This is a genomic window from Rhizobium sp. KNZ14-9A, from assembly GCF_056755015.1.
This window is the reverse complement of record NZ_JBPGXB010000002.1, coordinates 2,106,856-2,546,715: the sequence shown is the minus strand read 5'-3', so window position 1 is coordinate 2,546,715 and position 439,860 is coordinate 2,106,856. Positions and strand designations below refer to the sequence as shown.

At 59.7% G+C, this 439,860-nt stretch carries 453 protein-coding genes, 11 tRNA genes, 16 pseudogenes and 1 riboswitch (1 of these 481 only partly in view); of the genes and pseudogenes, 269 read left to right on the top strand and 211 right to left on the bottom strand.

Going from position 1 to position 439,860, the window contains the following annotated elements:
- Positions 1-113: 113 nt before the first annotated feature.
- Positions 114-747, top strand: a pseudogene (locus ACR9ZQ_RS19365) (LysE family translocator).
- Positions 748-750: 3 nt separating this feature from the next.
- Here ACR9ZQ_RS19365 and alr read toward each other — a convergent pair.
- Positions 751-1,917 carry an alanine racemase gene (gene alr, locus ACR9ZQ_RS19360; protein ID WP_310382841.1) on the bottom strand — a complete coding sequence of 389 codons (1,167 nt, stop codon included), beginning with the start codon at positions 1,915-1,917 and terminating at the stop codon, positions 751-753.
- Positions 1,918-2,105: 188 nt separating this feature from the next.
- On the opposite strand from alr, the gene ACR9ZQ_RS19355 reads away from it, so the two are divergent.
- The 3 genes from ACR9ZQ_RS19355 (at position 2,106) to ACR9ZQ_RS19345 (ending at position 3,999) form a co-directional block, all read left to right on the top strand.
- Entirely contained in the window at positions 2,106-2,927 is an 822-nt protein-coding gene (locus ACR9ZQ_RS19355) for an AraC family transcriptional regulator (RefSeq protein ID WP_481429335.1), read from the top strand.
- 68 nt (positions 2,928-2,995) lie between these two features.
- Entirely contained in the window at positions 2,996-3,700 is a 705-nt protein-coding gene (locus ACR9ZQ_RS19350; protein WP_481428572.1) for an AzlC family ABC transporter permease, read from the top strand.
- Positions 3,697-3,999, top strand: a complete 303-nt coding sequence (locus ACR9ZQ_RS19345; protein ID WP_310382843.1) for an AzlD family protein — start codon at positions 3,697-3,699, stop codon at positions 3,997-3,999. The genes ACR9ZQ_RS19350 and ACR9ZQ_RS19345 overlap by 4 nt, the downstream gene beginning before the upstream one ends.
- 25 nt (positions 4,000-4,024) lie before the next feature.
- On the opposite strand, the gene ACR9ZQ_RS19340 is transcribed toward ACR9ZQ_RS19345, so the two are convergent.
- The 7 genes from ACR9ZQ_RS19340 to ACR9ZQ_RS19310 form a co-directional block, all read right to left on the bottom strand.
- On the bottom strand, positions 4,025-5,521 hold the full coding sequence (locus tag ACR9ZQ_RS19340) for a replicative DNA helicase (RefSeq protein WP_007820234.1): 1,497 nt from the start codon (positions 5,519-5,521) through the stop codon (positions 4,025-4,027).
- Between the two features lie 345 nt (positions 5,522-5,866).
- On the bottom strand, positions 5,867-6,445 hold the full coding sequence (rplI, locus tag ACR9ZQ_RS19335) for a 50S ribosomal protein L9 (protein WP_481428571.1): 579 nt from the start codon (positions 6,443-6,445) through the stop codon (positions 5,867-5,869).
- A 21-nt stretch (positions 6,446-6,466) separates the two neighbouring features.
- Positions 6,467-7,465: a DUF2232 domain-containing protein gene (locus ACR9ZQ_RS19330; RefSeq protein ID WP_477820233.1), complete on the bottom strand. Its 999-nt coding sequence runs from the start codon at positions 7,463-7,465 to the stop codon at positions 6,467-6,469.
- A gap of 127 nt (positions 7,466-7,592) precedes the next feature.
- The gene (rpsR, locus tag ACR9ZQ_RS19325) at positions 7,593-7,841 is read right to left on the bottom strand and encodes a 30S ribosomal protein S18 (RefSeq protein WP_007531286.1); all 249 of its coding nucleotides are present in this window, start codon (positions 7,839-7,841) and stop codon (positions 7,593-7,595) included.
- A 12-nt stretch (positions 7,842-7,853) separates the two neighbouring features.
- On the bottom strand, positions 7,854-8,312 hold the full coding sequence (gene rpsF, locus ACR9ZQ_RS19320; RefSeq protein ID WP_007820237.1) for a 30S ribosomal protein S6: 459 nt from the start codon (positions 8,310-8,312) through the stop codon (positions 7,854-7,856).
- 271 nt (positions 8,313-8,583) lie between these two features.
- Positions 8,584-9,804, bottom strand: a complete 1,221-nt coding sequence (locus ACR9ZQ_RS19315) for an autotransporter outer membrane beta-barrel domain-containing protein (RefSeq protein ID WP_481428570.1) — start codon at positions 9,802-9,804, stop codon at positions 8,584-8,586.
- Positions 9,805-10,029: 225 nt separating this feature from the next.
- A complete protein-coding gene (locus ACR9ZQ_RS19310; protein WP_481428569.1) occupies positions 10,030-11,073 on the bottom strand; it encodes an aldo/keto reductase in 1,044 nt (347 codons plus the stop codon).
- A 207-nt stretch (positions 11,074-11,280) separates the two neighbouring features.
- Between ACR9ZQ_RS19310 and fabD the strand changes: the two genes are divergently transcribed.
- The 7 genes from fabD to gmk all read left to right on the top strand — a co-directional run bounded on the left by fabD (position 11,281) and on the right by gmk (position 17,781).
- Positions 11,281-12,225 carry an ACP S-malonyltransferase gene (gene fabD, locus ACR9ZQ_RS19305; protein WP_481428568.1) on the top strand — a complete coding sequence of 315 codons (945 nt, stop codon included), beginning with the start codon at positions 11,281-11,283 and terminating at the stop codon, positions 12,223-12,225.
- A 29-nt stretch (positions 12,226-12,254) separates the two neighbouring features.
- The gene (gene fabG, locus ACR9ZQ_RS19300; RefSeq protein WP_113311640.1) at positions 12,255-12,992 is read left to right on the top strand and encodes a 3-oxoacyl-[acyl-carrier-protein] reductase; all 738 of its coding nucleotides are present in this window, start codon (positions 12,255-12,257) and stop codon (positions 12,990-12,992) included.
- 286 nt (positions 12,993-13,278) lie between these two features.
- Entirely contained in the window at positions 13,279-13,515 is a 237-nt protein-coding gene (locus tag ACR9ZQ_RS19295; protein WP_003547058.1) for an acyl carrier protein, read from the top strand.
- Between the two features lie 93 nt (positions 13,516-13,608).
- Positions 13,609-14,871, top strand: a complete 1,263-nt coding sequence (gene fabF / locus ACR9ZQ_RS19290; protein ID WP_481428567.1) for a beta-ketoacyl-ACP synthase II — start codon at positions 13,609-13,611, stop codon at positions 14,869-14,871.
- Between the two features lie 119 nt (positions 14,872-14,990).
- Positions 14,991-16,211, top strand: a complete 1,221-nt coding sequence (gene mltG, locus ACR9ZQ_RS19285; protein WP_310382859.1) for an endolytic transglycosylase MltG — start codon at positions 14,991-14,993, stop codon at positions 16,209-16,211.
- Positions 16,212-16,227: 16 nt separating this feature from the next.
- A complete protein-coding gene (locus tag ACR9ZQ_RS19280; RefSeq protein ID WP_481428566.1) occupies positions 16,228-17,115 on the top strand; it encodes a YicC/YloC family endoribonuclease in 888 nt (295 codons plus the stop codon).
- Between the two features lie 3 nt (positions 17,116-17,118).
- Positions 17,119-17,781 (top strand): guanylate kinase, encoded by a 663-nt coding sequence (gene gmk, locus ACR9ZQ_RS19275; RefSeq protein ID WP_481428565.1) that lies wholly within the window; start codon positions 17,119-17,121, stop codon positions 17,779-17,781.
- Here gmk and rsmA read toward each other — a convergent pair.
- From rsmA to ACR9ZQ_RS19240, 7 genes and pseudogenes are all read right to left on the bottom strand, one after another.
- The gene (rsmA, locus tag ACR9ZQ_RS19270; protein WP_481428564.1) at positions 17,778-18,605 is read right to left on the bottom strand and encodes a 16S rRNA (adenine(1518)-N(6)/adenine(1519)-N(6))-dimethyltransferase RsmA; all 828 of its coding nucleotides are present in this window, start codon (positions 18,603-18,605) and stop codon (positions 17,778-17,780) included. The genes gmk and rsmA overlap by 4 nt on opposite strands.
- Positions 18,605-19,633, bottom strand: coding sequence for a 4-hydroxythreonine-4-phosphate dehydrogenase PdxA (pdxA, locus tag ACR9ZQ_RS19265; protein WP_481428563.1), 1,029 nt, complete (start codon positions 19,631-19,633; stop codon positions 18,605-18,607). The genes rsmA and pdxA overlap by 1 nt, the downstream gene beginning before the upstream one ends.
- 6 nt (positions 19,634-19,639) lie before the next feature.
- The gene (locus tag ACR9ZQ_RS19260; RefSeq protein ID WP_481428562.1) at positions 19,640-20,581 is read right to left on the bottom strand and encodes a SurA N-terminal domain-containing protein; all 942 of its coding nucleotides are present in this window, start codon (positions 20,579-20,581) and stop codon (positions 19,640-19,642) included.
- Positions 20,582-20,767: 186 nt separating this feature from the next.
- A complete protein-coding gene (locus ACR9ZQ_RS19255; protein ID WP_481428561.1) occupies positions 20,768-23,122 on the bottom strand; it encodes an LPS-assembly protein LptD in 2,355 nt (784 codons plus the stop codon).
- Positions 23,122-24,211: pseudogene (lptG, locus tag ACR9ZQ_RS19250) on the bottom strand (LPS export ABC transporter permease LptG). The gene ACR9ZQ_RS19255 and the pseudogene lptG overlap by 1 nt, the downstream one beginning before the upstream one ends.
- Positions 24,208-25,389, bottom strand: a complete 1,182-nt coding sequence (locus ACR9ZQ_RS19245) for an LptF/LptG family permease (protein WP_481428560.1) — start codon at positions 25,387-25,389, stop codon at positions 24,208-24,210. Before ACR9ZQ_RS19245 ends, lptG begins: the two are co-directional and overlap by 4 nt.
- 99 nt (positions 25,390-25,488) lie before the next feature.
- Entirely contained in the window at positions 25,489-26,262 is a 774-nt protein-coding gene (locus ACR9ZQ_RS19240; protein WP_481428559.1) for a phosphatase PAP2 family protein, read from the bottom strand.
- Between the two features lie 141 nt (positions 26,263-26,403).
- Between ACR9ZQ_RS19240 and ACR9ZQ_RS19235 the strand changes: the two genes are divergently transcribed.
- Positions 26,404-27,897: a leucyl aminopeptidase gene (locus ACR9ZQ_RS19235; RefSeq protein WP_481428558.1), complete on the top strand. Its 1,494-nt coding sequence runs from the start codon at positions 26,404-26,406 to the stop codon at positions 27,895-27,897.
- Entirely contained in the window at positions 27,894-28,343 is a 450-nt protein-coding gene (locus tag ACR9ZQ_RS19230) for a DNA polymerase III subunit chi (protein ID WP_481428557.1), read from the top strand. Before ACR9ZQ_RS19235 ends, ACR9ZQ_RS19230 begins: the two co-directional genes overlap by 4 nt.
- A 9-nt stretch (positions 28,344-28,352) precedes the next feature.
- Here ACR9ZQ_RS19230 and ACR9ZQ_RS19225 read toward each other — a convergent pair whose 3' ends face one another.
- From ACR9ZQ_RS19225 to ACR9ZQ_RS19210, 4 genes and pseudogenes are all read right to left on the bottom strand, one after another.
- Positions 28,353-28,904: a GrpB family protein gene (locus ACR9ZQ_RS19225; RefSeq protein ID WP_481428556.1), complete on the bottom strand. Its 552-nt coding sequence runs from the start codon at positions 28,902-28,904 to the stop codon at positions 28,353-28,355.
- A 74-nt stretch (positions 28,905-28,978) separates the two neighbouring features.
- Complete coding sequence (locus ACR9ZQ_RS19220; RefSeq protein WP_481428555.1) at positions 28,979-29,905, bottom strand: Gfo/Idh/MocA family protein; 927 nt, start codon at positions 29,903-29,905, stop codon at positions 28,979-28,981.
- 196 nt (positions 29,906-30,101) lie between these two features.
- Positions 30,102-31,988 (bottom strand): ABC-F family ATP-binding cassette domain-containing protein, encoded by a 1,887-nt coding sequence (locus ACR9ZQ_RS19215; RefSeq protein ID WP_481428554.1) that lies wholly within the window; start codon positions 31,986-31,988, stop codon positions 30,102-30,104.
- A 93-nt stretch (positions 31,989-32,081) separates the two neighbouring features.
- Positions 32,082-32,459: pseudogene (locus tag ACR9ZQ_RS19210) on the bottom strand (GGDEF domain-containing protein); the annotation flags it as partial.
- A gap of 363 nt (positions 32,460-32,822) precedes the next feature.
- On the opposite strand from ACR9ZQ_RS19210, the gene ACR9ZQ_RS19205 reads away from it, so the two are divergent.
- Positions 32,823-33,512: a glutathione S-transferase family protein gene (locus ACR9ZQ_RS19205; protein ID WP_481428553.1), complete on the top strand. Its 690-nt coding sequence runs from the start codon at positions 32,823-32,825 to the stop codon at positions 33,510-33,512.
- An 80-nt stretch (positions 33,513-33,592) separates the two neighbouring features.
- On the top strand, positions 33,593-34,015 hold the full coding sequence (gene ndk / locus ACR9ZQ_RS19200) for a nucleoside-diphosphate kinase (protein ID WP_007820064.1): 423 nt from the start codon (positions 33,593-33,595) through the stop codon (positions 34,013-34,015).
- 82 nt (positions 34,016-34,097) lie between these two features.
- Here the strand turns inward: ndk and ACR9ZQ_RS19195 are convergent, their stop codons facing one another.
- Together ACR9ZQ_RS19195 and ACR9ZQ_RS19190 are read right to left on the bottom strand one after the other, a co-directional pair.
- A complete protein-coding gene (locus tag ACR9ZQ_RS19195) occupies positions 34,098-34,604 on the bottom strand; it encodes a hypothetical protein (protein ID WP_113323397.1) in 507 nt (168 codons plus the stop codon).
- Positions 34,601-35,149, bottom strand: coding sequence for a CGNR zinc finger domain-containing protein (locus ACR9ZQ_RS19190; protein ID WP_481428552.1), 549 nt, complete (start codon positions 35,147-35,149; stop codon positions 34,601-34,603). Before ACR9ZQ_RS19190 ends, ACR9ZQ_RS19195 begins: the two co-directional genes overlap by 4 nt.
- Positions 35,150-35,215: 66 nt before the next feature.
- On the opposite strand from ACR9ZQ_RS19190, the gene ACR9ZQ_RS19185 reads away from it, so the two are divergent.
- Positions 35,216-36,112 carry a branched-chain amino acid ABC transporter permease gene (locus tag ACR9ZQ_RS19185; RefSeq protein WP_439014537.1) on the top strand — a complete coding sequence of 299 codons (897 nt, stop codon included), beginning with the start codon at positions 35,216-35,218 and terminating at the stop codon, positions 36,110-36,112.
- On the opposite strand, the gene ACR9ZQ_RS19180 is transcribed toward ACR9ZQ_RS19185, so the two are convergent.
- The 5 genes from ACR9ZQ_RS19180 to ACR9ZQ_RS19160 form a co-directional block, all read right to left on the bottom strand.
- Positions 36,113-36,574 carry a molybdenum cofactor biosynthesis protein MoaE gene (locus ACR9ZQ_RS19180; RefSeq protein ID WP_481428551.1) on the bottom strand — a complete coding sequence of 154 codons (462 nt, stop codon included), beginning with the start codon at positions 36,572-36,574 and terminating at the stop codon, positions 36,113-36,115.
- Positions 36,575-36,608: 34 nt separating this feature from the next.
- Positions 36,609-36,863 carry a molybdopterin converting factor subunit 1 gene (moaD, locus tag ACR9ZQ_RS19175; protein ID WP_481428550.1) on the bottom strand — a complete coding sequence of 85 codons (255 nt, stop codon included), beginning with the start codon at positions 36,861-36,863 and terminating at the stop codon, positions 36,609-36,611.
- Positions 36,860-37,450, bottom strand: coding sequence for a CDP-diacylglycerol--glycerol-3-phosphate 3-phosphatidyltransferase (gene pgsA / locus ACR9ZQ_RS19170; RefSeq protein ID WP_481428549.1), 591 nt, complete (start codon positions 37,448-37,450; stop codon positions 36,860-36,862). Before pgsA ends, moaD begins: the two co-directional genes overlap by 4 nt.
- Before the next feature lie 110 nt (positions 37,451-37,560).
- Positions 37,561-39,603 carry an excinuclease ABC subunit UvrC gene (gene uvrC, locus ACR9ZQ_RS19165; RefSeq protein WP_481428548.1) on the bottom strand — a complete coding sequence of 681 codons (2,043 nt, stop codon included), beginning with the start codon at positions 39,601-39,603 and terminating at the stop codon, positions 37,561-37,563.
- On the bottom strand, positions 39,600-40,367 hold the full coding sequence (locus tag ACR9ZQ_RS19160; RefSeq protein ID WP_481428547.1) for an SDR family oxidoreductase: 768 nt from the start codon (positions 40,365-40,367) through the stop codon (positions 39,600-39,602). Before ACR9ZQ_RS19160 ends, uvrC begins: the two co-directional genes overlap by 4 nt.
- A gap of 364 nt (positions 40,368-40,731) precedes the next feature.
- Between ACR9ZQ_RS19160 and ACR9ZQ_RS19155 the strand changes: the two genes are divergently transcribed.
- A complete protein-coding gene (locus tag ACR9ZQ_RS19155) occupies positions 40,732-41,364 on the top strand; it encodes an outer membrane protein (protein WP_481428546.1) in 633 nt (210 codons plus the stop codon).
- 76 nt (positions 41,365-41,440) lie between these two features.
- Here the strand turns inward: ACR9ZQ_RS19155 and ACR9ZQ_RS19150 are convergent, their stop codons facing one another.
- Complete coding sequence (locus tag ACR9ZQ_RS19150; protein ID WP_481428545.1) at positions 41,441-42,037, bottom strand: glutathione S-transferase; 597 nt, start codon at positions 42,035-42,037, stop codon at positions 41,441-41,443.
- Positions 42,038-42,092: 55 nt separating this feature from the next.
- On the bottom strand, positions 42,093-42,962 hold the full coding sequence (locus ACR9ZQ_RS19145; protein WP_481428544.1) for a 23S rRNA (adenine(2030)-N(6))-methyltransferase RlmJ: 870 nt from the start codon (positions 42,960-42,962) through the stop codon (positions 42,093-42,095).
- Positions 42,963-42,979: 17 nt separating this feature from the next.
- Here ACR9ZQ_RS19145 and ACR9ZQ_RS19140 point away from each other — a divergent pair, with 17 nt between their 5' ends.
- Complete coding sequence (locus tag ACR9ZQ_RS19140; protein ID WP_481428543.1) at positions 42,980-45,169, top strand: molybdopterin-containing oxidoreductase family protein; 2,190 nt, start codon at positions 42,980-42,982, stop codon at positions 45,167-45,169.
- The gene (locus ACR9ZQ_RS19135) at positions 45,166-45,756 is read left to right on the top strand and encodes an NUDIX domain-containing protein (RefSeq protein WP_481428542.1); all 591 of its coding nucleotides are present in this window, start codon (positions 45,166-45,168) and stop codon (positions 45,754-45,756) included. Before ACR9ZQ_RS19140 ends, ACR9ZQ_RS19135 begins: the two co-directional genes overlap by 4 nt.
- Positions 45,757-45,825: 69 nt before the next feature.
- On the opposite strand, the gene ACR9ZQ_RS19130 is transcribed toward ACR9ZQ_RS19135, so the two are convergent.
- Positions 45,826-47,124, bottom strand: a complete 1,299-nt coding sequence (locus ACR9ZQ_RS19130) for an FAD-dependent oxidoreductase (protein ID WP_481428541.1) — start codon at positions 47,122-47,124, stop codon at positions 45,826-45,828.
- Positions 47,125-47,128: 4 nt separating this feature from the next.
- The gene (locus ACR9ZQ_RS19125; protein ID WP_481428540.1) at positions 47,129-47,749 is read right to left on the bottom strand and encodes a PadR family transcriptional regulator; all 621 of its coding nucleotides are present in this window, start codon (positions 47,747-47,749) and stop codon (positions 47,129-47,131) included.
- Between the two features lie 52 nt (positions 47,750-47,801).
- On the opposite strand from ACR9ZQ_RS19125, the pseudogene ACR9ZQ_RS19120 reads away from it, so the two are divergent.
- A pseudogene (locus tag ACR9ZQ_RS19120) lies at positions 47,802-48,179 on the top strand (alpha-D-ribose 1-methylphosphonate 5-triphosphate diphosphatase); the annotation flags it as partial.
- A 2-nt stretch (positions 48,180-48,181) separates the two neighbouring features.
- Here ACR9ZQ_RS19120 and purN read toward each other — a convergent pair.
- Positions 48,182-48,847, bottom strand: a complete 666-nt coding sequence (purN, locus tag ACR9ZQ_RS19115) for a phosphoribosylglycinamide formyltransferase (protein WP_481428539.1) — start codon at positions 48,845-48,847, stop codon at positions 48,182-48,184.
- Positions 48,844-49,917, bottom strand: coding sequence for a phosphoribosylformylglycinamidine cyclo-ligase (gene purM, locus ACR9ZQ_RS19110; protein ID WP_481428538.1), 1,074 nt, complete (start codon positions 49,915-49,917; stop codon positions 48,844-48,846). The genes purN and purM overlap by 4 nt, the downstream gene beginning before the upstream one ends.
- Positions 49,918-50,162: 245 nt before the next feature.
- Between purM and ACR9ZQ_RS19105 the strand changes: the two genes are divergently transcribed.
- From ACR9ZQ_RS19105 to ppx, 4 genes are all read left to right on the top strand, one after another.
- Positions 50,163-51,287, top strand: coding sequence for an AI-2E family transporter (locus tag ACR9ZQ_RS19105; RefSeq protein WP_310382886.1), 1,125 nt, complete (start codon positions 50,163-50,165; stop codon positions 51,285-51,287).
- A complete protein-coding gene (gene hdaA, locus ACR9ZQ_RS19100; RefSeq protein WP_481428537.1) occupies positions 51,280-51,993 on the top strand; it encodes a DnaA regulatory inactivator HdaA in 714 nt (237 codons plus the stop codon). Before ACR9ZQ_RS19105 ends, hdaA begins: the two co-directional genes overlap by 8 nt.
- A 65-nt stretch (positions 51,994-52,058) precedes the next feature.
- The gene (locus ACR9ZQ_RS19095; protein ID WP_481428536.1) at positions 52,059-54,263 is read left to right on the top strand and encodes an RNA degradosome polyphosphate kinase; all 2,205 of its coding nucleotides are present in this window, start codon (positions 52,059-52,061) and stop codon (positions 54,261-54,263) included.
- A gap of 10 nt (positions 54,264-54,273) precedes the next feature.
- A complete protein-coding gene (ppx, locus tag ACR9ZQ_RS19090; RefSeq protein ID WP_481428535.1) occupies positions 54,274-55,794 on the top strand; it encodes an exopolyphosphatase in 1,521 nt (506 codons plus the stop codon).
- A gap of 91 nt (positions 55,795-55,885) precedes the next feature.
- On the opposite strand, the gene ACR9ZQ_RS19085 is transcribed toward ppx, so the two are convergent.
- From ACR9ZQ_RS19085 to ACR9ZQ_RS19070, 4 genes are all read right to left on the bottom strand, one after another.
- Entirely contained in the window at positions 55,886-57,241 is a 1,356-nt protein-coding gene (locus ACR9ZQ_RS19085; protein ID WP_481428534.1) for an esterase-like activity of phytase family protein, read from the bottom strand.
- 109 nt (positions 57,242-57,350) lie between these two features.
- The gene (locus tag ACR9ZQ_RS19080) at positions 57,351-58,412 is read right to left on the bottom strand and encodes an adenylate/guanylate cyclase domain-containing protein (protein WP_481428533.1); all 1,062 of its coding nucleotides are present in this window, start codon (positions 58,410-58,412) and stop codon (positions 57,351-57,353) included.
- A gap of 72 nt (positions 58,413-58,484) precedes the next feature.
- Positions 58,485-59,636, bottom strand: a complete 1,152-nt coding sequence (rnd, locus tag ACR9ZQ_RS19075) for a ribonuclease D (protein ID WP_310382892.1) — start codon at positions 59,634-59,636, stop codon at positions 58,485-58,487.
- Between the two features lie 276 nt (positions 59,637-59,912).
- On the bottom strand, positions 59,913-61,304 hold the full coding sequence (locus ACR9ZQ_RS19070; protein WP_481428532.1) for a multicopper oxidase family protein: 1,392 nt from the start codon (positions 61,302-61,304) through the stop codon (positions 59,913-59,915).
- Between the two features lie 251 nt (positions 61,305-61,555).
- Between ACR9ZQ_RS19070 and aspS the strand changes: the two genes are divergently transcribed.
- Positions 61,556-63,346 carry an aspartate--tRNA ligase gene (gene aspS, locus ACR9ZQ_RS19065; RefSeq protein WP_113324290.1) on the top strand — a complete coding sequence of 597 codons (1,791 nt, stop codon included), beginning with the start codon at positions 61,556-61,558 and terminating at the stop codon, positions 63,344-63,346.
- Positions 63,347-63,418: 72 nt separating this feature from the next.
- On the opposite strand, the gene ACR9ZQ_RS19060 is transcribed toward aspS, so the two are convergent.
- Positions 63,419-64,609, bottom strand: a complete 1,191-nt coding sequence (locus ACR9ZQ_RS19060) for a hypothetical protein (protein ID WP_113324289.1) — start codon at positions 64,607-64,609, stop codon at positions 63,419-63,421.
- Positions 64,610-64,838: 229 nt separating this feature from the next.
- Here ACR9ZQ_RS19060 and parC point away from each other — a divergent pair, with 229 nt between their 5' ends.
- Together parC and ACR9ZQ_RS19050 are read left to right on the top strand one after the other, a co-directional pair.
- Positions 64,839-67,094 carry a DNA topoisomerase IV subunit A gene (parC, locus tag ACR9ZQ_RS19055; protein WP_481428531.1) on the top strand — a complete coding sequence of 752 codons (2,256 nt, stop codon included), beginning with the start codon at positions 64,839-64,841 and terminating at the stop codon, positions 67,092-67,094.
- A gap of 179 nt (positions 67,095-67,273) precedes the next feature.
- Positions 67,274-67,768 carry an SRPBCC family protein gene (locus tag ACR9ZQ_RS19050; RefSeq protein ID WP_481428530.1) on the top strand — a complete coding sequence of 165 codons (495 nt, stop codon included), beginning with the start codon at positions 67,274-67,276 and terminating at the stop codon, positions 67,766-67,768.
- Here ACR9ZQ_RS19050 and ACR9ZQ_RS19045 read toward each other — a convergent pair.
- The 6 genes from ACR9ZQ_RS19045 to hemB form a co-directional block, all read right to left on the bottom strand.
- On the bottom strand, positions 67,758-68,147 hold the full coding sequence (locus tag ACR9ZQ_RS19045) for a type II toxin-antitoxin system death-on-curing family toxin (RefSeq protein ID WP_481428529.1): 390 nt from the start codon (positions 68,145-68,147) through the stop codon (positions 67,758-67,760). The two genes, ACR9ZQ_RS19050 and ACR9ZQ_RS19045, sit on opposite strands and share 11 nt — an antisense overlap.
- Positions 68,147-68,368, bottom strand: coding sequence for an AbrB/MazE/SpoVT family DNA-binding domain-containing protein (locus ACR9ZQ_RS19040; RefSeq protein WP_113324285.1), 222 nt, complete (start codon positions 68,366-68,368; stop codon positions 68,147-68,149). Before ACR9ZQ_RS19040 ends, ACR9ZQ_RS19045 begins: the two co-directional genes overlap by 1 nt.
- A gap of 57 nt (positions 68,369-68,425) precedes the next feature.
- A complete protein-coding gene (locus ACR9ZQ_RS19035; RefSeq protein WP_481428528.1) occupies positions 68,426-69,304 on the bottom strand; it encodes a DMT family transporter in 879 nt (292 codons plus the stop codon).
- Positions 69,304-70,080, bottom strand: a complete 777-nt coding sequence (locus tag ACR9ZQ_RS19030) for an arginyltransferase (protein ID WP_113324283.1) — start codon at positions 70,078-70,080, stop codon at positions 69,304-69,306. The genes ACR9ZQ_RS19035 and ACR9ZQ_RS19030 overlap by 1 nt, the downstream gene beginning before the upstream one ends.
- Before the next feature lie 183 nt (positions 70,081-70,263).
- On the bottom strand, positions 70,264-70,722 hold the full coding sequence (locus ACR9ZQ_RS19025) for an RDD family protein (RefSeq protein WP_481428527.1): 459 nt from the start codon (positions 70,720-70,722) through the stop codon (positions 70,264-70,266).
- Positions 70,723-70,795: 73 nt separating this feature from the next.
- Positions 70,796-71,809, bottom strand: coding sequence for a porphobilinogen synthase (gene hemB / locus ACR9ZQ_RS19020; RefSeq protein WP_481428526.1), 1,014 nt, complete (start codon positions 71,807-71,809; stop codon positions 70,796-70,798).
- 134 nt (positions 71,810-71,943) lie between these two features.
- Between hemB and ACR9ZQ_RS19015 the strand changes: the two genes are divergently transcribed.
- The 3 genes from ACR9ZQ_RS19015 to ACR9ZQ_RS19005 all read left to right on the top strand — a co-directional run bounded on the left by ACR9ZQ_RS19015 (position 71,944) and on the right by ACR9ZQ_RS19005 (position 73,962).
- The gene (locus ACR9ZQ_RS19015) at positions 71,944-72,381 is read left to right on the top strand and encodes a DUF6163 family protein (RefSeq protein ID WP_481428525.1); all 438 of its coding nucleotides are present in this window, start codon (positions 71,944-71,946) and stop codon (positions 72,379-72,381) included.
- 129 nt (positions 72,382-72,510) lie between these two features.
- A complete protein-coding gene (gene ldtR, locus ACR9ZQ_RS19010) occupies positions 72,511-73,023 on the top strand; it encodes a transcriptional regulator LdtR (protein ID WP_112544669.1) in 513 nt (170 codons plus the stop codon).
- A gap of 753 nt (positions 73,024-73,776) precedes the next feature.
- Positions 73,777-73,962, top strand: coding sequence for a hypothetical protein (locus ACR9ZQ_RS19005; RefSeq protein ID WP_481428524.1), 186 nt, complete (start codon positions 73,777-73,779; stop codon positions 73,960-73,962).
- 48 nt (positions 73,963-74,010) lie between these two features.
- Here the strand turns inward: ACR9ZQ_RS19005 and ACR9ZQ_RS19000 are convergent, their stop codons facing one another.
- Positions 74,011-74,268 (bottom strand): zincin-like metallopeptidase domain-containing protein, encoded by a 258-nt coding sequence (locus ACR9ZQ_RS19000; protein WP_481429334.1) that lies wholly within the window; start codon positions 74,266-74,268, stop codon positions 74,011-74,013.
- Between the two features lie 502 nt (positions 74,269-74,770).
- Here ACR9ZQ_RS19000 and ACR9ZQ_RS18995 point away from each other — a divergent pair.
- The 5 genes and pseudogenes from ACR9ZQ_RS18995 to ACR9ZQ_RS18975 all read left to right on the top strand — a co-directional run bounded on the left by ACR9ZQ_RS18995 (position 74,771) and on the right by ACR9ZQ_RS18975 (position 80,082).
- A complete protein-coding gene (locus ACR9ZQ_RS18995) occupies positions 74,771-76,072 on the top strand; it encodes a L,D-transpeptidase family protein (protein ID WP_310382902.1) in 1,302 nt (433 codons plus the stop codon).
- Between the two features lie 182 nt (positions 76,073-76,254).
- On the top strand, positions 76,255-77,553 hold the full coding sequence (gene glyA / locus ACR9ZQ_RS18990) for a serine hydroxymethyltransferase (protein ID WP_113324275.1): 1,299 nt from the start codon (positions 76,255-76,257) through the stop codon (positions 77,551-77,553).
- Between the two features lie 111 nt (positions 77,554-77,664).
- Positions 77,665-78,141, top strand: a complete 477-nt coding sequence (nrdR, locus tag ACR9ZQ_RS18985) for a transcriptional regulator NrdR (RefSeq protein WP_113324274.1) — start codon at positions 77,665-77,667, stop codon at positions 78,139-78,141.
- 2 nt (positions 78,142-78,143) lie between these two features.
- Positions 78,144-79,462 (top strand): annotated as a pseudogene (ribD, locus tag ACR9ZQ_RS18980) (bifunctional diaminohydroxyphosphoribosylaminopyrimidine deaminase/5-amino-6-(5-phosphoribosylamino)uracil reductase RibD).
- The gene (locus ACR9ZQ_RS18975; RefSeq protein ID WP_481428523.1) at positions 79,462-80,082 is read left to right on the top strand and encodes a riboflavin synthase; all 621 of its coding nucleotides are present in this window, start codon (positions 79,462-79,464) and stop codon (positions 80,080-80,082) included. Before ribD ends, ACR9ZQ_RS18975 begins: the two are co-directional and overlap by 1 nt.
- Here ACR9ZQ_RS18975 and ACR9ZQ_RS18970 read toward each other — a convergent pair.
- The 3 genes from ACR9ZQ_RS18970 to ACR9ZQ_RS18960 all read right to left on the bottom strand — a co-directional run bounded on the left by ACR9ZQ_RS18970 (position 80,063) and on the right by ACR9ZQ_RS18960 (position 81,599).
- Positions 80,063-80,578 carry a GNAT family N-acetyltransferase gene (locus tag ACR9ZQ_RS18970; RefSeq protein ID WP_481428522.1) on the bottom strand — a complete coding sequence of 172 codons (516 nt, stop codon included), beginning with the start codon at positions 80,576-80,578 and terminating at the stop codon, positions 80,063-80,065. The genes ACR9ZQ_RS18975 and ACR9ZQ_RS18970 overlap by 20 nt on opposite strands.
- Before the next feature lie 43 nt (positions 80,579-80,621).
- The gene (locus ACR9ZQ_RS18965; RefSeq protein WP_481428521.1) at positions 80,622-81,116 is read right to left on the bottom strand and encodes a cupin domain-containing protein; all 495 of its coding nucleotides are present in this window, start codon (positions 81,114-81,116) and stop codon (positions 80,622-80,624) included.
- Positions 81,117-81,239: 123 nt separating this feature from the next.
- Complete coding sequence (locus tag ACR9ZQ_RS18960) at positions 81,240-81,599, bottom strand: hypothetical protein (protein WP_481428520.1); 360 nt, start codon at positions 81,597-81,599, stop codon at positions 81,240-81,242.
- A 343-nt stretch (positions 81,600-81,942) separates the two neighbouring features.
- Between ACR9ZQ_RS18960 and ribH the strand changes: the two genes are divergently transcribed.
- The 3 genes from ribH (at position 81,943) to ACR9ZQ_RS18945 (ending at position 85,218) form a co-directional block, all read left to right on the top strand.
- Positions 81,943-82,398, top strand: coding sequence for a 6,7-dimethyl-8-ribityllumazine synthase (gene ribH / locus ACR9ZQ_RS18955; protein WP_007819979.1), 456 nt, complete (start codon positions 81,943-81,945; stop codon positions 82,396-82,398).
- 3 nt (positions 82,399-82,401) lie between these two features.
- On the top strand, positions 82,402-82,884 hold the full coding sequence (gene nusB / locus ACR9ZQ_RS18950; RefSeq protein ID WP_007819976.1) for a transcription antitermination factor NusB: 483 nt from the start codon (positions 82,402-82,404) through the stop codon (positions 82,882-82,884).
- Between the two features lie 195 nt (positions 82,885-83,079).
- The gene (locus ACR9ZQ_RS18945; protein ID WP_310382906.1) at positions 83,080-85,218 is read left to right on the top strand and encodes a sodium-translocating pyrophosphatase; all 2,139 of its coding nucleotides are present in this window, start codon (positions 83,080-83,082) and stop codon (positions 85,216-85,218) included.
- A 72-nt stretch (positions 85,219-85,290) separates the two neighbouring features.
- Here ACR9ZQ_RS18945 and ACR9ZQ_RS18940 read toward each other — a convergent pair whose 3' ends face one another.
- Positions 85,291-85,824 carry an outer membrane protein assembly factor BamE gene (locus tag ACR9ZQ_RS18940; protein WP_310382907.1) on the bottom strand — a complete coding sequence of 178 codons (534 nt, stop codon included), beginning with the start codon at positions 85,822-85,824 and terminating at the stop codon, positions 85,291-85,293.
- Between the two features lie 188 nt (positions 85,825-86,012).
- Between ACR9ZQ_RS18940 and ACR9ZQ_RS18935 the strand changes: the two are divergent.
- From ACR9ZQ_RS18935 to ACR9ZQ_RS18910, 6 genes and pseudogenes are all read left to right on the top strand, one after another.
- Positions 86,013-86,604, top strand: a pseudogene (locus ACR9ZQ_RS18935) (ubiquinol-cytochrome C chaperone family protein).
- Between the two features lie 11 nt (positions 86,605-86,615).
- Positions 86,616-87,170 (top strand): YceD family protein, encoded by a 555-nt coding sequence (locus ACR9ZQ_RS18930; protein WP_310382908.1) that lies wholly within the window; start codon positions 86,616-86,618, stop codon positions 87,168-87,170.
- A gap of 101 nt (positions 87,171-87,271) precedes the next feature.
- On the top strand, positions 87,272-88,318 hold the full coding sequence (gene plsX, locus ACR9ZQ_RS18925; RefSeq protein ID WP_007819967.1) for a phosphate acyltransferase PlsX: 1,047 nt from the start codon (positions 87,272-87,274) through the stop codon (positions 88,316-88,318).
- A 19-nt stretch (positions 88,319-88,337) separates the two neighbouring features.
- Positions 88,338-89,309 (top strand): beta-ketoacyl-ACP synthase III, encoded by a 972-nt coding sequence (locus ACR9ZQ_RS18920; RefSeq protein ID WP_481428519.1) that lies wholly within the window; start codon positions 88,338-88,340, stop codon positions 89,307-89,309.
- 106 nt (positions 89,310-89,415) lie between these two features.
- Entirely contained in the window at positions 89,416-89,754 is a 339-nt protein-coding gene (locus ACR9ZQ_RS18915; RefSeq protein WP_007819963.1) for an integration host factor subunit alpha, read from the top strand.
- Between the two features lie 150 nt (positions 89,755-89,904).
- Positions 89,905-90,447: a MerR family transcriptional regulator gene (locus ACR9ZQ_RS18910; RefSeq protein WP_113324265.1), complete on the top strand. Its 543-nt coding sequence runs from the start codon at positions 89,905-89,907 to the stop codon at positions 90,445-90,447.
- Between the two features lie 98 nt (positions 90,448-90,545).
- Here ACR9ZQ_RS18910 and ACR9ZQ_RS18905 read toward each other — a convergent pair whose 3' ends face one another.
- Positions 90,546-90,887, bottom strand: a complete 342-nt coding sequence (locus tag ACR9ZQ_RS18905) for a response regulator (protein ID WP_310382910.1) — start codon at positions 90,885-90,887, stop codon at positions 90,546-90,548.
- 190 nt (positions 90,888-91,077) lie between these two features.
- Between ACR9ZQ_RS18905 and ACR9ZQ_RS18900 the strand changes: the two genes are divergently transcribed.
- Entirely contained in the window at positions 91,078-92,715 is a 1,638-nt protein-coding gene (locus ACR9ZQ_RS18900; RefSeq protein ID WP_481428518.1) for a response regulator, read from the top strand.
- A gap of 34 nt (positions 92,716-92,749) precedes the next feature.
- On the opposite strand, the gene ACR9ZQ_RS18895 is transcribed toward ACR9ZQ_RS18900, so the two are convergent.
- Positions 92,750-93,070 (bottom strand): DUF1236 domain-containing protein, encoded by a 321-nt coding sequence (locus ACR9ZQ_RS18895; protein ID WP_481428517.1) that lies wholly within the window; start codon positions 93,068-93,070, stop codon positions 92,750-92,752.
- 44 nt (positions 93,071-93,114) lie between these two features.
- Here ACR9ZQ_RS18895 and ACR9ZQ_RS18890 point away from each other — a divergent pair, with 44 nt between their 5' ends.
- From ACR9ZQ_RS18890 to ACR9ZQ_RS18860, 7 genes and pseudogenes are all read left to right on the top strand, one after another.
- Entirely contained in the window at positions 93,115-93,294 is a 180-nt protein-coding gene (locus ACR9ZQ_RS18890; RefSeq protein ID WP_481428516.1) for a hypothetical protein, read from the top strand.
- 111 nt (positions 93,295-93,405) lie between these two features.
- Positions 93,406-94,388 (top strand): annotated as a pseudogene (bcsN, locus tag ACR9ZQ_RS18885) (cellulose biosynthesis protein BcsN).
- 55 nt (positions 94,389-94,443) lie between these two features.
- On the top strand, positions 94,444-96,642 hold the full coding sequence (gene bcsA / locus ACR9ZQ_RS18880) for a UDP-forming cellulose synthase catalytic subunit (protein WP_113324260.1): 2,199 nt from the start codon (positions 94,444-94,446) through the stop codon (positions 96,640-96,642).
- On the top strand, positions 96,639-99,113 hold the full coding sequence (locus ACR9ZQ_RS18875; RefSeq protein WP_481428515.1) for a cellulose biosynthesis cyclic di-GMP-binding regulatory protein BcsB: 2,475 nt from the start codon (positions 96,639-96,641) through the stop codon (positions 99,111-99,113). The genes bcsA and ACR9ZQ_RS18875 overlap by 4 nt, the downstream gene beginning before the upstream one ends.
- Positions 99,110-100,156 carry a family 8 glycosyl hydrolase gene (locus ACR9ZQ_RS18870; protein WP_481428514.1) on the top strand — a complete coding sequence of 349 codons (1,047 nt, stop codon included), beginning with the start codon at positions 99,110-99,112 and terminating at the stop codon, positions 100,154-100,156. The genes ACR9ZQ_RS18875 and ACR9ZQ_RS18870 overlap by 4 nt, the downstream gene beginning before the upstream one ends.
- Positions 100,153-102,582 (top strand): cellulose synthase, encoded by a 2,430-nt coding sequence (locus ACR9ZQ_RS18865; protein WP_481429333.1) that lies wholly within the window; start codon positions 100,153-100,155, stop codon positions 102,580-102,582. Before ACR9ZQ_RS18870 ends, ACR9ZQ_RS18865 begins: the two co-directional genes overlap by 4 nt.
- Before the next feature lie 174 nt (positions 102,583-102,756).
- A complete protein-coding gene (locus ACR9ZQ_RS18860) occupies positions 102,757-103,425 on the top strand; it encodes an HAD family hydrolase (protein WP_405049716.1) in 669 nt (222 codons plus the stop codon).
- A 137-nt stretch (positions 103,426-103,562) separates the two neighbouring features.
- On the opposite strand, the gene ACR9ZQ_RS18855 is transcribed toward ACR9ZQ_RS18860, so the two are convergent.
- Both ACR9ZQ_RS18855 and ACR9ZQ_RS18850 read right to left on the bottom strand, forming a co-directional pair.
- The gene (locus ACR9ZQ_RS18855; RefSeq protein WP_481428513.1) at positions 103,563-104,195 is read right to left on the bottom strand and encodes an outer membrane protein; all 633 of its coding nucleotides are present in this window, start codon (positions 104,193-104,195) and stop codon (positions 103,563-103,565) included.
- 206 nt (positions 104,196-104,401) lie between these two features.
- The gene (locus tag ACR9ZQ_RS18850) at positions 104,402-104,713 is read right to left on the bottom strand and encodes a hypothetical protein (protein ID WP_477820125.1); all 312 of its coding nucleotides are present in this window, start codon (positions 104,711-104,713) and stop codon (positions 104,402-104,404) included.
- 46 nt (positions 104,714-104,759) lie between these two features.
- Between ACR9ZQ_RS18850 and ACR9ZQ_RS18845 the strand changes: the two genes are divergently transcribed.
- Positions 104,760-105,002 (top strand): hypothetical protein, encoded by a 243-nt coding sequence (locus ACR9ZQ_RS18845; protein ID WP_310382919.1) that lies wholly within the window; start codon positions 104,760-104,762, stop codon positions 105,000-105,002.
- A gap of 62 nt (positions 105,003-105,064) precedes the next feature.
- On the opposite strand, the gene ACR9ZQ_RS18840 is transcribed toward ACR9ZQ_RS18845, so the two are convergent.
- A tRNA-Pro gene (locus ACR9ZQ_RS18840) sits at positions 105,065-105,141 on the bottom strand.
- A gap of 519 nt (positions 105,142-105,660) precedes the next feature.
- Between ACR9ZQ_RS18840 and ACR9ZQ_RS18835 the strand changes: the two genes are divergently transcribed.
- A complete protein-coding gene (locus ACR9ZQ_RS18835; protein ID WP_310382920.1) occupies positions 105,661-105,882 on the top strand; it encodes a hypothetical protein in 222 nt (73 codons plus the stop codon).
- Positions 105,883-105,909: 27 nt separating this feature from the next.
- Here the strand turns inward: ACR9ZQ_RS18835 and ACR9ZQ_RS18830 are convergent, their stop codons facing one another.
- Positions 105,910-106,143, bottom strand: a complete 234-nt coding sequence (locus ACR9ZQ_RS18830) for a DUF982 domain-containing protein (RefSeq protein ID WP_310382921.1) — start codon at positions 106,141-106,143, stop codon at positions 105,910-105,912.
- Between the two features lie 187 nt (positions 106,144-106,330).
- Between ACR9ZQ_RS18830 and ACR9ZQ_RS18825 the strand changes: the two genes are divergently transcribed.
- Positions 106,331-106,543, top strand: coding sequence for a hypothetical protein (locus ACR9ZQ_RS18825; RefSeq protein ID WP_037096147.1), 213 nt, complete (start codon positions 106,331-106,333; stop codon positions 106,541-106,543).
- A gap of 48 nt (positions 106,544-106,591) precedes the next feature.
- On the opposite strand, the gene ACR9ZQ_RS18820 is transcribed toward ACR9ZQ_RS18825, so the two are convergent.
- From ACR9ZQ_RS18820 to ACR9ZQ_RS18795, 6 genes and pseudogenes are all read right to left on the bottom strand, one after another.
- Positions 106,592-106,741, bottom strand: coding sequence for a hypothetical protein (locus tag ACR9ZQ_RS18820; protein WP_481428512.1), 150 nt, complete (start codon positions 106,739-106,741; stop codon positions 106,592-106,594).
- A 62-nt stretch (positions 106,742-106,803) separates the two neighbouring features.
- Positions 106,804-107,097, bottom strand: a complete 294-nt coding sequence (locus ACR9ZQ_RS18815; protein WP_113325260.1) for a helix-turn-helix domain-containing protein — start codon at positions 107,095-107,097, stop codon at positions 106,804-106,806.
- A pseudogene (locus ACR9ZQ_RS18810) lies at positions 107,094-108,367 on the bottom strand (O-antigen ligase family protein). Before ACR9ZQ_RS18810 ends, ACR9ZQ_RS18815 begins: the two are co-directional and overlap by 4 nt.
- Positions 108,364-109,926, bottom strand: coding sequence for an undecaprenyl-phosphate glucose phosphotransferase (locus ACR9ZQ_RS18805; protein ID WP_481428511.1), 1,563 nt, complete (start codon positions 109,924-109,926; stop codon positions 108,364-108,366). The pseudogene ACR9ZQ_RS18810 and the gene ACR9ZQ_RS18805 overlap by 4 nt, the downstream one beginning before the upstream one ends.
- 55 nt (positions 109,927-109,981) lie before the next feature.
- Complete coding sequence (locus tag ACR9ZQ_RS18800; RefSeq protein ID WP_007819912.1) at positions 109,982-111,151, bottom strand: glycosyltransferase family 4 protein; 1,170 nt, start codon at positions 111,149-111,151, stop codon at positions 109,982-109,984.
- Positions 111,152-111,154: 3 nt separating this feature from the next.
- Entirely contained in the window at positions 111,155-111,730 is a 576-nt protein-coding gene (locus ACR9ZQ_RS18795; protein WP_007819909.1) for a polysaccharide biosynthesis/export family protein, read from the bottom strand.
- 187 nt (positions 111,731-111,917) lie between these two features.
- Here ACR9ZQ_RS18795 and ACR9ZQ_RS18790 point away from each other — a divergent pair, with 187 nt between their 5' ends.
- Positions 111,918-114,068, top strand: a complete 2,151-nt coding sequence (locus ACR9ZQ_RS18790; protein WP_481428510.1) for a GumC family protein — start codon at positions 111,918-111,920, stop codon at positions 114,066-114,068.
- 60 nt (positions 114,069-114,128) lie between these two features.
- On the opposite strand, the gene ACR9ZQ_RS18785 is transcribed toward ACR9ZQ_RS18790, so the two are convergent.
- Positions 114,129-115,364, bottom strand: coding sequence for a GNAT family N-acetyltransferase (locus ACR9ZQ_RS18785; RefSeq protein WP_481428509.1), 1,236 nt, complete (start codon positions 115,362-115,364; stop codon positions 114,129-114,131).
- Between the two features lie 125 nt (positions 115,365-115,489).
- Positions 115,490-115,699 carry a DUF2842 domain-containing protein gene (locus ACR9ZQ_RS18780; RefSeq protein WP_037071678.1) on the bottom strand — a complete coding sequence of 70 codons (210 nt, stop codon included), beginning with the start codon at positions 115,697-115,699 and terminating at the stop codon, positions 115,490-115,492.
- Positions 115,700-115,814: 115 nt separating this feature from the next.
- On the opposite strand from ACR9ZQ_RS18780, the gene ACR9ZQ_RS18775 reads away from it, so the two are divergent.
- Positions 115,815-116,918, top strand: a complete 1,104-nt coding sequence (locus ACR9ZQ_RS18775; RefSeq protein WP_481428508.1) for a COX15/CtaA family protein — start codon at positions 115,815-115,817, stop codon at positions 116,916-116,918.
- Between the two features lie 316 nt (positions 116,919-117,234).
- Here ACR9ZQ_RS18775 and ubiA read toward each other — a convergent pair whose 3' ends face one another.
- The 9 genes from ubiA to cml all read right to left on the bottom strand — a co-directional run bounded on the left by ubiA (position 117,235) and on the right by cml (position 126,172).
- Entirely contained in the window at positions 117,235-118,149 is a 915-nt protein-coding gene (gene ubiA / locus ACR9ZQ_RS18770; protein WP_113324476.1) for a 4-hydroxybenzoate octaprenyltransferase, read from the bottom strand.
- 124 nt (positions 118,150-118,273) lie between these two features.
- Complete coding sequence (locus tag ACR9ZQ_RS18765) at positions 118,274-118,627, bottom strand: VOC family protein (protein ID WP_310382929.1); 354 nt, start codon at positions 118,625-118,627, stop codon at positions 118,274-118,276.
- Between the two features lie 204 nt (positions 118,628-118,831).
- A complete protein-coding gene (locus ACR9ZQ_RS18760; protein WP_310382930.1) occupies positions 118,832-120,652 on the bottom strand; it encodes an ABC transporter ATP-binding protein in 1,821 nt (606 codons plus the stop codon).
- Between the two features lie 221 nt (positions 120,653-120,873).
- Positions 120,874-121,638 carry a bestrophin-like domain gene (locus ACR9ZQ_RS18755; RefSeq protein WP_310382931.1) on the bottom strand — a complete coding sequence of 255 codons (765 nt, stop codon included), beginning with the start codon at positions 121,636-121,638 and terminating at the stop codon, positions 120,874-120,876.
- Positions 121,639-121,700: 62 nt separating this feature from the next.
- Positions 121,701-122,492 (bottom strand): sulfite exporter TauE/SafE family protein, encoded by a 792-nt coding sequence (locus tag ACR9ZQ_RS18750; RefSeq protein WP_481428507.1) that lies wholly within the window; start codon positions 122,490-122,492, stop codon positions 121,701-121,703.
- Between the two features lie 85 nt (positions 122,493-122,577).
- Entirely contained in the window at positions 122,578-123,501 is a 924-nt protein-coding gene (gene argC, locus ACR9ZQ_RS18745) for an N-acetyl-gamma-glutamyl-phosphate reductase (protein ID WP_310382933.1), read from the bottom strand.
- Positions 123,502-123,581: 80 nt separating this feature from the next.
- Positions 123,582-124,535: an agmatinase gene (gene speB / locus ACR9ZQ_RS18740; RefSeq protein WP_310382934.1), complete on the bottom strand. Its 954-nt coding sequence runs from the start codon at positions 124,533-124,535 to the stop codon at positions 123,582-123,584.
- Positions 124,525-124,893, bottom strand: coding sequence for an antibiotic biosynthesis monooxygenase family protein (locus ACR9ZQ_RS18735; RefSeq protein ID WP_310382935.1), 369 nt, complete (start codon positions 124,891-124,893; stop codon positions 124,525-124,527). Before ACR9ZQ_RS18735 ends, speB begins: the two co-directional genes overlap by 11 nt.
- A 91-nt stretch (positions 124,894-124,984) precedes the next feature.
- Positions 124,985-126,172: a CmlA/FloR family chloramphenicol efflux MFS transporter gene (gene cml / locus ACR9ZQ_RS18730; RefSeq protein ID WP_310382936.1), complete on the bottom strand. Its 1,188-nt coding sequence runs from the start codon at positions 126,170-126,172 to the stop codon at positions 124,985-124,987.
- 280 nt (positions 126,173-126,452) lie between these two features.
- On the opposite strand from cml, the gene ACR9ZQ_RS18725 reads away from it, so the two are divergent.
- Positions 126,453-126,830: a VOC family protein gene (locus ACR9ZQ_RS18725; RefSeq protein WP_037096185.1), complete on the top strand. Its 378-nt coding sequence runs from the start codon at positions 126,453-126,455 to the stop codon at positions 126,828-126,830.
- 54 nt (positions 126,831-126,884) lie between these two features.
- Here ACR9ZQ_RS18725 and rpsI read toward each other — a convergent pair whose 3' ends face one another.
- Together rpsI and rplM are read right to left on the bottom strand one after the other, a co-directional pair.
- Entirely contained in the window at positions 126,885-127,358 is a 474-nt protein-coding gene (rpsI, locus tag ACR9ZQ_RS18720) for a 30S ribosomal protein S9 (protein WP_007819867.1), read from the bottom strand.
- A 2-nt stretch (positions 127,359-127,360) separates the two neighbouring features.
- On the bottom strand, positions 127,361-127,825 hold the full coding sequence (gene rplM, locus ACR9ZQ_RS18715) for a 50S ribosomal protein L13 (protein WP_007819858.1): 465 nt from the start codon (positions 127,823-127,825) through the stop codon (positions 127,361-127,363).
- Positions 127,826-128,175: 350 nt separating this feature from the next.
- Between rplM and ACR9ZQ_RS18710 the strand changes: the two genes are divergently transcribed.
- A complete protein-coding gene (locus ACR9ZQ_RS18710; protein ID WP_310382937.1) occupies positions 128,176-129,009 on the top strand; it encodes an enoyl-CoA hydratase in 834 nt (277 codons plus the stop codon).
- Here ACR9ZQ_RS18710 and ACR9ZQ_RS18705 read toward each other — a convergent pair whose 3' ends face one another.
- Positions 129,010-129,846, bottom strand: coding sequence for an EamA family transporter (locus ACR9ZQ_RS18705; protein ID WP_310382938.1), 837 nt, complete (start codon positions 129,844-129,846; stop codon positions 129,010-129,012).
- A 481-nt stretch (positions 129,847-130,327) separates the two neighbouring features.
- On the bottom strand, positions 130,328-130,651 hold the full coding sequence (locus tag ACR9ZQ_RS18700) for a hypothetical protein (protein WP_113324465.1): 324 nt from the start codon (positions 130,649-130,651) through the stop codon (positions 130,328-130,330).
- A 119-nt stretch (positions 130,652-130,770) separates the two neighbouring features.
- Here ACR9ZQ_RS18700 and ACR9ZQ_RS18695 point away from each other — a divergent pair, with 119 nt between their 5' ends.
- Positions 130,771-131,199: a CoA-binding protein gene (locus ACR9ZQ_RS18695; protein ID WP_310382939.1), complete on the top strand. Its 429-nt coding sequence runs from the start codon at positions 130,771-130,773 to the stop codon at positions 131,197-131,199.
- 117 nt (positions 131,200-131,316) lie between these two features.
- Positions 131,317-132,600, top strand: coding sequence for an O-acetylhomoserine aminocarboxypropyltransferase (locus ACR9ZQ_RS18690; RefSeq protein WP_310382940.1), 1,284 nt, complete (start codon positions 131,317-131,319; stop codon positions 132,598-132,600).
- Positions 132,601-132,779: 179 nt separating this feature from the next.
- Here ACR9ZQ_RS18690 and ACR9ZQ_RS18685 read toward each other — a convergent pair whose 3' ends face one another.
- Entirely contained in the window at positions 132,780-133,109 is a 330-nt protein-coding gene (locus ACR9ZQ_RS18685; protein WP_310382941.1) for a winged helix-turn-helix transcriptional regulator, read from the bottom strand.
- 152 nt (positions 133,110-133,261) lie between these two features.
- Here ACR9ZQ_RS18685 and ACR9ZQ_RS18680 point away from each other — a divergent pair, with 152 nt between their 5' ends.
- Together ACR9ZQ_RS18680 and ACR9ZQ_RS18675 are read left to right on the top strand one after the other, a co-directional pair.
- The gene (locus ACR9ZQ_RS18680) at positions 133,262-134,206 is read left to right on the top strand and encodes an NADPH:quinone reductase (protein WP_310382942.1); all 945 of its coding nucleotides are present in this window, start codon (positions 133,262-133,264) and stop codon (positions 134,204-134,206) included.
- Positions 134,207-134,221: 15 nt separating this feature from the next.
- Positions 134,222-134,376 (top strand): annotated as a pseudogene (locus tag ACR9ZQ_RS18675) (type 1 glutamine amidotransferase domain-containing protein); the annotation flags it as partial.
- Positions 134,377-134,569: 193 nt separating this feature from the next.
- On the opposite strand, the gene ACR9ZQ_RS18670 reads toward ACR9ZQ_RS18675, so the two are convergent.
- From ACR9ZQ_RS18670 to ACR9ZQ_RS18655, 4 genes and pseudogenes are all read right to left on the bottom strand, one after another.
- Positions 134,570-134,998: an organic hydroperoxide resistance protein gene (locus ACR9ZQ_RS18670; RefSeq protein WP_310382943.1), complete on the bottom strand. Its 429-nt coding sequence runs from the start codon at positions 134,996-134,998 to the stop codon at positions 134,570-134,572.
- 155 nt (positions 134,999-135,153) lie between these two features.
- Positions 135,154-135,801, bottom strand: coding sequence for a cysteine hydrolase family protein (locus tag ACR9ZQ_RS18665; RefSeq protein WP_113324460.1), 648 nt, complete (start codon positions 135,799-135,801; stop codon positions 135,154-135,156).
- Between the two features lie 18 nt (positions 135,802-135,819).
- Positions 135,820-136,366, bottom strand: a pseudogene (locus tag ACR9ZQ_RS18660) (hypothetical protein).
- Positions 136,367-136,436: 70 nt separating this feature from the next.
- Complete coding sequence (locus tag ACR9ZQ_RS18655; RefSeq protein WP_481428506.1) at positions 136,437-137,762, bottom strand: epoxide hydrolase family protein; 1,326 nt, start codon at positions 137,760-137,762, stop codon at positions 136,437-136,439.
- A gap of 251 nt (positions 137,763-138,013) precedes the next feature.
- Between ACR9ZQ_RS18655 and ACR9ZQ_RS18650 the strand changes: the two genes are divergently transcribed.
- The 8 genes from ACR9ZQ_RS18650 (at position 138,014) to pstB (ending at position 148,398) form a co-directional block, all read left to right on the top strand.
- Positions 138,014-140,863, top strand: a complete 2,850-nt coding sequence (locus tag ACR9ZQ_RS18650; RefSeq protein WP_310382946.1) for an ATP-binding protein — start codon at positions 138,014-138,016, stop codon at positions 140,861-140,863.
- A 188-nt stretch (positions 140,864-141,051) separates the two neighbouring features.
- Positions 141,052-141,669 carry a LysE family transporter gene (locus tag ACR9ZQ_RS18645; protein WP_310382947.1) on the top strand — a complete coding sequence of 206 codons (618 nt, stop codon included), beginning with the start codon at positions 141,052-141,054 and terminating at the stop codon, positions 141,667-141,669.
- Between the two features lie 2 nt (positions 141,670-141,671).
- On the top strand, positions 141,672-142,016 hold the full coding sequence (locus ACR9ZQ_RS18640; protein WP_310382948.1) for a cupin domain-containing protein: 345 nt from the start codon (positions 141,672-141,674) through the stop codon (positions 142,014-142,016).
- A 149-nt stretch (positions 142,017-142,165) separates the two neighbouring features.
- On the top strand, positions 142,166-144,292 hold the full coding sequence (locus ACR9ZQ_RS18635) for a bifunctional diguanylate cyclase/phosphodiesterase (protein WP_310382949.1): 2,127 nt from the start codon (positions 142,166-142,168) through the stop codon (positions 144,290-144,292).
- Between the two features lie 348 nt (positions 144,293-144,640).
- Entirely contained in the window at positions 144,641-145,663 is a 1,023-nt protein-coding gene (gene pstS / locus ACR9ZQ_RS18630) for a phosphate ABC transporter substrate-binding protein PstS (RefSeq protein ID WP_310382950.1), read from the top strand.
- Between the two features lie 88 nt (positions 145,664-145,751).
- Positions 145,752-146,729: a phosphate ABC transporter permease subunit PstC gene (gene pstC / locus ACR9ZQ_RS18625; protein WP_310382951.1), complete on the top strand. Its 978-nt coding sequence runs from the start codon at positions 145,752-145,754 to the stop codon at positions 146,727-146,729.
- Positions 146,730-146,731: 2 nt separating this feature from the next.
- On the top strand, positions 146,732-147,589 hold the full coding sequence (gene pstA, locus ACR9ZQ_RS18620) for a phosphate ABC transporter permease PstA (RefSeq protein WP_113324454.1): 858 nt from the start codon (positions 146,732-146,734) through the stop codon (positions 147,587-147,589).
- Between the two features lie 50 nt (positions 147,590-147,639).
- A complete protein-coding gene (gene pstB, locus ACR9ZQ_RS18615) occupies positions 147,640-148,398 on the top strand; it encodes a phosphate ABC transporter ATP-binding protein PstB (RefSeq protein WP_310382952.1) in 759 nt (252 codons plus the stop codon).
- An 85-nt stretch (positions 148,399-148,483) separates the two neighbouring features.
- Here the strand turns inward: pstB and ACR9ZQ_RS18610 are convergent, their stop codons facing one another.
- Together ACR9ZQ_RS18610 and ACR9ZQ_RS18605 are read right to left on the bottom strand one after the other, a co-directional pair.
- Positions 148,484-149,728, bottom strand: coding sequence for a cytochrome P450 (locus tag ACR9ZQ_RS18610; RefSeq protein WP_310382953.1), 1,245 nt, complete (start codon positions 149,726-149,728; stop codon positions 148,484-148,486).
- A 45-nt stretch (positions 149,729-149,773) separates the two neighbouring features.
- The gene (locus ACR9ZQ_RS18605) at positions 149,774-151,027 is read right to left on the bottom strand and encodes a GGDEF domain-containing protein (protein WP_113324452.1); all 1,254 of its coding nucleotides are present in this window, start codon (positions 151,025-151,027) and stop codon (positions 149,774-149,776) included.
- A gap of 382 nt (positions 151,028-151,409) precedes the next feature.
- Between ACR9ZQ_RS18605 and clpP the strand changes: the two genes are divergently transcribed.
- The 6 genes from clpP to ACR9ZQ_RS18575 all read left to right on the top strand — a co-directional run bounded on the left by clpP (position 151,410) and on the right by ACR9ZQ_RS18575 (position 160,494).
- Positions 151,410-152,039, top strand: a complete 630-nt coding sequence (gene clpP, locus ACR9ZQ_RS18600) for an ATP-dependent Clp endopeptidase proteolytic subunit ClpP (RefSeq protein ID WP_007819825.1) — start codon at positions 151,410-151,412, stop codon at positions 152,037-152,039.
- A gap of 305 nt (positions 152,040-152,344) precedes the next feature.
- Positions 152,345-153,622, top strand: coding sequence for an ATP-dependent Clp protease ATP-binding subunit ClpX (gene clpX, locus ACR9ZQ_RS18595; protein WP_007819824.1), 1,278 nt, complete (start codon positions 152,345-152,347; stop codon positions 153,620-153,622).
- A gap of 402 nt (positions 153,623-154,024) precedes the next feature.
- Positions 154,025-156,445, top strand: coding sequence for an endopeptidase La (lon, locus tag ACR9ZQ_RS18590; RefSeq protein WP_310382955.1), 2,421 nt, complete (start codon positions 154,025-154,027; stop codon positions 156,443-156,445).
- 207 nt (positions 156,446-156,652) lie between these two features.
- The gene (gene hupB / locus ACR9ZQ_RS18585) at positions 156,653-156,928 is read left to right on the top strand and encodes a DNA-binding protein HupB (protein WP_003558438.1); all 276 of its coding nucleotides are present in this window, start codon (positions 156,653-156,655) and stop codon (positions 156,926-156,928) included.
- Positions 156,929-157,051: 123 nt separating this feature from the next.
- A riboswitch (FMN riboswitch) is annotated at positions 157,052-157,204 on the top strand.
- Between the two features lie 83 nt (positions 157,205-157,287).
- The gene (locus ACR9ZQ_RS18580) at positions 157,288-158,196 is read left to right on the top strand and encodes a DMT family transporter (protein ID WP_481428505.1); all 909 of its coding nucleotides are present in this window, start codon (positions 157,288-157,290) and stop codon (positions 158,194-158,196) included.
- A 96-nt stretch (positions 158,197-158,292) separates the two neighbouring features.
- Positions 158,293-160,494, top strand: coding sequence for an esterase-like activity of phytase family protein (locus tag ACR9ZQ_RS18575; protein WP_310382957.1), 2,202 nt, complete (start codon positions 158,293-158,295; stop codon positions 160,492-160,494).
- An 81-nt stretch (positions 160,495-160,575) separates the two neighbouring features.
- Here the strand turns inward: ACR9ZQ_RS18575 and ACR9ZQ_RS18570 are convergent, their stop codons facing one another.
- Positions 160,576-161,475, bottom strand: coding sequence for a LysR family transcriptional regulator (locus ACR9ZQ_RS18570; protein WP_310382958.1), 900 nt, complete (start codon positions 161,473-161,475; stop codon positions 160,576-160,578).
- Positions 161,476-161,578: 103 nt separating this feature from the next.
- Here ACR9ZQ_RS18570 and ACR9ZQ_RS18565 point away from each other — a divergent pair, with 103 nt between their 5' ends.
- The gene (locus tag ACR9ZQ_RS18565; RefSeq protein WP_310382959.1) at positions 161,579-162,568 is read left to right on the top strand and encodes a zinc-dependent alcohol dehydrogenase family protein; all 990 of its coding nucleotides are present in this window, start codon (positions 161,579-161,581) and stop codon (positions 162,566-162,568) included.
- 72 nt (positions 162,569-162,640) lie between these two features.
- On the opposite strand, the gene ACR9ZQ_RS18560 is transcribed toward ACR9ZQ_RS18565, so the two are convergent.
- Entirely contained in the window at positions 162,641-163,627 is a 987-nt protein-coding gene (locus ACR9ZQ_RS18560) for an aldo/keto reductase (RefSeq protein WP_310382960.1), read from the bottom strand.
- Between the two features lie 149 nt (positions 163,628-163,776).
- On the opposite strand from ACR9ZQ_RS18560, the gene ACR9ZQ_RS18555 reads away from it, so the two are divergent.
- The 26 genes and pseudogenes from ACR9ZQ_RS18555 to ACR9ZQ_RS18430 all read left to right on the top strand — a co-directional run bounded on the left by ACR9ZQ_RS18555 (position 163,777) and on the right by ACR9ZQ_RS18430 (position 188,400).
- Positions 163,777-164,178, top strand: coding sequence for a (R)-mandelonitrile lyase (locus tag ACR9ZQ_RS18555; protein WP_113324447.1), 402 nt, complete (start codon positions 163,777-163,779; stop codon positions 164,176-164,178).
- A 334-nt stretch (positions 164,179-164,512) separates the two neighbouring features.
- A tRNA-Asp gene (locus ACR9ZQ_RS18550) sits at positions 164,513-164,589 on the top strand.
- Between the two features lie 73 nt (positions 164,590-164,662).
- Positions 164,663-164,739: transfer RNA gene (locus tag ACR9ZQ_RS18545), tRNA-Asp, on the top strand.
- Between the two features lie 248 nt (positions 164,740-164,987).
- Complete coding sequence (locus ACR9ZQ_RS18540; RefSeq protein ID WP_113324478.1) at positions 164,988-165,353, top strand: NADH-quinone oxidoreductase subunit A; 366 nt, start codon at positions 164,988-164,990, stop codon at positions 165,351-165,353.
- Positions 165,344-165,927 (top strand): annotated as a pseudogene (locus tag ACR9ZQ_RS18535) (NuoB/complex I 20 kDa subunit family protein). The gene ACR9ZQ_RS18540 and the pseudogene ACR9ZQ_RS18535 overlap by 10 nt, the downstream one beginning before the upstream one ends.
- An 18-nt stretch (positions 165,928-165,945) precedes the next feature.
- Positions 165,946-166,548: an NADH-quinone oxidoreductase subunit C gene (locus ACR9ZQ_RS18530; protein ID WP_007823880.1), complete on the top strand. Its 603-nt coding sequence runs from the start codon at positions 165,946-165,948 to the stop codon at positions 166,546-166,548.
- A 67-nt stretch (positions 166,549-166,615) separates the two neighbouring features.
- Complete coding sequence (locus tag ACR9ZQ_RS18525; protein ID WP_113324446.1) at positions 166,616-167,806, top strand: NADH-quinone oxidoreductase subunit D; 1,191 nt, start codon at positions 166,616-166,618, stop codon at positions 167,804-167,806.
- Complete coding sequence (locus ACR9ZQ_RS18520; protein WP_113324445.1) at positions 167,806-168,078, top strand: hypothetical protein; 273 nt, start codon at positions 167,806-167,808, stop codon at positions 168,076-168,078. Before ACR9ZQ_RS18525 ends, ACR9ZQ_RS18520 begins: the two co-directional genes overlap by 1 nt.
- A 16-nt stretch (positions 168,079-168,094) precedes the next feature.
- Positions 168,095-169,240: an NADH-quinone oxidoreductase subunit E gene (locus ACR9ZQ_RS18515; RefSeq protein WP_481428504.1), complete on the top strand. Its 1,146-nt coding sequence runs from the start codon at positions 168,095-168,097 to the stop codon at positions 169,238-169,240.
- Positions 169,241-169,252: 12 nt separating this feature from the next.
- On the top strand, positions 169,253-170,557 hold the full coding sequence (gene nuoF / locus ACR9ZQ_RS18510) for an NADH-quinone oxidoreductase subunit NuoF (protein WP_113324443.1): 1,305 nt from the start codon (positions 169,253-169,255) through the stop codon (positions 170,555-170,557).
- Positions 170,558-170,561: 4 nt separating this feature from the next.
- On the top strand, positions 170,562-171,221 hold the full coding sequence (locus ACR9ZQ_RS18505) for a 5' DNA nuclease (protein ID WP_481428503.1): 660 nt from the start codon (positions 170,562-170,564) through the stop codon (positions 171,219-171,221).
- Positions 171,222-171,445: 224 nt separating this feature from the next.
- Positions 171,446-173,527: an NADH-quinone oxidoreductase subunit NuoG gene (gene nuoG, locus ACR9ZQ_RS18500; protein WP_481428502.1), complete on the top strand. Its 2,082-nt coding sequence runs from the start codon at positions 171,446-171,448 to the stop codon at positions 173,525-173,527.
- 12 nt (positions 173,528-173,539) lie between these two features.
- Complete coding sequence (nuoH, locus tag ACR9ZQ_RS18495) at positions 173,540-174,586, top strand: NADH-quinone oxidoreductase subunit NuoH (RefSeq protein WP_037096242.1); 1,047 nt, start codon at positions 173,540-173,542, stop codon at positions 174,584-174,586.
- A gap of 37 nt (positions 174,587-174,623) precedes the next feature.
- On the top strand, positions 174,624-175,115 hold the full coding sequence (gene nuoI / locus ACR9ZQ_RS18490; RefSeq protein ID WP_037096244.1) for an NADH-quinone oxidoreductase subunit NuoI: 492 nt from the start codon (positions 174,624-174,626) through the stop codon (positions 175,113-175,115).
- Between the two features lie 142 nt (positions 175,116-175,257).
- Positions 175,258-175,875 carry an NADH-quinone oxidoreductase subunit J gene (locus ACR9ZQ_RS18485; protein ID WP_113324440.1) on the top strand — a complete coding sequence of 206 codons (618 nt, stop codon included), beginning with the start codon at positions 175,258-175,260 and terminating at the stop codon, positions 175,873-175,875.
- A 25-nt stretch (positions 175,876-175,900) separates the two neighbouring features.
- Positions 175,901-176,209, top strand: coding sequence for an NADH-quinone oxidoreductase subunit NuoK (gene nuoK, locus ACR9ZQ_RS18480; RefSeq protein ID WP_007823900.1), 309 nt, complete (start codon positions 175,901-175,903; stop codon positions 176,207-176,209).
- Between the two features lie 7 nt (positions 176,210-176,216).
- The gene (nuoL, locus tag ACR9ZQ_RS18475) at positions 176,217-178,214 is read left to right on the top strand and encodes an NADH-quinone oxidoreductase subunit L (RefSeq protein WP_481428501.1); all 1,998 of its coding nucleotides are present in this window, start codon (positions 176,217-176,219) and stop codon (positions 178,212-178,214) included.
- Positions 178,214-179,725 (top strand): NADH-quinone oxidoreductase subunit M, encoded by a 1,512-nt coding sequence (locus ACR9ZQ_RS18470; protein WP_007823904.1) that lies wholly within the window; start codon positions 178,214-178,216, stop codon positions 179,723-179,725. Before nuoL ends, ACR9ZQ_RS18470 begins: the two co-directional genes overlap by 1 nt.
- A gap of 14 nt (positions 179,726-179,739) precedes the next feature.
- Positions 179,740-181,185, top strand: coding sequence for an NADH-quinone oxidoreductase subunit NuoN (gene nuoN, locus ACR9ZQ_RS18465; RefSeq protein WP_310382964.1), 1,446 nt, complete (start codon positions 179,740-179,742; stop codon positions 181,183-181,185).
- Positions 181,185-181,949: a biotin--[acetyl-CoA-carboxylase] ligase gene (locus ACR9ZQ_RS18460; protein ID WP_481428500.1), complete on the top strand. Its 765-nt coding sequence runs from the start codon at positions 181,185-181,187 to the stop codon at positions 181,947-181,949. The genes nuoN and ACR9ZQ_RS18460 overlap by 1 nt, the downstream gene beginning before the upstream one ends.
- A gap of 17 nt (positions 181,950-181,966) precedes the next feature.
- A complete protein-coding gene (locus ACR9ZQ_RS18455; RefSeq protein WP_481428499.1) occupies positions 181,967-183,637 on the top strand; it encodes a ribonuclease J in 1,671 nt (556 codons plus the stop codon).
- A gap of 2 nt (positions 183,638-183,639) precedes the next feature.
- Positions 183,640-184,044 (top strand): methylmalonyl-CoA epimerase, encoded by a 405-nt coding sequence (gene mce, locus ACR9ZQ_RS18450; RefSeq protein ID WP_113324477.1) that lies wholly within the window; start codon positions 183,640-183,642, stop codon positions 184,042-184,044.
- A gap of 110 nt (positions 184,045-184,154) precedes the next feature.
- Positions 184,155-184,430, top strand: a complete 276-nt coding sequence (locus tag ACR9ZQ_RS18445) for a DUF1467 family protein (protein WP_310382966.1) — start codon at positions 184,155-184,157, stop codon at positions 184,428-184,430.
- Between the two features lie 591 nt (positions 184,431-185,021).
- Entirely contained in the window at positions 185,022-186,344 is a 1,323-nt protein-coding gene (proS, locus tag ACR9ZQ_RS18440; RefSeq protein WP_477822568.1) for a proline--tRNA ligase, read from the top strand.
- A gap of 16 nt (positions 186,345-186,360) precedes the next feature.
- A complete protein-coding gene (locus ACR9ZQ_RS18435) occupies positions 186,361-187,665 on the top strand; it encodes a lipoprotein-releasing ABC transporter permease subunit (RefSeq protein WP_481428498.1) in 1,305 nt (434 codons plus the stop codon).
- A 51-nt stretch (positions 187,666-187,716) separates the two neighbouring features.
- Complete coding sequence (locus ACR9ZQ_RS18430) at positions 187,717-188,400, top strand: ABC transporter ATP-binding protein (protein ID WP_310382969.1); 684 nt, start codon at positions 187,717-187,719, stop codon at positions 188,398-188,400.
- 3 nt (positions 188,401-188,403) lie between these two features.
- On the opposite strand, the gene ACR9ZQ_RS18425 is transcribed toward ACR9ZQ_RS18430, so the two are convergent.
- The gene (locus ACR9ZQ_RS18425; protein WP_481428497.1) at positions 188,404-188,865 is read right to left on the bottom strand and encodes a DUF5680 domain-containing protein; all 462 of its coding nucleotides are present in this window, start codon (positions 188,863-188,865) and stop codon (positions 188,404-188,406) included.
- Positions 188,866-189,178: 313 nt separating this feature from the next.
- On the opposite strand from ACR9ZQ_RS18425, the gene dnaE reads away from it, so the two are divergent.
- Positions 189,179-192,664, top strand: a complete 3,486-nt coding sequence (gene dnaE, locus ACR9ZQ_RS18420) for a DNA polymerase III subunit alpha (RefSeq protein ID WP_481428496.1) — start codon at positions 189,179-189,181, stop codon at positions 192,662-192,664.
- 41 nt (positions 192,665-192,705) lie between these two features.
- Here dnaE and ACR9ZQ_RS18415 read toward each other — a convergent pair whose 3' ends face one another.
- Positions 192,706-194,103 (bottom strand): MFS transporter, encoded by a 1,398-nt coding sequence (locus tag ACR9ZQ_RS18415; RefSeq protein ID WP_481428495.1) that lies wholly within the window; start codon positions 194,101-194,103, stop codon positions 192,706-192,708.
- A gap of 142 nt (positions 194,104-194,245) precedes the next feature.
- Between ACR9ZQ_RS18415 and ACR9ZQ_RS18410 the strand changes: the two genes are divergently transcribed.
- A complete protein-coding gene (locus ACR9ZQ_RS18410) occupies positions 194,246-194,677 on the top strand; it encodes a winged helix-turn-helix transcriptional regulator (protein ID WP_481428494.1) in 432 nt (143 codons plus the stop codon).
- Between the two features lie 3 nt (positions 194,678-194,680).
- Here ACR9ZQ_RS18410 and ACR9ZQ_RS18405 read toward each other — a convergent pair whose 3' ends face one another.
- A complete protein-coding gene (locus ACR9ZQ_RS18405) occupies positions 194,681-195,931 on the bottom strand; it encodes a L,D-transpeptidase family protein (RefSeq protein WP_481428493.1) in 1,251 nt (416 codons plus the stop codon).
- 153 nt (positions 195,932-196,084) lie between these two features.
- Between ACR9ZQ_RS18405 and ACR9ZQ_RS18400 the strand changes: the two genes are divergently transcribed.
- On the top strand, positions 196,085-197,815 hold the full coding sequence (locus tag ACR9ZQ_RS18400) for a GNAT family N-acetyltransferase (RefSeq protein ID WP_481428492.1): 1,731 nt from the start codon (positions 196,085-196,087) through the stop codon (positions 197,813-197,815).
- Positions 197,816-197,914: 99 nt separating this feature from the next.
- On the opposite strand, the gene ACR9ZQ_RS18395 is transcribed toward ACR9ZQ_RS18400, so the two are convergent.
- Positions 197,915-199,204, bottom strand: a complete 1,290-nt coding sequence (locus tag ACR9ZQ_RS18395; protein ID WP_481428491.1) for a DNA polymerase IV — start codon at positions 199,202-199,204, stop codon at positions 197,915-197,917.
- A gap of 76 nt (positions 199,205-199,280) precedes the next feature.
- On the opposite strand from ACR9ZQ_RS18395, the gene ACR9ZQ_RS18390 reads away from it, so the two are divergent.
- Positions 199,281-199,868: an N-acetyltransferase family protein gene (locus tag ACR9ZQ_RS18390; RefSeq protein ID WP_481428490.1), complete on the top strand. Its 588-nt coding sequence runs from the start codon at positions 199,281-199,283 to the stop codon at positions 199,866-199,868.
- Here the strand turns inward: ACR9ZQ_RS18390 and ACR9ZQ_RS18385 are convergent.
- Together ACR9ZQ_RS18385 and ACR9ZQ_RS18380 are read right to left on the bottom strand one after the other, a co-directional pair.
- Positions 199,843-200,568: a hypothetical protein gene (locus ACR9ZQ_RS18385; RefSeq protein WP_481428489.1), complete on the bottom strand. Its 726-nt coding sequence runs from the start codon at positions 200,566-200,568 to the stop codon at positions 199,843-199,845. The genes ACR9ZQ_RS18390 and ACR9ZQ_RS18385 overlap by 26 nt on opposite strands.
- Positions 200,523-200,837, bottom strand: coding sequence for a DUF3572 domain-containing protein (locus tag ACR9ZQ_RS18380; protein ID WP_481428488.1), 315 nt, complete (start codon positions 200,835-200,837; stop codon positions 200,523-200,525). The genes ACR9ZQ_RS18385 and ACR9ZQ_RS18380 overlap by 46 nt, the downstream gene beginning before the upstream one ends.
- 131 nt (positions 200,838-200,968) lie before the next feature.
- On the opposite strand from ACR9ZQ_RS18380, the gene ACR9ZQ_RS18375 reads away from it, so the two are divergent.
- Both ACR9ZQ_RS18375 and ACR9ZQ_RS18370 read left to right on the top strand, forming a co-directional pair.
- Complete coding sequence (locus ACR9ZQ_RS18375) at positions 200,969-201,340, top strand: response regulator (protein WP_003547430.1); 372 nt, start codon at positions 200,969-200,971, stop codon at positions 201,338-201,340.
- Between the two features lie 18 nt (positions 201,341-201,358).
- On the top strand, positions 201,359-202,732 hold the full coding sequence (locus ACR9ZQ_RS18370) for a PleD family two-component system response regulator (RefSeq protein ID WP_481428487.1): 1,374 nt from the start codon (positions 201,359-201,361) through the stop codon (positions 202,730-202,732).
- Positions 202,733-203,494: 762 nt separating this feature from the next.
- Here ACR9ZQ_RS18370 and rpmG read toward each other — a convergent pair.
- The 5 genes from rpmG to topA form a co-directional block, all read right to left on the bottom strand.
- Positions 203,495-203,662 (bottom strand): 50S ribosomal protein L33, encoded by a 168-nt coding sequence (gene rpmG, locus ACR9ZQ_RS18365; RefSeq protein ID WP_003587245.1) that lies wholly within the window; start codon positions 203,660-203,662, stop codon positions 203,495-203,497.
- A 93-nt stretch (positions 203,663-203,755) separates the two neighbouring features.
- Positions 203,756-204,940, bottom strand: coding sequence for an MFS transporter (locus tag ACR9ZQ_RS18360; RefSeq protein WP_113323302.1), 1,185 nt, complete (start codon positions 204,938-204,940; stop codon positions 203,756-203,758).
- Positions 204,941-205,191: 251 nt separating this feature from the next.
- Positions 205,192-205,644 (bottom strand): DUF983 domain-containing protein, encoded by a 453-nt coding sequence (locus tag ACR9ZQ_RS18355; protein ID WP_477922464.1) that lies wholly within the window; start codon positions 205,642-205,644, stop codon positions 205,192-205,194.
- Between the two features lie 122 nt (positions 205,645-205,766).
- Entirely contained in the window at positions 205,767-208,136 is a 2,370-nt protein-coding gene (gene rnr / locus ACR9ZQ_RS18350; RefSeq protein ID WP_481428486.1) for a ribonuclease R, read from the bottom strand.
- 2 nt (positions 208,137-208,138) lie between these two features.
- Positions 208,139-210,796, bottom strand: coding sequence for a type I DNA topoisomerase (gene topA, locus ACR9ZQ_RS18345; RefSeq protein ID WP_481428485.1), 2,658 nt, complete (start codon positions 210,794-210,796; stop codon positions 208,139-208,141).
- Positions 210,797-211,052: 256 nt separating this feature from the next.
- On the opposite strand from topA, the gene ACR9ZQ_RS18340 reads away from it, so the two are divergent.
- On the top strand, positions 211,053-211,259 hold the full coding sequence (locus ACR9ZQ_RS18340; RefSeq protein WP_113323306.1) for a hypothetical protein: 207 nt from the start codon (positions 211,053-211,055) through the stop codon (positions 211,257-211,259).
- Here the strand turns inward: ACR9ZQ_RS18340 and dprA are convergent.
- Genes dprA through ACR9ZQ_RS18320 form a run of 4 tightly spaced genes read right to left on the bottom strand, consistent with a single transcriptional unit; the run spans position 211,239 to position 215,306 of the window.
- The gene (gene dprA, locus ACR9ZQ_RS18335; RefSeq protein ID WP_481428484.1) at positions 211,239-212,387 is read right to left on the bottom strand and encodes a DNA-processing protein DprA; all 1,149 of its coding nucleotides are present in this window, start codon (positions 212,385-212,387) and stop codon (positions 211,239-211,241) included. The genes ACR9ZQ_RS18340 and dprA overlap by 21 nt on opposite strands.
- On the bottom strand, positions 212,387-213,007 hold the full coding sequence (gene plsY, locus ACR9ZQ_RS18330) for a glycerol-3-phosphate 1-O-acyltransferase PlsY (protein ID WP_481428483.1): 621 nt from the start codon (positions 213,005-213,007) through the stop codon (positions 212,387-212,389). Before plsY ends, dprA begins: the two co-directional genes overlap by 1 nt.
- 53 nt (positions 213,008-213,060) lie before the next feature.
- Positions 213,061-214,353 (bottom strand): dihydroorotase, encoded by a 1,293-nt coding sequence (locus ACR9ZQ_RS18325; protein WP_481428482.1) that lies wholly within the window; start codon positions 214,351-214,353, stop codon positions 213,061-213,063.
- Positions 214,350-215,306, bottom strand: a complete 957-nt coding sequence (locus ACR9ZQ_RS18320) for an aspartate carbamoyltransferase catalytic subunit (protein WP_310382984.1) — start codon at positions 215,304-215,306, stop codon at positions 214,350-214,352. The genes ACR9ZQ_RS18325 and ACR9ZQ_RS18320 overlap by 4 nt, the downstream gene beginning before the upstream one ends.
- A 180-nt stretch (positions 215,307-215,486) precedes the next feature.
- Here ACR9ZQ_RS18320 and ACR9ZQ_RS18315 point away from each other — a divergent pair, with 180 nt between their 5' ends.
- Both ACR9ZQ_RS18315 and ACR9ZQ_RS18310 read left to right on the top strand, forming a co-directional pair.
- Positions 215,487-217,145, top strand: coding sequence for an acyl-CoA dehydrogenase family protein (locus tag ACR9ZQ_RS18315; RefSeq protein ID WP_310382985.1), 1,659 nt, complete (start codon positions 215,487-215,489; stop codon positions 217,143-217,145).
- Positions 217,146-217,295, top strand: coding sequence for a hypothetical protein (locus ACR9ZQ_RS18310; protein WP_481428481.1), 150 nt, complete (start codon positions 217,146-217,148; stop codon positions 217,293-217,295).
- 373 nt (positions 217,296-217,668) lie between these two features.
- Here ACR9ZQ_RS18310 and ACR9ZQ_RS18305 read toward each other — a convergent pair whose 3' ends face one another.
- Complete coding sequence (locus tag ACR9ZQ_RS18305; protein WP_481428480.1) at positions 217,669-220,509, bottom strand: Rne/Rng family ribonuclease; 2,841 nt, start codon at positions 220,507-220,509, stop codon at positions 217,669-217,671.
- Positions 220,510-221,267: 758 nt separating this feature from the next.
- On the opposite strand from ACR9ZQ_RS18305, the gene ACR9ZQ_RS18300 reads away from it, so the two are divergent.
- The 3 genes from ACR9ZQ_RS18300 (at position 221,268) to prfB (ending at position 226,346) form a co-directional block, all read left to right on the top strand.
- Entirely contained in the window at positions 221,268-222,392 is a 1,125-nt protein-coding gene (locus ACR9ZQ_RS18300) for an N-acetylmuramoyl-L-alanine amidase (protein ID WP_405049718.1), read from the top strand.
- 260 nt (positions 222,393-222,652) lie between these two features.
- Positions 222,653-225,112, top strand: a complete 2,460-nt coding sequence (locus ACR9ZQ_RS18295) for a penicillin-binding protein 1A (RefSeq protein WP_481428479.1) — start codon at positions 222,653-222,655, stop codon at positions 225,110-225,112.
- 102 nt (positions 225,113-225,214) lie between these two features.
- Positions 225,215-226,346, top strand: a protein-coding gene (prfB, locus tag ACR9ZQ_RS18290) for a peptide chain release factor 2 (RefSeq protein WP_162710085.1) whose coding sequence is annotated in 2 segments (ribosomal slippage) — positions 225,215-225,283 and positions 225,285-226,346 — 1,131 coding nt in all. Because the reading frame shifts where the segments join, the coding sequence is not laid out codon by codon here.
- 54 nt (positions 226,347-226,400) lie between these two features.
- Here the strand turns inward: prfB and ACR9ZQ_RS18285 are convergent.
- From ACR9ZQ_RS18285 to ACR9ZQ_RS18275, 3 genes are read right to left on the bottom strand one after another with little or no spacing between them, the layout of a single operon-like run.
- On the bottom strand, positions 226,401-227,420 hold the full coding sequence (locus ACR9ZQ_RS18285) for an alpha/beta hydrolase family protein (RefSeq protein WP_481428478.1): 1,020 nt from the start codon (positions 227,418-227,420) through the stop codon (positions 226,401-226,403).
- A gap of 29 nt (positions 227,421-227,449) precedes the next feature.
- The gene (locus tag ACR9ZQ_RS18280) at positions 227,450-227,980 is read right to left on the bottom strand and encodes a hypothetical protein (protein ID WP_481428477.1); all 531 of its coding nucleotides are present in this window, start codon (positions 227,978-227,980) and stop codon (positions 227,450-227,452) included.
- 4 nt (positions 227,981-227,984) lie between these two features.
- Positions 227,985-228,758 (bottom strand): NAD kinase, encoded by a 774-nt coding sequence (locus tag ACR9ZQ_RS18275; RefSeq protein WP_007823974.1) that lies wholly within the window; start codon positions 228,756-228,758, stop codon positions 227,985-227,987.
- A 263-nt stretch (positions 228,759-229,021) separates the two neighbouring features.
- On the opposite strand from ACR9ZQ_RS18275, the gene ACR9ZQ_RS18270 reads away from it, so the two are divergent.
- From ACR9ZQ_RS18270 to ACR9ZQ_RS18255, 4 genes are all read left to right on the top strand, one after another.
- Positions 229,022-229,097, top strand: a tRNA-Thr gene (locus tag ACR9ZQ_RS18270).
- 107 nt (positions 229,098-229,204) lie between these two features.
- On the top strand, positions 229,205-229,567 hold the full coding sequence (locus ACR9ZQ_RS18265; protein WP_481428476.1) for a hypothetical protein: 363 nt from the start codon (positions 229,205-229,207) through the stop codon (positions 229,565-229,567).
- 277 nt (positions 229,568-229,844) lie between these two features.
- Positions 229,845-230,351, top strand: a complete 507-nt coding sequence (locus ACR9ZQ_RS18260; protein WP_481428475.1) for a DinB family protein — start codon at positions 229,845-229,847, stop codon at positions 230,349-230,351.
- 11 nt (positions 230,352-230,362) lie between these two features.
- Complete coding sequence (locus tag ACR9ZQ_RS18255; RefSeq protein WP_481428474.1) at positions 230,363-230,959, top strand: TetR/AcrR family transcriptional regulator; 597 nt, start codon at positions 230,363-230,365, stop codon at positions 230,957-230,959.
- 12 nt (positions 230,960-230,971) lie between these two features.
- Here ACR9ZQ_RS18255 and ACR9ZQ_RS18250 read toward each other — a convergent pair whose 3' ends face one another.
- The 3 genes from ACR9ZQ_RS18250 to rlmB are packed head-to-tail and all read right to left on the bottom strand — an operon-like array spanning position 230,972 to position 232,396.
- Positions 230,972-231,115 carry a hypothetical protein gene (locus ACR9ZQ_RS18250; RefSeq protein ID WP_481429371.1) on the bottom strand — a complete coding sequence of 48 codons (144 nt, stop codon included), beginning with the start codon at positions 231,113-231,115 and terminating at the stop codon, positions 230,972-230,974.
- A 25-nt stretch (positions 231,116-231,140) separates the two neighbouring features.
- On the bottom strand, positions 231,141-231,461 hold the full coding sequence (locus ACR9ZQ_RS18245) for a hypothetical protein (protein ID WP_481429370.1): 321 nt from the start codon (positions 231,459-231,461) through the stop codon (positions 231,141-231,143).
- Positions 231,462-231,505: 44 nt separating this feature from the next.
- The gene (gene rlmB / locus ACR9ZQ_RS18240) at positions 231,506-232,396 is read right to left on the bottom strand and encodes a 23S rRNA (guanosine(2251)-2'-O)-methyltransferase RlmB (RefSeq protein ID WP_481428473.1); all 891 of its coding nucleotides are present in this window, start codon (positions 232,394-232,396) and stop codon (positions 231,506-231,508) included.
- 204 nt (positions 232,397-232,600) lie between these two features.
- Between rlmB and ACR9ZQ_RS18235 the strand changes: the two genes are divergently transcribed.
- Positions 232,601-232,685 (top strand) — tRNA-Tyr (locus ACR9ZQ_RS18235).
- Positions 232,686-232,710: 25 nt separating this feature from the next.
- Positions 232,711-232,784, top strand: a tRNA-Gly gene (locus tag ACR9ZQ_RS18230).
- A 35-nt stretch (positions 232,785-232,819) separates the two neighbouring features.
- Here ACR9ZQ_RS18230 and ACR9ZQ_RS18225 read toward each other — a convergent pair.
- Entirely contained in the window at positions 232,820-233,020 is a 201-nt protein-coding gene (locus tag ACR9ZQ_RS18225) for a hypothetical protein (protein WP_310382993.1), read from the bottom strand.
- A gap of 385 nt (positions 233,021-233,405) precedes the next feature.
- Between ACR9ZQ_RS18225 and tuf (ACR9ZQ_RS18220) the strand changes: the two genes are divergently transcribed.
- The 12 genes from tuf (ACR9ZQ_RS18220) (at position 233,406) to rpoC (ending at position 248,629) form a co-directional block, all read left to right on the top strand.
- A complete protein-coding gene (tuf, locus tag ACR9ZQ_RS18220; protein ID WP_113323818.1) occupies positions 233,406-234,581 on the top strand; it encodes an elongation factor Tu in 1,176 nt (391 codons plus the stop codon).
- A 203-nt stretch (positions 234,582-234,784) separates the two neighbouring features.
- Positions 234,785-234,919, top strand: a complete 135-nt coding sequence (locus ACR9ZQ_RS18215; protein ID WP_007817108.1) for a hypothetical protein — start codon at positions 234,785-234,787, stop codon at positions 234,917-234,919.
- A gap of 173 nt (positions 234,920-235,092) precedes the next feature.
- Complete coding sequence (locus ACR9ZQ_RS18210) at positions 235,093-235,986, top strand: NAD-dependent epimerase/dehydratase family protein (protein WP_481428472.1); 894 nt, start codon at positions 235,093-235,095, stop codon at positions 235,984-235,986.
- Between the two features lie 213 nt (positions 235,987-236,199).
- A tRNA-Trp gene (locus tag ACR9ZQ_RS18205) sits at positions 236,200-236,275 on the top strand.
- Between the two features lie 193 nt (positions 236,276-236,468).
- Positions 236,469-236,669 carry a preprotein translocase subunit SecE gene (gene secE / locus ACR9ZQ_RS18200; protein ID WP_007817110.1) on the top strand — a complete coding sequence of 67 codons (201 nt, stop codon included), beginning with the start codon at positions 236,469-236,471 and terminating at the stop codon, positions 236,667-236,669.
- Positions 236,670-236,686: 17 nt separating this feature from the next.
- Entirely contained in the window at positions 236,687-237,217 is a 531-nt protein-coding gene (gene nusG / locus ACR9ZQ_RS18195; protein ID WP_007817111.1) for a transcription termination/antitermination protein NusG, read from the top strand.
- Positions 237,218-237,396: 179 nt separating this feature from the next.
- Positions 237,397-237,828: a 50S ribosomal protein L11 gene (gene rplK, locus ACR9ZQ_RS18190; protein ID WP_007817112.1), complete on the top strand. Its 432-nt coding sequence runs from the start codon at positions 237,397-237,399 to the stop codon at positions 237,826-237,828.
- A gap of 4 nt (positions 237,829-237,832) precedes the next feature.
- A complete protein-coding gene (gene rplA, locus ACR9ZQ_RS18185) occupies positions 237,833-238,537 on the top strand; it encodes a 50S ribosomal protein L1 (protein ID WP_113325481.1) in 705 nt (234 codons plus the stop codon).
- Between the two features lie 330 nt (positions 238,538-238,867).
- Positions 238,868-239,386 (top strand): 50S ribosomal protein L10, encoded by a 519-nt coding sequence (gene rplJ, locus ACR9ZQ_RS18180; RefSeq protein ID WP_007817115.1) that lies wholly within the window; start codon positions 238,868-238,870, stop codon positions 239,384-239,386.
- A 58-nt stretch (positions 239,387-239,444) separates the two neighbouring features.
- Positions 239,445-239,825 (top strand): 50S ribosomal protein L7/L12, encoded by a 381-nt coding sequence (gene rplL, locus ACR9ZQ_RS18175; protein WP_007817117.1) that lies wholly within the window; start codon positions 239,445-239,447, stop codon positions 239,823-239,825.
- Positions 239,826-240,084: 259 nt separating this feature from the next.
- Positions 240,085-244,227 carry a DNA-directed RNA polymerase subunit beta gene (rpoB, locus tag ACR9ZQ_RS18170; protein WP_481428471.1) on the top strand — a complete coding sequence of 1,381 codons (4,143 nt, stop codon included), beginning with the start codon at positions 240,085-240,087 and terminating at the stop codon, positions 244,225-244,227.
- A 190-nt stretch (positions 244,228-244,417) separates the two neighbouring features.
- Positions 244,418-248,629 (top strand): DNA-directed RNA polymerase subunit beta', encoded by a 4,212-nt coding sequence (gene rpoC / locus ACR9ZQ_RS18165; RefSeq protein ID WP_113325480.1) that lies wholly within the window; start codon positions 244,418-244,420, stop codon positions 248,627-248,629.
- Positions 248,630-249,167: 538 nt separating this feature from the next.
- On the opposite strand, the gene ACR9ZQ_RS18160 is transcribed toward rpoC, so the two are convergent.
- Positions 249,168-249,461: a hypothetical protein gene (locus tag ACR9ZQ_RS18160; RefSeq protein WP_007817126.1), complete on the bottom strand. Its 294-nt coding sequence runs from the start codon at positions 249,459-249,461 to the stop codon at positions 249,168-249,170.
- A gap of 496 nt (positions 249,462-249,957) precedes the next feature.
- Between ACR9ZQ_RS18160 and rpsL the strand changes: the two genes are divergently transcribed.
- The 31 genes from rpsL to rplQ all read left to right on the top strand — a co-directional run bounded on the left by rpsL (position 249,958) and on the right by rplQ (position 269,277).
- The gene (gene rpsL, locus ACR9ZQ_RS18155) at positions 249,958-250,329 is read left to right on the top strand and encodes a 30S ribosomal protein S12 (RefSeq protein WP_003547537.1); all 372 of its coding nucleotides are present in this window, start codon (positions 249,958-249,960) and stop codon (positions 250,327-250,329) included.
- A 106-nt stretch (positions 250,330-250,435) separates the two neighbouring features.
- Complete coding sequence (rpsG, locus tag ACR9ZQ_RS18150) at positions 250,436-250,906, top strand: 30S ribosomal protein S7 (protein WP_007817128.1); 471 nt, start codon at positions 250,436-250,438, stop codon at positions 250,904-250,906.
- A gap of 29 nt (positions 250,907-250,935) precedes the next feature.
- Positions 250,936-253,035 carry an elongation factor G gene (fusA, locus tag ACR9ZQ_RS18145; RefSeq protein WP_481428470.1) on the top strand — a complete coding sequence of 700 codons (2,100 nt, stop codon included), beginning with the start codon at positions 250,936-250,938 and terminating at the stop codon, positions 253,033-253,035.
- Between the two features lie 66 nt (positions 253,036-253,101).
- Entirely contained in the window at positions 253,102-254,277 is a 1,176-nt protein-coding gene (gene tuf, locus ACR9ZQ_RS18140; RefSeq protein ID WP_113323818.1) for an elongation factor Tu, read from the top strand.
- A gap of 307 nt (positions 254,278-254,584) precedes the next feature.
- Positions 254,585-254,893 (top strand): 30S ribosomal protein S10, encoded by a 309-nt coding sequence (gene rpsJ, locus ACR9ZQ_RS18135; RefSeq protein ID WP_003547547.1) that lies wholly within the window; start codon positions 254,585-254,587, stop codon positions 254,891-254,893.
- A gap of 33 nt (positions 254,894-254,926) precedes the next feature.
- Positions 254,927-255,568, top strand: coding sequence for a 50S ribosomal protein L3 (rplC, locus tag ACR9ZQ_RS18130; RefSeq protein ID WP_007812859.1), 642 nt, complete (start codon positions 254,927-254,929; stop codon positions 255,566-255,568).
- Between the two features lie 13 nt (positions 255,569-255,581).
- Positions 255,582-256,202, top strand: coding sequence for a 50S ribosomal protein L4 (gene rplD, locus ACR9ZQ_RS18125; protein ID WP_007812861.1), 621 nt, complete (start codon positions 255,582-255,584; stop codon positions 256,200-256,202).
- Complete coding sequence (locus tag ACR9ZQ_RS18120; RefSeq protein WP_007812862.1) at positions 256,199-256,492, top strand: 50S ribosomal protein L23; 294 nt, start codon at positions 256,199-256,201, stop codon at positions 256,490-256,492. Before rplD ends, ACR9ZQ_RS18120 begins: the two co-directional genes overlap by 4 nt.
- 10 nt (positions 256,493-256,502) lie before the next feature.
- On the top strand, positions 256,503-257,339 hold the full coding sequence (rplB, locus tag ACR9ZQ_RS18115; RefSeq protein ID WP_310382995.1) for a 50S ribosomal protein L2: 837 nt from the start codon (positions 256,503-256,505) through the stop codon (positions 257,337-257,339).
- A gap of 15 nt (positions 257,340-257,354) precedes the next feature.
- Positions 257,355-257,633, top strand: coding sequence for a 30S ribosomal protein S19 (gene rpsS, locus ACR9ZQ_RS18110; RefSeq protein WP_007531666.1), 279 nt, complete (start codon positions 257,355-257,357; stop codon positions 257,631-257,633).
- Between the two features lie 2 nt (positions 257,634-257,635).
- Positions 257,636-258,025: a 50S ribosomal protein L22 gene (rplV, locus tag ACR9ZQ_RS18105; RefSeq protein ID WP_007812866.1), complete on the top strand. Its 390-nt coding sequence runs from the start codon at positions 257,636-257,638 to the stop codon at positions 258,023-258,025.
- Positions 258,025-258,759: a 30S ribosomal protein S3 gene (gene rpsC / locus ACR9ZQ_RS18100; RefSeq protein WP_007812868.1), complete on the top strand. Its 735-nt coding sequence runs from the start codon at positions 258,025-258,027 to the stop codon at positions 258,757-258,759. Before rplV ends, rpsC begins: the two co-directional genes overlap by 1 nt.
- Before the next feature lie 38 nt (positions 258,760-258,797).
- Complete coding sequence (rplP, locus tag ACR9ZQ_RS18095) at positions 258,798-259,211, top strand: 50S ribosomal protein L16 (RefSeq protein ID WP_003573792.1); 414 nt, start codon at positions 258,798-258,800, stop codon at positions 259,209-259,211.
- Positions 259,212-259,223: 12 nt separating this feature from the next.
- Positions 259,224-259,424: a 50S ribosomal protein L29 gene (rpmC, locus tag ACR9ZQ_RS18090; RefSeq protein ID WP_007812871.1), complete on the top strand. Its 201-nt coding sequence runs from the start codon at positions 259,224-259,226 to the stop codon at positions 259,422-259,424.
- Positions 259,425-259,436: 12 nt separating this feature from the next.
- Positions 259,437-259,676 (top strand): 30S ribosomal protein S17, encoded by a 240-nt coding sequence (gene rpsQ, locus ACR9ZQ_RS18085; protein WP_007812872.1) that lies wholly within the window; start codon positions 259,437-259,439, stop codon positions 259,674-259,676.
- Positions 259,677-259,937: 261 nt separating this feature from the next.
- The gene (gene rplN, locus ACR9ZQ_RS18080) at positions 259,938-260,306 is read left to right on the top strand and encodes a 50S ribosomal protein L14 (protein WP_003573790.1); all 369 of its coding nucleotides are present in this window, start codon (positions 259,938-259,940) and stop codon (positions 260,304-260,306) included.
- 12 nt (positions 260,307-260,318) lie between these two features.
- On the top strand, positions 260,319-260,627 hold the full coding sequence (gene rplX, locus ACR9ZQ_RS18075) for a 50S ribosomal protein L24 (protein ID WP_037106636.1): 309 nt from the start codon (positions 260,319-260,321) through the stop codon (positions 260,625-260,627).
- Positions 260,620-261,177: a 50S ribosomal protein L5 gene (gene rplE, locus ACR9ZQ_RS18070; RefSeq protein ID WP_007812878.1), complete on the top strand. Its 558-nt coding sequence runs from the start codon at positions 260,620-260,622 to the stop codon at positions 261,175-261,177. Before rplX ends, rplE begins: the two co-directional genes overlap by 8 nt.
- Before the next feature lie 32 nt (positions 261,178-261,209).
- Positions 261,210-261,515 (top strand): 30S ribosomal protein S14, encoded by a 306-nt coding sequence (gene rpsN, locus ACR9ZQ_RS18065; protein WP_007812880.1) that lies wholly within the window; start codon positions 261,210-261,212, stop codon positions 261,513-261,515.
- Positions 261,516-261,527: 12 nt separating this feature from the next.
- On the top strand, positions 261,528-261,926 hold the full coding sequence (rpsH, locus tag ACR9ZQ_RS18060; RefSeq protein ID WP_004674934.1) for a 30S ribosomal protein S8: 399 nt from the start codon (positions 261,528-261,530) through the stop codon (positions 261,924-261,926).
- 41 nt (positions 261,927-261,967) lie between these two features.
- Positions 261,968-262,501 carry a 50S ribosomal protein L6 gene (gene rplF / locus ACR9ZQ_RS18055; protein WP_007812882.1) on the top strand — a complete coding sequence of 178 codons (534 nt, stop codon included), beginning with the start codon at positions 261,968-261,970 and terminating at the stop codon, positions 262,499-262,501.
- A 12-nt stretch (positions 262,502-262,513) separates the two neighbouring features.
- Complete coding sequence (gene rplR / locus ACR9ZQ_RS18050) at positions 262,514-262,876, top strand: 50S ribosomal protein L18 (protein WP_003573785.1); 363 nt, start codon at positions 262,514-262,516, stop codon at positions 262,874-262,876.
- Positions 262,877-263,006: 130 nt separating this feature from the next.
- Complete coding sequence (rpsE, locus tag ACR9ZQ_RS18045) at positions 263,007-263,576, top strand: 30S ribosomal protein S5 (protein ID WP_007812885.1); 570 nt, start codon at positions 263,007-263,009, stop codon at positions 263,574-263,576.
- A 13-nt stretch (positions 263,577-263,589) separates the two neighbouring features.
- Entirely contained in the window at positions 263,590-263,799 is a 210-nt protein-coding gene (gene rpmD, locus ACR9ZQ_RS18040) for a 50S ribosomal protein L30 (RefSeq protein WP_007812887.1), read from the top strand.
- Positions 263,800-263,815: 16 nt separating this feature from the next.
- Positions 263,816-264,289 carry a 50S ribosomal protein L15 gene (rplO, locus tag ACR9ZQ_RS18035; protein WP_113324621.1) on the top strand — a complete coding sequence of 158 codons (474 nt, stop codon included), beginning with the start codon at positions 263,816-263,818 and terminating at the stop codon, positions 264,287-264,289.
- Between the two features lie 235 nt (positions 264,290-264,524).
- A complete protein-coding gene (gene secY / locus ACR9ZQ_RS18030; RefSeq protein WP_310382996.1) occupies positions 264,525-265,865 on the top strand; it encodes a preprotein translocase subunit SecY in 1,341 nt (446 codons plus the stop codon).
- Positions 265,862-266,512, top strand: a complete 651-nt coding sequence (locus ACR9ZQ_RS18025) for an adenylate kinase (RefSeq protein WP_310382997.1) — start codon at positions 265,862-265,864, stop codon at positions 266,510-266,512. The genes secY and ACR9ZQ_RS18025 overlap by 4 nt, the downstream gene beginning before the upstream one ends.
- Before the next feature lie 218 nt (positions 266,513-266,730).
- A complete protein-coding gene (gene rpsM, locus ACR9ZQ_RS18020; protein ID WP_310382998.1) occupies positions 266,731-267,099 on the top strand; it encodes a 30S ribosomal protein S13 in 369 nt (122 codons plus the stop codon).
- Between the two features lie 133 nt (positions 267,100-267,232).
- Positions 267,233-267,622 carry a 30S ribosomal protein S11 gene (gene rpsK, locus ACR9ZQ_RS18015; protein ID WP_003547577.1) on the top strand — a complete coding sequence of 130 codons (390 nt, stop codon included), beginning with the start codon at positions 267,233-267,235 and terminating at the stop codon, positions 267,620-267,622.
- 97 nt (positions 267,623-267,719) lie between these two features.
- Positions 267,720-268,730, top strand: coding sequence for a DNA-directed RNA polymerase subunit alpha (locus ACR9ZQ_RS18010; RefSeq protein ID WP_007812895.1), 1,011 nt, complete (start codon positions 267,720-267,722; stop codon positions 268,728-268,730).
- 124 nt (positions 268,731-268,854) lie between these two features.
- Complete coding sequence (gene rplQ / locus ACR9ZQ_RS18005; protein WP_007812897.1) at positions 268,855-269,277, top strand: 50S ribosomal protein L17; 423 nt, start codon at positions 268,855-268,857, stop codon at positions 269,275-269,277.
- Positions 269,278-269,345: 68 nt separating this feature from the next.
- Here the strand turns inward: rplQ and ACR9ZQ_RS18000 are convergent, their stop codons facing one another.
- On the bottom strand, positions 269,346-269,729 hold the full coding sequence (locus tag ACR9ZQ_RS18000) for a VOC family protein (RefSeq protein ID WP_310382999.1): 384 nt from the start codon (positions 269,727-269,729) through the stop codon (positions 269,346-269,348).
- Positions 269,730-269,826: 97 nt separating this feature from the next.
- Positions 269,827-270,695 (bottom strand): annotated as a pseudogene (locus ACR9ZQ_RS17995) (DUF817 domain-containing protein).
- A gap of 142 nt (positions 270,696-270,837) precedes the next feature.
- Here ACR9ZQ_RS17995 and ACR9ZQ_RS17990 point away from each other — a divergent pair.
- Positions 270,838-271,263, top strand: coding sequence for a ribosomal maturation YjgA family protein (locus ACR9ZQ_RS17990; protein WP_481428469.1), 426 nt, complete (start codon positions 270,838-270,840; stop codon positions 271,261-271,263).
- Between the two features lie 7 nt (positions 271,264-271,270).
- Here ACR9ZQ_RS17990 and msrQ read toward each other — a convergent pair whose 3' ends face one another.
- Together msrQ and msrP are read right to left on the bottom strand one after the other, a co-directional pair.
- Positions 271,271-271,933 carry a protein-methionine-sulfoxide reductase heme-binding subunit MsrQ gene (msrQ, locus tag ACR9ZQ_RS17985; RefSeq protein ID WP_310383001.1) on the bottom strand — a complete coding sequence of 221 codons (663 nt, stop codon included), beginning with the start codon at positions 271,931-271,933 and terminating at the stop codon, positions 271,271-271,273.
- Positions 271,933-272,880 carry a protein-methionine-sulfoxide reductase catalytic subunit MsrP gene (gene msrP / locus ACR9ZQ_RS17980; protein ID WP_481428468.1) on the bottom strand — a complete coding sequence of 316 codons (948 nt, stop codon included), beginning with the start codon at positions 272,878-272,880 and terminating at the stop codon, positions 271,933-271,935. Before msrP ends, msrQ begins: the two co-directional genes overlap by 1 nt.
- 321 nt (positions 272,881-273,201) lie before the next feature.
- On the opposite strand from msrP, the gene ilvD reads away from it, so the two are divergent.
- Positions 273,202-275,040, top strand: coding sequence for a dihydroxy-acid dehydratase (gene ilvD / locus ACR9ZQ_RS17975; RefSeq protein WP_310383003.1), 1,839 nt, complete (start codon positions 273,202-273,204; stop codon positions 275,038-275,040).
- Positions 275,041-275,098: 58 nt separating this feature from the next.
- Here ilvD and ACR9ZQ_RS17970 read toward each other — a convergent pair whose 3' ends face one another.
- Positions 275,099-275,503 carry a GFA family protein gene (locus tag ACR9ZQ_RS17970; RefSeq protein ID WP_007812912.1) on the bottom strand — a complete coding sequence of 135 codons (405 nt, stop codon included), beginning with the start codon at positions 275,501-275,503 and terminating at the stop codon, positions 275,099-275,101.
- A gap of 75 nt (positions 275,504-275,578) precedes the next feature.
- On the opposite strand from ACR9ZQ_RS17970, the gene ACR9ZQ_RS17965 reads away from it, so the two are divergent.
- Positions 275,579-276,040 carry a MarR family winged helix-turn-helix transcriptional regulator gene (locus ACR9ZQ_RS17965; RefSeq protein ID WP_310383004.1) on the top strand — a complete coding sequence of 154 codons (462 nt, stop codon included), beginning with the start codon at positions 275,579-275,581 and terminating at the stop codon, positions 276,038-276,040.
- A 4-nt stretch (positions 276,041-276,044) separates the two neighbouring features.
- Here ACR9ZQ_RS17965 and ACR9ZQ_RS17960 read toward each other — a convergent pair whose 3' ends face one another.
- Positions 276,045-276,395 (bottom strand): lysozyme inhibitor LprI family protein, encoded by a 351-nt coding sequence (locus ACR9ZQ_RS17960; RefSeq protein ID WP_310383005.1) that lies wholly within the window; start codon positions 276,393-276,395, stop codon positions 276,045-276,047.
- Between the two features lie 279 nt (positions 276,396-276,674).
- Here ACR9ZQ_RS17960 and ACR9ZQ_RS17955 point away from each other — a divergent pair, with 279 nt between their 5' ends.
- Positions 276,675-278,075, top strand: a complete 1,401-nt coding sequence (locus tag ACR9ZQ_RS17955; RefSeq protein ID WP_481428467.1) for a DegQ family serine endoprotease — start codon at positions 276,675-276,677, stop codon at positions 278,073-278,075.
- Positions 278,072-279,388 (top strand): replication-associated recombination protein A, encoded by a 1,317-nt coding sequence (locus tag ACR9ZQ_RS17950; protein WP_310383007.1) that lies wholly within the window; start codon positions 278,072-278,074, stop codon positions 279,386-279,388. Before ACR9ZQ_RS17955 ends, ACR9ZQ_RS17950 begins: the two co-directional genes overlap by 4 nt.
- 18 nt (positions 279,389-279,406) lie before the next feature.
- On the opposite strand, the gene ACR9ZQ_RS17945 is transcribed toward ACR9ZQ_RS17950, so the two are convergent.
- From ACR9ZQ_RS17945 to ACR9ZQ_RS17915, 7 genes are all read right to left on the bottom strand, one after another.
- Complete coding sequence (locus ACR9ZQ_RS17945) at positions 279,407-279,709, bottom strand: DUF1883 domain-containing protein (protein WP_113324635.1); 303 nt, start codon at positions 279,707-279,709, stop codon at positions 279,407-279,409.
- 124 nt (positions 279,710-279,833) lie between these two features.
- Positions 279,834-280,097, bottom strand: coding sequence for a hypothetical protein (locus tag ACR9ZQ_RS17940; RefSeq protein ID WP_037106596.1), 264 nt, complete (start codon positions 280,095-280,097; stop codon positions 279,834-279,836).
- Between the two features lie 23 nt (positions 280,098-280,120).
- On the bottom strand, positions 280,121-280,300 hold the full coding sequence (locus tag ACR9ZQ_RS17935) for a hypothetical protein (protein ID WP_310383008.1): 180 nt from the start codon (positions 280,298-280,300) through the stop codon (positions 280,121-280,123).
- Between the two features lie 122 nt (positions 280,301-280,422).
- Complete coding sequence (gene dapA / locus ACR9ZQ_RS17930) at positions 280,423-281,343, bottom strand: 4-hydroxy-tetrahydrodipicolinate synthase (protein ID WP_310383009.1); 921 nt, start codon at positions 281,341-281,343, stop codon at positions 280,423-280,425.
- Positions 281,344-281,352: 9 nt separating this feature from the next.
- On the bottom strand, positions 281,353-281,499 hold the full coding sequence (locus tag ACR9ZQ_RS17925) for a hypothetical protein (protein ID WP_310383010.1): 147 nt from the start codon (positions 281,497-281,499) through the stop codon (positions 281,353-281,355).
- Between the two features lie 114 nt (positions 281,500-281,613).
- Positions 281,614-282,618 carry a ketopantoate reductase family protein gene (locus tag ACR9ZQ_RS17920; RefSeq protein WP_481428466.1) on the bottom strand — a complete coding sequence of 335 codons (1,005 nt, stop codon included), beginning with the start codon at positions 282,616-282,618 and terminating at the stop codon, positions 281,614-281,616.
- Positions 282,619-282,772: 154 nt separating this feature from the next.
- Complete coding sequence (locus ACR9ZQ_RS17915) at positions 282,773-283,612, bottom strand: SDR family NAD(P)-dependent oxidoreductase (RefSeq protein ID WP_310383012.1); 840 nt, start codon at positions 283,610-283,612, stop codon at positions 282,773-282,775.
- Between the two features lie 125 nt (positions 283,613-283,737).
- Here ACR9ZQ_RS17915 and ACR9ZQ_RS17910 point away from each other — a divergent pair, with 125 nt between their 5' ends.
- On the top strand, positions 283,738-284,625 hold the full coding sequence (locus ACR9ZQ_RS17910) for a LysR family transcriptional regulator (protein ID WP_481428465.1): 888 nt from the start codon (positions 283,738-283,740) through the stop codon (positions 284,623-284,625).
- Between the two features lie 3 nt (positions 284,626-284,628).
- On the opposite strand, the gene ACR9ZQ_RS17905 is transcribed toward ACR9ZQ_RS17910, so the two are convergent.
- Positions 284,629-285,051 (bottom strand): lipocalin-like domain-containing protein, encoded by a 423-nt coding sequence (locus ACR9ZQ_RS17905; RefSeq protein WP_310383014.1) that lies wholly within the window; start codon positions 285,049-285,051, stop codon positions 284,629-284,631.
- Positions 285,052-285,314: 263 nt separating this feature from the next.
- Between ACR9ZQ_RS17905 and ACR9ZQ_RS17900 the strand changes: the two genes are divergently transcribed.
- Positions 285,315-286,244, top strand: coding sequence for an alpha/beta hydrolase (locus ACR9ZQ_RS17900; protein WP_310383314.1), 930 nt, complete (start codon positions 285,315-285,317; stop codon positions 286,242-286,244).
- Positions 286,245-286,274: 30 nt separating this feature from the next.
- Here the strand turns inward: ACR9ZQ_RS17900 and ACR9ZQ_RS17895 are convergent, their stop codons facing one another.
- Positions 286,275-286,880 carry a carboxymuconolactone decarboxylase family protein gene (locus tag ACR9ZQ_RS17895; protein ID WP_113324641.1) on the bottom strand — a complete coding sequence of 202 codons (606 nt, stop codon included), beginning with the start codon at positions 286,878-286,880 and terminating at the stop codon, positions 286,275-286,277.
- 97 nt (positions 286,881-286,977) lie between these two features.
- Positions 286,978-287,397: an NUDIX hydrolase gene (locus ACR9ZQ_RS17890; protein WP_481428464.1), complete on the bottom strand. Its 420-nt coding sequence runs from the start codon at positions 287,395-287,397 to the stop codon at positions 286,978-286,980.
- Between the two features lie 117 nt (positions 287,398-287,514).
- Here ACR9ZQ_RS17890 and ACR9ZQ_RS17885 point away from each other — a divergent pair, with 117 nt between their 5' ends.
- The gene (locus tag ACR9ZQ_RS17885) at positions 287,515-288,003 is read left to right on the top strand and encodes a GAF domain-containing protein (RefSeq protein WP_481428463.1); all 489 of its coding nucleotides are present in this window, start codon (positions 287,515-287,517) and stop codon (positions 288,001-288,003) included.
- Between the two features lie 99 nt (positions 288,004-288,102).
- Here ACR9ZQ_RS17885 and ACR9ZQ_RS17880 read toward each other — a convergent pair whose 3' ends face one another.
- Both ACR9ZQ_RS17880 and ACR9ZQ_RS17875 read right to left on the bottom strand, forming a co-directional pair.
- Entirely contained in the window at positions 288,103-288,483 is a 381-nt protein-coding gene (locus ACR9ZQ_RS17880) for a hypothetical protein (protein WP_481428462.1), read from the bottom strand.
- Positions 288,484-288,589: 106 nt separating this feature from the next.
- Positions 288,590-288,808 carry a hypothetical protein gene (locus ACR9ZQ_RS17875; RefSeq protein WP_481429369.1) on the bottom strand — a complete coding sequence of 73 codons (219 nt, stop codon included), beginning with the start codon at positions 288,806-288,808 and terminating at the stop codon, positions 288,590-288,592.
- Here ACR9ZQ_RS17875 and ACR9ZQ_RS17870 point away from each other — a divergent pair.
- Together ACR9ZQ_RS17870 and ACR9ZQ_RS17865 are read left to right on the top strand one after the other, a co-directional pair.
- Positions 288,753-288,944, top strand: a complete 192-nt coding sequence (locus ACR9ZQ_RS17870; RefSeq protein ID WP_481428461.1) for a hypothetical protein — start codon at positions 288,753-288,755, stop codon at positions 288,942-288,944. The two genes, ACR9ZQ_RS17875 and ACR9ZQ_RS17870, sit on opposite strands and share 56 nt — an antisense overlap.
- A gap of 199 nt (positions 288,945-289,143) precedes the next feature.
- Positions 289,144-290,133 (top strand): potassium channel beta subunit family protein, encoded by a 990-nt coding sequence (locus ACR9ZQ_RS17865; RefSeq protein WP_481428460.1) that lies wholly within the window; start codon positions 289,144-289,146, stop codon positions 290,131-290,133.
- Between the two features lie 140 nt (positions 290,134-290,273).
- Here the strand turns inward: ACR9ZQ_RS17865 and ACR9ZQ_RS17860 are convergent, their stop codons facing one another.
- The 7 genes from ACR9ZQ_RS17860 to ACR9ZQ_RS17830 form a co-directional block, all read right to left on the bottom strand.
- A complete protein-coding gene (locus ACR9ZQ_RS17860; protein ID WP_481428459.1) occupies positions 290,274-291,605 on the bottom strand; it encodes a sensor histidine kinase in 1,332 nt (443 codons plus the stop codon).
- On the bottom strand, positions 291,605-292,276 hold the full coding sequence (locus tag ACR9ZQ_RS17855) for a response regulator transcription factor (protein ID WP_310383020.1): 672 nt from the start codon (positions 292,274-292,276) through the stop codon (positions 291,605-291,607). The genes ACR9ZQ_RS17860 and ACR9ZQ_RS17855 overlap by 1 nt, the downstream gene beginning before the upstream one ends.
- 423 nt (positions 292,277-292,699) lie before the next feature.
- The gene (locus ACR9ZQ_RS17850) at positions 292,700-296,512 is read right to left on the bottom strand and encodes a vitamin B12-dependent ribonucleotide reductase (RefSeq protein WP_481428458.1); all 3,813 of its coding nucleotides are present in this window, start codon (positions 296,510-296,512) and stop codon (positions 292,700-292,702) included.
- Positions 296,513-297,097: 585 nt separating this feature from the next.
- Positions 297,098-297,688, bottom strand: coding sequence for a hypothetical protein (locus ACR9ZQ_RS17845; protein WP_481428457.1), 591 nt, complete (start codon positions 297,686-297,688; stop codon positions 297,098-297,100).
- A gap of 183 nt (positions 297,689-297,871) precedes the next feature.
- Entirely contained in the window at positions 297,872-298,369 is a 498-nt protein-coding gene (gene gpt, locus ACR9ZQ_RS17840) for a xanthine phosphoribosyltransferase (protein WP_007812968.1), read from the bottom strand.
- Positions 298,370-298,537: 168 nt separating this feature from the next.
- Entirely contained in the window at positions 298,538-299,380 is an 843-nt protein-coding gene (locus ACR9ZQ_RS17835) for a universal stress protein (protein WP_481428456.1), read from the bottom strand.
- 99 nt (positions 299,381-299,479) lie between these two features.
- The gene (locus ACR9ZQ_RS17830; RefSeq protein ID WP_481428455.1) at positions 299,480-300,256 is read right to left on the bottom strand and encodes a competence/damage-inducible protein A; all 777 of its coding nucleotides are present in this window, start codon (positions 300,254-300,256) and stop codon (positions 299,480-299,482) included.
- A 220-nt stretch (positions 300,257-300,476) separates the two neighbouring features.
- Here ACR9ZQ_RS17830 and wrbA point away from each other — a divergent pair, with 220 nt between their 5' ends.
- Together wrbA and ACR9ZQ_RS17820 are read left to right on the top strand one after the other, a co-directional pair.
- Entirely contained in the window at positions 300,477-301,073 is a 597-nt protein-coding gene (gene wrbA / locus ACR9ZQ_RS17825; protein ID WP_310383058.1) for an NAD(P)H:quinone oxidoreductase type IV, read from the top strand.
- 151 nt (positions 301,074-301,224) lie between these two features.
- Positions 301,225-301,310 (top strand) — tRNA-Leu (locus tag ACR9ZQ_RS17820).
- Positions 301,311-301,571: 261 nt separating this feature from the next.
- On the opposite strand, the gene ACR9ZQ_RS17815 is transcribed toward ACR9ZQ_RS17820, so the two are convergent.
- The 7 genes from ACR9ZQ_RS17815 to ACR9ZQ_RS17785 all read right to left on the bottom strand — a co-directional run bounded on the left by ACR9ZQ_RS17815 (position 301,572) and on the right by ACR9ZQ_RS17785 (position 306,531).
- On the bottom strand, positions 301,572-302,090 hold the full coding sequence (locus ACR9ZQ_RS17815) for a methylated-DNA--[protein]-cysteine S-methyltransferase (RefSeq protein WP_481428454.1): 519 nt from the start codon (positions 302,088-302,090) through the stop codon (positions 301,572-301,574).
- A 131-nt stretch (positions 302,091-302,221) separates the two neighbouring features.
- Positions 302,222-302,971, bottom strand: a complete 750-nt coding sequence (locus tag ACR9ZQ_RS17810; RefSeq protein WP_481428453.1) for a 2OG-Fe(II) oxygenase — start codon at positions 302,969-302,971, stop codon at positions 302,222-302,224.
- Positions 302,968-303,534 (bottom strand): methylated-DNA--[protein]-cysteine S-methyltransferase, encoded by a 567-nt coding sequence (locus tag ACR9ZQ_RS17805; protein WP_481428452.1) that lies wholly within the window; start codon positions 303,532-303,534, stop codon positions 302,968-302,970. The genes ACR9ZQ_RS17810 and ACR9ZQ_RS17805 overlap by 4 nt, the downstream gene beginning before the upstream one ends.
- A 160-nt stretch (positions 303,535-303,694) precedes the next feature.
- The gene (locus tag ACR9ZQ_RS17800) at positions 303,695-303,946 is read right to left on the bottom strand and encodes a hypothetical protein (RefSeq protein WP_481428451.1); all 252 of its coding nucleotides are present in this window, start codon (positions 303,944-303,946) and stop codon (positions 303,695-303,697) included.
- A 137-nt stretch (positions 303,947-304,083) separates the two neighbouring features.
- Positions 304,084-305,187, bottom strand: coding sequence for a bifunctional DNA-binding transcriptional regulator/O6-methylguanine-DNA methyltransferase Ada (ada, locus tag ACR9ZQ_RS17795; RefSeq protein ID WP_481428450.1), 1,104 nt, complete (start codon positions 305,185-305,187; stop codon positions 304,084-304,086).
- A gap of 267 nt (positions 305,188-305,454) precedes the next feature.
- The gene (locus tag ACR9ZQ_RS17790; RefSeq protein WP_481428449.1) at positions 305,455-305,904 is read right to left on the bottom strand and encodes an ester cyclase; all 450 of its coding nucleotides are present in this window, start codon (positions 305,902-305,904) and stop codon (positions 305,455-305,457) included.
- Between the two features lie 264 nt (positions 305,905-306,168).
- The gene (locus ACR9ZQ_RS17785) at positions 306,169-306,531 is read right to left on the bottom strand and encodes a VanZ family protein (RefSeq protein ID WP_481428448.1); all 363 of its coding nucleotides are present in this window, start codon (positions 306,529-306,531) and stop codon (positions 306,169-306,171) included.
- 196 nt (positions 306,532-306,727) lie between these two features.
- Here ACR9ZQ_RS17785 and ilvA point away from each other — a divergent pair, with 196 nt between their 5' ends.
- The 3 genes from ilvA to ACR9ZQ_RS17770 all read left to right on the top strand — a co-directional run bounded on the left by ilvA (position 306,728) and on the right by ACR9ZQ_RS17770 (position 309,858).
- Complete coding sequence (gene ilvA, locus ACR9ZQ_RS17780) at positions 306,728-307,978, top strand: threonine ammonia-lyase (protein WP_481428447.1); 1,251 nt, start codon at positions 306,728-306,730, stop codon at positions 307,976-307,978.
- 36 nt (positions 307,979-308,014) lie between these two features.
- A complete protein-coding gene (locus tag ACR9ZQ_RS17775) occupies positions 308,015-308,344 on the top strand; it encodes an HlyU family transcriptional regulator (protein WP_007812996.1) in 330 nt (109 codons plus the stop codon).
- A 242-nt stretch (positions 308,345-308,586) separates the two neighbouring features.
- Positions 308,587-309,858, top strand: coding sequence for a GGDEF domain-containing protein (locus ACR9ZQ_RS17770; RefSeq protein WP_310383069.1), 1,272 nt, complete (start codon positions 308,587-308,589; stop codon positions 309,856-309,858).
- 11 nt (positions 309,859-309,869) lie between these two features.
- Here the strand turns inward: ACR9ZQ_RS17770 and ACR9ZQ_RS17765 are convergent, their stop codons facing one another.
- The gene (locus ACR9ZQ_RS17765) at positions 309,870-310,646 is read right to left on the bottom strand and encodes an SDR family oxidoreductase (RefSeq protein WP_310383070.1); all 777 of its coding nucleotides are present in this window, start codon (positions 310,644-310,646) and stop codon (positions 309,870-309,872) included.
- Positions 310,647-310,753: 107 nt separating this feature from the next.
- Here ACR9ZQ_RS17765 and ACR9ZQ_RS17760 point away from each other — a divergent pair, with 107 nt between their 5' ends.
- Positions 310,754-311,332 carry a TetR/AcrR family transcriptional regulator gene (locus tag ACR9ZQ_RS17760; protein WP_310383071.1) on the top strand — a complete coding sequence of 193 codons (579 nt, stop codon included), beginning with the start codon at positions 310,754-310,756 and terminating at the stop codon, positions 311,330-311,332.
- Between the two features lie 50 nt (positions 311,333-311,382).
- Here ACR9ZQ_RS17760 and ACR9ZQ_RS17755 read toward each other — a convergent pair whose 3' ends face one another.
- A complete protein-coding gene (locus ACR9ZQ_RS17755) occupies positions 311,383-311,997 on the bottom strand; it encodes an FMN-dependent NADH-azoreductase (RefSeq protein WP_113325199.1) in 615 nt (204 codons plus the stop codon).
- 141 nt (positions 311,998-312,138) lie between these two features.
- Here ACR9ZQ_RS17755 and ACR9ZQ_RS17750 point away from each other — a divergent pair, with 141 nt between their 5' ends.
- Positions 312,139-313,107: a LysR family transcriptional regulator gene (locus ACR9ZQ_RS17750; protein ID WP_310383073.1), complete on the top strand. Its 969-nt coding sequence runs from the start codon at positions 312,139-312,141 to the stop codon at positions 313,105-313,107.
- A gap of 188 nt (positions 313,108-313,295) precedes the next feature.
- Complete coding sequence (locus ACR9ZQ_RS17745) at positions 313,296-313,853, top strand: DUF2087 domain-containing protein (protein WP_310383074.1); 558 nt, start codon at positions 313,296-313,298, stop codon at positions 313,851-313,853.
- Positions 313,854-313,892: 39 nt separating this feature from the next.
- On the opposite strand, the gene ACR9ZQ_RS17740 is transcribed toward ACR9ZQ_RS17745, so the two are convergent.
- The 4 genes and pseudogenes from ACR9ZQ_RS17740 to ACR9ZQ_RS17725 form a co-directional block, all read right to left on the bottom strand.
- Positions 313,893-315,881: a bifunctional 2',3'-cyclic-nucleotide 2'-phosphodiesterase/3'-nucleotidase gene (locus ACR9ZQ_RS17740; RefSeq protein ID WP_310383075.1), complete on the bottom strand. Its 1,989-nt coding sequence runs from the start codon at positions 315,879-315,881 to the stop codon at positions 313,893-313,895.
- 144 nt (positions 315,882-316,025) lie between these two features.
- Positions 316,026-316,340 (bottom strand): annotated as a pseudogene (locus ACR9ZQ_RS17735) (PilZ domain-containing protein); the annotation flags it as partial.
- Positions 316,341-316,427: 87 nt separating this feature from the next.
- A complete protein-coding gene (locus ACR9ZQ_RS17730; RefSeq protein WP_481428446.1) occupies positions 316,428-317,309 on the bottom strand; it encodes a DMT family transporter in 882 nt (293 codons plus the stop codon).
- Positions 317,310-317,377: 68 nt separating this feature from the next.
- Positions 317,378-317,839 carry an Lrp/AsnC family transcriptional regulator gene (locus tag ACR9ZQ_RS17725; protein WP_007813006.1) on the bottom strand — a complete coding sequence of 154 codons (462 nt, stop codon included), beginning with the start codon at positions 317,837-317,839 and terminating at the stop codon, positions 317,378-317,380.
- A 158-nt stretch (positions 317,840-317,997) separates the two neighbouring features.
- On the opposite strand from ACR9ZQ_RS17725, the gene ald reads away from it, so the two are divergent.
- Positions 317,998-319,116 carry an alanine dehydrogenase gene (gene ald, locus ACR9ZQ_RS17720; protein ID WP_310383078.1) on the top strand — a complete coding sequence of 373 codons (1,119 nt, stop codon included), beginning with the start codon at positions 317,998-318,000 and terminating at the stop codon, positions 319,114-319,116.
- 16 nt (positions 319,117-319,132) lie between these two features.
- Here ald and ACR9ZQ_RS17715 read toward each other — a convergent pair whose 3' ends face one another.
- The 5 genes from ACR9ZQ_RS17715 to ACR9ZQ_RS17695 all read right to left on the bottom strand — a co-directional run bounded on the left by ACR9ZQ_RS17715 (position 319,133) and on the right by ACR9ZQ_RS17695 (position 323,004).
- Positions 319,133-319,642 (bottom strand): DUF1203 domain-containing protein, encoded by a 510-nt coding sequence (locus ACR9ZQ_RS17715; protein WP_310383079.1) that lies wholly within the window; start codon positions 319,640-319,642, stop codon positions 319,133-319,135.
- A gap of 97 nt (positions 319,643-319,739) precedes the next feature.
- Positions 319,740-320,300 (bottom strand): GNAT family N-acetyltransferase, encoded by a 561-nt coding sequence (locus ACR9ZQ_RS17710; RefSeq protein WP_007815685.1) that lies wholly within the window; start codon positions 320,298-320,300, stop codon positions 319,740-319,742.
- Between the two features lie 5 nt (positions 320,301-320,305).
- On the bottom strand, positions 320,306-321,175 hold the full coding sequence (gene sseA, locus ACR9ZQ_RS17705) for a 3-mercaptopyruvate sulfurtransferase (RefSeq protein WP_481428445.1): 870 nt from the start codon (positions 321,173-321,175) through the stop codon (positions 320,306-320,308).
- 44 nt (positions 321,176-321,219) lie between these two features.
- Positions 321,220-321,957 carry an alanyl-tRNA editing protein gene (locus ACR9ZQ_RS17700; protein ID WP_310383081.1) on the bottom strand — a complete coding sequence of 246 codons (738 nt, stop codon included), beginning with the start codon at positions 321,955-321,957 and terminating at the stop codon, positions 321,220-321,222.
- 6 nt (positions 321,958-321,963) lie between these two features.
- On the bottom strand, positions 321,964-323,004 hold the full coding sequence (locus ACR9ZQ_RS17695) for a cysteine synthase A (RefSeq protein ID WP_481428444.1): 1,041 nt from the start codon (positions 323,002-323,004) through the stop codon (positions 321,964-321,966).
- Between the two features lie 210 nt (positions 323,005-323,214).
- On the opposite strand from ACR9ZQ_RS17695, the gene ACR9ZQ_RS17690 reads away from it, so the two are divergent.
- Together ACR9ZQ_RS17690 and ACR9ZQ_RS17685 are read left to right on the top strand one after the other, a co-directional pair.
- The gene (locus ACR9ZQ_RS17690; RefSeq protein ID WP_481428443.1) at positions 323,215-323,874 is read left to right on the top strand and encodes a ChrR family anti-sigma-E factor; all 660 of its coding nucleotides are present in this window, start codon (positions 323,215-323,217) and stop codon (positions 323,872-323,874) included.
- Between the two features lie 98 nt (positions 323,875-323,972).
- Positions 323,973-324,806, top strand: a complete 834-nt coding sequence (locus ACR9ZQ_RS17685; RefSeq protein ID WP_481428442.1) for an SDR family NAD(P)-dependent oxidoreductase — start codon at positions 323,973-323,975, stop codon at positions 324,804-324,806.
- Here the strand turns inward: ACR9ZQ_RS17685 and ACR9ZQ_RS17680 are convergent, their stop codons facing one another.
- The 5 genes from ACR9ZQ_RS17680 to ACR9ZQ_RS17660 form a co-directional block, all read right to left on the bottom strand.
- Positions 324,807-326,066, bottom strand: a complete 1,260-nt coding sequence (locus ACR9ZQ_RS17680) for a class I SAM-dependent methyltransferase (RefSeq protein WP_481428441.1) — start codon at positions 326,064-326,066, stop codon at positions 324,807-324,809.
- 78 nt (positions 326,067-326,144) lie between these two features.
- On the bottom strand, positions 326,145-327,005 hold the full coding sequence (locus tag ACR9ZQ_RS17675; RefSeq protein WP_481428440.1) for a DUF1365 domain-containing protein: 861 nt from the start codon (positions 327,003-327,005) through the stop codon (positions 326,145-326,147).
- On the bottom strand, positions 327,002-328,339 hold the full coding sequence (locus ACR9ZQ_RS17670) for an NAD(P)/FAD-dependent oxidoreductase (protein ID WP_481428439.1): 1,338 nt from the start codon (positions 328,337-328,339) through the stop codon (positions 327,002-327,004). The genes ACR9ZQ_RS17675 and ACR9ZQ_RS17670 overlap by 4 nt, the downstream gene beginning before the upstream one ends.
- A complete protein-coding gene (locus ACR9ZQ_RS17665) occupies positions 328,336-329,790 on the bottom strand; it encodes a cryptochrome/photolyase family protein (RefSeq protein WP_481428438.1) in 1,455 nt (484 codons plus the stop codon). Before ACR9ZQ_RS17665 ends, ACR9ZQ_RS17670 begins: the two co-directional genes overlap by 4 nt.
- Before the next feature lie 129 nt (positions 329,791-329,919).
- On the bottom strand, positions 329,920-330,243 hold the full coding sequence (locus ACR9ZQ_RS17660; RefSeq protein WP_481428437.1) for a hypothetical protein: 324 nt from the start codon (positions 330,241-330,243) through the stop codon (positions 329,920-329,922).
- A gap of 212 nt (positions 330,244-330,455) precedes the next feature.
- On the opposite strand from ACR9ZQ_RS17660, the gene ACR9ZQ_RS17655 reads away from it, so the two are divergent.
- The 4 genes from ACR9ZQ_RS17655 (at position 330,456) to ACR9ZQ_RS17640 (ending at position 332,594) form a co-directional block, all read left to right on the top strand.
- On the top strand, positions 330,456-330,815 hold the full coding sequence (locus tag ACR9ZQ_RS17655; protein ID WP_481428436.1) for a hypothetical protein: 360 nt from the start codon (positions 330,456-330,458) through the stop codon (positions 330,813-330,815).
- Positions 330,816-330,888: 73 nt separating this feature from the next.
- The gene (locus ACR9ZQ_RS17650; RefSeq protein ID WP_477922617.1) at positions 330,889-331,476 is read left to right on the top strand and encodes an RBBP9/YdeN family alpha/beta hydrolase; all 588 of its coding nucleotides are present in this window, start codon (positions 330,889-330,891) and stop codon (positions 331,474-331,476) included.
- Positions 331,477-331,564: 88 nt separating this feature from the next.
- Positions 331,565-332,128 carry a methylated-DNA--[protein]-cysteine S-methyltransferase gene (locus tag ACR9ZQ_RS17645; RefSeq protein WP_113325215.1) on the top strand — a complete coding sequence of 188 codons (564 nt, stop codon included), beginning with the start codon at positions 331,565-331,567 and terminating at the stop codon, positions 332,126-332,128.
- 76 nt (positions 332,129-332,204) lie between these two features.
- On the top strand, positions 332,205-332,594 hold the full coding sequence (locus ACR9ZQ_RS17640) for a RidA family protein (protein ID WP_310383092.1): 390 nt from the start codon (positions 332,205-332,207) through the stop codon (positions 332,592-332,594).
- 171 nt (positions 332,595-332,765) lie between these two features.
- Here the strand turns inward: ACR9ZQ_RS17640 and ACR9ZQ_RS17635 are convergent, their stop codons facing one another.
- From ACR9ZQ_RS17635 to ACR9ZQ_RS17610, 6 genes are all read right to left on the bottom strand, one after another.
- The gene (locus ACR9ZQ_RS17635) at positions 332,766-333,347 is read right to left on the bottom strand and encodes an NAD(P)H-dependent oxidoreductase (RefSeq protein ID WP_310383093.1); all 582 of its coding nucleotides are present in this window, start codon (positions 333,345-333,347) and stop codon (positions 332,766-332,768) included.
- Positions 333,344-334,753 carry an FAD-binding oxidoreductase gene (locus ACR9ZQ_RS17630; protein ID WP_481428435.1) on the bottom strand — a complete coding sequence of 470 codons (1,410 nt, stop codon included), beginning with the start codon at positions 334,751-334,753 and terminating at the stop codon, positions 333,344-333,346. Before ACR9ZQ_RS17630 ends, ACR9ZQ_RS17635 begins: the two co-directional genes overlap by 4 nt.
- A 1-nt stretch (position 334,754) precedes the next feature.
- Complete coding sequence (locus tag ACR9ZQ_RS17625; RefSeq protein WP_481428434.1) at positions 334,755-336,068, bottom strand: cytosine deaminase; 1,314 nt, start codon at positions 336,066-336,068, stop codon at positions 334,755-334,757.
- Positions 336,068-336,913, bottom strand: coding sequence for an ABC transporter permease (locus ACR9ZQ_RS17620; protein WP_113324100.1), 846 nt, complete (start codon positions 336,911-336,913; stop codon positions 336,068-336,070). Before ACR9ZQ_RS17620 ends, ACR9ZQ_RS17625 begins: the two co-directional genes overlap by 1 nt.
- Complete coding sequence (locus ACR9ZQ_RS17615; protein WP_481428433.1) at positions 336,913-337,737, bottom strand: ABC transporter ATP-binding protein; 825 nt, start codon at positions 337,735-337,737, stop codon at positions 336,913-336,915. Before ACR9ZQ_RS17615 ends, ACR9ZQ_RS17620 begins: the two co-directional genes overlap by 1 nt.
- Before the next feature lie 67 nt (positions 337,738-337,804).
- Positions 337,805-338,821, bottom strand: a complete 1,017-nt coding sequence (locus ACR9ZQ_RS17610; protein WP_310383098.1) for an ABC transporter substrate-binding protein — start codon at positions 338,819-338,821, stop codon at positions 337,805-337,807.
- A 183-nt stretch (positions 338,822-339,004) separates the two neighbouring features.
- On the opposite strand from ACR9ZQ_RS17610, the gene ACR9ZQ_RS17605 reads away from it, so the two are divergent.
- On the top strand, positions 339,005-339,955 hold the full coding sequence (locus ACR9ZQ_RS17605; RefSeq protein ID WP_310383100.1) for a LysR family transcriptional regulator: 951 nt from the start codon (positions 339,005-339,007) through the stop codon (positions 339,953-339,955).
- On the opposite strand, the gene ACR9ZQ_RS17600 is transcribed toward ACR9ZQ_RS17605, so the two are convergent.
- Positions 339,956-340,753, bottom strand: a complete 798-nt coding sequence (locus ACR9ZQ_RS17600) for a creatininase family protein (protein WP_481428432.1) — start codon at positions 340,751-340,753, stop codon at positions 339,956-339,958.
- A gap of 278 nt (positions 340,754-341,031) precedes the next feature.
- On the opposite strand from ACR9ZQ_RS17600, the gene ACR9ZQ_RS17595 reads away from it, so the two are divergent.
- Positions 341,032-341,691 carry a peroxiredoxin gene (locus ACR9ZQ_RS17595; protein ID WP_481428431.1) on the top strand — a complete coding sequence of 220 codons (660 nt, stop codon included), beginning with the start codon at positions 341,032-341,034 and terminating at the stop codon, positions 341,689-341,691.
- A gap of 195 nt (positions 341,692-341,886) precedes the next feature.
- Here the strand turns inward: ACR9ZQ_RS17595 and ACR9ZQ_RS17590 are convergent, their stop codons facing one another.
- The 5 genes from ACR9ZQ_RS17590 to ACR9ZQ_RS17570 form a co-directional block, all read right to left on the bottom strand.
- Positions 341,887-342,435, bottom strand: a complete 549-nt coding sequence (locus ACR9ZQ_RS17590; RefSeq protein ID WP_481428430.1) for a nuclear transport factor 2 family protein — start codon at positions 342,433-342,435, stop codon at positions 341,887-341,889.
- 71 nt (positions 342,436-342,506) lie between these two features.
- Entirely contained in the window at positions 342,507-343,310 is an 804-nt protein-coding gene (locus ACR9ZQ_RS17585) for an SDR family oxidoreductase (protein WP_481428429.1), read from the bottom strand.
- A gap of 38 nt (positions 343,311-343,348) precedes the next feature.
- Complete coding sequence (locus tag ACR9ZQ_RS17580) at positions 343,349-343,750, bottom strand: GlcG/HbpS family heme-binding protein (protein ID WP_310383109.1); 402 nt, start codon at positions 343,748-343,750, stop codon at positions 343,349-343,351.
- 162 nt (positions 343,751-343,912) lie between these two features.
- Positions 343,913-344,800, bottom strand: coding sequence for a helix-turn-helix domain-containing protein (locus tag ACR9ZQ_RS17575; RefSeq protein WP_481428428.1), 888 nt, complete (start codon positions 344,798-344,800; stop codon positions 343,913-343,915).
- Between the two features lie 397 nt (positions 344,801-345,197).
- Positions 345,198-345,272, bottom strand: a tRNA-Asn gene (locus ACR9ZQ_RS17570).
- Positions 345,273-345,390: 118 nt separating this feature from the next.
- On the opposite strand from ACR9ZQ_RS17570, the gene ACR9ZQ_RS17565 reads away from it, so the two are divergent.
- Positions 345,391-345,684: a hypothetical protein gene (locus tag ACR9ZQ_RS17565; RefSeq protein WP_481428427.1), complete on the top strand. Its 294-nt coding sequence runs from the start codon at positions 345,391-345,393 to the stop codon at positions 345,682-345,684.
- Positions 345,685-345,783: 99 nt separating this feature from the next.
- Here ACR9ZQ_RS17565 and ACR9ZQ_RS17560 read toward each other — a convergent pair whose 3' ends face one another.
- The 18 genes from ACR9ZQ_RS17560 to ACR9ZQ_RS17475 all read right to left on the bottom strand — a co-directional run bounded on the left by ACR9ZQ_RS17560 (position 345,784) and on the right by ACR9ZQ_RS17475 (position 355,554).
- Positions 345,784-346,173: a KTSC domain-containing protein gene (locus tag ACR9ZQ_RS17560; protein ID WP_113324091.1), complete on the bottom strand. Its 390-nt coding sequence runs from the start codon at positions 346,171-346,173 to the stop codon at positions 345,784-345,786.
- A gap of 549 nt (positions 346,174-346,722) precedes the next feature.
- Positions 346,723-347,988 (bottom strand): hypothetical protein, encoded by a 1,266-nt coding sequence (locus tag ACR9ZQ_RS17555; protein WP_481428426.1) that lies wholly within the window; start codon positions 347,986-347,988, stop codon positions 346,723-346,725.
- The gene (locus tag ACR9ZQ_RS17550) at positions 347,988-348,227 is read right to left on the bottom strand and encodes a hypothetical protein (protein ID WP_481428425.1); all 240 of its coding nucleotides are present in this window, start codon (positions 348,225-348,227) and stop codon (positions 347,988-347,990) included. The genes ACR9ZQ_RS17555 and ACR9ZQ_RS17550 overlap by 1 nt, the downstream gene beginning before the upstream one ends.
- Positions 348,228-349,572: 1,345 nt before the next feature.
- Positions 349,573-349,878: a hypothetical protein gene (locus ACR9ZQ_RS17545; RefSeq protein WP_481428424.1), complete on the bottom strand. Its 306-nt coding sequence runs from the start codon at positions 349,876-349,878 to the stop codon at positions 349,573-349,575.
- Positions 349,868-350,254 carry an HNH endonuclease gene (locus tag ACR9ZQ_RS17540; RefSeq protein WP_481428423.1) on the bottom strand — a complete coding sequence of 129 codons (387 nt, stop codon included), beginning with the start codon at positions 350,252-350,254 and terminating at the stop codon, positions 349,868-349,870. The genes ACR9ZQ_RS17545 and ACR9ZQ_RS17540 overlap by 11 nt, the downstream gene beginning before the upstream one ends.
- Entirely contained in the window at positions 350,251-350,466 is a 216-nt protein-coding gene (locus ACR9ZQ_RS17535) for a hypothetical protein (RefSeq protein ID WP_481428422.1), read from the bottom strand. The genes ACR9ZQ_RS17540 and ACR9ZQ_RS17535 overlap by 4 nt, the downstream gene beginning before the upstream one ends.
- The gene (locus tag ACR9ZQ_RS17530) at positions 350,463-350,693 is read right to left on the bottom strand and encodes a hypothetical protein (RefSeq protein ID WP_113206785.1); all 231 of its coding nucleotides are present in this window, start codon (positions 350,691-350,693) and stop codon (positions 350,463-350,465) included. Before ACR9ZQ_RS17530 ends, ACR9ZQ_RS17535 begins: the two co-directional genes overlap by 4 nt.
- Positions 350,690-350,962 carry a hypothetical protein gene (locus ACR9ZQ_RS17525; protein WP_481428421.1) on the bottom strand — a complete coding sequence of 91 codons (273 nt, stop codon included), beginning with the start codon at positions 350,960-350,962 and terminating at the stop codon, positions 350,690-350,692. Before ACR9ZQ_RS17525 ends, ACR9ZQ_RS17530 begins: the two co-directional genes overlap by 4 nt.
- Positions 350,959-351,318, bottom strand: coding sequence for a hypothetical protein (locus ACR9ZQ_RS17520; protein ID WP_481428420.1), 360 nt, complete (start codon positions 351,316-351,318; stop codon positions 350,959-350,961). The genes ACR9ZQ_RS17525 and ACR9ZQ_RS17520 overlap by 4 nt, the downstream gene beginning before the upstream one ends.
- Entirely contained in the window at positions 351,315-351,770 is a 456-nt protein-coding gene (locus ACR9ZQ_RS17515; protein ID WP_481428419.1) for a hypothetical protein, read from the bottom strand. The genes ACR9ZQ_RS17520 and ACR9ZQ_RS17515 overlap by 4 nt, the downstream gene beginning before the upstream one ends.
- 2 nt (positions 351,771-351,772) lie before the next feature.
- Entirely contained in the window at positions 351,773-352,438 is a 666-nt protein-coding gene (locus tag ACR9ZQ_RS17510) for a lambda exonuclease family protein (protein ID WP_481428418.1), read from the bottom strand.
- The gene (locus tag ACR9ZQ_RS17505) at positions 352,431-353,255 is read right to left on the bottom strand and encodes an ERF family protein (RefSeq protein ID WP_481428417.1); all 825 of its coding nucleotides are present in this window, start codon (positions 353,253-353,255) and stop codon (positions 352,431-352,433) included. Before ACR9ZQ_RS17505 ends, ACR9ZQ_RS17510 begins: the two co-directional genes overlap by 8 nt.
- An 11-nt stretch (positions 353,256-353,266) precedes the next feature.
- Positions 353,267-354,346 carry a hypothetical protein gene (locus tag ACR9ZQ_RS17500; RefSeq protein ID WP_481428416.1) on the bottom strand — a complete coding sequence of 360 codons (1,080 nt, stop codon included), beginning with the start codon at positions 354,344-354,346 and terminating at the stop codon, positions 353,267-353,269.
- The gene (locus ACR9ZQ_RS17495) at positions 354,339-354,560 is read right to left on the bottom strand and encodes a hypothetical protein (protein WP_481428415.1); all 222 of its coding nucleotides are present in this window, start codon (positions 354,558-354,560) and stop codon (positions 354,339-354,341) included. The genes ACR9ZQ_RS17500 and ACR9ZQ_RS17495 overlap by 8 nt, the downstream gene beginning before the upstream one ends.
- A complete protein-coding gene (locus tag ACR9ZQ_RS17490; protein ID WP_481428414.1) occupies positions 354,547-354,750 on the bottom strand; it encodes a hypothetical protein in 204 nt (67 codons plus the stop codon). Before ACR9ZQ_RS17490 ends, ACR9ZQ_RS17495 begins: the two co-directional genes overlap by 14 nt.
- 2 nt (positions 354,751-354,752) lie before the next feature.
- Positions 354,753-354,923: a hypothetical protein gene (locus ACR9ZQ_RS17485; RefSeq protein ID WP_481428413.1), complete on the bottom strand. Its 171-nt coding sequence runs from the start codon at positions 354,921-354,923 to the stop codon at positions 354,753-354,755.
- Between the two features lie 77 nt (positions 354,924-355,000).
- Entirely contained in the window at positions 355,001-355,207 is a 207-nt protein-coding gene (locus tag ACR9ZQ_RS17480) for a hypothetical protein (RefSeq protein WP_442206316.1), read from the bottom strand.
- Between the two features lie 11 nt (positions 355,208-355,218).
- Positions 355,219-355,554 (bottom strand): hypothetical protein, encoded by a 336-nt coding sequence (locus tag ACR9ZQ_RS17475; protein ID WP_481428412.1) that lies wholly within the window; start codon positions 355,552-355,554, stop codon positions 355,219-355,221.
- A gap of 385 nt (positions 355,555-355,939) precedes the next feature.
- Here ACR9ZQ_RS17475 and ACR9ZQ_RS17470 point away from each other — a divergent pair, with 385 nt between their 5' ends.
- The gene (locus tag ACR9ZQ_RS17470) at positions 355,940-356,242 is read left to right on the top strand and encodes a hypothetical protein (RefSeq protein ID WP_481428411.1); all 303 of its coding nucleotides are present in this window, start codon (positions 355,940-355,942) and stop codon (positions 356,240-356,242) included.
- Here ACR9ZQ_RS17470 and ACR9ZQ_RS17465 read toward each other — a convergent pair.
- Positions 356,239-356,949 (bottom strand): LexA family protein, encoded by a 711-nt coding sequence (locus tag ACR9ZQ_RS17465; RefSeq protein ID WP_481428410.1) that lies wholly within the window; start codon positions 356,947-356,949, stop codon positions 356,239-356,241. The genes ACR9ZQ_RS17470 and ACR9ZQ_RS17465 overlap by 4 nt on opposite strands.
- Positions 356,950-357,033: 84 nt before the next feature.
- Between ACR9ZQ_RS17465 and ACR9ZQ_RS17460 the strand changes: the two genes are divergently transcribed.
- From ACR9ZQ_RS17460 to ACR9ZQ_RS17430, 7 genes and pseudogenes are all read left to right on the top strand, one after another.
- Positions 357,034-357,282 (top strand): hypothetical protein, encoded by a 249-nt coding sequence (locus ACR9ZQ_RS17460; RefSeq protein ID WP_481428409.1) that lies wholly within the window; start codon positions 357,034-357,036, stop codon positions 357,280-357,282.
- Positions 357,279-357,401, top strand: a pseudogene (locus tag ACR9ZQ_RS17455) (GapR family DNA-binding domain-containing protein); the annotation flags it as partial. The gene ACR9ZQ_RS17460 and the pseudogene ACR9ZQ_RS17455, both read left to right, overlap by 4 nt.
- Before the next feature lie 30 nt (positions 357,402-357,431).
- Positions 357,432-357,725, top strand: coding sequence for a GIY-YIG nuclease family protein (locus ACR9ZQ_RS17450; RefSeq protein ID WP_481429332.1), 294 nt, complete (start codon positions 357,432-357,434; stop codon positions 357,723-357,725).
- Positions 357,726-357,974: pseudogene (locus tag ACR9ZQ_RS17445) on the top strand (DUF2312 domain-containing protein); the annotation flags it as partial.
- 722 nt (positions 357,975-358,696) lie between these two features.
- A complete protein-coding gene (locus ACR9ZQ_RS17440) occupies positions 358,697-359,029 on the top strand; it encodes a hypothetical protein (protein ID WP_481428408.1) in 333 nt (110 codons plus the stop codon).
- A 103-nt stretch (positions 359,030-359,132) separates the two neighbouring features.
- Positions 359,133-359,381, top strand: coding sequence for an acyl carrier protein (locus tag ACR9ZQ_RS17435; RefSeq protein WP_481428407.1), 249 nt, complete (start codon positions 359,133-359,135; stop codon positions 359,379-359,381).
- Positions 359,378-359,524, top strand: coding sequence for a hypothetical protein (locus ACR9ZQ_RS17430; protein WP_481428406.1), 147 nt, complete (start codon positions 359,378-359,380; stop codon positions 359,522-359,524). The genes ACR9ZQ_RS17435 and ACR9ZQ_RS17430 overlap by 4 nt, the downstream gene beginning before the upstream one ends.
- 21 nt (positions 359,525-359,545) lie before the next feature.
- Here ACR9ZQ_RS17430 and ACR9ZQ_RS17425 read toward each other — a convergent pair whose 3' ends face one another.
- The gene (locus ACR9ZQ_RS17425; protein ID WP_481428405.1) at positions 359,546-359,833 is read right to left on the bottom strand and encodes a hypothetical protein; all 288 of its coding nucleotides are present in this window, start codon (positions 359,831-359,833) and stop codon (positions 359,546-359,548) included.
- A gap of 104 nt (positions 359,834-359,937) precedes the next feature.
- Here ACR9ZQ_RS17425 and ACR9ZQ_RS17420 point away from each other — a divergent pair, with 104 nt between their 5' ends.
- The 4 genes from ACR9ZQ_RS17420 to ACR9ZQ_RS17405 are packed head-to-tail and all read left to right on the top strand — an operon-like array spanning position 359,938 to position 362,647.
- Positions 359,938-360,273 carry a hypothetical protein gene (locus tag ACR9ZQ_RS17420; protein ID WP_481428404.1) on the top strand — a complete coding sequence of 112 codons (336 nt, stop codon included), beginning with the start codon at positions 359,938-359,940 and terminating at the stop codon, positions 360,271-360,273.
- Positions 360,274-360,327: 54 nt separating this feature from the next.
- Complete coding sequence (locus ACR9ZQ_RS17415; RefSeq protein WP_481428403.1) at positions 360,328-361,200, top strand: hypothetical protein; 873 nt, start codon at positions 360,328-360,330, stop codon at positions 361,198-361,200.
- Positions 361,197-361,397 (top strand): hypothetical protein, encoded by a 201-nt coding sequence (locus ACR9ZQ_RS17410; RefSeq protein ID WP_481428402.1) that lies wholly within the window; start codon positions 361,197-361,199, stop codon positions 361,395-361,397. Before ACR9ZQ_RS17415 ends, ACR9ZQ_RS17410 begins: the two co-directional genes overlap by 4 nt.
- Positions 361,394-362,647 carry a DNA-methyltransferase gene (locus ACR9ZQ_RS17405; RefSeq protein ID WP_481428401.1) on the top strand — a complete coding sequence of 418 codons (1,254 nt, stop codon included), beginning with the start codon at positions 361,394-361,396 and terminating at the stop codon, positions 362,645-362,647. The genes ACR9ZQ_RS17410 and ACR9ZQ_RS17405 overlap by 4 nt, the downstream gene beginning before the upstream one ends.
- A 23-nt stretch (positions 362,648-362,670) precedes the next feature.
- Here ACR9ZQ_RS17405 and ACR9ZQ_RS17400 read toward each other — a convergent pair whose 3' ends face one another.
- Positions 362,671-362,916 carry a DUF982 domain-containing protein gene (locus ACR9ZQ_RS17400; RefSeq protein WP_113324066.1) on the bottom strand — a complete coding sequence of 82 codons (246 nt, stop codon included), beginning with the start codon at positions 362,914-362,916 and terminating at the stop codon, positions 362,671-362,673.
- Positions 362,917-363,029: 113 nt separating this feature from the next.
- Between ACR9ZQ_RS17400 and ACR9ZQ_RS17395 the strand changes: the two genes are divergently transcribed.
- The 6 genes from ACR9ZQ_RS17395 to nusG (ACR9ZQ_RS17370) are packed head-to-tail and all read left to right on the top strand — an operon-like array spanning position 363,030 to position 365,856.
- Positions 363,030-363,260, top strand: coding sequence for a hypothetical protein (locus tag ACR9ZQ_RS17395; RefSeq protein ID WP_481428400.1), 231 nt, complete (start codon positions 363,030-363,032; stop codon positions 363,258-363,260).
- Entirely contained in the window at positions 363,257-364,021 is a 765-nt protein-coding gene (locus ACR9ZQ_RS17390; RefSeq protein WP_481428399.1) for a YdaU family protein, read from the top strand. Before ACR9ZQ_RS17395 ends, ACR9ZQ_RS17390 begins: the two co-directional genes overlap by 4 nt.
- Complete coding sequence (locus ACR9ZQ_RS17385) at positions 364,018-364,467, top strand: helix-turn-helix domain-containing protein (RefSeq protein ID WP_481428398.1); 450 nt, start codon at positions 364,018-364,020, stop codon at positions 364,465-364,467. The genes ACR9ZQ_RS17390 and ACR9ZQ_RS17385 overlap by 4 nt, the downstream gene beginning before the upstream one ends.
- Entirely contained in the window at positions 364,464-364,922 is a 459-nt protein-coding gene (locus ACR9ZQ_RS17380; protein ID WP_481428397.1) for a hypothetical protein, read from the top strand. The genes ACR9ZQ_RS17385 and ACR9ZQ_RS17380 overlap by 4 nt, the downstream gene beginning before the upstream one ends.
- The gene (locus ACR9ZQ_RS17375; protein WP_477820957.1) at positions 364,919-365,140 is read left to right on the top strand and encodes a peptide chain release factor family protein; all 222 of its coding nucleotides are present in this window, start codon (positions 364,919-364,921) and stop codon (positions 365,138-365,140) included. Before ACR9ZQ_RS17380 ends, ACR9ZQ_RS17375 begins: the two co-directional genes overlap by 4 nt.
- A gap of 29 nt (positions 365,141-365,169) precedes the next feature.
- Positions 365,170-365,856: a transcription termination/antitermination protein NusG gene (gene nusG, locus ACR9ZQ_RS17370; RefSeq protein ID WP_442206296.1), complete on the top strand. Its 687-nt coding sequence runs from the start codon at positions 365,170-365,172 to the stop codon at positions 365,854-365,856.
- Positions 365,857-366,730: 874 nt separating this feature from the next.
- Here the strand turns inward: nusG (ACR9ZQ_RS17370) and ACR9ZQ_RS17365 are convergent.
- Positions 366,731-367,003: a hypothetical protein gene (locus ACR9ZQ_RS17365; protein WP_481428396.1), complete on the bottom strand. Its 273-nt coding sequence runs from the start codon at positions 367,001-367,003 to the stop codon at positions 366,731-366,733.
- Between the two features lie 11 nt (positions 367,004-367,014).
- Here ACR9ZQ_RS17365 and ACR9ZQ_RS17360 point away from each other — a divergent pair, with 11 nt between their 5' ends.
- The 8 genes from ACR9ZQ_RS17360 to ACR9ZQ_RS17325 all read left to right on the top strand — a co-directional run bounded on the left by ACR9ZQ_RS17360 (position 367,015) and on the right by ACR9ZQ_RS17325 (position 374,763).
- Positions 367,015-367,626: a terminase small subunit gene (locus ACR9ZQ_RS17360; RefSeq protein ID WP_481428395.1), complete on the top strand. Its 612-nt coding sequence runs from the start codon at positions 367,015-367,017 to the stop codon at positions 367,624-367,626.
- Positions 367,593-369,044: a PBSX family phage terminase large subunit gene (locus ACR9ZQ_RS17355; protein WP_481428394.1), complete on the top strand. Its 1,452-nt coding sequence runs from the start codon at positions 367,593-367,595 to the stop codon at positions 369,042-369,044. The genes ACR9ZQ_RS17360 and ACR9ZQ_RS17355 overlap by 34 nt, the downstream gene beginning before the upstream one ends.
- Positions 369,041-370,435 (top strand): anti-CBASS protein Acb1 family protein, encoded by a 1,395-nt coding sequence (locus ACR9ZQ_RS17350; protein WP_481428393.1) that lies wholly within the window; start codon positions 369,041-369,043, stop codon positions 370,433-370,435. The genes ACR9ZQ_RS17355 and ACR9ZQ_RS17350 overlap by 4 nt, the downstream gene beginning before the upstream one ends.
- Before the next feature lie 22 nt (positions 370,436-370,457).
- Complete coding sequence (locus ACR9ZQ_RS17345) at positions 370,458-371,585, top strand: hypothetical protein (RefSeq protein WP_481428392.1); 1,128 nt, start codon at positions 370,458-370,460, stop codon at positions 371,583-371,585.
- Position 371,586: 1 nt separating this feature from the next.
- Positions 371,587-372,033: a hypothetical protein gene (locus tag ACR9ZQ_RS17340; RefSeq protein ID WP_481428391.1), complete on the top strand. Its 447-nt coding sequence runs from the start codon at positions 371,587-371,589 to the stop codon at positions 372,031-372,033.
- Between the two features lie 12 nt (positions 372,034-372,045).
- Positions 372,046-373,080: a major capsid protein gene (locus ACR9ZQ_RS17335; protein ID WP_481428390.1), complete on the top strand. Its 1,035-nt coding sequence runs from the start codon at positions 372,046-372,048 to the stop codon at positions 373,078-373,080.
- A gap of 63 nt (positions 373,081-373,143) precedes the next feature.
- Positions 373,144-373,500 carry a hypothetical protein gene (locus ACR9ZQ_RS17330; protein WP_481428389.1) on the top strand — a complete coding sequence of 119 codons (357 nt, stop codon included), beginning with the start codon at positions 373,144-373,146 and terminating at the stop codon, positions 373,498-373,500.
- Positions 373,501-373,647: 147 nt separating this feature from the next.
- Positions 373,648-374,763: a hypothetical protein gene (locus ACR9ZQ_RS17325; RefSeq protein WP_481428388.1), complete on the top strand. Its 1,116-nt coding sequence runs from the start codon at positions 373,648-373,650 to the stop codon at positions 374,761-374,763.
- A 1,167-nt stretch (positions 374,764-375,930) separates the two neighbouring features.
- Here the strand turns inward: ACR9ZQ_RS17325 and ACR9ZQ_RS17320 are convergent.
- A complete protein-coding gene (locus ACR9ZQ_RS17320; protein ID WP_481428387.1) occupies positions 375,931-376,074 on the bottom strand; it encodes a hypothetical protein in 144 nt (47 codons plus the stop codon).
- Positions 376,075-376,627: 553 nt separating this feature from the next.
- Here ACR9ZQ_RS17320 and ACR9ZQ_RS17315 point away from each other — a divergent pair.
- Together ACR9ZQ_RS17315 and ACR9ZQ_RS17310 are read left to right on the top strand one after the other, a co-directional pair.
- The gene (locus ACR9ZQ_RS17315; protein ID WP_481428386.1) at positions 376,628-377,113 is read left to right on the top strand and encodes a DnaT-like ssDNA-binding protein; all 486 of its coding nucleotides are present in this window, start codon (positions 376,628-376,630) and stop codon (positions 377,111-377,113) included.
- A complete protein-coding gene (locus ACR9ZQ_RS17310; RefSeq protein ID WP_481428385.1) occupies positions 377,107-377,853 on the top strand; it encodes a phage head morphogenesis protein in 747 nt (248 codons plus the stop codon). The genes ACR9ZQ_RS17315 and ACR9ZQ_RS17310 overlap by 7 nt, the downstream gene beginning before the upstream one ends.
- Here ACR9ZQ_RS17310 and ACR9ZQ_RS17305 read toward each other — a convergent pair.
- Positions 377,844-378,056 carry a hypothetical protein gene (locus tag ACR9ZQ_RS17305; RefSeq protein ID WP_481428384.1) on the bottom strand — a complete coding sequence of 71 codons (213 nt, stop codon included), beginning with the start codon at positions 378,054-378,056 and terminating at the stop codon, positions 377,844-377,846. The two genes, ACR9ZQ_RS17310 and ACR9ZQ_RS17305, sit on opposite strands and share 10 nt — an antisense overlap.
- Before the next feature lie 74 nt (positions 378,057-378,130).
- Between ACR9ZQ_RS17305 and ACR9ZQ_RS17300 the strand changes: the two genes are divergently transcribed.
- From ACR9ZQ_RS17300 to ACR9ZQ_RS17270, 7 genes are read left to right on the top strand one after another with little or no spacing between them, the layout of a single operon-like run.
- Entirely contained in the window at positions 378,131-378,418 is a 288-nt protein-coding gene (locus ACR9ZQ_RS17300; RefSeq protein ID WP_481428383.1) for a hypothetical protein, read from the top strand.
- Positions 378,418-378,888 (top strand): hypothetical protein, encoded by a 471-nt coding sequence (locus ACR9ZQ_RS17295; RefSeq protein ID WP_481428382.1) that lies wholly within the window; start codon positions 378,418-378,420, stop codon positions 378,886-378,888. Before ACR9ZQ_RS17300 ends, ACR9ZQ_RS17295 begins: the two co-directional genes overlap by 1 nt.
- The gene (locus tag ACR9ZQ_RS17290; RefSeq protein ID WP_481428381.1) at positions 378,885-379,217 is read left to right on the top strand and encodes a hypothetical protein; all 333 of its coding nucleotides are present in this window, start codon (positions 378,885-378,887) and stop codon (positions 379,215-379,217) included. Before ACR9ZQ_RS17295 ends, ACR9ZQ_RS17290 begins: the two co-directional genes overlap by 4 nt.
- Positions 379,214-379,717 carry a phage neck terminator protein gene (locus tag ACR9ZQ_RS17285; protein WP_481428380.1) on the top strand — a complete coding sequence of 168 codons (504 nt, stop codon included), beginning with the start codon at positions 379,214-379,216 and terminating at the stop codon, positions 379,715-379,717. The genes ACR9ZQ_RS17290 and ACR9ZQ_RS17285 overlap by 4 nt, the downstream gene beginning before the upstream one ends.
- 38 nt (positions 379,718-379,755) lie before the next feature.
- Positions 379,756-380,898, top strand: coding sequence for a DUF3383 family protein (locus ACR9ZQ_RS17280; protein ID WP_481428379.1), 1,143 nt, complete (start codon positions 379,756-379,758; stop codon positions 380,896-380,898).
- A gap of 11 nt (positions 380,899-380,909) precedes the next feature.
- Positions 380,910-381,347 carry a phage structural protein gene (locus tag ACR9ZQ_RS17275; protein WP_481428378.1) on the top strand — a complete coding sequence of 146 codons (438 nt, stop codon included), beginning with the start codon at positions 380,910-380,912 and terminating at the stop codon, positions 381,345-381,347.
- Positions 381,340-381,777, top strand: coding sequence for a phage tail assembly chaperone (locus ACR9ZQ_RS17270; protein ID WP_481428377.1), 438 nt, complete (start codon positions 381,340-381,342; stop codon positions 381,775-381,777). Before ACR9ZQ_RS17275 ends, ACR9ZQ_RS17270 begins: the two co-directional genes overlap by 8 nt.
- Before the next feature lie 174 nt (positions 381,778-381,951).
- On the opposite strand, the gene ACR9ZQ_RS17265 is transcribed toward ACR9ZQ_RS17270, so the two are convergent.
- A complete protein-coding gene (locus tag ACR9ZQ_RS17265; protein ID WP_481428376.1) occupies positions 381,952-382,275 on the bottom strand; it encodes a hypothetical protein in 324 nt (107 codons plus the stop codon).
- 57 nt (positions 382,276-382,332) lie between these two features.
- Here ACR9ZQ_RS17265 and ACR9ZQ_RS17260 point away from each other — a divergent pair, with 57 nt between their 5' ends.
- From ACR9ZQ_RS17260 to ACR9ZQ_RS17225, 8 genes are read left to right on the top strand one after another with little or no spacing between them, the layout of a single operon-like run.
- Positions 382,333-383,976, top strand: a complete 1,644-nt coding sequence (locus tag ACR9ZQ_RS17260) for a tape measure protein (RefSeq protein WP_481428375.1) — start codon at positions 382,333-382,335, stop codon at positions 383,974-383,976.
- Positions 383,976-384,554: a phage baseplate protein gene (locus ACR9ZQ_RS17255; RefSeq protein WP_481428374.1), complete on the top strand. Its 579-nt coding sequence runs from the start codon at positions 383,976-383,978 to the stop codon at positions 384,552-384,554. The genes ACR9ZQ_RS17260 and ACR9ZQ_RS17255 overlap by 1 nt, the downstream gene beginning before the upstream one ends.
- Positions 384,551-384,871: a phage baseplate plug family protein gene (locus ACR9ZQ_RS17250; protein ID WP_481428373.1), complete on the top strand. Its 321-nt coding sequence runs from the start codon at positions 384,551-384,553 to the stop codon at positions 384,869-384,871. The genes ACR9ZQ_RS17255 and ACR9ZQ_RS17250 overlap by 4 nt, the downstream gene beginning before the upstream one ends.
- Entirely contained in the window at positions 384,871-385,755 is an 885-nt protein-coding gene (locus tag ACR9ZQ_RS17245; protein WP_481428372.1) for a phage protein, read from the top strand. The genes ACR9ZQ_RS17250 and ACR9ZQ_RS17245 overlap by 1 nt, the downstream gene beginning before the upstream one ends.
- Entirely contained in the window at positions 385,755-386,417 is a 663-nt protein-coding gene (locus tag ACR9ZQ_RS17240; RefSeq protein WP_481428371.1) for a Gp138 family membrane-puncturing spike protein, read from the top strand. Before ACR9ZQ_RS17245 ends, ACR9ZQ_RS17240 begins: the two co-directional genes overlap by 1 nt.
- On the top strand, positions 386,414-386,779 hold the full coding sequence (locus tag ACR9ZQ_RS17235; protein WP_481428370.1) for a contractile injection system sheath initiator: 366 nt from the start codon (positions 386,414-386,416) through the stop codon (positions 386,777-386,779). Before ACR9ZQ_RS17240 ends, ACR9ZQ_RS17235 begins: the two co-directional genes overlap by 4 nt.
- Positions 386,779-387,678, top strand: coding sequence for a hypothetical protein (locus ACR9ZQ_RS17230; protein ID WP_481428369.1), 900 nt, complete (start codon positions 386,779-386,781; stop codon positions 387,676-387,678). Before ACR9ZQ_RS17235 ends, ACR9ZQ_RS17230 begins: the two co-directional genes overlap by 1 nt.
- Positions 387,679-387,680: 2 nt before the next feature.
- A complete protein-coding gene (locus ACR9ZQ_RS17225) occupies positions 387,681-388,388 on the top strand; it encodes a baseplate wedge 1 family protein (RefSeq protein WP_481428368.1) in 708 nt (235 codons plus the stop codon).
- Between the two features lie 1,188 nt (positions 388,389-389,576).
- Here the strand turns inward: ACR9ZQ_RS17225 and ACR9ZQ_RS17220 are convergent.
- Positions 389,577-390,974 carry an acyltransferase family protein gene (locus tag ACR9ZQ_RS17220; RefSeq protein WP_481428367.1) on the bottom strand — a complete coding sequence of 466 codons (1,398 nt, stop codon included), beginning with the start codon at positions 390,972-390,974 and terminating at the stop codon, positions 389,577-389,579.
- On the opposite strand from ACR9ZQ_RS17220, the gene ACR9ZQ_RS17215 reads away from it, so the two are divergent.
- The 3 genes from ACR9ZQ_RS17215 (at position 390,937) to ACR9ZQ_RS17205 (ending at position 393,345) form a co-directional block, all read left to right on the top strand.
- Positions 390,937-392,100 (top strand): SGNH/GDSL hydrolase family protein, encoded by a 1,164-nt coding sequence (locus ACR9ZQ_RS17215; RefSeq protein WP_481428366.1) that lies wholly within the window; start codon positions 390,937-390,939, stop codon positions 392,098-392,100. The genes ACR9ZQ_RS17220 and ACR9ZQ_RS17215 overlap by 38 nt on opposite strands.
- A gap of 130 nt (positions 392,101-392,230) precedes the next feature.
- On the top strand, positions 392,231-393,103 hold the full coding sequence (locus ACR9ZQ_RS17210; RefSeq protein WP_481428365.1) for a glycoside hydrolase family 108 protein: 873 nt from the start codon (positions 392,231-392,233) through the stop codon (positions 393,101-393,103).
- Positions 393,100-393,345 (top strand): hypothetical protein, encoded by a 246-nt coding sequence (locus ACR9ZQ_RS17205; protein ID WP_481428364.1) that lies wholly within the window; start codon positions 393,100-393,102, stop codon positions 393,343-393,345. The genes ACR9ZQ_RS17210 and ACR9ZQ_RS17205 overlap by 4 nt, the downstream gene beginning before the upstream one ends.
- Before the next feature lie 53 nt (positions 393,346-393,398).
- Here ACR9ZQ_RS17205 and ACR9ZQ_RS17200 read toward each other — a convergent pair whose 3' ends face one another.
- Positions 393,399-393,752 (bottom strand): DUF982 domain-containing protein, encoded by a 354-nt coding sequence (locus tag ACR9ZQ_RS17200; protein WP_113324032.1) that lies wholly within the window; start codon positions 393,750-393,752, stop codon positions 393,399-393,401.
- Positions 393,753-393,934: 182 nt separating this feature from the next.
- On the opposite strand from ACR9ZQ_RS17200, the gene ACR9ZQ_RS17195 reads away from it, so the two are divergent.
- A complete protein-coding gene (locus ACR9ZQ_RS17195; RefSeq protein WP_477821000.1) occupies positions 393,935-394,558 on the top strand; it encodes a hypothetical protein in 624 nt (207 codons plus the stop codon).
- Positions 394,559-394,711: 153 nt separating this feature from the next.
- Here ACR9ZQ_RS17195 and ACR9ZQ_RS17190 read toward each other — a convergent pair whose 3' ends face one another.
- The 6 genes from ACR9ZQ_RS17190 to ACR9ZQ_RS17165 all read right to left on the bottom strand — a co-directional run bounded on the left by ACR9ZQ_RS17190 (position 394,712) and on the right by ACR9ZQ_RS17165 (position 398,330).
- A complete protein-coding gene (locus ACR9ZQ_RS17190; protein WP_025669283.1) occupies positions 394,712-394,990 on the bottom strand; it encodes a hypothetical protein in 279 nt (92 codons plus the stop codon).
- A 1,282-nt stretch (positions 394,991-396,272) separates the two neighbouring features.
- Positions 396,273-396,539, bottom strand: a complete 267-nt coding sequence (locus tag ACR9ZQ_RS17185; RefSeq protein ID WP_481428363.1) for a hypothetical protein — start codon at positions 396,537-396,539, stop codon at positions 396,273-396,275.
- Between the two features lie 150 nt (positions 396,540-396,689).
- Positions 396,690-396,836 carry a hypothetical protein gene (locus tag ACR9ZQ_RS17180; protein ID WP_481428362.1) on the bottom strand — a complete coding sequence of 49 codons (147 nt, stop codon included), beginning with the start codon at positions 396,834-396,836 and terminating at the stop codon, positions 396,690-396,692.
- 46 nt (positions 396,837-396,882) lie between these two features.
- Positions 396,883-397,050, bottom strand: coding sequence for a hypothetical protein (locus ACR9ZQ_RS17175; RefSeq protein WP_481428361.1), 168 nt, complete (start codon positions 397,048-397,050; stop codon positions 396,883-396,885).
- 388 nt (positions 397,051-397,438) lie between these two features.
- The gene (locus ACR9ZQ_RS17170) at positions 397,439-397,975 is read right to left on the bottom strand and encodes an ImmA/IrrE family metallo-endopeptidase (protein WP_481428360.1); all 537 of its coding nucleotides are present in this window, start codon (positions 397,973-397,975) and stop codon (positions 397,439-397,441) included.
- Positions 397,968-398,330 (bottom strand): helix-turn-helix domain-containing protein, encoded by a 363-nt coding sequence (locus ACR9ZQ_RS17165; RefSeq protein WP_481428359.1) that lies wholly within the window; start codon positions 398,328-398,330, stop codon positions 397,968-397,970. The genes ACR9ZQ_RS17170 and ACR9ZQ_RS17165 overlap by 8 nt, the downstream gene beginning before the upstream one ends.
- A gap of 375 nt (positions 398,331-398,705) precedes the next feature.
- Between ACR9ZQ_RS17165 and ACR9ZQ_RS17160 the strand changes: the two genes are divergently transcribed.
- Positions 398,706-398,779, top strand: a tRNA-Cys gene (locus ACR9ZQ_RS17160).
- Positions 398,780-398,849: 70 nt separating this feature from the next.
- On the opposite strand, the gene ACR9ZQ_RS17155 is transcribed toward ACR9ZQ_RS17160, so the two are convergent.
- Complete coding sequence (locus tag ACR9ZQ_RS17155; protein ID WP_113324027.1) at positions 398,850-399,140, bottom strand: hypothetical protein; 291 nt, start codon at positions 399,138-399,140, stop codon at positions 398,850-398,852.
- Positions 399,141-399,612: 472 nt separating this feature from the next.
- Between ACR9ZQ_RS17155 and ACR9ZQ_RS17150 the strand changes: the two genes are divergently transcribed.
- The 6 genes and pseudogenes from ACR9ZQ_RS17150 (at position 399,613) to exoR (ending at position 407,546) form a co-directional block, all read left to right on the top strand.
- The gene (locus ACR9ZQ_RS17150) at positions 399,613-400,278 is read left to right on the top strand and encodes a protein-L-isoaspartate O-methyltransferase family protein (RefSeq protein ID WP_310383119.1); all 666 of its coding nucleotides are present in this window, start codon (positions 399,613-399,615) and stop codon (positions 400,276-400,278) included.
- A 231-nt stretch (positions 400,279-400,509) separates the two neighbouring features.
- Positions 400,510-401,406 carry a PopZ family protein gene (locus ACR9ZQ_RS17145; protein ID WP_481428358.1) on the top strand — a complete coding sequence of 299 codons (897 nt, stop codon included), beginning with the start codon at positions 400,510-400,512 and terminating at the stop codon, positions 401,404-401,406.
- A 119-nt stretch (positions 401,407-401,525) separates the two neighbouring features.
- Positions 401,526-404,370: pseudogene (locus ACR9ZQ_RS17140) on the top strand (valine--tRNA ligase).
- A 390-nt stretch (positions 404,371-404,760) separates the two neighbouring features.
- Positions 404,761-406,029, top strand: a complete 1,269-nt coding sequence (locus tag ACR9ZQ_RS17135; protein WP_481428357.1) for an OmpP1/FadL family transporter — start codon at positions 404,761-404,763, stop codon at positions 406,027-406,029.
- 229 nt (positions 406,030-406,258) lie between these two features.
- The gene (locus ACR9ZQ_RS17130) at positions 406,259-406,720 is read left to right on the top strand and encodes a hypothetical protein (RefSeq protein ID WP_481428356.1); all 462 of its coding nucleotides are present in this window, start codon (positions 406,259-406,261) and stop codon (positions 406,718-406,720) included.
- Between the two features lie 22 nt (positions 406,721-406,742).
- Positions 406,743-407,546 (top strand): exopolysaccharide production regulator ExoR, encoded by an 804-nt coding sequence (exoR, locus tag ACR9ZQ_RS17125; protein WP_481428355.1) that lies wholly within the window; start codon positions 406,743-406,745, stop codon positions 407,544-407,546.
- A 76-nt stretch (positions 407,547-407,622) separates the two neighbouring features.
- Here exoR and xth read toward each other — a convergent pair whose 3' ends face one another.
- A complete protein-coding gene (gene xth / locus ACR9ZQ_RS17120; protein WP_481428354.1) occupies positions 407,623-408,414 on the bottom strand; it encodes an exodeoxyribonuclease III in 792 nt (263 codons plus the stop codon).
- Between the two features lie 130 nt (positions 408,415-408,544).
- The gene (gene erpA, locus ACR9ZQ_RS17115) at positions 408,545-408,877 is read right to left on the bottom strand and encodes an iron-sulfur cluster insertion protein ErpA (RefSeq protein WP_112968516.1); all 333 of its coding nucleotides are present in this window, start codon (positions 408,875-408,877) and stop codon (positions 408,545-408,547) included.
- Between the two features lie 220 nt (positions 408,878-409,097).
- Between erpA and ACR9ZQ_RS17110 the strand changes: the two genes are divergently transcribed.
- From ACR9ZQ_RS17110 to ACR9ZQ_RS17050, 13 genes are all read left to right on the top strand, one after another.
- Positions 409,098-410,315, top strand: coding sequence for a deoxyguanosinetriphosphate triphosphohydrolase (locus ACR9ZQ_RS17110; RefSeq protein ID WP_481428353.1), 1,218 nt, complete (start codon positions 409,098-409,100; stop codon positions 410,313-410,315).
- Positions 410,316-410,377: 62 nt separating this feature from the next.
- Entirely contained in the window at positions 410,378-412,135 is a 1,758-nt protein-coding gene (argS, locus tag ACR9ZQ_RS17105) for an arginine--tRNA ligase (RefSeq protein ID WP_481428352.1), read from the top strand.
- 62 nt (positions 412,136-412,197) lie between these two features.
- Positions 412,198-415,554: an SPOR domain-containing protein gene (locus ACR9ZQ_RS17100; protein WP_481428351.1), complete on the top strand. Its 3,357-nt coding sequence runs from the start codon at positions 412,198-412,200 to the stop codon at positions 415,552-415,554.
- Between the two features lie 108 nt (positions 415,555-415,662).
- Positions 415,663-416,676, top strand: a complete 1,014-nt coding sequence (gene nagZ, locus ACR9ZQ_RS17095) for a beta-N-acetylhexosaminidase (RefSeq protein WP_481428350.1) — start codon at positions 415,663-415,665, stop codon at positions 416,674-416,676.
- 25 nt (positions 416,677-416,701) lie between these two features.
- Complete coding sequence (locus ACR9ZQ_RS17090; protein ID WP_310383138.1) at positions 416,702-417,562, top strand: segregation and condensation protein A; 861 nt, start codon at positions 416,702-416,704, stop codon at positions 417,560-417,562.
- Positions 417,559-418,281, top strand: a complete 723-nt coding sequence (gene scpB / locus ACR9ZQ_RS17085; protein ID WP_481428349.1) for an SMC-Scp complex subunit ScpB — start codon at positions 417,559-417,561, stop codon at positions 418,279-418,281. The genes ACR9ZQ_RS17090 and scpB overlap by 4 nt, the downstream gene beginning before the upstream one ends.
- Before the next feature lie 183 nt (positions 418,282-418,464).
- On the top strand, positions 418,465-418,656 hold the full coding sequence (locus ACR9ZQ_RS17080; protein WP_007813596.1) for a twin-arginine translocase TatA/TatE family subunit: 192 nt from the start codon (positions 418,465-418,467) through the stop codon (positions 418,654-418,656).
- A 51-nt stretch (positions 418,657-418,707) separates the two neighbouring features.
- Complete coding sequence (gene tatB / locus ACR9ZQ_RS17075) at positions 418,708-419,352, top strand: Sec-independent protein translocase protein TatB (protein WP_481428348.1); 645 nt, start codon at positions 418,708-418,710, stop codon at positions 419,350-419,352.
- The gene (tatC, locus tag ACR9ZQ_RS17070; RefSeq protein ID WP_481428347.1) at positions 419,349-420,176 is read left to right on the top strand and encodes a twin-arginine translocase subunit TatC; all 828 of its coding nucleotides are present in this window, start codon (positions 419,349-419,351) and stop codon (positions 420,174-420,176) included. Before tatB ends, tatC begins: the two co-directional genes overlap by 4 nt.
- 94 nt (positions 420,177-420,270) lie before the next feature.
- The gene (gene serS / locus ACR9ZQ_RS17065) at positions 420,271-421,554 is read left to right on the top strand and encodes a serine--tRNA ligase (RefSeq protein WP_310383147.1); all 1,284 of its coding nucleotides are present in this window, start codon (positions 420,271-420,273) and stop codon (positions 421,552-421,554) included.
- Between the two features lie 4 nt (positions 421,555-421,558).
- On the top strand, positions 421,559-422,332 hold the full coding sequence (gene surE, locus ACR9ZQ_RS17060) for a 5'/3'-nucleotidase SurE (RefSeq protein ID WP_481428346.1): 774 nt from the start codon (positions 421,559-421,561) through the stop codon (positions 422,330-422,332).
- On the top strand, positions 422,329-422,982 hold the full coding sequence (locus ACR9ZQ_RS17055; protein ID WP_113322428.1) for a protein-L-isoaspartate(D-aspartate) O-methyltransferase: 654 nt from the start codon (positions 422,329-422,331) through the stop codon (positions 422,980-422,982). Before surE ends, ACR9ZQ_RS17055 begins: the two co-directional genes overlap by 4 nt.
- Positions 422,983-423,144: 162 nt before the next feature.
- Positions 423,145-424,758, top strand: coding sequence for a peptidoglycan DD-metalloendopeptidase family protein (locus ACR9ZQ_RS17050; RefSeq protein ID WP_481428345.1), 1,614 nt, complete (start codon positions 423,145-423,147; stop codon positions 424,756-424,758).
- A gap of 132 nt (positions 424,759-424,890) precedes the next feature.
- Here ACR9ZQ_RS17050 and ACR9ZQ_RS17045 read toward each other — a convergent pair whose 3' ends face one another.
- On the bottom strand, positions 424,891-425,763 hold the full coding sequence (locus tag ACR9ZQ_RS17045) for an ATP-binding protein (protein WP_113322426.1): 873 nt from the start codon (positions 425,761-425,763) through the stop codon (positions 424,891-424,893).
- 209 nt (positions 425,764-425,972) lie between these two features.
- Between ACR9ZQ_RS17045 and yajC the strand changes: the two genes are divergently transcribed.
- The 5 genes from yajC to ACR9ZQ_RS17020 all read left to right on the top strand — a co-directional run bounded on the left by yajC (position 425,973) and on the right by ACR9ZQ_RS17020 (position 430,662).
- The gene (gene yajC / locus ACR9ZQ_RS17040; RefSeq protein ID WP_112545768.1) at positions 425,973-426,320 is read left to right on the top strand and encodes a preprotein translocase subunit YajC; all 348 of its coding nucleotides are present in this window, start codon (positions 425,973-425,975) and stop codon (positions 426,318-426,320) included.
- A gap of 43 nt (positions 426,321-426,363) precedes the next feature.
- Entirely contained in the window at positions 426,364-428,883 is a 2,520-nt protein-coding gene (gene secDF, locus ACR9ZQ_RS17035; RefSeq protein WP_481428344.1) for a protein translocase subunit SecDF, read from the top strand.
- A 4-nt stretch (positions 428,884-428,887) separates the two neighbouring features.
- Complete coding sequence (locus tag ACR9ZQ_RS17030; protein ID WP_310383157.1) at positions 428,888-429,274, top strand: Mth938-like domain-containing protein; 387 nt, start codon at positions 428,888-428,890, stop codon at positions 429,272-429,274.
- Positions 429,271-430,125, top strand: a complete 855-nt coding sequence (locus tag ACR9ZQ_RS17025; protein ID WP_405049724.1) for a phytoene/squalene synthase family protein — start codon at positions 429,271-429,273, stop codon at positions 430,123-430,125. The genes ACR9ZQ_RS17030 and ACR9ZQ_RS17025 overlap by 4 nt, the downstream gene beginning before the upstream one ends.
- Positions 430,126-430,194: 69 nt before the next feature.
- Complete coding sequence (locus ACR9ZQ_RS17020) at positions 430,195-430,662, top strand: hypothetical protein (protein ID WP_481428343.1); 468 nt, start codon at positions 430,195-430,197, stop codon at positions 430,660-430,662.
- Between the two features lie 56 nt (positions 430,663-430,718).
- On the opposite strand, the gene trmFO is transcribed toward ACR9ZQ_RS17020, so the two are convergent.
- The 5 genes from trmFO to ACR9ZQ_RS16995 form a co-directional block, all read right to left on the bottom strand.
- A complete protein-coding gene (trmFO, locus tag ACR9ZQ_RS17015) occupies positions 430,719-432,152 on the bottom strand; it encodes a methylenetetrahydrofolate--tRNA-(uracil(54)-C(5))-methyltransferase (FADH(2)-oxidizing) TrmFO (RefSeq protein ID WP_481428342.1) in 1,434 nt (477 codons plus the stop codon).
- Positions 432,153-432,227: 75 nt separating this feature from the next.
- The gene (locus ACR9ZQ_RS17010; protein ID WP_481429331.1) at positions 432,228-432,566 is read right to left on the bottom strand and encodes a hypothetical protein; all 339 of its coding nucleotides are present in this window, start codon (positions 432,564-432,566) and stop codon (positions 432,228-432,230) included.
- Positions 432,457-432,696, bottom strand: a complete 240-nt coding sequence (locus tag ACR9ZQ_RS17005) for a hypothetical protein (protein WP_007813566.1) — start codon at positions 432,694-432,696, stop codon at positions 432,457-432,459. The genes ACR9ZQ_RS17010 and ACR9ZQ_RS17005 overlap by 110 nt, the downstream gene beginning before the upstream one ends.
- Before the next feature lie 122 nt (positions 432,697-432,818).
- Positions 432,819-432,962 carry a DUF1127 domain-containing protein gene (locus ACR9ZQ_RS17000; RefSeq protein WP_007813564.1) on the bottom strand — a complete coding sequence of 48 codons (144 nt, stop codon included), beginning with the start codon at positions 432,960-432,962 and terminating at the stop codon, positions 432,819-432,821.
- Between the two features lie 293 nt (positions 432,963-433,255).
- Positions 433,256-433,402 carry a DUF1127 domain-containing protein gene (locus tag ACR9ZQ_RS16995; RefSeq protein ID WP_003558908.1) on the bottom strand — a complete coding sequence of 49 codons (147 nt, stop codon included), beginning with the start codon at positions 433,400-433,402 and terminating at the stop codon, positions 433,256-433,258.
- A gap of 854 nt (positions 433,403-434,256) precedes the next feature.
- Between ACR9ZQ_RS16995 and ACR9ZQ_RS16990 the strand changes: the two genes are divergently transcribed.
- From ACR9ZQ_RS16990 to tig, 4 genes are all read left to right on the top strand, one after another.
- A complete protein-coding gene (locus ACR9ZQ_RS16990; RefSeq protein ID WP_310383185.1) occupies positions 434,257-435,375 on the top strand; it encodes a DUF2157 domain-containing protein in 1,119 nt (372 codons plus the stop codon).
- A complete protein-coding gene (locus ACR9ZQ_RS16985; RefSeq protein ID WP_310383188.1) occupies positions 435,372-435,962 on the top strand; it encodes a GDYXXLXY domain-containing protein in 591 nt (196 codons plus the stop codon). The genes ACR9ZQ_RS16990 and ACR9ZQ_RS16985 overlap by 4 nt, the downstream gene beginning before the upstream one ends.
- Before the next feature lie 154 nt (positions 435,963-436,116).
- Positions 436,117-436,201 (top strand) — tRNA-Leu (locus ACR9ZQ_RS16980).
- A gap of 187 nt (positions 436,202-436,388) precedes the next feature.
- A complete protein-coding gene (gene tig, locus ACR9ZQ_RS16975) occupies positions 436,389-437,882 on the top strand; it encodes a trigger factor (protein ID WP_310383190.1) in 1,494 nt (497 codons plus the stop codon).
- Between the two features lie 500 nt (positions 437,883-438,382).
- Here tig and ACR9ZQ_RS16970 read toward each other — a convergent pair whose 3' ends face one another.
- Positions 438,383-439,860: the 3' portion of a radical SAM protein gene (locus tag ACR9ZQ_RS16970; protein WP_310383193.1), read on the bottom strand. The gene runs 304 nt beyond the window's last position; 1,478 of the gene's 1,782 nt are visible here — the last part of the coding sequence; the start codon falls outside the window, past its right edge — the gene reads right to left on this strand; its stop codon occupies positions 438,383-438,385.

Sequence of the window (439,860 nt, the reverse complement as noted above, 5' to 3'; positions counted from 1 at the left end):
GCGCCCGAATCGGAGTTTTGCCCTAGATAATGGCTTCCGGCATCGATCAAAACTAATGATTTTCCTATCAGCGACCGGGCTGGCAGCATTGCCAGTCTGTCACGGAGTGCATCATGCTCGATTATTCGCTCGCTCACTGGATCGGTTTCTTCCGCGGCGGTTCTTTTGAACATCTCGCCCGGTCCTGACATGGCCTTCATCCTCGGCCACACGATGAAGAGCGGCACACGGGCCGGCTTCTCGGCCGTCTTCGGCATCTGGACGGGTGCCTGCATCCATGTGCTTCTCGCCGCCTTCGGCCTGTCGGCGATCCTTGCCGCCTCGGCAGTCGCCTTCTCCACCGTCAAATGGGTGGGCGCGATCTATCTCGTCTGGCTCGGCATCCAGGCGCTGCGCTCGAAAGGCGAGGGCGGCTTCGTGCGGGCGGCGGGCGAAACGCTCGGCTGGCGGCGCATCTACCGGCAGGGCGTGCTCGTCTCGCTTCTCAATCCGAAGGTAGCGATCTTCTTCCTCGCCTTCCTGCCGCAATTCGTCGTCGAGGGCGCAGGTCCTGCATGGCTGCAGCTTGCCGTTCACGGTGGCCTGATCATTGTGGTGGCGTTTTTCATCGAGCCGCCACTGATCCTGGCCGGAGGCCGCCTTGCCGATCTCTTCAAGAACAATACGAAAATCGGCCTGTGGCTCGACCGCGGTCTCGGCGCGCTCTTCGTGGCGCTTGGTGTCCGCCTCGCACTCACGACACGCTAGAGACTATTCCTCGTCCATTTCGTACTTGCGCTCGTGGCGCAGGCCGATGCTGGTCAGCATCTCATAGCCGATCGTACCCGCCGCCTTCGCCGCATCGTCGACGAGGACATTCTTGCCGAAGAGTTCGATATAGTCGCCGGCACGCACTGCGCCCTCCGGCAGGTCGGTCACGTCGAAGATCGTCTGGTCCATGGTGATACGACCGGCGACCGGCACCTTCTGGCCGGCAACGAAACCCTGTCCACCCTGCGGCACGACCTCGCGCAGCGGCACGCCGCCACTCGACTGGCTGCGCATATAGCCATCGGCATAGCCGGCCGAGACGATCGCCAGCCGGCTGTCGCGAGTCAGTTGCAGCGCCCGCCCATAGCTGACGGATTCGCCGGCCTTGACCGCGCGGATCTGTATGATGCGCGCCTCGGCAGTTGCCACCGGCCGCATCGGGTTTGCGATACCATTGACGGCCTGGCCGCCATAGAGCGCGATGCCCGGCCGGGTGAGATCGAAGTGATAATCATCCCCCAGGAAGATGCCGCCGGAGGCAGCAAGGCTTGAATCGATACCTTCATAGGCGGCGCTAACCGTGCGGAATGATTCAAGCTGCTGCTTGTTCATCGCAGAAGACTGATCGTCGCCGCAGGCAAGATGGCTCATGACGAGAACGGGAGCGAAACTCGCCGGCCGTGACACGTCGTTGGCGAGCGCAATCGCCTCATCCACCGTCAGGCCGAGCCTGTTGAATCCGGTATCGACATGCAGCGCGCACGGATAGTCGCCATAATCGGCAAGCACCGCCATCCAGAAGGCAAGCTGCTCTTCCGAGGAGATGATCGGCACAAGATCGTTTTCGAAGAAACGCCGCTCGGTGCCCGGCCAGATGCCGGCAAGCACGAAGATGCGTGCCTCAGGCGCAAACATGCGCAGCGTGACACCTTCATCGACTGTGGCGACGAAGAAATCCCTCGCGCCGGCAAGATAGAGCGCTTCGCCGGCATCCTCGATCCCCATCCCATAGGCATCCGCCTTGACGACAGCGGCCGTGCGCGCCTTTCCGGAACGGCGCGCCATATCCCGCCAGTTCTCGGCCAGCGCCGTCAGATCGACGGTCAGCCGCAGGCCGGCAGAAGCGAAAAGGTCGTCATCTTCGAAGGGGATAGAAAAATCAGTCATGAATCGCCGCGATAAAAGGGAAAGAAAAATGCTGCCAGTACTCTAGAGAGCATTGTGGCAAAGAGAAAGCACGCGCGGTCACATACCAGCCTTTCCCACATGCGATCACTTTTGTTCAAGACGCAGAGCGGCCAGCGCGCTAATCTGGCGGGATGCAGAACGTTTCGCAGAAAGAGGCGGCAGACGCCATGCCGCTCGCCAAGGTGGAATCGGCCCGCTTCTGGCGGGATAGCCGCTTTCACGACATGGAGTGCCTGAGTGCCTGCTTCCTGACACATGAATATGCCCCGCATGCCCACGACACCTTCAGCATTGGCGCGATCGAAAGCGGCAGCCAGATCGCCACCGTGCGCGGCAGGAGGGAAGAGACCGGTCCGGGCGACCTCTATCTGATCGACCCCGGTGTGGTGCACGATGGCACTCCCGGCGGCGAGGGGTATCGCTACCGGATGATCTACCCGGATACGAAGCTCTTCATCGACATACTGGAGGATGTCACCGGCAAGGCCTTCAACGCAACACCGTCCTTTGCGGGAGCGCTGCCGCGCGATCCGCAACTTGCAAAAGCTTTCCACACTGCCCACCGCACGCTTGAAAGTGGAGCGGGCGCGCTGGAATCCGATGAAAGCATGTTCTCGGTGCTGGCTGCGATCTTCGCCCGCTATGGCAGCACGATCGTCCTGCCCGTCGACACCAAGGAGCGCAGCGCTGTCGCCCGCGCCCGCGATTACCTCACCGAGAATTTCGACAGCGATGTCGGCCTTGAGGAACTGGCCAAGGTGGCAGGGCTAAGCCGCGCCCATCTGATCCGCGCCTTCCGCAGGGAATATTATATCACCCCGCATGCCTTCCTGACCGATCGGCGCGTGCTCGTCGCTCGTCGGTTGCTGAGGGAGGGCTGCATGCCGGCCGATGTCGCCGTTGAATGCGGCTTTGCCGATCAGGCGCATTTCACCCGCCACTTCAAATCGCGCACCGGCGTCACCCCCGGCCAGTTCCGCGTCGCCTGATCACTTTCGTTCAATACAGGCTTCCATTGTTCGGCTACTTCTCCGCCATCTTGATGCGGAGATTGCCAATGTTGCAGCAAAGCCGGCCGGCCGGCGAATTTCTTGCCGGAATGCGAGCCATTTTCCCATTGATCGTCGCGGTCCTGCCGATTGGGCTAGTCTTCGGCGCAGTTTCGGCGACCAAGGGTCTCTCGGCCCTGGAAACGACGTTGATGAGCGCGCTCGTCTTTGCCGGCGGCTCGCAATTCGTGGCGATGGATATCTGGACGCATCCGGCAAGCTGGATCGGTGTCGGTTTCGCGGCCCCGCTCGTCAATATCCGCCACGTGCTGATGAGCGCCTCGATCGGCACGAAGATGCAGTCCTTCTCCGGCATCAAGCGTTATATCGCCATGCTCTTCCTCGCCGATGAGCTCTGGGCCATGGCGGAATTCCGCGCCGGCAGCACGCGTCTGACCCCGGCCTGGTATGCAGGCATCGTCATGCCCTTCTACCTCACCTGGGTCGGCTCATCGCTTGCAGGTGCGCTGCTCGGCGCCTTTCTCGGCGATCCCACCGTCATTGGGCTCGACTTCGCCTTTCCGGCCGTCTTCATCGTGCTGGTAATGGGCTTCTGGAAGGGACCGGAAACCGGCGCCGTTCTCGCCGCAAGCGGGATTGCGGCCGTTGCGGTCCATCAGTTTGTGCCAGGTGTCTGGTATATCGCAGCCGGCGCGCTGGCGGGGCTGGCAATGGCTCTCTGGAGAGGCAAGGTAAGGGAGCAGGCGGCATGACGCTCGATCTCAGCACACTGCTCGCCATTCTCGCCATGGCTGCCGCGACGATCTTCACCCGCATCAGTGGCCTCGTGCTGATCCGCTATGTGGAAATTGACGAGAACAGGAGAACGGCAATCGAAGCCATCCCACCGGCCGTGCTGATGGCTGTCATTGCCCCGACCGCTTTTGCGACCGGCTGGGCGGAGACGCTGGCATGTGTGGTCACCGCAATCGCCGCCACCCGCTTGCCGATGCTGGCGAGCGTTGTTGTCGGCGTTGCAACAGTGGCTTTGCTGCGAGCTGCAGGACTTTAGAAGAAGTTGACGCGGAAAGCCCGCGTCAATGTTCCTCATACTGTGTGAAGGACGGATCGGCGAGATCGGCGAAGCGCGTGAATTCCGACTGGAAGGCGAGCTTCACCGTGCCGGTCGGTCCGTGACGCTGCTTGGCGATGATGACGTCTGCCGTTCCCTTCACCTTGTCGAACAGTGCTTCCCATTCCGGATATTTCGGATCGTGGATATCGCGCGGTTCCATGTTCTTCACGTAATATTCCTCGCGGAACACGAAGAGCACGACGTCGGCGTCCTGCTCGATCGAGCCGGATTCGCGAAGGTCGGAAAGCTGCGGGCGCTTGTCTTCGCGGCTTTCGACGGCACGCGAGAGCTGCGACAGCGCGATGATCGGCACGTTCAGTTCCTTGCCGAGCGCCTTGAGACCCGTGGTGATCTGAGTGATTTCCTGAACGCGGTTCTCGTTGGATTTGCCGGAGCCGGTCATCAGCTGCACGTAGTCGACAACGAGCACGTCGAGGCCGCGCTGGCGCTTGAGACGGCGGGCGCGCGCCGAGAGCTGGGCGATCGAAATACCACCGGTCTGGTCAATGAAGAGCGGCACTTTCTGCATCATCATCGAGCAGGCGACGAGCTTTTCGAAATCGGCATCGTTGATGTCGCCGCGGCGGATCTTCGAGGAGGAGACTTCCGTCTGCTCGGAGATGATACGCGTGGCGAGCTGTTCGGACGACATTTCGAGCGAGTAGAAGCCGACGACGCCGCCGTTCTTCGCCTTCATGCTGCCATCGGACTGCACTTCGCCTTCGTAGGCGGCAGCGATGTTATAGGCGATGTTGGTGGCAAGCGAGGTCTTGCCCATGCCGGGACGTCCTGCAAGCACGATCAAGTCCGATCGCTGCAAGCCGCCCATCTTGGAATCGAGCGAATGGATGCCGGTGGAAATGCCGGAGAGGCCACCGTCGCGTTCCTTGGCAACGGCCGCCATGTCGATGGCGAGCGCCACGGCATCGTTGAAAGCCTGGAAGCCGCCATCGTAGCGGCCGTTTTCGGCAAGCTCGAAAAGACGGCGTTCGGTATCCTCGATCTGCGCCTGCGGCGGCATGTCGAGCGGCGCGTCATAGGCGATATTGACGACATCTTCGCCAATGGTGATCAGCGCGCGGCGGATCGCCAGGTCATAGATCGCCCGGCCATAGTCCTCGGCGTTGATGATCGTCACGGCACCGGTGACGAGACTGGCGAGATATTGAGAAACGGTGATGTCGCCGACCTTTTCGTCGGCCGGCAGGAAGGTCTTGACCGTGACCGGATTGGCGATCTTGCCCATGCGAATGATGTCGCCGGCGACTTCGAAGATCTTCCGGTGCAGCGGCTCGTAAAGATGCGTGGGCTTGAGGAAGTCGGACACCCGGTAATAGGCGTCGTTGTTCATCAGGATGGCGCCGAGCAGCGCCTGTTCGGCCTCGATGTTGTTCGGCGCTTCGCGATAGTGCTGCTCTGCAGGAGCAACGGCGGCAATCTTTCGTGCAGCTTCGTTCATCGTCATCCGTACTGTCTTTTTCCAAAACTCGGATTTGCAGGGCGGGCCGCATAAAATCAAGTCTCGCGCAGTAACTGCTTTCAAGCGGTCGTCAAATTAGCAGCGCTGTGCACGTTCTTCGACTTCTCCACAGTCGGCGGGGTCCGCTGAGGAGAAATATCCTGACTGTCACTTGCGGGACACGCAGCCCGCGGCGACTCACTTCGTCATTCCAACATTCCGTTATCTTATCGCCCCTGATTGGAAGGCGCAGCAGAAAAGCCCGACATTCTTCTGAAGACCCACATCTAAGCAACAAAAAAGCCCGGCGCGAGCCGGGCTTTCCGTCCTGTCTGAAAACAGAAATTATGCTTCGTCTTCGTCGATGCCGTCGGCTTCCGGATCGAAGAAGTCTTCCGGACGCAGGGCGTCTTCGTCAACGCCATAGATGGCGTCGACAGAGGTGAGCTCTTCGCCCTTGGACTGACGCTCGGCTTCTTCGGAGGAACGGGCAACGTTCAGCTCGATGTTGATCTCAACTTCAGCATGGAGCTGCAGCTCGACCTTGTGCAGGCCGATTGCCTTGATCGGCGTGTTGAGGTGAACCTGGTTGCGAGCGATGTTGAAGCCTTCGGCGGCCAGAATGTCGACGACGTCACGGGCAGCGACGGAGCCGTAGAGCTGGCCGGTTTCGCCGGCAGAGCGGACGACGATGAAGGACTTGCCGTCGAGAACGTCGGCGACCTTCTGGGCTTCGGACTTGCGCTCGAGGTTACGAGCTTCGAGCGTCGCGCGCTCGGCTTCGAAACGAGCCTTGTTGGCAGCATTGGCGCGCAGTGCCTTGCCGAGCGGCAGGAGGTAGTTGCGTGCGAAGCCGTCGCGAACCTTTACGGTTTCGCCCATCTGGCCAAGCTTGGAGATGCGTTCGAGGAGGATGACGTCCATGGTGTTTTTCCTTTCTTATTCTCAGATTTCGCTATCGGGTTGTTTGGGGGCATCAGCATCCTTGGTCGGGGTCAGGGCGATCGCCTTGCGGGTATCGGCGAGACCAAGCACGAGGATGAAAAGGGCTGGCAGCATCATGGTGGATGCCAGGTAGCAGAGGATGAGGGCCGGCAAGCGCCAGTCCTTGCCGCGCGTGCGGAAATGCAGCGCGGCGAAGCCGGACATCAGGAAGCCGGCACCGAAGGCTCCGACCACCGTGGCGCCGATCATCGCCGGAATGCCGCCCATGAAGGTGGCGGCAAGACCGGCGAGGAAGATGAAGATCGAATTGCGGTTCATGCGCAGCGACGAGGGGATATCCTCGCGCGGGCGCAGGCCTTTACCGGAAGCGGCAACGATGCGCGTCGCGATGTAATAGGCGGCAAACAGCATTACCACCCAGATGGCGCCCTGCAGAGCCGGCAGCATCAGGACGACGAGCGACTTCGTTTGCGCAGTCGCGACGGGATCCGGAACGAATGTCGGCTGCTGCTCCTGCAGCGAGGCCATCAGCACATCGACCATCTGGTCGGTGATCTCAGGCCCGTAGCCGATCATGATGCCGGTCACGATGACGGCAAAGGTGACGAGACCGCAGAGATGCAGCAGGATATCGGAAAGCGGATACCAGGCGAGCAGATTGTCGGGGCCGCCGAGTTCGGAGGCCGGGCGCGCAAGGTTCGCAAGGTGGCTCAGCCAGCCTGCCGGCAGCAGCGTCACCAGCGTCATGACGAGCGCGAAGGAAGGCGAAATGGCAATCGCGCCGAGCACAGCAGCGGTGACGACAGCGGAAATGGCGGCGAGATTGCCCCAGCCGAGGCCGACGAGCAGGATCGGAAGTGCGGAAGCGGCGTAAAGCACAGCACTGAACGACGGCTGCATGCTCGCGCCAAGCACAAGCAAGGCGGCGGTCAATCCGGCGAGTGCGCCGATCGCAAGCGTTTTCGGGTTCAGTTTTGTCACTTCGCTGTCCTGCTTCATCAAGCAGTTAGAGGATTTCCCTGAGAGAGTTCGGGAGATGCCTCAACATGGGTTTTCAGGTTCCGATCCGCGCCCATCGCGGAAGGGAGGAAGCCCCGGATCGGAAATCCGGGGCTCCAATAGTCAGTTATGCTACGACGTACGGCAGCAGGCCGAGGAAGCGGGCGCGCTTGATCGCCTGGGCGAGTTCGCGTTGCTTCTTCTGGGAAACGGCCGTGATGCGGGACGGAACGATCTTGCCGCGCTCGGAAATGTAGCGCTGCAGGAGACGGACGTCCTTGTAGTCGATCCGCGGAGCGTTTGCACCCGAGAACGGGCAGGTCTTGCGACGACGATGGAACGGACGACGGACCGGAGCGGAGGAAGATTCAGACATTCTTATTTCTCCTTATGCACGGTCTTCGCGGGGAGCGCGATCAGGACGCGGGCCACGCTGGAAGTCGCCGTCACGGCGCGGCGGACGATCGCCGAATTCGCGGCGCGGGCCACGGTCGCCGCCTTCACGCGGGCCACGGTCGTCGCGGTCGCGCTTCTGCATCATGGCAGACGGACCGTCTTCGTGCTTTTCAACAGCGATGGTCATGTAGCGAAGAACGTCTTCGCTGATGCGCATCTGGCGTTCCATTTCCTGGATCGCAGCTGCCGGTGCATCAATGTCCATCAGGGCGTAGTGAGCCTTGCGGTTCTTCTTGATGCGGTAGGTGAGGGACTTGAGGCCCCAGTTTTCGATACGCCCGACTTTACCGCCGTTTGCTTCGATCACGCCCTTGTACTGTTCTACGAGGGCATCGACCTGCTGCGACGTGATATCCTGTCGGGCAAGGAATACATGTTCATAAAGAGCCATGACAGCTTTGCCTTTCTTGCGTTGATCAGAACCCGGCATTCGGCGGCTAAGCCTCAACGACTGCTCCTGAGAGGCGATAAGCGCCAAGCAAGAAAAGCGTTTCCGAGACGGTCGAGAGCGGAGACACGGGAGGCTGGAACGCTTCCGTTCCGAACGGTTCGCATGAAGCAAACCGGCCCTCCGTTCAGCCACCAGCCAGAAGACCGGGTTAACGAACAGGCGCGCTTATACGGATTTTTGAGCGAAAGGCAAGGGAACCGGGCAAGAAACCTTATTTCGTCACCTCGGGCCGGACGAAGACGGTCTGTCCCGGTGGATTATCGACGAAGAACTGGTCGTCGGCAATCAGCAGCGATTGTGTTCCGCTCTTATAGGCGAATTGCAAACTCTCTGCCTCCGCCATGCGGCCAGTGAGGTTGATCGTTATCGTATCTGCGCTGTCGGCAAAACTGATCTGCAGTGTATTGCCCTGCCGTTCTATGACAGCATCTGCCATGTCACCCCGGTCGGTTCCATCAGAACTGAAGCGCATGATCTCCAAGGGATTGTTCGTCTCGATGATATCGTGACCATCGCCCTCGGCGAAATGATAGGTCGATTGCACGGTGGATGTGCTGTTGATGACGACATAATCATCGCCCTTGCCGCCGGAAATATTGTACGCAGCAGCCGTCGCATTGACGGAGATGACGTCGTTGCCGTCGCCGCCATCGATACCGCTCGCATTGACGGCCGTCACTTCGATGAGATCATCGCCGCTGCCGCCGTCAACGCTGAATACATTCCGCGAGCTGACGGTTATCGCGTCATCGCCTTTCCCGCCTGCCGTACTAAACGCAAAGGCAGCGGAACTGATGTTGATTGTGTCGTTGCCATCGTCGCCATCGGTGCTCCTCACGCTGGTCGTGCTTTCAAGGACGATCGTATCGTCGCCTTTGCCGCCGCCGGTGGAGCCGATCCCCTTGACCAGATTTTCAATGGTGCCGAGCGGCCCGCTGACATCAGCAGTTGTTTCGATGGAAATTTGATCGTCACCGCCGCCGCCATCAACCCAGGCGACATTCCCGCCGCTGGTAATCGAGATGGAGTCGTCGCCTCTGCCCGAGTTGATGTGCGCCACGGCGGGATTGGAGGTCTGTTCCTGGCCTTGTCCCCCGGCGCGGATGTTGATGACGTCGTCGCCGCGTCCGGTCGATACCTTGTTGACCTCATTGGCGGTGATATCGACAACATCATTCCCGCTGCCTGTCGTCACTGAGGCTGTGCCGCCAGGGGAGTTGATCAGCACGCCGGCATTACCCTTCGCATCCATGATGATCCGCATGATGCTGTCGATTGCGCCACCATTTGCGCCGGCCGCTGTGACACCGACTTGGGCGAAGACACCAGGTTCATGTTTGCCGCCGCCATTGTTGATTGACGCGCTCTGAAGCAGCTGAAGCGCATACTCGCCGCGGAAACGGGCATGAAATGTCTGGGAAATACCGATCACTGCAAAGCTCCTCCCGTCTTCTTTGCCTTCTCATGAAGCCCGAAGATCGATGGCCGCTGTCATGGCGGGAAAATCATTGCTGAAACTGAGCGGGATGGTGCCGGTGATCGATTAAATGCCACTTAACAGCGAAGTGCGAAATGCAGCTACAAACATTGGTAGACGCCGCTGGGAATAAAAGAGGCGCGATTGCTCGCGCCTCCACATATTTGGGACAGAAAGCTCTCAGAGCGGCATCGGATACTGCCGGTGAACCTTCTCGATCTCGGCAAGCGCATCGTTGCTGAGCGCCACGTTCGCCGAGCCGATATCCGTCTTCAGCTGCGCCATCGTTGTCGCGCCGATAATGACCGAGGTCATGAAGCGGCGGGTCAGGCAGAAGGCAAGCGCCATCTGCGAGGGATCGAGGCCATGGCGGGCGGCGATGTCGAGATAGGCCTTCGTCGGCGCTTCCTGCAGCGGCTGCAACCGGCCGCCGAGGTCGCCGTTGATCGATGCGCGCGTGCCCGCCGGCTTCTGGCCGTTGATGTACTTGCCGGTCAGGATGCCGGCGGCAAGCGGCGAATAGGCGAGCAGGCCGACATCTTCGTGGTGGGAGAGTTCCGCCAGGTCGAGATCGAAATGGCGGTAGAGGAGATTGTATTCGTTCTGGACGCTGGCGACGCGCGGCAGGTCCATCTGCTTGGACAGCGTCAAATATTTCTGGATACCCCAGGTCGTTTCGTTGGACAGGCCGAAGGCACGGATCTTACCTTCCTTCACCAACGCGCCCATGGTTTCGACAATGTCTGTCATGTTGGCGACGGCTTTGGCGCGGTCCTGCTTGAAAGGATCATAGTGCCAGTTCTGCCGGAAATGGAAATGGCCGCGGTTCGGCCAGTGGACCTGATAGAGATCGATATAGTCGGTCTTGAGCCGCTTCAGGCTGGAGTCGACCGCGAGCCTTATGTTCTTGGAATCGGCGCCTTCACCGTCGCGCAGATAGGAACGGCCGGTGCCGGCGACCTTGGTGGCGAGCACGATATCCTTGCGCTTGCCGGTCTTTTCGAACCAGCTGCCGATATAGTCTTCCGTGCGGCCCTGCGTTTCTGCCGAAACGGGCGTGGTCGGATAAAGCTCGGCAGTATCGAAGAAATTGATGCCTTCCTGGACAGCGTAGTCCATCTGTTCATGGGCTTCCGCCTCGCTGTTCTGCGTGCCCCAGGTCATAGTGCCAAGGCAAATCTCGGAAACGGAAATATCTGTACGGCCTAATTTATTGTATTTCATCGGAAACCTTGGGCGTGGTCTGAGAAAGAAAGGGCTTGGGAAGAGCCGCGCAAATCTAGGCCGGATTTGCCGAAGCGCAAGAGGAAAAACCAGGTGTTCCCGCTGGGGCGAAAGGCTTTGGAGAGAATCTGCCGCCACTTGACTCTGAAAGAAAGAATGTCAATTGGAGGCGAAATGGCCCAATGGGCACTATCGAGGGACCGAAAAATGACCATTGCTTTCACTTTTCCCGGCCAGGGCAGCCAGGCCGTCGGCATGGGCAAGGATCTCGCCGAGAATTTTGCGGAAGCCCGCACCGTTTTCGAAGAGGTCGATGAAGCGCTCGGTGAAAAGCTTTCCGATGTCATCTTCAACGGTCCCGAGGACAAGCTGACGCTGACGGCAAACGCCCAGCCGGCGCTGATGGCCGTCTCGATGGCCGTCATCCGCGTTCTGGAAGCCAAGGGCCTCGACCTGAAGGCGAAGGTCGCTTACGTCGCCGGCCATTCGCTCGGCGAATATTCCGCCCTCTGTGCCGCCGGCACTTTCTCGATCGCCGACACGGCTCGACTTCTGCGCATCCGCGGCAACGCCATGCAGGCCGCCGTGCCTGTCGGTGTCGGCGCCATGGCCGCCATCATCGGCCTCGAACATGCCGACGTGCAGGCCATCTGCGAAGAAGCCGCAGCGATCGGCTCCTGTCAGATCGCCAATGACAATGGCGGCGGCCAGCTCGTCATATCAGGTGAGAAGTCGGCCGTCGAAAAGGCCGCCGGCCTTGCGACCGACAAGGGCGCTAAACGCGCCATCCTGCTGCCGGTCTCCGCTCCCTTCCATTCGAAGCTGATGGCGCCTGCCGCAGACGCCATGCGTGAGGCACTCGCCGGTGTGAAGAAGACCAATCCGGCCGTGCCTGTCATCGCCAATGTCCGCGCTGCTCCAGTCACTGACGCTGAGGAGATCGCCGCACTTCTCGTCGAGCAGGTCACCGGACAGGTTCGCTGGCGCGAAACGGTGGAATGGTTCGCCGCAAATGGCGTCACAACGCTCTATGAACTCGGTGCCGGCAAGGTGCTGACCGGCCTTGCGCGCCGCATCGACAAGAATATCAATGGCGTCTCTGTAAACGGCCCTGCCGATATCGACGCTGCCATTACCGCTCTCACGGCCTGATTGCCCCACTTCATATAAGGAACGTTCCCATGTTCGATCTTTCCGGCCGCAAGGCTCTCGTCACCGGCGCATCGGGCGGCATTGGCGAAGAAATCGCCCGCCTTCTCCATAAACAGGGCGCCATTGTCGGCCTGCACGGCACCCGTGTCGAAAAGCTCGAGGCCTTGGCAAATGAGCTAGGCGACCGCGTCAAGATCTTCCCGGCGAACCTGTCGGATCGCGATGAGGTGAAGGCTCTCGGCCAGAAGGCGGAAGCCGATCTCGAAGGCGTCGATATCCTGGTCAACAACGCCGGCATCACCAAGGACGGCCTCTTCGTGCGCATGAGCGACGAAGACTGGGATGCCGTTCTCGAAGTGAACCTGACGGCGACCTTCCGCCTGACACGCGAGCTCACCCATCCGATGATGCGCCGCCGGTATGGCCGCATCATCAACATCACCTCGATCGTCGGCGTCACCGGCAACCCGGGCCAAGCCAACTACTGCGCCTCCAAGGCGGGCATGATCGGCTTCTCGAAGTCGCTGGCACAGGAAATCGCCACCCGCAACGTGACGGTCAACTGCGTTGCGCCGGGCTTCATCGAAAGCGCCATGACCGGCAAGCTGAACGACAAGCAGAAGGAAACGATCATGGGTGCGATCCCCATGAAGCGCATGGGAACCGGTGCCGAAGTGGCCTCTGCCGTCGTCTATCTCGCCTCCTCGGAAGCGGCCTATATGACGGGTCAGACGCTGCACGTAAACGGCGGCATGGCCATGATCTGAAACGATTAGCTGCCGCAGCCGCCGATTTCAGCCAATAGCGTGTTGAGCAATCACGAACGGTTGATTTTCTGGCTTTGCGGCAGACTTAAAGCATGTTAAGCGGGCCATGACTGTCAACAGTCGTCCCGAAAAAAGCAGACGGACCGGCGGGCTTTTCGCAAGCCTGGGACTTCTCTAAAGCCGGGTAAACGAGTTTGCCGAGGATGTCTGAAAGCATCGCAGGCTGAAACAGGGTAGGGGTGTCAGAAAGACATTCCGATCAGGACATAAGGTCGAGGAAACCGACATGAGCGATATCGCAGAACGCGTAAAGAAAATTGTTATTGATCATCTTGGCGTCGATGCCGACAAGGTCGTCGAGAGCGCCAGCTTTATCGACGATCTGGGCGCAGACTCGCTCGACACGGTCGAACTGGTCATGGCCTTCGAAGAAGAATTCGGCGTTGAAATCCCCGATGATGCCGCTGACTCGATCCTGACGGTTGGCGATGCCGTGAAGTTTATTGAAAAGGCTCAGGCCTGATTCTGCGCATTCGAGAAAGGGCGGGCCAAGAGTCCGCCCTTTTCTTTTGAGCATGTTTCTCCATAAAACATAACAGACGGGGGAAAGCAGTCGATGAGAAGGGTCGTCATAACAGGTGCCGGCATGGTATCGCCCTTGGGATGCGGAGCAGAAATTACCTGGTCCCGCCTGCGTGCGGGAGCAAACGGCGCCCGCCTCGTGACCGAATTCGAGGTCGATGATCTCCCTGCCAAGATTGCTTGCCGCATTCCCGTTGGCGATGGTTCGGACGGCACCTTCAATGCTGACGACTGGATGGAGCCGAAGGAACAGCGCAAGGTAGACCCCTTCATTATCTACGGCATGGCCGCCGCCGATATGGCGCTCAAGGATGCCGACTGGCATCCCGAAACCGATGAGGACCAGATCGCGACAGGCGTGCTGATCGGCTCCGGCATCGGCGGCATCGAAGGCATTGTCGAAGCCGGCTATACGCTGCGCGACAAGGGCCCGCGCCGCATCTCTCCTTTTTTCATTCCAGGCCGACTAATCAACCTCGTCTCCGGCCAGGTTTCCATTCGCCACAAGCTGCGCGGCCCGAACCATTCGGTCGTCACCGCCTGCTCCACCGGTGCGCATGCCATTGGTGATGCTGCCCGCCTTATCGCGCTCGGCGATGCCGATGTCATGGTAGCCGGCGGCACGGAATCTCCGGTCAGCCGCATTTCGCTTGCCGGCTTTGCCGCCTGCAAGGCACTGTCGACGCAGCACAACGACGACCCGCAGAAGGCGTCGCGCCCCTATGACAAGGACCGTGATGGTTTCGTCATGGGCGAGGGCGCCGGTATCGTGGTACTCGAAGAGCTCGACCATGCGCTGGCACGCGGCGCCAAGATCTATGCCGAAGTGGTCGGTTACGGGCTTTCCGGCGATGCCTTCCACATCACCGCTCCGTCGGAAGACGGCGACGGCGCGTTCCGCTGCATGACCATGGCGCTGAAGCGCGCCGCCCTGACGCCTGCAGATATCGACTACATCAACGCCCACGGCACCTCGACCATGGCCGATACGATCGAGCTCGGTGCCGTCGAGCGCCTCGTCGGCAATGCAGCGTCGAAGATCTCGATGTCGTCGACCAAATCCGCGACCGGCCACCTGCTCGGTGCTGCCGGCGCCATCGAGGCGATCTTCACGACCCTCGCAATTCGGGATAACGTCGCCCCTCCGACGCTCAATCTCGACAATCCTGAGCGGGAGACTGCGATCGATCTTGTTCCGCACAAGGCTCGTGAGCGAGAAATTAACGTGGCGCTATCCAACTCGTTCGGATTCGGCGGCACGAATGCATCGCTCGTGTTGCGCCGCTACGTCGCGTAACAGGCGGTTCACCGAGCACGGGCGAACGTCAAACGGCGTCATGAAGCGCGGCAGAACCTGTTTTTGCCGCATTACTTCGCGAAATAGCGAAGCGGGGGCCAAGTTTTAGAGGATTGCCGGTGAGCGATACGACCAACCAGAGCAGCGACAACGGCCAGCCGGCGCAGAAGGGACCGATCATCCCGAAATCGCCGAGCGAAGCCCTGCGCCCGGAACGTGTTCCCGAGCCGCCGAAGCGCTCCAGGAATGCCCGCAGCCAGGTCGTCCTCTTCCTGAATTTCGTCATGACCATGGCTGTGGTCGTCTGCATCGCCGGTCTCATCGGCTTCTACTACGCCATTACTGCCTATCAGAATCCCGGCCCGCTGCAGACGAACACCAACTTCATCGTCCGCAATGGCGCAGGCCTCGCGGAAATCGCCACGAATCTCGAGCGCAATCTCATCATCTCGGACGCGCGCGTCTTCCGTTATCTGACCGCGACGCATCTGAGCGCCGGCGAAAGCCTCAAGGCGGGTGAATACGAGATCAAGGCGCATGCATCCATGAACGAGATCATGGAGCTTCTGAAATCAGGCAAGTCGATCCTCTATTCCGTCTCCTTCCCCGAAGGTCTGACGGTGCGGCAGATGTTCGACCGCATGCTGGACGATCCGGTGCTCGAAGGCGACCTGCCGGCGGCTCTGCCGGCAGAAGGCAGCCTGCGGCCCGATACCTACAAGTTCTCGCGCGGCACCAAGCGGTCTGAGATCATCGATCAGATGGCTGCCGCCCAGCAGAAGCTGGTCGACCAAATCTGGGAACGGCGTGATCCGTCCCTGCTTTTGAAGAGCAAGGAAGAGTTCGTCACGCTCGCCTCCATCGTCGAGAAGGAGACGGGAGTGCCGGACGAGCGCGCTCATGTCGCCTCCGTCTTCCTGAACCGTCTGGGCAAGGGCATGCGTCTGCAGTCCGATCCGACCATCATCTACGGTCTCTTCGGTGGCGATGGTAAACCTGCAGACCGGCCGATCTATCAGTCGGACCTGAAAAAAGAGACGCCCTTCAATACCTACGTCATCAAGGGCTTGCCGCCGACGCCGATCGCCAATCCCGGCAAAGACGCGCTGGAAGCTGTCGCCAATCCCTGGAAGACGCAGGACCTCTATTTCGTTGCCGATGGCACCGGCGGCCACGTCTTTGCGGCAACGCTCGAAGACCACAACGCCAACGTCAAGCGCTGGCGTAAGCTGGAAGCCGACAAGGGCGCCGATCCCGAAATTGTCGTCGACGGACAGCCGGAGGACCAGCCTGCGGACAATACATCCGCGGTTCCGCCGAAGAAAAAGAAGATCAACTGATATCGGGAGGCCTTTGATGGCACTGCAGTCCATGACTGGTTTTGCGCGGCGCGAGGGAACGACCGGCCGCTGGCGCTGGGCATGGGAACTGCGTTCGGTCAACGGCAAGGGCCTTGATCTCCGCCTCCGCCTCCCGCCCGGTCTGGAGCGCCTCGAAACGGATGTTCGCCGCATTGCCGGCGAGAATTTCAGCCGCGGCAACCTGCAGGCCACGTTGTCCCTGACGACAGGCGAAAGCCAGCTTGAAGCCGTGCTCAATCAGGATGCCTTCGCCGCCGTTCTCTCCATGCGCGACAAGCTGGAAGGTCTCATCGATCCGGCGCCGCTGAGGCTCGATACCCTGCTTTCCATCCGCGGCCTCGTCGATTTCCGCGAGACGCAGGACAGCGAAGAGGCGATTGCCGCGCGCGATGCCGATATCCTGTCTGGACTGATGGCTGCTCTTTCCGATCTCAGGGCTATGCGTGAGCATGAGGGAGCAGCACTCGCGCGTGTGCTTCTCGGCCATGTCACGACGATCGAAGCTCTGACAAGCACGATCGAGGCCGATCCCTCGCGCTCGCCGCAGGAGATCGCGACAAGGCTTTCCGCGCAGGTCGCACTCCTCATGGAGGGAGCGGGCGGGCTCGACCGTGACCGGCTGCACGCCGAAGCAGCATTGCTCGCCACCAAGGCGGATCTGCGCGAAGAGATCGATCGGCTGAAGGCCCATGTCGCCGCCGCCCGCGATCTCGTGACAAAAGGTGGCCCGGTTGGCCGAAAGCTCGATTTCCTTGCACAGGAATTTAACCGAGAATCGAATACAATCTGCTCGAAGTCGAACGCATCGGCCGTCACCGCAGCCGGCATCGAGCTGAAGGTGGTGATCGATCAGTTCCGCGAGCAGGTCCAGAATTTGGAGTAGGATATGAGCCCGGCGAAAATCTCGCCCATCCACATCGCCCGTCGCGGTCTGATGCTGGTCATCTCGTCGCCCTCGGGCGCCGGTAAATCCACCATCGCGCGTACGCTTCTGGAAACGGACAAGCAGATCGGCCTTTCCATCAGCGTTACGACACGCCAGCGCCGGCCGAGCGAAGTGGAAGGCGTTCACTATCATTTCAAGACCGTGCGGGAATTCGAGCGGCTGCGCGATTCCGATTCTCTGCTGGAATGGGCCGAGGTTCACGGCAATTTCTACGGCACGCCCCGCGAGCCGGTTGAGCAGGCCATGTCCGAAGGCCGCGACATGCTGTTCGATATCGACTGGCAGGGCGCTCAGCAATTGCAGCAGAAGATGCAGGCCGATGTGGTCTCGATCTTCGTACTGCCGCCGACCATGACCGAGCTGCAATCCCGCCTGCATCGCCGCGCCGAGGATTCCGAGGAGGTCATCCAGACGCGCCTGGCCAATTCCCGTGCCGAGATCGCCCACTGGCGCGAATATGACTACGTCATCATCAATGATGACCTGAACGCTGCCTTCGATGCGGTGCAATCGATTGTCAAGGCCGAGCGCCTGCGCCGCGACCGTCGCCACGGCATGTTCGATTTCGTCCGCGAATTGCTGGAAGAGACGCCGGTTCTTTAAAGGCTGTTCGCCAGCCGGCAGAATTCCTCCACCGAAAGAGTCTCCGCGCGCCGCGCCGGATCGATGCCGGCTTTGACAAGCAAGCTCTCCCCGCCGATTGGCTTCAGGCTCTGGCGCAGCATCTTGCGGCGCTGGCCGAAGGCTGCCTGCGTCACCTTCTCCAGATTGGCGACAGAGCAGGGGATCGGGTTTTCGTTCGGCGTCAGGTGGACCACCGTCGAGGTGACCTTCGGCGGCGGCGTGAAAGCCTGTGGCGGAATATCGAATGCCATGTGGGAATGTGTGCGCCATCCCGTAAGCACGCCGAGGCGGCCATAGTGATCGTCGTCTTCGGAGGCGACGATCCGCTCGCCGACTTCCTTCTGGAACATCAGCGTCAGAGATTGCCAGAAGGGCGGCCATGCCTTCGGCAGCAGCCAGTTTACCAGAAGCTGGGTACCGACATTATAGGGCAGGTTGGCGATGATCTTGATGGGACCTTCCGGCGCCAGCGCCTCGAAATCGGTCTTCAGCGCATCGCCCTCGAAGACCTCAAGCCGTCCGGGATAATGGTCGGCTATCTCGGCGAGAGCCGGCAAGCAGCGTGCATCGCGCTCGACCGCGATGACCTTCTTCGCACCGAGCGCCAGTATGGCCCGCGTCAAGCCGCCGGGACCGGGACCGACCTCAAAGACCGTCGCGTCATCAAGCGCGCCGGCCGTGCGGGCAACTTTCTGCGTCAGGTTGAGATCGAGCAGGAAATTCTGCCCGAGCGCCTTGCGCGCATCAAGCCCATGACGCTGGATAACCTCGCGAAGCGGTGGCAGACCGTCGAGTGCAGCCATCAAGGATGGCTTTCCGCAGTGCGGCCAAGCTGCGCGCCGAGCTTCAGCGCGGCAACGAGGCTCGTCTCGCGGGCAAGTCCCTTGCCTGCGATGCCGAAGGCGGTGCCATGATCGGGGGAGGTGCGCACGAAAGGAAGGCCGAGCGTCACATTGACGGAATCGTCGAAACCGAGCGCCTTGGCCGGGATCAGCGCCTGATCGTGATACATGCAGACGGCCACGTCATAACGCGCCCGTGCTTCGTCATGAAACATCGTGTCGGCGGGGAGGGGGCCGATCGCATCGATACCCTCGTCACGAAGGATCTGCACCGCCGGAAGGATGATGGTCTCATCCTCCTTACCGATCGCGCCGCCTTCGCCCGCATGTGGATTGAGCCCTGCAATGGCCAGGCGCGGGGAGTCGATCCCGAATCGCTGCGTCAGATCCCTGTCTGCGATCCGGCAGGTTTCGACGATCAGGCCGAGCGTCAACGCCTGCGGCACATCCTTGAGCGGAATGTGGATGGTGACAGGAATGGCGCGCAGTTTTGGTCCGGCAAGCATCATGACGGGCATGACCGACTGACCGGTCACATGCATGGCAAGATCGGCAAGGAATTCCGTATGGCCTGGGAATTTGAATCCTGCCTCATAGAGCACCGACTTGGCGATCGGATTGGTCACGACCGCAAGCGCTTCGCCCCGCATGACGAGTGCTACCGCCGTCTCGATCGAGGCGATCGTACCCTTCGCCGTCGCGACATGCGGCTCTCCCGCCGCAACATCGACGCCTGCGGGTATCGCCAGGACAGGCAGCGCGTCCGCAAATACACCGAGGCTTTCGGCTGAATTGCCGATGCTGCGAAGGGGAACATCAAGGCCGAGCTGTCGTGCCCGTACCGCAAGCACATCGGGATCGCCGATCAGGAAGAATGGCGGCAGCCCAAGCTCGCGTCGGCGAAGCCAGGCCATGAGTGTGATATCAGGGCCTACGCCGGCCGGGTCGCCCTGCGTCAGCGCAAGCGGTCGCGAAAACGGTGTCGCCATGGAAAATCAGCGATAGATGATCTGCGCGTGCTTGCGCAGTTCATCCAGATATTTGGTGCTGTTTTCGTTCTCCGGCGCTGCGGCCTTATCCGACTTGGCCTTGTCGAGGTCTTCCTGGCGGAACACCATTTCCGCGGCCTGGTCGTCCGAAACCTGACGCTGGCTGCAGATTGCCAGATATTCCACGCCCTTATCGGTCACGCGCGTTGCCGTCGTGTTGCCCTTGGCCTGTGCGACGAGGTCCTTCCATTCCGCGGGAATTTCCGGAGCCAGCATACGGCCGAGCTCGCGGATCGAAACGTCCCGCATGGTGGCGGCGAAAGTCTTAGCCTGATCACAGCCCGGATATTTGGAGCGTGATGCCTCTGCCTCGCTCTTGCGCTTGGCCGTAATCGCATTTCGCTTGGCTGGCGGAACCACGAAGATGACCTGCTGCAGCATGTATTCTGTCGTCACCGGCTTCTGCTTGTTATTCTGCATCATGCGGTTGACCAGATCGTAATTCGAGATACGTGCGCTGGAGCCGTAGCGCGCATTGACAATACGCGGCCAACTCATCTGCACGGCAATGAAGTTCTTGAAATGATCGACGCCAACGCCGGCGCGGTCGAGGATCTGCCCCATCTGCTCTACGGAAAGCTTGTTACTGGCGGCGAAACGAGCGAAGGAGGCGTTGACGTCGTCCTGCGAGACGGACATGCGCACGCGAGAGATTTCCTGCCGCTTCAGCGTCTCGTCGACAAGTTGTTCTTCGGCAGCCTTGGCGTCCGGTTTCAAGCGCTGCAGGCGCATGAAGGCCTGTCGCTTTGCAACGTCGCCACTGGTAATCGCGGTACCATTTACTACCGCCTTGACTTCGCTTGCGGCGAAGACGGGGGTACTGAAGGCAGCAAGCATGAAGGCTGCGCCTGCAATAAGCGTGGTTACGGTTTTCTTCGCGTCAATCATCTGTTGACCTCCCGATAGCGCCGCACGATCCAGCGCGCGGCGTTCTTACCATACACTGAGACAAGCGGAAATCGCATCTCTTGCTCGCGACACCCAATGTCTCACATAACGACTGGTCGCAATGTCCTGCACAGGCTTACGGCGAAAGAATGGCCCGGCCGGAGATTTCCGGCCGTCCATATGTCATCAGAGATTATTCGCAGCGTCACCCGTGCCCAGCCTGATATCGCCGAGCGTGCGGAAGGTCAGGCGGGCAGCGATGGTCCAGTCGCTTGCCGTTTGATCCGACGTATCGCGGGCATCCGTATAGGCGATGGTGAAGATCGTGCACTCGTCCTGATAGGAAATGCCGAGCGTGCGTCTGGTGACGACATCGTTGTTCAGATCCCAGGCAATGCCGCCGAAGATCGACCAATAGTCCTTGAACTTGACCCTGGCGTTTGTCTGAATCTCGTCTTGGTCTTCGGCAAAGCCATATGCCGGCTGGGCGCTCACGTGCGTATAGGTGACCTGGCCCGAGAAAGTATCGTTCTGATAGGCCGTGGTCAAATCGCCGCGATTGAAGGAGAAATCCTTCTCGTCCAGTCGATAGGAAGCCGCAACGGAAAGACCGAAAGGCATTTCGATGCCGCCGAGGCCGACATAGTCGGAACGATCGGTCTCTAGGCCGGATTCGGCGCCGACATTCACGAGGTCGTCGGTCGCAAACGAATTCTGACCGGCGAGCTGATAGGACTGTCCAAAGATGCCGTGCAGCTTGTAGCCGCTATCGAAGGTGCCGGTGTATTGGAAGCCGAGGTTTGCGCGGGTTCCGCCTTCGATACGGTCGTAGCCGGAGAACCTGTCGCGATCGAAAAGGTTCGTCGCGTCGAAGACGAAGCTCTGTGCGTCTTCGTTCGGCAACCGGCCTGCGAGCGGCTCGTCAGGCCGCGCATAGATCTGGGCGATCGGCTCCAGAACATGCGTGCTGTTGCTGGTCGTGAACAGGATCGGATAGCGCATTTCCAGCCCGGCAGTGAGCATTCCGCGCGTTGCCGCACTATCGTCGAGATAGTTGCCGGCATACGGAACGCCGTTGGCGTCGACAGGACTGTCCATGTTGAGCGCGAAAGCATCGCCACGTGCTGCGAGCAACGGTGTGATCACCAGGCCGGTCGACGTCACGAAGGTGCGCTTCCACTGCAGTTCCGTGCTCAAGCGGGTCGTCTGACCCTCCAGGCCGCGGAAGCGGTCGAAACCTGCGACATTATAAAAGTCGTCGTGGGTGCGCGAAATGTTGGTGAGATTGACATCTGCGGAAAGCTCACCGCCGGCAAGTGGCTGCGGCGCGACATAGTGATAGTCAAGCGTCGGATAGACGATCGCCTGCTGCTTTTCCGCGGTGCTGTTGCGGTCGGCGTCCTGTACGTCGAAATAGAAGGCGCGCAGGTCGAAGTAGTTCCGCTTGCCGAGACCCGTCAGGTATACGGTGTTGGAGTGCGGCGTGTCATCGTAGCCGTCAATCTTGTAGGTGCGTGAGAAGTTGTTGTCGCTCTGCACCATTACATCCCAGCCGAAGCTCCAGCGGGGATTGATCCTGAAGTGCCCCGCCGATGCGACCATGCCGCGCTGTTCAGCCTCGGCATCGCTTGTACCTTCGCTGAAATTGCTGGGGTTCATCTGATCGATGCCGGCAATGTGCATCGTCATCGTGCCGTTTTCGAAGCGGCGGCGATATTCGCCCTCAAGCATGAAGCCCTGCGAAGTATAGCCGGTGCCCGTAACGGTGAAATCCGAACTCGGGGAGATGACGTAATAATAGGGAACGGAGAGACCGTAGCCGAGATTTTGCGAAATGCTCATCGACGGGAACAGGAAGCCCGACTTGCGCTTCACGGTATTATCGGGGACTTCGATCCACGGCAGGTATGCGAGCGAACGGCCAAGCAGCTGGAATCGCGCCTTTTCAAGGCGGATCGTGTGCTTCTCACTGTTCTGGATAACGCGTTCGGCCTTGACCTGCCAGAAAGGCGCGCGTTCGGGCTTTTCGGCGCAGGGCAAGCAGGCCGTGTAGACGCCTTTATTCAGAATCATCTGCGTACCGCCAACTCGCTGGCCGGTTTCGGCAACGAGGCGGGTATTATCGCTTGTCTCAATTCGCAGCGCATTCATGAAGCCGTCCGCGAAATTGTCGGTCACATCCAGGTGGTCGGCATAGATTCGGTTGCCGTCGGGCGTCACCATTTCGATGTTGCCGGTCGCCATCATGCGGCCGGTCTTCTGGTTGTAGTCGACCTTCTGGGCGACCAGCCTGTAGCCGCCGTAGTTGATCTGCACGCCGCCGATCACAGAGACGAGCTCCTGGTCCTTATTATAGACAAGCTCGTTCGCAGACAGCATCAGCTTCGCATCCGGCGAGATATTCTGGCCGATTGCAGGCATGCCCGTACCGTTCTCCTGGCCGTAGGCCAGCGGAGCATTTTCAAAATAGGAACACAGAGCTGCGCCTAAGAGCAGGGCAACCAACTGTTTACTAAACACCTTGCGGTCGCCTACCGCCACTAGCCATCCTCCTGATGAAGCAGGATCGTCGCGCCTAAAGCGAGCGCCACGATCACTGGTATCCAAGTCGCCACAAACGGCGGCACGACACCGCTGCTTCCGAATGCTTTTACAAGCACGGTGACGACATAAAGCATGAAGCCTGAAAGGATTCCACCGCAGAATCACAGAGCGTGACTGGTTGAACCGGCTAAATTTCAGAGACACTGTTGCAGCAATGAGAGTCATGGCCACCAAGAGCAGCGGCTGCGACAGCAAAGAGTTGAATTGAGTCTCGAGCGCCTTCGTGGATATCCCGAAGGATTTGGCGGCAGCGATACGGTTGGAAAGGTCAAAGAAACCAATTGTTTCCGGCGCTGTCAGCCGCTCCTTGATGAAGTCCTGCTTCAGATTGGTACGAAGCTGCTCCATAGCCTTACGCACCGGGATTTCCCCAGGCTTGCGTTCGACGACGTTGTTAAGCTGCCAGTAACCATCTTCCAATTTGGCGGATGAGGCATCCTGCCTCAGAATGACCTGACCGGCGGAATCGAAGTGGACAAGCACGGCGTCCACGAGCAGCGTGCCGTTCTCCAGCACGGTCTTGGCGCCGATGATGACATCGTCGCGGCCGCTGATCTGGCGCAGCCACGGAACCTGCAGCGCTTTGATCATGGCATTGTCCTGACCGCGCCAGGCCGTTTCGAATTGCGTTGCCTGCCTCTGGCCCCAGGCGGCGAGCGGATTGAGCGCCACCACCGTCAGCACGCCGAGAATCAGTGACCCGGCGATAAAAGGCAGCATGAACTGCCAGACCGAGATGCCGGCCGCACGGGTGACGACGAGTTCATATTTCCGGTTGAGGCCGATCAGCACGGTGATGCCGACGAACAGCGCCACGAAGGGGATGGTCTGTTGCAGGATCAACGGCAGGCGAACGGCGGTGAGCAGCACAGCACCCCCTAGCGTGTAGCCGGGGAAATTGGAGATGCGGCTTGCCGTCTCGCTGAAGTCCAGCAGAAAGGTGATGGCGCTCATGCCGATCAGGAACCACATCGTGGTCACGACATACCGGCGGAAGAAATACCGCGACAACGTCCCGAAAATCATCGCACAGCGCCTCCGCCGGTCCGGTCCGTCGCGGCAAGTACCCGCTTCTGCGCGCGCTTCCAGATCGTCGAGGTGCGATTTCTGACGGCGAGCGGCATGGCGAGCCGCTTATGCATGTTCAGGAAAATAATCGAAACCAGGCTGGTCACGATAGGGATCGCATAGAGGATCGGGATATAGATCGTGCTTTTGTCGATCTGGTTGGCAACGTAAAACGCCGCCCAGCGCAGGACGAACGCGAGGCCCAGTGCGCCGATCATCGGATGCATGCGTGCCTCGCGATGCGATCGCGCATCCCCGGCTATGGCGAGCGAGAACAGCGCGAAAACGAAGGGAAGCATCCAGTCGGTCAGGCGGCGATGCAGCTCGGCGGTATAGCTGCCGGGCTTGGCGATGTAATCAGGATCTTTCGGATCGGGATTGAGCAGGAAGGCGAGATCGCGGTCGCTCGCGCGAAGCGTCGCCTGTCCGTTATTTTCCGTCATATCCGAAAGGTCGAAGGAATAGGAATCGAACTTGATGACCGAGACGTTTCCATCGGGCGTTTTGCGATGGACTTCGCCATCATGCATGATCAGCGACGTGCCGATATCATCCACGGCGCCTTCGCGCGCATAATAGATGAGTTCGTTATTCGGCTCGCGCTCGTCTGCGACGAAGAGACCTTTGAGCGTGCGGCCAGCGAGCCGCTGCGAGATCTGCACATAGAGGCCTTCATCGATCTTGCGGAAGGTCTTTTCCTCGATCACGGACGAAAGAAGATCGGCATAAGTAGCGGCGATCATCTGCCGCACGACCGTCTTCGCGCGTGGCTCGACGACATTGTCGACGAATAACGAGAAGACGCTGATGAGGACCGCAAGCAGCAGGATCGGCCGCGCTAGGATGGTGCGGCGGGCGCCTGCGGCGTCGATCACGGTCAGCTCGGAATCATTGTTCATCGTCGTCAGCGTCTGGGTAATGCCGATGACGAGTGCAAAGGGCAGCACGATGGGAATGATCGACGGCAGGATCAGTGTCGCAAGCGCGGCGAAGGAGCCGATCGACTGGCCGCTGTCGGTCACCAGGTTGATGCGCTGCAGGACCTGGGTGGTCCAGATGATCGCGAGCACCGGGAGCAGGGCCACGAGAAACATCTGGCCGACACGCCGCAATATATATGTTTCGAGTAGTTTCATGCTCGCCCTTGAACGCACCTGCAGGTCGATATGATCAACAGGAGATTCCCTCTACGCTGTTTGTCTCGGTTTTGCGACAAGTCAGTGTCAAAAATTCATTCAAATTTCAGAATTTTTTTGTTGCCGTGGCGACTCAGCAAGTGCCATCAGCGCCGCGAATATGACGACCGAAGAAAGCCATCCCAGCACGACGTCGGATAGATAATGTGCGCCGAAGGAGAGCCGCATCGCGGGTGTCAGGATGGAAACGGCGGCGACGGGTGCCACAAGCGCATAACGTATCGACTTCGGAACGAAGATCAGCAGACAGAACAGCCAGCCCGCGCTTGCCGCCTCGCCGGAAATGAAGGAGCAGTTCGAGACGCACTTGCCGGCCAATGAACCGGCTTCGGCGAAATGCAGCGTACCGCCGAAGAAATCCGTCTGCACTGGCCGCGGCCGACCCCAATGTTCCTTAAGGATCACATTGACGAGAAGAACGGGACCGATCAGCAGCGTGCCGAGCGCAACCTTCAGATCGCGGGCGCGCGGCGCGTTGAATGTCGCGCCATGCTGCTGATAGCACTCGACAAGTTTCCACAGCATGACCGCGGTCACGACATAGGGAACGTAGAAGAAGAGCGTGCGTAAGAGACCGAGGATCGTCTCGCTCCGATAGGGGAAGGAGCCACAGATCGCGGTTGCCGGGGCCGACGCGTCACAGGCAGCCTGCACGAAAAAAAGCTGGGAAAAATAAATGTCGATCCCGGGAAAGGCGCGGAACAGGGCAAGCAGCAGCCACCACACCCAGAAAAGCAGGACAAAGACGCCGAATGCCGTTTGCGGCAGGCGAACTGCCGGACCCCGCCATCGATTTTTCGAAAAAACTGTCAACGCAAACATCTACGAAACTGACGAAAACTTTTTGGCCGGGCGGCCGCGCGGAACATAACAACTGTCGCCGGCCATTGACAGACCCGTCAAACGCGAAATTATCCCCCTGGAACGGATTTCATGAATCCCATCGGAGAAGACATGTCTGCAAAATTCGAAATTTCATTCTCAAAATCGGCAAAGCTCAGCAGCGGCCTCGCGATCCTTCTGAAGACGTCCGAAGCCGACACCGCGGCTGGGGCCGATATTGCCGATCCGGCGGGAGTGATTCCCAAGGCGTCGAAGATTGCGCGCTTCTCGGCAAAGTCGTTGGCTGCCCTCGACCTGGTGGCGCCAGAGGGTGCGCCTGTCGAGCGCATCGTCGTCCTTGGCCTCGGCAAGCCGGCAGACCTGACCGTCCACGATTGGCTGAAGGCCGGCGGCAGCGCTGCCTCGCGGATCAAGAATACTGAGAAAGCGACGATCTTCATCGATGCGCCGGGCGCAGATGTCAGCGCCAAGGCTGCGGCCGATTTCGCTCTCGGCATGCTGATGCGCGCCTACAGCTTCGATACCTATAAGACGAAGAAGAATGACGACGAGGAAAAGCAGGCGAAGTCGGTCAAGGTGACGATCGTCACGGCCGATGCGGCTGCGGCCAAGAAGGCCTTCGCCGATGCCGAAGCGGTTGCCGACGGCGTCAATCTCGCTCGTGACCTGGTCAACGAGCCGCCGAACGTCCTCGGCCCCATCGAATTTGCGGCCAAGGCAAAGGAGCTCGAGAAGCTTGGCGTCGAGGTGGAAATCCTCACCGAGCGCGAAATGCGCCGTCTCGGCATGGGCGCGCTGCTCGGCGTCGCTCAGGGCTCCGTGCGCCCGCCGCGCCTGGCTGTCATGCAATGGAAGGGCGGAAAGGGCAAGGATCGGCCGATCGCCTTCATCGGCAAAGGCGTCGTCTTCGATACCGGCGGCATCTCCATCAAGCCGGCTGCCAATATGGAAGACATGAAGGGCGATATGGGCGGTGCGGCTGCCGTCACCGGCCTTATGCACACGCTTGCCGCCCGCAAGGCGCCGGTCAATGTCGTGGGCATCATCGGCCTTGTGGAAAACATGCCTGATGGCAACGCCCAGCGTCCGGGCGACATCGTCACCTCCATGTCCGGCCAGACGATCGAGATCATCAACACGGATGCGGAAGGCCGCCTGGTACTCTGCGATGCGCTCTGGTACTGCAACGACCGCTTCAAGCCACAGTTTATGATCAATCTCGCGACGCTGACAGGCGCCATCATGGTCGCGCTCGGCAACAGCCATGCCGGTCTCTTCTCGAATGACGATCCACTGTCGGCGCAGCTGACGACCGCTGGTCTCGTCACGAACGAGAAGCTGTGGCGTATGCCGCTCGGCAAGGAATATGACAAGATGATCGACAGCAAGTTCGCCGATATGAAGAATACCGGCGGTCGTCTCGCGGGTTCCATCACCGCGGCGCATTTCCTCAAGCGCTTCGTGCAGGATACGCCCTGGGCGCATCTCGATATAGCCGGCACGGCCATGGGCTCGGTGCAGGACGAGATCAACCAGTCCTGGGGCTCCGGTTTCGGCGTGCGCCTGCTCGATGAACTTGTCCGCTCGAACTACGAAACACGATGACGGAAATCTTCTTCTACCATCTGACGGAATCGAAGCTGGAAGACGCGCTTCCGCCGTTGCTCGACAAGAGCGTCGAGCGCGGCTGGCGGGTCGCCGTCCAGATGAAGGAGGCCGCGCGGCGCGATGCGCTGGATCAGCATCTGTGGACCTATCGGGAGGATAGCTTTCTGCCGCATGGCACGGATGAGGCTGATTTCGCCGGAGATCAGCCGGTTCTCCTGACGGTTTCGCCTGACAATGCGAATGCTGCTACCGTCCGCTTCATCGTCGATGGCGCCGAGCCGCCGGCGGTCGCGGATTATGAGCGGATCGTCTTCATGTTCGACGGGTATGACCAGGAGCAGCTTGAAGGCGCGCGCGCCCAGTGGAAAAAGCTGAAAGGCGAGGGGCATAGCCTCACCTATTGGCAGCAGACGCCGGAAGGGCGGTGGGAGAAGAAGGCCTGACCCCGATCGTCAGGCAAGGCCCGCTTCCGCCAGAACCCTGTCGATGAAATCCTTCTTCGCTCCGGTATAGGCGGCTCGGCTTTCCGCATATTTTTGCGCAAGGCCGATCTTCAGTTCCTCATAGGTCAGCGCGAGTGCCGGATCGTTTCGCAGCCTGTCGCGGAAGAAGATGTCCCGCCTCCAGTTGAAGCCCTGATATTCGACGACATGGGCGAGATGCGTGCGCGTCTCGCCCGTGACACCGCGGCCGAAGAGATGGTCGTCGGGTACGATGTCGGCACCGGCATAGTCATAGCCGATCGCTTCCATAGGCTTGATGCTGGCAAGTCCGTCATCAAGGCGGCGAACGCCGATCAGGATATCGATGATCGGTTTCGCCTTGATGCCTGGAATGGCAGTGCTGCCGAAGTGCTGTATATCGATTGCCAGAGGGCCAAGCGCGTCGCGGATCCTGGCCTCTTCCAGCAGATAGGCCTCCCGCCACTTGGCGTTGGGGTCGGCGAGTCTCACTGCCAGATGTGGGACGCCCAATCCAAACAATTCATCCTGCTCCTGCTGCATGGAAAACGTCCCTCACGTTTCGTTTTCCTATTCTAGCATTCTGCAGGCACAATGGCATCTGCCCGTGAGGCCGATCAGTCGTAGAACGCCTCGACGAATTTGCGCTTGCCGAGCATGAAGGCATCGGCGACATGGCGCAGCGGCGCCAGATCGACATCCGACTTGCCGGCCTTGATGAGCTCGGCGAAACGGCGGTAAAGCGACGGATATTCGGCTTCCGGCGCAGAGAACTTCAGTTCGCCGTCGACCGAGAGCTTCGAACCGCCTTCGGAGAGAACCATCTGTCCGGCTGCCGTCTCCGCGATGATGTCCCAGCTCTGCTTGCCCGTCTGGCGCCAGTCGAATTCTGCGTGAACGGGAACGTAGTCGACATTGCGGAAATGCAAGTCGGCAGCAATCGGCGAGTCGCGGTTTTCAGGGAATTCCAGCGTGCCGGCGCTGAGGAACATCGCCTTCGGCAGGATATGCGTGACGATCGAAAGCGCGTTGATGCCCGGATCGAAAACGCCGAGACCGCCGGCCTGCCAGATCCATTCCTGGTTCGGATGCCAGTGGCGCACGTCTTCCTTCCAGATCACGTGCATGCTCTTAATCTCGGTCGAGGCGAGGAACGATTTTGCTGCTTCGACGGCAGCTGCGTAGCGCGAATGCCAGCTCGCAAACAGCGTCGCACCCTGCTTGTTCGCGAGATCTTCCAGATCCGCCACTTCACTCAGCGTGGCCCCCGGCGGCTTTTCGAGGAAGACGTGCTTGCCGGCAGCCAGTGCCTTATAGGCAGCTTCATAGCGATACTGCGGCGGCATGCAGAGCGAAACGGCATCGATCGATGGTTCGGCGTCGAGCATGTCGTCGATCGACGTATAGGCCGTAACGCCGTCGACCGTGCCGTTGCGGCTTGCCGTCGCGACAAGCTTGAAATCGGCATTGGCGGCGATGGAGGGGAGGTGCTGGTCGCGGACGATCTTGCCGACGCCGACGATGGCGAGATTGATGGCTGACATTGTAAAGCTCGCGTTCGGTGTTTCGCTAAAAGTATGACTTATTGCGCGCCGTTTTATCAGAAAGCGGTCTGCGGGCAAGTCTGGTCTTTAAGAACAGACGACGCGATTTTTGGGTAATTGTCTAGCTCTTGAAGAGCGCGATGGTTCTTGCGCCGCGGCAAAGTATCTAGAGACAGTTACCTGCGCTGGCGGGGCCTCAGCTCGCCATGGCTCCTTCATATTCAGCGGAGAGCTCCAGCCATTGCTCCTCGGCGGCAGCGAGCTTGGCGGCTGCTTCGCCACGCTGCCTAGCTTTGTCGGCGGCCTTGGCGGGCGCCTTTTCATAGAGCGCCGGATCCGCAAGTTCCGCATCAAGTGCCTGAATCAGTTTCTCCAGCTTGCCCGTCAAGGATTCGATTTCGTTGATCTTTTTCTTGAGGGGGGCGAGCGAAGCACGCCTGTCGGCATTCAGCTTGCGCTGGTCGGCCTTCGAGGACTGGTCTTCAGACTGCTTCTGTTTTTCGTCGTCTTTTTTTTTGCCGGAAGCGACGATCAGGTCGCGATATTCTTCCATATCGCCTTCGAAACTCGTCACCGTGCCGTTGTTGACCAGCCAGAGGCGGTCGACGGTCGCTTCGATCAGGTGCCGGTCGTGCGAGATCAGGATGACTGCCCCGTCGTAATCGTTCAGCGCCTCGATCAGAGCGCGGCGGCTGTCGATGTCGAGATGGTTCGTCGGCTCGTCAAGGATCAAAAGGTTCGGCGCATAAAAGGCGGCAAGCCCCATCAGCAGGCGTGCCTTTTCGCCACCCGAAAGATCTTTCGCGGCCGTCGCCATCTTCTCGGTCGCAAGGCCCATCTGCGCCACCCGGGAACGCACCTTCGCTTCGGGCTCCGTCGGCATCAGCCGCCGCACATGTTCGACAGGCGTCTCATTCGGTACGAGATCGTCGAGCTGATGCTGCGCGAAGAAACCAATCTTCAGTCCCGGCGCCAGACGCACTTCACCGCTCTCGGCCGCCAGCCGTCCCGAGATGAATTTCGCAAAGGTCGATTTACCGTTGCCGTTCGAGCCAAGCAGGGCGATGCGGTCGTCATTGTCGATGCGCAGGTTGAGCCCTTTGAGGATCGGCTTGCCGGGTTCGTAACCGACCGCGCCGCCGCTGACCGCGACGATCGGCGAGGCCGGCTGCTTTTCGGGTTCGGGGAAGGTGATCGGCTGAACGTGATCTTCGATCACGGCCGCGACCGTGCCCATGCGCTCCAGCGCCTTGACGCGCGATTGGGCCTGCTTCGCCTTGGAGGCCTTGGCCTTGAAGCGGTCGATGAAGCTCTGCAGGTGCTTGCGCGCCGCATCGTTCTTCGCCTTGGCCTTCATCTGCAACTCGTCGGCTTCCGCCTTCTGCCGCTCGAACTGGTCGTAATTGCCGCGGTAGAAGGTGAGCTTCTTCTGATCGAGATGCACGATGGAATTGACCGCGTTGTTCAGCAGATCGCGATCGTGGCTGATGATGATGACCGTGTGCGGATAGCGGCGGATGTAATCTTCCAGCCACATCGTGCCTTCGAGGTCGAGATAGTTGGTCGGCTCGTCGAGCAGCAGCAGGTCCGGCTCGGTAAAGAGCACGGCGGCGAGCGCCACGCGCATGCGCCAGCCGCCCGAGAAGGAGGATGCGGGCCGGGCCTGCGCTTCCTGATCGAAGCCGAGGCCCGAGAGGATGCTGGCGGCGCGTGCTTCCGCCGAATGGGCGTCGATATCGACGAGGCGCATCTGGATTTCGGCGATACGATGCGGATCGGTTGCGGTTTCCGCCTCGGCCAGCAGCGCGGCGCGCTCCTTGTCAGCAGAAAGCACGATCGTGATCAGCGAATCCTCGGTGCCCGGCGCTTCTTGCTTCACCTGACCCATGCGCGCATTCTTGGGGATCGATATTGTCCCGCTTTCGGCGCCGAGATCACCCGTTATGACGCGGAAGAGGGTGGATTTGCCGGCGCCGTTGCGCCCCACGAGCCCGGCCTTCGTGCCTGTCGGCAGCGAGACGCTGGCATGGTCGAGAAGGAGACGGCCGGCAATGCGGGCGGAAATGTCTGAAATCGTGATCATGCGCGCGGTTTTGGCCGAAAGCTGCCGCCAAGGCAAGATGGATCAGCGGCGTGTTTGCTACTGTTTGTCATCAATAGCGCACAGCGGAACGCTTTACCGGCCGAAGGCTTGCACCGGCAGGCGTGGATTGGACTGGGCGGCAAGCAGCGCCACGCGTGCATTGGCCTGAAGCTGCCCGGGTGTGGCCGCATCGCCGCTCAACGCCACGCCGACCGAAATCGTCAAACCGCTTGCATCCGAAGTGTCCGACGCTGCGAAAACAAGATTGTCCTCGACGGAACTGCGCAGGCGCTCGGCGATCGTCAGCGCATCCTGCATGCCGACATTGGCGAAGAGGAAAGCGAATTCGTCGGCTTCCGTGCGGGCGATGAAATCATTCTTCTTCACCATTTTGCGGAAGAGGCCGGCGAGCTTCTTCAGAAGCTTGTTGCCGGTCTGCGTGCCATAGCGGGCATTCAGCCCCTTGAAATTGAGCCGCATCATGTGCTGAGCGACCTTCTGGATATCGGCAGCTGGCGTCGGCCGGGCAGCCTCGCGCGCATTCAATGCATTTGCAACGGCAGTTGGCATGACGATCCCCTCATTGCCATTGGTTCTCTTGGGCCATCGGCTCTTCTGCTTCCGCTATGCAGGCAAGCTTTTAAGAGACATTGAATTTTCAAAGGTTGTGGGGCGGAAGCCGCAAAACCGGTTAATGCACCCTTGCTGCGTCCCGATCGGGAATTGCCGTATCCGTTTCAGCAACAGACGCGATGGGCGCCATGAAAATTCCTGATTTGATCGCGCCGGCTTTCTGGCGTGGAATGAACCCGTTGCGATTGCGAAAGGATGGCCATGACCAGAGCTCTCTATTCCCTGTGCGGCGCCGACGAGCGTCACCTCTTCTCGCCGCATTGCTGGAAAGCGGTGATGGCGCTCGCCCATAAGGGTCTCGATTTCGAAGAGGTTCCGACGACCTACAGCCGCATTGTTGATATTGGCGGCGGCTTCTCCAAGACCGTCCCGGTCCTGGATGACAATGGCCGGCTGATATCAGACAGTTTCGATATCGCCCTCTATCTGGAGGATGCCTATCCGGACCGTCCGTCGCTTTTCGGTGGCGAGGGCGGCAAGGCCCTGTCGCGCATGGTCGAGGGTTATTCGCAGATGATCATCCATCCAGCGATCATGCGGATCGCGCTTCTCGATATTCATTCCATTCTCGATGAGGACGACAAGGCCTATTTCCGCGCCAGCCGCGAAAGCCGCCTGGGCAAACCGCTGGAGGATTTCGCCGCCGGTCGCGACGCAGAGAGGGAGGCCTTTGCCGCCAAGCTGGAGCCGATGCGCCACATGCTACGCTTCCAGCCCTTCATCGGCGGCGAGAGCCCGCTCTTTGCCGACTACATCGTCTTTGGTGCGCTGCAATGGCTGCGCATCGCCGCAGGCCTCGGCATGCTGGCCCCTGACGACCCCGTCATGGCCTGGTTCGAGCGCTGCCTCGATCTCCATGAAAGCCGGGGCCGGACTGTGACAGCGGCGTGAAATTGCCGGAGCCCCCTTGTTTTCGGGCGGTGAGGCGGGTAAAGACCGCCCACTTTTCCCTGAGTATGAGGACCCGAATTATGGCGATTGAACGCACCTTCTCGATGATCAAGCCGGATGCAACGAAGCGCAACCTGACGGGCGCTATCACCAAGATGCTCGAAGATGCCGGCCTGCGCGTCGTCGCCTCCAAGCGCGTCTGGATGAGCAAGCGCGAAGCAGAAGGCTTCTACGCCGTTCACAAGGAACGTCCGTTCTTCGGCGAACTCGTTGAAGGCATGACCTCCGGCCCGACCATCGTTCAGGTTCTGGAAGGCGAAGGCGCCATCCTGAAGAACCGCGAAATCATGGGCGCGACCAACCCGGCAAACGCTGCCGAAGGCACTATCCGCAAGGTTCACGCTCTGTCGATCGGCGAAAATTCGGTTCACGGTTCCGACGCTCCGGAAACCGCTGCCCAGGAAATCAAGTACTGGTTCTCCGACACCGAAATCGTCGGCTGATTCAGCCCCAGAGCATTCCCTCGGAATGCATTGAATTGACTCATGAAAGCCGGGTTCGTCCCGGCTTTTTTATGTCCCGGGTTCAGGCGGGGCATTTGTCAGTATTGGAAAAATCCGTCGATCCGTCAGATTTGAAAACCTCCGGGTTCTTCTCGTATCCGGCACCGAGAACCAGCGGTTTGCTCGGCAAGACACTCTGGTCGAGATCGGATTTGAACTGCGTCTTCAGCTCCTGCAAGAGCTTGCCGTCCTTGTCGACCAGTCTGACGGTGACGGCATAGGGCCGGTCCTTGCGCACGCAATGCAGGTTCTCGCTCTGGACTGAAATCTTGTCCTCCATCGGAAACACCTTCTGGTTCAGCACCAGCGGCGCTCCGCCCTGCGGGTTTTCAAATTCGGCGACGATGGTCGAGCCATCGGGAATGGGCGCCGTCTTCTTCAGCGTCAGCAGATAGGTGGCGCTTGCGACGCGGTAGTTGAAGACGAAGAGATGGCCCGTCACTTCCAGCATGCTTTCGGCCTCGCGCTGGCAGGCGGAGAGCACGAGCCCCGCTGCCGCTAGGGCCGTGATGATCGAGCGCCGCTTCATGGCGTCTCCTCCTTCTTTTTCCTCCGGTAATGCCTGTTGGCCTTGGCGCGGTTGCCACAGACGGCCATGTCGCACCAGGCCCGGCTTTTGTTCTTGCTGCGGTCGATGAACAGCCAGCCGCAATTGCCGCAAATCTTCATCCGCTCCGGATCGGGCATGGCGATCAGCCGCAGCACCGAATGGGCCGTCGCCGCATCGAGACCCTTTTCCTCAGCACCCCGCAGCGTGCGCGCCAGCGCTTCCAGCAGTTCGGCAAGAAGCCGGTCGTCATTGCCTTCGAGCACGCGTTGGCGGAAGTAGCGGTCCGTCGCTTCGCGCAGTTCGATGAAGTTGGCTCTATTTTGCGCTCCAACCGGCACTATGTCGTCAAAAAGTGCCCGTTCGGCGCAGAATTCCTGCGCCGCCTCGGGGAAACGCTCCATTTGCCCTTCGGCCTCGAAGCGGTCGATGCGGCGCGCAGTATCGTGACGCAGGATGACACTGTTGGCGACATCGAGCGCCAATGCGCCGCCGGAAAAACGGTGAGGGGTCCAGGAGAAGCTCATGGGAGAAATATAACTGGTAAAACACATTTTGCCAGTTATTATTTTAAGCCGATCTGGAGTGACCGAATGGCCTATCTTCTGCAGCAACTGGCGAATGCGGTACCGCTCGCGGCGCTCTACGCCACGCTTGCCTTCGGTTATTCGATCGCCTTCGGTGTCACCAAGCGCCCCGACATTACCTATGGGGCGATTATCGCCTTTGCCGGCCAGATCCTGCTGCTCTTCACGGATATGGCCTATAACCGCCTCTGGCTGGTGCTGCCGGCGGCGATTGCGATCGGCATCTGCGCCTCACTGATCTATTCGGTGGGGGCAGGGGTCTGGATCGGCCGCTTCGTCATGCAGCCGCTCGCCAGCAAATCGCCGAACACGGTCATCGTCGCCGCACTCGGCATGATGATCGTGCTGATGGAGACGGCGCGCCTTGCCGCCAATACCCGCGCCATCTGGTTGCCGCCGCTGTTGAGCGACAACGTGACCTTCTGGAGCGACGGCACCTTCAAGGTCACGCTCACCTATATCCAGCTTCTGGATACCGTCCTGATGTGCGCGATCATTGCGATCGGCGCATGGATCCTGAAGCGTACCTCCTGGGGCCGCCTATGGCGCGCGGTCATCGACGATCCGCTCGCCGCCGAACTCTGTGGCACCAGCGCCAGCCGTGTCTTCCTGGTGTCCTATGGGGCGGCGGCGCTCGTCGCCACCTGCTGTGGCATCCTTGCAACCTTCTATTACGGGTCGATGGATTTCGGCGCTGGGCTGATGTTCGGCCTCAAGGTGCTGCTGATCGCGGCCGTCGGCGGCTATTCCGATCCGCTGCGCTCGGCGGGTGGTGCCGCCGGTCTGGCGCTTGTCGAGACGCTCTGGGGCGCCTACGGGTCCTTCATCTGGCGCGATCTCGCCATCTTCTCGCTGCTGGTGTTCCTGCTGGTGCTGAGCAGGCGCGAGCGCGTCGTGCTCTGACTATTTCCAGCGGTCGCGCGCGGTGTTGTCGGCATCCTTCGCCGCGATCCAGTCGCCGGTGCCACCGTCCTTGCCATGTTCCTTCTTCCAGAAGGGAGCCGAAGTTTTCAGGAAATCCATGACGAAGTTTGCACCGTCGAAGGCCGCCTGCCGGTGCGGAGCTGCGGCGACGACTAGCACGATGTTCTCGCCGGCCGCGATCTTTCCGAAACGATGGATGGCGGTCAGGCCATCGAGCCCGAACCGTTCGATGGCGAGCTCGCCGATGCGGCTCATCTCCGCTTCGGCCATGCCGGGATAATGTTCGAGCTCAAGCGCCGACAGTGTCCCGCCCTCATCGCGGCAGAGACCGGAGAATGTGACGATTGCGCCGATGCCGGGCTTGCCTTTGGAAAGCCGGTCGACTTCCGCCTGCAGATCGAAGTCCTCGCGCTGGACGCGGATGGTAGGGGTAATGGTCACAGCAGGCTCCTCCTCCCGGCGGGATTGGCTGTTCTCAGCCACCCGTCATCGGCGGGAAAATGCCGATTTCCTTCGCGCCTGTTATCGGCTCGTCATGCTCCACATGCTCCTGATCGATCGCGACCCGGATCACATCGGGATATTGAAGAGCCAACTCATATTCTTCGCCCAGGCCCTTTAAATGGTTCAGAAGATCGGCAACGCTGACGACGGAAGCGGGGAGGTCGATTTCCTCTTCTCCCTTGCCGATGCGTTCGCGCACCCAGGCGAAATAGACAAGCCGTGTCATTCTTCCTCGTCCACCACGTGTTTCAGCCCGGCGCGGAAATAATCATAGCCGGTATAGATCGTCAGAAGTGCGGCGATCCAGAGGAGCGCGATCCCCGTCCAGGTCGTATAGGGGAAAATGGCGTCGCCCGCCGGACCGGCAAGCAGGAAGGCAATGGCGACAAGCTGCAGCGTCGTCTTCCATTTGGCAATGCGCGTCACCGGCACGCTGACTTTCAGCCCCGCAAGATATTCGCGCAGCCCCGAAACCAGGATTTCGCGGCACAGGATGATGATCGCCGCCCAGAGCGACCAGCCGGCAATCGTGCCGTCGGCAGCGACCAAAAGCAGGATGGCGGAAACCAGCAGCTTGTCGGCGATCGGGTCCAGCATGCGGCCGATATTCGACGTCTGGTTCCAGATGCGCGCGAGGTAGCCGTCGAGGAAATCGGTGAGCGAGGCGATGACGAAGATCCACAGCGCCACCCAGCGCGCCGTATCGCTGCTGCTCAGCCGTCCTTCGATGAAGAAGCAGACAACGATCAGCGGCACCGCCAGGATGCGGCCGTAGGTCAGGAGATTGGGGATGTTATACGCACGCGATGCCATGATGCGGTTCTCTGTATTGATGCGGCGGTAGATGACGGCTTTGCCCCTCGACCGTCAACATTCTTTCTGTTTTTTCGCTGCCTTTGCGTGGAATTTGCGACCGGCACCGCTTATTTCGCGGCGTCGTCGTGAAAATGATTGTAGACCTGCTTTGCGACGGTCTCGGAAATCCCTTCCACCGCCATGAGATCGGAAAGGGCAGCGCGCGACACCGCCTTCGCCGTTCCGAAGTGCTGCAGCAACGCCCGCTTGCGGGATGGGCCGATGCCGCCGATCTCGTCGAGCGGGTTCTTGACCATCTCTTTCTTGCGCCGCGCCCGATGAGAGCCGATCGCGAAACGATGCGCCTCGTCGCGCATACGCTGGATGAAGTAGAGAACCGGATCGCGCGGCGGCAGTGTGAAGCTTCCCTTGCCGGGAGCGAAGAAACGCTCACGGCCGGCCTCACGGTCCACACCCTTGGCGACGCCGATGGCGATGACGTTGTCGGTAATGCCGAGCTCTTCGAGGATTGCCCGCACCGCCGTCATCTGCCCCTGGCCGCCGTCGATAAGGATCACGTCGGGCCAGGCCGGGAAGGGCATATCGGCCGCATCGGCAGCGGAAACCTGCGTGCTACGATCCGGGATGCCCTCTTCCTTGAGCAGGCGCGAGAAGCGCCGCGTCATCACTTCGCGCATCATGCCGAAGTCGTCGCCGGGCGTGATCTCCGTCGATTTGATGTTGAACTTGCGATACTGGTTCTTCACGAAGCCTTCCGGCCCGGCGACCACCATGCCGCCGACCGCATTCGTGCCCATGATATGCGAGTTGTCGTAGATCTCGACGCGCTGCGGCACATAGGGCAGGCCGAATGTGTCCTTGAAACCTTCCAGCAGCCGCGACTGCGAGGCCGTTTCGGCAAGCTTGCGGCCATGCGCCTCGCGCGCGTTGGCGACGACATGCTCGACAAGGTCGCGCTTTTCACCGCGTTGCGGAATGAGGATGGAAACCTTGTGCCCGGCCTTTTCGCTGAGTGCGGCGGCCAGCAGCTCCAGCTCGTCCACCGTTTCCGACAGCATGATCTGCCGCGGCACCGGCTTGTCGTCGTAGAACTGCGCGAGGAAAGCGTTCAGCACCTCGGCGCCGGAAAGCTGCGGATCGGCCTTCGGGAAGTAGGCGCGGTTGCCCCAGTTCTGGCCAGTGCGGAAGAAGAAGACCTGGATACAGGAAATCCCGCCTTCGTGATGGATGGCGAAGACATCCGCCTCCTCGACGCCGGCAGGATTGATGCCCTGGTGGCTCTGCACATGCGAGAGCGCGGCAAGACGGTCGCGATAGATCGCGGCGCGCTCGAAATCGAGGTCCTCGGCGGCGGCGTTCATCGCCTCCGCGATATGCTCCTTCACCTTCTGGCTCTTGCCGGACAGGAAGTCCTTGGCTTCCTGAACCAGCTCCGCATAGCCCTCGTCGCTGACCTCACGGGTGCAGGGCCCGGAACAGCGCTTGATCTGGTAGAGCAGGCAGGGCCGGGTGCGCGTCTCGAAGACACTATCGGTACAGGTGCGGATCAGGAAGGCGCGCTGCAGCGAATTGATCGTGCGACCGACCGCGCCTGCCGAAGCAAAGGGGCCGAAATAATCGCCCTTGCGGGCACGCGCACCGCGATGCTTGAAGATGGCTGGTGCCCGATGATCGCCGGTAATCAGGATATAGGGAAACGACTTGTCGTCGCGCAGCAGCACGTTAAAGCGCGGCCGTAATCGCTTGATGAGATTCGCTTCCAGCAGCAGCGCCTCGGTCTCCGTCCGCGTCGTGACGAATTCCATATTGGCGGTCTGGCGCACCATCTGGGCGATACGGTTGGAGTGTACGCGACCCATCGCATAGTTACCGACGCGCTTCTTCAGGCTGCGGGCCTTGCCGACATAGAGAACGTCACCCGCCTCGTTGAACATGCGGTAGACGCCGGGACTGTTCGGCAGGCGCTTGACGAATTCGGCGATCAGATCCGCACCGACAAGGCCGGTTTCATTGATGCTGCCGGCATTCCAGTCGACCGACGCAGAAATCGGCGCGGCAGAGGCTTCGCCTTCCACCTCGATGATGTCGTCGTCGTTCTCGTCAGTCTCGTCGTAAAGAACACCGCCATCGGGCAGCTTCTTGGCATTCATTCCTTGATCTCCAGCACGTCCGGCGTCTGCCATGCGAGATGCTGGCCGCCGTCGAGTGCAATCATCTGACCCGTGATCGAAGGGGTCTCGAACAGAAAACGAATCGTTCGGCCAAATTCCTTGAGCTCAGGTCCCCGCTTCAAGATAAGGGCTGAAACCTGCGCTTGGAAGTCTTCCTGCAATTGCCGTTCGCTCGGTACTGTAGGGCCGGGGCCGATCGCGTTGACGCGGATGCGCGGCGCCAGCGCCTGCGCCATGGTCTGCGTCGCCGTCCACAGCGCCGATTTCGACAGGGTATAGGAGTAGAAGCTCGGCCGCAGCGCCCAGACGCGCTGGTCGATAATGTTGACGATCAGCCCCTCGGCCGTTTCAGGCAGCTGTTCGGCGAATTTGGCGGCGAGTATAGAAGGCGCGCGGACATGGACGGCGAAATGCTCGTCCCACACCTGCGCATCGAATTTGCGGAGCGAATCCTCGAGGAAAATCGATGCGTTGTTGACGAGAAGATCAATCGGGCCGAGCGCCTCGCACGCCTTCTCGACAAGTCCTCCGGTCTCATCGATTTTGGCGAGATCGGCCTTGATCGCAACCGCCTGATGGCCCCTTTGCCGCAATTCCGCCACAAAATCCTCAGCCTCGGCGAGCGAGCCGTTGGCATGGATTGCGACCGAAAATCCATCAGCAACAAGGTCTTCGGCGATTGCCCGGCCTATTCTTTTGGCAGCACCCGTCACAAGCGCCGCGCGAAGTCTTTTCTTGGTCAAGATGCTGCCTTCTGGTCCAGCGAGTTCGTTTGCTGACTATATAAGGGCAGGCTCTGATTATATAAATAGGCCGAAAACATTGCCTGTTCGGCCCGGATATTCTATGTATTATTTGCGATCGCGATTTATTAAATTAAGTATTGTAAGTTTAACTGTTTATTATCCTTAATAAACGGTATGTTGCAGCCAAGCAACATCGAATTTCTGCCGCCGCGGAGCCACAATGATATCACAATTTGGCTCTTTCAAATCCGCATTTGCATTCCAATTTCACTCTCGATCCGGAAGGGACATTTAGTAATCCCCCGTGAATGCTTCGCCGAAGTTTGAGTTGACGAGCGCGCGGGACTGAAAGGAGAAAAGTATGCGTATACTCTTTGCTGGCCTCATGGCTTCCGCTCTCGCCGTTGGCGGTTTCTCGGTAGCCCAGGCAGCCGATGCCGTGGACCAGGTCCCGCAGGCACCGGTCGCTGAGGACACCCCGGCTCCGGTCAACAACTGGCAGGGCTTTTACCTCGGTGGCGCTGCGACCTACAACATGGGCAGCTTCGGTCACGATCGTGACACCTATGATTGGGGCGGCCAGCTCTTCACCGGCTACAATTTCCAGCAGGGCCAGATCGTTTACGGCGCTGAAGCCGACCTCGGTTACGGCGATGCTGACGTTACTCAGGACGGCATCAAGAACAAGACCGGCTGGAACGGCTCCGTCCGCGGCCGCGTCGGTTACGATCTGAACCCCTTCCTGCTCTATGGTACGGCAGGTCTGGCGCTCGCCAACACCAAGGTTTCCGACGGTACGTCTTCCGACAGCAAGACCGCCTATGGGTACACGGTCGGCGCCGGTGTTGAAGCTTTCGTGACCAACAACATCACGACGCGTCTCGAATACCGCTACACCGACTATCAGGACAAGGACTACAACCTCGACTCCGGCAGCGTTTCGCGCGGCTTCGACGAAAACAGTGTCAAGGTTGGTATCGGCGTCAAGTTCTGATCCGAATTGCAGCGAACATGAAAAAAGCCGGGCTTCGTGCCCGGCTTTTTTGTTGTCTTCACCAATTTCAAATCGCTCAGACTTGCGGCTTCAACTGCTCATAGCCGTCAAACTTCTTCTCGAATTCCCGCAGCCAGCCGATCAGCTCGGCATGGTCTTCCTCCCACTGGCCCCTGAAGCGCAGATCGAGATAGCCGATCGTGGCGGCCAGCGCGAAATGCCCGCCATGCAGCTTCTTGCCGAGCTTCGGCGTATTGGCGGCCAGATAGTTCAGTGCGGTCTCGACCTTCTTCCACTGCCGGTCGATCCAGGGCTGATGCACCTTTTCCTCATCGCGGAAGCGGCGCTCATAGACGATCGCCAGGAGGCAGTCGCAGACGCCGTCGCATAGCGCTTCCAGCACTTCGGCATCGGTGCGTTTGCCCTTCTTGGAAGGGTAGAGCGCGCCCTTCGTCATCCGGTCGAAATAATGCATGATGGCGATGCTGTCGAAGATGGAAACACCGTCATCCGTCAGCAGCGTCGGGATCTTGCCGAGCGGATTGTTGTCCACGAGGATCGTCGGTCCCGCATTCGTATCGACCCGTATTTCCGTGATCTCCAGGCCGAGATGGCGGGCAGCCAAGCGCACCTTGCTGGAAAAAGGCGAGGTCGGAGAGCAGAGAAGCTTCATGGGGCACCTTTTTGGTATGCGGATGGCGCCGGACTATTCCTAGGCGCCGAGTTGGTCAATCGGCCTTGACAGGCTTCGTCTCTGCGCGCAGCCAGAAGGCCCGTTGCGAGGCGAAACGGTCCTGCGCCAGATGGTCCTTCAGGGCCGGCAGCAACTGGTGCAGCTCGTCCTTCAGCGTGAAGGGCGGATTGACGATGATAAGGCCCGAGCCTGTCAGCCCTGTCGTCTCTCGGTCGCTGCGCACGGCAAGTTCGGCGCAGAGTATCTTCGGAATGTCCGTCGCCTGCAGCGCTTCGTGGAATTCCTTGATCGGCGCACCCTTTTTCAACGGATACCAGAGGCAATAGGTGCCGCCAGGAAAGCGCCGATAGGCCCTGGCGAGGCCATCCACCAGTCGTTCATATTCGCCGTCCTCCTCGAAAGGCGGATCGACGAGCACGATTCCGCGCTTTTCCTTCGGCGGCAGATGCGCGCCAAGCGCCAGCCAGCCGTCGAGCTCGGTAATGCGCGCATGGTGATCGCCTTCGAAGACGCGATGCAGCCGGACAAAATCCTCCGGGTGCAGTTCCATCGCCGAAAGCCGGTCCTGCGGGCGGAAGAGCACGCGGGCAAGCTTCGGCGAGCCGGGATAGAAGCGCAGGCCGCCCTGCGGGTTCAGTTCGCGCACGGCAGAGAGATAGGGCTCCAGAAGCTCGGAGACCTGCGGCCCAAGATCGGTCTCCAGGAGCTTGCCGATACCATCATGCCATTCGCCGGTCTTCTGCGCTTCCTCGGAGGAGAGATCGTAGAGGCCGATACCGGCATGTGTGTCGAGCACGCGGAAGCCCGCGTCCTTCTTCTGCATGTAGCGGACCAGCCGCGCCAGCACCGCATGCTTCAGCACATCGGCAAAATTGCCTGCATGGTAGATGTGGCGATAGTTCATTTTCGCTGATGCCTGTTATGAATTCGGACCATTGGGAGTTTTTGTGCCTTTTGGGCGGTCGAGCCTTGGCATATAGAAATCGCATGAACATTGCGACCCCCATCCACGCCAAATCCCGGATCGGTCACACGGCCTGTCCGCACGACTGTCCCTCCACATGCGCACTGGAGATAGACCTGACGGAAGACGGCCGCATCGGCCGGGTCCGGGGCGCCAATGACCATTCCTACACGTCGGGCGTCATCTGTGCCAAGGTCGCCCGCTATGCCGAGCGTCTCTACCATCCCGATCGTCTCATGCATCCGTTGCGCCGCACCGGCGCTAAGGGGGCGGGCCAGTGGCAGCAGATCTCCTGGGATGACGCGCTGGACGAGATTGCCGAAGCCTTCGTGAAGGCCGAGGCAAAGGATGGCAGCGAAGCCATCTGGCCGTATTTCTACGCCGGCACCATGGGCTGGGTGCAGCGCGACTCGATCGAGCGCCTGCGCCATGCAAAGCGCTATTCCGGCTTCTTCTCCTCGATCTGCACCAACCCCGCCTGGACCGGCTTCACCATGGCGACAGGCATGCTGCGCGGCCCGGATCCACGCGAGATGGCGCGCACCGACTGCGTCGTCATCTGGGGCACCAATGCGGTTGCCACGCAGGTCAATGTGATGACCCACGCGATCAAGTCGCGCAAGGAGCGCGGCGCCAAGATCGTCGTCATCGATATCTACGACAATCCGACGATGAAGCAGGCCGACATGGCGCTCATCGTCAAGCCCGGCACCGATGCGGCACTTGCCTGCGCCACCATGCACATCGCCTTCCGCGACGGTTATGCCGACCGCGACTACATGGCGAAATATGCCGACGATCCCGCCGGCCTCGAAGCGCATCTGGAGAAAAAGACACCGGAATGGGCCGCCGCCATCACCGGCCTTTCGGTCGATGAGATCGAAGCCTTCGCCAAGCTCGTCGGCACGACGAAAAAGACTTTCTTCCGCCTCGGTTACGGCTTCACCCGTCAGCGCAATGGCGCGGTCGCCATGCATGCGGCCGCCTCGATCGCCACCGTGCTCGGCTCCTGGCAATATGAGGGCGGCGGCGCCTTCCATTCCAACAGCGATATCTTCCGCATGAACAATGCGGAGCTGACCGGCAAGTCGATGAAGGATGCCGACATCAGAATGATCGACCAGTCGCAGATCGGCCGTGCGCTGACCGGCGATGCCGTCGCACTCCGCCATCGCGGACCAGTGACGGCCATGCTGATCCAGAACACCAATCCGGTGAATATCGCTCCGGAACAGCGGCTAGTGAAGCGCGGCTTTGCCCGCGACGATCTCTTCGTCGCCGTCCACGAGCAGTTCATGACCGAGACGGCCGACATGGCCGATATCGTCATTCCCGCGACCATGTTCGTCGAACATGATGATATCTATCGTGCCGGCGGCCAGAACCACATTCTTCTCGGTCCGAAGATTGTCGAACCACCGCCGACCGTGCGCACCAATCTCTTCGTCATCGAAGAACTGGCAAAACGTCTCGGCGTCGCCGATCGCCCCGGCTTCGGCTTCACGGCGCGCGAAATGGTCGATCGCGTTCTGGCGGCAAGCGGTCTGCCGGATTACGACCATTTCCTCGAGCATAAATGGTTCGACCGCCAGCCGGCTTTCGAGGAAGCACATTATCTTGATGGTTTCGCCCATCCCGACGGCAAGTTCCATTTCCGGCCGGACTGGGTGAACGATCCCGCACCGAACAAGCCGCCGGCTTCCGTCGGTACACTCGGCCCTTATGCAGAGCTGCCGCCGTTCCCGGATCAGGTCGATGTCATCGAGCTCGCCGATCCCGAACATCCCTTCCGCCTGGCGACGTCGCCGGCGCGAAACTTCCTGAATTCGAGTTTCTCGGAAACCAAGACCTCACGCCAGAAGGAAGGCCGCCCGGAAGTGATGATCAATCCCGCCGATGCCGAGGCCAATGGTGTCGATAACGGCGATCTCGTCCGCATCGGCAATGTGCGCGGTGACCTGCGCCTCCATGCGCGCGTGACGACAGAGGTCAAGCCCGGCGTGCTGATTGCCGAAGGCCTCTGGCCCAACAAGGCGCATGTCGACGGCGAAGGCATCAACGTACTCACCGGCGCCGATCCCGTGGCGCCCTATGGCGGCGCTGCCGTCCATGACAACAAGGTCTGGCTTCGCAAGGACGTCATATGACGCAATCTAAGGCAAGGGTGGAAATCGTCGGCAAGGAGATCCTGTCGGACGGCTGGACGAAGCTGACCGGTTACCGGATCGATTACACCGACCGGAATGGCGTGACCCATCGCTTGCCGCGCGAGGTCTATCACCGCACGCCCGCCGCCTGCATTCTGCTTTACGATCCCAAGCGCGATGTCGTCGTGCTGGTGAAGCAGTTCCGTCTGCCGGCCTATGTAAACGACGACCCCGCCTGGATGATCGAAGTCCCGGCCGGCCTGCTCGACGGCGATGAACCCGAGGCCGCGATCCGTCGCGAGGCGATGGAGGAGACCGGCTATACGGTCCGCGACATCCGCTTCCTTTTCAAGTCCTATCCGGCTCCGGGCTCCATTACCGAAGTCGTACATTTTTTCGCAGCAAGGATCGATACCGCCGACCGCACATCCGACGGCGGCGGCCTTGAGGAAGAGCACGAGGATATCGAGGTGCTGGAAATCCCGCTCCCGGAAGCCCTTGCGATGGTCGAAAAGGGCGAGATCATCGATCTCAAGACGATCACGCTGCTTCAATGGGCGCTGCTGAATAAGGGCAAACTTCGATAGCGGGTGAGACGATCGACGCCTGATTCGTCGAGTTACCTCAGGGGCGGATCGACACTATCCTCGACGGTCTTAGTTTTCCCCGCGAACTCGCATCATCTGCCGAAAGGCGCGCCGCTTTAGTGCAGGTATTGCGTTGATGGTGCGCATGGCGCCACGCGTCGCAGCCAACTGAAGTCTGCCGACAATCGGCCGATGGGCCAGGTCGCTGGCATCCATCTGCTTTTTCGATTCCTGGACTGCTTCGGCACTATAGCGAAGCATCTCGACTTCGTAGGCATGTATGGCTTCGAGGAGCGGCTTTTGTCCTTGGTCCGCTTCGACCAGCATGCGTCCAAGCAGAGCGGCATCGCGAAGCGCTGTATTGGCGCCCGCGCCTCGTCCGGGTGTCATCGTATGGACAGCGTCACCGAGAAGGGTGACATTCGAACTCGTCCAAGGCGTAAGCGGAACGGAGGTCCTCATCTTGACATCGTGGATCGTCGAGGGCTCGGTCATACGGATGAGTGCACGCAGGTGCGGGTGCCAGTCCCGAGTGATCTCCAAGCCCAGTTCTCGCAATTGCTCGCCGCTCAGGCCGGTCGGGTCCCGCGGGAAGTTCTGCCGAGCGCCCCATATGCCCCAGCCGATGCTGTCCTCGTCGAGTGCTTCGACGAAATCCGGCCAACGAGCAGCAAAACCAGAACCGCTTCTGCTGCCGGCGAACTCGAGCGAGTGGACGATTGCCCCGAAGCCCATCGGTGCCATAATCAGCGACATGCCTTTGAACATTTTGTCCGACAGCAGAGCTTTCGCCTCGGCCGTCATAGGAATTTTTCCCCCGAGCGATACGATTCCCGTGTCTTCCAGACGCGCTTCCGGCAGACGTTGTTTGCGTACGGTCGAGCTCGTGCCATCGGCCCCCACAAGGACATCGCCTGTCGCGAGGCTTCCATCCTGAAAGCAAGCGGTGACCGACCCGTCGACGTTACTTGAGTAACCTTCAAGCGCCTTCCCGAAGAAGACGTCGTCTTCAAGCCCCCTGAGCAGAACCCGCCTCAGTGTCTTTCGAATGACGTTCCTTTCACCGTCGAGAGCTTTCGGGCTTTGATCATCGATATCGAAGCTCAGCACTTCGCCCAACTGTTCAGTGAGCATGTTGAAATAGCGCGGCGACCTGGAGCAGGTGGCGACATAGAGATCGTAGAGCTCGCTGGGGATACAGGCTTTCAGCGCTCGGCTTCCAGCCGGGCTGATGCCGACGCGATAACCACCGGTATCGGCGTTCGGCGCGAGGTCGCGCTCATACACCGCAATGCAAACGCCAGCCTGCTTGAGCAGATGAGCAAGCGCCAAGCCGCCGGTCCCGGCGCCGATAATCAAAACCTTCATGGTGCTAGTCCTGATCGAATTTAGGATCGATGGAGAATTTCGCGGCGATCTGCCTCAGCCACTCTTCTGTCCAGGTGATGCGCTGGGCGCGCAGGTCTCCGACAATGCTGTTGACCCAGGACAATTCGGTTGCGTGAAGCGCCCGGAGATACTCCATCTCGAGAAGGAAGAGCCTTGGAACGGCCCGCGCTTCCTGCAGGGCGTCGTCGATCCGGCGAAGCTCCGACTCGATGGCTTTTGCTCTGAACTCAAGCTGGCTCGCCACATCATCAGGCGTAAGCAGAGGAAGAAATGATATGGCTGCCGGGAATTCCGGATATTCCCGCGTTAAGGTCGACAATATCGCCCGCATCCAGTCCAGCGCGACGTCGCGGCCCTTCTCGGTTATCTCATACACCGTCCGCTCGGGACGCTTGTCGTCCCGGACAGTTTTCTGCGGAGTGATCAAACCCTCGCGCTCGAGCCGCTGGATTGTTTGATAAAGGCTCGCCCTCTGCGAGACATTGATCACCTCGTCCTTGCCGCGCTCCTTGATGAGCCGCTGCATTCGGTAAGGATGCAGCGGCTCTTCCATGAGCATTGCAAGGATGGCGAGCGCTATTGGAGAACGTTTGATTGATGTCATAGTCATAATCTTACTAGTTAGTTTATAACTAGTCGATGCGATGGCTCGGGATTGTTGGTTCCTGGTGATGGGCGCGCCGAACCCGCCGCGTGGCCAGTCAATGTCGGGAAATCTGAGCGCGCTCGATACCGCGAGAGCCGGACTGCTCGGCGTCATCGCCGCCGATTATCATCTGGCCGCCTTCGCGCCTGTATCTTCAAGCTTGCTGATATCGTGGAGGGCGCCCCGCCGGCAGCCGTTGCCATGGCGACCGGCAACGCGGGCCGTGCCCGCCGGTCGCCTGAATCGTGGCGAGATCGCCATCGGCCAGCGCGCCGATCTGGTGGCGGTCGAGCCGGGCGACGGCCATCGCATCCGCGCCACCTTCCGTGGCGGCCAGTTCATCTATAGCGACGGGACATTGCATCCGCTTCAGGCTCTTGCGGCCTGAAGCTAGTCGCCGATCAGCGAAATAAGCTGGGATTTCGGCGCGGTGGCGGAAGCGGTCGCTCCAACCGCTTTCCCGCCTTCCATCTTCACCTTGCCTTCAGCAAAGAGCCGCAGCGCCTGTGGATAGAGCTGGTGTTCGATCGTCAGTACGCGTCCCGCCAGCGCATCGGCGGTATCACCCGCAAGCACAGGCACGGCCGCCTGGCCGATAACAGGGCCTTCATCCATGCCTTCGGTAACGAAATGCACGGTGCAGCCGGCAATCCGCATTCCGGCGTCGATTGCCCGCTGATGCGTATGAAGCCCGGGGAAGAGCGGCAACAGGGAAGGGTGGATATTGATGATCCGGCCTTCATGGCGCTGGATGAAGGCGCCCGAGAGCAGCCGCATATAGCCGGCGAGGCAGATGATATCGGGTGAAAGCTCGTCAAGCGCGGCAAGGATCGCCGCCTCGTGCGCGTCCTTGCTGGCATAGTCCTTGCGCACGAAAGCGAAGGTCGCAATGCCCTCCGCCGCTGCCTTGGCCAGCCCGCCTGCATCTGCCTTGTCGGAAATCACGCCGACGATCTCGGCCGGATAATCCCGAGCCTTTGCCGCCTGCAGCAGCGCCATCATGTTGGAGCCGCCGCCGGAAATGAAGACGACGGTGCGTTTGCGCGGCGAGTTCATAGAGCGAGCGTGCCCTTGTAGATAACGCCGGCTTCGCCCTCGGTGCGGGCGACCATGCGGCCGAGCGTCACCACCTTTTCACCTTCCGCTTCAAGCGCCTGGGAGACTGCTGCAACATTCTCTGCGGCGACAACGACAATCATGCCGACGCCGCAGTTGAAGGTGCGCAGCATCTCCTTGGCCTCGACGCCGCCCGTCTTGGCAAGCCACGAGAAGACCGGCGGCACCTTGACGGCAGCAAGGTCGATCTCGGCGGCAAGATGCTTCGGCAGCACGCGCGGAATATTTTCAGGAAAACCGCCGCCGGTGATATGGGCAAGCGCCTTCAGCGCGCTCGTCTCGCGGATCGCCTTCAGAAGCGGCTTCACATAGATGCGGGTCGGCGTCAGCAGCGCTTCGCCGAGCTTCTTGCCCTCGGCAAACGGCGCCGGCGCATCCCAGCCGAGGCCGGAAAGCGAAACGATCTTGCGCACCAGCGAGAAGCCGTTGGAATGAACGCCGGAGGAGGAGAGGCCGAGAATGGCGTCGCCTTCCACAATATCGCCCGACGGCAGCAGCTTCCCGCGTTCGGCCGCACCCACCGCAAAGCCGGCGAGATCATAATCGCCCGAGGAATACATGCCCGGCATTTCCGCCGTTTCGCCGCCGATCAGCGCACAGCCCGCCTCGCGGCAGCCGGCAGCGATGCCGCCGACGATCGCTGCACCCTGATCCGGATCGAGCTTGCCGGTCGCGAAATAGTCGAGGAAGAACAGCGGCTCGGCGCCCTGCACGACGAGATCGTTGACGCACATGGCGACGAGGTCGATACCGACCGTGTCGTGATAGTCGGCATCGATGGCGATCTTCAGCTTGGTGCCGACGCCGTCATTGGCGGCAACCAGCACGGGATCCGCAAAGCCTGCGGCCTTGAGATCGAATAGCCCGCCGAAGCCGCCGATCTCGCCATCGGCGCCCGGACGGCGCGTGGAGCGCACGGCTGGCTTGATCTTCTCCACCATCAGGTTTCCGGCATCGATGTCGACGCCTGCATCGCTATAGGTCAGACCGTTTTTCCCAGACTGGCTCATGCTGATCTCCGGAGGATTTAAAGCTGCGGATAAAGGACCGCGTCACATGCCGGTCGCAATTGCATGAGAGTGCGCTTTATGCAAGCGTTGCAAGGGAAAAGCCCCCATTTTCCAGCTAATCCCTGTGCGCTTTCCGGATTCGGTGCAATAGGGTTGACCATCTTTGCGCCTCCATCCTATGTGCTGGAGCGGCCATGGTCGTTCTAAAGCGGCATGGGCAGGGGCGAGCGATCAGCGGGGAAGCGATGCCACAACAGGTCAGCGGAACGATATTAAAGCGCCAGGTCATCTTCTGGGCGACGGTTCTGCTTGTCTTTGTCGCTTTCCTTTACATCTTCAGCTCGATCCTGCTGCCCTTCATTGCCGGCATGACGATCGCTTATTTTCTCGATCCGGTGGCCGACAGGCTGGAGCGGTTTGGCTTGAGCCGCCTGATGGCAACCATCGTCATTCTGGTGGCCTTCGTCATCGTCTTCGTGCTGGCGCTGATGATCCTCATTCCCGTCCTCATCACGCAGTTCAACGATTTCGCCCAGCGCCTGCCGGGCTATATCACCCTGCTGCAGCAATTCATCGCCGACTACCAGGATTCCGTGCTGCCTGGCTGGATCAAAAGCCAGCTCGGCACCATCAAGAATAATTTCTCCAGCATCCTGTCGGAAGGCATGGGTTTTCTGACGGGGCTCTTTGCCCAGATCTGGAATTCCGGCAAGGCGATCGTCGACGTTATCTCGCTGCTCGTCATCACGCCGGTTGTCGCCTTCTACATCCTGCTCGACTGGGATCGTATGGTCGCCAAGGTCGATCAGTGGGTGCCGCGCGATTACGTGAACGACGTGCGCCAGATTGCCAGGGAGATGGATCAGGCGATTGCCGGCTTTATCAGAGGGCAGGGTTCGCTTTGCCTCATCCTCGGCATTTATTATGCTGTTGGCCTCTCAATCGTAGGCCTGAATTTCGGCCTGCTCATCGGGCTTTTCGCCGGCATGATCAGCTTCATCCCCTATGTTGGCTCGATGGTCGGGCTTGTGCTCGCAATCGGCGTGGCGATCGTCCAGTTCTGGCCGGATTATGTCTGGATCGTCGCTGTTCTCGCCGTCTTCTTCAGCGGCCAGTTTCTGGAAGGTAACATCCTCCAGCCGAAGCTCGTTGGCTCCAGCGTCGGCCTGCATCCCGTCTGGCTGATGTTCGCGCTCTTTGCCTTCGGCGCGCTCTTTGGTTTCGTCGGCCTGCTGATCGCGGTGCCGGCCGCTGCTGCTGTTGGCGTCCTTGTCCGCTTTGCGCTTTCGCGCTACCTTCAAAGCGATCTCTACTATGGCAGGTTGACGAGCGACCGGGCCGGGAAGACGAAATCTGTTTCCGATGAATGACGTGAAGAACGCTGATCCGAAGCGCAAGGCCGGAGAACAGCTTCCCTTGGCCTTTTCGCATGACGCTGCAACCGGCCGCGACGACCTCCTGATGTCGGAACGTCTCGCTGCCGCGGTTTCGATCGTCGATGCCTGGCCGAACTGGCCGTCGCCGGTCGTCATCCTTGCCGGTCCCGTCGGCTCCGGAAAATCGCATCTCGCCGGCATCTGGAAGGAACTGAGCGGGGCGGAAATCATCCATCCCCTGGCCGGTTCCGATGCGGCCGTCGCGGCCGCCAACGGTCCCGTGTTGTTCGAGGACGTCGACCGGACAGGCTTCGATGACGCCTCGCTCTTCCATGTCATCAACAGCGTGCGGGAAAACGGCACCAGCCTCTTGATGACAAGCCGCCTCTGGCCCATGTCCTGGCCGGTCACGCTGCCCGATCTGCGTTCGCGCCTGAAGGCTGCGACGGTCGTCGAGATCGGCGAACCGGACGAGGAATTGCTGTCGCAGGTCATCGTCAAGCTCTTCGCCGACCGGCAGCTTTATATAGATGACAAACTCGTCCTTTATATCGTCAATCGCATGGAGCGGTCGCTCAACGCCGCCCAGACGATTGTCGAAAGGCTCGATCGGCTGGCGCTTTCCAGAGGCACGGGGATTACCCGTTCGCTAGCAGCTGAAGTATTGAATGAATTGGGAAATTCCGGCTCGGGCGATTGACTGTCACAGTTCCGTCGTGAAACTGATATATTCGCCGAAAGCGATTGAAGCAGGGTGAGTGGACCATGGACAGCGCATACCAGGAACATCAGGAACCCACTCCGGACAACAGCGCGGACCAACCGCCGCTGGAGCAGCTTCTCTCCAGCCCTGAGCGCTTCATCAACCGCGAATTCTCCTGGCTGCAGTTCAACCGCCGCGTCCTCGAGGAGACGCTGAACACCGAGCATCCGCTCTTGGAGCGCGTGCGCTTCCTGTCGATCTCGGCCGCCAACCTCGACGAATTCTTCATGGTGCGTGTCGCCGGCCTCGAAGGCCAAGTGCGCCAGAGCATCGTCGTCAAGAGCCCTGATGGCCGCACTCCCGCCGAACAGCTCGATTCGATCCTGAGTGAGATCGATCATCTGCAGATGGAGCAGCAGGCCTCGCTCGCCGTCCTGCAGCAGTATCTCGCCAAGGAAGACATCCTGATCGTGCGTCCAGGTGCGCTCAGCGATGCCGACCGTCAGTGGCTGGCAAACGAGTTCGAGCAATCGATCTTCCCGGTCCTGACGCCGCTATCCATCGATCCTGCCCATCCGTTCCCATTCATTCCGAACCTCGGCTTCTCGATCGGCCTTCAACTCGTCAGCCGCAGCGGCCGCGATCCAATGACAGCGCTGCTGCGCCTGCCGCCGGCGCTCGACCGCTTCGTCCGCCTGCCAGACGATCGCAACACGATCCGCTATATTACGCTGGAAGATGTCGCCAACATCTTCATCCACCGTCTCTATCCGGGTTACGAGGTGCAGGGCTCAGGTACGTTCCGCGTCATCAGAGACAGCGATATCGAAGTCGAGGAAGAGGCCGAGGATCTCGTGCGCTTCTTCGAAACCGCGCTCAAGCGCCGCCGCCGCGGCAAGGTCATCCGCATCGAGACCGATTCCGAAATGCCGGCCTCGCTGCGCCAGTTCGTGGTTCAGGCACTCAGCATTCCGGATAACCGCGTTGCCGTTCTGCCCGGCCTGCTGGCGCTCAACACGCTCTCCGAAATCACCAAGGCACCGCGCGACGACCTGCGTTTTCCGCCCTATAATGCGCGATTTCCAGAACGTGTCCGTGAACACGCCGGTGATTGCTTCGCCGCCATCAGAGAAAAGGACATGGTGGTCCACCATCCCTACGAGTCCTTCGATGTGGTGGTCCAGTTCCTTCTCCAGGCTGCGCACGATCCTGATGTTCTGGCGATAAAGCAGACACTCTACCGCACCTCCAACGACAGCCCGATCGTGCGCGCCCTGGTCGACGCAGCCGAAGCCGGCAAGTCGGTGACGGCGCTGGTCGAGCTCAAGGCCCGCTTCGACGAAGAGGCCAATATCCGCTGGGCGCGCGACCTTGAGCGCGCCGGCGTGCAGGTCGTCTTCGGCTTCATCGAGCTCAAGACCCACGCCAAGATGTCGCTCGTCGTCCGTCGTGAGGAAGGCAAGCTGCGCACCTACTGCCATCTCGGCACCGGCAACTATCATCCGATCACCGCGAAGATCTACACGGATCTGTCCTTCTTCACCTGCAACCCTGTGATCGCCCACGACATGGCGAACATCTTCAACTTCATCACCGGTTACGGTGAGCCGGAAGAAGGGATGCAGCTTGCCGTTTCGCCTTACACGCTGCGCCCGCGCATCCTTCGCCACATCAACGAAGAGATCGAACATGCCCGCGCCGGCCGGCCGGCGGCGATCTGGATGAAGATGAACTCGCTGGTCGACCCCGATATTATCGACGCGCTCTATACGGCGAGCCGTGCCGGTGTCGAGATCGATCTCGTCGTGCGCGGCATCTGCTGCCTGCGTCCCCAGGTGCCGGGCCTCTCCGACAAGATCCGCGTCAAATCGATCGTCGGCCGCTTCCTCGAGCACAGCCGCATCTTCTGCTTCGGCAATGGTCATGGCCTGCCGTCCGACAAGGCTCTCGTCTATATCGGCTCAGCGGACATGATGCCGAGAAACCTCGATCGCCGCGTCGAAACCCTCGTTCCGCTGACGAATCCGACCGTCCACGAGCAGGTTTTGTCACAGATTATGCTCGGCAACGTGATTGACAATCAACAAAGCTACGAGATATTGCCCGACGGTACGTCACGGCGCATGGAAGTGCGCAAGGGCGAAGAACCGTTTAATGCGCAGCAATATTTCATGACCAATCCCAGCCTGTCCGGCCGCGGTGAAGCTCTGAAATCGAGTGCGCCGAAGCTGATCGCCGGTCTGCTTGAAGGCCGAAACAACAAGTAAACTGGACCTAATGGTTGAATCTGAAGCCCAGGGGCGACTTCCGGGTATCGCCCCGGTCTCCGTTGTCGATATCGGATCGAATTCTATCCGTCTGGTCGTCTACGAAGGCCTGTCTCGGTCACCGACCATCCTCTTCAACGAAAAGGTCCTCTGCGGCCTCGGCAAGGGCATAGCCCTGACCGGCAAGATGGATGAAGAAAGCGTCGCACGCGCGCTTCAGGCCCTTCATCGTTTCAAGGCTCTCTCCGATCAGGCGCGTGCCGCCACCATGTATGTGCTGGCGACGGCCGCCGCGCGTGAGGCAAGCAACGGTCCCGATTTCATCCATCAGGCTGAGACGATCCTGCAGCGCCATGTCCGCATACTCTCAGGTGAGGAGGAGGCGCGCTTCGCATCGCTCGGTATCATCAGCGGCTTTTACAATCCTGATGGCATTGCCGGCGATCTTGGCGGCGGTTCTCTGGAGCTAATCGATATCAGGGGCAAGGATGTCAGCGGCGGTATTACCCTGCCACTAGGCGGTCTGCGCCTGTCCGAATATGCCGGCGGGTCGCTCGCTAAAGCGCGCGCTTTTGCCCGCAAGCAGGTCAAGACCGCCAAGCTTCTCTCCAGAGGGGAGGGGCGCACCTTCTATGCCGTCGGCGGCACCTGGCGAAACATTGCCAAGCTGCACATGGAGATCACCCGTTATCCACTGCATATGATGCAGGGCTATGAAGTCTCTCTTGAAGGTATGACGCAGTTCCTGGATCAGGTCGTCACGGCCAAGGATTCCAAGGAACCGGCTCTGCAGGCGGTTTCCAAGCACCGCCGTTCGCTGCTGCCCTTCGGCGCCATCGCCATGAAGGAAGTGCTGAACGCCATGAAGCCTTCAATGATTTCCTTCTCTGCGCAGGGTGTGCGCGAAGGCTATCTCTTTTCGCTGTTGTCCGAATCCGAACGCCGCGCCGATCCGTTGCTTGCCGCGGCCGGTGAGCTTGCCATCCTGCGTGCCCGTTCGCCGGAACATGCCCGCGAACTGGCCGATTGGACCGGCCGCATGATGCCGTTCTTCGGCATTCAGGAAACCGATGAGGAAAGCCGTTATCGTCAGGCAGCCTGCCTGCTGGCCGATATCAGCTGGCGCGCCCATCCCGACTATCGCGGTGCCCAGGCGCTGAACGTTATTGCCCACTCCTCCTTCGTCGGCATCAGCCATCCCGGCCGCGCCTTCATCGCGCTGACCAACTACTACCGCTTCGAAGGCCTGCACGACGACGGCTCTACCGCGCCACTCTCTTTGATCGCCGGTCCGCAATTCGTCGATCGCGCCAAGCTGCTGGGTGGCATACTGCGCGTCGTCTACCTGTTCTCGGCCTCCATGCCTGGCATCGTGCGCGACCTGACCTTCCGCAAAGCTTCGTCACCTGATCTCGATCTCGAATTCGTGGTGCCGCACGAATACCACGACTTCGCCGGCGAGCGGCTGGATGGCCGCCTGCAGCAGTTGTCGAAGCTGACCAACAAGCGGCTGGCATTCCGGTTCGAATAGACCTTCTCCGGCGGAGGTAGCCCGACACAGGTCGGGAAACAAAAAAGGCGGCGCTCTCGCACCGCCCCCTCAATCTCACACCAAACCCGAATTACTTCGCGTTCAGGAACTCGCTGACCTCGAGAATGCTGAATTCGTTGTTGTCAGCCTTGTCGACGGCACGGCCGGCCGAGAACGGCAGGTTGTTGTCGTTGCCGATGATGATGTGCGTGGCGTCGACGCGGTCGACGTTTTCGATCGTCACGAACGGCATGTTGTAGACACCGGGGATATCGCCGGCCTTCTTCTTGTTGTCCGGATCCTGGATGTTCAGGAGGTCGATATAGCCGATCTTGCGAACGGCCTTGCCGGCGTTGGCATCGTTGAACTCGATCTTGTAGACGCGCTTCAGCTCGGCCGGAGCTTCGAAGCAATCGGGCTTCGGCTGCTTGGGATCGGCGCAAGCCTTGTCCTTCGTGCCGGCGCCGTTGTCGCGCTCGATGACGAGGGCGGTGGACTCGTCGAGCATGTTGAAGTCGCCGATCGAAGCACCCTTGTCTTCGAACGGATAGAGCCAGCTGCGGCCGGTCCACTTCTTGGAAGCGACATCGAATTCGATGACGCGGATGGCGGTGTGGCCGTCAACCGTTTCCATCTGGCCGTCGTTGTAGATGGCGCCTTCCAGCAGGCCGTAGAGCTTGGAGCCGTCCTTCGACATGGCGAGGCCCTCGAAGCCACCGGAGCGCTTGAGGTTGAAGGCCGGCATCTTGGCAGCCGGGTTGGCCGGCAGCTGGATCAGCGGATTGTCGGGAGACAGGACCGTCTTGCCATCGAGCGTCGTCGGGATGACGTCGGTTAGGCGGCCTTCGGTGTCGATTTTCAGGAGGTAGGGGCCGAATTCGTCGCCGAGCCAGAAGCCGTCAGCAACCGGCTGTATGGATTCGATGTCGAAGTCGGCGCCAGTCAGATAACGGGTGTCGGAGGCTTCCGTGACGATCGGGAACGGAGCGATCTTGTTCGGGTCGGACAGGAAGACGTTCTTGACGACGTCAACCTTGTTGGCATTCCAGTCGAACTTCAGCTGATGCAGGAACAGCATGGAGTCGGAGGAGGTGAACTTCGAGCCGAAGCCGTTGTCCGAGAGCGTCCAGAAGGTGCCGTCTGGCATGGTCTTGATGCCGGAGAAGCCCTGGATCGGCTGGCCGTCGAGCGGCAGCTTGACGTCGGTGACGCGGGCGCCGTCCTTGCCGTCAACCGTGCCGAGTTTTTCGGTGCGCTTGCGGTCCGGGGTGGTGAATTTGCCGGAGGTCTTGAGAAAAGCCGGCGCATCGGCCGGAGCCGGGCTCAGCGTGTTGGCAGGCAGGATGGCCTGGCCGGTGAGCTTTGCCGGGAAAAGCTGCTGGTCGGCGGAGGCGGAGCCTGCGACGAGCATGAAAAGTGATACGGAAGCGAAAAGAACGTTCTTCATGATGTCCCCATAGAAAGGAGTGCAAAAGCGCCATCCGCTTAGCAGGGCATTCATGTCGGCACATTGACGATTGGGTGAAGCTTTGGTGACGGGTGGATAAAGCCCCGTCTCAACCGCGCCTGAGGGTCGCTGGTTGATTGAGGACGGTCACCGCGCGCGAGGAAAGTGCGATGACATCGAGCCCCTGGCCACGGCCGCGCACGGCGTGATTGCCGAGGTTTTCGCCGATAATTTCCTCAGGCAGCGTCATACGCTGGGCAAGCTCGGCGGATATCAGCACCGGCCGGTTCAGTGTCCGGCAGAGCGACTCCAGCCGCGAGGTGGTGTTCACCGTATCGCCGAAGAAGCTGATCTTGTGATGATCGACGCCGACTTCGGCCGTAATGACGCTGCCGCCATGAAGGGCGGCCCTCAGTTTCGGCACCTGGCCATAACTCTTCTTCCAGCTTGCGGCATTGGCTTCGATATCGGCGAGGATATCGAAAAGGCAGCGCACGCAGCGCGCATCCTTGACGCCGCGCGCTAAGGGCCAGGTGATGATCGCCGCATCGCCGACATAGTCGTTGATCAGGCCCTTGTGACGCCGCACCGGCTCGGCGAAGGCGGCAAACAGCGAACTCAGAAGCTGCTGTGCGCGCAGGTCACCATGCTTTTCCGCAAAGGCGGTGGACTCTGCGAGATCGATGAACAGGAAGACGCGTTCTTCCTTTACCGGTCTGCGATAGCGGCTGATCAGCATGCTGATGAAGACTTCGCGGCCCAGCAATTCGCGCACCCTGAGCAGGAAGATCAGCGTGGCGCAGACGGCAAGTGCGTAGAGGAAAACATCGAACGGCATGATCAGCACGTCGATCATCTTCGGCGGCTTCAGCGCACCGAGCACGGCGAGGAGGAAACCGGCTGCCGCAAAGCCGATGCTCATCAGGATTTCGTAGATCACGAGTTCGGAGATGATGAAGAGAAGGGTCGGTAGCCTCTGAATACGCCGGTAGAGGCCGCGTAGAAACACCTTGCGCTCGAAGGCTAGGATAGGTATGCCGATGAAAAGCGCGAAGATCGCTCCGATGACGGGCGTCTGGCCGGTAAAGAAGTACAGATCATAGACCACGCCGCTGAGCGCCAGGACGAGCGCAATCAGGATCCAGTTCTGCGCCGGGGATATCTCTCTCATGCCGACCTTTCGCCGAAGCACTTCATTCGGCTATTGTTTCCGGCGCGGGGCGGTGGTCAAGAGTTTTCAGATTCACTGCTGCAGAGCGACGGTCTCGACCTTGCGGCCTGCAAAGCGCAGGGCAATTTCGCCGCGGATGAGCTGCAGCGCCGGTTCGCCGAAAAGATCGCGCCGCCAGCCATGCATGGCCGCGACCTCGGCCGTTTCGCCCTCAGCTGCAATTCTGTCCAGATCGTCGCTGTTGGCGATTACCTTCGGCGCCACGCCGTGCTTTTCGGAAATCAGCTTGAGCAGCACCTTGAGAAGCTCGACGGCCGCTGCCGCACCTTCCGGCGGCTGTGCCTGTCGCGGCACATGCGGCATTTCGGAACGTGGCAGCGCCAGCGCAGTGTTGACCGCCTCGAGAACCGCAGCACCTGTGGCCGAGCGCTCCCAGCCCTTCGGAATCGTACGCAGGCGGCCGAGAGCCTCGGCGTCCTTCGGCTGCTGCTGGGCGATCTCATAGATCGCGTCGTCCTTCAGCACGCGCGAGCGCGGCACATTACGCGACCGCGCCTCGCGTTCCCGCCAGGCGGCGACATATTTCAGGATCGCCAACTCCTGCGGCTTGCGCAGGCGCAGCTTCAGCCGCTGCCAAGCATCGTCAGGGTGGATATCGTAGGTCTCGCGCGATTCCAGAATGTCCATTTCCTCGCGCAGCCAGGAGGCGCGGCCTTCGCGCTCCAGTTCCGCCTTGAGGTAGAGATAGGCGTCGCGCAGATGGGTAACGTCCGCCAGCGCATATTCGAGCTGCTTGTCGGAAAGCGGCCGGCGGCTCCAGTCCGTGAAGCGCGAAGACTTGTCGATATGGACGTTCTTGGTGCGGCTGATGAGCTGATCGTAGGAAACGCTGTCGCCGAAACCGCAGACCATGGCGGCGACCTGTGTGTCGAAGATCGGATGAGGGATCAGGTTGCCGCGATTGAAGATGATTTCGATATCCTGCCGCGCGGCATGAAACACCTTCAGCACATCGGGATTGGCCATCAGTTCGAAGAAGGGCGCAAGATCGATGTCTTTTGCCAGCGGATCGACCAGCACCTCCACCGTCGGGCTCGCCATCTGGATCAGGCACAGTTCCGGCCAGAAGGTTGTCTCACGCAGGAATTCAGTATCGATGGTAATGAAATCGGACTTGGCCAGCTCTTTGCAGGCGGCCGCCAGATCGGCGGTGGTTTCGATCATATCAATTCATTCGCAAGGAAGAGGTCAGTTAAACCTTCCTTCCCCTTTCGAAGAGATATGTCAATACGGTGAGCGGGGCCTTCGCCTTCGTGAAGCCTTATTCGCCGGGGTGCAGCCGGTGCTTTCTGCGAGTGCTGCATTCGTTTGCAAGCACGGCAACCCATCCATCGATGGCGACCATCGCCGGCAGGATAATAAAGGCGAAGATTTTAATGCCGCTCATAGGAGCGGGCCTTTACGCTGTATCACCGCACGACGACCGAGAGCCAAGCAATATCAAACCACGCGAAGATAGCTCGTCATGCCCGTCTTCTGGTGCTCGATGATATGGCAATGCAGCATCCAGTCGCCGGGATTGTCGGCGACAAAGGCGAGCTGCACCTTCTCGTCCGGCTGGATGAGATAGGTGTCCGAAACGAGCGGCATCACCTCGCGCGTTGATGACGAGATGACGGTGAAGCTCATGCCGTGCAGATGGATCGGGTGCGCATGCGGCGTGACGTTCTCCAGATTGAAGACGTAGCTCTTGCCGAGTTTCAGTTCAGCGAGCGGTGCGGTCGGATCGGGCGTATCGCCCGGCCACGGCACCTTGTTGATAGCCCAGAAGCTGTAGCCGAGCGTGCCGCAGATGCTGTCGACGGCCGCATTCTCCGCTGTGGCGGAAAGCACGAGCGGGATTGTTTCTGCCGAAGAGAGATCAGCCTTCGGCACCGGGTTTTCTGCGAGCGCGCCGAGATCGCCGATATTGCGCTTCAGTGACTGCCCGGTGGCCCGCAAGCTCGCGATCACCTTCGGCGTCGTGCCGCGAATGTCTTCCAGCGCCGCGACTGCGCCCTCACTGTCAGGCATTCGAACCGCGAGGTCGAGCCTCTGTCCCGGTCCGATCTGCAGGAGATCCAGCGGGAAGCGTTTAGGCACCGGATTACCGTCGACGGCGATCACAGTCGCATCGGCGCCTTCCATCTTCATCTGGAAGACGCGGGTCACATCAGTGACGGCGATGCGCAGGCGGATCAGCCCGCCGGCCGGCGCATCATATTTCGGCTCCTGATGCCAGTTCGCGGTGCGCACGGTGCCATATGTGCCGGCCTTGGCGGCATCGCGCGGGCGGAAGGGAACAATGAACTGACCGTCGCCGCCAAGCCGCCAGTCGCGCAGGTTAAGCACGACCTCCGCGTCGAAGACGGGATCGGACGGGTCTTCGATGACAAGCACGCCCGTCATGCCATGGCCCATCTGGGTCAGCGTGTTGCAATGCGGATGATACCAGAAGGTGCCGGCGTCCGGCGGCGTGAAGAGATAGTCGAAATTGTCGCCCGTATAGACATAGGGCTGCGTCATGAAGGGTACGCCGTCCATCTTGTTGTCGATGCGCAGCCCATGCCAGTGGATCGTCGTCGGTTCGTCGAGGCTATTGGTGAGCCGCGCCGCATAGGGCTTTCCCCGCGGCATGCGCAGCACCGGCGGCAGGCCATCATCGCCCCATGTCATGATGCCCCGGGTCGGCGCGGCATCGACGATTTGCGCCTCGGTCTTGCGTGCCGTCAGCACACGCGGCTCGGGCGCGGCCTCGGCTAACCCGAACCGCCCTGCGATCGCCATGCCCGCGCCATAAGCGCCGGCGACGGCGGAAGCCTTGAGCAGGTTGCGGCGTGTGAGGAGTGGCATCGGTAGGTTCCATCTTGAATGATGCCTCCTTTTAAAGTTGACTGCCGTCTTCAGCAATATGCCGCCTTCGGCCAAACTGCCGCAGCGAGAGCGCGCCAGCTCCTTCGGAAACGAGGGGGCAAACGGCCCGTCGGCTGTGCCAAGCCTTGACAAATCAGAGCGTCCATGCGCTTTTCCGCCCGATTTTCTTGTCGGCGCTGCAGGTCTTCGGCCATGCCGCCGTCTTAAGCCAAATGCCAGGATTTGAGATCATGCACCGCTACCGCAGCCACACATGCGCCGCTCTTCGCAAGTCGGACGTCGGCTCGACCGTCCGTATTTCCGGCTGGGTCCATCGTGTCCGAGATCACGGCGGCGTGCTGTTCATCGACCTTCGCGACCATTACGGCACGACGCAGATCGTTGCCGATCCGGATTCGCCCGCCTTCAAGCAGGCAGAGACCGTTCGTGGCGAATGGGTCATCCGGATCGACGGTCTCGTCAAGGCGCGTACCGAAGACACCGTCAACAAGAACATGCCGACGGGCGAGATCGAGCTTTACGCGCAGGAGATCGAAATTCTCTCTGCCGCCAAGGAACTGCCGCTGCCGGTCTTCGGCGAGCCGGACTATCCGGAAGACGTTCGCCTCAAGTATCGCTTCCTCGACCTGCGTCGCGAAACGCTGCACAAGAACATTGTCAAGCGCACGCAGGTGATCTCCGCCATGCGCCGTGAAATGGGCAATGTCGGCTTTACCGAATATACGACGCCGATCCTGACGGCCTCTTCGCCGGAAGGCGCGCGTGACTTCCTCGTGCCGAGCCGCATTCATCCCGGCACCTTCTACGCCCTGCCGCAGGCTCCGCAGCAGTACAAGCAGCTGCTGATGGTTGCCGGCTTCGACCGCTACTTCCAGATCGCACCCTGCTTCCGCGACGAAGACCCGCGCGCCGACCGCCTGCCGGGCGAATTCTACCAGCTCGACCTCGAAATGAGCTTTGTGACCCAGGAAGACGTCTGGAACACGATGGGTCCGCTGATATCAGGCATTTTCGAAGAATTTGCCGAAGGCAAGCCGGTCACCAAGGAATGGCCGCGCATCCCCTATGACGAAGCAATCCGCAAGTATGGCTCCGACAAGCCGGACCTGCGCAACCCGATCGTCATGGAAGCCGTGACCGACCATTTCGCCGGCTCCGGCTTCAAGGTCTTCGCCAACATGATCGCCTCCAACCCGAAGGTTCAGGTCTGGGCGATCCCGGCCAAGACCGGCGGCTCCAGAGCCTTCTGCGACCGTATGAACGCCTGGGCGCAGTCGACCGGCCAGCCAGGCCTCGGCTACATCTTCTGGCGTAAGGAAGGCGAAAAGCTCGAGGGCGCAGGTCCGCTTGCCAAGAACATTGGCGAGGAGCGCACCGACGCGATCCGCACGCAGCTCGGCCTTGGTGACGGCGACGCCTGCTTCTTCGTTGCCGGCGATCCCGCCAAGTTCTACAAGTTCGCCGGTGAAGCCCGTACCAAGGCGGGTGAGGAACTGAACCTTGTCGATCGCGACCGCTTCGAACTGTGCTGGATCGTCGACTTCCCGTTCTTCGAATGGAACGAAGAAGAAAAGAAGGTCGACTTCGCGCACAACCCGTTCTCGATGCCGCAGGGCGGCCTCGATGCGCTGACCAACCAGGATCCGTTGACGATCAAGGCGTTCCAATACGATGCCGTCTGCAACGGCTTCGAAATCGCCTCGGGTTCGATCCGTAACCAGTCGCCGGAAACCATGGTCGCCGCGTTTGAAAAGGTGGGCTTGAGCCAGCAGGACGTCGAGGATCGTTTCGGCGGCCTCTACCGTGCCTTCCAGTACGGTGCGCCTCCGCACGGTGGTGCTGCCTTCGGTATCGACCGTATCGTCATGCTGCTCGTCGGCGCCAAGAACCTGCGCGAGATTTCGCTCTTCCCGATGAACCAGCAGGCTCAGGACCTCTTGATGGGCGCGCCGACCCCGGCAACGCCCACTCAGCTGCGCGAACTGGCGATCCGCCCGATCCCGCCGCAGAAGAAGGATTGAGGCGCAAGCTCTTCAACAAAAAAAGCCCGGCGAGATCATCGCCGGGCTTTTTTTGTTGGATCCAGAACAGGCTCAATCGTTCGCCGAAACCTTCACGCCGAGCATCTGCGGCACCGTGTTGGGTGCACCCATGGCAGCGCCGACTATCATCGGGAAGGCGACCGGCTTGTCCGGCGTGGCCTTGACGGTCAGGCTCTTCGGATTGTCGAGGAAGGTGCTGACGGCAGCCGAAATCGCATTCTGCAGTTCCGGAATATTGAGCTGTGCCAGCATGATCGGCGTCATGGCCTTCAGCGAATCCGCCATCTGCTGGCCCGAAACATTCTGCTTCGAACCGGCATAATCCAGCGCGCGCTTGGTAATCGAGGCATCCTCGAAGCGAATCTGGGCGGAATCGAATGTCAGCTGCTGGGCAAGGCCAAGCATGGCGAGACCGAGCGCCTGCTGCGCCTCTTCCTTGTTCGGATTGGCTTCAGACTGCTTGATCGCGTCTTGCATCGACTTCATGAAGGCGATCGTGTAGCCGGAGATTTTGAGGCCGAAGTTCAGCTTGCCGACATTGGTGACATCGAAGGAAATCTCGGAGAGATCGATCGTGCCGGGCTCGATATCCCAGGCGCCCTTCATGGTGATGTCACCCTGGAGGTGCTGAAGCGCCAGCTTCTCGATCGCTTCCTTGCTGTCCGGAGTGTCTCCGGCCTGGCTGAGATCGGCCTTCATGCTCTTGAACGCGCCGTCAAAATCGAAGCCGGATTCATCTTCGCGCAACGTTGCGTTCATGTCGCTTTGGAGCACCGAGAACACCTCCGTACCATCCTTGACGACCTTGATCGCACCGGTATGGGCGCTCTCGGCGAAGAACATGGAGTCAATAGTGTCGCCGGGTTGGGCGGGAACGGAGATGCCGCCGAGCGTCAGCTCCTGGGCGCTCACGGTCACGCCGTCCTTGGACGAGTTGATGTCGGGGAAAGCGGCCCCTTCGATATAGTAGCTGCCATCATCCTGCTCTTCCACGCCGGAGAGGGTGACCTCGCCGATGGAGACCGGTTCGCCGCCAGCCGGCTTGATGCTGAGGTTCTTGAGGGTGACGGTCGTGCCGTCGATATCGATGCCATCCGAGGCGACGATCATCCCGCCCTGCTGGCTGTAGGCGGCATTGATCTTCTTCAGGAGGTCCTGGCCGTCCAGCGCGAACGCAGAACCGGCGAACGAAAGAAGGGCTGCGCTCGACAGCATCAGCTGCGTTGTGCGGTAAAAGGTCATGAGAAAGTCCCCTGGTGGTGTGTGCCGTTGAATATTGCAATGAAACGACTGCGGAACGGTCCGGCTTTATATTTTGCAGACCCCTAAATTTCTGTTGAAGGGCTCGGCAAACAAAGTCCAAATTCGGGCGATACTTTTTCCGTCTTTCATGTCAGCTGGAAGACGTCATCCACAGCCGGAATGCCTGGATTCCTTGCCCCACAGGTACTTCTGAGTTAGTCAGGGTTCTATGGGACAAGAGATTTTACCGCCTTCTGGCGGAGACGGCGACAATATTCAACCGGTCGACCTGAAGGCGGCGCTCGAAGAGCGCTACCTTCGCTATGCGCTGTCGACCATCATGCACCGCGCACTGCCGGATGTGCGTGACGGCCTGAAGCCGGTTCATCGCCGCATCGTCTATGCGATGCACGACATGGGCCTGCGGCCGACTGCGGCTTTCAGGAAATGTGCAAAGATCGTCGGCGAAGTGATGGGTAACTATCACCCGCACGGCGACCAGTCGATCTATGACGCGCTGGCGCGTCTGGCGCAGGACTTTTCGCAGCGTTACACGCTGGTGAACGGGCAGGGCAACTTCGGCAATATCGACGGCGACAGTCCCGCCGCCATGCGATACACCGAATCGAAGATGACCGCGGTCTCCGAGCTGCTGCTCGAAGGCATCGATCAGGATGCCGTCGATTTCCGCGACACCTACGACGAATCCAATTCCGAGCCGATCGTTCTTCCCGGCGCCTTCCCGAACCTCCTGGCGAACGGTTCTTCGGGCATCGCAGTCGGCATGGCGACGTCCATTCCCTCGCACAATGTACACGAGGTCTGCGACGCCGCGCTGCATCTGATCAAGCATCCCGATGCCACCATCGAGAAGCTCGTCGAATTCATTCCCGGCCCGGATTTTCCGACGGGCGGCATCATCATCGATAATAAAGAAAGCATCATCGAGAGCTACCGCACCGGCCGCGGCGGTTTTCGCGTGCGTGCAAAGTGGGAAACGGAAGATCTCGGCCGCGGCGGCTACCAGATCATCATCACCGAAATTCCCTTCCAGGTGCAGAAATCGCGGCTGATCGAAAAGATCGCCGAGCTCCTGATCGCCCGCAAGCTGCCGCTGCTGGAAGACATCAGGGACGAATCGGCCGAGGATATCCGCGTCGTCCTGGTGCCGAAGAGCCGCACGGTCGATCCGACCATCCTCATGGAATCCATGTTCAAGCTGACGGAACTGGAAAGCCGCTTCCCGCTGAACATGAACGTCCTGTCGATGGGCGTGATCCCGCGCGTCATGGCGCTGAACGAAGTGCTGAAGGAGTGGCTGGCGCACCGTCGCGACGTTCTTCAGCGCCGCTCGCGCTTCCGTCTTGCCGCCATCGACAGGCGCCTCGAAATCCTCGGCGGCTTGCTGATTGCCTATCTCAACATCGATGAGGTGATCCGCATCATCCGCGAAGAGGATGAGCCGAAGCCCGTCATGATGGCGCGCTGGGACCTGACGGACAATCAGGTCGAGGCGATCCTCAACATGCGGCTGCGCGCCCTGCGCAAGCTCGAAGAATTCGAGATCCGCAAGGAACACGACGAACTCACCCGGGAAAAGGCCGATATCGAAGCGCTGCTCGCGTCCGACGAGAAGCAGTGGCAGACGGTTGCCTGGGAAATCGGCGAGGTGAAGAAGAAATTCGCCAAGGCCACCGAGGTCGGCCGTCGCCGCACGCAATTTGCCGAAGCTCCTGACGCCGACGAGGAAGCCATCCAGCACGCGATGATCGAGAAGGAACCGATCACCGTCGTCGTCTCGGATAAGGGCTGGATCCGCGCTCTGAAGGGCCACATCTCCGATACTTCGGCGCTGACCTTCAAGGAAGGCGACGGCCTGAAGGTGGCCTTCCCTGCGCAGACGACGGACAAGATCCTGATCGTCACAACCGGTGGCAAGGTCTTCACGCTTGGCGGCGACAAGCTGCCCGGCGGCCGCGGCCACGGCGAACCGCTGCGCATCATGATCGACATGGAAAATGATCAGGACGTGCTGACCGCTTTCGTCCACGATGCGGCGCGCAAGATGCTGATCGTCTCCACGGAAGGAAATGCTTTCGTGGTTCCGGAAACGGAAATGGTCGCCAATACCCGCAAGGGCAAGCAGATCATGAACGTCTCCATGCCGCACGAAACAAAGCTTCTCGTGCCCGTGACCGGCGATCATGTCGCCGTCGTCGGCGAGAACCGCAAGATGCTGGTCTTCCCGCTGAGCCAAGTGCCGGAAATGACGCGTGGCAAGGGCGTACGCCTGCAGCGCTACAAGGATGGCGGCATTTCCGACGTTCGCTGCTTTGCCATCGCCGATGGCCTGAGCTGGGAAGACAGCGCCGGCCGCACCTTCACGAAGAACAAGGACGAGCTTGCCGAATGGCTGGCCGACCGCGCCACCGCCGGCCGCACCGTGCCGAAGGGCTTCCCGCGCAGCGGTAAATTCGCCGGCTGATCGGGGAATTTTGAGGCTCCGCCCTTGGCGGGCGGAGCAATTCCTCTATGTCTGTCCTGTCACCCAAAAGAAGGGCCAACAAGAAGGGCAGTGTCGTTCCGCGGGCGGGCGGGATGGCTATAAGCCGTGCGCTTGCGAGCGCGCGCGAACAACGGAGGCCCACCAACGGAGGAACGCCGATGCCCGCCAATACCATCAAACTGCATGTCGCCCACAGCTACAGGGCGCCGCCCGCCACGATTTATGATGCCTGGCTCAATCCCGAAATCGCCCGCCGCTTTTTATTCGCGACCGACGACGGCCATGTCATCCGCGCCGATATCGAGCCGCGCGTCGGCGGCCGTTTCATCATCGTCGACCGCCGCCCGACCGGCGACGCCTTTCATCACGGCGTATTCCTGGAGTTGAAGCGCCCCAGACACATCGTCTTCTGCTTTTCGGTCGAGGAGCACGACCACAATTGCGATCGCGTCGAAATTGATATCGAGCCGCTCGGCAGCGGCAGCCGCCTCACCGTCACGCATGAAATGTGCGCGGAATGGGCGGAATACGAGGAAAAGACTCGCCAGGGCTGGACGCATATCGTCGAAGGGCTGGATCGGGAACTGGAGCTTTCCGCTGGTTCGAAACGATCGAATCCCGAAGCAGGCCAGTCCGCCGGCGCTATGGCATGAGCGGGATCGTGTGATCGCGCAGGAAGCGCGTCGCTCCGTCCTCGTCGATTTCGCCCGTCGCGATCCCCATGGCGAAGGTGTAGAGGAGCGCATCGGAGGTTTCTATCGAATGACCGTGCCGAAGCAGAAAAACACCGCAGCTGACAATGGCGATCCGTTTGTTTCCGTCAAGAAAGGCGTGATCGCGTCCTAGTCCGAAGAGATATGCGGCGGCCAGTTCGATGACGTCATCGCACCCGTAGTTTGCCTTGTTGATCGGGCGTCCGAGTGCGGATTCCAGCGAACCTTCATCCCGAAGGCCGGCGAGGCCGCCGAAGCGTTCGATCTGCATTGCATGCATCTGCTCGACAAGCCGCCGGCTCAGAAACTTAAAAGCCATTATTCCGCGAGCTTCTTGAGAGCGACCTTATATTTTTCCATGAACAGGCGGGCTGCATTAAGCTCTTCTGAAATATCTTCATCAACGGGCGTTAGGTAGAGCGTCCCGCCCTCGGTCTGAAGCTCAAAGGAATCCCCAGCCTTCAAGCCGAAACGGTCCAGAACTTCCTTCGGAATGATGACCCCTTCCGAATTGCCGATTTTGCGGATGGTGACGTTCATAGATGCTTCCTGTGGCAACAAGGTTATAACAGAAAATAGGTCATAATCACTCGCCGATCAAGCGGCCTGAACGCTCTTGCCTTTCGCCATCCAGACGGAATGGGCAGCAATCGCCGCAACGAGTATCGCACCACCAACGAGCGTCATCGTGGCGGGTGTCTCAGCGAAGATCAGCCAGACCCAGATCGGCGCGAGTACCGTTTCCAACAGGTAGAACATGCCGACTTCGGGCGCGGAGAGGTAACGCGGTCCCGTCGCCAGGCACCAGAAGGCGACCGGCATCATGATGGCGCCGTTGAAGACGATCCAGCCGGGATGCGTGATTGAGAGTCCCGAAGGCAGGACCTGCGCCAGGCCGAGTGCGGCTGGCAAGATTGCGGCAAGCAGTGGAACGAAACCCATCTCCCGGCGCGAGGCCCGTCCGACAGTGATGGCGGCTGCGAGTACCAGCGCGCTCAAAAGTGCCATCGCGTCGCCGAAGACGTGGCCGCTCGAAAGTCCCTCGCGCACGATCAGCCCGACGCCGAAAATCATGAACAGCATGGTGATCAAAGTTACCGGTTGCGGCTTCTCCTTGAGAAACAGCCAGGACAGCAACGCCCCGAACATCGGGTTGAAGGCGACGATGAAGACAACATTGGCGGTGGCCGTGTTGAAGACTGCCAATACGAAGGTCACGGAAGAGAGGCCGTATAGGACCCCGGCCAGTAGACCGGGACGACCCGGAACGAGCAGCGGCCATCTGCCGGAGAAAAGGCGCATCGCAATCAGGATGACGAACGTGGCAAGAACCGTCGCCAAGCTCCGCGCGGTGAAGATCGACCAGATCTCGCCATCGGCGAGGCGAACGAGCGGAATGTCCATGGAAAGCGCCAGCCCGCCGACTGCCGTCAGCAGCAGGCCTTTCCGATGATCGGAAAGGTGGGGAAGGGGCATCAGTCCTGCGGATCGTCCTGGAGGGAAGAGGGATCGAAGCGTTCCCAGCCGCGCGGCGTCAGATGTTCCTGCGGCTGGAAGCGTGTCTTGTAGTCCATCTTCCGCGATCCTTGAACCCAGTAGCCGAGATAGACATGCGGCAGGCCGAGCGCTCTCGTGCGGCGCACATGATCGAGGATCATGAAGGTGCCGAGCGAGCGCCGGTCGAGATCGGGATTGAAGTAGGAATAGACCATGGAGAGCCCGTCGCTCATCGTGTCGGTCAGCGCGGCGGCGAGCAACTCGCCCTTCGGCCGCGTTTCCAGCCCGGAGCCTTCCTCGCGCCGGCGGTATTCGATGATCTTGGTGTTCACATGCGTATCTTCCACCATGATCGCATAATCGAGCACGGTCATATCGGACATGCCGCCCTGCTGGTGGCGATAGTCGAGGTAACGGCGGAAGAGGGAATATTGCTCGCTCGACGGCTGGGCCGGAAATTCCGTGGCGATGATATCGGAATTGCTCGCCAGCACCCGCTTCATCGATTTGGTGGGTTCGAACTCCTGCGCCAGGATGCGCACGGACACACAGGCGCGACAGGCCTCGCAGGCGGGGCGGTAGGCAATGTTCTGCGAACGGCGGAAGCCACCCTGGGTCAGGATATCGTTCATCTCCGCCGCTCGGGGGCCGACGAGATGGGTGAAGACCTTACGCTCCATCTCATGCGGCAGATACGGACAGGTAGCCGGAGCCGTCAGATAAAACTGAGGGGATGGCGTGGTCTGCGTATTCATCTCTTGCGGAGATTTCCTTTCGGGGCGCCTGTCATTTCAGACAGCATGACGCAAGAATAAAAAACGTCAACAGCGCGGCATTCAGTGCCGCGCAATCGAATATTCGATTTCTTGGATATGGCGCCCTTTTGTGGCCGGCAAAGGGCGGCCGGAGACTTTATTTCGTCCCCCGCCGGGAAGGAATCAGCTGGTGCGGACCGTAGCCGTGCCGACGAGGAAATCGTGCAGCAGGCGCGAGCGCTCTGTGAACAGGCCAACCAGCAGAATCAGCGGCGTCAACACCGAGTTCAGGATCCAGAACAGCGCCAGATGCGCGATCGCCATGAAGAAGTCCATCTGACGTCCGTCGACGCGCACGATCGCGATACCCATCGCGCGCATGCCGAGCGAGGCCTGTAACGGACCGCCGACACCCAGGCCGAAGTAGATGCCCGCGACGATGACGTACAGGGCCGGGAAAAGAATAAAGCCGAGCCCGAACGTGACGATCCCGAGGAAGAACACCACGACCGCTGCCGGAATGCAGAGCAGGGCGATAATGATGTAGTCGAGAATGAATGCGAAGACGCGACGGCTGAGCACACCACTATAGGCGCGCCAGTCCTCCGGTGCGGCATAAAGCGGATTGGGGTTGTAGCTCATCCATATCTCCCTTCGAAAGACGATGCCGCTGATATGGTATCGTCAGGGGGAAATACAATAATTCGCCAGAAAATCACCTTTTTGCGAGGATTTTCGCCACTTCCGGCGCAAAATAGGTGAGGATGCCGTCGCAGCCGGCGCGCTTGAAGGCAAGCAGCGTCTCCATCATGATCCGCTCGCCATCGATCCAGCCGTTCATCGCCGCAGCCTTGATCTGCGAATATTCGCCCGAGACCTGATAGGCGAAAGTCGGCAGGCCGAAGGCCTCCTTCACGCGCCAGCAGATATCGAGATAGGCAAGCCCCGGCTTGACCATCAGCATGTCTGCTCCTTCCTCGACATCGAGGGCGGCATCGCGGATCGCTTCGGTGCCGTTCGCCGGATTGATATAGTAGCTGTTCTTGTCGCCCTTCAGCAGGCCCTTGGTGTTGATCGCTTCGCGATAGGGACCGTAGAAGCCGGAAGAGAATTTCGTCGCATAGGACATGATGCCGACGCTCTGGTGCCCGGCGGCATCGAGCCCGCGGCGGATCGCGCCGATGCGCCCGTCCATCATCTCGGAGGGGGCGATGATATCGGCGCCGGCATCGGCCTGCAGGATCGCCGCCCGGACGACCTGATCGACCGTTTCGTCATTGACGATCTCGCCGTCGCGCAGGATGCCGTCATGCCCGTGGCTGGTGAAGGGGTCGAGCGCCACATCGGTAATAATGCCGATATTGGGTACCGCCTTTTTGATGGCCGCTGTCGTCTGATTGATGAGGTTATTGGCAACCAGGCTGTTGGAGCCCGTTTCGTCGCGCAATTCCATCTCGATGTCGGGGAAAGTGGCAAGCGCCGGGATGCCGAGATCGGCAGCTTCCTTCGCCGCTTCGACCGCCTTGTCGACGCTCATGCGGTTCACGCCCGGCATCGCCGCGATCGGATCGACAATGCCTGTTCCCGGGACGACGAAGATCGGCCAGATCAGATCGTCAACCGTCAGGCGGTTTTCCTGCACCAGCCGGCGCGTCCAGTCCGCCTTGCGGTTGCGCCGCATACGGCGGTGACCGGTGATTTCATCGACGAGATGCGTCTTGTCCTGCATGATATCTGTCCCTGGGCCATTCCATTTATCGGAGCGCTCATTATCATGCGCCCCGGAAAATCCAAACCGGACGATTGGCCGCGGCGGATGAAAGCCGAACAACTGAAGCTGCAACTCGAGTGTGATCTCTCGCCATGGAAACCGATTCTCCGACGATACCGAAGCGGACGCTGACGGATATCTTCTTTATCTTCTTCCTGCGGCTCGTTGCCGTTTCCTGCTTCTGGTTCGGCCTGCAATATTGGGCGATGCTCGTCGGCTACTCGCTCGTCGGTGCCGGCCGCTTCGATCTGTTGAGCCTGCCGTGGAAGGTCGCAAGCACCTCCCTTGCCGTTCTTTTCCCTGTCGCCTCGCTCGGCCTCTGGCTCACCGTCTCCTGGGGGCCGGTCATCTGGGTGCTGGCCGCCGGCGGCCAGATCCTCATGTACGGCCTGCTTCCGCAGATCTTCGGACCCAATCGGCTGATCATCCTGTTCCACGTGATCGTGGCCGTAATCTACTGGATTTTCAGGCTTTCCCTGTGGCTGGAGCGGCGCCGGCAACGACGCCAGGTAAGCGTTGATTTACCCTGATACATCAAGGGGTTTCCGGTAAGCCTCTGTTAAGCCTGCGGTTTAAGTCGAATTTTATATGTATTCGATAGGGTCTCACTCAAGGCGGGAAGAAAACGACACCGCCAAACAAAACAGTGAGGCAGTCAAATGAACACGAAAATCAAGCCGCAGGCGGCATCGACTTTCCATGCACACGAACAGGGCATCCGTGATCTTTACATGGAATCCCTTCATCTTGTTGAACGTCTTCACCGTCGTCTGCTGGACGTCATCAAGGACGAGTTCGACCGTCAGGGCCGCAGCGATGTCAACGCCATCCAGGCGCTCCTGCTCTTCAATATCGGCAACTCCGAGCTGACCGCCGGCGAGCTGCGTTCGCGCGGCTACTATCTCGGCTCGAACGTTTCCTACAACGTCAAGAAGCTGGTCGACCTCGGCTTCATCAACCACCAGCGCTCCCGCATCGACCGCCGCTCGGTCCGCATCAGCCTGACCGAAACCGGCCAGGACATCGCCGAAACGGTGGCCCGGCTCTACGAACGCCACATCGCCTCGATCGACAAGGTTGGCGGCATCGGCACCGACGAGTTTACGCAGATGAACAAGCTCCTGCAGCGTCTGGATCGCTTCTGGAACGATCAGATTTTGTATCGCCTCTAATCATTTAAAGAGTTGATATTGCTTCAACATTAGAATGCCCTGACTGGCGCGCGAAGGCGTAAAAGGGCACTAGATGGTATGCGGTGGCGCAGGTTTGCGCGCCACTTGCGTGCCAGCGATTTCCGACCTCCAATCGGCACCTTGAGCGCAACGCGGCTTTCCCTCCGCGATGCGCTTTCTACTTTTTGCAGGGCCATGCCTTGTTGAAAGCATCCCAAATGAGTGTCGGCCCGCAGTTCGTCATGGATGGAAACGCGCGAGCCTTTGACGCTGTAGGTGCAAACCTTATGGCGCGGCCCGCGCGCCGGAGTTCATGCCTACGCAGTATTCAAAGGCAGATCATGTCGATCCAGATAGACGAGCAAAGAAACCCAAAGACCGCACCAGTCGTCGTTCTTGCCGTTTTAGGTCTGATTGGCGTCGTTTTCGCAATTAACTAGCGCTGGATCATCTTTATTTTCCTCGCACTAGCAGCGCTTTGTGGATGGTACTTAGCCTGTGAAAAGTGCACCTTTGCGTAAACTTTGGTCGCGCAATCCGTATTTATTGGGATTTGCAGGGATAAGTCGGAACTTCTCATGGAAATCAACCAGATGCGATGGCGGTGGAGCTCTATTTTTATTAATGACACCCCAAAAGCATCGAGCCTCCATACGGCTTTCCTAAGTATTGCTATTGCCCGAATCACTGGTTTCGGCGTAATGCGTAGCAGTAGCAGGCGAATTTTTCTTTACTTTAAGGAGAAATGCGCCCATGCAAGACCCGAAAGACTCTCTCAACATCGAAATCCTTGGCTTTAAAGCTTCTGCTGTCGGACGCTTCACAGTTATCGCCGTCCTGACCTTTCTGCTGGGACTGGTCATCTTCTGCTGGGCTTTTGGTCCGGGCCAAATCGGCCAGTGGTATCCGCGCCAGCAAATCGAGACATCTGCCAAATGATGGCCGCCAAGAGCGGGGATCGTCATCAGGCGGATGGAACGCGCCTCATCACCATCTCCGCAACAAAAATAGCTCGCCACACCACGGCAGGTGCAGCGAGCAATACTCGTTACTAAGCGGCTTCGCGGTTTTCCCCGGGTTCGGGAATGCCTTCTTCGAAAGCCAATCCGAGGCCTGTCCGGCGTAGCTAGCAGCGTTGAAGATCGCCCAATTATCTTCCTTCAGTGCCTTCAGCCAATTGTCGATGTAGCTGGCTGATCGGAAGGAAGCGGGGGTACGGCCTGGCTGAACAGGGAAGGGTGGAATGATGTGATTGCCGGAGAGGCACCTTCCGCCATTTGGCGAACGATCAAATCTTGTGTCGCCTCTGAGACCCGCAACCTCCTTTCAGTTTAAGAAAACCGGACGCGCTCCCTGCCCATCCCGCTTCGCCGCTCACCTCTGCGTGGCATCTTTGCAACGCACGCCAGACAAGCGCTAGGCCCGGTATTCAAGCCGTTTTTTAGTCGTTATTAACCAGCACGGTTTACCCGTCATATGGTTCGTTGCATGCGGTCTCCGGCAACCGGCAGTCTGTCTTGCGGTCCGGCAACACGAATTGGCCATATTGATGTGACAGCGGAATATTCGGTAGCCGGCGCTTCGATGAGCCATCGGGACATCTGAGTTGCTCCTCGCAATCTTGTGATGGGACTGGCGGAATTTCCAGGTGCGCCGGAAGAACGAACGGATAGGGATCTGCGTTAAAGCGCAGAATATCGCAAAGGGCCGCGGGTTCCTCCACCGTGGCATTGAGTGGTTGGGACGAATGTCTAAGAAGAACGGAATTGAAGCTCTCTCGCGCCGCGCCTTCCTGGCGTCGGCGGCAACGGTTGGTGCCGGCGCGCTTGCCGGACCCGCATTCGCGCAATCGGCGCTCGATGGGCTCCTGAATGCCCCGAAACGCGGCAACTGGGACGACCAGTTCGACGCCAAGGCCGCCTCGCGCACGGCGACTGCCGTTCTCTCCAATACGCCGATACTCAGCCCGCAGTCGGTGCCGAGCACCCAGCAGGCGATCATGCAGTATCAGCAGATCGCGTCTGCCGGCGGCTGGCCTGAGGTCAATCCGGGCGATCAGCGCCTGCAGCTCGGTGTTAGCTCCCCCACCGTCCAGGCGCTGCGCCAGCGTCTCGCGATCACCGGCGATCTGCCGCGTGAAGCCGGCCTGTCCAACGCCTTCGATTCCTATGTCGACGGCGCCGTCAAGCGCTTCCAGGCCCGTCACGGCTTGCCGGCCGATGGTGTGCTCGGCGAATTCACGCTGAAAGCGATGAACATTCCCGCCGATGTGCGCCTGCAGCAGTTGAACACAAACCTCATACGCCTGCAGACCTTCCCGGAAGACCTGGGCCGTCGCCACCTGATGGTCAACATTCCGGCTGCCTATGTGGAAGCTGTTGAAGACGGCAGCGTTGCAACGCGTCATACCGCAGTTGTCGGCCGCTTGAGCCGCCCGACGCATCTCGTCAACTCGAAGGTTTACGAAGTCATCCTCAACCCGTACTGGACGGCACCCCGCTCGATCGTCGAGAAGGACATCGTGCCGCTGATGCGCAAGGATCCGACCTATCTCGAAAAGAACGCCATCCGCCTGATCGACGGCAAGGGCAACGAAGTCGCCCCTGAAACAGTCGACTGGAACGGCGAGGCACCGAACCTGATGTTCCGCCAGGACCCGGGCAAGATCAACGCCATGGCGTCCACCAAGATCAACTTCTACAACAAGAACGGCGAGTATATGCACGACACGCCGCAGCAGGGCCTGTTCAACAAGCTCATGCGCTTTGAATCCTCGGGCTGCGTGCGCGTCCAGAACGTGCGCGACCTATCGAACTGGCTGCTGCGTGAAACGCCCGGCTGGAACCGTCAGCAGATGGAGCAGGTGATCGCAAGCGGCACCAATACGCCGATCAAGCTCGCCACCGAAGTTCCTGTCTATTTCGTCTATATCTCGGCCTGGGGCATGCCCGACGGCGTCGTTCAGTTCCGCGACGACATCTACGAGATGGACGGCAATGCCGAACTGGCCCTCGACACCACTTCGGGCATGGAGCAGCCGGTACAGTAAGTCCGGCTTATGGAATTCACGGAAAGCCGCGCCATGTGCGCGGCTTTTTCATTCCGGCGATGCGGCATTCGACGCAAAATGTTCGGCCCGCGCGCTTAGCCCAGCAAATGTCGTTCTTCGTATTGCCCTCGCATCGGCGGGGCGCTAATACCTTGGCCGCATTCCAGTGAAGGAGCCAGCCCATGACCAATGCTTCCACCGAATCCTTCTTCAATCGCTCGCTCGCGGACGTCGATCCGGAAATCTTCGGCGCGATCGAAAAGGAACTCGGTCGTCAACGGCATGAGATCGAACTGATCGCATCCGAGAACATCGTTTCCCGCGCCGTTCTGGAAGCCCAGGGCTCCATCATGACCAACAAATACGCCGAGGGTTATCCGGGCAAGCGCTATTACGGTGGCTGCCAGTTCGTCGATATCGCCGAGGAACTGGCCATCGAGCGCGCCAAGAAGCTCTTCGGCGTCAACTTCGTCAACGTTCAGCCGAACTCCGGCTCGCAGATGAACCAGGCCGTATTCCTGGCGCTGCTGCAGCCGGGCGATACTTTCATGGGTCTCGACCTGAACTCGGGCGGTCACCTGACGCATGGTTCGCCTGTCAACATGTCCGGCAAGTGGTTCAACGTCGTGTCCTACGGCGTGCGCGAAGGCGACAACCTGCTCGACATGGATGATGTCGAGCGCAAGGCCAAGGAACACAAGCCGAAGCTGATCATCGCCGGCGGCACTGCCTATTCCCGCATCTGGGACTGGAAGCGCTTCCGCGAGATCGCCGACAGCGTCGGCGCTTACCTGATGGTCGACATGGCCCACATTGCCGGTCTCGTTGCCGGTGGCGTGCATCCGTCGCCGTTCCCGCACTGCCATGTTGCGACCACCACGACCCACAAGTCGCTCCGCGGCCCGCGCGGCGGCGTCATCCTGACGAATGACGAGGATCTGGCCAAGAAGTTCAACTCGGCTGTCTTCCCTGGTCTCCAAGGCGGCCCTCTGATGCACATCATCGCCGCCAAGGCCGTTGCCTTCGGCGAGGCGCTGCAGCCGGAATTCAAGGAATATGCCGCCCAGGTCGTCAAGAACGCCAAGGCGCTAGCCGAAACGCTTGTCGCCGGTGGACTCGACGTCGTCTCGGGCGGCACCGACAACCACCTGATGCTGGTCGACCTTCGCAAGAAGAATGCCACCGGCAAGCGCGCAGAAGCCGCACTCGGCCGCGCCTACATCACCTGCAACAAGAACGGCATCCCGTTCGACCCTGAAAAGCCCTTCGTCACCTCTGGTGTACGCCTCGGCGCGCCGGCCGGCACGACGCGCGGCTTCAAGGAAGCGGAATTCCGCGAGATCGGTAACCTCATCGTCGAGGTTCTCGATGGCCTGAAGGTTGCCAATTCCGACGAAGGCAATGCCGCCGTCGAAGCTGCCGTCCGCGGCAAGGTGGTGAATCTGACCGATCGCTTCCCCATGTATGATTACATGGGCTAGAGCGCCGTGCGCCCGTTCGGGCGCACTAAGGACGCTCTAACTCTTTAAATCTACGCATCAGGCTTTCCGAAAATCGGTTACGATTTTCGGGCCGATGCTGAAGGAGAAGGCATGCGCTGCCCCTATTGCGGTTCGGAAGATACGCAGGTCAAGGATTCACGCCCGGCGGAGGATAACACCTCCATCCGCCGGCGTCGCATCTGTCCGGATTGCGGCGGACGCTTCACGACCTTCGAGCGCGTGCAACTGCGCGAGCTTATGGTCATCAAGAAGACCGGCCGCAGGGTACCCTTCGATCGCGACAAGCTTGTCCGTTCCTTCGATGTGGCGCTGCGCAAGCGCCCCGTCGATCGTGACCGTATCGAGCGCGCCGTCTCCGGCATCGTGCGCCGGCTGGAAAGCTCTGGCGAAACGGAAATCTCCTCCGAGCAGATCGGCCTGCAGGTTCTGGAAGCCATGAAGAGCCTCGATGACGTCGGCTTCGTGCGCTACGCTTCGGTCTATCGCGATTTCTCGCATGCCGAGGATTTCGAAAAACTGATCGCTGAGATCAACGCCAAGATCGGCCGCGATCCGCTGGACGTCTGACCATGGGCGAGGGGATCGCGCGGCCTGAGGACGAACGCTTCATGGCAGCCGCGATCCGCCTGTCGCGCTGGCATACGGGCCAGACTTCCACGAACCCGTCCGTCGGCTGCGTCATCGTTCGAGATGGCGTGATCGTCGGTCGTGCCGTGACCGCGCTCGGCGGCCGCCCGCATGCCGAGCCGCAGGCGCTCGCCGAAGCGGGTGAACTTGCCCGTGGTGCGACGGCCTATGTCACGCTCGAACCCTGCTCGCATCATGGCAAGACGCCACCCTGTGCCGAGGCCCTGATCGCTTATGGCGTCGGTCGCGTCGTCATCAGCGTCACGGATCCCGATGTCAGAGTTTCCGGCCGCGGCATTACCATGCTGCGCGATGCCGGCATCGAGGTGACCTCGGGCGTATTGGAGGAAGAGGGCAAGCGATCGCTGGCAGGCTATCTCACCCGCCAGACGAAGAACCGCCCCTATGTGACTCTCAAACTTGCGGTTTCTGCCGATGGCATGATCGGCCGCGAGGGGGTAGGGCAGGTGGCGATCACAGGTCCGGAGGCGCGTGCCCAGGTGCAGGCGCTGCGGGCCGAAACCGATGCGATCCTTGTCGGTATCGGCACGGCGATTGCTGACGATCCGCTGCTGACGGTGCGGACACCGGGCCTTGAAGCGCAATCACCCGTTCGCATCGTGCTCGACCCCAATCTGGCCCTGCCGCTGACGAGCAAGCTTGTCGAAACGGCGCGGGAGGTGCCGGTGATTGTGGTGGCGAGTGAAGAGATTTCACCGCTGGGATCGGAGGCGGACGGGACACCCCCCTCTGTCCTGCCGGACATCTCCCCCACAAGGGGGAGATCGGCAAGGCGCTTGCTCCGAATTCCCAAGATGGTAGCTCGTCACCCGCAACGGAAAATGTAGAGCAGGGAGCCAGCCCCCAGCCAATCTCCCCCCTTGTGGGGGAGATGTCCGGCAGGACAGAGGGGGGTAACGCACCCGCCGACCCCACCGAGATGGACTCCCGCCGCGCCGCACTCGAAGCCGCCGGCGTCGAGGTCCTCTACTGTAATCCCTATCACCCCGAAGTCCTGCTGCCGGCGCTTGCCACACGCGGCATCTCCTCGCTCCTGGTCGAAGGCGGCGCGAAGACTGCGAAGCTTTTCCTCAAAGCCGGACTCGTCGATCGCATCCAGGTTTATCATGCGCCTGTCGTCATCGGCGACGGCGGTATTGAATCCCCGCTGCAGGCAACCGACATACCATCCGGTTTCGCCCACGGGGGCACTTACATATTCGGCGCGGATCGCCTGGACGAATACGAAAGAGAGAATTGATGTTCACCGGAATTGTCACTGATGTAGGCACGATCGAATCCGTTTCGGCGCTGAAGGAAGGCATCAAGCTTCGCGTCGCGACAAATTACGACCCGGCGACCATCGATCTGGGCGCTTCCATCTCTCATTCAGGCATCTGCCTTACCGTGACCGGCCTGCCGCAGGATGGCAGCAACGGCCGCTGGTTTGAGGTTGAAGCATGGGAAGAGGCGCTGCGCCTCACCACTATTTCCACCTGGCAGGCGGGCAGCCATATCAATCTCGAGCGCTCGCTGAAGATCGGTGACGAACTTGGTGGCCACATCGTTTCCGGACATGTCGACGGCAAGGCCGAGATCTTGTCTGTGACGGAAGAGGGCGACGCCACGCGTTTCCGCCTGCGCGCACCCACCCAACTCGCGAAATTCGTGGCGCCCAAGGGTTCGATCGCGCTCGATGGCACGTCGCTGACCGTCAATGCCGTCGATGGCACGGATTTCGACGTGCTGTTGATCCGCCACACGCTGGAGGTCACGACCTGGGGCGAGCGCAAGGCCGGCGACTTCGTCAATTTCGAGGTCGATACGATGGCGCGTTATGCCGCCCGCCTTGCTGAGTTTCCTAGCGCGAAAGCTGAATGATCGGACCGTTATAGTCGGTCCGGGCCGTTTCCCTGAAACCGAGCTTGTCCGCGACCTTGAGCGACGGCGCATTATCAGGGCTGATGATGCAGGTCATCACCCGTCCCGGAAACTGCTTCTCGCCCCAGCCGATGATCGCCTTCAGCGCCTCCGTGGCATAGCCCCTGCCATGGGCTGAAGGGATCAACGCCCAGCCCACCTCCATCGTGCCTTCGATTGAAGGCTGCATCTCGCGTTTTGCTTCGAGGAAACCCGCTTCACCGATGAAGCGGCCTCCATCCTTCTCTTCGATCGCGAAAAAACCGAAGCCCATGTGATGCCACATGCCGGCAAGGCGCAGCAGGCGCGACCAGCTTTGTTCGCGGGTAGAAGGCACGCCGCCGATGAAGCGCACGACGTCTTCGTCGCGCCAGAGTTCGAAATGCGCGTCGAAATCATCGAGCCGGTGCGCGCGCAGAATGAGCCGTCCGGTTTCCAGTGTCGGAATATCGATCATGAATAGGATGCTCTGAAACGAGGGGTGACGACGGTGCTTTTTATCAAAGGCCCGGCTCGCCATCCCAGTAATCAAGCGCATTTTCTCCCCGGCCGATATGGTCGAAGGAGCTGCCGTCGCGATTGGTCTTGGCGAGGAATTTGCCGGAATCGGGATATTCGCAGATCTCGGTCTTCGCCTTGGTCGACAGGCCCAAATAGATAAGCGGCGTTGATCCGGTATTGATGATCTGATGGGCCGTTTCCGGCCCGCCCGAGGGCGCGCCCAGCACGTCGCCCTTCTTGATCGGATAGCGCCGGTCGCCGAAGCGATATTCGCCCCTGCCCTCGATGATGTAGAAGAGCTCGTCTTCAACATGGTGGTTGTGAAAGGGGCAGCCAGATTTGCCGGGCGGCACTTCGCTGTAGCTGATGCCGAGATTGGCGAGCCCTAGATCTTTTCCGAAAGACGTGTCGCGGCTTTCGAAGAGCCTTCCCCTCGTCCAGTGTTCGAGGGAGAGATCGGCCGTGTTGATGACCGGTTTTGCGTTCGTCGCCATGGGGTCCTCCGCTTTGGCGAGAAGACAATCCAATCCGGCGGAAAATGCAACAGCGATTTCGATAGAAGGCGGAATGGACAGTGAGGAGATCAACCGCCCATGCCGCCTTCCAAGCTGGCAGCCTCAGCGAACGTAGAACGTAATGCTGCCGTCGGCTGCCTGTTCGGCGTTCACGACATTGCGGATATTGACGCCATCATTGTTGAGCTGGTGTGCCAGCGACCTGTTGGCATCAATGGAAGCCTGAATGGCGTGGACAGCGCTTTGGGAGCGCTGGAGGACGGAGCGCGGGCCGGTGCTTTCGTCGTCGAGGTTGTGCCAGTTATAGACGGGCTGGATGTCGAAGTTGTTGCCCTGGAAGGTGCGCAGCGTCTGTTCGATGCCCTCTGCGCTATTCATGCCAAGGCTTTCAGCCTGGCTGACGCCAGCAAATGCAAGGGAGGAGAAAGCGGCGGCAATGGTGATTTTAGCAAGGCGGTTCATGATGGTATCCTTTCGTCTGCAGCGGCGGTCGGCTGTCAACAGGGGATCGTCTGCGTTACGACTGAGATTTGGCGCTGCAGCATTGTTCTTTCAATGGATTAAGCTACTGAAAATCAATTACAAATTGTTCATGAATTCTGCCTTGGATTTGCCGTTATTGCGTCACCCGGCTAAGCATGTTTTTTGCGTCGTTGCACCCGACGAAGCGCGCCTGAGCTATCCCATTGCAGATATTTTGTCTTTCCTTCAGAGCACCACCCGAATTTGCTTGCCATTCGTTCGAAGGCATGTTTTGACCGCGGCCTGCCCGAGTGGAAAATGCCCCTCCAACCGAAGGTGAACCATGCCGAAAGAGACCGCTCCCCATATTTTGATCGTCGAAGCACGCTTCTATGACGACATGGCCGATGCTCTTCTGGAAGGCGCGACCTTCGCGCTGGAAGAAGCGGGCGCCACCTTTGACGTCGTCACCGTGCCCGGCGCGCTGGAAATTCCGGCGACGATTGCCATGGCGCTCGATGGCGCGGATAATGATGGCACGCAGTATGACGGTTTCGTCGCACTCGGCATGGTCATCCGCGGCGAGACCTATCATTTCGACATCGTGTCGAACGAGTCCTCGCGCGCGCTTATGGATCTCGCCGTCAGCGAGTCCCTTGCCATCGGCAACGGCATCCTGACCGTCGAGAACGATGAACAGGCCTGGGTGCGCGCGCGCCGCTCGGAAAAGGACAAGGGCGGTTTCGCCGCCCGTGCAGCTCTCACCATGATCGAGCTGAAGAAAAAGTTGGGTGCATAAAGAATGACTGACGAAAATACCGAACGACCGGTCAAGGCTGCCAACCAGCGGGGCGCTGCACGCCTCGCGGCTGTGCAGGCGCTTTATCAGATGGATATCGGCGGCACCGGCGTTCTGGAAATCGTGGCGGAATACGAGGCGCATCGCCTGGGCCAGGAACTTGACGGCGAAACCTATCTGAAGGCCGATGCCGGCTGGTTCCGCTCGATCGTCTCAGGCGTCGTACGCGACCAGCTCCGCCTCGACCCGCTGATCGCCTCTGCCCTGCAGGACGACTGGGCGCTGTCGCGCCTGGACAGCACCGTCCGCGCCATCCTGCGTGCCGGCGTTTTCGAACTCGTCGACCGCAAGGACGTGCCGGTCGCCGTCATCGTTACCGAATATGTCGAGATCGCTCGTGCCTTCTTCGACGACGATGAGCCGAAGCTCGTCAATGCCGTTCTGGACCGCATCGCCAAGCAGGTGCGTGGCGACCAGAAGAAATAGGCACTTAGCCGCCAAACGATCCCTCCCTTTCTTTCTTCGGAACTGCAAGGCTTTTGAAGTTTTGCAGTCTTGACGCGACGTTATCGACCACGCAATCTCCGCACGCCTGTTGAGCGTTTCTGTGGAGAGGAGTCGATTCAGCAGCATTCGTCGCCGGAGAAGGAGTGAGTTCCGGCTTATGGGAGGAAAGAGCGAATGACCATTCTTTTATTGGTAATCGCATGTGGCCTGCTCTCGGTGGTCTATGCCATCTGGGCAACCCGGTCGGTGCTTGCCGCCGATCAGGGCAACAGCCGCATGCAGGAGATCGCGGGCTATATCCGCGAGGGCGCCCAAGCTTATCTGACGCGTCAGTATAGAACCATTGCCATCGTAGGCATTGTTGTTTTCATTGCAGCATGGCTGCTTCTTTCCGCTACGGCCGCGATCGGTTTCCTGATCGGCGCCGTCCTCTCGGGTGCTGCCGGCTTCATCGGCATGCACGTCTCCGTCCGCGCCAACGTGCGCACTGCCCAGGCTGCATCCGCGAGCCTCTCGGCCGGTCTGGACATCGCCTTCAAATCGGGTGCGATCACCGGCCTTCTGGTTGCCGGCCTCGCGCTGCTCGGCGTCTCCATCTATTATTATGTGCTGACGATCGTGCTCGGCCACGAGGCCGGCTCGCGTGAGGTCATCGATGCCCTCGTGGCGCTCGGCTTCGGCGCATCGCTGATTTCGATCTTCGCCCGTCTCGGCGGCGGCATCTTTACGAAGGGTGCCGACGTCGGCGGCGACCTCGTCGGCAAGGTCGAGGCCGGTATTCCGGAAGACGATCCGCGCAACCCCGCAACCATTGCCGATAACGTCGGTGATAACGTCGGCGATTGCGCCGGCATGGCGGCCGACCTTTTCGAAACCTACGCAGTGTCCGTCGTCGCCACGATGGTTCTTGCGTCAATCTTCTTTGCTGGCGCACCTATCCTGCAGTCGGCTATGATCTATCCGCTGGCAATCTGCGGCGCCTGCATCATCACTTCGATCATCGGCACCTTCTTCGTCAAGCTCGGCTCGAATGGCTCGATCATGGGCGCCCTCTACAAGGGCCTCATCGTGACGGGCCTTCTATCCATCATTGGTCTTGGTGCCGCGACCTCGATGACGGTCGGTTGGGGGTCGCTCGGGCAGGTCGCTGGTTTCGACGTCACCGGCACGAAGCTCTTCTTCTGCGGTCTCGTTGGCCTCGTCGTCACAGCGCTGATCGTCGTCATCACCGAATATTATACCGGCACCGGCAAGCGCCCGGTCGTTTCGATCGCTCAGGCATCGGTCACCGGCCACGGCACCAACGTCATCCAGGGCCTTGCGGTATCCTTGGAATCGACGGCACTTCCGGCAATCGTCATCGTCGGCGGCATTCTTGCCACCTATCAGCTCGGCGGTTTGTTCGGTACCGGTATTGCGGTCACAGCCATGCTTGGTATCGCCGGCATGATCGTAGCACTCGACGCTTTCGGACCGGTAACGGACAATGCCGGCGGCATCGCCGAAATGGCCCATCTACCACCAGAGGTACGCAAGTCCACTGATGCGCTTGATGCTGTCGGCAACACGACAAAGGCTGTTACCAAGGGCTACGCCATCGGTTCTGCTGGTCTCGGTGCGCTGGTTCTCTTCGCGGCCTATTCCTATGACCTCAAATATTTTGCAGCGAATGGCGACAAGTTTCCTTATTTTGCCGGCATCGGCGAAATTTCCTTCGATCTTTCCAACCCCTATGTAGTGGCGGGATTGATCTTCGGAGGTCTCATTCCTTACCTCTTCGGCGGGATCGCAATGACTGCCGTCGGCCGTGCGGCTGGTGCGATCGTCGAAGAAGTGCGCCGGCAGTTCAAGGAAAAGCCCGGCATCATGCAGGGTACGGAAAAGCCGGATTACGGCAAGGCCGTCGATCTTCTGACCAAGGCCGCGATCCGAGAAATGATTATCCCGTCGCTGCTGCCGGTGCTGGCGCCTATCGTCGTCTATTTCGGCGTGCTCATCATCTCCGGCTCCAAGGCGTCGGCCTTTGCAGCACTTGGCGCATCGCTGCTCGGCGTCATCATCAACGGTCTCTTCGTCGCGATCTCGATGACCTCGGGTGGCGGCGCATGGGACAATGCCAAGAAGAGCTTCGAAGACGGCTTCGTCGACAAGGACGGCGTGCGCCATATGAAGGGCTCGGAGGCTCACAAGGCATCGGTGACGGGTGATACCGTCGGCGATCCCTACAAGGATACGGCCGGTCCCGCCGTCAACCCGGCGATCAAGATCACCAACATCGTGGCGTTGCTGCTGCTGGCGATTCTTGCGCATTAAGACGCGCTAGCCAACAGAACAAAAACCCGCCGGATCGCTCCGGCGGGTTTTCTGTATGGGAAACAGCTTGCTTTAGCGCAGGCTGGACGGGTTCTGCGGTGTGCCGCCGGCACCGCCACCGAAGAGGCTCTTGGCTGCATTGGCCGCGCTGCCGCCGGACAGCATCTGCTGCAGGAAGGTGAGTTCGCGCCCGCCCGTCGGCGTAACGCGGGCAATCGTGTCGAATACCTTGCCGTCCTGCAGGGTGTAGTTGGCGCGGCGGGTCACGACGCCGTCCTTGTCGAAATAGATGGCGAGAATGCTCTGCTCGGTGACGCGCAGCTTCTGGTAGGCCATCGAGCGTTGGCGGCGCTGCGAGATGTAATAGAAGACTTCGCCGTCGAAGGTTGCTGTCGTGGACGGTGTACCGAGCGACAGCAGCACCTGCTCGCGGCTGGAACCCTCAGGCACCAGCGCCAGCGACTGCTGGTCGACGATATAGCCGCCGTTCAGCACGGTGCTCGTCTGGCAGCCTGAAAGGGCGGTGGTGGAGGCGATTATGATGGCTATGGCCGCATTGCTGAAGAATTTCATGTCTGACTTGAAATACCGTTTCTTCAACGACATCTACTCCCTTGAGTATCGATAGCAGCCATTCCAAATACTGCGTGCTTCCTCCTGCAAAACCATTGTGGCCATTCCGGGGTCGAACTCTCCCGATCCGCCTCGTTGTGCACCGGAGCGCACCTGTCCCGAAACCGGCCACGAACAGCATTGCAATTCGCGCCTGCTTCGGTAAACCAGCTTTCGAAATCATGCAACAAGGCCCGGTGCCGCTCGGCGCCAAGAATGCGGCATTTCCGGAAAAAACAAATGATCTTCGGGCTCTTCGGTAAGAGAAACAGCAACCAGACCATCGTCGAGCGGCAATATGCGGCTCTTACGGCCGCTGCCCGCATGCCGGAGCTCTATGAGCGCCTTGACGTGCCCGATACCGTCATGGGCCGCTTCGAGATGCTGTCGATCGCCATGATCCTGTTTTTCCGCCGCACCCGCACCTCCGGGACGAGCGGCCAGGAGATCGCCCAGGAAATCGTCGATGCCTTCTTTCAGGATATCGACTATTCGATTCGCGAACTCGGCATCGGCGACAACAGCGTGCCGAAGCGCATGAAGAAGCTCGCGGGCATGTTCTATGGCCGGCTGGAAGCCTATTCGAAGGCTATGGATGCCGGTGATGCCGCCGCTCTTTCCGCAGCGCTTCAGCGCAATATTTATCCCGAAACAGCTGAGGCCGCCGACATGAGCGGCCTCGCGCAATGGATGATGGCGGCGGAAGCCCACTTGTCGGCCATTCCCGAAGAGGCGATCGCCACCGGTTCGGCGACGATTCCCGAGGTCGCCTGAGGAGTAGAATCATGAAGAAAGATCCGAGCGAGATTCCCTTTTCCTATCCGGTCAAGGTCGGACACATCTCCGCCAATCCGGTCGAGGTCCGCGTGAGCGCCGACAAGGATGAGCTGAAGGCGCTGGCCGAAAGCTGGAACGTCGTGTCGGTGGACAATCTCCGTGCCGATCTGCAGATCAACAGGTGGAAGCGCGACGGTATCCGCGTCAAGGGACGCGTGCAGGCGAAGATCGTCCAGTCCTGCATCGTCACCCTCGAGCCCGTCGAATCCGAGATCGACGAGACCTTCGAGCAGATCTTCGTGCCTGAAAATTCCAAGCTCGCCCGCCATCCGGCTAATGATACCGGTGAAATGGTGCTGGATCCCGATGGTCCGGACCTGCCGGAAGTCTTTACCGGCGATACGATCGATGCCGGTGAGGTCGTCGCAGAATTCGCAGCACTTGCCATCGATCCTTATCCGCGCAAGGAAGGCGTGGAGTTCGCGGCCCATATCGAGGATACGGGGGAAAATGACCGGAAGCCCTCTGCATTCGCCGCGCTCAAGGACTGGAAAAAGGACTGAAGCATCTCCGGCATTTGCCACAATTCAGTTGTAAGCGACGCCAAAACCGGTATTTTGGCCGAAATTTCGTCCTTGAGGCGAAAGAGAAGGATCAGGGACGCGTGATCAGAATATCTCTCGACCTCATGGGTGGCGACTTTGGTCCCCAGGTTGTCATCCCCGGTGCTGCCAAGGCGCTGGACAGGCACCCGGATATTTCCTTCGTCTTTTACGGCATCAAGGAACAGTGCGACCCGGTTCTGGCGAAGTTTCCCAAGCTCAGGGAAAAGTCGACCTTTCACGATTGCGAACTTGCCGTCAGCATGGAAGAGAAGCCGAGCCAGGCGCTGCGCCGCGGCCGCTATGTCTCCACCATGTGGCGCACGATCGAAGCGGTGAAGTCGGGCGAGGCCGATGTCGCCGTTTCCGCCGGCAACACCGGCGCGCTCATGGCGATGGCCAAGTTTTGTCTGCGCACGATGGCCAATATCGAACGCCCGGCGATCGCCGCCATCTGGCCGACGATGAAGGGCGAAAGCATCGTGCTCGATGTCGGCGCCACGATCGGCGCCGATTCGCAGCAGCTCATGGATTTCGCTCTCATGGGTGGCGCCATGGCGCGAGCCCTGTTCGAGGTGGAGCGTCCGACCGTTGGCCTGCTGAATGTCGGCGTCGAGGAAATCAAGGGCCAGGAAGAGGTCAAGGAAGCCGGGCGCCTGCTGCGCGAGGCCAATCTTGATTCGCTCGAATATTCCGGCTTCGTCGAGGGCGACGATCTCGGCAAGGGTACGGTCGACGTCGTGGTGGTGGAAGGCTTTTCCGGCAATATCGCGCTGAAGGCGGCCGAAGGCACGGCCCGGCAGATCGGCGCCTATCTGCGCGCCGCCATGTCGCGCACGCTGCTTGCCCGCATCGGCTATCTCTTTGCCAAGAGCGCCTTCGACATGCTGCGTGAGAAGCTTGATCCGAGCAAGGTCAACGGCGGCGTGTTTCTTGGCTTGAACGGCATCGTCATCAAGAGCCATGGTGGAGCGAATGCCGAAGGCATAGCCGCGGCCATCGAAGTCGGTTATGACATGGCCAAGAATGGCCTGACCCAGAAAATAGAAAACGATCTCAAAAAATATCATGCCAAGCGGCTGCCCCCGATGGGGCCGGAAGCCGCGTGAGCGACGGGGTTCAAGCAATATGATCCGATCAGTGGTTCGTGGCTTCGGAGCTGCACTTCCGAAACGCGTGATGACCAACCGCGAAATGGAAGGTGTCGTCGATACGTCGGACGAATGGATCGTCCAGCGTACCGGCATCCGGCAGCGTTACATTGCCGGCGATGACGAAACGACGGCGTTGCTCGGCGAGGCTGCAGCGCGTGCCGCGCTCGCAAATGGCGGGCTGACGCCTGATGATATCGATATGATCATCTGTGCCACCTCGACGCCCGACAACACCTTCCCGGCGACATCTGTCAACATCCAGAATCGTCTTGGTATGGCGCATGGCTTCGCCTTCGACGTTCAGGCCGTCTGCACGGGTTTCGTCTATGCGGTAACGACGGCTGACGCCTATATCCGTGGCGGTCTTGCCAAGCGCGTGCTCGTCATCGGCGCTGAGACCTTCTCCCGCATCCTCGACTGGAATGACCGCACCACTTGCGTGCTTTTCGGCGACGGCGCCGGCGCGATCGTGCTGGAAGCAGCCGAAGGCGAGGGGACGACGGCAGACCGCGGCGTGCTGACCGCACATCTGCGCTCCGACGGCTCGCACAAAGAAAAACTCTATGTCGACGGTGGTCCGTCCTCGACGGGTACGGTCGGCAAGCTGCGCATGGAAGGCCGCGAGGTCTTCAAATATGCCGTGGGCATGATTACCGACGTCATCCAGGCCGCTTTCGATTCAACCGGAACAACTTCTGATGATCTCGACTGGCTGGTCCCCCACCAGGCCAATCGCCGCATCATCGACGGTTCGGCCAAGAAACTGAACATTGCCCCGGAAAAGGTTGTCATTACCGTCGATTTGCACGGCAATACGTCTGCTGCCTCCATTCCGCTGGCACTTGCGACGGCTGCCGGCGACGGACGCATCAAGAAGGGCGACCTCGTGATGCTGGAAGCCATGGGCGGCGGCTTCACTTGGGGTGCGGTTTTGCTGCGCTGGTAGGCGCAAATCCTAAAAAACTGGCGGCGAACAAGAGCTTGACCGTGAGGCACAAGACAAATAATCTTCGTCCACTTTCACAAAATATTTTCTATTGGGCGGGGAAACCATGACCGGAAAGACAGTGACGCGAGCAGACCTGGCGGAATCCGTATTTCGGAAGGTCGGTCTCTCCCGGACAGAATCTGCTGAGCTGGTTGAAACGGTTATCGACGAAATCTGCAACGCCATCGTGCGCGGCGAAACCGTCAAACTTTCCTCCTTTGCAACCTTCCAGGTGCGCGACAAGAACGAGCGTATCGGTCGCAACCCGAAGACCGGCGAGGAAGTTCCGATTTCTCCCCGCCGCGTCATGACCTTCAAGGCCTCGAATGTGCTCAAGACGCGCATTCTCAAGTCTCATGTTGCCCGGAAGGGCAAAACGAAGCCGCAAAATCCGGCTGCCTGATCATCTTTTTCTCCGCTGAACGGAAAAGTTTTTTGCCGCATAGCTCCTCTGGCTGTGCGCAACGCGAAGACGTGACTTGAATTCGCGGCTCCAAACCGTTGAAATATGATGAGTCGCCGTTTGGATCGATCCGCGAGGTCGCGTAGCAGTATGACGTTGGACAAGAGCCCGGATGCCTTTCGCACCATCAGCGAAGTTGCTGATGATCTCGACCTGCCGCAGCATGTGCTGCGCTTTTGGGAAACCCGCTTTCCGCAGATAAAGCCGATGAAGCGTGGCGGTGGCCGGCGTTATTACAGGCCGGAGGATGTCGATCTTTTGAAAGGCATCCGCCATCTGCTCTACGATCACGGTTATACGATCAAGGGCGTGCAGAAGCTCCTGAAGACCAACGGCAACAAGTTTGTCGTCGCGGTCGGTCACGGCGATCTTGCAAGCGTCGAAGCGCTCTCGGGCAACTTGAACGATACCGTCGCAGGCGAACCGCGCGTCGCCATGGCGGAAGAGGACCAGATCGTCGGCCGCGCCAAGCCGCCGATCACGCGCCGTTTCTTCAATTTCGTCAGCGGCGAGGATGATCAGCCGGAAATTTCGGTCGGCAAGTCGAGTGTCGGCAAGGAGGATCGTGCGCTTCTCCAGGAAGCGCTTTACGATCTCCTGGAATGCAAGCGCTTGCTCGATCAGGTGCGCTAAAACACATCGCGCAAAAGTGCGCGGCGATTTTGCGATAGCGATTTGTGTGAGACAAGAACCTAAAGCGCGGCAGCGAACCTGAAAGATCGCGATTCGCTTTAGGCCTGCATGCCCTTGAGCGCTTTTTCGAGATCGGCGAGCTGGAACGGTTTTCGCAGGATAGGCTGGCTTGAATTGCTGCCTTCGGGCGCGCTGCCATATCCCGTTGCAAAGACATAGGGCTTGCCGAGTGCCTCGAGCAGCTTTGCGACCGGCAGCGAACTCTTTCCGGCCAATGATACATCGAGGATAGCCGCGTCGAATTCCTTGTTCTGGGCTGCATCGAGCGCCTGCTCCAGATCCGGAACGTTCGCACTGACGCGGTAGCCGAGATCCTCGAGCATCTCCTCAAGGAGCATGGCGATCAGCGCATCGTCTTCGACGATGAATATGTCTTTCATGGTTTTTTCACCCTCTACCCTTGCGTAGACCATGCCAGGCCCTTTGCTGAGTATCACGGCTTATCTGTCCCGAGCCGGCTGCTCGTCAAGGCTGGATCGCCGTAGTGCGAGAAACGACATATTGCCCGGCCGGATTCGATATGCAAAAGCTGGAGAGCCGTTTTCGCAACGGAAGGAATGAGGCTGGGAAATGGATTTGTTGAGCGCCACGGACTGGCTGCGTCATAGGCCGGGTTTGACCTATCCGCTCGCTGTCGCCGCCGTTGCATTCACCTTCCTGCTGCGCGTTGCTGCCGGTGATTATCTCTCCGGCTTTCCCTTTCTGAGCTTCTTGCCCGCCGTCTTGATCGCAAGCTTCATCGGCGGTGCCGGGCCAGGGGCGGTCGCCGCCATTCTGTCAGGTTTCGTCGTCCAGCAGTTCTTCGTCGAGCCGCACGATATCTTTTGGCCCGTTACCTTCGGCCAGTGGATCGGCCTGTCGACCTTCGTCGTCAATGCATTCATCATCGTCGGACTGATGCAGGCGATCGTCGTCTCGCACGGCCGGCAGGCGCGTTTGCGTGGAGAGCTCAACGATTTTAACAGGAAACTGGAAGAGACGGTTGCGCAACGCACCGGCGAACTGAAACGAGAGATGGCGGAACATGCCGCCGCCCAGGCGCAGGTACGCCAGCTGCAGAAGATGGAAACCATCGGCCAGCTGACCGGCGGCGTCGCTCACGACTTCAACAACATGCTGGCGATCATCGTCGGTAGCCTCGATCTTGCCCAGAGGCGGCTGAACGGTAAGGAGGATCCACGCCTACTGAACTCGATCCAGAGTGCAAGGGACGGGGCGCAGCGCGCGGCGGTGCTGACCGCGCGCCTGCTCGCCTTTTCACGTCAGCAGCCGCTGGCGCCGGAAATCATAGATGCAAACAAGCTGGTCGGCGGCATGTCGGAACTGCTGCGCCGGATGCTGGGTGAGCAGATCAGGATCGAAGCTGTTCTGGCGGGTGGCCTCTGGCCGACCTTCGCCGATTTGAGCCAGCTTGAAAATGCCATCCTCAACCTCTCGGTCAATGCGCGCGATGCCATGCCCGATGGCGGGCATCTGACCATCGAGACGGCCAATACGGAACTGGACGACCGTTATGCGCGCATGCACCAGGAGGTGGAGGCCGGCCAATACGTGATGATCAGTATCACCGATACCGGCATCGGCATGTCGCCCGAGGTTCTGGAACGCGCCTTCGATCCTTTCTATACCACGAAAGGTCCCGGCAAGGGCACGGGCCTCGGCCTCAGCCAGGTCTATGGCTACGTCAAGCAGAGCAGGGGACACATCAAGATCTATTCCGAGATCGACCGTGGCACGACGGTAAAGATCTATCTCCCGCGCCATGTCGGTTCCGGCGACGCACGTTTTTCGGCGCCGTCGATGACACCGATCCCGCAGGGGAGCGTCGAGGATACCATCCTCGTGGTCGAGGATGACGAGAGTGTGCGGGAAATGACAGCCGAAAGCCTGCGGGAACTCGGCTATAGTGTGCTGCAAGCCGCAGGCGGTCCCGAGGCGCTGGACGTTCTGCAGAACGAACGCGTTGATCTCATCTTCACCGATATCGTCATGCCGCAGATGAACGGCCGCCAGCTTGCCGATGCCGTCATGGAGAAGTGGCCGGAAATCCGGATACTCTACACGACCGGCTACACCCGCAATGCCATTGTTCACAATGGTGTGCTGGACCACGGCGTCTCACTGCTTGCCAAGCCCTTCAGCCTGGAACAGCTCGCCCACAAGGTCCGCGAAGTGCTGAACAGCAAGCCTCCTGCGGAACAGGCGTGAGGCCCGGGAAGAGCCTCATTGCCGTGCCGCAAGCCTATTCCAGAACCTGAATGATGCGGTGTGTCTGCGGCTCGACGATCACGCGGCGCTCGTTGATGACGGTATAGCCATAGCCGTCCACGTTCGGAACGGTATGGATTTCCACTGTGTTGGGAAGCGTCGTGCCGACGGCGATGTCGCCGTCATAGACGACGGAGGGGACGCTCTGTTCCATCACATAGGTGCGTACTTCCCCCGGAAGCACGACGGTCGAACCGGTCGGCGCCGGATCGGTTATGATGACGCTGCTCTGCGCGAAGGCGGTGGAGCTTACGGTCAGCATGAGGGCGGCCGCGGCCAGCATGGTCTTGCGCATGGATATTCTCCTTTTCGTACCCAGACATTGGGAAAACGCCAGCCATGTTTCATGGTTCCGCCGGAGAAGCAGCGAGAAGTGCAGAACCCGGCAAGGTTGAGAGCTTCCGGACCATCCTTTGCCAGATGGCGTTTATTTCCTCTCTTGTGGCTGTGCCCGCAAAGGTGGAGCGTCTGCTGGCTTTACCCGGTGCAACTGCGGTCGAGATGTTGACCATTTGTTAACCATAAGCATCGTTTATTCCTAATGAACGACATAGGGGTTGTTGATTCGGAAATTCGTCGCGCTTTGTCCCTTCAGGCAAAGATTAAAAATACGATAGCAACGGCCAGGACATGCATTTTCCTAAGACGATATCGGTGGTGGCCGTTGCGGCCATGATAGCCGGCTGCACGTCGACAGGTGGAGTGCGTCAGCCTGTCGGGCCTGAGACAGTGGAGCCGGAAAAGGCGCTTGTGCTGCCGCCCCCGGGGGGCCGTCGATCGTCAGCGTCGTAGAACAAAAGCGCGGAAACGGTGTGGAGCAGACGATATCGCTCTTCACGTCCTCATCTGTTCAGGGCCAGAATTTCTTGAAAGCTCAATTCCTTGGCGCGTCAGGCACCAATCCCGGGGCCGGTAGCGCCTCCTACAGGATGATCCGGGAAGGGGATATCGCCCGCGAGATGGCGCGCTCGGTTCCCGGCGTTCCAATGGCGACATCAGCGACCTTCCTGCAGAACAGCTACGGTCCCTTCGGTTATGCCTCGGGCAGCAGCCGCGCAGGCGATACCTGCATTTATGCCTGGCAGCAGATCCGCTCCAGCCGGTCCGCACAGACGCAGGCGCGCAACTTCGGCATGATCCAGATCCGCCTGCGCCTTTGCGATGCCCGTGCTACCGAGCGCCAGCTTCTTGGCATCGTCTACGGCTACACCGTCACCGGCACTTTCGACGGCGATATCTGGAATCCCTATGGCGCTCCGCCGTCGGCCAATCCGACGCTCGGCCAGACCGGCGCGCCGATCTATCCCGATGAAGGCGGCTATCGTCCGACCACGATGCCGATCGGTTACGAGCCCGCTCCGGCCGCGGTCCGCCAGTCACGGGCCATAGCCGTACGCCGGGTGCAGGCGCAGCCGGCACCCGCCGCGCCGGTCCTGCAGCCGCCTGTCGGCCCCCGTGTGCCGCTGCCGAACGACGACATGCAGACGAATGCGATAGAGCCGCCGGCAGAGGCGCCGGCGACGATCCAACAAACGGCAAGGCCGATCGGTGTGACCGTGCCTTCGCCTGATTGCATAGGCGATGCGGCCATGACGGCCGCCTGCCAGAAATAGCAAACATGCCCAATGCGCCGACGCGCAGCGGTTGAGCCATTTCGAAGGAACGTTCATGCGTAAGGCTGGCAGTGTTGTCATATGGGCCTTGGTGTCGCTTTGTGTGATCGCCCTGATCACGCTGCCCGTCAATCTGCAGACCCAACTCATCGCCAGCATCACCGTCGTCACGGTCATGGCGCTGATCAAGGTGCTGAAGGGTGAGGGCACATGGCGTCTCGTGGCGCTCGCCTTCGGTACGGCCATCGTCCTGCGCTATGTCTATTGGCGCACGACCAATACGCTGCCGCCGGTCAACCAGCTCGCAAACTTCATTCCCGGCCTGCTGCTCTATCTTGCTGAAATGTATAGCGTGATGATGCTGGCGCTGTCGCTCTTCATTGTCGCGACCCCGCTGCCGCCGCGCCCCTCGCGCGCCGGCAAGCTCGAGCGCTTCCCCCATGTCGATGTCTTCGTGCCGTCCTACAACGAAGATGCCGGTCTGCTTGCCAATACGCTTGCCGCCGCCAAGGCGATGGACTATCCGGCCGACAAGCTGCACGTCTGGCTGCTAGACGATGGCGGCACGTTGCAGAAGCGCAATTCCGGCAAGCTGATCGAAGCGCAGGCCGCCGCGGCCCGCCACGCCGAGCTCAAGCAGCTCTGCATCGATCTCGATGTCAATTACCTGACGCGCGACCGCAACGAACACGCCAAGGCCGGCAACCTCAATAACGGCATGCAGCATTCGAGCGGCGAGCTGATTGCCGTTTTCGACGCCGACCATGCGCCGGCGCGCGACTTCCTTCTGGAGACGGTCGGCTATTTCGACGACGACCCGAAGCTCTTCCTCGTCCAGACGCCCCACTTCTTCATCAATCCGGACCCGCTGGAGCGCAACCTTCGCACCTTCGAAAAGATGCCGAGCGAGAACGAAATGTTCTACGGCATAATCCAACGCGGCCTCGACAAATGGAACGCCGCCTTCTTCTGCGGTTCGGCAGCAGTGCTGAGCCGCCGCGCGCTGCAATCCACCAACGGTTTCAGCGGCGTCAGCATCACCGAGGATTGCGAGACCGCGCTTGCCCTTCACGGTGCCGGCTGGAACAGCATCTATCTCGACAAGCCGCTGATCGCCGGGCTGCAGCCGGCAACCTTCGCAAGCTTCATCGGCCAGCGCAGCCGCTGGGCGCAGGGCATGATGCAGATTCTGCGCTTCCGCTTTCCGCTGCTCAAGCGTGGCCTCACGCTGCCGCAGCGCTTCTGCTACATGTCCTCGTCGCTGTTCTGGCTGTTTCCGTTCCCGCGCACGATCTTCCTCTTCGCGCCGCTCTTCTATCTCTTCTTCGATCTGGAAATCTTCACGGCTTCCGGCGGCGAGTTCCTGGCCTATACGCTCGCGTACATGATCGTGAACCTGATGATGCAGAACTATCTCTACGGATCGTTCCGCTGGCCGTGGATTTCCGAACTCTACGAATATGTGCAGACGGTGCACCTGTTGCCCGCTGTCGTCTCGGTCATGCTCAATCCGCGCAAGCCGACCTTCAAGGTCACAGCCAAGGACGAATCCATTGCCGTCAGCCGCCTGTCGGAAATCAGCAGGCCCTTCTTCGTCATCTTCGCGGTGCAGATCATCGCCGTCGCGATCACGATCTACAAGATCTATGCCGAACCCTATAAGGCGGATGTCACCCTCGTCGTCGGCGGCTGGAACATCATCAACCTCATCCTTGCCGGCTGCGCGCTCGGCGTCGTCTCCGAGCGCGGGGAGAGGGCGTCCTCCCGCCGCGTGCGCGTCAACCGCCGCTGCGAATTCGGCGTCGGCGCCCAGTGGTACACGGCCTCCATCGAGGATGTCTCCGTCCACGGCGCGCGCCTGCACATCTTCAGCAAGCATTTCGATGCAGTGCAGGTCGGCGCGCTCGGCGAAATCCGCTTCCGCCCCTATAGCGGCGCTGATCTCGAAACCCTGCCGCTCATTGTCCGCAACATCGAACCGTCGGGCGATATCACCAATGTCGGCTGCCAGTATCAGCCGAAGAGCGCGCTGGATCACCGCCTGATCGCTGACCTGATCTTCGCCAATTCCGATCAGTGGACGCAGTTCCAGGCTTCTCGCCGCCGTAATCCCGGCCTCATCAGGGGCACCGTCTGGTTCCTCGGCCTCTCGCTCTATCAAACCAGCCGTGGCCTAGTGTATTTCTTCCGCAGCATGCGGCCGGAGCGTGAAGCGCATCGGCAGCAGCAGGCGGCAAAGGTGAACGCCGGATGAGAAAGCTCTTCGCCGCTTCCCTTTTCCTGGTCGGCACGTCGGTTCTCGCTTATGCGCAGATCAGCCCTTTCGACATGTCCGGCGAGCGTCCGGCAGGTGCGCCGCCGGTTGCTCCGCGTTTGAGACTGCCTGCCCAGCCTGCGCAGCCCGCACCGGCCCCTGTTCCCGTCCTGCCGCAGACGATTGCCCCACAGCCGGTGCCGCCACCCGCGCCGGCGCAGACGCAGGCACCCGCGCCGGCCGCGCCGTCCACCCCGGCACAGGCCCAGCCCCAGCCGGCCACGCCACCTGCCGTCCGTCCTGTCGCGTCTGCTCCGCAAACCGGTGATTTCAGGCGCTATATCGTGCCCTTCTCCGAACTCGCCCTCAGTGGTGAATATGACCGCAGGTCATGGTCGATCTATCTGACGACGGAGCAGGCGGCGGCGAAAGCGCGGTTCACTTTCACCTATCAGAACGCCATCGTCGTCGCTCCCGAAGTGTCGCAGCTGACCGTGTTCATCAACAACCGTGCCATCGGCCAGCAGCAGGTCGGTTCACCCGATAGCCCATCGGCGGTCAGCTTCGAGGTTCCTCCGGGCCTGCTGCAACCCGGCGCCAACCTCATCACCTTCGAAGCCAATCAGCGTCACCGCACGGATTGCAGCATCGACTCCACCTATGAACTCTGGTCGAACATCGATCCGGCCGGCACCTATCTGAGCTTTGCCGGCAGCGATGCCGGCCAGCTTTCCGGCACGGATGCGATCCGCGCCATCGGCGTCGATGGCACCGGCAAGACGGAATTCGATCTGGTCGTTCCGGCGATGGAACAGCCCGGTACCACCAAGCCACTTCTGCGTCTGGCGCAGGGCCTGTCGCTCCTGAGCGGCATGCCGAACCAGGTCTTTGCCTTCAGTACCGGCGCGCTCCCGGCAGGTGGTCCCGGCAAGATGGCGGTGCTCGTCGGTACCGCGGCCGAGCTGCGGCCGATCTTCCCTGGCCTTCCCCAGGGCGCCGAAAGCGCCCCACTTGCCGCCTTTGCCACCGACCCGCGCAGTGGTTCGCCCGTCCTGCTGATCAGCGGTCCATCCTGGCAGGCGGTTTCGACAGCGATCGATACCATTGTGTCTCCGACCGACCGTGCCCCCGAAATACGCCGCGACGTGCTGACCACGCAGCGCTGGACGGCGCCCGACGCGCCGCTTCTCTTTGCCGATACACGCATCCCGCTTTCGCAGCTCGGCATACGCACCGTCGACTTCTCCGGCCGCCGCTTCCGCACCGGCTTCAATGTCGCCGTGCCGGCCGATTTCTATGCCAATGCCTATGGCGAGGCGAAAATCCTGCTCGATGCCGCCTATTCCAGCAAAGTGCTCCCCGGCAGCCATATCGACGTCTATGTGAACGGCAACATCGCCTCCACCGTGCCGATCGCCACGACCAACGGCGGTATTTTCCGCCAGCTTCCGATCCGCGTGACCATGCGGCACTTCAAGCCTGGCTTGAATTCGATCGCCATCGAGGCCGTTCTGATGACTGAGGACGATGCGGCCTGCGTCCCCGGCGCGACGGCCTCGCAGGCGCCGCGCTTTGCGCTTTTTGACACGTCCGAATTTCATATGCCGGATTTCGCCCGCGTCGGGCAGCGTCCTAACCTCGCGGCCATGGCCGGGACATCCTACCCTTACGGGCGCAATCCCGATCCGACGCCCCTGTTCATCGATCGCACCGATGCCGACACGCTCTCGGCCACGGCGACCCTGCTTGGTCAGCTCGCGATTATGGCAGGCCACCCGATTGCAATCGAAACCGTCGCCTCGCCGGGCGTGATCGGTGACCGCAACGCCATTTTCATCGGCTCGATTTCGCAGATGCCGGCAACAGCGCTCACCCAGGTCAATGTCGCGACCGTCAGCCAGGCTTCCTGGCGTCCGGTGACGGATTCGCAGCCGACGGAAATCGATAATCGCGAGGCGCTGGAGCAATGGCGCTCGCGCATCACCGGCGGCGCACTACAGGGCCGCATAGAGGCGTTCCGCGAATGGCTGCGCCGCAACTTCGACATCACTGCCAGCTCGCTGCAGTTTGTCCCAAATGCCGAACAGGTATTCACGCCATCGAATGCGGCGACCTTGATGATCGCTCAGGGCAAGAGTCCGGATGGCGGCGGTGCCTGGACCGTCGTGACATCGCCCTCGGCCAAAGACCTGCGCGAGGGGCTGAATGCACTCACCACCCAGATGAACTGGCCGCAAATCGCAGGCCATATCACCACCTATTCCAGCCGCACCGGCAAGATCGAGAGCGTTCCGGTCACGCGCTTCGATTTCGTGCCCACTGGCGGCTTGTCGATCGCCAACTATCGCCTGATCGCTGCCAACTGGCTGTCGACGAATATTCTCTCCTATTCCTTCCTTTTGGTCGTGTTGTCGTTGCTGATCGGTCTGGTCACTTCCAGAATGCTTTCAAGGCTCGGCAGGTCGAAATGAGGGGATGGGTCGCCACACTGCTCGCAGGCACGATGATGCTGGCGCTCGCCAGTGAGCCGGCCCCTGCCCAGCAGCCGCGGATCAGCAGCGAGGCATGGGCTGCCTATAAGGCGAAGTTCCTCGATCCGAGCGGCCGCATCGTCGATAACGGCAACGGCAATATCAGCCATAGCGAAGGGCAGGGCTATGGCCTGCTGCTCGCCTATCTTGCCGCAAGCCCGGCCGATTTCGAGCAGATCTGGTATTTCACCCGCACCGAACTGTTGCTGCGTGATGACGGCCTTGCCGTCTGGAAATGGGATCCGTCCGCCACCCCGCATGTGACCGACACCAACAATGCCTCCGACGGCGATATATTGATCGCCTATGCGCTTGCGCTGGCGGGCTCCGCCTGGAACCGAGCCGACTATATCACCGCGGCCACCCGCATGGCGCAGTCGACGCTGTCGGAAACCGTAGCCAATTTTGCCGGCCGCACCCTGTTGATGCCAGGTGCGGAAGGGTTCTCCGGCGCGGATCGCGAAGATGGCCCTGTCATCAACCCATCCTACTGGGTCTATGAAGCACTTCCCGTCATGGCAGCACTTGCGCCGTCCGATCAGTGGCAGAAACTCGCCGATGATGGTCTCTCACTGCTCAAGGCCATGCAGTTTGGCCCGCGCAAGCTGCCCGCCGAATGGGTGAGCCTTAAGCGCCAGCCGCAGCCGGCCGAAGGTTTCGACATTGAGTTCGGCTACAATGCGATCCGTATCCCGCTCTATCTGGCGCGAGGTGGGGTGACCGACAGAGCGTTGCTGACACGTCTCAAAGAAGGCATGACCGAAAACGGTGTGCCCGCCACCATCGATCTGACTACCGGGCAGCCGAAGACCGAGCTTTCCGACCCTGGTTATGAAATTGTTAACCACGTTGTGGCCTGTGTATTGGACGGAACCAAACTACCTGCCGAAGCGCTGCAATTTGCGCCCGCCTATTATTATCCATCAACGCTTCAGCTTCTGGGGCTGGCCTATGTCGGGGAGAAGCATCCAGAGTGTCTGTGAAATCTTCTGTTGTGGCGATAACGGCAGCAGTCCTGGTGGCGACTCTCATCGCCGGGCTGAAGGATCGTGAAGCATTGCAGGAGCGCTTCGGCTTCGGCGGCAGGACCCCCGAACTCATGATGATGGGGCGCATCAAGGGGCCGGATACTCCCTCCAATCAGCCGATCGACGTGCAGACCGTGGCGGAACGAATCCAGGCCGCGACACAGGATGATTCCGCCGATCAGCCCCAGACCGATCTGATCCAGACAAGCCAAGCCCGGACAAATCAGGCGCAGACAAATCAGGTCCAACAGCCGGCCCCGGTTCCGGTCGTCCCGCAGACCACACCATCAGCGACTCCCGCCGGTGCCGCCACCACGCCGGCCAATCCGCCGCCGGCAGGCACGGCAGCAGGCCAGCAGCCGGTCGTTGACGTAAGCGCCCTTCGTTATTTCGCAAGCCGCGGCGACAAGCTTCGCCTTCAGGCGGAAATCTCCCGCCTGCAGGCGCTCTATCCGAATTGGGTGCCGCCCGCCGATCCGCTCGCCATTCCACAAAACGGCGACAGGCAACTCGAAAACATGTGGCAGCTTTATTCGGAGGGCCGTTATGCCGAGCTGCGCAAGGCGATCGCCGATCGTCAGGCGGCCGAAAGCTGGCAACCGCCGGCCGACCTGCTCGACCGCCTGGATGTCGCCGAATCCCGAGCCCGGCTCATCAATGCCTCCGATCTCAAGCAATATGCGACGGTCATCGATATCGCGGCCGAAACGCCGAGCCTGCTGACCTGTGCTGAGATCGATGTGCTCTGGCGCGTCGCCGAAGCATTCGTTGAGACGAACAGGCAGCAGCGCGGGCAGGATGCCTACACCTACATCCTGAAGAATTGCACCGAGCCGGCCGAACGCGTGGCGACGATCCAGAAGGCTGCCGCTCTTCTGCCATATGGTTCGATGCAGGCGCTGCTTTCTCTCGAAAAACCTGCAGATGCCAATGGTGTCAGAGAATTTGACAGCCTGCGCGATGATCTTGCCCGCCGCTTTGTTGCCGATGGCAACGACGATGCAAAGCTCGAAGTCGCTCCCGATTATATCTCTCGCGTCGAGAGGCTTGCCAAAGAGCAGGGGCTCCCCTCGGACGCGCTGCTGCTTGGCTGGTATCAGCTTCGCCGCAACAACGAGGCGGATGCCGAAAAATGGTTCCGCATCGCCCATGAGAAGCAGGATTCTGCTGTTGCCTCGCAGGGCTTGGCGTTGGCGTTGATTGCCCGCAAGTCGCCGCAGGAAGCGGAGGACGTCATGTATAAATGGCGTGACGATTCCAAGGATGCGACCGCCACCTATCTTGCCGCGACCGCCAATCTTATGGCCCTTCAACCGCCGGCCGATCTGAGCGAGGATGTGCTCGGTCGCATCGCCGCTACGATCATCGAGCAGAAATACGTGCCGACGGCCCAACAGTTCGGCTGGTATGCCCGTTCGTTGAACCAGTTTCAGACGGCCGCTCGCTGGTTCGAGACGGGACTGCGCTGGAAGCCGGATGACGAACCCTCAGCCTATGGCCTTGCCGTTACCCGGCAGCAGTTGAACGATCGTGCCGGAGTTGCCGAGATCCAGCGTCTCTGGGCCGGTCGTTCGCCCCGCATTGCTACGTTGAACGATACGTCTGCCGGCTCTCGAGCCAACGCTCCATTGCCGGGCCCCGGTTCTGCGGTAGAGCCGCAGCCTGCAATTCAGCCCCCAGCACCGCAAGTCCAGTCTGCGCCGACCGAACGCAGTGCGGCCTTCCAGCCAGAGCCTCGGCCCCCCGCGCAATTCCAATCCCAGCAGCCCCAGCCCGTTGCGCCGGCCCAGTCCGTTGTGCCGGCAAGGCCCGCGCGGGTCATGCAGACGGTTGCAGTCGAACGTGGTCCGCGCCAGCTTCGCGGATGCTCCACGACCATTGATCCCACCCGCCTCAACCCGGGCGATGCGCTGACACGCGGCTGGTGCCTGATGGACATCAACAGGCCTATGGAGGCGGTGAAGGCTTTCGAGACGGCGCTTGCAAGTCCTGTGCGCAAGGAGCGCGAGGATGCCGCCTACGGCCAGAGCCTTGCCTATCTGCGCGCCGGCCTTTCCAACAGTGCTGCAGTCGCGGCCACCAAGGCACCGCAGAACCGCGACCGCGCCTCCGAACTGCAGGTGGCGATCCTTGCCGATCGCGCGCTTGCCGCCTTCGAAGGCGGACGCTATCGCGAAGCGCTCATTTTTCTCGACCAGCGCGCCCAGTTGCAGCAGGAGCGCGTCGATCTCATGGTACTGCGTGGCTACAGCTACATGAATCTGAAGATGTATGGTGACGCCACGCGCGTTTTCGAGGCTGCGGCTGCCACCGGCAATCGCGATGCCACACGTGGCCTTGCGGATGTGAGGAGCATCACCCATCCCGAGGTCAACGACTAAAGCGCGTCGCGACCTCTTAGATTCGTTCGCCACGCTTTAGGTCTTTGTTTGACGCATGTCGTTATCGTAAAACCGCTGCACACTTTTGCGCGACATGCTTTAGGTTGACGCCGCTCCTGCGCTCGGCTAGTCGCGGAAGGCCTGACGGCTTTCCGCTTTGCAAGGAACCCTCCTTTGTCCACTTCCCATCGCGTTCTCGACAAGACCTACGATGCCTTCCTCTTCGATATGGACGGCACCGTGCTGAATTCCATCGCCGTCGTCGAGCGCGTCTGGAGCGAGTGGGGGCTCCGCCATGGTTTCGAGCCTGAGGTTCTTCTGAAGACCATCCATGGTGTTCGTGCATCTGACAGCATTCGCCAGCTCGGCCTTCCCGGTGTCGATCCGATTGCTGAGGCAAAGTTGCTTCTGAAAGAGGAGATGGAGGATTTCGAGGGCATCGTCGAGATTCCGGGTTCCATCCGCTTCCTGAATGCACTGCCCGCGGATCGCTGGGGGATCGTCACTTCGGCGCCGATCGAACTCGCCGTCCGCCGCATGGCGGCGGCAGGCATTCCCATGCCGAAAATGATCGTCAGCGGCGAGGAAGTCTCGTCAGGCAAGCCGAGCCCGGAATGCTATCTGCTCGGCGCGAGCCGCCTTGGCGTCGATCCCACCCGCTGCCTGGTATTCGAGGATGCGGTTGCAGGCATTCTCGCCGGCGAGGGTGCCGGAGCCGATGTCACTGTCATCACCGAAACCCATGCGACGCCATTCGAGACACCGCATTTCACCATCGCCAACTATGCCGCATGGCAACCGCATGTGGCGGCGGATGGTAAGCTCGCGCTCTCAGCCGCTTAAAGCGTGTCGCGCAAAAGTGTGCAGCGGTTTTGCGATAACGACATGCGAAAACAAGAACCTAAAGCGCGACAAGCAAATCTGAAAGATCGCGACGTGCTTTAGTCTGGCAGCCTGAATAGTCTTGAACGGAGAGGGCTTCAGAATTTATAGCCCACGCCGATCATCACGACATGCTGGTCGATGTCCCCGTCGAGCCCGAGAAGATCGGCGCTGCCGTAATCATTGTAGCGATATTCCAGCCGGCCGAAGAAGTTATTGGTGAAGGCGTAGTCGACGCCCGCGCCGATCGTCCAGCCTGATAGCGTATCCCTGTCGTTGCCGGCGGGGCCGTCGATATGGGCCTGCGCACCCGTCCAGCCTGCCGCGCCATAGATCAGAGCGCGATCGATCGCATAGCCGAGCCGGGCTCGGACGGAGCCGGCAGTTTCGAGGCCGACTTCAAACGGGCCGACATCGGCCTTGTCCCAGTTATAGGAAACGTCACCTTCGATACCGAAGACAAAATTGTTGTCGAGCTGCCAGTTATAGCCGACGAAGCCAGTGATCAGGCCACCATTCATGTCTTCGGAAAAGACGTCGAAATCGCCATTGGCCCAGGTTGGCCCGCCACCGACACCGACGTAGAAGCCCGTCCATGTGAAGACTGGCGCGATCTCGGCTGCCGGTGCGGCCGGCACCTCTTCGATGGCATCAGCCGCCATGGCCGAGCCGGCAACGAGGCCGGTGACGAGGAAGCTGGCGACTGCGGCCGATACGAGATGACGTTTCATGATTTCCCCCTGCCGGCAAGAGCCGGCCGAAAACTCGTTGAGATCCGACTGCCTCGGACTGAAACCGCATCGGCGCATGGCACATCGCGGCTGCGGGCAAGCGACCCGCAAAATCATGGTTTCCAACGCGGTTTTTGGGTAAAGGTTCCGGGAGGGGGTTACGGCCCGACTGGATGGTCAATCGGCAGAGCAGAAGCCGGCAAGGCTTAGAGCTTGATGCGATTGCCCTTGTTGTCGAGCATCTGCAGTACGTTGCCGTCCGTCTTGATTGAAATGCAGTCAGTCTGCTTGTTGGGGAAAAGAACGCAGATCTGACCGTCTGAAATTTTATAGCCGTTCTTATTGCCTGGACGGTATTCATAGCCGTTCGAGGCCTTCCGCAAGTCGCTGGCGCCTTTCAGCATCTGACGGATTTCGTTTTCCTTGGCGTTCCGGAATTTGACGTTTTCTGCCAATGCGATATGCGAGGAGGCCAGCGTCACGATCACGCCGATGAGAAGTGAGCGGCTTGGCAGCATGTGGTAAACTCCAGGCAATGGTCTGCGGGAAATTGAAGAGAGTGAAATGATCAGGATCGTTCTTGCCTTAGCTTTAGCAATGGTTGCCGGTAATGCAATGGCTGTCGATCCGAGAAATCCGCGTGTCGACCGGCAAACCTACCAGGATTGCCGCCGCTTTCCCGAGCGTTGCGCCGGTGACGACCGCAACCGCAATCGTCGCGATTATTACCGCGACAACACCCGCCAGGGCTCGGGCCGGTACATCTACCGCGGCGAGCGCCGCATATGGACGGATGAATCGCGCTGAGGCCGCGCCGCGCGCCCTCACTCTTGCGAGATGCGGAAAGACTGAGATTTCAAGGGATTAAATGGTCGGGGCGACTGGACTCGAACCAGCGACCCCTTGACCCCCAGTCAAGTGCGCTACCGGGCTGCGCTACGCCCCGACCTGCCGAAACGGCTTGCTTCTGTTAGACTTTTCGGTTTTTGGACGCAAGGGAAAAATGCCGCCGTGATCATAAAATGGAACTTGTCCTGGGGAATGTCTTCTGAGGAGCTTGTGTCCCGCCTCGCTGGCGCCATCCAGAGGCCTCACAACTCGCGCTGACTGTTAAAAAAGTCCGTGTAAAGCGGCAAGAATCCTGCATACGACGGCGCAGCATGGAAATCCTCCCGCCCATAAGCAATGCGGCGCCAAGCTGCGTCGACTTTTGCCGGAATAATATGAGGTTTAGGTTGTAGTTTTTGATATACTAAATTTTCGGTAAACTATTTCTTAAATATTTCTGTCAAGTATCCCCGCGTAGAGGAGGGATTTATTTCATATTCGGACGAAATCTACCTGTGATTGAAGCTGATATGCGCGATCGTCCCAATTTTGGATTATTTGAAATTGAAATTTATTCGCAACTTTGTTGCTGAGGGTGTAATGAAGAGAAATCGTAGAAAAGCGTAGTTTCGGGCTTATGACGATCGACAACAAGACACAGGATTGCCGGCAGAGCCTTGCCGCTGCATTCAAGGCTCTCGCTGACGAAGCCGTGAAAGCCGGCTGGCCGGAAGGGGATGTTGCCCTTGCGCTCGCGGAGCTTGCCGAAGAGCATGTCGCCGAGGTTGGCGCCAAGGTGATTGTCGAAGGCTTCCATCAATCGCAGCTTTATGCGGCGAGCGGCCGGCTGAAATTCTGAGCTGAATTCTGACCGGCCTATCAATCCTCATAGCAGCAGCCCAGCTGTCCTGGCAGCCATCGCGAAAGACACCTGTGCCGCGCGCGGGCTTCTCAGCCCATCCATTGCATCGAGGCAGTGCTGGAGTGCTATGCGATATTCGCGGCCGCGCTTGGCCGGCCAGCGCTTGAGATATTCGACAGCTTCCCAGGCAGTTGAAACGATGAAGCTGCTGCTTGGAGATTTGACCCTCACGGGCGAGGGGAAGCGTTTTTCGCTCACGGCTCTCTCATTTCATATGAATTCCAAACGGCCCTGTAACGCGCGAGACAAGAGATTGTTCCCGACGATTTTGATTTGCGCAGTTGCTAAAGTTTTGGGCCACGCGCATAATAAGAACATGGCTGGCAGGGAGGGCGTCGGCTGCGCAGAATGATGCGTTATTGCCCTCTGAGGGAAATGCGGCGCGATGTTGAAATCGTCAGTTCATCCCCAGGATCTACCGCTCTTTTCGGAAGATATCGACCTGCTGTCGCAGGTTCTGAGTCAGATTTGCGATGACAGCGGCATCGCCCCCCGCACGCCGGAGGCCGACAGGATCGGCGCGGCCATCATTCAGCTTTACAAGCAAGGCGTGAAGGACAGCGGCAAGCTGACAATTCTCGCCAAGACCTATCTCTAAAGCTCCCCGATCCAGAATGCTTTGCGCTGAGCAGAAAGGGCTCTAAGCTCAGTTCTGCTCGATCGAGACACCGTTCTTGCCGATACTCATCTCGATGCCCTCAGGCTTGCTCTCCTCATGGAAGATGTAGGCGCCGAGGCCGACGACCACGACGACGAGCGCGCCGATGACAAGATAAAGACCGCTATTGCAATTCAAGATAGGCTACCCCCAACACATTGACAGGACAGCCGAAACGCCTGAGACGGCGCTTAGTTCCGTCAATCGTCGTTCGCAGCGTTGAGATTTTCCGGCCGGATGCCGTCATCGTTGGAGCTGCGGGCGCGCATGCGTATGCCGGGGCCGCCCTCATCCTGATTGCCGCTGGCGATGAAGATGATACCGTGGGCTTCCAGCGTGTTGCGCACATCGATCGTGGCGCGCGTCTCGCCGGCCCATTCGCCATTTTCCAGCGCCTGGACTGTTTCGACGGAAAGTCCGGCATGAGCTGCGAGTTCCTCGATGCTCATGCCGATCATGGCGCGTGCGCCGCGTATCTGTGTCCCTGTAATCATGCCGGAAATCTAGCGCCTTTGCGGAACTTCTCAAGTGTTTGTGAGCGGGTCGAGCGCTTGTGGCGAACTTCCAGCGCCGCGCAGCCCCACACGATGCCGAACAGCAGGTAAACGTGGCGCCAGTGGTCGATATCGATGACGTTGCCGATCGCCGCATGGCCGAGAACGGAGATCCACGCGACCATAAGGAAAGGCTGCCATGGCCGGTCGAGCAGCATGTTGCGGAAGCCGAGATAGAGCGTCCAGCACAGCATGCCGACATAGCTGATGAAACCCAGCCAGCCGTAGGTGGTCAGCGACTTCAGCCAGATATTGTGCTCGTCTTCTGGAAACATGGTGCCGAAGACCAGCGGCCCGATGCCGAGCGGCCGTTCCATCATCATCTGGAAGCCGATGCGATGGCGGTCGAAGCGGCCGAGATGCTCACCGTCATATTGCTGCACGAGCTGGGCGCGGGCAGAAAAAGCTCGCTGACCTTGGGAACCTGCAGCGCGACCAGCAGCGAGGCCACCATCAGGGTGATCGCGCCTAGCGACAGGATCAGCACCCTGAGCCGGAAGGCGCCGCTGCGCTCCTTCAAGAGCATGATGAAGATCAGCACCACCACGGCAAAGGCGAAGAGACCCCAGGCGGCGCGTGAGAAAGAGAGGAAGATGCCTAGCGCCAGGATGAGCAGTGCTCCCGCCTTGATCGGTGACGTCTTGAGATTTCCGGCGAGAATGCCGTGCACGAGGTAAAGCGCCGGCGGCACGAGGAAGGGGCCGAAAACGTTCGGATCCTGGAAGGCGCCCTTGGCGCGGTCGTAAAGCGTGAAGACTTCCGAGCCGGGAAAGGCGTGGAAATAGCCAAGGATACCGAGCAGGGAGGTGATAACAGCCGCAAAGCTCCAGGCATTGAAGATCAGCGGCAGCCGCTTGTGGCTGTCCTCGATGATCGCGGCATAGAAGATGGAGGTCAGCGCCAGGAATGTCGAGACGGCGATATACATCGGGCCGGTCGCCAGATCCCGCATCTGGGTGAGCGACAGCATGCCGCCAATGTTGAAGGTCAGCAGCAGCGTCAGCAACGGCGCGGTGGTGCGGGATATCTTTAGGCCGAGTATGAACCACAGGCCGATCAGCCCTGCCATCCACAATTCATAAGGCGCGGGCTCGTCGATGACGAAGCCGGAAAGAAAAACCCCGAAAGCGACCGCCGCCGAACCGATGAGGCGGAGCGTCAGCCGTTGCGGCTGGGCCACGCGCACAGGGGAGGCGTCGATCGCGCTCAATAGGCGTTTTCCGTGTTGAGCAGCCGGACCGGCGTCAGGAACAGGATCTTGAGGTCGAACCAGAGCGACCAGTTCTCGATGTAGTAAAGGTCGTAAGCCGTGCGGAACTTGATCTTCTCGTCATTGTCGACTTCGCCACGCCAACCATTGATCTGCGCCCAGCCGGTAACGCCGGGCTTGACGCGGTGGCGGGCAAAATAGCCGTCGACGATATCGGCGAAAGCGCGGTCGTGCGCCTGGGCGAGCACGGCGTGCGGACGCGGGCCTACCAGCGAAAGCTCGCCTTTCAGCACGTTGAAGAGCTGTGGTAGCTCGTCGATCGAGGTCTTGCGGATGAAGCGGCCGACACGGGTGACGCGCGGATCGCCCTTGGTGACGGCGGCCTTCGCCGTCGGATCGCTCATGTTGGTGTACATGGAGCGGAACTTGAAAACATTGATGACTTCATTGTTGAAGCCATGGCGCTTCTGCTTGAAGAAAACAGGTCCTTCCGACGTCGCCTTCACGGCAATCGCAGTCGCCACCATGACGGGCCAGAGCAGGCAGAGCGCGATAATGGTGAAGAAGATATCGAAAGCGCGCTTAGCAACGGAATCCCAGTCGCGGATCGGCTTCTTGAAGATGTCAAGCATCGGCACCGCGCCGACATGCGAATAGGCACGCGGGCGGAAACGCAGGCGATTGGCATGTGCGGCAAGGCGGATGTCGACCGGCAGCACCCAGAGCTTTTTCAAAAGTTCGAAGATGCGCGCTTCGGCAGAGAGCGGCAGTGCGATGATCAGCATGTCGATGCGCGTCATCCGCACAAATTCCACGAGTTCGCTCACCGTGCCGAGCTTCGGATAGCCGGCGACCATGATCGGCGATCGCTTCTCACCGCGGTCATCGAAGATGCCGCAGATGCGGATGTCGTTATCCGCCTGCTGCTCCAGCATACGGATCAGTTCCTTGGCCGGCTCGCCGCCGCCGACGATGACGGCGCGGCGTTCCATGATGCCGTTGCGCGCCCAGTTGCGCACGCCTTGTGCCACGAGGAAGCGCTCGATGACCAGAAAGAGCGCGCCTGCAATAAACCAGATGGCATAGGATTCCGCGGTTGTAGCGCTGAGACCGCGCAGAAGCGAGAAAGCGCCTGTTGTTAGCACGAAGACGATGGCGAATGCTGCGAAGGCATGCGGCAGATACCGGACGCGAGCTCTGAGAGCCGGAATGGAATAGGTATCAGCAAGCTGAAGCGCTACGACGGTCAATGCCGAAACGATTGCCGCCATGACGACCCGCATCAGCATGCTGTCGCTGCCGTCGCCAGGCGCGAAATAGAAGGCGGCAAGGCCGATGACGAACTGTGTCAGGAATTCCAGCAGCCGCAACTGGCCGATGATGATCGTCGGCGAATAGGTTCCGTCTCGGAACTGTTCGGCGATCTGACGTGCATAGGGATTGATACCAGGCGTCTCGCCGGCAGCATGCTTGGAGGCGTCGTTGCGCGTCTCCGTATCGAAGACCTGCTTGCGCAGGGCTTCGACATCGAACTGTCCGCTCTTTTCCAGCTTGTTCATGGGGCTTCATCGCTCGTTGATGTGAGCGGGATAACAGAAAGCCCCTAAGAAACATTTACGAGGCGGCCGGGATCGCCTGTGCCGCTGCGGGATTGACGAGTTCACCGTAGAGTTTCAGCACTTCGCGCGCCATGACCGACGCGGAAAAGACCGATTTGACCGTGTCGGGCGAGGGCATGACTTTGTCGTGCCAGCCGGGTACCGTCAGTGCTTCCGCCATCACCCGCGCCAGATCGTCGGAATCTCCCGGTGCCACCAGTGCGGGACTATCGGCACCGAGCACCTCGGGAATACCGCCGACGCGCGACGCGATGACGGTCTTGCCGGCGCCGAGGCCCTCCAGAACGATATAGGGCATGGCTTCGGCGCGGGAGGGAACGACGAGGTTCTGCGCCATGGAGAAGGCATCCTTCACGCGCATGGCCGGCAGCATGCCGATGCGCTTGCCGAGGCCGCGCTCCACCATCATCTCGCGATAACGGTCGCGTTCCGGCCCGTCGCCGATCATCAGCGCCGAAAGCGGTCGGCCGAGCAGGCGCTCGGTCTTGGCGAAGGCATCGATGAAGAGATCCGGGCCTTTGAGGTCGCGCAGCATGCCGACATAAATGAAGTGCACGGCATCGGAGCGTGTCGGGATGTCTGAAAAGTCCCGCGCGCCGATGCCGTTATAGATCAGACGGTTGGTGACCCGCGGCCGCCCCACCTTGGTCGCATAGGTCTGGCGTTCATATTCGCAGATGAAGACGAGCGCATCGGTGAAATATTCCTGCAGTCGCTCCATGCGCAGCACGAACTGGCCGAGCATGGAGGCGCGGGAATAATGCAGGCTTCCGCCATGCGCGGTATAGAGGCGGGCTACGCGATACCTGTTGACCCGCAGGGCTGAGCCGGCAAGCCGCGCAAGCACGCCGCCCTTGGCGCCGTGCCCGTGCAGCACATCCGGCCGCAAACTCCTGATTTCCTTGAATGTGTTCCAGAGTACCATGGCATCAGCCGGGCTGATGGAGCGCCGGATCGGAATACGCGTCAGGCCGAGCGAAAGATAAGGACGGATATCGTCGAAGAGACGGTCCTCATATTCGCCGCCGGTCGAGCTGTCGCAGATGATGCCGATTTCGTGGCCCGCCCGGCTGTGTTCCTCCACCAGATCGCGGACATGGCGGAAAATTCCGCCGACCGGCGATCGGAAGCAGTGAAGAATGCGGAGGGGCCTCTGTTCTTCCATCAGCTAGAAGAGCCGTTCACGAACATAGATCGTGTCACCGGCGATGATCGGGCCGGAAATATTGACGCGGCCCGTCAGCACCTGTCCGTTGATCTTGCGCGTGACGTCGACCATGCTCTGGTTGGCGCGGCTGGTGAAGCCGCCGGCAACTGCGATGGCGTTCTGCACGGTCATGCCGGGAACATAGGCATATTGGCCGGGCTGGCCGACTTCGCCCATGATGTAGACGGAGCGATAGCGGTCGACATCGATCGTGACATCAGGATCGCGAAGATATCCCTGCTGCAGCTTCTGCGCGATCTGGCCGGAAAGCTGCTGCAGGGTGCGGCCGCGGGCAGGGACCTGGCCGATAAGGGGGAACGCGATATAACCGGCCTGATCCACCGTATAGGTATTGGTCAGCGTAGCCTGATCGAAGACGGTGATGCGCAGGCGGTCGCCGCTGTCGAGCGAATAGGGCTGGATCGTCGCCTGGTTGAAGGCCTTCGGCGCCGGCCGATAGGTCGTGCAGCCCGCCAGTGCCGCCATCATGGCGACAAGGCTCATAGCCATCAAGGTCTTGGGCTGGACGAAGGGCATCCGCTTGCTCACAGGAAGATAAATCGGTCGAGCCGTTATCGATCTATTAGGGTTAATGCCCGGTAAAAAATCCGCCGATTTCCGCAATTCCTTTATCAGGAGCGTCTTGTTTGCGAGGGAACTGCCATTAACCGTTGAGTTACCATGGTCGTTTACGCTTGCGGCAGTTCGTATTGGAGTAGTGAGTATGTCCCGCGTAGCGAGTGATCAGGATGTGGACATCGACCTCGGCCAGCTTGCGCGCGCGGTCTGGGCCCGTCGTCTAAGAATATTGACGATCACCGCATTGGGTGCGGCTGTCGCTTTTGCTGGCGCCAAGATAGTTTCGCCGCAATATCGCAGCGAGACTCGTCTCCTTATCGAGCCGCGCGCTCCTGCATTCGCCAATACACAGACGAACGACGCCAGTGCCGGGCCGCTGCTCGACGAGTTGAATATCGCGAGCCAGGTGCAGATCCTGCAGTCGGCGGACCTTATCAAGCAGGTCATCAACAATCTGAAGCTCTATAATCTGCCGGAATTCGATGCGGCTGCGAACGGCTCTGCGCTCACCGATATCCTCGTGGCGCTGCACCTAAAGAAAAACCCGCTGGAAAATCCGCCGGAAGAGCGTGTTATCGACGCCTTCACTCAGCGCCTGCAAGTCTATCAGGTGCCGGGCTCGCGCGTCATCGGCATCACCTTCACCTCCAAGGATCCAAAACTCGCCGCCAGCATTCCGAATGCCATGGCGCAGGTCTACCTGGCTATCCAGAGTGGCGCCAAGCTCGACTCCAACACCGAAGCCACGCGCTGGCTCGAGCCGGAGATCGACAGCATGCGCCAGAAGGTGAGCGAGGCCGAGAAGAAGGTCGCCGATTACCGCACCACCCATGGCCTGCTGCAGACCAACGGCACCACGACCTTTACCGCGCAGCAGCTCAACGATATTTCCGTCGAGCTGACCCGCGTGCGCACCGACAAGGCGAATGCCGAGGCGAGGGCGCAGGCCGTGCGCAACGCGCTCTCTTCGGGCGAAGCCTCAGACACGCTAAGTGATATTATGTCGTCGCAGGCGATCCAGCGGCTGAAGGCGACGGAATCCGGCCTCCAATCGCAGATCTCCGACCTGCAGACGAGCCTGCTGAACAACCACCCGCGGCTGAAGAGCCTGCGCGCTCAGCTTGCCGATATCCGCGTGCAAATCCGCCAGGAAACGCAGAAGATTCTCGCTAGCATCGAGAACGAGACGAAGGTTGCCGATCTGCGCGAACAGGAATTGGAACAGCAGTCCGATACGCTGCAGGCCAACAGCGCCAGGGCGGGCGAGGACGGAGTGGGTCTCAACGCACTGGAGCGAGAGGCGAATGCCCAGCGCCAGCTTCTCGAAACCTACCTCGTGCGTTACCGCGAGGCCGCTTCCCGCGCCGACCGGAATTCCAGTCCGGCGGACGCCCGCATTGTTTCGAAGGCGATCGAGCAGGTCGATCCCTATTTCCCGAAGGTCGTGCCGATCGTCGTCGTTGCCGCAGTCGCAACACTCATCATGAGCGCGATCATCATCATGCTCTCCGAACTCTTCAGCGGCCGTGCGCTGCGTCCGGTGGAAGCCCCCGATGTCGAGGAAGAAGGGCAGGGCGACGCAACACCCGTTCCCGCCTCGAAGATCACCAAACCGAGCATGCTGACGGCTGCCATTGATGAGGATGAGCATGACGATGAGGAGCCGGAAGCCGAGCCGGTAGCGGAAGCGCCTGCCGACGACAACGAATTCTCCGTTTCGTCCGTCGCGCGCTATCTCACCGACTGCCGCGCTCCGCTTGCCGTCTCCATATCTCCGACCGGCGATAATGGTTCGGCCGCGACCGTTGCCCTGGCACGCGTGCTCGCCGATACCGGACGCCGCGTAATCGTAATCGACATGACCGGCTCCGGCTATCCGAGCGAACTGATGGCCGAGAACCCCGAAGCATTGGGCGTTACCGATCTTCTCTGCGGGGAGGCTGCCTTCGGCGAGACGATCCATGGCGACCGGATGTCCGATGCGCATCTGATCCCGCAGGGTGTGAGCGATGTGCGCCGTGCCATGCGGGGCGTCGACAGGCTTTCGCTGCTGCTCGATGCGCTGACTTCGGCCTATGATATCGTCATTGTCGAATGCGGCGCGGCCGATGTCGCCGGTGTTTCGCGGCTGACGCGCAGCAAGGAAATCGAGATCATCCTGTCGCTGCCCGAGATCGATGAGGCTACTTTCGTCGGCATGATGCAGGATTTCCAGAGCGCCGGCTACGAGCGCGTCGTCCTTATGTCGGGCGGCGAAGAGGCTGCCATGCGCAGCCCCGCGCGTCACGCCGCCTGATCGTTAAATCTCTGTTTTACGCATGTTGCGCAAAACGCTGCACACTTTTGCGCGACATGCTTACCCGACCTTGGCCCGGATGTTTTGGGCGAATTTATAGAGACCAGGGCGGGCCTTGATGAAGGCCTTGCCACGGGTGATCGCCCGGTGCGCCGTGCCGGCTGCGATGCCGATACCGGAGATTGGCAGAACCACATCGTAATGGTCGGTTTCGACCGGTGCCCAAGAGCGCTTGTAGCTCTGGTCGCCGAGACCGAAATCGAAGAGTGCTACTCCCTTGCCGTGCAGACCTGATATCATCTGCCAGAAGAGAAATTCGCCGGGGCTTGCATCCGCAACCAGATCCTCGTCGATCGCGCCGAACTGGCAGATGACGTGGTCGCCCTTGCGGGAAATCCCCGACAGCGCGGCGATGCGTCCCTCATAGTCGCCCTTCAGGCGCAGGGCGCGCATCTGAAGGCCGAAATTGTCGCCATTCCGCTTGTCGATCAGGCCGTGCAGGAAGGCCTTGGTTTCCGCATCCGCAAAGACATCGGGCAGGCCGAGCGAGGCGAAGCGGGCGCTTTTCAGACGGAAGAACATGTCGAGCAGTTCGTGTTGCTCCGAGGATGCTTCAGGCGCGATATAGTCGAAGCCGCCAACCGCCTCCAGCCGCCGGCTCTGCGCGCGGAATTTCTTGCGCCTGCTCTTGGCGTTCAACTGCTGCAGCGTCTTCTCGAACGTATCGAAGAGCGGAAGCTGATAGGCGTGGTTCTGGTTCTGCACCATGGGCAGGCCCGAGAGCATGTTGCGACGGCTGCGCCATTCCAGTGGAATATTTTGCAGAAGAAGCAGATCGGCCTTGCCGGCGAGTGCTGCACGAAGGCGGGCAGCAAGATGATGGCTGTCTACCGTATCGCTGTCTGCGGCAAAGTCCTGTGAGAACAGGCCGGTATTGATGTTGCTGTGGTCGGCGCCGATGAATTTGGCGATCCGCATGCCGCGTGAAGCGACGATTTCCACCGGCAGGATGAAGGCGGTGCGGTTGCCGCTGCTGCCACGCAGGATGGCGAGCGGACGGCGGAAAGCCGCCACCCAGGCGGCGCACCAATCATAGCTTTGGTGCAGCGAGGAAAGATTGTCGCACTCCAGCGCGCGCCATTCCTCTTCCAGGGGCTCCATCCTGTCGAAAAGCTGGATATCGAGTTCGGCCATGGCAAGTTTCACGCTGAGTTGCCGCAGCCGGGAAATGCCGGCTTCAGCTTGCGCCACAGCGTCGAACTTTTGTTCAAGAACATCGAGCCTCTGCGTCTGCACGTATCTTTCTCCGATCGAGAGATTGCTGCAGAGGAAGGTAAGGCAGCCAGACGTATATTTGGTTTAACCGCCGCCCCTCAGTGAGGATTTCCACAAATCAGGGTTATTCCGTCGTTAATCGGCCCCTACCGCTGTCTCGGACCGGCCATCCACTTGATGATGACCATCGCCGGCAGCACCCAGAGCAGGCCGGTGAGCGCGAAGTAAAGGAGATGCCCCCACCAGGGCGCATTGCCGAGCGTCGCGACCGCGATCGTATTCGCCACAATCGCATAGAAAAGCACGAGGATGATGATCAGGATCGTGCCGATGAATTTGCGAAGGCGGACGGGCATCGTATAACTTTCGAACGGATGGGACTGAGCCGGCGCGACGGCATGCCGCAAAGGTTCGGGGCTTGTTTTGCATCAGCCGCTGGGGCAAATCAACTGCCGGATAGAAGGAGACATCATGGCCGTCGCGAACCTGAGCCCAGAGCAGGCGATCCGCACTGAAGTGCGCAGGCAGGACAACAACCGCCGCGCCGTGCGCATCTGGCTGGGTTTCGTGCTTTTGGCGCTCTTCTGTCTCGTGCTCGTAGGGGGTGCCACGCGGCTCACCAATTCCGGTCTTTCCATCACCGAATGGAAGCCGATTCACGGCGTCATCCCGCCGCTGAATGCCGCCGAGTGGGAAGAGGAATTCAAGCTCTACCAGCGCATTCCCGAGTTCCAGCAACTGAACAGTGACATGACGGTCTATCAGTTCAAGAGCATCTTCTGGTGGGAGTGGGCGCACCGGCTGATCGCACGCGGCATCGGCGTGATCTTCGCGCTGCCGCTGGTCTTTTTCTGGGTGACGGGCAGGATCGAGAAGCGCCTGCGCTGGCCGCTTGCCGGCATCCTGACGCTGGGTGGCCTGCAGGGTTTTATCGGCTGGTGGATGGTCTCCTCCGGCCTGTCTGTGCGCACGGATGTCAGCCAGTACCGGCTTGCCACCCATCTCGTCATGGCCTGCCTGATCTTCGCCTCCTGCATGTGGATCATGCGCGGGCTTTCGCCGCATTCCGATGATGCTGCCCCGACGAAGAATTCCCACCGCTGGGCGGCGGCGATCGCCATCTTCTCGCTCTTCCAGATCTATCTCGGCGCACTGGTCGCCGGCCTCGATGCCGGCTTTACCTACAATACCTGGCCGCTGATGGATGGTGCCGTCGTCCCCGGCGATCTCTTCATCCAGCAGCCCTTCTGGATCAACCTCTTTGAGAACCCGAAGACGGTGCAGTTCATCCACCGCTTCGGCGCCTACACGCTGTTCGCCCTGGCCCTCATCAACATGGTGATCACGCTGCGCGCGGCTGCCTCGACCACCCATGCACGCCGCGCCGTGGTGCTCTTCGTGCTCGTCACGATCCAGGCGGCAATCGGCATCACCACGCTGCTGCTCGAGGTGCCGTTGCATTGGGGCCTGTTGCATCAGGCAGGTGCCTTGGTCGTATTCGGTTTTGCCGTCGCCAACTGGCGCGGCTATTACGGCGAATATCCCCACGCAACTGTTATCGCCGAGCGCGACTGAGCAGGCATAGAGACGTCCTTATCCCCTGGCTCGCGGAAGAGTGAATGGGATCAATGCGATGCTCCTCGCATGGATTTGCCGTGACATGCTAGATTGTCGGCTTGGCGCATGGGCGATCCTATGAAGGGGGATGTTCCGATGAACAGATTTCGCACATTCGTAATGGCAGGCGCTCTGATCACGCTTTCCGCGATTGCCTCGGGCTGTACATCGACGGGGGGATACGACTATGGCGAGGATACATCCCTGAACCCGGCCTGCGCCGGCGGTTTCCGTCCCAGCGATAATCGGCCCTGCTCTTATTGAGCCGACGGGCTTACCAGGTTCCCATAAAGGCCGAGGCTGCCAGCAATAGCCCGGTCAGGATATTTGCCAGGAACAGACGGTAATTCACTTCCGGCCGTGCAAGGTCGATCCGCCAGGTCTGCCAGATAAGGTGCGCGGCGATGACGAGCATTCCAAACGCATAGGGCAGGGACATGCCCGACAGCCAGCCTCCGAGCGACCATGCGGCGACCGTCAAAGCGTAGAACAGGCCAATCATGAGCTTGCCATGCCGGCCGAACAGGATCGCAGTTGATTTCAGGCCGAGGCTTCTGTCGTCTTTCACATCGACATAGGCATAGACGGTATCGTAGCCGATCTGCCACGCGATGGCTCCAGCCCACATAAGAACGGCTCCGGCCGGAATCTGGCCGGCAATTTCTGCCCAGGCCATGAGCATGCCCCAGTTGAACGCTGCGCCGAGCACCGCCTGCGGCCAATGGGTGAAGCGTTTGCAGAGCGGATAGACGAACACAAGCGGCAGAACGCAGAGGGCGACCAGTCGCGTATAGGGCGTCAGAAACAACAGGAGAGACGCCGCCAAGGCGAGCTCGACGGCCAGAAAGGTCAACGCCTGACTGACGCCGATCTGCCCGCTTGCCAGAGGCCGAAAACGGGTTCGCTCGACATGGCCGTCAAATTTCCGGTCCGCGATATCGTTGATCGTGGAGCCGGCGCTTCGCATCAGCAGGGCGCCGAGCGTGAAGACGGCTAGCTGCCGGATATCGGGCAGGCCATGAGCGGCCTGAAACAGCGCCGCCCAGCATGGAAACAGCGTCAGCCATATTCCGACTGGACGATCGAGCCGCGCGAGCCTTGTGTAAGGTCGCCATGCGCCCGGCAACAGCCGGTCCACCCAGTCACCCTGATGAATATCGCTCAAGTCAGGGCGGTTTAATGTGTTCATGGCGTGATCCGGATATTTTCGAAAATTCTCAATGAAAGCAGTTATTTCGTGCCTTGGATTGGCTGTCGCAGAATAGAGGCTTTCGGTGGCATTGCAATGATCGTCCCGTCTCAGGCAAACCCATTTAGCCTGCGTGAGAGAGGATATTCAGCAGCTTGCCGGTGGGGTCGCGAATATAGAAACGCCGTACGCCCCAGGGCTCGTCGGCCGGCCCGTAGACGATCCGATGCCCACCCGTCACAGCGCGCTGATGGACCTCGTCCACATCATCGACCTCGATCGAAATGTCGGGCACTGCGGTTCCCGATCCACCCTCCGTTGCAATACCGATCTGGGTGATTGCGCGCCTGTCGGATGCAAGGGTGACGATCCAGCCATGATCCATAACGATGTCGAGATCGAACAGCCCGGAATAGAAATTGCGCACGTCTTCGATGGAAGCGGCGGCGATATTCGGAACGATGCGCAGCACTGTCATGGTGTTCCTCCCTAGAGCGCCGTGCGTCCATTCGGACGCACTAAGGACGCTCTAACTCTTGGAATCTACGCATCAGGCTTTCCGAAAATCGTTCCGATTTTCGGGCCGATGCTGTAGGCGTGAAGAGAAATAGCACTTGGTCGATCTGCGGAACAGTTCAGGCCCTGTCTGCCGAACTGTTCCGCATCTCATAATCCCAGGACCTCAGATGCTCGCCTGCAGCCCATAGAGATTGGCATAAATGCCGCCGCTCTCCATCAGCCTGTCATGATTGCCTTCTTCGACGATACCGTCGCCGGTGAGCACCAGAATGCGGTCGGCGTGGCGGATCGTCGAAAGGCGATGGGCGATCACCAACGTCGTGCGTCCCTTGGCGAGCGTCAGGAAGGCCTTCTGCACGGCCCGCTCGCTTTCATTGTCGAGCGCGCTCGTCGCCTCATCGAAAATGAGGATGGCAGGGTTCTTGAGGAAGGCGCGAGCGATCGTCAGCCGCTGGCGCTGCCCGCCAGACAGCTTCACGCCGCGCTGGCCGATATCGGTCTGATAGCCCTGCGGCAACGCCATGATGAACTCATGCGCATGGGCAGCACGGGCTGCGGCCTCCACCTCTTCGTCCGTCGCATCCGGTCGGCCGTAACGCAGGTTTTCCGCCACAGTTCCGGCGAAGAGATAGACATCCTGCTGCACCACGCCGAGGTGCCGGCGCAGCGAGGCGAGCGTCACATCACGGATATCGGTGCCATCGATTTCGATCGAGCCGCCGGTGACATCATAGAAGCGGGGCAGCAGCGCGCAGAGCGTGCTTTTCCCCACGCCGGAGGGGCCGACGAGTGCCACGAATTCGCCGGGGCGGATGGTCAGCGACAGGTTGCTGAGCACGTCCGCTCCGTCCTCATAGCTGAAATCGACATTCGAGAGCCGGATCTCTCCCTTCGGGGTATGCAACGCATGAGCCGAAGGTCGATCCACGACGTCTGGGTCGATCTCCAGTATCTCCATGGCCCGCACGAAGCCCGTATAGCCCTCCTGCCAGAGCCGGGCGAGGTTCGCCATCCGCTTGACCGGATCGACGAGGACGCCGACGCAGAGCAGGAAGGTCAGGAGATCGGCAATGGTGAGTTCCGCCGCAAGGATGCGCAATCCGCCGAGGATGACGACCAGAAGCGTAATGATCTGGGCGAAGGTCTCGGCACCAGCGGAAAACCAGGCTTCGCTGCGGTAGCCATCGGCGCGACTTTCGAGGAAGCGCCTGTTGAGGACAGCAAAGCGTTTCCGCTCCAGATCCTCGTTGGCGAAGGATTGGACGACGCGGATGCCGGCCAGCGCATCCTCGACCTTTTCGTTGACGGCGGCGATTTCCTGCTTGCTCGCCTCGAGGGCACGGTTCATGCGCCTGTTGAAGTGCAGCGCATAAGCCACGGCAAAAGGCGTCAGCAGGAGGATCAGAAATGCAAGTTGCGGGTCGATGAAGAACAGGACTGCCATCGCCCCGCTATATTTGAGAATAGCGATCAGAAGGTCTTCCGGCCCGTGATGGAAAAGTTCTCCCAGCCAGAACGAATCGCCAACGATGCGGCTCATCAATTGGCCGGTGCGGTGCCGGTCGTAGAAGCCGAAGGAGAGCTTCTGGCAGTGGTCGAACAGTTCCTGCCGGATATGCGCCTCGATATGCGCACCCATCATATGGCCGCGATAATCGACGAAGAAGATCGCAACTGTCTCGGCTGCCACGATGGCCAGCATGACGCCGCCCATGCCGAGGATCTGCCAATAGGCCGAAGCCGAATCGGCGAGCCCGATGAGATGGCTCATGACGATGTTGGCGCAGAGCGGCAACGCTACTGCGGCAGCAGCAACGACGACGGCACAGGCAATATCAGCCATGAGCAGCGGAAGATGCGGCCGGAAGTAGGACAGGAACTTGCGCAGGCGCAGCCGGCGCCTGTCGTGGGATTGCGATGCTGTTGAGAAGCTGCGGTTAAGACGCGGCGGGTTTTTCCTCGCGCGTGAAAGCAAACTGGACATGAAGACGGATATCCTGAGTGTTGATCTTGTTCTTCTGGTTGCTCAGGATCGTTTTCATGAGTGCCTCCCATCGGCGTGAAACAGGGGCTGCGCGCCGTTCAAGCAGCACGGCCTTGCTGACAGCGTGCCGCGTTTACCGCAAAACGCAGCGAAAAGCGACAGTCTTTTGCTTTGGCGCATGACGGCAATAGGCTTGGGCGAGGTCTTCGGGCCATTTCCACTTACGGATCCGGCCCGCTGATTTCCTCCTGCAAGCGCTCGAAAGCTGTTGGAAATAGCGTGGCGGGCGGACTGTAGGGATTGGAGAAGGCGTAGATGAAGAAGAGGATGATGCCGGTAAAAACACCGAAGATCGATAATAGCAGCAGGTTGCGGCCATCAGGCGGATAAGGGTAGTAACCGATGGCGGTAAAGATCACCCCCGAAACCGCCGCAAACCAGAAGATCAGGCTGATGGAATCGGTACCGCTGTTTTCCCGCCGGTCTCGGGATTCCGAGATCGTATGGATTTCATCGAGCATGTGGCCGCGCAGGCTCTGCTGTTTGGCACTGACGGGAGCCAGTTCGAGAATTTTCAGATAGGCGTTGTTCCATTGATCCCAGGCCGCCGAAGAGAGTTCGCCGGTTCGCCCGAGTTCGTTCCATTCCTGCTCGATGACGATGCGCACATAATCTTTCAGGGCTTTCTGGATTGGCGCCTGCGCCTCCGGGCCATAGCGCTCGGCATCATAGAAGACATCGCCGACCGCATTGCTTTCCACCGCGCTTTCCGTTCGCAGCGCCTGGTATTCGATCATTTCCTGCGCAAAAACGAGGGCGAGGATGAGGGCATGCAGGCTGGCGATGCGGGTGATGACTGAACTTGCCAGCTCCCTGTCGCGCCCGCCCGGGTCACCGCCCATGACCAGATGCATGAAATAATAGGCCGCAAGCACCGTTGCGGTCGTGCCTCCAATGATGGCGATGCCGATCAGAACCGACGCCATTTAGCTCCCCTCACATGGGGGAGTGTAAGGCTTTCATAGCAGGCGGGCAATCGTATCGGGGACTAACGAAGCAGACTGTCGAAGACAGGCATGCCACCGACCGCCGAGGCCGCGATCAGGATGTAGCAGGTCATGCGGAAGGTGCTCTCCTTGGCGAACCCGAAGAGCTTTGAGCCGCCCCAGAGGCCGACGGCATAGGCGGGCAGCGTGACGATGGTGAGCGCAAAGACCGTGGAGACGAACAGTCCGCCGAAATAATAGCTGACGAAGCTCAAGACCGTGGAGATCGAAAAATACAGAATGACGTTCGAGCGCACACGCGTGAAATTGCTCTTGCCGCCGAGCCAGTAGGCTACAACAGGCGGCCCACCGAGCTGTGCCGCGCCGCTGAAGAGACCGGCGATGAGGCCGATCGCCGCGCTGAGCGGAGCGACCGGCGTGCCATGATAGCGCCAGCCGGAGACAAGCAGCGCCAGCAGGCAGATGGCGATCGCCGAGATGATCCAGCGCAACAAAAGCGGGTCCATGAGCGCCAAAACCGCTGTCCCGGCCGGAACGCCGAGCGCCGCACCTGCTGCCATCGTGAAGACCTCGCGCCGGTCCGCCCCGCGCCATGCGGCCGGGAGCATGCCGAGCGTCGCAAGCCCGTCGATGACGAGCAGTACAGGGGAGGTGAGCTTCGGCCCGATGACGGCACCGGCAAGCGGAATGAAAATGAGTGCTGCACCGAAACCGGAAAAGCCGCGAGCGAGGCCGGCGACGAAAGCAAATATGATCAGTGAGGAGATGCCGTGATCGGGCAGCGCGGCATCAAACCAGGCGCGCAGGCCGGCCATCAGCGCTTCCAGCGTCATCGATCGGGGCTCCGTATTTCGGGAAGAGACAGGGCGGAAGGCCCTGTCCTAAAGCAGACGTCTGATAACAGGCAATTGCTGGGCACTATACGCCAAGCATCAGGTCCATGTTCTGCACGGCGGCGCCGGAAGCGCCCTTGCCGAGATTGTCGTAGACGGCGACGAGCAGCGCCTGCGCGATATCGTCATTGGCAAAGACGTGCAGGCGCATGCGGTTGGTGTTGTTGTAGATTTCCGGGTTGAGTTCCGGCGTGCGCTCCGATACCTCCAAGGGAGCGACCTCGACGAAACCCTTGATGCCGGCATAATAGTCGGCGATCGCGGCATGCAGGTCAGCACCCTTCGGCACCTTGGGCAGATGCGAGAGCTGCAGCGGCACGGTCACGACCATGCCCTGCGCGAAATTGCCGACGACTGGTTGGAAGAAGGGCACGCGTCCAAGCTTGGCGTAGCGCTGCAGCTCTGGCAGGTGCTTGTGCTTGAAGCTCAGCCCATAGGGCATGTATTCAGGCGCATCCTCGCCCTTGGCGACATAATCCTCGATCATCGTGCGGCCGCCGCCGGTGTAACCGGAAATGCCGTTGACCGTGACCGGGAAATCGGCCGGTACGAGGCCGGCTTCGATCAGCGGGCGCAGCGTGGCGATCGGGCCTTGCGGCCAGCAGCCGGGATTGGCGACGCGCTTGGCCGAGGCGATGGCGCCGGCCTGCTCCTTGCTCATTTCCGGAAAGCCATAGGCCCAGCCTTCGGCGACGCGATGCGCCGTGGAAGCGTCGATAACCTTCGTACCGTCGTTCTCGATCAGGCTGACGCTTTCCTTGGCCGCATCGTCAGGCAGGCAGAGTATGGCAATATCGGCCTCGTTGAGCAGTGCAGCACGCACCGCCTTGTCCTTCCGGCTTTCGGTCGGGATAGACAGCAGCTCAAGATCGCGGCGCTCCGCCAGACGCTCGCGGATCTGCAGACCCGTCGTTCCAGCCTCGCCATCGATGAAGATCTTTGCTGCCATGATTATCCTGCACTTTCAGTGAGTTCGGGTTGTTTCCGGAATCAGTTTGCCATGAAGTTGAATCAATTTGATAACAGCAGTCATCCTGCCGTCGCGCGCCGTTCGGCGTGGAGGCCCAGCATATACATTGCGACCGTCGCCCCCGCAATGGCGGTGATGTCGGCATGGTCATAGGGCGGAGAGACTTCGACGACGTCGGCGCCGCGGATGTCGAGTTGCTTCAGTCGCTGCAGCACGGAGAGGATCTTCGCACTGGAAGGACCGCCGGCGACCGGGGTGCCGGTGCCGGGCGCAAAGGCCGGGTCCAGGCAGTCGATATCGAAGGTCAGGTAGGCAGGCGAACCCTTCGTATGCGCGATGATCATCGATGCGATGTCCGTCGCACTCATTTCCTCGACCTGATGGCCGTAGAGAAGATGGATACCGAAATCCTCTGGCGCATGAGTGCGGATGCCGATCTGGATCGAGCGGTCAGGATCGATGAGACCGGCGCGGACCGCACGGGCCACGAAGGAGCCGTGGTCGATGCGGCGCTCGTCGTCCAGCCAGGTGTCCTGATGCGCGTCGAACTGCACGAGCGCCAGCGGGCCGTGGCGATCGACATGCGCCTTCAAGAGCGGCCAGGTGACATAGTGGTCGCCGCCGAGGGTCAGCAGGAAGGCGCCGCTGTCGAGAATGGCGCTCGCCTGCCGCTCGATGGCTGCGGGCGTGTCCTGATGGTTGCCGTAGTCGAGCAGGCAGTCGCCGTAGTCGATGACGGCCATCTCGGCGAAGAGATCGCGCTGGAACGGATATTGCGGATCATTGTCGAAGATTGCGGAAGCCCGGCGGATCGCCTGCGGCCCGAAACGCGTGCCCGGCCGGTTGGACGTCGCGGCATCGAAAGGAATGCCCCAGACGACGGCATCGGTTCCTGTCAGATCCTTGGTGAAGCGGCGGCGCATGAAGGAAAGCGCGCCGGCAAAGGTCGGGTCGGAGGCAGACGATGTCAGGCTCTGTGCTGTGAAGGCATGGTCGATGGTCTTATTCGCCATGGGAGGCTCCTTCCTCTGCGGTAAATTCGTAAGCGCGTTCTACCCGCGCAATGCGAACCTTATATTGCTTGTACCAGCGCTTGCGGCCGAGCTGCTGGGCGGCAAGATGGTTTGCCACCTGTTTCCACGCCTTCAGGCTTTCCTCGTCGGCCCAGTAGGAATTGGTGATGCCGAAGCCATCGGCATCCCGCGCGCTTTCGGCCCCGAGACAGCCCGGCTGCTGCAGCGCCAGTTCCGCCATCCGGTCGGCCATCGCGCCGTAACCATTGTCGCCCTCGGTACGAACAGAGGAGAAGGTCACGACGTAATAGGGCGGTTCGGGCGTGGTGGCGAAGGGCGAGGGCTGGGTGGAGGACATGCTCGGATTCCTTGTCTCTATAGGAAGGGGTAGGCGAGCTTCCGACAGATTTCAAGCTAAGGCGGCGGATCTTCTGCGCCGCCCTTTGATCTCAGCCGTGCGCGCGGATATGGCGCAACGCAAGTAGAGTGACGATACCCATCAACGCGCAATAGCCGGCGAGCGGCCATGCCGTATTGCCATCCAATAGCAGCACGAAGAGCGTACCGACGCAGCCGACGATCAGGCTTTCGATGCAGAAATAGAGCGCAACCGCCGTTCCGGCTGTTTGGCCAAAGGCCGCCAGCGCACCGTTCGCTGTGACTGCGGTCGTCAGCACGATGCCGACGGCAATCACCCACATCGGCAGGACGAAGCTGGCGAATGAGGGAGCAAGCAACACGTCACCGAGACCGAGGAGCAATGCGCCCACAAGAAGCAGGCCCATGCCGCGGGCAAGGCTGCCGGCCATTCCCCATCGCGCGACGAAGCGGCCGGCGAAGCGTGCGGATAAGATCATCACCGCTGCGGCCGTTGCGAAGGAAAGGCTGAAGGCGAGACCGGAAAAGCCGGCATGATCGATCAGCACACGAGGTGCAGTGGAAAAGAACACGAAGAAGGCTCCCATCGCCGCGCTGAAGCCCATCGTGTAGGTCCAGAAATGCGCATTCGTCAGGATCGCGCGCATGCTGATCGTGACATTGGCCGACGCCGCAGGTCTCGTTTCGTGCCAGCCTCTAAATGCATTGAGGGTTGCCGCAAGCATCAGTCCGCCGAGCAGCAGGAAGATGGCACGCCACCCGGCATGATCGGCAATCAATGCACCGGCGATCGGTCCGAGCGCCGGCACGAAGGAGAGGATCGCGCCAAGCAGGCCGTAGATGACGGCGCCTTCCGGCCTTACGGCATAGACATCGCGAACCGTTGCAAAGGTCGCCACAAGTGCTGCCGACGCGCCGGCCGCCTGCAGCAGACGCAGCGCGACGAACAGTGCGGCCGACGACGTGGCTGCGAGCAGCAGCGAAGAAGCCGCAAACAGCAGCGCGCCGCCAAGCAGCACCGGGCGGCGGCCGATCCGGTCCGACAGAGGGCCGAAGAGCATCTGTCCGGCGCCGAGGATCAGCATGTAGAGGCTGAGCGTCAGTTGAACGACTGTCGCCGATGTGCCGAGTGCTTCAGGCATCGTCGGGACGACGGGGAGATAGATGTCCATGGCAAGCGAGGCCAGGATATCGAAGGGCGCCAGAAGCAGCAGCGCTGCCGGCAGGGAGCAAGTCCAGTTCCTGTTTTGGGAAGGCATAGGTATTCATCCGCTCGAATGAGTTCATCCGTCGGCGATCTGCCTTCTCATCGCAGTCTGGATTGATCGGACAGATGCCGCAACAACTTCAAAAGGTTGCTGCGGCCTATCTGTCTGCGGACGGGGTGGCTCCCATGTCAGGTCCTGTCTTGTCCGATTTGAAACCTGATGCGGCTTTAGCAGCCGGCAGTACCGGCGACAATAGGTGAGTGTGGCGCGTTGACTTCGCAAACCGCTTCCAAGAAGCTGCGGCGACGGAACCAGGAAGGAGCCACGGGCAATGTTCGACCACATTTCAATCGGGGTAAAAAGCCTCGATAGATCGCGCCAGTTTTACGATGCGGCACTGGCGCCGCTCGGCTATGAGCGTCTGTCGAATTTCGACGGAACGATGGGATACGGCGCCGAGAGGCCTGCCTTTTGGGTGAGTGAAGTGGAGCGCCCGGTGCCGGCCGATCGCGGCTCTGGGCTGCATTTCTGCTTCGTCGCCACGAGTGAGGAGGCCGTCAATGCCTTTTATGCCGCAGCACTTGCCAATGGCGGCGAGGACAATGGTGCGCCGGGCATCCGTCCGGACTACAGCCAGTTCTATTATGCCGCCTTCATCATCGATCCTGATGGATATCGGCTTGAGGCTTTCTTCAACAAGCCCGAATAAACGAAAAGGCCGGGCGAAAACCCGGCCTTTCCATGAAAGCATGTCCGAAAGCGATTAACGCTTCGAGAACTGGAACGAACGGCGGGCCTTGGCCTTACCGTACTTCTTACGTTCGACGACGCGGCTGTCGCGGGTCAGGAAGCCACCCTTCTTCAGCACCGAGCGCAGGCCCGGTTCGAAGTAGGTGAGGGCCTTCGAAAGACCGTGGCGAACGGCACCGGCCTGGCCGGAAAGACCGCCGCCGGCAACGGTTGCAACGATGTCGAACTGGCCGTCGCGGGCAGCAGCAACGATCGGCTGGCGCAGGATCATCTGCAGAACCGGACGAGCGAAGTATTCCGCAAATTCCTTGCCGTTGACGATGATCTTGCCGGAGCCCGGCTTGACCCAGACGCGGGCAACAGCGTTCTTGCGCTTGCCAGTCGCGTAGGAACGGCCAAGCGAGTCGACCTTGCGGACGTGAGCCGGAGCAGCAGCAGCTACTTCAGACGACGTGCCGAGATCCTTCAGGGAAGAGAGGTCAGCCACTATCAGGCGCTCCTTACGTTCTTCTTGTTCAGCGAGGCGACGTCGAGGACGGACGGCTGCTGGGCTTCGTGGGGATGGTTCGGGCCGGAGTAGACGCGGAGGTTCTTCATCTGGCGACGGCCGAGCGGGCCGCGGGGAACCATGCGCTCAACAGCCTTCTCGAGGACGCGCTCCGGGAAGCGGCCTTCGATGATCTGACGAGCCGTACGCTCCTTGATGCCGCCGGCATAACCGGTGTGCCAGTAGTAAACCTTGTCGGAATACTTCTTGCCGGTGAAAACGACCTTGTCGGCGTTGATGACGATAACGTTGTCGCCGTCGTCAACGTGAGGCGTGAAAGTTGCCTTGTGCTTGCCGCGCAGACGCATAGCGATAACGGAAGCGAGACGGCCAACGACGAGCCCTTCGGCGTCGATGACGACCCACTTCTTCTCCACCTCTGCAGGCTTCTGGGAGAAGGTTGCCATAATTGTTACTCTCTCTTGGATCCCCATGCCCGAAGGCGAGGGGCGTTTCTTGTTGCTTGGTTGGTCCGCCGTAAGACAGACCAAAAAAGAAAGCAGCCCGCAAAGGCTGCATTTCCGGCGCGGCTTATAGCGACAATCGATTAGCCGGTCAATACAAGCCATTTTGATGATCATAAAAATAAGTAAGTAAAAACAATAGTTTAACAGTGAGGTATGTGCATACCTCATTTTAGGGTGCCTGAAAACAGGAAGTTTCGCCCTTCGAGGCCGTCGCATTGCGGTATTCGGCTCGAAATCGCCCCACCCTTGTGGCACAAAAGCGGGATTTAGACAGCACACAGGAACATGCAATGGCCGAGATCGTATCCTTCCGCAAGGACAACAACAATTCAGGCGAGGGCGCCCTCGTGCTCCGTCAGCTTTCCGGCGGCATATTGCGCCTGACGCTCAACAATCCGCCGGCCAATGTTCTGTCGATATCGACAATGGAAACGCTGATGGGCGAGCTGCAGGGTGCAGCCGAGGACGAGGACGTCCGCATCGTCGTCATCGCTTCGACCGGCAATGTCTTTTCCGCCGGTCATGACCTCAAGGAGCTGACCGCTCATCGCGCCGACGAGGACGAAGGTGTCGCCTTCTTCGAAGAGGCCTTTGCGCTGGCCGCCGATCTGATGCTGGAGATCAATCGCTTGCCAAAGCCGGTCATCGCCGAGATCGACGGACTCGCGACCGCAGCGGGCTGCCAACTCGTCGCGAGCTGCGATCTTGCGATCTGCACGGATACGTCCACCTTCTGCACGCCAGGCGTTAATATCGGGCTTTTCTGCTCGACGCCGGCTGTCGCCGTTTCGCGCGCCGCCCACCGCAAGCAGGCGATGGAGATGTTGCTGACGGGCGAGACGATCGACGCCTCGACTGCAAAGGATTTCGGCCTGGTCAACCGTATCGTGCCCAAGCAGTATCTCACGCAGGTGGTCAACAAATACGCTTCCGTCATCGCCTCGAAGTCGCCGCAGGCGCTGAGGATCGGCAAGGAAGCCTTTTACAAGCAGCTCGAAATGCCCGTCGCGGAAGCCTATGATTATGCCGCAAGCGTGATGGTCGACAGCATGCTGACCGATGATGCGCAAGAGGGCATCGGCGCCTTCCTTGGCAAGCGCACGCCCGAATGGAAGGGCGAGTGATCAGGCAAGTTTCAGGATCAGCCCGCCGAGCGCGATGATGATGCCGGCGAGGTAACGCCAGATGCTGGCTTTTTCCTTCAGCACCAGAACCGAGATGACAAGCGCAAACAGGATGGCGGTTTCCCGCAGCGCTGCCACCGTCGCAACCGGAGCCTTCGTCATCGCCCAGAGCGCCAACCCGTAGGAGGCAATCGAGCCCGCCCCGCCGATCAGCCCGCGCCACCAGTTGCGCCTGACGTGAGTGGCGACAGTCAACAGACCGCGCTGTGAAAGCGCCCAGGCAAAGAGCAGAACCGGCGGCAGAAGCGACATCCACAGCGTGTAGGAAATCGCATTGCCCGAAAGCCGTGCGCCGATGCCGTCCACATAGGTATAGGTGGCGATGACGCAGGCGTTGATGAGCGCCAGTATGATCGCGTGACGGCTGCCGTGGCGGGCTTCGAAGGCGAGCGTCAGGATGCCAACGCAGATCGTCATGGTTCCGGCAAGCGCTCCACCCGTCAGATGCTCTCCCAGGATGAAGCCGCTGGTGGCGACGATGAGCAGGGGCGCGCCGCCACGCATCAGCGGATAGACTAGGCCGATATCGCCGGCCCTGTAGGCGGCGGCGACCAGCTGGAAATAGGCAAATTGCAGGATGGCGGAAGCGCCGATGAAGGGCCAGGCCTGTGGCTGCGGCAGGGGGAGCAACGGTAGGAAAGGTAGCGAGGCGACCGCGCCGCCTGCAGAGATCAGCGCCGCATCAAGCGATTTGTCCTTGCCGGCTTTGATGATGGCATTCCATGTCGCATGTAGAAGAGCACCGAAAAGGACGAGAAGAAGAACATCGAGGGGCAAGGTGGATGGTCCAGGAGCAGTGCAACAAAATTGGGGAAAACATCACAGCTTTCCCGTTTGAACCTGCCTTGAAATAACAACCTGGGTTTGCGTGATTTGCCCCGGAAGGTGTACTCCGCACGGTCGAATTTTCAATAGCATGGATTGATCAGGTGAACAATTGCCCATCGTTGTAGCAATTTCTGCGTGCGCTCGAAATACGTTCAATTACGCTCAGCTCACACAACTATGAGATGTCGCTAATGGACGCATGAACATATCGTGATCAAATTATGTATGAAAGGTGAAATTCATCTGTAGAAAGGGAGTGTCGACAATCCTATGATGCTGAAATATAGACATTATTCTATAACTTTGAAATGATTATAAATTAACAACCGGGGGAGGTGTCGACGATATTTTGTATCCCCAGATTGATCGTCCGATCCTTTCGCAGGTGCGAAAGGATCGATAATATTCACAATTCCGAATAAATGCAGAGTTAGAGACTATAGTGTGGAATGAACAGCATCCCGTCCAGGTTGTCGATATTCTGGCAGTTCAGCACCCGGCACTTGGGGTTGTCCTTGGAAGGAATGCTCGTCCATTCCGCATAATCGGTCGCGTCGCAATAGTAGCTGTTGCGGACATAGCGGTCGTAGAGAGGAAGGCCGCGCGGCGAGGTATAGCGAAAGATGACGGCGCCTTCGTTGTGGATCGCCGCCCGCACGCTCTGGCAGCTCATGGCAAGCGGATTGTAGCGTGAGATCGCAAGCGTCGGCGAGGCAGCTAGCACGAGCGCGAGCGCAAGGATTATTTTTTTCATGGCATAATTTCTCCCTGATATTTCCGGCACCTATATATACGTCGAAACGAGCCGCCCGGTTTCAATGAATCGCGACTGTCAAATCCGCCTCCTGCGGCACCAGACCGGAGACACCAGATATGGATCATGATGCCTACGCCGACGACTATCTTTCCGGCATTCTGAAATCGGTCAAAACCATCGCGCTGACGGGGGCTTCGCCCAATCCGGCCCGGCCGAGTAATGGCGTCATGGGCTATCTCCTGTCGCGCGGATACAAGGTCATTCCCGTCAATCCGGGGCAGGCGGGCAAGCAGATTCAGGGCCAGACCGTTTACGCACGTCTCGCCGACATTCCCGAACCGGTCGACATGGTCGATGTCTTCCGCGCATCCGAATATCTTGATGGGGTGGTGGACGAAGCGCTGGCACTCGAGCCCCGCCCGCAGGTTGTGTGGGCGCAGCTCGGCGTAAGCGACGACGCGGCCGCCGCCAAGGCCGAAGCCGGCGGCATCAAGGTCGTCATGAACCGTTGCCCGGCGATCGAGTATCCGCGTCTTTTTGGTTGACGCGGTCGGGCAGAACGGATTTTCCTCGGAACGCGCCGCGGTTGAAAAAGATCGCGGTTAACTTTCACATTCGAGCGGCTATGATCGCGCCCGTCAACAATTGTACGGGAGGACGACATGGCCAAAAACGATCCGGGATTCAACACGCTGGCAATCCATGCGGGCGCGCAGCCCGATCCGGCGACCGGCGCGCGGATTACACCGATCTACCAGACGACGGCCTTCGTCTTCAACGATTCCGACCATGCCGCAGCCCTTTTCGGCCTGCAGCAGTTCGGCAATATCTATAGCCGCATCATGAACCCCACCCAGGCGGTTCTGGAGGAACGCGTCGCGGCCCTTGAAGGCGGCACGGCGGCGCTCGCCGTCGCCTCCGGCCATGCCGCGCAGATGATCGTCTTCCATACGCTGATGCGTCCCGGCGAGAATTTTGTCGCCGCCCGCCGCCTCTATGGCGGCTCGATCAACCAGTTCGGCCATGCCTTCGAGAATTTCGGCTGGCAGGTGCGCTGGGCCGATTCCGACGACCCGGATGATTTCCAGAGCAAGATCGATGACAAGACGCGGGCGATCTTCATCGAGAGCCTTGCCAATCCCGGCGGCACCTTCGTCGATATCGCCGCGATCGCCGAAATCGCCCATCGCCACGATCTGCCGCTGATCGTCGACAACACCATGGCGACACCCTATCTCATCCGGCCGATCGAACATGGCGCCGATATCGTCGTGCATTCGCTGACCAAGTTCCTCGGCGGGCATGGCAATTCCATGGGCGGCATCATCGTCGATGGCGGCACTTTCGACTGGTCGAAGACCGGCAACTATCCGATGCTCTCCAGCCCACGGCCGGAATATAATGGCGTCGTCCTGCACCAGACCTTCGGTAATTTCGCCTTCGCGATCGCCTGCCGCGTGCTCGGCCTGCGCGACCTCGGCCCGGCCATCTCGCCCTTCAACGCCTTCCTGATCCTGACCGGGATCGAAACGCTGCCGCTGCGCATGCAGCGCCATAGCGACAATGCGATTGATGTCGCCAAATGGCTGAAGGCCCATTCCAAGATCGCCTGGGTGAATTATGCCGGCTTGGAAGATGACCCGAACAACGCCCTGCAGCAGCGCTACTCACCGAAGGGGGCAGGCTCGGTCTTCACCTTCGGCGTCAGGGGCGGCTACGAGGCCGGCAAGGCGCTGGTCGAAGGGCTGGAGCTTTTCTCGCATCTTGCCAATATCGGCGACACGCGCTCCCTGGTGATCCACCCGGCGTCCACTACGCACCGGCAGTTGACGGATGAGCAGAGGATTGCGGCCGGCGCTGGGCCTGATGTCGTGCGCCTCTCCGTCGGCATCGAAGACGTTAAGGATATCATCGCCGATCTCGAACAGTCGCTATCGAAGATCTGACTGCGGATCGCTTCATATTCGCTCATCATCCAGTCAATTGCCTGACTTCCATCGAACATCATCGACATCGCCTCTATTGGTTTGCGTATCGTAGAGATGAGAGATTTCAACATGGAAAGAAGACAGGACGGGCGAAACAGATCATTGCAGGCCACAGCTGTAGTCGCGGACGGGGTAGGTCACCTTGATGTCGAACGGCGCTGGTCCCGGAAAGACATACCCCAATCCCGCATCGCCATCAGCACGGGCGCGAGGGTCTGCCCGAACTCGGTCAAGGAATATTCCACACGGGGAGGGACCTCCGCGAAGACCTTGCGGGTGACGATCCCGTCGGCCTCGAGTTCGCGCAGCTGCATCGTGAGCGAACGCTGGCTCGGGTCTCCCACCAGGCGGCGTAGCTCGCCGAACCGACGCGGGCCGTCGAGGAGACGGTAGATGATCATCGGCTTCCACTTGCCGCCTGTGACATCCACGGTGATCTCGACCGGACATTTATAATCGACGTCCATCCTGCGCTCCAATAGTGTACTTTGTATCCCTATAAGCAAAACTATTGCCTACTTGCAAGTTTGCGTGTGTCGCACCTAGGTGGAAGCGAGCTTTTTGTGAGAGGTGCGTTATGCGGGCTGCGTTCTACGAAAGACAAGGGACTGCGAGAGAAGTGCTGACCATCGGCGAACTTCCCGATCCGCAACCCGGGGCCGGGGAAGTCCGGGTCAGGGTCCTCGCGTCGGGCATCAATCCTTCCGACATCAAGACGAGAACCGGATTTGGCGGAAAGGCGATGCCGTTCCGGAGGATCGTCCCGCACCAGGATGGAGCGGGCATCATCGACCGCGTCGGTCCCGGCGTGCCCGACACCCGTATCGGCGAGCGGGTGTGGGTCTATATGGCGCAGACGGGCAGGGCGTTTGGTACCGCGGCGGAGTTCGTTTTGGTACCGTCCGGGCAGGCTTTCGGACTTGCTGCCAACGTGTCGTTCGAGACCGGAGCATCGCTCGGAGTCCCTGCGATGACTGCGCATCGATGCCTGTTCGCCGATGGGGACCTGCGCGGCAAGCGGGTTCTCGTCCAGGGAGGCGCGGGTTCGGTTGGCAACGCCGCCATTCTTCTCGCCAAGTGGGCCGGGGCATGGGTGGCGGCGACTGTCAGTCGAGACGAACAGGCGGACGTCGCGCGTGCGGCAGGGGCCGATCTCGTCATCAACAGGCATAGGGAGGATGTCGCGCAGGCGGTGAGATCGGCAACCGACGGCCGGGGCGTCAACCGTATTGTCGACGTGGACATCACCGCCAATATTGACACCGCAGTCGCTTGTCTCGCGCGTGACGGCGTTGTCTCGGCCTATTCCACGGAGTCGCCGCAAGCCACGCTCTCGATCCCCTTCTTCCCCGCGCTGCTCGGTGGCTTCGCTTTCCGTTTCGTCTACGTCTACACCATGCCGGAACCAGCGATGCGGGACGCGGCCGAGGAAGTCTCTGCCTGCGCGGCTTCGGGAGCCTACGTTCCGAAGATCGCGGTGACGCTCGTGCTGGATCAGATCGCCGAGGCGCATGAACTGCAGGAAAGCGGCAAGACTGTCGGAAAGATTCTGATCTGCTTTTGATCTGCCGGCTGGGCCAAGGACGCCTTAACGGCGGAGGGTGCCCGGTACTCGTCCGTGCCAACTGGGAGCCCCATGTCGTCGTTGATGGCCGCCTCATCACCGGCCAGAACCCTGCCTCGGCGAGACCGCTGGCAAAGGAACCGGTCGCCGCCTTGAAAAAGCTGGCGTAAGCCGATGAAGTAGACGGCGCCAGTACGTCGATCACGTTGTGGCAGGCGGGCAATCGAGTTGTTCGGAGGACAGTCTGGAAGCGTGGACCGCTTCCAGACTGTCCTTGTTGAGCGACTGCGTTAACGCGATCACGAAGGCCTGATGTTACTGCAGGCGCTCCTTCTTGGCACCGGTCGCGGCCAGTCGGCCTCGTCAGACCAGCTTGATCGTGACGTCGATATTTCCGCGCGTTGCCTTCGAGTACGGGCAAATCTGATGCGCCTCGTCGATCAGCGATTGGGCGACGTCGCGCTCTACGCCTGGAATGCCGACGTTAAGGCGAGCGGTCAGCGAGTAGCCGTCAGTGTCGGACAGGTTGAGATCGACTTCGGCATCGATCGTGACGTCACCGCCGAGCGTGATGTGCTTCTTCTTCACGATGAGCCCGATGGCACTCTCGAAGCAGGCCGACCAGCCTGCTGCGAAGAGCTGTTCGGGATTGGTGCCGATGCGCGCCGTGCCCGGTACGCCGAGCCTTACATCGAGACGCCCGTCGGAACTGCGGGCGACACCGTGTTCGCGACCGCCGGTAACGTGTGTTTTTGCGGTGTAGAGGACTTTGGGGTTCATTTTCTGGTCCATGACGCACTCCTTTTTTGCTTTCGTTGCGGATGCCCCTGTTGGGCGGGTGTATGCTTCTTCGGTCAGGCGTCGGCGACGTCTATGACCGCTGGCGAATGCCGTGGGCGCCAAGGACGGCCATTCGGCCGACCTCCTTCAGCTCTCGATACGGCCGGTTACGCCGCCGGTGCCATGTTCTGCATGGCCGCCAGTGCTCCGAGGATTTGCTCGGTCGTCACGATGGCGCTGGCGTAGTTCGGCATGTTGATTTCCAGCGCCGCATGCATCATCTCGTCGGAATAGTCGGCGACCGCGTCCTTCACGACCGTCACGTCGTATCCAAGCTCGGCTGCGAAGCGGACCGTTGCCTCGATGCAGGTATGCGCGATCAGGCCGATGACGATCAGCCTGTGGATGCCCCGCCTTTTGAGCTGGTTGTCTAGGTCGGTGTTGGCAAAACCGCTGGAGCACCAATGCTCCGATGCCACGACCTCGCCCGCAGCAGGAACGAACTCCGCCTTGAATTCGCCGCCCCAGGTGCCGAACTCGAAGGTCTTACGCTTCCAGGCCAGCTTCTGAATAGGGGCGATATACTTCCAGTTCTCGTAGTCGCCTTCGCGAAAGCGGTGGTGCATCGCGAAGAAGACGGGGAGTTTGACCTGCCGTGCCGCCTTGAGGATCTGCTCCATGTGCGGGACGCAATTGTTGGCCTCGGCGACCGCTTGTATGCGCGGCCAGATCTTGCCTCCTTCGGAAATGAAGTCGTTATACGGGTCGACCACCAGAAGCCCGGTAATGCCGTGTTCGTAGGACAGTTCGGTCATCGCATCCTCCTTTGGCGCTCAGGCGGCTCTCGACGATGACTGGTTACGAAGCGCAAAGCGCTCGATGCTCGCTGCAAAGAGCGGCGTCTCACCCTTGTTATGGGCGATCGACATCGGCTGGCGCTGCGTGCGGAACACCTCGAAGGGGATGCCCTGCCGATCCAGGTTCGCCAACATTTCGTCGGTGGCGAAGGACTGGACGCGGTTGGTGAACTCGCAGCGGTCCTTGTCGATTGCCTTGACGCTCAATTCCCAGGTCACATGGATGGTCACGCGGCCGGTTGGCGTGACGACGTCGGAGTTCTGAATCGAGGATCAGATGATCCTTCTCTCCGAGCGTCTCGACATAGTGCTGGACCATCAGGCTGCCGCCGATCGTCTCGACGTTGATCGACATGCGCGTGCCGTCAGGCGTGGTCGTAAAGCCGGCGGCGATATGGGCTGGCGAGCAGGACTGATATTCCTTCTCCGGCAGTGTGAAGCACCAGTTGGGAATGTCGATCTTCTCGATCGGCGCATTGATGATGGCGGTGAAGCTGGAATCGACGATCTGATTGTCGCGCATTGTCTGTCTCCTTCTTCGATAAGGGGTTGAGATCGCTGTGTCGGGCGGCGCACACCGCGCCGCCCTGTTGTCAGATCGATTTGCGAAGCGGCTTGAACGCGGCGCGCAGATCTTCGGTCAGGAACATGGGCTGCTCCCAGGCTGCGAAGTGGCCACCCTTGGATGGGCGGTTGTAGAAGATGAGCTGCGGATAGGCCTTCTCGGCCCAGCTCTTCGGAGCCTGGTAAATCTCGTCGGGGAAGGCGCTGACCGCGACCGGTATCTCGATGCCGCGCGGATCGAAGAAACCGCCGGAGGGGAAGTGGGCGTTGTCCCAATAAAGCCGGCCGGAAGAGATTGCGGTGTTCGTCAGCCAGTAGAGCGTGACGTTGTCGAGGATATCGTCCTTCGAAAGCCCTTCCTGTTTTCCGTCGAAGACGCGGGCGATCATGTCATAGCTGCGGATGTCATGATCGAGCATCCAGGCGGCAAGGCCGATCGGGGAGTCGACGATGCCATAGAGCGTCTGCGGCCGGTTGTTCATCTCGATCGCATAACCGAGGCCGTTCTTGTAAAAATCGTCGAGCTGCTCATAGGCGCGCTTTTCATCGGCCGAGAGGCTGTCGGGTGCCGAGGCGCCTGACGACAGCAGCTTGGCAATATCGGCAGGCACGGTGGCCGCCATGTTGGTGTGGATGCCGAGAAGGCCGGCCGGTTGCTGCACCGCCATCAGCTCGGTGACAGCATTGCCCCAGTCACCGCCTTGGGCGACATACTTCGTGTAACCGAGACGCTGCATGAGCACCGCCCAGGCCTTGGCGATGCGCGGCGGGTTCCAGCCCGGCTCAGTCGGCTTGCCCGAGAAGCCGTAACCCGGCAGCGAGGGAATGACGACATGGAAGGCGTCTTCGGCGCTGCCGCCATGCGCTGTCGGATCGGTCAGTGGCCCGATGATCTTCAGCTGCTCGATGATCGATCCCGGCCAGCCATGGGTGATGATGATCGGCAGCGCATTCTCGTGCTTGGACTTCACATGGATGAAGTGGATGTCCAGCCCATCGATCTTCGTGATGAACTGCGGGTAGGAGTTGAGCTTCGCTTCGACCTTGCGCCAATCGTAGTTCTTGGCCCAGTGGTCGGCGAGCTTCTTGATGGTGGAGAGCTGAACGCCCTGCGAGTGGTCGCTCACCGTCTCGCGATCCGGCCAGCGTGTGGCGGCGACGCGGCGATGGAGGTCTTTGAGGGTTTCGTTCGGAAAATGAACGTGGAATGGCTTGATCGCCTCATCGGCCGTGGCAGCAAGCAGATGGGAAGGCAGAAGCGCGCCTGAACTTGCAACCGCCACGCCCAGGGAGGCGGCGGCGAGAAAACGGCGGCGGTCCTGGTCGATTGCATCAGCGACTTCGGTCTTGATCATGGCTTTCTCCTCGGGGATCAGGATGTTGCAGTTGCACGTTTGTGCTGACCGAAACCTACTGCCGTATGCCGAGAAGCGCCCGTTATGCGTTGTTAGCTGTTGTCAGGAGACGAAAGCGGAGCATGTTAACAACAGCCGACATTCGCGCATCGACTGTTTTTCTCCCGTTTCAATACCTTCGGGTAGTGGCACGGATCGAACTGCTGGACTAATGTCCGCCAGCGCACAGACGTCGGCCAGAGGGATGAGCCATGGCGATCGTAGCAGTCGGGGATATCAAGGGAATTCGCTTCGGACCGTTCAAGCTGGCGGTAGGCGAAAGGCTTCTAAGCAGGGAGGGTGTCCCTGTGGAACTGGGCGGACGTGCCCTCGACATTCTTGTAGCGCTCGTGACATCCCCAAATGAAATCGTCAGCAAGAAGGAGCTGATGGACAGGGTCTGGCCCGACGCCCTCGTCGAGGAAGGCAGCCTTCGCTTCCATATGGCCGGGCTACGCAAGGCCCTCGGCGATGGCCAGGACGGCGCGCGCTACATCACCACGATTGCGGGGAGGGGCTACTGCTTCGTCGCACCCACTGTCGCCGTGTTGCCCGATCATCGCGATAGCCCGCTCGTCGAGGACGTGTTTCCGCATGCGAACCTTCCTCCACGGCTCGCCCGAATGGTCGGCCGTGACGTCGATGTCATGAAGCTGGGCGCACAACTGACGGATTCCCGGCTCGTCACGATCGTCGGCCCGGGCGGAGTGGGAAAGACGACCGTCGCGATTGCTGCAGCCCATCAGGCCGCCGAGGTTTTTGCCGGACACGTGCTGTTCGTTGATCTCGGCGTGGTCGCCGATCCGAAACTTGCTGCGACGACGATCGCTGCCCTGCTCGGACTTCCGGTCCAGGCCGAAGACGCGACACCCGATGTGATGCGGTTTCTCAGGGACAAACGCCTTCTCCTGATCCTCGATACCTGTGAGCACCTGGTGGAAACGGTCGCCACCATTGCTTCGTCCATTCTGGACGCCGCACCACAGGTGCATATCATTGCGACGAGCCGTGAGGCGCTGCGCATCGACAGCGAGCGCATCTACAGGTTGGATGCTTTGGGATATCCACCGGAAGTCAATGAAGCGCCGTCCGCAGCCGTTCAGCAATATCCGGCAGCGCAGCTTTTCGTCGAACGTGCGATAGCCAGCGGTGCCCAACTCGACGGAAACGAGGCCGAAGCTGCAATTGTCTGCGACATATGCCGAAAGCTCGACGGGGTCGCCCTGGCCATCGAACTCGCCGCCAGACGCGTCGAGGCCTATGGTTTGGAGCAGACCGCAGCATTGCTCGATCAAAGGCTGACACACCTGTGGCAGGGTTTGCGGACAGCCCCGCCGCGCCAGCAAACGCTGCAGGCCACCCTCGACTGGAGCTATGGGCTTCTGTCCGAAACCGAACGTGCTGTGCTGCGCAGGCTCGCGGTGTTCGTGGGAAATTTTCCACTCGATGCTGCTTTGGAGGTAGTGACGAACGACACGCTCGATCGTGCTTCGGTTTTTGCGGCTATCGACAATCTAGTGGAAAAGTCGATGGTGGCCGCCCGCCCGATCGGTGCCATGATGCGTTACCGGCTTCTCGACACCACGCGCGCCTACGTGATCGAACTCGGCAGGAACGACGAGTGGCAGGAACTGGCGAGGCGGCACGCAGCCTATTGCCGCCTTTGGTTCGAACAGAACGGCAGCGAGTGGACATCGCTCTCGACCCCCTTGGAGCGAGCGCCGCACTTCAATGCAGTTGATAACGTTCGCAGCGCACTTGAATGGTGTTTTGGAGAGAACGGCGACACATCGCTCGGGGTCGGCCTTGTCGCCTCCGTTGCTCCTGTCTTCCGTGCAATGGGCTTGCTGCCGGAGTGCCAACGATGGACGGAGCGCGCACTCCAGTCGCTGGACGATGCCACCCGTGGCACGAGCGAGGAGATGCAGCTCCAGGCGGCATTCGGAGTATCGATGATGTTCATGCGAGGCCACAACGAGATGTCGGCTGCCGCGCTGAACAGGAGTTTGGAGATAGCCGAAGCGCGCGGCGACGACCTCAATGCCGCAAGACTGCTGGGACCGATCCACTTCTTCCATCTGCGCAGCGGCGAGTTCAGGCTATGCGTGGAATACGCCGAGCGCTGCACCGAGATCGCCGATCGAATAGGCGATCCTGCGGCGACCACGCTATCCAGGGCTCTTCTCGGCCTCTCTTACTGTCTGGTCGGGCGCCTCGCTGAAGCACATGCGACGCTGAAACCCGTTGTCGAGCCCGCTCTTTCGCCAGCCAGCAAGCAGATGCATTACGGCTTCGATCACTACACCTGGGCCAGGATAGGCTGGTCGACAAATCTCTGGCTGGAAGGCCATACCGACCGGGCTCGCGCGGTGATCCGCCAATGCTTCAAGGATGCGGAGACGATGCGCCATCCCGTATCCTTCGCGATCTCGCTGAGTTCGATCGCGACGCTTCTGTGGATCGGCGATTTCGACGTGGCGGAGGAACACTTGGTTTCCTTCATCGCCCGCGCGGAGACCCAGGCTTTCGGCCCTTATCTCTCCATGGGGCATGCTTACAAGGCCGAGATCGCGATACGGCGGGGTGACTTCGAAGCCGGCGTTATGGCGCTGCGTAAACAGCTGGAGGATCTTCACGCCACACGCTTCGAACTCTTCACGGTGCGGTTCCACTTCGTTCTCATCATGGGCCTTCTGGCCGGCGGGCGATCTGCCGAAGCATGGGAACTCGCAGAGGAAACCGAGCAGCTGATCGAGGAAAAGGGCTACTATTCCTACCTTCCGGAGCTTCTGCGGCTGAGGGGCTGCATTCTTTTGGCTGCACCAGGACTGAGCCACATGGATGCAGAGACCTGTTTTACGTTGTCATTGGACGTGAGCCGCAGGCAAGGCGCTGGCGCCTGGGAAATCCGGGCGGCAACTGATCTGGCGAGGCTCTGGACGGAGCATGGGCGGACCGAGGAAGCCGATGGGCTGCTTCGACCCGTTTATGAGCGGCTGACGGAGGGGAGGGACACGCCCGCTCTTCGTGCGGCCGCGCAGGCGCTCGCGCAAGTCGGTTGAGAGGCGCGGAGCGCGCTGTAATTGCAGCGATCTTTTATTGGTGGTGACGGATTTGGCGTGAAGGCGGCCAAGCTGTTCATGCGCGGATATTGCCGGACATGGTGGCTGTTATCATCCCTAAAATCGTTTGATTTCAATGAGAAGTCTGTCAAAGCTATGTGACGGACTACACCTGAGGAAAAGCCTTCATGTTTTTGCTTTCCGTCGCCGCCATCTGGGCGGTGGCCGCCATCACGCCAGGTCCGAACTTCCTCATCGTCGTCCGGACGGCGCTGGAGGGTTCGCGAAGCGCGGCAGTGGCCGTCATCGCTGGCGTCATCCTAGGCACCTTCTGCTGGGGGCTCGCCGGCTGGCTCGGCATCAGCGCACTCTTTGCGGCCGCACCTTTCGCCTATCTGTTCCTGAAGGTCGCCGGCGGGCTCTATCTCTGCTTCCTCGGTGCAAAGCTCGTCTGGAGCACCTGGCGCAAGGCGGGCAGTGGAGAGCCGCAAGCCGTGCGGGCAGGGATCGGCCCGAAGCAGGCTTTCTATTCGGGGCTCGCAACCAATCTCGCCAATCCGAAATCGGCCTTCTTCGTCGCCTCGCTCTTTGCGGCGACGCTGCCGGCCGAGCATAGCTGGATGCAGGGTGCTGCTGCCGTCGCCACGATGGTTCTGGTCTCCTCGCTCTGGTACTCGTTCGTGCTGACAGTATTGCGCAACCCTGCCGTTGCAGGCGTCTATGCGCGCGGCCGTAGAACACTTGACGCCGCGGCCGGCGTCATCTTCATGGGCTTCGGCCTGAAACTTCTGACCTCAGCGCGATAACCATGGCAAACATGATCTCCTTCGATATCGACAGCGTCGAACCGGAAGTCGGCGCTCCCGCCGCCGAGCGCATCATTTCCGGCAATCCGCAATTCCGCACCTGGAACCTGGAGGAGGCCGAGGGCGGCCTCTATTCCGGCATCTGGGAGGCAACGCCTGGCAAGTGGCGGATCGTCTATGAGGAGTGGGAATATTTCAGCCTGCTCTCCGGCCATTCGATCGTGACCGAGGATGGCGGTGAGCCGGTTCATCTGAAGGCGGGCGACCGGATGATCCTCAGGCCAGGCTTTAAAGGAACCTGGGAAGTCGTTGAAACAACTCGCAAGGATTATGTGATCAAGGTCTAAAAAGCTGCCCGGATGGATGGCTTTTGATCATTCTCATTAATAGTGTCTACATCATCAAATGATAGATCTTATCTGCAGCGCATTGCGGACATGATGTCTCCTGCCGTCACCATAGACATGGCCTTGCAATTCATCTTTTCGGGATTGGCATGTCGTCGAATCTTGCAGGTAGGCACGTTCGAACCCAAACGTCTTCCATCATTGCGACAACCATCTTCTTCCTCGTCGTCGCTCTCGTGCTGACGGGCCTCATGGCCCATGTCGTCGCCACGATGAACCGGTCTGCAAACAAGATCGATGATGCCAGGGCCACGCGCGCTGCCCGTGCAGCGATCTCGGCCTTTGCCAATCGTTTGAGCGCGACAACCACGGACAACGCCGTATGGGATGATGCCTATAAAGCGATCTCATCTCCTGACGCCACGGATTGGGCCTATGAGAACTGGGGCAAGACCACAGCGGATTATCCGCTCTATGACGGCGCGGTCGTGATCGGCCCCGACCGCTCTTCGGTCATCTCCGCATACGCCAAAGGCAAGCCCTTCCAGCCTAGTGCTTCTTTCGGCGAAGCTTTTTACCAGCAGATCGACAAAGCTGCTGAATCCGGACAGGCGCCGGTGGTCAATTTCATCCGGACCGAAACGGGCATCGCGCTGATCGTGTCACAGGCAATCCAGCCTTTCACCGCAGAAGGCGAGCTTCCGAAGCTGAGTGTCCTGAGCCTCTACAAGGATCTCACGTCGGAGGTTCTCGACACTTTTTCGGACGAGCATGAACTCGAAGGGTTGCGCCTTGCCGCCGCGCCCGAGTCGGGCCTGCTGAACACGCCGATCACGGACATAGGAGGTGGCGTCATCGGCCATCTTGTCTGGCCCAGCAAAGCGCCCGGAACCGCCGTGTTTCACGAAGTCTATCCTTACGTCGCGGCCGCTGTCATCATCCTTGCGATGTTCCTGGGTGGTGTTCTGCTGGTGGGTGCAGCAGAGGCGCGCCGCCTACGCCAATTGGCGCAAGCGGCGATTTTCGAAGCGAACCACGATAGCCTGAGCGGCCTGTTGAACAGGCACGGGCTTCTCGCACTGCTGGAAGAGCTGGAAGATACCGATGTTGCGCCACCCCGGCTCTATCTGGTCGATCTCGATGGATTCAAGGCTGTCAACGACGCCTGGGGGCATGCGGTAGGGGATGACCTGATCCGGATCGTCTCGAACGCCCTGATCGCCTGTCACCCTGAAGTCGTTGCGGCCGCCCGGCTGGGAGGCGACGAGTTTGCGCTGGTGCAGATTGGAACCGCCGCGCGTGGGGAGATAGAAGAGACTATTCTGGCGCTGTTCACCGAGCCCTTCAAAATCGAAGGGCGAACAATCGAAGTTGGCGCAAGCATCGGAGCTGCCGCACGTGACGGAGACGTACCGCCTTTGGAGCTTCTCCGCAGGGCGGATATGGCGCTCTATCGTGCCAAGGCAAACGGCAGAGGCCGGGCGATCGAATACGACCCGGAGCTGGATCTGGAACGCCAGAGGGTCGCCGAAATGGAAGCTTTGTTGAAGAGCGCCATTAGCAATGGTGCGATCGAAGCCTTTTTCCAGCCTCTCGTCTCTGCTGCGACAGGTGCTGTTACTGGTCTTGAAGCGCTAGCGCGTTGGCGAGTTCCAACAGGGAACATAAGCCCTGAGATTTTCATCCCGCTCGCCGAAAGGTGCGGCCTCATCGATGCGCTCGGCGCTCATATGCTGAAAACATCGATCGGGCATGCCAAGAACTGGCCTGGCCTGTCATTGTCGGTGAACGTTTCGCCGGTCCAACTCTGCAATCCGGAATTCGCCGCCGAAGTGATCTCGCTTCTGCAGGAGCTCGATTTCGATCCGAAGCGTTTGACATTGGAGATCACGGAAGGCGTCCTGATGACAAATCCGGAACAGGCCCGCAGGTCGATAGATCACCTCAAACAGGTCGGTATAAAATTCGCGCTTGATGACTTTGGCTGCGGCTATGCAAGCATCGGCGCATTGCGGCAGTTCGGGTTTGATCGCATGAAGATCGACCGTTCGCTCGTATCCGCTCTCGACCAAGCCTCGAATGGCGCCGATGTTCTGAGAGCCACCATCTCCCTGGCGACCGCTCTGCAGATTCCCGTGACAGCTGAAGGTATCGAGAATACGCGCCAGGCGGCGATCCTGCGTGAGGCCGGCTGCGACCAGCTGCAGGGCTATCTGATCGGAAAACCTATGTCGGCACTCGAGATATCCAGCAAGCTTCAAGAGCTTGCCGCATAGATTGCGGCAGCACACTCGGGTGGTCGTCCGGTCCTCGGAGCATTTTGGCGTCTGAAAACGACATTTTCACGCATTGCTGCGGCAATCGACCGCAGCCCTGCGGCAATAGGGCTGCACCTCATTTACGAAGGCTTTGTCAGCGCGCGATTCACTAGGAAAGTCAGTGACTTCAGCGACTTATGCACAGCGTTGCATTTCATGTCACCCGTCACAAACTGTCATCAAACTGTAATAATAGACGCCTAGCCGCCTTCCCGTGACGAGGAAATTCAGCGCCCCTGACAGTGGACACCCCCTCCATGGCGCCGAGCCTCGTCGTCCTTTCGTTCCATCAGGGAAGAGTTGCAAATGCTCACCAAGAAACTTCTTTCGGCCTGCCTCGGCGCCGGCCTGGTTGCCGCTCTGGCAGTCTCGGCCTCCGCTGCCGATATTACCGGCGCTGGTTCGACCTTCGTCTATCCGGTTCTTTCGAAGTGGTCGGCAGACTACAACAAGGAAACCGGCGACAAGCTGAACTACCAGTCGATCGGTTCGGGCGGCGGTATCGCCCAGATCAAGGCTGCAACGGTTGACTTCGGCGCTTCCGACGCCCCGCTCAAGCCGGAAGATCTGACGGCTGGCGGCTTTGGCCAGTTCCCGCTCGTTGTCGGCGGCATCGTTCCCGTCATCAACGTCAAGGGCATCAAATCAGGCGAACTGAAGCTCTCCGGCAAGGTCCTCGCTGATATTTACCTCGGCAACGTCACCAAGTGGAACGACAAGGCCATCGCCGATCTGAACCCGGGCCTGAAGTTGCCCGACAGCCAGATTGCCGTTGTTCACCGTTCGGACGGCTCGGGCACGTCCTTCAACTGGACCAACTTCTTCTCCAAGGTAAACCCGGACTGGAAGTCGAAGGTTGGTGAAGGCACTGCCGTCAACTGGCCGGTCGGCATCGGCGGCAAGGGTAACGAAGGCGTTGCTGCTTACGTTACCCGCGTCAAGGACTCGATCGGTTACGTCGAATACGCCTACGCCCTGCAGAACAAGCTGCCCTACGTTCTCATCCAGAACGCTGCCGGCCTGTATCCGAAGCCGAACGCTGAAAGCTTCTCGGCTGCAGCTGCAAGTGCAGAGTGGGGCAAGGCTCAGGACTTCTACCTGATCATGACCAACGCACCGGGTGAAAAGGCTTGGCCGATCACGGCAACCACCTGGGCCATCATGTACAAGGAACCGAAGGACGCTGAACGCTCCAAGGCTGCTTTCTCCTTCTTCAAGTGGGCTCTCGAAAAGGGTCAGAAGGAGGCTTCCTCGCTCGATTACGTTCCGCTTCCGGACACGCTCGTGAAGCAGATCGAAGATTACTGGACGGCCTCTTTCAAGAGCTGATCCTGACGAAACTGCGGTCGGGGCGGAAAGCCAAGCTTTCCGCCCCGAATGCCTTTGACACCCCCTCAAAGCAGCAGAGCGTACGGATATGAGCGAAGCACTGGCGTCGCTGCCCGCCGACACCGCGGGCGTGAAGCGCCGCGACGGCGCCGCAGGCGATCGGATTTTTTATTGGATAGTTTTGGGCTGCGGCCTGTTTGTTCTCGCCGCTCTGCTGGCAGCGGCGATCTCCATGGCCATGGGCGGGCTTCTTGCCTTCCGCACCTTCGGCTTCGGCTTCCTGACCGGCACCGAATGGGATCCGGTTGCTCAGCAATTCGCCGGTCTCGTGCCGATCTACGGCACGCTGGTCACCTCGGCACTCGCCATGATCATCGGCGTTCCCGTTAGCCTCGGCATCGCGGTTTTCATCACCGAGGTTGCGCCGCGCTCCATCCGCGGGCCGATCGGCGACGCCGTCGAGCTTCTCGCCGGCATCCCCTCGATCATTTACGGCATGTGGGGTCTTTTCACCTTTGCTCCGTTCATGTCGGATTACATCCAGCCGGTGCTCATCGACTGGCTGGGTCCGATCCCGCTGATCGGTGCGCTGTTTTCGGGTGCGCCGCTCGGCATCGGCATGCTGACATCAGGCATCGTGCTGGCGATCATGATCATCCCCTTCATCTCGTCGGTCATGCGTGACGTCTTCCTGGTCGTCCCCGCGCAGCTGAAGGAATCGGCCTATGCGCTTGGTTCGACAAAGTGGGAAGTGGTGCGCGACATCGTCATCCCGCACACCCGCACGGCCGTTGTCGGTGGCATCTTCCTTGGTCTCGGCCGCGCGCTCGGCGAGACCATGGCGGTTACCTTCGTTCTCGGCAACACCCATAACATAGCGGTGTCGCTGATGGAGCCCGGCACCTCGATTGCCGCGACGCTCGCCAATGAGTTTGCCGAGGCTTCGGACGACCTCTACCGGTCGTCGCTGGCAGCCCTTGGCCTCATCCTCTTCGTTGTCACCTTCATCGTTCTGGCGGCCGCCAAGCTCATGCTGGTGCGTATGGCAAAGCAGAGGGGGGAATAATCATGGCTACCTATTCGGGTTCCCTTTACCGCCGCCGCCAGATCGGCAGCGCAATCGCGCTGACACTTTGTGGCATCGCCACCGTGCTCGGCCTGGTCTTTCTGGTGTGGATACTCTGGACGACGCTGGTCCACGGTCTGTCTGCGCTGAGCCCCAGCCTTCTCACGGAAATGACGCCGCCGCCCGGCGAAGACGGCGGCGGTCTCGCCAACGCGTTCATGGGCAGCCTGCTGATGGTCGTTCTCGCCGTTATCATCGGTACACCGATCGGCGTGCTCGCCGGCACCTACCTGTCGGAGTTCGCCCGCGGCAAGAAGCTCGGCGAGGCCATCCGCTTCGTCAATGATATCCTGCTCTCTGCGCCGTCGATCATCATCGGTTTGTTCGTCTATGAAGTGGTCGTCCGCCCGACCTCACGCTTCTCAGGCTTTGCCGGCGGCATCGCTCTCGCCTTCATCTTCCTGCCGGTCGTGGTGCGCACGACCGACGAAATGCTGCGGCTGGTTCCCGATGTCATGCGTGAGGCAGCCCTTTCGCTCGGCATCCCGCGCTGGAAGGTCACGGTCAACGTCCTCTACCGCGCCGCCTCGACCGGTATCCTGACCGGTATCCTTCTCGCAATCGCCCGCATTTCCGGCGAAACCGCGCCGCTCCTCTTCACGGCTCTGAACAACCAGTACTGGAGCCTGGATATGTCGCAGCCGATGGCGAACATTCCCGTCGTCATCTTCCAGTTCGCCATGAGCCCCTATGAGCAATGGCAGAATCTTGCATGGGCCGGTGCCTTCGTGATGACGGCCGTCGTTCTAATCCTGAGCGTCGTATCGCGCTCCGTCCTGAACCGAAAAGGTGGGAAATGATGCTTCAGTCTGCAGACACTATCGATACTACCAGCAAGCTGGGAAAGCTGATGGCGAGAGACAAGATCTCCCTCGAGAAAGTCAATTTCTACTACGGCGACGCCCACGCGATCAAGGATGTGAGCCTGAGCTTCCCGGAGCGCCAGGTCTCGGCCCTGATCGGTCCCTCCGGCTGCGGCAAGTCCACCCTGCTGCGCATCCTGAACCGCATCTACATGCTGTATCCGAAGATGCGGGCTACCGGCTCGATCAAGCTCGACGGCAAGAACATCCTCGACCCGAGCTTCTCGATGAATGAACTGCGCGCCCGCGTCGGCATGGTGTTCCAGAAGCCGGTGCCGTTCCCGATGTCGATCTATGACAACATCGCCTATGGCATTCGCCACCACGAGCGCCTCAACAAGGCCGATATGGACGTGCGCGTCGAGCAGGCGCTGCGTCAGGCCGCTCTCTGGGATGAGGTGAAGGACAAGCTGAAGGGCAGCGGCCTCGGCCTTTCGGGCGGCCAGCAGCAGCGTCTTTGCATCGCCCGCGGCGTGGCGCTGCGTCCGGAGGTGCTGCTTCTCGACGAGCCGACCTCGGCCCTCGACCCGATCTCGACTGCCAAGGTCGAAGAGCTGGTCGCGCAGTTGAAGGGCGAGTTCACGATCGTCATCGTCACTCACAACATGCAGCAGGCAAGCCGCATCTCTGACAACACAGCCTTCATGTATCTGGGCGAATTGATCGAATACGGCCCGACCGCGCAGATCTTCCAGTCTCCGAAGGTCAAGCGTACGGAAGACTACATCACCGGCCGTTACGGCTGATGCGATATTTCCTCGCGGAACAGAAACGGCCGGCACGCGATGAGCTTGCCGGCCGCTTTCGTTTCCGAGTGTCGGATATGAAGGCTTACCAGACGAGATCCAGGCGATCGAGCCCGTGGAAGTGGTAGACGTCCTTGACGACGGGCGTCTTGGCAAGTTTGAGCCCCGGCAGGCGCTTGAACAGTATCGGCAGCACGACGTTGAGCTCCAGCCGCGCCAGCGGCGCGCCGATGCAGAAATGGATGCCGGCGCCGAATGAGAGATTGGGTGCCTCGTTGCGGTCGGGCTTGAAGGTGAGGGGATCGCTGAATTTCGCTGGATCGAGATTGGCGGCGGCCAGGATCATGCTCACCTTGTCGCCGCGCTTGAACGCGATGCCGTCGATCTCGGCGGGCTCGAGCGCCCAGCGCTGGAAGATGTGGACAGGCGCGCAGATGCGCAGCGACTCCTCGACGGTGCGTTCGGTGGCGGTTTCGTCGCGGAAAAGCTCAGCCGGATCGTAGCCGCTATCCAGGATGATGCGCACCGAATTGCCGATCTGGTGGACCGTCGCTTCATGGCCGGCATTGAGCAGCACGATGGTCGTCGAAACCAGCTCGTCTTCCGTCAGGTACTGGCCCTTGTGCTCGGTGTGAATCATATGCGTCAGCAGGTCGTCACGCGGTTCGGCCCGGCGCTCGGCAATGACCGTCTTCACATAATCGGAAAATTCCCGTGCCGCCTGCTCCGCAGCATCTTCGTCCGCGCGGGTGCGCCCGAACATGTACATGCGCACATAGGCATGTGACCACTTGAGGAGCTGCGGCCCCATTTCTTCGGGAATACCGATCATGCCGGCGATCATCGTCACCGGGATGATATCGGCAAAGGCCGAAAGCAGCTCGACTTCGCCCTTGTCGGCAAAGCCGTCGATTAGCTTGTTCGCGAGCTCTTCCAGCTCCGGTTTCATCCTCTCGACATGGCGCGAGACGAAGGCGCGGTTGACGAGGGTGCGCAGCCGCGTGTGTTCCGGCGGCTCCAGCTCCAGCAGCGAATAGCGCTCGGCGAGATCGAAGGCGGCGATATGCGGCTCGGGCTCGGGAAGGCCGAGTTCCTCGCGGCTGGCAATATGCAGGATCTGCCGGCCGAACCGGCGGTCGCGCAGCAGCCCGTTCACATGATCGTAGTTGGTGACGAACCATTGCTTCTGCTGTTCCCAGTAGAAGGTGGGACAATGGGCATGGAGCGCGGCATAGACCGCGTTCGGGTTGCCGTAGAAGGCCGGGTCGCTGCCATCGAGCGACACATGGCGTGTGGCGGGATTGATCTTGAGGAAGGGCGGTATCATCATGGGCAGAGGCTTAGCGGATTTGCCTTGCCTCGAAAAGATGGACACTCAGCCTGCGCGGGAAAGTACACCCATGCGGCGCAATGCTTCCACTTGATCGTCGACGGTCGGCACGAGTTCGCCGGCATGAGAGTTCGGCTCGCCAGGCGCGGGTGCCGCCGCTTCTTCCTCGCCGAAGACGACCGTGCAGTTGCGGCCGGCAGCTTTTGCCGAATAGAGCGCCCGGTCGGCGGCCGACACCAGCCGGTCGATATTGGCTTCGATCGCCGAGGAAAGCGCGATGCCGACGCTGACGGTGGCGGGGATCAGTGCCTCGCCCGTGCTGACCGGCAGGCGGCAGAATTCGGCGCGGATCGATTCCGCCAACGCTTCGGCTTCCGTCTGGTCGCGGACGGTCACGAAGGCCGCGAATTCTTCGCCGCCCATGCGGCCGAAGATATTGTTCGGGATATACTGACGAGCAAGGCGGGCGAAGGCGGTGAGGACGGCATCGCCCGATTGATGGCCGAAACGGTCGTTGACGCGCTTGAAATGGTCGAGGTCAAAGAGGATGACACCGACCTGGTGCTGCTCGTCATGTGCCTTTTCCTGGATCTTGTCGAAATAGCCGAGCAGGCCGCGGCGGTTCAGCACGCCCGTCAGCGAATCCGTCAGCGTCAGGAAGCGCAGGTGACGTTCCGACCGTTCCATGATGAGGCGGCAGGTGAGCGCGAAGGCGATGGTGAGCAGGAAGGCGCTGGCCATGGCGGCCCCGCCGCTGAAATTCGTCGCCTGCTTATCCGAGGGCAGGATAAGCGCCATTGCCAGCGCCACGCCGAAGCAGAGGAAGGCCTGCAGCACGAAGACGGCCATCAGCATGATGCGCGTGCGTTCGCGATGGATATCGCCGGCGGCTATCGCCATGGCAAGCGCAGTGGCGCCGGTCGCCGAGGCGAGATTGTAGAGAATGACGCGGTTGGAATAATCCTCGTTGATCCACGGCAGGAAGACGCCTGCAAGCCAGATTACTGGCGGCAGCAGCGCCCACCATTCCATCTTCTTGCGGTCGAGCGCCAGGAAGCCGGCGACCCAGGCACTTTGTCCGAGCAGGGCGATGGCATTGCCGATCTCGATGGAAAGCAGGTCGGGGATTTCGCCGCGGACCGCAACCAGCGCAAAGCCGATGCCGCTGAACAGGAAGCCGAGCCCCCAATAAAGGTAGGCGCCGCTTTTCCGGTCGTGGCGCCAGGCCACGAACAGAACCAGAGCCAGCGTAAGGGCTTCGGAACACCAGATGGACAGACCTGTAGTGACATTGAACACGGCAGCAACCCCTTGAGAATTGGCCGCATCCTTGCCGAAGAAGCTCGCTGTTTGATTAATGGCACAGATCTGCGCTCGGCAATTTCGTCGATATCTGCCGGTAAGCTTTCCGCCCGGTAAATACCCGTGAGATCCATCGGGCGCGGTAAGCCTTCCTTCATCCTGTCGCAGAGAAAAACTGTGAGAGCCAAAGGTCTGGCCTCGCCGTTAACAGGCGTTTGGGAGAAACGGGATAGGGAAATGTCAAAGCCATATGTCGCGCCCGCTTCTTAACGTTATCCTTATGCGTGTCTTGAAGAGGGGGGCTGGGACACTCTATGTAGGGACAAGGCATTTTTCTTTGATTCCCGGCTTTCGCCGGAAAGACGTTAAAAGGACGCACATGAGAAACCCAGTCGATACCGCTATGGCACTCGTGCCGATGGTTGTGGAACAGACCAATCGCGGTGAACGCTCCTACGACATCTATTCCCGCCTGCTCAAGGAACGCATCATCTTCCTGACGGGCCCTGTCGAGGACCATATGGCGACACTCGTCTGCGCCCAGCTTCTCTTCCTCGAGGCCGAAAACCCGAAGAAGGAAATCGCGCTCTACATCAATTCGCCGGGTGGTGTCGTCACTGCCGGCATGGCGATCTACGATACGATGCAGTTCATCAAGCCGGCCGTTTCGACGCTTTGCATCGGTCAGGCCGCTTCCATGGGCTCGCTGCTTCTGGCCGCCGGTCACAAGGACATGCGCTTCGCCACGCCGAATTCACGCATCATGGTCCATCAGCCTTCGGGCGGTTTCCAGGGTCAGGCATCGGACATCGAGCGCCACGCCCGCGACATCCTGAAGATGAAGCGCCGCCTCAACGAGGTCTATGTGAAGCACACGGGCCGTACCTATGAGGAAGTCGAAAAGACCCTTGACCGCGACCATTTCATGGATGCGGACGAGGCCCAGACCTGGGGCGTCATCGACAAGGTTCTGACCTCGCGCATCGAAATGGAAGGCGATCAGGCCTAGTAATTAATAGGGATGGTGTTTTCGCCGCCACAGTTCTATCCCATTTGTGATTGAACAAGGGGTTTCATCTGGCGGCGGAGACGCTAATAGTAACTATTAATGCTATGTTGAATTTTTGTGACATAGCATTCGGCATTCGAAGGGGAATTCGTTGCCGCCGGTACCCGGACATGATTGATTGGGCCCGGTTCGTACCCCCTGAAGCCCTTGTCGGCAGGAACTCCGGGTAGGGAGTGCTGCCAGGGAGCTGATTGAATGGACCGTGATTTCGCGTTCGAAATGCGGCGTGCTGGAAGGAAAGTGATATGAGCAAGGTCAGCGGCAGCAACGGCGGCGACAGTAAGAACACCCTCTATTGTTCTTTCTGCGGAAAGAGCCAGCATGAAGTCCGGAAGCTTATTGCCGGACCGACCGTGTTCATCTGCGATGAATGCGTCGAGTTGTGCATGGACATCATCCGCGAGGAGAACAAGTCCTCGATGGTCAAGTCCCGTGACGGCGTCCCGACGCCCCAGGACATCATCAAGGTCCTCGACGAATATGTCATCGGCCAGCGTCAGGCGAAGAAGATCCTGTCGGTCGCCGTTCACAACCACTACAAGCGTCTCGCGCACGCCTCCAAGAACGGCGACGTCGAATTGGCGAAGTCGAACATCATGCTGGTTGGCCCGACCGGCTGCGGCAAGACCTATCTTGCCCAGACGCTCGCCCGCATCATCGACGTTCCCTTCACGATGGCCGATGCGACCACGTTGACGGAAGCCGGCTATGTCGGTGAAGACGTCGAAAACATCATTCTGAAGCTTCTGCAGGCTGCGGATTACAATGTCGAGCGCGCCCAGCGCGGCATCGTCTACATCGACGAAGTCGACAAGATCTCCCGCAAGTCCGACAACCCGTCCATCACCCGTGACGTATCGGGCGAGGGCGTGCAGCAGGCGCTTCTGAAGATCATGGAAGGCACGGTTGCTTCCGTACCGCCGCAGGGCGGCCGCAAGCATCCGCAGCAGGAATTCCTGCAGGTCGACACGACGAACATCCTGTTCATCTGCGGCGGCGCCTTTGCTGGCCTCGACAAGATCATTTCGGCTCGCGGCGAGAAGACCTCGATCGGCTTCGGCGCGACCGTTAAGGCACAGGACGACCGCCGCGTCGGCGAAGTGCTGCGCGAACTGGAGCCGGAAGACCTGGTCAAATTCGGCCTCATCCCGGAATTCATCGGTCGTCTGCCGGTTCTGGCGACGCTGGAAGACCTTGATGAGGATGCACTGATCCAGATCCTGTCCGAGCCGAAAAACGCGCTGATCAAGCAGTATCAGCGCCTGTTCGAGATGGAAGACGTGGAACTGTCCTTCCACGAGGACGCGCTGCGCGAAATCGCCCGCAAGGCGATCATCCGCAAGACCGGCGCCCGCGGCCTGCGTTCGATCATGGAAAAGATCCTGCTCGACACGATGTTCGAACTGCCGGCGCTGGAAGGCGTTCGCGAAGTCGTCATCTCCGAAGAGGTCGCACGCGGCTCGGCCCGTCCGTTGTATATCTACGCCGACCGCCAGGACGAGAAGGCAAACGTTTCGGCCTGAAGCTTGAGCTGAGAACCGTTATTTTAAGGGGCTTGCCTTGCGCAGGCCCCTTTCTATTTGAAAACAGGTGCCCGGCGCTGATAATAGTTGCGGGCAAGGTTGAAAACAGCCTTCGCCGATATTGCGCAAAGGATGACCCTTGGCAATGATGCTGTGATTCCGTAGCGTGTTGCTGGCGTTGTTATTTTAGGCGGTTCGGAAATGGTAAGCGTCGCTCCAGATAGGCGCTTCATTGTGTTGGCGTTCCATGTAATAAAGCTGTCACAACCGTGGAACGCGGGCGTTAACGTGGCTTGAAAAGCGTAGTCAGAACCTCCACTTGTAACAGCAAGTGAGAGTGCCGGCCGGTCCCAAGCGGCCGCGCCAAAGAGCCCGGTAACGGGACGATGGAAAGGAATAAAAATGACGAAGAAAACGTCTGTAGCGAGCACCAGCACCGCCTATCCTGTTCTCCCCCTGCGCGACATCGTGGTATTCCCCCATATGATCGTCCCGCTGTTCGTCGGACGGGAAAAGTCGATCCGCGCGCTCGAAGAGGTCATGGGTTCCGACAAGCAGATCATGCTGGTCACCCAGATTAACGCCAGCGATGATGATCCGGACCCGTCAGCGATCCATCGCGTCGGTACAGTTGCGAACGTGCTGCAGCTCCTGAAGCTGCCTGACGGCACCGTAAAGGTTCTGGTCGAAGGCCGTGCCCGCGCCGAGATCGATACCTATACGAGCCGCGAGGATTTCTACGAAGCCCTCGGCCATGTGCTCGAAGAGCCGCATGACGATCCGGTCGAACTGGAAGCCTTGTCGCGTTCCGTTGTGTCGGAATTCGAGAGCTACGTGAAGCTCAACAAGAAGATTTCGCCCGAGGTTGTCGGTGCGGCCAGCCAGATCGACGACTATTCGAAGCTCGCCGATACGGTTGCTTCGCACCTGTCGATCAAGATCACCGAGAAGCAGGAGATGCTGGAAACCACCAGCGTCAAGGCTCGCCTCGAAAAGGCGCTTGGCTTCATGGAAGGCGAGATCTCGGTCCTGCAGGTCGAAAAGCGCATCCGCTCGCGCGTCAAGCGCCAGATGGAGAAGACCCAGCGCGAATACTACCTGAATGAGCAGATGAAGGCGATCCAGAAGGAACTCGGCGACGGCGAGGAAGGCCGCGACGAGATGAGCGAACTGGAAGAGCGCATCGCCAAGACCAAACTGTCCAAGGAAGCCCGTGAAAAGGCCGATGCGGAGCTGAAGAAGCTGCGCCAGATGAGCCCGATGTCGGCTGAAGCCACTGTCGTGCGCAACTATCTGGACTGGCTGCTCGGTATTCCCTGGGGCAAGAAGTCGAAGATCAAGGCCGATCTCAACAATGCCGAGAAGATCCTTGAAGCCGATCACTTCGGTCTCGAGAAGGTCAAGGAGCGCATCGTCGAGTATCTGGCGGTCCAGGCTCGCGCCACCAAGATCAAGGGTCCCATCCTTTGCCTCGTCGGCCCTCCGGGCGTAGGCAAGACCTCGCTCGCCCAGTCGATTGCCAAGGCAACCGGCCGCGAATATGTCCGCATGGCTCTCGGCGGCGTCCGTGACGAAGCCGAAATTCGCGGCCACCGCCGCACCTATATCGGTTCGATGCCCGGCAAGGTTATCCAGTCGATGAAGAAGGCGAAGAAGTCCAACCCGCTCTTCTTGCTCGATGAGATCGACAAGCTCGGCCAGGACTATCGCGGCGATCCGTCTTCGGCTTTGCTCGAGGTACTCGATCCGGCTCAGAACTCGACCTTCATGGACCACTACCTGGAAGTCGAATACGACCTGTCGGACGTGATGTTCATCACGACGGCGAATACGCTGAACATCCCGGCTCCGCTGATGGACCGCATGGAAATCATCCGTATCGCCGGCTACACCGAAGACGAAAAGCGCGAGATCGCCAAGCGGCACCTGCTGCCGAAGGCCATCAAGGAACATGCGCTGCAGCCGAGCGAATTCTCGGTCAGCGACGATGCCCTGATGGCAATCAGCCAGCAGTATACCCGCGAAGCCGGTGTCCGTAACTTCGAACGCGAATTGATGAAGCTCGCCCGCAAGGCGGTCACCGAGATCATCAAGGGCAAGGCGAAGTCGGTTCATGTCACGGCAGCGAATATCGACGATTATCTTGGCGTTCCGCGCTTCCGCCACGGCGAAGCCGAGCGTGAGGATCAGGTCGGCGTGGTCACGGGTCTTGCCTGGACGGAAGTCGGCGGCGAGCTGCTGACGATCGAAGGTGTCATGATGCCCGGCAAGGGCCGCATGACCGTCACCGGCAACCTGAAGGAAGTGATGAAGGAATCGATCTCGGCAGCGGCGTCTTACGTCCGCTCGCGCGCCGTCGATTTCGGCATCCAGCCGCCGCTCTTCGACAAGAGCGACATCCACGTACACGTGCCGGAAGGCGCAACGCCGAAGGATGGTCCGTCTGCCGGTGTCGCGATGGCAACCGCGATCGTCTCGATCATGACCGGCATTCCGGTCAACAAGGATGTGGCAATGACGGGTGAAATCACCCTGCGTGGCCGTGTCCTGCCGATCGGTGGCCTGAAGGAAAAGCTGCTCGCGGCACTGCGCGGCGGCATCAAGAAGGTGCTGATTCCGGAAGAGAATGCCAAGGATCTGGCAGAGATTCCTGACAACGTGAAGAACAACATGGAGATCATTCCGGTCTCCCGTATGGGCGAAGTGATCAAGCATGCGCTGGTCCGTCGTCCCGAGCCGATCGAGTGGGATGGTACGGTGGAAACGCCCGTCATCGCGACTGTCGAAGGGCTCGATGATGCAGGTGCAGCCATCGCTCATTGAGCTTTGGCGGCCACATTTATGCCCAATTGTTGCAAATCCTGAAAAAGGCCGGCGGAAACGCCGGCCTTTTTTGTGAAAACGTCATGTAGACGCTTGCTTTTCCTTGATTTGCAGGGTTTTTGGGTTCTCGGCGGGCCTGATGAAAGCGATTTCTGCGCCTAGCTTACAGATTGAGTTGTTTCAAACCATTTAGAAAGGGGTGGAAACATGAACAAGAATGAACTCGTGTCCGCAGTAGCCGAAAAGGCTGGACTGACGAAGTCTGACGCAGCATCTGCCGTAGACGCAGTTTTTGATGTTGTGCAGGCCGAGCTGAAGAACAAGGGCGACATCCGTCTCGCTGGCTTCGGCAGCTTCACGGTTTCTCATCGCGCTGCCACGAAGGGTCGCAACCCGTCGACCGGCGCCGAAGTTGACATTCCGGCACGCAACGTGCCGAAGTTCACGCCCGGCAAGGGCCTGAAGGACGCCGTCAACGGCTGATACGAGATTGTCCGCCGGCCGTAAACGAGAACGGTCGCGCAGGATTTCGAGGGGGGTTCGGCATCGCCGGACCCCTTTTTGTTTTTGATCGCTTGCGGCATGCAGCGCTTTGTCTTACGACGGCGATGTTCTCAGGGCGGGGTGAAAGTCCCCACCGGCGGTAAGGGCTACGGCCTGAGCCCGCGAGCGCCTTCCGAAGCCTTGGTTTGGGAAGGGTCAGCAGATCCGGTGTGATTCCGGAGCCGACGGTTAGAGTCCGGATGAAAGAGAATGAGCATGGCCGCGCGCGGGCAGGGATCTGTCTGCGTCTGCGTTCTGTAACCTCATGCGTCCTGATTTATGTTTGGTCCCTATTCCGGATGGAAGACATGAATCAGAATTCCCTTGCAGTTTCGCACTCCCGCGCCTTCGCCGGTGCAGCCTTCATGGTGCTTGGAGGCGTCGTCTTCTCGCTCCTCAATGTCGTCACCCAATGGCTCACGATGACGCTTGCCTTCCCGGCGGCCTCCGCAGCCTTCTGGCAATATGGCTTCGCTTTTCTTTTCTCGTTGCCCTTCCTGCGCAAGGTCGGCCTTTCTGCCATGCGCACGGATTATCCCTGGCGGCATATCGTGCGTGTCGTCCTTGCTGCGCTCGGCGTCGAGGCCTGGGTCTCCGGCCTCGCCTCCGTGCCGATCTGGCAGGCGATCGCACTCGTCATGACCTCGCCCTTTTTCATCATTCTCGGCGCACGCCTTTTCCTCGGCGAGCGTGTTGGCCCCGCTCGCTGGATGGCGACAGGTGTCGGCTTTATCGGCGCCATGATCATCCTCCAGCCATGGTCGGACAGCTTCACCTGGGCAGCACTTCTGCCTGTTATCTCGGCTTTGCTTTGGGGCGCCTCCTCGCTCATCACCAAGAGCCTGACCGGCATTGAGAAGCCGGAGACGATCACCGTGTGGCTTCTGGTGCTGCTGACGCCGATCAATGGCGGCCTGGCGCTCGCGGCAGGCTTTGTGGTGCCGACGGGCGCCGCACTTGCTCTCTTCCTTCTGGCAGGCCTCCTGACGGTCGTGGCGCAATATCTGCTGACGCTCGCCTATGCCAGCGCCGACGCTGCCTATGTGCAGCCTTTCGACGACCTGAAGCTGCCGCTGAACGTGCTCGCCGGCTGGCTTTTCTTCGGCTATGCGCCGGCTGGTTATCTGTGGCTCGGCGCTGCGCTCATCCTCGCCGCGTCGCTCTTCATCATGCGCAGCGAGATGCGTCGCGAACGGCAGGCGGCCTGACGCAAACCGTACAAAATGTCGCAGGCTGTCATGTGTCTGTCATGGCAGTCCCGCAAAAAACCTCTGTTCGATTTTTTCGACATTGGGGGATTTTCAATGACATTGTCTTCGCGCAAGGCAGCGCTCGCTGCCATGCTTTTTGCATCCGTTGCCTTCCCGGCAGCGGCTGAGCCGGTTTTCAACCGCATCGCCTCTTTCCCGGTCGCGACCAACCTGCCGGCTGACAAGGACAAGCTTTCGGCCACTTCGGCCGAAATCATTACCGCTTCGCAGGATGGCAACACGCTGATCTACAGCGACAGCCCGCTCGGCGCGATTGGCTTCATCGACATCACCGATGCTAAGGCACCCAAGGCCGGCGGCGCGCTGATGATGGACGGTGAACCGACCTCGGTCACGACTGCAGCCGGCAAGGCGCTCGTCGCCGTCAACACCGGCGAAAGCAAGCAGAAGCCGTCAGGCCGTCTGGCGATCGTCGATATCGCCGGTAAGAAGATCGATGCTACCTGCGATCTCGGCGGCCAGCCTGATTCGATCGCCCTCAGCAAGGATAGGACGCTCGGCACTATCGCGATCGAAAACGAGCGCGACGAAGATGTCAACGACGGCAAGATCCCGCAGATGCCGGCAGGCGACCTCGTCGTCTTCCAGGTCAAGACCGACGGTACCGTCGATTGTGGCACAATCAAGCACGTTGCCCTGGCCGGTCTCGCCGGCGTTGCCCCGGAGGATCCGGAGCCGGAATTCGTTGCCTTCAACAGCCAGAACGAAATCGCCCTGACCCTGCAGGAAAACAACGAGATCATCATCCTCGACGGCACGACCGGCACAGTGAAGACGCACTTCTCTGCCGGCACCGTTGATCTCACCGGCATCGACACCAAACGTGACGGCGCCCTGAAATTTACCGGCGAGAAGAAGGGCATCCATCGCGAGCCCGACGCCGTAAAGTGGCTGGACGACAACCGTCTCGTCGTCGCCAACGAAGGCGATTATGAAGGCGGTTCGCGCGGCTTCACCATCTTCGACAAGACCGGCAAGGTCCTCTTCGAATCCGGCAGCTCCTTCGAGCGTGCCGTCGCCGCTATCGGCCACTATCCGGAAAGCCGCTCCTCGTCGAAGGGCGTCGAGCCGGAAGGTCTCGAAGCGGCCAAGTTCGGCACTGACAACCTGTTCTTCCTGCTCGCCGAGCGCGCTTCCGTCGTCGGCGTCTACAAGGACACGGGCGCCGATCCGGAACTGCTGCAGATCCTGCCGTCGGGTATTTCTCCGGAAGGCGCGATCGCCATTCCGCAGCGTAACCTGCTTGCGACCGCCAATGAACTCGACCTCGGCAAAGACGGCGGTGCGCGTTCGCACGTGATGATCTACGAGCGCGGCGAAGGCGAGAAGGCCTATCCGCACATTGTCTCCGCCGAGAAGGACGGCAATCCGATCGGCTTTGCAGCCCTTTCGGGGCTCGCCGCCGTTCCGGGCAAGCCGGGCATGCTCTACGCCGTCAGCGACAGCGTCCTAGGCTCGCAGCCGACGATCTACACGATCGACGCCACCAAGAAGCCGGCCGTCATCACCGATGCGCTGGTCGTCAAGCGTGACGGCGCTCCGGCCCAGAAGCTCGATATCGAAGGCATCGCTGTTGCCGCCGACGGCTCCTTCTGGCTGGCTTCGGAAGGCTATACCGAGCGCCTGGTTCCGCATGCGCTCTACAATGTTACCGCCAAGGGCGACATCAAGACCGAGATCGCTCTGCCGAAGGAGTTGCTCGCCAACGAAATCCGCTACGGCTTCGAAGGTGTCACGATCATCGGCACCGGCGACGACGCAACGCTGTGGATGGCCGTTCAGCGCGAGTGGAACGATGACGAGAAGGGCTTTGTGAAGCTCCTCTCCTACAACCCGAAGAAGAAGGAATGGGGCGGCGTGCGCTACCCGCTCGACAAGACCGAGAGCGGCTGGGTCGGCCTCTCCGAAATCACCGCCCAGGGCGACAGCGTCTACATCATCGAGCGCGACAACCTCGTCGGCGATGCGGCCAAGCTGAAGAAGCTCTATAAGGTCGCAATCTCCGACCTGAAGCCCGGCAAGCTCGGGGCCGAACTGCCGGTCGTCAAGAAGACGGAAGCCCATGATTTCATCGGTGACCTGAAGTCGGCCACCAATGGCTATGTTCTCGACAAGCTGGAAGGTTTTGCCTTCGACGCATCAGGCAAGGCCTATGCTGTGACCGACAATGACGGTGTGAGCGACTCCTCGGGCGAAACCCTGTTCTTCCCGGTCAACCTGACCGCTACGAACTGAGTTCGCATTCCCGCGAAATGGAAAGGCCGGGTTTTGCCCGGCCTTTTTCTTTGGCTCAATCACACTGACGACCCGACGGACCTAGACCATGAATTTGGGCAGTGCGGCCGCCAATGCGTCGACGGCAAGACGGATCCTGAGCGGCAGGTGCGGTGTCTGCAGCCAAAGCGCATGGCAGTCATAGAGAAACTCCGGCTGACCCGGCAGCAGCACTTCCAGCGCTCCAGCCTGCACACGGTCGCGGATGAGCCAGTAAGGCAGCCAGGCAAGCCCCATGCCGGCCGTTGCCGCATCTGCAATCGCATCGAGATCGTCGAGCCGCAATCGGCTGTTCGGCCGAACTTCCACCGGAGGCTGGTCGCCATGCGGGAAGAGCCATGGGCTGAAGCGGGCAGAGCGTGCGTAGATGATCGCATTGTGCCTGCCGATATCTTCGATCTGCTCAGGTCTACCATGCGCATCGAGATAGCTCGCTGAGGCGCAGACCACCATGCGCTGGCGCGCGACGCGGCGCGCGATAATGCCTGACCTGTCTGCCAGTTCGCCGGTCCGGATCGCGAGATCGTAACCGTCATCGGCGAGATCGGTAACGGGATCGCTGAGCGACAGATCGAGTTCGAGGTTCGGATATCGCTTTGCAAGCTCGATCAGAACCGGAAGCACGCAATGACGCCCAAAATGCACGGGCATGGTGACACGCAGCTTGCCGCATGGTTCGGAAAGATGATCGATCGCGAGCGCATCCGCCGCTTCCGTCTCGGCAAGGATCATCCGACAGCGCTCATAATAGGCGCGTCCGAAATCCGTCAGGCTCTGGCGGCGTGTCGTCCGGCTGATAAGGCTGACCCCCAATCGCTCCTCAAGAAAGCGGATGTGCTTGCCGACCATGGGGCCAGATAGGCCGAGTGCTGCTGCCGCTGCCGCAAACGAGCCCAGATCCACAGCCTTCACGAAGACGGTCATGCTGGTGAGACGATCCATATTGCAAACCCATGGTTTCTTCTGTCTTGCTTTCTGGCCAATTTATCTTCTGCAGTCCGCTTGTCATAGCTCATTCGGTTCAATTGTTTTGGAGTCGATCGAAATGGCACGCATAATCCGCTTCCACGAGCTGGGTGGTCCCGAGGTTCTTCGCATCGAGGATGTAGATGTGCCGGCACCCGGGCCGGGGCAGGTTCAAATCCGCGTCAAGGCGCTGGGCATCAACAGAGCCGAGGCGCTGCTTCGGTCCGGCAACTACATCGAGACTGCGCCTCTGCCATCTGGCCTGGGCCTCGAAGCGGCCGGCATCGTCGAGGCGGTAGGCGAGGGCGTGGATGGCTTTGCGCCGGGTGACGGCGTCAGCATCATTCCGCCGATCTCCATGGTGCGCACACCGGCTTATGGCGAACTGGTCGCATTTCCCGCTGAATACGTAGTCAGGCACCCGCCGTCGCTCTCCTGGGTGGCGGCAGCCGCGATTTGGATGCAATATCTCACGGCCTATGGCGCTCTTATCGATATTGCTCGGCTGCAGAAGGGTGATTTCATTGCCGTTACCGCGGCATCGAGCAGCGTGGGGCTTGCTGCGATCCAGATCGTCAACATGGTGGGTGCCACGCCGATCGCGATCACGAGGACCGCGGCGAAACGTCAGTCATTGCAGGATGTCGGTGCCGCGCATGTCATTGCATCGCAGGAGGAGGACCTTGAAATGCGGCTGAGGGAAATCGCCGGGGCGGACGGTGTGCGGGTCGTCTTCGACGCCGTGGCAGGCCCGATCTTCGGACCGCTGACGGCAGCAATGTCATCGGGCGGCATTCTCATCGAATATGGCGGACTGAGCTCGGCGCCGACGCCCTTTCCTCTGCCTGCCGTGCTCGGAAAATGTCTGACGCTGCGCGGCTATCTCGTTCACGAAATCACCCGCGATCCGGCCCGGCTGGACGCGGCAAAGCGGTTTATTCTGGAAGGGTTCGCATCCGGTGCTCTCAAACCCGTCATATCAAGGACATTCCCCTTCGAGCAGATCGTCGAGGCGCACCGCTTCCTGGAATCGAACGAGCAGTTCGGCAAGATTGTCGTAACGGTGTGATCCAGCACGGGCCGGATGGATAGATCAGGCCCGGCCGTCTTGGCCGGCCGGGCCTGAGCAATCAGTCAGGGCCTACCAGCGCTGATGGACATGCGGTGCGATCAGTCGCTTGTAAATCTCGCGTGTCGCCGCCATGACGTCAGCCGAGAGCGGCGCAAGATCGGCGGCGGCCGCATTGGCCTTGGCCTGCTCGGCATTGCGTGCGCCGGGGATGACGACCGTGACGGCCTCTGCCATCAGGATCCAGCGCAGCGCAAAGGCGGCCATGCTCGCACCCGCCGGCACCAGTTTGCGTACTTCCTCGACGGCCTGCAGGCCGACCTCGAAGGGCACGCCCGAGAAGGTCTCGCCGACATCGAAGGCTTCGCCATTTCGGTTGAAGTTGCGGTGGTCGTCGCTTGCGAACTTCGTGTCGCGGGTGATCTTGCCGGAGAGCAGGCCGCTGGCGAGCGGCACGCGGGCGATGATCGCCACGTTCTTGCGGCGGGCTTCGCTGAAGAACAGATGATCGGGACGCTGGCGGAAGATGTTGTAGATGATCTGGATGCTGACGACGCCGGGATATTCGATCGCTTTCAGTGCTTCCTCGACCTTCTCGACGCTGACGCCGTAGCCCTTGATCTTGCCGGCCTTCTGCAGCTCGTCCAGACCTGCGAAGACTTCCGGGCGATAGAGCACTTCCGTCGGCGGGCAGTGGAGCTGCACGAGATCGAGGCTGTCGACCTGCAGGTTTTTCAGGCTGCGGTCGATGAAGCCTTCCAGATTGGCCTTGGTGTAGCCATCAGCGACATGCGGGTTCAGACGGCGGCCGGCCTTGGTCGCGACCATCGGGCGTTCACCGCCGCGCGCCTTCAGCACTTCGGCAATGATCTTTTCGGAACGGCCGTCGCCATAGACGTCGGCGGTATCGATGAAGGTCATGCCGGCGTCGAGCGCGGCATTCAAGGCAGCGCGGCCGTCCGCTTCGCTGACATCGCCCCAGGAGCCGCCGATCTGCCAGGCGCCGAAGCCCACATCGGTGACGGTAAAGGGCAGGCGGCCAAAAGCATGATGTTTCATGGAAATCCTCCGTTCGTGATGAAAGGCCCTCGCAGTAGCAGGCGCCGGGTAGGGCGGCAATTGCCGATGGCGCTTGGATCGCCTGCTGCGATCAAATATCCTTGTCCACGACGGCTTCAACCGCAGACGACGGAAGAACAGGAAAGATCATGGATATCAAGGCTACAGGCTCGCGCCCTTCCACGAAGGGCCAGGCCGATTATTTCACCGGCTCAGTTCGTCTCGATCCGCTCGTCGAGGCGCCGGAGCCGGCGCGCGTGCGGGGCACTCACGTGACCTTCGAGCCGGGCGCGCGCACTGCCTGGCATACGCACCCCCTGGGGCAGACGCTGATCGTTACGTCAGGCAGAGGCCTCGCTCAGACATGGGGCGGGGAAATCAGGGAAATCCGCCCGGGTGATGTTGTGTGGTTCCCGCCGGGCGAGAAGCACTGGCATGGCGCAAGCCCCGAGACCGCCATGAGCCATATCGCCATCCAGGAAGCATTGAACGGCAGCGTCGCCGACTGGCTGGAGCAGGTCAGCGACGAGCAATATGCTGGCAAGGCCTGAGGCGGCTGCCCGACTTCAGGCTCTGAGAGAGCGCATGCGATTCGAGCTTCCGTTGCGAAGCTCTGTCGCGGGCCGAGGCGTTTCAGGCATCTCCGCAGCATCCGTGCGGGCTGCTTGTGGAAAACCTGACGCAACGGATATGAGGTCCGCAGGCAAAGCAGAATCGCCGATTTGCCGGGAGGATCGAGAAGGCTTTCCGAAACAATTTCAGGACTGTCATGGTTTTGTCTCCAAACCTGCTTGACACTAAAAGGCGAACCCCTTAGTTAGCCGCTCATCCCAACGGCCAGCCCGTTTGGAGAAGGTGCTCAGGCACCGGATTGCTTGAAAGAATGCGGGTGTAGCTCAGTCGGTTAGAGTGCCGGCCTGTCACGCCGGAGGTCGCGGGTTCGAGCCCCGTCACTCGCGCCATTTCAAAGCAGGCGTCAATTTGACGCCGTCTGTCCGGTTGCGTGGTATCCTCACGGTCCGAAAGGTCCAATGCGCGGGTGTAGCTCAGTCGGTTAGAGTGCCGGCCTGTCACGCCGGAGGTCGCGGGTTCGAGCCCCGTCACTCGCGCCATTTATCTCCGAAAAGCCATGCAGTTTCCGAGGGTCAGCCATGCGGCCTTCCACGACATTTGCGGATTTGTCGCGACATCGTTGCATCTGCTTGATAATGTCCGTCTCACGCTGTTCGAATAGCTTCTGTAAAAGTCTTGCGCCGGGGCTCCGGCTGCGCTAACCACGGCTTGTTGCAACGCACGTTCGCTTGCCGGGCATTTGCCCAGTTGCGCCGCCAGGCGCCGCCCGCAAGCAGGGATGAACATGATGACTGAACTGCTCAGTTCCTATATTCCGATCGCTATCTTCATCGGCATCGCGCTCGTTATCGGCCTGGCGCTTCTCATTGCGCCGTTTGCCGTTGCCTTCAAGGCGCCCGATTCGGAAAAGCTTTCGGCTTATGAATGCGGCTTCAACGCATTCGACGACGCTCGCATGAAGTTCGACATCCGCTTCTATCTCGTGTCGATTCTCTTCATCATCTTCGACCTTGAAGTCGCTTTCCTCTTCCCGTGGGCCATTTCCTTCGGCGCCATCGGCTGGTTCGGCTTCTGGTCCATGATGGTCTTCCTTTTCGTGCTGACCATCGGCTTTATCTATGAATGGAAGAAGGGAGCCCTGGAATGGGAGTAGCCCCCGCTAGCAATCAGACGCTCGTAGCGCAGCAGCCGAAGGGGATTATCGATCCCTCCACCGGCAAGCCGATCGGCAGCAACGACGCGTTCTTCGGCGAGATCAACAACGAGCTCGCCGACAAGGGTTTTCTCGTCACCTCGACCGATGAGCTGATCAACTGGGCCCGTACCGGCTCGCTGATGTGGATGACCTTCGGTCTTGCCTGCTGCGCCGTCGAAATGATGCAGCTCTCCATGCCGCGTTACGACGTCGAGCGTTTCGGCTTCGCCCCGCGTGCCTCGCCGCGCCAGTCCGACGTCATGATCGTCGCCGGCACGCTGACCAACAAGATGGCGCCTGCGCTCCGTAAGGTCTACGACCAGATGCCCGAGCCGCGTTACGTCATCTCCATGGGCTCCTGCGCCAATGGCGGCGGCTACTACCACTATTCCTATTCGGTCGTGCGCGGTTGCGACCGCGTCGTGCCGATCGATATCTACGTGCCGGGCTGTCCCCCACGGCGGAGGCGCTGCTTTACGGCGTGCTTCTGCTGCAGAAGAAGATCCGCCGCACCGGCACGATCGAACGCTAAGGGTAAGGACAGAGAATTATGAGCGAAGCCCTTACTGAGCTTTCGTCGTACCTTTCGGAAGCGCGTGGCAACCTGATTGCCGCCTCACAGCTCAAATATGGCGAGCTGACGCTGACGACGACTGGCGATAACCTTATTCCGCTGCTGACCTTCCTGCGCGATGACGCCAAATGCGGCTTCGTCAACCTGACGGATATTTGCGGCGTCGACTGGCCGCAGCGCGAACTGCGCTTCGATGTCGTCTATCATATTCTGTCTCCGAAGCAGAACCTGCGCATCCGCGTGAAGGTGGCGACCGACGAGGATACGCCGGTTCCGTCCGCCTGCGCCGTTTATCCGGGCGCCGACTGGTTCGAGCGCGAGACCTGGGACATGTACGGGGTGCTCTTCACCGGCCACCCGGACCTGCGCCGGATCCTGACCGACTACGGTTTCGAAGGCCATCCGCTGCGCAAGGACTTCCCGACGACCGGTTTCGTTGAAGTTCGCTACGACGATGCGGCAAAGCGCGTCGTTTACGAACCTGTCGAACTGAAGCAGGAATTCCGCAATTTCGATTTCTTGTCCCCTTGGGAAGGCACGGAATATGTGCTGCCGGGCGACGAAAAGGCGAAGCAGTAAGTTTGAGGCGTGTGGCGGGCCGAAAGCCTGCTGTTCACTGACTACCTGAAAAAGCGAGCCCATCGCCATGACCGAACATAACGTCCGTAACTTCAACATCAATTTCGGGCCGCAGCATCCGGCAGCGCACGGCGTTCTGCGTCTTGTGCTGGAGCTTGACGGCGAAATCGTGGAGCGCGTCGATCCGCATATCGGCCTGCTGCACCGCGGTACCGAAAAGCTGATCGAGACCAAGACCTATCTGCAGGCCGTTCCCTACTTCGACCGCCTCGACTACGTGGCGCCGATGAACCAGGAACATGCCTATGCGATGGCGGTCGAAAAGCTGCTCGGCATCGAGATCCCGATTCGCGGCCAGCTCATCCGCGTGCTCTACTCGGAAATCGGTCGTATTCTGTCGCACCTGCTGAACGTCACGACGCAGGCCATGGACGTCGGTGCGCTGACGCCGCCGCTTTGGGGCTTCGAAGAGCGCGAAAAGCTGATGGTGTTCTATGAGCGTGCTAGCGGCTCACGCATGCACGCCGCTTACTTCCGTCCGGGCGGTGTCCATCAGGACCTGCCGGAAGAGCTCGTGCAGGATATCGGCAAGTGGTGCGACCAATTCCCGGGCAAGCTCGACGATATCGACGACCTTCTGACCGGCAACCGCATCTTCAAGCAGCGTAACGTCGATATCGGTGTCGTCTCGCTGGAAGATTGCTGGGCCTGGGGCTTCTCGGGCGTCATGGTGCGCGGTTCGGGCGCTGCCTGGGACCTGCGCCGCGCGCAGCCCTATGAATGCTACTCGGATCTCGAGTTCGACATTCCGATCGGCAAGAACGGCGACAACTACGATCGTTACCTGATCCGCATGATCGAGATGCGCGAATCGGTGAAGATCATGAAGCAGTGCGTGAACCGCCTGCTCGGTGATGCCAAGGCGGGACCGTTCTCCTCGATCGACGGCAAGGTCGTTCCGCCGAAGCGCGGCGAGATGAAGCGGTCGATGGAAGCGCTGATCCACCACTTCAAGCTTTATACCGAAGGCTATCACGTTCCGGCCGGCGAAGTTTATGCTGCCGTCGAAGCGCCAAAGGGTGAGTTCGGCGTCTACCTCGTCTCCGACGGCACCAACAAGCCTTACCGCTGCAAGATCCGCGCTCCGGGTTATGCACACCTGCAGGCGATGGACTTCATGTGCCGTGGCCACCAGCTTGCCGACGTCGCGGCCGTTCTCGGCTCGCTCGACATCGTGTTCGGCGAGGTGGACCGCTGATGCAGGCTCTGCCGCTCGCAGCCGCACTTCTTCTTTCGGCTTCCTCCGCCTTTGCGCAGGATGCCGGAAAGCTCGGCACGCCGCTGGGCCATGAGGAAGCGCAGCCGCCGGCAGAGCAATCGTCCATGGGCGATCTTTTGTCCAAGGGCTATCAAATCAAGGCCGCCGTGCCGAATGGCGGCAAGTTCGTGGTGTTTATGCAAAAAGACCAGTCGGCCTATGCCTGTGAAATGCAGTCTTTGACTGCTTCGCGGTGTGGAACGCTAAACTGACAAGGCGTGAGGAAGAATGTCCGTTCGTCGATTAGCCGAAGATCAATTCCAGCCGGCCGCATTCGCTTTCAGCGATGAAAATGCGGTCTGGGCGGAAAAGACGATTCAGAAATATCCCGCAGGCCGTCAGCAGTCCGCGGTTATTCCGCTGTTGATGCGTGCGCAGGAGCAGGATGGTTGGGTCACCCGTCCGGCGATCGAAAAGATCGCCGACATGCTGGACATGGCCTATATCCGTGTCCTCGAAGTCGCGACCTTCTATACCCAATTCCAGCTTCATCCCGTCGGCACCCGCGCTCACGTGCAGGTCTGCGGCACGACGCCCTGCATGCTGCGCGGTTCGGAAAAGCTGATGGGGGTCTGCCGCAGCAAGATCCACCAGCATCCGTTCGAGCGCAACGCCGAGGGCACGCTCTCCTGGGAAGAGGTCGAATGTCTCGGGGCCTGCGTCAACGCTCCGATGGTGATGATCGGCAAGGATACCTACGAGGATCTGACGCCGGAGCGCCTGGAAGAAATCATCGATACGTTCGCGGCAGGAAATGGGGCGAGCGTCAAGGTCGGCCCGCAGATCGACCGTCACCTGTCCTCACCCGAAGGTGGCCCGACGACCCTGCTGGACGATGTTGCTGTCAGCCGCACTGGGGTTAAGAAGGCCCCGGCTGCCGCGCCTGTCGACGGCGCGCCGGTTCCGCCCTCCGAGGCCGCTCGCCCGAAGAGCACCGATGCAGAGACCAACGCGTCGCTGAAGACGCCGGCAACGTCTCCCAAGGCATCGGCCAAGAACGCGAAGGCTGCCGAAGTTCAGCCGCTGTCCGGTACGGCTGCTTCCGAACCCGCGCCGAAACCTGTTGCTGAAGCCGTTGTAAAGCCGTCGCTGACCGACAAGAATTGCCCGGCCGGCATCGAAAAGCCCGCCGCTCCCGATGATCTCAAGATGATTTCCGGCGTTGGTCCGAAGATCGAAGCAACGTTGAACGAAATCGGCATTTTCACCTTCTCGCAGATCGCGGGTTGGAAGAAGGCCGAACGCGAATGGGTCGATGGTTTCCTGAATTTCCGCGGCCGCATCGAGCGCGATGACTGGGTCAAGCAGGCCAAGGCGCTCGCCAAGGGCGGCGAAGCGGAATATATCAAGGTCTTCGGCAAGAAGCCGCGGTAAGAGGTGTGAAGCATGTTAGAAGATAAAGACCGCATCTTTACCAACATCTACGGCCTCAAGGACAAATCCCTGAAGGGCGCGATGAGCCGCGGCCACTGGGATGGCACCAAGCAGATCCTCGAAAAGGGCCGTGACTGGATCATCGACGAGATGAAGGCTTCCGGCCTTCGCGGTCGTGGCGGCGCAGGCTTCCCGACGGGTCTCAAGTGGTCGTTCATGCCCAAACAGAGCGACGGCCGTCCGCATTACCTCGTCGTGAATGCCGACGAATCGGAGCCCGGCACCTGCAAGGACCGCGACATCATGCGCAACGATCCGCATACGCTGATCGAAGGCTGCGTGGTCGCAAGCTTCGCCATGGGCGCCAACGCTGCCTATATCTATGTGCGCGGCGAATATATCCGCGAGCGCGAAGCGCTGCAGGCCGCAATCGATGAATGCTATGATGCCGGCCTTCTCGGCAAGAACAACAAGCTCGGCTGGGACATGGACATCTTCGTCCATCACGGCGCCGGCGCTTATATCTGCGGCGAAGAAACCGCGCTGCTCGAAAGCCTTGAAGGCAAGAAGGGCCAGCCGCGCCTGAAGCCGCCATTCCCGGCCAATATGGGTCTCTATGGCTGCCCGACGACGGTCAACAATGTCGAATCGATCGCCGTTGCCCCGACCATCCTGCGCCGTGGTGCCGGCTGGTTCTCGTCCATCGGCCGTCCGAACAACGTCGGCACCAAGCTCTTCATGCTCTCCGGTCACGTCAACAAGCCGTGCACCGTAGAAGAGAGCATGGGCATCACCTTCCGCGAACTGGTGGACAAGCACGCCGGCGGCATCCGCGGCGGTTGGGACAACCTGCTGGCCGTCATTCCGGGTGGCGCATCGTGCCCGATCGTTCCGGCCAAGGACATCATCGACTGCCCGATGGACTTCGACGGTCTGCGCGCTGTCGGCTCCTCCTTCGGCACGGCCGCCTCGATCGTCATGGACAAGTCCACCGACGTCATCAAGGCGATCGCCCGTATCTCGGCCTTCTTCAAGCATGAGAGCTGCGGCCAGTGCACGCCGTGCCGCGAAGGCACCGGCTGGATGTGGCGCGTGATGGAGCGTATGGCACGCGGCAACGCCCAGAAGCGCGAAATCGACATGCTGTTCCAGGTCACCAAGCAGATCGAAGGCCACACCATCTGCGCGCTCGGCGATGCCGCCGCATGGCCGGTGCAGGGTCTGATCCGTAACTTCCGTCCGGAAATCGAAGCCCGCATCGACCAGTATACGGCCAGTGCGCTCGATCACGGTGCGGTTCTGGAGGCGGCAGAGTAAGCGCATGACGACCAAGGCATCCGATAGCAAGGTGGGAGAAGGGGCAGCCGATTTCGCGGCTGACTTCGGCCGTCTTGCTGCCGGCATGCTGGAAAATGCGCGTGCGATGCCCGTTCATCCGCTGATGGCGCATCAAGCTGCGGCATTTGCCGCAGCCACGGCGATCGGTTTCGGCATTTCCACGCAGATGGCCGGCGTCTTCTTCGGCGCGTTGCAGGGAGCATTCGAGACGGCGAACATGGCAGCCGCAGCGCTCGACGAAACGCCGCCGGATGAAGAAACGCCTGAGATGGCCATCCGTCCGGAGAATATTCGCCGCCCGGCTGAAACGGCTATGCCGGTTCGCAAGGCTGTAAAGCCGAAGCTGACGGTGGTTTCCACCAGGGCCCCGACGGTAGAAACTGTAAAGCCGACGGTTGCCAAGGCGAAGCCGGCCGCAAGGTCCAGGAAGGTTGACGACCTGAAGCTGATCGCCGGCATCGGTCCGAAGCTGGAGCAGGTGCTGAACAAAAGAGGCATCCGCACCTTTGCCGATATTGCGGCATGGAGCGAGGCCGACGTTGCGGGCCTGGACGCCGAACTCGGCTTCGATGGCCGCATCCTGCGTGACGACTGGGTTGGCCAGGCCAAGGTCCTGGCGACACGGGGTCGTAGGAAGAAATAGGTTTCCGGCCGCAGGCGATGGCCGGAAGAATGGCATATCGATCGACGGGGCAGGGGCTCCGGGTCGTGGTGCCGATGGCGGGTTTCGGGTCTCGGAACCAGCGAAAGAGAATTTGGGCAATTCCGGCGCCAGGACGGACGAAATGTCTGTCTTGGCAATATGGATGTTGCAAAAATAGGTTTGTTTGCCGGTGCCCGGCGAATGGGAAACAGGACTGAGTGACGATGGCAAAACTGAAGATTGACGGTAACGAGATCGAAGTTCCGGATCATTACACGCTGATTCAGGCGTGCGAAGAGGCCGGTGCTGAAGTTCCGCGCTTCTGCTTCCATGAGCGTCTGTCGGTTGCCGGCAATTGCCGCATGTGCCTCGTCGAGGTCAAGGGCGGTCCGCCGAAGCCGCAGGCTTCCTGCGCCATGGGCGTGCGCGATATCCGCGGCGGCCCGAACGGCGAACTGCCTGAAGTCTTCACCAACACGCCGATGGTCAAGAAGGCCCGCGAAGGCGTGATGGAATTCCTGCTTATCAACCATCCGCTGGATTGCCCGATCTGCGACCAGGGCGGCGAATGCGATCTGCAGGACCAGGCCATGGCCTTCGGGATCGACACGTCGCGCTATCAGGAAGACAAGCGCGCCGTCGAAGACAAGTATATCGGCCCGCTCGTCAAGACCGTCATGAACCGCTGCATTCACTGCACGCGTTGCGTCCGCTTCACGACGGAAGTGGCCGGCATTTCCGAACTCGGCCTGATCGGCCGCGGCGAAGACGCTGAAATCACCACCTATCTCGAGCAGGCCATGACCTCCGAGCTGCAGGGCAACGTCGTTGACCTCTGCCCGGTCGGCGCACTGACCTCCAAGCCCTTCGCCTTCACGGCCCGTCCGTGGGAACTGAACAAGACCGAATCGATCGACGTCATGGACGCCGTCGGCTCCGCGATCCGCGTCGATACCCGCGGCCGCGAAGTTATGCGCATCCTGCCGCGCGTCAACGAGGCGGTGAATGAAGAGTGGATCTCTGACAAGACCCGTCATGTCTGGGACGGCCTGAAGACGCAGCGCCTCGACCGCCCTTACGTCCGCAAGGACGGCCGCCTGCAGCCGGCGAGCTGGGGCGAAGCCTTCGGCGCCATCAAGGCTGCCGTATCGGCAACGTCGGGCGAAAAGATAGGCGCGATTGCCGGCGACCTCGCTTCGGTCGAAGAAATGTATGCCCTGTCCGAACTGGTAAAGTCGCTGGGTTCCGGGAACCTCGACTGTCGCCAGGATGGGGCGGCACTTGATCCGTCGTTCGGCCGTGCAAGCTACCTCTTCAATCCGACTATATCAGGCATCGAACAGGCCGACGCGCTGCTTATCGTCGGTGCGAATCCGCGCTTTGAAGCCGCTATCCTCAATGCCCGCATCCGCAAGCGTTTCCGTCGTGGCGGCTTCCCGATCGGTGTGATCGGTGAGGGCGGCGAGATGCGTTACAAGTATGATTACCTCGGTGCTGGTCCCGACACGCTGAAGGACATTCTCGACGGCGGCCACGCCTTCGCCGAAGTCCTCTCAAAGGCTTCCAAGCCGATGATCATCATCGGTCAGGGCGCTCTGACCCGCACGGATGGTGCAGGCGTTCTCGCAACCGCCGCCAAGCTCGCTGTCAATGTCGGCGCGATCGCTGAAGGCTGGAACGGTTTTGCAGTGCTGCACACCGCGGCATCGCGCGTCGGCGGCCTCGACCTCGGCTTCGTGCCGGGCGCCAAGGGTGCCAATGCCGCCGAGATGCTGAAGGCCATGGACGTGCTCTTCCTGCTCGGCGCCGACGAACTCGACTTCTCGACCAAGGCTGCGAAGTTCACCGTCTATATCGGCTCGCATGGCGATAACGGTGCACATGGCGCCGATGTCATCCTGCCGGCTGCCGCCTACACCGAAAAGTCCGGCACCTGGGTCAACACTGAGGGCCGCGTCCAGATGGGCAACCGCGCCGGTTTCGCACCGGGCGACGCCCGCGAAGACTGGGCGATCATCCGCGCCCTTTCCGACGTGCTCGGCAAGAAGCTTCCCTTTGATTCTCTCGGCGAATTGCGCAGCAAACTCTATGCGGCATTCCCGCATTTTGCGGCCGTCGATGAGATCGCCGAAGGTGATAGCGCCCAAATTGCCGCACTGGCGAAAAAAGCCGGTAAGATGAACAAATCCGGGTTTGCGTCGTCGGTCAAAGACTTCTATTTGACGAACCCGATAGCGCGCGCCTCGGCTGTCATGGCCGAGTGCTCGGCATTGGCCCGCAACAATTTCAAAGTCGCGGCAGAGTAAGGGCAGGAACTCATGGATTCTTTCTTCTCGACCTATGTCTGGCCGGCGATCATCATGATCGGTCAGTCACTGCTGCTGCTCGTCTGCCTGCTGGTCTTCATTGCTTACGTCCTTCTTGCTGACCGCAAGATCTGGGCTGCCGTCCAGCTGCGCCGCGGTCCGAACGTCGTCGGCCCCTTCGGCCTGTTCCAGTCCTTCGCCGACCTTCTGAAGTTCGTCTTCAAGGAGCCGGTCATTCCGGCCGGCGCCAACAAGGCGGTCTTCCTGCTCGCCCCGCTCGTGACCGTGCTTCTGGCGCTGTCGACCTGGGCGGTCGTGCCGCTTGCTGACGGCTGGGTGGTTGCCAACATCAATGTCGGCATCCTCTACATCCTGGCGATCTCCTCGCTCGAAGTTTACGGCATCATCATGGGTGGCTGGGCTTCGAACTCGAAGTATCCGTTCCTCGGCGCGCTGCGCTCCGCCGCACAGATGGTGTCTTACGAAGTCTCGATCGGCTTCGTCATCGTTACCGTTCTTCTCTGCGTCGGTTCGCTGAACCTGACTGACATCGTCAATGCTCAGCGCACCGGCCTCGGTACGATGCTCGGCCTGCCGAACTCGTTCCTCGACTGGCACTGGCTGGCGCTGTTCCCGATGTTCGTCGTCTTCTTCATCTCGGCGCTCGCCGAGACGAACCGCCCGCCTTTCGACCTTCCGGAAGCAGAATCCGAACTCGTCGCCGGCTTCATGGTCGAATACGGCTCGGCTCCGTACATGATGTTCATGCTCGGCGAATATGCGGCCGTCGTGCTGATGTGCTCGCTGACGACGATCCTCTTCCTGGGTGGCTGGCTGCCGCCGGTTGATTTCTGGCTCATCAACTGGGTGCCCGGTATCATCTGGTTCATGCTGAAGTCGTGCCTGGTGTTCTTCATGTTCGCCATGGTCAAGGCTTTCGTGCCGCGTTACCGCTACGACCAGCTCATGCGTCTCGGCTGGAAGGTTTTCCTTCCGCTGTCGCTCGCCATGGTCGTCATCGTTGCATTCGTGCTGAAACTGACGGGATGGGCAGGCTGATGTCCAACCTCGTTTCCGGCAAAATTGGAGATTGAAGATGGGAAGCCTGTCCGCCTCCATCAACTCGCTTTTTCTTAAGGAATTCGTCGGCGCCTTCTTCCTGTCGATGCGCTATTTCTTCAAGCAGAAGGCGACGATCAACTACCCCTTCGAAAAGGGTCCGGTCAGCCCGCGTTTCCGCGGCGAGCATGCACTGCGCCGTTATCCGAACGGTGAAGAGCGCTGCATCGCCTGCAAGCTGTGCGAAGCGATCTGTCCCGCTCAGGCGATCACCATCGAAGCCGGCCCGCGCCGCAATGACGGCACGCGCCGCACGGTGCGTTACGACATCGACATGGTGAAGTGCATCTACTGCGGCTTCTGCCAGGAAGCTTGCCCTGTTGATGCGATCGTCGAAGGCCCGAATTTCGAATTCGCCACCGAAACCCGTGAAGAACTCTACTTCGATAAGCAGAGGCTCCTCGAAAACGGCGACCGGTGGGAGCGTGAAATCGCCCGCAACATGGCGATCGATGCGCCGTATCGTTGATTGAAATTTGAAATGCCGCGGGAAGGGCACTCTTGCCCACAGCGGTCAACATGCACCGGGGCTTTGCCGGCGAAAGCTGTGCGAAGTCCTATCGGGCAGGGAAACTCCCGGCTGCCCGGGGGAAGATGAAAAAGGCACCAACATGGGTCTGCAGGCTCTATTTTTCTATCTTTTCGCCTTTGTCGCGATAGCGTCGGCGTTCATGGTCATCTGGGCGAAGAACCCGGTTCACTCGGTTCTGTTCCTGATCCTGGTGTTCTTCAATGCAGCGGGTCTCTTCCTGCTGCTGGGTGCCGAATTCCTGGCGATGATCCTGCTCGTCGTCTATGTGGGCGCGGTCGCTGTTCTCTTCCTCTTCGTGGTGATGATGCTCGACATCGACTTCACCGAGCTTCGCGCCGGTGTTCTCGAATATGCGCCGATCGGCGCGCTGATCGGTCTCATCCTCGCAGCCGAACTCATCGTCGTCATCGGCGGCAGCTCGATCTCGCCCGAGATTGCCAAGACGGTCGCCATGCCGATCCCAGCACTGACCGAACGCACCAATACGGCCGCTCTCGGCGATGTGCTCTATACGAACTACGTCTACTTCTTCCAGATCGCCGGTCTGATCCTGCTGGTCGCCATGATCGGCGCGATCGTGCTGACGCTGAAGCATCGCACCAATATCAAGCGGCAGAATATTTCCCGCCAGGTTGCCCGCACGCCTGCGACCGCCGTCGAGGTGATCAAGGTCAAGCCGGGCCAGGGCGTGAGCTGAGCCGAGAGGTCAAGGAACAAAGAACATGGTCATCGGACTTTCCCACTATCTCACGGTCAGCGCCATCCTCTTCACGATCGGCATCTTCGGCATCTTCCTGAACCGGAAGAACATCATCGTCATCCTGATGTCGGTCGAATTGATCCTGTTGTCGGTCAACATCAACATGGTCGCCTTCTCGTCGTTCCTCAACGACATCGTCGGCCAGGTGTTCGCACTGTTCATTCTGACTGTTGCTGCTGCTGAGGCGGCGATCGGTCTCGCAATTCTCGTTGTCTTCTACCGCAACCGCGGTTCGATCGCGGTCGAAGACGTCAATATGATGAAGGGCTGAGCGGCTCATGTTCCTCTATAAGGCTATCGTCTTCCTTCCCCTGATCGGTGCGATCATTGCCGGCCTCTTTGGCCGTGCGATCGGCGCCAAGGCGTCGGAATATGTCACCAGCGGCCTGATGATCATCGCCGCCATCCTGTCCTGGGTCGTCTTCTTCACGGTTGCGCTCGGCCATCCGGAAGGCGTGATCAAGGTCGAGGTTCTGCGCTGGATCCAGTCCGGCGGCATCGACGTCTCCTGGTCGCTGCGTGTCGATACGCTGACCTCGGTCATGCTGATCGTCGTCAATACGGTCTCGACCCTGGTGCATGTCTACTCGATCGGGTACATGCACACCGATCCGCATCGCCCGCGCTTCTTCGCCTATCTGTCGCTCTTTACTTTCGCCATGCTCATGCTGGTGACCTCCGACAACCTCGCCCAGATGTTCTTCGGCTGGGAAGGCGTGGGTCTGGCCTCGTATCTGCTGATCGGCTTCTGGTACAAGAAGCCCTCGGCATCGGCGGCTGCAATAAAGGCGTTCATCGTCAACCGCGTCGGCGACTTCGGCTTCGTGCTCGGTATTGCCACCGTCTTCGTGCTGTTCGGCTCGATCAACTTCGACACGATCTTCGCCAATGCCTCGACCTTCGCTCCGGCGGAAGGCGGCGGCGAAGCCGGTGAAGTGGTCCTGAACCTCTTCGGCATGCATCTCGACAAGGCGCATGCGCTGACCGGCGCCTGCCTGCTGCTCTTCATGGGCGCAATGGGTAAGTCGGCGCAGTTCCTGCTGCACACCTGGCTGCCGGATGCCATGGAAGGCCCAACCCCGGTATCCGCACTCATCCATGCCGCAACAATGGTGACCGCCGGCGTCTTCCTCGTCGCCCGCATGTCGCCGCTTTTCGAACTGTCGCCGGACGCACTCGTCGTCGTGACGATCATCGGCGCGATCACTGCCTTCTTCGCGGCGACCGTCGGCCTTGTGCAGAACGACATCAAGCGCGTCATCGCTTACTCGACCTGCTCGCAGCTCGGCTACATGTTCGTCGCCCTCGGCGTCGGCGCCTATGGCGCGGCAATCTTCCACCTCTTCACGCACGCCTTCTTCAAGGCTCTGCTCTTCCTTTGCGCCGGCTCGGTCATCCACGCCGTCGATGGCGAGCAGGACATGCGTCATATGGGTGGTCTGTACCCGCATATCAAAGTTACCGGCGGCCTCATGATCATCGGTACGCTCGCGATCACCGGTGTCGGCATCCCCTTCACCCCGATCGGTTTTGCAGGCTTCTTCTCCAAGGATGTCATCATCGAGGCGACCTATGCGTCGCATTCGCCGGCTGCGGGCTTCGCCTTCACGCTGCTCGTTATTGCGGCACTTTTCACGAGCTTCTATTCCTGGCGCCTGATCTTCATGACCTTCTTCGGCAGGCCGCGCGCTTCGCATGAAGTCATGCATCACGTCCATGAATCGCCGCAGGTCATGCTGGTGCCGCTCTACATCCTGGCCATCGGCGCGGTCGTCGCGGGCGTGCTCTTCGAAGGCCGTTTCTACGGCGAGGAATATGCCGAGTTCTGGAAGGGCGCACTCTTCACTGGTGCCGAGAACGAACTGGTGGAAGAATTCCATCACGTCCCGGCCTGGGTCGGCCTCAGTCCCTTCATCGCCATGCTGCTCGGTTTCGTGACCGCCTGGTACATGTACATCAGGTCGCCGTCGACGCCGCGCAAGCTCGCCGAGCAGCACCGTGTGCTCTACCAGTTCCTGCTCAACAAATGGTACTTCGACGAGCTCTACGATTTCCTCTTCGTCCGCAGCGCCAAGGCTCTTGGCAACTTCCTCTGGAAGAAGGGTGATGTCGGCGTCATCGATACCTACGGTCCGAACGGCATTGCCGCCCGCGTCGTCAACGTCACCGACCGCGTCGTGCGCCTGCAGACCGGCTACCTCTATCACTATGCCTTCGCGATGCTGATCGGCGTTGCAGCGCTCGTTACCTGGATGATGCTCGGGAGTTCCTTCTGATGACCGATTGGCCTATTCTTTCAACGGTCACCTTCCTGCCGCTCGTCGGCGTGGTGCTCTTGTTGCTGATGAACGGCGAAACTGAGAACGGCCGCAAGAACGTGCTGTGGATTTCGCTGATCACCACGGTTTTCACCTTCATCCTCTCGCTCTTCATCTGGATCGGTTTCGACAACGCCAATCCGGGCTTCCAGATGATCGAGCAGCATAGCTGGCTCGGCACCGGCATCGGCTACCATGTCGGTGTCGACGGCATCTCCATGCTGTTCATCATCCTCTCGACCTTCTTGATGCCCTTCTGCGTGCTCGCAAGCTGGCTCTCGATCGAGAAGCGCCTGAAGGAATACATGATCGCCTTCCTCATCCTTGAAGTGATGATGGTCGGTGTCTTCGTCTCGCTCGATATCGTTCTCTTCTACGTCTTCTTCGAAGGCGGCCTCATTCCGATGTTCCTGATTATCGGCGTCTGGGGCGGTGCGAACCGCGTCTATGCGAGCTACAAGTTCTTCCTCTACACGCTGCTCGGCTCGGTGCTGATGCTGCTCGCCATCATGGCCATGTACTGGCAGGCCGGCACGACTGACATCACCGCGCTGCTGGCCTACAAGTTCCCGCCGGCAATGCAGACCTGGCTGTGGCTTGCCTTCTTCGCGTCCTTCGCGGTGAAAATGCCGATGTGGCCGGTCCATACCTGGCTCCCCGACGCACACGTCCAGGCGCCGACGGCCGGTTCCGTCATCCTGGCAGGCGTGCTTCTGAAGCTCGGCGGCTACGGCCTGATCCGCTTCTCGATCGGCATGTTCCCGGTCGCTTCGGATCATTTCGCGCCGCTCGTGTTCGCGCTGTCCGTTATCGCTATCATCTACACCTCGCTGGTCGCGATGATGCAGGACGACATCAAGAAGCTGATCGCCTATTCCTCGGTCGCTCACATGGGCTACGTGACGATGGGCATTTTCGCGGCCAACGCTCAGGGCCTGCAGGGTTCGATCTTCCAGATGCTGTCGCACGGCATCGTCTCGGGCGCGCTCTTCCTCTGCGTCGGCGTCGTCTATGACCGCACTCACACCCGCGAGATCGCGGCTTACGGCGGTCTGGTCAACAACATGCCGAAATATGCCGTCGCCTTCATGGTCTTCACCATGGCCAATGTCGGCCTGCCCGGCACTTCGGGTTTCATCGGCGAATTCCTGACGCTGATCGGCGTCTTCCGCGCCAACACCTGGGTTGCGCTCTTTGCCGCCACCGGTGTCATCCTCTCTGCTGCCTATGCGCTCTGGCTTTATCGCCGGGTGATCTTCGGCGCGCTGGAGAAGGAAAAGCTGAAGGCGCTGCTCGACCTTTCGCCGCGTGAAAAGGTCATCCTTTATCCGCTGGTCGCGCTCACTATTTTCTTCGGCGTCTATCCGGCTCCGGTCTTCGATGCGACCGCAGCTTCGGTAGACCATCTGATCAACAGCTATTCGGCCGCAGTGCAGGCAGCGCAGAATGTTGCGCTGTCGATGAAATGACGGGACTTTAGGACATGACTGCTGAAACAATCTCCCTGAGCCTGTACCTGTCCGCGCCGGAAATCATCCTCGCGATCGGTGCCCTTCTGCTGCTCATGATCGGCGTTTTCTCAGGCGAGCGGTCCGGTCCGCTCGTCAGCGCGCTGGCGATGATCGTGATTGCCATCTCCGGCCTGTGGCTGATCTTCGTTCCCGGCGACGGCCTTGCTTATGGCGGCGTCTATCTCGCCGACGGCTTTGCACGCTTCATGAAGGTGCTGGCCCTGATCGGTTCTCTGGTCGCGCTGTTCATGTCGATGGGTCATGCGCGGGAAAACCAGCTCGACAAGTTCGAGTTCCCGGTTCTCCTGGTGCTTTGTACGCTCGGCATCATGCTGATGATCTCGGCAAATGATCTGATCGCGCTCTACCTCGGCCTCGAACTGCAGTCTCTGGCGATCTACGTCATCGCTGCGATCAACCGCGACAGCCTGAAGTCAACCGAAGCCGGCCTGAAGTATTTCGTCCTCGGCGCGCTTTCCTCGGGCATGCTGCTCTACGGCATGTCGCTGGTCTACGGGTTCACCGGTCACACGCATTTCGCCGAAGTTGCCCAGGCGCTCACGGTCGAGGGAGCACGCTCGCTCGGCCTGATCTTCGGCCTCGTCTTCATCCTCGCCGGTATCGCCTTCAAGATCTCGGCCGTTCCGTTCCATATGTGGACGCCGGACGTTTATGAAGGCGCGCCGACCCCGGTCACCGCCTTCCTGGCGAGCGCGCCGAAGGTTGCCGCCATGGCGATGATGACCCGCATCGTCATCACCGCCTTCGAGCCGGTGCTGACCGATTGGCAGCAGGTCATCGTCTTCATTTCGATCGCCTCGATGCTGCTCGGTTCGTTTGCGGCCATCGGCCAGAAGAACATCAAGCGACTGATGGCCTATTCCTCGATCGGTCACATGGGTTATGCGCTGGTCGGCCTCGCAGCGGGCAACCAGACGGGCGTCACCGGCGTCATGCTCTACATGGCGATCTACATGGTCATGACCCTCGGCTCCTTCGCCATCATCATGTCGATGCGCCGCAAGGACGGTACGGTTGTCGAAAATGTCAGCGATCTCGCCGGCCTGTCAACGACGAACCCCTTCATGGCTGTCGTGCTGACAGCGCTGATGTTCTCGCTTGCCGGTATCCCGCCGCTCGCTGGCTTCTTTGCGAAGTACTTCGTCTTCGTCGCCGCCATCGAAGCCAAGCTTTATGCGCTTGCCGTCATCGGTGTCCTGGCTTCGGTCGTCGGCGCTTACTACTACCTGCGCGTCATCAAGCTGATGTGGTTCGATGAGGCGACCGGCGAGTTCGCCCGCGTCTCCGGTTCGCTGCGCCTCGTCTTCGGTCTCTCCGGCCTCTTCGTCGCTGCCTATGTTCTCATCGGCGGTCCGATCGGTGGTGCGGCAGAGCTCGCTGCGGCAACGCTGTTCTGATGGCTCCCGACAAGCGGCGCCGGATATCGCTCGGCGATATCAGGCACGAGGCCTTGTCGGATACGTCGTCGACCAACACGGAATGCCTTGCCCGGGCTCGGGCAGGGGACAGCGGTCTGCTCTGGGTGACCGCCGAACGACAGACCGGCGGCCGAGGGCGCCGGGGCCGTCCCTGGGTTTCAGAGCGCGGCAATCTCTACGCCTCACTTCTCCTCATCGATCCGGCGCCGATGGAGCGCCTTGCCTCCCTACCGCTGGCAATCGCCGTCGCCGTGCACCAGGCGATCCGCAATGTACTGCCGCCCGGCGCCGAGCCGCTCGAGGTGAAGTGGCCGAACGATATCCTGATCGGACGCAAGAAGACCTGCGGCATCCTCGTGGAAGGCGAACGACTGGCGGATGGCCGCCATGCCGTCGTGATCGGCATCGGTATCAATGTATCGGTCATGCCGGACAACCCTATCTATCCGGTGACCTGCCTGCGTGATCAGGGAAGTGCGGCTTCGCCCGAAGAGCTCTTCGCCCATCTCTTTGCCTCCATGGCCGAGACGCTTGATATCTGGGATGAAGGCCAGGGTATCGCCGAGGTCACGGCTCGGTGGCGCGCTGTCGCCTGCGGTATTGGCGAAAAGATAACCGTGAATCTGCCCGACAGGTCGATTTCAGGATATTTCGCCGGAATAGATGATAATGGCCTGTTGATGCTCGATACCGGCGCAGGCAGGATAATGCCGATTGCGGCCGGCGATGTATTCTTTGGATAGTGGAAAAAACAAACATTATGGCGAAACAGGACGAACTGGTATTTCTGCCCCTGGGCGGCGTCGGCGAGATCGGCATGAATCTCGCGCTGTACGGCTACGGCCCGGCGGATCATCGCCAGTGGATCATGGTGGATTGCGGCGTCACCTTTCCGGGGCCGGATCTGCCGGGTGTCGATCTCGTTCTGCCGGATATCCGCTTCCTTGCCAATGAGCGCAAGAACCTCAAGGCGATCATCATCACCCACGCCCATGAGGATCACTATGGCGCGCTCGCCGATCTCTGGCCGGGCCTCAACGTGCCGGTCTATGCCTCGCCCTTCACGGCCGGCTTGCTGGAAGCCAAGCGCAATTTCGAGAAGGATGCGATCGGCGAAGTACCGGTGACGATCTTCAAGGCCGGCGATACGATCAATGTCGGGCCCTTCAGCATCGAGGGTGTTGCCGTCAATCACTCGATCCCCGAGCCCATGTCGTTGGTGATCCGCACGCCGCTCGGCAATGTCATCCACACCGGCGACTGGAAGATCGACCATGAGCCGTCGCTCGGACCGCTGACCGACGAGGCGCGCTTCCGTCAGATTGGCGATGAGGGCGTGCTGGCGTTGCTCTGCGACTCCACCAATGCGCTGCGCGACGGCGTTTCGCCCTCCGAGAAGGATGTCTCGGAGAGCTTGCGCAAGATCATCGAGAATGCCGAAGGACGTGTGGCAATTACCACCTTCTCCTCGAATGTCGGCCGTATCCGCACCGTCGCCGAAGCCGCCGAAGCCGCCGGTCGCGAAGTGCTGCTGCTCGGAAGCTCGCTGAAGCGTGTGTGCGATGTCGCTCAGGACATTGGCCTGCTGGAAGGCGTAAAGCCGTTCATATCCGAAGAGGATTACGGCTTCATTCCGCGCGACAAGGTCGTGGTCATCCTGACCGGCAGCCAGGGCGAGCCGCGTGCCGCTCTCGCCAAGCTCTCCCGTGACGAGATGCGTAATGTAGCATTCGCCGCCGGCGACATCGTCGTCTTCTCCTCGCGTGCCATCCCCGGTAACGAGAAGGCGATCCAGGACATCAAGAACGGTCTGGTGGAGCAGGGCGTTCACATCATTACCGACACAGAGGCGCTGGTGCATGTTTCCGGCCATCCGCGCCGCAACGAGTTGCAGAAGATGTACGAGTGGACACGGCCAAAAGTCGTTGTGCCCGTACATGGCGAGGCAACGCATCTGACGGCGCATAAGGAGCTTGCCGAACAGTCGGGCATTCCGACAGTGCCGCGCGTGCGAAACGGTGATGTGCTGCGGCTTGCACCGGGACCGGTCGAGGTGATCGACGAGGCGCCGCATGGCCGCATCTACAAGGATGGGTCACTGATCGGTGACTTCGATGAGATGGGCATCGGCGAGCGCAAGAAGCTTTCCTATGTCGGCCATGTTGCCCTGAGCATCGTGCTCGACAGCCGCTATGACATCATCGGCGAGCCCGATCTCGTGGCGATCGGCCTGCCGGTCTATGACGACGAGGGCGAGGATATGGAAGATGGGTTGTTCGACGCCGCGATCGGAGCGTTCGAGAGCATTCCACGCGCCCGCCGCAAGGATATCGACATGGTACAGGAGGCCCTGCGCCGCGCCGTGCGCGCTGCCGCCAATCATACCTGGGGCAAGAAGCCTCTCGTCACGGTCTTCATCACCAGGGTCTGATGATGCTTGGCCGGGTGAACCATATCGCCATCGCCGTGCCTGATCTGGCCGCCGCAGTCGCGAGCTATCGCGACACTCTGGGGGCAGCGGTCTCGCAGCCGCAAGCACTACCGGCGCATGGCGTGACGGTCGTTTTCGTGGAACTGCCGAATACCAAGGTGGAACTGCTGGAGCCGCTCGGTGAAGCCTCACCCATTGCGGCCTTCCTCGAGAAGAACCCGTCGGGCGGAATGCACCACATCTGCTACGAGGTCGCCGATATCCTCGCCGCCCGCGATCGGTTAACGGCATCGGGGGCGAGGGTGCTTGGCAATGGCGAGCCGAAGATTGGCGCGCATGGCAAGCCGGTGCTTTTCCTCCATCCGAAGGACTTCTTCGGTACATTGATCGAGCTGGAACAGGTCTGAAGCTCTGCGTCAGAGTGACCTAAACTGTTCACCGCCTTTGAACTCGCGGCCATTCCGCCTTATAAGCAGCCAAAACCTGCCGCCAAGGCACCATATCGACGGGAACCAAGATGTTTCAGGCCTTCCTCCAGGGATTCGCAGTCTATTTCATCATCTGGTGGATCACGCTTTTTGCCGTGCTGCCGATCGGCCTGCGCACCCAGGCGGACGATAATGATGTTGTGCTGGGCACCGCGCCGAGCGCCCCGACCCGTTTTCGTCCGGTTTTTGTTTTTTCGCTGACGACGTTCATTTCAGGTGCAATTTACGGCTTCTGGTATATCTGCTCGACCTATTTCGGTCTCGGCTTCGATGCACTTCCACAAATAGGGCCTAGCTTCTATTAGGAATGGCTTTTGCTCAATCTTTGAGCAGATGTAAATGCAACCGCGAAAAATCTGTCATACGGACGTCACGCAAGTGAGGCAAAGAGCTTGCGTAACGGAAGACGAGCTTACTTGACGAAAGGCGAGCTTGATTTTTCAGGAATGGTGGAAGCCGAAAAAGCAAAAAAAAACAAGGCTAAAAGCCTTGTTTTAATTATCGCGTGATCCTTAACCGTTACCGGGGCAGCGACGAGCGCGCCTAAGATCTGATCCTCCCAAGACTTGACCGCGAGTTCGACAAGAATTTAACCTTCCTGCCTGTTTTGTGAGCTAAAGCTAGCTCAAAGATTGTGCTTTGTCATTAGCTTTTTTTGCATTTTTGCTACACTCACGCAAAATTTTTCTGTTGACAAGATTTGCCTTCAAGCCCTTATAAATACGCGCTTTTTCGCGCCTGCTCAATTTGTGGGCGCTAACATGCGTCTGCGGGAGGCAGCTGGCACCGGTCGCGGGTTTCCTTCCTGCCGCGAAGCGGCTATGAACGCTCCCATCTTAACAAATGCCGTCGATTCCGCTTGGGTAAGCGGCGTCTCAACTGTACCGGAATCCGCCATGCGTCTGTCCCGCTTTTTCATACCCATCCTGAAGGAAAACCCCAAGGAGGCGGAAATCGTCTCTCACCGGCTGATGCTGCGCTCCGGCATGGTGCGCCAGCAGTCGCAGGGCATCTATTCCTGGCTGCCGCTCGGCAAGAAGGTGCTGGACAAGGTCAACAACATCATCCGCGAGGAGCAGAACCGCGCCGGCGCCATCGAGCTTCTGATGCCGACGCTGCAGTCGGCCGAGCTCTGGCAGGAGAGTGGCCGTTACGACGCCTATGGCAAGGAGATGCTGCGCATCAAGGACCGTCAGGACCGTCCGATGCTCTACGGCCCGACCAACGAAGAAGTGATCACGGATATCTTCCGTTCCTCCGTGAAGTCCTACAAGGACCTGCCGCTCAATCTCTATCATATCCAGCTGAAATTCCGTGACGAGATCCGTCCGCGCTTCGGCACCATGCGCTCGCGCGAATTCATGATGAAGGACGCTTACTCCTTTGACTTGACGCGCGAAGGTGCGGAACATTCCTACAACAAGATGTTCACCGCCTATCTGCGCACCTTCGATCGTCTCGGCCTGCGCGCCATTCCGATGCGCGCCGACACCGGCCCGATCGGCGGCGATCTCAGCCATGAATTCATCATCCTCGCCGACACCGGCGAGTCCGAGGTTTTCTGCCATAAGGATTTCGTCAATTTCGACATTCCCGTGGAAAATACGGATTTCGACAGCGTCGACGGCCTGAAGTCGATTTTCGACAAGTGGACGTCGCTTTATGCCGCGACCTCCGAGATGCATGACGAGGCGGCCTTCAACGCCATTCCGGAGGGCGAGCGTCTTTCTGCGCGCGGCATCGAAGTCGGTCATATTTTCTACTTCGGTACCAGGTATTCCGAGCCGATGGGCGCGAAGGTGCAAGGTCCCGATGGCAAGGAACATACCGTTCACATGGGTTCCTACGGTATCGGCCCGACACGCCTTGTTCCCGCCATCATCGAAGCATCGCATGATGAGAACGGAATCATCTGGCCGGAGTCGGTCGCGCCCTTCGATGTCGTGGTCATCAACATGAAGGCCGGCGACGAGGCCTGCGACGGCACCTGCGAGCTGATCTACGCGGCGCTGACCAAGGCCGGCAAGGATGTGCTCTATGACGACACGGACGACCGTGCCGGCACCAAGTTTGCGACCGCCGACCTGATCGGCGTGCCGTACCAGATCATTGCCGGTCCGCGCGCGGTCGCGAATGGCGAAGTGGAAGTGAAGGACCGCAAGACTGGCGCCCGCGAGACGATGACCATCGAGGCGGCGATCAACAGGTTCGTGGCTTAAGAAAGACGGAGGCGAAATGGCAGAGGCAGCATTGGACCGGAGTTCCAAATCCGGCTTGGGTCCGGCTGGCAAGCCATTTTCCACCTTCGAACGCCTGGTGGCGTGGCGCTATCTGCGCGCCCGCCGCAAGGAGGCCTTCATCTCTGTCATTGCCGGCTTCTCCTTCGTCGGCATCATGCTGGGCGTTGCAACGCTGATCATCGTCATGGCCGTTATGAACGGGTTCCGCACGGAACTCGTCTCCCGCATCCTCGGTATCAACGGCCACATGATCATCCAGCCGGTCGATGGTCCCTTCACCGACTATGCCGACCTCGTGAAGAAATTCGAGGCGGTGCCCGGTATCAAGATGGCGCTGCCGCTGGTCGAGGGCCAGGTGCTGGCTTCCTCGCGGACGGGCGGCAGCACCGGTGCGCTGGTGCGCGGCACGCGCGCCGAAGACCTGACCAAGCTCAAGGCAGTATCCGACAATATCAAGTCCGGCGACATGGTAGGCTTTGCTGCAGGCGACAGCGTTTTGATGGGCACGCGCATGGCCGACCAGCTCGGCCTGCGGGTCGGTGACCTGATTACGCTGACGTCACCGGAAGGTGATGTGACGCCGATGGGCGTCAATCCGCGCATCAAATCCTACAAGATCTCCGGTCTCTTCGAGATCGGCATGTCGGAATACAATTCCTCGATCATCTATATGCCGCTCGAGGAATCGCAGCTTTATTTCAATGCCGACGGGCTGGTGCAGTCGATCGAACTCTTCGTCAATAACCCCGACGATATCGACAATCTGAGGCCCAAGGTGGAGGAGGCGGCCGGTCGGCAGATAGCCATCACCGACTGGCGTCAGCGCAACCAGACCTTCTTTTCCGCCCTGCAGGTCGAGCGCAACGTCATGTTCATGATCCTGACGCTGATCGTGCTCGTCGCAGCGCTCAACATCATCTCCGGCCTCATCATGCTGGTGAAGGACAAGGGCAGCGATATCGCGATCCTGCGTACCATGGGCGCGAGCGCCGGCGCCATCATGCGCATCTTCTTCATGACGGGAGCTGCGATCGGCATCGTCGGCACGATCGCCGGCGTGCTGCTCGGCGTGCTCGTCTGCATCAACATCGAGTCCATCCGCCAGTTCTTCTCCTGGGTCTCTGGCACGGTGCTTTTCGATCCGCAGCTCTACTTCCTGAGCCAGCTTCCGGCGGAAATGGATGTGAGCGAAACGGTTTCAGTCGTCATCATGGCGCTGACGCTCTCTTTCATCGCGACGATCTTCCCCGCCTGGCGCGCCTCCCGCCTCGATCCCGTTCAGGCCCTTCGTTACGAATAAGGCCGTGATCCAAGGTCAAATCCAAGGCCCAATCCAAGGAATGCCGCATTCATGAAACGCAACGTCGTTCTCAAGCTTTCAGGCGTCGCGCGCCACTATGGCCAGGGCGAAACGCTGCTGACCATCCTCAAGGGTGCGGATTTCACCCTGTCGAGCGGTGAGATGGTGGCGCTGGTGGCGCCGTCAGGCACCGGCAAGTCGACGCTGCTGCATGTCGCAGGGCTGCTGGAGCATCCTGACGGCGGCGAGGTAGTGGTCAACGATCGCCCCTGTGATGGCCTTTCCGATGACAAGCGCACGGCCATCCGCCGCGGTGAGATCGGCTTTGTTTATCAGTTCCATCACCTGCTGCCGGAATTCTCGGCGCAGGAGAACATCATGATGCCGCAGCTCATCGCCGGTCTCTCATGGAAGGAAGCGAGCGAACGGGCAAAGATGCTTCTGGACTACATGCGCATCGGCCACCGCGGTACGCATCGCCCGGGCGAGCTTTCCGGCGGCGAGCAGCAGCGCGTGGCAATCGCGCGCGCCGTTGCCAATGCGCCGAGCCTGCTTCTGGCCGACGAGCCGACCGGCAACCTCGACCCGGAAACAGCAAGCTACGTCTTCGATGCTCTGGAAGCGCTGGTTCGCCAGTCCGGCCTTGCCGCGCTGATCGCCACACATAACCACGAGCTCGCCCGGCGCATGGACCGGCGCGTGACGATCTCCGACGGCAAGGTCGTGGATTTCTGATTATCAGGGGACAATCAGCCCGCCGCGATAATCGAGCTCATAGGCCTTCTGACCATCGACAAGGATGAATTCGTGGCCACGGAAATGCGTGCAGTCGCCTTCGCTCGTATCGACATAGCGCCCCAGCGAATGATCGAAGGTCATGCCGCCGAGGAAGCGGCCTTGTTTGTAGAGCTGTGACAGCGCGGCGCTAATGATCGTGCCGGCGACAGTTCCGTCGATGATCCCGGGCTCGATGATCCGCCCGAAATAGTTCATCGCCCACACCGGCTTTTCCTCCAGCCACACCACTTCCTGACCGGCAAAATCCGTGCCGCCGAAATAGCTGTCGAGATAGCGCCAGATGCCGCGCTTGTAGCCGAGGTCATGGGCGCCGATCCGATAGGAAGGCTGTGCCTTGGCGCCGGCAACATAAGTCTGCGATTTGGCTTCGACAATGAAGCCGTTGAGTTCCTGCGTGTCCATCGTCCCACTGCTCCGATGTTAACCATGTCCCGCAGAAGCGGGGGGTAAACCTGTTGACAAAAGAACATACATGGAACAAATTAAAAACATAAGAGCAAAAGGAGAGCCAAATGACTGACATGATCCGTGATATCGCAGCATTCACCTCCATCGCAATGTTCATTGCCAGCTTCTCGCTGATCGTCATGGCAATGTAAGAATTCAGGGGACCGCATGGCTGCCATGCGGTCCTGAAGCGGGACTTTGTCTGGACAGAATCGCCTTCAATGCCGACAATGCGCATTCTTCATTGATGCAGTTGGAAGGGCATGTCATGGCGGATGCGGAACAGGGTGCGGTCGGCGGGAAACCGGGCTTCGTCCATCTGAGGGTCCACTCCGCCTATTCGCTGCTCGAAGGCGCGCTGCCCCTCAAAAAGATCCTTTACAAGGCATCGGGCGACAGCCAGCCGGCAATCGCCATCACAGATACCAACAATCTTTTCGTCGCCCTGGAATTTTCCCAGAAGGCGCTGGACGACGGTCTGCAGCCGATCATCGGCTGCCAGGTGTCGATCGACATGGAAGATGGCCTCGACACCGAGAAGCGGGGCGGTCAGCAGGCGCTGGTCAAATTGCCTTCGATCGTGCTTCTGTCCGCTACGGACGCGGGTTATGAGCGGCTGGTCGATCTCGTCAGCCGCGCTTATCTCGGCGGCGAGAGCAATCAGGCTGTCCATATCCGTTCCTCCTGGCTGGAGGAAATCGGTACCGAGGGGCTGATCGCTTTGACCGGTGCCTCGACCGGCCCTGTCGACATGCCGCTTAAGGACGGCCATGCTGCTGCGGCAGAGACGCGGCTGCTGGCGCTGAAGCGCCTCTTCGGTGACCGGCTCTATGTCGAGCTGCAGCGGCACGGAACCTACGACAGGCGGCACGAACAGAAGATCATCGGCCTTGCTTACAAGCATGATCTGCCGCTGGTGGCGACCAACGAGGCCTTCTTCCCAACACGAGACGATTACGACGCGCATGACGCGCTGATGGCGGTGGCGCACAACGCCATCGTTTCCGACGACAGCCGCTTCCGCCTCTCGCCGGACCATTATCTGAAGAGCCGTGCTGAGATGGAAAAGCTTTTCGCGGATCTGCCTGAGGCACTGGATAATACCGTCGAGATCGCAAGGCGCTGTTCCTTCATTCTGAAGACCCGCAAGCCGATCCTGCCGCGCTTCACCGGCGCGACCGATGATCCCGAGGAGGCCGAGCGCGCAGAATTGCTCGAACTTCGCCGCCAGGCGGAGGAGGGGCTGGACATGCGCCTTGCCGAGCTTGGAATGTCGGCCGGCTACGAGGAGAAGGATTATCGTGAACGGCTGGAATTCGAGCTCAGCGTCATCGAGCGCATGAAGTTTCCCGGCTACTTCCTGATCGTTGCGGATTTCATCAAATGGGCCAAGCAGCATGATATTCCGGTCGGTCCCGGCCGCGGCTCGGGTGCGGGTTCGCTCGTCGCCTATGCACTGACGATCACCGACGTCGATCCGCTGCGTTTCTCGCTGCTCTTCGAACGCTTCCTCAATCCGGAACGCGTCTCGATGCCCGACTTCGATATCGACTTCTGCCAGGACCGCCGCGAAGAGGTGATCCGCTACGTGCAGCAGAAATATGGTCGCGAGCAGGTGGCGCAGATCATCACCTTCGGTTCGCTGCAGGCGCGTGCCGCGCTGCGCGACGTCGGCCGCGTGCTGGAAATGCCCTACGGCCAGGTCGACAAGATCTGCAAGCTGGTGCCGAACAACCCGGCAAACCCGACGCCGCTTTCCAAGGCGATCGAGGAAGAGCCGAAGCTGCAGGAAGAGGCAGCCAAGGAACCGGTGGTTGCCCGCCTCCTGGATATCGCCCAGAAGATCGAAGGCCTTTACCGCCACGCCTCGACCCACGCCGCCGGCATCGTGATCGGCGACCGCCCGCTGTCGAAGCTCGTGCCGATGTATCGCGATCCGCGTTCCGACATGCCGGTCACCCAGTTCAACATGAAGTGGGTGGAACAGGCCGGTCTCGTGAAGTTCGACTTCCTCGGCCTGAAGACGTTGACCGTGCTCAAGGTCGCTGTCGACTTCTGCAGGAAGCGCGGCATCGAGGTCGATCTTCCGAAGATCCCGCTCGACGACAAGAAAACTTACGAGATGCTTTCGCGCGGCGAGACGGTCGGCGTGTTCCAGGTTGAAAGTGCCGGCATGCGCAAGGCACTGATCGGCATGAAGCCAGACTGCATTGAGGACATCATCGCGCTGGTCGCCCTCTATCGCCCGGGTCCGATGGAAAACATTCCGACCTACAATGCCCGCAAGCATGGCGACGAGGAGCTGGAATCGATCCATCCGATGATCGACCATCTGCTCAAGGAAACGCAGGGCGTTATCGTCTACCAGGAGCAGGTGATGCAGATCGCCCAGGTTCTGTCGGGCTATTCGCTTGGCGAAGCCGATCTTCTGCGCCGCGCTATGGGTAAGAAGATCAAGGCCGAAATGGACCAGCAGCGCGAGCGCTTCGTCGTTGGCGCGGTCAAGAACGGCGTATCGAAGCCGCAGGCCGACAACATTTTCGAACTGCTCGCAAAGTTCGCAAACTACGGCTTCAACAAGTCGCACGCTGCCGCCTACGCCATCGTCTCCTATCAGACGGCCTATATGAAGGCGCATTATCCGGTCGAGTTCCTGGCCGCGTCGATGACGCTCGATATGTCGAACACCGAAAAGATCAACGACTTCCGCCAGGATGCCAAGCGCCTGGGCATCGAGGTCATCGCGCCCTCCGTCCAGACCTCCTTCCGCCAGTTCGAGACCGGCGATAACCGTATCTATTACGCGCTTGCGGCTCTCAAGGGTGTCGGCGAATCCGCTGTCGATCACATCGTCGAAATGCGCGGCGATAAGCCCTTTGCCAGCATCGAGGATTTCTGCCTGCGGATCGATCCGCGCCAGGTGAACCGCCGCGTACTGGAAAGCCTGATCTATGCAGGCGCCTTCGATTGCTTCAACCTGGATCGCGCCCAGCTTTCGGCCGGTCTCGACCGCGTGCTCGGCTATGCGCAGCGCGCCCAGGAAAACAAACTGAGCGGTCAGTCGGATATTTTCGGCGGTGCGCTATCCTCGGGTCCGGAAAAGATCGCCCTGCCGCCATTCTCGCCTTGGCTTGCCTCCGAGCGGCTGCTCAAGGAATTCCAGGTGCTGGGCTTCTACCTGACCGCCCATCCGCTCGACAGCTACAACAACATCCTTCAGAAGATGCGCGTCCAGACCTTCGCGGATTTCTCGACGGCGGTAAAGCAGGGTGCGGCGAACGGGCGACTGGCGGGCACCGTCATTTCTAAGCAGGAGCGCAAGACGCGCACTGGCAACAAGATGGGCATCATCGTCTTCTCGGATTCCTCCGGCCAATATGAAGCCGTGCTCTTCTCCGAAATGCTGAACCAGTATCGTGACATACTGGAGCCCGGAAAATCCTTCGTCATCACCGCGATCGGCGAAGAGCGGCCGGAAGGTGTCAGTCTGCGTCTGCAGACCATCCAGTCGCTGGAGGAAAAGTCGCTGCAGATGCAGAAGGCGCTGCGCGTCTATGTCCGCGACTCCGGCCCGCTGCGCGCCGTTGCCGCACATCTGAACGCCAAGGGCGACGGCCTCGTCTCCTTCATCGTCATCAAGGAGGAGGGCAAGCGCGAAGTCGAAGTGGTGCTGCAAGAGAAATATCGCATCACGCCCGAGATCGCAGCTGCCTTGCGGGCTGCTCCTGGCGTCGTCGACGTCGAACTCGTCTGAACGAAAAGAGCGACCGGCAGTGCACCGGTCGCCATTATTTTTCAGCCGGCCTGCAGCCGGCAGGATGCATCCGCGCAGCGGCCTCTGCCGAAGCCCATGATGACCATGCCGATCAACGTCGCCGCGACCGGCACCAGCAAGGCTATGCGCAGCGCTTCCAGGCGTTCGGATGGGCTGTCTCCATCGCCGAGAGCAAGTGTGCCGACGGCGCTGACGGCAGAGAGGCCGAGTGCCGCGCCGAACTGGAATGACGTATTCACCAGCCCGCTTGCCAGTCCCTGTTCGTTTTCGGCAATACCCTCAGTCGCAATGATCGTCAGCGGGCCGTAGCCAAGCGAGAAGGCCAGGCCGAGCAGGATTGTCGACGGCAGCATCGCCGCATAAGTCCAGTCGAGCCCCATACCAAGGAAGAGCGCGTAGCCCGCGACGGCAAAAGCAAAGCCGCCAAGCACCACGCGTCCATTACCGAAGCGCTCGACGAGCAGGGGCGTCAGCAGCGGCGCCAGAATGGCGTCCATGCCGATGACGATGAGGGCGAGGCTGGTTTCGAAGGAGGACCAGCCGAGCAGTTCCTGCAGGTAGAGCGAGACGATGAACTGAAAGCCGAAGAAGGCGCCGGTGAAGAGCATCGCTCCGAGGTTGGATTGTACCAGGGCGGCAGACCGGAAGATGCCGAGCCGCACCAGCGGTGCACGCGAATTGCGTTCGATGAGGATGAAGGCGAGCCAGAGCACCGCGCTCGCGCCTGCCGCCACAATCGTCCAGGTTAGCTCACTGGTGGCATGCTCCAGCCGCGTCAGCGCATAGGCGGCAAGCAGCATGGCGCCGGTCAGGGTCACCGCGCCGGCAATGTCGAACCTCTGGCGTGGGGTTGTGTCCTCCTTATTCTCCACGATCAGCTTCGTGCCGGCAACGAGCAGGATGGCGGAGAAGATCACAGGTGCGAAAAACACCCATCGCCAGCCGACGGCGGACAGAAGCCCGCCAATGACGAGGCCGAGGGAGAAGCCGGCCGAGGCCGTGCCGGCATAGATCAGCACGGCCCTGTTACGCTGCGATCCCTCCGGAAAGCTGCCATTGATGAGCGCAAGCCCGGCGGGCGTCATGAAGGCGGCCGCTGCACCCGTCACGAAGCGAGCCGTCAGCAGCATCCAGCCCTCGGTCGCAAAGCCGCCGAGGCCGGAGAACAGCAGGAAGACGGTCAGTGCCGTCAGGAAGACCTTGCGCTTGCCGTACATGTCGGCGATGCGCCCACCAAGCAGCATCAGCCCGGCATAGGCAAGCACATAGGCCGAAACCACGGCGCTCAGCGTGGTGGTCGAAAGACCAAGCTCGGCCCGGATCGATGGAAGCGCGATATTGAGCATGGTCGCATCGACGCCTTCGAGAAAGATGGCGCCGCACAGAACGGCGAGCATGCCGGCGGCGCTGCGGCTCATTCTTCCGCTATCCACTGCCAGTGGAGGACTTGTAGACATTCTGATTTCCTTGTCCGTGAAGCAGGGAAGAGCGAGAACGGTTACATATTGATCCTCGGTTCCCTATTGTAACCAAGGCTGACATAAGGCATGGTTCGGACCCATGGAAGAAGGCACTTCAAACTCACCGAGTGACTGCTGCAGCACCGACCGCGATTACGACGTTCACCAGTGGGATTCGCGGGAAGAATGCGAGGTGCGCCAGATCCTCGATCGCATAGCCGACAAATGGTCGCTGCTGGTCATTGCCCTGCTCGAAAAACGCACCTTGCGCTTTACCGAATTGCGCAAGAGCATCGATGGCATCAGCCAGCGTATGCTGACGACGACATTGCGTCAGCTCGAGCGTGACGGGCTGATTGAGCGGACGGTCTATCCCGTCGTTCCGCCAAGGGTTGATTATGCTCTGACGGAGCTCGGCTGCACGCTGCACGACACAATCAAGGCGCTCGTGGTCTGGACGGAAACGAACCAGGCAAAGATCATCTCCGCCCGCCGAAGCTACGACGAACGCGACAGCGAGAAGCTTTGGTAGGCCTCAGCTCTCGCGGGTGATGGTGATGAATCCCGTGCCTTCGCCGGTTTCGGATCCGAGGCCGGTATCTGATATCGTCAGCGTTGAGCCGGGCGAGAGCAGTGCATCGATCCGGTGACGGGTTTCTTCTGGCATCGAAATGCGGCTGAGCGCTCTGGCGATCGGACGGCCGCTGATGATGGAACTTTCCTGATTGGCGATGCCGAGCCGCTTCACCGTCTCGCGAGAGAGATTGTTCTCCAGCGTTACGCCCAGCCAATCCGCCGTGCCGGCCGCCTCATCGACTGAATGCAGCGAGAAGAAGTGCGTGCCGAGAGCAAGACCCGGATCGGCGATGGTAATGGGCGCCTCGAAGAGCGGCTTGAAATCCTGCCGTACCATGATGACTCCATTCGGAGGCTCGCCTTTGCCTGCCGCGGCGTAAACTTCCTTAAGGAGAGTATCAGTGACCAGGCCCTTGTTACGGGCAAATTCCGTTGGCCTCAGCGCCTTGAAGGCATTGATGGCCTGAACGGTCGCAGGACCGGCCAGCCCATCAGGCTCGCCGGCAGCAAAGCCGAGCTGGTTCAGCAGGGCCTGGATATCGATGACGTTTTCACGCAGCGTCCGACGGGTAATCAGCATGCTGATCGGCGCGCTATCCGCAGCAGGCGCCTGCAGCTGGAACTGCGGCATCGGCAGGGCAGCCGTCGTCTCGTTCATGGCGACCTGCACCTGCTTCTTCGCGTCACCTATGGACGGCCGCAGCTCCACGTCCGATAGCAGTGGTGCCGGTTCGGGCCGGTCGGGGCGGAACAGGGTCGGATGGTCAATCGGCTCTGGTATCAGCTCACTGTCGGTAATGATGACAGGCACGCCCATCTCGGTCATCTTGTAGAGCGATTTCGCAAAGGCGCCGGGCATGCGCACGCAGCCATGCGAGGCCGGATAGCGCGGCACGGAATTAGACTCGTGCAACGCGATGCCAGACCATGTCAGCCGCTGCATGAAGGGCATCGGCGCGTTCGAATAGATGTTGGATTCGTGGTACTTCTGCTTCTCGATGACGGAGAAGATACCGCTCGGCGTCGTGTGCCCGTCCTTGCCGCTCGAGATGTTGGAGGTCGCCACGACCTCCGCACCGTCATAGACGGCCAGCGACTGTTTATCCTTGGACACGAAAATCTGCAGCGTGCGCGCGTCTGCTGCAAAAGCCGGATGGACAAGAGCGGTTGCCGACAGCAACCCGATAAGAACGCTTACACGCACAGACATGACGCAATACACCACATGCACAAAAACGACGCGAGTTAAGCACGCGAAGTTTAACGAAGGCTTGAATACGCGGCGCCGCTTTGATCACGAGATTGTGGGATATTCAATTTTATGCAAATCTAAAAAAGGAGAAGTCTTGGGGGAGACTTGGAAATGCATGTCGATATTGTTTCCGCGTTCGATGATCTGCATGCCCTGAAAGACAACTGGAACGAGGTCTATGCTGCCGATCCGGAGGGGAACTACTTCCTCTCCTGGCACTGGATCGCCAAATGGCTGGAGCGGCGCGCTTCGTGGTTCGTTCTCGCTGCCAGGCGGCAGGAGGGGGATGAACGATACGTGGCTTTCCTGCCCATCCAGCTGCATGTCGAATTCGAGGAAGGGCAGGGCCTCGTCAATATCCTGCGGCTCGGCGGCACACCCTATGCCGGCTATAACGGCCTCCTGACGCGTCCCGAGGATGTCGAAGCGGCGCTCAGCGCCTTTGCCGGTTGCCTCCAGACCTTCAATTGGAAACATCTCGATCTCGACGATGTCTATATATCCGAGGAGAGACTGAAGGCGCTCCTCGAGGCCTTTCCGGCTTCCGAATTTTCAAAGAGAAAGGTCGCTCGCAGGCCGCACATCACCTCGGTTGGTGAAAACATCGACCACGACGTCTATGTCTATGTGCCGCTCGGCGATGATTTCGAAACCTTCGTCGATGAGCGTTTCGGCTCGAAGACCCGGCGCAATGCGCGAAAAGCGCTGCGCGATCTGGTCGCGCCGCAGAACGAGCTGCGCATCACGCACGTCACGCCCGAGACGATGGAGCGCGACCTGGCGCTCTTTTACGAGATGTGGAACCTGCAATGGGGCGAGCGCCAGCCGCGCTACGGAAAGTTCATTCTCGACAACAGCCGTCATATGCTGCCGGCCTGCATCGAGCATGGCACGGTCTTCATGCCGATCCTCTGGCATCAGGACAAGCCGGTCGGCACCTTCATCATCTTCCTCGATCCCTACCGCAAGTCGATGATGTGCTTTCTCGGAAGCCGCGACCTGACCTTCCGCCACTCGATCAGCCCCGGCTTCATGCTCCATTGCTACAATCTGCGCTGGGCGATCGAAAATGGCTACCGCATCTACGACATGGGCACCGGCAATTACAGCTATAAGGATTTACTCGGATCGGAGCATCATATCGTCGAGAAGCTACAGATCTCGACGCTCACCGGCCGTAATATCGGCGACCGTCTCGATCCGCACTCGCTTGGCATCGCCATGCATCAGGCGGTGCATTTCTTCAGGAATGGAAACCCGACCGCCGCCGAACTCTGCTGCCGGCAGATCCTGGCCGTCGACGAGAAACATGCGCAAGCCAGCTCATTGCTGGCGAAAATCGAGGCGGCGCGGCGGCCAAGGTTGACCGGTGACCCCGAAACCCATTTCAGTGCTGCCGCCGAACGTCATCGGGCCGGCGATCTTACTGCTGCGGAAGCTGGCTATCGCGACGTGATCTTAGTCATGCCAGATCATTTCGATGCTCTGCAGCATCTGGCATTGCTGCTATTGCAGAAGGGCGATCTGCGTGGCGCAGCAGTCTGCGTCGACAAGGCGATCGAGGCGAAGCCGACATCCGCCTCAGCCTATTGCAATCGCGGCAATATCCAGGCGCGGCTTTCGAATTTCGATCAGGCGCTCGCAAGCTACGATCGGGCAATCGCTCTCGATGCCGGCCACGCCATCGCCCTCAACAATCGCGGCAATGTTCTACGGCGACTGGGGCGCCATGATGACGCGCTGGAAAGCTATGATCGTGCGATCGCGATCGAACCTGGTTATGCACAGGCTGCGAAGAACAGGGAGGCGGCACTGCAGGAAATGGCCGCGGTGCCGGCCTAGAGCGCGGTGCGTCCATTCGGACGCACAAAGGACGCTCTAACTCTTTAAATCTACGCATCGGCCCGAAAATCGATTCCGATTTTCGGGCCGATGCGTAGGCTAGCCGTTCCCCTTGCCGCCGAAAGTATAGCCGGTCTCGACCGTGCCCTCGCCGAACTTGTCGCGCAACTTGTCCATGGCGGCTTCCGCCGCCGCGCGGCGGCCGGATTGCTGGTCGATGAGATCCGGCGGGTCGGCGCGGCCGGCATCGCCGAGATCGGTGACGCCAATGCCGATAAGGCGGAATTTCGTGCCGTCGGTTTCCTTCTCCAGAAGGTCGAGCCCCGTGCGGAAGATCTTGTCGGCAAGCTGTGTCGGGTCTTCAAGGCGCCGGTTGCGGGTGCGCGATTTGAAATCGGCGGTCTTCATCTTCAGCACCACGGTCTGGCCGGCAATGCCGTTCTTCTTCAGCCGCCAGGAGACTTTTTCCGAGAGATTGCGCAGGATCGGCACCAGATCATCATAACGCGAGATATCATCGAAGAAGGTGGTTTCAGCTGAGACGCTCTTGGCGGCATCGTTGATATGCACCTCGCGGTCGTCGATGCCGCGCGAGAGGCGGGAAAGCCGCTGGCCGATGCTGCCGTAACGGCGCATCAGGTCATTCTCTTCCATTTGCTGCAACTGGGCGATCGTGCGGATACCGTCTGCTTCGAGCGTCGCGGCAAATGCCTTGCCGACGCCCCAGATGGTCGTTACGGGACGAGGCGCCAGAAACTCCACGGCTTCCTCGCGTCCGATGACGGAAAAACCACGCGGTTTCTGCAGGTCGGAGGCGACCTTCGCGAGGAATTTGCAATAGGAAAGACCGACCGAGACGGTAATGCCGACCTCCTTTTCTACGCGGCGGGCAAACTTCGCCAGCGTGCGGGCCGGCGGATCGTGATGCAGCCGTTCCGTGCCGCCGAGTTCCAGGAAGGCCTCGTCGATGGAGAGCGGCTGCACAAGCGGTGTCAGTTCCTGCATCAGTGCGCGAACCTCCCGCCCGACCTTAACATATTTCTCCATGTCCGGGCGGATAACGACCGCCTGCGGGCAAGCCTCCAGCGCCTTGAACATCGGCATGGCCGAGCGTACGCCGTGGATGCGGGCGATGTAGCAGGCGGTGGAGACAACACCGCGCTTGCCGCCGCCGATGATCACGGGCTTGTCGGCAAGCTCCGGATTGTCGCGTTTCTCCACGGCGGCGTAAAAAGCGTCGCAGTCAATATGCGCGAGCGTCAGATCATAGAGCTCTTTGTGACGCACCAGACGCGGGCTGCCACAGGCATGGCAGCGGCGCGCCTCTCCCTTCTGCTCGGCAAGGCAGTCGCGACAGAAGCCGGGTGTCTTGTCAGATGCAGGCGCCATGGTGGGAACAAAGTTTGAACATCGTGACATTACGCCCTAAGCTTTTGAGTCTCAAGAGAGGGAGGAGAGCTTGGCCGTGGATATCGATCTTCGTTTCGAACCTGTCACGGCCGAGCGCTGGGGCGATTTCGAAAAGCTGTTCGGCCCGCAGGGTGCCTTCTATAATTGTTGGTGCGTGGCGCTGCGCCTTCCGCATGCCGTCCGCACGAAGATGGAACCTTCGGAGCGCAAGGCCCATATGCAGGACCGGATTGAGACGGGACCACCACCGGGTATTCTCTGTTATATCGAGGGCGAGCCTGTGGCTTGGGTTCAGGTGGGGCCGCGCCACGACGTGCCGCAGTTCAATTCGCGGCGAACGGTTTCGCGGCCACTCGAGGAGGGTGACGCTCATGATCCCTCGATCTGGGCAGTCAGTTGCTTCTTCCTGTTGCCGAATCTGCGCGGAAAAGGCTTGAGCCACAGATTGCTTGCTGGTGCCGTCGATTATGCTCGCGGTCAGGGCGCACGGTTGCTGGAAGCCTGTCCGATCGACCATGTGAAGCAGTCGAAATCCGTCACGCTTTGCATCGGCTCGACGGCGATTTTCGACACTGCCGGTTTCGAAACGATCGCGCGGCGCAAGGACGGCCGGCCGCTCATGCGGCTGGATTTGCACGGCTGATCGTGTGTCCGGCAAGGTATTGGTCGATGAGTTCGGCGGCATGAGCCCAGTCTCTCGCCCGCGCGATATCCTCGGCGGCGGCCGGCGCGAAGCGGTGAACGGGCGAATCCGGCATGAGATGAATGAGCAGGCAATCTGCCACATGCTCCTTCACGGAATGCAGGTTGCGCGCCATATCATCGATAAAGATGACCGGAAGATCGCGACCGCCATGCAGCGCCTGCACGATCGGTCCCTTCGGCTGTTCGCTGGCAAGCAACGGGAAGGTAAGGCCCGCGCTGTCGAGAAGGCGACGACGGTGGGCGGAAAACTGCGGTGGCATCGCGGTGAGGAACAGGACATCGGCATCATCAGACAAGCGTTCGAGCGTCGAAACGACGGGATCGATAGGCGTCTGCCAGCTTTCCTGGGCTTCGAAGAATTCCAGGATCAGCCGGCTGACATGCTGATCCTCAAGCGCAACCCCGTCGGCCAGCGAGACGATGTTGCCATGAAGACGGAAGGAGCGCGGCAGAAATTCATGGCCGAGACTTTTGAGGTACAGTTGGAAAGGACCGATGAATTGCAGCACCACATCATCGACATCGCAGACGATGAGCGGCCTGTCGCCAAGGCGGATATGCGAGATGTCGAATTCGGTGCTGTTGCTCACGATCAGTATTCCCCGGAGTCGAGGCCGGGCGGCGAGAAGTGGCGCCATGCCGCAGTCAGCACTTCCGGCGTCGTGTTCGTCGCCTCACAGAAGGCGATCGCCGTCGGCTCATGGTTCATGAGGAAATCCAGCATGCCGGCGAGAAAGCCAGGATCGTTGATGGCATTACGCACTTGCTGGGGTTCTACGCCTGTCAATGCCAGGAAGCGACCGAAGAGATCCGGGTCGTTCGCAAGCCAGCCAAGGACGGCGATGGCCGTTTCTTGCGGATCGGCTGCCGCCGCAAGTTGTTTCGAAGTCTTGAAGTTGCTTTGCATTGCGGTGGTCGAGTTACCTTTTCTTCAACCAAATACCGGTAGCTTGCACTATCGGTTTCATGGAGCCATTTGTCAGCTAATGTCTTATCATGGACATTTGGCTTCAAGAGCGGACGTAGGGACAGCTAATCATGCCCAAACAGGTGATGATTGTAGAAGATAACGAGCTCAACATGAAGCTCTTTCGCGACCTCATCGAGGCCTCGGGCTATACCACGATCCAGACCCGCAACGGCATGGAAGCGCTTGATCTTGCGCGCAAACATCGCCCCGATCTTATACTTATGGATATTCAGCTTCCGGAAGTTTCCGGCCTCGAAGTCACCAAGTGGCTGAAGGAAGACGACGAACTGCATGTGATCCCGGTCATCGCCGTCACAGCCTTTGCCATGAAGGGCGACGAAGAGCGGATCAGACAGGGCGGCTGCGAGGCTTATGTCTCGAAACCGATCTCCGTTCCGAAATTCATTGAGACGATCAAGACTTATTTGGGCGACGCCTGAGGCATCGGAAAAAGATTTATGACTGCGCGAATACTGGTTGTTGATGATATTCCGGCAAATGTGAAGCTGCTCGAAGCGCGGCTGCTGGCCGAATATTTCGACGTGCTGACCGCGGCCGATGGCTACGAGGCGCTGGCGATCTGCGACCGCAACCAGGTCGATCTCATCTTGCTAGACATCATGATGCCCGGCATTGACGGTTTCGAAGTCTGCGAGCGGCTGAAGGCCAATCCGAAGACCGCTCATATCCCCGTCGTCATGGTCACCGCGCTCGACCAGTCGGCCGACCGCGTGCGCGGCCTGAAGGCCGGTGCCGACGACTTCCTGACGAAGCCCGTCAATGACCTGCAGCTCATTTCCCGCGTAAAAAGTCTGCTGCGCCTGAAGACGCTGAGCGACGAGTTACGCGTGCGCGCCGAGACTGCCCATACGATGGGCATGGACGAGTTGATGCGCGCCGGCAACGGACGCTCCGACGAGGCGGGACAGGTGTTGCTGGTGGACAGCCGTGCCAACTCGCAGGAACGCATCATCAAGACGCTGAAGCCCGTCGCAGACGTTGTCGCCATCTCCGATCCGCAGGCAGCTCTTTTCGAAGCCGCCGAGAGCGCCTTCGAACTCGTCATCGTCAACGCCAATTTCGATGAATACGATCCGCTCAGGCTTTGCTCGCAGTTCCGCTCGCTGGAGCGGACCCGTTTCCTGCCGATCCTGATCATCACGGAGCAGGGGGCCGACGAGATGGTTGTCCGCGCGCTCGATCTCGGGGTCAATGACTACATCGTGCGCCCTGTCGATCCGAACGAGTTGGTCGCCCGCAGCCTGACGCAGATCCGCCGCAAGCGCTACAACGACCGCCTGCGCGCCAGCGTCAAGCAGACGATCGAACTCGCTGTCACCGATCCGCTGACCGGTCTCAACAACCGCCGTTATCTCGACAACCATCTCAATGTGCTCTTCAACCGCTCGATGGCCCGTGGCCGGCCGCTTTCGGTGCTGATCACCGATATCGACCGCTTCAAGCAGGTCAACGACACCTATGGCCATGACGGCGGTGACCAGGTGCTGAAGGAATTCGCAAATCGCGTGCGCTCGACCGTCCGCGGCGCTGATCTTGCCTGCCGTTACGGCGGGGAAGAGTTCGTCGTCGTCATGCCGGACACCTCGCCGGAAATTGCCGCGGCCGTTGCCGAGCGCCTGCGCGTGGCCATTGAAAGCACGCCGTTCCTGCTGAAGTCGTCGGGCGAAACGCTGAATATTACGGCCTCCTTCGGCATATCCTCGCGCATCGCCTCGGTCATAACGCCCGACCAGCTCATGAAGCAGGCAGACCTTGCGCTCTATGAGGCGAAGAATACCGGGCGCAACCGCGTCGTAGCCTCCGCCGCCTGACGACATAACGTTCCGTAATGCGTCGCTTTCGGTTATCCACTGGGAGTAGCTGAACCTTACGAATATTTAATTTTGTTGGCTGAAACGAAGGCGCCGGTTTTTCAACCCGATAGCCAGAAAATGGACTTTAAAGCGTGTTTCTTCCGATAACACGTATCGCCTGCTTCCGAAAGCTAGAGGCGTCGAACGCGAAAAGAAGAGCGGACTATAGTTGCATCCTGATTGTCTGGCCTCTGTAAATCGTATTTCACAAAACGTAACGCCGGCGCCTTACGTTAGGGGAGGGGCTGAGGTGTTGTTGTAATATATTTCTGAAATTCTTGCTGATATCAAATATTGTCCTTTTGGTAAAAGAGATTTGGTTGCGTCTTTACATGTGCCAAAACTGGACTTTTAACCATAGAATCATACTCGGAAATTTTACCATTAAGAATTTGTTGATTTTCTTTCATTTTTGCGCAAATTATCGGCTCAGAACAGAAAACGCTCCCATGGAGGAGCTGTCGATACCCCATGATGCTCAGGTCCGCCGCATCTCCTGGGTCGTGGGGTCGGTCGGCTGGTACGCAATCTCAAACGGTTCCTCGTGCCGTTTTGCATGCTGGCCGACCCCCTTTTCGTAAAAACGCCGTCACTTCCCGAAGATGGAAGGGCGGCGTTTTTCTTTGTTTGCGCTAACATTGCCGTCAGGAAGTCCAGTGCAAACAAAAAGCGCGCTACCCGGAGGCGCGCGCTTTTTGAAAGAGCCGTGAGATCAGGTAATTACTTGATCTTGGTTTCCTTGAACTCGACGTGCTTCTTGGCAATCGGGTCGTACTTGGTCTTCGTCATCTTGTCCGTCATCGTACGGCTGTTCTTCGTCGTGACGTAGAAGAAACCGGTGTCGGCCGTCGACAGAAGCTTGATCTTGATAGTGGTAGCCTTGGCCATGGTCGTCCTGCCTTTAAGAAAATGAAAGCCGTGGAAAACCGGATAGGCTCCACGGCAAATTCTGGCGCGAAACTACGAATCTAGCCCGAAAAGTCAAGCCCGCTTTCCGAGGAAAAGCAGTCTTATGCCGGCAAGCAAGGCATAAAGCCCGAAGAAACCGGCAATTGCATAGGCAAAACCGTTGTTTCCGGCAACATCGATGGCAGCGCCGATTACCTGGGGGCCTGCAACGGTGCCGACGGCATAACAGAAAACGAAGGCCGCATTGGCCGCCGCAAGGTCCGAACCTGTCAGCCGCGAGCCGAGATGGCTGAGACCGACCGTGTAGAGGCCGGAGACGCAGCCGCCCCAGAAAAGCAGAAGTCCGGCCATGAGAATCCAGTTATTGACGAGGACCGGGAGCATCATCGTTCCGACGAAACCGGTCAGCGCCATCAGCGCCAGCAGGGGACGCTTGTCCTTGATACGGTCCGAAAGCAACCCGAGCGGGATCTGGAAGATGACGTTGCCGACACCCATCATGGTGAGCAGCAGGGCCGCCTGCGTTTCGGTGAAATGCGCGCGCACCGCAAAGATCGGAAAGAGGGACAGGCCGCCGGCTTCGACTGCACCGAAAATGAAGACGGCCGCGGTTGCGGTTGGCACCAGGAAGACATAGCGCATGAAATGCAGTTCCGGCTTCTCGTCCAGGACAGGGCTTTCGTGGCGGGCGATGAAGATCGGGATCGCAGCCAGCAGGATCGCGAAGGCACCGACCAGGAAGGGCAGGATGCCGTCGCTGCCTAGCAGCGAGAAGATCAGCGGCCCAGCAGCAAAGCCGAGTGAAAGGACGGTCGCGTAGATGCCGAGCACGAAGCCGCGTTTGGAAGGCGGCGAGGCCGCATTGATCCAGAATTCAGAGAGGATGAAGAGTGTGGTCGTTGCGCCGTGGAAGGCGAAACGCAGCGGAAACCACATCCAGAAGTCCTGCGCATAGTAGAAGCCGAGCGCGCTGAGCGCCGAGATCAGCACCGCCCACATCATGGTGGGCGCGACACCGTATTTATGCGCGAGCTTGGTGGTGATCGGTGCCGCCGCCATCGCCGCGATACCGGCCATAGCGGTGTTGAGGCCGATGAGGGTGGAGGAAATGCCACGCTTTTCGAGAATAATGCTGAGGAGAGGAAGGCCCAGGCCGATCGCGATGCCGACGGCGGAGATGGACGAGACGGCTGCCACCAGAGAAGGCCAATGGATTTCCTCAACATCGCCCGGTGTGCCGTTCCTCGGCTGAGACATTTATCCATCCTTAGAGAGGTATGCGGACGAATTGTCCGTCTGGAGCCACATAGAAAGACATAGGCATGCCAAATCCAAGTGACGGGCAGGGTTTCACAATATTTCTGGCATCCGCCGACGATTTCTTGAGTGTAAGCTTTCCCCGTACAAAAGATGATGACCGTGTCGATCCTCTGCAGATAGTCGGCTATGGGCCGTGGCGCTCTGGTCGCTGCCACTACACGCGAAATATGTCTGGAAGGTGAAGGTGTTCAAGCTTGCCGGCCGGGTACGTCGTAATCTTCTGGTTCGTCATCATGGCCGCCGAAACCGTGCATCTTCAGCGCCCATTGCAGGCCTATGACGCCGCCCTTGATCGGCTGGATCGAGACGAGCGCCGTGATGATGGTGATCGGTGTCCAGATGGCGAGATGCACCCAGACCGGCAGGACAAAGGCCATGTCCGTCAGCATGAACCCACCGACGACGACATGGCCGAGCACGAGGATGACGATATAGGGCGGCAGGTCGTCGGCGCGCTGGTGGTACATCGCCTCGCCACAGGCGGCGCAATGATCGACCGGCTTCAGAAAGGCGCGAAACAGCTTGCCGCTGCCGCAGGCCGGGCAGCGGTTCAGCATGCCGCGCATGATGGAGCGTCCGAGCGGGCGCTCGGCATCGGGCGTATCCCCGTAGCGTACGACCTCGTCTGTCGGTGTGCTCATCGATCTTTCCCTTCCCGGAACCAGAGCCTTTCCATTTTTCTTCGAAATATGGAAAGGCTCCGTCTCTTTCTCTTCACGCAATTCCGGACGCAAAACCGCTGCGCACTTTTGCTGGAATTGCTTCAGCGCCGCCCGCGCGGTGGCCTCGTTCCGATCTTTTTGCGAGCGCGGCTTGCGTCGCGTCGCCCCGCCTTGTGGAAGGAGCGCACAGCCGTCGGCATCTTGCGTCCCTCGCTCAGCATCTCGAAGCGCAGGGCGCCCGCAAGCGGGATCGCCTCTGCCAACCGCACAGTCACATCGTCGCCGAGACGATAGCCAAGACCTGTCTTTTCACCCGATAGCGCCTGATGCGCCTCGTCATAGATGAAGTAGTCGGTGCCGAGCGTAGATATAGGGATGAAACCATCAGCGCCATAGTCCGGCAGCATGATAAACAGACCGGATTTGGTGACGCCAGAAACGCGCCCCTCGAATTCCTGGCCGATGCGGCCGGCAAGATGATGGGCGATGAGCCGATCGACCGTCTCGCGTTCGGCCGCCATGGCGCGGCGCTCGAAGGTGGAGATTTCGGCGGAGATGTCGTCGAGTGTCGCTTCCTCGTCCGGTGTGATGCCGCCCTCGCCGAAGCCGAGCGAGCCGACGAGCGCACGATGCACGATCAGGTCGGCATAACGGCGGATCGGCGAGGTGAAGTGCGCATACTTCATCAGGTTCAGGCCGAAATGGCCGATATTCTCAGGGCTGTAGATCGCCTGGCTCTGCGAGCGCAGTACCATCTCGTTGACCATCGTCTGGTGCGGCGTGTTGTCAGCCTTGGCGAGGATGCCGTTGAAGCTGTTGGCGCGCATATTGCCGCCTTTGGCTAGCGAGATGCCGAGGGTAGCGAGGAACTCGCGCAGCACCTCCTGCTTGGCAAGCGTTGGCGTATCGTGGATACGGTAAATCAGCGGCTGGCGCTTTTTTTCCAATGTCTCGGCAGCGCAGACGTTCGCCTGGATCATCATTTCTTCGATCAGCTTGTGGGCATCGAGGCGGGGCGGCACGAAGACCCGGTCGACGGTGCCGTCAGGCTTCAGCAGGATCTTGCGCTCGGGCATGTCGAGTTCGAGCGGCTGGCGCCGGTCGCGGCCGCGCTTCATCGTCTCGTAAGCCTGCCACAGCGGCTTCAAGATTGGCTCCAGCATCGGCCCGGTCTTGTCGTCAGGCTTGCCATCGATCGCCGCCTGCGCCTGCTGATAGGACAGCTTGGCAGCACTCTTCATCATGATGCGATGGAAGGTATGCCCGATCTTGCGGCCGTCCTTCGAGAAGACCATGCGCACCGCAAGGGCAGGGCGGTCGACGCCTTCTTTCAGCGAGCAGAGATCGTTGGAGATGCGCTCCGGCAACATCGGCACGACACGATCGGGAAAGTAGACCGAGTTGCCGCGCTTCAGCGCTTCACGGTCGAGCGGCGAATTCGGCCGCACATACCAGGAGACATCGGCAATGGCGACGGTGACGATAACGCCGCCGGCATTGTCTTCCGATGGATCATCCTCGGCATAGACCGCGTCGTCATGGTCCTTGGCATCGGCAGGGTCGATGGTGATCAGTGGCAGGTCGCGCCAGTCCTCCCGATGCGACATCGTGGCAGGCTTGGCGTCATCCGCCTCTGCGACGGCGGCCGGCGGGAAGACATGCGGAATGCCATGGGCGTGGATGGCGATCATCGAGATCGCCTTTTCCGACGCGACGGAGCCGATGACCGAAAGCACCTTGGCACGAGCCAGGCCAAACCGGCCGAGGCGGGCAATTTCCACCTCGACGAGATCGCCGTCCTTGGCGTCGCCCTTGTATTCAGGGTCGATCACCATTTCCTCACCGCGCCGCTCGATCGGCAGCAGGCGTCCGGCCCCCCCGGGGGCATCCTTGAAGACGCCCATGCTGGCGCCGCGCCGCTTGTCGATCACCTTGATGATGCGGGCCGTATAGGCGGGGCCACCTCGATCGACGGCCGGGAAGATCTTGGCGAGGATGCGGTCGCCGAGGCCAGCAACGGGCGACTTGCCCTTGCCCTGACGGCCAGCAGGCGATTGCTGGCGGATGGCGACAGCGGGTGCTACGCCCTGATCCTCGGGCCACTCGGCCGGGCGGCCGATCAGCTCACCATCCTTGTCGCGGGTGGTGATGTCGAGCACGGTGACGGGCGGCAGCGCACCGGGCCGGATCAGCGACTTGCGGGTCTTCTGCAGCATGCCTTCCTGCTCCAGCTCCTGCAGCAGGTGCTTGAGCTCGACACGGTTATCGCCCTTCAGCCCAAAGGCCTTCGCGAGCTCGCGCTTGGAGGCTTTCTGTGGATGATCGGCGATGAAACGCAGGATGACTTCGCGCGACGGCAGGGCGCCGTGAACGATATTCAACGGCTCAGGCGCAGGTTCCCTGCTCGCGCGTCCGAATTTTCCCGGGCGCTTGCCCATGGCTCTCGTAGTCTCGCGCGGTTCTTTCACCACTCTCAGCTCTTTTTCGTTTTCGCCGGCGCTTTTGCCTTGGTTGCCTTCGGCTTTGCGGCGGTCTTCGTCGTCTTGGCTTCAGCGGCCGCAGCCTTCGGCTTCGCCGCCGACTTGGCCTTGGTCTTGCCGGCGGGAGCCTTGCCTGCCTTTTCTGCAATCAGCGCCAGCGCCTCTTCGACGGTGATGGCCTGCGGATCCTTGCCCTTCGGCAGCGTCGCGTTGACCTTGCCCCAGTTGACATAGGGGCCGTAGCGGCCGTCGCGAACGGTGATCGCACCACCGTCAGGATGAGCGCCGAGTTCCTTCAGGGCTGCCGGCGTCCCGCGGTTGCCCCCCGGCGCCTTGGCCTGCTTTTCGGCAATCAGCGTCACGGCGCGGTTGAGACCGACCGAGAAGACGTCCTCGATGCTTTCCAGGTTGGCATAGGTACCGTCATGCAGCAGGAACGGCCCGTAGCGACCAAGCCCGGAAGAGATCATCTTGCCGGATTCTGGATGTTTGCCGATGTCGCGCGGAAGCGAAATCAGCGCCATCGCCTTTTCGTAGTCGATATCTTCGGGCTTCCAGCCCTTCGGTAGCGAGGAGCGCTTGGCATCCTTGCCGTCGCCGCGCTGGATATAGGGTCCGAAACGACCCGAACGCAGCGTCAGTTCCTCGCCTGTGGTCGGGTCGATGCCGAGGTTCTTCGGCTCGTTCAGTGCAGCGCCTTCAGCCTCGCCGCCGTTTTCGGAGGAGAGCTGGCGGGTATAGTTGCACTCCGGATAATTGGAGCAGCCGACGAAGGCACCGTACTTACCGAGCTTCAGCGACAGGTTGCCGGTGCCGCAGACCTGGCAGATGCGCGGATCGCTGCCGTCTTCGCGCTTCGGGAAGACCAGCGGCGCCAGGGCTTCGTTCAGTGAGTCCAGAACGTTGGTGACGCGCAGTTCCTTGGTGTCTTCGATCTGCGAGAAGAAATCCTTCCAGAAGTCACGAAGAACCTGCTTCCAGTTCAGTTCGCCGGCGGAGATCCGGTCGAGCTTCTCTTCGAGATCGGCCGTGAAATCATATTCGACATACTTGGTGAAGAAGCTTTCGAGGAAGGCGGTAACGAGACGCCCCTTCGCCTGCGGGATCAGCTTGCGCTTGTCGATCGTCACATAGTCACGATCGCGCAAGGTAGCGAGCGTCGCGGCATAGGTCGACGGACGGCCGATGCCGAGCTCTTCCATTTTCTTGATGAGCGAGGCTTCGGAATAACGCGGCGGCGGCTCGGTAAAGTGCTGAGTCGAGTTGATCTTCTGCTTGGCGAGGTTCTCGCGCGCATTGATCTCCGGCAGGCGGCCATCCTCGTCATCAGCGTCGTCGCTCTGCTCGCCATCCTCCTTCTGATCGGTATAGGCGGCGATGAAGCCGTCGAAGCGGATGACGGAACCGACGGCGCGCAGGCCAGCCTTCTGGCCGTTGTTGTCGGCAATGATTTCAGCCGTCGTACGTTCGATTTCGGCCGATGCCATCTGGCTGGCGATACCGCGCTTCCAGACCAGATCGTAGAGACGGATCTGGTCGGCATCCAGGAACTTGCGGACGCGATCCGGTGAGCGGTTGAAATCGGTCGGGCGGATCGCTTCGTGTGCTTCCTGGGCGTTCTTCGCCTTGGTCGAGTAGAAACGTGCCTTTTCCGGCAGGTAGCGTTCACCGAACTGTTCGCCGATGGCGCTTCGCGCCGCATCGATCGCTTCCGGCGCCATCTGCACGCCGTCCGTACGCATATAGGTGATCAGACCGACGGTCTCGCCGCCAATGTCGACGCCCTCGTAAAGCTTCTGCGCGATCTGCATAGTGCGCGAGGCCGAGAAGCCGAGTTTGGAGGAGGCGGCCTGCTGCAGCGTGGAAGTGGTAAAGGGCGGTGCCGGGTTGCGCTTGACCGGTTTTGCCTCGACGCTTTCGACGACATAGCTGGCACCTTCCAGCAGCGCCTTCAGCTTGCCGGCTTCTTCGCCGTTGCCGATCGAGCGCGGCTGCAGCCGCTTGCCATTGGCGGCAACCAGTCTTGCCTCGAACTCGTCGCCGCGCGGCGTTTTCAAGAGCGCCGAGAGGTTCCAGTATTCCTCGGAAATGAAGCGCTCGATCTCGGATTCTCGATCGCAGACGAGGCGCAGCGCAACCGACTGCACGCGGCCGGCGGAACGCGCGCCGGGCAGCTTGCGCCAGAGAACCGGCGAGAGGTTGAAGCCGACGAGGTAATCGAGCGCGCGGCGTGCCAGATAGGCATCGACCAGCGGGACGTCGATGTCGCGCGGATCGGCCATCGCATCGAGCACGGCCTTCTTGGTGATCGCGTTGAAGACGACGCGCTTGACCGGCTTGCCGTTGATCACGCGCTTCTTGTTCAGAAGGTCGAGAACATGCCAGGAGATCGCTTCGCCTTCGCGATCCGGGTCGGTCGCCAGGAACAGGGCATCGGAGGATTTCACCGCGTCGGCAATATCCTTCATGCGCTTGGCGGACGCGCTGTCCACCTCCCAAAGCATCTCGAAATCCTGATCCGGAAGAACTGATCCATCCTTGGCAGGCAGATCGCGCACATGGCCGAAAGAGGCGAGCACCTTGTATCCTGGACCCAGATACTTATTGATCGTCTTGGCCTTGGCAGGCGATTCCACCACTACAACATTCATGATGATTCTCTAAAAAAGATGCCGATCCGGCGGAGAGGCAGGCGTAACATGCACTGCAACATGAATACCGGCCCCCCGACATGGACAGGGAATTCGCTCTGGTCAAGAGGTTTGCTTCAATTTTACCTCTTTGCCGCGTATCGCAACCATTACGAGATTCTGAACCTATTGCAATTCAGGATGATTGCGCTATCGTTTTTGAAGTGTGGTTCGGGCTCCTGGTAAAGCAGCGCTCTCCGATTTCATAGAGAAAATTATGGCGCCCAAGGCTGCAGAAAAAGACGCCGATCGCTTGGCATCGCTTGAAAACATTGCTTTCATCCGGCAAATGCTCGCAGAATTGCGCCAGGTGGCAGAACGCGAAAATGCGGAGATGCTCTGTTATCTCATCGAAATGGCCTGTGTCGAAGCCGGAGACCTGCAGTCACGCATCGATAGCGGTTCAGTCGGCCATGGAAATTGAAACCAGCCCGCCGACATGGCGATGGAGCCGCCCGGCCATATCCAGTTCCAGAAGAACGAGATAGACGGCGGAAGCCGAAAGACCGGTATGACGGATGATGTCGTCGACCTCCGTCGGCGTCGGACCGAGCGCATCGATGACGAGCGTGCGATCCGTTTCGTCGGGCGGAAGCGACATCCTGCTGCCTTCGCGCTTCGGTTCTTCGGCTGACGGCAGCGAGAAGAGATCGGGCTGAGAGAGCGGCGCCAGCGCTTCCACGACATCCTCGGGCGAAGTGACGATCATCGCCCCGTCCTTCAGAAGGCCGTTCGTGCCGTGGCAGCGCGGATCGAGCGGCGAACCCGGCACGGCAAAGACCAGCCGCCCGAATTCGCCGGCCATCCGCGCCGTGATCAGCGAACCGGAGCGAACTGCTGCCTCCACGACCGCAACGCCGAGCGAGATGCCGGCAATCAGCCGATTACGGCGGGGGAAATCACGCGCACGCGGCTCCCAGCCGAAAGGCATCTCGCTGACGGCAAGCCCGTTGCCATTCCATATCTCCTCCAGCAGTCCGACATTCTCAGGCGGGTAGGGCTGGTCCAGCCCTCCGGCCATTGCGGCAATGGTGCCGGTAACGAGACTCGCCCGATGGGCGGCCGTGTCGACACCGCGGGCAAGGCCGGAGACGACCGCATAGCCGGCCCGGCCACACTCTCTGGCGATCATCGCCGCGAATTTCGCGCCGCTGATGGAAGCATTGCGCGAACCGACGATGCCGACCGCCGGCCTGTTTAGCACGGAAAGATCGCCCTTGACCGCGAGCAGTGGCGGCGCACCGTCGATCTGGCGCAGCGCCTGCGGATAATCAGGCTCGCCGATGCCGACAAAGCGGGCGCCGAAGCGCTGCGCCGCCTCGAGTTCGCGGTATGCTTCGGCTTCGGTGGCGATGCGGATCGAACGTGTCGCGCCGCCGCGCGCCGATAGTTCCGGCAGCATGGAGAGAGCGGCTTCCGCCGAACCGAAATGATTGATGAGATCGCGAAAGGTCGCAGGGCCGACATTGTCGGAGCGGATCAGCCTCAGCCAGGCGATCCTCTGTCTCTCCGTCAGCGCAATTCCTTTTGGCTTTGCGCTGAGCGCGTCCATTACCCCTTAGCCCCGATCTTGCTTTCCGTCCCGCTGATCAGGCGGGAGATATTGGCCTTGTGTTTCCCGTAGGAGATGACGCTCATGATCGCCATGATTGCCGCAACCTTTTCGTCGCCCAATATCCACAATGCAACCGGAATGACAAGCATCGCAACAAGCGCTGAAAGCGAGGAATAGCGGCTGACGAAGGCAACCCCAAGCCAGACGGCTGCAAAGAGCAGAACCATTGATGGCGCGACGCCGAGCAGCGTGCCGATATAGGTGGCAACACCCTTGCCGCCCTTGAAACCGATCCAGACGGGGAACAGGTGGCCAATGAAGGCAAAGAAACCGGCGATGATGCCCGCTTCCTCACCTGCGAAATAAGCCATGATCCAGGCGGCCGCGGCGGCTTTCAGCGCATCGAGCAGAAGCGTAGCGGCCGCGAGCTTCTTGTTGCCGGTACGCAGAACGTTGGTCGCTCCGATATTGCCGGAGCCGATGCTGCGCACATCACCAAGGCCGGCGGCGCGCGTGAGGATGAGACCGAACGGGATGGAGCCGAGCAGGTAGCCAACGACGACGGCGGCAAGCGCCAGAGGCAGGGTAATCTGCCAGGTGACAAGATCAGATATCATTTTTGTTCCCCAAGTCTTTTGCCGAGAGGATGCCCGGAAGGGCAGGGCAGCCCTCAGTCCTGTAATGCGTGAACCAGCGTGCCCCCGACATAGGTCGCAACGGCTCGCCCGCTGAAGCGCGCATCCTCGAACGGTGTGTTCTTCGAGCGGGAGAGAAGCATGTCCTTGGAGACAAGCCAAGGTTCTTCGAGATCGATCAGCGCGATATCGGCCTTGGCGCCGGGCTTCAGCGTGCCGGCATCGAGGCCAAAGATCTGCGCCGGCCGCGTCGACATCGCATCGATCAGCCGCAACAGGCTGACCTGCTCGCTGTGATAAAGCCGTAGCGCTGCCGCGAGCATCGTCTCCAGTCCGACGGCGCCATCTTCGGCCTCGCCGAAGGGCAGGCGCTTGGTATCGACATCCTGCGGGTCATGCGAGGAGACGATGATATCGATCGCGCCTTTTGCCAGCGCATCCACCATTGCAACCCGGTCGTCTTCGGAGCGCAGCGGTGGATAGAGTTTGAAGAAGGTGCGATATTCGCCGATGTCATTCTCGTTCAGCGCCAGATTGTTGATCGAGACACCGCAGGTGACCTTCACGCCACGCGCGCGGGCAAGCTCGATCGCCTCGACCAACTCAGGCACGGAGATCATCGCCGCATGGTAGTTGCCGCGCGTCAGCTGCGCGATGCGCAGGTCACGCTCGAGCGGTATCAGTTCCGCTTCCTTCGGAATGCCGGAGAGGCCGAGCCAGCTTGCAAGCAGGCCTTCATGCATGACGCCATTGGCGCCAAGATATTTGTCGCGCGTGGCGCAGGAAAGGACGGCGCCGAATTCGCGTGCATAGGTCATCACCCGACGCAGCACCTGTGTATCGGAGATGCTGGAATGCGCGTCGGTGAAAGCGACGGCGCCTGCCTGCATCAGGAGGCCGATTTCAGTCATCTCCTCACCAGCGAGCCCCTTGGTAATGGCTGCTGCCGGGTAGACGTTGATGACGGCCGTATCCCGTGCCGTCTTCTTGACGAACTCGACGAGCGCGATGTCGTCGATGACGGGATGCGTATCCGGCATCATGATGATGGAGGTCACACCGCCCGCTGCCGCGGCCCGGCTTGCCGAAGCGATTGTCTCGCGGTGCTCGCCGCCCGGTTCGCCGATATGGACGCGCGCATCGACGAGGCCCGGCGTCGCGACGAGGCCAGTGCAATCGCGCACGGTAGCACCTTCGGGCGCGCCCTGGTTCTGCGCATCTTCACCGGCCGCGACGATGAGACCATCCTTGACGATGATCGTGCCAACCTCATCAAGATTACGGGAAGGGTCGATGATGCGGACGTTCTTGAGGACGAGATTGCTCATGCGCCCACTCCATCAGTGCGGGGACCCTGGTTCTGGGAAACGAGCAGTACCTCCATGACGGCCATGCGCACTGCGACCCCCATTTCCACTTGTTCGGCGATCACGCTCTGCGGGCCATCGGCGACTTCGGAGGCGATCTCCACGCCGCGATTCATCGGACCCGGATGCATGACGAGCGCATCCTCCTTCGCCGCCTTCAGCGTTTCCGCGTCGAGGCCGTAGAAGTGGTAATATTCGCGCACCGACGGCACGAAGGCGCCGGACATGCGCTCGCGCTGTAGCCGCAGCATCATCACCACGTCGGCGTCCTTCAGCCCTTCCTTCATCGAATGGAAGACCTCGACGCCCATCTCGGCAATGCCGGCCGGCAGCAGCGTAGCGGGAGCGACGACCCGCACCCGCGCGCCCATGGCGTTCAGAAGAAGAATGTTGGAGCGCGCCACCCGCGAATGTAAGACGTCGCCGCAGATTGCGACGATGATGCGCGACAGCCGGCCCTTGGCACGGCGGATCGTTAGCGCGTCGAGCAGCGCCTGCGTCGGGTGCTCATGCTGGCCGTCGCCGGCATTGACGACGGAGCAGGAGACTTTCTGGGCGAGAAGTGCCGCGGCACCAGCGCTGGAGTGACGGATGATCAAGACGTCAGGCCGCATCGCGTTCAGCGTCATAGCGGTGTCGATCAGCGTCTCGCCCTTCTTCACCGAGGAATTGCCGACCGACATATTCATCACGTCGGCGCCGAGACGCTTGCCGGCAAGTTCGAAGGAGGCTTGCGTCCTTGTCGATGCCTCGAAGAAGAGGTTGATCTGCGTCAGCCCCCGAAGGGTCGACGTCTTCTTCTCTCTCTGTCGGCTGATCTTGACGGCTTCGTCAGCCTTGTCGAGAAGATAGGTAATATCCTGCTCGGTGAGGCCCTTGATGCCAATGAGGTGGCGGTGGGGGAAAAAGACCATGACCCTGCCTCTTATTATCTTCGCGGGGTCTATAAAGAGTGCCGGGGGAAGGGGCAAGCTTGTGCTGTACGCAAATCCCATGTTCCCCATGCATTTTCCGTCGAATCCCGCTAGAGCAGAAATCTGCGAATCACGAACTTCCGGTTTCCTTTTGCCGGGCTCATGAAATAGAAGCGAACTATGACCTCCGCAAACCGGACTGAAGACAAACTCGCCGAACTCAACCAGCCGAGCCTCTGGTCGGGAATCAATGCCTACCGATCCGATCCGCTGATCGTCGATCTGACTGCCACACTGCCGCGCAGCATCCGTGAAGACCTTGAAAACATGGGCCGCTTCGTCACCTCGCCGGAAGCGCAGGAACTGGCGCGTATGGCAAACCAGGGCACGCCGCAGCTGCGCACCCATGGCCCGCGCGGCGAACGTCTTGATATCGTCGAATTCCATCCCGCCTGGCATGCGCTGATGCGCCGTTCGATGGCGTCCGGCCTGCATTCCTCCGTCTGGGATCCGCAGGCCGATACGGAGGCCAAGGATCAGGCCCACCATATTCGCGCAGCCCGCTTCTATCTGACGGCGCAGCTGGAATCCGGCCATCTTTGCCCGTTGACGATGACAAGCGCGTCCGTTGCCGCTCTCTCGGCCTCACCGGCCGTGCAGAAGGACTGGGCACCGAAGATCCTGTCGCGCAAATATGACTCGTCCAATCGTCCGGCCATGCAGAAATCGGCCGTGACGATCGGCATGGGCATGACGGAAAAACAGGGCGGCACCGACGTCCGCGCCAACAAGACCACTGCCGAAAAGGTCAGCGAAGGCATTTACCGGCTGTCCGGCCACAAGTGGTTCATGTCCGCGCCGATGAGCGACGCCTTCATCATGCTGGCACAGACCAAGGACGGCATGGGCTGCTTCCTGGTGCCGCGTCTGCTCGAGGATGGTTCTGCCAATGGCCTGCAGTTCCAGCGCTTGAAGGATAAGATCGGCAACCGCTCCAATGCTTCTTCCGAAGTGGAGTTCACCGATACGTTCGGCTTCCTGCTCGGCGGTCCCGATGCCGGCATCCGCACCATCCTCGATATGGTGACGCTGACGCGGCTCGATTGCGCGCTTGCCTCTTCGGGCATCATGCGCGCATCGCTCGCCGAGGCCGTGCACCACACCCGCGGCCGCAGCGTTTTCGGCAAGATGCTGGTCAACCAGCCGATCATGACGCGCGTGCTCGCCGACATGGCGCTCGATGTGGCAGCCGCCACGGCTCTTTCCTTCCGCCTGGCCGATGCCTTCGACAAGGCGCGCGGCAATGCGGAAGATGCCGCCTATGCCCGCGTCATGACGCCGGTCGCCAAATACTGGTGCTGCAAGATCGCCCCGTCTCTGATCTATGAGGCGATGGAATGCATCGGCGGCAGCGGCTACATCGAAGAACGCCCGATCGCCCGCCATTATCGCGAGGCGCCGGTCAATGCGATCTGGGAAGGTTCGGGCAACGTCATGGCGCTCGATGTGCTGCGCGTACTGAACCGCGGCAAGGATCTGTTCGAGACAGTATTTGCAGGCTTTGCGCGCGATCTCGGGCCGGCCGGCAAGAAGACGATCGACGTGCTGCGCGCCGCGATCGCGCTCTGCGAACAGGACGAGGGCGCTGCCCGCTTGCTCGTCGAGCAGCTGGCGCTCGTTGCCGGCGCCGCCGAGCTTTACCGGCTCGGGGCAGGGCGCATTGCCGATGCCTTCATCGAGACCCGTCTTGCAGGCGGCTGGCGCTCGACCTACGGCATGCTCGATTCCCGCTTCGATGCGAGCTACATCGTCGATCTGCTCTATCCGCCGGCAGCGTAAATGCTGCCATTTCGCGACGCGCGGCAAGACGAACTCGGTGAGGTCTACGCCATCTCGCTTGCGACTGGTGACAGTGGGCAGGATGCGAGCCATCTGTACCGCGATATCAGGCTGATCGGTCACATTTATTCCACCTCTATCTGGTGCTGAGTCCCGAAGAAGACCGTTCTCGTGTCGGACAAGCATGGCATGAACCGCCTGCCACGCCTTCAGGGGCAGGGCGACTGCATTGCGCTTTCGGATGAGCAGGTGTCGCAGGCTCGCAAGGCGGCCATCAGCGACATTCATCTCGGCGTCAATGCGGGCAAATCAGGGCGGGGCTGCGCTTTTGATCCTCGCGCGGCTCTACGCGTCTTGTGCCGCAGCTTGTTTCGTCTTCGGAAACCACCATCTGGTTCGCTGAACACTCTAATCCTGAACTTTTTCTGGCCGGCTGATACTGGGCTCGGCCACTCTACGGCACAAAAAAATCCAGCCGCGTCGCCGCAGCCGGATCATATCACTTATCGCCGAAAATCAGCTTTCAGAAGAAGCCGCGGCGCTGCCACCAGCCAGCCTTCTTCGGCTTGCCTTCGCCCTCAGCTTCCGCGCTTTCGGTGCGGGTCGAGGTGACGGTCGGCTCAGAAGACGAGATGTTCGATCCGCGGTTGGCGCGAACCGGCTTTGCCTCTTCCTGCGCCGGTGTTGCGAGATCCGCAGACGCTTCCATCACTTCCGACTCGGCCTGGGCCGCGGTCTCAGCGATAGGCGCTTCGATCACGGGCTCCTCGACCGGCGAGGGTGCGGCAGCTGCCTTGCGGCGGCCACGGCCGCGTGCCGGCTTGACCTCTTCGGCAACACTTTCGCCAGCTTCGACAGCAGCCATTGCCGGCTGAGCTTCAACCGTTTCGGCTGCGACGACTTCGATCACTTCCGCTGCGGTCTCGTCGGCTCCACTATCGTCGCCCTCGTCAGCCTCGTCACCTTCGGAAGCGGCGTTGACTTCAGCACCTTCTTCACCGCGGTTGCGGCGGCCACCGCGCTTGCCGCGACGGCGGCGCTTGCGGCGCTGCGAATCCTCGCCGTCGGCGTGGGTTTCGGCTGGAGCTTCGCTGGCGTCACTATCGCCCTCGCTGCCGTCGTCCTCGCCCTCATCACTATCGTCAGCCGCGTCAGAGACAGTATCGGCACCAACCTGCTGCTCGGCATTGCCATTGCGGCCGCGACGGCGGCGACGGCGCTTGCGCTTGCGTCCACCTTCGCCTTCAGCCTCTGCGCGAGCAGCCGGGCGTTCGGCAGCAACAGGCTTTTCTTCCAGTTCTTCGTCTTCCTCCTCGTCATGCTCGATGACGATATCGTCGTCATCGTCATCGGGGATGGCTGCGAAATTGAAGAGACTTTCGATCTTGACCGGGTTTTCAACCGGCTCGCCACGATCGATCGCGAAGTGCTGCGCACCAACCGAGCCATCCGCATCGATGATGATCGCCACACCGAAGCGGCTTTCATAATCGACGATCGTCTGACGCTTATGGTTGAGCAGGTAGAGCGCGATATCTGGCGTCGTGCGCACGGTGATGTTGTGCGTGGTGTTCTTGAGCAGATATTCCTCGACGCCGCGCAGCACATGCAGGGCGACGGAGGACTGTGAACGGACATGGCCGGTGCCGCCGCAATGCGAGCAGACCTGCGTCGTCGATTCGAGAACGGAAGCGCGGATGCGCTGGCGCGACATTTCCAGAAGGCCGAAATGCGAGATGCGGCCGACCTGGATGCGGGCGCGGTCGTTCTTCAGGCATTCCTTCAGCTTCTTCTCGACAGCGCGGTTGTTGCGCTTTTCTTCCATGTCGATGAAGTCGATGACGATCAGGCCGGCAAGGTCGCGCAGGCGAAGCTGACGGGCGATTTCTTCCGCCGCTTCGAGGTTCGTCTGAAGGGCCGTGTCCTCGATCGAGTGTTCGCGGGTCGAACGGCCGGAGTTGACGTCGATCGAAACCAGCGCTTCCGTCTGGTTCATGATCAGATAGCCGCCGGACTTCAGCGTTACCTGCGGCTGCAGCATGCGATCGAGCTGTGCTTCGATGCCGGAGCGCGAGAAGATCGGGTGGATATCGCGGTAGGGCTGAACCACCTTGGCGTGGCTCGGCATCAGCATCTTCATGAAGTCTTTTGCTTCACGATAGCCTTCTTCGCCGGCAACGATGATCTCGCTGATATCCTTGTTGTAGAGGTCGCGGATAGAGCGCTTGATGAGCGAGCCTTCCTCGTAGACGAGGCAGGGAGCGGTAGAAGCGAGCGTCAGCGTGCGGACGTTCTCCCACAGGCGCATCAGATATTCAAAGTCGCGCTTGACCTCGACCTTGGTGCGGTTCGCACCGGCCGTACGCAGGATCACGCCCATACCCTGCGGCACTTCGAGCATGCGGGCGATTTCCTTCAGCCGCTTGCGGTCCTGGGGGTTGGTGATCTTGCGGGAAATACCGCCGCCGCGCGCCGTGTTCGGCATCAGAACCGAGTAGCGACCTGCGAGCGAAAGATAGGTGGTGAGAGCAGCACCCTTGTTGCCACGCTCTTCCTTGGCGACCTGCACCAGCAGGATCTGGCGGCGCTTGATGACTTCCTGGATGCGGTACTGCTTGCGCGGCTTGCGCTGCACGCGGTCCGGAACCTCTTCCATCGCGTCTTCGGCGCCAACGGATTCAATGATTTCCTCTTCGCCGTGGTCGTCGTCATCGTCGTCATCATCCTGACGGCGCTTGGAAACGTCCTCGGAAATGGAGTCGGTTTCGACCATCGCGGCCATTTCGCCGCCGGTCGAGCCTTCATCGTCGTTGTCCGCGACGGATGCTGCGGTCTCTTCCGCGACAGGCTCGACTACCTTCTTGCGGCTACGGCGTGCGCGCGGCTTCTTTGCCGGCGTTTCCTCGGCAACTGAGGCAGCCTCTGCAGCGATGACTACCTCTTCCGCCGGTGCCGCTTCTACAGCGGGGGCGACATCAGTCTCGACCGGAACGATGCCGATATCCGGCTGGTCCTGTGTCGAAAGATCGACGAGAGGCGCCGTCTCGACATGCTCGACATCCTCGTCGCGGCGATGCTCCTCGGCTTCGGCGCGAAGCAGGGCCTGACGGTCGGCAAGCGGGATCTGGTAATAGTCGGGATGGATTTCGGCAAAGGCCAGGAAGCCGTGCCTGTTGCCGCCGTAATCGACGAAAGCGGCCTGCAGCGAGGGCTCGACCCTCGTTACTTTTGCAAGATAGATGTTGCCGCGGATCTGCTTCTTGTGCTGCGACTCGAAGTCAAATTCTTCTATGCGGTTCCCGCGAACGACAACGACGCGCGTCTCTTCCTCGTGAGACGCATCGATAAGCATTTTGTCTGCCATGTAAGCTGAGCTCCTCGGCGAGGCCGCGAGAGCGCATTCCCGACTGCTGTTGACACAGAAAGAATGCGGTCCGCCGTGGCCGCGCCGGATAATGAAAGTCGCGATTGGTGCGAGGGAGAAGGCAGCAGCCAGACCGCAGCCGGAACCATTTCGTTCCGGGGCCTGTACACTTCAGATAAAACCTGCTGCGAAACCATCAACAACCAAGCGTGATCGACAATGACGAAGACCCGTTTCGGGTCCGATGAGTTTGCTCCCTGAGAGCGTGGTGGCTGATCCACCAATGAAATCCCAGCATAAAGCCGGAAAATCAGGATCCAGTTCTCGGGTGGAAATGCACTAGACGGCGGACGATTACCGGTTGTAGCGCCAGATCCGGGGGTCGGCTGGCTGCCTCGCGGCGACTCTATCCCGTCAACACTTCTACCCTAAAATTCGTTGTATGTTTTCTCTGTCACAATAGCAAGGGAAAAGCCAAATGTGCCATAATATTGATGGATTTCGTATCGCATAAACTTCTCGGGGATAAGCGATCTCGATTCGAGGGTCAGTGCGTGTGCGCTCGCCTCTAGCGGGCGACCGCGGAGGCGATGTAGGGTCCATCGCAGAAATAAATAGGGTGTGGCGGGCTATTGTTTAAGAGGTTTCGGATCGCGGCGGAGTTGTCCGCAGGGCGAAAACTGGGTTTTGCGGCGTGGCTTTTCGCCTTCGCAGCGCTTTGCGCGGTTCCGGGCAGCGCAGCCGGTGCAAAGAATCCCTTGTTGGCTTACGGAGCGCGTATCGTCGGCGACGACGCCAGAACCCGTATCGTCATCGATTTCGACCGTGAGCCTCGTTTTTCCGTCCACTACATCGCCAATCCCGAGCGCATCGTCGTCGACCTGCCGGCAACCGCTTTCGGCTTTCCGGCCAAAGACCTTGAGGCGCGGGGCCTCTTCAAGGACATCCGTTATGGCGCCATGGATGAAGGAAGCGCCCGCATCGTATTGACGGCGGCGCGCCCGGTCCATCTCGCCCTTGCCAAGGTGCAGACGGATGAGAGCGGAAATGGCCACCGGCTCGTGCTCGATGCCGAGATGATCGACAAGCAGAAGTTCGCCGAACTGGTGAAGACCCAGTCCTGGAACGACCAGGCCGATGCGGCTGAGACGACGAGTGCCATTCCCCAGCCGGAAAAGACAGCGCCTGGAGATTTCGTCATTGCTGTCGATGCCGGCCACGGCGGTATCGACACGGGCGCGATCGGCGTCGATACGAAGACCGAGGAAAAGCTGGTGACGCTCGCCTTCGCCAAGGCGCTGGCCGATCGCCTGAACAAGGAGCCGGGCATCAAGGCCTTCCTGACGCGCGACGATGACGAATTCCTGTCACTCTCGCAGCGTGTGCTGATCGCCCGGCAGAACCATGCGGGCCTCTTCATTTCCCTGCATGCCGATACGCTGAAGCAGAAAGATATTCGCGGCGCGACGGTCTACACGATTTCCGACAAGGCCTCGGACAAGCTCGCCGCCGATCTCGCCGAACGCGAAAACCTGTCGGACCAGATCGCCGGCAAGGAAACGGTCGCCGAGCCGCCTGAGGTCGCCGATATCCTTCTTGACCTGACGCGGCGCGAGACGCAGGCCTTCTCGATCTCGCTCGCCGAAAGCGTGCTTGCCTCGTTCAAGGACCAGGTCGGCACGATCAACAATCCGCACCGTCACGCGGGCTTCCGTGTGCTGCAGGCGCCGGACGTTCCGTCTATCCTGCTCGAGCTCGGCTTCCTCTCCAATGTCGAGGACGAAAAGCGTCTGCTTGACGATGCCTGGCGGTTGAAGATGGCCGATCTCCTGACCGATGCGGTGAAGCGTTACCGCACGAGCCTGATGGCAAACGGTGGCTAGTCTGGGCGTTGCCCGGAAGTGACACTCGCGCCTAAACCGGGACCTCTTGCCGACCGGGAAGGCGAAAGTGGCGGGACGGGCCCTATTTTGCTCACATTCGCGCCGTTACTCCGGTCTATATGTTTCGAACATGTAAGACGGAAATCGGCTTGTGGCGCCAACGCGCATGGAGTAAGCCGCGCAACGTGCAAAGAGACATGATCTGTGCGATTGTGGCGGCTGCGCCGATCTAATGATTAGAAATACCGGTAGCTGAAAATATGGTTAGACTTCTTGGATATTTCTTCGGGATAGCATGCGTCCTGTTCCTGGGCGCTGCGGCTGTTATTGCCGTCTATCTTGCTAATGTCGCGAAGGATCTTCCTGACTATGCGGTGCTGAACAGCTATGCGCCGCCGGTTACCACCCGCGTTCACGCCGGTAACGGTGCGCTCATGGCCGAATACGCGAAGGAAAAGCGCCTCTTCCTGCCGATCCAGGCTATCCCGGACCGCGTGAAGGCTGCTTTCCTTTCGGCCGAAGACAAGAACTTCTACAACCATCCCGGCGTCGATCTGACCGGCCTTGGCCGCGCCATCCTCGTCAACCTTCAGAATTTCGGCTCCGGCCGCCGCCCGGTCGGTGCATCGACGATCACCCAGCAGGTGGCGAAGAATTTTCTTCTGACCTCCGACCAGACGATTGACCGCAAGATCAAGGAAGCGATCCTGTCCTTCCGCATCGAGCAGGCCTACAGCAAGGACAAGATCCTCGAGCTTTATCTCAACGAGATCTTTTTCGGCCTGAACTCTTACGGTATTGGCAGTGCCTCGCTCACCTATTTCAACAAGTCGGTCACCGAGCTGACGATCGCCGAATCTGCCTATCTCGCTTCATTGCCGAAGGGGCCGGCCAACTACCATCCCTTCCGCCATCCGGATGCCGCGCTTGAACGCCGCAACTGGGTCATCGACCGCATGGTCGAGAACGGTTATGTGAGCCAGAGCGACGGCGAGGATGCCAAAAAGCAACCACTCGGCGTCACCGCCCGCACCAGCGGACCGTCCCTTTTTGCTTCCGATTATTTCGCCGAGGCTGTCCGACGCCAGCTCATCGATCAGTATGGCGAGAAGGCGCTTTATGAAGGCGGCCTTTCGGTGCGCACCTCGCTCGATCCGCAGATGCAGCTCTTTGCGCGTAAGGCGCTGCAGGATGGCCTGACCAATTACGACGAGCGTCGTGGTTTCCACGGACCGGTCAAGCAGATCAGCACGTCTGGCGACTGGGGACCGGCGCTCGCCGAAGTTCCCGCTCTCTCCGACGTGCCGGAATGGCGCCTTGCGGTCGTCCTTGCCGTGTCCAATGAGGCCGTCGATATCGGCCTCCAGCCGCCAAAGGATGGAGGCGGCAAAGTCGCAGGCGAACGCGAACGTGGTTCGATTGCAGCCAAGGATATGCAGTGGGCATTCCGCTCCGCCGCCGGCGACCGCAAGACGACGAAGTCGCCGGTCGGCGCCGTCTCGGCAGGAGATGTCGTTTACGTTGAGCGCCTCGGCGGCGACAATTCGACCTCCTATCGCCTGCGCCAGCCGCCGAAGGTACAGGGTGGTCTCGTTGCCATGGACCCGAAGACTGGTCGCGTTCTCGCCATGGTCGGCGGCTTCTCCTATGCCCAGTCGGAATTCAACCGCGCCACGCAGGCGATGCGCCAGCCGGGTTCCTCTTTCAAGCCCTTCGTTTACGCCGCCGCCATGGACAACGGCTATACGCCGGCCTCGGTCATCATGGATGCGCCGATCGAGATCGTATCGGGCGGGCAGGTCTGGAAGCCGGAAAACTACGGCGGCGAAGTCGGCGGCCCCTCGACGCTGCGCTCCGGTATCGAGAATTCGCGCAACCTGATGACGGTGCGCCTCGCCAATGACCTCGGCATGAATATCGTTGCCGAATACGCCGAACGCTTCGGCGTCTACGACAAGATGCCACCGCTGCTCGCCATGTCGCTCGGCTCGGGCGAAACGACGGTGCTGCGCATGGTTTCGGCTTATTCGGTCATCGCCAATGGCGGCAAGCAGATCAAGCCGACGCTGGTCGACCGCATCCAGGATCGTTACGGCAAGACGATCTTCAAACATGAAGAGCGTCTCTGCGAAGGCTGCAATGCCGGCGACTGGCAGAACCAGGAAGAACCCAACATCGTCGACAACCGCGAGCAGGTTCTCGATCCGATGACCTCCTACCAGATCACCTCGATGATGCAGGGCGTCATCCAGCGCGGTACGGCTGCCGGCAAGGTCGATCTCTCGGGCCGCGACGTTGCCGGCAAGACCGGTACGACCAACGATGAAAAGGACGCCTGGTTCGTCGGCTTCACGCCGGATCTGGTTGCCGGCCTTTACCTGGGCTTCGATACGCCGGCTCCGCTTGGCCGCGGCGGCACGGGTGGCGTTCTTTCGGCGCCGATCTTCAATGAATTCATGCAGGCGGCCGTCAAGGACATGCCGGAATCCAAGTTCGTGGTCCCGGCCGGAATGAACATGATCGCGATCAACCGCAAGACCGGCATGGCTGCTGTCGATGGCGAGCCGGGCACCATCATCGAAGCCTTCAAGCCAGGCACCGGCCCGGCTGACAGCTTCTCTGTCATCGGCATGGACGGCACGATGGCGCCGGAAGAAATCCTGCGCACGTCGCCGCAGGCAAACCAGGCGGTCCAGACCAACACGCCCGGCCTGTTCTGATCGAGACCGATTTCCTTTGCGCCCGCCACGGCTCTTTACATCCGTGGCGGGCGTCTCTATGTCACCAGCACTCACAGAATACCGAAGCAAAGAAGCAGGAAAATGCGAGCGGAAATCCAGAACGTAGTCGATGAAACCAAGCAGGCTATCACCCTGCTGAGGAGGCATCTTTGACTGGGACCAGGCGGTAAGACGACTGGACTGGTTGAATAACAAGGCAGAGGACCCCAACCTCTGGAACGATGCGCAGGAAGCTCAGAAGCTAATGCGCGAGCGCCAGCAGCTCGATGACGGCATCAATGGCGTCAAGGCGCTGGAGCAGCAGCTTTCCGACAATGTCGAGCTCATCGATCTCGGGGAAGAAGAAGGCGACGAAAGCATCGTCAAGGAAGCTGAGGCCGCGCTGAAAAGCCTGCAGGCCGAGGCAGCCCGCCGACAGGTCGAAGCCATGCTGTCAGGCGAGGCCGATGGCAACGACACCTATCTGGAAGTCCATTCCGGCGCAGGCGGCACGGAAAGCCAGGACTGGGCGAACATGCTTCTGCGCATGTACACTCGCTGGGCCGAGCGTCAGCGCTTCAAGGTCGAGCTTTTGGAAGTGCATGACGGTGAAGAAGCCGGCATCAAGTCCGCAACGCTTCTCGTCAAGGGCCACAACGCCTATGGCTGGCTGAAGACCGAATCGGGCGTGCACCGTCTGGTGCGCATCTCGCCCTACGACAGCAATGCGCGCCGCCACACGTCCTTCTCGTCGATTTGGGTCTATCCCGTCGTTGATGACTCGATCCAGATTGAGATCAACGAAAGCGATTGCCGTATCGACACCTATCGTTCGTCGGGCGCGGGCGGCCAGCACGTCAACACGACAGACTCGGCCGTGCGCATCACCCATATCCCGACAGGCATCGTCGTGCAGTGCCAGCAGGAGCGTTCGCAGCACAAGAATCGCGCCAAGGCCTGGGACATGCTGCGCGCTCGCATGTACGAAGCGGAGCTGAAGAAACGCGAGGACGCCGCCAACGCCGAAGCCGCTTCCAAGACGGATATCGGCTGGGGCCACCAGATCCGCTCCTACGTTCTGCAGCCCTACCAGCTCGTCAAGGACCTGCGCACCGGCGTTGCGAGCACGGCTCCGGATGACGTGCTCGACGGCGACCTGAACGAGTTCATGGAAGCAGCACTTGCTCACCGCATCAGCGGCGCAGCCGATGCTGTTGTTGACGACGTCGACTGAGTGGGCGAAGACGGACCTGAGATAGAAAGCCCCGGAAACGGGGCTTTTTCTTTTTCAGATGTCCACTGGAATGCCTGTTCCGCGAAAGAACAAACCCGATAGTTCGGCGATCTCCTCGTGGACATCAGCACGTTCCACGCCAGCCGGATCGGTGAAGAGTTGCTCTGCAAAGGAAAACCCCAATGCCGTGCCCTCGGGCAGGAAGACATAATGCCCAAGGCCGCCCTGGAGTATCTTGAAGGTGCTTCGATCAAGCCGCGCATGCAGCCATGACGAACATTCTTCGACTGGGGCCGTGTTGTCGGCATCACCGACCAGAATGAGGGCAGGCTTATTGATGGCTCTCAGGCTCTCTTCGCTGAAGCCGCGGATAGATCGACCCGGCGCGCAGACCAGCGCGGCCTTGATCCTGTCGTCGCGATAGGATTGCGACATCCGCGACCATGAATCGCGAAATGCCGTGCTCGTGCGAAGCAGCGACGGAATATGATCGGCGAGGTCAGGAAACTCCCTCGGGCCGCGCAGGCCCCCCGGCTTCAATCTGGATTGTTCGAACTGCGAGAATTGCGCGACCGCTCCGAGAAGCAGCATCACCGTATAGGCTCCTGCTGAAAAGCCTGCAGCGAACACGCTCCTGGTATCGACATGCCCGGCAAGATCACCCTGCCAGTCTTTTCGGCGATCGAGCACGAGGCTCAGATCGGGCGCACGCTCCCAAAGGCAGGCAAAGCCCTCGGCGCGATAGGCTTCGCCGCCGGTATTGCCGTGGTGGTCGACGCCGAGCGCGATAAATCCACGATTGACCAGGCGGCGGGCGAGCCATTCCAGCCCTGCAGCCGAGCCACCAGTACCATGCGACAGCAGGACCAGCGGGTAGGGCTTCGTCGCCGGCTGAACGGGCGCATCACGGGCAACCGCGGCCCTTCGGAACCAGCTTCGTCCCGGGATTTCGGTTTCGATCGATCCCCCGGTTGCCGGATACCATAGGGACCAGCGGACAGGTCTTGGCCCGGTCTCATCCCAGTCCGGCCGCGTCTCGTCGTGGAGGACGCCTTCGCGAAAGCCGAGTTTCATGCTTAGACCCGATGAATAGCCTGCGGCGCTCAGTTGGTCGCTTTCTCCACAGTAATGTCCCCAAACTCGTCAATCAGCACCGTCCAGCCATCGGATTCGGCGGCTGGATCGGTCTTCAGATAGACCGTGGCGAAAAGGCCCGGTTCCTTGATGAGGCCGCTCGAATTTTCGGGCCGGATGTCGGTGACATAGGGCTTGAGATCGCTGATTTCCTGCAGTTCGACCGTCGAGATGATGGTGGGGCCAGCGTCTCTCTGCGCGATCTGCTGCAGAAAGACTTTGGAGGTCTTGTCCGGCTGGCGCACAGCGAAAAGCTTGTAATAGCCATGCCGCTGCTCTTGCCTGGCATCCCCCTCGCTCACATTTTGGGCGCTGACGCTTTGCGTGGTTGTCGGGGCACGCTCGACCGGCAACGAATTGCCGTCGTCTTCCCAATAGCCGGTGCTGGTCGCGAAGATGATCGAGGCCGGCAGGATATCGTCATGAACGGTCTGCGCCTCTGCGGCGATCGCCCAGCCGGAAACGAGGAGCGCCGTCATAAATGCTTGCCGCATCGCCATCATTTCAATCCTCGAATTGTTCTGCCAGAATCCGGTCCGACCAGGAACGGTCGGGATCGGAAAGGATGCGTGCGGTCATGTCCTCGGACTGGGCGATGCGCACATGCAGTATGGATTTGATCTCCGTATTGTCGGCGACCGCATTCACGGGCCGCTTCTCGGCTTCCAATATATGGATGTCCACCGTCACCCGGTTGGGAAGCAGCGCTCCGCGCCAGCGCCGAGGCCGGAAGGCGCTGACCGGCGTCATGGCGAGGAGGGGCGCGTCAAGCGGAAGGATCGGGCCGTGGGCCGAAAGATTGTAGGCGGTCGAGCCTGCAGGCGTTGCCACCATCAAGCCATCGCAGATCAATTCCTCCAGCCGCACATGTCCGTCGATTTCCACCCTGAGCTTCGCTGCCTGATAGGATTGCCGGAAAAGATAGACCTCGTTGATCGCAAGCGCCGAGGAACTGCTGCCGTCGGCATTGGATGTCGTCATCTTCAGCGGATGAAAGGCATTCTCGACAGCGGTACAGATACGGTCATGCAGGTCGGTAGTCTTGTAATCGTTCATCAGAAAGCCGACCGAGCCGCAATTCATGCCGTAGACGAGCTTGCCGCTGTTCATGGTACTGTGCAGTGTCTGAAGCATGAAGCCGTCGCCGCCGAGCGCGACGATGACATCGGCCTCGTTTGCGGGCACATCGCCATAAAGGCGAATCAGTTCATCTCGCGCGGCGAGTGCTTCCGTGGTCGGCGAGGCGATAAAAGAAAGCGTCTGAAATGACCGGCCCATGCAATGCCCTTTGTTATGCTGCTCTAGCTAAAGGATAAAGGGCCTATACGACAAGACGTTTTGCGTTGCGGGCGAAGTTCGGATGATCTTATCGCCCTGATAGATCGGCTGGTGATTTCGGTAATGAACACATCCACATGCCCCCCAGCGGGCTTTCCCAACCATAGCGTCGATCGACAACCCGCTGTGGATAGCTTTACCGAGCTGCCGGAATGGGCAAATTTTCTTTACAAAAGATCAGAATCTGCTACTTCGCAGCCATTGCCCTTGTAGCTCAGTTGGTAGAGCACCTGATTTGTAATCAGGGGGTCGCGGGTTCGAACCCTGCCGGGGGCACCAGTTTTTCCAAGCCATTGCATTACATGAACAGAGACTGAAGGGTCGATTCAGCGGCAATTCAGGAGCATCAGGTCATTCTCGCTTCATCAGAAACGAGGAAGTGAGCCATGAGGATCTCCAGTTTTCTCCTAGCAGCCGCCCTTTCGGCCGGTACTTTGTTTTCCGCCGTAGCTCCGGCTGCGGCCATCACTCTCGACCGTCCGGCAGCCTCGCAACAGAGCGATGTGATCCAGGTCCGCGGCGGTGATCGGGATTGGGGTGATCGAGATTGGGGCGACCGTGACCGGGGCGACCGCGATTGGGGTGATCGCCGTGACTGGCGCGAGCGTCGCGAGTGGCGTGAACGTCGCTACTGGCGTCCGGCCTGGGGCTATGAACGCCGCTGGAGCCCGTGGCGGGAAGAGCGTTGGCGCGAGCGTCATTATTGGCGTCGCCACCACGATGGACCCTATTGGCTCTACCGGAGCTGATAGCTGACCGAGCCACGCATTTTCCGATCCCTGAAGCATGCCGCGATCTTTCAGATTCGCTTCCCACACTTTAGGTCTTCGTATTCAGGCATGTAGTTATCGCAAAACCGCTGCACAGTTTTGCGCGATATGCTTTTAGCAAAATCCCGTTGCAAGGTTTCGAGCCTGCGACGGGATTTTTGCTTGATCGGTATTTGGTGGACTTGAGAATTTTATTGACTGACCACCAGTCAATAATTTAAAGATCAGTTCATCAATCGCCGCGATGGAGTTCGCCATGTCTGCAAAAACACTCCTGACCTCTCTCTTTCAATATAAGGCCAGCGTTGATGACGAACTTCTGACCGCGCTTGCTGCTTTTCCCGAAAGCGGGCCATCGGAAAACCTCCAGTCCGCTTTTCGTGTTCTCAATCACGCTCAAATCGTCGATCGGATTTTCGCTGCCAACCTGCGGAAGGAGCCGCATGGCTATACGGCGAGTTGGACCGGAGAGCCGCCAGCTTTTGGAGATCTTGCTTCCGCGATCAGGAAAACCGACAGATGGTATCTGGATTATATGGTGCAGGTGACGCCCGAAGAGCTCGAAGAGACGATCGACTTCACTTTCACCGATGGCGGGCAGGGCCGCATGTCGCGGGAGGAGATGCTGGCCCATGTCATCACCCACAGCGGTTACCACCGCGGGGAGGTCGGTCGTCTTTTGCCCGACATTGAAAACACTGCTATGCGCGACGTATTCGCGGGCTACCTGCACCGGGCGGAGCCTCGGCGTCGCGGACATTGACGGACTTTCCGATGACATCACGCATGGCCGGCAGGCCAAGGACCAAACCAGCCGAGGAACGGCGGGACGACCTCATGCTCGTGGCCGAACGCCTCTTTCTCGACAAGGGGGTGGAGCATACGACGATCGAGGAGATCACCCAGGGTGCTGCCGTCTCGAAGGGAGCCTTCTACCTTTATTTCTCTTCGAAGGCGGATGTTATCGAAGCATTGCGGACCCGCTTCGTTCAGAAGCTTCTGAATGGCATCGTGGAAGAAGTGGGTAAACAGGATACCGGCGACTTGAACGGCAAGTTGACGGCCTGGGCAAAAGCCTGCGCCGTTGGCTATCTGAACGCCGCGCGCCTGCACAATCTCGTCTTTGCTGCTTCTCCGCCGCCAAGCCGCGAGGGCCTGACGAGCAATATCCTGATCGATAGTCTCCAGCAATTGCTTGCAGCAGGATGCCGTGAGGGAGCTTGGTCACTGAAGGAGCCGGCATTCACCGCCATATTCCTGTTCAACGCATTGCACGGCGTCGTAAATCAGAGCGGCATCGGCGACGATGATGCCGGGCGAACAAAACTGCTTCGCAATGTCGAGGATGGTGTTCTGCGCCTCGTCCGGTGAGACGGTTTGCAGTCACTTCCGTGCGGGTTCGTTCACGCTCGATGCGATCTTCGTACCGCTGCCGGTCTGTCCGGCACCGGACGGAGACATCATCGCGATGCTGAGGACCGAAGCAATCATAACGGCAACGACGGCAATCATCAGGCGCATGAACATCTAGATCCCTGTTTGTCTGGCGGGATTAAACGTTTGGCGACGTTGCAGGTTCCGGATCGGCTATTGCACAGATGGAGGTGGATTTGATGGCGTCGTCGACGGTGCCAGAGGATCCGGCTGGCGGATCGGGTGAGACCTGTCCACCCACGTGATGCTCAAAATGACCATGACGAGGACCGCAATGAAAAGAACGCCGAAGATCAGCGGTCGAACTGCCATAGTGCGGATTCCCTTTTGCCGGCGCCCCAAAGATGAATTCATTGCCGATAATAGTGACCGGCAAGCTCTTTCCAAGGCGGAATATGGACCAGGGAAGAGGGTGTTCAACCGCAATGGCGACCATCATTCCCTCTCTCTGCGACATATCAACAGTGATCTGCCGACTGTGGCCTATGCCTTCAGGTGCAGTCCCGCTGCATAAAGGGCAATCGCCGCGGCATTCGATACGTTCAGCGATTTGATGGCGCCGGGCATATCGAGCCGGGCGAGCGCGCTGACGGTTTCGCGGGTCTTCTGCCGCAGGCCCTTGCCTTCGGAGCCGAGCACGAGTGCGATTCGACCACCTGAGAACGTGCCTTCCAGTGGCGCCGGTCCTTCCGAATCGAGCCCGATCGTGAAGAAGCCGAGCTTGTGCAATTCGCCGAGCGCGTCCGAGAGATTGGTGATCTGTATATAAGGTATGAGTTCCAGCGCGCCGGAAGCCGATTTGGCAAGCACGCCCGATTCGGTTGGGCTATGTCTCTGCGTGGTGATAACGGCGCCTGCATTGAAGGCGACGGCCGATCGCATGATGGCGCCGACATTGTGCGGATCGGTTACCTGGTCGAGCACGAGAAGCAACGGGCTGTCCTTCAGTGCTTCCAGTCGTCGGACGGGCAGGGGGCGTGTTTCCAGCATCACGCCCTGATGGGTCGCTTCGGGGCCGAGCACCTTGTCGATATCCTGCGGAGAGACCATGTCGACGGGAATGCCGATCGTATCAGGATCGATCTCCAATCGCGCAAGCGCGTTCTGTGTCACCGATAGCTTGATGTTCTTGCGCTCAGGATTTTCAAGCGCGGCACGAACGGTATGAAGGCCGTAGAGGAAGACCTGATCGGGGGCGAGCGCCGGCGGTTTCCAGTCGTCTCCGCCACGCTTGCGCTTCTGTGGTGCCGGTGTTGGAATCTCACCGCGTTCGCGCTTGCCGTCGCGATGCGCGCGTCGCAAGGTTGCGTAATGCGTGTCCTTTGCGGACTTGTCGGTGGCGGGCTTGTCGCCGGATTTCTTATCTTTGCTCATGCGGCTTTATAACGATGGCGCCTGTTGCCGCATAGGCCTTCTTTCATACGCCGGCTTTCAACAGGCGATGAAATTTTTCCTGTCTTTTCCATTATCATCGTGTTGACAGACTGAAATCGTCCGGTCATATACGCGGCGCAGACGACGGGGCGGCAACGCTTCAAAGTCTGACGAACTTGGTCTTCAAGATCCGGACGAAAAACTGGAGAGATGCCCGAGTGGTTAAAGGGGACGGACTGTAAATCCGTTGGCTCAGCCTACGTTGGTTCAAATCCAACTCTCTCCACCATTCGTCATTGGATCGGACCAACCCCGCGGGTATAGCTCAATGGTAGAGCAGCAGCCTTCCAAGCTGAATACGCGGGTTCGATTCCCGCTACCCGCTCCATCTTCCTTGCTGTTCTTGACGAATTGCTCTGGCTTTCAGAACTCGAAGACGAGATTCATGAAATTGCCGATGATCCAGTAGCCGAGCACCCCTATGGCGATGCCGGCGATGAAGACCGAAGACTGGCCCGTGTTCTTTTTGACGCTCGTGCCCGCATCGTCGTCGCGCGGATAGCCGAGTTCACGATGGTCTTCCATGAATGCCGAATAGTGGTTGGTGTAGTTCTCCGATTGCATTGGGTGTTCCTCCGAATATTAGAGGGATATCATGGAAGTTTTCCTGTTCGGTGAAATCAATTAGTAAAATGTAAGGTAATCTTGTCGGCAGGCGTCGCGCCGATGAGATCGCGCGGCACCCGGGTCACGACTGCAGAAATTGCAGTCGCTGCTGGCATCAACAAGGCCAGAAGCGGGCTTTCTCTCGATTTTACCTTAGATTTCAGGTGTTTTGGGGCAGGTGCCGACGAATCGTCTTGCGGGTTGCGAATTATCTCCCATATGCGCTGACACGCCAAGAATGGCGTCTGCAATTAAGTCTTGCGCAATTTCGCCGAAAGCCTTAAACGGCGGCACTAAACCGGTTCGCCGGGGTCACCCATTTACGTCCACAGGAAGCATTCAAATGGCAAAGAGTAAGTTTGAGCGCAACAAGCCGCACGTCAACATTGGCACGATCGGCCACGTTGACCACGGCAAGACGTCTCTGACGGCAGCGATCACGAAGTACTTCGGTGAGTTTAAGGCGTATGACCAGATCGACGCTGCTCCGGAAGAAAAGGCACGCGGCATCACCATTTCGACGGCTCACGTCGAGTATGAAACGCCGGCCCGCCATTACGCGCACGTCGACTGCCCCGGCCACGCTGACTATGTCAAGAACATGATCACCGGTGCCGCGCAGATGGACGGCGCGATCCTGGTCTGCTCTGCTGCTGACGGCCCGATGCCGCAGACGCGCGAGCACATCCTGCTCGCCCGCCAGGTTGGCGTTCCGGCAATCGTCGTGTTCCTCAACAAGGTCGACCAGGTTGACGACGCCGAGCTTCTCGAGCTCGTCGAACTGGAAGTGCGCGAACTTCTGTCGTCCTACGACTTCCCGGGCGACGACATCCCGGTCGTCAAGGGTTCGGCACTTGCTGCTCTTGAAGATTCTGACAAGAAGATCGGTGAAGACGCGATCCGCGAGCTGATGGCTGCAGTTGACGCCTACATCCCGACGCCTGAGCGTCCGATCGACCAGCCGTTCCTGATGCCGATCGAAGACGTGTTCTCGATCTCTGGCCGTGGTACGGTTGTGACCGGCCGCGTCGAGCGCGGTATCGTCAAGGTTGGCGAAGAAGTCGAGATCGTCGGCATTCGTCCGACTTCGAAGACGACGGTGACCGGCGTTGAAATGTTCCGCAAGCTGCTCGATCAGGGCCAGGCTGGCGACAACATCGGCGCTCTGGTTCGCGGTGTGAACCGTGACGGCGTCGAGCGTGGCCAGATCCTGTGCAAGCCGGGCTCTGTCAAGCCGCACAAGAAGTTCAAGGCTGAAGCCTACATCCTGACGAAGGAAGAAGGCGGCCGTCATACGCCGTTCTTCACGAACTACCGTCCGCAGTTCTACTTCCGCACGACGGACGTGACCGGCATCGTCACGCTTCCGGAAGGCACGGAAATGGTTATGCCTGGCGACAACGTCACCGTTGACGTCGAGCTGATCGTTCCGATCGCGATGGAAGAAAAGCTTCGCTTCGCTATCCGCGAAGGCGGCCGCACCGTCGGTGCAGGCATCGTTGCTTCGATCATCGAGTAATCGGAATTATCCCCGATTTTAGGAAAAACCCCGCTGGAGACGGCGGGGTTTTTTCGTTTTCCGGCATCCTCATGCGTTCCTGAGATGTTGTAAAAATATCGTTAAGATGCCCCATAACAGTATTTTGTTCATCTAGCGTTCAGAAAGCGTTTTGCGTTCCGGCATTTTTAGTCCAGACTCCTCATTATAGAGAGGAGAGTAGGATGATTCACAAAGCTACATTCGTTGCGACGATTTTCGCGATGTATGTTTTCACGATGTTTTTCATCGCTGCAATTCCGCAAGAAGTTGTTCAGGCAGCTGGCGTGCAGATAGACGAAGTAAGCGTCGTTAAATGATAGCATGACTGGATCGCCGGACATTCCGGCGGGCCGTAAAAGTAACAGCGCAGGTGCTTCCGGGAGGAAGCTCCTGGCCGGGGTGGGTTTGAACCTGCCCGTGAGACGCTCGCTTGCTCTTCGCGCGGAAGAGTTTATCTATGCCTCCGATTTCATGACGCGGAGGATTTTCCATGAAAAAGCGCATTCTCTTCACCGGCGGTTCGGGCAAGGCGGGACGCCATGCCGTGCCGTGGCTCATCAATGCTGGCTATGAGGTGCACAATGTTGATCTCGTGCCGCTCGAAAGCCCTGAAGTCACCAATCTCATCGCCGACATCACCGACAGCGGCCAGATGTTCAACGTGCTTTCCATGCACCGGGACTTTCCGGATCTGGAAGCGGGCAAGGGCGTACAGCCTTTCGACGCAGTTGTGCATTTTGCGGCGGTGCCGCGTATCCTGATCAAGCCGGACAACGAGACCTTCCGCATCAACACGATGGGCACCTACAATGTCATCGAGGCGGCGGTAAAGCTAGGCATCCGGAAGATCATCGTTGCGTCGAGCGAGACGACCTATGGCGTCTGTTTCGCCGAAGGCCATCGCGACTTCCACCAGTTCCCGCTGGATGAGGACTATGATGTCAATCCGATGGATTCCTACGGCCTCTCGAAGGTCCTGAACGAGAAGACGGCGCGCGCTTTTGCCGAGCGCTCAGGCTTCGATATTTACGCGCTGCGCATCGGCAACGTCATCGAGCCGCATGAATACGAAAAATTTCCGACCTATTTCGCCAATCCGGAAATGCGCAAGCGCATCGCCTGGAGTTATATTGACGCGCGCGACCTCGGCCAAATCGTCCATCGCTGCATTGAGAAGGACGGATTGGGCTTCCAGGTCTTCAATGCCGCCAACGACACGGTTTCGGCCAATACCCCGTCGAGAGAGCTCGCCAAACGATTCTTCCCGAATGTGCCCTTCACCCGTGAGATCGGCGAATATGAGGGCCTGCTTTCCAACCGGAAGATTCGCGAGGTGCTCGGCTTTAAGGAAGAGCACGACTGGCGCAAATATGTAAAAGTCTGAGATTCCGGTCAGAAAACTCTTGCTGTCGGGCGCTTCAATTTCGCGTCCGGCCGCCAGATACGTTGCTGTCGGCCACTTCTTCCGGTCGCCTGCGGAGAATGGTTCTGAAAATCAAAAATCGCTCTTGCATATCCCGAGCCGCCGTTTTAAAGGGAGCGCCATGCTTTCACCGGCTGATGATCTCAAGGTCAACAGGCTGAATGCAAAGCGTAAAGGGGTATAGCTCAGTTGGTAGAGCGGCGGTCTCCAAAACCGCAGGTCGTAAGTTCGAGCCTTACTGCCCCTGCCATTTTTCCTTGAGCGGACAGCGCGGACGTGAACGCAGCGTTCCGGCAAGGATCGAGCATATGGCGACAAATTTCGTTAAACATCGGTTTCCCTCTTGTGTATTCGGAAATCGATGTTTATTTAGGGTTCAACAGACACGCGGTGCGTGGGGCTGATAGTTTCAGCTTTACGCGCCGTAATTGCGTGGGCAGTCGATGGCATCCAAATCCAATCCATTCGCGTTTCTGCAGCAGGTCCGCACGGAGACGTCTAAAGTTACTTGGCCGTCGCGCCGCGAGACGATGATCTCGACGGTCATGGTGCTGTTTATGGTTGTTTTTGCTGCGCTGTTTTTCTTTGCCGCCGACCAGCTCATTGGCTGGGCTCTGAGCTTTGTGCTCAATACCGGCAACTGATACGAGTGGAGATGAAAATGGCGGCACGTTGGTACATCGTCCACGCATATTCTAATTTTGAAAAGAAGGTGGCTGAGGACATCGAGAACAAGGCTCGCCAGAAGGGGCTTGAGCACCTGTTCGAGAAGATCCTCGTGCCGACCGAAAAGGTGGTGGAAGTGCGCCGCGGCCGCAAGGTCGATTCCGAGCGCAAGTTCTTCCCGGGCTATGTCATGGTTCGTGCGAACCTGACGGATGAGGCCTATCACCTGATCAAGAATACGCCGAAGGTCACGGGCTTCCTTGGCTCGGACAATAAGCCCGTTCCGATTCCGGATTCTGAGGCTGAGCGCATCCTCGGTCAGGTTCAGGAAGGTGTCGAGCGGCCGAAGGCTTCCGTTACCTTTGAAATCGGCGAACAGGTTCGCGTTTCCGATGGTCCGTTCGCTTCGTTCAACGGCACGGTTCAGGATGTGGACGAAGAGCGTTCGCGCCTGAAAGTGGAAGTGTCGATCTTTGGTCGCGCTACGCCGGTCGAGCTGGAATACGCTCAGGTCGAGAAGGTCTGATTTTCGAGATCGAGGTTCGGTCACTTGTGACCGTTCTTCGGGCGGCGAAAGCCGCATCGCGTGGAAGGTGAGGGGTCTTAAGCCAGGTCCTAACGATCCGCACCACGCAACCGCAGCCGCCGGAGTGATCCGGCATCAAGGGCCGGGAAACCGGTCATCAGTGAAAGGCAGAGAGATATATGGCTAAGAAAGTTGCAGGCCAGCTCAAGCTGCAGGTCAAGGCAGGATCGGCAAACCCGTCCCCGCCGATCGGCCCGGCGCTTGGTCAGCGTGGCATTAACATCATGGAATTCTGCAAGTCGTTCAACGCGGCTACGCAGGAAATGGAAAAGGGTATGCCGATCCCGGTCGTCATCACCTATTACCAGGACAAGTCCTTCACCTTCGCCATGAAGCAGCCTCCGGTCAGCTACTGGCTGAAGAAGGAAGCGAAGATCCAGTCCGGTTCCAAGACCCCGGGCAAGGGCGCAAAGGCCGGTACCCTCACCAAGGCTCAGATCAAGACGATCGCCGAAGCCAAGATGAAGGATCTGAACGCAGCGGATATCGAAGGTGCAATGGCGATGATCGAGGGCTCTGCCCGCGCCATGGGCCTGGAAGTGGTGGGTTAAGACCATGGCAGGCAAGCGCACTCAGAAGATCAACGAAGGTGTTGATCCGACCAAGCTCTACGCTCTGACGACGGCCATCGGCATGGTCAAGGAACGTGCTGTCGCAAAGTTCGATGAAACCATCGAAGTTTCGATGAACCTCGGCGTCGACCCGCGTCACGCAGACCAGATGGTCCGCGGCGTCGTCAACCTGCCGAACGGCACCGGCCGTACGGTTCGCGTTGCTGTTTTCGCTCGTGGCGTCAAGGCTGATGAAGCCAAGGCTGCCGGCGCAGATATCGTTGGCGCGGAAGAGCTCGTTGAAATCGTTCAGGGCGGCAAGATCGACTTCGATCGCTGCATCGCCACCCCGGATATGATGCCGCTCGTCGGCCGCCTCGGTAAGGTTCTCGGCCCGCGTGGCATGATGCCGAACCCGAAGGTCGGCACGGTTACGATGGATGTCGCTGGTGCCGTCAAGGCTTCCAAGGGCGGCGCTGTCGAGTTCCGCGTCGAGAAGGCTGGTATCGTTCACGCCGGCATCGGCAAGGCATCCTTCGATGCCAAGGCTCTGGAAGAAAACATCCGTGCCTTCGCTGACGCCGTCATCAAGGCAAAGCCGGCTGGCGCCAAGGGCAACTACGTCAAGCGCGTAGCCCTCTCCTCGACCATGGGTCCGGGCGTCAAGATCGAAGTCGGCTCGGTCACCGCAGCGGTTACTGCTGCTTAAGTTTCATCGGGCTTCGGCCCGATTGTAAAGAATTCCGGCCTCGCAAGAGGCCGGAATATTCCGGAGAAATCCGGAATCCTGTCCGAGATTGCAGGTGGTTTTCCCTTAATCACTGTTGCCTGCATGAGACGGGTAAGACCCGAATTGCATGAAGTTCTGCTTCTAGGAAATCGGTTCGAGCCTTGGATGCCTTGTGCCTCCTTTGCCTTAATTGGCGCGGAGCGCGAGGGGACAGGATCCTCAAGCGTCGCTTGGGATCGCTTCTGATCCCAAGAGGCAAAGGCAACCCGGTGGGTCCGTTCAAGCGGTCCCATCAACTGGAGATAGGCAGTGGAAAGAGCGGAAAAACGCGAATTCGTCACGGAACTGAACGATGTCTTCAAGGCATCCGGCTCGGTTGTCGTGGCCCACTATGCTGGTGCTACAGTCGCACAGATGAACGATTTTCGTTCGAAGATGCGCGCTGCTGGCGGCACCATCAAAGTCGCGAAGAACCGCCTGGCCAAAATTGCCCTTCAGGGTACGGAAGCGGAAGGGATCGCCGATCTCTTCAAAGGTCAGACCCTCATTGCTTACAGCAATGATCCGATCACCGCTCCGAAGGTCGTCATGGATTTCGCCAAGACCAACGACAAGATCGTTGTCCTCGGCGGTGCCATGGGAACAACCACGCTCAATGCTGAAGCTGTCAAGTCGCTTGCGACCCTGCCTTCGCTCGATGAGCTGCGTGCGAAGCTGCTGGGCATGATCCAGACGCCGGCTACCCGCATCGCTGGGGTTGTTGCAGCACCGGCAAGCCAGCTTGCCCGCGTGTTTGCGGCCTACGCCAAGAAGGACGAAGCCGCTTAAGGCGGTTTTTCGCTGTTTATAATCAACCGGTTCGAACCGAACAAAAGGAACTAGTAAAATGGCTGATCTCGCAAAGATCGTTGACGACCTCTCCTCGCTGACCGTCCTGGAAGCCGCTGAGCTGTCGAAGCTTCTCGAAGAAAAGTGGGGCGTTTCCGCTGCTGCTCCGGTAGCTGTTGCTGCCGCTGCTGGCGGTGCAGGTGCTGCTGCTGTCGTTGAAGAAGAAAAGACCGAGTTCGACGTCATCCTCACGGATGCCGGCGCCAACAAGATCAACGTCATCAAGGAAGTCCGCGCCATCACCGGCCTGGGCCTCAAGGAAGCCAAGGACCTTGTCGAAGCCGCTCCGAAGGCTGTCAAGGAAGGCGTTAACAAGGCTGAAGCCGCTGACATCAAGAAGAAGCTTGAAGACGCTGGCGCAAAGGCCGACGTCAAGTAATCTTGAACGTCTTTTGGGAGACGGTATTTACCGTCTCCCATTTGCCGTTTTTTTGAACGAATTACCCAAAAGCCGCGTGAAAACGGCTTTTGGGTAATGGGTTCTTCAAGAGCATGGTCTCGAACCGAGGCGCCAAGGCAATCCGGCCTGGCTGTTTCGGGAGGTGGGACGAGGTTGAACTATCCATTGGTTGACGGGATCGACTGGCCATCGGTTCCCGTCCGTTGCAGGCCCGGATGCAATTTTTGAAGGAGCGACGATGGCTCAGACCCTTACGTTCAATGGTCGCAGGCGCGTACGCAAGTTTTTTGGTAAAATCCCCGAAGTCGCAGAAATGCCGAACCTCATCGAGGTTCAGAAGGCATCCTACGACCAGTTTCTGATGGTTGAAGAGCCCAAGGGCGGTCGTCCCGACGAAGGTCTTCAGGCCGTCTTCAAGTCCGTTTTCCCGATCACCGACTTCTCCGGCGCCTCCATGCTGGAGTTCGTGTCCTATGAATTCGAACCGCCGAAGTTCGACGTCGACGAATGCCGCCAGCGCGACCTGACCTACGCCGCGCCGCTGAAGGTTACTCTCCGTCTCATCGTGTTCGATATCGACGAGGATACCGGCGCGAAGTCGATCAAGGACATCAAGGAACAGTCCGTCTACATGGGCGACATGCCGCTCATGACGAATAACGGTACGTTCATCGTCAACGGCACCGAGCGCGTGATCGTGTCCCAGATGCACCGTTCGCCGGGCGTCTTCTTCGATCACGACAAGGGCAAGAGCCATTCTTCCGGCAAGCTGCTCTTTGCTGCGCGCGTGATCCCGTATCGCGGCTCCTGGCTCGATATCGAATTCGACGCCAAGGACATCGTCTATGCCCGTATCGACCGCCGCCGCAAGATTCCGGTGACGTCGCTGCTGATGGCCCTCGGCATGGACGGCGAGGAAATCCTCGACACCTTCTACACGAAGTCGCTCTACAAGCGCGACGGTGAAGGCTGGCGCATTCCCTTCAAGCCGGAAACGCTGAAGGGTGCAAAGGCGATCACCGAGATGGTCGACGCCGATACCGGCGAAGTCGTTGTTGAAGCCGGCAAGAAGCTCACGCCACGCCTGCTTCGCACGCTCTCCGACAAGGGCCTGAAGGCACTCAAGGCGACGGACGACGATCTGTACGGCAACTACCTCGCCGAAGACATCGTCAACTACTCGACGGGTGAGATCTATCTCGAAGCCGGCGACGAAATCGACGAGAAGACGCTCGGCATCATCCTCGCCAACCATTTCGACGAGATCCCGGTTCTCGGCATCGATCACATCAATGTCGGCGCCTACATCCGCAACACGCTGACCGCAGACAAGAACGAGAACCGTCAGGACGCTCTGTTCGACATTTACCGCGTCATGCGTCCGGGTGAACCGCCGACGATGGATTCGGCCGAAGCCATGTTCAACTCGCTGTTCTTCGATGCGGAGCGTTACGACCTCTCCGCCGTCGGCCGCGTGAAGATGAACATGCGTCTTGACCTCAGCGTCGAAGACACCGTCCGCATCCTGCGCAAGGACGACATCCTGGCCGTGGTCAAGATGCTTGTCGAACTGCGCGACGGCAAGGGCGAGATCGACGACATCGACAACCTTGGCAACCGCCGCGTCCGCTCGGTTGGCGAGCTGATGGAGAACCAGTACCGTCTCGGCCTGCTTCGCATGGAGCGCGCGATCAAGGAACGCATGTCCTCGATCGAAATCGACACGGTCATGCCGCAGGACCTGATCAACGCCAAGCCGGCTGCTGCAGCCGTCCGCGAATTCTTCGGTTCCTCGCAGCTCTCGCAGTTCATGGACCAGGTCAACCCGCTCTCGGAAATCACCCACAAGCGCCGTCTCTCGGCTCTTGGCCCTGGTGGTCTGACCCGCGAGCGCGCCGGCTTCGAAGTCCGCGACGTTCATCCGACGCACTACGGCCGTATTTGCCCGATCGAAACGCCGGAAGGCCCGAACATCGGTCTGATCAACTCGCTGGCGACCTTTGCGCGCGTCAACAAGTACGGTTTCATCGAAAGCCCGTACCGTCGTATCGTCGATGGCAAGGTCACGACTGACGTACTATACCTTTCCGCCATGGAAGAGGCGAAGTACTATGTTGCCCAGGCCAACGCCGAACTGACGTCGGACGGTTCCTTCGTCGATGAATTCGTCGTCTGCCGTCACGCCGGCGAAGTTATGCTCGCCCCGCGCGACAGCATGAACCTGATGGACGTTTCGCCGAAGCAGGTCGTTTCGGTCGCAGCCGCTCTCATCCCGTTCCTGGAAAACGACGACGCCAACCGCGCTCTCATGGGCTCGAACATGCAGCGTCAGGCCGTTCCGCTTCTGCGCGCTGAAGCGCCGTTCGTCGGTACCGGCATGGAGCCGGTCGTCGCCCGCGACTCCGGCGCCGCCATCGGCGCGCGCCGCGGTGGTGTGGTCGACCAGGTCGATGCGACGCGTATCGTTATCCGCGCCACGGAAGACCTCGAAGCCGGCAAGTCCGGCGTCGATATCTACCGCCTGCAGAAGTTCCAGCGTTCGAACCAGAACACCTGCGTCAACCAGCGTCCGCTGGTCACCGTCGGTGACGAGGTCAACCGCGGCGACATCCTCGCCGACGGCCCGTCGACCGATCTCGGCGACCTGGCTCTCGGCCGCAACGCGCTCGTCGCGTTCATGCCCTGGAACGGCTACAACTACGAAGACTCGATCCTGCTCTCCGAGCGCATCGTTGCCGACGACGTGTTCACCTCCATCCACATCGAAGAATTCGAAGTGATGGCGCGCGACACCAAGCTTGGTCCTGAGGAAATCACCCGCGACATTCCGAACGTTTCGGAAGAAGCGCTGAAGAGCCTCGACGAAGCCGGCATCGTCTATATCGGCGCCGAAGTTCAGCCGGGCGATATCCTGGTCGGCAAGATCACGCCGAAGGGCGAAAGCCCGATGACGCCGGAAGAAAAACTCCTGCGCGCCATCTTCGGTGAAAAGGCATCCGACGTCCGTGATACGTCCATGCGCATGCCGCCCGGCACCTACGGCACGATCGTCGAAGTGCGCGTCTTCAACCGCCACGGCGTTGAAAAGGACGAGCGCGCGATGGCTATCGAGCGCGAAGAGATCGAGCGTCTGGCAAAGGACCGCGACGACGAGCAGGCGATCCTCGACCGTAACGTCTACGGCCGTCTGATCGACATGCTGCGCGGCCAGTCCTCCATTGCAGGCCCGAAGGGCTTCAAGAAGGGCACCGAGCTGTCGAATGCCGTCGTTTCCGAATATCCCCGCTCGCAGTGGTGGATGTTCGCCGTCGAAGACGAAAAGGTCCAGAGCGAGCTCGAAGCACTCCGCGGCCAGTACGATGAATCCAAGTCGCGCCTTGAACAGCGCTTCATGGACAAGGTCGAAAAGGTCCAGCGCGGCGACGAAATGCCTCCGGGTGTCATGAAGATGGTCAAGGTCTTCGTCGCTGTTAAGCGCAAGATCCAGCCGGGCGACAAGATGGCCGGCCGCCACGGCAACAAGGGTGTCGTGTCGCGCATCGTGCCGGTCGAAGACATGCCGTTCCTGGAAGACGGTACGCATGTGGACGTCGTTCTGAACCCGCTCGGCGTGCCCTCGCGCATGAACGTCGGCCAGATCCTTGAGACGCACCTTGGCTGGGCTTGCGCCGGCATGGGTCGTCAGATCGGCGATATGCTGGAGGCCTACAAGGCCAACGGCAACATCGAACCGCTGCGCAAGACGATCGGCGACGTTGTCGGTGACGGTCCGAAGGCCGAACAGGTCAAGGATTTCGACGATGACTCGGTCCTGCGTCTGGCCGATCAGTGGAAGCGTGGCGTCTCCATCGCGACCCCGGTCTTCGACGGTGCGAACGAAGAGAACGTCAATGAGATGCTGCGCCTTGCAGGTCTCAAGGACACAGGTCAGTCGACGCTGTACGACGGTCGTACCGGCGAGCAGTTCGACCGCCAGGTCACGGTTGGCTACATCTACATGCTGAAGCTCAACCACCTGGTCGACGACAAGATCCACGCTCGTTCGATCGGCCCGTACTCGCTCGTTACCCAGCAGCCGCTGGGCGGCAAGGCGCAGTTCGGCGGCCAGCGCTTCGGCGAAATGGAGGTCTGGGCGCTCGAAGCTTACGGCGCAGCCTACACGCTGCAGGAAATGCTGACGGTGAAGTCGGACGACGTTGCCGGCCGCACCAAGGTCTACGAAGCGATCGTCCGTGGCGACGACACGTTCGAGGCCGGCATTCCGGAAAGCTTCAACGTTCTCGTCAAGGAAATGCGCTCGCTGGGTCTCTCGGTCGAGCTCGAAAATTCCAAGGTCGAGGACCTGCAGGCTGCAGGCCAGCTGCCGGACGCAGCCGAGTAACCACTTGATAGGGTGTGCGCTCTTCAAAAGAGCGCACACAGTTCCCGCCGAGGCCCCGTAACGTGTTGGCCGGGCAGGGACGCTTTCGCCGCATTCTGCGGTTATTGTCGTTTAAGCGCTGGCGCGGCTCCCGGGAATTTGCCGCCAACCTCGCAAGCTAAGGGCGCTTTCGCCCATGAAGGAGACAGGCATGAACCAAGAGGTCATGAATCTTTTCAATCCGCAGGTGCCTGCACAGAACTTCGATTCCATCCGGATTTCGATCGCCTCTCCGGAGAAGATTCTTTCCTGGTCCTACGGCGAGATCAAGAAGCCGGAAACCATCAACTACCGCACGTTCAAGCCGGAACGCGACGGTCTCTTCTGCGCGCGCATCTTCGGACCGATCAAGGACTACGAGTGCCTGTGCGGCAAGTACAAGCGCATGAAGTACAAGGGCATCATCTGCGAAAAGTGCGGCGTGGAAGTCACGCTGTCGCGCGTTCGCCGTGAGCGCATGGGCCATATCGAGCTCGCCGCTCCCGTTGCCCATATCTGGTTCCTGAAGTCGCTGCCGAGCCGCATCTCCACGCTGCTCGACATGACGCTGAAGGATGTCGAGCGCGTCCTCTATTTCGAAAACTACATTGTGACCGAGCCGGGTCTCACCGCGCTCAAGGAGCACCAGCTCCTGTCCGAAGAAGAGTACATGCTTGCCGTCGACGAATATGGTGAAGACCAGTTCACGGCCATGATCGGTGCCGAAGCCATCTATGAGATGCTGGCGTCGATGAACCTTGAAAAGATCGCTGGCGACCTGCGCTCCGAGCTTGCCGATACCACTTCGGACCTCAAGCAGAAGAAGCTGATGAAGCGCCTGAAGATCGTCGAGAACTTCATGGAATCCGGCAACCGTCCGGAATGGATGATCATGAAGGTCGTTCCGGTCATCCCGCCGGACCTGCGCCCGCTGGTTCCTCTGGACGGTGGTCGTTTCGCGACGTCTGACCTGAACGATCTGTACCGCCGCGTCATCAACCGTAACAACCGTCTGAAGCGCCTGATCGAACTGCGCGCTCCGGGCATCATCATCCGTAACGAAAAGCGCATGCTGCAGGAATCTGTCGATGCGCTCTTCGATAACGGCCGTCGCGGCCGCGTCATCACCGGCGCCAACAAGCGTCCGCTGAAGTCGCTGTCCGACATGCTCAAGGGCAAGCAGGGCCGCTTCCGTCAGAACCTGCTCGGCAAGCGCGTCGACTATTCCGGCCGTTCGGTCATCGTGACCGGTCCGGAACTGAAGCTGCATCAGTGCGGTCTTCCGAAGAAGATGGCGCTCGAGCTCTTCAAGCCGTTCATCTACGCCCGCCTCGACGCGAAGGGTTATTCTTCGACCGTCAAGCAGGCCAAGAAGCTCGTCGAAAAGGAAAAGCCGGAAGTCTGGGATATCCTCGACGAGGTCATCCGCGAGCATCCGGTTCTGCTGAACCGCGCACCGACGCTGCACCGCCTGGGCATCCAGGCCTTCGAACCCACCCTGGTCGAAGGCAAGGCCATCCAGCTGCACCCGCTCGTCTGCACGGCCTTCAACGCCGACTTCGACGGTGACCAGATGGCTGTTCACGTGCCGCTGTCGCTCGAAGCCCAGCTCGAAGCTCGCGTTCTGATGATGTCGACGAACAACATCCTGCACCCGGCAAACGGTGCACCGATCATCGTTCCGTCGCAGGACATGGTTCTCGGCCTGTACTACCTGTCGATCATGAACCAGAACGAGCCGGGCGAAGGCATGGCCTTCTCCGATCTCGGCGAGCTGCACCACGCCCTCGAAACCAAGGTCGTGACGCTGCACACCAAGATTCGCGGCCGCTTCAAGTCGATCGGCGAGGACGGCAAGCCCTACTCGAAGATCTATGAAACGACGCCGGGCCGTCTGCTCATCGGTGAACTCCTGCCGAAGAACGGCAAGGTGACCTTCGATATCTGCAACCAGGAAATGACCAAGAAGAACATCTCCAGGATGATCGACGCGGTCTACCGTCATTGCGGCCAGAAGGACACGGTCATATTCTGTGACCGCATCATGCAGCTCGGCTTCAGCCATGCCTGCCGCGCCGGCATTTCGTTCGGCAAGGACGACATGGTCATCCCGGACACCAAGGCCAAGATCGTCAACGACACCGAAAACTTGGTGAAGGAATACGAACAGCAGTACAACGACGGTCTCATCACCCAGGGCGAAAAATACAACAAGGTTGTCGACGCCTGGGGTAAGGCTACCGAAAAGGTCGCCGAAGAGATGATGGCCCGCATTAAGGCTGTCGAGTTCGATCCGGCGACTGGTCGTCAGAAGCCGATGAACTCGATCTACATGATGTCCCACTCGGGCGCTCGTGGTTCTCCGAACCAGATGCGTCAGCTGGGCGGCATGCGCGGCCTCATGGCCAAGCCGTCGGGTGAAATCATCGAGACGCCGATCATCTCGAACTTCAAGGAAGGCCTGACCGTCAACGAGTACTTCAACTCGACGCACGGTGCCCGTAAGGGTCTGGCAGACACCGCCTTGAAGACCGCAAACTCCGGTTACCTGACCCGCCGTCTTGTCGACGTCGCGCAGGATTGCATCGTCACGCACGTCGATTGCGGTACCGAAACCGGCCTCACCATGACCGCCATCGTCGATGCCGGTCAGGTCGTTGCCTCGATCGGTGTCCGTATCCTCGGCCGTACGGCCCTCGACAACATCGACCATCCGGTTACCGGCGAGCGTATCGTCGATGCCGGCAAGATGATCCTCGAGCCCGACGTCGTCGAGATCGAGAAGGCTGGTATCCAGTCGATCCGTATTCGTTCGGCGCTGACCTGCGAAATCCAGACGGGCGTCTGCTCGGTTTGCTACGGCCGCGACCTCGCGCGCGGTACGCCTGTTAACATGGGCGAAGCCGTCGGCGTTATCGCCGCCCAGTCGATCGGCGAGCCGGGCACGCAGCTCACCATGCGTACGTTCCACCTTGGTGGCACGGCAACCGTGGTCGACCAGTCGTTCCTGGAAGCCTCGTATGAAGGTACGGTGCAGATCAAGAACCGCAACATCCTGCGCAACTCCGATGGCAATCTCGTTGCCATGGGCCGTAACATGACCGTCCAGATCCTGGACGAGCGTGGCGTGGAGCGTTCCTCGCAGCGTGTTGCCTACGGTTCGAAGCTGCATGTCGATGAAGGTGACAAGGTCAAGCGCGGTCAGCGTCTGGCGGAGTGGGATCCCTACACCCGTCCGATGATGACGGAAGTAGCCGGTACGGTTCAGTTCGAAGATGTCGTCGACGGCCTCTCCGTTCTCGAAGCGACCGACGAATCCACGGGTATCACCAAGCGTCAGGTTATCGACTGGCGTTCGACCCCGCGCGGTTCGGACTTGAAGCCTGCCATCGTCATCAAGGACGCAAGCGGCAATGTCGCGAAGCTCTCCCGTGGCGGCGAAGCCCGCTTCCTGCTTTCGGTCGACGCGATCCTGTCGGTCGAGCCGGGCACGAAGGTCTCCCAGGGTGACGTTCTTGCCCGCTCGCCGCTGGAAAGCGCCAAGACCAAGGACATCACCGGTGGTCTGCCGCGCGTCGCAGAATTGTTCGAAGCCCGTCGTCCGAAGGACCACGCCATCATCGCAGAGATCGATGGTACGATCCGCCTCGGCCGCGATTACAAGAACAAGCGCCGCGTCATCATCGAGCCGGCGGAAGACGGTGTCGAGCCGGTCGAATACCTGATCCCGAAGGGCAAGCCCTTCCACCTTCAGGAAGGCGACTATATAGAAAAGGGTGACTACATCCTCGACGGTAACCCGGCTCCGCACGACATCCTGGCGATCAAGGGCGTGGAGGCTCTGGCTTCCTACCTCGTCAACGAAATCCAGGAAGTCTATCGTCTGCAGGGCGTTGTCATCAACGACAAGCACATCGAAGTGATTGTCCGTCAGATGCTGCAGAAGGTGGAAATCACCGATGCAGGCGACTCGACCTATATCGTCGGCGACAATGTCGACCGTATCGAGCTGGAAGACGTCAACGACCACCTCATCGAGGAAGGCAAGAGGCCTGCCAGCGGTGATCCGGTTCTGCTCGGCATCACCAAGGCATCGCTGCAGACGCCGTCCTTCATCTCGGCCGCTTCCTTCCAGGAAACGACCAAGGTGCTGACGGAAGCTGCGATCGCCGGCAAGACCGACGGTCTGCAGGGTCTGAAGGAAAACGTCATCGTCGGCCGCCTGATCCCGGCGGGTACCGGTGGCACCATGACCCAGATCCGCCGCATTGCGACGGCTCGCGACGACCTGATACTGGAAGAGCGCCGCAAGGGCTCCGGGGCAGGGGCCGCAACGCCGATGCTGCAGGACCTGGCGAACGAAAGCGCTCCTGCTGCCGAGTAATCGCCAGTTCGAGACATCCAGAATCCAAAATCGCCCGGAGAAATCCGGGCGGTTTTTCTTTGTCCGGAAGGTCGTTGGGAGATCGTTGTCGCGCTGTTGTCCCGATGGCGGCAGAACGCAGGACCCAAAGCAAACGGCGATGCTTCCATTCATCCTGCGTTGCTCAGCCGAGTTACTGACGATCGCAATGCGTGCAGATACTCGGACCGTCGGGAGTTTCGGTCTCGCAAATACCGTGTCGGGAAGGTTGATGCCGGCAAACGAAGCCGCCGGCCACCTCGAACGGAGGTCGATATCGAAGGGTCGGCAGAAGATGCCTGAACGCAGACGAACTGCCACCGCGGTGTGCAGTTTGATGTGTGCAAGAGGCGGGTGTCGAACTTGCTGAGGCCACTGGCGACGCTATCGCGGGAACCGCCGCTCGCTCGCTACCTCGTTAATATCGGCAAAATGAAGAGGGTGAGGGAGGAGGACTCAGCCTGCACCGACGCGCAGGCTCTATTCTTTATATATAGGCTTAGCTGAAGCATATATGGGCTTAGCTGAAGCGGATGATCGAGACTTCACCGTCCAGGGCACCCTGATAGGCAGAGGCATGCGGTTCATCGGAGGGAACTTCGGTCAACATGCCGATCTGGTCGAGATCGGCTTCGATGAAGCCTTCCTCGGCAAGGGCGTTTAATGCTTCGCGCACGGCGCTATCGTCATCGGCGGCCTTCAGCATGACGTGCAGGTCAACGCCCTCGCTCGTGTCGGATTCATAGCCCTTGCCGATGATGATGAAGATCATCGGTCCGTCGAAATTGTTGTCGTTGTCCGGTGTCCCGATCATCTTCTTGTCCTTCGGCTCTCTGAGAATCGCAATATGCAGATCCCATATAAGGGCTTCATGTCTGCAAATACCGATTCCTATCTGTTTTTGCTGCAATGCCCAAGTTTATCTTGCCGGGTATCTTTAACCGGCTTAAAGAGCCTGTAAACAGCCTGTTCACAGGGGTTTTCATGCCGTCGGCGCGGAGATTATTTCTTAACCGGCCTTGACGAACAGGGTGGAAACCAGTAGTACGCCCGCCATCAGATCCAATGTGAGGTTTGGCTGTTTGGGACGACGCGTCCTGAAGATCGCCTCAAACAAGGTTCTATACGCACGTTGAAGTCATGATGCTGCACGCATGACGCATCTTTTTTGCGTCCTCTGCTCTATGTGGTCCATCTGCGGAAGCGGATCGGGCCATATTTTGCGCATTGAGGGAAATATGTGTGGCAATGCCGGAAACGGCGAAGTTCGAGCCCGCAAGGGTACTGAGACAAACGTAAGGGATGGTTGAATGCCTACCGTAAACCAGCTGATCCGCAAGCCTCGCCAGGCGAACGTAAAGCGTAATAAGGTTCCCGCTCTCCAGGAGAACCCGCAGAAGCGCGGCGTTTGCACCCGCGTCTACACTACGACGCCGAAGAAGCCGAACTCGGCTCTGCGTAAGGTCGCAAAGATCCGCCTCACCAACGGCTTCGAAGTCATTGGTTACATCCCCGGTGAAGGCCACAACCTTCAGGAACACTCTGTCGTCATGATCCGTGGCGGCCGCGTAAAGGACCTTCCGGGCGTCCGTTACCACATCATCCGCGGCGTTCTCGATACTCAGGGTGTCAAGAACCGCAAGCAGCGCCGTTCCAAGTACGGTGCGAAGCGTCCGAAGTAATTTCGCCCCGGGCGATATCGCCCGGAAAGGCTTGAAAGTGAAATCCCGGCGCTGCGCGAAGTCCTCCGCGTGGTAGAGCGCCTTAACGGTTAAAGAGACGAGAAGTATGTCCAGACGCCATAAAGCAGAAAAGCGCGAGATCAATCCGGACCCGAAGTTCGGTGACCTCGTCGTCACGAAGTTCATGAACGCCATCATGCTCGACGGCAAGAAGTCCGTCGCTGAAAGCATCGTATACGGCGCGTTTGACTCCGTGCAGGGCAAGTCGAAGCAGGAGCCGCTCACGGTTTTCCATTCCGCGCTCGACAATATCGCTCCGCACGTTGAAGTCCGTTCGCGCCGCGTCGGTGGTGCGACCTATCAGGTTCCGGTCGATGTTCGTCCGGAGCGCCGTCAGGCTCTTGCCATTCGCTGGCTGATCGCTGCCGCTCGCAAGCGCAACGAAACCACCATGATCGATCGTCTTTCGGGCGAACTTCTCGACGCATCCAACAACCGCGGTTCTGCAGTCAAGAAGCGCGAAGACACGCACAAGATGGCTGATGCCAACCGCGCGTTCTCGCATTATCGCTGGTAATCCCGAACGATATCGAAAGGCAGTCCATTATGGCTCGCGAATATAAGATCGAAGACTACCGCAATTTCGGTATCATGGCGCATATCGACGCCGGCAAGACCACGACCACCGAGCGTATCCTTTATTACACCGGCAAGTCGCACAAGATCGGCGAAGTCCACGATGGCGCAGCCACGATGGACTGGATGGAGCAGGAGCAGGAGCGTGGCATCACGATCACCTCCGCTGCCACCACGACCTACTGGAAGGGCCGTGACGGCAAAATGCGCCGCTTCAACATCATCGACACCCCCGGCCACGTCGACTTCACCATTGAAGTCGAGCGTTCGCTTCGCGTTCTCGACGGCGCCATCGCGCTGCTCGATGCCAACGCCGGTGTCGAGCCGCAGACGGAAACCGTCTGGCGTCAGGCTGAGAAGTACAACGTTCCGCGCATGATCTTCTGCAACAAGATGGACAAGACCGGCGCGGACTTCTACCGCTCGGTCGAGATGATCAAGACCCGTCTGGGTGCGATCGCTGTCGTCATGCAGCTGCCGATCGGCGCTGAAAGTGACTTCAAGGGCGTTATCGACCTCGTCGAGATGAACGCTCTCATCTGGCGCGACGAATCCCTCGGCGCTCAGTGGGATGTCGTTGAAATTCCGGACGACATGAAGGCCAAGGCTGAAGAATATCGCGAAAAGCTGATCGAGACCGTTGTCGAGATCGACGAAGCCGCGATGGAAGCCTACCTAGAAGGCAACATGCCCGACAACGACAAGATCCGCGAACTCGTTCGTCGCGGCACGATCGACGTCAAGTTCCACCCCATGTTCTGCGGCACCGCCTTCAAGAACAAGGGCGTCCAGCCGCTGCTCGACGCCGTTGTCGATTACCTGCCGTCGCCGCTTGATATTCCGGCGATCAAGGGCATCGACTTCAAGACCGAAGCCGAAATCGAGCGTCATGCAGATGATGCCGAGCCGCTGTCCATGCTCGCATTCAAGATCATGAACGACCCCTTCGTCGGTTCGCTCACCTTCGCACGCATCTACTCCGGCAAGCTGGAAAAGGGCTCGTCGGTCATGAATACGGTCAAGGACAAGCGCGAGCGCGTCGGCCGCATGTTGCAGATGCACTCCAACTCGCGCGAAGACATCGAAGAAGCCTTTGCAGGCGACATCGTTGCTCTCGCAGGTCTCAAGGAAACCACCACGGGTGACACGCTCTGCGACCCGTTGAAGCCGGTTATCCTTGAGCGCATGGAGTTCCCGGAGCCGGTCATCCAGATCGCTATCGAGCCGAAGTCCAAGGGCGACCAGGAAAAGATGGGCCTCGCGCTCAACCGCCTGGCAGCAGAAGATCCGTCCTTCCGCGTGAAGACGGATCAGGAGTCCGGTCAGACGATCATTGCCGGCATGGGCGAACTGCATCTCGACATCATCGTCGACCGCATGCGTCGTGAGTTCAAGGTTGAAGCAAACGTCGGCGCGCCGCAGGTTGCTTACCGCGAAACCATCACGCGCCAGCACGAAGAAGACTACACGCACAAGAAGCAGTCCGGTGGTACCGGCCAGTTCGCGCGCGTCAAGATCGTCTTCGAACCGAACCCGGATGGTGAAGACTTCAAGTTCGAATCCAAGATCGTCGGCGGTGCTGTTCCGAAGGAATACATCCCGGGCGTTCAGAAGGGTATCGAAAGCGTTCTGTCTTCCGGCCCGCTGGCAGGCTTCCCGATGCTGGGCGTCAAGGCGACGCTCATCGACGGCGCCTTCCATGACGTCAACTCCTCTGTCCTGGCGTTCGAAATCGCTTCCCGCGCTTGCTTCCGTGAAGCGGCAAAGAAGGCCGGCGCTCAGCTCCTCGAGCCGATGATGAAGGTCGAAGTCGTTACCCCGGAAGATTACGTCGGCGACGTTATCGGCGACCTCAACTCCCGCCGTGGTCAGATCCAGGGTCAGGAAAGCCGCGGTGTGGCCGTTGTCATCAACGCCAACGTCCCGCTGGCTAACATGTTCAAGTACGTCGATAACCTGCGCTCCATGTCGCAGGGTCGTGCTCAGTACACGATGACCTTCGATCATTACTCGCCGGTCCCGTCGAACGTCGCAACCGAAATCCAGGCAAAGTATTCCGGTCAGAAGTGACCGGAATACCAATTGACCGATAACAAGAATTAGCGTCCCTCGGGGCCAAAGAATGGAGAGCCGAAAATGGCAAAGAGTAAGTTTGAGCGCAACAAGCCGCACGTCAACATTGGCACGATCGGCCACGTTGACCACGGCAAGACGTCTCTGACGGCAGCGATCACGAAGTATTTCGGTGAATTCAAGGCGTATGACCAGATCGACGCTGCCCCGGAAGAAAAGGCACGCGGCATCACCATTTCGACGGCTCACGTCGAATACGAGACGCCGGCCCGCCACTACGCGCACGTCGACTGCCCCGGCCACGCTGACTATGTCAAGAACATGATCACCGGTGCTGCGCAGATGGACGGCGCGATCCTGGTCTGCTCTGCTGCTGACGGCCCGATGCCGCAGACGCGCGAGCACATCCTGCTCGCCCGCCAGGTTGGCGTTCCGGCAATCGTCGTGTTTCTCAACAAGGTCGACCAGGTTGACGACGCCGAGCTTCTCGAGCTCGTCGAGCTGGAAGTTCGCGAACTTCTGTCGTCCTACGACTTCCCGGGCGACGACATCCCGGTCGTCAAGGGTTCGGCACTTGCTGCTCTTGAAGATTCTGACAAGAAGATCGGTGAAGACGCGATCCGCGAGCTGATGGCTGCAGTTGACGCCTACATCCCGACGCCTGAGCGTCCGATCGACCAGCCGTTCCTGATGCCGATCGAAGACGTGTTCTCGATCTCTGGCCGTGGTACGGTTGTGACCGGCCGCGTCGAGCGCGGTATCGTCAAGGTTGGCGAAGAAGTCGAGATCGTCGGCATTCGTCCGACTTCGAAGACGACGGTGACCGGCGTTGAAATGTTCCGCAAGCTGCTCGATCAGGGCCAGGCTGGCGACAACATCGGCGCTCTGGTTCGCGGTGTGAACCGTGACGGCGTCGAGCGTGGCCAGATCCTGTGCAAGCCGGGCTCTGTCAAGCCGCACAAGAAGTTCAAGGCTGAAGCCTACATCCTGACGAAGGAAGAAGGCGGCCGTCATACGCCGTTCTTCACGAACTACCGTCCGCAGTTCTACTTCCGCACGACGGACGTGACCGGCATCGTCACGCTTCCGGAAGGCACGGAAATGGTTATGCCTGGCGACAACGTCACCGTTGACGTCGAGCTGATCGTTCCGATCGCGATGGAAGAAAAGCTTCGCTTCGCTATCCGCGAAGGCGGCCGCACCGTCGGTGCAGGCATCGTTGCTTCGATCATCGAGTAATTCATTCGGCTGCTCCGGTGGGGCAGCCGATTCGATGACATTATTATGATGCAGGCGGCGCAAGCCGCTTGCTTATTACACAGAAATGTTGCAAATGGCGCGCGAGCGCGATTTGCGTAACGCTTTGGATGACGAAGCGGCGACTAAACAAACAATAAGGTGGGTCAAAAGGCCCTGAAGAGTGGATAGGGGTGCCGTAACAGGCGTCTCTCTCGATCTTTGAAACCGGTGGTCCGCCTTAGGAAGAAAGAACAACCCGTGTCTTGCCTAAAGACATGTGGAAAAACAAACACAAGGATAACGTCGAATGAACGGCCAAAATATCCGCATTCGCCTGAAGGCGTTCGATCACCGGATTCTCGATGCTTCCACGCGCGAGATCGTGTCGACGGCGAAGCGCACCGGTGCTAGCGTCCGGGGCCCCGTTCCGCTTCCGACCCGCATCGAGAAGTTTACGGTCAACCGGTCCCCGCACATCGACAAGAAGAGTCGCGAACAGTTCGAGATGCGCACGCATAAGCGCCTGCTCGACATCGTAGATCCGACCCCGCAGACGGTAGACGCGCTGATGAAGCTCGATCTCGCCGCAGGTGTCGATGTTGAGATCAAGCTCTGAGCTTGCTCGAGCTGAGTTGGAAGGATTGAACCGATGCGTTCAGGTGTAATTGCACAGAAGGTGGGAATGACCCGCGTCTACAACGACGCCGGCGAGCATGTCCCGGTAACGGTACTGCGTTTGGAAGGCTGCCAGGTCGTAGCCCAGCGCACCGTAGAAAAGAATGGCTATACCGCGCTTCAGCTCGGTGCTGGCCAGGCCAAGGTCAAGAACACGTCCAAGGCCATGCGCGGCAACTTTGCCGTCGCTAACGTTGAGCCCAAGGCCAAGCTTCAGGAATTCCGCGTTTCGGAAGACCATCTGCTTGATGTTGGTACCGAGCTCAAGGCTGGTCACTTTGCCGCTGGCCAGCTCGTCGATGTCACCGGCACGACGATTGGTAAGGGCTTTGCCGGCGCTATGAAGCGCCACGGTTTCGGCGGTCTCCGCGCCACGCACGGTGTGTCCGTTTCGCACCGCTCGCATGGTTCGACGGGTTCGCGCCAGGATCCGGGCAAGGTTTTCAAGAACAAGAAGATGGCTGGTCACATGGGCCAGACGCGCGTGACGACGCAGAACCTTGAAGTGGTTTCGACCGATGAAGATCGCGGTCTGATCCTGATTAAGGGTGCAGTACCCGGTTCCAAGGGTGCCTGGATCATCGTGCGCGACGCCGTCAAGTCGGCAGCGAAGTAAGGGAGCCAGACCAATGGAATTGAACGTCAAGACCCTCGAGGGAAAAGACGCTGGGAAGGTTTCCCTTTCGGAAGCGATTTTCGGCCTTGAGCCCCGCGAAGATATTCTCGCCCGCGTTATCCGCTGGCAGCTTGCCAAGAAGCAGCAGGGCACGCACCAGGCAAAGGGCCGCGCAGACGTCTGGCGCACTGGCGCCAAGATGTACAAGCAGAAGGGTACGGGCCGCGCTCGTCACCATTCGGCTCGTGCTCCGCAGTTCCGCGGCGGTGGTAAGGCTCACGGCCCGGTTGCTCGCAGCCACGAACACGACCTTCCCAAGAAGGTTCGTGCACTTGGCCTGCGTCATGCGCTGTCTGCCAAGATCAAGGCAGACGAACTGATCATCATCGATGATCTGGTCGCCAACGAAGCAAAGACGAAGGCTCTGGCCGGCGTATTCGCAACGCTGGGCCTCACCAATGCCCTCTTCATCGGCGGCGCCGAGCTCGACGGTAACTTCAAGCTCGCTGCACAGAACATCCCGAACATCGATGTTCTGCCGATCCAGGGCATCAACGTTTACGACATCGTCCGCCGCGGCAAGCTCGTGCTTTCCAAGGCTGCCGTTGAAGCGCTAGAGGAGCGATTCAAGTGACCGATCTCCGCCACTACGATGTGATCGTTTCTCCTGCGATCACCGAAAAGTCCACGCTGGTATCGGAAAACAACCAGGTTGTTTTCAATGTCGCCAAGAAGGCGACTAAGCCGGAAATCAAGGCTGCAGTCGAGGCGCTCTTCGGCGTCAAGGTTACCGCCGTCAACACTCTGCTGCGCAAGGGCAAGACCCGGCGTTTCCGCGGTTTTGTCGGCAAGCAGCAGGACGTGAAGAAGGCTGTCGTGACGTTGGCCGAAGGCCAGACGATCGACGTCTCCACCGGTCTCTGAGGATAAAAAAATGGCATTGAAAACATTCAATCCGACGACCCCGAGCCAGCGCCAGCTGGTCATCGTCGACCGTTCGGGCCTCTATAAGGGCAAGCCGGTCAAGTCGCTGACGGAAGGTCTGACCAAGAGCGGCGGTCGTAACAACCTCGGCCGCATCACGGCCCGCTTCATCGGCGGCGGTCACAAGCGTACGTATCGCATCATCGACTTCAAGCGTCGCAAGTTCGACGTCGAAGGCACCGTTGAGCGTATCGAATACGACCCGAACCGCACGGCTTACATCGCGCTCGTCCGCTACTCCGACGGCGAACAGGCCTACATCCTCGCTCCGCAGCGTCTCGCTGCCGGCGACAAGGTCATCGCTTCCGACAAGGCTGTCGACGTCAAGCCCGGCAACACGATGCCGCTGCAGTACATCCCGGTCGGCTCCATCATCCACAACGTGGAAATGAAGCCGGGCAAGGGCGGTCAGATTGCCCGCTCTGCCGGTTCCTACGCGCAGCTCGTCGGCCGTGACCAGGGCATGGCTATCCTTCGCCTGAACTCGGGCGAACAGCGCCTCGTGCATGGCACCTGCCTTGCTGCGATCGGTGCGGTGTCGAACCCTGACCATGCCAACATCAACGACGGCAAGGCCGGTCGTACTGTTTGGCGCGGCAAGCGTCCGCATAACCGCGGCGTCGTCATGAACCCGGTCGACCATCCGCACGGCGGTGGTGAAGGCCGCACCTCTGGTGGTCGTCACCCGGTTTCTCCGTGGGGCAAGCCGACCAAGGGCAAGCGCACCCGGTCGAACAAGTCGACCGACAAGATGATCATGCGCTCGCGTCATCAGCGTAAGAAGTAAGAGAGGAAGTCCTCAATGGCTCGTTCAGTATGGAAAGGTCCGTTTGTTGACGGCTATCTTCTCAAGAAGGCTGAGAAGGTTCGTGAAGGCGGACGTGCAGAAGTAATCAAGATCTGGAGCCGTCGCTCCACGATCCTGCCGCAGTTCGTTGGTCTCACCTTCGGCGTCTACAACGGCAGCAAGCATGTTCCGGTCAGTGTCAATGAAGACATGGTCGGTCACAAATTCGGTGAATTCTCTCCGACCCGTACCTATTACGGTCACGGCGCGGACAAGAAGGCAAAGAGGAAGTAACGATGGGTAAGGCTAAAGCCGAACGCCGGCTGAAGGACAACGAGGCGCAAGCAGTCGCCCGTACGCTCCGCGTCAGCCCACAGAAGCTCAACCTGGTTGCTGCGGCCATCCGCGGCAAGAAGGTCGAGCGTGCACTCGCTGAGCTGGAATTCTCCCGCAAGCGCATCGCAGGCGCCGTCAAGAAGACGCTCGAATCTGCGATCGCCAACGCCGAGAACAACCATGACCTCGACGTCGACGCTCTCGTCGTCGCCGAGGCCTATGTCGGCAAGTCGATTGTCATGAAGCGCTTCCACGCTCGTGGCCGTGGCCGCGCATCGCGCATCGAACGTCCGTTCGCTCACCTGACGATCGTCGTTCGTGAAGTGCAGGCACAAGAGGAGGCCGCATAATGGGTCAGAAAATCAATCCGATTGGTTTCCGTCTTGGCATCAACCGTACCTGGGATAGCCGCTGGTTTGCGGACAATGCCGAATACGGTCAGCTCCTGCACGAAGACCTGAAGATGCGTAAGTTCGTCATGAGCGAACTGAAGCAGGCCGGTATCTCCAAGGTGGTCATCGAGCGTCCGCACAAGAAGTGCCGCGTCACGATCCACTCGGCCCGTCCGGGCCTGATCATCGGCCGCAAGGGCGCCGACATCGACAAGCTCCGCAAGAAGCTGTCGGAAATGACGAACTCCGAAACGCACCTCAACATCGTTGAAGTGCGCAAGCCGGAAATCGACGCAACGCTCGTTGCTCAGTCGATCGCCCAGCAGCTCGAGCGCCGCGTGGCTTTCCGCCGCGCCATGAAGCGCGCCGTTCAGTCCGCGATGCGTCTTGGCGCCGAAGGCATCAAGATCACCTGCGCAGGCCGTCTCGGCGGTGCAGAAATCGCTCGTACGGAATGGTACCGCGAAGGCCGCGTTCCGCTGCACACCCTGCGCGCTGACATCGACTACGGTACGGCTGAAGCCGAAACCGCATTCGGTATCTGCGGCATCAAGGTCTGGATCTTCAAGGGCGAAATCCTTGAGCACGATCCGATGGCTTCCGAACGCCGCGCGCTGGAAGGCGACGCACAGGGCCCGGCAAGCCGCGAACGCGACCGTGGCGATCGTCGCCGCGAACGCGACAACGCGTAATTAGCGCTGGCGAAAGATAAGCTCGGAGAAGTAAGAAAATGTTGCAGCCAAAGCGTACTAAGTACCGCAAGCAGTTCAAGGGCCGCATCAAGGGCGTTGCCAAGGGCGGTTCCGACCTTGCCTTCGGCGAATTCGGCCTGAAGGCTCAGGAGCCGAACCGCGTTAACGCTCGTGAGATCGAAGCGGCCCGCCGCGCGATCACGCGTTACATGAAGCGCGCCGGCCGTGTTTGGATTCGCGTGTTCCCGGACGTTCCGGTAACCGCAAAGCCTACCGAAGTCCGTATGGGTAAGGGTAAGGGTTCCGTGGAATACTGGGCATGCAAGGTCAAGCCTGGTCGTATGATGTTCGAGATCGACGGTGTCTCCGAGGAAATCGCGCGTGAAGCGCTTCGCCTCGGCTCGGCCAAGCTCTCGGTCAAGACGCGCTTTGTACAGCGCATCGCAGAGTAAGGAGAAGGCACGATGAAAGCCGAAGAAGTACGCGGCCTCACGGCCGACCAGCTCAAGGACAAGCTTGCCGACCTGAAGAAGGAGCAGTTCAACCTGCGCTTCCAGAAGGCGACCGGCCAGCTCGAAAAGTCCTCGCGCATCGATGAAGTTCGCAAGGACATCGCCCGCGTGAAAACCATTGCTCGCCAGAAGGCGGCGGAAGCAAAGGCGTAAAGGAAGAAAAACATGCCGAAGCGCATTCTGCAGGGCGTCGTCGTTGGCGACAAGAACGAGAAGACTGTCGTAGTTCGCGTTGAGCGCCGTTTCGCTCACCCGCTGCTCCAGAAGACCGTTCGTCGTTCCAAGAAGTACAAGGCCCACGACGAAAACAATCAGTACAAGATCGGCGATATCGTCTCCATCGAGGAGTGCGCACCGATCTCCAAGGACAAGCGCTGGACGGTTATTGCTGCCCAGGCTAAGTAAGAATTTTGCGCGAGGCCTTGCGTCTCGCGGAAATTTCTATATGAAGCAGCGTCGGAACGCTCGAATGCCGGGCGTTCTTTTGCTTTAAGCGCACGGAAGGTCCCATCTGGGAAACCACCCTGGCAACGATCTATCCCGCGCTATTCAAGCTATTGCCGTGTTTTCGCTGTCCTTGTGACGAGCGGCCGGCAGACATTTTTCATAAGCCGGAAGAGGGGGCTTTGCCCAACCATTCCGGTAAGAACAAGAAGGCGACCTGATATGATTCAGATGCAAACAAACCTCGACGTCGCGGATAATTCCGGCGCACGTCGTGTCATGTGCATCAAGGTGCTGGGCGGCTCGAAGCGCAAGTATGCCTCGATCGGCGACGTCATCGTCGTTTCGATCAAGGAAGCTATTCCGCGCGGCCGAGTGAAGAAGGGTGACGTGATGAAGGCGGTTGTCGTTCGCACCGCCAAGGACATCCGTCGTCCGGATGGCTCTGTCATCCGCTTCGACACCAACGCAGCAGTCCTCATCGACAACAAAAAAGAGCCGATCGGCACCCGTATCTTCGGACCGGTTCCGCGCGAATTGCGTGCGAAGAACCACATGAAGATCATCTCGCTGGCTCCCGAAGTACTGTAAGGAGCGGGAACGATGCAGAAGATTCGTAAGGGCGACAAGGTCGTCATGCTCGCAGGTAAGGACAAGGGCCGCACTGGCGAAGTCATCCAGGTCCTGCCGAAGGAAGATCGCGCCGTGGTTCGCGGCGTTAACGTCGTAAAGCGCCACCAGCGTCAGACGCAGACCCAGGAAGCTGGGATCATTTCCAAGGAAGCTTCGGTCCATCTGTCCAACGTCGCCATCGTCGACAAGGACGGCAAGCCGACCCGCGTCGGCTTCAAGGTTGTTGACGGCAAGAAGGTCCGCGTGGCTAAGCGTTCGGGAGAAGTGATCGATGGCTGAGGCAAAGTACGAGCCGCGGCTCAAGAAGGAATATGTCGAGCGGATCCGTAAGGCGATGCAGGAGAAGTTCTCCTACGCCAACGAGATGATGATCCCGAAGCTCGACAAGATCGTTATCAACATGGGTGTGGGCGAAGCCACGGCTGATTCTAAGAAGCCGACCGTTGCTGCTGCCGACCTGGCTGCGATCGCTGGCCAGAAGCCGGTCATCACCCGCGCACGTAACTCTATCGCTGGCTTCAAGGTCCGCGAAAACATGCCGATCGGCGCAAAGGTCACCCTGCGCGGCGCCCGCATGTACGAGTTCCTGGATCGCCTGGTCAACATCGCGCTTCCGCGCGTTCGCGACTTCCGCGGCCTGAACCCGAAGAGCTTTGACGGCCGTGGCAACTTCGCCATGGGCATCAAGGAGCACATTGTGTTCCCAGAAATCAACTACGACAAGGTTGATCAGATGTGGGGCATGGACATCATCGTTTGCACGACGGCAACGACCGACGACGAAGCTCGGGCGCTCCTCACGGAGTTCAGCTTCCCGTTCCGTCAGTAACCGTAACGACGAGCGTAGAAAAGGAACCTGACATGGCGAAGACAAGCGCAGTTGAAAAGAACAAGCGCCGCCGTAATACGGTCGCAAACCAGGCCGGCAAGCGTGCTGCCCTGAAGGCGATCATCATGAACCAGGCTCTTCCGATCGAAGAGCGGTTCAAGGCCTCGATCAAGCTGGCATCCCTGCCGCGTGACGGATCGAAGACCCGCATTCGCAACCGTTGCGAAGTGTCCGGTCGTCCGCGCGCTTATTACCGTAAACTGCGTATGTCGCGTATCGCGCTGCGCGAACTGGGCAATCTCGGCAAGGTGCCGGGCATCGTCAAGTCGAGCTGGTAAGGAGCAGGTTAGATGACAATGACTGATCCGTTGGGCGATATGCTCACCCGTATCCGCAACGGCGCTTCGCGTCGCAAGTCGTCGGTTTCGACGCCTGCTTCCAAGCTCCGTGCACGTGTTCTCGATGTCCTCCAGTCCGAAGGCTACATCCGTGGCTACTCCGTCGTCGATTTCGGCAACGGCAAGTCCGAACTGAACATCGAACTGAAGTACTATGAAGGCGCATCGGTGATCCGTGAGATCGGCCGTGTGTCCAAGCCGGGCCGCCGGGTTTATGTCTCGGTCAAGTCCATTCCGCAGGTCGCGAACGGCCTCGGCATCACCATCCTTTCGACCCCGAAGGGCGTGATGGCCGATCACCAGGCTCGCGAACAGAACGTTGGTGGCGAGGTTCTCTGCTCTGTCTTCTAAGACAGCGCAGGGTCTCCATAGCGAACAGACAGGATTGAAACATGTCTCGTATCGGTAAGAAGCCCGTTCAGGTACCTGCTGGGATCACGGCTACGGTCGATGGCCAGAAGGTTACTGCTAAGGGCCCGAAGGGCGAGCTGTTTTTCGTCGCAAACGACGAAATCAGCCTCAAGCTCGAAAACAATGCGGTCGTCGTAACGCCGCTGTCCCAGACGAAGGAAGCTCGTTCGAAGTGGGGCATGTCCCGCACGATGATCGAAAACATCTTCAAGGGCGTTAAGGACGGCTTCGAGCGCAAGCTCGAAATCAACGGCGTTGGTTACCGTGCCTCCCTGCAGGGCAAGAACCTGCAGCTGGCGCTTGGTTTCAGCCACGACGTGGTCTACGAACCGCCGCAGGGCATCACGATCGCTGTACCGAAGCCGACGGAAATCGTCGTCACCGGCATCAACAAGCAGCAGGTCGGTCAGGTCGCCGCCGAGATCCGCGAATACCGCGGTCCGGAGCCCTACAAGGGCAAAGGCGTCAAGTATGCCGAAGAGCGGATTGTCCGCAAAGAAGGCAAGAAGAAGTAAGGATCACGCGAAATGGCTAGCAGGAAAGAAGCACTTGCACGTCGTGCCAACCGCGTGCGCCGTCATCTCAAGTCGGTGGCCAATGGCCGTCCGCGCCTGTCGGTTCATCGCTCGTCGAAGAACATTTACGCTCAGGTTATCGACGATGTTGCCGGCAAGACCCTTGCCGCTGCATCGACGCTCGACAAGGATCTGCGCGGTTCTCTGAAGACCGGTGCTGACACCGCAGCAGCTGCCCTCGTTGGCAAGCTTGTTGCAGAGCGCGCTTCGAAGGCAGGCGTCACCGAGGTCGTATTCGACCGTGGCGCCTTCATCTATCACGGCCGCATCAAGGCCCTGGCAGATGCAGCCCGCGAAGGCGGTCTGACCTTCTAATAGTTTCCGGCCGAAGCTTTCATAGTCTTCGGCCGGATTTCACCGGACCGCAAATCGTTCCCCAGAGGAAGCCGATGCGGTCCTCATTTTGTTTGCCGATTGCACCCGGAAAAGAAAAAGGAAGAGGACAATGGCACAGGAAAGAAGGCCGCAGCGGGAAGACCGCCAGAGCCGCGAAGAGCGCGATAGCGAATTCGTCGACAAGCTTGTCGCGATCAACCGCGTCGCCAAGGTCGTCAAGGGCGGCCGTCGTTTTGGTTTCGCAGCACTCGTCGTCGTCGGCGACCAGAAGGGCCGCGTAGGCTTCGGCCATGGCAAGGCACGCGAAGTGCCGGAAGCCATCCGCAAGGCAACCGAAGCAGCCAAGCGCGAACTGATCTTCGTACCGCTGCGTGACGGCCGTACGCTGCATCACGACGTTCATGGCCGTCATGGCGCCGGCAAGGTTCTGCTGCGCTCGGCCAAGGTCGGTACCGGTATCATCGCCGGCGGTCCGATGCGCGCCGTTTTCGAAACGCTCGGCGTTCACGACGTCGTCGCCAAGTCGACCGGTTCGTCGAACCCCTACAACATGGTTCGCGCTACCTTCGACGCTCTGAAGCACCAGGTTCACCCGAAGGACATCGCAGCTCAGCGCGGCATCAAGTATGCTACGCTCCAGGCTCGCCGTGCCGCTTCTGGCAACGCCTCTGAAGAATAAGAGGAGCTGACCAATGGCCAAGGCTACCAAGAAGGCTGAAGCGAAGACTGTTACGATCGAACAGATCGGCAGCCCGATTCGCCGTCCGGACGTCCAGCAGCGCACGCTGATCGGTCTCGGACTGAACAAGATGCACCGTCGCCGCACTCTGGAGGACACTCCGGCCGTTCGTGGCATGATCCGTGCAGTCCAGCATCTCGTTCGCGTCGTCGACGAGAAGTGAGTCCGGAGTAACGCTCATGAAACTCAATGAAATTAAAGATAACGAAGGCTCTACCCATAGCCGCAAGCGTCTTGGCCGTGGTATCGGCTCGGGCTCCGGCAAGACCGGTGGTCGCGGTGTAAAGGGTCAGAAGTCCCGTTCGGGCGTCGCCATCAACGGCTTCGAAGGCGGTCAGATGCCCATCTACCGTCGCCTGCCGAAGCGCGGCTTCAACAACATCTTCGCAGCCGACTATGTCGTCGTATCGCTGGCACGCATCCAGGCTGCCATCGACGCCGGCAAGCTCGACGCGAAGGCGACCATTGATGCGGCTGCTCTGAAGGCTGCCGGCGTCATCCGTCGCGCCAAGGACGGCGTTCGCGTTCTCGCCGACGGCGAGCTCAAGGCCAAGATCACCCTCGAAGTTGCAGGCGCTTCCAAGCCTGCCGTCGAGAAGATCGAAAAGGCTGGCGGCACGGCAACGCTTCTTTCTGCCGCAGCGGCAGAATAATAAACTGATGATATATCGCCCGGGGTGCTTCACACCGGGCGATTTTGCTCCCATATGTGAGCCTCACAAAAACCTGCTTGGACGCATCCGCGTCGAGACGGTAAGACTGAAAACGAGGGTGAGGCATAGGGTTGCGCCAGCGATCCGTCCGAAGCCCGGTTTTTAAAAGAAATTCATACTGATTCCGGTGCCGGCCGACTCGAGAGCGCCCGGAATTGGTAGCGCGGAGAAACGCATGGCTTCTGCAGCGGAACAACTGGCTTCAAACCTCAATTTTTCGACCTTCGCCAAAGCCGAGGATCTTAAGAAGCGCCTGTGGTTCACACTGGCAGCTCTCCTCGTCTACCGGCTGGGTACGCATATTCCGCTTCCGGGCCTCAATCCACAGGCATACGCCCAGGCTTTCCAGGGCCAGGCTGGCGGCATTCTCGGCCTCTTCAACATGTTCTCGGGCGGCGCCGTACAGCGCATGGCGATCTTCGCCCTCGGCATCATGCCCTACATCTCCGCTTCGATCATCGTGCAGCTCATGACCTCGGTCGTGCCGGCGCTCGAAAACCTGAAGAAGGAAGGTGAGCAGGGCCGCAAGATCATCAACCAGTACACCCGCTACGGCACGGTCATCCTCGGCGCGCTCCAGGCTTACGGTATTGCCGTCGGTCTCGAAAGCGGCAACGGCCTTGTCGTCGATCCGGGCTGGTTCTTCAAAATTTCGACCGTTCTGACGCTGCTCGGCGGTACCATGTTCCTGATGTGGCTCGGCGAGCAGATCACCTCGCGCGGCATCGGTAACGGCATTTCGCTGATTATCTTCGCAGGCATTGCCGCCGGTCTTCCGACCGCTCTTGCCGGTACTCTGGAACTCGGCCGTACTGGCGCGCTGTCGACGACGCTCATCCTGGCCGTCATCGTCGTTGCAATCGCCGTCATTGCCATCATCGTCTTCGTTGAACGTGCGCAGCGCCGTCTGCTCATCCAGTATCCGAAGCGCCAGGTCGGTAACCGGATGTTCCAGGGCGATACCTCGCACCTGCCGCTGAAGCTGAACACTTCGGGCGTCATCCCGGCGATCTTTGCATCGTCGCTGCTGCTTCTGCCGGCGACGCTTGCAGGCTTTGCCAGCACGACGGCGATGCCCGCCTGGGCGACCTCCATCGTTGCCGCGCTTGGCCACGGCCAACCGCTTTATATGGTGCTCTATGCGGCCCTCATCGCCTTCTTTGCCTTTTTCTACACGGCCATCGTCTTCAATCCGAAGGACACGGCCGATAACCTGAAGAAGCATGGCGGCTTCATCCCCGGCATTCGTCCGGGCGACCGCACCGCCGAATATATCGACTATGTGCTGACCCGTATCACGGTGATCGGCGCTATCTATCTCGTCTTCGTCTGCATCCTGCCTGAGATTCTGGTGTCGCAAACCGGCATTCCATTAGCCCTTGGTGGGACTTCGCTTTTGATCGTGGTTAGCGTAACTCTTGATACGGTGGCACAGATCCAGGGCCATCTGATCGCACAGCAGTACGAAGGCCTGATCAAGAAATCGAAGCTGCGTGGAGGAAAGAGGGGGCGATGAGACTTATACTTTTGGGGCCGCCGGGCGCGGGTAAGGGGACCCAGGCCCAGCGGATCGTGGAAAAGCATGGCATTCCGCAGCTTTCCACGGGTGACATGCTGCGCGCCGCCGTTCAGGCCGGTACGGAAGTCGGTAAGCGCGCCAAGGCTGTCATGGACGCCGGAAATCTGGTCTCTGACGAGATTGTCAATGCTATCGTCTCCGAACGAATCGATCAGCCCGATTGCGCCAACGGTTTCATCCTCGACGGTTTCCCGCGCACGCTCGTGCAAGCAGATGCCACGGAGGCGATGCTGAAGGCCAAGGGTCTCGATCTCTCGGTTGTCATCGAATTCCGTGTCGACGACAAGGAGCTGGTCCGCCGCGTAGCAGGCCGTTACTCCTGCGCCCAGTGCGGCACCGTCTATCACGACTCGGACAAGATCCCGGTCAAGGAAGGCGTCTGCGACAAGTGCGGTTCGACCCATTTCAAGCGTCGTCCAGACGATAATGCCGAGACTATGACCAAGCGTCTCGAGGTCTACTACAAGGAAACCTCGCCACTGATCGGCTACTATTATGCCAAGGGCAAACTGAAGTCCGTGGATGGCATGGCCGAAATCGATCAGGTTACCACCGAGATCGAACGCATCCTTTCCGAGCTTTAAAGCTTTGAAAATAAACTTCGCGGGAGCGGTTGCTTTTTTGCACTGATTCCGCTAAACCGCGCCAACTCGCGACATTCCCTGCGATCGGCGCGGATTTCCGAAGGAAGTCCGGGTTCGATCGTTTTGTGATGTTACGAACCCGAATTTAATCGAGCGGCCTCTGGCTGCATAACGAAGCCCTATTGCCGGATGGCAACTGGAATGCAAGGAGAATAGGCGTGGCACGTATCGCTGGCGTCAACATCCCGACTGCAAAGCGCGTCGTCATCGCGCTGACCTACATTCACGGGATTGGATCGAAATTCGCGCAGGAAATCGTCGAGAAGGTCGGTATTCCGGCTGATCGCCGCGTTCATCAGCTGACGGATGCTGAAGTCCTTCAGATCCGCGAAACCATCGACCGTGACTATCAGGTCGAAGGTGATCTTCGTCGCGAAACCGCGATGAACATCAAGCGTCTGATGGACCTCGGCTGCTACCGCGGCCTGCGTCATCGCCGTGGCCTTCCGGTTCGCGGTCAGCGCACGCACACCAATGCCCGCACCCGCAAGGGCCCGGCAAAGGCGATCGCTGGTAAGAAGAAGTAATTTCCGGGAAACCGGAGTGGGGAGGCTGGCGGTCTGCGCCGGCCTCTTTTGAGTTTGGAGCGGGGTCGTATAGGCGCCGTTCCGGTGTAGCCGCTGGGATTACGGCGGTGAAGAGATCAACGAAAGGAATACCATGGCTAAGGAAGCCGTCCGCGTTCGCCGTCGCGAGCGCAAGAATATCTCGTCGGGTGTCGCTCACGTCAACTCGACCTTCAACAACACGATGATCACCATCACCGACGCACAGGGTAATGCGATTGCTTGGTCGTCTGCTGGCGCCAAGGGCTTCAAGGGCTCGCGCAAGTCGACCCCGTTCGCTGCCCAGATCGCTGCCGAAGACTGCGCCAAGAAGGCTCAGGAACATGGCATGAAGTCGCTGGAAGTCGAAGTCTGCGGCCCGGGTTCCGGCCGTGAATCGGCTCTGCGCGCGCTCCAGGCTGCCGGTTTCATGATCACGTCCATCCGCGACGTGACCCCGATCCCGCACAATGGCTGCCGTCCGCGCAAGAAGCGCCGCGTCTGATCATCGCTATCGTCACTGGTGAGCGCCTCGGCGCTCCCGGTGGTTTTCAAGCTCGGTTGCCACGATTGGATGGTGGCAACGAACGGAAGGCAAAATTATGATTCAGAAGAACTGGCAGGAATTGATCAAGCCGAACAAGGTGGAGTTCTCTTCGAGCTCGCGCACCAAGGCGACTCTCGTTGCAGAGCCGCTTGAGCGCGGTTTCGGCCTCACCCTCGGCAACGCGCTGCGTCGCGTTCTGCTCTCCTCTCTGCGCGGTGCCGCTGTTACGGCCGTGCAGATCGACGGCGTGCTGCATGAATTCTCTTCGATCCCGGGCGTTCGCGAGGACGTTACGGACATCGTGCTCAACATCAAGGAAATCGCCATCAAGATGGATGGCGATGATGCCAAACGCATGGTCGTGCGCAAGCAGGGTCCGGGTGTTGTAACGGCTGGCGACATCCAGACGGTCGGCGATATCGAAATCCTCAACCCCGAGCATGTCATCTGCACGCTCGACGAGGGTGCCGAGATCCGCATGGAGTTCACCGTCAACAACGGCAAGGGCTACGTTCCGGCTGAGCGCAATCGTGCGGAAGATGCTCCGATCGGCCTCATCCCGGTGGACAGCCTCTATTCGCCGGTCAAGAAAGTGTCCTACAAGGTTGAAAACACCCGCGAAGGACAGGTTCTCGACTACGACAAGCTGACCATGTCCATCGAAACCGATGGCTCTATCTCCGGTGAAGATGCCGTCGCTTTCGCGGCTCGCATCCTGCAGGACCAGCTTGGCGTCTTCGTCAACTTCGACGAACCGCAGAAGGAAACCGAAGAAGAGGCAGTCACCGAACTGGCCTTCAACCCGGCGCTCCTCAAGAAGGTGGACGAGCTCGAACTGTCCGTTCGTTCGGCAAACTGCCTGAAGAACGACAATATCGTCTACATCGGCGACCTCATTCAGAAGACCGAAGCAGAAATGCTCCGCACCCCGAACTTTGGTCGCAAGTCGCTCAACGAAATCAAGGAAGTTCTCGCTTCCATGGGCCTGCACCTCGGCATGGAAGTGCCTGCATGGCCGCCCGAGAACATCGAAGATCTCGCCAAGCGTTACGAAGACCAGTATTAAGAAACAAAAAGGCAGGCTTTTTACGGCTGCCTTTCCCCGTCAAACAGCAGGCCTATCGCCTGCATGTGCCAGGAAACGGCAGGCCCGGTTAGCGTAAGGGCACCTGCATTAAAGGAGAATAGCAATGCGCCATGGTAAAGCCGGCCGCAAGCTGAATAGAACTGCAAGCCACCGCAAGGCGATGTTCGCCAACATGGCGGCTTCGCTCATCACCCACGAGCAGATCGTCACGACCCTGCCGAAGGCCAAGGAAATCCGTCCGATCGTCGAGAAGCTCGTCACCCTCGGCAAGCGCGGCGACCTGCACGCTCGTCGTCAGGCGATTTCGCAGATCAAGGATGCTGTCGTCGTCAACAAGCTGTTCGACACGATCGCCTCGCGTTACGCAACCCGCAACGGCGGCTACCTGCGTATCATGAAGGCCGGCTTCCGCCAGGGCGACAATGCTGCTCTCGCTGTCATCGAATTCGTTGACCGCGACACCTATGCAAAGGGCGCAGCCGACAAGGCTCGCGTCGCTGCTGAAGAGCAGTCTGTCGCTGCCTAAGGTTTTCCGGTTACGGAAACAGGAAAGCCGGGCCTTGCCCGGCTTTTTTCGTTTGAGCCCGCTTCTGTTCAAGCTTTGTCAAGCGGCTGATTGATCATGGCTTCGATATTGTAGCCATCGGGATCGAGAATAAAGCAGGCATAATAATCGGGCGCGTAGTCCGGGCGTGGGCCAGGTGCGCCATTATCCCGCGCGCCGGCTGCTAGAGCGCTTTGATAGAACGCATCGACGTCAGCCCTGTTCTTGGCTCGAAAAGCGACGTGGATGCATGTCAGAGGCGAGGCGCTATCGGCCTGCTGGATTTCGAACAGGCAACCATTGCCGATATCGAAGGCCCAGAACACGTTCTCCTTCCCGAAGGACAATGTGTATCCCAAGGGTGCGAAGGCTCTTTCGTAAAAGAGCCTGCTCTTTGTGAGGTCGCTTACAGCGACGGTGATATGGTCAATCAAGCTTGGCGCTCCTTATGAGCTCATAGGGGTGGCGAAATAAAAGCCGGTCCGGCGTTCGCTCCACACATGTCCTGGTTTTCTGCCCGTTTTCGGAAATTCATTCAGGCACGTGGATCTTGTGTTTGATATGCTTGAGGTTCGCAACGATCGTAAAGGTCATGATCACCAGCAGGCACCACGAACTCCACTTGCCGATATGCACGGTCGACCACGCGCCGATCTGGTTTGGATAGCGCCACACGCCGAAGAAGGTGCTGATATTCTCCGCAAGCCAGATGAAGAAGCCGATCAGGGCGAAGGCGAGAAGCAGGGGCATCTTGCGGTCTTGATCATAGGGCCTGAAGATGACTGTGGTGCGCGCATAAAGGCCGAGCGTGCAGGCGGCGATATACCAGCGATAATCGCCGATATAGTGGTGGGTGAAGAAGTTGGCGTAGATCGCCAATGCCGTGAGCCCGGCCATCCAGTAGGATGGATGGTGTCTTACACGCAGATCAAACAGGCGCCAGGCCTGGATGACATAGCTGCCGACGGCCGCGTACATGAAGCCGGAAAACAGCGGGACGCCGAAGAGCTTCGTATAGGCGAAATCCGGATAGCTCCAGGATTGGATGCTGCCGGACGTCTTGAAGACCTCCAATGCAAAACCGACCACATGGAAGACGGAAATCGCCTTCAACTCATCGATGGTCTCGAGTTTTGCCCAGACCATCCAGGCCTGGATCGCAAGAGCGATAATCAGCAGCAGATCGTAGCGCGGGATACCGACGAGGCCTGCACGCGGCACCAGAAAAACCGACAGAAAAAACAGACCCGCGAAGAGGCATGCCGCGCTTCCTTGACTCCGAAATAGAAGAATTCGACGACGAAGCGTTCGATGCCATTGCGCGGAAGATCGGCCGGTCGGTCGATCAGATGCCTGTCCAGTAGAGGGAGCAATCCTTGAAGTGCGGCAACTTTCGGCATGTTCTTGCGAGTGATCCCGAGACTCGTTTCGAAGCAGTAGGAAGCTATCAGGCTCGGCTAGGCCAGGACAGCGCCAGCTTGATAATTTGCTGCATCGCAATTAGGCGTTCAAATCAGTTGAGATCATGGTGGTCGATTGCAATTGAGCGGAACGATTCAAGGCAGGCAGTTGCAGCGCCTCGCAGCCCTATTCCTGATCATCATTTCGGGCCTGCTGCTCAGGCGCTTCGGCTACTCCGTCGATCTGCCCTTCGTCGTCGTCAAATATGGTGGTTCGCTGCTTTGGGGATCGATGGTGTATTTCCTGCTGGCATTTGCTATTGGAGGCCTTAGTACAAGAATTCGGCCTACAGGAATTGCCACCATCGCACTCGTTGTCGCCATATGCGTCGAGCTCTTCCGACTCTACCACACCCCCTGGCTCGATGCCTTCAGATTGACGACCGCAGGCGCCTTGCTGCTAGGGCGGGTATTCTCGCTCTGGAATATTGTCGCATACGCTTTCGGAATAGCGGTCGCTTATGCGCTTGATCCGGCGCGTAGGCATTCATCGCCTTCGAGGCCCTAACGCGGCGTTACGAAGCCGATGAAGCCACGGCGCGGCCGCCACGTGCTCGTCCTTGCCCCTTCTTCCGGCTCCGCCCGATCGGCTTGTAGGAGCGATAGAGGATCAGCGCGATGATCAGGCCGACATAAATATACTGTTCGAGGTCGAGGATCTTCGTGGACAGTGCAAAGTGCAGCGCGGCACAGGCACCGATGATGTAGATGAGGCGATGCAGCCAGATCCAGTTCTTGCCGAGCCGGCGGATCGAGAAATTATTGGATGTGACGGCGAGCGGCACCAGCATCGCCAGTGCGCCCATGCCGAACATGATGAAGGGGCGCTTCACCACATCGTTGATGACGGCCGCGATATCCAGCGCCTGATCGAGCACCATGTAGACGGTGAAATGCATCAGTGCGTAGTAGAAGGTCAGAAGGCCGAGAGCGCGGCGATAACGCAGATAGTTCCAGCCGAGGAGATCTCGGGCAGGGGTGACGGCAAGCGTCAGGATCAGGAAACGGATCGTCCAGATGCCGAGAAAGAGCTCGAATGTCTTCACCGGGTCGGCACCGAGTTGATCCGTCGCGCCGAGATAGAAATACCAGGCGGCGGGCACGAGCCCGACGACATAGAGCAGCCAGACGGACGCCGGCTGCCAGCGCTTCGGAATGGCGAGCGAAAACGCCGTCATCAGAAATTGACCCTCAGATCCATGCCGTCATAAAGGCTGGCAACTTGGTCGGCATAGCCGTTGAAGGGCAGGGTGGGGTGGCGGTTGGCGCCGAAGAAACCGCTTTCGCCGATGCGCCGCTCGGTCGCCTGGCTCCAGCGCGGATGGTCGACTGCAGGGTTGACATTGGCATAGAAGCCGTACTCCTGCGGGTTTGTCACCTGCCAGGTATTCTTCGGCTGCTGATCGGTGAGCGTGATGCGCACGATCGACTTGATGCCCTTGAAACCATACTTCCATGGCACGACGAGGCGCACCGGCGCGCCATTCTGGTTCGGCAGCGTTTCGCCATAGAGCCCGACGGCGAGCAGCGTCAGCGGATGGCGTGCCTCGTCCATGCGCAGGCCCTCGACATAGGGCCAGTTCAGCGACTGGAAGAGGCCGGCTTGGCCAGGCATCTCTTCGGGGCGCACAACGGTCTCGAAGGCGACATATTTGGCGCTGCCCTGCGGCTCCACCTTGTCGAGAAGTGAAGCAAGCGGAAAGCCGTTCCACGGAATGACCATCGACCAGGCTTCCACACAGCGCATGCGATAGACGCGCTCCTCGATCGGGAACTCCTTCATCAGCACCTCGATATCGAAAGTGCCGGGCTTGTTGACCATGCCGTCGACCTTGATCGTCCAGGGCAGCGGCTTGAACTTGCCGGAAAGTGCTGCGGGATCACCCTTGTCGAGCCCGAATTCGTAGAAATTATTGTAGGCGGTCACGTCTTTGGTCGGCGTCAGCTTCTCATCGACCGTGTACTTGCTCTTGACGGTCGTCAGTGCTGCCGCACTCGCCTTGCCAGCGCCGTAGAGCGCGATCGCACCAAACGTCGCAGCGCCGAGAAATTCCCGGCGCTTCAGGTAAATCTCGCGCGGCGTGATTTCCGAGGAGCGGATTTTGGGCGGACGATAGGCTGGCATATCGAATTCCTCCTGGGCGGGGCGGCCCGTGTGAATCTTTAGACGCAGATAGCGCGCTTTGGGTCAGTGTGTATGCCTTGAATCTTAGAGACGAAAAGCCAATTTTTTGTGTTCGCCCGTGATGGAGTAGACCGTAACAAAAGTGCCCTAGTATCCGTATATGCCTGATGGTGCCGCCCGTACCGCTTTGGGCATTCCCGGTAGTGACAGCTTGGGCCGATTGGATTAGGACAATTCCAAAAAGCAGCGACTGCCCGGCCTTCGCAAATCCTTTGCCGCCCCGCATCGCCAGACAATTCCTGGATATTGAGGAAGACACCGATGCCAGCTTATCGTTCCAGAACCACGACCCACGGCCGCAACATGGCGGGCGCGCGCGGCCTTTGGCGCGCCACGGGCATGAAGGATTCGGATTTCGGCAAGCCGATCATCGCTGTGGTGAACTCCTTCACGCAATTCGTCCCCGGCCACGTTCACCTCAAGGATCTCGGCCAGCTCGTCGCCCGCGAAATCGAAGCGGCCGGTGGCGTTGCCAAGGAGTTCAACACGATCGCCGTTGATGATGGTATCGCCATGGGTCATGACGGCATGCTCTATTCGCTGCCCTCGCGCGAGCTGATCGCCGACAGCGTCGAATACATGGTCAACGCCCACTGCGCCGACGCCATGGTCTGCATCTCCAATTGCGACAAGATCACCCCCGGCATGCTGATGGCCTCGCTGCGCCTCAACATACCCACGGTCTTCGTATCCGGCGGCCCGATGGAGGCCGGCAAGGTCGTCCTGCATGGCAAGACCCATGCGCTCGACCTCGTCGATGCCATGGTCGCTGCTGCCGACGACAAGATCTCCGATGAAGACGTCAAGATCATCGAGCGTTCGGCCTGTCCGACCTGCGGTTCATGCTCCGGTATGTTTACCGCAAACTCCATGAACTGCCTGACGGAAGCACTGGGCCTGTCGCTGCCCGGCAACGGCTCGACGCTTGCAACGCACGCCGACCGCAAGCGGCTCTTCGTTGAGGCCGGCCACCTGATCGTCGATCTCGCTCGCCGTTATTACGAGCAGGAGGATGAGAAGACCCTGCCGCGCGTGATTGCCTCGAAGCAGGCTTTCGAGAATGCCATGGCACTTGATATCGCCATGGGTGGTTCTACCAACACCGTTCTGCACATTCTGGCGGCTGCGCACGAGGGCGAGGTGGATTTCACCATGGCCGACATCGACGCGCTGTCGCGCCGCGTTCCCTGCCTTTCCAAGGTCGCGCCGGCCAAGTCCGACGTTCACATGGAAGACGTCCATCGCGCCGGCGGCATCATGTCGATCCTGGGCGAACTCGATAAGGGTGGCCTCCTCAATCGCGACTGCCCGACGGTTCATGCAGAAACGCTGGGCGATGCAATCGATCGCTGGGACATTACCCGCACCAACAGCGAAACCGTCCGCAAATTCTATCGCGCGGCTCCCGGCGGCATCCCGACACAGGTTGCCTTCAGCCAGGAAGCCCGCTGGGACGAACTGGACACCGACCGCGTCGGCGGCGTCATCCGCTCGGTCGAGCATCCCTTCTCCAAGGATGGTGGTCTTGCAGTTCTCAAGGGCAATCTGGCGGTCGACGGCTGCATCGTGAAGACGGCCGGCGTCGATGAATCGATCCTGAAGTTCTCCGGCCCGGCCAAGGTCTTCGAAAGCCAGGATGCGGCGGTCAAGGGCATTCTCGGCAACGAGGTCGTTGCCGGTGATGTCGTCGTCATCCGCTACGAAGGTCCGAAGGGCGGCCCCGGCATGCAGGAAATGCTCTATCCGACGAGCTACCTGAAGTCGAAGGGTCTCGGCAAAGCCTGCGCGCTGATCACCGACGGCCGCTTCTCCGGCGGCACCTCCGGTCTCTCTATCGGCCACGCTTCACCGGAAGCTGCTAACGGTGGCGTCATCGGTCTCGTGCGCCAGGGCGACATGATCGACATCGATATCCCGAACCGCACCATCAGCCTGCGTGTCAGCGATGCGGAGCTTGCCACCCGCCGTGCCGAGCAGGATCAGAAGGGCTGGCATCCGGCCGAGCCGCGCAAGCGCAACGTCTCGACCGCGCTTAAGGCCTATGCGGCCTTCGCAACCAGTGCCGACCGTGGCGCCGTTCGCGACCTGAACGCTCGTTAAACTGTTTTATTGAAAAATGCTTGGAGCCCCTGACTACAGATCAGGGGCTCTTTCATTTTCAGAGATGCCGCGTTTCGGCCGGCACGGTCCACCAGCTATTGTTCCTGCCATCGAAATATTGCACCGGTGCTTCCGCAAGTTCGGCGGGATCGAGATCGTCGAGGCAGGCGAGATTGATCGAGACATAGGCGCCGCCGACCGCCTCGACATAACCGTCACCATAGGCCGGCACCCCGCAATTGGCGCAGAAGCGGTGATGGCCGGAGAAGGTGCCGAACTGGTAATCGCTGATGCCGGTCTCTTCGCACAGAAGGCGGAAATCCTCGGGCTTGATATTGGCGCCCCAGTAGCGGCGCTTCCAGCAGATCGAGCAATTGCACTTTCCGGTTCCGGCCTGAAGGTCGATATCGGCCTCATAGCGGATTCGGCCGCAATGGCAGCTTCCGTGATAGGTCTTCTTCATATGCTCCTCCTTGCGAGTTGCTGCATCATATGACAACATATTGTCATCATTAACACATGACAATATGTTGTCAAGATGACGAGAAAACGTACGCCTGATGGCGATGCCTTTGCCGCCCTCTCCATCGCCGTGATCCGCCTTTCCGCCCATTTGCAGGCTGAAGGCGACGCGCTTGCCAAACCTGCCGGGCAGACCAGCGCGCGCTGGCAGGTGCTTGCTGCTGCCGACCACGCGCCGATGTCGGTTGCCGATACGGCGCGTGCGCTCGGCCTTGCCCGCCAGGGCGTGCAGCGGATCGCCGATCTTCTTGAAGGAGAGGGGCTGATTACCTACCGGGCCAACCCGGTCCACCAGCGTGCCAAGCTGATGGAACTGACCGAGGCGGGGAGGAAGGCGCTTGCCGACATCTCCGGCCGCCAGGCTGTCTGGGCAGACGAACATGGCGCTACTTATGGCGAGGAACGTCTGCGCCAGGCCGCAAGCCTCATCAACGAGATGATTGCCGATTTCCAGGGCGGCCGGGGAGATCAAGACTGAACCCTTAGAGGGGCCGATTGATGTTCTTGTAGGTTTCGCCGAGCTGCTTCAACCGTTCCTGATAGGCAGCACCAATGCAGGCAGCATCCGCGCCACAGGCCTGCCGCTTCTTCAGCCACGCTGTCTGCTCGTCCTGCAGCGTACCGCGTGCGCCCATGGCCAGCAGTCCCGACAGCAGCTCGAAGGTCGTCACCATCTTCACATCAGCGTCGTTGAGCGACCGGTTCTCACAGATCACCTTCTCATCCGGCTGCAGCTCCTTTGCATCGCAGTTGAAGCTCGCTGCCTGCGCGCCTTGTGGTGCAAACGTGAGAAGCGTGGCCCAGGCTGCGGCTAATAGGATGGTGGTCTTCATGGTCTCTCCTGCTGCAAGGACACGCTGTTTCGGTCTCACGGCAAAGATGATGCAGGTCCGTTTTATGGCAAGGATCAAACCCGTCCGCCAGCTTTCAAGACGGTGTCCCTGCACGGTGACTATGTCCTGCTTTTGAGCTTAGATATCAGTAACCTGCTTGATTTTCCTGATTCAAATTCCCAAATCCGTGATGCCTCGATCTTCCATGCTTCCGCCCTCTTTCCTTTCTAGCGTCGGGCGCTACAACATTTTTCTTGAGAGCATTTCAAAAGGATTCCCATGCAAGGCCTGTTTAAACACGCCTCCGTTTCTCTTCTGGCATTCACGCTCCTGCTGCCGGCGGTCGCCGAAGCGCAGACCAAGACCGTGCCGGAAAGCCAGATGCAGATGCAGCTTTCCTTCGCGCCGCTGGTCAAGCAGACCTCGGGTGCTGTCGTGAATGTCTATGCCGAAAAGACCGTCCAGCGTCAGTCGCCCTTTGCCGGCGACCCCTTCTTCGAACAGTTCTTCGGCCAGCAAATGCCGAACCGTTCCGAAAAGCAGTCTTCGCTTGGCTCCGGTGTCATCGTCGAGGCGAACGGCACCGTGGTGACCAACAATCACGTCGTCGAGGGCGCCGATGATATCAAGGTGGCACTGTCAGACGGTCGCGAATTCCCCTGCAAGGTGGTCCTGCGTGACGACCGCGTCGATCTCGCGGTGTTGAAGATCGACAGCAAGACGGATTTCCCGGCGCTGCCGATCGGCAATTCCGATGCGGTGGAAGTGGGCGATCTCGTGCTGGCGATCGGCAATCCCTTTGGCGTCGGCCAGACCGTCACCAGCGGCATCGTTTCGGCGCTTGCCCGCAATCAGGTGGTCAAGAACGAGTTCGGCTTCTTCATCCAGACGGATGCCTCGATCAATCCCGGCAATTCCGGCGGCGCGCTGATGAACATGAAGGGCGAGCTGATCGGCATCAACACGGCGATCTTCTCGCGCGGCGGCGGCTCGAACGGTATCGGCTTTGCCATTCCCGCCAATCTCGTCAAGGTCTTCCTCGCCTCGGCCGATTCCGGCGTCAAATCCTTCGAGCGGCCCTATATCGGTGCGAGCTTCGATCCGGTGACCTCTGAGGTCGCCGATGCACTCGGCCTCGACAAGGCGCGCGGTGCGCTGATCGCCAAGGTCACGGCGGATAGCCCGGCAGCCAAGGCCGGCCTCAAGGCGGGTGAGGTCATCACCGCCGTCGATGGCGTCTCCGTGGAACATCCGGATGCGCTTCTCTATCGATTGACGACTGCCGGCCTCGGCAAGTCCGTGAACCTGACGGTCATGGAGAACGGGCGCGAGCAGCAGATAACGCTTGCCCTTGCCCGCGCGCCGGAAACCCAGCCCCGCGATCAGCGTACGATCGGCGGACGCACGCCCTTTACCGGTGCGGTCGTGGAAAACCTTTCGCCGCGTGTCGCAGATGAACTGAGGATGCCGCTCGATTCGACGGGTGTGGTTATCTCCGATGTCGAGGGCGGGTCTCCTGCTTCCCGGCTCGGCTTCGAGCCGAAGGATATCATCGTTTCCATCAATGGGACCGAAGTGAAAACCAGCCGCGACCTGCAGGAGATCGCCGATTCCGATCCCAGCCTCTGGCGGGTCGAGATCGAACGCGATGGTCAGCGTATCAGGCAGTTCTTCCGATGAGTGACGATCTCTTCGCGCCGCGTGTTCCGGAAGAGGTCGCCAGCCGGCGGCCGCTTGCCGATCGCCTGCGGCCGAAGACACTTGGCGAAGTCACCGGTCAGGAACATCTGACCGGTGAGGATGGCGTTCTGCGTCGGATGATCGAGAGCGGCTCTCTTGGCTCCATGATCTTCTGGGGGCCGCCCGGAACCGGTAAGACGACGGTCGCGCGGCTGCTGTCGGGCGAGGCGGGTCTGGCATTCGAACAGATCTCGGCGATCTTCTCCGGCGTTGCCGATCTCAAGAAGGTGTTCGAGGCCGCCCGCATGCGCCGCATGGATGGCCGCCAGACGCTGCTCTTCGTGGACGAGATCCATCGCTTCAACCGCGCCCAGCAGGACAGTTTCCTGCCGGTCATGGAGGATGGCACAGTCATCCTCGTCGGTGCGACGACGGAAAACCCGTCCTTCGAGCTCAACGCCGCTCTTCTGTCGCGCGCCCGGGTGCTGACCTTCAAGTCGCATGACGAAGAGAGCCTCGAGGAATTGCTGAAACGTGCCGAGACGGTCGAGGGCAGGCTACTGCCGCTGACCGAGGACGCACGCGCCAGCCTGATCCGCATGGCTGATGGCGACGGCCGCGCGGTGCTGACGCTGGCTGAGGAAGTCTGGCGCGCCGCTCGCGAGGGCGAGACCTTCGATACCGAAGGCCTGACGCGCATCGTCCAACGCCGGGCGCCTGTCTACGACAAGGCGCAGGACGGCCATTACAATCTGATCTCGGCGCTTCACAAGTCGGTTCGCGGCTCCGATCCCGATGCCGCCCTCTACTACCTTGCACGTATGTTCGATGCCGGCGAGGATCCGCTCTATCTCGGCCGGCGGCTGGTGCGCATGGCGGTGGAAGATATCGGCCTTGCCGATCCGCAGGCGCTGGTAATCTGCAACGCTGCCAAAGATGCCTATGACTATCTCGGTTCGCCGGAAGGCGAGCTGGCGTTCGCGCAAGCTTGCGTCTATCTCGCGACCGCCCCGAAATCCAATGCCGTCTATACCGCCTTCAAGGCGGCGACGATGGCCGCCAAGCAGAATGGCTCGCTCCTGCCGCCGAAGCATATCCTCAACGCGCCGACGAAGCTGATGAAGGGCGAGGGATATGGCGATGGTTACCGCTACGACCACGATGAGCCGGATGCATTCTCAGGCCAGGATTATTTTCCCGAAAAGATGGGCCGCCAGACTTTTTACGATCCGCCGGAACGCGGTTTTGAACGCGAGATCCGCAAACGGCTGGACTGGTGGGCAAAACTTCGCAAGGAGCGCAATCCGCGCTGAGATCAGGCAGCGCTAATGTCAGGCGCGCTTCTGTGCGGCCGGAGCGGTGATCAGCTTGACGGAAGAATCCGCCAGCCCGTGATGGCCTTCCATGTCGACGACGATATGCCAGTGGCCGCTCTCGGGGATGGCGAGCCTGACCGGCGACTTGCGCGCGATACCGCCGATATATTTGAAATCGAGCACTTCGGTGAACCGCTGGAAGTTCGGAGCCGTCATCAGCCGCACATTGTTCACGGCGCTCAGAGACACCTCGACGATCGTTCCGGCGCGCTGTTCCTTGATATCGTAATGGGTGAAGCGGAAGTTCGGTTTCGGCATTGGTCTCGCGGCACATATAGTCTCTGCAAGCGGGACTCTATCAGGATGGCAGTTAAGGAAAAGTTGGAAATCCTGGGCCTGATGCCGCTCCTGCTGTTTCAAAATGGCAGGAACGGCACAGTATTTAGTGGATATTGCCGGTGTTACGCGCAAGAGGTGCAAAATCGAGCACTATGCCCGTTGCGGCGCGGCAGATCTCATCGGGATTGTGGTTGCACTCTTCCGCGGCGAAATGAAGGGCCGCGGCTTCATTGATGAAGAGACCGCCGACGAGCCCCTCCCGATCCTGGACGATCCAGCGGCCGCCCTTGTCGCGACCGACGGTGAAGCGAGCCGGGCGAGGAGTGAGGGGAGCCGAAATCTGCCGGCGTTGCTGTGCATTTGCCATTGTCGTGATCCTCGATCCGGCGCTCACTGGGAAATAAGATGGAAGCTCATCTGCACGAGCCCGGCGAAAGCCATAACGGCGCCGAGCCGCGGTGCGACGGCAACCAGGCCGGCAAACAGTGGATGGGAGGGATCGGCCGCATGGGCGCTTACGCCACGTTGCAGCGGGTCGGTCTCGGCATTGATATCAGTCAGGCGTGACATCGTTTGTCCTTTCGACGTCTAACTCAACCGCCGTTTGAGTGTCGCGGCGGTGTCACGCTCATCAAGATAGATGCTGGCGGATAGGGTTTCCATTTGGCGCCGGAAGCGAAAATATTAAAATCTCATAGGGATAGCGCCATGCGCTGAGCGCTGCCGCCGACAAAAGGAGAAAGCGCAGCTACGATCGCGAAGCGGCTTTCGGCCTCTGCCGGTACGAGTGGCAAGCGAAGATCGGGCTTCGTGCCGCGCAGAACCTCCAGCGCATATTTCAGCCGGGCTGGATCACTCTCCGAACCCAGTGCAGTCATGAGCGGATTCAGCCTGTCGCTGAGCGCCAGCGCTGCGGAAATATAGCTCCCATGGGCCGCCTGCTGCAGCGATGTGACGAGACGCGGGAGGATATTGGCAGCCGCCGACACGATGCCGTCGCCACCCGCCAGATGAAAAGAAAGCGCCGTTCCGTCATGGCCGGACAGGAAACGGAAGCGGTGCCGCAGCGCCGCCGGCACGTTGGCGAAGCGGGCGATATCCCCGGTCGCATCGATGATGGCGACAATCGCTTCGAGTTCGGCAAGTCGCTCCAGCGTTTCCACCGTCAGGTCACTCGCCGTGCGTGCGGGCGCGTTCTCGATCAGAACAGGCAGATTGCTTGCCGCAGCGATTTGCTGGAAATGATGGAGAATGCCCTTCTGCCCTGGCTTGGAATAATAGGGTACGGTGATCAGCACAGCGCGGGCACCGCATTCTTCCGCATCCCGGATAAACGCGATCGTACTCTCGGTGCAATTGGTTCCGGCCGCGGCGATCACCGGAATACGGTCCGCCGCGGCCCGGATGCAGATGTCGAGCACCATGCGGCGTTCCTGCGGTGAGAGGCTCAGCCCTTCACCCGCCGCCGTGCAGAGAGCGAGTCCATCGACACCGCTCAGCACCTGCCATTCAACAAGAGCTTCCAATGCTGCGCCGTCGACTTCGCCGTTGCGGAACGGCGTGACGAGCGCAGTGATCGCGCCACCCGGGCGCAGTCTTCCTATGCTGTTCATGATGGGGCCTCAGAGCGAGCCGAGGATTACATAGAATTCGACGCAGGCGAGCACGATGCCGAAGATCATCAGCGCCTGGGCCGTACGCTTCTCACGCATCTGCCGCTTGCCGCGCGTAATGCGGTAGGGGCGAAGCGGCAAGTATCGGGGGGACATGACATCTCGCATGGCGGTAACCTTTGCTGTTGTGGCAAAGGCTACTGCCGTCTCCGATAGGAAATCCATTCGGAGTAGAGATCGAAGATATAGGAATCGCATAAAGAGGGGCTGTCACCCGCCGTGCTGGTTTTCCCTGTCGAGCTCCGTCACTAGCGCCAGCACGACTTCCGACACGGGCGTCGGCACATTGGCAGTGCGCCCAAGCGCGACGACCATGCCGACAAGCGGCACGATTTCCAGCGCCTTGCCGGCCAGCAGATCCTGCAGCATCGACGTGCGTACCGCCCCGATATGGCGCGACTGCTCCAGCCGCTCCTCGATGGTGATGCTGAACTTCGCACCCAATGCACTGCCGACGGCGCGTACTTCCTTCATGATCTTGCCGACCGTGTCGAAGAGTGCGGGATTTGCCATGATGTCGGTCATCAAGGCGCGCGTCAGGGCGCTGAGAGGATTGAAAGCCGCGTTGCCCGTCAACTTGCTCCAGATCTCGTCGCGAATGCGCGGCGTGGTCGAGACATTGAGGCCCGCCCTGGCAAAGAGGCCGGCAACGGTTTCGAGATCGGTCGACATCTCGCCCGACGGTTCGCCAAGCACGAAACGACCAACATTGGAAAGGCGGATCTCACCGGGATTGACGACTTCCGCGCCCTGCAGCGCCACGCAGCCGATCACCCGTTCCGGACCGATCAGGCTCCACAGCTTGCCGCCGGGATCGAGTTCACCGAGCTGCAGCTCGGCATGGCCGCTTTGCGTGTCGCGATGGAAATACCACCAGGGAATACCGTTGAGCACCATGACCACGCGTGTGCCGTCCTTCAGCAGCGCTGCCATGCCCTCGGCTGCCGGGCCGAGCTGATGGCCCTTGAGGCCGGTGATGATGAGGTCTTGCGGCGGTAGTGCCGCCGGATTGTCCGTTGCGGTGATCCGCACATTGATCGGCCTGTCGGCATCGGCCTCATGAAGTGAAAGACCGCCTTCACGGATCGCCGCGAGATGCGCACCCCGCGCGACGACCGAGACGGTCACGTCATCGCCGAGCCGGCTTGCCAGCTTGACGGCAATTGCGCCTCCGAGTGCGCCAGCTCCGTAGATGCAAATGGATTTGATAGTCATACCTTGCCTTTCCGCATTCGTGATGACGCCCGTAGATTTAGGTCATCGCGGCGCCAGCGCGAGTGAAAATCTTGCCGATGTGACGATCTTCACGCCGAAATGAACGAAGCGCGCCGGAGGGCGCGCTTGTTGCTGTGGGGAAAGTCAGGCCTTCTCAGCCGGTCTGCCCGAAGTCCGTGGAGACGGCGAGTTTGCGCCACTGGGCCAGTTCCTTTTCCACGCTGGCATGTTCTTCCTCGATCTTGGCAACCGTATCGCTGCCGAAAGGCATGCGCAGCGGCGGGTTGGCCGAGCTCACCATTTCGATGATGCCGGCGGTCAGCTTGGCTGGGTTGCCCGGCTGGGAATGGTTGGCGCCGGCTGCGAAGTCGCGCATGTTGCCGGCCGGCGTGCCGACATAATCAGGAATGGAGGCTGGGCTGATTGCCAGCGAGTTGTCGTGCAGGAAGTCCGTGCGGAAGAAGCCGGGCTCGATGATCGTGACCTTGATGCCGAAGGGTTCGACTTCGGTTGCCAACGATTCCGACAGGCCTTCGACGGCAAACTTCGTGGAGCCATAGACGCCCCAGCCGGGGAAGCCGTAGTAGCCGCCGATCGAGGAGAAGTTCAGGATATGGCCGGAGCGCTGGCGGCGCATATAGGGCAGCACGGCGCGGGTGACCTTCAGCAGGCCGAAGACGTTGGTGGCGTAGATCTTTTCGATCTCTTCGGCCGTTGCTTCCTCGACCGCGCCGAGCAAGCCGTAACCGGCATTGTTGGCGAGGATATCGATGCGGCCGAAGCGGGCAACGGCGGCAGCGGCAGCTTGCCTGGCCTGTTCTTCATTGGTGACGTCGAGGGCAACGGCAAGCAGGTTCGGATGATCGCCGAACTGTTCGGTGATGTTCCCAGGGTTGCGGGCGGTGGCAACGACAGCGTCACCGCTGGCAAGAGCATCCTTGGTCATCAGCGCGCCGAAACCACGCGATGCACCCGTGATAAACCAGACTTTCATGGCAATTCCCTTTCCTTGAGAGTGTTTGTTTCAGCAGTTCGTTGCTGACGGAGAGGAATTTGACGCAAATCGCGCTCATGTATAAGATTTGTTATTTGAGAGACTATGATGAGTGAAATTCAGTAATGAGAGCGACCGAACTTTCCGAAATGGCAGCCTTCGCCGCTGTCGCCAGGCACAAGAGCTTCCGCAAGGCAGGAGAGGAGAGGGGTGTCACCGCCTCCGCGGTCAGCCACGCCGTCCTCAATCTGGAGGACCGCATCGGCATCCGCTTGCTGAACCGCACGACCCGCAGCGTCTCGCTGACGGAGGCCGGCGAATTGCTTCGCTCTCATCTCGATCCGGCCTTCGGCGAGATCAGTTCTGCACTCGATGCGCTGAACCGTTTCCGCGATACCCCCTTCGGCCGTGTGCGCATCAATGTCGGCAATTCCATTGCGCCTTTCGTCGTCGGCCAGGTCATCGGGCCGCTCCTGATGAAGAACCCCAATCTGCAGCTCGAAATCGCGGCAACGGACCGGCTGGTGGATATCGTCGAGGAAGGTTTTGACGCCGGTATCCGGTTCGGCGAACGCGTGACGGAGGGTATGATCGCCGTGCGCATCAAGCCGCGCATGCGCCTCGTCGTCGTCGGCTCTCCCGCCTATTTCGAAACCCGGCCAAAGCCTGAGACGCCGCATGATCTGAAGCGCCATATCTGCATTCAGAACATGTTCCCCTCGGGTGCGCGTTACCCCTGGGATTTTGAGAGGGACGGCCAGGCCATCACCTTCCACCCGACCGGCCCGCTCTCGCTCGACGACCACGAATTGATGACGGCAGCGGCATGGAGCGGCGTGGCGCTCGCCTATGTCTGGGAGGGCAGGGTGGTGCCGCTGATTGCGAGCGGCCAGCTTATCCAGGTGCTGGACGAATGGTGCCAGCCGGAGGAGCCGCTCTACCTCTACTATCCCAGTCGGCGGCATATTTCGGCGGGCTTCCGGACAGTGATCGATGCGATCCGCGGCGAGTGAGTATCAGAGTTTGCGGAATTCCAGCCGGTAGACGACATCCTCTCCCGTGACAGAATCGATGCCGGGTGCATCGCTGATGACGAGCATGTCGCCCTCGATATGCACAGGGCGTATAAGGGGCCGCTCCCATGTCGGGTTCCAGGCGGCCTCGACATGATGGATCACTTTGTCGCCTTCCAGAGTATAGGCAGCGGTGTAAGCCAGCATCGTATCGAAAAGTGCGGCCTTTTCATTGTCGTTGGGGGCTTTGCCGTTGGGTTTCGGCCGGCGTCGGTTGGTGACGAAGGCCATCATCCGGCCGTCGGCGTGATAGGCGATGTATCCAATGGGATCGGCACCCATGGCGTCGCTGACTTCTCCCGTCGCAACGACGGTTCGCGTCCACGAGATCATGCGCCACGTCCCGAGTAGGGCGGCTCTGTCCATGATCTTCCCCTCCTTAAAGTAGTTTAGCACAACTAGAAATACGGGCTACGAACTTATGCGATCAGTCAAAACTCCCTTTTGACTCTCGGTGGTGAAGTGGTGAAGATGCACTGCACCAAGGAAGAACAGCGCCGGAGGGGCGAATGAGAAAACCGTTTTTTTCCGCTGTCAGTCGGTGGAAAGTGGGATGTCGCGCAGCGCTGCTGTCAGCGCTTGCAGCCGTGGTGCTGTCTGCCTTTCCGCTGGAAATATCGGCGCAGGAAATGTCGGCACAGACACCCGCCTCCCGGGAGCAGGTCGAAAAGCTACTTTCCCGCTGGAAAGAACATTTCAAGGGCGCTGAGACCCTTAGGGACCGGCGCACCGCGTTCCGCGACTTCATGGAAACGCTGCCGGAGCCGACACGCATCCAGATCCGGCGTGTCGATGCTGGCGGGGTTGAGGCTGAACTTCTCTGGCCGGCGCGCCTTCATCATCCGATCGGACGGCGTGTGATCCTGTTCATTCACGGCGGCGGCTTCTACAGCGGCTCCATTCGCAGCCACAGCCTGCTTGCCGGCTCGCTTGCCAAGGCCGCTTCCAGCGACGTATTGCTCATCGATTACCGGCGGGCGCCGGAATATGGCTATCCAGCGCAGGTCAACGACGCCTTGAGCGCCTACCGCTATTTGCTTGATAGCGGCTACAGCAACGGAAATATCATTGTTATGGGCGATGGCGCAGGCGGCAATCTCGCAATCGAAACCGTGCTGCTGCAGATGCGCTCCAGACAGCCGTTGCCGGCCGCCGTCGTGGCGCTCAGCCCGATCACTGATCTGGCGGCATCAGGCGCATCGGTCACGTCGAATGCCGCCAACGATCAGGTACTGGACAAGAATGTGCTGGAGGCGCTGCGTAAAGCCTATCTTGGCAACAATTCCGCGACGGATCCCGACATTTCGCCGCTATATGCCGATTTCTCGGGTTTTCCGCCATTGCTGCTGCAAGTCGGTTCCGGCGAGCTGCTGCTCGACGATACGCTGCGACTTGCCGACAAGGCGCGCAAGGACGGCGTCGATGTGACGGCCGAGGTCTGGCCGGGAATGCCGCATCAATGGCAGCTTTTCCCATCAGTGCTTGATGACGCCGACAAGGCCGGCCAGAAGATCGCCGAATTCGCGATCACGCATTTCGCAGACCCGCCGGCACAGTAGGACCAATCCAAAACCGCGCGACCGCAGCTCTTACGAGTGGTTCGAATTCAGCCCTTCGATCGGCCGGCCGATGGCGAGATTCTGACGAAGCTTGGGATCGAGCCGTTCGGCATAGGCATGATCGGGCGCAGCACCCAGCGCATCCAGCATTTTGGAGAAGAAGCAGCGCGCTGCCGCCGCCGCGGTGACGTCGAAGATCTCGGCGTCGCTCAGTTGAAGGCGCTTCAAGCCATCGATGTCCTGCTGGGTCACCGAGGTCGCATCGCGTGCCACCTTGGCGGCAAAGTCCATGATTGCCCGCTCGACGGCATCGATGGGCGCTTTTTCGCTGCCACCGGCGACTGCCGAAAGACTGTCATTGGTAAAACCGTCGCGCAGCAGCACGGAACCATGCGCCAGCATACAATAGGACGACTTGAGCTCCCTGGCCGCCGCCAGCGTCACCAGTTCATAGCGCCGCTGGCTCATATGGCCGCGAATGCTGGCAAGCAGCGTTCCCCAGTGCTCCATCACCTCGGGCCGGTGGCCGAAGGCGCGATACATATTCGGCAGATAGCCATAGCTCGCTTCAGCCGAAGCGTACATCGAAGCCGTCTTCTCGCTGGCGGAAGCATCTGGGGTACGAATGAAGGCCATGGTACGATCCTCCCTTGATCCACTGGGAGAATAGAGCGGCGTCCGGCGACATCAATCTGCCCACCCATCGCTTTCCGCAAAATGGATGCCTGGTGCCTCAGCCGGCCGCCTGGCTCTGCCGCTGGCGGTAGAATGGCAGGATATGGTGTTCCGTCAGCGGGGCCATGATGATCTCGCCCGGTTCAGATGGCGATATCCAGCGGACCTCCTCGATCTCGGCCGTTGCGTGGATATCGTCATCGTGCACATGCAGCAGGAAAACATCGGCGATGACCACATGATCCGGTTCGTTGGCCGCCGTCGCCTGAAACTGACCCAGGAATTCGAGCTCCGCAGGCGTCGCGGTGACGCCGATCTCCTCTGAGAGTTCGCGCATCAGGGCTTCCTCGGGCGTCTCTCCGGGCTCGATCTTGCCGCCCGGCTGCATGAAGGCCACGGTGCCGCGCTTGCGCACCAAAAGCGTACGGCCGTCGCTCCGCAACAGGAGGGCGGCCGATATTCTGATTATCTTCGTCATACACAAATCTGACCGGATTCGCTGCCGCAATTCAACTGCCGTAGTCGGATCGGCCGTTTGTCAAAACTCGCCTGACCGCCTATATCAGCGGCTCAGAAACAGCAAGTGGATGTGACAATGTTCCAGGCGGCGTCGATCGAGGTGGATAACAAGGCCGAGTTCTATCGAGAGCTTGCCCAGCAGCTGCGGGGTCTGCTCGAAGGCGAGCCGGATATGATCGCCAACGCCGCCAACACTTCGGCCCTGATGTACCAGATGATGCCCGATCTCAACTGGGCAGGCTTCTACCTGCTGAAGGGTGAGGAGCTCGTGCTCGGCCCCTTCCAGGACAAGCCGGCCTGCGTGCGCATTCCCGTCGGTCGCGGCGTTTGCGGCACGGCGGTCAAGGAGCGCGCCTCCATTCTGGTGGAAGACGTCCATGCGTTTCCCGGCCATATCGCCTGCGATGCCGCATCCCGCTCCGAGCTCGTAGTTCCCATCAGGAACGGCGATGAGATCGTCGGCGTCATCGATCTCGACAGCCCGCTTCCCGCCCGTTTCGATGTCGACGACCAGGCTGGCATCGAGCGATTGGCTGGAATCTTCGCAGCGGCAACCCGCTTCTGAGCGGACTGGCGTGGCGACGATCCATCGCCGCGTTTCCGGTCGAGTTTGATCCAGCTATTCGCCCTCGCGGAAATTTTCAACGAAGGCGATAGCGACGGATTAATGGAGGGCCTGGAATGCGAAACGTCTGGCAAGCATCGCCAGAGGCAAGATCGCAGCCGAGAAAAGCAGGACGATATTGTACCAGCGTGAGTACCACGGAAAAGTGGTGTCGCGCGGGAGCGAGCGCCCTACGCGATAACCGAGGATCGCGCCGAACGAATGCCAGGCAAGCACAATCAGCGAGCCGTAAGCGCCAGGGATTGAAAGCTCGACGAAGAGCCAAATCAGGCCCGCTGACACCGAAATCCCACCGATAAAATAGGCGATCGCCATCAGGCCGCGACCGAGATAGGCCATCACGACGTCAGGGCCGAACAGCAAACCGATAACGGCGGCGCAAGCGGGGCGGCGCACACGGAACGCTTCGAAAACCTGCATGAAAATCCCGGCAAAAACTCTCTGGCTCGCAATTGAGCTTCAGAGGCTGACTTGTCGCAAGTTGTATCCGATGTCGCGAAAAACGCGAGCCGCCCCCTTGCCGTCGTCAGACGATGAAAGTTGGATGGCCGATCGCAGCAGACTGCACAAATGACGAAATCTTGATCGACAGCGCTGTTTTCGGAACTCCGGCCCGGCCTATTTTCTTAGCCGACACTGATATGCGCTGCATTCGGTGTCGCCGATTATCGGTACGGGGGTAGATCAAAATGTCCCAATTTCGAAAACTGCTGGTCATTGGATCAGCTGTCATCGTGGCAATCATTGCTTCGTCCTGCACGACCAGCTCGGATAGTTCGATACAAACCGGTTCGATCGGGTATGGGCCTCAAAGCTCCGACTTTGGCCTCCGACCGGCGTGCCTCGGCGGATTTGGCAACGATCGCCCTTGCAGCTACTAGCGAGAGGCGCGGTTCTGCCCCGCAGGCCCGAATAGGCCCACTGAAAAAAGTGATGCAATAGGACGCAGGACTTTATGACTGCGAGGCCTCGCATATTATTGACAATAAGATAGGTTACGCGAAATCAGTCATTGCCTGATTGTACGAAGCCGACCTCAATTTTGGGGCGGCAGATTTTATAAGTTTTGGGAGATATGTGATGGAATATCGTCGTTTGGGAAAGTCGGGTCTGAAGGTGAGCGAGTTCTCTTTCGGATCGTGGGTCACTTTCGGTAAGCAGGTCAATGGCGGCGACGCTGTCGATCTCATGAAGCTCGCCTACGACAACGGGATAAATTTCTTCGACAATGCCGAGGGTTACGAGAGCGGCAAGTCAGAAATCGTCATGGGTGAAGCGCTGAAGTCGCTTGCTTGGAGCCGCGACAGCTACGTCGTCTCGAGCAAGGTCTTTTGGGGTGGTCAGAAGCCGACGCAACGCGGCCTGTCGCGCAAACATGTGACGGACGCCTGCCACGCAGCGCTCAAGAGACTGCAGGTCGACTATCTCGACCTCTACTTCTGCCATCGCCCGGATATTGACACTCCGATCGAGGAAACGGTGCGCGCGATGCACGATCTCGTCGCCCAGGGCAAGGTGCTCTACTGGGGAACGTCGGAATGGTCCGCACAGCAGTTGACGGAAGCCTACGCCGTCGCCCGCGACCTGCGCATCACGCCGCCGACCATGGAGCAGCCGCAGTACAACATCTTCGAACGTCAGAAGGTCGAAGCTGACTACCTTCCGCTCTACGACCTGATCGGCCTCGGCACCACCATCTGGTCACCGCTCGCCTCGGGCGTCCTGACCGGCAAATACAATGACGGCGTACCGGCCGACAGCCGCATGAACCTGCCGGGCTACGAATGGCTGAAGGAAAAATGGTCCACCGATGCCGGCCGTGCCCAGCTCGCCCAGGTTCGCGAGCTTGCCAAGCTCTCGAACGAGATCGGCCTGTCGATCACCCATCTCGCCCTCCTCTGGTGCCTTGCCAACAAGCATGTCTCGACCGTCATTCTCGGCGCATCGCGTGCAAGCCAGCTGCAGGACAATCTCGCGGCCCTCTCGCACAAGGATAAGGTGACATCAGACGTGCTGGAGCGGATCGACAGCATCGTAGGAAACAAGCCGGAAGCACCGCGTCGCTTCTAGGCAAGGCCAAAGGCAGATCGAGCATCTTTGTTCTTATCTTTATTCCAATACAAAAATGGCCGGACCTTTTGGTTCGGCCATTTCATTTTTATTGTGCTTCATTGAGCGCGCGTCAGAGCAGAAGCTGACGGCTGTATCTGTCACAGGCTGATGGTCACGGTGGTCCCTGTCGGATTGCCTTCGAGAGTTACGCTCCCGCGGTGACGGGTTACGATCTGCTTCACGATGCTCAACCCGAGGCCAGCACCCGTGCTCCGTGGTGTGACCCTATAGAATGGTTCGAAGACGAGGTCTCGATGCGCTGCCGGAATTCCGGGACCCTCGTCCGAGACCGAGATTCCTCCGCGTTCGAACACGCGAACCGATATCGTGCCGGTATTCCCGCCGTGGTCGATCGCATTGCGCACAAGGTTGCCTATGGCGCGCGACATCGCCGACCGACTTACCAGCCGATACAGCTCGTTCACTTCACTGTCGAATGAGATTTCATATCCATTTCTTATGGCAAGCGGCGCTTGGTCGGCGACGACGTTCCTCGCGACTTCTACGAGGTCGGCTTGTTCATACGGCTCCGGGGACTGCTCGCTCCGTTCGAAGTCGAGCAATTGCTCCGCCGTCTCCCGTAGACGCCCGATGTCATCCATCATGGTGTCGCGAGTGCTTCCTTCCAGGGTCGTATCGATACGCGTCTGCATGACGGCGATCGGCGTGCGGAGCTCGTGTGCGGCGTCGATTAGAAAACGTTCTCTGGCTGCGAACTGCTGCTCAAGCCGCTCCAGAATGGAATTGAACGCATGGATAAGCGGAACGACCTCACTCGGAACCCGATCCACTGGCAGCCGGGATCCTGGCTGGCGAGGGTCGATCTCCGGAGCTTTCCGAACGACGTCGCTCAGCCCTGAGAGCGAACGTCTGACCAGTCGCGGCACGGCGAAGAAGAGGGCGGGCAGAGTAACCGCAAGCAGAGGCACGTAGATCGGATATGTGCTGCCAAGCATCGTGAGGAATGTCGACTCGCTTCCGTTACGACCGCCATAAAGCACCCGGATCTCGGTCGTATCGATCTCAATGTCGTCGACTGAAGCCGGCTCCGGGCTACTTGCCAGCGTGCCACGAATGTCTGCGTCCTTGATAAGCGGCACGAACTTGGCGAGCTGCATGTACGGAGGCGGAATATTTCCATATGCGACTGCCGTTCCGTCCGGGGCTGCGGCGTAGAAGAAGAGATTGGTATTGTCATTCTTCAATGCCGTAAGCTGTTCGCTGTCTTTGATGCGAAGCCCTCGTCCAGGTTCGTAGCTCAGGGATCCTTCCAGGGCGTTCAGAAGCCGGTGCTGCATGCCGACGTTCGGAGAAAGGATCATCGCCCCATAGATGCACAGCCCGACGATCACCAATGCCGTGATGACGACGAATAGCAGACTGAGCTGCCAACTCAGTCTCCACCACAGCGACGTATTCGGAAATCGCATCAATGTTCCTTCAGCAGATATCCGACCCCGCGGATGTTGTGAATGGACACGCCGGCTTCCGCGTCAGCCAGGCGTTTTCTCAGTCGCGACACATGAGCATCCAGCGCGTTGGACTGGATCGTCTCCTCGTAATTGTAGATTTCGGTTTCCAGCGCCGATCTGAGGACGGTCTTACCTTTTCGCTTCGCAAGGGTAACGAGCACCATCAGCTCTCGACGAGGCAGGTCGAGCTGCAGTTCGCCGACCATGACGTCCATCCGGATTGGATCCACGGTCATCCGCCCCGCGACTATGGACGGCTCCGCCAGGGCCGACGGGCGTCGCATGACAGCGCGCAGTCGAGCGAAAAGCTCCTCCATCAGAAACGGCTTGCCCAGATAGTCGTCGGCGCCGAGATCGAGGCCCGCTACTCTTTCCTTCGGTTCGTTTCTGGCAGTCAGGACGATGACCGGCGTTACGACGCCGGAGCTTCGTAGCCAGGGAATGAATGTGATGCCGTCGCCGTCTGGCAGACGTCTGTCGAGCACGATCGCATCATAGGTCTGTTGTCGAGCCAGTTCGATTGCATCCCCAAGAAGAGCGGTGTGGTCCACCGCTATGCCCTTCTTAGTGAGCGACGCCGCAATCGCTTCCGCCAGCCTTGTCTCGTCTTCGACCAACAGGATCTTCATGTCTCGTCCACCTTTGCGATCCTATCTTCACGACGACCATTGCGACAGGATTACGGCGTGAGCGTTTCGAACGCGGGAAGTCATGGGTCGCGGCGAATTGGATAAACGAGATCGCATGATCGTCCGCCTTTCGCCACAAGAGCATTGGCCGTTACTCGTTCCCGCGATGATCCGAGCCTGGCAAATCCCATGAGGTTGCCAATCGCCTCTGAACAAAAAACTCCAGGCGCCTGGGCACCTGGAGTTGATTTCTGATTGGTCTGTTCTGAAGGAAATCGGACCTCTGTCCGAGCGGATCAGTTTCGATTGACTGCAATGAAGGCTGTTCTCTTCTTACTGCTCAATCGAAAGATGTAAATTCGCCCTTTTCTTCAAATGCCGACCGGATTTAGCTGCGCGGAAACCTGAATTTTCCCGAAGAAATCAGCTGCAGCCGCTGGTCGCACCGCAAGTGTCGCACTTCTCGCAGGTGCCGTTGCGCACCATCGTGAAGTTCTGGCACTCGCCGCACATGTTGCCCGTGTAGCCCTGCATGATCGAGCGCGCGCGGCGTTCGGCTTCCATCTTCTTGGCTTCCGTCTTGGCGGAGGCAGCGTCGGCTGCGGCCTTGTCGGAGAAGAGGGCGGTTGCCTCGGTGCCGGTTTCCTCGATCACCTCTTCGGCGATCTCCTCGGCCAGTTCCTTGGCGCGCTCCTCATAGTCGCGCTTGAAGGCGACGATTTCGGAGGTGGAGATGGCCACTGTCGGCTCCAGCTTGCGGGCTGCTGCCCCCGCAAAGGAGGTTACCGAACCAATCGAGGAGGCGCGGGCAGGGGCTGCCGTTGCCGCGCCCTTGGGCTCGCCGGCCTGGCGTTCGCCGCCGGTGCCGGCAACGAGCGTCGGCTTGTAGCCGCGGGTCCAGCCGGTGGAGAGCAGGTTCGTCTTGCCTTCCTGGATGCCCTTGCCGAGCGCGGTGTTGGAGAAGTCCGACGTATCGACATGGGCAAGATCGTGACGGCCGAGATAGGAAACGGCGAGTTCGCGGAACACGTAGTCGAGGATCGACGTGGCGTTCTTGATCGCGTCGTTGCCGATGACGATGCCGGCAGGCTCGAACTTGGTGAAGGTGAAGGCCTCCACATATTCTTCCAGCGGCACGCCATATTGCAGGCCAAGCGAGATGGCGATGGCGAAGTTGTTCATCATCGCACGGAAGGCAGCGCCTTCCTTGTGCATGTCGATGAAGATCTCGCCGATACGGCCGTCACCGAATTCGCCGGTGCGCAGGTAGACCTTGTGACCGCCGACGGCAGCTTTCTGGGTGTAGCCCTGACGGCGGTTCGGCAGCTTCTCGCGTTCGCGGGAAACACGCTCGATCACGCGCTCGATGATCTTCTCGGTGACCGTCACGGCCTGGGCCGCTGCCGGCTGCTGGATCAAATCCTCAAGCGCATCCTCATCACTCTCGTCTTCGATCAGCGAGGCGTTGAGGGGCTGCGACAGCTTGGAGCCGTCGCGGTAGAGGGCGTTTGCCTTCAGGCCAAGCTTCCAGGAAAGCATGTAGGCGTTCTTGCAATCGTCGACCGTTGCCTCGTTCGGCATGTTGATCGTCTTGGAGATCGCGCCGGAGATGAAGGGCTGGGCAGCCGCCATCATACGGATGTGGCTTTCAACCGAGAGGTAACGCTTGCCGATCTTGCCGCAAGGATTGGCGCAATCGAAAACCGGCAGGTGCTCGTTCTTGAGGAAGGGTGCGCCTTCCAGCGTCATCGCACCGCAGACGTGGATGTTGGCAGCCTCGATGTCCTTCTTCGAGAAGCCGATATGGTCGAGCAGGCTGAAGCTCATGTCGCTGAGCTGCTCGTCGGAGACCTTCAGAGTATTCTTCAGGAAGTCGGCGCCGAGCGTCCACTGGTTGAAGACGAACTTGATGTCGAAGGCGCTCTTGAGAGCAGCATTGACGGCTTCCACCTTGTCGTCGGTGAAGCCCTTGGCCTTCAGCGTCGAAGGGTTGATGGCCGGTGCCTGGTTCAGGTTACCGTGGCCGACTGCATAGGCTTCGATCTCGGCGATCTGGCTTTCGGAATAGCCGAGCGTGCGCAGCGCATCCGGAACGGCGCGGTTGATGATCTTGAAGTAGCCGCCGCCGGCCAGCTTCTTGAACTTCACCAGTGCGAAGTCAGGCTCGATGCCGGTCGTGTCGCAATCCATAACGAGGCCGATCGTGCCGGTCGGTGCGATGACCGAGACCTGCGCATTGCGGTAGCCGTGCTTTTCGCCGAGTTCGAGCGCCCTGTCCCAGGCCGACATTGCGTGGGCTGCAAGATCCTGATCCGGGTTTTCCGAATGGATCAGCGCGACCGGGTTGACCGAGAGAGCCTCATAGCCGGCGTTTTCGCCATGGGCGGCGCGGCGGTGGTTGCGGATGACGCGCAGCATATGCTCGCGGTTCGGCGCGAAATTCGGGAACGGCCCGAGTTCGGCAGCCATTTCGGCAGATGTCGCATAGCAGACGCCAGTCATGATCGCCGTCAGTGAACCGGCAATGGCGCGGCCCTCGGCGCTGTCATAAGGGATACCAGTCGACATCAGCAGGCCGCCGATATTGGCGTAGCCGAGGCCGAGCGTGCGGTATTCGTAGGAAAGCTCGGCGATGCGCTTCGACGGGAACTGCGCCATCATGACCGAGACTTCGAGCACGACGGTCCACAGACGAACGGCATGTTCGTAGTCGCCGATATTGATGCGCTTGGTTGCCTTGTCCTTGAACTGCAGCAGGTTCAGCGAGGCGAGGTTGCAGGCCGTATCATCGAGGAACATGTATTCCGAGCACGGGTTCGAGCCGCGGATCGGGCCGCCGGCCGGCGATGTGTGCCAGTCGTTCATCGTCGTGTTGAAGTGGATGCCCGGATCGGCCGATGCCCAGGCGGCATAAGAAATCGTTTCCCAGAGGTCGCGGGCCTTCAGCGTCTTCATCACCCGGCCGTCCTTGCGGGCGGTCAGGTTCCAATCGCCATCTTCTTCGACAGCGCGCAGGAAGTTGTCCTTGATCGAGACGGAGTTGTTGGAATTCTGGCCGGAGACGGTGAGATAAGCTTCCGAATCCCAGTCCGTGTCGTAGGTCTTGAACTCCATGTCCTTGTAGCCCTGGCGAGCAAACTGGATGACGCGCTGGACATAGTTTTCCGGAACCTGGTCCTTCTTGGCAGCACGGATTTCGCGCTTCAGGGCAGGGTTCCTGGTCGGGTCGAAGCAATCGCCGTTGTCGCCTTCGCAATTGACGCAGGCCTTCATGATCGCCTTCAGATGCTGGGCGACAACCTTGGAGCCGGTCACGAGGGCAGCAACCTTCTGCTCTTCCTTGACCTTCCAGTTGATATATTCCTCGATATCGGGATGGTCGATGTCGACGACGACCATCTTGGCGGCGCGGCGCGTCGTGCCGCCAGACTTGATGGCGCCAGCAGCGCGGTCGCCGATTTTCAGGAAGCTCATCAGGCCGGAAGAGCGGCCGCCGCCGGAAAGCTTTTCGCCTTCACCGCGCAGCATGGAGAAGTTGGAGCCGGTGCCGGAGCCGTACTTGAACAGGCGCGCTTCACGCACCCAGAGGTCCATGATGCCGCCTTCGTTGACGAGGTCGTCTTCAACGGACTGGATGAAGCAGGCATGCGGCTGCGGATGCTCGTAGGCAGACTTGGACTTGGTGATCTTGCCGGTGAAGGGATCGACGTAGAAGTGGCCCTGGCCGGGACCATCAATGCCGTAGGCCCAGTGCAGGCCGGTGTTGAACCACTGCGGGGAGTTCGGGGCAACACGCTGCGTGGCGAGCATATAGGCAAGCTCATCCTTGAAGGCTGCTGCATCTTCCTCGGAAGAAAAATAGCCGCCCTTCCAGCCCCAATAGGTCCAGGTACCGGCGAGGCGATCGAAGACCTGGCGCGCATCGATTTCCGAGCCGGTCTGTTCGTCCTTCGGCAGGTCCTTCAGCGCTGCGTCGTCGGCAACGGAGCGCCACAGGAAGGAGGGGACACTGTTCTCCTCGACCTTCTTCAGGCGGGCAGGGACACCGGCCTTGCGGAAATATTTCTGCGCCAGAACGTCGGTGGCGACCTGGGAAAACTGCGCGGGAACTTCAATGTTTTCGAGGCGGAAGACGATCGAGCCATCCGGGTTCTTGATCTCGCTCGTCGCTTTGCGGAATTCGATATCCGCATAGGCGCCCTGACCAGCCTTCGTAAACCGACGTTCGATGCGCATGTTCTTAACCTCTTGTTGGCACCCGAAAGGGCGCAAAATTCCCGTCCGGCTACGCGTTGTCCCTTCGCGCGGCCAGTGCTCGTTCCGTCTTGTGACAGGATTGTCATCCGGAGATGATTTTCCTGTATCTTGTGGTGAGGCTGGCTGCAAACGCTAAATATAGTGTTAACAGCTTATCTTTACCAGTCCCCGATGTCGCTTTTTGAGGCCGGAAATAAGGCGCAGAAATGCCTTCGGACGTCACCGCTCTTGGCGGTCCAACACCCTGATTCTGCGTTCAATTTTCCTTGGAAGAACCGGTCTCGTTACCTCCGGTTCAGTCGCCGCCGCAACATCTGAAACATTAAGTTTGAAACCGCTGATTCCGTCAAGGGGTGGAACGTAACCGAATGCTAACCACAACATCTTGTGGACGCTGTTGTGAAGACTGGGGAAAGTCTGGGGAAGCCTGAAAATACAAGGGCTTGCGCCGCTGCTCGGACAAGGGAAAGGCCGGAATGTTAAAAAAATCGGCTGCGGCAAAAGTTAGGATGGCTTTTGCGACGCAAATGCGCATGGCGATTCGTTGAAGGAAATCAGCACTTTCTAGAGAGCATCGATGGCAATCGTGACGGTCGCCGTGCCGATCGGCTTGCCCGCCTCATCGGTGACCACGAAGCTTGCCTGAGTCTCCAGAAGCTGGGTCGACTCGTCGCGCTCAGCCCGGCTGATATAGATCTCTTGTGAACCGCGGGCGAAGGTTTGGAGAAACTTGTCCTCATCGCCCTGCCAATAGTCCGTCGTGATGGTGCTCTGGCCGACATTCAGCCCGTGACAATCGGTGACGAAGAATTCGAGGATCGTTCCCTGCGAATCATCCTGTTTCGATTTGAGATAATGCGAGACGGATTTTGCCATCAGTGCTTGGACCATCTGGAAATCGCCCTGGGCGACCTCCGCCTGGTAGGTTTCGTCCAGCACCCGCATCTCCATCTCACTGACATCGCCGAATTTGGCGTTCTGCTCCTCGATCGCCTTCACCACAACCGGAGCCTCGACCATCGGCCGGACGAGCGTTTCCACATATTCACGCACGACGCCGATATAGGCCGGCTCGGCCCCGGCAGGCGTATAAGGAAACAGGCAGCCGATCAGCCCGAAGGCCGCTGCCGTTCGAATCTTGCCCCAGCATGCCATTGCGCTTCCCCAACCGCATTCAGCCCCACTTTACATCCGGTCTTTACGACCGGTAGTTGCCTGACGTTATGCTAATAAAATAAAATGGACGTTACCGAGCAGGGGCTGGAATCCGCTATCGGGAAGACAAATATTGGGACAATTTTCGGTCGTAAAACCGGAGGTTGCTCGCGTCGGCAGCGGTTAGCCGCGAGCACCCTTGGCGATCGGCTCCTGGTAGGTGAAGCCCATATCCCAGGGGAAGTAGATCCAGGTGTCCTGGCTGACTTCGGTGATAAAGGTGTCGACGGTCGGCACGCCCTTGGGTTTGGCGTAGACGCAGGCAAAATGCGCCTTCGGCAGCATGCCGCGCACTTGGGCGGCGGTCTTGCCGGTATCGGTAAGGTCATCGACGACGAGTACGCCTTCGCCGCCGTTTTCCATCAGTTCAGGCGCGATGCCCTTGAGCAGCACCATGTCGCCTTGGTTGACGTAGTCGTGATAGGACGCGACGCAAACCGTTTCAATGAGGCGGATGTTCAGTTCGCGCGAAATGATCGCCGCCGGAACGAGGCCGCCACGGGTGATGCAGACGATCGCCTTGAACTCCTGGCCGAGGCCGGCGAGCCGCCAGGCAAGCGCACGCGCATCGCGGTGGAACTGATCCCAGGAAACGGGGAAGGCTTTATCGGGAAGGGACATCGGGCTGCTCCGCGGCATGAAAAAACGACACGCCGTTTGCCGGCGACCGAGTGAACATCGGCGGGCAAAACGCAAATCGCGCAGCCGGAACTGCGCGATGGATGCCGAAGCCTGATATCATCGGTCGCCGCAATTAGCGGGATTTGGAGGCAAAAGGCAAGAGCGGCCTTAACGCGAGAGCAATGTCAGCGCCGTCATGGATTGCAAAAGCGTCTTCGTCGTACCGCCGAAGATCGCCTGCCAGAGCCAGGAATGTGTGTAGGCGCCCATGACCAGAAGGTCGATGCTGTCGTCAGAAAGCCGGTTCTCGATGACATGCGAGGCGTTCTTGTCGCCGCTTGCAGCCGTGGCAAGCGTCACGTTCACGCCGTGGCGGGCAAGCGTTGCGGAGATCTCGGCTCCGGCCATCGTCGCCGATTGAGTTGCGGTCTCGGCCGGATCGACGGAGAAGATTTCCACGGCTTCGGCAGCCTTCAGGATCGGCAGGGCATCGAATGTGGCGCGCGTTGCTTCCTTCGAGCCATTCCAGGCAATCAGCACGCGCTTGATCGGCTTCGGCTGGCGGATGATGTAAGGGATAATCAGTACCGGCCGGCCGCTTTCGAACAGGAATTCGTCGACATCCACATGGCTGTCGGAGGGTCTTGCAGGATCGGCCTGCGAGGCGATCAGCAGGTCGGCGCTGCGTGCGCTTTCGATCAGCGGCGCCGAGCCATATCCCGTCGACGTCGCAAAGGCGCGCCATTCGAAGGAAGCGCCGGCAGCCTCCGCGCGGGCGCGGAAAATCCGCTCGACCGCGATAGTCTCTGAATGGGCCATGTCCTGAAGCGCCTGCACGGCGACCGGATCGGGAATTTCCATCGGCGCGACCAGCGGCACGGCGGCAATCGTTTCGGCATGCAGGCCGATCACATGGGCGCTGCTTTCCGCGGCAATGGCAAAGGCGAAATCGGCGACGGCGCTGCTATTGTCTGCTGTATCCAGAATGGCGAGAATGGTTTTATAAGACATATCAATTCTCCTTTGCGGCTGAAATGACGCTCCGCGAGGAAAGGAATGCGCCGGAATATGCTGCGGTTCCTTGACCATGATCAAGACCGCACATAGTCCTCACGCGTTCGCCGAATGGTTTTCGGCAATATCTCTCCTGCGTCTGATATCCTCGATCATGGCCCGCACATCCGCACCTGCAGCCTCGATCACATCCTGCGAGCGGCCGCGCACTACGATCTCCGTTGAAAATTTCTGCCCCACGTAACGCGGATAGGAGCCGATGCTGGTTTCCGGATGCGCCTTCTGGATCGCCGCCAGCGGTGTGCCGATCTCGCCTTCGCCATAGGGGCAGGCGATAGCGAGCGAGAGGACGGGCGTGCCCGTCTTCAGCGTCGGCAACATATTGTCGACCATGGCCTGGAAGACCTGCGGGACGCCCGCCATGACATAGACATTGCCTATGATGAAGCCGGGAGCGGTCGATACCGGGTTGGCGATATGGGCAGCACCACGCGGCATGCGGGCCATTCGCTGGCGGGCCTCGGTGAATTCCATCTCCCGGCGCTTGTACATCTCGGCAAGCAGCTCCATCGCCGCCGCATCATGCTCGCAGGGAACGCCAAAGGCCTTCGAGACGGCATCCGCGGTGATATCGTCATGCGTAGGCCCTATGCCGCCCGACGTGAAGACATAGTCGTATTTGCCGCGAAGCGCGTTCAGCGCCTCGACGATCGCATCCTCCTCGTCGGCGACGATACGAACCTCCTTCAGGTCGATGCCCGAAATAGTCAGCATATCGGCGAGATGGCCGATATTCTTGTCCTTGGTGCGGCCGGAAAGAAGCTCGTCGCCGATGGCTAGCATGGCGGCGGTAACGACAGTCTCATTGCTCATGGGGATATTTCCGTGGTGTGAAGCTTGAAAATAGGTAGCGCCGTTTGGCCAGTTTGCAAACGGCAAAGCGAAGCGGCTCAAGGGTCGAAACGAAACGGCAAGTGAAATTTCGTCTACAAGCGGTGAACAGTGAGTTCTTGGTGCAGGACTATGTTGAACGGGATGCGCTGCTAGAACGGTCTCGGTCAAGAAATTCAATCAATCCTTGATGGAGATAACAATGGCGAAGATTCTCGTCCTCTACTACTCGGCTTATGGCCACATCGAAACCATGGCTTATGCCGTGGCGGAAGGCGCGAAGTCCGCCGGCGCTGATGTCGTCGTCAAGCGCGTTCCGGAACTGGTTTCCGAAGAAGTCGCCAAGGCTTCCTACTACAAGCTCGATCAGGCAGCGCCGATCGCCACCGTCGATGAACTGGCCGACTATGACGCGATCATCGTCGGCTCCGGCACGCGTTTCGGCACGGTCGCTTCGCAGATGCGCAATTTCTGGGACCAGACCGGTAGCCTGTGGTTCACCGGCAAGCTCGTCGGCAAGGTCGGCTCGATGTTCACCTCGTCCGCCACGCAGCACGGCGGCCAGGAATCGACGATCCTTGGCTTCGTCCCCACCTTCCTGCACCACGGCATGGCCTATGTCGGCCTTCCCTACGCCTTCCAGGGTCAGATGGGCACGGAAGAAGTCAAGGGCGGCTCTCCCTACGGCGCATCAACCATCACCAACGGCGATGGCTCGCGTCAGCCTTCGGCAATCGAACTCGAAGCTGCCAAGTATCAGGGCGCACACGTCGCCAAGATCACTGCAAAACTCGCCTGAGTTCAGCCTAGATCTTTCTGCGAGACGGCGGTCCTTTGGGCCGCCGTTTTATTTTGGGACAGTGCTCACGCAAGCCTGTTTTTCGACCGCCCACAGAAACGCGCAAACATTTTCTTGACGAATCCGCCTAAGTCGTTGATCTGGACGGCGCGCGAGCGTGGCGAAACTGGTAGACGCAAGGGACTTAAAATCCCTCGGCCTTAGGCTATACGGGTTCGATCCCCGTCGCTCGCACCATCTTCATAAACGTGTTCGAATGTGCTTGTATAGTGTGGATAAACCATAGGCAGCGCTTGTCTATGGCGTCAGTGCTGCAAAAAATATAGGCACTGTGCGGTTGAGTAAGTGTTGTCTTAGTGGGAGTAAGACGATGGTTTACGACTGGGATGGAGCAAAAACGCGGCGCGTCAGGCTCTTCAAGATGAGTGCCTTTCTACTATTGGGAACGGCGGTGGCAGCAGTGCCGCTATTCTTCTGGGCTTTGCAGTTGCGCGGACTTTAGACAGCTTTGAGGGTCCCGAGCCGGTGCTCGCGTGCCAGCAGGTCGCGCTTCCGCTTAAAGCCCCAGCGGTAGCCGGAGATCGAGCCATCCTTCTTGATGACGCGGTGGCACGGAACGAGGACGGCTATGGGATTTGAAGCGATTGCTTCGGTCACCTCTCGGGCATCGCGCGTGCCCAAATTGGCAGCCAGCGCGCCATAATTCGTCGTTTCGCCCATGGGTATGGCACCCAGCATCGACCAGACCTTAATCTGGTACGGAGTTCCGCGCAGATCGAGCGGAATATTAGGATCAAGGCCAGGGTTCTCGATTGCCTGCTCCACCTTCACAAGGACGTCGCCGAGATCCGCCTGGCCGTCAATGAAGTCGGCTTCCTGGAAGCGCAAGCGCGAGGCGTCCTCCATTGCGGAGCGCTGCGAACTGAATTCCAAGGCGACGATCCCTTTGTCGGACATGGCAACCATGAAGTCGCCGAGGGAGCTGATCCCCCATGCAAAGCGGATGACTTCGGGCATTTTTGCCTCCTGTGGAACTGTTTGTATTTGAAGAATAGAAGTTTGCTGTGGTGCAGCCGATCCGGATCTTGCTTTCAAATCGGAAAAGGCACGATGCCGCCTGATGGCTCCGGAGGCATCCGCCGTATCCTTTACCGCGCGTCGTGGAAAATGATCCCGACGGTGTGGCGCATGCCGGTGCGGATGCGGCTTACGCCATGGCGCAAGTTCACGCGGTAATTCCCCTTCGAACCCTGTACCGGCCGGTTATGAACGGCGAAGGCAACGGCATCGCCGCGGCGAAGCGGGACGACCTCGACACGGCTTTGCATGCGCGGCCGCTGTTCTGTCAGCACGAATTCGCCGCCGGTAAAATCCTGGCCGGGCTCAGACAGGAGGATCGCAACCTGGATCGGGAACGCGAGATCGCCGTAGAGATCCTGGTGAAGGCAATTGAAGTCGCCTGGAACATATTGCAGCAGAAGCGGTGTGGGACGAGTTTGGCCGGCTTCGTGGCACTGTTCGAGAAAAGACGGATGTGCAGCGGGATAGCGTTCGTCGATCCCCATGCGAGCGTTCCACTCGTTGGCGACGCCAGCGAGATGCGGATAGAGCACCGTCCGTAAACCGCCGACCAGGCCCGGCAGCGGATACTTGAAATAACGGTATTCACCCTTGCCGAAACCATGCCGAGCCATGTGGATGTGACTGCGGAAGTGGCTTTCGTCCGGATAGAGCATCGCGATGCCGCGGCACTCATCCGGCGAGAGGAGGTTTGGCAGGACGGCGCAGCCATAATTGTCGAGATCGCCTGCAAGCGACGGCCAGTCGTAGCTGGCTACGCGTGCCTCTGCGGACATGTCCGCAGAGGTCGGAGAGATAGCCGGGGAATGGAGGCTCATACTATCGCCTCCTTCCGGATCAGCTCACGCTTGCGTTCGATACCCCAGCGATAGCCCGCAAGCTCGCCGTCGCTGCGCACGACGCGGTGGCAGGGGATCGCCAATGCAATGGGATTGGCGGCGCAGGCCGTGCCAACCGCGCGGGGCGAGGTCTGTGCGCCAACATGACGGGCCAATTCCATATAGGTTGTCGTCTTGCCGGCAGGGATAGCACAAAGCTCCTCCCAAACACGGCGCTGGAATGGCGTTCCGCGCATGTCGAGCGTGAGATGAAGTCCGTCAGCAGGCTTCTTCACGAAGAGGATTATCTTCGCGAGATCATCGTGGACGGCGATCTCGTTTGCGATAAGCTCGGCTTCGGGAAACCGGTTCGCAAGATCATCCGTGAGATCTTCGTCCATATCGCCGATCAGAATGGCGCAGACGCCTCTGTCGCTGCGAGCAACCAGCACCCGGCCCAGGGCGCATTCGCCGATCGCGTAAGAGAGGGTGTCGATGCCGGGATTTGCATTCTTTGCAGCGGGTGCAGACCGCGAGCTGGTGGTGGAAATCATGAGGTTCATTGAACTAACTCCTTCGTTTGTCCTTATGATCGAAACTATCCGCGCGCCGGCCCGCCCGAACTCCGGTCCTTGCTTTCAAATCGGAGTTCTTCTTTTTCAGCATTAGGAAAAAAGCCGAGTGTCGTGACACGCGGCATCGGCCTTCCAGCGGCTGTTGATCTCATGCAAGGCGGATGATCACCGTCTTCGCCAGCAGGAACGTCTCTCCTGTCGAGAAACAGAGCCGGATGTCTCCATTGGCGAGCATATCCCATTCCGCAAGGCCATCGGTGACCAGCTGATTGAAATAGGCCATCACGAGCGATCTGGCGGGATCGGCATGGAAGAGTTCGTCAAACGCATCGGAAGTGGTGTCGGTACCTGAAAGCTGTCGTCTTTTGCTCTTGGCGTCGAATCCATCGTGCGAGACCATGTGAAACGTCCTTGCTCCGGCGCCGGACCACTAGAGCGCACCGCGGAAAGTCAGGTTGATGCGCATGCGTCCGACGGTCTCATGGTGACCTTCCTTCAATTCCGCCACTCCGTGGCGGGTCCCGCGGGACAATACCTTCAAACAGAACACGCATGATCGGATGACTCCGGACCGGACGCTTCCCGGTCGATCAGGGCGCGCTTGCGCTCGACACCCCAGGCGTAGCCCGAAAGAGCGCCGTCATTGCGAATGACGCGATGGCAGGGAATGGCGACGGCAAGCTTGTTTGCCGCGCATGCTCCGGCGACCGCACGCACCGCATGCGGCGAACCGATCCGCTGAGCGATTTTGGCATAAGATATCGTCTCGCCAAGGGGGATTTCCCGGAGCGCCTGCCAGACGCGTTGCTGGAAGGCGGTGCCGCGGACATCAAGGGGAAGATCGAGGCCGACGCTCGGCTTCTCGACGAAACCGACGACGCGCGCGACCAGGGCCTCATAGCCCCTGTTGGCGCCGACCAGATGAGCCTTCGGAAAACGGTCCTGAAGATCGTGGACGAGCTTGTCTGGATCGTCGCCCAGGAGGATTGATACAACACCCTTCCTGCTCGAGGCGACGAGGATAGGCCCCAGCGAAGTCTGCCCGACCGCGAACTTGATCTCTTCGTTGACCCCACCGGCGCGATACTGCGATGGCGTCATGCCGAGCATGCCGGTCGACTTCTCATAGAAGCGTCCGCTGGAGTTGAAGCCTGCATCATACATCGCCTCCGTGACGGTATTGCCGGAGGCAAGGCCCTCACGGACCTTCTCAGCGCGATGTGCCGCGGCATAATTCTTCGGTGTCAGCCCGGTCACTGCCTTGAATACGCGGTGGAAGTAACTCGGGCTGCGGCCGACCCTATCAGCCAGTTCTTCAAGCGAAGGCTCTCCCTCGCTCTCCTCGATAAGGCGGCACGCCTTCGCGACAAGGTTCGCGTTCTCGTATTCGAGCGACGGTCCTTCGGGATTACAGCGCTGGCAAGGCCGGAATCCGGTCGCCTTGGCGCTTTCGATGCTGTCATGGAGCTGGACATTCCTGGGATTGGCAATCCTGGAGGGACACGACGGCCGGCAGTAGACGCCTGTCGTCGAGACCGAATACCAGAGATGTCCGTCGGCAGTCTTGTCCCGCCCGACGATACGCGCCCAGCGAGGATCGTCAGCGACTGATGAGATGGCAGCTTTATGCACCGTGGTCATGGTCTTATCTTCTCATATGGTCGAAGTGGTCGTCCCGCAAAACCCGGTCGGACACACTCCTATTCTTGCTTTCAAATCCGAATAGCAGCCACCCGATTTCATCCGAGAGGAGTGCCTCGTCGACCGGCGTTGATGCCTTGGTTGGTCAAGCGCATTGGAGCGATGCCGTTCAAAAGAAAAAGAGGCCCGCGCTGGAAGCACGGACCTCATCCGAAAACCTGTGAAACGTCGCTTGCCGCGGAGCCGGCAGGCGACAGAATGCCTCGATCAAGCAGCCTTCATCAGCCCGAGCTGGGTGAGGGCGGTTACACCGTCATCGAGACCGATCTCCTCGACGATCCTGCCGTCGCTCAGCTTCAGCACCGTGGTGCCGGTGAAGTGCATCCTGCGGCCGGTCGCGGCCGGGAGGCCGCCGATCAGGAAGTCGTTGAAGGCTGGACCGGTATGGGTGCCGCCGCCCTCCCACTGGCCGACGACATAGTCACCCTCGGCGATGAGATCGGCCGTGCCCCAGAAGTTGAGATCGGGAAATGCGGCGCGGAAATCGATCATGAACGCCTTGATGTCGTCATGGCCGCGGCGGGGTTCGTGCAGCGAATATTTGAGCAGCATGTCGGGTGCCGCAATCTCGTCGACGACGGCAAGATTGACGTCCTTGCCCCAAAATTCGGTGAACCAGCGCACGACGACGGCCTTGTTGTCTTCTTCCTTGCTCATTTGAAATGGATCCTCTGATCTGTTTCGGGAGGATCATCGAAACCACTCGATGACCTGAGCTTGGAATAGGTGCATGTCGGCCCTGTGGAACTCCGGTTCTTGCCTCGAAATTAAAAGCATACGGACGACGCCAACGCTGAGGTGCCAGCTCGAGCTATCAGCAACGGCTTCACCGGGACGGCGGTGGCAGCGGTACTGCTTTTCTTCTGGGTCTTGCAGTTGCGCGGGCTCTAACGTCCCGGTCCGCTGTTGCCGTCTGGCAAATTACGCGGCGGCATTCGCCCCGGTTTTCGCTTCACGCCACTTGTTGAAAACCCAGCCGACGGTCAGGCCGAGTGCTGCGCCCATTGCCTTGACGCCTGCATCGTGAAGGCGCGCATGCCGCGTCGGCGACAGGTACTGCAGATATTCGATCCCGACCGCACCGAAGATCAGCAGTACGGCAACCGTTTTCCATTGTTTCGGATAAGCAAGGGCAAAAGCCAGCCCTGCCAACAGGTAAGCCGCGGCACGGTCGATGTCAGGTGTTTCGATCGTGTGGGGTCGCAATTCGATCGGCGAAACTGTGACGAACAGGATGAAGGCGAGAAGAAGCCACGCCAGAAGCTTTGTGATCTTGGATGTCATCTTGCCGTCATATTAGCAATTGCTGTACGCCATCAAGTTAAAAGCCGTCCACGTAACCTGGATCTTGGGCCCAATCTGAAGACGCGCTTAAGGAAGCCTTTCATCGGGCGAACCGCAAATGGCGCAAACGGGCTTCTTTCCACAAGCGGCCTGTGTCATAGCGACGTCTGGATTTTTGAAGAATGGACGAACGCCCGTGACAAGACACGATGTCGAAGGCGCAGAAGAGGCAATGCGCAGCCTTTTCCCCGCTACGCCGCTGCAGCTCAATGATCACCTTTCCGCCCGCTACGGTGCCGATATCTGGCTGAAGCGCGAGGATCTTTCGCCGGTGCGATCCTACAAGATCCGCGGCGCGTTCAATTTCTTCCGCAAGGCGATTGCCGAAGGTGCGGGCGGCAGGACTTTCGTCTGCGCGTCTGCCGGCAATCACGCGCAGGGCTTTGCCTTCGTCTGCCGCCATTTCGGCGTGCCGGGCGTCGTCTTCATGCCGGTCACCACGCCGCAGCAGAAGATCGACAAGACACGCATGTTCGGCGCCGGTTTCATCACCATCGAGCTCATCGGCGATTTCTTCGACCAGTGCTACCAGGCCGCCCGCGATCATGTGGAGGCGATCGGTGGTGTCATGGTGCCGCCTTTCGATCATGCCGACATCATAGAGGGCCAGGCGACGGTTGCTGCAGAAATCATGCAGCAGCTTCCCGAAGGCACGGTGCCCGACATGGTCGTCCTGCCGGTTGGCGGCGGCGGCCTTGCTGCTGGCATCACCGGTTATCTCGACGGCATCGTTGCGAAATCCGATTTTGTCTTTACCGAACCTGCCGGCGCCCCGAGTTTGCGCCGCAGCCTCGAGGCCGGGCAGGTGGTGACGCTTCCCAAGGTCGACAATTTCGTCGACGGCGCGGCTGTCGCTCGCATCGGCGACCTAAATTTCGCGGCCCTGAAGGACTTTTCAGTCGAGCAGGTCAGGCTGATGCCGGAAAATGCCATCTGCGTTACCATCCAGGAGATGCTCAACGTCGAAGGCGTGGTGCTGGAGCCAGCCGGTGCCCTGTCGCTGACGGCGATCGCCGCCATGGATCGCGAGGCCATCAAGGGCAAGACGATCGTTGCCGTCGTCTCGGGCGGCAATTTCGATTTCGAGCGGCTGCCCGATGTCAAGGAAAGGGCCATGCGCTACGCTGGCCTGAAGAAATACTTCATCCTGCGTCTTGCTCAGCGCCCCGGCGCGCTGCGCGATTTCCTCAATCTTCTCGGGCCGCATGACGACATCGCCCGCTTCGAATATCTCAAGAAATCGGCGCGCAATTTCGGTTCGATCCTCATCGGCATCGAGACGACGGCTCCAGAGAACTTCGCGACGCTGGTCGCCAATTTCGAAAGATCAGGCATGGGCTTCGAGGACATTACCGAAAATGAGATCCTCGCAAACCTGATCATTTGACTTTGCGTCCACTGCACTGCGTGCTAAAGGCGGATTATGGCTTCGTTCCTTTCAAACATTCTTTCGGTATTCTCCGGCGGCGGCAAATCCTCCACCGAGGCAGCTGCGGGTCCTTCCGGTGAGCCGCAGCTCTATGGCGATTGCACCATCTATGCGGAGCCGCAGAAGGAAGGCGGCCAGTATCGTCTAGCCGGCCGCATCGAAAAGAAGGTTGGCGAGGACGTTCTCGTGCGCAAGTTCATTCGCGCCGATCTCTTTTCCTCGTCCGATGATGCGATCGAATGCACGGTGCGCAAGGCGCAACAGATCATCGATCAGCATGGCCCCTCCCTCTTCGGCGATGGCGAGAAGCTTCGGCAGGTCTGAGCGCTCGTTAGCCGGACAAGGCTTTTTCGAACCGCCATTTCCCGTTGTTTTTCAAAACTATGACAGCATTTCCGTGATGGAAATTGCTGCGTTGCTCACCTAATCTTAAAGGATTATGGCGAAGGTGGCGCCTGCAGGTTTTGCAGGGCGCCGCATGTGTTTGAGCTTTCCGGACGACTGACCAGAAGATCCGCTGCGGCGGCTGCGGCTCTCTCGCGCGGTCCTGTTGTAGGCGGAGGACCGTGATGGAGCTCTTGAACTCCGCGCTCTTCATCTTCGAAGCCGTCGGCTATTTCGTGCTGATGGTCAGTCTCCTGCATTTTCGCCAGCGCCTCGGATTGGGCGTCTTCCTGACGGCGCTTGGCGTCATGCATTTCATGGAGACCTATCTCGCTGCGGTCTTCTATGTTTCCCTGCCGTTCGGGAGCGTCTCGCCGGGTTCTTCGATCTTCTTTTCCGGCAAGCTGATGATGATCCTCATGCTCTACCTGCAGGAGGATGCGGCGACCGTCCGCCAGCCGATCTATGGTCTGTTTCTCGGCAATCTCCTGACCGTCGCCATTGCCTGGGTACTGCAGCTTCACCAACCGCTGGAGCTGTCGCCCGGTCATCCGGCAGACGTCGATTTCCTGAAGGAAATGGGCTGGCTGATGGTGTGGGGAACGGCAGTTCTCTACCTCGACTCGCTTGGCATCATCCTGCTCTACGAAAAGCTTGGCGATTTCATGCGCAGGCGCGTGGTGTTGCGCTTCATGATCTCGGGCCTCGTGGTTCTGACCTTTGACCAGATCTGTTTCTTCAGCGGCCTGCACTATTTCATGGGCGTTCCGATGGCGGCCTTCTGGGCCGGATGGAAAGCCAAGATGCTGGCCGTCTGCCTCTATTCCCTGATGTTTGCCATCTACGAATACCGTATCCGCCGGGCCGGCGTTGCCGCCTCGGCCCGCTCGATCAGCGACCTCTTCGGCGATCTGACATTCCGTGAGCGCTACAACGATCTCCTGGAACGCACCGGCCGCGATATGCTGACCGGCGTCTATGACCGCAGCCGTATGGAGCTGGAGGCGCCGCTGATGGTACGTGAGGCGCTTCGGCAGGGCCAGTATGCGACCGTTCTCATCATCGATGCCGACCACTTCAAGGACGTCAATGACGGCTTCGGCCATCTGCAGGGCGATGAGGTTCTGAAGGCTATTGCCTCCAGGCTTGGAACGACACTCCGCTCCAGCGACCGCATCTTCCGCTTCGGCGGCGAAGAGTTTGTTGCCGTTTGCCCCGGTACTGGCCATGAGGAGGCATTGCTGCTCGCCGAGCGCCTGCGCTGGACGATTGTGACCAGCGTCAAGACGCCTGACGACGCGCCCGTATCTGTGAGCATAGGTGTCGCAACTGCCGACGAAGATGGGGACAGCTTCACGACTGTGCTTTCGGCGGCGGACAGCCGCCTCTACGAGGCAAAGAAGAGCGGCCGCAACTGTGTCGTCGGCCGCTCCGGTGTCGTAAAAGTCAGCTAGATCAGGCCCGCTCAGGCGGTGCGGAAGATCTTGGCGCCGGAGGGAGCGCTCGTCATGCCGCCATCGACGGTAATCTCGATTCCCGTGACATTGCTGGAATCATCAGAGGCGAGATAAAGCGCAGCCTTCGCGATCTCGTCTGCTTCGCTCATGCGGCCAAGCGCGCTCATATTCCCGAGCTTTTCCTCCAGTGCCGTCATCGCATCTTCCGTCTGCGCGTAGGGCGACCAGATCGGCGTGCGCGTGCCGCCCGGCGTTACCTGATTGACGCGGATGCCGCGCGGTGCGAGCTCGGAGGCGAGGTTGCGGGTCATGGAGCGCACAGCGCCCTTCGTGGCGGCGTAGGCCGACCAGCCCGGCGCACCGAGAACGGCGTGGACGGAGCCGTTGAGAATGACCGAAGCGCCATCGTTCAGATGCGGCAGTGCGGACTGAACCGTGAAGAAGACCGAGGTCAGGTTGGTACTGATAATCTTTTCGAACTGTTCCAGTGAGGTCTGGCCGAGTGGTGTAGCGCCGCCGATGCCGGCATTGGCAAAGACGATATCGAACTTGCCGACATCAGAAGCAGCCTCGGCGAAGATCTTTTCCGCTGCCGCAACGTCGGTGAGATCGATCTTCAGCGCCAGCACATCGCCACCAAGCGCCTTCTTGGCCGCTGCGAGCGTTTCCGGGTTGCGGCCGGTGATGATGACCTTCGCGCCTTCGGCGACGAAGACCTTGGCGGTGGCAAGCCCGATACCGCTGTTGCCGCCGGTAATCAGCGCGATCTTGTTCTTGAGACGCATGGGAATGGCTCCTATTGGAAAATACCTCGATCTGGATTATGATCGATATCTACAAGGATTATGATTGTAATCCACTTGAGTCAAGTCCGTATGCCGGGAGATTTTCAATGGGCCATTCGCAACTCGAAAAGCAGAAGACGCACGACAGGATCGTCGAGATTGCTTCCAGGCGCCTGCGGGAGAGGGGGCTCGAGGGTATCGGCGTCGCCGATCTGATGAAGGAGGCCGGGCTGACGGTCGGTGGCTTCTATAAGCATTTTGCGTCACGCGATGACATGGTGGCCGAAGCCATGAAGCTGGCTTTCGGGTCCTGGGAAGCGAAAGTGCGTTCGCAGGGCAGAGCGCCGGCAGATATTCCGATGGCGGAATATTCCGCCAATTACCTCAGCGAGGTCCATCGCGATGACGTAAGCGGCGGGTGCCCTTTTGCCGCGTTGACCGCCGACCTTGCCCGCAGCGACGAGAAATGCCGCTCGCTTGCGACCGAACAGTTGAAGACGAATCTCGGATACATGACAGGCCGTATGAATGCGGTCGACGAGGCTGACGCACGCCGCAAAGCAATCATCGTTTCGTGCCTGATGACGGGTGCGGTCGGCCTTGCACGCATTGCCGACGACGAAAAACTCTCTGAAGAAATCCTGGAAACGGTCCGGTCCTTCGTCGATGGTTTCTCGGCAAAATGAAAGGGCCGGCTTGCGCCGGCCCCCTCAAGTGGAACTTTTGAATTTGCAGGTTAGGCAGCGAGAGCGAGTTCCTCGACGCGCGACTTGGCGGCGCCGATGGCCTTTTCCGCAGCTTCCGGGCCGAAAGCGAGGCCTTCGACATAGATGGTTTCAATGTCGGTAATGCCGAGGAAGCCAAGAACCGACTTCAGATACGGGACAGCATGGTTCATGCCGGCAGCCGGACCCTGGGAATAGACGCCGCCGGAAGCGAGGACGACATAGACCTTCTTGCCGGTGGCGAGGCCGACCGGGCCGCTTTCGGTATACTTGAAGGTGAGGCCGGCGCGGGCCACATTATCGATCCAGGTCTTCAGCGAAGAATAGATGTTGAAATTGATGAGGCCGGTACCGATGACGATGCTGTCGGCTGCGAGCAACTCGTTGACGAGCTCGTCGGAAGTCTTGACTGCAGCAGCTTCCTGGGCGGTACGGGCTTCCGGCGGCTTGCGGATGGCCGCGGTGAAGAGATCGTCAATGTGCGGCAGCGGATTTGCAGCAAGGTCGCGGCGGACGACGACGCTACCGGGGTTCTGAGCCTTGAGCTTATCGGCGAGTTCAACGGCGATCGACGTGGAAAGGGACTCTGAACGCGGGCTGGACGTCAGAAGAAGAATGGAAGACATGGTTGAATTTCCTCTCGAATTGCGGTTCAGCGGCCGGTTGGGAGCGGTGGGCCGCTGTGTTCGAGACAAGAAATAAGGCTGGCCCAGTATCGAAAAAACTGGGATAATGTCGATCAAAATTATCGATGGATTGGATGGAATATGCTTCCCAACCCGACACTGGATCAATTGCAGGTTTTCCTGACGGTCGCCGAAACCGGCAGCTTTTCAGCCGCCTCGCGTGTGCTGAACCGCGCGCAGTCGGTCATCAGCTATACGATCGCCAATCTGGAAGCCCAGCTTGAAGTGCCGCTCTTCGAGCGCTCCGGCGCCCGCCAGCCGAAGCTGACGGATGCCGGCAAGGCAATGCTTGAAGACGCCCGCCGCCTGATGGCTGACCTCGAAGTCATGCGCGCCCGCGTGAAAAGCATGAAGCAGGGGCTGGAGGCGGAGCTTTCTCTGGCGATCAGCGTGATGGTGCCAGCCAATGCCGTCATGATGGAGCTGCGTGAATTCCGCGAGAAATTCCCCAGCGTTGCGCTCAACCTCAATGTCGGCGAGCTCGGCATGGTCATGGACATGGTATTGAGCGACAAAGCCGACATCGGCATTGGCGGCGCGCTCGTGAGGCAGGAAGATTCGCTGATAGCTGAAAAGATCGGCTATTCCTTCATGGTTCCTGTAGTCGCGCCCGATCATCCGCTGGCGCGTATCGAACGGCCCCTGACGCTGGCCGATGTACGTGAAGAGATCCAGCTCGTGGTCTCCGACGCTTCCGGGCTTACCAAGGGGCGGGATTTCAATGTTCTGTCTTACAGGACATGGCGCGTCAGCGACATTGCGACCAAACATCAACTCATCAAGGGTGGTCTTGGCTGGGGTGGCTTGCCGGTGTCTCTCGTCGGTGACGACATTATGAAGGGCAATCTGGTCGCCATCAAGCTGGAGGCCTACGAGCAGGGCGAATACCCGATCTACGCCATGCGCAAGGCCGCCAACCCGCCGGGTCCTGCCGGCCAGTGGCTGATCGAAGCCTTCCGCCGGCGACTCTCCATGTGCCCGAGCCATGGCGAACTCATCAACATGCTGGGCATCGACGGACTGCACGCCATTCGCGAGGCTGCGGAATAGCCGCACAGTTGACGGGTTTCCGGCCTTTGCTATAACGGCGTCACGGTCTGCAGTTCACCGAGGCGTCGCCGTCCCGCAAGGGAAGCTAAACCTGCTTTAGAAAGATCATCAGCACTTGTCCTGTGCCGAAGTCGAAAGCCGGCGACCACCGACACCTTTTTCAGGGAACGGCGCGTTGAGGATAAGACGTGACCAGATCTATCTTTCCAATGGAAATCGCCGATCTCTCGGCTTTTGCCAAATCTCTCCGTAAGCAGATCGAAGCGCTCGCTGACAGGCCGAGCCATGTCGAGATGCTCAATCTGCTGACTCGCGCGGCGGGTTATCGCAACTACCAGCATTTCCGCAGCGTGGCGCACTCCGCCGAAGTGCTGAAGGACTGGAGCCTGAAGCTGGATCCCCAGCCTTTGCCGGACGAAGACCGTGTGCTGAAGGCATCGCGCCATTTCGATGGCAATGGTCGACTGATCCGCTGGCCGGGCAGGAGGGGGCTGCAGGAGCTTTGCTTATGGTTCCTGTGGTCGAAACTACCGTCGAATACGGAACTGACGGAGCGCGAAATCAGCGACTTGCTGAGCCGCCTGCATCTTTTCGGCGATGCGGCACTGCTGCGCCGCGAGCTTTTCGATTTCGGGCTTGTCCACCGCACCCGCGATGGCAGGCAATATCTCCGGATCGAAAAGAAGCCGCCGGCCGAACTCGGCTTGCTTCTTCGTCGCATCGAAGCTGAGGCCGAAACTGCTTGAGCGAAAGGGCGCGGTTGAAGAAACCGCGCCCCTGCGGCTTTAGAGAACCAGCCTGAACTTCGCGAAGCCCTCGGCGCCTTCGCCGGCATCCTCGATCTTCACGCTCTTGACGTCGGCGAGATACTGTTTGGCTTTCGGGCCGCTTTCGAACACGACGGTCGTGCCGGGCAGGGGCTTGAAGGTCCAGTTGCCGTCGGCGGACGGGTTGATCGTGCCCTGATCATGGACATAGCGGACGATGACGTCGCGGTTGGTGTCCGGCGCTTGGAAGATCACCTTGTCGGAGGCGATTTCCGGGAAGCTGCCGCCGCCACCGGCACGATAATTGTTGGAAACGACGACGAACTTCTGGGCCGGATCGATCGGCTTGCCCTCGAAGGCAAGGTTCTGGATACGGTTGGAGTCCGGATTGACGGCCTTGCCCGACGAATCATATTTCGGCGGTTGCGACAGATCGATCTGATAGGTCACGCCATCGATCACGTCGAAATTGTAGGACGGGAAGTCGTTGTTCAGCAGAAGCGCATCTTTGGAGCCGGGCTCGATGTGGTTGAATATGCCGGCCGACATTTCAAGCCAGTTCTTCACCTGCGCACCGGTGATTGCGACAGCCTGAACAGTGTTCGGATAGAGGTAGAGGTCGGCAACATTCTTGATGGCGATATCGCCGGCCGGAACATCCGTATAGTAGTCGGCGCCGCCACGGCCCCCGGCCTTGAAAGGCGCTGCGGCGGAGAGAACCGGCAAATCCTTGAACTGCGTATCGGCCAGCATCTGCTTGATGTACCAGGTCTGAGCCTGCGAAACGATCTGCACTGAGGGATCGTCGGCAACGAGCGCAAAGTAGGAATAGAGCGGCGCGGAGGTCTTGCCGACAGGCGTGCGGACATAGGCAAGCGTTGCCTCGTGCTCTGCCTTGGCGGCCTCGACCACTTCTTTCTTATCGGTGACGTCGGCAACGACTTTCTTCTTGTCGTCGCGATGGTAGATGGGCCGTGCTTCGGAGGTGAAGGCGACGATTTTCCAGCTGTTGCCATCCTTCTCCAACAGCAGGTCGATCAGGCCGAGATGCGAACCCCAAAAGCCGGCCATGACGGCGGGCTTGCCATGTAGCGTACCCTTGACCGGATCGGCATCGGTTATGCCATCCCAGGTTTTCGGGCCAGGGAAGACCAGATGCTGGTGGCCGGTGAAGATCGCGTCGATACCCTCGACGGCAGCAAGATGCAGCGAGGCGTTTTCCATCTTCTCGGATGGGCCTGAGCCATCGATGCCGGAATGGGACAGGGCGATGATGATATCGGCGCCGGCTTCCTTCATGGCGGGCACCCAGGCTTTGGCGGCCTGAACGATATCGCGCGTCTGCGCCTTGCCTTCGAGATTCTTGATGTCCCACAGCATGATCTGCGGCGGTACGAAGCCGATGAAGCCGATCTTGACCGGGCTTTCATTGCCGGCGCCGTCCTTGATCTGCTTTTCGACGATGATATAGGGCTTGAAGAACAGATCGTCCTGCTTCGGATCGGAGGCGAGTTGGCCCTTGGTCAGGTTGGCGCAGACGAACGGGAAGTTCGCACCGTTCAGCACCTTGAACATGAAGTCCAGGCCATAGTTGAATTCGTGGTTCCCGAGCGTGCCGACCGTATAGCCGAGCGTGTTCATCGCCTTGACGACCGGATGCACGTCGCCATCCTTCATACCGTGCTGGTAGGCCATGTAATCGCCCATCGGATTGCCCTGCAGCACGTCGCCATTGTCGATCAGCAGCGAGTTGACGGCTTCCGCGCGGATCGTGTCGATGATCGTTGCCGTGCGCGACAGGCCCATCGTGTCGTTCGGCTTGTCGGCATAATAGTCATAAGGGAGGACGTTGACGTGGATGTCGGTCGTTTCCATGAGCCGCAGATGCGCCTGGTTTGCGGCAGCGCGGGCGCTGAACGGGTGCAGCAGCACCAGAGCGGAAGTGGCGGCAAGACCGCCAAGCAGGGAACGACGGCTCATTGCAGGCACATCGAGAATGGAAGGCATGGAAACACTCCTTTTGACATCATGCATCACCCGGTTCGATGAACTTAGGATGATTGGCAAAGGAGTACATCGCGAAAATGACAGAATGGCAAAAACGATGCCGCCAAAGCGGCACCGTTCTGGAAAGCTTTACCGAACGCGTGGCACTTCGCGATGGAAGAAGCGGAAATAGGAGGCAATGAGCGCGCGGGCATTGGAATTCACGTCGAACTGGATGCCGACACGACCATTATGTGTCCAGCGGATGACGCCTTCGAGCAGGCCGAGATTTTCGGCTTCGATGCGGACCTTGCTGCCCGAGGCCGCATAAAGCGGCGCCTTGACTTCGAGTGCTGCACCCGTAGCTGAAATATCAAGGATGCGGGCATCTACCTGGTTGTTCAGATAACGGATCTTGCCAAAAACGCGGCAGCTCCTGCGGTCGGCCTTGCGGGTCGTGATCTTGAGATTGCGTATCATGCTTATCCCCGTGACGAATTCGGGAGGAGCATAGGCAGCGAAGATTGAAATGCCTTTAGGCGCTTATTTAAAATTGCTGCGAAAGTCTCAATTCGGCACGACCGCTCGCCGCGCCACGACATGTTCGCGCCACACCGTGAAGATGCCGGCCGCGACCACGATGATCGAACCGACGATCATGTTCAGCGTCAGCTCCTCCCCGTAGATGAGCACGCCAAGGATAGAAGCGTAGACAAGCTGGATATAGGTAACCGGCTGGACGGCGGCCGCGTCGAGACTGTCATAGGCGCGGATCAGGAAATAGTGGCTCGATGTTCCGGTCAGGCAGACGGCCAGCATCCACATCCAGTCCCAGCCCTGAACCGGCGTCCAGTAAAAAGGGCCTGCGAGCGTCATCACGAGAGCCCCGACGACACCGGTATAGAAGAAGCTCGTCATCGCCAAATCCTGCCGGCTCACGTAACGAGTGGCGATCACGTAAAGCGCGAAGTTGACGCAGGAGACGACGGCAAGAAGCAGGTTCACGTCGAAGAACCCGCCCTCCGGCTTGAGGATCAGCAACACGCCGCAAAGTCCGACGCCGATTGCCGTCCAGCGGCGCCAGCCAACTCGTTCGCCAAGTAGGGGAATGGCAAGCAGTGCGACGATGATGGGGGTAGCGGCAAAGATCGCCTGCGAATGCGCAAGGCCAATCAGCGCAAAACAGGTGATTGCCAGCACCACCTGCACAGCAAGCAGAATGCCGCGCGACACCTGCAGAAAGGGGTGCTTGGTGCGAGCGGTGGCGGCGATGCCACCGCGCATTTTCGCGGCCAGAATCAAGGTGAACAGGCCGAAGGCCCAATAGCGCACCATCGTCACGAAGATAGGCGAATAGGCTGAACCAAGATGCTTCGAGATCGCATCCTGCGCTGAAAAGATCGTCAGTGCCAGGAGCAGGAAGATATAGCCGTGAGTCTTGGATTTCATGTCTTGCCGTTGAAGCGGAGACGCCCGCAACATCAAGCTAGGGCAGGATTCGAGGGCTTTGCAAGGGCTCAAAGGCCGACATTCGGCCTGTCGATGATTTCGCGTAGCGCAAAGCTCGAATTGATCTTCACCACATGCGGCAGCGCCGAAAGCCAGTCTCGGTGGATGCGCTCATAATCTTCCAGATCACGGGCGGCGACCCGCAGGATATAGTCGTACTCGCCGGACATCAGGTAGCAGACGAGCACGTTCGGACAGCGTTTCACTGCCGCCTCGAATTCCGACAGCGTCTTGGCGAACTGGCCGGACAGCGAGATGTGTACGATGGCGATCATCTTGTAATCGAGCGCCTTGTGCGAAAGCCGCGCATGATAGCCGCCGATGACACCGCTCTTTTCGAGAATATCGAGCCGCCGCGAACAGGCGGAAGGCGATAGTCCCACCTTGTCGGCGAGCTCCGCATTGGTGATACGGGCATTGATCTGTAGCGCCCTTAGAATCGCAAGATCGATACTATCGAGATCAGACATTCGAAGAACCTTCGAAAAATGGATAGTTAACGCAATAATCTTCGAAACTTTGCTGAAACGCAAATCCTCTTTGCAAGGACATTTCGTGGCCGTGGTGGTTGGATTTAGGAGCAAGAAAACGCTCCGCGGAACGCGGACATAAAATGAGAGGAACGCGAATGCGTGTCGGCTGCCCGAAGGAAATCAAGAACCATGAATATCGCGTCGGTCTGACGCCGGCTTCGGTAAGAGAATATGTCGCCCACGGCCATGAGGTCTGGGTGGAGACGAAGGCGGGTGCCGGCATTGGTGCCGATGATGCCGCCTATATGGCTGCTGGCGCGAAGATCGCCGCCTCCGCCAAAGATATCTTTGAAAAGTGCGACATGATCGTCAAGGTTAAGGAGCCCCAGCCGTCGGAATGGGCGCAGCTCCGCGACGGTCAGCTCCTTTACACCTATCTGCATCTTGCGCCCGATCCGGAACAGACCAAGGGTCTGCTCGCCTCCGGCGTTACGGCAATCGCCTATGAGACCGTGACGGACGATCGCGGCGGCCTGCCGCTCCTGGCGCCGATGTCCGAAGTCGCCGGTCGTCTTTCGATCCAGGCCGGTGCCACTGCACTGCAGAAGGCCAATGGCGGCCTCGGCATCCTGCTCGGTGGTGTGCCCGGTGTTCTCCCGGCCAAGGTTGCCATCATCGGCGGCGGCGTCGTCGGCCTGCATGCAGCCAAGATGGCAGCCGGTCTCGGCGCTGATGTCAGCATTCTCGACAAGTCGCTGCCGCGCTTGCGCCAACTCGACGATATCTTCAATGGCCGTATCCATACGCGCTATTCAAGCATTCAGGCCCTGGAAGAAGAAGTTTTCTCCGCTGATCTTGTCATCGGTGCCGTGCTGATCCCTGGCGCTGCCGCGCCGAAGCTCGTGACCCGCGAAATGCTGACAGGCATGAAGAAGGGCTCCGTCATCGTCGACGTCGCGATCGACCAGGGCGGCTGCTTCGAAACCTCGCATGCAACGACCCATTCCGAGCCGACCTATGTCGTCGACGGCGTCGTGCATTATTGCGTCGCCAACATGCCAGGCGCCGTTCCCGTCACGTCTGCCCACGCGCTGAACAATGCGACACTCGTCCACGGCCTCGCACTCGCCGATCGCGGCCTGCGCGCCGTTGCCGAGGACAAGCATCTGCGCAACGGCTTGAACGTCCACAAGGGCCGCATCACCAACAAGCCGGTCGCTGACGCGCTTGGTTATGAAGCTGTCGCGCCGGAAAGCGCGCTGAACGTAGCGTAAACCAGCTGACTCTAGGTCAGATGAAGGCGCCGGTTTCCGCAAGGGCCGGCGCTTTTACTTTGTCGATCCGGCACTGATAGCAATTGTTGCGCGCGGAGCGCACATGCACATAGGCGATGCCGGGCCGCGCAAGCAGTTCGGTCGCATAAGCAGGGATCTTCTCGATCGGCGTGACCGCACCGGTGCCATAGACGATCCTGTCATTCTCGCCATAGCCGCGCACAATGAAGTCAGTGCTTGTCGTCAGGACAGGAGGCAGAACTTCGTCGGCGGAATAGCGCTTGCAAGGCTGCTTGTGCAGGAAGATCGGGCCGGTCTCGGCATAGGGCTGCAGTTCCGGAAAGGGCCGGTAGGCAAAGACGAAGAGTTCTTCGCCAGCGCCGATATTTCGCAGGCAGTGGCGGCAGGGATGGCCTGGACCATCGGATATCATCGTCTCAGGCAAACGATCATAGGCATCGCGGCCGCCGCTCCAGAGCGCTTCTGCATCTGATGTCGGCATCGCGGAAAACTGAATGCTGGTCACGGCAAATCTCCTTGTGAGCTTTGCCATAGTTTCCGCGCTGACGATCAACCAAGCCACCCGATTCTTGCTTCGAACAGCACGTCGCGTGCAGACGCGATCAGCTTTTCCTGGCGATTTCCAGCAGTTCCTTGTCGCTCAACGGCCTGACGATCCCGGTGCCGGTGGAGACGGGAGAGAAACCGAACATCTGATAGAGCTGTAATGCCCGTGGATGGTCGAGATTGTTGGTGGTCGTCGTGACCTTTGTCGGGTTCAGTGTCCAGATCGCGTAGAGCGCCTGGAGCAGGAACCATTTGCCGATGCCGAGGCCGAGCGCATGTTCGAAGAGCCCGAAATGGGAGAGCTCGATCGTATCCTCGTCCTCGCAGAGATATTCAAAGAAGCCGGCCGGCGCACCGTTGACGTAGAGTACGCTGATATTGTTGCGCTTGTCATGCAGCGCTGCCGTAAGCTCCTCGTCACTCATCCTCAATCGGTCGACCCACTGCCAGCGCGCGCCAACCTGCCGGTAGAGGTAGCGATAGAAGGCCAAGGGAATACCTGGGGCGCGCATGATTGCCGTCTGTATGTTGACGGGCACAGGCAGGCTTGCCTTCGGCGGCGCGACCATTTCAAGCCGCGTAATATGGGCCTTGAGCGAGGCGGGCGTCTTTCCCATGGCGGTCAGGCTTTGACCGGTTCAGGCGGGCCGGTGACGACGGGCGTGTCCTCGCGGCTGCCCCATTCGCTCCAGGAGCCGTCGTAGAGCTTGTTATCGGTATGGCCGAGCGATTCCAGCGCCAGTGTGATGATCGCGGCGGTAATGCCCGATCCGCAGGAGGTGACGACCGGCTTGGAAAGGTCGATGCCGGCATCCTCGATCGTCTGCTTCAGTTCCGGCAGCGATTTGAAGCGGCCCTGATTGGCAAAGACGCCTGATGGCAGGCTGCGTGCGCCGGGCATATGGCCGGAACGCATGCCTGCGCGCGGTTCCGGCTCGACGGCTGCGAAGCGTCCGGCGCTGCGGGCATCGGCGATCTGCAGAGCGCCACTCGCTACGATATCGCGCATCTGCTCGAGATGAACGACGCGGCTGGCATCATAGTTCGTCTTGAAACTCGCCGGGGCATAGTGCGGCACCTCGGTTTCGAGCGGTCGTCCTTCGGCTTTCCAGCCGTCCAATCCGCCATCAAGCACGAAGACGTTCTTTGCGCCCATCACCCGGAACAGCCACCAGACACGTGGCGAGGCAAACATGCCGATGCCGTCATAGACGACGATCCGGTCGTTCTCGCTGATGCCGAGCTTGCCGGCTTCAGCAGCGAAATAATCGGGCGAGGGGATCGTATGCGGCAGGTTCGTCGAATGGTCGGCGATCTTGTCCTGATCGAAACGGATGGCACCCGGAATATGGCCGGCGGCATATTCCGCATTTGCATCGCGCTTTTGCGCCGGAAGGTAGAAGGATGCGTCGAGCACGCGCAGATCGGGCTTGCCGAGTTCAGCCTGCAGCCAGTCGGCCGAGACGACGAAATGGCTCTTGGTGTCGCTCATGATGATCTCCCCAAATATCAGGCCCAAATAGCAGGCATCGTCTATCAGGCTTCGTCGCCGGGCGTGCCGAAGCGAATGCGGAAGCGCCGGTTCTCTTTGCCCTTCTTCTCGATCTTGGCAATATGAATCTGACCGACTTCCTGTGTTTCCGAAACATGCGTGCCGCCGCAGGGCTGGCTGTCGATCGCAGAACTCTCCCCGATGCAGACGAGGCTGACGCGACCAAGGCCAACAGGAGGACGCACATTCTTCGATTTGACGATGCCGGGATTGGCGGCGAGCTCCTCATCCGTAATCCACTGAAGATAGACCGGATGGTTCTGATTGACGAGGTCCATCAGCTTGGCCGTCACCTCATCCTTGTCGATCGTATCGGTCATGTCGAAGTCGACGCGGCTTTCGTCCTCACCGACCGCTGCCCCGGTGATCGGATAGGAGCAGACGACCGACAGAAGATGGCAGGCAGTGTGCATGCGCATCAGTCGGTAGCGGCGCGGCCAGTCGATGTGCAGCACCAGCTTCTCGCCGTTCTCAGGGCGCGGCTGGCCTTCCAGCGGCATATGGATGATGATGTCCTTGGTCGCGCCGTGTTTTGCCTGGCCAAGTTCTATCTTGGAACCATCAACCCGTTCGAAGAAGCCGGTGTCGCCCGGCTGCCCGCCCGATGTCGCGTAAAAGCAGGTCTGGTCCAGCTCGATGCCCCCGTCCTCGTGAACGGCCGTGACGACCGCTTCGCATGTGGAAAGATAGAAGTCGTCACGGTAGAGGGCATTGACTGGCATGGGGGCTCACGCTGCGGGTTCGTAGGGTATTTTGATATCCGTCGAGCCGACCATCCATTCGGGAATGGGAAGGCCCTTGGATGAAAGGAAATCCGGATTGAAGAGCTTGGACTGATAGCGGTTGCCATAGTCGCAGAGGATTGTCACGACCGTGTGGCCGGGGCCGAGATCCCTGGCGAGGCGAACCGCACCGGCAATATTGATCGCCGTGGAACCGCCAAGGCAAAGCCCTTCATGCTCGACGAGATCGAAGAGGTAGGGAAGCGCCTCGGCATCGGTGACATGATAAGAGAAATCAGGCGTGAAACCTTCGAGGTTGGCAGTGATGCGCCCCTGGCCGATGCCTTCGGTGATCGACGAGCCCTCGGACTTCAACGTGCCGTTCGCGTAGAATTCGTAGAGCGCAGCACCCTCGGGATCGGCAATGCCGATCTTGATATCCTTGTTGAAGGCCTTCAGACCTGCCGCCACGCCGGCAAGCGTGCCGCCCGAACCGACCGAGCAGATGAAGCCGTCGACCTTGCCGTCCGTATCTTTCCAGATCTCGGGTGCGGTGGTTTCGACATGCGCTTGGCGATTGGCGACGTTGTCGAACTGGTTCGCCCAGATAGCGCCGTTCGGCTCGCTCTTGGCAAGCTGTTCGGCAAGGCGGCCCGAAACCTTCACGTAGTTGTTGGGGTTCTTGTAGGGAACGGCCGGAACTTCGACGAGCTCGGCGCCGAGCAGGCGCAGCGCATCCTTCTTTTCCTGGCTCTGGGTTTCCGGAATGACGATCACGGTACGATAGCCGAGCGCCTTGGCGACGACCGTCAGGCCGATCCCGGTATTTCCAGCCGTACCTTCAACGATGACGCCGCCGGGCTTGAGCAGGCCCTTTCTCTCGGCGTCACGGATGATGTAGAGCGCCGCTCGGTCCTTCACCGACTGGCCGGGATTGAGAAACTCGGCCTTGCCGAGAATGGTGCAGCCGGTCGCCTCGGAAACACCCTTGAGCTTGATGAGGGGCGTATTGCCGATAGCCTCGATTACGGATGGGTGGAAGGTCATGGAATCTGCCTCGTTTACGCATAGTTTAGGAACGGTCTTTTCCCTTCACAAGGCGGCATTGGCAAGAAATCCTATTCCATGCCTTCTATGCCCGCGATAAAATTAGTCTTCTATTTCCAGCCTTTCGCTCAGCCTGGGCAAGCAGTGATCCGAAGATTGACTTTCGGCGTATGGATGACGACAAAGCAAGCACGGGCGCAGGAACAAGGCGTGACCGAATCTGACATGGTTCACGAGCATATCGACACGATCGATGCATTGATGGCGCATTATGTTGCTGGCTCCCTTCCGGAGCCGGCTCGCGCACTCGTGGAATCTCATCTCGAAATGAAGCCGGACAATCGCGGCCTGGTGGTTGACCTCGAATGGCTGGCTGGAGAAGCTCTGGAGAGCACGCCATCAAGCCCGATCAGCGACCGCGATGCGAAGCTTGCGGCAATCTTCGGCTCGAAGGCCCCTGTTTCCTCTCCGAAGCTCCTGTCACGTCCGCCGGGTGCTCTTTTCCCGCGCGCCTTGCGCAATCTCATCGGTTTCGAAGCCGATGATGTGCCGTGGCGCAAGCGCCTTCCGGGCTTCAAGGAATATGCGACCGATATCGACGGCTGCGAGGTCAGCCTGATGTGGATACGGCCGGGTCGCGCACTGCCTGCCCACACGCATGCGGGCATGGAACTGATCCTCATCCTCGATGGCGCTTTCCGCGACGAGCGCGGCCGTTTCGGGCCGGGGGATATCTCGGTTGCGGATGCCACCGTCGACCATCGCCCCGTCGCCGAGAAGGACCGGCCCTGCGTCGCCTTTGCCGTTTCGGATGGCCCGATCAAGCTCACCGGCTCCTTCCGGCAGATCATCGGCGACCTCATCGGCTGAAAGCAGCCACAATGCTGTGATAGAGCCATGGTCCCGGGAGAGATGAGGAGCTTCCGGGCCTGTGTTCGTGTTCAAATCGGCAGACCGGAGGAAGTGTCATGCGTAATTTCATCGCCCGTCCAGAACATGGTATCGTCTGGATTTCCGGTGCAAGTTCCGGAATAGGCCGAGCGCTGGCGCTGAAGCTCGCAGGCGAGGGATACGGGGTCGCCGTCACCGCCCGCAATCACGAAAAACTGGTGGAATTGCAGCTCGAGGCAGCCGGACTGTCCGGCAGCATCATTGTGCTCGATGGCGATGTGACCGATGCCGAAGACATGGAACATGTCATGGCCTCGATTGAATATGAGCACGGTGCGCTCGCCATGGCGATCCTGTGTGCCGGCGTCTATCAGCCCGTCCACGGCGAGGATCTGAACCGAGCCGATTTCGAGAAGACTTTTGCCGTCAACCTGTCAGGTGTGGTCAATTGCCTGCTGCCGGCGATCCGCCACATGAAGGCGAAGGGGCAGGGCCAGATCGCCATCGTTTCCTCAGTGACGGGCTACACGGGATTGCCGACCAGCGCCGCTTACGGCGCGACCAAGGCTGCCCTGATCAATATGGCCGAAAGCCTGAAATTCGATCTCGATAAGATCGGCATCCGCATCCAGCTCATCAATCCGGGCTTCGTCGATACGCCGGCAACGCGTAAGAATGCCTTTCCCATGCCGGCACTGGTTTCGCCCGAGACGGCGGCAGCGCGCATTGCGGCAGGCCTCAAATCGCAGGCTTTCGAGATCACCTTCCCGAAGCGCTTCACCTATGTGCTGAAGTTCCTGCGGATCTTGCCTTACGGTCTCTATTTCGCACTGGTGAACCGCTTCACCGGTTGGGGCGAGCGGCCCGCCAACTCCAGTCACCGGCCGGTGACGCCGCATCCGGCTGAGTGATCAAGACCGCGAAAAGACCACCTGCCGCACATCGATGTTGCGGGCGCGAAAGCCTGCCTCGCAGTAGAAGAGGTAGAATTCCCAGAGCCGCTTGAACCGGTCGTCGAAACCCATCGGCCTGAGCTTATGCCAGACGGACCAGAAGCGCTCGCGCCATTCCGCCAGCGTACGGGCGTAGTCAAGGCCGAAACCGAAGTCTCTGACCAGTGACAAGTCCATCTTCCTGCCGAGTTCGGCAAGGTGGTGGCGCGTCGGTAGCATGCCGCCGGGGAAGACATATTTCTGGATGAAATCCGGATTGCTGCGATATTGCTCGAAGGCCTCGGGACGGATGGTGATGATCTGTAGGCCTGCCTTACCACCCGGCTTCAGACACTGCTTCAGCTTGGAAAAATAGGCCGGCCAGTATTTCTCGCCGACAGCCTCGAACATCTCGATCGAGACGATGCGGTCATAGACCCCGGTCTCGTCTCGATAGTCCTGGAAGCGAAAGTCGACCCTGTCGCTAAGCCCCGCGTTGCTGATGCGCGTTTGCGCGAAGGCAAGCTGCTCGCGGCTGATGGTCAGCCCCGTCACCCGGCAATTCAACTCGCCTGCCGCAAATTCGGCAAAGCCACCCCAGCCGCAGCCGATTTCCAGCACATGATCGCCGGACTTGATGCCGGTCGCCTCCGCCAGCGCCCGATATTTGGCGTTCTGTGCCGATTGCAGGTCGTTGGCGCCGGTCGAATAGAGCGCCGAGGAATAGGTCATGCTCGGGTCGAGCCATTGCTTGTAGAAGTCGTTGCCGAGGTCGTAATGGGCCGAGATATTGCGCTTGGAGCCCGTCTTGGTGTTGGCGTTCATCCAGTGGCGGATACGCTCGACGAAGCGGCCGACGCCGCGCTTGCCATGCGCGTAGCTGTGCGCCGCTTCGCCATTGACGAGAAAAAGCTCGAGGAAGGCAGTGATGTCTGGGCTGTCCCAATCGCCGTCCATATAGGTCTCGGCGACACCGATCGTGCCGCTGGTCAGCGCGCGATCGGCAAGGTTCCAGTTTCGAAGCGTCAACGCGGCGTCAGGTCCGGCAGCATTGCCCTTGATAAACACCTTGCGCCCGTCGGGCAGCGTGACCGCAAGGGAGCCGTGCTGCATGCGCATCAGGCCGCGCAGTGCAAGCTTCGCTTTGAAGGGCAGGCCTTTGACGATGCGTGAAATATTTTCTGCCGTCAGCGTCACCGCGTCCCGGGCAGATTGATTCAAATCCTGTAAATTGCTCACCGTCCATCCTCCCGTATTTTTAGGCCGGTCAGGACAATGCTTGCGCCTCTCCTCCGGCGATTGCCGCAAACGCTAAATTCATTCCGCAGCTTCTGCAAGCCGGCTTGCCGGCTTCACGCTGACAGGCGGCGGAGGTGGTGGCCGGCGAACGTAGATGGCGCCTTTGAGCCAGAGTTTCAGAGCCTCCCAGTGAATTCCGGTCATGATCTTGATGGTCAGGAAGGGAATAGTTGTGAGAAGATAACCGAGCGTCCGGCCAGTCAGCGGCTTTTTCCGGCCGGCGAAGGTTGCGGCAAGAAGCGGCCCTTCCGCATCGGTTTCCAGGATGCGCCAGCGGATTTCCTGGCCGGGTGGCAGCATGCGGAAATGATAGCGCATGCCGATGCCAATGAAGGGAGAGACATAGAAGAGCTTGTCGCAGGTCTGGCGAAGACCACTTTCGAAGATTTCATTATCCTCGACGGGGCAGACATAACTATGCTGCTCGCCGAATGTGTTGCGCACTTCGTAGATCAGCGCAATCAAGGCATCCCTGTCGTCATAAGCATAATAGACCGAAAGGGGATTGAAGACGTAGCCGAGGATCCGCGGATAACAGACGAGCAGGATCTTGGCCGGCCGTTCGACACACGCATCCGCAAGCAGGCGGTCGGCATGGGAGCGCAGCTTTCCATTTGCTGCATGGTCCTCTTCATGGAACGAGACGAGATTGCTTCGGTTGACCGAAAACAGCGCCGACTGGCTGTCAGCTTCCTCCAACCGGTCGAGATCGATGGAGAGCGAAAAGACCCGATATTGGAAGCGATGGCCGAACGGTTTAATGCGCTGATGCATGACATCGCCCACATAAAGTACCGCCGCTGCGTCCGGCGGAGGACCGTTTCGCGTCACGCTGACGCCATACCTCGATGCGTGGAGGCTTTTGCGGGATGCCATCATGCTACCGCTTTCAGTGTGGTTCCAGAGGAGGGCCGGGCGGTCCGCCAGGGTGTGATCCCGCCCAGTGCCTCTGCCGCCGCAAGACCGGAAACGAGTCCATCCTCGTGGAATCCGTATCCGGTCCAGGCGCCCGCGAAATAGCAATTACTTCTTCCCTGGATGGCAGCGAGCGCGCGCTGCGCGGCCATCCCTTCCGCGGAAAACTGCGGATGCTCATAGGTGAATTCGGCAAAGACCTTGCGGCTCTCCGGTTCGCGGTCCGGGTTGAGCGTGACGAACAGCGGAAAATTCGAGTCTATGCCCTGCAGCCTGTTCATCCAGTAGGTCACGGCCACACCGGCCGCCCTGCCGTCGGCATGGCTCGAACGCAGATAGTTCCAGGAGGCCCATACCTTGCGCCGCGTCGGCATCAGGCAGGTGTCACGGTGCAGGATAACGCGGTTGGGCTGATAGGGGATAGCAGCGAGCAAGCGCTTTTCCTGATCCGTCGCATCGATCAGCAGCCGCGCCGTCTGATTACTGTGGCAGGCGAAGATCACCTTGTCGAAGAAGGCCTCGCCGCCGGTCTCGTCGATCAGGGTAACGCCCTTGTCGCTGCGGATCACGCCACGCACGCCGCAGCCGAGCTTCAATTTGTCGCCGAGCGGTGACAGAAGCCTTTTCAGGTAGTTGCGGCTGCCGCCGGTGACGGTGCGCCACTGATGCTGACGGCGATAGATAAGTCGGTGATTGTCGAAGAAATTGACGAAATGTTCGGCGGGAAATTGCAGCATCCGCGCTGATGGCGTCGACCAGATCGCCGCCGCCATCGGCACCAGATAGTTGTTGGTGAAACCCGGCGAGAAGCCACGCCAGTCGAGATAATCGCCGATCGAACGTGAGGCCAGGTGTCCGGCCGCCCGGTCTTCCAGGCAGGTCCGGTTGAAGCGCAGGATCTCGCGGATCATCCAGAGAAAGGAGGGGCTCAGCAGATTGCGCTTCTGCGCGAATATAGACGACAGCCCGCCGCCGCTCCACTCCAGCCTGCCATGATCCAGCGACAGTGAAAAGCTCATGTCGCTGGCATGCGTGGCAACGCCGAGCTCTGCAAAGAGCGCGGTCAGATTGGGATAATTGTGCTCGTTGTAGACGATGAAGCCGGTATCGACCGGAATGCTCAGCCCGTCATAGCCGACATCGACCGTTGCCGTATGGCCGCCCGGCCGGGCATCTTTCTCGTAGAGTGTCACGTCATGGACAGGATTGAGCGCCCAGGCGGCCGAAGCACCCGATATGCCCGACCCTACGATGACGACCTTGAGGCGGCGTGGCAGCGAAGGAACATGCGCGTTCATGCTGCATCCTTTATGGTGCTATAGACCTTCAGCGCTCGTCTGCGCGCCGTGGCGTGATCGACAATGGGTCTGGGGTAGGTTTTCCCAAGCGTGACGCCGGCGTTTTCGAGCACGCTCGCTGGTGCCTCGAACGGCCGGTGGATATGTTTGTCCTCGAGCTTTCCGAGCTCCGGCACGAACTGCCTGATGTAGCTGCCGTCGGCATCGAATTTTTCGCCCTGGAGCATCGGATTGAAGATGCGGAAGAAGGGGGAGGCGTCGGCGCCTGAACCTGCCACCCACTGCCAGCTGGCCGCGTTATTGGCGGGGTCTGCGTCGACAAGCGTGTCGCGGAACCAGGCTTCGCCGCGGCGCCAGTCGACCAGCAGGTGCTTGATGAGAAACGAGGCGACGATCATCCGCACGCGGTTATGCATCCAGCCATGGCGCCAGAGTTGGCGCATGCCGGCGTCGACGATGGGATAGCCCGTCTGGCCGTTGCACCAGGCATGAAATCCGTCTTCATCTTCGCGCCAACCGAAGCCGTCGAAATCGTCGTTCCAGTTATCCCTGGCAAGCTCCGGAAAATGGAAGAGCAGATGGTAGGAGAATTCTCGCCATGCCAGTTCCTTGCGGAAGCGTACGATATCGTCGGATGGAATGCGCCGCGAAAGTCCCTTCGTGGCGTCCCAGATGCGGGCAGGCGAGATTTCGCCGAGCGCCAAGTGCGGAGAGAGAAGGGAGGTTGCGGTCTTTCCGGGAAAATCCCGGTCGGCTGAATAGCCTGGAAGTCCGTCCTCGACGAAACCGCTGAGCTTTTCCTGGGCTGCCGCTTCACCCGGCGTCCACATGTCGGGGAAGGACTTTGCCCAGTTCGGCTTAAGCGGCAGGAGCTTCCAGGAGGTCAACACTTCGGAGGCCGGAAACTGTTTTGGGAAGCGGAAGCGCTCGGGCGCATCGACCGGTGCCTCCGGCTCGCCGCCTTCTTCGAGCGCCCGCCAGAATGGCGTATAGACGCGGTATGACGTGCCGCTTGCCGTTTTGAGCTTGGTCGGCTCATGCAGAAGCTGTCCGCCGAAGCTGCGTGCCTCGATCGCCTGTTTTTCGAATTCATGCTTCAGGCGGGTGTCGATCGCGATGCCCGGCGGATCATAACGGCGGTTCCAGAAAACGGCTTCCGCACCGCTCCGCTTGATGATGTCGGCAAGCACATTGCGGGCATGACCGCTTGCTAGAATGAGCTTGCCGCCATGTCTTTTGAGGGCTGCGTCAAGCGCATGCAGTGAATGATGCAACCACCATGCCTGGGCAGCGCCAAGAGGCCCCGTGCCGTCTTCCTGGGGTTCGCGGATATAAAGCGGAATGACCGGCCGCCCCGATGCGCATGCCGCATGCAGAGCCCTGTTGTCGTCAAGACGCAAGTCCTTGCGGAACCAGACGATTACCGGTCTTGCAACAGTCTCCCGTGCCAATGGCTGCTCCCTGCCTTGCCTCTCTGTCTGTTACGGAAGTACGAGGCAATCGGATCAACAGTTTCATCAGGCGCGCATGAAAAAGGCCGGTGGGAGCCGGCCTCTCTCAATGAACGGGTCTTTGCCCGATCAGTTGTCGTATTCGCGGCAGGCATCGCTGACCGAAGCGCCGCTCTCGCCACCGCGCGTATCGACGCCGGTATTCTGCTGCGGCATGCCCGGGCAATCGATGGCCTGACCACCGATGCTCAGCGTCGTGGTCGGGTCTACCGTGGCCCCGGGCATCGGATGAATGCCATTGCTGTCATTGGTGTAGTCGGACGAATAATTGCCAGAACTCGGGTCCGTCGAACCGCCATTGGTCGGGCCGATGGTGTCGGGATTAGACTGAGCGAATGCCGACGAAGCCATGCCGATGGCAAGCAGCGAGGCGGCGATAAGAGATTTATGCATGGGAGCTGTCCTCCTTAGATTTTCGTCTTTGGCGACCCTTTCCTAACCCGTGAGAAAACTCCTGGTTCCAAAATTAGGTTACAAAATTTAAACGGGGCGGTTGAGACAATTGCGCATGGTTACGCATAAACCTTAACCGCGAAAGCCGCTTTGCCTGAGCTCTCCTTTGCCTTACCTGCGCAGTGAAACCCTTGTTACGGCATGAGGCCACCATGTTCATTTCACCGCGCGAAGCCGGAGATCTCTGCCTTCAGATGATGCTTGCACTCACTTTGACGGTGAGCGGCATGGCGCTGGCGTCGACCGTTGTGAAAGCAACGGAGCAACGGGTTTCGGTCATCGACGTCAACCGTCCTTCGCTCTGGTCTGCTGGCCCCGTCCGCGTCGGGAATGCCGAGCCCATTCTGCTTTCCGACGGGCGCGATATGACTGCAGGCGAGGGGATGCCTTGCCACAACACGATCGGCCTCAGAATATCCTGCGACTTGTTGACCTTTGCTGTGAGCGACAGCTTCTCATCCCGCGATGGATTTTCCAGCTTTCTCACGGGTTTTGGAGCTTCATTTCTTTAGTCCATAAAATTTATGGATAATTCTGGCTGAGATGCGTCGCGGCAGTTTGCTGCGCATGCGCCAGGAGATAGCAATGACAAAAATCCTGATCGTGCCGGGTCTGTTCGGTTCCGACGAGGGGCATTGGCAGCACTATTGGCTTGATGATGTACCGCAGAGCCGAATGGTCGAGCAGGACGACTGGAACCACTCTCGTCTGGACCACTGGATGGAGCGGCTGGAACAGGCACTGCTGGAGGCGGGGGAAGCCTATATCGTTGCCCATAGCCTCGGCTGCATCCTGACGGCGAGGCTCGCCGACCGGCCAGCGGCTCGCCGGGTAAAGGGAGCGCTTCTGGTCGCCCCGTGCGACTTGCCGGCCACGGAAAGGCTGCATCCCGGCTCGCTCGCCTTCGGCCCCATGCCGACAAACCCGCTTCCCTTTCCGAGCCTCACCGTCGGCAGCCTCGACGACAAATACATGTCGCTCGACCGTTTGAGCTTCTACACTCGCCTCTGGAAAACCGAGGTCCGCAACATAGGCCTCGCAGGTCATATCAACATTGCCAGCGGTTTCGGCCGCTGGACCGGCGGCTACGCGCTGTTCGATGCAGTAAAAGGCAAGGCGAAGGCGAAGAGACCGCAGATATCCACGCTTGCCGCGACCGCCGCATCGGCCTGATATTTTATCGGGACATGCGCAAGAAACGGGTTGAACTTACGCCTTTGCAGTACGATTCTGATGCCCGACGGAATGTGAGGGCTTCACCATGGCTCAGAAAGTGCATCAATATCTGATCTTCGAAACCGCCGGCGGCTTTTGCGGCATTGCCTGGAGCGATGCCGGCGTGACGCGATTCCAGCTGCCGACGAAGAGCGCCGAGTCGACAGAACGCTTGTTGCTGCGCCGTTTGCCGGCTGCCGAACCGGGCAGGCCGACGCCGCAGATTCTGGACGCCGTTGCTGCGGTAAAGCGCTACTTCGAAGGTGAGGAAGTCGACTTCTCCACTGTCGCCGTTGACCTTGACGGCCAGGACGCATTCTTCCGCGATATCTATGCCGCCGCGCGCCGCGTCAGTTGGGGTCGCACGACCACCTACGGCACGCTGGCCAAGGAGCTTGGAGCAGGGCCGGAAGCCGCACGCGACGTCGGCCAGGCCATGGCGAAAAACCCCGTCGCGCTTATCATTCCCTGTCATCGCGTGCTGGCCGCAGGCGGCAAGATCGGCGGCTTTTCGGCGCCCGGTGGTTCGAATGCCAAGCTGCATATGCTAGAACTCGAGGGCGTGCATGTCGGCCCGCCGCCGCCCGCCCAGCAGTCTCTCGATTTTTGAGGACGAAGCCGCAAGCAAGTGCTTGGAATATCCTGAAAATCCTCGCTATAAAACTCTGTCTATAGCGAGGTTTTTCATGAACAAGATTTTCAACCCGCCATCCGTCCGCCGGCCCTTCGGAAATTACAATCACGGCCTTCTCGTGCCGCCGGGCGCGTCCTTGCTGGTCACGTCAGGTCAACTTGGAATCGGTCTCGATGAAAAGGTCCCCGAGGATGTGACGGCGCAGGCCGAGCTCTGCTTCGAGGCGATCAAGGCGATCCTCGCCGAGGCCGAGATGAGCTTTGCCGATGTCATCCGCGTTTCCGGCTTCGTAACGAAGCGGGAGGATTTCCCGGCCTATATGGCGGTGCGCGACCGCTTCACGCTCGACCCGAAACCTGTTTCGACGCTCATCATCGTCAGCGGCTTTACCCGGCCCGAATTTTTGGTCGAGGTGGAAGTAACGGCCGCCAAGGTCTTCTAAGGTTTGACCGCAGGCTCCGTGGCGATCACGACCGCGCAGTTCAACGGCGTGGCAGCACGCATGCAAGCCGATTCCTAAAGCGTATCGCAATCCTTCTGATTTGCTTGCCGCGCTTCAGGCACTTGTTTTCGCATGTGGTTGTCGCAAACCGCACCACATTTTTGCGCGACTTTAGAAGCGCTCCATCGCGCTCTTCACCTTGGCGAGAAACGCTGCTCGCGTCTCCGGGGTGCAATTGTTCATGTCGTAATGGGCGAGAAAGGTGACCGGCTTGAGTGGGTTGATCTGCGCCCGCAAAACACGCTTCACGATCTTCTTGGGCGGATTGCCGGCAACGAAGGCGCGAAAAGGTGTCGCGCCATAGGTCAGCACTGCACCGAGCTTCTTGATATGCCGCAGTCGGGATTGAACCTTGCCGTCCACGAGCGCGAAGGAAACACCGGGGAGCCAGACCCGGTCGAAGTAGCCCTTGAGGATGGCCGGAAAACCGAAGTTCCACACCGGTGTGCAAATGACCAGCGCCTCGGCCTGCTTCAGCCTCTCGACATAGGGTTTCACCAGCGAGGTATTGCCGGGATAGTCGTGATAGACGAGCCGGTCATGTTTCGACAGGACGGGGTCGAAATTTTCCGCATAGAGATCGCACGCATCCACCTCGTGCCCGGCCTTGGCGAGGCTCTCCAGGGTCTGTCTGAAGAGCGCTTTGCCGTAGCTTTCCTCGACCGGGTGCGAATGGAGGACGAGAACCCTCATGAAGCCTCCATAACGGCGGCAAGGCCCGGGAAGAGATAGTTCTTGCCGGCATTGAAATCGAAGTTGGGATTTTCCCAGGCGATCATCTTGCCGGGATTGAGCAGCCCCTTCGGATCGGTCTCATGCTTGAAGGCGAGCTGCACCTTGTCTGTGCGCTTCATGCCGCCTTCTTCCAGCGTATAGCGGTGCGGGTTGAAGATTGGGCAGCCGTGGTCCTGATGGATCTTGATGATTTCTTCCAGCCGTTCCTCGGTCGTGTAGCGTACCAGCGGCAAGCCCGAGCACTGGATCTGTCCATCGAACTTGATGAATTCGAGATGACCCGGCACCTCATCGCCGAAAATCTCCACCATCTTCTTCACCTTGGCGACATGATCCGGCCCCGGATACTGCACTTGCAGATAGGTGAAGGACGGATCGACCTTGAGGGCACGCAGCGTCGTGTGGTTCCAGGCAAGTTCATAGGCATGCGGGATGCCGCGCATGCTCTCGACCTTGTCGGAACGGAACATGATTTCACCCTTCTGCGCTGCCGTAAAGGCCAGGAAGGCATCCATGGAATGCGGTGCGATCATCAGCACGACGATCGACTGGCCCTGACGGATATAGGGCTTGTGGCGGGTGAAATATTCATGTGGGATGGGTGCTGCGATCGGCGCTATTTCCTTGACGAGAATGCCGTTGCACTTCGCCAGCGCATCGGAGAAGCGCACTGCATCCATGAGGTCGTCATAGCCGACGAGAACGTCCACCCAGTCATAGGCAGGTGCCAGCGGCATTTCGATTTCGGTGATGATGCCGTTGGTGCCATAGGCATGGCTGACCTTCTGCAGGTCCCAGCCGGTGAGATCGAGCACCCGCGGCTCCGCCTCCATGGTCACGACACGCAAGCGCAGGATATTGCCGAGATCGCGCAACCCGCCCCATGTAATCGAGCCGACGCCGCCAGAGCCGCCGGCAATGAAACCGCCGACCGTCGCCGTTTGCGCCGTCGAAGGGTGAAAGCGCAACTCCTGCCCGGAATGTGCCTTGGTCTGCTTGTCGAGCTGGGCGATCACGATGCCGGGTTCGCAGATGACGCGGCCGGGATGAATTTCCTTGATCTTGTCCATGGCGGCAAGGTTGAGCACGATACCGCCTGACAGTGGCATGGCCTGACCGTAATTGCCCGTACCGGCGCCACGCGGGGTGACAGGAACACCATGGGCGAAGGCAACCTTCAGCGTCTGGATGACTTCGGCCTCGTTCTTCGGCGTGACGACGATATCCGCCGTCACATTGTCGAGCTGCGCCTTCAGGATCGGCGAATACCAGTAGAAATCCCGGCTCTTCTGGCGAACGAGCGCCGGATTGTCTTCGACCGCGATACCTTCGAGTTCTTGTCTGATCTTCTGATAATCGGCCATCTCAGCCTCCAACGACGCTATCGAGTTCACGGTAATCCGGCAGGCTGCGGTCGATCACCTTGCCGCGGCGAAGCACGACGCGGTCAGACTGCGGACGGGAAAGGAATTCGCTCCAGCGCCTTGCGCTGAAAAGCACGAGATCGGCTGGGCTGCCGACGGCAATGCGGCCCATCTGCGGCCTGCCGGCAATCTTGGCCGGTGACGCCGTGACGACCCGCGCCGCAGTATCGAGCGGATGGTCGAGATGCAGGATGCGAACCGCCTCGCGAAATACTTCCACCGGATCGAGATCGCCATAGGCATAGAAGGGGTCGCGCGTATTGTCGGAGGAGACAGCCGTCTCGACGCCGGCAGCCGCCAGTTCCTTGAACAGAGTGACGCCACGCCAGCGCGGCGTGCGGCCGGGATAGCGATCCTGCAGGTACATGTTGCACATCGGCAGCGAGATGACCGAAACCCCTGCCTTGTGAACGAGATCCACGGTCCGCTTGGCCGCATCGTCATCCTGCCGCGCCAGAGAGCAGCAATGGCCCGCTGTCACCTTGCCTTCGAACCGGTTGCGTAGAACCGCTTCGGCGATCGCCTTCAGTGTCTCCGCGCCCGGATCATCCGTCTCATCGACATGCAGATCGACATCGAGGTCATTCTCCGTCGCCGCGCGCAAAAGCGTATCGAGCTGCCAGTCGAGTGTCGGTCCCATCCTGGTGACACCGCCAAGCAGGCCGCCCTTGTCCTTCACGACAGCAACGAGATCGGCGAAAAAGGCTTCATCGACCATATTGTCGAGCGGGAAGAGAGCGACTGCCTGCAGGGCAATCTTGTCTCTCCACTCGTCGCGCACCTCGGCAAAGACCTCGAAAGAAATACGGTGCTGGGGAGCAAGTGAATCCAGATGCGTGCGGATTAGGCCGGTGCCGTGCACATAGGCCGAGCGTAGCGAAAATTCCATGCGCTTGCGCACATCCGCCGCCGACCAGTTCGCCTCGCGGTCCCTGCCGACGGCCTCCAGTGCACCCATGAAGGTGCCGTCCGGATTGGGCTTGCGCGGCCAGATATGGCCCTTGTCCAGATGCGTATGGATATCGGTAAAGCACGGCCAGACCATGCCCTCTTTCATATCGGACTTGGCGAATTCCGCCGGGGCTGTTCCGGAGGGCAGGATTGCCGAGATGAGACCGTCGGCAATCACGATGTCGGCCTTGACGAGGCCCTCATTGGAGGCAGCAGCGAAGTCGCTGACGGCAACGGTCGGGAGCGTCGCATTGGCCAGCACGAAGCGGCCCGCATTCGGGGGAGACATGAAGGAATAGGTCATCAATTTTCCCGCTTCAGGCTGCTCTCGTGCCAGCGATGCAGGCTGAGCCATGAAATGAAGGAGGTGATGGCAAAGATCGCGACACCGAGCATCGACAGCATGAAGAGCGCAGCGAAGAGGCGGGGGATATTCATGCGGTATTGCGCTTCGAGGAGTCGGAAGGCAAGGCCGGAGCCCGCACCCGCCGAACCGGCCGCAAACTCGGCCACAACCGCCGCAATCAGCGCCAGACCGCCGCCGATGCGAAGCCCGGTCATGAAATAGGGCTGGGCCGCGGGCAACTTCAGATAAAGCAGCGTCTGCCAGCGCGAGGCGCCGTAGAGCTCGAAGAGATTGATGAGGTTGTGATCGACGCTCTTCAATCCCTGCACCATGTTCGACAGGATCGGAAAGAAGGCGACGAGAAAAGCGCAGATCAGTAACGCCACCTGCGTCGACGGCGCATAGATCAGGATAAGCGGCGAGATCGCCACGATCGGCGTGACCTGCAGGATGACGGCGAGCGGATAGAAGGCGATCTCGATCCAGCGCGACTGCACCAGGAAGATCGCAAAACCGACGCCGCCGATCAGGGCGAGCGCCAGCGACATGAAGGTGATCTTGGTCGTAACCCAGAGCGCCGGCGAAAGCGTGCCCCAATCACTAACGAGCGCTCCGGCAACCGCAAATGGGCTCGGAAGTATATAGGGCGGCACACCCGAAACCTTGACATAGGTCGCCCAGATCGCAATCAGCACGATGATGGCGACAAAAGGCACGGTAATGCGGAGCAATAGATCCCGGCGCTTCGCATTGAGTGGATTGGGCATTGCCGGCACGGAATTTTCGACTGTCTCGATGCTCATCAGTCTTCCTTTGCCGCGTTGATCGCGCCAATCAGCGAATAGGAAACGGTCTCGCAGGCCTGCCGGTATTCCTCGGAAGTCCGGTAGTGCGCGTCACGATCGAGGCTCGTCGTAAGCGGAATATCGGCATGAACGCGGCCGGGCCGCGCCTTCATCACCACGATCCGGTTGGAAAGGTAGGCGGACTCAAAGACGGAATGCGTGACGAAAATCACCGTGATGCCGGTCGCCTTCCACAACCGCAAAACGTCGTCATTGAGCTTCTGCCGGGTGATCTCGTCGAGCGCTGCGAAAGGCTCGTCCATCAGCAGCAGTTTCGGTTTGGTCACCAAGGCGCGGGCGATCGACACACGCATCTTCATGCCGCCGGAGAGTTCCCGCGGATAGGCATCGGCGAAATCCTGCAGGCCGACAGTCGCGAGCACTTGCATGATCCGGTCGCTCGCCTCCGACTTGGAAACACCGCGCAGTTTCAGCGGCAGGTAGACATTGCCGAAAACCGTCTTCCAGGGCATCAGCGTCGGCTCCTGGAAGACGAAGCCGATATCGCCCTCCGGCAGGCCCTTCGAATTGATGCGCGAACTTGGCCAGTCGATCTTGCCCGACGTGACGTCGCCAAGACCGGCGATGATGCGCAAGGCCGTGGATTTGCCGCAGCCGGACGGACCGAGAAGGCTGATGAACTCGCCGCTTTCGACCGTCAGCGACATGCCCGAAAGCGCAATCGTGCCGCTGGAAAAGACCTTCGAGACCGATTGCATGACGACCAGCGGCCGCCTGCGTATTTCCCTCGAAGGCGCCGCCTTGGTTTCGGCTAGGGACATTCTCTCGCTCTTTTATCGAAGGGGATGCGGCCCGCCGCCGGATGGCGACGGACACTGCTTGGGAGGCTTATTTCTTCAGCGATACACCAACGCTCTTGCACACGAACTTCGTCGTAAAGGCCTTGGTGTAGTCGGTCTCAGGCTTGAAGACCTTGATCGCCACCATTTCGTCGAAGAACTTCTTGTAGTGAGTGTCGGTGATGCAGCCGATGCCCTTTTCCAGGCCCTCACCGGATTCGATGATGCCGTATTCTTTCATCTTGGCGATGGAATAAGCGATCTGGCCATCCGTCATTTCCGGATTGTCCTTTTTGATCAGCTCATTGCCCTTGCTGTTGTCGCCGTAGAGATAGTTGTACCAGCCCTCGATCGAGGCATCGACGAAGCGCTGCACGACATCAGGCTTGGTATCGACCATCTGCTGGGTCGTGGTGATCATCGTCGAATAGGGCGAATAGCCATTGTCGGCGAGCAGGAAGACCTTCGGCTCCCAGCCGGTCTGCTTCTGGATCTCGTAGGGCTCTGAGGTCAGGTAACCCTGCTGGGCGGATTGCTTGTCGGCGAGGAAAGGGCCGGGGTTGAAGTTGTAGGGCTTGTATTGCTCATCCTTGAAGCCCTGAAAGTTTGCCTTCATCCATTCGAAATAGGTGAGGTAGCCATCCTTGCTGAGGAACAAGGTCTTCAGCTTCGCAAGATCTGCGAACTTGTCGACGCCGACGTCAGGATGGGCGATCAGGATCTGCGGATCTTTCTGAAAGATCGCGGCGACATCGACGAGCGGAATGCCCTGCTCGACGGCGGAGATTTCGCCCTGCGGCCCGCCCATATAGAAGTCGATCTTGCCTGAGATCAGCAGCGCGTTGTTGGCGGCATTCGGCCCGCCCTGCACGATGGAAACGTCGAGGCCGTATTTCGCATAGGTCCCGTCGGCCACGGCCTGGTAGAAGCCGCCATGCTCGGCCTGCGCCAGCCAGTTGGTGCCATAGCTGACCTTGTCGAGCGCATAGCCGGGTACACTGGCAGCAAGTATGCCGCCAAGCCCAAGAACTGCAGAAAATGCGGATGTTTTCAATCTGTTGGACATGGCGGCGTTCCCCTTCTGGTGCCTTGGAAGCTCGTTTTTGGCCTCCGATTTTCTTCATTTGACCGATTGCTTCGCTCTTTGAAAAGCAGCAAAATTCGTGCGCAGTGATGCCTTTTTGGCATCTCACTGGATATCTGTGCCTAAATTGGGCGCTGTGCTCAAAAACGATGCAATGAGGTTGCGATGCTGCACTCCAGAAAGCTTCTCTACATCAATGAGATTGCGAAAACGGGCTCGATCAGGAAGGCCGCAGCGCGCCTCAATGTCGCCTCTTCGGCGATCAACCGACAGATTCTGGCGCTGGAGGAGGAGATGGGCGCTCCGCTCTTCGAGCGCCTGCCGCGTGGCTTGCGCCTGACGGCCGCCGGCGAACTCTGCATCGAGCATATTCGCGAGGTTCTGAAGAACTACGAGCGGCTGGAAGGGCGCATCAAAAGCCTGAAGATGCAGCAGGCCGGCAAGGTACGGCTGGTGACGACGGTCGGTCTTGCCGCAGGCCCGCTGCCGGAAATCATCGCCCGCTTCCAGTCGGAGCATCCGCGTGTCTTCATCCAGCTGCGCAACGACGCCGGGACGATGACAGTCAACCCGGTGCTGTCGGGTGAGGTGGATATCGGCCTCGGCTTCAATATTCCGGCGACACCCGGTATCCGCACGCTCGGCAATTTCGATATCCCGATTGGCGTCATCCTGCCGCCCGGCCACCCCCTGATCGGACCAGGGCCGATCAATCTCGGCGATGTCGTGCAGGAGCGGCTGGTGCTTGCGCAGCAGGGTACCAGCCTGCGTGAGGTCATCAACCTCGCAATGTCCAGGCTCGATATCCCTGTCGAGCCTGTTTTGGAAACCAATGCCTCGGAAATGCTGAAGAAACTGGTCAAATGCGGAGCAGGGCTCTCCATGCTGAACCCGCTCGATGTCATCACCGAGTGCCGCCAGGGCGAACTGGTGTTCCGCCCGATTGCCGAGCCGCATAGCCGCCATCAGCCGATGAAGCTCTTTGCCCGCGCCCGCGCGCCGCTCGATTCCGCCACCAGCCTTTTCGTAGAGTATCTCCTGGCCGAGCTTGCGGGTCTCGTTCAGGAACTGCAGGCCAAGGGGCACATCCCGCTGGAGCGGCCTGTCGTTGCGTGATTAGTGCGAATAAAGGTTGGAGAGCGGATAGCGCTTCAGATCATGGAGCAGCTCGATAAAGCCCTTCACCTGATGGCGGCAGATTGCTTCGCCCTTTTCGGCCGTGCCCTTCGAAGCATCGCCGACGACGCCGTTCGGATTGAGATCATGCGCGATCCAGGCGAGCGAATGCGGCGGCAGCGGCTGGATATAGTGCGATTGCTCGCGCATCCATTCGGCCTTCGAAACGAAATTCTCAGCCTTCTCCATCCGTACCAGCTCCGGTCGGAAATGCAGCATCAGCGATGTCTCGACTTCGCCGCCATGGATGCCGTAACGTGTCTCGTGCTCGCTGATCATGCCGTCAGGATTGCCGAACCGGCCCCATTGGGTGGAAACCACGGCCATCTGGTAACGCACGCGCAGCTCGCGGGCGACGATGCTCATGATATCGACATTGCCGCCATGCGAATTGACGATAACGAGCTTGCGCACACCGGCCTCCGCCACCTTCGCGCCGATCGCCGTCCAGACAGGGATCAGCAGCTCGGCGCTGAGGGAAAGCGTACCTGGACCATAGACATGCTCGTTGGCCTTGCCGATTTCCTGGGTCGGCAGGACGAGGATGTCGAGGTCCTCGGGCCGTTGCCGGCGCAGTTCCGCCAACATGCCGTTGGCGATCGCCACATCGGTTGCGATGGGCAGATGCGGACCGTGTTGCTCAGTCGAAGCGATTGGCAGGATAGCGATGGTCGTGTCGGCGGAAAGCGCGGCAAAATCATAAGTGTTCAGTTCATTCCAGTAGAATGGTGTCGCCATCGCCGCTTCCCTCTTTGTCATTATTCGATAGTGAGTAGGGAATAACGCGACATGCGAAAAGCATCGATTTGCGCGCGCGCCGCTGCCTTTTTGCGCACATGATGCCGTTGGTCCGATGTCAGGCCATCTTTGCACGCGGGAAATAAATATTCCGCCGTTGCCACTTTCGAGGAAGGCTTTGGTTTGACCGCGCTTGGCGCTGGTCTGTAGATAGTCATCGGCACGCAGAACTGCCTGCGAGTGTTCAGATTTAACGATCCGCAATTGGAGGGCCGACCATGAGCCTACGTATCAACGATATTGCTCCCGATTTCACCGCCGATACCACCCAGGGCCCTGTTCAGTTCCATGACTGGATCGGCAGCGGCTGGGCCGTCCTCTTCTCGCATCCGAAGAACTTCACGCCGGTCTGCACGACCGAGCTCGGCACCATGGCCGGCCTCGAAGGCGAGTTTAAGAAGCGCGGCGTCAAGATCATCGGCATTTCCGTCGATCCGGTCGAAAGCCACGGCAAGTGGAAGAACGACATCAAGACGGCAACCGGCTTCGAGGTCGAATATCCGCTGATCGGCGACAAGGACCTGAAGGTCGCCAAGCTCTATGACATGCTGCCGGCCGGTGCCGGCGAAAGCTCAGAAGGCCGCACGCCCGCCGACAACGCCACCGTGCGCTCGGTCTTCGTCATCGGCCCGGACAAGAAGATCAAGCTGATCCTCACCTATCCGATGACGACGGGCCGCAATTTCAACGAGATTCTGCGCGCCATCGATTCCATCCAGCTGACCGCCAAGCACCAGGTTGCAACGCCGGCCAACTGGAACCAGGGCGACGACGTCATCATCACCGCCGCTGTCTCCAACGAAGACGCGATTGCCCGCTTCGGCTCCTTCGATACGGTTCTGCCCTATCTCAGAAAGACCAAGCAGCCGTCAGCGTGAGTTAGCCGCTGCGCTGATACTGTGATTGGATCAAAAGACGTCCCGGCTTCCGGGGCGTCTTTATTTTTAGGTCGGCTGGCGCAGGCCTCTATCAGAGACGCATTCTCGCTTGCCCGCGAACGAGAATGGTTGCCGCGGACGTAGAGGTAGTATTGCTCGCTGCAGCGCCGCTTTGGAACGCAGGTCGGTCCTGGCCTATTCGGATGGCGTCACACGGGTCCAGAAGTCGTTGAACGCGACCGAATCGAAGAAGGCCGAAGCTCGGACGATACGGTCGTCGCGCATGTCGAGAAACCAGGCATATGTGTTGACGTAAGGTTTTCCGTCGCGGGCGATGCCGCGGGCATCGAAAAAGACGATCACGGTGTCGCCGTCGGCATAGACGTTGCGGATCACGGGCTTCAGCGGCGCCTTCATGCGGGCATTGAACGGGCGGATCACCTCGCGCAGGAACGCCTCACGGCTCGGATAGGTCTTCGATGCCAGCGAGTAGCCCTCGATCGTCCAGCGGACGTCGTCGGCGAGCAGGTCATAGGGGCTGCCCGTGCCAGACGCCCACTTCTCAAAGCCAACCTCGACGGCCGTCTTGTTGCGGCGTTCGGTTTCGGTCAGCGTCTGCGAGACCGCCCGGGCTTCGAGCCCGCAAAGGGCCAGGATGGTGGCGGCGATGCCGAGCGCAGCGTTGAAGATGCGGCGGGCGAGGGATCCCGGGCTGTGGACGATGGCACTTGCGGTGATGGACATGGCTTCCTCCAGAGATTGATTGGTGGTGCGACACCCGCTGAGCGGGTGTCGCCTGCGAGGCTCTGCGCCGATCAGATCTGGTTTTCCCAGGCCTTGAGCTGATGCTCCTTCAGCATGTCTTCGATGACCTTTGGAACCACGTTGCGAAACTTGCCTGTGTCGGCGGGGACGACCTCGATCATCCGGTCGATCATTTCCTGCGGGTCCATCTTGCCTTCAGGGGTGGCGAAGAAGTCGTTGAAGCCGTTGCGCAGGTCTGCCCGCTTGGTGAAGTTCTTGCTGTCATCGAGCCACCGGAAAGGATTATCGGCCATCGTCTCGTTATAGCCGGTGTAGTAGGCGCCCGGGTTGATCGTCTGGATCTTGATGCCGTAAGAACCAAGCTCCTGCTGCAGCGCTTCGGCGATCGATTCCAGGGCGTGCTTGGTGGAGACGTAGGTGCCCCAGTTGGCCGGAGTGAACAGGCCGCCCATCGAGGAGGTGAAGACCACTTTGCCCTTCTTGCTTTCGCGCACCCATTTCTGGACGACACCCTGGGTCAATACCAGCGGCAGGAAGACATTGACTTCATAGTTCTTGCGGACGAGCTCGACCGGAATTTCCCAGACCGGGCCGGCCTCGCCCATGCCTGCATTGTTCCAGAGCACTTCGAAATCCCAACCCTGCGCCTGTTTGATGTCATAGGGGTCGGTGAGATCGAGGCGCTCGACGCGAAAGTTCTTCAGGCCGAGAGCGGCCGCTTCTTCGCGCAGCGGCGTGACCTGCGACGAAACCTGCGTGGTGGCGATGATGTTGTGGCCGTTCTTGGCCATGCCGATGCCGGCGGCTTTGCCGAAACCGGACCCTGCGCCAGTGATGAGAATGGTCTTGGTCATAATAACTCCTTTCGATGTGCTTGGGGTTGAAAAGCATTTCAGGCGGTGAGGGCGGCCGCTGCAGCCTGGGCAATCTCGAGGTCCTGGGCGACGGCCCCTCCGGACACGCCGACTGCACCGATCACGATATTGCGTCCATTGGTGAGGGGAATGCCGCCGGCGAAGACGACGAGGCCGCCATTGGTCTGCTCCAGGCCGAACGAGGTGCCCCCGGGTTTGCAGAATTCACCGATTGCTTCAGTGCGCATGGAAAACAGTGCCGCCGTCCGGGCCTTGTTAACGGCGATGTCGATGGAGCCCAGCAGGGCTCCGTCCATTCGGACAAACGCCTTCATGTAGGCGCCTGCGTCGAGGACTGCGATATTGGCTGGAACGCCGATTTCTCTTGCCCGCGCCTCGCCGGCGGCGATGACCCTACGGGCTTCGTCAGTAGTAATCATTTCCCGGTCTCCCCTCTTCGGTCGGGGATACCCCCGTTCGATGAGACAGGTGTAGGCCGGAAGGCGCTTTGCGGTATTTCCATCTCTTGCTGCAGTATTTGCAGATCTTGCGCTCGGACTGCGCAGAAAGGGGCCGGCGAACGCGTCAGGACGGGGATATTGCTAGGAGGTGAAAAGCGTGCGGTACTGGCCAGGCGTCAAGCCCGTCATCTTGCGGAAGACGCGGGTGAAATTGGCCTGCGAGCCGAAGCCGGTGTCGATGGCAATCTCCACCAGCGAGGACTGCGCGAGTCGCAGCTTCTCTTTGGCCGCCTCGATCCGTCGCTGGGTGACGTAGCGATGCGGGGTGAAACCGGTGGCCGCGCGAAACGTGCGGGAAAAGTGAAAGGGGCTGAGGCAAGCCTCGGCCGCAAGGTCTTCGAGCGAGATCTCCGCCGCAATGCGAGCCTCGATGAAATCGAGGACGCGCCGCAGCCTTTTCGGATCGATGGCAGGTGTCCGCGTCGGCGGACGCCAACGTGCTGACGAATAGGTGCCGAGCAAATGCGCGGCCAGGGCCTGCTGAATCCCGTCGAGAAACAGCCGGTCTGTCGCTTCCAGTTTGCGATTCAGCACACCACGAAAGAGCTCGCCGATCTGCAAGACCACCGGATCAGGGACACCGCCCGCATAGGCGAGCTGCACCTTGGACGGGTCGATGTCGAAGTTCGAAAGGGCGCTCTCACCGACGAGCGATGGCGGCAGGAAGATGTGAAGGGACTCGGGCATGGTGCCGACGATCTCTACGGCGCTCTCATTGACACCGGCGGGACATACCCATGCAACGCCGGGGCGGGCGATAGCCTCCCGCCGGTGACCGTCGCCGGTCCACCTGATCTTCGACTGACCCGACAGCAGGACTGCTATTTCCGTGCATTCGAGGGTGAGATCGACCTGCCAGCCCGGATCGAAATGCCGGAGCTCGACCTGCAAACCTGAACATTCGACGAGCCCGCCCACCTGCTTGCTGGTCGGGTATTTTCTGTCACCTTGCGATGCGTCGAAATCCATGTCGCATCCTCGTCGTGAAGAAAGGTCTGGGAATTTGAACCATTCAGCTTCGATGAGCCGATTGCTGCCGCCACGCTGCCGTCTGCAATTCTATTTTGATTTATGAATGAAAATTCCGGACACGGGCCACGCTAATATTAGGAGTCCGCGCATTGCGATCAGGATTTTGGCGAAAATTCAGGCGAGTGCAAGTGTCATCGCCCGAAGTGCTAGCGTCAGCATATTGGCCGCAGAGCGTCTTGCTCATTGCGCCATGTCGGTCGAAAGTAAGGAGAATGTACGGAGATCTACAAACCGGCTCAGCAAATCGAACCGTCGAAAACTCAGGAAATCAGGCTATCTCATTGAAAACAGGCAATGAAAAAGGGCCTTGTTTTGCAACAAGGCCCTTCGAAACTGGCTCCCCGGGCCGGATTCGAACCGGCGACCTGTCGATTAACAGTCGAATGCTCTACCGCTGAGCTACCAGGGATCACCGCTTGGCCGCGGCGTGAGCGGGGTAATACAAATGCTTTCCCGATTTGCCAAGCAGTTTTTTCAAAAAAATGAAATCAGCTTGTATTCGCGGCGCTTGAGCCCATCTTTTGTGGATGACTAGCAGGAAAAATGGGCCGAAAAAGGCCGGAGAAAAACGTTTCGGGATCGACCACAGGGATGGCAAGCTGGTTCTCGGCTCGCTGCGGGTGCCGATGCCGCGCTCGCGCATCGCACGCATGGCGACCGGAGCGCTGCTCATTTTCGGCGGCGTCTTGGGCTTTTTGCCTGTTCTCGGGTTCTGGATGCTGCCGCTGGGCTTCCTCGTCTTATCCCACGACCTGCCGATAGCACGCAGATGGCGGCGACGCATTGCAGTCTGGTGGCATCGCCGAAAGCGCCCCGCGTGAAGTCGCCAAGGAAGCCATAAGCGACCATGTCGACGACGGGCTGATTGAACTGCCTGCTGGCTGATCGGCGCACTGCGGTTGCTTGGGTAGTGGGCTCCGTCACTGCGGAGAGACGGCGGGCCTTTCGCCAGAGGCTGGAGAGGTCGTGCCCGACCCTGTGATCTCGGACAGGTGGATGGGCAACTCGCCATTTTCCTCAAGCGCCGTCGCCGTGATCACGAGTGCGCCGACGAGAATCATCAGCAGCTTCACCGCATTAGAGCTGAGGCTGGCTTTCCGCCACCAGCCGGTCTGAATACGCGAAGGCTCAAGGTAATATTTATAGTAAAATTCCGGATCGCTGGTTTCGACGAGATTGTCATAGATATGCGGTGGCACCCCGACATGCCGGACTGGGCGGCGGCCGGCAAATTTGGCATGAAGAACCTGGGTTTCTGGATCGTAGGATACGGCGCGGATCTGTTTGGAATTCAACGGCACCCAATTCATCTCTGCTCCTGTCTCTCCCATAGGCAGCATGGAATGACGATTCTGAAAGTCAAGTTAAGAATTCGTTACTAATGCTTGAGGTGATATTTCGATATCTCTAATATAAAGAAAGTGAAGGCGTTGTTGCGATCGCAGATCGCGCCTCCTGGATGAATATAAGTGATCGGCTAAACTCGTTGAGATATGCCTATTGTGCAATTTAGATAGCCTGGAGGCCTGTCTGAGCAGCTGCTAGCTCAATTGTTGTTCAACCGAGCGCGAATTTCCAGCAGAATGGGCCTTATATCATCAGCTATGCGTGCGGCTGTCGCGGCGCCCTTCGGGACTGGTTCGGTCCTTGTTCTATATGCGCCGGATGTGGCCGGAGTTTGAAATTGCAGGAAATGTTTTTGGAAAGCCCTCTTGCGATTTCCTTACGATCATTCTAAACGCTCGCCACGGCTAACATGACAGCCTGTGAGGCCTCGTGGCGGAGTGGTGACGCAGAGGACTGCAAATCCCCGATAAATGCAATAGAATCAATGGCCGTTCTGAATAAGAGCGCCGAAATCACGCCTTTTTCTCTTTTTTACCATCATTGTTTTTGTTCATAATTTTCGGCTGTTCAGAATGGCCGAAACGCTTCTTCGTGGCCTCCAAGACGCGCTTTTCCGTCTCCTTCGCATAGCCACGATATGCGGCCGCCGTCTTGTGCTTCGATAGCACTCGACCCTGTCCTTCGGTCAGCCCACTCTCTTCCAACTCCGTCATGCCGCCATGCCTGCACTTGTCCAGGCTGAAGCCGACCGGGATTGATTCGCCGTCGTCGCGAAGTTTGTCGGCCATCTCGCGGACCTCGTGCGCCAGGAACGTTCCGTCTCCGAACAGCACGCCATTTTTCTTGCAGACGATCGACGTGCCGTAGCGCGGCGTCTGGGCGAGGATCTTCTCTGCGTCTTCGTAGAGTTTGACGAGTCCTCCCGTCTCCTCGTCGAGATATTCGAGCGGGTGCAGGGCGAGCTCGTCCGTCTTTCGGTGCTTCAGGCGAATCTTGTCTGGGTGGTCGGAGGCACGGTAACCGGTCCACGGCGCGTAGCCGGCGCCGATGGAGGAGGGGCGCATCAGCCACTCGAAGGCCAGCACGGCAGCCGCGGCCAATTCCCCGCGGCCGTTTGCGATCGCGCCGTTGGCGAAAGCATAGACCGTCGCCCGGTCGACATGACCCTTGGTCTCCTTCTTCCGCCTCTTGAGGGTGACGCCTTCCCACGGATTCGGCGTGTCGGCTCTAAATAGCTCGGGGTGATGTGGCTTCATTCGCTTCCACATCGCCTTGCAGTACGTGACGACCTTTTCCCCTGTCCGGTTGCCTCCATCGCCCGAAAACGCTTGGTAGATCTTCTCTGCCGTGCTGACGGCGATATTTATGATCTTGATGTCACCGACGCGGAGCTCTTCGCCGGTGGATTCCCGCTTGATCTTCGTATCGCAAACGCGATCGAGGACGCGTTTATAGTCCGGGCGGCTGAACTCGGCCACGCGCTGGAGGAACGAATCGTGCTTCAGGTAGGCGTTTTCGAGCCATTCGACGGTGCCGTACTTTGACAGCGACTCGGCCGGCGCCATCGGGTTTCGCTCTGCTTTCCAGGCATCAAGGCGGTCGTTCCAAACCTTCGCTGCGGCGATCAGTTCATTTTGCGGAAGGTTCTCGCCCAAAGCTGCGCTCAGGTAGGGGCAGCCGGCTTTCCGGTAGAGGCTAGGGCAGGTCCAGTAATATCCGATAGAGCCACTGGCGAGCGTCTTGAATGACGTGTACCGCGGCATTGCCACAGGCACCATCAATATGCCTCCGGAGCGCCGCTTACGCTTCCTGGGTCGATCGCCCTGTCCAGATCGATCTTCCGCCACGCCCTGAACTTCCCTTTGCCCGTGCCCGTGTCGATGAACGGCTTCGGCCATATTGTTCCCACGCGGCTCAAGAAGGCGTCAACCGTCTTCTCGCCGGCATAGGCGGCCGCATGCTCGTCCCTGAGGACAGCAGGCCAGCAGCCAGCGGGGATTTCAGCGTGCTTAGTCATTGTCTCCCCGGTTTCCACAGGGGTTTTCCACAGGTGCGCCAATGGTCTGACGTCTCCTCAGACTGAAGTCCGAAGTGAGTTTTTTGGTGGAACGCAAAGACCGGGCAATCATTTAACCGCGGTCCAATAACTTCAGGTAAAGCCCCATGAAAAAAATGATCCTTGCTGTAGCTCTGGCATTTTCGTCCGTCATTGCCGTCCCGGCCGCTTCCTATGCGGACAGCGTCATCATTCGTACTGACGACGGTCCGGGCCTGCATCGCGGCTGGGAACGTGGCGAGCACCGTGGCTGGTATAACGGTCATCGTGGGTGGAGAGCTCGAATGGTCCATGAAGACTACCGGCGCCATCCGTCTTGCTTCACCAAACGGGTAACGACGTATCGGTATGGTGAGCGAGTTACGCGGACGACCAATGTCTGCCGCTAACTGAACCCAATTTCGCCGCATGGAGCCGGAAAGTGATCCACTCTCCGGCTCCTGCTGTTTTGGCGGTTCTTCCCTAAACGTTTTAGATCTAGGCCACATCGGCGCCGCTAACACATGTTCTGCGAGTGCCGCCGCCTCAGTTTGTTCCCCTTCTGGTTGGGCTAAATTAGGGGATTGCGGCGCAACTTGAACGTTTTGCGAACGCGATATGGGGTCGGCGGGCGTCACCTCCTCCTGTGCGGGTGATGGGGGGAGCTTTGTGAGCGCTGTCTTAGACTTATGTGAGCCGCGCCCTACATCCTGCTGATCGCCGAGATCTCGGCGGCTGGGAGATAACTGAGCTCCCGCGGAAGCGCGGAGCAGATAATGTCCAGCACTGTCCCCTATGAATCGAACATGCGTATTTTCTACGATGACTTCACAAAGACGGTTGTCGTCACCTTTCGGGAGAAGGTTGGTTTTCTTGGCCCGTTCGTTGATAGATCTAGCGCATACGAGGCCGCTGAGAACTTTTGTCGGAAGCGAGGCTGGAAGGGATGAGCCCAGGTTCTCTACGGGCGATGGAGTTGACTCTGGTAGGAACAGGCGTATGCTTGCCGTATCGTCACTCACCGAATGTGTAGACGGTGACGACTGAGGGTGGATATCTGCTCCCGTCTGCGTGATGCATGGGGGCACGATTGTGGCCATCGAGGACAGCGATTTTCGCTCCTTCCTATTGCAATTGGCCGGTAGGTTCTCGCCAGACGCGGCGTTTAAACAGCGTCTGGTAGAGAGGACGGTCGCCGTTCTCTGCGACAATCCTGAACTTTTCGATCGCCACCGACCGGCACATGCCGTCGTGCGTGTCATGTACCAACTCGCGCGAGAAGAGCTTGGCATTGTACGGCGACCCAAACGTTGACGGGGGCCGTTAGTCACAGCTTCACCCCCGAAGCGGAGGGGCGGTCGGCCTGCTCGATTGCCACGAGTGTGAGGGGCGGTGGGGTTGGCGTCCACTCGACGCCAGCATCGTTGGCCTCCCGCGCGTTCATTCGTTCGGCGGGTGCGGGCTGAGCAGCCTTCCGGATCTCCTCGGCGATCTCGCTCCCGCTCATCGTGATGCAGTTGAATTCGGCGATCTTCGCCGCGTCTTCGAACGCTTCCCGGCGCGCATATGCCTTCGCCTTAGCGATCTCGTCGCGCATGCGTTTCGTGGTGTAGCGTGGCTGATTATCGGCCATTGCAGACGATCTCCCCAGTACGCCGATCGACGACTTCGCCGGACATCAGCTTTTTGAAACGGTTGTTGGAAAGGCTGGATTTCTTCTTGATGCCGAGGTGCTTCAGCCGGTTGGCATTGACCTTCGAGCGGACAGTCGCTTCCGCGTTGGTCTTTTCCTTGTGGGCGGAACCGAGCACAGCCTGCAGGTTTCCCTCGCGGTTCTGGCCGCCGAGCCATAGCGGCGTGATGTGATCAAACTCGATCTTGTCGCCTGGTCGGAAGGCATGACCGGTCAAGGCGCACTTGTCGTCCTGCTTTCGGAGAATGCGATCCTTGCATGCATCGGTCGGCGCGCTGTCGTCGGTCCGGCCTACCCATTCTTCAACTGTCCTCATGCGCGCCTCCCGATGAACCACGGCATGAAGCGCTCGATGATCGACTTGCGCTCGGCTGATTGATCAGCGTCGGAATTCTCGTCGACGACGACGCCATGACGGCGGGCGAAGGCGATGCGCTGCTCGGTGCGCGTCATCAAGGCCATGTGGGTGTTGATGTATTCTGGCGGCTTGGAAGGCGGCCGGCGCTCATGAGATTTGACGTGCGTCACGCTTCACCACCTTTCATGAAGCACTCGTTGCAAACCAGCTTGCGATTGAACGTCTCGCCGCTGAGTTCCTGAGGAAATTTGTAAAGGTTGCACTTTCCGCAGCGCTGTTGACGCAGGCCGGCGTGCAACTGGACACGTGCCCATTCGTGCCATTCGAGATAGCCTGTGGGGGCGGGGTCGCCGCCGCGATAGGTCGGGATGATGTGGATGTGGGCGAAGTCCCTCATGGCGCACCTGCCTTTCCCTTTGCCATCAGCCGCTCAAGCGGCGACATGTGATCTTCAACGGCCTTCGCCTTCAGCGGCGGCAGTCCGAACTTCTCGAGATATTTTCGGGAGTGCTTGGCCCAGACTTTCCGGCCCCAGCTCGTCGATGCGAACTCCCAAGGTCGAGCGGCGCGCAAGGCTTTCTTGCGGGTGGCGAGGTCGGCATCGGCCGGAAGGTTGCGGTGAACCTCGCCGACGACGTGAGAAGCGGTTTTCTGCCAGTCGATCATGATGCCAGCTCCGCATTGGCGAAGGCCAAGATCGCCGGGTGATAGGCAAGCTCTCTCAACTTCGCGCAGGTTTCGGGATTCTGAAGAACAACAGGGCCAGTATCGCCATCGATGTGGCCACGCTCCGGCGCTACCGCCATCGGCACGACGAGCGAACGCAGGATCGGGAAGCGGATGAGGATTCCGCTTTCGACGGTCGTATAATAGCCGGCGCCCTTCATGACCTCGGCTACGGTGTAGTCACCGGACCAAACGAGCGGATAGGCATAATTTGCGTTGTTCGGGCGCCAGAACGTCACATATGGGCGCCAGCTCCACTCGGGGCGTAGATCGCAGATGAGGAAGGGGCCGATCATGCCGCCCTCCGCTTCAAATCTTCTGGATTGGTGAGGATGAGACCCTGCTCGGAGAAATGCCGATGGACGGCGTCGAGATAGGTCGTCTTCTGGCGTGTCGTCATGATCCGAGTGACTCCAAAGTCAAACGGCACCATCATCAGTTTCAGCTTGTGCTCGTAGGGGAGCGGCATGATCACGGCGTCATATTCCGCCTTGAACACGTCATTCTCGTTCCGGAGGATCGGCACGCCGAAATGAAGCTTGCAGTAGCCGCGCACCTCTTCTGGCGACTGGTCGCCGAGCTGCACCGAGATTTCCAACACCCATTGGCGCTGAAGCCGGTTCTGGTCGCTGGTCCGGTGCTTGCCATCGGTTATCGAGCAGGTGAAGGGCATCGTCTTGCCCATGATGTATTTCACCAGCATGTCGCGGGCTTGGTCGGTGTCGACGATACGGTTGTTGGTGGTCATCGTCAGCCCGCCATCAGCATGTCGGCGTCAGCATCAACCGGCGCGGGCTTATAGAGGCGATCGAGCTTCGCGACTGTGCCGCGGACCTCGTTCATAAAGCCGATGACTTCCCGCTCAAGCGCCGCAATGAATACATCATCGCGAGGAACGTGCTTACAGAAGAACCGAAGGTATTCCTCGACGCGCGGGTCGAACGACACGAAGTCGCACCATGCGCGGCCAGTGCACGCCATCTGCCACTGCATCTGGGGAATGTATTCTTCAGGCACCTCCTGGCTGAGGAGGGTTTCAATGTGCGTCTCAGTCTTGGGGCACTTAATTTCCAGAAGGCCATCATCGTCCGACAAGCCGTCTGGAGACGCGCCGCTGTCGCCGACTGTCGGATGAAGGATAAATCCGACTTCCTTGACGACGGCGGCGCGATTGAAGACGTAAGCGGCTCGCGCTTCAGCTTCAGTCTCGGTTCCCCAGCGCATTTCCTTGCTGGTGAACTTTTCCAATGACTTACCCGTCAGCCGCTCAACGACGAGCTGCTTGGCGTAGGTTTCCCTCGTCGCCGCATATGCGCCCTTGGCGGTCTTGTTGATCAGATCGGCTATCCGGGAAGCTGTCGTCTTCCCGGCGCGGGCCTGAAACCACTCGTCCGTTCCCTGAATGATTTTATCCATTGTTCTGCGCCTTCTTCTCCGCAATGACGGCGATGCGTCGGCGCAACGAGCCGACGACCTCGTTGAACTTCGATAATGGGATGTCTGGGATAGCTTCTATCTTCCAGTGATTGCAGAACTGCTCGATTTCGAGCTCTGCCTTCTGGACCAAGTCGCGGATGACGGACGCCTGCGCTTCGGTGATCGGCGTTGCGTCTTCCTTAGCCGGGGGCGCGTTTCCGTCCTTGTCATCGAAGAAGGCCAAATCAAGCGCGCTCGCCTTCAGATACCGGCGCGCGTATGTCTGGGTGCTGCCTTTGGCTTGGATAGCGGTCTTGTTGACCGTGCCGTTAGAACCGCCGATATCCAGAGGAAAGTCGTCCTCGTAAACCTTCTCGTGGCCGCCGGCATGTCCAATAGTGAGCTGCATGCGGATATGGCCAGCCAGTTCGCAATGCACTGGCGCCGATGTCGTGGAAAATCCGTGCTTGGTCAGGATCGGCGTGACGACGCGCTCGATGTCCGCCAGATCGGCGTATTTCGATTTCGTATGCTTGTTGTCGTTACTGCGAAAGATCGGGCCGATCTCCGCTTGGACGGCGGAGAAGGCGGAAAGCCATTCGCGACGGGCTGCTTCGATACGATCTTCGCGCGCCATCTCGCGGCTGCGATCCTCCATCCGCTCTTTCATCGCCAGCATCTTTTCGAGCCGGTCGATCGGGATATTCGGATCCATGGCGATGCGCTCGATCATGGCGACCATAGGCGCGTCGTTGGCCGGAACTAGCTTGGCATCTTCGTGTAATGTGATTTCCTGCTGCTTTGCTGCGGCGCTCACGGGCGTTCTCCTCAGTAGGTGAAGGTGACGTTGGGGATCAGGCCGCTCACCATGTGGGCGACGATCTTTTTGGCTTGGTCGGTGTCGATCCCGGCGCAAGCCACCAAGGCGGTAACGACGGAATTGTTGACGGTGCGGCGGTGCTCGATATCGGCCTCGCGGCGCTCTTTTTCGGCCTGTGCCGCTGCCTGCTCGTCGGCGATGCGCTGGCGTTCTGCGGCTGCGGCTCGTTCGGCCGCCGCATTCGCCTCGGCAATCTCGCGTTCAGCTCGCTGCTTGGCTTCTGCTGCCTCACGTCCGGCTGCGGCAACACGCTCGGCGGCTTCCCGTTCAGCACGCTCAGCCGCTTCCGCTGCGGCTTTCGCCATGTCGGCCTTGCGCTGCTCTTCGGCTTGACGCTCCCGCTCGACGCGTTCTTCTTCGGCTCGTGCAGCCTCGTCGGCGGCGCGGCGCTCGGCGTCCTGACGGTCACGCTCGGCCTGGGCGGCACGCAGCGCAGCAAGCTCGGCGGCGTCGGATTCCTGCTTTTCAGCAATGACGATCAGTCGATCGAGAGCAGTCAGCGCATCCTGCTTTGCCAGCTCCGCGCGGTCCTGAAATTCCTCCCACGAAGCATCGACGACCGTTTCGTCGACCGAGACGCGCATTTCCTTCAGATCGTCAGAGGCGAGGCCAAGTGGCGTGCTGATGAACGCGAGCAGGGTATCGAGTGCCGACTGATGCTTTTCGATGCGGGCCTCTTCAGCCTTCTCCCAATCGGTGAGCGGCTGGCGGAACTTCGTCTGCAGGGCGACCAAGCGCTCCTCGATCTTGTTCCGGGTGGCGTCCACCTTCTTTTTGTTGAGGCGCCATTCCTCGGTGAGTGCAAAGCCCTGTTTGTCGAGAGCGACTTTGGTCTTTGCGATCTTGTGGGCGAGGGACTTGATCGCGTCCCGTCCAGCCTTGGTCGAAACGTCGTGGACGTGCTCGTTTACCTTCCGCAGGATCGCGTCATAGAGCTTGTCGAATTCCTTCTCGTCGGTGAACGTCGCAACGTTCGGGACCGACGGCAGGGCGACAATCAGATCTGTGGCTACGGCTTGATCAGCCATGAGGAATGCTCTCCTGATTGATGACGGCGCGTTCCTTGAGCGACTGCTCGGTCGGCGCGAAAGAGAGGACGGTCAGGACGCCGACGGCGGCCAAGGTGAGGATGAGGGTGACGGCCTTGCTGATCGCAGCGTGAAGGCGGGCGTATCCTTCGAGGACAGGCTCGGCGCGGGCGTTGATTTCGGCCAGGCGCGCTCGAATGTCAGAAGTCGTCATGGTCGGACTCCAGCGCTTTATGAAACTCGCGTTCAGCGACGATGAGGGGGTGGTTATCGTGCTCGTCGACGCAAATACTGCACAGACGAGTGGGGACGCCGAAGTCATCGCGATACGAGAGGCCCTTGAGGCTGACCTTGCTGCACTCGTCGCAGATGGCTTGGTTGCGCGTATCGTGATAACTAGGCACGATCAGCCCTCCCCAAGAAGCCAAGCGTCATCAGTCGGAATGCCCATCGCCATATCGAGGCTGGCCGCTATGGCGCGATCGGCGAACGACGGCTCATTATCTCGAAGATCGATCGACGAGGCTTCGCGATAGATGACGGTGAGCCGACCCTTGTGGGCGTCACGGATGTGCATTCGGATTGCGTTGTCGCTTCCGAAAGATAGCTTGCAGGTGCCGCAAAGGTGAGGGAGCTGCTTGTTCTTGCTCCGGCTCATATCCGTGCCCCCTGAACGAGAGCGGACTGAAGGGCCGGAACCTCGCCGCGGAAATCAGCGGTGCGGCTCGGCAGAGCCTCGACGAGCGCGTCGAGCTGAAAGCAAATCTGCCGAAGCTGACGCTTCTCCTCTTCGGTCGGGCAGGCTTTGGCCGCGTCATAGGCCAGATTGTTCAAGGCACGGATTGCTTCTGGATAGGTCACGCCCTCACTCCTCAGGCTGCAATCTTGGTGATGAAGGGACGAGCAACCGGGCCGAGGAAGGCGAAGACGCCTTTCCACTCGATGCGGCGGCGCTGTTCTGGTGTGTGACCGACAAGCTGGTCACGGAAAGGGATTGGGGCCATGGCCTCAACCAGCGAGCCGGTCATGCCCAGCTCTTCGGCCTTCTCGCGGAGATCGTGAGCGGCGCGGAGATATTCGACGTACCGGGCGGCAGACTTCGGAGCACCCTTGCCGGACTGATGCAGCGAACGGACTTTGCCGATCACCTCATTCAGGCACTTGACGTTTTCGCGGAGGGCGGTCGCCGTCAGGTCTGCGTTGCTCATCTCGTCCATCCTCGTCGCCGCGGCGTTTCGTTGATGGTTGGAGAATAAATCCAACTCAAAATCCAGTCAAGCGGGAATTGGATTTATTTTCCATATTAACGAATCGACTCAACTCACTCCGATCGTTCTGGCTTGATGGGAACGAAAGGAGAACATTTATGGGGTTAGCAGCAGTTAGATCGCAGTCGCCGATGCGGCTGCACATCCGGTGCGAGAACTGCCTTCGGGAGAGTTCACAGGTTCTGGAGGTGCCCTCGGACACCTATGTTCCGAACGACATGTGCGACCTCGCGCAGGAAGGATATTTGGATCACGTCCAGTTCTTCTGCGCACGCTGTGAAAGCTCGATCGGCAAGCTTTTTGCGATTAGTGGTGGGAGGATTGAATGAGTAGAGAAGTGTTGAGTTTTATCATCGTGCCGCCGTTTGCGCGGCGGGCGGCCGTAGCGGCTGCGAAGGACCGACTGGAGAATTATCTGTCTCACCGGTTCCCAGGCTACGACTTCAAAGTCGGTCCGTTCGCGCCCGTCGGAGATGACGAAACATTCTGCGTCCTGCCGATCATGAATTTCGTGGGTGATGACGGCAAGAGCTATATGTGCGACCAGCCGGCACGCTGGCTCCTGCAGGATATAGCGAACGCATGCAATGAGTTCGATCTTAAGGGTAGGCGGAGTTTCGCCGCCTAGAATCCTGGCATCGTATTGAGGACCATACGGACGAGCCCTATGATCTCGACAGTCACACCGTCGTCAGCGTCGAATTGGCGCTGAACGACAATCGGCTTGTGCTTTGGATTGTTGGACCGAGGATGGAACTCAGTCCGGTCCTCATAGATCTCGATCTGCTTTACTGACCATTCCCGCATATGGCCGCCGTCTCGCGTGCGCTGGACGACAACCACCATTCCATCGCGAAGCACGACACGGTGCGCGATGTCCTCATAAGCTGTCGCAACCACGGTATCGCCTGGCATAATCGGGCGAGGGCGCAGCTCGTTCATGCTGTCGCCTTCGACGTCGAATGTCAGCTGGCGCGCGTCAGGAAATTTCTCGTCACGCGGGACTGTGATCTCTTCCGGATCCGATTGGTCGAACTCATCGACTTCGCGGAACAGACTGGCGGAGACGATGCCGACTTTCCGAGCCTGCACCCACTTCGCCAATGACGGGGACACTTCAGACTGGGGTTCGAGAACGACGCCATCTCGAAGCCAGACACGCGACCTGCCGATCGCGTCAGCCAGCTTGTCGATCACATTCCCCCGCGGGTTATCTGTCTCGCCTCTGAGATATTTGTTGATGCTATCGTAAGAGACGCCGGAACGCTTCGACAGCTCGGCCTTGTTCCAGCCGAGCGCGTCCATTTCCTGCTGAAGTCTTTCCCACCATTTCATGCCGCGATCATACTTTGGGATTTTTTATCCGTTTTGGATTTATCATCCATTGATGTTGGATTTAAAATCCTGTATAGATGAGGAATGAGCACGTTCCGAACCATCCCCGAGATTGTCAAAGACTGCGGCGGGGCTCGCCGTATCAGCGCGGCGAGCCTGAGCGAGAAGAGCAAGTGGCCTCTTAAGATCGACGCCATATACAAGTGGTCGATCACCGGCATTCCTGATCGCCATTGGACGCTCCTCATGTCCCTTACGGACACGAGCGCTGAGGAACTGCATGCGGCAAACTGCGCCGTTCGAGGCGTCGAAGCTTCGGAGACCGCAGCATGAGCGCCGACAAGCAACTCAAAGCGTATATCGACCGCGTCCTTCGCCTGAAGGAAGAGCAGGATACGATCGGCGACGATATCCGTGACGTCTACGCGGAGGCCGCTCGGAACGGGGTCGATAAAACCACTCTGTTTTTGCATGTCCGCGACGTGGCCCAAAAGCGCGAAGGTTATTCGATCTACTTCGCAGCTTTTCAAACCGCTGGTCTCCTCAAGATCGGCATTTCTCAAAACGTGAAAAGGCGCATGGCCCAGCTCGCACTGATGCGAGGCGAGCCCGCTGATCTCCTCTTCGAGATCCCGGAGGCGACGCGCGTTGTTGAAGGGTGGGCCCACGCTGATTTCAGCGCATGGCGCGTACACGGCGAATGGTTCCGCCTCTGCCCCGCAACTCTCCAAAAAATAGAACTGCTGAAGGCTCAGCATAAATCGAAGGTGGCATGAATGTCCGACGCACACGGCGTAGCCCGCGATCAACTCCGCGCCTTCATTGAGCGCATCGAACGTCTCGAAGAAGAGAAGAAGTCGATCAGCGACGACATCAAGGATGTGTACGGCGAAGCCAAGGGCATGGGCTTCATCCCGGCCATGATGAAAAAGGTCATCGCGCTCCGCAAGAAGGACGAGATGCAGAGAATGGAAGAGGAGGCGATCCTCGACACCTATCTGCATGCGCTCGGCATGATCCAGGCTGATCTCTTCGAAGAGCCGGCACGGCAGGCCACTCCGCACGACCCAGAAACCGGCGAAATCCTCGAAGACATCAACCCACGCCTCGCCAAGCAGGTCATCGACGGCATGCAGACCGAAGCCGGTCGCGCCGCGCTGATCGCTGCTGTCGATATCCTTATCGAGCAGGAAGAGGCGGAGGAAGAGACGCACCAGAGGCCCTCGACCAACGATGAGCCATCCCCAGAGGCAGGTCCGCAAGCCGAAGCCTCTCCTGCCGGGACCGGAGCCGGGATGCTTGCGGATCGTGAGGGCCGTTTCGAAGGGGGGGCGGCTTCGGCCGACCTCTCCGCCAATTCCAAAACCGATGCTGCTATTTCTCGCCCCGGTATAGCCTCTCTGGGCCGGCCCGAGATTGAAAACAGATCGGACAAGGAGGCGCCAGAAGCTGGAGCCTCCGGCGGGATGCAGGACGAGATAGCGATCCATCCCGCCGACCCCATCGATCCAAGTGAGGATCGCGAAGAAGGCCACAGCCTCGACGGGAACGCCGACGCCAACGCAGGAGGCGGTCATGTAAACGCGCAGAGTGAAGCCGCACAGAGGGCGGGGGCTCTCGTCAAACCTGCTCCTGCCCACAAACCTCTTCGTCCACTGTGCCGGAACCCTGGCGAACACTGCGGCGGCTATGGAAGCACGCATTGCGCCTCCTGCATCCGTGCCTCCAAGCAGACTGAGGTGGCGGCATGAACTTCACCAACCAAAAACAGCAACCCGGCCCATCCCGCGCTGAACTGACGTCGATGATGATCGACTTCACGGCAAAGGGTGGCGAGGTCCGCACCTTCAAGCGCGGCCATAGCAGCGAATGGCTCTATCTGCGGGATCTGTTCAGGAGCTTCGGCTACGAGCTTAAGACGGACAAATCCTTCTACATCGTCAGGAAGATTGACGAGAACCGAAAGCCAAAGCGCCTCACCCGAGTGCAGGCGATCCGCGAGATCGATCGCGTTCTCGTCGCCCACGGCCATCAGCCATTTATGATTACCAAACATGAGTTTCCGGAGGGGCGCAAATGACGCCGATCCTCCCGCCATCCTCAATAGACGCGATTGCCCAGCGCGCGATTGAACGCGGCGTCGGGCTCGATCGAAAGCAAGTTTCAAGACCGGGGAAGAAATCATGATGACTGGTTCCGATTGGATCAAAAAGTGCCTCACCACCTATTTCACGGTCCCTGAGCACAAGATCACGGAAAGCGCGGGCCTTATCGACGACCTCGGCTTCGACAGCCTTGATGTCGTTGAACTGGTCATGCGCGTCGAGGACGACTTTGGCGAGATCAACGATGAGGAACTGGCAGCTGTCCTCACGGTCGGCGACCTCGTTCGCCTCATCAATGATCGCGAGCCACAGCAGGTGCCAGCATGAGCATCTTGGTTTTCGGCGCGATCTACCTCTTCGGCGTCTTCGCTCTCGCAAAGCACATCCACGAAAAGTCTCCTCTGGTCGATGAAAACGGCTTGCCGGTGGTTGTCCAATTCCGTCGTCGGCGGCCGGCAAACACGAACTGACGGTCTCACCCCCTCGGATCGTCACGACTGGTCTCGGTCTTCACCTCCCAAGGCGCCGGGACCAGTCACCCTTATGCGGATCCGCTTATTCGCCAGTCGCATGACGACGGCTTGAGTGGCGGAACCGAGACTTTCGAAATTCGCAGGTGGCGACGGCGGATCGCCACCTGCAGCAGAACCGACTGACGCGGCGGAAGTGTCGGCTCTGCGGAATGAAATGACGGTTGGCCCGAGCGGCGGACCAGACGACGGGACGGACGTCCCTGCCAGGATATCGGCCCCGTCGTCATCAATATCGGTCCTGCGCATTCGTGTGCTCCTTCGACAAGAGCAACTTTGCACAGGGCGAGAACCACATGTCGGAAAAGTCACCCGGAAATTCGGGGAAACTAAAACAGGGCGTGAGTAGGCAGATGGATGACGTAGCAACAGCGAATTTCTTGATCGCGGAGATCGGGGCGAGGCGCCACATCGGCGACATGTTCCGCTCCGCCTGCCGGGAATTGCGGGCGCGATTTCCCCACCGCGAAGACCCGGAAAATCAATGGACAGAACGCCGCCTGCGGGGGTGGTGGAACAACGAGAGCCGGACCGTGAAGCACTTCCAGATGGTGGAGCTCTACGAGACGGCAGAAGCACTAAGGAACGCGAGGGACGCCCATGCCGAATACAAAGCCAAGACCGAGCGTCTTCGTCAGATGGCTCAGCTTCGATCGGCGGCACGCTCTGGCGATGTGGCTTCGAGATAAGGCGGCCGGCCTTGCCGAGTGGGTTTGCCCGGAGCTGAAGGACGAGGGCGAGTGATGCAGCAGCTTTCCTTCTTCGATCTTTTGGCCCCGCCGCCGGTTGCCGCGGCACCGCTCGTCGGCACCAAGGTGAGACTTTCGGCTTGGGAGATCGAGCAGCGCGATAACCGTCTAGCCCGAGCTGCATATCGAGCGGGACTGCCAACGGATGACGCTGGCATCCTCAACCGCGCGTGGTTGGAGCTAACATCCTACGACGCAGCAGTGAGAGCCGCGGACTACGACGGCATGGTCGGTGCTGCCAACCGGCTGCGGGCCATTGGCGAACACGCGTTCGGCTTGACGAAAGCAGAAGACGAGCGGAGCGGCCCCCCGCGGGGCAATGAGCGTTTTGATTGCCTCCAATCGGCATGGACGTGGTTGTTCGATGCTATGGCGGCTGACGATGGCGCTATTCCGCTCTTCGGCCAGAAGGGACACCTCGAGCTTTCTGTCGCCGGATGCCGCGTCGATTTTGCCTACGCTGGTATCTTCGGGATCTGTGGCGGCGATGCCCGAGTGATCGAGTGGGACAAGCCATTCTTCTCCGAAACCGGTTTCCGCTCCTTTCAGGTCTGCCCGCATGACCATGTCATCGCTGCCAATGGTCTGGATTGCAAGGCATGGCTTGAGCGCGTCTGCCTCGGCCAGTTGACCGAGGGCGGCAAGAAGAAAGTCGCTCTGACGCGGGCTTGGCCGACGTATGCCCTGCAGTGGCGTCAGTCAAAGGAGTTCGCTCACAAATATGATCGCGCCGACGTCTGGGCTCAATGGGGACCGGAGAAACACGCGGAGCATTGGGCCAACCATGACGCTCGCCAAGCCGCAGCGCTTGAGCAGATGGCGGCAGACGGCATCGACCCAGACGAAGTTTGGAGGACGCGCCGATGACCGACCCTCAAGAGATGATTCAGTGGCTCGACCGCCGCATCGCCTCCGCGATGACCTGGCTCGACGACCACGGCAAGGGCTCAAAACGTCCTCGTCCTCAGCACGAGATCGAAACCAAGGAATACGACATCGCCAGGTTTGAAGAGATCAAGGCGGCGTACCTGAAGGCGATCGAGCGGAAAGGGCAGGCGGCATGATCGAGACCCGCTCTATCCTCGACGGACGCTGCACGATTCTCGTTGGCGATTGCATCGAAGCGATGCGCACCATGCCGGCGAATTCGGTCGATTGCGTTGTGACGTCTCCGCCCTATTGGGGGCTTCGCGATTATGATGTGTCCGGGCAGATAGGCCTTGAGCCGACGCTCGGTGAGCATCTTGAAAAGCTTGTCGAGGTGTTTCGCGAGGTCTGGCGCGTTCTGAAGCCGACCGGAACGCTTTGGCTGAACTACGGTGACTGCTACGCCACAAAACCGAATGGCAAGTCGGCAGAAGCCTATAAGGCTGACGGCAGTGACGACCGTACCTTCAGGGACAAGCCTTTTTCGACCGTCGGACCGATCCACCCATCGGCCGGGACTTCGATCAACCGTGGCAAGCGCACGAGTAACCGGGCGGGGCAGGGCGGACGTTGGGGAGGCGGCAACAACCCGGCTACCGGCTATCTGAAGCCGAAGGATCTCTGCATGATCCCCAACAGGCTCGCGATCGCCCTGCAGGATGATGGCTGGTACGTCCGTAGCGAGATCATCTGGCAGAAGCCGAACCCAATGCCGGAAAGCGTATACGATCGGCCCACGGTCTCACACGAAAAGATCTGGCTGCTGACGAAGGGCGAGGACTATTTCTACGCTCACGGGGAGATCAGAGAACCGACGACAGGCACCGCACATGCTCGCAAGCCCGGTCCAAACAGCCGGCAAAACGTTGACCGCGTTCCTCGATCGAGAAAGGGCAGCGCCGGTGTCGGCTGGGGACATCTCGACAAAATCAGCGCGGGTGAATCCGATCGAGGCCGAGACCGCATTGTCTCGAAGGTCGCGGATGAGAGCGATCCCTTCCGAAAGTCGAAGCCGAGCTTTGCAGCAGCTACGGGCGATCTGGTGGATACTCGCAGCGCACGGAATGTATGGACCATCGCTCCGAAGGCTTTCCGGGGGGCTCATTTCGCGACCTTTCCGCCGGCGCTCGCCGAGCGGTGCATCAGGGCCGGGACGCCGAAGACAATCTGCAGCTGCTGCGGCGCGCCTGACGGATGCGGTCCGATCTGCGAGATATTCGGGCGCGAGCCTGGCGTCGTCTTCGACCCCTTCGGCGGCGCTGGCACTGTCTCGCTCGTAGCCGAGCAGCTCGGCCTTCGCAGCATCATGATCGAACTCAATCCCGAGTACGCCGACATTGCCCAGCGCCGTGTCGATCCTCCTCGAGCAAATGAGGAGGCCGCATGATGTCAATGAATGCTCAAGGCCGATCAACGTCTGAGGATGCCGGCTTCCTCAGCCGCGCGAATGAAAGCGAGCTTTGCTTTTTCTCTGGCGACCTTCCCATCGATCGAGGCCAGACAGGCTCGCCGAGCAGCAGAAAAGGATTTGCCTCCTTTTGTGGGCCAAGAGGTCATCAGACACGCCATGGCATCCCGCGTGCTGCCGACGCTCCGGAAATGATCGGAGTTTTCGATCATCAATTCGATTGGCTTGTCCCACAGATCGTCGCTCATCTTTTCACCTCAGAGGTATTCACCGCGGAAGAAATTCGCAGCCGATCCACTCGTTCCGGCAATCGGACTGAGGTCCCTGGTGCATATGCGACTAAAGCCCGGGGGCTCGGCCTATGACCTTCCTCGAAGCCTACGCCCTTCACGGCCCAGACGTCGAAGCTATTGCCGAATCTGTTGGGATCACGCCGCCAGAAGCCGACCGCCTGATCAATGCGAAAATGGACCGGGAGTATTTCGGGCCTGAAAAGCTGCAGGTCGAAGCGCTAGAGAACCCCAAGCCGCGGCCCAAGATCCAGTTTGCGGGATACGACCCCACCGAAAAGCAATGGGTGGCGAAGTCATGAGCAACCGCGCCTGGATGCCTCTACACATAGGCGACTATCTCGCAGACACCGGCCACCTGACTGCGACCGAGCACGGCGCCTACCTGCTGCTGATCATGCACTACTGGCAGAACGGGTGCTTGCCTGAGAACGAACGCATCATCGCCCGCATCGCCAAGCTTTCACCAGAGCAGTGGGAAGAGAGCCGGGACATGCTCGCCATGCTCTTCGGCCCCGGCTGGACACACAAGCGCATCGATGCCGAGCTATCAAAGGCTGACGAGATCATCGAGAAGCGGCGTGCTGCCGCAAAGTCTCGTTATTCGAAGGGGAAAACCCAGACATCAGATGCAAATGCAATGCATGTGCAGAGCAAATGCAGTGATACGGGCGTGCCACCTTTTACCGATAACCAATCTTCCTCTCTTCGTTCGGAAGACGCGAGCGCGCCTGAGACCAATCTTCAATTCGAAGAATTTTGGGACGCTTACCCAAACAAGATCGGCAGGCCTTCGGCGGAGAAAGCCTTCTCTCAAGCCATCAAGCGCGCCAGCCTCGACGAGATCATGGTCGGTGTCCGAGCCTATGCGGCCAAGACCGACGACAGACAGTGGTGCTCACCGGTCAGGTGGCTTTCCGACGACCGCTGGAAGGACCAGCCGGCAAAGCCGCCCGACAAGCCGCCTCCAAAGCCGAACGGCATCGCTCACCTGCAAACCACGCAGACACGAGCCGAATACCTAGCCCAGGAGATCGAGCGATCGAACAGGAGTTTCAGATGATCGTCGCAGCCAGACAGTTCACCAGCGCAGCCGAGATGCGAGCCCACTATGCCGCGGTGCATCAGCGCTGCTTCAACCCGGTAGTCGTACAGCCGGAGCCCGTCGTCATTGAAGCGGCTGGCAGGTTCGTGACCAAGAAGGTTCCTCTGTGGCTGGTGAAGGACATCCATTTCGATGCTCACCTCGTCGAGTGGCGGGACCGCGCCGGAAACCGGCCGCTCGCCTACCTCAAGGACCGGTGCAGAGAGCTTGATGTTCTCTACCGCGACATGATCGGACCTGACAGGCGCAGGCCGACCGTCCAGGTGAGGCAGCAATTGATCTGGGAGCTGCACCACAAGTTCGGCATGAGCTTCCCGGCTCTCGGTCGCCTGTTCGGAGGCCGTGACCATACGACGATGCTGCATTCTGTCCGCAGGGTCGAAGCGAAGCGAGGTGAGGCATGACCCGCTTCGCCCGTATCGACCTCGACTGCGTTGCCCCGCTTTACCCTTCCGACAAGGTTGCCGGCCGGGTGGCTGCCCGCGGCGAGCACTTCGAGTTCACACCGAACGATGCTCACCATTCAGACCTTCCAATACAGCTTCGGGCGGCAACCCCGAGGGAGTTGAAAGACCCAAGCTACCGAGACCTGACCGGCGTCAAGGTCGGTCGGCTGTCCGTTCTTGGCCTGGCTGCGTTCTCGACACAGGAAAATCGGCGGTGGGTCGTTCGCTGCGTCTGCGGCTCCTATGAGGTCAAGAAGTCGAAATACATCAGGAAGTGCGTGTCTGGCGAGATCGGCGAGACACATGAGGCGATGTGCCTGTGGTGCCTGAAATCGCGAAAGCTGCAGCTCGGCTACCACGACAAGGAGAAGGCCGCGGCGGCAGCGCAGGCGATCATGGAGGCGGCGCGGTGAGCGATATCCCCTCCGAGGATATCAAGATCGAGGTCTACCCCATCCCCGGCATCCACCATCGTGGCGGGCAGCACGTCGGAACATGCCCAGGCGTCCGCATCACGCATCTGCCGAGCGGTATTCACGCCTACGTCGATATCGGCAGATCCCAGCACATCAACAAGATGATCGCCATGGATATGATCCTCTCGGCGATCACCCACCCGAAATTTCGATAACGAGCGGCGGCTCACGAGAGGAAATGAAAATGGCGGCGATTAAACTGACAGAGCAAGACCTCCGAGATTTTAGCGATATCGTCGCGCAAAGGCGAAAGAAGCTCGCCGGCCGCGACTGGTACGCAATCCGAGCGGCCCCCGGCACGCAACGCATGGCCCGTCATATCGATGACGCTCCGATCCATCGCGTCGGCGAAAGCATCATCGAGCGCAATCTTCGCAATGAGGGCATCAGCGTCTATATGCCGGCCTACTGGTACGAAGGCATTCACCACCGCAACCGCAAGATCATCCAGCGCCGTCTACCGCTGCTGGTCGGCTATGCCTTCGTGAATCTCGAAAACATGAACTTCGAGAAAGTGCGCGACGTCGATGGCGTCGTCTGCTTCCTACGTTCGGAGTTCGGGCCGATCCGGTTCAGCGGAGACGATCTTGCCGTCATCGCAGCCGAGGAGCTGACGCGTCGACAGGAGTTCCGACGCGAACGGATCACCCGCATTCAGAAGGAGACCGCCAGCCAGGCGATGCAGCTCCGGGGCAATCTCCGCAAGATCCTGCCCAAGGGCAGGGGCAATCGCATCAACCTCAAAGATCAAGCTCTTCTCACCATCAAGGACATGAAACCTGAGATGCAGAGCAAAGTCATGGGGATGTTGCTGCAATTGGAGGCGTTGGAAGCCTACGAGGGCCTTGAAACCGTAGATCGTGTTGCGTAATATCCAGCCGAAGGTGATTTGGGCTGTTCTGATCGCGGACCTCTCTAAGAGGGAATACTCGCCGGGCCCCGGATTGGTTATCACCGCCAATCGCTCAAAAAGAATGCTGCCGTAAATTCAAAGATCGGACAGCCTAGGCTCTTGTTATTGTCGTGGGCACACTCCGGCCTTTTCGCCGACGAGATTCATTAGCGTCGCCTGGGTTGTTATGAGGCTTGGGTCGTTGGGGTTACACTGAGCGGAAAGTGAAATATAAGCTTGTAGTTCCATGATGCCATTGCTAATTGCCACGCATTTTACAACATCGTCTATTCCAGAGTAGTAGTTGTCCATATACGCGCTAGAACGCTGAAGATGATTGCTCATTTCTGGATAATCACAGCTCTGAGAATGAGCGACGGAACATTGGGCCAACAGTAACGCCAAAAGCACCATGGGGCGGTTCATCTGCAACCTGCGCTTTCTTTGCAAAAGCCGTAAGCGGTGCTGACGTTATCATTGCAATTCGGCATATAACCCTTCAACCCGACGGTAGGTGAGACGGGATTCTTTTCGCAATTAGCGTACCCTTTCCAAGCTGCCCTTTGACATTCGCTGGCGGCTGTTTGATCGCAGCTCTTGTTCTGTACTGGGGGCCCACCTCCGGCCTCATGTCGACTTCCACTCCCACCACTTTCACGAGTTGCGTCGGTGGCGAACGAGGAAAGGGGGGCCAGCGCGGCGAACAGAAGCATCAATGCGGTAAATCGGCGCATGTAGAGCCTCCTCTAGAATGCACGTATTATTAGCATAGTAAAATAATTCGCGCCACCTAGCAAAGCTACTCTTCTTGAGTGAGCCCCGTTTGGTCGCGATCTCCAGCGTGCGCTTTAGGTCAATTACCCTGAAAATATCTGATGGCATCGAAGACTGCCATAGAAACAGTCCCTAGGGCTACCGCAGTTGCCAGGATGCGTTCCACCCACCCGAGGCGGCTGACAGTCTGGATCTTCTTGCCATCCCAATACAGCCCACCGGCTCCGTCCGCCCCAAGGAGGATCATCCCGTTCCAACTGATCGGGCGAACATTCCGTGGCCAGTCTTCAGGGGTTTCTACGTCAGCGAACGGCTGTTTTCGTGAGGCATCCCAATCTATTTTTTGGTTCATAAGGCTCCCCCATGCCAGTCCTGAAAAATCCCCGGCATGAGAAGTTCGCCCAGGCACTCGCCAAAGGCAATACAGCAGATGACGCATATGCAGCCGCAGGCTTCAAACCTGACCGCGGAAATGCTTCCCGCCTACAGCATAAAGACAACATCGTACAACGTGTGTCCGAGCTTTTAGAGTGGGAGCAGACGGTAGAGCGCAAGGCCACCGAAAAGGCCATCGAAAAGCTCGCCATCACCAAAGAGCGCGTTCTGGAAGAGCTGGCCAAGATCGGCTTCTCCGACATCCGCAAGGCCATCAAGTGGCAGGGCACGCTGGTCACTGAAGAGGATAACCCGGAAGGCGGCGATGTCCTCGTGATCAAGAACGTTGTCACCAATAACGTCCAGCTTGTTTCGAGCGACGAGATTGATGACGACACCGCCGCAGCTATCGCCGAGATCAGCCAGAACTCGACCGGCGGCATAAAGCTCAAGCTCCACGACAAGAAGGGTGCGCTGGTCGACATCGGCAAGCACCTCGGCATGTTCGTTGAGCGCCACGAGCACACCGGCAAGGACGGCGCACCGATACAGACCGAGACGAGAACATGGCGGGAAGTGCTGCGCAGCGAAAAGAGCTAGACGCCACCACCCACCTTACCAACCCGGCCCTTCACGATTTTTGGGAGCAGGTTTTCCTCGGGCAGGCTGACATCGCGGTCCTCCACGGCGGCCGTTCAAGCTCAAAGACCAGAGACACGGCTTGCCAGTTGGTGCGCCTTGTCGACCACGTCGGCGTCAGGATGCGCGTTCTCTGCATCCGCCGCTTCCAGAACCGCATTCAGGATTCGGTCTATACCGAGCTGAAGTGGGCGATTGCTCATCTCGGCCTTGAGGCCGCCTACGTCGTTCAGAAGACGACGATCATCCACCGCCGGACCGGCGCTGAGTTCATCTTCTATGGGATCGAGCGCAACCTTGAAGACATCAAGGGCACGTCCGATGTCGATATCCTCTGGGTCGAGGAAGCCGAGAAGCTGACAGAGGATCAGTGGACGGTCATCGGCCCGACGATCCGCAAGGAAGACAGCCTGGCGATCCTGCTCTTCAATCCGAAGCTGGTCACCGACTACGTCTGGAAGAACTTCGTCGTCAACGTGCCGCCGCACTGCATCGTGCGGAAGATCAACTATACCGAAAACCCGTTCCTGTCGGCCAAGGCATTGCGCGACATCGCAGCGATGCAGGAGCGAAATCCGGAGCTGTTCGAGCACATCTACGGTGGCGTTCCTCTCGGCGATAGCGAGCTGTCGATCTTCAAGCGCAAATGGCTTGAGGCCTGCATCGACGCTCACAAGGTGCTCAAGCTCTCGCTAACAGGCCGGAACATTATCGGCTTCGACCCGGCAGACGACGGCGAGGATAAAAGCGCGACGGCCGACAAGATCGGCGGCATCTTCATGGATGCTGAAGACTGGTCATCCGGCAAGGACGAGCTCGTCCAGAATGCCAAGCGCGTTTGGGCCAAGGCAAAGAACACCGACGCTACGGTGTCTTATGACACGATTGGCGTCGGTGCTTTCGTCGGCGGCTACATCGACGAGCAGAACGAGGTGCACAAGGCCAGCGTTGAGCACTATGCCTTCCACGCTGGCGGCGGGGTGATGGACGGCGATAAGCCGAGCGACCCGCTAAACAGCAATAGTCCTCTCAACAAGGACGAATATTTGAACCTGAAGGCGCAGGCATGGGCGAACACGGCCCGCCGCGCCATGCTCACCTTCAACGCAGTAACGCGAGGGCAGTCGATCAAGCCTGAGGACGTGCTCTCGTTCTCGTCCGAGATGGGCGCCAAGAAGCTGGACGCACTCTTCACCGAGCTTTGCGTCCCGTGGTGGGTCGAGACTGAGGGCAAGAAGCGCGTCGTGCCGAAACTGAAGCTGAAGAAGGATTTGGGCGTGAAATCGCACAACCTGGCTGATGCTGTGATCGCCGCCGACAACGTCAACATTGCCGTCGGTCCGACCGTCGCGATGTTCCTGAGGAATAAGAACCGATGAACCAAGTTGTACGGCTGGCAAACTATGCCCAGCGCCGCATCGGCAGCATGTTCCCGGCCTTCTTCCCCGGCGCGAACGTCAAGCACGACTATTACAGGGACTTCGGCTGGCCGGACACGCTGAGCTTCGACCAGCTCTACAAGATGTACCTGCGCAACGGCGTGGCGGCGGCCGGCGTCGACAAGACGGCGCTTAAGACCTGGCAGGACACGCCGTTCCTTTTGGAGAAAGAACGCGACGGCTCCGAAACAGGGCCACAGCAGGAAACGCCCCTCGAAAAGGACATCCGCAAGAAGTTCGCCGCGCTGCGCCTTTGGGCCAAGCTTGCCGATGCTGATCGCATGGCGATGGTGGGCGGATATTCTGGCGTCATCCTTCGCCTGAGGGATGGCAGGGAGTTCGACCAGCCTGTTGATAGGGTGCCTGGCAATCTCGACGGCCTCTATAAGGTCGACCCCGTCTGGAAAGGCCAGTTGGCGGTCGCCGAATATGATGCCGATCCTCGGTCGGAAACCTATGGCGAGCCGACGATGTATCAGTTCACCGAATCCGCACTGGACGGTGACAAAAGGCAGAACCGGCAGCTGCGCATCCATCCCGATCGCATCCTGATCTGGTCTGACGACGGCTCGATCTATGGCCGATCTATCCTTGAACCGGGCTTCAACGACCTCATCGACATGGACAAGGTCAAGGGCGCGGGCGGTGAGGGGTTCTGGAAGAATGCCAAGTCGGCGCCGGTGCTTGAAGTCGACAAGGAAGCGAAGATTACCGAGATGGCGAAGGCCATGGGTGTCACGGTCGAAGAGCTTGCCGACAAGATGAACGACCAGGTGGCCGACTGGAATGCTGGCTTCGACCAGCTTCTGATGCTCATGGGAATGGAAGCGAAAACCCTTCCGGTAAATCTCCCGTCGCCCGAGCATTTCTATGGGGTGGCGCTGAACTCTTTCGCGGCCTCTATCAATATGCCGGTGAAGATCCTCGTCGGCATGCAGACCGGCGAGCGCGCCAGCCAGGAAGACGCAGACGAGTGGGCGCAGACCTGCATGTCGCGTCGGACGAACATCACGCATCCAAACATCATGGAGCTCGTCACCCGCCTGCAGCGCTTTGGCATCCTGCCGGAGAAGGATTGGTTCATCGACCAGGCCGACCTCACCGAGGCGTCGATGGGCGAGAAGATCGATCGAGCCGACAAGATGGCCGGCATCAATCAGAAGATGAAGGACGGCGGCGAGATCGTCTTTACCCCCGATGAAATTCGAGATGTCATCGGCAAGGAACCGCTTTCCGAGGGCGAAAAGTACCGGGACGCATTGGCCCCAAATGACGAGCCGGCAGACCCCAGGGATGACGCCGACGACATGGCCGCCCTCAACCACCAGTAGCCCAGAAGATCAGGAACAAACCATGCCCCAGGTGCGTGTGAACGTCAGGTCACTGGCGAACGTGAAGGCTGTCCGCAAGGAAAAGCGAAATGGCCGCGATGTCGTGATCGTGCCGTCGGCAACCCTGCCGGACGACATCATCATGAACGGGATCAAGTACCCGTCCGAAGAGATCGAGAAGAGCTATCTGACGCTCAACCGGTCGCCGGCACCGCTCGGTCATCCGCTCGTCAACGGCAAGTTCATTTCCGCCCGTGATCCGGAAGGCGTCAACATCGGCCATATCGGGGCGTGGAACGAGAACGTGCGCCGCGAAGGCGGCCGCGTGCTGCTGGACAAAGTGATCGACGTCGAGGTCGCCAACCGTACGGAAGGCGGCAAGGCTGTCCTCGCTGCGATCGAGGCCGGTGGCCCGGTGCACACGTCCACGGGGCTGCTCGCCACCATGGAAGCCGTCAACGCTGCCGATCACAAGCGCATCGCTCGAAACATGGTGTTCGATCATGACGCGATCCTCATCGGCGAGGAGGGCGCTGCCACCCCCGAGCAGGGCGTCGGCATGCTCGTCAACGCCAAGGGCGAGATGGAAGACATAGAGGTCGTCAACTCCGCTCTGACGGATGCTGCCGATCAGGAAATCGACTGGGCGGGAACACGCCTCGTTGAAGCTCTCATGCGCCGGAAGAATGTCGGCCTGTGGGAGAAGACCAAGACCGCAATGATGGAAGCCTTGGGCTTCAACGAGCGGGAATCCTCAAACAATCGAAAGGAAGACGACATGCCTGTCTCTGACGAGCAGTTCAAGGCGCTTTCCGATGAGGTGAAGACCCTCTCGGAAAACCTCAAGCCGGAGGCTCTTGCCGCAGCAATCACCAACGCTGTGACCGCTGCTGTTAAGCCGATCACGGACGCCCACAACACCATGGTTGCCAACCAGAAGGCCAAGGACGACGCCGAGCACGCCGAGCTCGTCACCAAGGTCGTCAACGCCAAGCTTCTCGATGAAGCCACGGCGAAGGCAACCCCGCTGGCCACGCTGCGCGCCCTGGCTCCGAAGACCGAAACGCAGCGCGCCGTCGGCCTCAACTCTGCCTTCAATGGCGGCGGCGAGAAGTCCGAAGGCTTCAAGCTTCCGAAGGGAGACAAGTAACATGGCCCGCTACAACAAGATCTATGGCGGCCCGGTCGAGGAAGTTAAGCCGCAGGTGCATGAAGCAATCTGCGACACGTCTGTCCTTCCCGGCACGGCTGTCGTCCGCACTGCCGGCAAGTTCGTCGCGGCTGTCGCTGCCAGCAAGGGCCGCATGTTCGTGGTGCAGGATAACTACCTGGCCATGAAGGGCGTCGATGACGCATGGCTGGCCGGGGACCGCATCATCGGCATGGAACTGCTCGACGAGCAGCTCTTCCGCGTCCGGGTTCCGACCGGCAACAACATTGCTCAGGACGCGGCGCTGACGATCAACGCCAACGGCAAATTCGTGCCTGCTGCGTCCGGCAACTTCGTCGTGGCCTTCGCGAACGAGGCCTACAACAACACCTCTGGTGCCGACCAGCTTGTCAGCGTCCGCGCTGCCAAGGGCTACCACTTCGCATAAGGAGAAACCGACATGCGTTACTTCGACGAGCAGCTTGTCGCGAACTCCGCGGCGCATGCGCAGTGGTGGGGAGAAGTCTCCGCCGAGCGCCAGCACTTCCACAATGTGGAAGGGCACTTTGCGGAACTGCAGAACGCTGCAGCGGTCCTGCCGCGTGATGCGTGGTTTGACCTCGACGAGACGACCCGCCGCGTCATGCGCGCGGATGAAGGTCAGGTCTGGATGGCGGATCTGATGCCGCTGGCCCGCACGGTCAACATCGGCAAGATCGTGGCGCTTAACCGCGTCTCCGGTGATGCCGGCGCGGTTGTCCGGTCGATCTCCGGTCAGGTTCCGGTCGGCCTCGATAAGGTCGCCTATGACTACCGGGGAACGCCCGTGCCGATCTTCTCGTCCGGCTATGGCCGCGAGTGGCGCGAGTGGAATACCCTGCAGTCCGAGAACTTCGATGCTCTCTCCGATGACCAGGAGGCCATCACGGCGAAGATCCGCCGCGACAACGCCCTCTATGTTCTGAACGGCGATTCCACCATCGTCTTCCAGGGTTACACGGGCTACGGCATCAAGACCTCGCCCTACTCGAAGTCGATCAACATCGGCCCGTCCGGTAACAACATCGACCTCACCACGGCCACCTGGGCGCAGCTCGATGCGTTCTTCAATGGCCCGTTCGGCGCCATGCTCGACGCCAACTACATCGTCGGCAAGGTCAACCTGTATGTCTCCCCGGAGATCATGCGGAACCTCGACCAGCAGATCAACCCGTCTGCCGGCTCGACGCTGGGCACCCGCCTCAATGAGCTGCTGAAGAACCGCCGCATCGCCAAGATCGCGGTCTCCTTCGAGCTGACGGGCAACCAGTTCTTCGGATTCGTGCCGTCGGCTGAGTACATCCGCCCGCTGGTTGGCATGGCCACCAATACGACCGCGATGCCCCGCAACACGCCGACGGCGAACTATCAGTTCCTCGTCATGAACGCGCTGGGCATCGAAATCCGCGCCGACATCAACGGCCGGTCCGGCGTCTTCTACAGCGTCAGCACCTGATGAACTTCCTCGCCTTCGGGCGGGGCCTTCCCCTCATCACGCAATGGCCGAAGGAGGCCCACTATGCGCATCAAGATCATCGCGCCGTTCAAGGGCGCAACCTCGTCCGGCCTCTATGGGGCTCCGAGCAAGGAAAACCCCAGCGGAGAAATCCCGATCGGTACCGAGATCGACGTCGAGAAGGAGCCGACCGACTGGGTTGGCCGCTATGAAGTCGTTTCGGGTTCGACCGACGGCAAGGAGCCGATCACCAACGACTCCGCCTACAAGGTCGAGGCCAAGGGTGGCGGCTACTACGTCGTCACCAAGGACGGCGAGCCCGTAACCAAGGGCCTTCGCAAGGACGATCTCGACGGCTTCGACACCCTGTCCGAAGAGGACAGAGCAGCCTTCGTCGAGCTTCACAAGAAAGAAGCCTAACCCTTCCACCCTCCCGAAAAACCCAGAGCAGCCAAGGAGATACCGATGGCTCTTTCAACGAACCTTGTCGCTGCTCTGGTTGGGGCTGGCATCATCGCATCCGGTGGCGGTGTGGCAAGGACGGCTGGCATCGCCGGAAGCCGTTTCATGCTTGCGACGGGATCGCAGGCTTATTCTGCGCCCTATACGTCGCGGAGGGTACACTTCGCGCCCACCGCCGGGAAAATCACCAATCTCAAATGCGTGGAAATCGACTGGTTCATCCAGGTAACAGGCGGTCCTGCAGCAGGAAGTGCCCGCAGCCTGAAGAAGTTCATCGAATATCCGAACGGCATTTTTCATCCGGTCATATGGAGTGGCGCGGCGCAATTGGATCTGCCTGGAACGATTACCAAGGCAGTGTCTGATGTCGTCATTTCGTCGGTGACGGGCCTGCCGCTGGAGATCGCGGCCGGCGATGCATATTACGAGCGCACGGTGAACCTGACCAGCATTTCCGCCATGCCGACAATGGTTCTGCCAGCTGCCGCCAACGTGCTTGGCGTCTCCGATGGCAACTCCGCGTCTGATGCAGGGAATACTGGAACGATCAGCCCGACGACCGGCACGCGTACATTCGGCAGCGTCGTGATTGTCTGCGATATCCTCGCGGCGAACGCCCGCTCTGCCGTAATCACAGGCGACAGTCTCATATTTGGTCAGGGGGACGTCACCAACGTCGGAGCAAATCAAAGCTCTGGCTGGTGGGAACGGCTCATGAGTGCCGCCGGCATTCCTACCCTCAAGCTTGCCATGCCAGGGATTTCTACGAGCGGGATTATTTCCTGCGCAACGGCAATAGCAGATCTATTGTCAGTCGTCCCTTATACCGAGGGATGGAACGAAACCGGTGTGAACGACCTCACTGGCGGCAGCGCTCCTGCAACCATCTTGGCCAACTATCAGACCATCTACAATCTGTTCGGCACGAAGCCGATCACGCAAGTCACTCTCAATACCAGGACGACCAGTGCGAGTGGCAATTTTGATTCAGTCGCGGATCAGACGCCGGTTTCCACCAACAACTTCTCGACCAACCTGTTGACAATGAATGCCGCTATCAGGGCAGGCTTGGCAAAGGTCACCAGGGTTGTTGAGCAGGCCGATGCGGAAATGTCTGCAAGGGATAGTAATATTCATGGTGGCCCGTTCCCGCCTGTGCTCGACGGAACGCACTACACATCCGCGAAGGCAGCCGACATCGCGTCGAAGCTCGTGGCGTAATATTCGACTAAGATCCCCACCGGCCCATCATCATCTGCCCTCAATCTTTCTGGTTGCACTGGTCGCGACGTAACGTTAGGGGAGTTCATCGCTCTTCCCACAAGAGCGAACGGGGAGTGCGGTCATCTGCGCACTCTTTTGACAGCACTCCCCACCGGCTCCCGCGTATCGGGTGAAGAAAATGGGGCGGCTTCATTTTGTGTGACCGTGGTTATGCAAACGCGGAGACATAATATGCTAAAGCACTACTTTAGCGAAATATGCTTGTTGGGCGCCAATGCGAATGCGGTGGATGATACTAGTGACCCTAACGAGCCTGTTGATGTGGGCCGGTCTGGTTGAGTTAGCCTCCGTGCTTCTTCAAGCCACGGTGCGTCAGAGCCCGGAAGTTGCACAAATGGAGTGCGGACTTTACGGGAACTTCATCTGACGCCCACCCCCCATCACCGATAGAGGGGGCTACCCCTTATTTTTGGTCGAGGCGCGCCACGCTTTGAAGTCATTCATGACAAGCCTCCAACCCGCGTGCAAAGTGCGGATAAGGAGGATGGAGGGAAATCGTCGGATTAGGAAGTCGTCAAGGGACTGCTTGTCACCTTTTGCCAGGAAGTTCTCATGTTTTTGATCTGGTGCCGGCAAGTCACTTGGTCCTATCTTGACGGGCGCATAGTACCCTTCCACGCCTACCGAGTCACCACCGCCCAATCATCATCTGCCACTGAGGATTTCGGGAATTACGAATTTTCGATTGCATAGATGAATAGAGCGGTCCACGCCGAACCAACTACAAACAACACTGACCAGAGCCACATTGCTTCTTTTGTGACGCGCTCGTTTTTTCTCAGGACGTGCATTAAGAATGACAATATAAGTAGAAGGTAGGCTTGCGGGGAGAGAACTGTCATGAGGAATAACGGGCCATGCAATTGCGCTATGTCGGAAACCTCTTCATAAAAATTGTCGTATGATATCGGTATTCTTGCCAAAATGTAGAGAGACACGAAATATATTATAGATATAATTAACAACGATTTTCTTATAAAATGAATTTTACTCAAGGCCATATCTCGCTGGACAGCTTTATTGCACTGTGTGCTTAATCTATAGGTGTACCCGAAGTTGCAGTCCGAAGCTGCTCCCCCACCGCCCAATCATCAAAGGATGGTGTCAGTCATCGGTGTTCGCCTCGTTGGCAATCATATCCATGAAGTCATCGCTGTCCATCACAGTGTGAACGACGCCGTTCGGATGGATGAAAATTACCAGCCAGCGCCGGCGGTCGATCTGCACAACGAAATGAATCCAGTTCATAGCTTTACCTCCTGTTTGTCAGGAGAACATCACGACGCCGGCAGAAGGGCTAACCCTCACAAGTGAGGGGAGAGTCAAGTCCGTCAAAGATCTGGTTTCTCGGCTCGGTCGGATCTCTTAGCGGCGAATTGAAAAGGGTGCCTCCCGGTCAGGGAGAGACACCCTTTTCGTGCTGAGTTCGCGTCATCAGCGGGACAGAAATTAGCGGACGCACCAGGGTGTGCAATCGGACCAAAGTCCGATGCGAGCTTTTGAGAGCAAACATTTCGGGGCGCTTGGCAGCCCGCTACCCAAAAGAGAGCCCGCCGAAGCGGGCTAGTTTTTTGGGGGGAGTTCACAGGGATTGGATAGCACGACGCCTGATGGGCAGGTGGAAATCTCGCCGCACAATCCTTGCACTCAACTTCGAGGCACGGCTTAAGTTCCCACGCCGCACACTCCATGCGGCTTTTCTTTGGAGACATGCAATGGCACTGACTGCAGCACAGGTCGCGGCGCTCGTCGCTGCTGGGGTTATCACGCCTCCTGTACAGAACTGAACGGATAATCGAATATGGCTGGATATGGTGACGACGCAGGCTTCACAGCCTGGCTGGCAGACAACGGCTACGAGCTCCCTGTCGGAGCGCCGCCGGCAGCGGTTTTGCGCCAGCGCGGCGCTGATCTGATCGACGCTACCTACGGAACGCGGTTTTCGGGGCTCCCAACTGGCGGCTATACCCAAGAAAGGGCGTGGCCACGGACAGGCGCCACAGCCTACGGTTCGCCACTCCCCGACGATATTGTCCCGAACGCGGTCATTCAGGCATCGTATTATGCCGCTTTCGGGGCTCTGGGAGCTACGGGCTCAGTCGTCATATCGCAGCCCAAGCCGGTCAAGCGACGGAAGGTTGGCGATGTCGAAACCGAGTTCGAAGACGGCGGGTCGTCTGCTGCGTTTGTATCGGCGATGGATATCCCTGCAACCCTGCTCGACGGTCTGCTGGCGCCGTTCCTTATCGTCCCCGAAACAATCTTCATTCGGTCCATCGGATGCTGAAATACGATATCGCCGCTCTGGTCGACAAAAAGAGCGGCAAGGTGATCCTGCCGCCGATCGCCGACCGAAAGAGCGCCAAGGCTGAATACCTGAAGATCCTTCGATCAATGCTACGGGAAATCGGGCAGCAGGGCAGGACCGCCAAAACAGCGTTTGAGTTTGAGCTTCTCTCACAACTGGCCGCGCGATTGGCACTGACGTCAGATGGTCTCGTTCAGAACATCCTGAAGATCGAGGCAAAAAAACACACAGAGACGTTCAAGGCCGTGGCTAAGAGGTCTCTCGGTGTCGACCTGGCCCAGGTCGTTGTCGATGAAGATCTGACCGACTACCTGAAAGCCGCAGGGATGCGAAACGCTGGCCTTATCAAAGGGCTGGGCATGGACGCTGTGAAGAGGGTTCAGGAGACTGTTTCGACGGCCTTGATATCGGGGAGCACCGTCAGGGACGTCCAAGCCAAGCTTACCGAGCAGCTTCGCATCTCCGATCGGCGCGCCCAGCTGATCGCAACCGACCAGATGGCGAAACTGACGTCAGACCTGAACAGGATACGTCATGAGCAGGCTGGCATAACGGAATATTCGTGGATGACGAGCCACGACGAGCGCGTCAGGCCGAGGCATCGAGCGCTCGACGGAAAGGTTTACTCCTACGGTCAGCCGACGGGTGCGGAAGACGGGTTGCCACCAGGGCAGCCGGTCAGATGCAGGTGCATCGCGAGGGCTATCGTTCAGTTCTGAATGCAGGGAAGAGGCTCTGCGTCGTCCTCGATGGCGACGATGGCGGTCATCAAGTCCCGAATGGGTTCCATCCGGTCGGCGAGACCGGCGTCAAGCCTTTTTAAGTGCAATTCGACCTTCTCGACGCGCAGCGCGAGGTCAAGCATCAGTTGTCGCAGTTCTCGGAATTGCTCGTCGGTCATGTCGGAGAGGTAAAGGCCCATGTCTTGTCGCTGTCAAGAGCGCCGGCAGGCGCTCAAGCGCGCCGTGACTTCACGAAGCGTCGAAAAAGCGGCGAATGAAATGGCGTTCGTCATCAAATCCGCAGCGGTTGATATCCGCCGCGGCGCAGGCGGTCTACTTGTCAGGAAAGGAAAGCCCGATGGCAAAAGTCAAATCAAATCATAACGTTTCACTCCCGTTCCCTATCGTAGGAGTGACACTGAACCCAGGTGCGACGATCGAAATTCCCAATTGGGACGTCGTCAAAAATAGCGACACTGTCGCAGCGTGGCTCGGGGCCAAGGTTATCGAATTGGTGGACGAAAAGGCCTCCTCGAAAAAGACAACGTCTGGCAAGGACTGATGTTCACCATCGGTTTCAAGCGCGCACAGCGTGTCAGTTTGCCAAAGCTCGCCGCAAATATCACCGGTCCAACTCAGGTGAAGGTCGGGTTTCCGAAGGGCGAAGCCGACCAAGGCAACATCGATAAGGCGATCTGGAACGAGTTCGGCACGAAGGGTGGCGCTTCCGGCGGTGGCTGGGGTGGCCCGGTGCCCGAGCGCCCCTTCATGCGAAATGCCATGCGTGGCAATCGCGGCAAGTATCGTGACGCGCTCAAGGCTTCCGCTGCAAAGCTGCTCACGGGGAAGACCACCTTGCGCCAGGTCATGGCAAAGCTCGGGATCGTCGCTCAAGGCGATATCCAGGCGGAAATCACTTCACTCCAGTCGCCGCCGAACAGCCCGGTCACGATTGCCCTCAAGGGGTCATCCAAGCCGCTGATCGATAACGGCGAGATGCGTGGCGCTGTCACTTGGAAGGTCGATGAATGATCGATGTCGCGATTGCAATCGACGGAGAGGCGGTCAACGTCACCCTGACTACCAAGGCCGCCGGCTCTTACGATCCCGATGGCAACTGGGTGCCGGGCGTTTCGACCTCCTCGACCATCCGTGCCGCCATCCAGCCAACTCGTGGCAATCAGCTGATGGATATGCCGGAAGGCATCCGGACCGAAGCAGGATGGATGCTCTGGACCCGATCGGCGATCGCCGTCGACGACGAGATCACCTCCGGTGGCGTCGGTTACCGCGTCCTCTTCACCTGGCCGCGCATGGAAGGCGGTTTCTACCGCGCTGCATTGGGCAGGCTGACGAAATGACGAACGACGAAATCCACAGTGCAGTCGTCCGCTGGATAAAGACCATTACGGGCGTCACGACGATCAAGTCGCATCAAGGTGGGGACGATCCGGCGCTTCCTTACGTGATGGTCAATTTCACCGCGGATGCCGAGGTTCGCCACCACGAGCAGACCGTCGAATATACCGACACAGGCATCCCGAACGGCCAGGGCAAAACCAAAATCAGCGCTGCGCCGGTGATCGAGGTCGAATGGCGATTTTCGGTGCATTCCTATGGTCCAGCGCCCACCGGCATCCTCCGTCCGATCGTATCGGCGGCCAAGCTCGCGCAGGTCATGGAGCCCTTACTTCCCGGCCTTGTGATCCAGGAGGTCTCGCAGATCCGGAACGTGCCCGACTGGATCAACAACAGGTGGGAGCCTCGAGCTCAGATGGATCTCATCGTTCGCGGGCTAACCCGCGACGGCTTCATCGTCGACACGATCGATAAGACCAGCTTCGACATCGCACGCATGTAACCCGCCCATTGTGGGCTTCTTCATGAAAGGACGGCAGGATGGCAATCCTTCCTTATAACAGGGTCGTCAACGTGACCCTGTCGCGTAACGACGCCTTTCCGAGCCGTCGAGGTTTCGGGACGGAACTTATTCTCACGACCGTAGCCGTAGCGGGCAAGGTCGACGCAACCCACCGGACGAAGCTCTATGCATCGATCGAGGAAGTCGCGGCCGACTTCGCCACCACGGCTGATGCCTATAAGGCTGCGCTGTCGGCATTCTCGCAGAACCCGCGCCCGACGCAGATCAAGATCGGCTTTGTAGCAAGCGACGGAACGCCGACCGCAGCCGAGCTCCAGACTGAGCTGAACACGCTCTACGATTCTGACCAGGATTGGTATTTCATCACCGTCGACACGACGCTGCGCGATCAGGCCTACACCGACGGCCTGCTCCAGTGGACGGAAGCGAAGAACAAGCTGGCGATCATCGACAGCAACGCTGCAGCCACTCAAAACCCGGCTGACACGACCTCGATCGCCGCCCGCAACAAAGGCGACTTCGAGCGTACCGGGATTTTCTACCATACCAATGCCGCTCTATTCCCTGCCGCCGCTTTGGCCGCCTGGATGTCGACCCGCAATTTCGACGACGCGAACAGCGCCTACACGGCCAAGTTCAAGAACCTGAAGGGCATCAGTGCCGTCAATCTCGGCTCTGCTGCAATCACGGCGATCACGGGCTTTACCCCTGGTGTCGGCCAGTCGGAATCGGTCGGCCATATGGCCAACACCTATATCGACATCGGCAGCCGCAACTTCGTGGTTGAAGGGTCGACTCTGACGGCCAACGTCTTCCTCGACGAAATCCATACGACAGACTGGATCATCGCTCGCACGGAAGAGGAGGCACTCGGCATCCTCCTGAACAACGCCCGCGTGCCTTTTGAAGATACCGGGATGCAGACACTGGCGTCGGCTGCGCGAACCGTTATGCAGCAGGCTACGCGCGCTGGCCTCATCGCTAAGGATCTCGATCCAACGACAGGTGACTATGCCCCGGCGGTCACAATCACTGTCCCTTCAGTGTTCGAGGTACCAGAAAGCCAGCGCAAGGCCCGCATCGCTCCGGCGATCTCGGTCCGTTTCCGCTACGCGGGCGCCGTGCACTACACCACCATCAACTACACCATGACGTTCTGAGGAGCTGACACATGGGAACTTCAACCGCGTATAGCTTTGTGAACGTCTCTGCCACGCTCGACGGGCAGAAGGTGCAAGGACTTTGGGATGGTGACGACGCGATCGTGGTCACTCAGGGCGCCGATGCAGGCTCCGGTCTCGTCGGTGCCGACGGATCGAGCATCTTCTCGATCTCTGCCGATAACTCGGCACAGATCAGCGTGAAGTTGCAGCATACCAGCCCGACCCATCGGCTGCTTCACCAGAAGCTGAAGCGTCAAAAAGCTCTGGGCTCGACGGCTGCAGCGTTCCCCTTCTCGTTTATCGACAGCGGAACGAACGAAGGCGGTTCTTCGGATCGTGTCTTCATCATGACGCCGCCTGCGGACTCCAAGGGCAAAAACGCCGTCGTCCGTGAGTGGGTGCTCTGGACTGGCGATTGGAACGCGGAGATCCCGAACAATGGCTGAGAAGAAGATCAACGGCGTCGAGTATAAGGTCGATCAGCTGCTCGCCACCAAAGCTCTCATCCTGCAGGCCCGTCTCATGCGAGCGGCGGGCCCGCTTGCCTCCAAGCTGCCGGCCATCCTTGCCTCTCGCAGGGAAGGAGCATCGGTCGAGGAGCGCGCAGTGGCGGATACCGAGGCGTTGCTGGCGATCACTGGCATCTTCGAGGCCATCGCTCCGGAAGAGTTCGCCGCTCTGGTCAAGGACATCGTCGAGATCGCCAGAATAAAGCGCCCATCGGGGGCTTACGATCCGGTCGACATGGATGGCGACTTCGTCGGCCGGTTGGGTGATCTTATCCCAGTCGCGGTGTTCGTTCTGAAGGAGCAGTTTGGAGATTTTTTCTCCGGCGCCCTGGCGAATGGAACCCGCGCGATGACGGCAAGGGCCTAAGCGAGCGCGAGATCGGCAGGGTAGCGCCCAATCTCAACATGTGGCTTTGGCGGCCTATACTGTCGGAGCCGCCAATCTACTCAATGAGAGATCTGCAAATGTGGGTGACCCTGACGGACGTCATGGACGCTCATGAGGCTCTCGATCTGAAGGCGGCGATGGCAGAGGCGGCGGTTAAGGAGTGATCCCGTATTTCTGGGCGAGCTTCGCCTGCAGTGCGCATTGGGCCTTCTTCTCGGTCTCGCTCATGGTCTTGAACACTTGGCCCTGAACAGATCGGACGTTGTTGAAGTGCATGCGAGAAGCGTCGTCGAGGTTTGCCACGGTCGTCTCCATGAACGCCGCGGTCTTTGCGTCGTCGAGCTTATAGCCGCAAAGATCAGCAGCGCCGATGATTTGCCCGACCTCATTCGCGGTCATGAAATCCCTGGTGTTGAGCGTCTGCGCCAATGCAGCACCTGCCGCCATCGTCAAGACCATTGTCAATGCCACGCGCATCCAAAACCTCTCCGTTGAGGCTTGGAATGTGGCCCTGTTTCAATCGGATTTCAATCTATGATCGTTGATGAACTTATCGCCATCCTCGGTTACGAAACCAGGGGTGAGGGCGAGCTGAAGAAGTTTCAGCAGTCGATCGATCAGACTGCGAAGCGGATCACGCTCTTTGCTGCGGCCGCAGCGACTGCGGCCGCCGGCGCATTGGCGGCTCTGGGCAAGTCGGTCATCACCACGTCCGCACAGTTCGAAAGCTATGCTGCGACCTTGGAAACGATCGAGGGCAGCGCCGAGAAGGCGCAGAAAGCCTTGGATTGGGTTTCAACCTTCGGTGCCAAGACGCCTTACGAGGTCGGGGAGGTCACCGAGGCTTTCGTCCGTCTGAAATCGTACGGTATCGACCCAACAACTGGGGCTCTTGAAGCTGTCGGCGATGCGTCGAGCGCAATGGGCAAAACCCTGATGCAGGGCGTCGAGGCTATCGCAGACGCAGCAACCGGTGAGTTCGAACGTCTGAAGGAGTTCGGGATCACGACGCAGGTTGCTGGCGACAAGGTGACGTTCAACTGGACGAAAAACAGCAAGACGCTGTCGAAGACGGTCAAAAAGAACAGCGCCGAAATTATCCAGTTCCTGAAGGACAACTTCGCAGACCGCTTCAACGGCGCGATGCTGAGGCAGTCCAAGACCTGGAACGGCATGGTGTCGAACCTCGGGGACGCATGGACCGGCTTTCTTCGGAAGGTCGGTGATGCCGGTTTCTTCGATGCGGTAAAGCGGCAGCTTGGGCGGCTTCTCGACTTCATGGGCGAGTTGAGCTCGAATGGCACTCTCGAAAAGTTCGCCAAGGCGCTCGGGTCCGCTCTGGAGACCGGTGTCAACGCGGCAGTGTTCCTCGTGGATCGCTTGCGCCGGCATTTCGAGTTCCTGTCGCAGTGGGTTTCGGTCAACCCGGACCTGTTCAAGGCTATAGCCGTCGGTCTCGGGCTGATCGCCGCGGTGAAGTTCCCGTTCCTCACTGGTCTCCTGGTCCTTGAGGACATCCTGTCGTGGATGGAGGGCGGCGATAGCATAATCGGCAAATTCGCGGATGCTCTGTCGAAGCTAACGGGGATCGACACCGATACCCTGAGCACCATCATCGCCACCCTTTCGGGAGGAGTGGCGCTTGCAGCAGCAGCGTCGTCGATCGGCCTTATGACTGCGGCCATAACCCCTTTGACAGCCTCGCTCCTAGCCTTCGCTGCTGCCTTCGCCGCGGCGAAGGCAGGTCTCGACTATCTCGGCTTTGTGAAAGCGAACCTCGACAAGAAGATCGAGGGCATCACGGCGGCCGACAATCCCAAATCCAAGCCAGGATATGTCGAGGGTATGGGCGGCATCTACATGAAGGGCGCTGCGGTCGTCGATCAGCCGCGCCCGCCGAATCTGGAAGATTCCATGACCAAGGACGCCTTGGACTGGAAGCTCATGATGCAGAACGCCGAAGGCAACGCGGCGAAGATGGGCGGCGGCGCTCCCGCTAACGCCGTCGTCAATGACAATAAGCAGGACAACCGGAACCAGTCGGTTCAGGTCAACGTAGGCGGAGTGCAGGTCAACGGTGTAGCCGGTGCCGGCGCTGCAGTCGGAGCCGCCGTCGGCAATGCTGTGGGGCAGGGCGCAGCCCGTGCCTCACGCTTCGAGAAGGATGATGCATTCTGATGTCTGTCATCGCCTTCTCAAGCGCCATTGGCCCGGTCGCCATCGACTGTGTCCTCTCCGAGCGCCATAGCTCCGAGCTCGACATCACCGAGATCCCGATCGAGACCGGCGCGAAGATCACTGACCATGCGATCATCGTGCCGAAGCGGATCACGCTTGATGTGGCGGACTATGGGGCGGCGGCAACATATGCAGCGCTGGTCGCCTTTCAGGAAAGCCGTGTTCCATTCTCCTTGGTGACCGGTCTGACGATCTACAACAGCATGCTGATCAAGCGGATTGATGCCGATCGCGATGCGGGCTCATCCCGTATCCTTCGCTGCCGATGCGACCTGCAAGAGGTGATCATCGTAAGCACTTCCTATGCAGCGTCACCCGATGGTGACAATACAGGGCAGCGCGGCAAGGCGGGCGGGACAAAAAGCACGAGAGCCGCGCCGCCGGCAGCCGAGCGCTCGGGCGATGCGGCGACCGCCGACCGATCAACCGGCACGGTGCAACGAGGCGATGCAGGCGTGACCACGGCTCCGGCAAACCAGTCGATCTTGAGCGGCATAACCGGGATAGGCGCGCAATGAACGTCTTCAACGTCGTCGACTATGCCGACCAGCAGTTCGGAACGATCATTAACGGCCGTCGCGTGACCATCCGTCTACGCTACAACACGACCATGGACCGGTGGAGCTTCGATCTCTCGATCGACAACCTTCCGGTTTTGACCGGTCGCCGCGTCGTGACAGGCGTGGACTTGCTGAAGCCCTTCAATCTCGGGCTAGGAGCGATCTTCGCGGTAGCTGTGACGCCTGGCGCGGTCCCTGACCGCGCGGCGCTGCCATCCGGGACTGTTCTCCTCATCCAGGCGTCTGACGCTGAAGTGGAGGCTGCGTCCGCCTGATGCGCCAGTACCTCAGAAAAGTGCGAGCCACCTTCAATGGCGGCCTCGTGATCAATCCAGGCGGCATCAACCCGCATGATATCCGCATCGAGTTCAACATCGACAAGGACACCTCGTCTTCTCCGAACTCGGCAGAGATCACGATCTTCAATCTCTCGGAAAGCCACCGCAACAGCGTCGGCAAGGAGTTCGATAACATCACGCTCGAGGCTGGTTACATCCCGCCCGAGGGAGAAGGGAACGTCGGAATCATATTCAAAGGAGCCGTGCGAGACGTCGAACATCGCCGGGAAGGTCCGAACATCATGACGATCATCTCGTGCGGTGATGGATCGAAGGCCCTCCGGCGGGCGACCATTTCCAAGAGCTATCCAAAAGGGACCCCGGTCAAGGACGTGGTCGACGACATCGCCAAGCAGTTGGAAAAGGAAGGCGTCAGCCGCGGCGAGTGGAAATTCCCCGACGACGTCGAGAACAAGAAGTTCAAGCGGCCCTATGCGGTCTGCGGATCCTGCTCGCGGGAACTCGACACGATCGGGCGCGGGAATGGGTTTTACTGGTCCACGCAGAACGAAACCCTGGAAATCGTGCCTGGCGACGGGTTCATCGGTGGCGTGGTGCTGATCACTCCGGAGACGGGAATGATCGGGACGCCCGCGATCACCGATAATGGGGTGAGGGTGGCTGCTCTCCTCAATCCTGAGATCCGGCCGAACCGCCGCGTCCAGTTGAAAAGCGAAACGCTCGAAATGAATGGCGATGACGGAATGTATCGGGTGACCGGCGTCAGCTACTCCGGCAACAACATGGATGGCGAGTTCAAAGTCGACATCACAGGTGAGGCGGTGAAGGGCGGCAAAGTCGATGAGGGGATTAAACGCTGATGGTCGGCTATCTTGGCAAACGCACCAACCAGCAGCGGGACATTACCGGCCAGCAGGCGCAGAGCGAGAGGGAGGCGATGTGGGGGCCGATACCGGGCGAGATCGTCTCATACGATCCGGACAGCCAAACCGCTACCGTGCAGCCGCTCTACAAGCCTGTCCACAATGGCGAGCCGGTCGATATGCCGCAACTGTTCGAAGTCCCTGTCGATCTGCCACGCACGGGCAGTGCGGCGATCACCTTTCCAATACCGGCAGGGACGAAGGTGAAGCTATCTCCGATGATGCGGAGCATGGATAACTACGATGCTGACGATGACGGGGCGCCTTTCGATGGCCGGTCGTTTCATCTGGCAGACATGCGGGCAACAATCTCGGGCGGGAACAGTGTTTCGGATCCGCTCCAGAACGTCGACCCCGAGAACACGCACATCCGTTTCGATCCAGCCGGCGACTTCGGCCTCAAGGGTTCTCCCGACGGCAAGTTCGAGCTGATGGGGAGTGAGGGAAGCATCTTCGATCTTCTCATCCAGCACGTCGAATTGGCATCGGAAGGATTCTCCCTGCTCAGTACCGAAGATCTCGACCACCGCGTTCGCTATGGCCAGATCGGCGATGAGCTGGCCGAAATCGCATCGAAACTGAGGGCCATGCAGATATGACCTTTGCCCGCGTTGGCCTGGCGATCGATCAGGCCACTAATGACCTGTACTTGGCCGGCGACGGCAATCTCGCTTTGGCGACCGATCCTTTAGCCGTCGGCCAGCACGTGCGCCAACGCCTTTCGACATTCCAAGGCGAATGGTTTCTGGACACCACGGCCGGCGTTCCATGGCTCAATCAGATCCTTGGCAAGGCGTACGACCCTGCGCTCGGCGAATCCGTCGTCAAGGCGGAGATCCTGAACACCGATGGCGTGACCGAAATCACATCGTTCTCTGTTTCCTTCGACAAGGCCACCCGAGGGTTGATCATCCGCTCGGTCGACGTCGGCACGATTTTTGATGAAGAGGTTTCCGTCTGATGACTGATTATGGCGTCGTCGTCTCTGGCTTTTCCCGCAAGCCGCTGTCGGTCATCCTGGGCGAGATCGAGCAGTCTAACATCGGCATATTCGGCCCAGGTCTTATTCAAACGTCACAGTCGCCCATGGGGCAGTTGAACGGGCTGCGCGCCGATCTCCTCGCCGCGGCGTGGGAAATGTTCGAGGACATCTATCAGAGCTACGATCCGGACCAGGCGGAGGCGACACGTCTCGACATCTTGGCTCGCTTGCGTCTCATCACCAGAGCGCCAGGGGAAAACGACACGTCGCTTCGTCAGGCGATTACGAATCTGGGTGTGCCAAACACACGGGATGCGGACTTCTACCGTGCCGTCATCAACATAGACGGTGTGACATGGGCAAAGATCTACAGCAACGACACGGGCGCCACCGATGCGAACGGGCTGGCGGCTCATAGCGTGTCCGTCGTCGCGCTGGGCGGCAGTGACGAGGATATCGCCCTGGTCGCTCGGCAATATGTCGTTCCGGGTATCTCGACATATGGAAACACGATGGTATCGACGGAAATCGAAGGTTTCTGCCGCTCCATGCAGATCATGAGACCAAGTCAGGTACAGATCTTTCTTAACGTCACGGTCTCGAAGACCAATGACAATGCCGGCTGCCCGCCGCCTTCGAACGCAGCCCTAGCGCAGACGCTTTTCGCCGGCCTGACAGGGCAAAATCGCCCTGCGAATGGTCAGGACATCACGTTGCACCTAATTCGCACGGTCATCTCCTGTGTCTATCCGAACGTCGAGGTGACCGCAGCGACTGGCAATCGCGTAGGATCTGCTGCTGCGCCGCTGCCGATCGCCATAGGCTTCGATGAGATGGCCACCATCACCTTGGCCAATATAGCAATCACGGCGGTCTGAACATGGAATGCCCAGATAAGGCTGCAATCGTCGAGGAGCGGATCGACCGCATCCTGACGCAATACCGCGAGAGCCCTAACCTTTTACGCATCATCCGCCACGATCTGGAAGATCTTGCAGACATCATCGTCGCTTCCTGCGAGATGCCGAGCGAGTTCGACATCCTGACGGCTGTCGGGGACCAACTGACGCTGATCGGCAAGCGGCTAGGCTGGCCGCGCTGCCACTGCATTTGCGTTCCTGTTCCCGTGTTCGGCTTCGACTGCGGTCCACCGAACCCAAACGTCTCCATTGTCGGACTTTGCGAAGACGGTGTCTGGGCAGGATGCCAGGAAGCGGGCGATGGCGACATCTGCCTTGATGATGACGAGACCTATCGCCGTTACCTGCTCGCGAGGCGATACCAGGCCCGTCAGCTCTGGGACATTGATAGCCTGCAGGCGGCGGCAGAGCATATCTGGGGTGACGATGTCACCGTCACCAGCATGGGAGGCGCTCGCGTTGCCATCCAGCCAGGTCGAGCGCTGACGCCCCTCGAAGAAATCCAGCTACCGGTGGCGTTTCGCGTTCTGCCGTTGGCGCCGGGCATCACTCCTTACATCTCCCGGGATGTCGGGAAAATCTTCGGTTTCGGGGCCGGATGGGGCGGTCTCTGCGAAGGCTCTATCTGGTTCTGCCCTCAGGAATTTGACCCTTACAACTGCGCTTAAAGCGAGGTTCATGACATGCCTTTTTACACTAACGGTGTTGTTCCCTGGAATAGCCTCGATGACAACACGCGCGCGCCGCTCGCATCGGAACTGGAAAGCGGGTACCCGTGCGGGCCGGCGGACCAGGAACTCTTCAATTGGACGGCTGGTTGGCCGATCGGCAACATCTGGAATGTGCTGCTGAGCGCTGGCATCACGCCGGATACCGACGCACTGCTTGATCTGGCTCGTGCCATCCAGTCTCAGAAGTTGAACTATGCTGTTGCCGGTGGTACGGCCAACGCGATTACGGCAACTCTCTCGCCGCTCCCATCTGCTCTTGTTGATGGCATGATCGTGCGCGTGAAAATATCCACTACAAACACCGGTGCCGCCACCTTTAACCCGAATGGTCTTGGGGCGGCGGCTATTCAGACCCGTGGCGGGAGTGCCCTGAAGAACGCGGACCTGTTAGCCGGTACTATCGTCGAGCTGGTTTACAACGGGGCCGCTTGGCGACTGCTATCGTTTGCAAACAGCGAAGTCCCAAGAGTGTCTACTGGGAAAACTCTCTATGTGCGCACCGACGGCAACGATGCGAACGATGGCTCGGCCAACAACGCTGGAAGCGCTTTCGCGACCATTGCCGCTGCGGTGCAATACGGACTGTCTACGTCTTTTCTAGTCGGGCAAACACTAACTATCCAACTAGGAAACACCGGTACTTATGCTGCGCCTGGCGGCCTAAATTGCGGCATGGCTACTGTCGTCGTTAGAGGTGATCCGGCAGCACAGGGGAGCTATGTCATATCCGGCGCTGGTCCTGCTGGCGGGGGATCTGGACTGGTTGCATCCATTGGAGGCGCGCTACAGCTGAACGGCGTTACTGTCCAAAATACCGGGACGAATAACAGCAACGTGGCCGCATCCGGCGGAGGAGCGACGCTCGCATTGCAGAACGTATCGCTTCAAAGCACCATTGCTGGCTCTGGGGCGTTGATCCTGGCAGGGGCAGGTGCATCGGTTAACATCCTGTCGGGGTGCATAATTCAGGGGAGCCAGCAATATGCTCTCTTTGCGCAGGCGAATGGTCTTATCACAATTAGTGCGAACATTACTGTTTCTAGCGGCCCCGCGTTCGCGGGCGCGTTCGCCGCTGCCTCCATGTGCTCGACCATCACGGCGATCAGCACGTTCACAATATCGGGGTCAGCTACAGGCGCTCGGTATATTGCGACCCTTAACGGTGTGATCAACAGTGCGGGTGGAGGAGCGACCTTCTTCCCCGGGTCGAGTGCAGGCACTGTCAACACCGGCGGCCAATACGCCTGATTGCCGCTCATCGAGCGACCGTCTCTCTGACGAATTCCCGTAAAGTCTTGCACCCAGGCGCATGCCAGGTGCCTCGATGAAGCGGTAAGTCGCCCATGATGCGACGAGGACCATAGAAAGTGAGACTGCGCCGGTTGCGATATAGCCGAGCGCGGTCCCCAGCTCACGATCGAGTAATCGCCACAATGGTGCCCCGGCAATCAAAATTGGACCGTGCAGCAAGTAGATACTGTAACTGCGTTCGCCCCAATAGACGACGAAGCGGTTAGAGAAAACCTTGCTAGGGCGAAGGGCCTGCCAGACGACAAGAGCTCCAAAAGCGATCACGCAAGAAATGTAATCACGCTCCCTGTCCGTATATGACGGCAGGATCTCCAGGCGCTGGGTCATGATTGACCACGTGCAGATGATCAGAACGGGCGTGAGGACGATCGCGAACGTCGCAGAAGACGGAAGAGGTCGCTCTCGATCGATGAACCAAAGGAAAATGAAGAACGCGCAGACACCGGCCGCGAAAAACTGAATTTGCCCCGGGAATGTCATCAGTATGAAGAGGGCAGGAATAGCGGGGTGAACCGGCGATGTAAGCGTCGCGTAGCCTATCAGGATTGCGATCAGCAGGAATCCTGTGGCTGACCGTAGGCCTAAAACTGTTCCTATAATCATCGGCATGATGGCGTAGAAGATCATCTCGACGCCGATCGTCCACCCGGCCCACGTGAAGCTTCCGATTTGGTCGGGAAGGAAGTTAAAAACGAAGAACGTGCTTAGGACTGTCTCAGAAAGCGTGGGGCCTGACAGTCCGTAAAGCACCTCGGCTGCAGCCACGACGTAGAACAAGGGTGCGATGCGGAAGAATCGCTTGAGCGCGAATACCCGTATCCAGTCTGTCCGGCTAATGTATTTGGTTGTCGAATACATCAGTGAAAAGGCACTGATGACGAAGAACAATCGGACACCAGAGCCGAGATAGATATCGAAGCCAACCGGAGGCTGGCTCCCGGCAACGTCTCTCAGATGGAACATCAAGACCATCGCGGCCGCCAGAAACCGCAAGCCATGGATTCCCGCAAGCTTGTTGCTTTCCATAGTTATGCGGCTGGTCTTCGACGCCTGATCAAGCACTGGATGAGCCCCTTCTCTCCTTAAGTCCGCAAGCTTTAGCACCACGGCGAATACCGGGGCAACACGGCGCTCCACTATTGCGAGTGGTACCCCCGAAAAATGAGGGAACTTAATGAGCACTTTGAAGATTGACGTTTCGATCGATGGCATGAGCCCGACGGTCCTCAGACAGCAACTCAGCCAGCTTGTTCCGTGCAGGAGCATCTTCGGCCGCAAAATTGGCGAAGCGTCGTCCGGTGGTCCATCGGCTCGGATGCTCATGGTTGGTCACTCGCACGTTGCTGGCCAGGGCTCTGGATCATACGGAGGGACTGCTAACGCTGCTCTTCACGGGGTATCCGAAAAGTTGGTTGAAAGCTTCGCCCGCTACGGCCTGAAGGCAACCCGCACGGGATGGATGGGCGACTACAACGTCGGCATCGACGGAGTGAACATAAACGCCTTCGACAGCCGTGTAACGTTTGGAACAGGTTGGATCTCCCACGTTTCGAACACGATTCTAGGGGGCAAGCATGTATGGCAAGATGGCTCCACGCCGGGAAAAGGTTACCTTGCTTACCAGCCCGGGTTTGCCTTCGAAGAAGCCCGCTTCTGGTACCCCAACGCTCCCGGCTTGTCTGGAGATGTGGCGATCTATTTGGACGATGTCTTCTTCAGATCAATCAACCAGTCAGCACCCAATGGCATAGCAAGCGCACAGATCTCGGCGGGAGGCCCTAAGACATCCCTGAAAATTCAAGAACATTCTGGCGTTGCGGTGGCGTTTTGCAATGGCGTCGAGTTCTTGCCTGCAGAGAAGCCGGACATAGCGATCTCTGTTGCGGGGGGACGTGGACAGACGACATCAATTTTCTCCGATAAGAGCTGTGCATGGTCCCCCTTGTTCGGTCTTACAGCCTTCGCCGCCGATCTCGTCGTGATCTATGCGATGACCAATGATCTGGTCACGTCAGTGGCAGTCTCAACGTTCACGGCCAACCTTGCATTGCTTGCTGCAGCGGCGACCGCGAAGGGCAACTGTATCCTCGTGATTGATCCACCTGGGAACGACCCGAGATTCCTCGATGGAACATACGAAATATACGCCGAGGCCGTTGCTAGTATCGCCGCCAAATATGGATGCGGTCTTGCAGACGGTCGCAGCATCTTCTCACGACTATACGAGACGGCAAATGCCAACGGACTGATGAACGATGCACTTCACCCTAACGAAATAGGTCATGCTTACATGGCAGACCTAATTGCCGTGGAAGCTCTGAAGCTTATCAACGGCTAGGAGTCTACAAAGCACTCCCACTCGGGGTGATGCGGTCCGTTATCATGATGAGCACGGACACTAGGTTCTTACCTTTCTCGGTGTCAATGCACCCATAGCTTGAAATCAACTACAATCGGAGACATCACCAATGCCAGTCTATGACACGGCAAATGAATTTTCGCGCTCACTCGCCAAGGTGCTGGTGCACGAAGGTGGCTATAGCAACCACCTGGCCGATCCAGGTGGCGCCACAATGAAGGGCGTGACACAGCGTGTCTTCACCGAATGGCTGACTGCGGACGGAAAGCCTTCGCGTGACGTCCGGACGATCACGGATGCGGAAGTCGCGGCGATCTACCGCAAGCGTTACTGGGATATCGCCAAGCTCGACAAGCTGGCACCCGGCGTCTCCTATGTCGTCTTCGACGGCAATGTGAACTCTGGCGTTTCCCAGTCCATCAAGTGGCTTCAGCGCGCTCTTCAGGGCATGGGCCTCTACCAGGGCGCAATCGACGGCATCATCGGGCAGGGGACGATCCTGGCGGCGGCCGGCGTCAACGACAACGATATGTTGGTCGCACGCATCATCGAGCGCCGTGAAGCGTTCCTTCGAGCTCTGAAGACCTTCAAGACCTTCGGCAAGGGCTGGCTAAGCCGTATCCGTGACGTGAAGGCCGTTGGTCAGGCGTGGGCAACAGGCTCTGTCGGTCCAGAGATCAGCTACAAGCCTGGCGGCGAGGCAAAGGCCTTCCTGTCCAGCGCCAAACCCGCGCCCGCTCTGGCGGTGGCCGACGCATCGACCGGCGGCGGTATCGGTTCTGGCACCCTTGCTGCGACACTCCAGCAGGTGCAGGACCAACTTTCCCCGCTCAGCTATTCCAGTGAGCTTATTGGCAAGGTGGTCGCCGGCCTGATCGTTGCCGGCGCGGTGCTCACCATCGGCGGTCTTGCCTATCGCTGGTACGCCAAGCGCAAGAAGGACCGGCTCAAAGATGCCCTCGATATCCCGGTGGCGTCATGACCATCGGAACCCTCCTCAAGCTCGCCCTCGGTGCACTGGCTGCGTCGGGGATCGCGTTCCTTGTCGGTTATGGCTTTGGCTATTCAGGCGGACGTTCCGACGTCTATGCGGATCTCCAAGCCAACCGTGTCAAAATCCTCAAAGATGGGAAGAATATCGATGCGAAAGCACTTGCTGCTGATGATCCCGGCCTTTGCGCTATGCTTGGCGGGTGCGAGCTGCCAGACGGCGAAAGTCGCTGAGCCTTGCGACGTCCTGGTCGCGATCAACCCAAAGCCATCGACGAACAGCTACCTCATCGCGAATGACCGGCAGACAGCCGTGTCGATCGCTCAGCATCGCGGGCGGTTCCAAGCCTACCATTGCGACGGGACTTAGGCAGGTCGTCATCCGGCAGCACACGAAACTGTGCGAGGTGTGCGGCCTCGACGAAAGCCCTGCGGGCCCTGGTGCCCCCGCTTTGCGTGGTGATCGCGCTCATGCAGGACGATAGGGCCTTGCCCCATACAATGTCGTTCGGTCGTTTCGGCCAACCGTCGCTCATGAGCATGCCCATAAGATCTTCGACCGTGGAGGCGGGGCGGTCATCTCGCTCGTCTTCAAAGTGCACGAGCACCGGCTTAATCGGAACTCCAGTCGCGGCGTACATCGCGAAACCTCACGCGTTACTGATTCGCGACTCAACAGATGCGCAGGTGATTCGTTCCGTCAATAACCCTTCCGGGCGACCTCGCGTCATCAGAAACTTACAAAAGTAATCCAAGGCGCTTTGGCGCCAAATAGCATCGCAGGCATTGAAAAGGGCAGGGCAGAACAAGGATGGCGGATGACATGAGCAACAACAATGATGCCCACCGGACCTACACCGATGCCATCACGGCGCAGCTTGGCGAGCGGGTAACTAATCTCGGGCGCCGGCAGACGGATCTTGAGACCGAGGTGCGCAGCGGCTTCAAGAACATCGACACCGCTGTCACCTCTCTCGCGAACGAAACCCGCGCCTCGATCGCCGCCCTTTCAACCAATCTTGCCGAGCGAAACAAGCCTCAGTGGCAGGCGTTGGGCGTGGCGCTAACGTTCGCCGCCATGCTCGGCGGTTTGGCATATCTCCCGATCCGCGAAGCGACCGGCGACCTGAAGCAGTCTGTCAGCATCCTGGCTGACAAGATGGTGACGCAGAGCGAGCTCGAGTGGAGGACCACCCGATCGGCAGAGGATCGCGCAAGGACTGACGCCAATGTGAAGGAGCTGCGTGACGCTCAGGTCCCGCGTGAAGAACTCGACAGGGTATTCGGAAGTTACGATCAACGTTTCATTGATCAGCAGCGCCAGATAGATGAGGTCAAGACGGCTCAGGGTTCAGTCTATGGCGCAAGGGACATCTTGCTCGACCTGAGAGAACGGATTGACCGGATGGAGCGCCAGCGGCTTTCCGCGGCCCAGAGTGGAGGCTAACTCAGAAGCGCTGTCAGACCAGCGATGGTGCCGGCCCCGCATCTTCTGGCTGGCGGCCAGGGAGCGCGCCCGACAGGAAACTGGGGCCGGCAGGAAATATGACGAAACCCATGTTACTCGGGCAAGTCAGCAATAGGACGTAGCCACTTAGCATCAGTTCCGACTGTTGGCGAAACGGCGGGAGGGCGGAGCGGGCGTCTGCGCCTCATCGGATTGGGCGAGGTCCGCGCTGCCGCGAAGTTGCGCGATCCCCAGCTGAACGACCTTGATCATGTCGGTCATCCGCTGGCCGTGCGCGTCCTGGTACTGTTCCAACGTGGGGGTATCAAGAGCCACATCAATCAGCGCAGAGATGCGATTTTCCCTAACCACTTTGGCGCCTGCAGCCCAAACCCGTTCGAACAATATTCGATCTGATTCAATAATCGGCATGATGTTCCGCTAGTCGATTGACCATAACGCAGAAGAGCTAGAGACAGACTTCCCGGTTTTCAAGTGGGGCAAAATCATGATTTCGTCACAACTTTTCCCGTTGCTGTTACGATGCATCATGTATAGCTAAATAAGAGACAGTAAATATTTGATAGGCTACCCGGTAGCGGCTATATACTTACCGGATTCCCGGTCGGCGCAATTTGTTCAGTCATTCCAAGATGCAGGTTGGTGGACCGCGCAAACGAACCCCAGGGCTTAGAAGGGATCATCAGAGGGACAGGTTCGCCGCGCGATCCGCCTACCTAACCGAGCCCACGGCGAAAAGTTCCTACTTATTTTCAGCGCGTTTTTTCAATTTTTCATAGTGCTTCTCGACAGCCCGCGACGCCTTACGACGTGTTTCAGCCCAACCTTGCGGTGGCTTCCTAAAAGCCCCCCAAGGCGAGGGACCCACGTCCCACCGCCAGAGGCCAGTTCTGTTCGGAGTGGTTTGGTCCAGCTGGATGCGGCCGATCACTTCGTCACCGTCAAGGCCAATGAAATCTTGGCGAGTTTCGCCGCGCCATGTCTCGCGCCACTTAAACTTGGGTGTGTACCTAACCAGCATGGTGAAGCCAAGTGTAATTAAACAAAACACAACCAAGACTAGCGCCAGTCGGGGATGCCTTCAATTGGGAACGTAGTAATTTAGTTAACGGGCGAGTCTGCGCGGGATGCGCTTCGGTCGCGCTCGACGCCCCGCACGCAGTCTCTGCTCTGCGGTTTGAGTTATCTCATGACGTCTTAGCACGCCGATCCCCATGCGGCGGCCAGCCCCGGTAATTTAGCGGCTGATGCTCCCGGCAGTACCAGAGGGTGATCGTCTGACTCTCCTCGAAGCCGTAGCATCCCCATTTCGGGCATCTCGATCCGTCGGACCCTTCGTGGTCGCAATAGTGCTCGACAATCACATTGGCGCCTGGCGCGCTGCTGTGCCCTTCATTGCTCATCACGACTTCCCCGCATTCCGTTATATCGCATTAGCCGGTGGTAGTATTCTTCCACCATCCGCACGGCCTCTCGGCCTTCGGCTTCGTAGCCCTGATGCGGCAATAGACGTCTCCTCGTCAGAGGGCCATGAGCAGACCACATCCAACGGTCCTTCAGGAGGCCGTGCAACTGTTTTGTGATCCGACCGAGTGGTACGTCTCCATCCCACCCCATCCAGTCGTCATCGCTCGGCGGATCGTTCTCGTCGATCTGCGTCCGGCGCCATTTGTAGAGGGGGTGGTAGCGACCTTCAATGAAGGTTCCGGCGGCCATTGAGCCTATCGCTCTGGACCCTGAGCGAAGCGCTCATCACGACCATCCCAAGAGCTTCGCTGAATTCATCGGTGCTAGGGCCGCCTGCGGACCATCGCTGGATCGGCTCGCCAGTTACAGACATCAGAAGCTCGCTTCCTGACGGAATGCGGTAGGCCGCAATCTCCCAGCGGTTTTCGTGATCGACAAAGCGCCAGCGTACGACCTGCTTGTTCGGCAGGCGGATCTCGTCAAAACGTCTCATATGTTTCTTTGGGATGATGTTGCGAAAACGATTGAGGGCCGCGCAGCACTCGTTGGTGTCGAAACAAGGAGGACACCGCGCGGCCCACTTACCTTGCAAGGTGTTCTTATTATGTTCTCATTGTTTCGAGAGTCAAGCGGAGTCTGATTCCTAGAACAAACCCTTCCGCTTCAGGATCTTTAGGGCCGCATCGACCTCGGCATTGGCTTCCATCGTCAGCACACGATGATCGGCAAGTTCGATGAGCGAGACCAGGACCTCCTCTGACCGCCAGCCCGCTTTGCAGGGCTCGTTCAACTGAAACCTTCCAGAGAAACGACCAGCGTCACTCTGGAAGTATCATTCAAGCTGCGCCCGCGGCGGAAATAACGGCCCTGCCGGCAAAGGTAATCAGGGCGGCGAAGAGGAACCATCCCCACCCATCACGTTGCTTAAAGCACAAGGTGCCTGCGATGATTGCAAATGTGACGCTCACGAGATTGAGCGCAAGGATTTGAAGAACGGTCGCCATTGTGAGCGTCCTTTTATAGTAGCGATACGGGAACGGATAGGCGGCGCGCGCCGCCTATCCGGGAGCCATTTAAGCCGTGACCAAGATCGGCCACGCCTTGAGACCAAAGCTACGTGCCCAGAGGACCTTGCCGGTCTTCGGGCATGTGCGCCACGGCCGGAAGATGTACTTCGAGCCGGGGGGAGGCGGAGGAAGGAGCTTACTGCCCATTCTGCCATGTCCCTAAGGGGCGCTGTTAACCTTGACACAAGCTTTGGAGGCTACTATTTGGAATTGCGACACTCCGTAGCTCAGCTTGTGTTTAGGCTTCCGTTCGGCTAGCCCCTTTGCAAGCCCGAGACGGAAATTTTTTAAAGAAGGGGATTTGGCTGCTACCAGATCTCCTTTTTTATTGACCTCTCACCCTCAGCAGGAATTGCACTCGTAGGTGAGCTGCCTCGTCAGAAACTCCATGGTTCGCTGCGATTTGGATCCTACTCATTCCGGGAGGAATCAAACTACGCGGCATCAAAAACTCAGCTGCGAACTGATTGGCTTGTGGTTCGCTTTTTCGATAGGGCGGCACGCCGTCGCCCTTCTCGCTTCGAGCTAATGGTATGCTCGTGTGGAGGAAGAAGTGGCCGAGTTCGTGCGCGATTGTAAATCTTGCTCGGCCGTCGCCTGCGACGGCTTTCTCATACACGTCCTCTCTGATCTGGATGAACCTGCCATTTGGATCTGCCAGTCCCTCGTTATCACGCATCTCTTCAGTTGATCCAACTTCGAAGCGCACGAGTTCGAGCTGTTGGTCCATGACCTTTTCCAGTACGTCAACCACTGGAACGTATGCGAACTGAGCAATGCCGAGTGCGCCTCGCACATTTTCCGCGACAGAATGGATGTCATCCCATGACCGCGCCGGAACAATGAAGTTCTGACTACTCATCCTTTTTGGCTCCTCTTACCAATATCTGATGGATCTCCTCCAAATCCGTCGTTGAGAGATTATTCATCCGTCTCGCCATCAAGGCCGCGGTGTCCCGACCTAGTGCGTTATGCGGTTGCAGTACAAAAGCGTTCCTTGATCGATCGGCCGCCATTCGTATCCGCTGCGCAGCCTCACCAGCCAGGCCATAGATGCGGATTACCAACTGCTCCATGTCGGCAGGCGGAGACTTTTTGCCGGTCTCGACCGCCGAGATAAAGGCAGGCGATTTATTCAACCGCTCAGCCATCTCGATCATCTTTTCATCGTTGTCGATTCGAAGCTTGCGCAGTTCCTTTCCGAGTTCCGTTAACATTTGTCTTCTCCGTTGCGGCCACCCCCGAGGTAACAAAATATATAAGGGCATTTCGAGTTTGAATCAACAGAACCGTGAAACAATTTTACCTGTTAGGTGAAATAATTTGTGGAGCGCCGGTGCTTTGCGATCATTCGACGATCGGGAAAACTTCTCCGAGACTTTTCGGGGGGCTGGCGCTTCGAGTTGGGGAGGGGACAGGTCATGGCCAGCATGACAAGGATGCCCAGACCAGTCGCCATCGAGGAACGTTCTGGAAACACTTATTCAGAATGAAAAAAGGACCGAATTCAGAATGAAGCCTCTTGCACTTCCGTTAGGATGATTCTAAATCCGCGCCACCACACGATATTTCGACATATCGGTCAGAGGTGAGGCCTCGTGGCGGAGTGGTGACGCAGAGGACTGCAAATCCTTGTACCCCGGTTCAATTCCGGGCGAGGCCTCCAAAATTTCCACCGACATAGAAATCTGATCCGCCTCATAAATGAGGCGCGGTATCGATCCGGCAGTCTCGCATCACCAGATGCCGGGAGCCTGGGCGAAATCGAATTGGGCTGGCTTGATGCCGGTGAGGAAATAAAGCGCCCGCAATCCGCCGCTGCGCAGGCTCGCCAGATAGTCGGCATCGTCCTCTGCCGTTGGGTTCTCTATCTGCACATCTGGGCCGAGCAGTCGTTGCAATGCCTGCGCCGAGATACGTGTGAAATTGCAGATGGCGCCGCTTTTGAACTTCACAAGCAGCAGCCGCGCTTCCGGATTGTAGTGAAGCGCTTCGATATCTGGCGATTGAATGGCGAATGTTTGCATGCGGCCAACCTAGCGAAAGTCGCGGTTGGCGCAACAATATGGTTGATATAGAGTTAATGGCGCAATCGACTGTGCCGGCTTGATCCGACTGGACGCCGAAATCTATTTCTCCGGCGCGCCGAGCAAGCGGCCAGGAAACTTTTACTGGGAGAGTACGATCTGTTCAGTTCGTCTCACGGTCCAAGAGCCCGCAGCAGAATATGCCGACGAGCGCTGCGCCGATAAAAAGGTCGAACAGCGTAAAATACTCCAGAATGGCAGACATGGGCAGCTCCTCCTCATTTCCTCCGGTTAGAACAGTATCATGAAATCGCAATTTGCTCCACGCAGAAGTTGCAGCCATCGTTTTTCGCCTGTTGCATGCGGGGAGGGGCTTGCGGGATTCTTCAAACGGGTCTCCGGCAAGCCTTGAAAGCATTCGTGCCGGAGATTAAGAGACGGAAGACAGAACCGCTTTCATCGGCGAGAGGATATGATGGATTTCGAAGCAGCACGCGTAAAGATGGTCGACAACCAGGTCCGCACCACGGACGTTACCTCGCATTCGGTGCTGATGGCCTTCCTCACCGTTCCGCGCGAGGCGTTCGTGCCGGAGAAGGCGAAGGTGCTGGCTTATATTGACAATGATATCGAAATTGCTCCGGCAACCGCTGGCAATCCGGGCCGTTTCCTCATGGAGGCGTCGCCGCTCGCCAAGCTGCTGCAACTCGCAGCCATCACCAAGGATGATGCCGTTCTCGAAGTCGGCGCCGGCACGGGGTACGCCTCCGCGCTGCTGTCGCTGATCGCGGGCTCCGTTGTGGCGCTCGAATCGGACGAGACCCTTGCGGCTGAAGCCAAAGCAAATCTCGCCGGCTATGCAAATGTGCAGGTGGCGACTGGCCCGCTTGAGAAGGGCAATGCCGCTGGCGCTCCTTACGATCTGATCTTCATCAACGGTTCGGTTGAAGAAGTTCCCGCGGCACTTCTCGGCCAGCTGCAGGATGGCGGCCGTCTCGTTGTCGTGCAGGGGTATGGCAATGCTGCGCGCGCGAAGGTCTTCGTCAGCGAGCGCGGTGCTGTTTCCGAGAACGTCTTCTTCAATGCTTCGGTCAAGCCGTTGCCCGGTTTCGCCAAGGCTCATGAATTCGTATTTTAAGGCGTTTCTACCGCCGATTTTTTTGAGCGGGCGCCATGGGCGCCCGTTTTCGTTTCGGCTGTCTTAAAAGCCTTCACAGACTTCGCTTACACTTGGGTAACAAAACTGTGCATGGCTGCATTTGTTTGATTCGCGCTGATTTTTTTCCCCTTTGGGGTATTCTAAGGTCATGGTGATTCGGGTGCATGCTCCACGCCATCCGGTCGTTGTTAAGGGATAACGGGGATAGATATGGCTCAGCCAGGTGTAGTGCGTGAACCGTCCATGGAAGAGATCCTGGCCTCCATTCGCCAGATCATCGAAAGCAATGAGCCAGGCGCCGGAAAGGCGATTTCCGCCTCGCTTCCTCCCGTTTACGGTGCGGAAGAGGACAACGACTCCGAAATCCATCTGACGGTTGACGATACCTATGCCGGCGTCGAGTTCCCGGAGCCGTCCGCGCTGCGTCCCGATCCGCGTTTCGTCGCTGCAAATTCTGCCGGTATTGCGCCTGAGCCGGAAATGCCGGCCCGCGCCATGTCACTTGCCGATGTCGCAGCCCGCGTCCGCGCCGCTTCCGAGCGCAGTGCCGTTCAGGCCGGCCAGGTTCTCCGTGACATGCCGCGTGATATGCCCCAGGTGTTCCGCGAACCGCAGCCGCAATTCGAGCCGCAGTCAGCTTATGACGCGCCGCACGAAGCGCCCACCCCCCGCCCGGTCGAGCCGGCTCCGGCTCCCCGCGTTGCCCCCGTCCCCCACTATGCGCCCGAGCCTGCGCCGGTCTTTGCCGAGCAGCGCCTGCCCGAGGTTCCGCAGCCCGCGCTCGTCGAGGAGGCACCCATGCTTCCCGTCGTCGAACAGCGCGTCGAGCCGGTGGCCTTCCAGCCTGCCGAAGTTACACCTTTGCGTGTAGCGGAAGACCTTCAGCCGTCACTTCTGTCCCAGAACACCGGCCTGCAGGTTGCCCGTTCCTTCGAAGAGCTCGCCGCTGCCATCGATGGCGCAGCCGAGCGCCGCTCGCTGGATGAGATTGCCGAAGACATGCTGCGGCCGATGCTGCGCGAATGGCTAGACGACAATCTGCCGACGCTCGTCGAACGCCTCGTGCGCGAAGAGATCGAACGTGTGGCGCGCGGCCCGCGCCGCTGATCGGAAACGCTTTTTCCAGACAAGAGCCGCTCCGGTCTCCGGGGCGGCTTTTTTATTGACTTGGCCGTAACCATCCTATTTACAAAACGCCCATCCTCGAACCTCGAATTGGTCAGAAAATGCTCGAAAAGACCTACAATTCCGCCGCCGTCGAACCGAAAATCGCTGCGAAATGGGATGAGGCCGATGCCTTCCGCGCCGGCGCTAATGCCAAGCCGGGCGCCGACAGCTTCACCATCGTCATCCCGCCGCCGAACGTGACCGGTTCGCTGCACATGGGTCATGCGCTGAACAACACGCTGCAGGACGTCATGGTGCGGTTCGAGCGCATGCGCGGCAAGGATGTGCTCTGGCAGCCGGGCATGGACCATGCCGGCATCGCCACGCAGATGGTTGTCGAGCGCAAGCTGATGGAACAACAGCTTCCCGGCCGCCGCGAGATGGGCCGCGATGCCTTCATCGAAAAGGTTTGGGAGTGGAAGGGTGAATCGGGCGGCCTGATCTTCAACCAGCTGAAGCGTCTCGGCGCTTCCTGTGACTGGTCGCGTGAGCGCTTCACCATGGACGAGGGCCTGTCGCAGGCCGTTCTCGAAGTCTTTGTCACGCTCTACAAGGAAGGGCTGATCTACAAGGACAAGCGCCTCGTCAACTGGGATCCGAAGTTGCTGACGGCGATTTCCGACATGGAAGTCGAGCAGATCGAGCTCAAAGGCAATCTCTGGCATCTTCGCTATCCGCTGGAAGACGGCGTCACCTACCAGTATCCAATCGCTTTTGATGAGGAGGGCAAGCCCACCGAATTCGAAACGCGCGACTACCTCGTGGTTGCGACGACGCGGCCGGAGACGATGCTTGGCGATACCGGCGTTGCGGTTAATCCCAAGGACGAGCGTTACAAGTCGATCGTCGGCAAGCATGTCATCCTGCCGATCGTTGGCCGACGCATTCCGATCGTTGCTGACAGCTATGCCGATCCAACCGCCGGCAGCGGCGCGGTCAAGGTTACGCCGGCGCATGACTTCAACGACTTCGACGTCGGCAGGCGCACCGGGCTGCGTGTCATCAACATCATGAATGTCGACGCCACGATTACCATCAAGGACAATGAGGATTTCCTGGAAGGTCTCGATCATCCGGCCGCCTTGCATGGCGCCTGGGACCGGCTGGAAGGCCAGGATCGTTTCGCTGCACGAAAGATCATTGTCGAGATTTTCGAGGAAGCCGGCCTGCTCGATAAGATCGAGCCGCATAAGCATATGGTTCCGCATGGCGATCGTGGTGGCGTGCCGATCGAGCCGCGTTTGACCGAGCAATGGTGGGTTGACAACAAGACCCTTGCCAAGCCTGCCATTGCCTCTGTTCGCGAGGGCCGGACAAAGTTCGTCCCGAAGAACTGGGAAAATACCTATTTCCAATGGATGGACAATATCCAGCCGTGGTGCATCTCCCGTCAGCTCTGGTGGGGTCACCAGAATTCCGGCGTGGTATGGCCCGGATGGTCAGGTTTTCGTCGAGAAGACCGAAGAGGAGGCACTGCAGGCCGCCATCCAGCACTACCTGTCGCATGAAGGACCGATGAAGGCCTATGTCGAGGACCTGCTTGAGAACTTCAGGCCGGGCGAGATTCTGGTACGTGACGAAGACGTGCTCGACACCTGGTTCTCCTCGGCCCTCTGGCCGTTCTCGACACTTGGCTGGCCGGACAAGACGCCCGAACTGGAGCGATATTATCCGACCAGCGTTCTTGTCACCGGTTTCGATATCATCCCGTTCTGGGTTGTTCGCATGATGCAGATGGGCCTGCATTTCATGAAGGATGAGGACGATAACCCGGTCGAGCCGTTCCATACCGTCTATATTCACGCTCTGGTGCGCGACAAGAACGGGCAAAAGATGTCGAAGTCCAAGGGCAACGTCATCGACCCGCTCGAACTGATCGACGAATACGGTGCCGATGCGCTGCGTTTCACGCTGGCGATCATGGCAGCCCAAGGCCGCGACGTGAAGCTCGACCCGGCTCGCATCGCCGGCTACCGCAATTTCGGCACCAAGCTCTGGAACGCCACGCGCTTTGCCGAAATGAACGGCGTCAAGAGCGATCCGCATTTCGTGCCGGAAGCAGCCGAGCTCACCATCAACCGCTGGATCCTTACGGAGCTTGCTCGTACGGAACGTGACGTTACAGAAGCGCTTGAAGCCTACCGCTTCAACGATGCCGCCGGGGCGCTCTATCGTTTCGTCTGGAACCAGTTCTGCGATTGGTATCTCGAACTTCTGAAGCCGGTCTTCGGCGGTGAAGACGCGGGCGCGAAGGCCGAAGCTCAAGCCTGCAGCGCTTATGTTCTGGAAGAGATCTACAAGCTGCTGCATCCCTTCATGCCCTTCATGACTGAAGAGCTGTGGGCGCACACGGCCGGTGAGGGCCAGGAACGTGACAGCTTGCTCTGCCACGCCGAATGGCCGTCGCCGTCTTATGCCGACAATGCTGCGGCCGATGAGATCAACTGGCTGATCGACCTCGTTTCCGGCATCCGCTCGGTGCGCTCGGAAATGAACGTGCCGCCGTCGGCCACCGCGCCGCTCGTCGTCGTTGGCGCCAACAGCCTGACGCGTGAACGGCTGTTCCGCCATGATGCGGCGATCAAGCGCTTGGCGCGGGTCGACGGTATTTCACTGGCGGAATCCGCACCGAAGGGTGCTGCTCAGATCATCGTCGCAGAAGCGACCGCCTGCTTGCCGCTTGGCAATCTGATCGATCTCGCGGCGGAAAAGAGCCGTCTCGAGAAGGCGATTGCAAAGGCCGAGGGCGAGATCGCGCGCATCGACGGCAAGCTCTCGAATGAGAAGTTTGTTGCCAATGCCAACCCGGAAGTGGTGGAGGCGGAACGCGAGCGTCACGCCGAACTGACGAGCCAGATCGAAAGCCTGAGGACTGCTCTAGCGCGAGTTAGCGAAGCAGGGTAATCGCGGCTAACGAGTATATTATTCCTGAAGGCGCGTTCCCTTAGAGCGCGCCTTTTGCGTTCAAGAGTATGATGATTCTATAAAATTAGGCCTGCTAGGGTCGTTACCCCTGTGGATATCACCCATTTGGGGTATGCTGTGCGCGAAAACTGACACTGTTGTCGGTTTGATACAGCTTCCACTCTTGATGGAAAAAGAATCTAACGGACCCCTAAAAATCCACAGATGGAAGAATAGAATTTTATCCATCCGATTTTTTGACGTGCCCGTCAATTAGTTACGTAAATTAGTCATAACGCAACTTCGCGTCGCAGCGGAGCGCCTCGTTGCGATTTGTTAAGTTCACTAGCACAGTGTGATTACATCAATTGCTTGAGTGGGGGAGACACAATGGCAGCGCGTATGTTTTCCAGGGGCGTAACATCGCTCGTTATTCTTTCGGCGCTCGCTTCACCGTCCTTTGCGGGTGGTCTGGAGCGAGGCGGCTATAATATCGATCAGTTGTTCGATACCTCGCCCTTCTCGTTTCAATCGGGCGTTATATATGTCACGCCCCAGCGCAAGCTGAAGAATGCTCGCGACACGGCTGCCGGCGACGGAAATTTGAACAACCGTTCGAGCACGGCCGATGATACCGCAAACTACACGGTTCCTTATATTGGCTTCAAGGCCGGTTTGGGCGATGCGATCGACTGCCTTGTCGACTATTCCGAGCCGTTCGGCGGCCATTCCGATCCCGGTCTGAACTGGGCTGGCGCCAACAACAATATCGAGACGGAGATCAAGACTCGCAACTACGGCGGCACCTGCTCTTATCGTTTCGATGTCGGCCCGGGACAGTTGCGCTTCATTGGTGGCGGCTTCTACCAGGAGGTCGAGGGCTTCAAGGAGCGCCTCGTTGCTCCAATCGGACCGCCGGCCTCTGCAATCTATGACGGCATCGGCCGGCTGGACCTTAGCGATCAGGCATGGGGATGGCGTGCGGGCCTTGCCTACGAAATACCTGAATACGCTTTTCGAGCCAGCCTAGTTTACAACAGCAAGGTCAAATACGACAATTTGACCGGCACGGTCGACCTGACCGAAGTGCCCAAGGCCTTAAATCCGGCCAATCCTGCCCTTGGTGTCGTCACGCCCGTTTTCGGTTCCGCCGAAGCACCGGATTCGTTGGAGTTGAAGTTGCAGAGCGGTATCGCTCCGGATTGGCTCGCTTTCGGTTCGGTCAAATGGACGAACTGGAGCGTCCTTCAGTCCGTACCCTTCTGCCCGACGTCGACCAAGGGCCGTGTCGCTTGTACCTCCGGTGGCGCGACGGAACTGACCTCTCTCGATCTTCTCTATCGTGACGGTTGGACCATCACCGGTGGCGTCGGCCACAAGTTCAACGACCAATGGGCTGGTGCAGTCAGCCTGACCTGGGATCGTGGCACCAGCCAGGGCTATGGCGCTCAGACCGATAGTTGGACGCTTGGTGTCGGTGCAGCCTTCACGCCGACCGAGCATATCGAGTGGCGCGTCGCCGGTGCGGTTGGCGTGCTGACGAGTGGTTCGTCTGGCGTCGTGACACAGAATGGCGTCACGTTTGGAGATGATGTCTCCTATTCCTTTGGCAACGATCTGGTTGCTGCGCTATCGACCAGCCTAAAGGTCAAGTTTTAATTCGCTGATTTGAAGAATTGAGGAGCCCGGCAGTGCCGGGCTTTTCTTTGTTTGCCGCTCTTAATCATTCCATCTTCTCGTCTCGTTTTGTGACAATTCAGCAACACTTTTTTACGACGGTTCGCGTATGGTGTCGGCGGGGCGAATTTGTCCATTTCCCGCCACAAAGAGGGCGCAGCGCTATTAACGGGCGAGGAGATGACAAGCGTAGGTGTGCGTAAGCAGTAGCATGGGTCGAATTTTTTCCGGTAATGCCAGATATCGCGATAGCGCGGGCGAGAAGCCAGCGGCAGCAGCCGTTTTGCTTTTCGCCAAAGGCATTTCCGGCCGGAAATCCGCCCCTTCGGTAGTGTTGCAGATTTACTCGTTTCAATCATTTTCAGTCTCCCAGCATGAAGCTTCGTTCCCCACGGAAGAGTGCGATACCGGTTTGGTCACATTTGCTGTTTACGAAGACGATAAAGGCGAACGGGTGGGGACCTGGATCGCGAAAGGAGTACCGCAGGCATCACATGCGGGCCGTGCCGGAAGCCGGATGGTTCACAAGGATGTGCTGGTTTTGAAAGAGGGGCATGGGGCTGGACGCGACGCGGGTAAAGGGGCCTTGGAGCCCGCCGCGGGATCGCTCGCCTGGAAGGAATGCATCCACGCGGGCAGAACGGCGAAAAAAGCCGCCGCCAGGCGTCTGTGATGAACGAAAGAAACCGGTAAAGATGGTAACGTCCGAGTTCAGATTGTTCAAATTCATGCTGCTCAGCATGTCGATGGCCGTTTCGCTGGCCCTGGCCTGTCCGGTCCTGGCATTCGACATCAAGACGGGCGTGACGAAGGAATCGGGCCCCTTCGATCTCTTCAAATTCGGTTTCAAAGCTTACAAGAACGGTCAGAAGGAAGAGGCGGTCGAGGCCTATAAATACGCCGCCGAAAAGGGCCACACCGGTTCGCGCTGGGCGCTCGCCAATATGTATGCTGATGGCGACGGTGTCGCGCAGGACGATTTCGAGGCCTTCAAGATCTACAGTGAGATTGCACAGCAGGGCGTCGAGCCTGGCTCGGAGGATACCGGCTTCTTCATCAACGCGCTGCTGTCGCTTGCTAACTATTACAAGCACGGCATTTCCGGCAGCCCGGTGAAGATCGATCTCAATCAGGCCCGCCAGCTCTATTTCCAGGTTGCCTCCACCTTCGGCGTTCCCGAGGCGCAGTTCCAGCTTGCGCAGATGATGCTCGCTGGTGAGGGCGGCAGCGCCAACGTCAATCAGGCCAAGAAATGGCTCAATCAGGCCCGCAAGAGCGGCCATCCCGGCGCTATGGCGGTCTTCGGCAACATCCTCTTCGATGAAGGCCAGTCTGCTCGCGGTCTCGCGCTGATGACGGCGGCTCTCGACCGCTGTAAGCCGAAGGATTGCAACTGGATGCAATCGCTTCAGGAAGATGCCTTCTCGATCGCCAGCGAATCGGATCGGCGCACGGCCGTATCCCTGTCGCACACGATTGCGAGCGGTTCGGACGATTGAGTTTTTCGAGCAATTCCAGCAAAAGTGCTTAGCGGTTTTGCGTCCGGAATCGCGTAAAACGGAAATGCTTTAAATCTCAGGCAGCGAAATCGAAGTAAGCGACGACGGGCACGTGGTCCGACGGCTTTTCCCAGGCACGCACATGCTTTTCGATCGCCGCTGACGTCATGCAGTCGGCTGCTTCCGGCGACAGCATCAAATGGTCGATTCGAATGCCGTTGTTCTTCGGCCAGGCGCCGGCCTGATAATCCCAGAAGGAATAGAGTGCCGTCGCATCGGTTGCCGAACGCACCGCATCGACGAGACCGAGATTTTCCAGCCGACGGAAAGCTTGGCGCGTCTGCGGCAGGAAGAGTGCATCGCTTTCCCAGACCTTCGGGTCGAAGCAGTCATGCGGCTCGGGAATGACATTGTAGTCGCCGGCCAGAATGAAAATTTCCTCGTATTCAAGGCGCTCGGCCGCGAACTTGCGCAGCCGTTCCATCCAGGCGAGCTTGTAGGGGTATTTTTCCGTTTCCGGCGGGTTGCCGTTCGGCAGGTAGAGGCAGCAGACGCGCGCCACCTTGTTGCCGGGCAAGGAGAAGACCGCTTCGAGAAAACGCGCCTGCTCATCGAGCGGATCGCCCGGCAGGCCGCGATTGACTTCGGATGGTGAGCTCTTGGAAAGAATGGCAACGCCGTTGAAGCCCTTCTGTCCATGCGTTTCGACATGGTAACCGAGCGCCTCGATTTCCAGCCGCGGGAAGCCTTCGTCGACCGTCTTGATTTCCTGCAGGCAGACGATATCAGGACTGGAATCCTTCAGCCATTGCGTGAGGTTGTCGATACGCGCCTTGACGCCATTGATGTTCCAAGTCGCGATCTTCATGGCTTCATCCTGCTCCCTGTGCTGAACGCTCTTTTATCTCGCTCCCGCGTCAGCGGACAAGACAAGAAACCGGCCGGAAGAAAATCTTCGGCCGGTTATCAATGGAAAGTCGTTTAAAGTCGTTCTTGGATCAGATCGCGAAGCTGGTGCCGCAGCCGCAGCTTGCCACCGCGTTCGGGTTCTTGATCTGGAAGGACTGGCCGAGCAGGTTGTCGACGAAATCAATCTCGGAGCCTGCCATGTAGACTAGCGAGAGACTGTCGATCAGCACCTTGGCATCATTCTTCTCGACGACGATATCGTCGTCAGCTGCGCCATCCACAAGATCGAATTTGTAGGAAAAGCCGGAACAGCCACCACCTTCGACAGAGACGCGCAGCGCGCTCTTGCCGGGATCGCTGCCGACGATAGCGGCAATACGCTTTGCCGCGGCATCGGAAAGGGTTACATTCGCTTCAGTCATTCTTCCTCCTGCCGGGGTCAAGATCCGGAGAGAATTCTTTTTCGGCGTTTGATATTCAAACGCATGATATCAAAGAAACTTATCATGTTCCTTCGGTAAAGGACAGGATCTGGCGAAGCGGACAATGAAGCGCCTCTTTGCCGTTTCTATGAGCTATAGGTATGAAGAGCGGATAGCCGCGTCAATGGGCAAGGCTACAACGCGTTAGTGACGGTGAAGAATGAGCTTCGACAGGCATGCATTGGGTTTCGGTTATGGCGAACGGGCGGCTTATGCGGCAGATCCATGGAACTCGCGCGGGCGTCTCTATCACGAGAGCGGCAGCCCGACGCGTTCCGATTTCCAGCGAGACCGCGATCGCATCATCCATACGACCGCCTTTCGCCGGCTGAAGCATAAGACGCAGGTTTTCATCGCCCAGGACGGCGACCATTACCGCACGCGCCTGACACACACGATAGAGGTAGCACAGATTGCCCGCGCGCTTGCCCGCGCCCTGAAGGCTGACGAGGACTTGGCCGAGGGCGTGGCGCTCGTCCACGATTTCGGCCATACGCCCTTCGGCCATACCGGCGAGGATGCGCTGCATGAAGAACTGCTGCCCTATGGCGGATTCGATCACAATGCCCAATCCTTGCGCATCGTCACCAAACTCGAGCGGCGTTATGCCGAATTCGACGGCATCAATCTGACCTGGGAAAGCCTCGAAGGCCTCGTCAAGCACAATGGTCCGCTGCTGACGGCCGATGGCGTCGGCACGCGTGGACCGGTGCCGCAGCCAATTCTTGATTATTGCGAGCTGCACGATCTGGAACTTGCGAGCTATGCGAGCCTGGAAGCCCAGGCAGCAGCGATTGCTGATGATATCGCCTACAATACCCACGACATCGATGACGGTCTGCGCTCGGGCTACCTGAATTTCGAGATGCTGGAGGAAATTCCGTTCCTTGCCGGGCTAATGGCCGACGTAAGGGAGCGCTACCCGCATCTGGAGCCGAGCCGCTTCACCCATGAAATCATGCGCCGGCAGATCACGCGCATGGTCGAGGATGTCATCGGTGTGGCGCAGAAGCGCCTCGCGGAACTGAAACCGCAGAGTGCCGATGATATCCGCAAGGCCGATCATGTGATTGCGACCTTTTCGGATGAGATGGCCGAGACCGACAGGCAGATCAAGGCGATGCTCTTCAAGCGCATCTACCGGAATGCCGATATTATGCGCATCCGCGCCGGTGCCGCCCAGATCGTCAAGGATCTCTTCGGCGCCTACATGGCCAATCCCAAGGAGATGCAGAGCCATTATTGGGTCGACCATATCGCCGGCCTTTCCGATGCGCCGAAAGCGCGGCATGTCGGCGATTATCTGGCCGGCATGACGGATACTTATGCCATCAGTGCCCACAGGCGATTGTTTGACCACACTCCGGATTTGCGATAGGCAGCGGGCGCCCGGCAGCCGCCGGCAAACCTGTTGGCACAGCCTGTGCATGGAAGAATGCGATGAACCTTTTTACCGATTTTGAAGCCAGGATTAAAAACGCCCTTGAACAGCTCGATCTGGTCAAGGAAAAGCGATCCGAGCTCGATTTCGGTCGCATTGCAGTCGAGCCGCCGCGTGATGCGAGCCACGGCGATGTGGCGACCAACGCCGCCATGGTGCTTGCCAAGCCGCTCGGCACCAATCCGCGCGCGCTTGCCGAAATCATCATTGCCAAGCTGCAGGAAGACACCGACGTCGCCGAGGTTTCGGTTGCCGGCCCAGGCTTCATCAATATCAGGCTCTCCGTCGGCTACTGGCAGCGCCTGCTTGCCTCGATGATCCAGTCAGGCACCGGCTACGGCCGCTCTGGACTGGGGCAGGGCAAGAAGGTCAACGTCGAATATGTCTCGGCCAACCCGACCGGCCCGATGCATGTCGGCCATTGCCGCGGCGCCGTCGTCGGTGACGCGCTGGCAAACCTGCTTGCCTTTGCCGGCTACGATGTCGTCAAGGAATATTACATCAACGATGCCGGCTCGCAGATCGATGTGCTCGCTCGTTCCGTCTTCCTGCGTTACCGCGAGGCGCTCGGCGAGAAGATCGGCGAGATTCCGTCTGGTCTCTATCCCGGCGACTATCTGGTCCCGGTCGGAGAATCGCTCGCTGCCGAATATGGCGTGCGCCTGCACAACATGCCGGAAGAGCAGTGGATGCCGATCGTCAAGGATCGCGCCATCGAAATGATGATGGTGATGATCCGCGAGGACCTTGCCGCTCTCAACGTCCACCACGATATCTTCTTCTCCGAGCGCACGCTGCATGCCAACGGCGCGGCTGCCATTCGCACGGCGATCAACGACCTGACCTTCAAGGGCTATGTCTACAAGGGCACGCTGCCGCCACCGAAGGGCCAGCTTCATGAGGATTGGGAAGACCGCGAACAAACGCTCTTCCGCTCGACTGAAGTCGGTGACGATATCGACCGTGCGCTGATCAAGTCGGACGGTTCCTATACCTATTTCGCTGCCGACCTTGCCTACTTCAAGAACAAGTTTGACCGCGGCTTCGACGAGATGATCTATGTGCTCGGCGCCGACCATGGTGGCTACGTCAAGCGTCTCGAGGCGGTTGCGCGCGGCGTTTCCGACGGTAAGGCGAAGCTGACAGTGCTACTCTGCCAGCTCGTCAAGCTCTACCGTGACGGTGAGCCGGTGAAGATGTCGAAGCGCTCGGGCGATTTTGTCACATTGCGCGATGTCGTCGAAGAAGTCGGGCGTGATTCGGTCCGTTTCATGATGCTTTACCGCAAGAACTCGGAGCCGTTGGACTTCGATTTCGCCAAAGTAACGGAACAATCCAAAGATAATCCGGTCTTCTACGTGCAGTATGCGCATGCCCGCTGCATGTCCGTCTTCCGGCAGGCGAAGGAAGCCTTCCCGGTTCTCGCCCCGACACCGGAGCTTTTGGCGCAATCCGTTGCAGCCATTACGGATTCTGCCGAATTGCAGCTGATTGCCAAGGCTGCAGAATTCCCGCGTATCGTCGAAAGTGCAGCCCAATCTCAGGAGCCGCATCGCATCGCATTTTACCTTTATGATCTTGCCAGCGCCTTCCATGCCCACTGGAACAAAGGTAAAGATCAGCCTGAATTACGATTTGTTAACGATAAGAACCGAGAATCAAGTATTGCCAGACTTGGGCTGGTGTACGCTGTCGCGTCGGTTTTGAAGTCGGGACTTGCCATTACAGGTACTGCCGCACCGGACGAAATGCGATAACGTCACCATTTCCCCACAATGCGCTGGCATTGAAGTGTTTGCGTTTTTTGAGTGGGATGGGCATGGCTGATAAACGACTTGCGTATGACACGCGCGGTAAAGACGATATGTTTGCCGACGATGATCCGTTGGCTGAACTTGCTCGTATCGTCGGCTTTGAACCTCGAATTGCGGCCAATACTGTAGATGAGCCTCAGCGGCAGGAGCCGGTCCTCGATCTCGAGGACGAGCTTCTCCGTGAGTTCGAGCGTTACGATGCGCCGCGTCCCCTGGCTGATCTCGATCATCCGGCCGAGCCAATCGCTCAGGAAGTCGAAACCTACGACTATGTCGAGCCAGTCCACGAGGACGTGCCCTCCATCGGCGAGGAGCTCGCGCCGTCGGTTATGTCCGATTTCGAGACGCCTGTCGTCGAGCCCGAATTTCCTGAGGAAGCTGCCATAGCTCCCGAAGTAGCCGCGCCTGAACCGGTCGCAGCCGAATGGGAAGCGCCTGTCGCCACCGACTGGGCTCCCGCTCCGTCGAAGCCTGTCGCTGTTTCCGCAGAACCTCCGGTTACCTTCACGGCCTATGGTGGCGCCCGCGATCTGATCGAAGAGCTTGAGCTTTCGATCGGCGGCGCTCTTCCTGTCGCTCCGGCCGCTCAGCCGCCGGCGAAGGCGCCGCAGTGGTCGGCTGCCAGCATTCGTCTGCCGCTCGCCAATTTTCACGCGCCGCGTCGCGAAGAGCCGGTTCTTTCCGAGCCGGTCGTCGACACGCCGATTGTCGATTCACCCGTTGTTGAGCCGGCTCAGGCTCCGGTTGAAGCCTTCGCCGACGAGCCCGAGTTTGTTGCCGAGCCGGAATTGACGGTCGAACCCGAAGTGGTTGCGCCCGAGGTGATTGAAGAGCCTCTGGCGGTCGCCGCGGTTGAAGCGGCAGATTTCGAGCCGGTTGCGGCCTCCTTCGGTTTCCCGGCCGAGATTGATCGCCACGAAGAAGTCGCCCCGCCTGAAGAGCCTGTCGCAGCGTTCGAAGATGTTGCTGCCTTCGAAGGGCCGACCGAGCCTGACAATGCCGGTTTCGATCTGATCGCTGCCGCCGCCGAAGGTGACGTCCATGCCGATGCAGCGTTGACGGAAGCGCCGCCGGAGTCGGCCTTCGATGCGGATGCTTTTGATCTCGACGATCTCCTGGCTGATGTTTCCCGTTATCCCGTGCCGCAGCGTGCTGGTGCCTCCGTCGTGTCCGAACCTGTTGCCGCGACGCCTGAGACTGTTGCCACGCCACCGGTGCCGCAGCCGGTCTCGGCTCCTGCCGCGCCTGTTTTCCAGGCCCCCGTCTTTGATGCGCCCGTCTTTGAGGCCCCTGTTTTCGAAGCGCCTGTCTTCGAAGCGCCCGTTGCTCGTGCATCGGCTCAGCCGACGGTGATTGCGCCCGTGCCGATGAGCCGTGCGACGCCCGTTCTTCGCCAGCCCGAAGCGCCAAAGCCGGTCGTTCGGGAGCCGATAGAGCCGGTGTCGCAGCCTATCGCGCCAGCGCCGGTCGTCGCGCGTCAGCCGGAACTGGAGGCCGAAGATCCCTTCGCCGGCCACGATTTCGAACTGGATCTCGCCGGCATCGAGCTGGAGCTCGCCGATCTCGATTTCTCTGAGCAGCCGGCTCCACAGCCGAAGCCCGAGCCCGTGCGTGCAGCGCCCGTGGTCGCAGCGCAGCCAGCGCCGCGTCCGCAGCTGCAATCCGCACCGGTTTTCGTGCCGGAGCCGCAGCCTGCTCCGGTGAGCTACGCCAAGCCGGCGCCGTCAAACGAATCTACGGACGATCTGCCCTTCGATCCCTCGATGATCTCCGATCCGGAAGAACGTCCCGAGACGGTCGAGGACATGCATGTTCCGACGCTGCCGCCTGTCGAGCATACGGAGCCGGTCGCCAAGACCGCCGACTTCGATTTCGATCTCGATGCCGAGATCGCAAGCTTCTTCGAGCCCGCCAAGCGGCAGGAAAAGGCGCCGGTCGCCCCTGCCTGGGCGCCTCCGGCCGCTGCTGCATCGGCCGCCGCTGCGGTCAAACCGGCAAGCACCGCCTTCGCCGACGGTCTTGATGATTTCGAACGCGCGCTGGAAGAGGACTTCCGCCGCAGTGTGCGCGAGCCGGTCGAGCGCCGCGAGAACGTTTCTGAAGTCCATATCGAATCCGCAAGCCAGACTGCCGATTTCAACCGCGCTCGCTCCATGCGCCGCCTGCTGGCTGCAGCCGCCATGCTGGTCGTTTTTGCCGGTGGCGCTTACGGCGTCTACAGCTGGGTGTCCAACGGTGCCGGCCTCAGCATCGCCGGCTCCGGCGAGCCGCGCGTCATCACGGCCGACAAGGACCCGGTGAAGGTCGCTCCCGAAAATCCGGGCGGCAAGACCGTGCCGAACCAGGACAAGGCCGTCTATGATCGTGTCGCTGGTGCCGCCGAAGAGCCGAAGCAGAAGGCTCTGGTCTCCTCCGATGAACAGCCGGTCGATGTCGTTCAGCGCACGCTGACGCCTGAAGTCTCGCCTGATGACGATGAAGGCAATGGCGATTCCGTGCTGCCGACTGCCGTCGGCGAGACGCAGGATCCGCGCCTGCTGCCCGACCACAACGCGACCGCAGATGCGTCCGCTGCCGATGACGATGCAACGCCATCAGTCTCGCCGCGCAAGGTCCGCACGATGATCGTCAAGCCGGACGGTACGCTCGTTGCCCGCGAAGAGCCGGCACCTGCCGAGCAATCCGCGCCGGCAAAGGAAGTCGCATCGGCAACGCCTGCAGCCCAGCCGGCCGCAACACCGTCTGCTGCAAGCTTCCCGGCCAGCACCGGCAATCAGAACGGCAATCACGTCGCGTCCACCGCTCTTCCGCCTGTCGGAACGACGCCTGCAGCTCAGACGGCCAAGGTGGCTGAGGTGAACGCTGCCAACGCAAATCAGGTTGATCCGCCGGTTCGCGCAGTCAAGACGACACCGATCACTGATGCAGCGTCGGCTGCTCCGACCGATACTGCGCCCGTCCCGACGGCTCGCCCGGCCGAACAGCCGGTCAATGTCGTCGGCACGGTAACCGAAAACGGCAATGTCCGCCCGACGGCTCAGCAGAAGCCGACACAGGTCGCTTCCGCGCCGGCAGCAGCCGCTGCCCCGCCGGCACAGCAGGCTCCGGCCGCCGCAAGCGGTGGCTACGGCATCCAGATCGCATCGCTGCCGTCAGAGGATGAGGCAAAGAAGTCCTACGCCAGCCTGTCGAAGAAGTTCGCTGGCGTACTCGGTGGCCGCGCTTACGAAATCCGCAAGGCCGATATTGCCGGCAAGGGCACTTTCTACCGCGTCCGCGTCCCAGCCGGCTCGAAGGATGAAGCTGCCGCCCTTTGCGAACAGTATCGCTCCGCCGGCGGAAGCTGCCTGATCTCGCGCTGAGCTTTCTGGCTAGTCTTATCGGAGCGGCGGGCTTGTCCCGCCGTTCTTTTTTGTGGGATCGCGCTTGAGCTTGCTCGCAATTCGCGGGGTGGCCCTTATGATTCGAGTATGACCGAATCAAAAGCAATGATCCTCGGCTGCAGCGGCCTCAAGCTGACCGACGAAGAGAAAGCCTTCTACAAGGCTGAACGCCCCTGGGGCTTCATCCTCTTCGGGCGAAATATTTCCGAAGCCCAGCAGATCCGCGATCTCGTTGCCGAGCTGCGTGAATGCGTTGGCTGGCATGCGCCTGTGCTGATCGATCAAGAAGGCGGCCGCGTCCAGCGCATCCGCCCGCCGATACTGCAGCACTATCCGCCGGGACAGGCGCTTGGCGATCTCTATCGCCGCGACCGGGCGCTTGGGCTGCGCGCCGCCTGGCTGATGTCGCGCCTGCATGCCTTCGATCTCCTGAGGTTCGGCATCAATGTCGATTGCCTGCCGGTGCTGGACGTACCGGTCGAAGGCAGCAGCAATGTCATCGGCAACAGGGCCTATGGCGGCGATCCCGTCACCGTCACGGAAATGGGCGGGGCCGCCGCAGAGGGACTGAAAGCCGGAGGCCTGCTGCCGGTCATGAAGCACATGCCAGGGCATGGGCGTGGTTTTGCGGATTCACATCTGGAGCTGCCCGTTGTAACGGTGTCGCGCGAGGAGCTGGAAGCGCACGACTTCCCGCCCTTCGTTGCCATGAAGGACGAGCTGATGGCGATGACGTGCCATGTCGTCTTCACGGCCATCGACCCGGATAATCCGGCGACCACCTCCCGCAAGGTGATCGATGAGGTGATCCGCACCGAGATCGGCTTCAAGGGACTGCTGCTGTCGGACGACACCTCGATGAACGCGCTTGCCGGCACGATTGGCGAACGAGCGGCGAATATCATTGCAGGCGGCTGTGATATCGTGCTGCACTGCAACGGCCATATGGACGAGATGCGTGAGGTCGTGGCAAATGTTCCGCCGCTGACAGGTCTTGCGCGCGAGCGGGCACGACTGGTCGAGGAAGGTTTCCCGACGGCCGATGCTACGGACGAGGCAACGATAAGAGCAGAATTCGACGCGATGTTTGCGACAGCATGAGCAGGGGCCGGAAAGGCAGGGTAGGGTGAACACGATCAAGGGCACGGAGCGGTCTCAGGCGGCGGCAACGCCGATGGACAAGCTGTGGCAGGAGAATGGCGCCGAGCGCGCTACTCATGAGCCGGCACTCGTCATCGACGTCGCCGGCTTCGAAGGCCCGCTCGATCTCCTGCTTTATCTGGCTCGCAACCAGAAGGTCGATCTTTCGCGCATTTCCGTCCTTGCCCTTGCCGAGCAGTATCTGCAATTCGTCGAAAGCGCGCGGCGTATCCGCATCGAGCTCGCCGCCGATTATCTCGTTATGGCGGCTTGGCTTGCTTACCTGAAATCGCGACTGCTGATCCCGCAGCAGATCAAGGACGACGGCCCTTCAGGTGAGGAGATGGCTGCAACGCTCGCCTTCCGCCTGAAGCGGTTGGAAGCGATGCGCCAGGTGGCCGACGGTCTCGTCAACCGCAACCGGCTCGGCCGGGATATTTTTGTCCGCGGCGCGCCGGAGCATATCCCGGATCGCCAGCAGTCCGATTATGTTGCCAACCTCTACGACCTCTTGAGCGCCTATGCGGCGTTGCGCCAGCGCCACGCGATCACCCAGGTGACGATCGAGCGCCGCAATGTCTGGTCGCTTACCGATGCCCGTGAACTGCTGACCCAGCTAATCGGCGATATCGTCGACTGGACGGCGCTCGAACAATATCTGCTGCGTTATCTCGCCAGTCCCGCCGAGCGCGTCACTGCCGTCGCCAGCGCATTTGCCGCCTCGCTGGAGCTGGTGCGCGAAGGGAAGCTCGAAATACGCCAGGACGGCGCCTTCCAGCCGATCTATATGCGCCGCGGCCCGAAACATGCCACCTTGCAAGTGGTCGAACAGGAGCAGTCGGATTGATCGACGTGCAAGACGATGACTTTGAAGGCGAAGACGGGGAAGGCGAGGGCATTGTCCGCGATCTGCAGGCTGAAATAGAGGCGGAGCGCATAGCCGAAGCGTTGGTTTTCGCCTCCGCCCAGCCGGTATCCGAAGGCTTCATCACCGAACGTCTGCCAAAGGGATTTAACGCGCATGAGATCATGCTGCGCCTGAAGGAGCAATACGCGCCGCGCGGCGTCAATCTCGTGCAGGTCGACAGCGCCTGGGCCTTCCGCACAGCGGCTGATCTTTCCTTCGTCATCCGTCGCGACGAGAACGAGGTCAAGAAACTCTCTCGCGCAGCACTGGAAGTGCTTGCGATCATTGCCTATCACCAGCCGGTGACGCGCGCCGAGATCGAGGACATAAGAGGCGTCCAGACCTCCCGCGGCACTCTCGATGTGCTGATGGAGGCGGGCTGGGTGCGTTTCCGTGGCCGCCGCCGCACGCCGGGCCGGCCTGTTACGCTCGGCACGACGCGAGATTTTCTCGACCATTTCGGCCTTGAGGAATTGCGCGACTTGCCGGGCCTTGAAGAGCTGAAGGGTGCCGGCCTCCTGTCCGGCCGCATCCCCGCTAATTTCAATATTCCTTCGCCCCTCATGAACGACGAACTGACCGAGGATGAGGATCCGATCACCCAGATGGATCTCGAGGAACTCGGACTGCTGGCCCCCGGCGGCGCGTCCGAGGAATAACGAAGCTTGGTCTTGCTTTTGCCACGCCCGCGCAAAACAATGTCAATCACGACTTTTCGATGGATGAATGACTTGTCACAAAGGCCGATACCGTGACATTAAGCTCAATCCAGAAGGATTGATGTTGGAAACCGTATTGGAAATTCTTACATCGAGGGAACATCGCAACAGGGAGTATGGGTAATGGGTTCTTTTAGCATGTGGCACTGGCTGATCGTTCTGGCCATCGTGCTTTTGTTGTTCGGTCGCGGCAAGATCCCGGAACTGATGGGCGACGTTGCCAAGGGCATCAAGAGCTTCAAAAAGGGCATGACGGACGAAGACGCGCCGGAAGCAGCAAAGACCGTCGATCACAAGGCCGACGAAACGAAGTAATCACGTACGGGAAAGGGCGCTGCCCCCGCGCCGCCCGTTCAGGAGCCTTGCATGTTCGATATTGGCTGGACCGAACTTTTGGTTATCGCGGTCGTTCTGATCGTGGTTGTCGGTCCCAAGGATCTGCCACCGATGCTGCGCGCTTTCGGCAAGATGACGGCACGCGCCCGTAAGGTCGCGGGTGAGTTTCGTGCCCAGTTCGACGAAGCGCTGCGCGAAGCCGAGCTTGACGACGTGCGTAGCACGATCAGCGACGCCCAGAAGCTCAACCCGGTCAACAGCCTGCGCGAGGCGATGAACCCGCTGCGCCAGATGGGGAACGAGATCAAGGCCGACCTGCAGAATTCGACGAAGGTCGAGAAGCCGGCAGAACAGCGCCCGCTAGAGCAGGGAGCCGAGACTGCGACGGAAGTGCCGCCTGCGGAATTTTCCGCGCCGGCGCCGTCCATGAGCCTGCCGGAAACACCGCCGGTCGTTCCTGCGCCGCAGCCGTTCGCTGCCGCCACTGTTGCTCCGGTCGCCGTGGCCGAAAAGCCGAAGGCCGTGCGCAAGCCGCGCGTGAAGGCTGCAGACAAGGCTGATGCCGTTGCATTGGTCGCGGCACCGGCCGCCGAGAAGCCGAAGCGCGCTGCCGCTACAAAGAAGCCGGCCGCTGTCGCAAAGCCGGCCGCCAAAAAGAAGAAGGATGAGGCATGAGCGGTGATACACAAGACAAGCCGCAGCCGTTGATCGAGCACCTGATGGAGCTGCGCACGCGGCTGATCTGGTCGATCGCCGCCTTCTTCATCGCCTTCATCGCGTGCTTCATTTTCGCCAAGCACATCTTCAATTACCTCGTCTATCCCTACAAGCTTGCTGTCAGCTGGGCCCATCTCGATGTCGAGAAGGCGCAGCTGATCTATACGGCGCCGCAGGAATTCTTCTTCACGCAGGTCAAGGTCGCCATGTTCGGCGGTCTTGTGATCGCCTTCCCGATCATCGCCGCGCAGATCTACAAGTTCGTGGCGCCTGGCCTCTACAAGAACGAACGGCAGGCTTTCCTGCCGTTCCTGATCGCATCGCCGATCCTGTTTCTCATGGGTGGCGCGCTGGTCTATTTCTTCTTCACGCCGATGGTCATGTGGTTCTTCCTGTCGATGCAGCAGGCGCCGGGCCATGACGAAGTGGCGATCTCGCTCCTGCCGAAGGTCTCGGAATATCTAAGCCTCATCATGACGCTCGTCTTCTCCTTCGGCCTCGTCTTTCAGCTGCCGGTCATCACCACGCTTCTGGCCCGCGTCGGTCTTCTGACGTCGCAATGGCTCTCTGAGAAGCGCAAGTTCGCGATCGTGCTTGCCTTCGTCGTGGCCGCGGTCCTGACGCCGCCCGATCCCATGTCCCAGATCGGTCTTGCGCTGCCGACGATCCTTCTCTACGAGATTTCCATCTACGCGGCACAACTCGTGGAGCGTCAGCGTTCCAAACAGGCGCTTGAAGAGGCCAGCGAATCCTCTGACGTCGCCAAGACGGACAGCGTCTGAGCGCATCAGGACATTTCACTGAGTTCTGCCGTTTCCCATCCGGTCGGGGTTTTCTCCGACCGGTTCATTCCTGTTGAAACGATCTGGAACGACGATGCTCGATATCAAATGGATCCGTGAGAATCCCGAGGCCCTCGATGCCGCCCTTGCAAAGCGCGGAGCGGAGCCTCAGTCGCAATCTCTCATCGCCCTTGACGAGAAGCGCCGCTCCGCCGTGCAGAAGGCGCAGGATCTGCTGTCCCGCCGCAACACCGCCTCCAAGGAGATCGGTGCGGCCATGGCGCAGAAGAACGCCGAGCTTGCCGACAAGCTGAAGGGCGAGGTCGCCGAGATCAAGGAAACGCTGCCGGCTGCCGAAGAGGAAGAGCGTGCACTTTCCGCCGAGCTCAACGACCAGCTTTCGCGCATCCCGAACGTGCCGCTCGATGAGGTGCCTGTCGGCAAGGACGAGCACGACAATGTCGTGACGCGTATCGTCGGCGAAAGGCCGCGCTGGAACCACGCGCCGAAGGAGCATTTCGAAATCGGCGAAGCCCTCGGCTATATGGATTTCGAACGGGCCACCAAGCTCTCCGGTTCGCGCTTCACGGTGTTGACCGGCCCGCTCGCCAAGCTGGAACGCGCGCTCGGCCAGTTCATGATCGACCTCCACACGACCGAACACGGCTATACCGAAGTGTCTTCGCCGTTGATGGTGCGGGGCGAGGCACTGTTCGGCACCGGCAACCTGCCGAAGTTCGAGGAAGATCTCTTCAAGACGACGGATGGTCGTTACCTCATCCCGACCGCGGAAGTGACGCTGACCAACCTGGTTCGTGAAGAAATCCTCGATCAGGAAAAGCTGCCGCTGCGCTTCACTGCTCTTACGCCATCCTTCCGTTCGGAGGCGGGATCTGCCGGCCGCGATACCCGTGGCATGCTGCGCCAGCACCAGTTCTGGAAGTGCGAGCTGGTCTCGATCACCGACGCCGAGAGCTCGCTCGCCGAACATGAGCGCATGACGGCCTGCGCCGAAGAAGTGTTGAAGCGCCTGGGTCTGCATTTCCGCACGATGACGCTTTGCACGGGCGACATGGGCTTCGGCTCGCGCAAGACCTATGACCTCGAAGTCTGGCTGCCGGGTCAGAACACTTTCCGCGAGATCTCGTCCTGCTCTGTCTGCGGCGATTTCCAGGCGCGGCGCATGAACGCCCGCTATCGTGGCAAGGACGACAAGGCGACGAAGTTCGTTCATACGCTGAACGGCTCCGGTACGGCTGTCGGCCGCTGCCTGATCGCGGTCTTGGAAAATTATCTGAACGAGGATGGTTCGGTCACGATTCCGGACGTTTTGCAGCCCTATATGGGCGGCCTGACGAAGATCGAACGGGCGGCTTGAGACCATGCGCATCCTGCTGACGAATGACGACGGTATCCATGCCGAGGGCTTGGGTGCGCTGGAACGGATCGCAAGGGCGCTTTCTGACGATGTCTGGATTGTCGCCCCCGAAACCGACCAGAGCGGCCTTGCGCATTCGCTCAGCCTTTCGGAGCCGTTGCGGCTCCGGAAGATTTCCGACAAACACTATGCGCTCCGCGGCACGCCGACCGATTGCGTCATCATGGGCATCAAGCAGGTGCTGGATATCAAGCCGGACCTCGTTTTGTCCGGCGTGAACTCCGGCTCCAACGTCGCCGACGACGTGACCTATTCCGGCACCATCGCCGGCGCCATCGAAGGCACGATGCAGGGCGTGCGCTCCTTCGCCCTCAGTCAGGCCTATATCTATGATGACGGTGCCCGCATCCTGCCCTGGGAGGTGTGCGAGGCTCACGCTCCGGCGCTGCTCGAAAAGCTGATGACGGTCGATCTTCCTGAGGGCACCTTCCTGAACCTCAACTTCCCCAACTGTCGTCCCGATGAAGTCGAGGGCGTTGAAGTGACCGCGCAAGGCAAGCTTGCCTTCAACCTGCAGGTCGATGCGCGCACGGATGGTCGTGGCTTCCCCTATTACTGGCTGAAATTCGGCGAACGCGCCGGCGCCTTTACCGAGGGCAGCGATATTCACGCCCTCAAGCATAATAAGATTTCGGTAACACCTTTGAAACTTGATCTGACCGATTATTCCGTGACGGACCGCGTGGCGCGGGCCCTCGGATACGGAGTAAAGGGTTGACGGCAAAACTGGCCGAGAAGGAAGGCTTCGCAGCGCTGGTCTTGAGATTGCGCGCGGAAGGCATTTCCGACATCGATTTGCTGACGGCTGTCGAGCAGACGCCGCGCTCGCTTTTCGTCCCGCCGCAATTTACCGAGAACGCCTATTCTAGCCGCACGATCCCGATCGAGTGCGGCTCATTTCTGGAGGGCGTCGATTTCGCCGTCCGTCTTTTGCATCACCTGAAGGTCCGCCCCGGTCAGCGCGTACTCGAGATCGGCACGGGCAGCGGCTTTACCGCGGCGGTTATCGGTCGCATTGCAGAACGCGTGCTGACGGTCGATCGCTACAAGACGCTGACGCTTTCGGCCCAGCGCCGCATGGAAAAGCTCAGCCTGCGCAGCGTCATCATCCGCCAGGCCGATGGCAGCGGCGGCATGCAGGGCGAGGGCACTTTTGACCGCATCCTCGTTACGGCCGCTTTCAATTCCATGCCGCGCTTCTATGCCGATCAGCTGGTGTCCGGCGGTTCCATGATTGCGCCGCTGATGATCTCCGAGAATGAATGCCGCATGGTGCGGCTGACAAAGACCGGCAGCCGCTTCGAGCGGGAAGAGCTCTTCGACGCTCCCTATCTGCCGATTGTTCCAAGGCTTGCTTCGCAGCTCTAGACCGGCAGCTCGCAAGGCCCGGCGGGCTATGATTTTTCGCCCGCAAACTTATGGTTATCAAGTTCTCAAAAATATAGCACTGATTCCAGCGCCTTAACCGCATGGTAACACTAACGCGCTTTAATAGATTCACAAATGGTTGCGTTCTAAGTGGGTCGAGTCATGCGTTTCAGTCTTTCGCCGAAGTTCGGGAAATCGGCCGGCAATTTTCTGGTCGTCGCCTTGCTGGCGAGTGCAGCAACAGGCTGCAGCTCCGATGTAACACGTTTCGGCAATCTGTTTTCTTCCTCCGGGCAGGATCAGATGACGACGAATTCGATCCCGCGCAGGGGTTTCAACGGGCCGCAGGGCGACCCGGTGCCGCGCGCCGATCTTGGTGGTTCGGCCATGCAGCCGTCTTACGCTCAGAACAATACGATGAGCCAGCCCTATCCGGGCCGCCCGAGCTATGATCCGGTTGCCACATCCGGCTCCGCCGCACGGATGGCATCCGCACCGGTTTCCGTTCAGCGCACCGAACTCGCTCCGCCGAGCGCAGGGTCCGTTTCTCCCCGTCAGCGGGAAAGAGACGTTGCGCTTGCCCAGCCGTTTCCAGCCGCTCCGAAGCCCGATCGCATTGCTCCGGCGGGCATGAATGCGCCGAGAGTTACTCCCGATACGCTGACGACGGGCACGACGCCGAAGGTTTCGGGCTGGTCGGGGACCAATGCTCCGTCGGTCACGCTGCGTCCGGGTGAAAACATCGCTGTCCTTTCCCGCCGCTACGGCGTTCCGGAAAAGGAAATCCTGCGTGTCAACAATCTGAAGACGGCTTCAGCTGCGCAGCCCGGCCAGGCGATCCTCATCCCGACCTTCAACGGCGGCAACAATGCTGCCAAGGCTGCAGCTCAGTCCGCCGACCTTTCCAAGCCCGGCAACCTGCCGCAGCCGACGAAGGGCCAGGAGCAGAAGGTTGCTGTCGTTCCGGGTGCCAATTCGGCTCGCGACAAGACTGTCGCGAGTGCAGATCCAACGGGCAAAGCTCCTCCGGCAGGCGGCAAGAATCCGAATGGTGCTGCGGGAACCTACACAGTCAAGCAGGGTGACTCGCTAGCCAAGATCGCCAAGGCGACGGGTGCCAACATCGACGATATCAAGGCAGCCAACAATCTGTCGGCGAGCTCGATCCGCATCGGCCAGGAGTTGAAGATCCCGAACGGCGGAGCTTCTGCCGACACGATCAAGACGGCCTCCATCCCGGCGCAGAAGGTCGAGCAGGTCAAGCCTGCCCAGCCGGCGAGCCCCCCGGTCCAGACGGCCTCCGCGCAGCCGGCGCCCTACAAGGCCCCTGCCGCCACGCAGACAGTCGATGACGTCGAGAAGAAGTCCGATGTCAGCGCTGCTGCTCCTGAAGCCACCGGCATCGGCAAATATCGCTGGCCGGTTCGCGGCCAGGTGATCGCTGCCTATGGCGCCAACGTCAACGGCAGCCGCAATGATGGCATCGATATCTCGGTTCCGCAGGGGACTGCGATCAAGGCTGCCGAAAACGGCGTTGTCATCTATGCCGGTAATGGCCTGAAGGAACTCGGCAACACGGTTCTCGTCCGTCACGACGACGGCACCGTCACCGTCTACGGCAATGCCGATACGCTGAGCGTTACCCGCGGCCAGAAGATCCAGCGTGGCCAGACGGTCGCCATGTCGGGCATGAGCGGCAACGTCAAGCAGCCGCAGGTTCACTTTGAGGTTCGCAAGGATGCGTCCCCGGTCAACCCCATGACATTTCTTGAATAGGTGAGATTTCTGAGCAGGTAGAGCGTCTCAGGAAAGTGCAAAAGCCCGGCCAGCAGCCGGGCTTTTGTCGTTTTAGGCGTGTCGCCCAAAGTCCGCAGTGGTTTTGCTAGAACGACACGCGTGAGGAAATGCTCAAGCGCGGTCGAGATGGACGCGCATGCGGCCGGCCAGATCCTGGATATATTGCCAGGCAACGCGACCGGAGCGGGCGCCGCGGGTCGTTGCCCATTCCAGCGCCTCGGCATGCATCCTCTCGCGCTCAAGGCCGAGCTTGAAGTGTTCGGCGTAGCCGTCGATCATCGTCAGATAATCTTCCTGGCTGCATTTGTGGAAGCCGAGCCACAGGCCGAAGCGGTCCGAGAGTGACACCTTCTCCTCGACGGCTTCGGACGGATTGATTGCCGTCGACTGCTCGTTTTCCATCATGTGGCGCGGCAGCAGGTGGCGCCGGTTGGACGTGGCATAGAACAGCACATTGTCCGGCCGCCCTTCCACGCCGCCATCGAGCGCCGCCTTGAGCGACTTATAGGCGGTATCGTCGTGGTCGAAGGAGAGGTCGTCGCAGAAGACGATAACGCGATGCGGCGTATCCTTGAGGAGGTCGAGGAGCGTCGGCAGGCTGGCAATATCTTCGCGATGCACTTCGACGAGTTTCAACGATACGCTGCTCTCGCGGCGCACATCTTCATGCACGGCCTTGACCAGCGAGGACTTGCCCATGCCACGCGCGCCCCAGAGCAGCACGTTGTTGGCTGCATAGCCCTCGGCAAAACGCACGGTGTTTTCGTGCAGGATGTCGCGCACGTGATCGACGCCACGGATAAGCTTTAGCGCCACGCGATTGGGACGCCTGACGGGCTGCAGATAATGGCGCGCAGGGGACCAGACGAAACAGTCAGCGGCGTTCCAGTCATTGGCAGCGGGCGCCGGTCCCGCCAGCCGTTCGACCGCATCCGCAAGCCTCTTCAGCTCCTGAAGCAGAACACTATTGATTTCTTCGGCCATCGGGTGCCTCCTTCATAGATTGCAGCGATAATCCGCTTTCGCTTTTTTGATGCCGGGTAGCATGGCCTTTCCACAGCGGAAAGGTTATGAGGCAGCGGAATCGGTACGCTTTCCGGCTGTTTTTGTTGCATTCATAAAGGCTGCAACTATAGTCCGGCGACTTGAAAAGAGAGGCGGGGTTCCGCCGCCCATAGCCTGAGGAGCTTAGCATGTTTATCACCCCGGCATTTGCCCAGAGCGCAACTGACGCCACGAGTGCTTTCGGCGGCTCAGGCCTCGAAATGATCATCCTATTCGTGCCGCTGATGGTGGTCTGGTATTTCCTGCTCATCCGCCCGCAGCGCGCGCAGGCCAAGAAGCGTGAGGAGACCTTGAAGGCGATCCGTCGCGGCGACCAGATCGTTACCGGCGGCGGCCTCGTTGGCAAGGTCACGAAGGTTGTCGACGAGAAGGAAGTCGAAGTCGAAATCGCCGAAGGCGTGCGCGTGCGCATCGTCCGCACCGGCATTTCCGAAATCCGCGTAAAGGGCGAGCCGGTCAAGGCCGACGCTGCTTAACATGCGATAGCAACACCCGCCGGATCGGAAGATAGTCGAGAGAATGCACCATTTTTCCCGCTTAAAGACACTTCTGATCTGGTTGGTCGCGATTGCCGCATTTATCGTCGCTGCGCCCAATCTCCTGAGCCAGGCGCAGCTCTCCTCCCTGCCAAGCTGGCTCCGGCAGGATCGCGTCACCCTCGGTCTCGATCTGCAGGGTGGCTCCCATATCGTACTCCGCCTCGAACGGTCCGACATTATCCGGGACCGGCTCGAGGCAACGGTTGCCAGCGTTCGTGATGCGCTCCGCAGAGCCGGCATCCGCTATACGGGGCTTACCGGAACTGCACAGACGGTGACAGTCAAGGTTACCGATGCGGCGCAGCTTCAGGCCGCAGCCGATCTCCTGAAATCACTGACCTCAGCCAATGTTTCGCTCCAGCAGAGCAATGACGGCCAGTTGACGCTGCAGATCTCCGACAAGGCGATCGATGCCGACACGGTTGCTGCGCGGACCCGCTCGCTCGATATTGTCGCCCGCCGCATCGCCGGTTTCGGCAAAGAGAATTTCACTGTTCGTCCTGACGGGGACGATCGTATCGCCGTGCAGGTTCTGGGCTCCGTCGATGCCGAACGGCTGAAGAACCTGCTGAACGAACCCGCCGCACTCTCCTTCCACCTCATTGATGAGAGCATGACCGGCCAGCAGGCGCTTGCCGGCCGCTGGCCCGCGACATCGCAGGTGCTTTATTCGCTGGATGATCCGCCGGTTCCCTATCTCGTCGATCGCACGGCGATAGCGACAGGCGCTGATTTTGCCGAAGTCGATACGAAGACCGATCCGCAAACGCAGGACAGCGCCATTGTCTACCGGCTGAATGCCGAGGCGGCAAAGCGTCTGGCGCAGGCAACGACTGCCAATGTGGGCAAACATCTTGCCATTGTCTTTGATGATCAAGTCATGGCGAACCCGGTCATCGAAGCGCCGACCTCCGATGGTAGCGGCGAGATATCGGCCAATTTCTCCGAAGAGGGCGTTCAGGATCTGGCCGTCATGTTGCGGGCCGGCGCACTGCCTGCGACGCTGACATCAGTGGAAGAGCGCACCGTCAGCCCGGTCTTCGGCTCGGAATCCGTTTTCTCCGGTCTTGTCGCCGGCATTGTCGCTGTCGTGCTCGTCGCAACGCTGATGATCGCGCTCTACCGGATGCTCGGCATCATCGCCGTCGTGTCGCTGGCCTTCAATCTGGTGCTGATCGTCGCAGTGTTGAGCCTTGCGGGTGCGATATTGACGCTTCCAGGCATTGCAGGCCTCGTGCTGATCGTCGGCATGGCCGTTGATTCCAATGTGCTGATCTATGAGCGCATCCGCGAAGAGGAGAGAGTGCCGCATACCAACTTCGCCCAGGCGGTCGAGCGTGGCTTCTCGCGGGCTTTCGCTACCATCGTCGATGCCAACGTCACGATCTTCATCGCCGCTGTCATTCTCTTCTTTGTCGGCAGCGAATCCATTCGCGGCTTTGCCGTGACGCTGGCCGTCGGCATCCTCACGACCATCCTGACGGCCTTCACGCTGACGCGCGGCTTCGTGGTTGCCTGGCTTGCAAGACGCCATCCTCGCCATCTGCCGAAGAGCGCGCTGACCGGCCTCTTCGAGCATGCCAATATCCGCTTCATGGGTATTCGCCGCTATGTCTTTACGGCATCGGCAACACTTTGCATCGCCGCCATGCTCGCCTTCGCAACGGTAGGCCTGCAGCTCGGCATCGACTTTACCGGCGGTTCGCTGGTCGAGGTCACGGCGAAGCAGGGCAACGCCGATATTGCCGATCTCAGCGCCCGTCTCAACGAACTGAACCTCGGACCGGTGCGCGTTGAGCGCATCGGCGATGCCACCAACGCCCTGATCCGTGTTGGCTCGCAGGATGGCGGCGAAAATGCCGAGCAGTCGGTCGCAACATTCATTCGTGGTGAATTGGCCGAGGACTACGATTTCCGCCGCGTCGAGGTTGTCGGCCCGGCCGTCTCCGGCGAACTGACCATGCTGGCGACAATTGGCATCCTTACTTCGCTATTTGCTATCCTCGTCTATATCTGGATCCGCTTCGAGTGGCAGTTTGCGGTCGGCGCAATTGTTGCGACGCTGCACGACGTCATCATCATGCTCGGCCTCTTCGTGCTGACCGGTATGGAATTCAATCTGACGAGCGTCGCAGCACTTCTGACCGTCGTCGGCTATTCGCTGAATGATACCGTCGTCGTCTACGACCGCATGCGCGAAAACCTCAAGCGCTACAGGAAGATGCCACTGCCGATCCTAATCGATGCGGCAATCAACCAGACACTCTCGCGCACCATTCTGACGGCGGCCACGACACTCCTTGCGCTCTTTGCGCTCTATATTTTCGGCGGCGCCGTCATCCGCTCCTTCACTTTCACCATGCTCTTCGGCGTTGCGCTCGGAACATTCTCCTCCATCTATATAGCCGCGCCTGTTCTCATCATCTTCCGGCTGCGCCGGGAGAGCGGTGGCGAGGACGAGGGCAATATCAGCATGAAATCCGGCAAGCCTGCGGTATAGATACATGGCAAAAGGCATTGAAATCCGCGACGCCCATTTCCCGGGCCGCGCTCCCATCGACACCTATGGCAATGGCGGCTTCCGCTTTGCAGATATGTCGCATCGCGGCTCCATCCTCTGCCTGCCATCGGGCATCCACGGCTGGGATATGGACATGGCGAAGCCGCTGTCGGTGGAAAATTTCCGCCGTGTGCTTGATGAAGCCGCCGATATCGAAGTGCTGCTCGTCGGTACGGGCACGGAGCTTCGCCGCCTGCCCCAGGAGTTGCGTGCTGCTCTCAAGGCACGGGGTATCTCTTCCGATCCAATGAGCACGGGTGCTGCCGTGCGCACTTTCAATATCATGCTCTCCGAACAGCGTGCCGTCGCCGCCGCCCTGATCGCGGTCTGAACATGGCCGATCCAAAGACAAATCAGGACATCAGCCTGGCGATGCTGCGCGACATCGATCGCGATCGCTACCTTGCCTGCCTGCTGTCGCCTGATGACAAGCGCGGTGCGCTCGCCGCCCTCTATGCCTTCAATGCCGAACTCGCGCGTATCCGCGACCTCGTGCACGAGCCGCTGCCCGGCGAAATCCGCATGCAATACTGGCGCGACCTTCTGGAAGGCAATGCACACGGTTCGACCGAGGCAAATCCGCTCGCAGCCGCCCTTCTTTCGACCGTCGAGACATACCGGCTTCCACGGCAGACGCTCGTCAATATGATAGAGGCGCGAATATTCGATCTCTACGACGACCCGATGGAAAGCCGAACCGCGCTGGAAGGCTATGCGGGTGAGACCGCCTCGGCGCTCATCCAGCTCGCGGGCCTTATCCTTTCCCCGGAAGAGGCGATGAAATCCGCAGATGCGGCCGGTCATGCCGGCGTGGCGCAGGCCATTTCCGGCATGCTGCTGCTGATGCCGCTCCAGCAACGCCGTGGCCAGGTCTATATCCCGCTCGAAATTCTCTCGGCGACGGGCCTCGACCGGGAGACCTTCCTGGCAGGCACAGACAAGCTGCGCATCTCTGCAGCCATCGAAGCATTTGCCGGGCTCGGCCGCGATCACCTTGCCAAGGCGAGGGCATCTGCCCCGTCGCCATCTGTGCTGCCCGCCTTCCTGCCGGTTGCGCTTGCCGAACCGGTGCTGGTGAAGGCGCAGAAGCGCGGTGCAGCCGTTCTGGAAACCTCGCTGCAAGAGCCGCAATGGCGGCGTCAGATGCGCATGGCATTTGCCGGCATGCGCAAGAAAATCTGACGACGGTCAAACTCGCGCAAGTCTCGCGCGTTATGTCAGGCATAACCCCATTCTAAACGGAGAATCCGCGTGGGCATTATCGTCTGGTGCGTTCTTTTCGCCATCGTCATCTTCTTCGCCTTCGTGGCTACGCGCATGGCTGCCCAGAACAAGGAGGATGGCCTGCACGACACGGGCCTTGCCATCATCGAGTTTGGCCGCGCATTCCCCAATGAAGCGATCCGCCAGCTCCAGGCGACCGTTGACGGTCAGGCCGTCTTCGTGCGTCTGCATGACAACAAGGCCGGCTTCATGCGCAACATGTCGCGCCACTTCGCCTGCCATCTGATCGAGCCCGGTACTGTGCGGGTTCTGGCCTCTGAAACCGGCAGGGGGCTGAGCATCGAATTTGTCAACGCGCCCTATCACAACAGCACTTACGAGTTTGCTTCGGCCAAGGAGGCGTCGGAAGTGTCGCTCTGGCTGCTCGGCAATTATATTGCCGAGCCGGATAAGGAATTGCCTGCGCCGAATTCGTCCGCCGCAAACGGCCACTAGTCAAAACAAAGCATAGGGCATTCCCGTAAACCGAAGAAAAACGGAAATGCCCGATCTCAGGCGCTTTCGGCGAGCTTGAGGTCCTGACCTAGCCACGCGGCGCAATCTGCCAGCGCCCGTTTGGCAATCAATTGCCGCTTCATGACCGTCTTGTCCTTGCCACGGAAGCGCTTGACCCCTTCAGGCTTGGCGATAGAGCCGGGCTGAAGCTCCGGAAACAGACCGAAATTGATGTTCATCGGCTGGAATGAGCGTTTGCCGGGCTCCTCATCGGTGACGATATGGCCGCCGGTGATGTGGCCGAGCAGCGAGCCGAGCGCCGTTGTTGCTGGAGGAGGCGAAACTGGCTCTCCCTTGCGTTCCGCGGCGGCAAAGCGGCCGGCCAGCAGGCCCACGCTTGCGCTTTCCACATAACCTTCGCAACCGGTGATCTGGCCGGCAAAACGCAGGCCCGGCCGCGACTTCAAAGTCAGCGACGGATCGAGCAAGGTGGGCGAGTTGATGTAGGTGTTGCGGTGCAGGCCGCCGAGCCGGGCGAATTCGGCATTCTCAAGCCCTGGGATCATACGGAAGATATCGGCCTGCGCGCCATATTTCAACTTCGTCTGGAAGCCGACCATGTTGTAGAGCGTGCCGAGCGCATTGTCCTGACGAAGCTGCACGACGGCATAGGCTTTCACGGTCGGGTTATGCGCATTGGTGAGGCCCATCGGCTTCATAGGCCCATGGCGCAGCGTCTCGCGCCCGCGCTCGGCCATGACCTCGATCGGCAGGCAGCCGTCGAAATAGGGCGTGCCCTCCCACTCCTTGAATCCAACAGTGTCGCCGGCAATAAGGGCATCGACGAAGGCATTGTACTGCTCTTCGGTCATCGGGCAGTTGATATAGTCCTTGCCGGTGCCGCCGGGACCGACCTTGTCATAACGCGACTGATACCAGCAGATATCCATGTCGATGCTGTCGCGATAGACGATCGGCGCGATGGCATCGAAGAAGGCAAGAGAATCCTCACCCGTTTCCGCCTGGATGGCGCTCGCAAGCGACGGGGCCGTCAGCGGACCGGTGGCGATAACAGCCAAATCCCATTCCTTCGGCGGCAGGCCGGAGATTTCCTCGCGCACGACCGTGATCAGCGGATGCTCGTGGATTGCCTTGGTTACGGCATCAGAGAAGCCATCGCGGTCGACTGCCAGCGCGCCACCTGCCGGCACCTGATGTTTGTCGGCCGATGCCATGATCAGTGAACCGGCCATGCGCATTTCCGCATGGATGACGCCAACGGCATTGCTGGTGGCATCGTCCGAGCGGAAGGAGTTGGAGCAGACAAGCTCGGCAAGCCCATCGGTCTTGTGCGCATCCGTGCCGCGCACGCCGCGCATTTCATGCAGGATCACAGGAACGCCAGCATTGGCGATCTGCCACGCAGCTTCAGAGCCGGCCAGTCCGCCGCCGATGACATGGATAGGGGAGTATGAGGAGTTCTTGGTCATTGGCGGCTGATATCACGGCGGGGAACGCGATCCAACAGCAGAATCGAAACGGCGCCTTCCGGCGCCGCAAGGTAACTAGCTCTGCTCTCGTGTTCCGGGCGATGCCTCGCGCTGGTCGGCATCCTCCAGATCGGTGTCGACGATATAGGCGTCACTATGTTCCCTTGCCGCTTCACGTTGCGCAGCAAGGTTAGGAACGTCGTCCGGAGTTGTTTCCGGCGCATGTTCGTTGAGCGTATCGATTTCGCCCTTTGGCGACTGGGTGCTCTTATTTGGTTTTTCGGGGAGGGTCCTGGTCATTATCTCACCTCCAGAAGCGGTCCGGCGCGGCGGATTGGCGCCCAAGCAGATAGCCGATGCTGAAGGCGAGGACGCCGATGCCGACGACGACAGAGCTTGCCATGTGAGGGTGATCGGCAGCGCCTGTCGCAACGGCCTGCACCTCACGCCTGACAGCGGAGGCAGTATCCGAAGCAGCCTTGCGGATGCCCTCGGGCTTGTTGGCGGGTCGCCCGGTGAAGCCTGCATTGAGTTGGTTTGCCATGGGATGGTCTCCTTTCGTCAAGGAGAACTGCCGGAAAGCCCCAGGGTTCCGATAAGGCGAGGCAAAGCCAAAAACGAAAACGGCGCCTGATGGCGCCGTCTTGGGGAATGGTGCTCGCTATATTAGCGGAACGAGCGGGATGCGATGCTGCGGATGTCGTAACGGCTGACGCCGATATCGGACAGGGTCTGGTTGGACAGGTTGCCCAGTTCGTTGAGCGTGCGGCGGTAGCTAATCCAGCTCTTTGCAATGCGGATCGGGTTCATGATCTTTTCCTCAGATGTCTTGCGCGACCGGCGGGATCGCCGTGTCTGCGGTTGACATCTATATAGTGGAGATCCCTGATATTGTGCAGTGCAAATAAAAGGCGTCTGCTATGCAATTGTGCAATCTGATGCCCGCTAATTATGCAGGGCACGATTTTTGAGCAGGCCAAGAATTAACACTTCCGCAACTTTTGCGGCGGTCTGGCCGATAGGCAAAAAGAAAACGCCCGCTGCGGAGGCAGCAGGCGTTTTGGGAAGGCAATCTGCTTGGGAGGAGCAGCGATTACCTGTACTTAGCGGGCGGATGCTTCGCGAGCAACGCGATGGATGTCCGAACGGTCGATGCCGAGGTCATGCAATTCGCGGTTGGTCATGCGACCGAGTTCAGTAACGGTCTGACGATACTTGCGCCAGTTATTGAAAGAGCGAGAGAAGTTCATGTTAATCCCCTTTCCTAGGGCTTGATCCTGCCAGCAGCCCGTCTTCGGCGCTGACCTCTATTTGATGACCAGAATATATGTTGCGCCGCGAAGAACTAACAGAGCCAAGATTTCAAGCCACCTATGCATGATTCGCAAAGCTCTGGCAGTTTTTTACATGCTTTGGCCATTTTCTGGTCAACGAATAGGCAGAATGATTTTTTCTCAGGCTGCCGTTTTCGCAGATGGATATTTGGCCTACCGGAGGCGTCCGCGAATGGTCTTTCCTATAGGTGCATTTTCTTGATGCGTCTCGGCGAACAACAACAAGGCCTCGCGCTCTGAAGCGCGCTCCCGACTGCCCCAGGCGGCTTAACGCTTGCTTTACCCCTGATTCGCGCGAAGGCCCGAAAAGCTGGCATGCTAATCGTTTAACCACCTGTTAAGCAAAACGCCCACCGGGGGAGGATCCGGTGGGCGTCATGATGGTGACTGGCAACTGGGAGGAGGAGTGTTGCCAGTCTATCGCAGGGCGCTGGGAGGAGGAGTGCGCGTCTGCGAATCTCGTCACGGACATATCATCCGCAGGCTTCCGGAAATCCGGGCCGGGGCGCCGTCCCCGTGCTTCGATATGAGTTAAATAGTATGACTTTTGATTGTTTTGCAGTGCAATATATTCATGAGGGCTATGCGGTTCATGCATGCCTTCTGTGTGGCGTTTATATATTAGCGATGATGCGGTTAGTGTTTCGTTAATGGCTGACCCAATTAAGACCAGTGAGGAATTTGCATATTTCAAATACCGGCGTTTCCGCGCGCCGATCCTGCGCTATAAATGGAGAAGCCGAAGATGGCGGATCAATGCGGGGTAGGGCATGTATCGCGGCAGGTTGGGGCGGGATCTCTCGCTCTGGGTGGAGAAGGGACTTCTTGAGGAGGAGACGGCGAAGACGCTGCTGGCCGAATACGACACGCGCCCGGCAAGTTTCAGCCTCGGCCGCGTGTTGATGGGATTGGCGGCCGTACTGCTCGGGGCCGCCCTGCTGCTTCTCGTCGCATCGAACTGGGAGTATATCCCGCGCCTTGTCCGCGTGGGCCTGATGCTGGCGCTCATCTGGGCGGTTCACATCGGCGCTGCACTTCTTCTTATGCGCGGCGCGCTTGCCACCGCCGGCGGTCTGCTCATCGTCGGTACGCTGAGCTTTGGCGGCGCCATCTCGCTCATCGGCCAGATGTATCATCTCTCAGGCGACGAGGAGACGGTCATGTATCTGTGGTTTGCCGTGGCGACCGTTTCAGCAATCCTTTTCCGCTCTGCTGCGGTAACTGTTGTCGCCGGCTTCCTCTCCTGGGCCTCCTTTGCAGTTTATCTTGAGAATTTCGATACGCGCTGGGTCGGCTCTGGTCCCTATGCGCCGCTTGTCATGGCGGCTGTTGTTATCGGGCTCGTGCGCTTTACCGGTGCCGATCGGGCGCGCCATCTCGCTTATCTGCTGGTGGTCGGCTGGCTCGCTTGGCTCTATGTGCTGACTGATGAGATCTCCGTGGCGATCGCCTTCGCCGTCCTTGGCATGGTGGCTTTCCTGCTGACCGCCTTGCCCGTCCGGCCGATTTCTACGCTCGTCAGAAGCGCAGGTGCCGCCCCGGCATTCTATAGTTTCCTCGTCGCCATCATGGGGTTGTTCCTGCTTCATACCGAGATGGACGAAGGCGGGCGTATGGTCGTGATCGGCCTGCTGACGCTTGCCGCCGCCGTTGTGGGCATCGTGCTGCATGGCCGGGACAATGGCGCCGTACGCTATCTGGCCTATGGCGCCTTCGCCGCCGAGATGCTCTATCTGGCCTCGGTGACGGTCGGCACGATCTTGGGCACGTCGAGCCTCTTCCTGTTCTCGGGCTTGGTGGTCGCAGTCGTCGCCTGGGTTGTCATCCGCCTCGAAAGACGCTTCGCGGCCGGACCAGCAACAGTTGAGGCAGGGGAGGAACGCGCATGAGCTTTGCCTTCGCAAAACCACAGGCTGGCCGCTCTTATATTGTTGCCGCGATCCTCGTCGCTGGCTTGCAGACGCTGATCCTCGGTTACATCATCCAGAGCCGTGCTTCTATCCTGGCAAGCGGCGCCGAAGTATTGCTGAAGACGGCCCCGGTTGATCCGCGCGATTTTCTGCGTGGCGACTACGTGGTTCTGAATTACGATGTATCGTCGGTCCCGGTCTCGACAGTCACCGGCGGCATTCCGGCGGAAGCCGGCGAGCAGACCCTGTGGGTGCGCCTCAAGCGCCAGCAGGACGGCTTCTGGGGCATTGTCGAATCGTCATTCAAGGAATTGCCGGCAGCAGCAGATACGGTCGTACTGCGCAGCCTGCCTTTCTATAGCTATGGTCCCAATAACGGCGAAACGATCCGCGTCGAATACGGGATAGAGCGCTATTACGTGCCGGAGGGCGAAGGCAGGCCGCTGGAGGAGGCCCGGAACGAGGGCGTCGTTTCGATTGCTGCAAGCGTCTCCACCTCCGGTGCCGCGCAGATCCGCAGCCTCGTTGTGGACGGCAAGCCGGCCTATGAAGAGCCTCTCTATTGACAGCCGGGGTGGCTGACGGGAACAGTGCGCTTTTGCCCGCAAATCCCTGTCATTTGCCGTTCATTTTTCCTTTGCCTGTTCTGAATCGGATGATATAGAGACGCCGCGCTCCGGAAGGCCTCATGCGCAGGCATATGCATACGGTTTTGCGAACGCGGGTATGGTGAAATTGGTAGACACGCCAGATTTAGGTTCTGGTGCCGCAAGGCGTGGGAGTTCAAGTCTCTCTACCCGCACCAAGCTGCCTTGCAGGGCGGGAGGACTGGAACTTAGTTGTCCCGGATACCCGGAAAGCGAGTGCTGTTCCGCTTAGAACGGAACGAACAGGAATTGAGAAAAAGCCACGTGCGGCAGTTGGCCGGCGTCGTGCTCACCGAAACGAACGGCGTCTGGGCACGGCCGCCACTGAAATGAAGGTAGGAAGACATGCAGGTTATCGAAACGCTCGCTGAAGGGCTGAAGCGCGAAATCAAGGTCGTTATCCCGGCCAAGGACATGGAAAACAAGCTGAACGAGCGCCTTGCCGACGTAAAGGACAAGGTTCGCATCAACGGCTTCCGTCCGGGCAAGGTTCCGCCCGCTCACCTCAAGAAGGTTTACGGCAAGTCCATCATGGCCGATCTCGTCAACGAGATCGTGCGCGACCAGCCGACCCAGATCCTGTCCAGCCGTGGAGAAAAGTCGGCTACTCAGCCGGAAATCAACATGACGGAAGACAAGGACGAGGCAGACAAGATCCTCGCCGCTGAGCAGGATTTCGAATTCACCCTGTCTTATGAAGTTCTTCCGCCGATCGAGCTGAAGTCCAACGCGGGCATCAAGGTCACGCGCGAAGTCGTCGACATCTCCGACGACGAAGTCAACGAACAGGTTCTCAAGGTCGCTGAAAGCGCCCGTGACTACGCCGAAAAGAAGGGCAAGGCTGCCAACGGCGACCGCGTCAAGATGGACTATCTCGGCAAGGTCGATGGCGTTGCCTTCGACGGCGGCACCGATCAGGACGCCGAGCTGGTTCTCGGCTCCGGCCGTTTCATCCCCGGCTTCGAAGAGCAGCTGGTTGGTCTCAAGGCTGGCGATGAGAAGACCATCACTGTGACCTTCCCGGCCGACTATCCGGCCAAGAACCTCGCTGGCCAGGAAGCCACCTTCGACGTCACCGTCAAGGAAGTTGCTGCCCCGGCTGATGTCGAAATCAACGACGAACTCGCCAAGAAGCTCGGCCTCGAATCTGCCGACCGCCTCAAGGAAATCGTCCGTGGCCAGATCGAATCCCAGTACGGCTCGCTGACGCGCCAGAAGCTGAAGCGCCAGATTCTCGACCAGCTCGACGAACTGTACAAGTTCGAGACCCCGTCCAAGCTCGTCGAAGCCGAATATAACGGCATCTGGAACCAGGTCAGCAACGACCTCGCTCAGTCCGGCAAGACCTTCGAGGATGAGGACACCACCGAAGAACAGGCGCGCGAAGAGTACCAGAAGCTCGCCGAGCGCCGCGTCCGCCTCGGTCTCGTTCTCTCCGAAATCGGCGAGAAGGCCGGCGTCGAAGTCAGCGAAGACGAAATGCAGCGCGCGATCTACGAACAGCTGCGCCAGTATCCGGGCCAGGAAAAGCAGATCCTTGAGTTCTTCCGCAGCCAGCCGGGTGCCGCCGCTTCGATCCGCGCTCCGATCTTCGAAGAAAAGGTCATTGACCACCTGCTGACCGAAATCGCCGTCACCGACAAGAAGGTGACCAAGGAAGAGCTGCTCGCCGACGAAGAAGGCGAAGGCGCTGAAAAGGCCGAAACCAAGAAGGCTGCTCCGAAGAAGAAGGCTGCTGCCAAGGCCGAAGCTTCTGAAGAAGCTGCCGGCGGCGAAGAAGCCGCTCCGAAGAAGAAGGCTGCTCCGAAGAAGAAGGCTTCCGAGGACAGCGCCGAGTAATCGGTTTTTCAAGCTGAAATTCAAAAAGCCCTGCCGCTTGCGGCAGGGCTTTTTTGTTGACGCGCTGAAATCAGACTGATCGTGCTCAGATCGGCGTGCCCCACGGCCAAGACGCGAAGCCAAGCCAAAGCGGTGCCACGACACAGGATCGAGAACCAGCACTAGGCCGGGTTCGATCAAGCGTACACGCTCCAGACCGGTTCATGCTGTTGGCTGGAGCGACGAGAGACGGGACGATTGATCGGCCCCCTGCTTTGCTTTGACAATTGGATGATATAGAGGCTGAGGCAGGACGCGACCGCCATTAACTTAAGAATGGGGTCGGGCGGCAGATTGACGTCACGTCGCTGCCACGAGATCACGTGGCCGTTCTCTCTTGGTCGTTCAACAAATGCGCCTGCATCACCATCCCGAAAATCGGAATCGATTTTCGGGATGTCGGATAGAGTGATTCAAAGAGTTAGAGCGTCCTTGATGCGTCCAGATGAACGCACGGCGTTCTAGACGGCTTTGCGGGCATGGGTCAGTTCGGCAACCTTCTTGATGTGGCTGACGGCAGCGGTGCCGCCAGCGGTCTTGGTGAAGAGGTCGAGAACATCTTCGTCGTCCTCGGCGACCGGTGTCAAAGCCTTGTCCATGTAGCTTTTGGCGCCGGCATCGCGGGCAATCAGGAAGGCCGAAACACTGAGATTGATGATCGTGCCGGCGAGCGACACGTGCTTGCGGATCGTATCGAAGGCAAAGCGCGGCCAGAAGAGCAGCGGATGCTCGCGTTTCAGGCCGGGGCGGCGCTCCGATGGATGCTTCAGGCGAACCAGACCGCTCTGCAGTGGATGAACGTTTTCAAGCGGCACGGTGGTCGCAAACGACACCAGTACCTTGACGAGGCTGGAGAGCTTGATGCCGGTTGCCGCTCCGCGGCGCAGCAGGGTCTTCATATGCTCAGGCGAGTAATAGAGCGACCAGGCCTCCTGATAGATATCTTCCCACTCTTTCTTGCTCATCTTCGGATGCGCTGTGCAGACATGCTCGACATCGTAGATATTGAGATCAGGATCCATCTCGATGCCCTTCTTCCAGAGGACCTGATGGTCCTCGGAGCCGGGCAGGGGCGTCAGAATGAAGAATTCGATGACGTCGAGCGGCAGTTCTTCCTGAATGATCTTGATATCGCGACGGATCGATTCCGGCGTGTCGGCCGGGAAGCCCAGAATATAGCCGGCAAGCGTCATGATGCCCTGTGCCTTCCAGGCAAGCAGCATCTTGCGGTATTCGGTGATCTTGTTCTGGTTCTTCTTGGCGGCGGTCAAATTGTCCGGATTGACGTTTTCAAGGCCGATGAAAACGCGCGTGACGCCGGCGCGTTTCGATTTTTCGATGAAGTTCGGGATCTTGTGGCAGAGCGTGTCCACCTGGATCATTAGGCCAAGGGGAATGCCGTCTCTTTCCCTGAGCTCGATCAGCCGGTCGAAGATTGCTTCCCAGTCCTTGTTGCGGGCGAAATTATCGTCGGTGATGAAGAACTTATGGATGCCCTGCGCCCAGTTCATGCGCACCAGCTTCTCGACATCGTCGGCGGAGCGGAAGCGGGATTTGCGCCCCTGCACGTTGATGATCGTGCAGAAAGAACATTGATAGGGGCAGCCGCGGCCCGCATCGAAACTGGTGCTGAGGCCAAGTGTGCGCTGGATATTATCCTTTGGCAGGAAAGGCACCGGCGTGCCACCGATGCCGGGAAGGTCGTTCATGAAATTGTAGAGCGGTTTCAGTTCGCCGGCGGCAGCATCGCGCAGCACCATCTCCAGTCGTCCTTCAGCCTCGCCCGCAAACATCGAAACGCCCATCTTGCGGCATTCGTCGAGCCCGATCGCGTCGCCACTTAGCATCGACAGGCATCCGGAGATATGGAATCCACCCATCGAGACTGGCAGTCCGGCATCGCGGAAGGGGCGGGCGATATCGAGCGCGCGAGGATACT

What these genes read in the sequence shown, in the direction of transcription:
- alr (WP_310382841.1), bottom strand. Translation starts at nt 1,917, where the DNA reads ATGACTGATTTTTCTATCCCCTTCGAAGATGACGACCTTTTCGCTTCT.
- ACR9ZQ_RS19355 (WP_481429335.1), top strand. Translation starts at nt 2,106, where the DNA reads ATGCCGCTCGCCAAGGTGGAATCGGCCCGCTTCTGGCGGGATAGCCGC.
- ACR9ZQ_RS19350 (WP_481428572.1), top strand. Translation starts at nt 2,996, where the DNA reads ATGTTGCAGCAAAGCCGGCCGGCCGGCGAATTTCTTGCCGGAATGCGA.
- ACR9ZQ_RS19345 (WP_310382843.1), top strand. Translation starts at nt 3,697, where the DNA reads ATGACGCTCGATCTCAGCACACTGCTCGCCATTCTCGCCATGGCTGCC.
- ACR9ZQ_RS19340 (WP_007820234.1), bottom strand. Translation starts at nt 5,521, where the DNA reads ATGAACGAAGCTGCACGAAAGATTGCCGCCGTTGCTCCTGCAGAGCAG.
- rplI (WP_481428571.1), bottom strand. Translation starts at nt 6,445, where the DNA reads ATGGACGTCATCCTCCTCGAACGCATCTCCAAGCTTGGCCAGATGGGC.
- ACR9ZQ_RS19330 (WP_477820233.1), bottom strand. Translation starts at nt 7,465, where the DNA reads ATGAAGCAGGACAGCGAAGTGACAAAACTGAACCCGAAAACGCTTGCG.
- rpsR (WP_007531286.1), bottom strand. Translation starts at nt 7,841, where the DNA reads ATGTCTGAATCTTCCTCCGCTCCGGTCCGTCGTCCGTTCCATCGTCGT.
- rpsF (WP_007820237.1), bottom strand. Translation starts at nt 8,312, where the DNA reads ATGGCTCTTTATGAACATGTATTCCTTGCCCGACAGGATATCACGTCG.
- ACR9ZQ_RS19310 (WP_481428569.1), bottom strand. Translation starts at nt 11,073, where the DNA reads ATGAAATACAATAAATTAGGCCGTACAGATATTTCCGTTTCCGAGATT.
- fabD (WP_481428568.1), top strand. Translation starts at nt 11,281, where the DNA reads ATGACCATTGCTTTCACTTTTCCCGGCCAGGGCAGCCAGGCCGTCGGC.
- fabG (WP_113311640.1), top strand. Translation starts at nt 12,255, where the DNA reads ATGTTCGATCTTTCCGGCCGCAAGGCTCTCGTCACCGGCGCATCGGGC.
- ACR9ZQ_RS19295 (WP_003547058.1), top strand. Translation starts at nt 13,279, where the DNA reads ATGAGCGATATCGCAGAACGCGTAAAGAAAATTGTTATTGATCATCTT.
- fabF (WP_481428567.1), top strand. Translation starts at nt 13,609, where the DNA reads ATGAGAAGGGTCGTCATAACAGGTGCCGGCATGGTATCGCCCTTGGGA.
- ACR9ZQ_RS19280 (WP_481428566.1), top strand. Translation starts at nt 16,228, where the DNA reads ATGGCACTGCAGTCCATGACTGGTTTTGCGCGGCGCGAGGGAACGACC.
- gmk (WP_481428565.1), top strand. Translation starts at nt 17,119, where the DNA reads ATGAGCCCGGCGAAAATCTCGCCCATCCACATCGCCCGTCGCGGTCTG.
- rsmA (WP_481428564.1), bottom strand. Translation starts at nt 18,605, where the DNA reads ATGGCTGCACTCGACGGTCTGCCACCGCTTCGCGAGGTTATCCAGCGT.
- pdxA (WP_481428563.1), bottom strand. Translation starts at nt 19,633, where the DNA reads ATGGCGACACCGTTTTCGCGACCGCTTGCGCTGACGCAGGGCGACCCG.
- ACR9ZQ_RS19260 (WP_481428562.1), bottom strand. Translation starts at nt 20,581, where the DNA reads ATGATTGACGCGAAGAAAACCGTAACCACGCTTATTGCAGGCGCAGCC.
- ACR9ZQ_RS19245 (WP_481428560.1), bottom strand. Translation starts at nt 25,389, where the DNA reads ATGAAACTACTCGAAACATATATATTGCGGCGTGTCGGCCAGATGTTT.
- ACR9ZQ_RS19235 (WP_481428558.1), top strand. Translation starts at nt 26,404, where the DNA reads ATGTCTGCAAAATTCGAAATTTCATTCTCAAAATCGGCAAAGCTCAGC.
- ACR9ZQ_RS19230 (WP_481428557.1), top strand. Translation starts at nt 27,894, where the DNA reads ATGACGGAAATCTTCTTCTACCATCTGACGGAATCGAAGCTGGAAGAC.
- ACR9ZQ_RS19225 (WP_481428556.1), bottom strand. Translation starts at nt 28,904, where the DNA reads ATGCAGCAGGAGCAGGATGAATTGTTTGGATTGGGCGTCCCACATCTG.
- ACR9ZQ_RS19220 (WP_481428555.1), bottom strand. Translation starts at nt 29,905, where the DNA reads ATGTCAGCCATCAATCTCGCCATCGTCGGCGTCGGCAAGATCGTCCGC.
- ACR9ZQ_RS19215 (WP_481428554.1), bottom strand. Translation starts at nt 31,988, where the DNA reads ATGATCACGATTTCAGACATTTCCGCCCGCATTGCCGGCCGTCTCCTT.
- ACR9ZQ_RS19205 (WP_481428553.1), top strand. Translation starts at nt 32,823, where the DNA reads ATGACCAGAGCTCTCTATTCCCTGTGCGGCGCCGACGAGCGTCACCTC.
- ndk (WP_007820064.1), top strand. Translation starts at nt 33,593, where the DNA reads ATGGCGATTGAACGCACCTTCTCGATGATCAAGCCGGATGCAACGAAG.
- ACR9ZQ_RS19195 (WP_113323397.1), bottom strand. Translation starts at nt 34,604, where the DNA reads ATGAAGCGGCGCTCGATCATCACGGCCCTAGCGGCAGCGGGGCTCGTG.
- ACR9ZQ_RS19190 (WP_481428552.1), bottom strand. Translation starts at nt 35,149, where the DNA reads ATGAGCTTCTCCTGGACCCCTCACCGTTTTTCCGGCGGCGCATTGGCG.
- ACR9ZQ_RS19185 (WP_439014537.1), top strand. Translation starts at nt 35,216, where the DNA reads ATGGCCTATCTTCTGCAGCAACTGGCGAATGCGGTACCGCTCGCGGCG.
- moaD (WP_481428550.1), bottom strand. Translation starts at nt 36,863, where the DNA reads ATGACACGGCTTGTCTATTTCGCCTGGGTGCGCGAACGCATCGGCAAG.
- pgsA (WP_481428549.1), bottom strand. Translation starts at nt 37,450, where the DNA reads ATGGCATCGCGTGCGTATAACATCCCCAATCTCCTGACCTACGGCCGC.
- uvrC (WP_481428548.1), bottom strand. Translation starts at nt 39,603, where the DNA reads ATGAATGCCAAGAAGCTGCCCGATGGCGGTGTTCTTTACGACGAGACT.
- ACR9ZQ_RS19155 (WP_481428546.1), top strand. Translation starts at nt 40,732, where the DNA reads ATGCGTATACTCTTTGCTGGCCTCATGGCTTCCGCTCTCGCCGTTGGC.
- ACR9ZQ_RS19150 (WP_481428545.1), bottom strand. Translation starts at nt 42,037, where the DNA reads ATGAAGCTTCTCTGCTCTCCGACCTCGCCTTTTTCCAGCAAGGTGCGC.
- ACR9ZQ_RS19145 (WP_481428544.1), bottom strand. Translation starts at nt 42,962, where the DNA reads ATGAACTATCGCCACATCTACCATGCAGGCAATTTTGCCGATGTGCTG.
- ACR9ZQ_RS19140 (WP_481428543.1), top strand. Translation starts at nt 42,980, where the DNA reads ATGAATTCGGACCATTGGGAGTTTTTGTGCCTTTTGGGCGGTCGAGCC.
- ACR9ZQ_RS19135 (WP_481428542.1), top strand. Translation starts at nt 45,166, where the DNA reads ATGACGCAATCTAAGGCAAGGGTGGAAATCGTCGGCAAGGAGATCCTG.
- ACR9ZQ_RS19130 (WP_481428541.1), bottom strand. Translation starts at nt 47,124, where the DNA reads ATGAAGGTTTTGATTATCGGCGCCGGGACCGGCGGCTTGGCGCTTGCT.
- ACR9ZQ_RS19125 (WP_481428540.1), bottom strand. Translation starts at nt 47,749, where the DNA reads ATGACATCAATCAAACGTTCTCCAATAGCGCTCGCCATCCTTGCAATG.
- purN (WP_481428539.1), bottom strand. Translation starts at nt 48,847, where the DNA reads ATGAACTCGCCGCGCAAACGCACCGTCGTCTTCATTTCCGGCGGCGGC.
- purM (WP_481428538.1), bottom strand. Translation starts at nt 49,917, where the DNA reads ATGAGCCAGTCTGGGAAAAACGGTCTGACCTATAGCGATGCAGGCGTC.
- ACR9ZQ_RS19105 (WP_310382886.1), top strand. Translation starts at nt 50,163, where the DNA reads ATGCCACAACAGGTCAGCGGAACGATATTAAAGCGCCAGGTCATCTTC.
- hdaA (WP_481428537.1), top strand. Translation starts at nt 51,280, where the DNA reads ATGAATGACGTGAAGAACGCTGATCCGAAGCGCAAGGCCGGAGAACAG.
- ACR9ZQ_RS19095 (WP_481428536.1), top strand. Translation starts at nt 52,059, where the DNA reads ATGGACAGCGCATACCAGGAACATCAGGAACCCACTCCGGACAACAGC.
- ppx (WP_481428535.1), top strand. Translation starts at nt 54,274, where the DNA reads ATGGTTGAATCTGAAGCCCAGGGGCGACTTCCGGGTATCGCCCCGGTC.
- ACR9ZQ_RS19085 (WP_481428534.1), bottom strand. Translation starts at nt 57,241, where the DNA reads ATGAAGAACGTTCTTTTCGCTTCCGTATCACTTTTCATGCTCGTCGCA.
- ACR9ZQ_RS19080 (WP_481428533.1), bottom strand. Translation starts at nt 58,412, where the DNA reads ATGAGAGAGATATCCCCGGCGCAGAACTGGATCCTGATTGCGCTCGTC.
- rnd (WP_310382892.1), bottom strand. Translation starts at nt 59,636, where the DNA reads ATGATCGAAACCACCGCCGATCTGGCGGCCGCCTGCAAAGAGCTGGCC.
- ACR9ZQ_RS19070 (WP_481428532.1), bottom strand. Translation starts at nt 61,304, where the DNA reads ATGCCACTCCTCACACGCCGCAACCTGCTCAAGGCTTCCGCCGTCGCC.
- aspS (WP_113324290.1), top strand. Translation starts at nt 61,556, where the DNA reads ATGCACCGCTACCGCAGCCACACATGCGCCGCTCTTCGCAAGTCGGAC.
- ACR9ZQ_RS19060 (WP_113324289.1), bottom strand. Translation starts at nt 64,609, where the DNA reads ATGACCTTTTACCGCACAACGCAGCTGATGCTGTCGAGCGCAGCCCTT.
- parC (WP_481428531.1), top strand. Translation starts at nt 64,839, where the DNA reads ATGGGACAAGAGATTTTACCGCCTTCTGGCGGAGACGGCGACAATATT.
- ACR9ZQ_RS19050 (WP_481428530.1), top strand. Translation starts at nt 67,274, where the DNA reads ATGCCCGCCAATACCATCAAACTGCATGTCGCCCACAGCTACAGGGCG.
- ACR9ZQ_RS19045 (WP_481428529.1), bottom strand. Translation starts at nt 68,147, where the DNA reads ATGGCTTTTAAGTTTCTGAGCCGGCGGCTTGTCGAGCAGATGCATGCA.
- ACR9ZQ_RS19040 (WP_113324285.1), bottom strand. Translation starts at nt 68,368, where the DNA reads ATGAACGTCACCATCCGCAAAATCGGCAATTCGGAAGGGGTCATCATT.
- ACR9ZQ_RS19035 (WP_481428528.1), bottom strand. Translation starts at nt 69,304, where the DNA reads ATGCCCCTTCCCCACCTTTCCGATCATCGGAAAGGCCTGCTGCTGACG.
- ACR9ZQ_RS19030 (WP_113324283.1), bottom strand. Translation starts at nt 70,080, where the DNA reads ATGAATACGCAGACCACGCCATCCCCTCAGTTTTATCTGACGGCTCCG.
- ACR9ZQ_RS19025 (WP_481428527.1), bottom strand. Translation starts at nt 70,722, where the DNA reads ATGAGCTACAACCCCAATCCGCTTTATGCCGCACCGGAGGACTGGCGC.
- hemB (WP_481428526.1), bottom strand. Translation starts at nt 71,809, where the DNA reads ATGCAGGACAAGACGCATCTCGTCGATGAAATCACCGGTCACCGCCGT.
- ACR9ZQ_RS19015 (WP_481428525.1), top strand. Translation starts at nt 71,944, where the DNA reads ATGGAAACCGATTCTCCGACGATACCGAAGCGGACGCTGACGGATATC.
- ldtR (WP_112544669.1), top strand. Translation starts at nt 72,511, where the DNA reads ATGAACACGAAAATCAAGCCGCAGGCGGCATCGACTTTCCATGCACAC.
- ACR9ZQ_RS19005 (WP_481428524.1), top strand. Translation starts at nt 73,777, where the DNA reads ATGCAAGACCCGAAAGACTCTCTCAACATCGAAATCCTTGGCTTTAAA.
- ACR9ZQ_RS18995 (WP_310382902.1), top strand. Translation starts at nt 74,771, where the DNA reads ATGTCTAAGAAGAACGGAATTGAAGCTCTCTCGCGCCGCGCCTTCCTG.
- glyA (WP_113324275.1), top strand. Translation starts at nt 76,255, where the DNA reads ATGACCAATGCTTCCACCGAATCCTTCTTCAATCGCTCGCTCGCGGAC.
- nrdR (WP_113324274.1), top strand. Translation starts at nt 77,665, where the DNA reads ATGCGCTGCCCCTATTGCGGTTCGGAAGATACGCAGGTCAAGGATTCA.
- ACR9ZQ_RS18975 (WP_481428523.1), top strand. Translation starts at nt 79,462, where the DNA reads ATGTTCACCGGAATTGTCACTGATGTAGGCACGATCGAATCCGTTTCG.
- ACR9ZQ_RS18970 (WP_481428522.1), bottom strand. Translation starts at nt 80,578, where the DNA reads ATGATCGATATTCCGACACTGGAAACCGGACGGCTCATTCTGCGCGCG.
- ACR9ZQ_RS18965 (WP_481428521.1), bottom strand. Translation starts at nt 81,116, where the DNA reads ATGGCGACGAACGCAAAACCGGTCATCAACACGGCCGATCTCTCCCTC.
- ACR9ZQ_RS18960 (WP_481428520.1), bottom strand. Translation starts at nt 81,599, where the DNA reads ATGAACCGCCTTGCTAAAATCACCATTGCCGCCGCTTTCTCCTCCCTT.
- ribH (WP_007819979.1), top strand. Translation starts at nt 81,943, where the DNA reads ATGCCGAAAGAGACCGCTCCCCATATTTTGATCGTCGAAGCACGCTTC.
- nusB (WP_007819976.1), top strand. Translation starts at nt 82,402, where the DNA reads ATGACTGACGAAAATACCGAACGACCGGTCAAGGCTGCCAACCAGCGG.
- ACR9ZQ_RS18945 (WP_310382906.1), top strand. Translation starts at nt 83,080, where the DNA reads ATGACCATTCTTTTATTGGTAATCGCATGTGGCCTGCTCTCGGTGGTC.
- ACR9ZQ_RS18940 (WP_310382907.1), bottom strand. Translation starts at nt 85,824, where the DNA reads ATGTCGTTGAAGAAACGGTATTTCAAGTCAGACATGAAATTCTTCAGC.
- ACR9ZQ_RS18930 (WP_310382908.1), top strand. Translation starts at nt 86,616, where the DNA reads ATGAAGAAAGATCCGAGCGAGATTCCCTTTTCCTATCCGGTCAAGGTC.
- ACR9ZQ_RS18920 (WP_481428519.1), top strand. Translation starts at nt 88,338, where the DNA reads ATGATCCGATCAGTGGTTCGTGGCTTCGGAGCTGCACTTCCGAAACGC.
- ACR9ZQ_RS18915 (WP_007819963.1), top strand. Translation starts at nt 89,416, where the DNA reads ATGACCGGAAAGACAGTGACGCGAGCAGACCTGGCGGAATCCGTATTT.
- ACR9ZQ_RS18910 (WP_113324265.1), top strand. Translation starts at nt 89,905, where the DNA reads ATGACGTTGGACAAGAGCCCGGATGCCTTTCGCACCATCAGCGAAGTT.
- ACR9ZQ_RS18905 (WP_310382910.1), bottom strand. Translation starts at nt 90,887, where the DNA reads ATGAAAGACATATTCATCGTCGAAGACGATGCGCTGATCGCCATGCTC.
- ACR9ZQ_RS18900 (WP_481428518.1), top strand. Translation starts at nt 91,078, where the DNA reads ATGGATTTGTTGAGCGCCACGGACTGGCTGCGTCATAGGCCGGGTTTG.
- ACR9ZQ_RS18895 (WP_481428517.1), bottom strand. Translation starts at nt 93,070, where the DNA reads ATGCGCAAGACCATGCTGGCCGCGGCCGCCCTCATGCTGACCGTAAGC.
- ACR9ZQ_RS18890 (WP_481428516.1), top strand. Translation starts at nt 93,115, where the DNA reads ATGTTTCATGGTTCCGCCGGAGAAGCAGCGAGAAGTGCAGAACCCGGC.
- bcsA (WP_113324260.1), top strand. Translation starts at nt 94,444, where the DNA reads ATGCGTAAGGCTGGCAGTGTTGTCATATGGGCCTTGGTGTCGCTTTGT.
- ACR9ZQ_RS18875 (WP_481428515.1), top strand. Translation starts at nt 96,639, where the DNA reads ATGAGAAAGCTCTTCGCCGCTTCCCTTTTCCTGGTCGGCACGTCGGTT.
- ACR9ZQ_RS18870 (WP_481428514.1), top strand. Translation starts at nt 99,110, where the DNA reads ATGAGGGGATGGGTCGCCACACTGCTCGCAGGCACGATGATGCTGGCG.
- ACR9ZQ_RS18855 (WP_481428513.1), bottom strand. Translation starts at nt 104,195, where the DNA reads ATGAAACGTCATCTCGTATCGGCCGCAGTCGCCAGCTTCCTCGTCACC.
- ACR9ZQ_RS18850 (WP_477820125.1), bottom strand. Translation starts at nt 104,713, where the DNA reads ATGCTGCCAAGCCGCTCACTTCTCATCGGCGTGATCGTGACGCTGGCC.
- ACR9ZQ_RS18845 (WP_310382919.1), top strand. Translation starts at nt 104,760, where the DNA reads ATGATCAGGATCGTTCTTGCCTTAGCTTTAGCAATGGTTGCCGGTAAT.
- ACR9ZQ_RS18835 (WP_310382920.1), top strand. Translation starts at nt 105,661, where the DNA reads ATGACGATCGACAACAAGACACAGGATTGCCGGCAGAGCCTTGCCGCT.
- ACR9ZQ_RS18825 (WP_037096147.1), top strand. Translation starts at nt 106,331, where the DNA reads ATGTTGAAATCGTCAGTTCATCCCCAGGATCTACCGCTCTTTTCGGAA.
- ACR9ZQ_RS18815 (WP_113325260.1), bottom strand. Translation starts at nt 107,097, where the DNA reads ATGATTACAGGGACACAGATACGCGGCGCACGCGCCATGATCGGCATG.
- ACR9ZQ_RS18805 (WP_481428511.1), bottom strand. Translation starts at nt 109,926, where the DNA reads ATGAACAAGCTGGAAAAGAGCGGACAGTTCGATGTCGAAGCCCTGCGC.
- ACR9ZQ_RS18800 (WP_007819912.1), bottom strand. Translation starts at nt 111,151, where the DNA reads ATGGAAGAACAGAGGCCCCTCCGCATTCTTCACTGCTTCCGATCGCCG.
- ACR9ZQ_RS18795 (WP_007819909.1), bottom strand. Translation starts at nt 111,730, where the DNA reads ATGCCCTTCGTCCAGCCCAAGACCTTGATGGCTATGAGCCTTGTCGCC.
- ACR9ZQ_RS18790 (WP_481428510.1), top strand. Translation starts at nt 111,918, where the DNA reads ATGTCCCGCGTAGCGAGTGATCAGGATGTGGACATCGACCTCGGCCAG.
- ACR9ZQ_RS18780 (WP_037071678.1), bottom strand. Translation starts at nt 115,699, where the DNA reads ATGCCCGTCCGCCTTCGCAAATTCATCGGCACGATCCTGATCATCATC.
- ACR9ZQ_RS18775 (WP_481428508.1), top strand. Translation starts at nt 115,815, where the DNA reads ATGGCCGTCGCGAACCTGAGCCCAGAGCAGGCGATCCGCACTGAAGTG.
- ubiA (WP_113324476.1), bottom strand. Translation starts at nt 118,149, where the DNA reads ATGAACACATTAAACCGCCCTGACTTGAGCGATATTCATCAGGGTGAC.
- ACR9ZQ_RS18765 (WP_310382929.1), bottom strand. Translation starts at nt 118,627, where the DNA reads ATGACAGTGCTGCGCATCGTTCCGAATATCGCCGCCGCTTCCATCGAA.
- ACR9ZQ_RS18760 (WP_310382930.1), bottom strand. Translation starts at nt 120,652, where the DNA reads ATGTCCAGTTTGCTTTCACGCGCGAGGAAAAACCCGCCGCGTCTTAAC.
- ACR9ZQ_RS18755 (WP_310382931.1), bottom strand. Translation starts at nt 121,638, where the DNA reads ATGGCGTCGGTTCTGATCGGCATCGCCATCATTGGAGGCACGACCGCA.
- ACR9ZQ_RS18750 (WP_481428507.1), bottom strand. Translation starts at nt 122,492, where the DNA reads ATGACGCTGGAAGCGCTGATGGCCGGCCTGCGCGCCTGGTTTGATGCC.
- argC (WP_310382933.1), bottom strand. Translation starts at nt 123,501, where the DNA reads ATGGCAGCAAAGATCTTCATCGATGGCGAGGCTGGAACGACGGGTCTG.
- speB (WP_310382934.1), bottom strand. Translation starts at nt 124,535, where the DNA reads ATGGCGAATAAGACCATCGACCATGCCTTCACAGCACAGAGCCTGACA.
- ACR9ZQ_RS18735 (WP_310382935.1), bottom strand. Translation starts at nt 124,893, where the DNA reads ATGTCCTCCACCCAGCCCTCGCCCTTCGCCACCACGCCCGAACCGCCC.
- cml (WP_310382936.1), bottom strand. Translation starts at nt 126,172, where the DNA reads ATGCCTTCCCAAAACAGGAACTGGACTTGCTCCCTGCCGGCAGCGCTG.
- ACR9ZQ_RS18725 (WP_037096185.1), top strand. Translation starts at nt 126,453, where the DNA reads ATGTTCGACCACATTTCAATCGGGGTAAAAAGCCTCGATAGATCGCGC.
- rplM (WP_007819858.1), bottom strand. Translation starts at nt 127,825, where the DNA reads ATGGCAACCTTCTCCCAGAAGCCTGCAGAGGTGGAGAAGAAGTGGGTC.
- ACR9ZQ_RS18710 (WP_310382937.1), top strand. Translation starts at nt 128,176, where the DNA reads ATGGCCGAGATCGTATCCTTCCGCAAGGACAACAACAATTCAGGCGAG.
- ACR9ZQ_RS18700 (WP_113324465.1), bottom strand. Translation starts at nt 130,651, where the DNA reads ATGAAAAAAATAATCCTTGCGCTCGCGCTCGTGCTAGCTGCCTCGCCG.
- ACR9ZQ_RS18695 (WP_310382939.1), top strand. Translation starts at nt 130,771, where the DNA reads ATGGATCATGATGCCTACGCCGACGACTATCTTTCCGGCATTCTGAAA.
- ACR9ZQ_RS18690 (WP_310382940.1), top strand. Translation starts at nt 131,317, where the DNA reads ATGGCCAAAAACGATCCGGGATTCAACACGCTGGCAATCCATGCGGGC.
- ACR9ZQ_RS18685 (WP_310382941.1), bottom strand. Translation starts at nt 133,109, where the DNA reads ATGGACGTCGATTATAAATGTCCGGTCGAGATCACCGTGGATGTCACA.
- ACR9ZQ_RS18670 (WP_310382943.1), bottom strand. Translation starts at nt 134,998, where the DNA reads ATGGACCAGAAAATGAACCCCAAAGTCCTCTACACCGCAAAAACACAC.
- ACR9ZQ_RS18665 (WP_113324460.1), bottom strand. Translation starts at nt 135,801, where the DNA reads ATGACCGAACTGTCCTACGAACACGGCATTACCGGGCTTCTGGTGGTC.
- ACR9ZQ_RS18655 (WP_481428506.1), bottom strand. Translation starts at nt 137,762, where the DNA reads ATGATCAAGACCGAAGTCGCTGATGCAATCGACCAGGACCGCCGCCGT.
- ACR9ZQ_RS18650 (WP_310382946.1), top strand. Translation starts at nt 138,014, where the DNA reads ATGGCGATCGTAGCAGTCGGGGATATCAAGGGAATTCGCTTCGGACCG.
- ACR9ZQ_RS18645 (WP_310382947.1), top strand. Translation starts at nt 141,052, where the DNA reads ATGTTTTTGCTTTCCGTCGCCGCCATCTGGGCGGTGGCCGCCATCACG.
- ACR9ZQ_RS18640 (WP_310382948.1), top strand. Translation starts at nt 141,672, where the DNA reads ATGGCAAACATGATCTCCTTCGATATCGACAGCGTCGAACCGGAAGTC.
- ACR9ZQ_RS18635 (WP_310382949.1), top strand. Translation starts at nt 142,166, where the DNA reads ATGTCGTCGAATCTTGCAGGTAGGCACGTTCGAACCCAAACGTCTTCC.
- pstS (WP_310382950.1), top strand. Translation starts at nt 144,641, where the DNA reads ATGCTCACCAAGAAACTTCTTTCGGCCTGCCTCGGCGCCGGCCTGGTT.
- pstC (WP_310382951.1), top strand. Translation starts at nt 145,752, where the DNA reads ATGAGCGAAGCACTGGCGTCGCTGCCCGCCGACACCGCGGGCGTGAAG.
- pstA (WP_113324454.1), top strand. Translation starts at nt 146,732, where the DNA reads ATGGCTACCTATTCGGGTTCCCTTTACCGCCGCCGCCAGATCGGCAGC.
- pstB (WP_310382952.1), top strand. Translation starts at nt 147,640, where the DNA reads ATGGCGAGAGACAAGATCTCCCTCGAGAAAGTCAATTTCTACTACGGC.
- ACR9ZQ_RS18610 (WP_310382953.1), bottom strand. Translation starts at nt 149,728, where the DNA reads ATGATGATACCGCCCTTCCTCAAGATCAATCCCGCCACACGCCATGTG.
- clpP (WP_007819825.1), top strand. Translation starts at nt 151,410, where the DNA reads ATGAGAAACCCAGTCGATACCGCTATGGCACTCGTGCCGATGGTTGTG.
- clpX (WP_007819824.1), top strand. Translation starts at nt 152,345, where the DNA reads ATGAGCAAGGTCAGCGGCAGCAACGGCGGCGACAGTAAGAACACCCTC.
- lon (WP_310382955.1), top strand. Translation starts at nt 154,025, where the DNA reads ATGACGAAGAAAACGTCTGTAGCGAGCACCAGCACCGCCTATCCTGTT.
- hupB (WP_003558438.1), top strand. Translation starts at nt 156,653, where the DNA reads ATGAACAAGAATGAACTCGTGTCCGCAGTAGCCGAAAAGGCTGGACTG.
- ACR9ZQ_RS18580 (WP_481428505.1), top strand. Translation starts at nt 157,288, where the DNA reads ATGGAAGACATGAATCAGAATTCCCTTGCAGTTTCGCACTCCCGCGCC.
- ACR9ZQ_RS18575 (WP_310382957.1), top strand. Translation starts at nt 158,293, where the DNA reads ATGACATTGTCTTCGCGCAAGGCAGCGCTCGCTGCCATGCTTTTTGCA.
- ACR9ZQ_RS18570 (WP_310382958.1), bottom strand. Translation starts at nt 161,475, where the DNA reads ATGGATCGTCTCACCAGCATGACCGTCTTCGTGAAGGCTGTGGATCTG.
- ACR9ZQ_RS18565 (WP_310382959.1), top strand. Translation starts at nt 161,579, where the DNA reads ATGGCACGCATAATCCGCTTCCACGAGCTGGGTGGTCCCGAGGTTCTT.
- ACR9ZQ_RS18560 (WP_310382960.1), bottom strand. Translation starts at nt 163,627, where the DNA reads ATGAAACATCATGCTTTTGGCCGCCTGCCCTTTACCGTCACCGATGTG.
- ACR9ZQ_RS18555 (WP_113324447.1), top strand. Translation starts at nt 163,777, where the DNA reads ATGGATATCAAGGCTACAGGCTCGCGCCCTTCCACGAAGGGCCAGGCC.
- ACR9ZQ_RS18540 (WP_113324478.1), top strand. Translation starts at nt 164,988, where the DNA reads ATGACTGAACTGCTCAGTTCCTATATTCCGATCGCTATCTTCATCGGC.
- ACR9ZQ_RS18530 (WP_007823880.1), top strand. Translation starts at nt 165,946, where the DNA reads ATGAGCGAAGCCCTTACTGAGCTTTCGTCGTACCTTTCGGAAGCGCGT.
- ACR9ZQ_RS18525 (WP_113324446.1), top strand. Translation starts at nt 166,616, where the DNA reads ATGACCGAACATAACGTCCGTAACTTCAACATCAATTTCGGGCCGCAG.
- ACR9ZQ_RS18520 (WP_113324445.1), top strand. Translation starts at nt 167,806, where the DNA reads ATGCAGGCTCTGCCGCTCGCAGCCGCACTTCTTCTTTCGGCTTCCTCC.
- ACR9ZQ_RS18515 (WP_481428504.1), top strand. Translation starts at nt 168,095, where the DNA reads ATGTCCGTTCGTCGATTAGCCGAAGATCAATTCCAGCCGGCCGCATTC.
- nuoF (WP_113324443.1), top strand. Translation starts at nt 169,253, where the DNA reads ATGTTAGAAGATAAAGACCGCATCTTTACCAACATCTACGGCCTCAAG.
- ACR9ZQ_RS18505 (WP_481428503.1), top strand. Translation starts at nt 170,562, where the DNA reads ATGACGACCAAGGCATCCGATAGCAAGGTGGGAGAAGGGGCAGCCGAT.
- nuoG (WP_481428502.1), top strand. Translation starts at nt 171,446, where the DNA reads ATGGCAAAACTGAAGATTGACGGTAACGAGATCGAAGTTCCGGATCAT.
- nuoH (WP_037096242.1), top strand. Translation starts at nt 173,540, where the DNA reads ATGGATTCTTTCTTCTCGACCTATGTCTGGCCGGCGATCATCATGATC.
- nuoI (WP_037096244.1), top strand. Translation starts at nt 174,624, where the DNA reads ATGGGAAGCCTGTCCGCCTCCATCAACTCGCTTTTTCTTAAGGAATTC.
- ACR9ZQ_RS18485 (WP_113324440.1), top strand. Translation starts at nt 175,258, where the DNA reads ATGGGTCTGCAGGCTCTATTTTTCTATCTTTTCGCCTTTGTCGCGATA.
- nuoK (WP_007823900.1), top strand. Translation starts at nt 175,901, where the DNA reads ATGGTCATCGGACTTTCCCACTATCTCACGGTCAGCGCCATCCTCTTC.
- nuoL (WP_481428501.1), top strand. Translation starts at nt 176,217, where the DNA reads ATGTTCCTCTATAAGGCTATCGTCTTCCTTCCCCTGATCGGTGCGATC.
- ACR9ZQ_RS18470 (WP_007823904.1), top strand. Translation starts at nt 178,214, where the DNA reads ATGACCGATTGGCCTATTCTTTCAACGGTCACCTTCCTGCCGCTCGTC.
- nuoN (WP_310382964.1), top strand. Translation starts at nt 179,740, where the DNA reads ATGACTGCTGAAACAATCTCCCTGAGCCTGTACCTGTCCGCGCCGGAA.
- ACR9ZQ_RS18460 (WP_481428500.1), top strand. Translation starts at nt 181,185, where the DNA reads ATGGCTCCCGACAAGCGGCGCCGGATATCGCTCGGCGATATCAGGCAC.
- ACR9ZQ_RS18455 (WP_481428499.1), top strand. Translation starts at nt 181,967, where the DNA reads ATGGCGAAACAGGACGAACTGGTATTTCTGCCCCTGGGCGGCGTCGGC.
- mce (WP_113324477.1), top strand. Translation starts at nt 183,640, where the DNA reads ATGCTTGGCCGGGTGAACCATATCGCCATCGCCGTGCCTGATCTGGCC.
- ACR9ZQ_RS18445 (WP_310382966.1), top strand. Translation starts at nt 184,155, where the DNA reads ATGTTTCAGGCCTTCCTCCAGGGATTCGCAGTCTATTTCATCATCTGG.
- proS (WP_477822568.1), top strand. Translation starts at nt 185,022, where the DNA reads ATGCGTCTGTCCCGCTTTTTCATACCCATCCTGAAGGAAAACCCCAAG.
- ACR9ZQ_RS18435 (WP_481428498.1), top strand. Translation starts at nt 186,361, where the DNA reads ATGGCAGAGGCAGCATTGGACCGGAGTTCCAAATCCGGCTTGGGTCCG.
- ACR9ZQ_RS18430 (WP_310382969.1), top strand. Translation starts at nt 187,717, where the DNA reads ATGAAACGCAACGTCGTTCTCAAGCTTTCAGGCGTCGCGCGCCACTAT.
- ACR9ZQ_RS18425 (WP_481428497.1), bottom strand. Translation starts at nt 188,865, where the DNA reads ATGGACACGCAGGAACTCAACGGCTTCATTGTCGAAGCCAAATCGCAG.
- dnaE (WP_481428496.1), top strand. Translation starts at nt 189,179, where the DNA reads ATGGCGGATGCGGAACAGGGTGCGGTCGGCGGGAAACCGGGCTTCGTC.
- ACR9ZQ_RS18415 (WP_481428495.1), bottom strand. Translation starts at nt 194,103, where the DNA reads ATGAGCCGCAGCGCCGCCGGCATGCTCGCCGTTCTGTGCGGCGCCATC.
- ACR9ZQ_RS18410 (WP_481428494.1), top strand. Translation starts at nt 194,246, where the DNA reads ATGGAAGAAGGCACTTCAAACTCACCGAGTGACTGCTGCAGCACCGAC.
- ACR9ZQ_RS18405 (WP_481428493.1), bottom strand. Translation starts at nt 195,931, where the DNA reads ATGTCTGTGCGTGTAAGCGTTCTTATCGGGTTGCTGTCGGCAACCGCT.
- ACR9ZQ_RS18400 (WP_481428492.1), top strand. Translation starts at nt 196,085, where the DNA reads ATGCATGTCGATATTGTTTCCGCGTTCGATGATCTGCATGCCCTGAAA.
- ACR9ZQ_RS18395 (WP_481428491.1), bottom strand. Translation starts at nt 199,204, where the DNA reads ATGGCGCCTGCATCTGACAAGACACCCGGCTTCTGTCGCGACTGCCTT.
- ACR9ZQ_RS18385 (WP_481428489.1), bottom strand. Translation starts at nt 200,568, where the DNA reads ATGGCGCCACTTCTCGCCGCCCGGCCTCGACTCCGGGGAATACTGATC.
- ACR9ZQ_RS18380 (WP_481428488.1), bottom strand. Translation starts at nt 200,837, where the DNA reads ATGCAAAGCAACTTCAAGACTTCGAAACAACTTGCGGCGGCAGCCGAT.
- ACR9ZQ_RS18375 (WP_003547430.1), top strand. Translation starts at nt 200,969, where the DNA reads ATGCCCAAACAGGTGATGATTGTAGAAGATAACGAGCTCAACATGAAG.
- ACR9ZQ_RS18370 (WP_481428487.1), top strand. Translation starts at nt 201,359, where the DNA reads ATGACTGCGCGAATACTGGTTGTTGATGATATTCCGGCAAATGTGAAG.
- rpmG (WP_003587245.1), bottom strand. Translation starts at nt 203,662, where the DNA reads ATGGCCAAGGCTACCACTATCAAGATCAAGCTTCTGTCGACGGCCGAC.
- ACR9ZQ_RS18360 (WP_113323302.1), bottom strand. Translation starts at nt 204,940, where the DNA reads ATGTCTCAGCCGAGGAACGGCACACCGGGCGATGTTGAGGAAATCCAT.
- ACR9ZQ_RS18355 (WP_477922464.1), bottom strand. Translation starts at nt 205,644, where the DNA reads ATGAGCACACCGACAGACGAGGTCGTACGCTACGGGGATACGCCCGAT.
- topA (WP_481428485.1), bottom strand. Translation starts at nt 210,796, where the DNA reads ATGAATGTTGTAGTGGTGGAATCGCCTGCCAAGGCCAAGACGATCAAT.
- ACR9ZQ_RS18340 (WP_113323306.1), top strand. Translation starts at nt 211,053, where the DNA reads ATGGCGCCCAAGGCTGCAGAAAAAGACGCCGATCGCTTGGCATCGCTT.
- dprA (WP_481428484.1), bottom strand. Translation starts at nt 212,387, where the DNA reads ATGGACGCGCTCAGCGCAAAGCCAAAAGGAATTGCGCTGACGGAGAGA.
- plsY (WP_481428483.1), bottom strand. Translation starts at nt 213,007, where the DNA reads ATGATATCTGATCTTGTCACCTGGCAGATTACCCTGCCTCTGGCGCTT.
- ACR9ZQ_RS18325 (WP_481428482.1), bottom strand. Translation starts at nt 214,353, where the DNA reads ATGAGCAATCTCGTCCTCAAGAACGTCCGCATCATCGACCCTTCCCGT.
- ACR9ZQ_RS18320 (WP_310382984.1), bottom strand. Translation starts at nt 215,306, where the DNA reads ATGGTCTTTTTCCCCCACCGCCACCTCATTGGCATCAAGGGCCTCACC.
- ACR9ZQ_RS18315 (WP_310382985.1), top strand. Translation starts at nt 215,487, where the DNA reads ATGACCTCCGCAAACCGGACTGAAGACAAACTCGCCGAACTCAACCAG.
- ACR9ZQ_RS18310 (WP_481428481.1), top strand. Translation starts at nt 217,146, where the DNA reads ATGCTGCCATTTCGCGACGCGCGGCAAGACGAACTCGGTGAGGTCTAC.
- ACR9ZQ_RS18305 (WP_481428480.1), bottom strand. Translation starts at nt 220,509, where the DNA reads ATGGCAGACAAAATGCTTATCGATGCGTCTCACGAGGAAGAGACGCGC.
- ACR9ZQ_RS18295 (WP_481428479.1), top strand. Translation starts at nt 222,653, where the DNA reads ATGGTTAGACTTCTTGGATATTTCTTCGGGATAGCATGCGTCCTGTTC.
- ACR9ZQ_RS18285 (WP_481428478.1), bottom strand. Translation starts at nt 227,420, where the DNA reads ATGAAACTCGGCTTTCGCGAAGGCGTCCTCCACGACGAGACGCGGCCG.
- ACR9ZQ_RS18280 (WP_481428477.1), bottom strand. Translation starts at nt 227,980, where the DNA reads ATGGCGATGCGGCAAGCATTTATGACGGCGCTCCTCGTTTCCGGCTGG.
- ACR9ZQ_RS18275 (WP_007823974.1), bottom strand. Translation starts at nt 228,758, where the DNA reads ATGGGCCGGTCATTTCAGACGCTTTCTTTTATCGCCTCGCCGACCACG.
- ACR9ZQ_RS18265 (WP_481428476.1), top strand. Translation starts at nt 229,205, where the DNA reads ATGAGGATCTCCAGTTTTCTCCTAGCAGCCGCCCTTTCGGCCGGTACT.
- ACR9ZQ_RS18260 (WP_481428475.1), top strand. Translation starts at nt 229,845, where the DNA reads ATGTCTGCAAAAACACTCCTGACCTCTCTCTTTCAATATAAGGCCAGC.
- ACR9ZQ_RS18255 (WP_481428474.1), top strand. Translation starts at nt 230,363, where the DNA reads ATGACATCACGCATGGCCGGCAGGCCAAGGACCAAACCAGCCGAGGAA.
- ACR9ZQ_RS18250 (WP_481429371.1), bottom strand. Translation starts at nt 231,115, where the DNA reads ATGTTCATGCGCCTGATGATTGCCGTCGTTGCCGTTATGATTGCTTCG.
- ACR9ZQ_RS18245 (WP_481429370.1), bottom strand. Translation starts at nt 231,461, where the DNA reads ATGATGGTCGCCATTGCGGTTGAACACCCTCTTCCCTGGTCCATATTC.
- rlmB (WP_481428473.1), bottom strand. Translation starts at nt 232,396, where the DNA reads ATGAGCAAAGATAAGAAATCCGGCGACAAGCCCGCCACCGACAAGTCC.
- ACR9ZQ_RS18225 (WP_310382993.1), bottom strand. Translation starts at nt 233,020, where the DNA reads ATGCAATCGGAGAACTACACCAACCACTATTCGGCATTCATGGAAGAC.
- tuf (WP_113323818.1), top strand. Translation starts at nt 233,406, where the DNA reads ATGGCAAAGAGTAAGTTTGAGCGCAACAAGCCGCACGTCAACATTGGC.
- ACR9ZQ_RS18215 (WP_007817108.1), top strand. Translation starts at nt 234,785, where the DNA reads ATGATTCACAAAGCTACATTCGTTGCGACGATTTTCGCGATGTATGTT.
- ACR9ZQ_RS18210 (WP_481428472.1), top strand. Translation starts at nt 235,093, where the DNA reads ATGAAAAAGCGCATTCTCTTCACCGGCGGTTCGGGCAAGGCGGGACGC.
- secE (WP_007817110.1), top strand. Translation starts at nt 236,469, where the DNA reads ATGGCATCCAAATCCAATCCATTCGCGTTTCTGCAGCAGGTCCGCACG.
- nusG (WP_007817111.1), top strand. Translation starts at nt 236,687, where the DNA reads ATGGCGGCACGTTGGTACATCGTCCACGCATATTCTAATTTTGAAAAG.
- rplK (WP_007817112.1), top strand. Translation starts at nt 237,397, where the DNA reads ATGGCTAAGAAAGTTGCAGGCCAGCTCAAGCTGCAGGTCAAGGCAGGA.
- rplA (WP_113325481.1), top strand. Translation starts at nt 237,833, where the DNA reads ATGGCAGGCAAGCGCACTCAGAAGATCAACGAAGGTGTTGATCCGACC.
- rplL (WP_007817117.1), top strand. Translation starts at nt 239,445, where the DNA reads ATGGCTGATCTCGCAAAGATCGTTGACGACCTCTCCTCGCTGACCGTC.
- rpoB (WP_481428471.1), top strand. Translation starts at nt 240,085, where the DNA reads ATGGCTCAGACCCTTACGTTCAATGGTCGCAGGCGCGTACGCAAGTTT.
- rpoC (WP_113325480.1), top strand. Translation starts at nt 244,418, where the DNA reads ATGAACCAAGAGGTCATGAATCTTTTCAATCCGCAGGTGCCTGCACAG.
- ACR9ZQ_RS18160 (WP_007817126.1), bottom strand. Translation starts at nt 249,461, where the DNA reads ATGATCGGGACACCGGACAACGACAACAATTTCGACGGACCGATGATC.
- rpsL (WP_003547537.1), top strand. Translation starts at nt 249,958, where the DNA reads ATGCCTACCGTAAACCAGCTGATCCGCAAGCCTCGCCAGGCGAACGTA.
- rpsG (WP_007817128.1), top strand. Translation starts at nt 250,436, where the DNA reads ATGTCCAGACGCCATAAAGCAGAAAAGCGCGAGATCAATCCGGACCCG.
- fusA (WP_481428470.1), top strand. Translation starts at nt 250,936, where the DNA reads ATGGCTCGCGAATATAAGATCGAAGACTACCGCAATTTCGGTATCATG.
- tuf (WP_113323818.1), top strand. Translation starts at nt 253,102, where the DNA reads ATGGCAAAGAGTAAGTTTGAGCGCAACAAGCCGCACGTCAACATTGGC.
- rpsJ (WP_003547547.1), top strand. Translation starts at nt 254,585, where the DNA reads ATGAACGGCCAAAATATCCGCATTCGCCTGAAGGCGTTCGATCACCGG.
- rplC (WP_007812859.1), top strand. Translation starts at nt 254,927, where the DNA reads ATGCGTTCAGGTGTAATTGCACAGAAGGTGGGAATGACCCGCGTCTAC.
- rplD (WP_007812861.1), top strand. Translation starts at nt 255,582, where the DNA reads ATGGAATTGAACGTCAAGACCCTCGAGGGAAAAGACGCTGGGAAGGTT.
- rplB (WP_310382995.1), top strand. Translation starts at nt 256,503, where the DNA reads ATGGCATTGAAAACATTCAATCCGACGACCCCGAGCCAGCGCCAGCTG.
- rpsS (WP_007531666.1), top strand. Translation starts at nt 257,355, where the DNA reads ATGGCTCGTTCAGTATGGAAAGGTCCGTTTGTTGACGGCTATCTTCTC.
- rplV (WP_007812866.1), top strand. Translation starts at nt 257,636, where the DNA reads ATGGGTAAGGCTAAAGCCGAACGCCGGCTGAAGGACAACGAGGCGCAA.
- rpsC (WP_007812868.1), top strand. Translation starts at nt 258,025, where the DNA reads ATGGGTCAGAAAATCAATCCGATTGGTTTCCGTCTTGGCATCAACCGT.
- rplP (WP_003573792.1), top strand. Translation starts at nt 258,798, where the DNA reads ATGTTGCAGCCAAAGCGTACTAAGTACCGCAAGCAGTTCAAGGGCCGC.
- rpmC (WP_007812871.1), top strand. Translation starts at nt 259,224, where the DNA reads ATGAAAGCCGAAGAAGTACGCGGCCTCACGGCCGACCAGCTCAAGGAC.
- rpsQ (WP_007812872.1), top strand. Translation starts at nt 259,437, where the DNA reads ATGCCGAAGCGCATTCTGCAGGGCGTCGTCGTTGGCGACAAGAACGAG.
- rplN (WP_003573790.1), top strand. Translation starts at nt 259,938, where the DNA reads ATGATTCAGATGCAAACAAACCTCGACGTCGCGGATAATTCCGGCGCA.
- rplX (WP_037106636.1), top strand. Translation starts at nt 260,319, where the DNA reads ATGCAGAAGATTCGTAAGGGCGACAAGGTCGTCATGCTCGCAGGTAAG.
- rplE (WP_007812878.1), top strand. Translation starts at nt 260,620, where the DNA reads ATGGCTGAGGCAAAGTACGAGCCGCGGCTCAAGAAGGAATATGTCGAG.
- rpsN (WP_007812880.1), top strand. Translation starts at nt 261,210, where the DNA reads ATGGCGAAGACAAGCGCAGTTGAAAAGAACAAGCGCCGCCGTAATACG.
- rpsH (WP_004674934.1), top strand. Translation starts at nt 261,528, where the DNA reads ATGACAATGACTGATCCGTTGGGCGATATGCTCACCCGTATCCGCAAC.
- rplF (WP_007812882.1), top strand. Translation starts at nt 261,968, where the DNA reads ATGTCTCGTATCGGTAAGAAGCCCGTTCAGGTACCTGCTGGGATCACG.
- rplR (WP_003573785.1), top strand. Translation starts at nt 262,514, where the DNA reads ATGGCTAGCAGGAAAGAAGCACTTGCACGTCGTGCCAACCGCGTGCGC.
- rpsE (WP_007812885.1), top strand. Translation starts at nt 263,007, where the DNA reads ATGGCACAGGAAAGAAGGCCGCAGCGGGAAGACCGCCAGAGCCGCGAA.
- rpmD (WP_007812887.1), top strand. Translation starts at nt 263,590, where the DNA reads ATGGCCAAGGCTACCAAGAAGGCTGAAGCGAAGACTGTTACGATCGAA.
- rplO (WP_113324621.1), top strand. Translation starts at nt 263,816, where the DNA reads ATGAAACTCAATGAAATTAAAGATAACGAAGGCTCTACCCATAGCCGC.
- secY (WP_310382996.1), top strand. Translation starts at nt 264,525, where the DNA reads ATGGCTTCTGCAGCGGAACAACTGGCTTCAAACCTCAATTTTTCGACC.
- ACR9ZQ_RS18025 (WP_310382997.1), top strand. Translation starts at nt 265,862, where the DNA reads ATGAGACTTATACTTTTGGGGCCGCCGGGCGCGGGTAAGGGGACCCAG.
- rpsK (WP_003547577.1), top strand. Translation starts at nt 267,233, where the DNA reads ATGGCTAAGGAAGCCGTCCGCGTTCGCCGTCGCGAGCGCAAGAATATC.
- ACR9ZQ_RS18010 (WP_007812895.1), top strand. Translation starts at nt 267,720, where the DNA reads ATGATTCAGAAGAACTGGCAGGAATTGATCAAGCCGAACAAGGTGGAG.
- rplQ (WP_007812897.1), top strand. Translation starts at nt 268,855, where the DNA reads ATGCGCCATGGTAAAGCCGGCCGCAAGCTGAATAGAACTGCAAGCCAC.
- msrQ (WP_310383001.1), bottom strand. Translation starts at nt 271,933, where the DNA reads ATGACGGCGTTTTCGCTCGCCATTCCGAAGCGCTGGCAGCCGGCGTCC.
- msrP (WP_481428468.1), bottom strand. Translation starts at nt 272,880, where the DNA reads ATGCCAGCCTATCGTCCGCCCAAAATCCGCTCCTCGGAAATCACGCCG.
- ilvD (WP_310383003.1), top strand. Translation starts at nt 273,202, where the DNA reads ATGCCAGCTTATCGTTCCAGAACCACGACCCACGGCCGCAACATGGCG.
- ACR9ZQ_RS17970 (WP_007812912.1), bottom strand. Translation starts at nt 275,503, where the DNA reads ATGAAGAAGACCTATCACGGAAGCTGCCATTGCGGCCGAATCCGCTAT.
- ACR9ZQ_RS17965 (WP_310383004.1), top strand. Translation starts at nt 275,579, where the DNA reads ATGACGAGAAAACGTACGCCTGATGGCGATGCCTTTGCCGCCCTCTCC.
- ACR9ZQ_RS17960 (WP_310383005.1), bottom strand. Translation starts at nt 276,395, where the DNA reads ATGAAGACCACCATCCTATTAGCCGCAGCCTGGGCCACGCTTCTCACG.
- ACR9ZQ_RS17955 (WP_481428467.1), top strand. Translation starts at nt 276,675, where the DNA reads ATGCAAGGCCTGTTTAAACACGCCTCCGTTTCTCTTCTGGCATTCACG.
- ACR9ZQ_RS17950 (WP_310383007.1), top strand. Translation starts at nt 278,072, where the DNA reads ATGAGTGACGATCTCTTCGCGCCGCGTGTTCCGGAAGAGGTCGCCAGC.
- ACR9ZQ_RS17945 (WP_113324635.1), bottom strand. Translation starts at nt 279,709, where the DNA reads ATGCCGAAACCGAACTTCCGCTTCACCCATTACGATATCAAGGAACAG.
- ACR9ZQ_RS17940 (WP_037106596.1), bottom strand. Translation starts at nt 280,097, where the DNA reads ATGGCAAATGCACAGCAACGCCGGCAGATTTCGGCTCCCCTCACTCCT.
- ACR9ZQ_RS17935 (WP_310383008.1), bottom strand. Translation starts at nt 280,300, where the DNA reads ATGTCACGCCTGACTGATATCAATGCCGAGACCGACCCGCTGCAACGT.
- dapA (WP_310383009.1), bottom strand. Translation starts at nt 281,343, where the DNA reads ATGAACAGCATAGGAAGACTGCGCCCGGGTGGCGCGATCACTGCGCTC.
- ACR9ZQ_RS17925 (WP_310383010.1), bottom strand. Translation starts at nt 281,499, where the DNA reads ATGTCCCCCCGATACTTGCCGCTTCGCCCCTACCGCATTACGCGCGGC.
- ACR9ZQ_RS17920 (WP_481428466.1), bottom strand. Translation starts at nt 282,618, where the DNA reads ATGACTATCAAATCCATTTGCATCTACGGAGCTGGCGCACTCGGAGGC.
- ACR9ZQ_RS17915 (WP_310383012.1), bottom strand. Translation starts at nt 283,612, where the DNA reads ATGAAAGTCTGGTTTATCACGGGTGCATCGCGTGGTTTCGGCGCGCTG.
- ACR9ZQ_RS17910 (WP_481428465.1), top strand. Translation starts at nt 283,738, where the DNA reads ATGAGAGCGACCGAACTTTCCGAAATGGCAGCCTTCGCCGCTGTCGCC.
- ACR9ZQ_RS17905 (WP_310383014.1), bottom strand. Translation starts at nt 285,051, where the DNA reads ATGGACAGAGCCGCCCTACTCGGGACGTGGCGCATGATCTCGTGGACG.
- ACR9ZQ_RS17900 (WP_310383314.1), top strand. Translation starts at nt 285,315, where the DNA reads ATGTCGGCACAGACACCCGCCTCCCGGGAGCAGGTCGAAAAGCTACTT.
- ACR9ZQ_RS17895 (WP_113324641.1), bottom strand. Translation starts at nt 286,880, where the DNA reads ATGGCCTTCATTCGTACCCCAGATGCTTCCGCCAGCGAGAAGACGGCT.
- ACR9ZQ_RS17890 (WP_481428464.1), bottom strand. Translation starts at nt 287,397, where the DNA reads ATGACGAAGATAATCAGAATATCGGCCGCCCTCCTGTTGCGGAGCGAC.
- ACR9ZQ_RS17885 (WP_481428463.1), top strand. Translation starts at nt 287,515, where the DNA reads ATGTTCCAGGCGGCGTCGATCGAGGTGGATAACAAGGCCGAGTTCTAT.
- ACR9ZQ_RS17880 (WP_481428462.1), bottom strand. Translation starts at nt 288,483, where the DNA reads ATGCAGGTTTTCGAAGCGTTCCGTGTGCGCCGCCCCGCTTGCGCCGCC.
- ACR9ZQ_RS17870 (WP_481428461.1), top strand. Translation starts at nt 288,753, where the DNA reads ATGTCCCAATTTCGAAAACTGCTGGTCATTGGATCAGCTGTCATCGTG.
- ACR9ZQ_RS17875 (WP_481429369.1), bottom strand. Translation starts at nt 288,808, where the DNA reads ATGATTGCCACGATGACAGCTGATCCAATGACCAGCAGTTTTCGAAAT.
- ACR9ZQ_RS17865 (WP_481428460.1), top strand. Translation starts at nt 289,144, where the DNA reads ATGGAATATCGTCGTTTGGGAAAGTCGGGTCTGAAGGTGAGCGAGTTC.
- ACR9ZQ_RS17860 (WP_481428459.1), bottom strand. Translation starts at nt 291,605, where the DNA reads ATGCGATTTCCGAATACGTCGCTGTGGTGGAGACTGAGTTGGCAGCTC.
- ACR9ZQ_RS17855 (WP_310383020.1), bottom strand. Translation starts at nt 292,276, where the DNA reads ATGAAGATCCTGTTGGTCGAAGACGAGACAAGGCTGGCGGAAGCGATT.
- ACR9ZQ_RS17850 (WP_481428458.1), bottom strand. Translation starts at nt 296,512, where the DNA reads ATGCGCATCGAACGTCGGTTTACGAAGGCTGGTCAGGGCGCCTATGCG.
- ACR9ZQ_RS17845 (WP_481428457.1), bottom strand. Translation starts at nt 297,688, where the DNA reads ATGGCATGCTGGGGCAAGATTCGAACGGCAGCGGCCTTCGGGCTGATC.
- gpt (WP_007812968.1), bottom strand. Translation starts at nt 298,369, where the DNA reads ATGTCCCTTCCCGATAAAGCCTTCCCCGTTTCCTGGGATCAGTTCCAC.
- ACR9ZQ_RS17835 (WP_481428456.1), bottom strand. Translation starts at nt 299,380, where the DNA reads ATGTCTTATAAAACCATTCTCGCCATTCTGGATACAGCAGACAATAGC.
- ACR9ZQ_RS17830 (WP_481428455.1), bottom strand. Translation starts at nt 300,256, where the DNA reads ATGAGCAATGAGACTGTCGTTACCGCCGCCATGCTAGCCATCGGCGAC.
- wrbA (WP_310383058.1), top strand. Translation starts at nt 300,477, where the DNA reads ATGGCGAAGATTCTCGTCCTCTACTACTCGGCTTATGGCCACATCGAA.
- ACR9ZQ_RS17815 (WP_481428454.1), bottom strand. Translation starts at nt 302,090, where the DNA reads ATGCCCGAAGTCATCCGCTTTGCATGGGGGATCAGCTCCCTCGGCGAC.
- ACR9ZQ_RS17810 (WP_481428453.1), bottom strand. Translation starts at nt 302,971, where the DNA reads ATGAGCCTCCATTCCCCGGCTATCTCTCCGACCTCTGCGGACATGTCC.
- ACR9ZQ_RS17805 (WP_481428452.1), bottom strand. Translation starts at nt 303,534, where the DNA reads ATGAACCTCATGATTTCCACCACCAGCTCGCGGTCTGCACCCGCTGCA.
- ACR9ZQ_RS17800 (WP_481428451.1), bottom strand. Translation starts at nt 303,946, where the DNA reads ATGGTCTCGCACGATGGATTCGACGCCAAGAGCAAAAGACGACAGCTT.
- ada (WP_481428450.1), bottom strand. Translation starts at nt 305,187, where the DNA reads ATGACCACGGTGCATAAAGCTGCCATCTCATCAGTCGCTGACGATCCT.
- ACR9ZQ_RS17790 (WP_481428449.1), bottom strand. Translation starts at nt 305,904, where the DNA reads ATGAGCAAGGAAGAAGACAACAAGGCCGTCGTCGTGCGCTGGTTCACC.
- ACR9ZQ_RS17785 (WP_481428448.1), bottom strand. Translation starts at nt 306,531, where the DNA reads ATGACATCCAAGATCACAAAGCTTCTGGCGTGGCTTCTTCTCGCCTTC.
- ACR9ZQ_RS17775 (WP_007812996.1), top strand. Translation starts at nt 308,015, where the DNA reads ATGGCTTCGTTCCTTTCAAACATTCTTTCGGTATTCTCCGGCGGCGGC.
- ACR9ZQ_RS17765 (WP_310383070.1), bottom strand. Translation starts at nt 310,646, where the DNA reads ATGCGTCTCAAGAACAAGATCGCGCTGATTACCGGCGGCAACAGCGGT.
- ACR9ZQ_RS17760 (WP_310383071.1), top strand. Translation starts at nt 310,754, where the DNA reads ATGGGCCATTCGCAACTCGAAAAGCAGAAGACGCACGACAGGATCGTC.
- ACR9ZQ_RS17755 (WP_113325199.1), bottom strand. Translation starts at nt 311,997, where the DNA reads ATGTCTTCCATTCTTCTTCTGACGTCCAGCCCGCGTTCAGAGTCCCTT.
- ACR9ZQ_RS17750 (WP_310383073.1), top strand. Translation starts at nt 312,139, where the DNA reads ATGCTTCCCAACCCGACACTGGATCAATTGCAGGTTTTCCTGACGGTC.
- ACR9ZQ_RS17740 (WP_310383075.1), bottom strand. Translation starts at nt 315,881, where the DNA reads ATGCCTTCCATTCTCGATGTGCCTGCAATGAGCCGTCGTTCCCTGCTT.
- ACR9ZQ_RS17730 (WP_481428446.1), bottom strand. Translation starts at nt 317,309, where the DNA reads ATGAAATCCAAGACTCACGGCTATATCTTCCTGCTCCTGGCACTGACG.
- ACR9ZQ_RS17725 (WP_007813006.1), bottom strand. Translation starts at nt 317,839, where the DNA reads ATGTCTGATCTCGATAGTATCGATCTTGCGATTCTAAGGGCGCTACAG.
- ald (WP_310383078.1), top strand. Translation starts at nt 317,998, where the DNA reads ATGCGTGTCGGCTGCCCGAAGGAAATCAAGAACCATGAATATCGCGTC.
- ACR9ZQ_RS17710 (WP_007815685.1), bottom strand. Translation starts at nt 320,300, where the DNA reads ATGGGAAAGACGCCCGCCTCGCTCAAGGCCCATATTACGCGGCTTGAA.
- sseA (WP_481428445.1), bottom strand. Translation starts at nt 321,175, where the DNA reads ATGAGCGACACCAAGAGCCATTTCGTCGTCTCGGCCGACTGGCTGCAG.
- ACR9ZQ_RS17700 (WP_310383081.1), bottom strand. Translation starts at nt 321,957, where the DNA reads ATGCCAGTCAATGCCCTCTACCGTGACGACTTCTATCTTTCCACATGC.
- ACR9ZQ_RS17695 (WP_481428444.1), bottom strand. Translation starts at nt 323,004, where the DNA reads ATGACCTTCCACCCATCCGTAATCGAGGCTATCGGCAATACGCCCCTC.
- ACR9ZQ_RS17685 (WP_481428442.1), top strand. Translation starts at nt 323,973, where the DNA reads ATGCGTAATTTCATCGCCCGTCCAGAACATGGTATCGTCTGGATTTCC.
- ACR9ZQ_RS17675 (WP_481428440.1), bottom strand. Translation starts at nt 327,005, where the DNA reads ATGATGGCATCCCGCAAAAGCCTCCACGCATCGAGGTATGGCGTCAGC.
- ACR9ZQ_RS17670 (WP_481428439.1), bottom strand. Translation starts at nt 328,339, where the DNA reads ATGAACGCGCATGTTCCTTCGCTGCCACGCCGCCTCAAGGTCGTCATC.
- ACR9ZQ_RS17660 (WP_481428437.1), bottom strand. Translation starts at nt 330,243, where the DNA reads ATGCATAAATCTCTTATCGCCGCCTCGCTGCTTGCCATCGGCATGGCT.
- ACR9ZQ_RS17655 (WP_481428436.1), top strand. Translation starts at nt 330,456, where the DNA reads ATGTTCATTTCACCGCGCGAAGCCGGAGATCTCTGCCTTCAGATGATG.
- ACR9ZQ_RS17650 (WP_477922617.1), top strand. Translation starts at nt 330,889, where the DNA reads ATGACAAAAATCCTGATCGTGCCGGGTCTGTTCGGTTCCGACGAGGGG.
- ACR9ZQ_RS17645 (WP_113325215.1), top strand. Translation starts at nt 331,565, where the DNA reads ATGGCTCAGAAAGTGCATCAATATCTGATCTTCGAAACCGCCGGCGGC.
- ACR9ZQ_RS17640 (WP_310383092.1), top strand. Translation starts at nt 332,205, where the DNA reads ATGAACAAGATTTTCAACCCGCCATCCGTCCGCCGGCCCTTCGGAAAT.
- ACR9ZQ_RS17635 (WP_310383093.1), bottom strand. Translation starts at nt 333,347, where the DNA reads ATGAGGGTTCTCGTCCTCCATTCGCACCCGGTCGAGGAAAGCTACGGC.
- ACR9ZQ_RS17630 (WP_481428435.1), bottom strand. Translation starts at nt 334,753, where the DNA reads ATGGCCGATTATCAGAAGATCAGACAAGAACTCGAAGGTATCGCGGTC.
- ACR9ZQ_RS17625 (WP_481428434.1), bottom strand. Translation starts at nt 336,068, where the DNA reads ATGACCTATTCCTTCATGTCTCCCCCGAATGCGGGCCGCTTCGTGCTG.
- ACR9ZQ_RS17620 (WP_113324100.1), bottom strand. Translation starts at nt 336,913, where the DNA reads ATGAGCATCGAGACAGTCGAAAATTCCGTGCCGGCAATGCCCAATCCA.
- ACR9ZQ_RS17615 (WP_481428433.1), bottom strand. Translation starts at nt 337,737, where the DNA reads ATGTCCCTAGCCGAAACCAAGGCGGCGCCTTCGAGGGAAATACGCAGG.
- ACR9ZQ_RS17610 (WP_310383098.1), bottom strand. Translation starts at nt 338,821, where the DNA reads ATGTCCAACAGATTGAAAACATCCGCATTTTCTGCAGTTCTTGGGCTT.
- ACR9ZQ_RS17605 (WP_310383100.1), top strand. Translation starts at nt 339,005, where the DNA reads ATGCTGCACTCCAGAAAGCTTCTCTACATCAATGAGATTGCGAAAACG.
- ACR9ZQ_RS17600 (WP_481428432.1), bottom strand. Translation starts at nt 340,753, where the DNA reads ATGGCGACACCATTCTACTGGAATGAACTGAACACTTATGATTTTGCC.
- ACR9ZQ_RS17595 (WP_481428431.1), top strand. Translation starts at nt 341,032, where the DNA reads ATGAGCCTACGTATCAACGATATTGCTCCCGATTTCACCGCCGATACC.
- ACR9ZQ_RS17590 (WP_481428430.1), bottom strand. Translation starts at nt 342,435, where the DNA reads ATGTCCATCACCGCAAGTGCCATCGTCCACAGCCCGGGATCCCTCGCC.
- ACR9ZQ_RS17585 (WP_481428429.1), bottom strand. Translation starts at nt 343,310, where the DNA reads ATGACCAAGACCATTCTCATCACTGGCGCAGGGTCCGGTTTCGGCAAA.
- ACR9ZQ_RS17580 (WP_310383109.1), bottom strand. Translation starts at nt 343,750, where the DNA reads ATGATTACTACTGACGAAGCCCGTAGGGTCATCGCCGCCGGCGAGGCG.
- ACR9ZQ_RS17575 (WP_481428428.1), bottom strand. Translation starts at nt 344,800, where the DNA reads ATGGATTTCGACGCATCGCAAGGTGACAGAAAATACCCGACCAGCAAG.
- ACR9ZQ_RS17565 (WP_481428427.1), top strand. Translation starts at nt 345,391, where the DNA reads ATGACTAGCAGGAAAAATGGGCCGAAAAAGGCCGGAGAAAAACGTTTC.
- ACR9ZQ_RS17560 (WP_113324091.1), bottom strand. Translation starts at nt 346,173, where the DNA reads ATGAATTGGGTGCCGTTGAATTCCAAACAGATCCGCGCCGTATCCTAC.
- ACR9ZQ_RS17555 (WP_481428426.1), bottom strand. Translation starts at nt 347,988, where the DNA reads ATGGTGCCTGTGGCAATGCCGCGGTACACGTCATTCAAGACGCTCGCC.
- ACR9ZQ_RS17550 (WP_481428425.1), bottom strand. Translation starts at nt 348,227, where the DNA reads ATGACTAAGCACGCTGAAATCCCCGCTGGCTGCTGGCCTGCTGTCCTC.
- ACR9ZQ_RS17545 (WP_481428424.1), bottom strand. Translation starts at nt 349,878, where the DNA reads ATGGCCGATAATCAGCCACGCTACACCACGAAACGCATGCGCGACGAG.
- ACR9ZQ_RS17540 (WP_481428423.1), bottom strand. Translation starts at nt 350,254, where the DNA reads ATGAGGACAGTTGAAGAATGGGTAGGCCGGACCGACGACAGCGCGCCG.
- ACR9ZQ_RS17530 (WP_113206785.1), bottom strand. Translation starts at nt 350,693, where the DNA reads ATGAGGGACTTCGCCCACATCCACATCATCCCGACCTATCGCGGCGGC.
- ACR9ZQ_RS17525 (WP_481428421.1), bottom strand. Translation starts at nt 350,962, where the DNA reads ATGATCGACTGGCAGAAAACCGCTTCTCACGTCGTCGGCGAGGTTCAC.
- ACR9ZQ_RS17520 (WP_481428420.1), bottom strand. Translation starts at nt 351,318, where the DNA reads ATGATCGGCCCCTTCCTCATCTGCGATCTACGCCCCGAGTGGAGCTGG.
- ACR9ZQ_RS17515 (WP_481428419.1), bottom strand. Translation starts at nt 351,770, where the DNA reads ATGACCACCAACAACCGTATCGTCGACACCGACCAAGCCCGCGACATG.
- ACR9ZQ_RS17510 (WP_481428418.1), bottom strand. Translation starts at nt 352,438, where the DNA reads ATGGATAAAATCATTCAGGGAACGGACGAGTGGTTTCAGGCCCGCGCC.
- ACR9ZQ_RS17500 (WP_481428416.1), bottom strand. Translation starts at nt 354,346, where the DNA reads ATGGCTGATCAAGCCGTAGCCACAGATCTGATTGTCGCCCTGCCGTCG.
- ACR9ZQ_RS17495 (WP_481428415.1), bottom strand. Translation starts at nt 354,560, where the DNA reads ATGACGACTTCTGACATTCGAGCGCGCCTGGCCGAAATCAACGCCCGC.
- ACR9ZQ_RS17485 (WP_481428413.1), bottom strand. Translation starts at nt 354,923, where the DNA reads ATGCACATCCGTGACGCCCACAAGGGTCGGCTCACCGTCATCTATCGC.
- ACR9ZQ_RS17475 (WP_481428412.1), bottom strand. Translation starts at nt 355,554, where the DNA reads ATGAGCAACGCAGACCTGACGGCGACCGCCCTCCGCGAAAACGTCAAG.
- ACR9ZQ_RS17470 (WP_481428411.1), top strand. Translation starts at nt 355,940, where the DNA reads ATGAGTAGAGAAGTGTTGAGTTTTATCATCGTGCCGCCGTTTGCGCGG.
- ACR9ZQ_RS17465 (WP_481428410.1), bottom strand. Translation starts at nt 356,949, where the DNA reads ATGAAATGGTGGGAAAGACTTCAGCAGGAAATGGACGCGCTCGGCTGG.
- ACR9ZQ_RS17460 (WP_481428409.1), top strand. Translation starts at nt 357,034, where the DNA reads ATGAGCACGTTCCGAACCATCCCCGAGATTGTCAAAGACTGCGGCGGG.
- ACR9ZQ_RS17440 (WP_481428408.1), top strand. Translation starts at nt 358,697, where the DNA reads ATGAACTTCACCAACCAAAAACAGCAACCCGGCCCATCCCGCGCTGAA.
- ACR9ZQ_RS17435 (WP_481428407.1), top strand. Translation starts at nt 359,133, where the DNA reads ATGATGACTGGTTCCGATTGGATCAAAAAGTGCCTCACCACCTATTTC.
- ACR9ZQ_RS17430 (WP_481428406.1), top strand. Translation starts at nt 359,378, where the DNA reads ATGAGCATCTTGGTTTTCGGCGCGATCTACCTCTTCGGCGTCTTCGCT.
- ACR9ZQ_RS17425 (WP_481428405.1), bottom strand. Translation starts at nt 359,833, where the DNA reads ATGCGCAGGACCGATATTGATGACGACGGGGCCGATATCCTGGCAGGG.
- ACR9ZQ_RS17420 (WP_481428404.1), top strand. Translation starts at nt 359,938, where the DNA reads ATGGATGACGTAGCAACAGCGAATTTCTTGATCGCGGAGATCGGGGCG.
- ACR9ZQ_RS17415 (WP_481428403.1), top strand. Translation starts at nt 360,328, where the DNA reads ATGCAGCAGCTTTCCTTCTTCGATCTTTTGGCCCCGCCGCCGGTTGCC.
- ACR9ZQ_RS17410 (WP_481428402.1), top strand. Translation starts at nt 361,197, where the DNA reads ATGACCGACCCTCAAGAGATGATTCAGTGGCTCGACCGCCGCATCGCC.
- ACR9ZQ_RS17405 (WP_481428401.1), top strand. Translation starts at nt 361,394, where the DNA reads ATGATCGAGACCCGCTCTATCCTCGACGGACGCTGCACGATTCTCGTT.
- ACR9ZQ_RS17400 (WP_113324066.1), bottom strand. Translation starts at nt 362,916, where the DNA reads ATGAGCGACGATCTGTGGGACAAGCCAATCGAATTGATGATCGAAAAC.
- ACR9ZQ_RS17395 (WP_481428400.1), top strand. Translation starts at nt 363,030, where the DNA reads ATGACCTTCCTCGAAGCCTACGCCCTTCACGGCCCAGACGTCGAAGCT.
- ACR9ZQ_RS17390 (WP_481428399.1), top strand. Translation starts at nt 363,257, where the DNA reads ATGAGCAACCGCGCCTGGATGCCTCTACACATAGGCGACTATCTCGCA.
- ACR9ZQ_RS17385 (WP_481428398.1), top strand. Translation starts at nt 364,018, where the DNA reads ATGATCGTCGCAGCCAGACAGTTCACCAGCGCAGCCGAGATGCGAGCC.
- ACR9ZQ_RS17380 (WP_481428397.1), top strand. Translation starts at nt 364,464, where the DNA reads ATGACCCGCTTCGCCCGTATCGACCTCGACTGCGTTGCCCCGCTTTAC.
- nusG (WP_442206296.1), top strand. Translation starts at nt 365,170, where the DNA reads ATGGCGGCGATTAAACTGACAGAGCAAGACCTCCGAGATTTTAGCGAT.
- ACR9ZQ_RS17365 (WP_481428396.1), bottom strand. Translation starts at nt 367,003, where the DNA reads ATGAACCAAAAAATAGATTGGGATGCCTCACGAAAACAGCCGTTCGCT.
- ACR9ZQ_RS17360 (WP_481428395.1), top strand. Translation starts at nt 367,015, where the DNA reads ATGCCAGTCCTGAAAAATCCCCGGCATGAGAAGTTCGCCCAGGCACTC.
- ACR9ZQ_RS17355 (WP_481428394.1), top strand. Translation starts at nt 367,593, where the DNA reads ATGGCGGGAAGTGCTGCGCAGCGAAAAGAGCTAGACGCCACCACCCAC.
- ACR9ZQ_RS17350 (WP_481428393.1), top strand. Translation starts at nt 369,041, where the DNA reads ATGAACCAAGTTGTACGGCTGGCAAACTATGCCCAGCGCCGCATCGGC.
- ACR9ZQ_RS17345 (WP_481428392.1), top strand. Translation starts at nt 370,458, where the DNA reads ATGCCCCAGGTGCGTGTGAACGTCAGGTCACTGGCGAACGTGAAGGCT.
- ACR9ZQ_RS17340 (WP_481428391.1), top strand. Translation starts at nt 371,587, where the DNA reads ATGGCCCGCTACAACAAGATCTATGGCGGCCCGGTCGAGGAAGTTAAG.
- ACR9ZQ_RS17335 (WP_481428390.1), top strand. Translation starts at nt 372,046, where the DNA reads ATGCGTTACTTCGACGAGCAGCTTGTCGCGAACTCCGCGGCGCATGCG.
- ACR9ZQ_RS17330 (WP_481428389.1), top strand. Translation starts at nt 373,144, where the DNA reads ATGCGCATCAAGATCATCGCGCCGTTCAAGGGCGCAACCTCGTCCGGC.
- ACR9ZQ_RS17325 (WP_481428388.1), top strand. Translation starts at nt 373,648, where the DNA reads ATGCTTGCGACGGGATCGCAGGCTTATTCTGCGCCCTATACGTCGCGG.
- ACR9ZQ_RS17320 (WP_481428387.1), bottom strand. Translation starts at nt 376,074, where the DNA reads ATGAACTGGATTCATTTCGTTGTGCAGATCGACCGCCGGCGCTGGCTG.
- ACR9ZQ_RS17315 (WP_481428386.1), top strand. Translation starts at nt 376,628, where the DNA reads ATGGCTGGATATGGTGACGACGCAGGCTTCACAGCCTGGCTGGCAGAC.
- ACR9ZQ_RS17310 (WP_481428385.1), top strand. Translation starts at nt 377,107, where the DNA reads ATGCTGAAATACGATATCGCCGCTCTGGTCGACAAAAAGAGCGGCAAG.
- ACR9ZQ_RS17305 (WP_481428384.1), bottom strand. Translation starts at nt 378,056, where the DNA reads ATGGGCCTTTACCTCTCCGACATGACCGACGAGCAATTCCGAGAACTG.
- ACR9ZQ_RS17300 (WP_481428383.1), top strand. Translation starts at nt 378,131, where the DNA reads ATGAAATGGCGTTCGTCATCAAATCCGCAGCGGTTGATATCCGCCGCG.
- ACR9ZQ_RS17295 (WP_481428382.1), top strand. Translation starts at nt 378,418, where the DNA reads ATGTTCACCATCGGTTTCAAGCGCGCACAGCGTGTCAGTTTGCCAAAG.
- ACR9ZQ_RS17290 (WP_481428381.1), top strand. Translation starts at nt 378,885, where the DNA reads ATGATCGATGTCGCGATTGCAATCGACGGAGAGGCGGTCAACGTCACC.
- ACR9ZQ_RS17285 (WP_481428380.1), top strand. Translation starts at nt 379,214, where the DNA reads ATGACGAACGACGAAATCCACAGTGCAGTCGTCCGCTGGATAAAGACC.
- ACR9ZQ_RS17280 (WP_481428379.1), top strand. Translation starts at nt 379,756, where the DNA reads ATGGCAATCCTTCCTTATAACAGGGTCGTCAACGTGACCCTGTCGCGT.
- ACR9ZQ_RS17275 (WP_481428378.1), top strand. Translation starts at nt 380,910, where the DNA reads ATGGGAACTTCAACCGCGTATAGCTTTGTGAACGTCTCTGCCACGCTC.
- ACR9ZQ_RS17270 (WP_481428377.1), top strand. Translation starts at nt 381,340, where the DNA reads ATGGCTGAGAAGAAGATCAACGGCGTCGAGTATAAGGTCGATCAGCTG.
- ACR9ZQ_RS17265 (WP_481428376.1), bottom strand. Translation starts at nt 382,275, where the DNA reads ATGCGCGTGGCATTGACAATGGTCTTGACGATGGCGGCAGGTGCTGCA.
- ACR9ZQ_RS17260 (WP_481428375.1), top strand. Translation starts at nt 382,333, where the DNA reads ATGATCGTTGATGAACTTATCGCCATCCTCGGTTACGAAACCAGGGGT.
- ACR9ZQ_RS17255 (WP_481428374.1), top strand. Translation starts at nt 383,976, where the DNA reads ATGTCTGTCATCGCCTTCTCAAGCGCCATTGGCCCGGTCGCCATCGAC.
- ACR9ZQ_RS17250 (WP_481428373.1), top strand. Translation starts at nt 384,551, where the DNA reads ATGAACGTCTTCAACGTCGTCGACTATGCCGACCAGCAGTTCGGAACG.
- ACR9ZQ_RS17245 (WP_481428372.1), top strand. Translation starts at nt 384,871, where the DNA reads ATGCGCCAGTACCTCAGAAAAGTGCGAGCCACCTTCAATGGCGGCCTC.
- ACR9ZQ_RS17240 (WP_481428371.1), top strand. Translation starts at nt 385,755, where the DNA reads ATGGTCGGCTATCTTGGCAAACGCACCAACCAGCAGCGGGACATTACC.
- ACR9ZQ_RS17235 (WP_481428370.1), top strand. Translation starts at nt 386,414, where the DNA reads ATGACCTTTGCCCGCGTTGGCCTGGCGATCGATCAGGCCACTAATGAC.
- ACR9ZQ_RS17230 (WP_481428369.1), top strand. Translation starts at nt 386,779, where the DNA reads ATGACTGATTATGGCGTCGTCGTCTCTGGCTTTTCCCGCAAGCCGCTG.
- ACR9ZQ_RS17225 (WP_481428368.1), top strand. Translation starts at nt 387,681, where the DNA reads ATGGAATGCCCAGATAAGGCTGCAATCGTCGAGGAGCGGATCGACCGC.
- ACR9ZQ_RS17215 (WP_481428366.1), top strand. Translation starts at nt 390,937, where the DNA reads ATGAGCACTTTGAAGATTGACGTTTCGATCGATGGCATGAGCCCGACG.
- ACR9ZQ_RS17220 (WP_481428367.1), bottom strand. Translation starts at nt 390,974, where the DNA reads ATGCCATCGATCGAAACGTCAATCTTCAAAGTGCTCATTAAGTTCCCT.
- ACR9ZQ_RS17210 (WP_481428365.1), top strand. Translation starts at nt 392,231, where the DNA reads ATGCCAGTCTATGACACGGCAAATGAATTTTCGCGCTCACTCGCCAAG.
- ACR9ZQ_RS17205 (WP_481428364.1), top strand. Translation starts at nt 393,100, where the DNA reads ATGACCATCGGAACCCTCCTCAAGCTCGCCCTCGGTGCACTGGCTGCG.
- ACR9ZQ_RS17200 (WP_113324032.1), bottom strand. Translation starts at nt 393,752, where the DNA reads ATGTACGCCGCGACTGGAGTTCCGATTAAGCCGGTGCTCGTGCACTTT.
- ACR9ZQ_RS17195 (WP_477821000.1), top strand. Translation starts at nt 393,935, where the DNA reads ATGAGCAACAACAATGATGCCCACCGGACCTACACCGATGCCATCACG.
- ACR9ZQ_RS17190 (WP_025669283.1), bottom strand. Translation starts at nt 394,990, where the DNA reads ATGCCGATTATTGAATCAGATCGAATATTGTTCGAACGGGTTTGGGCT.
- ACR9ZQ_RS17185 (WP_481428363.1), bottom strand. Translation starts at nt 396,539, where the DNA reads ATGAGACGTTTTGACGAGATCCGCCTGCCGAACAAGCAGGTCGTACGC.
- ACR9ZQ_RS17175 (WP_481428361.1), bottom strand. Translation starts at nt 397,050, where the DNA reads ATGGCGACCGTTCTTCAAATCCTTGCGCTCAATCTCGTGAGCGTCACA.
- ACR9ZQ_RS17170 (WP_481428360.1), bottom strand. Translation starts at nt 397,975, where the DNA reads ATGAGTAGTCAGAACTTCATTGTTCCGGCGCGGTCATGGGATGACATC.
- ACR9ZQ_RS17165 (WP_481428359.1), bottom strand. Translation starts at nt 398,330, where the DNA reads ATGTTAACGGAACTCGGAAAGGAACTGCGCAAGCTTCGAATCGACAAC.
- ACR9ZQ_RS17155 (WP_113324027.1), bottom strand. Translation starts at nt 399,140, where the DNA reads ATGCAAACATTCGCCATTCAATCGCCAGATATCGAAGCGCTTCACTAC.
- ACR9ZQ_RS17150 (WP_310383119.1), top strand. Translation starts at nt 399,613, where the DNA reads ATGATGGATTTCGAAGCAGCACGCGTAAAGATGGTCGACAACCAGGTC.
- ACR9ZQ_RS17145 (WP_481428358.1), top strand. Translation starts at nt 400,510, where the DNA reads ATGGCTCAGCCAGGTGTAGTGCGTGAACCGTCCATGGAAGAGATCCTG.
- ACR9ZQ_RS17135 (WP_481428357.1), top strand. Translation starts at nt 404,761, where the DNA reads ATGGCAGCGCGTATGTTTTCCAGGGGCGTAACATCGCTCGTTATTCTT.
- ACR9ZQ_RS17130 (WP_481428356.1), top strand. Translation starts at nt 406,259, where the DNA reads ATGGGTCGAATTTTTTCCGGTAATGCCAGATATCGCGATAGCGCGGGC.
- exoR (WP_481428355.1), top strand. Translation starts at nt 406,743, where the DNA reads ATGGTAACGTCCGAGTTCAGATTGTTCAAATTCATGCTGCTCAGCATG.
- xth (WP_481428354.1), bottom strand. Translation starts at nt 408,414, where the DNA reads ATGAAGATCGCGACTTGGAACATCAATGGCGTCAAGGCGCGTATCGAC.
- erpA (WP_112968516.1), bottom strand. Translation starts at nt 408,877, where the DNA reads ATGACTGAAGCGAATGTAACCCTTTCCGATGCCGCGGCAAAGCGTATT.
- ACR9ZQ_RS17110 (WP_481428353.1), top strand. Translation starts at nt 409,098, where the DNA reads ATGAGCTTCGACAGGCATGCATTGGGTTTCGGTTATGGCGAACGGGCG.
- argS (WP_481428352.1), top strand. Translation starts at nt 410,378, where the DNA reads ATGAACCTTTTTACCGATTTTGAAGCCAGGATTAAAAACGCCCTTGAA.
- ACR9ZQ_RS17100 (WP_481428351.1), top strand. Translation starts at nt 412,198, where the DNA reads ATGGCTGATAAACGACTTGCGTATGACACGCGCGGTAAAGACGATATG.
- nagZ (WP_481428350.1), top strand. Translation starts at nt 415,663, where the DNA reads ATGACCGAATCAAAAGCAATGATCCTCGGCTGCAGCGGCCTCAAGCTG.
- ACR9ZQ_RS17080 (WP_007813596.1), top strand. Translation starts at nt 418,465, where the DNA reads ATGGGTTCTTTTAGCATGTGGCACTGGCTGATCGTTCTGGCCATCGTG.
- tatB (WP_481428348.1), top strand. Translation starts at nt 418,708, where the DNA reads ATGTTCGATATTGGCTGGACCGAACTTTTGGTTATCGCGGTCGTTCTG.
- tatC (WP_481428347.1), top strand. Translation starts at nt 419,349, where the DNA reads ATGAGCGGTGATACACAAGACAAGCCGCAGCCGTTGATCGAGCACCTG.
- serS (WP_310383147.1), top strand. Translation starts at nt 420,271, where the DNA reads ATGCTCGATATCAAATGGATCCGTGAGAATCCCGAGGCCCTCGATGCC.
- surE (WP_481428346.1), top strand. Translation starts at nt 421,559, where the DNA reads ATGCGCATCCTGCTGACGAATGACGACGGTATCCATGCCGAGGGCTTG.
- ACR9ZQ_RS17050 (WP_481428345.1), top strand. Translation starts at nt 423,145, where the DNA reads ATGCGTTTCAGTCTTTCGCCGAAGTTCGGGAAATCGGCCGGCAATTTT.
- ACR9ZQ_RS17045 (WP_113322426.1), bottom strand. Translation starts at nt 425,763, where the DNA reads ATGGCCGAAGAAATCAATAGTGTTCTGCTTCAGGAGCTGAAGAGGCTT.
- yajC (WP_112545768.1), top strand. Translation starts at nt 425,973, where the DNA reads ATGTTTATCACCCCGGCATTTGCCCAGAGCGCAACTGACGCCACGAGT.
- secDF (WP_481428344.1), top strand. Translation starts at nt 426,364, where the DNA reads ATGCACCATTTTTCCCGCTTAAAGACACTTCTGATCTGGTTGGTCGCG.
- ACR9ZQ_RS17030 (WP_310383157.1), top strand. Translation starts at nt 428,888, where the DNA reads ATGGCAAAAGGCATTGAAATCCGCGACGCCCATTTCCCGGGCCGCGCT.
- trmFO (WP_481428342.1), bottom strand. Translation starts at nt 432,152, where the DNA reads ATGACCAAGAACTCCTCATACTCCCCTATCCATGTCATCGGCGGCGGA.
- ACR9ZQ_RS17005 (WP_007813566.1), bottom strand. Translation starts at nt 432,696, where the DNA reads ATGGCAAACCAACTCAATGCAGGCTTCACCGGGCGACCCGCCAACAAG.
- ACR9ZQ_RS17000 (WP_007813564.1), bottom strand. Translation starts at nt 432,962, where the DNA reads ATGAACCCGATCCGCATTGCAAAGAGCTGGATTAGCTACCGCCGCACG.
- ACR9ZQ_RS16995 (WP_003558908.1), bottom strand. Translation starts at nt 433,402, where the DNA reads ATGAACTTCTCTCGCTCTTTCAATAACTGGCGCAAGTATCGTCAGACC.
- ACR9ZQ_RS16990 (WP_310383185.1), top strand. Translation starts at nt 434,257, where the DNA reads ATGTATCGCGGCAGGTTGGGGCGGGATCTCTCGCTCTGGGTGGAGAAG.
- ACR9ZQ_RS16985 (WP_310383188.1), top strand. Translation starts at nt 435,372, where the DNA reads ATGAGCTTTGCCTTCGCAAAACCACAGGCTGGCCGCTCTTATATTGTT.
- tig (WP_310383190.1), top strand. Translation starts at nt 436,389, where the DNA reads ATGCAGGTTATCGAAACGCTCGCTGAAGGGCTGAAGCGCGAAATCAAG.